The sequence below is a fragment of the Tenacibaculum sp. IMCC1 genome, from assembly GCF_054906355.1.
The window spans coordinates 779,217-1,150,000 of the sequence record NZ_CM142818.1; the positions used below are offsets into that span (position 1 = coordinate 779,217).

Consider the following 370,784-nt stretch of genomic DNA (forward strand, 5'->3'; position numbering starts at 1 on the left):
GATTTACAGTTCCATCAATATCTGATATAATTGTATCTGTTGGTTCTCTTAGATTAATTACTTTAACCTTTTTTATAGGGGTTTCCGTAGTATTTAAAACTTGTATATTCCAAATCCCCATAAAATGCCTTCGTTGGTGATAATCTTCGCTAGAGTTCCATAAATATATAATTGTTATAAAGAATGTAAAAACTGATACAATAGTAAAAGAGAGGTAAATAAGTACTTTTAAATATAGCTTTTGTTTTCTAAATCGAGAACTAAGAATTAATATTAAAGAACCTAGTGCAAATAGTATGAGGAAAATTTTTACCATGTTTTATTTATTAGAACCTAACCTTAGTCTTCTAAAGGAAGTATTGCTTTCTTCTTCACAGAATAGTAATAAAGCAATGAAAAATATGAATAGGGGTTTTCTCATTTTATTCTTTTCTCTTCATAAATAAAGTGTCTGACTTTTTAGTTATAAAGATTGTTTTATCACCCCCTCTAAACTCTATATAAGGGCTTATTCTATCTATTTCAAATCCTTCTTTTTTAAAAATTAAATTTGCTATAAATGAATCTCTATCTAGTTTAAAATATCCTTCTTTATTTGTGTATGTGGAATTTGACAACGCTGCTTCTTCATAAATTTTTACATTATCTATTGGCTTTTTATTTTCATCAAATACATAGCCGTGGTAACAATCACATAGTTCTTGTTTGCAAGAAACTGTTAAAAGTAATAATGTTAGTAATAATACGTTTTTCATTTTAGCTACATAACATGTCTAGAATACGCTTACTTTTCAAGTGGTTTTAGGAAGATTGAGTCGAATCTTATAGTGTCTTTTGTAAAACCATACCTACCTCTTCTCTCAATACTTCTCTTTTCATATCCTTTTTTTATTAAACTAAACTTAAAAAAGCCCATAGGAGCTTCACCTCCTATGGCCATTTTATCGTAGTAAGTTTTCATTTTTAAAAAGAAACTCCCGTTTACATCACTACTGGTTTCAGTAGAATAATCTTTTTTTACTGAATCCCAAGTTACTACATCAACACTATCTATTCTTTGTAATGTTTCAGAGTTATATATATAACCCATGATAGGAGGTCTACTAACTCTTTTTACAAAACAGCTTGTTAATGTTACTATTATAAATATGAATGCTACTTTTTTCATTTTATTCTTTCCTCTTCATAAATAAAGTGTCTTTTCTATGAACGAATAACGATTTATCTCCTCTTCTGTTCGCTGTATAAGGAGAAATAGTATCTGAGATATAACCTTCTTTAACAAAAATTAATTCACTAATAAAATCTGCTTTTCTATTTAGATAAAAATAGCCATCACTTTTAGAATAGGTATGCTGTGAATAAGATGAGCTTTCTATTATTTTTACTTTATTTATTGGCTCTTTGTTTTCATCTAATACATAGCCGTGGTAACAATCACATAGTTCTTGTTTGCAAGAAACTGTTAAAAGTAATAATGTTAGTAATAATACGTTTTTCATTTTAGCTACATAACATGCCTAGAACACACTTACTTTTCAAGTGGTTTTAGGAAGATTGAATCATACAATATTGCCTCTTCTCCAAAACTCCCTCTTGTTCCTTTTTCTATTTTGATACTCTTGTATTTTGGATGTTTTAATTCCATTGAATAAGATAAAGGAACATGCCCGCCTTCAAAATTAAACATCACTCTTTTCTTTACTCTCTGTATGGTAAACTTTCCTTGGTTATCGGACTTTATCTGTTCATCATCAATCTGTATTAATACACCTTTAATTGGTTTGTATGTTAAAGAATCGTATAGTGTTCCTTTAATTTCGGGTCTTTCTATTCTTGACGAACAAGAATTCAAAATAAGTGCTATTAATAGTAAGTAACAAAGCCTCATTTTTTAGTTTCTAATAGGTAATGCTATTTGAGGTCTTCTATGTTTACTATTTTTTGATATTAAATAGATAGTATCTCCAAATGGCTGTTCTTTTATAAATTCATTTTGTCTATCGAATGTACTTAAACTAAATCTTCGATAATCTTCTTTTTCAAAGAGAAGGTATTTTATTGTAGCACTCTTTTTTACCTCAAAATATCCTTCTTTATTACTAAGAACAAAATCTGTAGAATCTTTATAATAAACTTTCACTTTATTTAAAGGAGTTTCTTTATCAAAGTCATAAACATAACCGTGATACTTTGTTGAACAAGATTGAGTTATTACAATCAGCAAAATTATTAAAAACAGCTTTCTCATTTCAATTTTAATTTAGTTAACCAAAGTAAACTTAACACATCTTTTTCTAAAACTCTTCTTTTTATTTGTTTAATGGTTTAAGGTATATTTTCCCTAGTTTAACGACATCTAATTTTCTATTATCTTTATTATAACTTTTTAAGTCTATCGTCTGGTTACTATAGTACTTTGATTTAAAATATAGTTTAAAAGAAATATTTTTACGATTAACAACATATGTCTTATAACTTTTAGCTGTCATTCCATCCACGTAAAAAGAGCCATCGTTTTTTGTTTTTATAGGCTCAAAAAAATTAATAGCTAAAGAATCAGTTTGTATAACTACTCCTTTAATTGGTTTATTATTCGTTATATCGTAAACTCCCCCTTTAAAAGAATCAATAAAAACATAATCTGTTTTGCATGATACAAGTGCTAATAAAAATACTATATATGTATAATGCTTCATTACTTTAGTTTTAATTTAGTTAACCATAATAAACCTAATACACCTTTTACAGAAGCAACAATTATTGTTTGCTAGAAATTGTTAAAAGTAATAGTGTTAGTAATAATACGTTTTTCATTTTAGCTGCATAACATGTGTAGAATACGTTTACTTTTCAAGTGGTTTTAGGTATATCTTTTTTAAATTTATACTGTCTAATATATTCTTATCATATTTCTCCAAATCAATTGTATCTGTAATATAGTTTTCTGATTCCAAAATCAATTTATAAGATATATTTTTGATAGCTATATAATAAGAATCATAGTCTTTAGTCTTCATTCCTTTTATATAAAAGAAACCATTTTTATCTGTTTTACTTTTCCCAAAGTAATTAAAAGATAGTGAGTCGGTATACAGAGTTACTCCTTCAATAGGTTTATTTGTTGTTTTATCATAAACAAAACCTTTTATGTCTCCAATCAAAATATGTTCAGAACCACAAGAAATGCAAGTAAAGAATATGATAATATAAATTATATATGATTTCATTATTTCAATTCTATTTTTGTTAACCAAAGTAAACCTAATGTATCTTTCTCTGAAGCTATTGTTCTTCGAGAATCATAATATTTATTATAATATTTCATTAGATCTATTTCTCCTTTTTTTGGTAAAGGTAAATTCTTTCTCTCTTGAGTGAAGATAGTAGAACTTCCTTTATGACTTTTAGAATATTTATGCCCTCCATATTTTAATAAAATTTCATGACCAACTTCATGAGCTGAAGTCATTTTAAAATCTTCGTTATCTCCATTTTTATAATACCATCCTTTATTTTTAAAAATAGAGTTATTCTTGTTTAAAGATTTCCATTCATCATAAAATAAGTAACCAACGTTATAAAATAATATCCTTGATAATTCCCAATTTCTAGACCTTCCTACCTCATTATTAGTTAAAAATGTAATTTCAGGAGCTTTAGCCCCTTTTTCAAAGATTAAAGAATTTACATGAAGTTCGTAAAATTCTCCATCTATATTTACACCTTTCCCTATGTTATTACTATGCCTACTCCAGTACTTATTTATCCCTTCTAATGCCATTTTTTTCAGTTCTTCAAAGCTCTTTGTTCTATTCTTAATAGGAGAATTACCATAATAAGTTAATGCTTCTTGTGGTATTTTATCCCATGGACACACTTCCTTAAAAACTCTAAGTTTTGGGTCGGGATCAAAATCCTTTTCATAACACTCTATCCCTCTTGCTCCTCCATCTTTTAAGTTAACACGTAATGTAACATCTATTCTTTTAGAGTTTTTATCAATCTTTACATCTACCCATTTAACCTCATCGTAACGCATACTAAAATCTAACTTTTTTCTACTGTAGTTATTTGAGCTATCTACACCAATAGTATACAGATTTAAATTTTCGTATTGTGTTAGTTTAGCAGTGTCTAAAATTCCTCCACTATCAAACCCATCCCATTTCCAAATATGTTCTCCTTGTTTTAGTTTGTTAGCATCAGTTATTTTTTCTTCAAAAATCACCGAGCTTCCATCTCTAATTTGTAGCGTTAGTTCCTTGGCATTATTATCGGCTATTTGGTAAGTAAATTGTACAAAGCCTCTTTCACTATTTCCGCTGTAATCAGCAATTCCTAGGGGGACAAAACTTGGCATATTACGATAATTTTGGGGTTACACTAAAGTTTGTACCGTCACTAGAAACGGTACTCCCATTTTTAGTTACTTCTGTTTGCGTTCCAGAAAGCGTTTTTCTCCAGTACGTAGAATATTCTAGCGAAGAATTAGGCATTTTTACTCCTGCACACGTAATAATTAATCGGTCTTTTATAGGCTGATCGTTTGTATTAGAAAATACTGTTTCGTATTTCTTTAGGTAGCAATCAAAAAAAGTCATTGTTTTAGAGCCCCCTTTTAAATATGGGTAGTATATTTTTAACTCTAGTTGGTCTATAGCATTTTCTTTACAAGCCCATTCTTCAAAATCAGTATTACTACCTGATTCTATTTCTAATTCTAAACCTACAAAGTTAGCGGAGCTTGTGGGTTGGTCAGAAACGTTTATATTTCTATTAAAACCAAAGTTATAGGTTAGTACTTCTATCTCTCTGTTATTAAACAACAGCATAGTTCTATATTTCATAGCATCTTTTTTAGTTATATTTTTTTCTTGTTGAAGTAATCTTTAGCAATTTCAACGTATCAAACCTACAATTTTTCTATTTAAAAAGCTAGCATATTTATTATTAAATCTCTTTGTACTAAGCAAATACGGAGCGTGTACTTTGTTTGTACTTAATAGGTACTTCTACTAACTTTATTTAAGGTTAAATACTTTGAAAGAATGCTTGGTTGTTAGCGTATGGATTTTAAATAATGAGATAACTACGTCGCTATTGCTACTCGTTATGACGGTTGTTTTTTAGAGCCAAGAGAATAGACCGCTTCGCTGTTAGAGTAAAGACTTATTTATAGGTCTTTGTTCTATTCTCTTTTTTCTATATTCTTTTTATCATCCAGTGTCACTTCGAGTAAAATTATTGAAATGAAATAAAAATAATTTTGTATCGAGAAGTTTTCTAATAGTTCTCGATACAATAAAAAAAGAGTAACACTTTTCAATGAGATTCCTTCTCAGTTGCTTTGCAACATACTTTCAATTAAAATATATCTTAATTTCAGTGACGTTCGGAATAACGGTATATTTTGTGACCTACAAGAAAATCTTTGAAAATCAAGACAGCAGTGATGGATGTAAGATAAAAAGCTGTTTGAGCGATAGCGAGTTCTTTTTATCAGTGGAGGATGTCGTAGTATTTTCTCACGATTTTATTGTAAGTCTTGATTTTTGTTTCTTTTTATCAAGAAAAAGAATACCACAATAATCTTTGAGGAAAAACTTCTCTTTATAACGTTGTTATGAGACAAACGTGGTAGTTTTTATGTTTGGGACTCTAAATAAATAGATTATTTCGTCATACCTTCCTTGGAATGACGATATGCAAAAACATTTTTACTTGTACTACTTACTTTACAGCTATATTTGCATATAGTAAAAAGAAAATAGTATCGTCTTAATGAGACATCCTTTACGACAACATATTGAAGAAATTATACCTCTTACTGATGAGGAATTCGCCTATATTCTAAGTTTTTTTCAGCCTATTACTAAACGTAAACATCAATATTTACTGCAAGAAGGTGAAACTGCCAATAAAGAATATTGGGTGGTTAAAGGTTGTGTAAAGAGCTATTTTATTGAAGATAGCGGTAAAGAGCATATTCTTCAATTTGCTATGGAAAATTGGTGGATTACCGATTATGAATCGTTTGTAAAGCAACTACCTTCTAAAACTGCAATTGATTGTATTGAAGATTGTGAATTGTTGTATATCACTTATGAAAACCGTGATAAACTAACTGCCTCTTTGCACAAAATGGAACGTTTTTGGGCTAAAAAGAGTAAAATGGGCAGAATAGCTCTTCAAAAAAGAATTGTATCGCTCTTACAAAATTCTGCAAAAGAACGATATGATCAGTTGTTAGAACAATACCCTACCCTTTTTCAACGGGTTCCTAAAAAAATGATTGCTGCTTATTTAGGGGTTTCTAGAGAAACTCTTAGCAGGCTTAATTCTTAGTTTTTAATATTTCTTATTGTTTGCATGTGACATACATCACTTTAAAGGTGTGACATAGCTCCTGTCTAAAGTTGTACGTCCACTGCAACTTTGTAGCATAATTTTAAAACATATTATTATGCCTTTTGTAAACATTAAAGTTACCGACGAACAGGTAACCCAAGAACAAAAACGTCAACTTATTGAAGGAACAACGCAGCTTTTAGTTGATGTACTCCAAAAAAATCCTGCAACTACCCATATTGTTATTGAAGAAGTTCCTATGGGTAATTGGGGGCACGATGGTAAACAATATTTAGGAACTAAAAAATAAGACTCATGAAAAACAAAACTGCAATTATTACAGGAGCTTCAACAGGTATTGGTAAAGAAATTGCTAAACTTTTCATAGAAAAAGGATGCAATGTAGTAATGAATGCTTCTAATGAAGAAAACCTACAAAAAGCTTATAAAGAGTTAGGTAGTCCGTTAAACGCTGTGCTTCTTGTTGGAGACATTAGTAAACAAGAAACAAGTAAACAATTAGTAGCCTTAGCTTTAGAAAAATTCAGCAGTATAGATGTACTGATTAATAATGCAGGAATTTTTGCTCCTAAACCTTTTTTAGAGGTTGAAGAAAGCGATTTAGAGTTGTACTGGAATGTGAATTTAAAAGGAACTTATTTTACTTCTCAAGCTGTTATTCCGAGTATGGTAGCACAAAAAAATGGAGCTATTATAAATATAGGAACTGTTTTAGTAGATCATGCCATAGCTGGTTTCCCTGCTACTGCTCCTTTAATGAGTAAAGGTGCAATTCATACCTTAACCAGACAACTCGCTGCTGAGTTTGGTAATGATAATATTAAAGTAAATACTATTGCTCCAGGTATTATTAGAAGTCCGCTACAAAGCAAAATAGGTATTGAAGACGCTGATAGTTTAGCTGGGTTACACTTGTTAAACCGTATTGGTGAGGTAACTGATATTGCTGAAGCTGCTTACTATTTAGCTTTTTCAAATTTTGTTACAGGTGAAACTATGAATGTGGCTGGTGGTCACACCGTTGGTCATGCCATTTAAAACTAAAAAAGATGTATAAAGAAAATATAACAGCAATAGAACTTTTAGTAACGAACTACTTTGAGGGTATTTTTTATGGAGATACTCAAAAACTTCAATCATGCTTTCATAACAATACTCCTATTTATGGAGATATTAAAGGCGTTGACTATTTTAAAAGTTCTGAAAATTATATTGAAGGGGTTGCTAACAGGCAAAGTCCAAATGATTTAAAAGAAACTTTTAACATGAAAATTGTAGGAGTTGATATTTTAGGGAAAGTTGCCATGGCAAAGTTACATGTACCTATGTTGGGTTATAATTACTATGACTATTTATCTCTAAACAAAATAGAGAATGAATGGAAAATTGTAGCTAAGGTTTTTACGCATGTAGAATAACCTTATAAACAAAAGCGGTTTGGATGTTTATCTAAACCGCTTTGTTTTTATTACTATCAGACTAAATCGTTTTTCTCTTTTGAATGAGATTCCTTCTACCGTTCAGAATAATGGTTTATTTTAGATAAGTCCAAAATCTTTGGTGATGGCAATCAGTTGTGTAGGGTTATTGGCGTTAAAGTTTTCTTTTAATAGCTTTAAGCGCTTTTCTACCGAACTAACACTACTGGGCTTTATATCTTTGTTTTTTAATGCTTCGCTAATTTCTTTTTGATCTAAGCCTTCTGCTAAATGTTTTAATAAAAACACGTCGTAGTCTGTAACTTCGAAGGCTTCTTTATCTCGTAAGGCATGTGCTAATTGTGGGGTGATAAAAAACTCACCGTTAAACACACTTTGTACTGCTTTTTTTAGCTCTCTTTGTCCGTGGTTAGACTTCCATACATACGCATTCACTGCTAACTCATTACATAATTGCTGAATTCGGTAGGGTTTATCTTCTACAGAAAATACGACTGTTTTTAAAGTAGGCTGTAGTTTTTTTGCTTCGGCTATGAGATCTTCTCCTGATTCTAATCGTTGCTCATGTATATTGTCTTTAAATGATAAATCGCTTACTAATAAATCAAATGGCTCATTGTCTAACCATGCTTTTTTTAGTTTTAAAAAAGCCTCATCGCAATATTGTGCATATTCAACATTAGGAATTTGCATGTTTTCTAAGGCTACTTTTATTCCGCTTGACATAAAATCAGCATCTTCTGCTATCAATACTTTTTTGAACATAACTACTTTTTAAATTGAAACTTTGCTTGAAATCCTTTTTCTTGCTTTGATTCAAAAGTAATAAACCCTCCTACTGATTTAATACGGATTTCCATATTTTGCAAACCATTTTTTACAGAGAGATTTTCTACACCTATTCCATTGTCTTGATACGCTATTGATAATTTATTTTTTTCTACTGAAAAAGTGATAAGCACCAAAGTTGCTTCGCTGTATTTTTTCATGTTTACCAAGAGCTCTTGTAAGGCTCTATATACTACTATTTGTTTTTCTTTAGCTAACTGGTTTATGTTTGCTTCTTGTAATCCTTTATGGATTACTTTACAACGATCGTTCGTAAAATCTAAAAACAGTTGCTTTAAGAAACTCTCAAAGTGCTCTCCTGTGAGTACAGGACTGTTTTCGTGAGAAATATCTCTGGTTTGTGCGTATATTTTCTCTACTCTTGTGAGTAATCTTTCATCTGTTATTGATGTATTTTGTAGTGTATTCATTACCGCGTATACATCGTTTGCCAATTCATCATGTATTTTTTTAGCTAAGCGGGTTTCTGTGTTGTAGACTTCTATGGCTTTTTCTTTTTTATTTTTTTCTCTTTTGTAAAAGAAATAGACTATTGAGGATAGAATGGTAAGAACTACTGCAAAAATCCAGAGTTGTTTTTGCGATTTTTGTTGTTCTAAACTAAGGTTTGATTCAGCAAGGTCAGCTCTAGCTTCAAGTTTTTGTTTTTTTTCTTCTTCATAGTTATATATATGTGCTATGAATTGGTTCTTTGATTTATTTTTTGCTTTCTGAATACTATCACTTAAATAAATTCTTTCCAAATATTTTTTTCTGGTCTTAACACTATTCTCCTCTAAACTAATTATTTTATCTAATGCTTCTACCATATCACTTGGTCTTTTTATACCCTTTGATAAAGTGTACATTCTATTAGCATAATTTCTGGCTTTTTCTTTATCCTTTTTTGTATAATAATCAGATAAAAAAGCATAATTAGTTATCAGTCCTAAACTATCTTTTATACTTTCCTTTAACTTTTGTGCTTTAAAAAAATTTCTAACATCTATTTTTTTTCTAGCTAAAAATCTTGTGTATGTTTCATTATCTATAATTTTAGCTCTCAGTTTTATAGGAATACTATCATAATAAGTATTTTTAAATGCTTTATCATAATAATCTAATGAAAGCTCATACTTCCCAACTGCTCTATAGTTGTTTGCTATATTGTTAAAATATCTTATTTTTTTTACACTATCCTGTGTTAGCTTTATTGCTTTCTCATACCAGTAATTCGAACCAATATATTTTTTTTGTTCATTATAACTAATACCCAAACAGTTATATATAGAAGGCAATAAATTAGAATTTTGTGATTTCAAATACTTTAAAGCTTCTACAGAAGAGGAATCACTTTTGTAATGTAATTCCTTATAAGATTCTATTTTAGCAATACTAAATAATCTTTCCCCTATTTTTATACTATCATCTACTTTTAAATACTCTTCTAATGATTTTGAAATATAATAATAAGCACTATCATTTCTTTTCATCTTTTTATAATAAAATCCTTTCCTGTAGTATAAATTACCTAGTTGCTCTTGTGTTAAATGCTTATTTTTATCAAAAAAATTATTTATATAATAAATAGCACTATCGTTTTGGTTAAGATTTGAATAATGAGTGCTCTTTTTTTTTATTTTTTCGTAACTGTTTTCTTCCAAAACTTTTTCAAGTTTTTGCTCTTTATTAATTTCACATGAAATACTTAATAAGACAATAAAAAAGAAGGATAAAACTTTAATCAATTTCATCCTTCTAAAATATAAAAAATATGCTAATGCAATATTTCTATTTAATCTTCTGGTTCAGGATCTGGATCCTGATCATTTTCTCCCCCTGTATCACTTGTCGTTGTCTCTGTAGAATTGGTTTGTGGTACTACAGTAGTTGAGTTTGTATTTATAGTGTATAATCCATTTGTTACTAAAAATGTTATAATTAATAAAACCTTGTTCATTTTGTTACTTTTAAAAATTGATAATATTTATCCTGTCCAAGCACTTTGCTTAGCTACAGTTACACCGAGTTTGGGTGTAGAATTTTTAAAAGAGTCGCGCGCCTCTTTCGCGGGAAGTAGAGATGAACATCGGTATTATTAAGTAGCTTCCCCCTAAGAAATTCTACCGATATTTCATCTTTTAATTAGAACCAATCAATTTGTTTTCTTTTTAATTTCTCGATCAGTGCCACTGCAAAGATTCTGAAAATCCAAGTTTTACCTTTTATCAAAACTTGATCAATTGGTTTTTGTCTAGTTTATGGATAACCGTAATCAATTTTTGTACAACAACTTTACTTTTGACCGCAACTTGTCTAATAATTGATTAACCATGATTGAAAAACTAATTGTTGATTTTTTTAAAAAGATTGAGACAGATGAAGGAATTGATAGTCGAAATGGAAAAGCTGTGTTTTTTGTACAAGAACTACTAGAAAGAAGGCATGATATATTTAATCATGTAAGTGTACAAACAATTAGTAGATTGCATAAAAAATATGTAGAAAAAGAAGAGAATATCCCTGTTGGAGTTCCCGATCTTTTTGTAAAAGATGTAATGGCTGAATATTTGGGTTTTGAGGACTTTGAAAACTATAAGGAGAGTATTACTATAGATCCTGTAAAACCTTTTTCAATAAGTGAAGAAATTAACTTAACTGGTAAAAAAGTAAAAGGAAAAAATAAATTAGGAGTTTCAACTACTTTCTTAAAAAAGAAAGCACCAATTTTAATTGGTGCCATTCTTTTAGTTTCTGTATTTATTTTTTATAAAGATATTTTGTTTGAAAAAAGTAATTGCATTGTTTGGGAAAAAGACCAATATAAAGAAGTCCCTTGTTATTATCTTAATTCAATAGATAATACAACCTACCATATAGATATTGATCGTTTTAAAAAAGTAACACTTACTAAGGATATGGAGTTTTTTACAAACGGTAAGGAAAATTTTTGGTATGGAAGTAATAAAGATGGTAAACGAGAGTTTTTTACAGCTAGAGGCATTCACCCTGAAACTTTGAAGGAATTAGCCCCCATAACAAGAACTATTCTGAAAGATGAAGGCTTATTAAATGAATAAAAAAACGCTTTTGAATTAAATTCAAAAGTGTTTTTATTTAAATATTCTGTTTTTAGTTCCCTATATTATAGATCATCATCATCCTCTATAGGGTCTTCTTCACCTCCCGTATCAATGTTTTTCAGTCCCGCCTTTAGTAGAGCTTCTTTTAAAGTTGGATCTTCTTCTGGATCAGGATCTTGGTCGGTTTCTCCTCCTGTATCAGTACTTCTAAGTTTTTGTGTTTTTGGTGGATTAGGATCTTCCTCTTCTTCATCTATTGGATCCTCTTCACCTCCCGTATCAATACTTTCTTTTCCACCTTTTATTGACACTTCATCATCCTCTTCATCAGGGTCATGATCATTTTCCCCGCCTGTATTTTGAATTTCTAATTTTTCTTGTTCTTGAATATTATCTTCGGATACATCTGTACAAGATGTGAAGACTCCACTTGCTAATAAAAGTGCTACTGATAAAATTACTTTTCTCATATAAATAAATTTTTCCGCTAAAATAAAAAAAGCTGTTAATATTTAAATTAACAGCTTTTACCTTTACCTTAATTAAGGTAATAATAACTTTATATTTTATCGTCTACTATAGTTAGGTGCTTCTTTAGTAATAGCAACATCGTGTGGATGACTTTCGTTAATTCCACTTGCAGTAATACGAATAAATCTTCCCGTATTTTTTAATGTTTCAATATCTTTTGCTCCACAGTATCCCATTCCTGCACGTAAACCTCCTACAAATTGGTGAATACTTTCTTGTAATTCTCCTTTGTAAGCTACACGTCCTACAATTCCTTCTGGAACTAACTTTTTAATATCATCCTCTACATCTTGGAAGTAACGGTCTTTTGATCCTTGTTTCATTGCTTCAACAGATCCCATTCCACGGTACGATTTGAATTTTCTTCCTTCGTAAATAATAGTTTCTCCCGGAGATTCTTTGGTTCCTGCTAACAATGATCCTAACATTACACAGTCTGCTCCAGCCGCAACAGCTTTTGGAATATCACCTGTATAACGAATACCTCCATCAGCAATTACAGGAACTCCACTTCCTTTAATAGCAGCTGCTACTTCTAATACTGCTGAAAATTGTGGGAATCCTACACCTGCAACTACACGAGTTGTACAAATAGATCCTGGTCCTATTCCTACTTTTACTGCATCTGCTCCAGCTTCTACTAAATATTTAGCTGCTTCTGGTGTTGCAATGTTCCCTACAACAACATCTAATTCAGGGAATTTAGCTTTTACTTCTTTTAATACAGAAACCACTCCTTTGGTATGTCCGTGAGCTGTATCAATAATCACAGCATCTACCCCTGCATTTACTAAGGCTTCTGCTCTATCAACTGCATCGTGCGTTACACCTAACGCTGCAGCTACTCGTAAACGTCCATATGAGTCTTTATTAGCTATTGGTTTTTGTGTAAGCTTTGTAATATCTCTAAAAGTAATTAATCCTACTAGCTTATCATCGTCATTAACAACAGGTAACTTTTCTATTTTGTTTTCTTGCAAGATAACTTCAGCATCTTTTAAAGAAGTTCCTTCTGCAACAGTTACTAAGTTTTCAGAGGTCATAACTTCAACAATAGGACGCTCGTTATTTTTTTCGAAACGCAAATCACGATTCGTTACAATTCCTATTAATTTTCCTGCTTCATCAACAATTGGAATACCTCCAATTTTATGCTCACGCATTGCTTGTTTAGCATCTAAAACGATTGCACTTAACGACAAAGTAATCGGATCGATTATCATTCCGCTTTCTGCGCGTTTTACTTTACGAACTTCTTGAGCTTGTTGCTCAATTGTCATATTTTTATGTAACACTCCTATTCCTCCTTCTCTTGCAATAGCAATTGCCATAGCAGATTCGGTTACCGTATCCATAGCTGCTGATACTATTGGAACATTGATTGTTATGTTTCTTGTAAATTTTGTTTGGATTGAAACTTCTCTTGGAAGTACTTCTGAGTAGGCAGGAACTAATAAAACGTCGTCGTACGTTAATCCTTCTCCTAATATTTTAGCTTGATGAGCTTGCATATGCAATCAATTTAGTGTGTTGTTAATTAATTGCATGCAAATATACTACAAATAATGCAAAAACTACCTTTAATTTTAAGTTAAGTAAATCGCTTTATATTTTATCTTTTGTTTATTGCTTTACCCTTCTATCAATAACGCTAATAATCAACTTTTATACGCTCAAGGTTTCTCTGCTCATTCTTTTCTATATCATTCTTAATTTTAGTATGTGTTTACCCTATTCCTATTCATAAACCTACAACTAATGGAGAACAGTACCCTCATAAAAGATACCAAGAAAGTAGTTAACACTACCGATGTTTATCCTAAGGTATTTAAAGAATTAATTACTGAAATTAACAACATGCTATCGTATGCTATTTACAATGGTATTACTATTAATACAGAAGTCAATTCTCTCATTGAAAGTAAGGGTTTAAACGACTTGATAAATGCGCATAATATTCTTGTTAAAAACATTGCTCCTGCAACGCCAAAATCGATAGAATACACTAAAGCACTGCGTGAAGAAGGACAAAACAAATCGATTTTTAGTAAGCTTCCTGTGGTAAGGAACCTTATTTTTTTAGCTCTTTTCTTTTTACTTTTATTTATTGTTACTGCGCTTTCTCCTGATGTAAATAATAACTCATTAGATAAAGGTTTAATGAATAACTCTGGATTACCACTCCTTTTAAACCTCTCCTACTTAGCATCTGTTGCTGGTTTAGGAGTTATTTTTTATTTATTGAAAAGAGTTAGCGATTCTATTAGAGAATCAACCATGGTTTCTGAAGAGTCTATTTCTTATTTAGCACAGATAGTACTTGGTATTATTGCTGGACTAATTATGTCGGAAATTATTTCATTTTACACTAAAAGCCCTGAAGACATCAACCTTTTTAATAAAGGTGTTTTAGCACTGATTGGTGGGTTTTCTTCAGAAGCTATTTTTAGCATATTACAAGGCATTATAGATAGGGTTAAATCTATTTTTATTGTACCTAAACCCAATAAATAACTATTACTAAAAATAAAAGAGGTTGCACCGTTAAGTGATTATAATAGAGCTTACAACATACTAACCAAACTTAGCTCTATATTATAGCAACCTCTTTTTAATTTTAAAATTACACTTATGAAGTATTTTTACGTATCTATTTTTAGTTTTTTACTTCTTTCTTGTGCTAGTATTCCTAGCTCTACTGTAACGCTTACTAAAGAAGTTATTAAAGAGGCTGATAATATGCATGCTTTAAATGTGTCTTTAATCAACAGGCTTTTTGATGAGCGAAAAGAAAAAATCAATTTATTTATTGAAAATAAGTACACCCCTACGTTACTAAAAAAATTTGAGAGTTTATTACCTGATTCTTTAGATTATAAAAAAGAACTACCTAATATTCTAAATAGTATTGTTCCTATTATTAATCATAAAAAAGATTCGCTTCAAAGTGTATTAGATTTACAAAGACAAGATATTTTAAACCAACTAAACTCTAATTATAGCGATTATAGTAAAGCTACTACTTCGCTTCAAAACTTAATTAACTCTGCTGTAAACATAAAAACTACAGAAAGTGACGCTTTGTCGGCAATAGATCAACTTACAGGTGATAAAATTAATATAAAAAAGGTTGAAAACACCATTAATCAGGGTATTGATAAAACTGGAAGTGCCCTAAATAAATTGATAACCATTGAAAAAGTAATTTCTGAAAAATAACGATTATGAACTCTATAGACTGGAACAATATAGCTAAAGAAGCTGCTTCACAAACTGATGCTGAGTTTAACAAACAATTGGCTAGTTTAACAAACCTAAAGCTTAGCGAAGTGGATGCTTTTATTAAGGAAAGTAAAATTACCAATGCAAACGCCATAAAAACACTTAAACTTATTGATGATGCTACTATTAGTAATAATGAAAAAGCCAAAGCTATTTCTAATATTGAAAATGGCTTTGGCTTTGTTATAAGTTTAGTTTCTAAAGTGGTATAACTACCTAAAAATTGTATTGTCTTTTATAAATGCTGTTTTGTAACGCTCACTAAAGAGTATTTTTTCATCATTATCTAAGACAATAAGATTATCTTCAAAGTAAATTTCTTTGATTTTCTTTACGTTAACTAAGTAATTTCTATGCACTTGTCTAAAATCTGGATTAGATAGCATGTCTTTTAGCTTGGTTAGCGATAACTTTATTAGATAATTTCCTGAGTCACAAATTAAGCTACAGTATTTTTCTTTTACTTCTACATAATTAATAGCAGCTACATCTACTTTAACCACGCTTCTTTTCTTCTTTATAAATAAAAAAGACGGACTTATTACACCATTGTTTGATGCTAAACTAATACTGTTGTTTTGTTGATAACACGACTCAATTGCCAATTCTAAAGAAAATAACAATTCTAGTTTGTTATATGGTTTTAGAAGATACACTAACGGATTGGTTAGTTTTGCTTCATCAAAAATTTCTCTTCCTTGCATACTTGTTAGGAATAAAAAAGGCACATTAATCCCTTCTTTATTCAAACGGTGTGCTAACGAAATTCCGTCTGGTCTTCCGTTTATCATAATGTCTAAAATAATAACATCAAAAAAGCGATTTCTAATTAACTTTTCTGCTTCTACCGCATTTTTTGCTAATGATACCTCATAATCATTATCTTCTAAAAAAGAAGAAAGTTCTAAAGCTTCTTCTTCTAAGTCTTCTAGCAATAGTAATTGTAGTTTTTTCATAATTTATGCGCTTGCGTTGGGTAACAAAATTCGTATAGTTGTCCCCACTTCCAACTCACTATCTATGAGTAATTTTCCATTATTCTTTTTAATAAGTGTTTGACATAGTAACATACCTAGCCCTACGCCCTCAGATCTGTTAATTTTGTCAATACTTAAATCTTCTAATCCTTTAATTTTTGCTAGTTTTTCTTCTGAAATTCCAAAACCTGTGTCTTTAATTTCAATTGTACTAAATTCTTCAGAGTCATTATAGGTCTTTATTGCTATTTCACCGTTTTCTCCTGTGTATTTTAGTGCATTATCTAACAAATTTCTCAATACTATTTTTAAGGACTCTTTGTCTGCTTTTACTAAAATAGTAGCTTCTAACTTTGTCGTTAGTGCAATGTTTTTAGCTTCTGCAATTTCTTCAAAGTTATAAACAGCCTGTTCTACCAACGGTTTTAAAGGATATTCTTCTGCTTTAAACGATAACTGATTGTTTTGCTCTAACGACCAATGCAATACGTTGTTTAATAAATGACTCGTGCTTTCAGTTAACGCAATAGCGTTGTTGGTCGTTTCACTTACCGCATCGTATTCTTTGTTTTTTAACTGTCGTTTTAACTTTTCGTGTTGTCGTTTAATTGTATTAATTGGTGAACGTAAATCGTGAGACACTACAGAAAATAAATAGTCTTTCGTTTTGTTAGCTACATTTAACTCCTCCTTTTGCTGAGTTATAAACCTATTTTTACTTCTTAACTCTCTATAAAAATAACCTAAAAACCCGAGAAAAACTAATAAACCTGAAGTTCCTATTACCAAACTCTTTTGCACTACTGCTTGACGCTTTAGTTGTTCATCTTGTAAAGCTATTTCTTGTTGCTTCTGTGCTACGGCTAATTGCTTGTCTTTTTCTGTGAGCTCCCATATTTTATCACGATTCCAAATAGAATCTTTCCATTTAATAGTTTCTATAAAATGATTAACACTTTCTTTATATCTTTTCCTATTCTTCTCAACATATGCCATATTTTCAGAAGCATTTTGCTTAAGCTCTAAATCAGAATACAACTTTGCTAAATCATAAGCTTCTTTAAATAACGGAATCGCTTCATCATCTAAATATTGATTATAATAAACATTAGCTAAATCCATTTTGGCTCTTATAACAGCAGCCGTATCTTTTTGTTCAATTAAAGAAAGTTCTTTTGAAAAATATTCTTTCGCCTTTGAGTATTCTTTTTTATGTACATAAGATAAACCTAAATTATGAAAAGCAATTTTTTCTAAAGGGCTTCTAATACTTAAGTCAAGACCATCCCAATAAGAATAATTTTCTATTGCTTTATTATAATCTTTTAAGCTCAAAAATATTCTTCCTAATTTATGATACTTTAAATACTCTAAACTTCCTTCTTTGGATACCGAATTAATACTTAATAATGCTTTTTTAAACAATTTTTTCCTAATTGCTGAGCTTCCTTGAATATAATTCATAAAATCTTTTTCTTTATTACTCAACGACAAAAGCAAAGCTTTACCACTGTAAGTATAGCTCGAATCATACTCTCTTTCTTTAAAAAAAAAGAAAGCTTTTTTTAATGGCTCATTACTCGAGCTTTCGTAAAACACATTTCCTTGTTTATGAAAGTTATTAATATCAAAAATTTTATAATCTTGCGCTTGAGAAAAAGATGTTTTGATTATAAATAAAAAAACAATAAATATACTCCTCATAAATAATTAATCAGATTCAGCAGGCGTAGTTACCGTTCCTCTATCTGTTCTAGGGTCATCATTTTCACTACGTACTAAAATCATATCAACAGAAGGAGTTCCTTCATCTAATTGATAAGCAAACTGTACATAATATAAATCGTATTGGCTTGCTACTTCATCGCAATTAAACTCTACTCTAAAGTCCCTACAACTTACAGTATCGTATCCTCCTTCTTTGTTTAAGATTCTAGTTGGTGTAACTCCATAATAATTTAAATAGATTTCGTTTCCTTGTAGTTGTAATCCGTTTGTATTATCTACTGGGTTTAATATATTGTCTGGTAAGTAAGCTAAAACCGTTACGGTGTTAGGAGTTGTACTGTTTCCTGATTCATCTCTAGACATGTTTACTAAAGGGCCTGTAGGTACATTATCAACACTAATATTTGTATCAAATTTTTTAAAATCTTTTAATGTTAATGTAACTCCGTTAACGTTTACTGGGTTTCCCATGTTTTTATAATTTTAATTTGGTTATTGGCTAAATTTACAATTATAAAAAGAAAAGAAAAAATAGTTTGTTACTATTTTATAGAGGTTATAGAGAAATTTATCTTTTGTGAAATTTCTCATATTCCTATTGGGAAAGTAAATATTATTTACAGTAAGAGAAAACCGTTATAAACACAATGAAACTATGGTACTAATACCATGTAACTAACTAAAAAAGGGAGAAAACTAAGTATCTCCCTTTATTTTAAATTTTGAACTGTAATGTTACATACCAATTTCTTGGAGATGATGGTATAATACCTGGTCCCGGATATCCTGTTGCCCTACGTGTAAAGTATTTTTCGTCTAACAGGTTGTTAACTCCTGTTTCTAGCTTCCACTTTTTATACGAATATGAAAAAGAAGCATCTACAATTGTATATGCTGGTATAGGGCCTATTGTTCCGTAACTAGGATGTGTGCTATCTACTGTTGCATGTGTAGCATCTGTTTGTTGCTCAGACAAATGCGTTAACTGTAAGCTACTTAAAAAGTTTTTATATCCAAACTTCACTCCTGTTTTTAAGTTTAGGTTCGGTATAAACTCTACTTGATTTCCTATTACTGATTTTTCTAATGAATCTGTATATTCTGATTGTGTTAACGCTAGGTTTACATAGGTATTTAGCACGTAGTTTGATGACAGTTTAAATGCATTTGCCAAACTAACATCTGTAAAACCTTCAAAACCATAAATAAAAGCGTCTCCTACATTAGTTCTTAACCTATCTCCTGCATCGGGTCCGCTACTTACCCAAAAAATTCCGATTCTTTTGTTGTAAAATAGTCCAAATCCGCTTAGGTCGTAGGTTACTATGTTTTTAATTTTTCCTCTTATTCCAATATCTGCTGTGCCTCCTTCTTCATCATCTATGTTTTCATCTACTTTAAAAGTAGGACTTACCGTACGGATGTCATTAAAGGTTACTGAACGGTAGTTTTGAGAAGCATTTGCATAAATTTCTAACTTTGTCGAGGGTTTATAACTTGCTCCAATACCAAATAAAGCAAAGCTTCTTTCTTTTGTTCTATCGTCTCTAAACGTATTAATTCCGTTAGGTAACGGCACTCCGTTTTGTAAATCTTCATTATTCCACAATACTGTTTTATAATCTCCGTTACTTCCAGTTTTTATGTATTCTAATCTAAATCCAGGAGTTATTGAAAATTTATCTGATAGTTTAAAAATATGTTCTCCAAATAATGCTACGTTCGTATTGGGAAATTTAAAATTAGATGAGGCATAGGCATCTACATCTGCAAATGTAAAGTTTGCATCTACACCATTAGATCCTGCTCCTTGTTCTTCTGAATTATTTGCTTTGTAATATTTTACACCTAGTAAATAAGTATTCTTTTGCCCTCTAAAATCATAGTTTGATAAAAAGCGAATTTCTGTTCCCCAGTTTTTATATTGCCCGTTAATTAAATCTCTCGTAGCATAATTTCCATCTGCAAAAGGTTCATCTACATACGTTATAGGACTTACATTACTTGATTTATAATTTCCTCTAAACCCTATGGCTTTTCTCGAAGCATTTAACCCAAATAAGTTAACACTTAGGCGTGTGTCTTCTGTAAAATTATGGTCTAGTTTTACCGTCCACAAATTCCAGTTTACACGAAACCAATTTCTTGATCTGTTACTTTGAAAAGGATCTTCATTAAACATTTTATCATTTAACCCTCCTGCTTGTTTAGCTAAATAATTTAAATATGTTGCTTCTACTGTTAAAGTTGTTTTTTCTGATAGTTTATGATCTACATGACCATAAATATTTATTGAATTAAATTCTGAATTTGGTCTAAAACCATCTCCTCGTTTATAATTTATGTACCCGTAATAACCTGTTTTATCAACTGTACCTCCAACACTGTTAAAAGAATTGAAAAGACCGAAAGATCCTGTAGATTGTCTTGTTATGAACTCAAATTCTTTACTCTTATTAGGTTCATTAAATTTAAAATTTAATAAGCCTCCAAATTGTGTTCCGTATTGTAATGATGCAGCTCCTCTAACAATTTGTATTTCTTGTAAGGCTTCTGCTGGTGGTGTGTAATAACTTTCTGGATACCCTAATACATCTGCACTAATGTCGTAACCGTTTTGTCGTGTATTAAAGTTTGATGTTCTGTTAGGATCCAAGCCTCTACCTCCAATATTTAACTGTAATCCTGCATCATCATTTTCGTAAATATTGAGTCCAACTACTTGACTGTATATTTGGCGTGCGTTATTAGCTGCTTTGTTTCCTACTGTTTGGTCTAATAAAACTACCTCTGTTTTTTTTCCTTCGTAAATGGCAGTTCCTTCTACTGCTTTTAATCTTTTTAAACTAAACACTTTTCTTAGTCTTTGATTGATAATTACTTCTGATAATTCTTCATCTAACTTTAAAAGTGTTATGTTTTCTACAATATTTTTATTTGTAATAGTTAGTGCATGTTCTTTTATTTCGAAATTGTAAGAAAAGAATACCAATGAGTAGTTTCCTGATTGCAATGGTTTGGTTTTATAATTTCCTTGAGCATCTGATATTACTAACTTTCCGCCTGAAGCATCAAAAACTTCAACATTATTAATAGGGTTTCCTTTTTCATCAATTATTTTTCCTGAAATGGTATATTGTGCTACTACTGTTTGCACAGCTAAAAATAAGGTAAAAATAATGCTACAGGCCTTTAATTTTGATTTCATGATTAAATGGTATAATCCAATTTTTATGTTTAAAACTTTCTTTTTGTTGGTATAAATCTACTTTTGGATCTATAAATTGTGTGCTAAGTCGACCGTTTAATGTTACATAACTATCTACATATACTTTAGGGTTTTTCATTCCTTTTTTCTTGTAGGTGTCTCCTAAAAAATGAGCAAATTCAAGTATAAAATCTGATTGAAAACTCATTTGTTTTTCTTGTAACGTTGTTAAATAGTCGCTATTATCAATATATACTTGCTTTTTTGTTTCTTCATCAATTATCTTAAACTCTGCATAGCCTGCTTTTTCTGTTAACATAACACGCCAAGAAAAACGGTATCCTTCTTCAGTCCAAAATAATTCTCCTGGGTACAACAAATACCTAAAAGGAATAATTATTTGCAGTATAAAAAATAATATTAAAAATTTTCTTGTTAATGTTAGTTTTTGAGTAGTTACTAAGGTTTTTCCCTGATCGAAATAATTCTTAGAAATTCTAAATATGGCTGCTATGATATTTAGTATTCTATGATGTACTTTTGGATTGAAAAATATAATGGTTGAGACAATCATTATATAAGGGAACATTCCTATTGAAAATAGTATTCTTGTAAATACATGAAATATAATTACTGCAATAAACGCTATTGTGCGTGTTCGTTTATTTAATAATAAGAAAGGTATTGTTAAATCGTATATGGCTCCTGCCCAGCTCATAGCAAAGTGAAACCATGTTTTAGCCATTAAAAAACCTACTAACGGTAAATTGTTTTGTACGGGTAACCATATATTTAATGGTGATGCTCTAAACAACCAATCAGAATTTAGTTTTGCTAATCCTGCATAAAAATATACAATACCTAATAGTAACTTTATAGCATCTATAATCCAATTAGGTATTTTTTGATAGGCTATTTTCTCGTTTTGTTTTGCATCTACAGAAAAATAAGCATTTGCTGGTAAAAAAATTAGAATAAATGCTACTAAACTTACAAAGTAATAATGGTTTAAATAATAGCTTTTATCCATTAATTCTATGTAGGTAAAGCTTAAAAAAAAAGTAATTGCTGCTGCTCTATATTTATAACCTAACATTATAAATAGTGCAGCTATTGCACAAATTAAAAATAATAAATAAGTGTAGTTACCTAATGGTTTTATATACTCAAATCCGTAGTATGAAAAGAAAAAATTCGGCTTTATGTACTGTTCCTCTATCCATCCGTTTAGCCAAAAACGTAGTATGCTACAAAACATCATAAAACCAAAAAAAATACGAAATACTGCAAGTGGAGCAGCTTCCGTATTTTTTTTGAAATATTTTTGTAATGTATTAATCATTATCAGCGTCGCTCGAAGTATTTTTAATACTCATAGCACTCATCATATCTGGTTTAAAGTTTTTTAATACTGTTTGCATAGCCTCATAAGTATTTAAAAACACGTTTTTGTCATTTTGAATTTGATCTGTAAAATCATCTTTTAATAAACTTGCCTTATCTTCTAAATTTGTAAAGTTTGTGTTTATTAAATCTGCTAAATCTTTTCTTTTTAGAAATTCAAGATATTGCTGTAAACTTTTACCATTATTTCCATTATAACCTATTCCTTTATAAAAGTTTTTTGTTGCTGTTAATGCGGTTATAAATAATTCTTTAGAAATGTCTTTTTTATAAAATCCTTCAACCAAGGTTACATCTGGTATACCTGTTCTTGCTCCTGATGGATTGGCTATTTTAGGGTCTCTTAATTGTTTTTCAAAAAAAGCTACAACATAAAAGTTTACTAATTTATCTACACTACTTGATATTGAATATCCATCATTTTCAATAAAAGTTTGCTTGTAACCTCCGTTCCAATCATCCTTAACTTCTTTAGATAAATTATAAACTCTGTTACTTACATCTTTTAAGTATTGTTTATACTTAGCTGCATTTTCTGCTGTTGTGTAAAAAGTTACAGTTTCCTCATCAGTCCCTTTCCCGTTAAGTAAATAGTCTAAAGCAGGAAAACCTTGTACACTTATTAAATTAGGTGATTCTAGGTTATAAGTCCCTGACTTAGCATAATCATCTAATTGAGTAGCGTTAGTTGGTATTGTGTTCATATAACCAACCATGTTTATCTCTTGAGCCTTACCTACTTGATATAAAGAAACTTTTTGCCAAGTTACGTAAGCATTTTTCCAAGCAGTTCTTGCTTCAACTAAATTAGCTGTGCTTACTGTTGTTGTAAATTTATTTATTGCTTCGTTTAATAATTGTGTTTTCTCTACAAAATCATTGTATCCTGGAATAATCATTTGATCAGCCCAAAAAGTCAACATCTCTTTTCTATTAAAATCATCTGGGTTTGATGTACTAGGATTATCGCTACTACTTGAGCTACATGCAACGATTAAAGAAAGTACACATATGTATACGATTTTTTTCATTTTGTCTTAATTAATTTTTTATTAATCTAAATAAACAAGCAAAAATAAAAAAAAATAGCCATGTAACTATACATGGCTATTTTAATTTATCTTAATTTAATGGTTTTAATCGTTTAAACTAACTACATCTTCTGTTGTGAATCCAAAATAGGTTCCTAATCTAGATGCAATTTGGTCTAATTGATCGTCTGTAATAGACCATAAACCATTATCAGCTTCTAACATTGCGATAGTTCCTGCTATTTGGTTTTTTTCAACTTGTTGTCCATTAATTTCAACAAATCTTAAAGATTGTAAAAAACCGTATGCTTCTGATAATGCATGTAAACTATTTGCATCTTTAGCTCCTTTTCCTTTTAATAGGTAATGTGCAGCCATAACCCCTATTACTTTAGATACTGATGCTCTAATAGTTTCAGCTTGCTTGCTTGCTAATTCATAATCATTAGCATCTACTGCTGCTCTTCCTAATTTGAATGCATTATAAACATCATCAAAAATTCCTTTAAACTTACTATCATTATCAACACTTTTAATATATGAGTTTAGGAAGCCTTTTCTGTCGTCTAAAGAATTAACTGGTTTTGCAGGATCTTCTTCTAAACCAAATAAATACCCATAAGCTTCATCCCAACCATGTTGTAAAGCTGTATAATTTTTGGTATCATCTCCTTTGTATGGTTTTCCTGCTTCATGATCTGCTTTATTATCATCAATAAATTTTTGAGAAACATACTTGTTTATCATTTGATCTGCAATCACAGAACCTATTAATGTTTTAGCTACTGCTTGATTATACTCAACTCCTTTAGCACTTACATGAACTTCTCTACTACCTGTAGTTAATTTTCCTGCTGTACCAGCAGCAGCATCTGTATTCCAATTAGCATATACCTCTGTTGCATGATCTTTAATCCATCCATCCATTTTCAGTCTTAACTCATCTGTTTCAACAGCATCCACATTAGAGTTTGTAGCTGAAGCCACTGTACCTCTAAGTTTTTTTCCTGAAGTGTTTAATGATGCATCTTCAAACCCTGTACCATCTTTAAACATTTCTTCTAACTGAGCCTGAGTTTTAACGTTATCTCCAAGTGCATCCTTTAACTCTTTAGCCATTTTTAAACGTGCTACTTGTCCTGAAAAACTAACGTTAGATTTATTATCTTTTCCATTAAAAGCGTAGGTAGCTGGAGCTTCCACTGGTGGTTTTACATCATTATCATTATCGTCTGAACAAGATGTAAATACTAGAGCTGATATAGCTAACATTGAAAGAAATACTCTTTTCATTTTATTTAGATTAAGTTTTAATTAAATTTACTGGCAAATTTATGTAAGAAATTTATTTTACCAAATCTTATTAAGACTTATTTTAAATAATTTTTAACATATTTTACTTAGTCACACATGAAGTAAAATTAATCTATTTATTTTTTTCAAAAAGGTTTACAACGGCTTTACGGATATCATAAGCCATTTCATCTTTTTTTGGTTTATAAATATGTATTACATCTTTACTTTTATTTGAAAGTATAGGTATATCAAGACCTCTTAATAAATAATCTGAAAAAGCAACTGTATAGGTTTTATCTTCTTGAAGTTTACCATTTTTAAACACCCATTCTCCTTTTTCTTTCTTAGCATTAAATCGTTGTAAGTAGGCACCTGTTCCTGAAGCAGCTTCTCCAAAGTCCAACACTTCTTTTAATAGACTTCCTTTGATTTCCACTTTTAAAACTTCACCTCCATAAGGCAAAACTCTGAAAATATCAACGGCATTTATATCTCCTGATAGTACATCATCTATCCTAACAGAACCTCCGTTTACTAATGCACAGTCAACTTCGTTATTGTATGCTAAACTCATAGACTCAGCTATAATCTTACCCATATTTGTTTGAACACTTCTAATAGTACTTTCTCTTGCATCAAGAGGTTCTTTAGCTGTATATATAACTTCATAAGGATTAGAAACTACTTCTTGAATTTTACTTTGTAAAACAACCTGCCATTTATCAACTACAGCTTTTACTTTTTTATTTGAAATTATCGAATCGTTAATCTCTTTTAACTCTGACTTAAATTGAGTTTTCTTAGTTGCTGGATCATATTCAAATCTATGAATATAGACCGTTTTAGCATTTGCATCTGCTTTGGTAATTACTACCTCTCCTACTTTATCATAACTATTGGTATGCTCATGTCCGCCCATTATTAAAGGTACATTAGGTAATAGTTTTGCTATTTCTTTGTCTTGAGTTAACGAAGCATGGGTTAACCCAATAACTATATCAACATTATCTTTAATCTCATTATATGCCCGCTTTATTTCTTCGTACATATCTCCATAATATACATAACTCTTAGGGTTGGAAGGTATACAAACACTTATAAAACCTACCTTTAATTTTGTACCATCTGGATTTACAAATTCTTTTATATAAGAATCTTTTAAACTATGTTTTTCTCCATCAATTATTTTATGAAAATACGAGTGTTTACCATCTATGTTATGCAAAACATTAGCAGAAATCCATTCAAATTTACTCTCGTTTAATCTCGCTTGTAAGTGTGTGTAACTTAAATCGAATTCATGATTACCAAAAGCAACTAAATCAAAATTCATAGCATTCATAACTTCTACCATTTGTTTTCCTCTTACTCGTTCTCCATTATACTTCATTGTTCCAAGCAAAGAAGGTGATAAAAAATCTCCTGCCAACACTAACATTGTTTGTTCATTTTCTTTAAGTAAGTCTTGGTGTACGGTTTCCACCCGTGCCATTCCGCCATATTTATCTCCTTGTATTGGCGCTATTTCATAAACATCATTTAACTGAAGTATTGTAAAGTACGTTTTATCGGCATCTTTTGTAAACTGATATTTGTTTGTAGAAGCATTAGCTGTTTTTTTATTTAAATTACAACTAACTATAAACAATAAGATTATGGGAAATACTATAAGAATTCTAACTTGTTTCATTTGATTTTACTTTGATAAAGAAATCAAATTTACAAATTTAGTGAAGATATTGACGTGTGTTTTGCCTAATCATTTTTCTGTATTCTACCAATTCAGGGAATTGATAAAAGAAATTTATTTTTTTATGTGCTATAGTTCTAGGCTTCTTTATTTTAGGCCTTAACACAAAAGCTGTCCAGCTTTCTACGATGTCTTCTTCTGGACTTTCTGCTGCATAGTCTGTAAGAAACTCTGTTCTGTTATTTAAATATAAATCATATAGTTTTTCTACACAATTTGCCTCTGTATAACAGTATTTTCGTTGAATAACATCCCAACGGTTTAAAAGGGCTCCTTTCCAAAAAATATTAACAAACCTGTTAATATAACTATCTTTATAAGCCTCTCCCTCATGAGTTAAATATAACTCTCCTTCTTCTTGCTTTCTTTTATTCGTTGGCCTTATTTGAGTTCTATTAAGTGTTAACAAATGTCCAAACTCATGAACTAAGGTATAAACAGACTCGTGTAATCTTCTTTTATCTTTAGTTTCAAAGTTTACATCTCTAATATCAATTTCTAATTGCCATTTATCATTTTTTGAACTCAAAGCTACTAAAGCTCCTGTTTTTTCATCAACCCCATCTGTCATTAAAACAATACGCTTTATATATTTTTGAGTGAGCTCTTTTGGAAAAATTCTATTAAACTCACTCCAATAATAAGAAGCTAATTCATCACTTACAGAATGATTTTTAATTATTTTATTGCCTTTCACGTCCCATACTCCTATTCTTTCACTATCAACAGATTGAGAAAAAGCTGAAATAAAGAAAAAAAGAAAAACAATATTTAATTTCATCATTTTTTTAAAAAACTTCTAGGGCTTTATTATATGCACTTTCAAAACTCATTGGTTTTATATTAGTTATTACTTTATTTGATGTAAAGTAAGATAACAATTTCTCCGTAGGCATATTACCTGTTAAATCATCTTTAGCCATTGGACACCCCCCATACCCTTTAATAGCTCCATCAAAACGTCGACAACCTGCCTTAAATGCACTATCAACTTTTTCGTGCCACTTAACTGGTGTAGTATGTAAATGAGCTCCAAATTCTATTTGAGGGTAACTTGGTATTAGATTTGAGAATAAATAATCTATATCTTCAGGTGTTGAGCTTCCAATTGTATCTGACAAAGATAATATTTTAACACCAAACGACGAAAGTTTTTCGGTCCATTCTCCAACTATCTCGACACTCCAAGGATCTCCATACGGATTTCCAAATCCCATTGACAAATAAGCTACGACCTCTTTATTTGTTCGATTAGCAATGGCTAATACCTCTTTTAGGGTATCTATAGATTGATCAATTGTTTTGTGCGTGTTCCGCATTTGAAAGTTTTCTGATATTGAAAAAGGGTATCCTAAATAATCTATTTCTTCAAATTGTGAAGCATCATTTGCTCCTCGAACATTTGCTACAATTGCTAAAAGTTTACTTGTAGTAGTAGATAAATCTAACATCGATAAAACTTCAGCTGTATCTCTCATTTGCGGAATTGCCTTTGGTGATACAAAACTTCCAAAATCAATAGTGTCAAACCCTACTTTTAACAGTGAATTAATATACTTAGCCTTTGCCTCTGTAGGAATAAAATGACTTTTAATTCCTTGCATTGCGTCCCTTGGACATTCAATAATTTTAACACTATTCACCATTGTGTCAAATATACATATTTTGATTCATTTTTTCACTTGTCTTAACTTTCCGATCCCTAACAAAAAACAAAACACACAACACTTTAATTATCAACAAAATATCAATATAAAATTTAAAACTATAAAAAATATTTTACTTTTATTGATATAAACTGTCACAATTTTAAAGTTAAATTGTCTCTAGTGTAGAATGATTTTATTGGAGTCTCAACATACACATATTAACCAACTAATCGAACGCTGTAAAAAGAACGATAATGCTGCTCAGATGCAGGTTTATCAAAACTATTACAAAGCTATGTATAATACGTCATATCGTATCTTAAAAGACGAGTTTGAGGCAGAAGATTTAATCCAAGAAGCATTTTTAACTGCTTTCATGAAGTTAGATAGCTTTAAAGGTGAGGTTACTTTTGGTGCATGGTTAAAAAGAATTGTGATTAATAAAAGTTTAACCCAATTAAAGAAAGTTACTCGATATGATGAAGTACGAATGGATGTGATTCCTAGCTACGAAGTAGAAGATATTGAGATAGACTATAGTTCTTTAGAAGTTAAAAGAGTTATAAGCTGTTTGCAAAGTTTAAAGGATAATTACAGAATTGTATTGACCTTGAACCTTGTTGAAGGTTATGATTATGATGAAATCGCTCAGATATTAAATTACACCAATGAAAATGTGCGAACAACAGTATCTAGAGCAAAAAAGAAATTAAAACAAGTATTAGCAGCTAATACTAATAAAACACAAGTATATGGAGGATAAACTACATCAGTTTTTTAAAGAAAATGATTTTGATGTTTTCGAGCCTCATCAAGGACATTTAAATCGATTTCAACGAAAACTAGAATCGCCAAAACGAGCTAAAAGACCATCTTATTTTTGGATGAGCATAGCAGCTTCAATCGTATTATTTTTAGGATTTTATCTTGGTAGTTATCAACAAAAAAACACCTATGACTTAGCTGATATTTCGCCCAAAATGGCAGAGGCTCAAAACTTTTTTGTTACAACTATAAATCAAGAATTAAAGGAAGTTGAACAATATAGGAATTTAGAAACCGAAATAGTTATTGAAGATTCTTTAAATGAAATTGAAGAGCTAGAAGACCAATACAAAACGCTCGTAAAAGAACTATCTAAAAGAGATAACAAACATCAAATCATCAGAGAAATGATACAAAATTATCAACAACAATTAGATGTATTAGAAAAACTTCTTTTACGATTAGAATTACAACAAAACCCCGCAAAATTAGAAATATTAGAAGATGAAATTATATAAAATACTTTTCCTACTGTTATTCATTCCTACTCTTTTAGTAGCTAATGATAAAAATCACGAAAAAAGCAAAAACATACGTAAAACATTTTCGGTTAACAAAAACGCAACCTTATACATTAACAATAAATATGGTAATATAAATGTAGCTACTTGGAACGAAAACAGAATAGAAATTAATGTCAAAATAACCGTTAAGGGCAATGACTTATCTAACGTTGAACGTAAGTTAAAAGCAATTAATGTTCAATTTGAAGCTACACCTAGTTTAATAGAAGCCAGAACCATTATTGAAAAAACAAAATCAAGCTGGTCTTGGTGGGGTAATAATAACACCAACTACAAAATTAACTACTTTGTTAAAATGCCAATCACCAACAATGCTGATTTAAATAATAAATACGGAAACATTGAGCTAGATAAATTAGAAGGTAAGTCTAATATTAATTGTGATTATGGTAAAATACAAATTGATCAATTATTAAATGGAACTAATAACATTAATTTAGATTATTGTGGTACTTCTGAAATTAACTTTATGAAATCAGGAAACTTAAGTGTTGACTACTCTAAGTTAGCTATTATAAAATCAGAGAACTTAAAAGTAAGTGCCGATTATTCTACCATGAAAATAGGTACTGTAACCGATATTGATTTTAATAGTGATTATGGAAGTATTTCTATAGCTGATGCCTCAAACGTTAATGGTAATTCTGATTATGCTAGCATAAAAATAGGTGCTATTAGAAAAAACTTAAAAATTAATACTGATTACGGTAGTGTTAGAGTTAGAAATATTAAAAAAGGCTTTGAAAGTATTGTTATTGATGGAAGTTATGCTGGAATTAAACTTGGCACGAATAGTAATAACAACTTTACTTTTACTGTTGATTTAGGTTATGCTGGATTTGGATACCCTGAAAACTATGTAAACATGTTTAAAAGCATTAATAAATCATCTAAAAAATACTACGAGGGAACTTTTGGTAAAGGAAATTCTAATTCTACCATTACCATAAAATCTAAATACGGAGGTGTTTCTTTAAAATTAAATGATTAACCAACTTACAAATTATATTACAATGAAGAAATTAGCAATCTTATTATTATCTCTTTTTTTTAGCTTTCAAACACAAGCACAAAGCTGGTGGAATTCAAAAAAAATTAAAGGAAACGGAAACGTTACTACAGAAATTAGAAAAATCGGTTCTTTTGACAAAGTAAACATTGGAGGTTCATTTGATGTTTATTTAATTAACGGAACCGAAGGTAAAGTAACCTTAGAAGGAGAAGAAAATATTTTAAAGTATATTGAAACTGAAGTTAAAAACGGAAAATTAAATGTACACTTTAAACAAAACACCAATATTAAAGCTACAAAAAAGCTAACAGTAACTATTCCTTTTGAAAAAATTGAAGCCGTAGCTTTAGGAGGATCAGGAAATATAATTGCAAAAAAACGTATTAAGGCTGATGTAATTTCTTTTGGTTTAGGAGGTTCCGGAAATATTATAGCCAGTGTAGACGCTAATACTGTTAAAACTTCTATTGGCGGTTCCGGAAACATTAAACTAAAAGGAAAAAGTGACTACTTAAAATGTTCTATTGGTGGGTCAGGAAATATAAAAGCATACGATTTAAAAACAAGTTCTTTAAAAGCTAATATTGCTGGCTCTGGTGATATATCAGTAACCGTTAACAATAAGATTAAAGCTACAATAGTAGGGTCTGGAAGTATATATTATAAAGGAAACCCTTCAGACATAGATAAGACTTCTTTAGGCTCTGGAAATGTTATTGATAGAAATTAAAGTATCTTACTATATAAAAAGTCCGCTGTAAGTTTACAGCGGATTTTTTTATTCCTTTGAGTTTATTTTCTTACTGTAACGAAGCTAAACTAGCTTTGATCGTTTCAATTTTAGCTAAGGTATCTGACTCTTTTTTGCGCTCTAAAGCTATTACTTGCTCTGGTGCATTGCTTACAAATCGCTCGTTTGACAACTTCTTTTGAATTCCTGTTAAGAAACCTTCAGCTCTTTTTAACTCTGCATTTAGCTTAGTTATTTCTGCTTCTACATCGATTGTATCCAATGAAATTGGCACAAAATATTCATTTGATTTTACACGGAAAGATGCTGCGCCTTCTACCTTATCGGTAACATAATTTATATCTGAAGCATTTGTTAGCTTTTGAATTACTGCATCAAACTTTTTAGTAAAATTTTCATTATTCACCACTGATAGCTCGATAGCATCTTTAAACGAAATATTTTTATTTTTTCTAATTGTTCTAATTCCTGAAACGACCCCTGTAGCAAATTCAAAATTCGTTATCAATTCTTCATTTGTTTCTCCTACTGTTGGATATTTAGCTATAATCAATGCATCTTCAGGAGTTCTTTCTGTAATGTGCTGCCAAATTTCCTCTGTTAAGAAAGGCATAAATGGATGTAATACTTTTAAATTATTCTCTAATACTTCTATTACAGCTTTATATGTTTTTGCATCGATTGGTTGTTGGTATCCTGGCTTTACAATTTCTAATAACCATGATGAAAAATCATCAGTAATTAATTTATAAATTGCCATTAACGCATCTGATAAACGGTACTTACTAAAGTGATCTTCTATTTCTAGTAATACCTTATTAAACTTAGCCTCATACCAAACTAATCCTATTTTAGCCGTTTCTGGTTGTGCTAAACTTTCGTCTACTTCCCACCCTTTAATTAAACGGAAGGTGTTCCAAATTTTATTAGCAAATCCTTTTCCTTGCTGACATAAATCTTCATCAAATAATAAATCATTTCCTGCTGCGGCACTTAATAACAACCCTACACGTACTCCATCAGCTCCAAAATCTTCAATTAACTTTAAAGCATCTGGTGAGTTCCCTAAGGATTTACTCATTTTTCTACGTTGCTTATCACGTACTAAGCCTGTTAGGTATACGTTTTCAAACGGACGTTCATCTTTGTATTCATATCCAGCAATAATCATACGTGCCACCCAGAAAAATAAAATATCTGGTCCAGTTACTAAATCATTGGTTGGATAGTAGTACTTTATTTCTTCATTTTCTGGATTACGAATTCCATCGAAAACCGACATTGGCCATAACCAAGAAGAGAACCAAGTATCTAACGCATCTGGATCTTGTTTTAAATCAGAAGCACTTAATGATGTATTCCCTGTTTTTTCTTGGGCTAGTTTTACTGCATCTTCAATATTTTCAGCTACTACAAAGTCTTCTTTCCCATCTCCAAAGTAGAAAGCAGGAATTTGTTGCCCCCACCATAACTGACGAGAAATATTCCAATCACGGATGTTTTCCATCCAGTGACGGTATGTATTTTCAAACTTTTTAGGGAATAACTTTACTTCTCTATCTTCTCCTAATACAGCTTCAATAGCTGGCTTTACCAACTCTTCCATTTTTAAGAACCATTGATCCGATAATCTTGGTTCAATTACCGCTTTCGTTCTTTCTGAAGTTCCAACTTTATTAGTGTGAACTTCTGTTTTAACTAAGTAACCTTTCTCCTCTAATTCTTTAGATATTTCCTTTCTAACAACAAAACGGTCTTTTCCTTCGTAATGTAATCCAAAAGAATTTAAGGTAGCGTCTTCATTAAAAATATCGATTACTTCTAAGTTATGCTTATCTCCTAAGGTTTTATCATTTTCGTCATGCGCAGGTGTTACTTTTAAGCAACCTGTACCAAACTCAACATCTACATATTCGTCTTCAATAATTGGAATTTCTCTATTACATAAAGGAACAATTGCTTTTTTACCTTTTAAATGCGTAAAACGCTCATCGCTTGGGTTGATACAAATAGCTGTATCTCCTAGAATAGTTTCTGGACGTGTAGTTGCAATAGTTACTTTTTCATCAGAACCTACTATATCGTACTGTAAGTAATATAAATTACCTTGACGTTCTTCGTAGATAACTTCTTCGTCAGAAAGTGTAGTTTTTGCTTCTGGATCCCAATTTACCATACGATATCCACGGTAAATTAACCCTTTATTATATAGATCCACAAATACCTTAATTACTGATTCTGACAATGCAGGATCCATGGTAAATGCAGTACGTTCCCAATCACAAGAAGCTCCTAACTTTTTTAATTGATCTAAAATAATCCCTCCATACTCATTTTTCCATTCCCAAGCATGTGCTAAAAATTCTTCACGAGTTAAATCATTTTTATCAATACCTTGTTCTTTTAATTTCGCTACTACTTTTGCTTCAGTAGCAATTGAGGCGTGGTCAGTACCTGGAACCCAACACGCATTTTTTCCTTGTAAACGAGCACGACGAATTAACACATCTTGAATTGTATTATTTAACATATGTCCCATATGTAATACTCCTGTAACGTTTGGTGGCGGTATAACAATTGTATAGGGTTCGCGTTCATCTACTTCTGAATGAAAGTAATTGTGCTTCATCCAGTAATCGTACCATTTTCCTTCTACTTCTTTAGAATTATATTTTGATGGAATATTCATATGTTATGTATATCTTTATGGTTAATAATTTAACATTTTTTAACCTTTGGCATTGTTTTTGAAAATTGATTAGCAAAAATACAACTATCTATGAGGTACAGAAAATTAGAGGTTGTTTTTTTAGAACTTAAAGAAATAATACTAAATTTGTAGCGGTTAATACCCTAAAAAATTAATTTTTAACATTATGAGAACAATTTTATCATTTATCGCTGTTTGCTTTATTACCTTAACAGTAAGCGCTCAAGAATTTAAATTTGAAACTGAAACTATTGACTATGGAAAAATAGCTTATGGGTCTGAAGGAAAACGCGTATTTGAATTTACAAACGTAGGTGAAGCTCCTATTATAATTAAGGATATCGTATCTCCTTGTGGATGTACAGTACCTACTAAGCCTGAAGAACCAATTATGCCAGGTAAAAAAGGACAAATTGAAGTTTCTTACGATACAAAAAGATTAGGTGGTTTCTCTAAGACTTTAACTGTTATTTCAAATGCTAAAAACAAAAGAAAAAGAGTTAAAATTAAAGGATTTATCGTTAAAGATGCTACTCCAGCTAAAGAGAAAAGTACAGTAAGTGACAGCTAAAAACTTATTCTATACATATAAAAAAAGCTCAACAAATGTTGAGCTTTTTTTATATCCTTTGTTCTAGCTTAAACATAAATTTAAGTTTAACCCCTCCCCTTTCTACTTCGATCCTTATTTTCTTACCTGGTTTTGTATGAAACATATCTATAATCTCATTTAAATGATATTCATGTGCTGCCTTTCCATTAATTCTCTTTATTACATCTCCAATTTGAAGACCTGCTTTAAAAGCTGGTGAATTTTCTACTACTTTATCTATTTTATACTTAGGCTTAAAACGATAAAAATATGTACTTACTAAAGAAATTACATTACTTTTTTGTGTTTGATTATTTGAACCATAAGCATCTTCAAACTTAGTCGCTCCTTTTTCTTTTATTAACTCTTGCCCATCATATATTATATGTAGACCACTCATATTATAATAAAAGCCTCTATTTAATGAAGCGTTCTTTTTCAGTATTACTCTTTTATTCGGGTAATCAAGCCATACCTTAAAACGTTTTAAAATTCCTCCGCCAATACTACCATTCCTTTCTTTAAATTGTCTGGCATTAAAGGTTGATGAAGAATCTAAAAAAGATACTGTTGGTTCACTTATTTTAAACTTTCCTATAGAAATTTTCTGAAGCCTACTTCTATTTCCATAGATAGTACCACTAAACCCCTCTCCTATTATATCCTTAAAAAACTTCTTAGGTGTTTTCAACTCTTTTTTTGTTCCCTCAAACAACCAAACTGCGTCACTACCTCCTGTATCAATTAATAATTTTACTGGTAACATTGTTGTTTTCAAAGTATCAACTTGCACATTTACATCTATGTAAGGTTTATTTCTATAAAATTGTAAAGGAAAACTTTCACATCTATTACATACATTCAGTTTATAAGTTTTAGGGTTGTAAAAATCAATCCTCTTGCTAGCATAATTAATTTTGACTATAACATCTTTTAATAAATCATACCCTATAATACCGTGAATGGTTGTTCCCATTTTAGCAGAAATATCAAAAGCATCTTTCAAAATAACATATAACCCTTGATTAGAACTAGCTATGTTTTTAATTCTAAAATTATTACCTCTAGAAAATAATGCTTCTACTGGAGCTCCACTCCCTAACCCCCTTATAAACACTTTTTTTACATTATTTAAACCAATACTATCTTTAGAAGTTAGATTAAATAAAATTGTCTTATTTACCCCTGTATCCAAAATAAATGATAGTTTGTGTCCATTAATTTCCAATGGAATAACGACTAAATTGTTAATTAACTGAAACTTTATCGATTGTTTATCAATCTCTTTACCTAAAAACTGAAAGTTTTGTTGAGTAAAAGCTGAAGTACTTAAAAAAAGTATAAAAAAGTATAGTAATAATCTATTCAAAAGAACTTATTTTATAGTTATATACTTAAATATACAACCTTCATTTTAGAAATTCTGGTTTTTATGATTTTTTTAACCGATTTTTTCATCGTAAACATTCTAATACTCTCAAATATATTTTGCAAATTTGCCTTTCAAACAACTAATTTAATTTAAAAATGCCATCAATTTCTAGTAAAGGAAACGCAATGCCTCAATCACCAATTCGTAAATTGGTTCCTTTTGCTGAGGCTGCTAAAAAAAATGGAACAAAAGTTTATCATTTAAATATTGGTCAACCTGATATTAAAACACCACAAGTTGCTTTAGACGCAGTAAAAAACAATAGTATTGAAGTATTATCATATGCTAGATCTGAAGGTTCAGAAGAATACAGAACCAAACTAGCTAATTATTATGCTAAAAATGATATCCATGTAACGGCTAATAATATCATAGCTACTACAGGAGGTTCAGAGGCTTTATTATTTACTATTGGTAGTATTACCGATCCAGGAGATGAAATCATTATACCTGAACCTTTTTATGCTAACTATAATGGTTTCTCTACAGCTTCAGGTGTAAAAGTAGTTCCTGTTATTTCTAAAATTGAAAATAACTTTGCTTTACCTGCTATTGAAGATTTTGAGAAGTTAATTACTCCAAAAACTAAAGCAATTTTAATTTGTAACCCTGGGAATCCAACTGGATATTTATACAGCAAAGAAGAAATTGAAAAGCTAAAACAAATTGTGTTAAAACATGATTTATTTTTAATTGCTGATGAAGTATATCGTGAATTTACATACGATGGTGAAAAGCATAATTCTGTAATGGCTTTAGAAGGATTAGAACAAAATGCTATTATGATTGATTCTGTATCGAAACGTTACAGTATGTGTGGTGCAAGAATTGGTTGTATTGTTTCTAAAAACGAAGATTTTATTGGAACAGCTATTAAATTTGCTCAAGCACGTCTAAGCCCACCAACCTATGCCTTAATTGCCAGTGAAGCTGCTTTAGATACTCCTCAAAGTTATTTTGATGAAGTTATTGAAGAGTATGAGGATCGTAGAAATACCTTGATTTCTGAGTTGCAAAAAATTGAAGGAGTAAAAGTTGCCAATCCTAAAGGTGCTTTTTACTGTGTTGCTGAATTACCAGTTAAAGATACTGATGACTTTGCTCAATGGATTTTAGAAAAATTCAGCGATAATAATGAAACGGTAATGGTAGCTCCTGCAAGTGGATTCTATTCTACCGAAGGTGAAGGAAAAAATCAGGTGCGTATTGCCTATGTTTTAAACAAAGCCAATTTAAAACGTTCAGTTGAGATATTAAAAATCGCCTTAGAAAAATATAATAGTTAATTGAATATTCAAGAAAACATATCTTTAAAAGAGTACAACACGTTTGGCATTGATGTAAATGCCAAACGTTTTGTTTCTATTACTTCTGTATATCAACTACAACAGCTTTTAAAAGAAGAAAAAAATCTTTTTTTAATTTCTGGTGGTAGTAACATGTTACTTACCAAAGATATTGAAAACCTAGTTGTACATATTGATATTAAAGGAATTTCTATTGATAGAGAAAACCCTAACAATATTCACCTAACAGTAAATGCTGGTGAAAACTGGCACGAGTTTGTGTTGTGGTGCGTTTCTCAAAACTATGGTGGATTGGAAAACTTATCTCTAATCCCTGGAAATGTAGGTACTTGTCCTATCCAAAATATTGGTGCTTACGGTGTTGAAGTAAAAGATACTATCACAAAAGTAGAAGCTGTTGAAATAAAAACAGGAAAATTAGTTTCTTTTTCTGCGGAAGAATGTCAGTTTGGATACCGTAATTCCATATTTAAAAACGAAGCCAAAGGGAAATATGTGTTAACTTCAGTAAGTTTTCAACTCACTAAAAACAATCACAAACTTAATACTTCCTACGGAGCTATTGAGTCTGAGTTAGCTTCAAAAGATATTACAAATCCAACTATAAAAGATATTTCTGATGCTGTAATCGCCATACGCCAATCAAAATTACCAGATCCAAAAGAAATAGGAAACAGTGGTAGTTTCTTTAAAAATCCAGTAATTTCAAGAGAACATTTTGAAAAACTTCAGAAAAAGTATCCTAATACTCCTAGTTATGTTATTTCTGATACTGAAATTAAAGTACCCGCTGGTTGGTTAATTGAACAAAGTGGATTTAAAGGAAAGCGTTTTGGTGACTATGGAGTCCACGAAAAGCAAGCCTTAGTCTTAGTAAATTACGGAAATGCAAAGGGAAATGAAATTTATGAATTAGCACAAAATATTCAACACACTATCAAAGAAAAGTTTAATATTAACCTAGAAATAGAGGTAAACATTATTTTATAAAATTACAATTAATTCTAACATTTTAGCCATACTTCAATTTCATTAGTATAAATTTATTTAATTTCATACAAAAAAATATGAAGTTCGTATCTTTGCAGTACAAAACAATACATCATGAAATTAATTTTTGTTACCATAGGATTATTAGCGTTAGCATTTGCTGGAATTGCCATTAAAATTTGGGCAAAAAAAGACGGAGAGTTTGCTGGTACTTGTGCTAGCCAAAACCCGATGTTAAATGAGAGTGGTGAAGCTTGTGGATTTTGTGGTAAAACTCCAGACCAGTTTGATACTTGTAGTGAACCTCAACATAATAATTAAACAAGTACCAATTAACTAATCTTTTTTAGAATTTATCACTTTACCCTTCTCTCTTACAGCAGCTACTATTTTGCAAAAGAAAGTAAAAAAATCTATGTTTAGATGTTATATCGTTCAAGATATTACTCTTCCATAACTAGAGTTACTTAGTTTTTTATAGCTGGTATACTTGGTATTTACCGAATATCGCTATAAATTAGTATATTTATATCAAATCAAATTTTGAAACCCAAGCATTGGACATAAATCAGGAAAAAGTATTTCACCACATTCAACAAGCTAAAAAAGGAAATCAAATATCTTTTAATTATTTATTAGATACTTTCTGGGGGAGCGTGTATGCTTTTCAGCTTAAAAAAACTAAAAATGATAACGATGCTGAAGATATTACTATTCAAACTTTTTCCAAAGCTTTTGACAGAATTGAAACTTTTGATGAAAACTATCAATTCAAAACTTGGTTAATTACAATTTCAAAAAACGTATACATCGATTGTCTTCGAAAGAAAAAATCTACCATATATACACAAACAACTGAAGAACAAGAAAAAGAAGTGTATGCTGTTGTTGATGACGCTCCGTCTCCTGAAGACAAAATTATTACTGAACAAAACTTAGCGAAACTTCTAAAAGACATTAAAAAATTAAAACCAAAATATCAAGATGTCATCAACCTTCGGTATTTTCAAGAATTAAGTTATAAAGAAATTTCTGAGCAAATTGGGGAACCGATAAATAATGTAAAAGTAAAATTATTACGTGCAAAAAAATTATTAGCTGAAATAATAAAGAAATCATAAATTGCAAAACCATAAAAATCAAAACTTTATGATTTTACAGTTTAATGCAATAAGAAAATATCTACATAAAAAAGAATTTCAACCAAAAAGAGAAGAAAAAAAGCATCTGAAAACTTTGTTTGAAAAGTTAAAAGATGGTGACTATTTAAACTTTTAAGCTCTCTTTTTCATGAAAAAATCTCTCTTAAACCTATTAGGCCCTGGACTATTATTTGCTGGTGCTGCCATAGGTGTTTCCCATTTAGTACAATCAACTAGAGCTGGTGCCGATTTTGGCTTTGGTTTACTATGGGCTTTACTCCTAGTACACATTATCAAATATCCTTTTTTTCAATTTGGCCCTCGATATGCTACAGCAACAGGCGAAACGCTTTTAGATGGTTATAAAAGACTCGGTAAAGGAGTTTTAATCAGCTACTTTATCTTAAATCTTGCAACTATGTTTACCATTCAAGCTGCAGTAACTATTGTTACAGCCAGTTTAGCTTCTAATATTTTTGGTATTTCACTTGATTTAGTAGCATGGTCTGTATTAATTATGTTCATCAGTATTGTTTTACTAGGCATAGGGAAATACAAATTTTTAGATAACTTAATGAAGTATATTATTGCTATTTTAACCATTAGCACTATAATAGCCGTAAACATTGCCCTATTTAAAACTGACAAGGGTTTTAGCTTTCAACAAATAATACCTAGCGGAACAGCTCAAGTAACCTTTTTAATTGCTTTCTTAGGATGGATGCCCGCTCCGTTGGATATTTCTATTTGGCATTCTTTATGGTCGGTAGAAAAAGACAAAACTACTTTTGTAAAAATAAAGCCTAAACAAGCCATTTTTGATTTTAATGTTGGCTATATTGGAGCCTTATTTTTAGGAGTTTGTTTTGTTATGTTAGGTGCTTTAGTTATGCATCAATCAGGAGAATCATTCTCTAGTAAAGGAACTATTTTTGCTTCTCAACTAATCAATTTATACACAAAAAACTTAGGAGAATTTTCTTCTGTATTTATTGGTATTGCAGCTTTTACAACTATGTTTAGTACTACCATTACAACATTAGATGCTTCACCAAGAGCTATGGAAAAATCTTCTTTTTTACTTTTTCCGAGAACAACAAGAACAATAAAATTAGGCTACTGGTTTTGGTTACTACTGTTAACGCTTGGAACCTCTGTTATTTTATATTGTTTTTTAAGTGATATGGTATTTCTTGTACGAATAGCCACAGTTTTATCTTTTTTAACAGCTCCGTTTTATGCTATTCTCAACTATATCTTAATTACTGGTAAGCATACGCCAAAAAAGTACAGACCAAATATTGGTTTACGCATTTTGAGTCTTATAGGTATTGTTTTTTTGTTCAGATTTAGTATTTGGTTTTTACTTAGTTTATAAATCTTTTCTTCGTAAATTTGCAGTTCAATTTTTATGGAATGGCAAACGAAACTGTAGCAACACCAGAAAGAACGAAAAAACCAAAATGGTTACGTGTAAAATTACCTGTAGGAAAAAAATACACGGAACTAAGAGGACTTGTTGATAAATATAAATTAAACACTATTTGTACCAGTGGAAGCTGTCCAAACATGGGTGAATGTTGGGGAGAAGGTACTGCTACCTTTATGATTTTAGGTAACATCTGTACACGTTCATGTGGGTTTTGTGGTGTTAAAACTGGACGTCCAGACACCGTTGAATGGGATGAACCTGAAAAAGTAGCTCGTTCTATTAAATTAATGAATATTAAACATGCGGTAATTACCTCTGTTGACCGTGATGATTTAAAAGATGGAGGTTCTATTATTTGGTCTGAAACAGTACAGGCTATTCGTAGAGCTAATCCGAATACTACTTTAGAAACTCTTATTCCTGATTTTCAAGGAAACGAAAAATTAATAGACCGTATTATTGAAGTAGCTCCTGAAGTTGTTTCTCACAATATGGAAACGGTACGTCGCTTAACTCGTGAAGTTCGTATTCAAGCAAAATATGATCGTAGCTTGGGGGTTTTAAAATACCTAAAAGAAAACGGAATGCGTACTAAATCTGGAATTATGCTTGGTTTAGGCGAAACAGAAGATGAAGTAATACAAACCATGAAAGACTTACGTAATGTTGGATTGGATGTTATTACTATCGGTCAATATTTACAACCTAGTAAAAAACACTTACCTGTTAAGGAATTTATAACACCAGAACAATTCAAAAAATACGAAACATTAGGGTTAGAAATGGGCTTTATGTATGTAGAAAGTGGTGCCTTAGTACGTTCATCGTATAAAGCACACAAACACGCTAGCTAACCTTAAATTAAAATATCCTTAACTTTTTAACGGTTTAACGTTAAAAAAATGTCAAATAATTAAAAATTAAATAAAGTACCGCTTTTTATTTATAATTTTGGCACAGATATTGGAAACAACAATACCGTAAGCAAGTAACATTGTTTTCATTGTGTAAATTATTTGAATTAGTTGATTAACAAAGAAGCCCGCTCAATTTGAGCGGGCTTCCTGTTTTTATTCTCTTTAGAGATGCTAATTTTAAATAGCTCTAATTATATCATATTTTGTAATGATGTGGTGTTTTCCATTTTCTAAATCAACTAAAACTGCTTGATTTTCTTTGTTAATTAACTTAGATACCTCATCAATAGAAGCTGATTTTTTAACTGTAGGATATGTTCTTCCCATTACATCTTTAATAGGCTTTTCTGCTATATTTTTATCTTCTAAATAACTATATAATAATGCTGATTCATCTACTGAACCTACAAACCCATTTGCATCTCTTACAGGAATCTGTGATATTTTAAATGTACGCATTCTTTCAATAGCATGCGACACTAATTCTTCTGTTTGAACAGTTACTAATGGTTTATCTATATGATCTTTAATTAAATCTTCAGCTGTAGTAATTTCTTCATCTAAGAAACCTCTATCACGCATCCAATCGTCATTAAACATTTTTCCTACATAACGGCTTCCATGATCGTGAAACAACACTACCACTACATCATCAGGTTTAAACTCGTCTTTTAACTGTAATAATCCTTTAATAGCTGAACCTGCTGAATTCCCTACAAAAATTCCTTCTTCCTTAGCTATTTTGCGTGTGTAAATAGCAGCATCTTTGTCAGTTACTTTTGTAAATCCATCAATTAAAGAAAAATCAACATTTTTAGGTAAAATATCTTCCCCAATTCCTTCCGTAATATATGGATAGATTTCATTTTCATCAAAAATACCAGTTTCGTGATATTTTTTAAATACAGATCCGTACGTATCTACTCCCCAAATTTTAATATTTGGATTCTTTTCTTTTAAAAACTTAGCAGTCCCTGAAACCGTTCCTCCTGTTCCTACTCCAACAACAAAATGTGTGATTTTACCATCGGTCTGTTCCCAAATTTCTGGTCCTGTTTGTTCATAATGTGCTTGTGCATTTGAAGGATTGTCATATTGATTTACATACCAAGAGTTTGGAGTTTCCTCCCCTAAACGCTTAGATACTGAATAATATGAACGAGGATCATCTGGTTCTACATTCGTAGGGCAAACAACTACCTCTGCTCCTACAGCACGCAGAATATCCATTTTTTCTTTTGATTGCTTATCTGAAATTACAAAAATACATTTGTACCCTTTTACAATAGCTGCTAATGCTAATCCCATTCCTGTATTTCCTGAAGTACCTTCTATAATGGTACCCCCTGGCTTTAAACGACCATCTGCTTCAGCATCTTCTATCATTTTAAGTGCCATACGGTCTTTTACAGAGTTTCCTGGATTAAACGTTTCTACTTTAGCTAATACTAAAGCATCTACTTCTTTTGTTACTGAGTTTAATTGAACTAAAGGTGTGTTACCAATAGTTTCTAATATATTTTTTGCGTACTTCATATCTTATTAATGTTATGCAAAACTAAGCAAATCGAATGGATTTTGAAGGGCGAATTTTTGTAATGATATATGAAGGTACTATCAACATTAAAAAGCAAAGTATTAGCGTACCTATGTTTAACAATAAAATTGCCAAGAAATTAATATCTACAGGCATTGTTGATACATAATAAGTTTCAGGATCTAGACTTATTAACTTCGTATATTTTTGAATTAAAAGCATACTAAGTCCGATGAGATTTCCCCAGAACAATCCTTTTAAAATTAAGTAAGAAGCATTGTATAAAAATATTTTTCGGATACTCCAATTTACACTTCCCAATGCTTTTAAAATTCCAACCATTTGTACACGCTCTAAAATAAGAACTAACAATGCTGTTACCATGTTTATTCCAGCAACCAACACCATGATCCCAATAATAAACCATACGTTATTATCTAATAGTTTTAACCACTCAAAAATAGCAGGATAATTATTTACAATGGTAATACTATTTAAGGTTGCTCCAATACTTGTATAAATTTCATCTCCTTTTTCTTTGAGCATATCATAATCATCAATCAACACTTCAAAGCCTCCTATTTCATTGTCTTTCCAACGATTAATTTTTTGAACCTCTCTTAAGTCTCCCAACAACATAATCTTATCAAACTGTTCAAAACCTGTATTGTATATTCCCACAATAATTGGCTTTCTTGATTTAAATTTTAAACTACTGTTTTCTGCTCCAAACCATGTTTGAATGGTATCGTTTAGTTTAAAATGTAATCGGTTTGCAATAGATTGAGAAATTAGAATTTCTCGGTTTCTATCTTGGGTAAAATCTGGTAAACGCCCCTCAACTAAACACTCATTAAAAAAAGTAAAATCGTAATCAGCCGAAACTCCTTTAAAAATAATTCCTTCAAAATCAGTAGGAGTTCTAATTATCCCTCCAACATTAGCAAAAGGTTGCACTTTTTTTATGCCGTCAATATTTTTAAACTCTGGATAAAACTCTTGGTTAATATCAATCGGTACTGTTGAAACATCTGAATTGTTATTATCATAATTTACAATTTGAATATGCCCTTTAAAGCCTGTCATTTTATCGCGCACCTTATTCTGAAACCCAGAGGTAATCGACACTGCAATTAACATAATAGCTACACCAAGAGCAATGGCAATGGTTGCAATGGTAATAATTGGTGATGAAATACTGCTTTTATACTGTTTTCCAGCAATGATTCGTTTTGCTATAAATAATTCGAAGTTCAAATGTTTTCTTTTTTACAAACCAAAAGTAACTAATTCTTATGTAAAGAAAGAGAAGAATACCTAGGTTTTAATTCTTTAACTTTTATTATTCTTAAAAAATAGAAATCTGTACCTTTATGTTTTAATTTTTTATAGATGAAGCTTACTTTTAATTACGTTTTTTTACTTTTTTTAGTATTCAGTTTTCAATTTTCTTCTTGTGCACAACAACAAAAAAAATCAACTACTAAAGAAGTGCCAATACAAGAACAGCCAAAAACAATTAAAACGGGTGCTGATAGAACTACAGCTTACCTTCCTCTTTTAAAGAATAAAAATATTGCTATTGTAGCCAATCAAACCTCAGCTTTACAAGTATTGCAAAGAGCTGAAGTTGCCCCCAACATTATGGGGTCTGAAATGGTACAACATCACTTAGTAGATTATTTACATAATTACGATAGAATTAACGTTCAAAAAGTATTTGCTCCTGAGCATGGTTTTAGAGGAAAAGCTGATGCTGGTGAAGCCATAGCTGATGGAAAAGATGTAAAAACAGGGATTCCAATTATTTCGTTGTACGGAAAAAACAAGAAACCTTCGCCTGAACAATTAAACGGAATTGATGTTGTTATTTTTGATATTCAAGATGTAGGCGCACGTTTTTACACCTATATCTCTACGTTACATTATGTGATGGAAGCTTGTGCCGAGGCAAATATTCCTGTAATTTTATTAGATAGACCAAACCCAAACGGACATTATATTGACGGACCTATTTTAGAACCTGAACACAAAAGTTTTGTAGGCATGCACCCTGTTCCTGTAGTTTACGGAATGACAATTGGTGAATACGGTAAAATGATTAATGGTGAAAAGTGGTTAGCAAATGGTATTCAGTGTAACTTAACCGTAATTCCGCTAGAAAATTACACACATCAATCAACATATAGTTTACCGATAAAACCATCGCCTAATTTACCGAACGATGTTTCAATAAACTTATACCCTAGTTTATGTTTTTTTGAAGGAACCAATGTATCTGCTGGAAGAGGAACAGATAAACAATTTCAAATTTATGGTTCACCACATTTAGAAAAAACTGATTTTAGTTTTACACCACAACCCAATGAAGGTGCAAAACATCCAAAACATAAAGAAAAAATGTGTTTTGGGGAAGATTTAAGCACTTCTGAACGTTTAGTTAACCTAAATCTTAGTTGGTTAGTGAAAGCCTATAAGCAGTCTCCTAAAAAAGATTTTTTTAATACTTTTTTTACCAAACTAGCAGGTACTACCAAACTACAAGAACAAATTGAACAAGGGCTTTCTGAAGAAGAAATTAAAGCAAGTTGGCAACAAGGGTTAAATGACTTTAAAAAGATACGTGAGCAATATTTGTTGTATGAATAGTTCTATTTGATTTTTAACACTTAAAAAACTAATTTTATTTTTAATGAATATAATTCGTTAAAACAGAATTATATCATTAATCATGTTGGACGCCATATCAATGAATAAAATCAAAAACATTATTATCAAAGGACTTCTTAAAGAGGTTCAAATAGCTGAAAGATCATTAAAATTAAATGAAAAAATATCTAAATCCTACAGTAATATAGAAAGTCAAAATAAAAAAGATATTGCTTATATTATTTATAATTTAACTTATACAGAAATGGTTTTAGCTCTATCTCGTTTGTATGACGAACCAAGTAAAAAATACCCAACTCGTTGTTTAAAAAGTTTATATAAAATAACTAAAGAACAAAATCTATCAGAAGAACTATCTAAATTTCGCTCAGAATCAGAATTAAATCTTTACAAATTTGGTTTCTATCCAGAGTTGATAAAACTACTTAAAAGTGACTCAAATAGAAAATTCATAAAACATTCAACTAACTTTTTTGAAGCAGAAGAAATTAACCCCCCTTTGGTAGGGAATATTCAAAAACTAAAAACTATTCGCGATAAATTGCTTGCTCATAATGAAGATATTGAGATTGACACTTCAGTACCATACAAAATGGCATATGAACTGATAGACCATGCGAAAAAGGTTTTATCTTTCTTCTCACTAACGTACACAGGAATAACTTTATTTATAGGTAACAAATTTGTTACTGATATTCATAGTAATAAGTGGGAAAAAATGTTCGAAAAATTCATAGATAAATAAAATACTTAACACCAGCTATAGTTAAGCGTAGAGATAGTTTGATTAACCAAAGTGAAACTACATATTTAAAGTTATATCAGAAAATAATAAATCAATAAGAAGTTCTACTCTTTAATGTTAGATAATAAAAACCTGTCTCTAGTTCTATTTTCTACTTTACCTTATATCCCTCTCATAAACACCGAATACTTATATTCAATTCTCCAGTTTGCTAAATTGTCAATTATAGGAAAACTCTCTTCATAAAGACTAAACAACAAGTTAAGGGTTTCATGAAAATCCTTATCTTTTCATACAGTTATTAGAATAAATTTTTAACAAAGTCAATCTACATACAGTAAACTCTAAAGTAAAAAAACTTCTTATCTTTATAATCTCAAATAAAACTATTGTAAATTGCTGCGCTTTGAAAAAATTTTACTTCACTATATTTCTCTTAATTAGCAGCTTTTCGTTTGCTCAATTTCCTTTTGAAAAACTTCCTTCTACAGAATATAAAGAATATAAGAACTGGAAGCTTTACGATTGGTTAGACACAAAAAATACGATACATCACACACTTACTATTGACTCTTTTTTTGATAATAAAAAGAGCTTAACAGTTCAATTAACCTCTTTACTTACTTATTTCGAAAACACTTCAACGATTCGCTTATTTCGTAATAAAAAAGAAATCTGCAAATTTCCAGAAAGCATGTTATTTTCAACAATAAATACAGGTCACGATCCTATTTACGTTGGAGATATAAATGGTGATGGTCTGAAAGACATAAAAATGATAATTCCGTATATGGGTAATGGTATTTCAGCAATGAATGTTAGAGTAATATACTTATTTCAAACACAAGACTCTACCTTCCATAAGATTTCTTTTACTGATAAAATGGATACTATTCGACCAGAATACGATTTTGATGGAGACGGAAACCATGAAATTATTACAATGACCTTAACAAATTATAGCAATCATAATTATTGGACATTTAATATTTTCGAATACAAAGAAGGTGAATTAAAAAACGTTAATAATAAAGCTAATTATCCTATTATGGTACAATTTCTTAACAAAAAGAACTATACAATTACCAATAAAATTAAAAGAGAAGAAATGAAAAAATTCTCTTTTAATCTTCCTAAGGACTACAAGAGCAAGTAAGAACTACCTATAAAAACCCCTGCTCTTTCATCCAGTTATTAGAATAAATCTTATTCATATAACGAGAACCGTGATCTGGTAAAATTACGACTACTACACTATTTTCATCAAAAAAACCATTGTCTGCGTATTGTTGTGTAGCTTGTAAGGCTGCTCCTGAAGTATACCCTGCAAAAATACCTTCTGCTTTTACTAATTCTCTAGCTTTTAAAGCCGCCTCTTTATCTGATACTTTTTCGTACACATCTACCACATCAAAATCAGTAGAAGTAGGAATTAAGTTTTTACCTAAACCTTCTATTTTATAGGGACTAATTTCATTTGAATCAAACTCACCTGTTTCATGATACTTTTTAATCACTGAGCCCATCGCATCGACTCCTAAAATTTGAATATCAGGATTTTGTTCTTTTAAATAACGTGCTGTTCCAGAAATCGTTCCTCCTGTCCCGCTTGCTGCAACTACGTGAGTTACTTTTCCGTCGGTTTGTTCCCAAATTTCTGGTCCCGTACTCTTATAATGTGCTTCAATATTTAGTTCATTAAAATACTGATTGATATAAATAGACCCTGGATTTTCTCTATGCAATCTTTTAGCTACTTCGTAATACGAACGAGGATCGTCAGGAGTAACATTTGCAGGACAAACATGTACTTCTGCTCCCATAGACTTTAACATGTCTATTTTGTCTTGAGAAGACTTATCACTCACTGCCAAAATACATCTATATCCTTTTACAATACTAATCATTGCCAATGAAAACCCTGTGTTACCAGATGTTGTTTCAACAATAATATCTCCTTCTTTTACGATTCCTTTTTGTTCTGCTGTTTCTATGATATGCAATGCAATTCTATCTTTAGCAGAGTGACCTGGATTAAAAGCTTCAACTTTTGCATAGTAAGTACCCGGTAAATCTTGGGTAATTCGATGCAGTTGAATCATGGGAGTTTGACCTACTAAATCTATTATTGAATTGGTAATACCTTGATGTCTCTTCATTATAGTTTGTAAATAAGAAAAAGTGTCATTACGAAAAACGGACACGAAAAATCTGTTGAGATTGTTCGTTGCTTTCGCAATGACACTTACACTCAATCGAGCGCAAAAATATAATTATTTTTTTAACTTACCTTCTAACATTAAAAAGAACGTATATTCTTCTGCTGTTTCTTTTAAAGCATCGAACCTTCCTGAGGCTCCTCCATGACCTGCTTCCATATTAGTATGTAAGAATAACATGTTGTTATCTGTTTTTAATTCACGTAGTTTCGCTACCCATTTTGCTGGCTCCCAATACTGTACTTGGCTATCATGTAAACCTGTGGTTACTAACATATTTGGGTATGCTTTTGCTTCAACTTGATCGTATGGAGAATACGACTTAATATAATCGTAATATTCTTTATTATTCGGGTTCCCCCATTCGTCATATTCACCTGTAGTTAATGGAATACTATCATCTAGCATGGTAGAAATTACATCAACAAAAGGCACCGCAGCTATGATTCCGTTATATAGCTCAGGATTCATATTTACAATAGCTCCCATTAATAAACCTCCTGCAGAACCTCCCATAGCATATAAATGCTCTGGAGATGTATAACCGTTATCAATTAAATATTTAGAACAATCAATAAAATCGGTAAATGTATTTTTCTTGTTCAACATTTTACCATCTTCATACCACTCACGTCCTAAATACTGACTTCCTCTAATATGCGCTAAAGCATATACAAATCCACGATCTAATAAACTTAAACGTGTTGTTGAAAACCCATCATTAATTGTATATCCGTAAGAACCGTACGCATATTGTAAGATTGGTGTGTTTTTATCAAGCTTCGTATCTTTATGGTGTACAATTGATAACGCTACTTTTTTACCATCACGAGCAGGTACCCATATACGCTTGCTTACATAATTATTTTTATCAAACTTTCCTCCTAAAACTTCTTGCTCCTTTTTAACTTCTTTTGACCTGTCTTTCATATTGAAATCAATCACAGAGCTTGGAGTTGTCATTGAATTATATGAGTAACGAATTACCTCTGTATCGAATTCAGGGTTACCATATACTCCTGCTGAATAGGTTTCTTCTTCAAAAGGTAAGTAGTAGTCTTCAGTTCCATCCCATCGTTTAATACGGATTTTATTCAATCCTTCGTTTCTTTCTTCTAAAACTAAATAGTCTTTAAAAATTGAAAAATCTTCAAATAAGGTATCTTCTCTATGTGGAATTACATCTACCCAGTTTTCTTTCCCAGGCTTATCTACAGGAGTTTTCATCAACTTAAAATTGGTTGCTCCGTCCTTATTGGTTTTAATATAAAAATGATCTCCGTAGTGTGCTACTTCATATTCTAAATCACGCTCACGTGGTTGAATTATTTGCAATTCTCCATCAGGATTATTAGCATCTAATACATGATATTCTGTTGAAACAGTACTATACGAACCTATTATGATATAATCTTTAGATTTTGATTTGGTAACAAAAGCTCCGAACGTATCGTCTTTTTCTTCATACACTAATTCATCTAAAGATGCATCAGAACCCAATGTATGTTTGTAAATCTTTGAAGAACGTAACGTTACAGGATCTTTTTTAGCATAAAACAACGTTTTATTATCATTAGCCCATACAGAACCTCCAGTGGTATTTTCAATAATATCTTTATAGATTTTACCAGTTTCTAAGTTTTTAATTCTAATAAAATATTGACGACGACTAACTGTGTCTGTAGCAAAAGCTGTCATTTTATTATCTGGTGACACATTTAACCCTCCTAGCTGGAAATAATCATATCCTTTTGCTTCATTATTCACATTGAACATGATTTCCTCTTCTGCTTCTAAAGTTTCTTTTTTACGGCTATAAATAGGATATTGCTGTCCTTTTTCATAACGAGTTATGTAAAAGTATCCATCTTTTTTGTATGGTACTGACTCATCATCTTCTTTTATGCGCCCTTTCATTTCTTGAAATAACTCTTCTTGAAACTCTTTAGTTTCTTTTGTCATTTCTTCATAATAAGCGTTCTCTGCATTTAAGTAATCGTATACTTTTTGAGTTTGTTCGTCTTTAACTTCTGCATTTTTTTGAGCATCAGTTAAACGCATCCAAAAATAATCATCAGTACGTATATCTCCGTGTTTCTCTAACTTAGTTGGTTGCTTTTCAGCAACTGGGGCTTTGATATCTTTATTCATTTCTTGTTTTTTGCAAGAACCAAAAATAAGACTAAAAAACAAAGCCGGTAGCATTATTTTTTTCATTTTTTAAGTTGGTTTATATTTCTTGTGAAAATACTATTTTTGTTGGAAAATAAATCATAAAAACTGTACAATATGTTCGGAGATATTTCTGGAATGATGGGTAAACTAAAAGAAGCTCAACAAAAAGTAGAAGAAACAAAAAAACGATTAGATACCGTTTTAATTGATGAAGCAATTGCTGGAGGAAATGTAAAAGTTACCGTAACCGCTAATCGTGAAGTTAAAGCTATTACAGTAGATGAGTCTTTGTTAGATGATAAAGAAGAATTGGAAGACTATTTAATCTTAGCGCTAAACAAAGCATTAAAACGTGCTGGTGAAATTAACGAACAGGAATTAGCTGTTGCTGCTAAAAGCGGAATGCCTAATATTCCTGGAATGGATATGTTCAAATAATAAGTTATGCCTGTACAATTAGAAGATTATATGTTGCCTTGCTTAAACAAAAAATTCTTTGGAGTTGACTGTTTAGGTTGTGGTATACAGCGTGCTTTGAGCTTAATTTCACAAGGAGAGTTCGTTGCTGCTTTTAAAATGTACCCTGCAATATATACTTTATTGCTTTTAGCTTTTGTTGTAGGCATTAACTTCTTCTATAAAGTAAAATATGCTCAAAAAATAATCAGTATATTGGCTATCATTAACATAATTATTATAGTGAGTAGTTATGTTATAAAAATGAATCAATTAATTTAAACTTTAGAAAACTATGGAAAAACAATTCAATCCAACGGCTATTTATGTACTATCTATAATTAGCTTCCTATGTTGTTGTTTTGCTGGATTAGGTATTGTATTGGCTGCACCTGCTTTTATAATGGCAAACAATAAACTAAAAGAAGCTGAAGCAAATCCTGAGCAATACAATGCTGCTACTATCAAGTCTATAAAAACAGCTAAAACAGTTGCTATGATTGCTTTAATATTAAATGCCATTTATTTGTCAATGACTATTTATAGAGTTGCAACAACAGATTGGGATGTTCTTATGGAACAATATAACAGACAGTTAGAACAATATCAATAATAACTCATAAAAAAGCGACCAAATGGTCGCTTTTTTTATATCATTCCTTTGGCTTTAAACTCAAGGTATTTGTTAATTACATTAACCGATAAATGTTGTGGTTTTGTTAAAATAGCATGCACAGCGTTTTTCTCTAACTCTTTTATCATCAAACGTTTTTCGTAAGCATATTTCTCGGCAATTGTTTTATGATACACACTTTGTAAATCTTCTGCATTTTCAGTAATCAACGTATCTAACTCCGTATTTTCAAAAAAAACAGTCACTAGCAAGTGTTTTTTAGCTATTGCTTTTAAATATGGTAATTGCCTTTTTAACGCCGATATATGCTCAAAATTGGTATATAAAATTAACAAGCTACGTTGATTTATTTTTCTTTTAATATTCGCATACAATAACGCAAAATTAGCATCTGAAAAATCGGTTGTAATATTATACAACTCTTCGTTGATAACCGATAAGTTTGTTTTTTTGTTACTGGCAGCTACTATCTTTTCAACCTTTTTGGAAAAGGTAAGCATCCCTGCTTTATCGTTTTTTAATAAGGCTATGTTTGAAAAAGCTAAGGTTGAATTAATTGCATAGTCTAATAACTTCAACCCTTCAAAAGGCATTTTCATGACACGACCTAAATCGATAATAGAATATATGGGTTGCGATTTTTCATCTTGATATTGATTCACCATCAACTCTGCTCTTTTAGCAGTTGCTTTCCAGTTTATGGTACGTACATCATCACCAGGAATATAGTTTTTTATCTGCTCAAACTCCATGGTATGCCCTATTCGTCGGATTTTCTTCATACCAAACTCCGTTAAGTTATTGTGCATCGCCAGAAACTCGTACTTTTTCATTTGTATATATGACGGATATACTTTCACACTTTCTTCCGCAGCAAAGGAATAACGTTTGGAAAACATTTGTAAAAAAGAAGACACGAATATATTTACTTTCCCAAATTTGTATTCCCCCCTTTCAACTGGTCTAACACTATAGGTATAGGTTGATTTCTCACCAGGCTTCAAAGACATTGCATGTTCGAAATCTCTTTTTTGAAATTGTACTGGCAATTCATCAATCAATGAAATAAAAACTTGAAACGGATAATTATTTTCAAGCGTAATGGCTATTTCATTATCATCTGAATTTGATAGTTTTTCTGATGTAATTCTTTTCGCTAAAAATCCATTTTTAAATCGGTATAAGATAAACACATCAACACATATCGTTATTACAAATAACCACACAAGCATCCATGTTACTGAATAAAGCGCAGGAATCCAAAACGAGACTAAAAATAATGCCGAAATAACGCTTATATAGATAAAAAAGCGATTGTGTACGTATAACGATTTAAAGAATTGAATCACTATCTTGGAACTTCTACAGATTGTACAATCATTTCAATCACCTTATCGGCTGTCATCCCTTCCATTTCACGTTCAGGAGTTAACATAATTCTATGGCGTAATACTGGATAAATACTCTTTTTTACATCTTCAGGAATCACAAAATCACGTCCATTGATTGCTGCAAATGCTTTAGAGGCCATTAATACTGCAATACTTGCTCTTGGTGAACCTCCTAAATACAAATGTGCATTGTTACGTGTATTGGAAATAAGTTGTGCTATGTATTTAATTATTTTTTCCTCTACCAATACTTCAAAAACCTTGCTTCTGTATTCTAATAGTTCAGCTTCTGTTAACACTGCTTCTACTTTAGTTTGTGGTAACGCTCCTTTACGTTCGTTATGAGCAGTGATTATCTGTATTTCTTCTTCTAAATTCGGGTACCCAACATTTATTTTAAATAAGAAACGGTCTAATTGCGCTTCTGGTAAAGCATAGGTTCCCTCCTGCTCTATTGGGTTTTGAGTTGCTAATACCATAAAGGGTGGATTCATTTCATAACGCTCACCATCCATTGTAATTTGTTTTTCTTCCATTACCTCAAACAATGCTGCTTGCGTTTTAGCTGGTGCTCTGTTAATTTCATCAATCAACACAATGTTAGAGAAAATCGGCCCTTTTTTAAACTCGAAATCAGATGTTTTCATGTTTAAAACCGAAGTTCCTAATACATCCGAAGGCATTAAATCAGGCGTAAACTGAATTCGGCTGAAATCGGTTGCTATCGTTTTTGCCAATAACTTTGCTGTTACTGTTTTGGCTACTCCAGGAACACCTTCAATCAATACGTGTCCGTCAGCCAGTAAAGAAACCAACAGTAACTCCATAAACTCCTCTTGACCTACAATTACTTTCCCTAGTTGCTCTTTTATTTTTACAACCGCTTCTTTTAACTTTGACAAATCTATTCTACTTGAAAATAACTCATTCGTATTTTCTATTGGATTGTTTTCTGTATCCATCCTATTTTTTTTTATATGCTTTAAAAGCTTCAATAGCTTTATTTAAGGCTATTAAATCTTCTTCGGTTATACTTGATTTTGACTCTATTTGCTCTACCTTTTTAAATAAAGCAACTACTTTTTCTTCTGAATTACCACTTCTATTAGCAAGGTTTTTATAAAAACGTTCGTCTATGTTTAAAGTTGATAATCGGTATTTTATTCTGATATATTCTAAAAAATAGTTGATTTTATGTTCAGCTATATTTTTATGATCTGATTTTTCGTAATACATATTGGCTATAGTACGTGTAAAAGCCAGTGTTTGATTTTTTAACGGTGTAATAACAGGAATTAATCGCTGATTACGCTTTCCTTTAAAAATAATAAAGAACAACACACCTATCAATCCTATATAATATGCCCATTTTAACGATTGGGTTGATAAAATATAATGCATGGGAGAGGTTATTCTACTTTTTCCTGTCTTATAATAGGTATCCCATAAAATGGTATTGTTACTATTAGAACCCACCTCTGCTTCTTTATTACCCGGGTTATTTAGATATGATAACACATTCGCTACGTACTCATAATTATTATCTAATAGCATGTTATAATTCGTAAATGCCTGCGGGAACGTATGCAAATAAAAATTACCTTCTCCGTGTTTAACTTTGATAAAATTCGGCTTTTTACTGATGATGGAATCGTTTTCATTTCGTATTACCAACTCGCCTAAAATAGTTGTATTGAGCGTATCAACTTCAGAAAAATACAGCTTTGAAAAAGCTCTATCAAAATAATACTCTTTTCCACCAAAAATAGGGTTACTCATTTTTTGATAAGCCTTTTCCTCAAACGCTGAAGTAGTTAAATAACTTGTCTTTGTTTGCAACGTATCTAAATATATTCCATTGCTTGCTATGAACACATCATTTCCTCTATCTGCAAACTCTAAAAGCTCATTCAACTCATCTTTGTCAAAATTCACTTTATTATCAAGAAAAAAATAGGTTCCGTTATTCTTATCGTCTTTTAAGTACACATACGGATTTTGGTAGATATCTTTTACTTCACTTTTTGGAAATAAACTTGGCATTTCTTTATGCAATACATATGTACCATATGGAATTTTATGTTTTGCAGCATAACTTGGATACCAATTGATTTCTTTAGGCTTTACAGACTCAACATAAAAAATACCGAGTACTATAAGCACCAACAGACCAATATATATTTTAAGTTTTTTATCCAAATTAGTAAATTTTAGCTAGTGTGTTTTTAAAGTTGTTCTCCGCTTGTGTAAATTTTTCTTTATTTATAGAAAACTCACCATACCACACATAATCGTACAAATAAGTTAACTCTTTAAAATCTGTATACAGTTGTTTTTTAGATGATAACTCTTTTATATAATCTTCGTTTGTTTTTTCTTGCTGCCAAGAAATAAACTCTTTATCTGACAGTTTTTTTAACAGCAACAAATAATAATAACGTACTGCTAGTTGATAATTTCCTTCTGAAGTTGCTTTTTGAATTAACTTTGGTAAGTCTTTATCTTTTATCAATTCTTCTTCTTCCGATAAGTGCACAATAGGTTTAGCCTTTTTACCATCAATAATATTGCGTGCATTTACTTTTAAAAAGAATTTAATAATGAAGAAGAGTACGAGTCCTGCTATTACGTAAGGTAAAATTTTTAAAACAACACGTAAAAATCCTACTGCTGGTGTAATATCATCAAAAATATAAGAGAGAATTTTTATGACGGTTCGTTTTAACCAATCCCATATTTTTTCTAAAATAGTAGGTTCTCTTTTTTCTACAATGTATATAAATTCATCTTTTTGTTTGTACTCCTCTATTTTTTGAGTATCAAACTTTTTTTGTTCTATAATAGTATCATCATACTGCACCTCTATTTTTTCTTCTTGAGAAAAAACAGTGATTGAACAAATAAAAAACGCTATGTAAAAAAGAAACTGCTTCAAAAGATTACTGTCCTATGCTATCAATTCTTTCAATAGTTCCTGTAAGATTTTTTCTTTCATTAATATCGAAATATAAAAGCACATTCGTTATCAAGGTTATTGAATAAAATAGTAGCTGGCCTGCTATTGATATAACATTTAAAATCAAATAAATAGGATCACCAAAAAATCCAAAAACTTGCGCTGGGTCATCACTTCCTGAACCTATCCCCATGCTTATTAATTGATATATAGTTGCTGGTATTTGAAAAACATATCCTAAAATACTTACTAAAATAGACACAACGAAAATCACCCCAAAAGTTTCCCAAAAATATCCGCTTATAAAATTAAAACATTTTCCTACTGCTCCAGAAGCTGTTTCATTCTCAAATACTAAAATTGAAGCTCCTAAAGATAATGCTGGCCAAGTATAAAACACAGGTAATACACATAGCATTGCACTTGCAAATAATAGTAACCCAGCTAAAATACCAAATCCTGTAAACGACCAAAACTTAGCTTTTGTATTGGTTATAACATCTTCTTGTCTAACTACTCCTTTATTATCTATATATGATTTAATATAATACATACCTGCCAAGTTTATAAAAACAATGGCTACTAAATAAGCAATCATCATAATAAACACCGCTCCCACCATTCCTGCAACTGCACTTGTATCTTGGCTCATTATTGAAGAAATAGACATCATGTAGTAAATCATAGAAGCAACCGCTATAACAATAGGTATTGCCGCTATTTTTAAAATTGTTAAAAAGAACTGCTTCCCCTCTAATCTTATAAACTTAAAAGCATCTGAAATAATACTTCCTAAATCTCTTTCTTTTTTAAACTCTACGTATTCTTTATGCATTGGTTTGTTGATTTTTATAAACTTTAATTGGGTATATGACGTAATAAAATATAATGATTGCTAATGAGGTAGTAATGATTAAAATTGCTAACCAATCGGGCATTTCTGTATGACGGGTTACAAAACCTTCTAAAAATCCTGCAACTATAAAAAACGGAATGGTACTTACCATTATTTTTAATCCATCTTTCATGCTTCTTTTAAATGATTCTAGTCGTGAATAGGTTTTTGGAAATAGTAATCCGTTACCTAATACCAATCCGGCACATCCTGCAATAACAATTACTGATATTTCTATGGTTCCGTGAATCCAAATGGTTCTCGACGATTCCCAAAACAACCCTTTATCGTAAAAAAAATATAAGAACGAACCTAACATTATTCCGTTTTGCATCATAATGTATAAGGTCCCTACCGAAAATAACATTCCTAACACAAAGGCATACATAGCTACTTTTATATTATTTACAGTAATTCCAATAAACATGTCTACTTCATTAGCTTTTTTATATACAGCCATTGGATCTCCGTTTTCAATATTCTCCAGAGTCATATTTACATAACCATCTCCTAAAATCAAACGGACAAAATCAATATCGGTTGCGGCTGAAAAAGCACCACAAATAGAAAAAAAAGCAAATACTAAAAACGCAATCAGTAATTGTTTTTGATGACTATAAAACATTAAAGGAAATTCCGTTTTAAAAAAGCTAACAAACCTGTTTTTACTTTCTTTTTTAGTTTTATAAATTTTTTGATGTGCTGCAGATGCTATCGAGTTTAAGTATATTACCGTATTTCCGTTCGGATAAAACGTTTTGGCATAACTCAAATCGTCAGTTAACTCCACATATAAATCAGATAGTTTATCTGGTGAAATAACTGTTTTATTATACAGCGCATCTTCAAAAAGCTGCCACTTTTCTTTATTTTTATTTACAAAGGCAGCTTCTCTCATGAGTTTAAAAAATTAAAGCATGTTTGTTGAGAAGTTTCTCTAATCATAGAATATTTTTATCTTCGCTAAACTAAAAAAAGTTGCATAAATATCAACAAAAAAAAGTGAAAAACTAATTAATGGATAATTTTCAAATAGAAACAGCTCAAAACATTGCTATTAGTCAAAATGTAGCTCATGTTACCACTCGCATTGGTTCATATTTAATTGATGCTTTATTTATTGTTGGGTACTACATTATCATTGCTATTATAATAGGAATGTTAGATATTCCTATGAGTATGGAATATATGAGTCTCTTTGTTTTATTAGGACTTCCTGTATTCTTTTATAGTTTACTTTTTGAGGTTTTAATGAACGGGCAAACTCCTGGCAAATACTTTAACCAAATAAGAGTGGTTAAATTAGATGGTTCTAAACCCACTTTTGGAAGTTATTTAATTAGATGGTTATTACGTTTTGTTGATTTCACTTTAGCTAGTGGTTCTGTTGCTGTACTTACCATTTTATTAAACGGAAAAGGGCAACGTTTAGGAGATATTGCTGCAGGAACTACTGTAATATCTGAAAAGAAAAGAATTACGTTAAAAGATACTATTGCAAGCGATGTAGTTGATAACTATACACCAACCTATTCACAGGTAACGTTATTGAATGATAATGATATTCACACTATCACAAGAGTATATAGAGATGCCATAAAGAAAAGAAATCATAAAGTAATTTTGAAACTATACACAAAAGTTATTGAGTTAACAGGAATTACTACCGAGCAAAAGCCTGCTAAATTTATAGATACTGTGATTAAAGATTATCATTATTACGCGAGGCAGTAATATTTATTTTACACAAGTTTAAATAAACATTACTTACTTAAGTAAAAGCAACCTAATCAAAACAAAGAATACCGCCTTTTAGAACGTCATTCTTTGTTTTTTTTATGGAATTCTATCTCGTAATTTAATTCTTGAAAAAAATCATAACCTTTTCTGTTCTTCTGTTTTTTTTCTATTTTCTTTCACTAAGTTTCCTCCTAAGTGATAAAGCAAGGTTACACCAAACCTTCTTGAATCTGGTTTATTGTTATAGTAATAATCTATAATATCACTTTGAGAATAGGCTTCATAATGGTTGGTATTGAATATATCGCTTATAGTCAGTTGCGCTACTAATTTTTTATTTAGAAATGTTTTTTTTATTCCAAAATCTACATAACCTGTTGCTTTTGTACTGTACAAACCAAGTAACTCCGATGAAAACCAATGTGCAGAAAGATTCATTTTATAATCTTTTGGCAAGGAAATATCTTGTTGTAATGTAAATGTTGTAGCCCACTTTGATAATTGCTTTTCTCCTAAAACTTGTGAAATAGGATACGTAGTATAACTTATGTCTGAAAAGAAAAGTAAATTCCAAAACGAATATAATTTAAATGGGGTTGATACTGTAAAATCAAAACGTTCTCTATTACCAAAATTATCACTTTGACTTTTTATGGTAGTACCGTTATCATCTACTAAAAGCCTTCGATTTATAAAATTATCACTTTGGTTATACGTTGCAGAAAAAACATATTTATTTTTTAAGCTATATGTAAACGAATATACCCAAGCTAATTCAGGTGTTAAATTAGGGTTTCCTGAATAATAGAAGTACTGATCTCTATACCATCGTACTGGATTTAAATCGGTGTAAGATGGACGATTAATACGTCTGTTTAATGAAAAGTCAATTTTATTGTCTTTATCTAAAATTTGTCCTATTGAAAAAGAGGGAAACAGCTTAGTGTATTGCCATTGATTTGTTTCATTTTCTTTTACTGTATATCCTTCTGCCCTGGTATATTCCACACGAAGTCCAGCATCAATTGTTGTTTTATTTATTTCTTTTGATCCAGTTATATATGCTGCTGCAATCTGTTCTTTATATTTATAATGATTACTTAATGCTGGTACTTTTACATAAGTATCCTCTTCTAACGATTCAAATTCATATTGATTGTCGTTTTTAACCTTAGCATATTTAACCCCTGTTTTAATAGCATACTTCTTAAAAGGCAAATTAGCATCAATTTGTGCAGAAAAAATATCTACACTTCCTGGTTGGTGTGACTTTAGTACGTTAGTATCTAATTTATTTTGATTTGCATCATAATTGTCTGTTATCAGTATTCCATCTGAATAATTTCGATAGGATGTATAATTGGCATCTGCTGTTAACTTTTTTCCAAGAGAATCTATAACAAACACATAATGCACACTCCCCGCATCGTAATGATAAGGTTCAATTATTTTATTATCTGTTAATGTGTAAGATTGTAATTCTTTGAGATTATTAAATTTATCAACTGTAGAATAATTTTGTTTTTTAAAATCATCAAAGTAGCCATGATAGTTAATACTTAAGCTATGTTTAGGTAAAAACTGCCATTCAGCTCCAAATCGCCAAGTATAATATTTTATTTTATAATTACTTTCGTTTTTGCGACTAAGCCACAGAGATTCTCCATTTTCATTGATGGTATTTCCACTCTTGTTTTTGGTAAATCTATGAGGCGTATTATAATCAAAAGAACCATATAAATTCACTTTTTTTGTACGTAAACTTGCCGAAATATTTTCATTTGTCATCCAGTATTTCCCTTTTGAAATGGTAGTTCGTAAATTGACTGCATAACCTTTTTTGAGTTTTTTTTCGAGAACAATATTAATTATACCTGTATTACCTGCTGCATCAAACTCGGCTGTTGGTGATGTTATCAATTCTATCTTTTTAAGGTCTTCAGCACTCATTCCTTTTAATAAATTTGACAATTGCCCTCCAGATAAATAGGTCATTTTACCATCTATCATAATATTTACCCCAGACGCCCCTCTAAATAAAATAGCATCGTTTTGCGCTACATTTATCCCTGGTAATTTTTTTAACATATCAAGAGCGGATTGCCCTGTTGTAAGAGTAGATTTTTTTAGGTTAAATGTTAATTTTCCTTTACTAGCCTCAATAAGCGGTTTTTTAAAATTAACCACCACTTCGTCTAACGCATTAGTATCTTCTTTTAAGGTTATGTTTATCTTTTCTTCATCAGTTACTTTTTTTTCTCTCGTAATCATTCCTACAAAAGAAAATACCAAAACAGATCCTCTAGTAGTTTTTATTGAATATTTCCCATCTAAATTGGTTACTGTTCCTTTATTACTTCCTTTTATAAAAACAGTTGTACCTGGTAATACTTGATTTGTAACATCACTAACGATTCCTTTTACTTCAACCTCCTGTGAAAAAACAAGCCATGGGAAAAGAATTAAAAAGTAACGTATAAGTATTTTGATATAATTTTTCATTATTTAATTTATTTTTTAGTTAGATAGATTTATCTACCTGTAATCATTCTGCTTATTTAATTTCTGTTTTTACACAGATACCTAAATATTAAGTATTACTTAAGAATGAATTATTTTGGTTTTATAAGTTCTAGAAGTTTTTCATCACAATTAGTTGTATAAAATATTCTTCAACTCCTTTTTAAAAAAGTTGTAATTATTTTCAAAAAATTGAATGTGAAAATGTTTTTTTCTTTACACATAGCTTTTTATATGCTCTAAATATTTAGATGCATTTTATAATCCAAAGTTTTTAACTTTTGATTACGCTATCATTAAAAGAAACTAGAATAACTTATAAAAAACCAAGATGATATTTTACTTTGTTTTTCTCTAAAAAATTATAATAAGAAAGGAGGAGGTCTGGAGAAAAGTTGATACAAAGCAAAGTTACTTGTGGTAGTAAACTTGTAATTTTTAATAATTGATTTTTGAACTATTATTTCAAACTTATCAATAATTAAATTTTGAAAATTAGGAGTAAGTGCAGGAGTTAAATCATGTGTTATGCTATGGTCACACATGGTACAATGTACTGCATGATCCATATCATCTGTATGCATCAATACATGAATTCCTGTCATTTTCACTGATAGAAAAAGCACAAGGAATAAATAGGTTACGCTATTCTTTAACCATCCTTTTTTCATTACTTGTAAACTTACTAAAATTAACTTGAAAAAATGTTAATTTCACACTTGCTTTCGCTAAAAAAAACATATAACTTCTTCTAGTTAAAAACATATGAATAAGCCTTTTACTTGTATAAAAGTTAAAATATAATAGAATGTTTTATTTTTTAATTTAAACAGTGTAATACTTCGTTATATTTGTTTATTTCAGAAAAAATATAATGAATGTGGAAAGAGCATTATAATAAAATTAAAAAAGAAAAACATCCCCCAGCTTATACACTTCGTAAAGCTTTAGATTTTATAGCCACCCAAGATAATATAACAGAAAAAACAGCTGTAGACTTGGGTTGTGGTAATGGGGTAGATACATTTGCTTTATTAGAAAATGGTTTTTCTGTAGTTGCCATAGACAGTAACCCTAACTCATTACTTTACCTGCAACAAAACTTAGCTCCTAAACATTCTAAATTATTAAAATTTAGTAACGTTTCTTTTGAGAATTTAGAAAAGCTTCCTTCTGTTTATTTGGTTAATGCCTCTTTTTCACTTCCTTTTTGCCCCCCTAACCAATTTGGTAAGTTATGGTCGAATATCATTAAATGCATATCCCCTGGAGGAATTTTTTGCGGACATTTTTTTGGACCACAAGATTCCTGGAGTTCTAATTCTGATATGACTTTTCACAATATACAAGATGTAAAAAACTTATTTGATAAGTTTGAGATTCTTTATTTTAATGAAATCTCTAAAAAAGGAAAAACATTATCTGGAAAAGAAAAATTTTGGCATGTTTTTCATATTGTGGCAAAAAAGAAACTCCCTCAAAAAAAATAAGCTACCACATTTATACTTACTCCTGTATTATTCCATTGGATATTTGCTTAAGTGTTTTTCTAGATACAATATATAAAACCAAAGCATATAATATATTTTCTAAAGCTAAACTGTAATATATGCCCTCTATTCCAAAGTATTTAGTTAAAAGTAATACTACCGGAACAAACAATAATAATTGTCTTCCAATAGGTAACAACGTTGCTAATTTTGCTTCTCCTATAGCTTGAAAAAGAACTATGCTACTAGAAGATATTGGAATAACTAATAAAATACTCAATAGCATTCGTACATTAAAAATTTCTGTATCATTAAGTTCTACATTAGGTAATATAACATTAACCATTGCCTCAGGAAAAATTAGTATCGGAATTAATAGTCCTGCACCAAGAACAACCCCTGCTAACCTGTATATCCTTACTCCTTTTAAACACCTAGACGGCTTGTTAGCTCCATAATTAATTCCTATAATCGGCTGCATAGATTGGTAAAGTCCTAAAAGCGGGATAGCTAAAAAAGTAAACAATCTAAAAACAGCATTAAAAAACGCCATAGCTTCTACTGTTCCATAGAAAACCACTAACCTGAAAAGTAAAAATTGTCTAAACAAATTAGATAGTTGCATTGTAAATGCTGAAAAACCAATACTTAAAACATTTTTAAGGATCTTATACTCCAACCTTATTCGAAAAGCCCCTGTTTTAAATGTTGCTCTTCCACGGATAAAGTATAAAGATGTTAACAAGCTATAAATAAACATTGCTATAATACTACTCCATGCAGCACCTGCTACTCCCATATGTAAAACACCAATAAAGATGGGAGTTAGTAAAATATTTAAAATTACTGAAGCTATTGTGAATTGCATTGCTACTTTTATATTTCCTTCTGCCCGTATTAAGCTATTAGCTGACAGACCATAAATACTGAATAATGCTCCCAAAACGTATACTTTAAAATATTCTAAAGCATACGTAAATAGTTCTCCTGAAATTCCTATTACTGAGACTATTTCATGAGAAAAAATAATTCCAAAAACAGTTACTAAAGTTGCCCCTATGAGAGATAAGGCTATCATGTTTGGAATTACTTTCTTTTGAACTTCAACTTGTTTAGCTCCTATAGCTCTGCTAAGAACAGATGCAGAGCCTGCAGCTATAAAAACAGTAATACTTGTAACAACTAGCATTAAGGGAAATAACATTGAAACCCCTGTAAAAGCTTTTATTCCTATAAAATAGCTTGTATAAAATATATCTACAAGCCCGTTTATAGATATAACCATCATACCTAAAATACCTGGAACAGATAGTTTTAACATAAGACCCCAAAGGCTATCATTAATAAAATCAAGCTTTTGTTTTGTGCTGTTCTTTATTTCGGAACTCATATTTGTACCCCTCTTTTAAAAAGTTATTTTTTTAAAAAAGACCAATGATGTACCAAAAATTATGAAGGTTATAAGTATGACTTCTAGTAACCTTTTTCCTATTCTTTCATTTTTAGTATAATCCGTGTTCAACTTAAACTTGGGCAACCGTTCATAATCTCTTATTGTTATTTGCTTGCCCAAAAACAATTTGTTAAAATAAAAGTTGGTAATATTTTTATGAAAAAGTTCAATTGATTGATAAAAGGATTGAAAAACTTCAGAATCTGTTTCAACTATTTCATTAAACATTCCTTGAGCATTTACTGCTGGATTTGCCCATCGAAATTTAGAAACCCATTCTTGTCTTAACTCAATTTGTTTAAAATACTCCTGTACTTCTTCTCTGTGATGATTATCATTAAGCGCAGTAAAAGATGCATAAGCCTTGGCCATTGTATTTACATCTATTAAAGATTTTGCTCCTTTTAAATCATCTCGGTAATCTAAATACTCAACAACTACAGCTTTAGCTTCTTCTATGTTCTCTTCATTTTCAAGACTTCTTCTTCTAGTTATATCTGCTAATGAAGTATTGTCTATCGGATGTACAATATTTGCATATACATTTAATATTGCTGGAAAAACTATTAAAAAAAGTAACCATAAACCAGCAGCAGTAATGGCTGTTAATGAAGAATTCTTTTTCAAGCTTATTAAAAGAAACATTAAGGCAAACCAAAAGCTGAAATAACACAAGACTGCTAATAACCATAAACAAGCACTTAAAATACTTACTTTTTCAGCAACCGTAAAGGCTATTATAGACAAAAGGATTCCTAATCCTAAAACTAAAACATAATAAAAAGCAATTCTAATTAAGAGGATTTTTCTTAGCCCTATAGATTGTAACCTTAATAAGGGTAACATTCCATTTTCCTTCTCCTCTGCATATAATCCATAAGTAAAAGTTATGATAAGTAACGGAAACAAATAAACAAAAACAAACGATAGGTCTAAATTTCCAACATAGAGTTTAAGTGGGTTTGCCAGTTCATTTTCAAATAATTGATAATATAAACTCATTCCCGTTAACTTATAGTAATAAGGTTCTATATCTCTTTGTCCTAAAGACATGTGCGCTAAACCATGAGGAGGTAAAATTGCATGATATCCATGTCGATACCATGCATAGGCTGGCTTAGAAGCTATGTCAAATAACTGTTTATCTTTTAACGAAGTATGATTGGCATAAAAACTCTCTTTATACTGTTCAAATTCTTTCTTTTCAATATGTTTAACATTCTCAATTATTTTACGCTGCTCCGTTATTTTTGAGTGCCCATAATAAACAGCATAAATTCCCAATAAAAATACGATGGTAAGCAAAATTATTTGAAACGTATTTCTAACGATTGAAATACCTTCACGTCTCCATAATAATATAGTTAATTTCATATCAATTTATTTTTGTGAGAAGAAGGTATTAGTAAGAACATTATTAAAACCCAAAAAATTAATGTCATTAATTCTATTCTGTAATTTTTAAAGGTTTTCATTACACTAGGTGTACGATATTCTAGCCCAGAAACCGTTTCCCATAAATTTCTTCCTGCTTTGTATTCATAAAACTCGCCATAACGTGAATTTACAGCCATATCATAATTCATTTTTCTCATTAGTTTAAGACGGTATGCTTTTGTTTTTTCTTGAAAATCATTAAAACTGTACCCGTCTGTTGCAGCAAAAGCCATTGAAAAATTTCTTACTGAAATGTAAGGTGCAACAAATCCTATTATACTTCCTATTCTATTTTGATATTCAAACCTTCTGTTAAGAAGAGAATCATGAACTTTTTGTACTTTATAAGCATATTCTTCTCCCTCTTGCATTCGTATTGCTTCAAAATTTAGTGGTAATTGATGTAAAGAGTCTACTCCATATTCTTTTAAGTACTGTTCCTTTAATTTAACAAGTCTCTCTTCTTTAGAGCCATCCATAGGCAACCCCTTATCTATATCCTTTTTAATTTTCTCTTTATATGCTTTAAGAGATGGTAAAGGATATAAACTCTCTCCTATATTAGCCGAGGTTTTTGGAATAATAATACCAGTCGTAATCCAAAACATTAATAAAGTTAGAAGAGAGTTTCGTGCATTTGAAGACTTAAAAGAAACCCAAACAGAAAAGTTTGTAAAAACAAATAAGTACCCAACGTAAAGAAAAAAGAGAAATAAAACTCGTAAACCTACATCTTGCACTACTAAACTATTACCTTCAATTATTCCCACAATATAAAGTCCTGTAAAAAACAATATTAATATGAGTAGAACTATTAAAGAATAAGCCAAAACTTTACCTAAATAAATGGATCTCATTGAAACTCCTTGCCCTATTAGCAGCTTTAAGGTTCCTGTCTCTTTTTCTTTACTAAAAGTTTGAAAAGTGATGAATATAATAAGAAGTGGTAATAATAACTGAAGAACCAAAGCTGCACTCAATTCACCAAAACGAGCCATATTACCATATCCTTGTACAGGTCTAAACATAAACTCATGTGCATAATGTGCTTCTAAATAAACGGAGGTTCCTGTATAAGTATCCAATCCAAAATCAAAAAGACTTAAAAGCGTTTTAGGCTTAAAAACATATGTTCCATAATGAGCCGCAATATGCGGATGCTTATTTCCTTGTTCTAACCACTCAGCTCTTCTTTCTTCTTGAGCCTTTTTCACCATACCCATTTCCTGCTTATAAGCTATATGTCCAGCATAAAGTGAAAACCCTAAGAGGAACAAAATAATAGGAAACAAAATTTTTAAAGCATTTTGCCTTGCTATATTGGTAAGTTCTTTTTTAGCTATTAAAAATACTTGATGTATCATCTGTTTACATTTTTATTTTTTAGATGTAATAACTTATTACATACTATTCATGCATGTGTTTTAAGTACTTTTGTTCTAAATCATGAAAAGAAACTTGATTTGATTCCATCTTTTCAACCAAAACTCCTTCTTTCATAATACCAATATGTGTTCCTGTATCTTTAGCTCTAAAAAGATCGTGTGTTGCCATTAAAGTGGCCACTTTTTGTTGCTTCATGTTAAGTAGAAGCTCAGAAAACTCATTACTTGCTTTAGGGTCTAACCCAGATGTAGGCTCATCTAAAAGTAATACCTTGGCTCCTTTAGCTCTCGCTAAAGCAATCCCTACTTTTTGTCTCATTCCTTTAGAGTAACTACGAACTCTTTTCTTAATAAAATCTTTTTGTAAACCTGATTGTATTAATAAGTTTTCTAATGCTTCTTTTTCTATATCCACACCTTGTAGACCACAGAAAAAGTGAAGATTCTCCAGTCCTGTCATATATTGATACAACTGGAGATTCTCAGGAATATAAGACAACCATTTTTTTGTTTCTTGTGGGTTCTTTGTTACATCTAAATCATTAACAAAAGCACTACCAGATGTAGGCTCAATAAAATTTAAAAACAAATTAATAGTTGTTGATTTTCCCGCACCGTTAGCTCCGAGCAAGCAAAAAATATCTCCTGCTTTAATATTTAAATTTAAACTATTCAAGGCGGTAAAATCACCATATTTTTTTGTGAGGTCTTGTGCTCTTAACATGGTGTATTCTATTCGTTATTAAAATCTTCAAGACCAGATATGTAACCTCCTGTAGACGTAAACATTTTACTAGATGTGTTTGAACTGGTGTCAAAACTAAACACAGCATTTTCATCATTCGTTGCTATTGTAAATAATAATTTTTGGTCTTTATAGGGAAGAATAATCATACTACGAGATCCATATGTGGTAGGAAGTTCTGGTACAGCCCCTAAACTCGACTTTTTTTGAACATCAATCTCAAAATATTTGAATTGAGGTTGCCCAGTTTGATACTCATAAAAATCACTTACCTCCTCTACTCTTGCTGTAAAGCTTCTTCCATTAGGTGCATGATAAATTCCATAACATACATTTCCTGTTGCTTCTTGCATATTCATAAAATAATCTGGGTCAAAAGAAGTTTCTCCATTAGGTATTTTTAGCAAACCACTAGGGCTACTTCCACTACTCATTGTAGTTCCTAAACCTTGTACATAAATATCTCCATTAGTAGTTTTAACCATTCCTGCATTTGCTGCATGTCCGCCAAACACCATTCCTGTTCTTTTATCCGAAATTATTTTTTCTACCTTTTTCTCTTTTAAATCAATTACCGCTACATAAGCCCAATCGTTTACTGGAGCAAAATTTTTCTCATAATGTACTCCCATAAACAACTTTCCATCGCGTTCAATCATATCTGTATAATACGTACGTGTAGCTTCAGGAAATTTTTCTTTAATTAATGTTAAAGCTACTTCGTCTGTAATACGCATAGTAGTTGGATTGAAAATAATAAGCTTTGAAATTCCCCCTGCTACTGAAGCATACGCTACCTCCTTACTTTCAAAATAAAGAGCAGAAAAAGTATTTGCTCCAGGAACAACAATACGTTGATCTTCAACTGCATTTCCTTCTTCATTAAATGAATATTTTGCTAGGGTTGCAGGTGCGCCAAAAGGCAATGCATACAACTCTTTATTATAAGAAACTGTTCTTGTATTTCCTGTTAATTCTAACGCCTTTTCATTTCCTATCGTTGAAAATTCTAAACTTGATTTTCCTTGAATATAGGAGGTCTGATTAGGAAATGCTCCACTTACTGTTGTAATCCCAAAATTAATAGTTACTGGATCGGTTCCAACTGGTGAATTATCATCACTACTACACCCTATGAATGTAAAAACTAATACAAATGTGTAAAGTGATACTAAACTTATTTTTTTTAAGAATTGTGTTTTCATTTTTATTTATTGATATTTATTTTTAATTTATAAATGTTCTAAGTGTTATATAAAATGCTCTTCCAGGACGTTGTACACTAAAGTTATCGAATACTTTTTCGTTAAATATATTGGTTGCTTCAGCAGTAATCGTCCATCTATTTTCTAGGTGAGAAAGAGTAATGCCTAAGTTTTGAGTAAATTGAGATGGAATGGTGTTTTTTAAATCTTTATTACCATCTACAGCCCAAAACAGATAAAATTCATTTACGTAGTTTGCAGACCACCATGCTGAAATATTATTTTTTGTGTGCAAGAAATTTTCTTTGTGGTAGCGTACTTCTGTATTTCCAAAAAAATAAGGAATGTTAGGTAGTCTTGCATTAAAATAACGATTATCCACAGCCCCCGTAATATTTTTTGGTGAACGGTTTCGTAAATCTTGATAAGTAGCATTTGCTTTTACATCAAGAAAATCAACCGGACGATAGCGCAGCTCCATATCAACCCCAAGCGTACGTGATTTTAGTAAATTTTGATATTGGGAATAAAACTGTGAGGTGCGTAACCAAATAACATTGTTTGTTCCTCGATAAAAAAGATTCGTATCCCAATTAACCTTTCTTGTTTTTAGCTGAAAACCTAAATTAAGGTTATGACTTTGTTCTGGCTCTAAAAATGGATTGGATTTTATTAAGGTAAAGTCTCCAAAAAGCTCCACTTCATCAGGAAGTCTCGTAGCATACTCATAAGAAGACTTTACTAAAAAAGATTTTGTAAGGTGGTAACGAAGCGATTGTAAAAATCCAAAATTAGATGTTTCTTGCTGGTTAGGAACAAAGTCAAGGTTTTTTATTTCATACCCATCTGCATCTAACCAAAAATGTTTTGCCGCTGTATAACTAGTTAAACTTTTTGAAAAACGGTGTTCATAAGCAATTCCTAAAGCGTTTTTAAAAAGCTGGGTTGAATTCTTAAAAAAATCTTCTCCATAAAACTCAGCCGCAATTGGATCTTCCCCTACTCTTCTAAACCAAGATGAAAAAAGATTCAACGTAAACTTTCCTTTTTTCCAAGGGTGGTAGTTTAAATTAACTCGATTTAAAACATTTTGAGAGGTTAATTTTAAAGAATTTCGTGAGGCAGAAATTTCCCCACCATCTGTCCGTTTACGATATATTTTACCATCCCAAGTATAGGCATTCAAGGTAGTATCAATAAAATGTCCGCTGGTACGGTTATAACCACTATACCATTTTATGTTCATTTTCTTTAAAATATTCTTTTTTTCATATTCTAAGGAAGTTCCAACTGTTGATTCACTATAAGTGGCTTCTCCATAAGGTTGAGCCATAATAGCATTGTGCTGTATATCATCGTCAAGTTCTGAATAACGCGCACTAAGAACCAATCGATCTGCATACTTTTTATCTAAAACTCCTGCATAAACGTTTAAAAGATGGTTAGAAAATTTATCATGAAACCGTTTAACTCTCGCAGGCTTTGGATTTCCTTGTTCGTTTGGTATTTCAACATCAACTTTATAGCTATTGTCAGAGTGATTAAAAAATGAATTCACCCCAAACATCCATTGATTGTCTGGACTCATCAATTGCGCATTTACGCTCATTTTATGGCTATTAAACGATCCTGCTGAATAGGAAACATCTAAATAGTCTGAATATGATTTTCTAGGAACTATATTAATCGCTCCTCCAAGAGCATCTGCTCCTAAGTCTACAGGTACTACCCCCTTATAAACTTCAATTTGTTCTATTAAGTTTGAAGGCAATACGTTTAACCCTAATCCCGCTCCAAAATATGATAAAGGAATTCCATCTAGAAAAAAGGGTACCGATTTTCCAGTCATCCCATTTACATATATTTTTGCATCGCTACCAAAACCTCCTGTTTGTCGCACATTTACCCCTGAAATTTGTTTTACAATATCACTTGTATTAATGTTCCTCTCTCGAAACTTTTCCATTTGTAAAACTGACACGTTAGCAGTACTCTCTTTTAATCTTTGAGCTGTTGATTTTCCTTCAAGAGTTACCTCATTTAGCTGATTTTGCTCAGGCTTTAATTGAATAGTAAGTTTTATATTCGTTTTTTCACCTGAAGCATCTATTGTCTGGTAATTTGTTTTAAAACCTACATAAGATATTTTCAAGCTATATTTTCCTTTCGGAATCTTTTTAAATGTAAATTTCCCGTCCTCATTGGTTACTGCATTTTTATTAAGTTCTTGTATTTGGAGATGAGACTGAAATAAAGGAATCCCTAAATTGTCAGTTACTACTCCTGAAACTTTTACCGTTTGCGAATACAAAAAACTACTTGTTAATAGGCTAAAAAATAGTATGCATATAACTTTTTTACTTCCTAATTTTTCAAGGTATAACATCTCTGATTTAAAATAATTTTTAGTCATTATAACCTTACTTGCTTTATCAGCCCTTCAGCTTCCATTTCTTTAAATATCTCTAATTCTTTTTTTGACAGGCTATTTTTAGTGAGTAATCCATCCGCTTTATCCCATAATTCTTTTGCTTCTGACGTAAGAGAAAAAGCTTCATCTGTATCTTTCTTCATGAGATAATTAAGTTCTGGTGATTTACTAACTAATAGTATTTCGTGATTTTTTATTAAGTGTATAGGTTTCTCTTCTAATAATGGCACTATTTCTCGTTCTTCATTGTAGAGTAAAAAAGTATTTCCTGTTGAAATTGAAAGCGATTTTGTTTCATTTGGATTCATTTCAAAAGCTTCCATTTCTGTTTTCATACAACCTTCAGAGTTGATAAAGCTCCTTACTATTTTTACTGGAGTTTTCTCTTCTGAATGATTGTAAACCATTGCTATTTTTTCTTCTTTTTTTACATTGATTAATGAGATTTTTTCTACCCAAAAATGATCATCTAAGTGAGTTTTTGAGTACTTTATATTTCCATTATTATGCACCTCGGACACGAGAGTATATTTTCCTAGAGGAGCATTATCGGGAACGTTATATGTAAAATAATAATGGCGACCAGCTTGTATGTTTGTAAGAATTTCTACAAGTTTTTCACGTTTACAAGCTCCTTCTAAATATGAAGCCAACACTAAAAGCGGAGTGTTTTTGTTTAAATATTTTAATTTTTGTGGTACTACTTCCTTATTTTCATTTTCTTCTGGAAAAGCAACAACATGATTTTCAAAAAGCATTGTTATATTACCTTTAGGATCTTTTACTCCTATTTTTACCAATGGACATAAGTGTTTATCTTTTAAGTGCGCTGTATTAAAATTCCAATGAATGGTAACAGTGGTACCTTGAATGGTTCTTTTGGGAAAAATGCTCATTCTTATTTTTTCAATTTTTTAATATTTTCTTTGCTATATTTTTGAGGGTATACTTTAAACCATTTTACCATGGTTTCTTCTCCAAAATAATCGTAGGTTGTAGACAACAAAAATTCCAATTTCTTGAGGTACTCTTCTTTTGCTTCATCTGGTGCAATTCTCATAGCCTCTCTTCTTTCATCTTTTTCTTTTTTAGTTGCAGGAAGATGATGAAAGTAAGGGGTGTTTAAGTATTCTTTACTAAACTTATGGTAAAGTGGTGTAAACAGTATAAGGTTGTGCCACATTTCATCTATAATTAATAAATCATCTGGGATAAAAACTCCCGGAATTTGACTTATATACAAAAACTTCAACGTTTCCATTAATATATCTTCAGCTTCAGTTTCTGTAACATCATACATATCTAAAAACCTAGATATTACATTTTCATCACTAAAAGTTAGGAGTTTATGTAATTGTTCTTCTGTAACTTTTCCTTCCATTATATTTAACTGTTTTTACTTTTTAAAAAGCGGTAGGAATTTATCCTACCGCTATAAATTTGCAGACTATAAAGTGTTAACACAGTGCCCACAATTACTACAATGTGTAGTTCCAGCTGCTTGCTTAGACTTATCAGCTAAAATTTCTGAAATCATTGATTCTTTGGTTTTCATAATTAAAAATTTTAAAGTTTGGCCTACTCTATTCAATAAGGTTTTCAGCATTCCCTTTGTTGCAACTTCTTTAATATTATGGTACATAAATCCAATAGAATTCCTAGGCTTTTCAAAATGAGACTTAGTCTTTTGAAAAACTGAAAGATTTCTGTAAAGATTCTTTTGAAATTTAAATTTTAGTAATAACCTATGCTCTAGTATATTTAGGTACTTTTCTTACTTCTTATATTATATCTAATGCCTATAACTGTTTAAAACCCTTAAAAACACGTAAAGACATCTAAGCTGCTATAATATATTTTAGATAAGATAATCCTGCATCTAAATATACTACGAGCTATTCCTTTAAACAATAAAGAAAATAGGTTATTAAAATAAAAACAAAGTGGTGGTAAGAGCTTTTAAGCTGGTATTTTCTCTTCTTTAAAACTGAGACATCACAACAACGTATGTCAGATTCATTACAAGTACTATTTAAGCCAATATTCTATAACTGCTCAAATACTTGAATAAAAAAACATTAATTAGAAAGATTGAATGTAAAATAAAAACTCTTACACTAAAAAAGGTGGAGGTCTAGAAAAAAGTTGCTCCGCAGTAATAGTACCTGAAATAATAAAATTATAATCTTTAATTACTTCCCTCAAAACAATATATTCATTGCTTTCTATTGAAAAGTCTAAAGTATCAGGAGTAACTAACGGAGTTAAATCACTTGCAACTGCATGATCACATATCGTACAGTGTGATGTATGGTCTTTATCGTCTGTATGAGATAGCACGTGCAACCCGCCTACTTTCATTGATAGAAACAGGACAAGAAATAAATATGCAATGCTATTTTTTAAACGATTACTTTCCATTTGGTTACGAATATAATAAATTAAATTATATAAACACATTTTTTTTACTACTTAAATTTTATTACAAACTCTCGTAGTTAAACTAGCTATATTTATGGAAAACTATGCATAGTGTAAAGCAACATCTTAACAATAATTTTTAATTTACTGAAAACAAACCCACTATCCTCTCTCTTATTTTTTCGTTAATAAAAAGCTAACAAAAACTATTTTTTCACACGTTGAATATAGTATTTTCGCACCCTTTCTTACAGAAAAAATCACATTTCAAGGGTACGAGAACAACTATGAACGACGAAAAAAACTGGTTACAATATTATAAAAACAGCTTATCTGATAGTGAAAACTTAGCTATTGACATTAGTAAAATAAAAAACCTTTTTCATCAAAAATCTTCTGATTTAAGTAACGCACTCATCAACTCTAAACAAGCAAGTCAACTGCTAGATGTTGAAGAACGTAGAATTAATCGGTTAAAAGGAATTACTAAAAAAGACAACCCTAAGTGGCATAAGGTAGAGGAAACTAAAATATTAATAGCGCCTTTTCATTTAGTATATCAAACCGACAACACTAAATTCAAACAGCGCACCATTCATCCTTTTTGGATTAGTGCTATTGTAAATCGTTCAGGACAATTATCTGCTCCAAAAGATGGCTTTCCTTTAATTGTTCGTAACTATCTAACACCTATGGCAGATGTTAAGAATGATTTTATCTTTTCTTCTATCGACACCGTTTTAGATGCTAAAGACCTAGATGCTCCCGATTTTGAAAACAGCGAAGAGCCTATACCTTGGGATGAATACTGGAACTATATTAACGAAGTATTTTCTGCCATAACTTATAGCAACTTATACCGTTATCAAGTAGAACGCTATACCACACAATATGAGCTTACTTATTTCGCATTAAGTTCTAAAATTTCTACGGCAAAAAGTATTCTATTTCTGTACGAAAATCTACTTAAAAATACGGATGAGTTACCTGTACTCTCTAAAATCATCAATCCATATACTAGAGAACGACAAGAAGCCATTACCGATAACGGATTTTTAGTGTATAACCATTTGCATCTAGGACAAATGTCGAATAAGTTCCCACTTTCGGTTAGTCAGCGAAAAACATTACTATCGTATTTAGTAGCCGAAGAAAATGCAGTTACCGCTGTAAACGGACCTCCAGGAACTGGAAAAACTACCCTATTACAAAGTTTAGTGGCTACCGAGTTTGTAAAAGCCGCTATTAATGGTGAAGAAGCTCCTATAATTTTAGCCTGCTCAAACAACAACCAAGCAGTAACCAATATTATTGATAGTTTTATCAACTCTGAAAGTACTATGGGAGAATTAGCCAACCGTTGGATTCCTGATTTTAACGGATATGCAACCTACCTCCCATCCAGTTCAAAAAGTGATAAAAAACTGGCTAACATTAATTACTTAAAAGGGAATTTATTTGGTCATGAAGGAACACTTTGTAATCTGGAAAATGAAAAATATATATCTGAAGCAGAATATTATTTTTTAACAAACTACTGTCAGTATTTCAATACCCAAACAAATTCACTTGAAGATGTATGCAACCATCTACAAGAAGAAATTATTGGTATTCAAAATATTTTAGCCGATGGTGTTGATTTCTCTAGAAACTATATAAATGCTGTAAATTACATTAACAGCATACTTGTACACGAAGAAGATTTTGTTCAAAAAAGTACGTTTAAAATCTCCAAACTACAAGAATGGAGAACTGTTTTAAACGATTTAAAAACAGCTACAAAAGACATTGATTTTATTGATAAAGTAAAACACTATTTTATTGATGAAGCTCAGTTTGAATCAAGAAATGCTGAACACATTTTTAAAGCTAACGCTGAAACATTGTTGAATGCTAAAAAAGCAGCAGCATATATAAAAGAATGTACAAACAATGTAAATCTGCTACTGCAATCACATTTAAGCCTAAAAAATTGGAAATATGAAAATAACATCAAAGGATTTCCTTTTGTTTCAGAAGAACAAATGTGGGCGTATGAATATGAAAAGATAAACTCTAACGATACAACACAGCGTTTCTTTTATGATGAATTAGATATTGATTTACGCCATAAAGCATTCTTATTAGCAACCCATTATTGGGAGGCTCGCTGGTTACTAGAAACAAGAGAGATGTTAGAAGAGAACACCGAAAAAGGAACAGGAGAATATGCTATTAAAGCAAAATGGAAACGAAGAGCTATGCTTACTCCTTGTTTTGTAGCTACCTTTTACACGGCACCAAGTCACTTTTTATACAGTCAATTTCAAGGAGAAAACGAAAACGGAAAGCCTATTTTTGAATATTTACCGTTATACAACTTTTTAGATTTATTAATTATTGATGAAGCTGGTCAGGTTACTCCAGAAGTAAGCATCCCTGTATTTTCATTAACTCAAAAAGCCTTTGTAGTAGGTGATTTACAACAAATTGAACCTATTTGGTCTATCCCTAAAAAAATTGACCAAGGAAACTTAACAAGTCTTGATATTATTGAAAATCAAAATGACACACATTTAGATGAGTTAGGTTTTTTAGCGTCTAGCGGAAGTATTATGAAAATGGCTCAAAATGCTTGCGAATTTGAAACACCATTACCTGCAAAAAAAGAACAAGGATTGGTTTTATTAGAACATAGACGATGTAATGATGAAATTATTAGTTTTTGTAACGAATTGGCATACGATGGTATTTTAAAACCTATGAAAGGAAAAGCTAAAGAAAATCAGGCATTTCCATCAATGATGGCATATCATATAGAAGGAGTTAGTGAACGCAAATACAACAGTCGTCAAAACATTAGCGAAGTAAAAGCTATTATTTCTTGGTTACAACAAAACAAAGAAACCATTCAAGAAGCATACGATGTAGACTCTATTGAAAGTGTTTTAGGAATTATTACCCCTTTTGCAAGTCAGAAAGGAGAATTATCAAAAGCCTTAACCGACGCGGGTTATAAAGTTAGTGACATTAAACTAGGTACCGTGCACGCATTACAAGGTGCAGAACGAAACATTATCTTGTTCAGCTCCGTATATTCTAATGACGACGAAGGAACCTTGTTTTTTGAAAAAGACAACAAGCCTAACATGCTAAATGTAGCGGTTTCTAGAGCCAAAGAAAGCTTTATTCTTTTTGGAGACACTCGAATTTTTGATGAAACCAAAAACACGCCTTCAGGAATTTTAAAAAGACACTTAAACATTTATGAAATGGCTAACTAATTATGTTTTTGTACACCAAAAAAATTACCAACTTAAAAAGTGTACAACACTTGTACACTAAAAAATTTGATAAAAAAAATAGTGTACAGCACTTGTACACCAAAAAAATTATCAACTTAAAAAGTGTACAGAAAAATACCTAACTTGCTATTAAACATTTTTAATAACATTTAGAAAAATGTTAGTTTCATATTTTAGTAATTAAAAACTAATAAATAACAACAAAAAAAGGAACGATTAAATCGTTCCTTTATTTATATACAATGCTGTAAGCTTATTTTTTAAACTCAGTAATAGTCTTCTTAATAATATTAATACAGTCTCTTAATTGCTCTTCATTCATTACTAATGGTGGTGCAAAACGAATAATGTTTCCATGCGTTGGTTTTGCTAACAATCCGTTATCGCGTAACTTCATACAAATATCCCAAGCTGTTGAGCTATCTTCAGTATCATTAATTACAACAGCATTTAATAACCCTTTACCACGTACTAACGTTACTAACTCGTTTTCTTTAGCAAACTCAGCTAACTCCTCTCTAAAGATTTTACCTAAACGCTCAGCATTCTCAGCTAATTTTTCTTCTTTAACTACTTCTAAAGCCGCTATAGCTACTGCTGCTGCAACTGGGTTTCCTCCGAAAGTAGAACCGTGGTTTCCAGGTCTAATAACATTCATAATGCTATCATTTGCTAATACTGCAGATACTGGATATGCTCCTCCACTTAATGCTTTACCTAAAATTAAAATATCTGGCTGTACATTTTCGTGGTTTACTGCTAATAACTGACCTGTACGTGCAATACCTGTTTGTACTTCATCTGCAATAAATAATACATTATGCTTTTCACATAACGCTTTCGCTGCTGCTAAATATCCTTCAGAAGGTACATATACTCCAGCCTCTCCTTGAATAGGTTCGGCCATAAAACCAGCAATGTTATCGTTGTTTTCTAACGCTTCTTCTAAAGCTTGTAAGTTATCGTACTCTATTTTTATAAACCCATTAGTAAATGGCCCAAAATTCTTACGTGCTACTGGATCATTTGAAAAAGAAATAATGGTAGTTGTTCTTCCGTGGAAGTTATTTTTACAAACAATAATTTGCGCTTCGTTTTCATTAATTCCTTTTACTTCATACGCCCATTTTCTACAGATTTTTAAAGCCGTTTCAACAGCTTCTGCACCAGTATTCATTGGTAATAATTTATCAAAACCAAAGTATTCAGTTGCAAACTTTTCGTACTTTCCTAACATATCGTTATAAAAAGCACGAGATGTTAATGTTAATGTTTGCGCTTGGTTTACCATTGCCCCTACAATTTTTGGGTGACAGTGTCCTTGGTTTACTGCGGAATAAGCCGATAAAAAATCATAATATTTTTTTCCTTCAACATCCCATACATATACTCCTTCTCCTTTACTCAATACTACTGGTAATGGATGGTAGTTATGTGCTCCGTATTTGTTTTCTAAGTCAATCGCTTGTTGCGAAGTTAATTGGTCTAAAACAGCCATTTTTCTTAATTTTTTAAAATTTATAAAATAACCATTCCTTATCTACCTTTATCCTTTCGAAAAAGAAGTTTCGAAAATTCAGCGTGGGAAAGAAATCATCCCTAGCTACAAAATTATTAAATTTAAGTGACTTTCTTAGATTTTATAGGGTCTAAAAATATAGACTACTTAACTTTTTATTATTTACAATAAAACAACAGTTAATTAGTTTTTTTATCTTTAAGAGAATTTAACTAAATATCATTTTTATGAAAAAAATCTTTTTTTTACTACTGCTTTCTATAGTTACAATCGGCTGTAAATCTACATCTGTAACTAACACAAAACTTGACAACAAAACTGAACGAATGTTAAAGGGTAACTGGACCATTACTGCTGTAAGTTTTCCGGGTTCAAATTATTTAAAAGTAAACTCATTTAATTTAGAAGATTCTAACTGTTTTATTGGTAGTGATTGGAGTTTTATCTCTAACAATAATAAAGGACAAATGAATTTAAATAATCCAAGTACAAATTGTAAAAACTTTAGTTCTCCAATTACTTGGTATGTTAATAAAGATGGTAATTTTGTTTTAAAAATTATAAATAACCACAAAGCAAAAGAAGTAAACCAAGGATATATATTAAATATAAATAATGTTACTGAAACTAGCTTCGATTTAATAGACAAAGTAAACGTTGCTGGCCAAGTAAAAAACATTACCTATTCATTTCAAAGACAATAATTAATAAAACATTATGAAAAAATCAATAATTTATAGTTTATCAATTTTATTTTTAGCTAGTACAGTTTTTACCTCATGTAAATCTATTCAAAATGCTAACAACACTCAAAAAGGAGCTGCTATTGGTACAGCCGCTGGTGCTGTGATAGGTGCTGTAATAGGTAATAATGTAGGAAGTAAAAACAACTCAGAACTTGGAGCTATTTTAGGTGGCGTTGTAGGTGGTGTTGCCGGTGGTGTAATTGGTAATCAAATGGATAAACAAGCTCGTGAGATTAAAGAAGCTTTACCTGGTGCTGAAGTTGAAAGAGTTGGTGAAGGTATTAAACTTACCTTAGGAGAAAACGCCGTTCGTTTTGCTACTAACAAAGCTACTTTAACAACTACTGCTAAAGCTAACTTAGATAAATTAGTCCCTGTTTTTAAAGATTATGGAGATACTAATATTGTAATTTATGGTTATACAGATAGTACAGGTAGGGTTGAATACAACCAAACGCTTTCAGAAAAAAGAGCTAACTCTGTAAAAAGTTACCTAGCTAGTAAGGGATTAAAAAACAGTCGTTTTGAAACTAAAGGACTTGGTGTTAAAGATCCTATAGCAACAAACGATACTGCTGAAGGAAGAAGTAAAAATAGACGTGTAGAGTTTGCTATCGTTGCAAACGAGCAAATGATAAAAGAAGCTAAGCAAGAAGCTCGTCAATAAAAAAATAACTTTTACAAACTATACCTAAAAAGACTGCTCTACAATGAGTGGTCTTTTTTTTACCTTCAAACCATATCTTTTCCTAATTTTGCACACTATAAATCATAGTATAGAATGCCAAGAAGAGAACGAAATAAGTTTGTAAAAAGAGGACAAGTCATTGAAATTTTAATTGAAGATTATGCCTTCGGCGGAAAAGGAATTGGAAGAATACGTTCAGAAGAAGGTGTTTTTGTTGTTTTTGTTCCTAACACTTTACCAGGACAGTTAATAAAAGCACGTGTAGACAAATCAAAGAAAAAGTATGCAGAGTGTAAATTAATTGATGTTTTAAAACATTCTGAGGACGAAGTAGCTATTCCTTATCAAGATATTCCTGGAGCACCTTACATTCAATTACCTATAGATTTACAACACAAATACAAGCAAGAAAGTACGTTATCTTTATTTAAGCGTATTGGTAAAGTTGAAAATATTGAAGATTTATTTGATGAATTTATCGCTTCCCCTAATGTATTCCACTATAGAAATAAAATGGAATATGGTTTTTCTGCCATTGGTTACGACCGTGAAAACAAAACCGATGTAGATGAATTTACCTTAGGTTTTAAACGTCGCGGTGTTTGGTGGATGGGTGATAACCTTGAAAAAGATTCTGGTTTATTTGACAAACAAGTTGAAGACAACATCAAAAACATTAGAGAATACTGTAAAAAAACTGGTCTAGCGCCTTGGCACGGACCTAAAAAAGAAGGTTTCTTTAGGTATTTTGTGGTAAGAAAATCATACAAAACTAACGAATTGTTATTCAACTTAGTAACCACTTCTCACGATTTACCTAAATTTGATTTAAAAGAATTTGCTAACTATTTAGTAGAGTTATTTGGCGATAGAGTGGCTGGTTTATTACATACTATTAATGACGAAACTGGCGATAGAACCATAGCTACCTCAGGAAGTGTAAAATTAGTATATGGAAAAGATAAAATTGTTGAAGAGTTATTAGGTTTAAATTTTGAAATTAGCATGAAAAGCTTTTTTCAAACCAACCCTAAATCTGCCGAAAAACTATATACCAAAGTAGTTGATTATGCGTTAGAAAACAAAGATGCAATTGACAATACCGTAGTGATGGATTTATTCTGTGGAACAGGAACTATTGGACAAATTATTGCTTCAAAGTCGAATAACACTAAAATTGTTGGTGTAGATATTGTAGCCTCTGCTATTGAAGACGCTAAGAAAAATGCAGAACGTAACAATATTGAAGGTTTGCAATTTTATGCAGCTGATGTAGGAAAGTTCTTAAACGAACACCCACAATATAAAAATAAGATAAGAACCATTATTTTAGATCCAGCTCGTGCGGGTATTGCACCAAAAACACTTAAGAAAATCATAAACTTAAATGCAGATAGAATGGTTTATGTATCTTGTAACCCAGCAACACAAGCTCGTGATACGGAGGAATTGATGAAAAACGGATATCAATTAAAAAAGATTAGTTTAGTAGATCAATTTCCACATACATCACACATAGAAACGGTAGTTCTATTTGAAAAATAAACATTATATGAAAAAATACATTGCTCTATTCATATTTATAGCAGGTTTAACGGCCTGTGAAAAAGATGATTTCTGTACACAAAACCCAGTAACCCCTAATTTAGTGCTTCGTTTTTACGATATGGATAATACGAATGATTTAAAAAATGTAGAACGTTTATCTGTAATTGCAGAAGGAAAAACTGATAGCCTTTTTACCGATAGAACAGTAGACAGTATTGCTATTCCTTTAAACAGCCTATCTCAAAAAACAGTCTATACACTAAAGATGAATGATGTAGATGGCAATATAGCTAATAACCAAACGGCTACACTTACCATTGAGTACAATCCTAAAGAAGACTTTGTGTCTCGTTCATGTGGTTTCAGAATTATTTATGAAAATGTAACTTTAAATGATACAGGTTGGATAAACAGTTTATCAACTACAGAAATTCCATTAATCGATAATCAAGCTAGCGCCCATGTACAAGTATTTCATTAGTCTATGTTTCGTTTTTGTATTTGTGAACGGATACTCACAAATAAATACATCTAAAGAAGAAACCAAAGAAAAAAAAGATACCGTTACATATAAAACAGGATATGGCTTACGTATTGGATTAGACATTAGTAAACCTGGTCTTGCCATTATTGATAAAAGTTATAGCGGACTTGAATTAGTAGGTGATTATAGAGTATCAAAAAAATGGTACATCGCTACTGAATTAGGTTTTGAAGATGAAACCACCTATGAAGATTTTTCTTCTTCTAGTTCAAAAGGAAGTTATATTAGACTTGGAGCAAATTACAACGCCTACGAGAATTGGTTAGACATGAATAACGAAATTTATGTTGGTATGCGTTATGGTTTTGCCATATTTGATCATACCTTAAATAGCTATCAACCTAATGTTTCTTCAGGTACTGAAAACTTACCTCCTTATTTTCCTTCAAACCCTGTTACAACACTTATGTCTGACGACGGACTTACCGCTCATTGGACTGAATTACAGCTAGGTATAAAAGCAGAAACTTTTAAAAACTTGTTTATAGGTTTTAGCTTTTCATATAAAATTATGTTAAGTGTTGACGATCAAAAAGGCTTTAAAACGCTATATACACCAGGTTTTAATCGTGTTTTTGAAAGCAGTACAGGCTTCGGATTCAACTATACAATATCGTACTTAATTCCTTTTGTTAATAAATAAATTATCAGCATACGCTTGATTTCACTAACTTTACCGCCTGAATAATAAAACTTATTAACAATGAATAAAATTCCAAGCGTAAACTTAGCAGATTTTTTATCGGACGATGCTGAAAGAAAACAAAAATTCATCAATGAAATTGGTGACGCTTACGAGAATATAGGATTTGTAGCATTAAAAGGACACTTTTTAGACGATGAATTAGTAGATAACTTATATGCTGAAATCAAAAAGTTTTTTGATTTACCTACAGATGTAAAAGAAAAATATGAAATTCCAGGTATTGGAGGTCAAAGAGGGTATGTTTCTTTTGGTAAAGAAAGTGCTAAAGGAAAGAAAGAAGGAGATTTAAAAGAGTTTTGGCACTTTGGTCAGTATGTTGATGCAGATTCAAAATACGCAAAAGAATACCCAGAAAATGTTGAAGTTGAAGAATTACCTGAATTTAACAAAGTGGGTAAAGAAGCTTACCAAATGTTAGAAAAAACAGCTAAATACGTTTTACGTTCATTAGCCTTACATTTAGGTTTAGAAGAAACGTATTTTGACAACTACATCAAAAACGGAAATAGTATTTTACGTCCAATACACTACCCTCCTATTACAACAGAACCTAAAGGAGCTGTAAGAGCTGCTGCTCATGGTGACATTAACTTAATCACTTTATTAATGGGAGCTCAAGGAAAAGGATTACAAGTTCAAAACCATAAAGGTGAATGGATTGATGCTATAGCAGAAGATGACGAGTTAATGATTAATGTAGGTGATATGTTATCACGCCATAGTAACAACAAGTTAAAATCAACAATTCACCGTGTAACTAACCCTCCTAAAGAATTATGGGGAACATCACGTTATTCAATTCCATTTTTCATGCATCCTGTTTCTGATATGAAATTAGATGTTTTAGAAAACTGTATTGATGAAAACAATCCAAAACAGTTTGAAGATATTACTGCTGGTGAGTTTTTAGATGAACGTTTACGCGAATTAGGATTGAAAAAATAAATCTAATGGATTTACAAGATCAATTAAAAAATTTATTCCCAGATCATCAGTTTGAGGAAAAACCTGAAGAAAAAAAACCTGACGTCTGGTTACAAGATGAACCCATTCTTTGTAAGTATGAAAAACGTAAAGGGAAACCAGTTACTATAATAGACGGTTATAATGGGGCTACCCAAGACTTTAAAAAATTAGCAAAAGAAATCAAAACCAAACTAAGTGTTGGTGGTAGTTTTAAAGATGATAAAATCATAATTCAAGGTGATTATAGAGATACTATAATGCAACTTTTAAAAGATAAAGGATTCAACGTAAAACGCGTTGGTGGATAAGTAAAAAATGTCGAAGATTTGATTCTTCGACATTTTTTTTATATTTACAACTTTTGTAAAGTGTTAAATACCAACCAGTAAATAATAACGTATAAAATAAATCGTTTATTTTACATAAATAAAGAAATCAACCAATTCCCTAAAATTATGAAACATTCTTTATTACACATAACCAATGGAGACGTTACAACTCAAAGACTTCAAGAACTAAATATTGAAGGTGATATTATTACGTGGCGTGAAATGTTATGTGAAGGAAAAACATCAGTAGACGTAGGTAGTGAAGACTTCTGGAAAACACGTTTTGACTTTTTAAAAACTACTTATAAAATTACTAAGAAGAAGTTTATAGATTATACCCTTAAAGAATACCGAAACCTATGTAATCAAAAACAACAAGATGAGATTGTTTTATGGTTTGAATACGATTTATTTTGTCAAGTAAATATGTTAGCAGTAATAAGCTGGCTAAAAAGATACCGTAAAAATCACAAAATATCTTTAGTTACAAGTGGTAAAATAGATAACTCTAAAAAGTTATATGGTTTAGGAGAATTATCTGACGATCAATTAAAAGAGCACTTTAAAAATAAAATAGAGCTTTCTCAAGATGATATAGAATATGCTGACTATATATGGCAATTATATTGCTCAGATAGTCCGTTACCTCTTGAAAATGCACATAAATTTAATCCAAAATCACCTTTTGTATATCTAGAGAGTGCTATAAAAGCACATTTACTTCGCTTTCCTTCAATTGAAAATGGATTAAATTATATAGAAAATAATATTTTAAAGGTTGCTAACGAGCATACATTTGCAAACCAAGATGAACTTCTTAGAAATCTTTTAACTCATCAAGAAAACTATGGGTTTGGTGATATTCAATACGTTAACAAACTTGAAAGCCTTAAAAAGCTATTTACCTCTTTTGATCCTGTAAAACTTAGTAAAACAGGTAAGAAAGTATTGCAAAACCAAACAAACTATTATGCTAAAATTCGTTCTGATTTTTCGTATCTTGGTGGCGCAAAAAAATACAGCTATCTCTACGTAAACTCTACTGATAAGCTGTTAAAAATAACATCGTAAATGAGTATACAACATTCTGAGCTCATCTTAAATCCAGATGGTAGTATTTACCATTTGAATTTAAGACCTGAACATATTGCTACCGATATCATTTTTGTTGGAGACCAATATCGTGTCGACAAAGTCACCAAACACTTTGATACTATAGAATTTAGCACACAAAAAAGAGAATTTAAAACCACTACTGGTACCTATAAAGGAAAAAGAATTTCTGTAATTTCTACAGGAATAGGCCCTGATAATATTGATATTGTTTTAAACGAGTTAGACGCCTTAGTTAATATCGACTTAAACTCACGTAAACCTAAAGAAAAACATACACAATTAAACATTACAAGAATTGGAACTTCTGGTTCTTTACATGCTGATATTCCTGTTGACAGCTTTTTATTAAGCTCTCATGGATTGGATTTAAACGGAATGTTACAATCGTATCAAGTGGATGAAATCTCACATCCAGATATAGAAGAAGCTTTCATAAAACATACCAATTGGAGTGCAAAAAAATCATATCCGTTAATCATTTCTAACGGAAAACCTTTAGAAGATAAATTAATATCTAACAAAGTATATAAAGGAATTACAGCTACCGCTGGTGGTTTTTATGGTCCTCAAGGACGTGTTTTACGCTTACCTTTGCAAGACCCCGATTTAAATAAGAAGATTGATAGTTTTAACTATAATAACAATCGAATTACCAACCTTGAAATGGAAACATCAGCCATTTATGGGTTGGCTAAACTACTAGGTCATAATGCAGCATCAATGAATGCAATTATTGCTAACAGAGCCAACGGAACATTTAGTAAAGATCCGTATAAAGTAGTAAATGATTTGATTGCATATACCCTAGATAAATTAGTTGAATAAATGCTGAAATTAAAAATAGGTGGTGTTCCTGAACATTTTAATTACCCATGGTACATTACATTAAAAAATAAAGAATACACCAAAGAAGGAATCAACTTACGCTGGAAAGATTATCCTGGAGGTACTGGAGCTATGACGAAAGCTTTACGCTCTGGTGAAGTTGACATAGCCTTGGTGCTTACTGAAGGAATTATTAAAGATATTATTAATGGAAATCCTTCAAAAATTACACAAACTTTTGTAAAAAGTCCACTTGTTTGGGGAATTCATGTTGCTGCGAACTCAAAATTCAAAACCATTAATGACTTAGAGAATGCTACAGTAGCTATTAGCCGATTTGGTTCAGGTTCTCAACTTATGGCAATTGTAAATGCCCATAACAATGGTTGGGATGTTAATAAACTACAATTTAAAGTAGTTGGAGATTTACAAGGAGGAATAGACGCTTTAACTAATGGAGAAGCCGATTATTTTATGTGGGAGCACTTTACCACAAAACCATTGGTTGATAACGGTACTTTTAGGCGAGTTGGTAACTGCCCTACCCCATGGCCTTGTTTTGTAATTGCTGTTCGTGATGAAATCTTAGAAAATAATTTTGAAGAAGTAAAAAAAGTACACGATATCATTAACGCTTGTACTAAAGACTTTAAAGACTTCGATAATATTGATAAAGTTCTTTCCAATAGGTATGAACAACAAATAGATGATATTCAGGAATGGTTATCTATTACTGAATGGAATGACGGCGAAGCTATTTCCGAAAATTTAATTACGGACATACAAAATAAAATGGTGGAATTCAACGTTATTGAAAAGAAGGAAAATTCTGGTGACTTAATCAGAAATATGTATATTTGATTTTTATAAAACGGAATAATGATGAAAAAAGTAGTATTTATTGCAATTTGTACTGTTAGTTTATTAGGTTTTTCTTCTTGCGGAAGTACTAGTCCTTGTGGATTAGCAAAAACTAATCAAAACAAACAAAAACAACATCAACAACAAGAGATAGTAGTTGCAGATGCAACTGAAATAGCAATCGCTGAATAAGTTGATGTTTCTTTATTCAAATTCAATAAATCCGCTTTTTTAGGCGGATTTTTTTATTTTGATTTTTCTCATAACAAAAAATCCTTTTCTAAAATAGAAAAGGATTTGAGCTTATCTTATGTGTGTTAGCTTTTTACTTTGCTATAATTTCTCCTAACAGAGCACCTTTTTCAAAGGCAAACACCATTACTAATAACAACATGATTCCTACACATGTAATAACGTAATATTTTGTTTCATTCTCTTTCTTCATAATATAATTTAGTTTTAATGATTAATTTTTCTTTTTTAACATTGGCACAAACCTAAAATCACCTAACTCATGCTTTTCAAATTCTTTTGGTGATTTCCTTATAAAAAGTGTCATTACTTGCTCTTGATCCCCCACAGGAATCAACAACCTACCTCCTACTTTAATTTGCGCCAATAATGCTTTAGGCACATACGGTGCTCCAGCTGTAACAATAATTTTGTCAAAAGGAGCTTCTTCTGGTAATCCTTTGTAACCATCACCAAAAATAAACCTTTTTGGCTTATATCCAAGTCTTGGTAAAAACATTGAAGTTTTTTTAAATAACTCATGTTGCCTTTCTATTGAATACACCACAGCATTCAATTCTAATAATACTGCCGTTTGGTATCCAGATCCAGTTCCTATTTCTAATACTTTTTCTCCTGGCTTTACTTCTAATACTTGTGATTGAAACGCTACTGTATAAGGCTGAGAAATTGTTTGTTCAGCAGCAATAGGAAAAGCTTTGTCTTGATACGCATGCGCTTCAAAACTACTATCCATAAACAAATGTCTTGGAATTTTTCTGATAGCTTTTAATACTCTCTCGTCATTAATTCCTTTTGCTTCTAAAACGTTTGCTAATTGATTTCTAAGTCCTTGGTGTTTGGTTGTATCTCTCACTAATTATAAAATTTCAGGAGGATAAAAGTAGTAATAAATCTGTATAAAAGTGTATCTTTGTTTGCGTTGATTTTTTGTAGAAATCATTTCTTTTTCAACAAACCAATCAAATAACTAATAATCTTTCACTTATGTTAAAAGCTGGAGTTTTAGGCGCAGGTCACTTAGGAAAAATCCATTTGCGTTTGTTACAACAATCAGAAAAATATGAATTAGTAGGGTTTTATGACCCTTTTACAGAAAACGCACAAAAAGTAGCTGATGAGTTTGGCTATAAATTATTCGATTCAGTAGAAGCGTTAATTGATGCTGTTGAAGTAGTCGATATCGTTACTCCAACACTTTCTCATTTTGATTGTGCTAAACAAGCTATTGAGAAAGGAAAACATATTTTTATTGAAAAACCTATTACCAATACTGTATTAGAAGCAGAAGCTATAAGAACTTTAGCTAGTCAATACCATGTACGTGGACAGGTTGGACATGTAGAGCGTTTTAACCCTGCTTTTATGGCTGTAAAAGACTTGATTGACACGCCAATGTTTATTGAAACACATCGTTTGGCTGAATTTAATCCTAGAGGAACAGATGTACCTGTAGTTTTAGATTTAATGATTCATGATATTGATATTATTTTATCGGTTGTAAACTCAAAAGTAAAAAGTGTGCATGCAAGTGGTGTATCAGTAATTTCAGAAACTCCTGATATTGCTAATGCTCGTATTGAATTTGAAAATGGTTGTGTTGCGAACCTAACAGCAAGTAGAATTTCGATGAAAAACATGCGTAAGAGCCGTTTTTTCCAAAGAGACGCATACATTTCAGTAAACTTTTTAGAAAAGCAATCAGAAGTTGTTAGAATGAAAGACGTACCAGAAAAACCTGATGAGTTTGCTATGATTTTGCAGAATGCTGAAGGTGTTAAAAAGCAAATTTATTACGATAATCCTGAAGTAGTAGCTAACAACGCTATTTTAGATGAATTAGAATCGTTTGCAGATGCTATTCACAATAATACTACGCCTATTGTTTCGTTACGTCAAGGTACTGAGGCTTTACGTGTAGCACATCAGATTATAGACTGTTTTTAGAATAAAGTAAATAAGTAACAACCGCGTTAGGGATTGCAGTGAAAATCCTTTTTTGTTATTCTGAGTAAAGCGAAGAATACACCAAAAAAGATTGTAGCGGAAAGCCCGCCCCATAGGGGAACGCCCATATAAATACCAAAACACAACAACATGAAAAATATCGCCGTAATTGGAGCAGGAACAATGGGAAATGGAATTGCGCATACGTTTGCTCAATTTGGATACAATGTTCAACTTATCGACATTTCGCAAGCTGCCTTAGATAGAGGTTTAGCAACCATTACTAAAAACTTAGATAGAATGGTAGCGAAAGAAAAAATTACTGAAGACGATAAAAATAATACCTTAAACAATATTACGACCTACACTTCTATTAAAGAAGGTGTACAGAATACTAGTTTAGTTGTTGAGGCTGCTACTGAAAATATTGACTTAAAACTTAAGATTTTTAAAGATTTAGATGAAGCTTGTGCTGAGGATACTATTTTAGCTACCAACACTTCATCAATCTCAATTACTCAAATTGCAGCAGCTACCAATAGACCTGAAAAAGTAATTGGAATGCACTTTATGAATCCTGTGCCAATTATGAAATTGGTTGAAATTATTAGAGGATACAACACTTCTGATGAAGTAATGGACTTTACAGTTGATTTAACTAAGAAAATAAATAAAGTTCCTGTTGAAGTAAATGATTACCCAGGTTTTGTTGCCAATCGTATTTTAATGCCAATGATTAACGAAAGTATTGAAACGTTATACAACGGTGTTGCTGGTGTTGCTGAAATTGATACCGTAATGAAATTAGGAATGGCACATCCAATGGGACCATTACAATTAGCCGATTTTATTGGGTTAGATGTTTGTTTATCTATCTTAAACGTAATGTATGATGGATTTAAAAACCCTAAGTATGCTCCATGTCCGTTATTAGTAAACATGGTTGCAGCTGGTAAATTAGGTGTTAAATCTGGTGAAGGTTTTTATGATTATTCAGAAAGTAGAAAAGCAGAGAAAGTTGCGAAGATGTTTTCTTAAAAACTAAGAAAAATATAAAACAAAAAGAAGCCCAAAAGGCTTCTTTTTGTTTTATATTTGTAATACTTCACCTTCATTAGGGATTACAATTTTATCTTGAATAGATTTTTCTTGCTCTTTTAAAAATAAGCGAAGCTCCTCTTTCGTTAATCCACAATGATTTATTGCGTCCATATGAATTGCTATTAAAATAGCTTTCTTATTCTCAACAGCTATCCTTAGTAATTCTTCTTTAGTTAACGTCATATGTTTACCTGGTTCTAAAACAGGGTTTGGCTTGCTAAAAGTACACTCCCCTGTATTTGCAATAATATGAGTAGGTTTTTCAATTTTCAAAGCATTCTTTAAAAGACTATCTAAAACGGCGTCTCCTGTAATAAATATTGTATCTTCTTTAAATGTTAAAGAAAAAGAAGATGATTCGCCAAAAGGCATTGCTCCTGTTGCTCCTTCATGATGATGTGCTTCGTAGCGTTTTATCGATACTCCAGACCAATTTACAACCTGCTCTATGCTTTGTAAGTTTGTAAATCCTTTTGATTTTAATTTTTCTACATCAAAAGGTTGGCAAAAAATAAGTATGTTTTTAGGAAGTAATTTTTCAGCATCAGCATCAAAATGATCTGGATGGTAATGCGTTATCAAAACAGCATCGGCTTGTTCTATAATTTTATTTTTAGGTATCGGTAAATCATTCATAGGAATCCGTTTATCATTAGAAAAAGGAATTGGGTCTTGTGTTCCCTTATCTGACAAAACAGGGTCTATTAATATTTTTTTTGAATTTACTTCTAAAAACACCGTAGCCTGTCGTATATATTCCAGTTTTGTTGTGTTTTCTCTTCTTGTTTTATTAGTTGTTTTACACGCACTAATCATGGTTAAAATTACGAGTAGCAATTGATAACGTTTCTTCATTTTTATATGTTTTTTTTCTTATAAAGCCACGAAACTAAAGCACTTTTAAACAAGAAACAATACGTTACATTTTTGTACCTTACGCACCTTTTGGTTAGTTTTTTTAGTACCAAAAAGATAGAATTGAAAAAAAAATGAAAAAATTTTCACCTGATTATTGCCCTTTAACTTATGCAACAAAAGTTGTAAGTGGAAAATGGAAGTTATTTATCATTTCTAGGCTTGTTGAAAAACCACTTAGGTATGGACAAATCAAGACTGCATGTGAAACAATCTCAGAAAAGATGTTAACTAGCCAATTAAAAGAGTTAGAAGCTGATGGAATTATTAGCAGAAAAATATATGCTGAAGTTCCACCTAGAGTTGAATATTCTCTTACTCCATTTGGCAATGATTTAGTCAATGCTTTAGCCCCATTACATGCTTGGGGAATTGATTACATGGAGCATAAGAAAATTCCTTTTCCTAAATATAACTGAAAAGATGATTACCCCATCATAGTAAACTAAAGACTAGTTTCCTAAATTATAAGTTTATCTAATAGCTTTTTACGATTATTCTGAAAATAGAAAAGCTGAGAAAGTAGTGAAAATACTTTCAGAAGCTTTTTTTAGCTAATACTTTACCATTGTTTTATTAAACTACCGATTCCTTTTTCAATTCCTCTATAGTAGTTTTCGTTTTTAAACTCAGGAACAATTACACTATCTATTACCTTTTTGCAAATTTCATCGGTAAGCGTTTCTTCTGTTCCTAACCCTGTAGATATTCGTATTTCTCTTTTTAATTTATTGATAACAATTGTTAAGCCATTATTCTTGTCTTTTCTCCCTACTCCCCAATCATTAGCCAACGCTAAAGAATAATCTTCAATATTATCATACGGTTGATAACTACTTACAGTAACAACTGCTATAACATTTGTTGATTCTTTTTCATAATCATCAATTAGTTTTTCCAATTTTTGCTCTTCATCATTTGTGAACATATCTTCATAATCATTCACATAACCTATCGGAAAAGGAAACTTACTCTCTACAACTTCTTTTGACTTATTAAAAAAAACAACTTCCTTCTCATTCTCTGTGTTTTTTCATGAGAATACTGTAATTATTAGAAGCAGTATTACTATAACTTTTTCTTTTCTCTCTTTATTTAACACGAAGTATCCGCTATGATTTTCCACTCATCTTGTATCTTCTTAAAAATAATCATAAAAACGCCGTTAGCGTCTCCTATTGTTCTTTTTAAATGATATTCCCCCATAACTGAATAAGCTCCTTCAGTAATTTTAGAAATGTCATTAACCTTAAAAGTTAATGTTCCTGAGTGTTCTTTTGTTGGATACCCTTTTTTATAATTATCTAAGGTTTTTTGCCATCCAAAAGTAACTCCATTTCGTCCGTAAAACTTTAATGAATCACTCTTCCAATACCCTTGCATAAAACCTTCTAAATCGTGATTTGACCAAGCTTCTTCTTGTGCCTTCATCACCGATAAAATCTCTTGTTTTTCTGTTTCTTCTGAAACGGTTTTGGCTGCTTCTTGCTTACATGAAGCAAATAATATCACTAAAAAAACAATACTTAAAAACTTTTTCATTTTAAAATAGAGAGTTTATAATATATTTTATAGTCACTCCTTCTGCCTCTGCTTTATAATTCTTCACAATTCTATGTGATAAGATAGGAATTGCTACCGCTTGAACATCTTCAATGTCTGGAGAATATTTTCCATGTACCGCTGCGTGTGCTTTGGCTGCCAAAATTAAGTTTTGTGAAGCTCTTGGTCCTGCTCCCCAATCAATGTACTTTTTAATTAATTCAGTAGCTTTATCTGAATTAGGACGCGTTTTTCCTACTAAACTAACAGCATACTCAACCACATTATCAGCTACAGGAATTTTACGTATTAACTTTTGGACTTCAATAATTTCTTCTGAAGAAAAAATAGCGTTGACTGTTTGTTCAGCTATTGATGTCGTATTTTTTACCACTTGTACCTCTTCTTCAAAGCTTGGATACTCTAAGTTAATTGAAAACATAAAACGGTCTAGTTGCGCTTCTGGTAAAGGATACGTTCCTTCTTGCTCAATAGGGTTTTGTGTAGCTAATACAAAAAATGGTAGCTCTAACTTATAATGATGTCCTGCTACAGTTACCGACTTTTCTTGCATAGCCTCTAGTAAAGCTGCTTGTGTTTTAGGTGGTGTACGGTTTATTTCATCTGCTAAAATAATGTTTGAGAAAATTGGTCCTTTTATAAATTTAAAATGACGTGTTTCATCTAATATTTCACTTCCTAAAATATCAGAAGGCATTAAATCTGGAGTAAACTGAATTCTATTAAAATTCAACCCTAATGCGCTAGAAATTGTATTTACTAATAAGGTTTTTGCCAATCCTGGTACTCCAATTAACAACGAATGTCCTCCACAAAAAATTGAAAGTAATGTATAGTTTACAGCTTCTTGCTGACCTATTATAACCTTACCTATTTCTTGTTGTAGTTGACTATATTTTTCTACAAGTGTGTTTACTGCTGTTACGTCAGACATAAATCAAAATTTTTCTTTGTTCAATAAATTTAATTACAAACTTTTATAAAATGAAATTCCCGCTCTCGCGGGAATGACAATATACTAAATTTATTATTTCTTATTTGTTTTCTTTCTTCCAATCTTTCTTGAAAGTACACTTCTTATAATCGTTACTTAATTTTAGGTAAGTTTCTTGGATTTTATCCTTGGTCCATTTTGTAATTTCTTCTTCTTTTTTCTTAGCAAGAGCAAATTCTTGCATTCTTACATAGTCATCTACTAAATCAGCTTTATGTGTATCTGTTTTATCTTTTAATAAGATTACTTTATACATTTTTTCTCCTTCTCGTGTTTCATCATAAAAAATATCAGACAAATCACCTTTTTTCAACTCACTAATTCTTGCGAATAGCTCAGGCGGCATTCTCGTTAACTCAAAAGTTGGTTCTTGAGTATAAGGATTCATTATAATACCTGCACTATTTTTTGTTTCTTCATCCTCAGAATATTTCTTTACAGCTTCTTCAAAAGTTATTTTCTCTTCTTTTATATCAGCTACTATCTTTTCTATTTGTTCTTTAGTTTCATTTAATTTTTCATCAGAAACTTCAGGTTGCATTAAAATATGAGATACTTCTCGTTGATTACCTTTAATTTTATGCAGTTGAAGTATATGGTATCCGAAGGCTGATTTAATAGGCTCTGAGATTTGATTTACATCCAATGAAAATGCTGTTTCTTTAAACTCTTTAATAAATGGACTATCTTTTGTAATTACATATTTCCCACCATTTTGAGCTACTCCTGGATCTTCTGAGTTAATAATTGCTTTCAACTTAAAACTTGCACCGTTTTCTATTTCTTTTTTTATTTCTTTTAATTTGTTTATTACACGCTCTTTCTCTTCTTCTGTTGGTTCTGCTTTAACTACTAATTGTTGCAATTGAACTTCAGCTGGTATTTCAGGAAGCTCTCCCTTATCTTGTAATCCTTTAAAATAGATGCGAATTTCTTCTGGAGTTACGTCAATATTTTCAGTGATCTTTTGCTGTTCTTTTTCTATTAGTAAATTCTCTCTTTGAACTCTACCTAGTTCTTTCTTTAAATCTTCAACATCATTAAAACCATAAGCTTCAACCACTTTTTCTTCACTTCCATATTCTTGTGTAAAAAAAGCAATACTTCTATCTACTCTACTATCAATTTCAGATTGAGATACTGTTACACTATCAATAATTGCATGATGAGCTAATAGTTTTTGTTGCATTAATTCTTCTAACATTTCACAGTCAGATATCTTTACTTTTCCTTCACTTCTTAACTCTACTTCTTGCTTAAACTTATCTATATCAGAATCTAAAACAATGTTTTTACCTACCACCACAGCAACACCATCTACTTTTGTTCCTTGTGCATTAACTGTTGTTAAGCCTGCTAAAAACAACGTAAATACTATACTAATATTCTTTAAAGTTCTTGTTTTCAATTGCATCATTTATCAGCGTTTTTTCAATATCTCGTATTAATTCTAATTTTCTTTTATGTAAAATAATCTGTTTTATTCTAGCGCTTACATAGCTCAGTGGAGCCGTAGCGTTTTGTGGTAACATATTTTTTACAGCGACCAAATATACTCCTAAACTATCTTCTTTTTGTATGAATTTTGATATTTTTAACAAGTTTTCTTTCGTTTCGTTACGAAAAGGTGGAATTTTTTTCTTTAAATATTCAAAAGTTACCCAAGTTGAATCTTGTAATCGATATGATTTAAAATTTAATAAATGTCTTTCTAAATCTTCTTTATCCTCTTCTTTTTCTGACTTAAACTGCTTTATTGTTTCTTTTTTATCCAGATAATCTTTACCAAAATGTACATATTCAAATTGTACAAGTTCTTCACTTACTTTAAAATTCTCTTTATTTTCCTCATAATACAACTCTATTTCTTCCTCAGTAACAACCGTATCTAATTGTTGTTTTATCAAACGTTCTTTATAGCCGTTAATGTATAAACTCTTTTTATAATCGTTAACTAAGTTTTGTATTTCTTCACTGTTTACTTCTGAGATATTCTCTTCTGCTTTAATGTACAATAATTCTTGTTTAGCCCAAGAATTAATCAAACCTTTTACTATAACTAAACTATCTTTGGGTGAAAGATTTTTTGGCAATAAACCAGCAATATCTTTTTTGTATAGATGTTTATTATAAACAGTAGCAATTGGTCTTTCACTCGTAACCCTTTTAGTTTTTAAACTAACAAGATCACATGAAACGATTATAAATAATGTTGTTAAAAAAATATATTTTCTCACTTTGTATTATTGGTTAAACGTATTCTTAAATTTTATTAATCCCCTTTTCTTACTCTAACCATATAGTTGTTTCATAGCTTTTTTATCATTCTTTTCCTTACTAGAAATAATTACTTATCTTTTTTATTGCATCAAGTTCTTTGCCATACTTTTAGCTTAGTAAAAGATTTTTAGCCATAATTTTTCTTTTTTTAAAAGAAAAACTACATCCAAAAATGAAAGTGTAAAACTTTTTTTGTTATAAATTTACAAAGAAATAATACCTTTTATTGCCTCTGCTTTTTTATAATACGAAATAACTTCGTTTGAACTCTTTACTGTAATATGTATTGATACACTTACGTATTTTCCTGTTTTAGATTTTTTTGTATTGATAACTGCTCCAGCATTATTAAATAAGTCTTGTACTTCTTTCTCCTGACTACCGTCAGTAGGAACAATAAATTTATATAAATACTTAGCTGGAAACGTTGTGGTATCTTCTAATTGTGATTTTAATTTTGCGTAAAAAGCTTCTCTATCTTGCATAACTCAGAAATTACTATTTTATAAAAACTCATCAAAAATTTAAAGCATGTAGTGATGATGCACAAAATTACACTATTTATTATATTTATAACTTGAAACTTTTATTTTTGCCCCATGCAACAAAAAATAGTTTTAATAGGTGGTCCTGGCACAGGTAAATCCTCTATTTTAAGAGAATTTATTAGACGTGGGTATGAATGTATGCCAGAGATTTCAAGAGAGGTTACACTTAAAGCTCAAAAAGATGGTATTGATCAACTTTTTTTAGAGCAACCTTTATTATTTAGCCAACTATTATTAGAAGGAAGAGAGCAACAGTACTTAGAAGCTCACCAAAGTGATGCCGAGATTATCTTTTTTGATAGAGGGATTCCTGATGTACACGCTTATATGAATTATTTAGGTTCTGACTACCCAGATGTTTTTATTAAAAAAAGCAATAAATATCTATACAATAAAGTATTTATGTGCGCTCCTTGGGAGGCTATTTATAAATCTGACAACGAACGTTATGAAACCTTCGAGCAATCAGTGAAAATAGATACCTTTTTAAAAGAAGCTTACGAGGAAGTAGGCTATAATATTATTGATGTTCCTTTTGGTTCGGTACAAGAGCGCTGTGATTTTATTTTACATTCGTTAAAACACGATGTATGATAAATCGCTACAAATATTAAAACATTATTGGGGCTATACTTCTTTTAGAAAACCTCAACAAGAAATAATTACTGAAGTTTTAACAGGAAACAATGTTGTTGCTTTACTTCCTACAGGAGGTGGAAAGTCTATTTGTTTTCAAGTACCCGCATTGGTTAAGGAAGGAGTTTGTATAGTAGTTTCTCCCTTAGTTGCCTTAATGCAAGATCAAGTTGCTAATCTTATTGATAAAGGCATAAAAGCTACTTTAATATCTTCTGGAAGCTCACAAGACGATATTATTACACTTTTTGATAATATTCGGTTTGGAAATACTAAGTTTTTATACATTTCACCTGAACGGTTGCAATCTCGTTTTATTCAAGAAAAAATAAAGCAACTAAATGTAAACTTAATAGCTATTGATGAAGCACATTGTATATCTGAATGGGGACACGATTTCCGTCCTTCTTATCAAGAGATTACTGTTTTAAAAGAGTTACTACCAACAATCCCTATAATTGCTTTAACAGCTACGGCAACTCAAAAAGTAATTTCAGATATTGTTTCTTCTCTTGAATTAGAAAAACCTACCATTTTCAAAAAATCTTTTTTTAGAGAGAATTTAGCCTATCAAATTTTTAAAACTGAAGACAAGCTTGGTAAGCTCAATCAGATTTTTACCAAAACAAAAGCTCCTTCAATTATATATGTAAATACTCGTAGTAAAACGAAAGAAATTAGTAGTTACTTAAATGCTAATGGATTTAAAAGTTCTTTTTACCATGGAGGCCTTTCTCCTGTAGAAAAAAAGTTAGCTTTTGATAATTGGATGACAGAGAAAACTCCAATTATAGTTGCTACCAATGCTTTTGGTATGGGAATAGACAAACCCAATGTTCGAGTTGTTATTCATCTTAACCTACCTTTTTCTATTGAAAACTACATTCAAGAAGCGGGTCGTGGTGGACGTGATGGAGTAAAGTCTTTCTCTGTAGTATTAACTAACGATAGTGATATTTCTTTAAGTAATGAATTACTTGAAAAATCATTACCAACCATTGATGAAATAAAAACTATTCACCAAAAACTATATCAACATTTTCAAATTGCAAAAGGTGAATTAATCGAAACTGCTTTCGATTTTAATTTTTTAGCTTTTTGTAATAAGTATAATTTCATCCCCAATAAAACATTCAATGCTCTTCAAATACTCAATAATAATGGCATTATTGAATTAAATCATAGCTTCCAACAAAAATCTACAGTTCAGTTTTTAGCCTCAAGCAAACAAGTTATATCACATACAAATCAAAACTCCCAAATTAAAAATTTTGTCCAACAAATTTTACGTATGTATGGTGGCATTTTTGAAAACCCTGTAAAAATTGATGAATTTTACATTGCTAAAAAGCTAGGTACTACCTCTTGGTTCGTAATCAATACTTTAGAAAAGTTAGCTCAAAAAGAATTAATAGCTTATACAAAAGCTACTAACAATTCGGAACTTTTCTTTTTACACCCTAGAGAAGATGATAAAACCATCAACCGAATTTCTCTAAACATTAAACAATACATTAAACAGAAAAAACAAAAAAATAGAGACTTACTTCAGTTTGTAGAAAACAATTCGGTTTGTAGAAGCGTACAACTTCTTTCCTATTTTGGTGAACACAGCTCTCAAAGTTGTGGAATCTGTGATGTTTGTTTGCAAAGAAAAAACAAAACTAGTATAAGCCAAAAAGATATTCTTTCTAACTTACAAAAAGAAAAAACCTATACAGTTACTGAAATCTGCTCGCTATTAAATGAAAAAGAAACGAACATTTTAATACTTTTGCGAGAGCTTCTTTCCGAAGAAAAAATACACACAAAAAACAATAAATACTTTTTAAAATAAATGAGAGATTTACGCATCGTTTTTATGGGAACTCCTGATTTTGCTGCTACCATTTTACAGCATTTAGTGGAGAATGATTATAATGTAGTAGGAGTTATTACTGCTCCAGATAAACCTGCTGGTAGAGGTCGTAAGCTTAATCAATCTGCTGTAAAAAAATATGCACTTTCTCAAAACTTGCCTATTCTTCAACCCAAAAACTTAAAGAACGAAGAATTCCAAGAAGATTTAAAAAAGTGGGATGCTAACTTACAAGTAGTTGTTGCTTTTAGAATGTTACCTAAATCCGTTTGGGCACTACCAGAATATGGTACTTTTAATTTACATGCTTCACTATTACCAGAATATCGTGGTGCTGCACCTATTAATTGGGCAATTATAAATGGCGAAACGAAAACAGGTGTTACTACTTTCTTTATTGATGATAAAATTGATACAGGAGAAATCATATTACAAAGTGAGGTAACTATTAAAGAAAATGAAATTGTTGGTAAGTTACACGACAGATTAATGCACTTAGGAGCTAAACTCGTTGCTGAAACTTTAGATTTAATTGCTAAAGGAGATGTTACAACTACTAAACAACCTGAATTAGAAGAAAAGTCTGCTCCAAAATTATATCCTCATAACTGTAAGATAGATTGGTCTAACTCTTTAAATGATATTTATAATCATATTCGCGGATTAAATCCATATCCTGCTGCTTGGACTACTATTGTAAATGGAGATGATGAACTTTCTGCTAAAATATACGGAGTTAGTAAAGATCCTACTTCTCATAATCTTGAGGTTGGTGCTATCGTTACCACTAAAAAGGAATTAAAAATTGCTGTTACAGATGGTTACTTAAATATTCATCAAATTAAAATTTCTGGTAAAAAGTTAATGGATGTTCAGAGTTTATTAAACGGTTTTCAATTCGAAAAAGATGCAAAAGTTCTCTAGCCCTTTATCCATGGGGTTTTAGCGTTTTTAACAAAAAAAGATGAGTGGTTATTAACAATTTAAGGTAACTTATTAACAAAAGAGTATTTTTTTCAAGTCAAATCTTGCACAATCTCGCGTTCCGTCTATATTTGTTGAGCTATTGAAGCAAAAAAATATTAATTAATTTTAAAATCTATTTAAATTATGAACAAATCAGATTTAATCGATGCGATGGCTGCTGATGCAGGAATTTCTAAAGCTGCCGCTAAAGCTGCATTAGATTCTTTAACTACTAACGTAACTAATACTTTAAAGAAAGGTGATAAAGTTGCTTTAGTTGGATGGGGAACTTGGTCTGTTTCTAAGAGAGCTGCTAGAACTGGTAGAAACCCTCAAACAGGAAAAGAAATAAAAATTGCTGCTAAAAACGTAGTTAAATTTAAAGCTGGTGCTGGTTTAAGTGACTCAGTAAACTAATATCCTCTTTTAAGAAAATATACTAACAGTATTTAGGCAACTAAATACTGTTTTTTTTTAAGTGTCACAAAAACCAAAAGTTAGTTGTCTTTTATATAGAACTTAAAAAACCATTAAAAATGAAAATTATAGTTACTATTACAGGACTTTTACTTTGCTTTTCAACTGCTTTTGCTCAAAAAGTTATAAATGCATCTGATATTATGAGAGATGTTAAAAACGGAAAAGCAATAGAAATTTCTAACACTACTATTAAAGGTACATTAGACTTTACTTTTATGAATGAAGCGTTACCTAAATTACCTAAAAGAAAAAGTTGGTGGAATAATGGAGGGTCTAACACCGTTGAAAAACAAATTACAAATAAAGTTTCTTTTGTAAATTGTGTTTTTGATGATGATGTTTTAGCTTACATTCCTCATGAGAAAAGTGGATATACTTTTGTTGCTAATTTTGAAGATATTGTTGTATTTAAAGATTGTACTTTTGAACAAAAAGCGATGTTTAAATATTCAGATTTTGAGAGAAACACAAACTTTTCTAACACTAAATTTAAAGGTGACTCAACATTTAAGTACGCAAAATTTGATAGAGATATTACTTTCGAAAACACCTCTTTTGAGGAACCAGCTACATTTAAGTATGCAGATTTTAACCGTTTTGTAAGCTTTAAAAACTCTGTTTTCAATGAAAGTGCTATTTTTAAATATACCGAATTTAAAGATGGTGTATCATTTAGAAATGTAAAGTTTGAAGAAGACTTAAATATTAAATACACAAAAGTATCAGGAGAGTTTGATATTACTGGAATGGAAGTAGCTTTTGATATAGACTCTAAATACACTAAAATAAACGGAAAAAGTTTTAATAAGTATTTAATGAAAAGATAAACTTTATGCTCACCTCTCATATAAGGGGAGTTAAAATATACTTACGCTAAAAATAAAAACTCCGCCTTTCAGCGGAGTTTTTATTTTTATTCTTCTTCATCGTTAAATGAAGAATTCTTCTTTGCTTTTTTACTACCTTCATACAGTTCATACTTTACAAAACGGCAATCTAAATCTGCATTTTTAAGCGGTATTCTTTTCGACGTTCGTAACCCTACAAACTTTAGCGCTTGAATATCCGACGTAATTAACCACGCAGTTGAATTTGGATAGTTATTCTTTAAGGTGTCTCCTATTTTTCTGTAAAATTCTTCTACATCAATATTTAAACGCTCTCCATAAGGCGGATTGAACAAAATTGTAGTTTTACCAAATACTTCTTTCTTAGAATTGAAAAAGTTTACGTGATGTACTCCTATAAACTCATCCAAATTAGCATTGATAATATTTTGCTGCGCTTTTCTAACTGCCGATGGAGCCTTATCAAACCCCATAATTTTGAAATGAGAACTTCGTATTTTCTTTAATAATGAATCTTGAATAACAAAGTATAAATCTTCATCATAATCCTTCCAGTTTTCAAAAGCAAAGTGCTTACGGTTGATATTTGCAGGAATTTGATTCGCAATCATTGCAGCTTCAATCAAAATAGTTCCTGAACCACACATCGGGTCAATAAAATTTTCTTCCCCTTTATATCCTGAAAGTAAAATTAATCCTGCTGCCAATACTTCATTAATCGGAGCAATATTCGTAGCACTTCGGTATCCACGTTTGTGTAACGATTCACCAGATGAGTCTAACGAAATAGTTAGCCATTCTTTATGAATGTGCACGTGAACTTTTACATCTGGGTATTTTAAATCTACATTCGGACGCTTTTTATACTTATGCATAAAATAATCGGCAATAGCATCCTTGGATTTTAAGCTAATATAATGTGAATTTGAAGTAAAGTTTTTTGAATTTACTACCGAACCTATCGCAAACGTTCCATCAACATCCAAAAAACGTTCCCATTTTACACGTTGAATTGCTTCGTATAAATCTTCTTCATCAAAAATTTTACTGCGTTTAATTGGTTTTAAAATACGAATAGCAGTACGTAAAGCTATATTTGCTTTGTACATAAAACCTTTATCACCTCTAAAAGTAACACTCCTTACTCCTTCTTTCACTTCCATTGCTCCTAGTTGACGTAACTCGTCTGCCAAAACACCTTCTAAACCTGCCATGGTTATGGCGGTCATTTTAAAATCTTTTTCCATGTAACTGTAAAATTTCATTGCAAAAGTACAGCTAATTTTGGGTTGTTATGAATCTTTTCCACTTTGAATGTAAAAAACGTAAGTTTTGCGTATTTTTGCAGACCTTTATAATTATGAATACAACAGATTGGTTTACTTCGTGGTTTAACACACCATACTATCATATTTTATACAAGCATAGAAACGATGCCGATGCACAGTTTTTTATGCGTAATATCACTTCTTTCTTACAACTGCCTAAGTTAAGTCGTATTGCTGATTTACCCTGTGGAAAAGGACGTCATGCAGTATACTTAAACTCGTTAGGATATGACGTTGTGGGTGGTGATTTAAGTAAAAATAGTATTAAACATGCCAAACAGTTTGAGAATGACACGCTTCATTTTGAAGTTTGGGATATGCGAGAGCCTATTGAAAGTAAATATGATGCTATATTTAATCTCTTTACTAGTTTTGGTTATTTTGAAGATGATAACGAAGACATTGCTGTTTTAAAAAGTATTAAAAACGGATTAAAAGAAAACGGTGTATTTGTCTTGGACTTCTTAAATGTTGAAAAAGTAAAAAATACACTTATAAAAGAAGAAATAAAAACTATTGATGGTATTGAGTTTAATATTAAAAAAGAAATTAAAGACGGATTTATATTAAAACATATTTCTTTTACAGCTGAAGGAAAATCACACTCGTATACAGAGCGTGTAAAATTTTTAACTTTAGAAAAACTACAATCATATTTTAATAGTGTCAATTTACAAATAACACATGTTTTTGGCGATTACAGTCTTAATGAGTTTAATTCACAATCTTCTGATCGCTTAATTATTGTTGCTAAATGAGTTACTTTTTACTAATTGTTTCTGTTTTAGTAGGTGTTTTATTCGTTTTTACACTAAAACCTAGTAAAACCTTCGTTCGCTTATTATTAGCATTTAGTGGCGCTTATTTACTTTCAGTAACTATCTTACATTTATTGCCAGAAGTATATCTCTACACTAATAACACAAGGTTAGTTGGTATTTTAATTTTAGTGGGAATCATCATTCAATCGGTATTAGAGTCTTTTTCTAAAGGTGCTGAACACGGACATATACATTTACATTCTGACTCGTCTAAGTTTCCTTGGTTATTATTTATTAGTTTATGTGTACACGCTTTTTCAGAAGGATTACCTATTCATCATGCAGATGACAACTTATTATGGGCTATTGTTGTACACAAAATTCCCATTGCAATAGTTTTAACTACCTTTTTATTACATGCTAAGTATTCTAAAAAAACAGTCTTTTTATTTTTAACCTTATTTGCATTAATGAGTCCCTTAGGTATTTTAGTATCTAACAACGTTCTTTTAGTAAAACAATACCATACAGAAATTACAGCTTTAATAGTTGGAGTGTTTTTACATATTTCAACCATCATTCTTTTTGAAAGCACGGAAAACCATAAATTCAACTACCAAAAGTTTGCTGCTATTATTTTAGGAATATTGTTAACTATCTTCTCTATGCACCAACCCCATTGAGAAAGCAGGTAAACAAACTGCTAAATACTCACAGGGTTCTGTAAATGGGTTAGAATATTGAACACGTGTCTTTTTTTCAATTTTAATCGATTGTCCTGCTTCTAACACCACAATTTCACCATCAATATTAAATTGCTTTTTTCCTTTGATTATATAAGTATATTCTTCAAATTCTGGTGCTTGAAAAGGCTCTCTCCAGCCTGGAGGTGCTATCATGTGTGCTATACTTACTTTTGAATTTCCATCAGTAGCATTTCCAAAATGCTCTTCAATTAATTTTCCATCAGTCGTTGGTACTACAAACGGGCTTTTTTGAATCTTATATTTTTTACTCATAATGTATTTTTTACCTATTCTTTTCAGCTTCCCAAATTGGAGCAAGATTTCTTTTAGCGTCTTTAAACTTATCAGGCATATTTTTAAAAGGAGTAACAACAAAAGTAAAGCTGTCGTCTGCACTAAATCGCCAATAATTTCCTTTTAATGCTCCATCTTCTGTTTCAACATTCCAATCAGGGATATTAATTAAAGAGAATTCTTTAGCTTCTTTATTAAAATCTAAAGCAAAATCTCTTAATACATTTTCAGAAGGATACTTCAGTATAATTTTTGCGTTTAAATCCCCTTTATCAGTAACATAAAAAGTACATGATTTTGATGGATAGGTTTCTATTTCTTTTCTCCAATTTCTTGCTATCACCTTTTCTAGCTCTGTACTAACTTGCATACTATCTGCTTCATTCGCTATAAGTGCAAATATGTTTTCTTGAACTATGGTTATTGTTTGCTTATTTGGGTTTATGGTAACGGTTGTTTTCTCCGCTCCTATCCTACTGTTTTCTCCAAAGAAAACTCCCAATACAAAAAATGCTATTTTTATTACTTCCATCTTTTAAAAATTACATAGCTGTTATTAATTAAAAAGCCGAAACATATGTTTCGGCTTCAAATATTTTAGTTAAACCAAATAGTAAATGATTTAATTTTGGCTAAATCTGGAATTTGTTCTTTGGTTACTTTTTGAGTACTAAATTCTTTTAAACCTAAATCTTCATTATCAATCGTTATTGTTGCGTTTAAATCATCAATAAATAAGGTTGCTGATGAAAATGATGACTCTACTTTACTTACCTTAGTATTTGCATTAATTTCTTGAAAAGTAGATTTTATATTTACTCCTGATTTTGTTTTAAAACGATCATCAAAAATCTCAATACTCTTAATTGTTGACGTAGAGTCTAATTGTTCTTTTGGAGTAATTGTTAGTAAATGCTTTCCTCCTTTTTCATATACTAAATACTTATCATCTTCTTGAAAAAGATTATTTCCTTTAGCCCCTTCACTTAATACTTTAACTACTGAGTCTTGCTTAAATACGTTTTCTATTTCGTTAACAGTTGTTTTCGTTGTTAACTTTCCTACTTTTCCTTTAGCAATATCAAATTTGCTATTACCACACTGGATAAATAGTACTGATATTACTGCGATAACTAAAGGTTTCATAAATGTTCTCATTTGTCTTCTTTTATATTTAAAACGTCTATTTCTTGTATTTCTTATTTTATTACTTTTTTCAAAATTCCAAAGGCTGCTCTTATAAAGGTAGCACTGGTTAATACCTTTACTATTGGGTTCATACGTGTGCTTCTACTACGTGTTGAAGATTTTCTTCTTGTTTTTTCTTCCTCCTCTTTGCGTGCTTCTTCAGTTTTTTCTTTGTTGACTTTTTCTATCTTCTCGTTTAGCATTTCGTAAGCACTCTCCCTATCAATAGTATCGTTGTATTTCGGGATTAATCTTGAATTATCTAAAACTTGTTTAATTTCCTTATCTGTTAATACATCCATTCTACTCATAGGTGCACGTAACATGGTTCGTGCCAATGGTGTTGGAATTCCTTTTTCATTTAATACAGAAATCAACGCCTCTCCTATTCCCAACTGTGTTAATACTTCTTTAGTATCGTAATATTCAGAATCTGGATAGTTTTCTGCAGCTAATTTAATTGCTTTTCTATCTTTTGCTGTAAAGGCACGTAAGGCATGTTGAATCTTCATTCCTAACTGTGCTAATACGTCTTCCGGAACATCTTTTGGATTTTGTGTTACAAAGTATAATCCTATTCCTTTAGATCGAATTAATTTTACGATGCTTTCTATTTGACTTAACAACGCTTTTGAAGCTTCATCAAATACTAAATGGGCTTCATCTATAAAAATCACCAATTCTGGTCGACCACTATCTCCTTGTTCTGGAAAAGTTTCATATACCTCAGCTAGTAACTGTAGCATAAAGGTTGAAAACAACTTTGGTCTATCTTGAATATCTGTTAAACGTAGTACAGAAATAACACCACGTCCGTTTTCATCAATACGAGTTAAATCGTCAACATCAAATGATTTTTCTCCGAAGAATAAATCACCTCCTTGTTGCTCAATTTCAACAATTTTTCTAAGAATAGCCCCAGTACTTGCGGTAGAAATTCGTCCGTATTCTTTTTTAATCTCTTCTTTTCCTTCATTGGTTATGTATTGAAGGATTTTCTTGAAGTCTTTTAAGTCTAATAACGGTAATTGGTTATCATCACAATATTTAAAAATAATCGCTACAATTCCAGATTGTGTCTCCGTCAAATCTAAAATACGTGATAATAAAACAGGTCCAAATTCAGAAACTGTAGCACGTAAACGGACTCCGTTTTGTTCTGAAATAGATAAAATTTCTATTGGAAATTTTGTTGGAGTAAATGGTATTCCGATTTTTTCGTGGCGTTCATCAATCTTAGCATGCCCAGGACTTGGTTGTGCTAATCCACTTAAGTCTCCTTTTACATCCATTAACAATACAGGTATTCCTTTTTCTGACATGTTTTCTGCCAGCACTTGCAAGGTTTTTGTTTTTCCTGTTCCTGTTGCTCCAGCTATTAATCCGTGACGATTTAATGTTTTTAAAGGAATATTTACATGAGCGTTTGTTACAGTTTCTTCTCCTAACATTCCTGCTCCTAGCGTAATAAACTCTCCTTTTGTTGTATAGCCTTCTTTGATGTAATTGAAAAACTCTTCGGTTTTACTCATTATTTATGACCTTTTTTGTGATAAAAACACGTAAAAGTAACAAAAATCATTCATTAAATTTTAATGTTGCCTATCTTTGCACCCTTATGTTGAAAAAAGAAGTACAAGAGTTAATTAATACAGGAGAAATGCTTCCGTTAATGGAAGAGTTTTACACGATTCAGGGAGAAGGAGCACACACTGGTACTGCTGCTTATTTTATTCGTATTGGCGGTTGCGATGTAGGTTGCCATTGGTGTGATGTAAAAGAAAGCTGGGATGCTAATTTACATCCGCCTACAAAAACGGATATTATTGTTGAAAATGCAAAGAAATATGCCGAAACTGTGGTAATTACAGGTGGAGAGCCTTTAATGTGGAGTTTAGACTATATTACAGGGCAACTTCAAGAAAAAGGTATTAAAACACATATTGAAACTTCTGGAGCGTATGACTTTTCTGGGGTTTGGGATTGGTTTTGTTTATCGCCTAAAAAAACAAAATTACCTTTAGAACGTGCTTATCAAGAAGCAGATGAGTTGAAAATGATTATTCATAATAAAAATGATTTTCAGTTTGCTGAGGAACAGGCTGCTAAAGTTGGTAAAAAATGTAAATTATTTTTACAACCTGAATGGAGTAAAAAGGAAAAAATGACTCCTCTAATTATTGATTATGTGATGGAGCATCCTCAATGGAAAATTTCCTTACAAACACACAAGTATTTAAATATACCATAAACAAAAAAAGCAACCATACTTCGACTACGCTCAGTAAAAAGGTTGCTTTTTTAATATTCATTAGGTTCTATATGAATTAAAACATGCTCCAAGTCTGGGAGTTTTTCTCTTAAATAGTCTTTTAATTTATGAGCAATATCGTGTCCTTCTTTTACTGTAATAGTACTATCTACAATCGCATGTAAATCTACATGATATTTCATTCCTGCTTTACGAACAAAGCATTTTTCTGTTCCTAAAACACCTGTCACTTCCATAGATTTTTCTCTTATTTCTTCTATTAAATCATCATATACATGTTCATCCATTATTTCACCCAGTGCTGGTCTAAAAATTAGGTAACTATTGTATAAAATAAAGAACGAAGCCAATAAAGCTGCCCAATCATCAGCAGTTTCATAACCTTCTTTAAAAATAAGTGCTATTGAAATCCCTATGAATGCCATTACAGAAGTAATTGCATCACTTCTATGATGCCACGCATCTGCTTTTAAAGAAGAACTATTAGTTTCTTTACTCTTTCTGATAACCACTTGAAAGGATATTTCTTTCCAAATAATAATTGCCCCTAAAACGAGTAACGTCCATGGTTTAGGAGTTTTGTGTGGAGTTTGGATATTCTGTATACTTTCATAGGCAATAATTGTAGCCGAAGTTACCAAAAAAGCAACTACTACAAAGGTGATTAAAGGTTCTATTTTTCCGTGTCCGTATGGGTGATTCTTATCTGCGGGTCTTTTTGCATATTTCAACCCTAACAACACTAAAAAAGAAGAAAATATATCAGTAGTAGATTCAATTGCATCTGCTATTAATGCGTATGAGTTTCCAAAAATACCTGCTAGTCCTTTTATAATTGCTAAACTAGTATTGCTTAGAATACTAAAATAGGTCGTTTTTATAGCTAACTCTTCTTTACTCATTGAATTATGATATTACAATCTCTTTTTATGAGGTAGTACGAAGGTACTTGAAAAGTATTGAAAAAAAAAGACTCGCCAATTAGCGAGTCTCTTGGATAGTTTATAAAACTACCACTTTAACAACAATTAATAGTTAATAACGAATGAAAAAATTAGTTCCAGCCTCCTCCTAAGGCTTTATATACTTTTACATTTGCTAATAATTGATCTCTTTTCGTCTCTATAATTTCAATTTTAGACTCTAATGCTTCTCTTTGTGTTAACAACACTTCTGTATATTCTGCTCTAGCTGACTTAAACAAACGAATAGAAAGATCTATAGATTCGTTTAGCGCTTCAACTTGTTGCTTTTTTAAATCGTAACTGTTTTTCAAGTTGTCTATTTTTGAAAGCTCGTTGGCTACTTCTAAATACGCATTTAAAATAGCTCTTTCGTATTCGTAAACAGCTTGTAATTGTTTATTGTTGGCTGTTTTATAAGCTGCTTTTATCGCATTTCTATTGATTAAAGGCCCTACAATATCACCTGCTAAAGAATAGACTAACGATTCTGGTGTTGATGTTAAAAACTTAGGTTTAAATGCTTGTAACCCCACTCCTGCTTTAATTCCTATTGATGGATAAAAATTAGCTCGTGCTATTTTAGTATTTAATTTAGCTGCTGCTAACTCGTATTCGGCTCTCCTTAAATCGGGTCTGTTTTGTAATAGTTGTGATGGAATTCCTGCTTTTACTCCTTCAATAGGTTTATCTATAAAATTATCTGAGTTTCTTTCTATAGGTTGTGGGTATCTTCCTACTAAAAAGTTAATTTTATTTTCAGTTTCTACTATCTCTTGTTGAAGTTCATATAGGTGACTTTGGTTTTTAAGTACACTCGCTTCAAACCTACGTACTGCCAATTCAGTTGTTCTTGCAGCTTGTTTTTGAAGCTTCACCATTTGCAATGCATTTTTTTGAATTTCTAAGTTTTGTGAGACCATAGATAATTCATTATCTAATGCTACTAATTCGTAATATGAATTTGCAATTTCTGAAACCAAATTAGTTACCATAAAGTTTTTTCCTTCAACACTAGCTAAGTATTCTAGTACTGCTACTTTCTTCTCATTTCGTAACTTCTTCCAAACATCTAACTCCCATGAAGCAGAAAGTCCTATTGAAAAATCAGTTAATGGCTCTGGAAATTTTTCATCTTCGCGAATATTTAAATTTTCTTCAACGGCTCCATTTCTAGTATACTTCCCTACCTTTTCTACTTCTGCCCCGGCATACATATTTACAAATGGTAAATACTCACCTTTTTTTGCCTTGATATTATTTTTTGAAATAGCTACTTGTTGTAACATTATGTTCAACTCTTGGTTGTTTGATAAAGCTGTATCTATCAGAGAAATTAAATGTGAGTCTGAAAAAAAGTCACGCCATTTAATAGTAGCTGTATTTAATGAATCTGCAGGTTGGTTCTTAAAATTCTCTGGTACCGCCTTATTTTCTTCTCTTACTACTTGATTTGATACACAAGAGCACAAAACTAAGAGGGTAAGCACACTTAAAAAGTGTGCTTTTTTTATTACAAATAAACTTCTTTGTTTAGTTTTCATTGTTTTCTCTTTTAATTATTTTCTTTAGAAGTTTTTTAAGCTCTGCTATTTTAGCTTTTGTTTTACTTCCTTCAACTTCATTTATTCTTATAAATTCTTCAGAAACTGGTTCGCTCGATTCGTCTTTAATTAAGCTTCTTCCATCACTCATTTTAGCAAATATGTAATAGAGACCTGGTATAATTAAAACTCCGAAAATTGTACCTATTAACATTCCTCCTAAAGCCGATCCACCAATAGTTCTGTTACCAATAGCTCCTGCTCCGTGAGCTATAACTAACGGTATTAACCCTGCGATAAATGCAAATGAAGTCATTAAAATTGGTCTGAATCGTTCTTTAGCTCCTTCAATAGCTGCTTCAAAAATTGTAGCTCCTTGACTTCGTTTTAGTACCGCAAATTCTACAATTAACACTGCATTTTTACCTAATAAACCGACCAGCATTATTATACCAATTTGTGCATATACGTCATTAGCTAAGCCCATTAATTTTAATAGTGTAAATGACCCATACACTCCTACTGGAAGCGAGAATATTACAGCTAATGGCAGTATAAAGCTTTCATATTGTGCTGCTAATACAAAATATACAAAGGCTAATACAATGATGAAAATATACACTGATTCATTACCTCTTTGTGCTTCATCATAAGTAAGTCCTTCCCAAGCTACATCATAACCTCTTGGTAATTCTTTTACTGCTACTTCTTTAATTGCGTTAATAGCATCTCCACTTGTGTATCCTGGTGCTGGTAACCCTCTAATAGCTGCTGAATTATATAAATTGTATCGTGTTATCTCATTAGGTCCTAGTTTTTTTTCTAAACTCATGAACGCTGAATAAGGCACCATTTCTCCTTCTTCATTTTTAACATATAGTTTTTCTAAATCTGAAGGAATTCTTCTGTATTCTGGTGCTGCTTGTGTATATACTTTAAAGAATCTACCAAAACGAATAAAACCTTGTTCATAGGTACTACCTATTAAAATGTTTAGGTTTTCCATGGCTTTACCAATGGTCACTCCTTTTTGCATCGCTTTTTTATTGTCGATTTTTAATTCGTACTGCGGATAGTTTGCAGAATAAAAAGTAAATAACCCTGTAAGCTCTTTTCGTTTTGATAACGACTCCATGAATTTGTTATTGATACGTTCAAACTCGTGGTAGTCTGTTGAGTTTGTTTTATCTAATAAACGCATTGAGAATCCTCCTGAAGATCCAAAACCTGGTACTGCTGGTGGTTCAAAATATTCTATAACCGCTCCTAAGTCTTTAGTTTCTTCTTCTAGTTCTTCCATGATTTCATGAACTGAATGATGACGTTCTGACCATGGTTTCAAGTTAATTAAACAGGTACCTGCATTTGACCCTCTACCTTCGGTCATAATTTCATATCCTGCCAAAGATGAAACTGACTCTACTCCCTCAGTTTCTTCACAAATTTGTTGTAGTTTTCTTGCTACTTCGTTTGTACGTTCTAAGGTAGCACCTGGTGGTGTTTGAATAATAGCATAGATCATTCCTTGATCTTCACTAGGAATAAAACCTGCTGGTAATGTTTTATTGGTAATAAATATTCCTGCACAGAAAGCTAGTAATACTCCAAAGGTTAACATTCTTCTTGCTACGATTCTGTTTAACACTTTTACATATCTTCCTGTAAGTTTTTCAAACCCTTTGTTAAACCAATCAATAAATTTATCTATTATTGATTTTTTTCTTTCTTTTCCGTGGTTATTCTTCAACATTATTGCACACAATACTGGTGTTAATGTTAATGCTACCACTGCTGAAATAATGATAGAACCCGCCATTGTTATAGAGAATTGTCTGTAGAAAACTCCTACGGGCCCTGTCATAAATGAAATTGGAACAAATACCGAAACCATAACCAATGTAATTGCTAAAATAGCTCCTCCTATTTCTCCTAATGCTGCCTTAGATGCTTGGTAAGGCGTAAGATGCTCTTTCTCCATTTTTAAATGGACTGCTTCTACCACCACAATAGCATCATCTACCACAATACCAATGGCTAATACTAATGCAAACAAGGTAATTAAGTTTATTGAAAGCCCAAAAAGTTGCATTACAAAGAACGCTCCAATTAAAGATACTGGTACTGCTATAATTGGAATTAAGGTTGATCGTAAATCTCCTAAGAAGAGAAACACCACAATTGCCACTAAAACAAAGGCATCTCTAAGTGTATGTATTACTTGTTCTATTGAGGCATCTAAAAAGTTAGAAACGTCATAACTAATTTTAAAATCAATCCCTGGTGGTAGATCTTCTTTTAATTCTTTTAGTTTTTCTTTTACCGATGCTATTACATCACTACCATTACTTCCAAAGGTTTGTTTTAAAACAATAGATGCTGATGGATGCCCATCTAAGTTTGAGTAAATATCGAAGAATTCACTCCCTAATTTTACTTCGGCAACATCTTTTAACTTTAAAATTTCTCCTTCTTCATTTGCTCGAATAATAATGTCTTTATACTGATCTGGTTCGTTATACCTGTTTTGATAGGTAAGTACGTATTCTAGTGATTGTGATTTGATTCCTGAACTTCTTCCTAATCTTCCGGGTCTTGCCAAAATACTTTGGTCTTCCATCGCTTCTAAAATTTCTTCTGCAGAAATATTATAGGCTCTCATTCGGTCGGGTTTTAACCAAACTCTCATCGCATATTTTCTACTTCCTAAAATTTTAGCACTGGCGATACCGTTGATTCGTTGAATTTCTGGTATCATTTTGGTATATGCATAGTTGTATAGGAACTTTTCATCGTTATTTTTTTCTTTACTAAAAAGGTTCACATACATTAACATACTTGGTTGTACTGGAGTAATAATTACTCCTTCTCGCTGTACTAATTCAGGTAATAAAGGCATTACTTGATCTACCCTTGTTTTTACCCTTACTACTGCTTGGTTGGGATCTGTACCGGGTTCAAAAATTACACGTAAGGTTCCTTCTCCTGCACTTGTAGCATCAGAAGCGATATAACGCATTCCTTGTACTCCATTGATTGCTGTTTCTAGAGGAATTAGTGTTGAGTTTACCAATACATCTGCACTTGAACCTGGGTATGCTATAAATATGTTTACCGTGGTTGGTGCAATTTGTGGAAACTGTGATATTGGGAGTTGTTTTATTGATAACAACCCTGTAAAAACAACTATTATCGAAATAACAATTGCTAGTACTGGTCTTTTTATAAATTGACTAAACATGTTTTGTTGAATTTTAGTTTTTGATTACTCTGCATATAAGTCTAAACTAGACATTACAGCATTTGGCTCTTTAAACTCAACATGTATCTTTTGTTGATCTTTTACCATACGGATTCCTTCTAACAATATTTTATCGTTTTCTGTAAGTCCTTTTTCTACTATAAATAAGTGTGGTAATTCTGCTTCTACAGTAATTTCTCGTTGTTTTACTGTATTGTTTTTATCTACTACAAAAACATATTTTTTATCTAATACTTCAAAAGTGGCTTTTTGTGGAATTATTAAAGCTCCTTCGTATGGAACTTCCATTAAAATACTTCCTGTTTCTCCGTGTCTTAAAATTCCATCTGGATTTGGGAAAGTTGCTCTAAAGGCAATGTTTCCTGTTTCATTGTTAAACTCTCCTTCAATCGTTTCTACTATTCCTTTTTGATTGAATGGTTTGTTATTTGCCATTAAAAGTGTTACTTCTTTTTTCTTGTCTTTATCTTGACTCATTATATAGTCTAGATATTCTGTTTCTGGCACATTAAAATATACCCACATTTTACTGTTGTCTGATAGTGTTGTTAGGAGTTCTCCTTCATCTAACAAACTTCCTTTTCTAACGTGTAGATGATCCATTATACCATTAAACGGAGCCTTAATACTTGTAAAACCCAGGTGTGTTTGGGCTAGCATTACTTCAGCTTTTGCTTTTTCGTAATTTGCTTTTGCTAAGGCTAATTCGTTTTTAGAAACTACGTTTCCATCTGCTAATAATTCCGTGTTTTTATATTCAATTTCAGCAGCTTTTGCTTCTGCTTTTGCTTTTTGTAAATCTGCCTTATAAACATTTGCTGATATTTGAAACATGTTTTGTCCTTTTTTTACATGCTGTCCTTCATCAACAAATACTTTCTTTAAATATCCTTTTTCAAGCGCCCTCAATTCTATGTGCTGAATGGCATGTATTTGACTTACATAATCTTTGGTTATTGATGTATCTTTTTTAATGGGATTGGTTACAAGGAACTTTGTTTCTGGGTGTTTAGATTCCTTTTTTGATTCGCAGCTAATGTTTATTAATAGCGCAAATAGACTCATGAAAATGAAGTTTTTTTTCATTTTTTGTATATATTTGTAAAGTTAGAGTGAGTGTGTAACCATTGAATACCAATGGTTATTCTAAAAATTTAATTAAATTTTTATGTGTGGGTATGTAAAGTAAACTAAATAAAAGCTTTAGGTTTACTTTACCGAAGAGGGTATCAAATTATAAAAACTTGAAATTTAATATGCAATTTTAAAATAGTACTATAAGTGTACTCTTTAAAACGTTGTGCTTTTTCTTTTACTACACAAAACTGGCACTCAAAAAACTGCGCATGTAAAATGGCTGATAAGTAACTTCCGAATTTTGACAAACTTTCATCTACTTCATTTTCGTCTTGGGTTTTGTCTTCAATTTCACTGATTTCGAAATAACTCTCCCTTTCAGAATCTTGATATTTTTCGCTAAAAACGTAATTACTGATGTGTTGAATAATAAATTGTGGCTCTTCTTTTACGTTTACAGATTTAAAAGTAGCCACTGAGGTAGTTGTATCAAAAGTCTTTTGGTCTGCATATGATGTAGACCATCCTTTTAATAAAAGTATTAATAAAAATAGATATTTATTAAATGTATTACTCATTTCAATCGGCAAAATTATAGATATATATTCATTTAACAAATAATTCGTATTGTAAAATATTTATAAAACAAAAAAACTCGCCGATTGACGAGTTTTAATAGTATGTTTTTTAGAATATAAAGCTATTCTTTATAAACTCCCATATTTTCGTATTTCTCCATACGCTGAGCTATCAACTCTTTATCTTTAAGCTTATTAAGTTCTTCGTACGCTTTTATAATTTGCTCTTTAACAGCTTTAAAAGTTCCTTCACGGTCAGAGTGTGCACCTCCTAAAGGTTCTTTTATGATATCATCAACTATTTTTAATTTCATACCATCTTCTGCCGTTAATTTTAATGCTTCTGCTGCTTTTTCTTTTTCTGACCAACTACGCCATAAAATAGAAGAACAGTTTTCAGGTGAGATAACTGAATACCAAGAGTTTTCTAACATATATACTCTATCTCCTACTCCTATTCCTAAAGCTCCCCCTGAAGCTCCTTCTCCAATAATTATGGTAATAATTGGAGTTTTTAAGCGAGTCATTTCAAAGATGTTACGAGCAATTGCTTCTCCTTGTCCACGTTCTTCAGCTTCTAATCCTGGGTAAGCACCTGGAGTATCTACTAAAGTTACTACTGGTATTCCAAATTTTTCAGCCATACGCATTAAACGTAATGCTTTACGGTATCCTTCTGGGTTTGCCATACCAAAGTTACGATATTGACGTGTTTTGGTATTGTATCCTTTTTGCTGACCTATGAACATAAAAGATTGGTCTCCAATCTTACCTAGTCCTCCAATCATAGCTTTATCATCTTTTACACTACGGTCACCGTGTAATTCCATAAATGTATCTCCACAAAGTGCTTTGATATAATCTAAGGTATAAGGACGATTTGGATGACGAGATAACTGTACGCGTTGCCATGCCGTTAAATTCTTATATATATCTTTCTTAGCTTTTTCTAATTTTTTTTCAATCTTCTGACATGTAGCTGTAACGTCTACATCACTTTCTTTTCCTATATCAAAACATTTTGCCAACTGATCTTCTAGCTCTTTTATTGGCATTTCAAAATCTAAATATTCCATTGTATTCTTGTATATAGTTTGATTTTCTAATTTACTAGTTAGTTGTTTGTAAAGGCAAACATACTAAAAAATTGTACAGTTTACCTTCATCACTTTTCTTAAAATATTATTTTTTTATAATTTTCTTTTTTATGGAAGAAACATTTTTGAGTACTCCATTTAATAATACTACTATTAAAACAATACAAGCCCCGTAATAAAACTCTGGATTCATTTGTTCTTTTTCTCCAAATATTAATAATGCTAAAATAATAGCGTATATAGGTTCTAAATTAATCGTGAGCATTACTGTATAAGGTGTTAAATACCTCATTACTTGCACTGAAGCTATAAAAGCATAGGCTGTACAAATACTACTTAAAATGAATAAATATATCCAGTCACTTGTTTGTAATTGAAAAAACTCTATTGAAAATTTTTGTGTAAATAATAAATATATAGTTACTCCTAAAACTCCAAATAATAACTGATAAAATGAAATAGTATTTGCTTCGTGTTTTTTTATAAACAAACCGTTTAGTACTGAAAATAATGCGGAGAGAAATGCTGAAATTAATGCATAAATAATACCTAGTGTATACTGACTTTCAAAATTAAAAATAATGTACAATCCCATTATTACTAACAAGCCTAATACTATTTCTATTGTTTTTATTCTTCTTTTAAAAAAGAAAGGTTCTATAAATGAGGCAAAAAAAGCTCCAGTACTCATCATTACTAAAGCTACAGATACATTTGATACTTTTATTGCTTTGAAAAATGTTATCCAGTGTACTGCTATAATTACTCCTGAAATGGCAAACTTAATTAATGCTTTTTTTTCTACTTTAAATGACTTCTTCCTTATTAAAAAATATAAAGCAATAAAACCTACTGCTAACAACATTCTAAACCAAACTAAAGGTACTGCATCAATTGATATTAATGCGCCTAAAATAGCTGTAAACCCCCAAATAAATACGATTAAATGTAAGAGTAAGTAATTCTTTAATTTATCTCCTTGCATTGAAATATAAATAAACAGCGTATAAACCAAATACCACATTAGGTCCCCAAACATTTAACAATGCATTTGCTCCTGCTACAGCTCCTAATACTTCTGCTACTTTTAAAAAGAATACATAAATAAACATAACGCTTATACCTATTGCTAAATTAACTCCTATGCCTCCTCTAGTTTTCCTATGTGCTAGTCCTACCGCAATTAACGTTAATATGTAGCTCGCAATTGGTAAACTTGTTCTCTTATATAGTTCTACTAAATAAGCATTTAAGTTTTTTATTCCTCTTTTTCTAGACACTTCAATAAACTTAATCAACTCTGGTGAGTTCATTTCTTGTGCCATTATATTTTTATAATTAAAATCTTCTGGTGTAAATGTAAATGTAGTATCTAAACTTTTCCCCGAAAAGATACTATCTCTTTCTTTAAAAATTTTTCGTTCTTTCCAGTTATATAATTTAAACGTACTATCTTTTTCCTTCCAATTAATATTATCAGCTATAAGTTTCTTTTTTAATTTAATACCGTCATATAAATCTATTGAAAAATTATAGCCTGAATTTCTTTTTAAATCAAAACTTTGAATGTATACATAAGTACTATCATTCAATTGTAAGCTAAACTCTCGGATGGAATTATCTGCATACTTTTTTTTCTTTAAATACTTCTTTTCAAAAGCTTTTCGTGTTTTACTACTTGAGGGTACAAAAAAATGGTTCATTGAGAGTGCTATTGCACAAACTATAGTTGCTCCTATAAAATATGGAAATAAAAAACGTGTGAATGATACTTGTGAGCTATTGATTGCTACAATTTCTGTGTTACTTGCCAGCTTAGAAGTAAATAGTATAACTGCTATAAACAATGCTAATGGCATAAATGTATTAGCATAGTAAATAATAAAGTTTTTATAGTAATCGTTAACTATTTCAAACAATGTTAAATTTTCTTCTCGTAAAAACTTATCAACTTTTTCTGCAATATCAATAGCTACCGCAATAGGTATTAAAATAAGTAATGTAAACAGAAAAGTTACTAAGTAACGTTTTAATATGTACCAATCTAGTATTTTCAAATTACAAACGTTTATCCATTTGTTTTACCATTTTGTCTTTCCATTCAGTAAAATCTCCTGCTATTATGTGTTTACGTGCTTCACGAACTAACCATAAATAAAACCCTAGGTTATGAATAGAAGCTATCTGCTTTCCTAACATTTCTCTTGCAGCAAATAAGTGACGTAAATAGGCTTTAGAATACATGGTATCTACCCAAGTAATGCCCATTTCATCAATTGGAGAAAAATCGTTTTCCCACTTTTTATTTTTAATATTTATGCTACCGTGTGCTGTAAATAACATTCCGTTACGTGCATTACGAGTTGGCATTACGCAATCGAACATATCAACTCCTAACGCTATGTTTTCTAAAATATTAATTGGTGTACCAACTCCCATTAAATAACGTGGTTTGCCTTCTGGTAAAATTTCAGTAACCACTTCTGTCATTGCATACATTTCTTCAGCAGGTTCTCCTACTGATAATCCTCCTATCGCATTTCCTTCTGCTCCTGAGTTTGCTATATACTCTGCTGATTGCTTACGTAAATCTTTGTATGTACTTCCTTGTACAATTGGAAATAAAGACTGACTATATCCATATTTTGGAGGCGTGTTCTCAAAGTGTTTTATACAACGATCTAACCAACGGTGAGTCATGTGCATAGATCGTTTTGCATAGTTATAATCACAAGGGTATGGCGTACACTCATCAAAAGCCATAATTATATCTGCTCCAATGGTACGCTGTGTTTCCATTACATTTTCTGGTGTAAAAAAATGTGTAGAGCCGTCAATATGACTTTTAAACTTTACTCCTTCTTCATTTATCTTCCTTCTTCCTGACAAAGAGTATACTTGATATCCTCCACTATCAGTTAAAATATTACGATCCCAATTCATGAACTTATGTAAGCCTCCTGCAGCTTCTAAAGTTTCTAATTTTGGACGTAAGTATAAATGATATGTATTTCCTAAAATAATATCAGGATTGATTTCATCTTTTAATTCTGATTGATGTACTCCTTTAACCGTAGCTACTGTACCTACAGGCATGAATATTGGAGTTTCTATAGTTCCATGATCAGTAGTAATAACGCCTGCGCGTGCTTTACTTTTTGGATCGGTTATTTTTAAGTCAAATTGCATAAGTGGCAAAGATACACATGTAAGTTGAATGTTTAAAAGTAGATAGTTAAAAGTTTCTTATTACTAATTTTTAACTTTTTCTTCTTCTTCCAAACTTGGATTTAAAACTTGCTTCCTTCTTTGGTTGTTTGTTATTTTGAGGAGAGGCTTTTTGATTCTTTTTTTCTGCTTCTTCGTATGTTTTTGACGAACCTGCTACGAGTTTATTAATTTCATCCATTTCTTTAGATGATAATTCACGCCACTCTCCTACTTTTAAACTTCCTAAAGTTACGTTCATAATACGTGTGCGTTTTAATTTCTTTACATCATATCCTAAGTATTCACACATACGTCTTATTTGACGATTTAAGCCTTGTACTAAAATTATTTTAAATGTGGTATCATTTATACGTTCTACCTTGCATTTCTTTGTTACAGTTCCTAAAATAGGAATTCCATTACTCATTCTTTTTATAAAGCGCTCATCAAAAGGTTTGTTTACCGTAACAATGTATTCTTTTTCGTGGTTATTCCCTGCTCGTAATATTTTGTTTACAATATCTCCTTCATTGGTTAAAAAAATTAATCCTTCTGAAGGTTTATCTAAGCGACCAATAGGAAATAGTCGTTGTGGATGCCCCACAAATTTCACGATATTTTTACGTTCTTTACTATCAGTAGTACAAACAATGCCTTTAGGTTTGTTTAATGCTATATGTATCGTTTTGGGTTTTGCTTTTAATGGTTTTCCATCAATTTTTACCACATCTCCTTCATGAACTCTGTTTCCTAACTGGGTAGGGTTTCCATTTATGGTAACTCTTCCTTCCGTAATAAAGCGTTCTGCTTCACGACGTGAACAAATACCTGTACTACTAATGTACTTGTTAAGGTTTATTGATGTATCGTTATTATTGTTTTCCATGTAATCAAAAAAAAGACAGTCTCAAAAGTACTAAATATTGTCATTTCACGAATTAAGAGAATCAGATTTCTCGACTTCGCTCGAAATGACATACTTTCGAGACTGTCTTGTATGTTTTAGATTTTATCTTTTAAAACATGATCATTTTTTGTGTACAACGTGCTAAACTTGGTCTTCTTTCATAATCAAACCCAAGTGTAATCATGTGTGTTCCGTAATTATAATCTTGTGTTTTATTCATATTGATACTAAAACCATACGACATGTAAAGATTATTTTTCTTTAAACCAAGTAATGGTGCAATAGCATTTGGTTGAAAAAACTGGTCATTTAAGAACGTATAACTTAAACCAGCCCAAACATATCCATCTCTAATTCCTCTTCTTGCTTTAATATTCATATCTGTTCTAGAGCGTTTATCGGCTTCTCTATACTCTACTAGCATTGATGGCTCTAACTCAAAGTTTCTGCTTAATTTCGTAAAGGTGTAAGATGTAAAAAGCACATACTTTCTTAGTACTTCTGGTTCACCGGTTTGAAAATCCTCTATCTCTTTATTTAAGATGTTCATAATGTTTGCACTAATACTAAATCGTTCGTAACGATATAACAAACCTACATCAAAGTTTGAATTGTTTAAAGTTCTGTTTGATACTGTTTGTCCTGAGTTATTTTCTGATGTATCAATACCAAATTGCGTAAAGCTATAACTTAAAGCAAACGATAGAAAACTATCATGAAAGTCACTTAATGTTAAGTGACTTGCAAATGACAATTTTGCTCCTTTTTGAGTGGTATACCCGTTTTTATCATTAAATAACGTGATTCCTCCACCAAAAGTATCTGCGATACGTGCTTCAACTGTTAATGATTGTGTATCGGGTGCGTCTTTAACTCCAATCCACTGGCTTACTCCATTTAATCTAACCTGTAAACCTGTTCCTATACCTGCATAGGTTGGGGAAATTAAAAATGGATTGTCTGCCAAATGACTTACATATTGGGGTAATTCTACTTCTTGTGCAGTAAGTTTTACACTACTAAATACTACACTTAAAATTATTACTATTTTTCTCATTTCTTTTTATCTATATAGTGTAAAGTGTCCCATTATTTTCTTCTCTTGACCTGATAACTCTTTAAAGTAAATAGTATACCAATAATCTCCTGATGGTAATGGTGTACCTTCATAAGTACCATCCCATCCTTCTACAGAACCTTTAAACTCGGCAATGTTACGTGCATATCTGTCGTAAATAAACACTTGAATATCATGATATTCTTCTACTTCACGAGGGTACCAATAATCATTTGTTCCATCTCCGTCTGGAGTAAATAAGTTTGGAACGAAAATAGTAATATACTCTCCTCTTATAGTTACTGTTTCCTCACAGCCTCTAGCATCTCTTACCGTAATAGTGTAATCTTTTGTTTGTAAGATTAAGAACTCATTATCTGATCCAAAATCACCTCCATCTACACTATACTCATAAGGTGGTAATCCAAAATCTGCATTGGCTATTAAAGTATTCTTAACCGAATCATCAATATCTAAGGTTAATGCTTGAATATCTTCAATACTAATTGGACTACTAGTAGAACTTTCAGAACATGAAGTTATTGTATGTGTTGCTGTAACATAGTATCCTGTTCCTGCTGGTACATCAATAAATTCTCCTGTATTATTTGTTACTACAGGGTTTCCTATTCCGTCATATAATGTGTAAGACATATTAGCTCTATATGCTTCATCAACTATTGCTTTAATAATATTTCCTACCTCACAGGTATATGCAAAATCAACTGTTAATTGTAAATCTACTGGTTCAGCCGTAGTTACTCTAATTGGGTCTGCAACATTACAACCTGCTTCATCTCTTACTGTAATGTAGTAAGATGTACCTGCTTGGATGTTTTCTGCTGCTCCTAACACAATTGTATTCGTTGTATATGGTGTAGGTTGTTCTATATTATTAATACTTACGTAGTAAGGTTGTGTTCCTCCTTGTACATCTAACTCTATTGTTGGAGTTGCATTATTAATACAAGTTTGTTCTGTAACTCCTACCAATGTTGCTGTAAATTGTTGTGGTTGATCAATAACTACATCAATAGTATCAATACATCCAACCTTATCTTTAACAGTAATGGTATACGTACCTGCTGTTAAGTTTCTGAACACATTATCGGTAACAAATTTATTTGTTGGGTCTGTACTAATATTGTATTCATATCCTGTTAAGTTTCCTCCTGAGGCTAATACTGTAATAGTACCATCATTTCCTCCAAAACAACTTACATCTGTATGGTTTTCAGCAACTACTAAAGGTTCTGGTTCTACAATAGGATGTGGTGCAGTATCTTCTGTACATACTTCTCCAAATCTATTAGTACTTCTTACTCTAATTTTATATGTACCAACATCTAAACCTCCAAAAGTATTTGATGTTGTCCATGTTCCATCAATCGGATTATTACTACCATCTAACAGTTGGTATTCGTAATTACCGAAACCGCCTGCTACAGTTGCTGATAACACTCCATTAGCATCTCCATTACAGGTAACAAATCCTGAATCAACTACTAAAGTTGGTACTAAAGGTTCGTATGCATTGACTGTTACTACAACTGTATCTTCACAATTATTATCATCACGTACATAGAATGTTTGAGAACCTGGACTTACGTTTGTAAACGTATTGTCAGGACCAAAATTCACTCCATCGCTACTATATTCATAAACGCCTGTACCTCCTATTGCACTTACTTCTACGGTTGCATTAGGGATGTTACAAGTTATATCTGCAGTGATATTTGCCGAAGCTTCTACTTCTGAAGGGTCAACTATGTTTACAGGGCTATTTGTGTATTCACAGCTATATTTATTATCTCTAACAGTTACTTTGTAATTTGTACCCGCTGGTAAATTGCTAAATGTATTTGATAACTGTTCTACTTGCGTTACTCCGTCAGGATAGGTTAAAATATAAGTATAACTTACAGTTGCATCTTGTGTTTGACCTCCTGTTACATTAGTTACTTCAATGGTTGCTGTTCTTTCTCCTTCACATAAGTTTGGAATAACTCTTACAAGTGCATCCATAGGTGTAGTTGGCTGTAATGTAAATGTAAATGTTTCTTCACACCCTGTAACATCTCTAACTGTTGCTGTATAATTACCTGCTATTAACCCAGTAATTCTTCTATTACTATCAAAATTTTGAACTGGTGTAGCTGGTGCTGCATCATTTACTAATTGATACTCATACGGTGCCCAACCTCCTTGAGCTTCTAACAAGATTTCTCCAGAATCAGTAACATTACAATTAATATACGTTGGTGTGCCTGTTAATGCTAATGCGTTTGCTGGTTCTTCAATTATAAAGTTTTCACTTTGTGCTTCACAGAATGGTGTATTCGTCATACTTACAACCACATAATATTCACCTGCTACTAAATTAGTAGTAATTGTTTCTGGAGTACCTCCTGTACCATTTCCTGATGTAATAGCAGTTGGGTTACCTACTTCAAATACTTCGTAAGTATAAACATCTGTATATGGTGTAGCTGCACTAAAATCTATTGTTGCACTTCCTGTACCACCAAAACAAGCTCTTTGAACATTACTTACTAATATATCAAAGGTAGGTTCTGGTTCTACCGTGTGATATACTTCTAAAGTACATCCTGTTGCTGCATTGTATATCTCAATTGTGTAATCATCAACCGGTACGTTATTAAATACTGCTGCATCTGCATCTGATACCACATTTAATGTTCGTGTATAAGGAGTAGCTCCTGTTCCTGTTATTGTATACTGAATATTTGGTAATGGTGGCACTACTTTTACAGTGATATTCTCTCCTGTATTACAGTCTGTATTTTTAATTACATCGATACTTGCTCCTGTCATTGGAGTAAATGGAGCTATCGTTACTACTCTAGATACAAAACAATCTGTATTTTCATCATATACTTTTACTGTATAATCTCCTCCAGCTAAATTAGTTGATATATATGTAAAGTTACTATCGTCTTGTAATACATTACCTGTTGCATTATCTTCAAACACAACTCGAACATAGTTTCCTGTTCCTCCTATAATCGCTGCCTTATCAACTGTAATTATAGCATTGTTTGTTGTATTAGTTCCTGCCGTACAAGCAAACTGTGTTACAGTAATGGCGTTTGAAATATCAATAATAGCATTTTGATTAATACTTACAGTTACATCTGTTGTACATCCATTTACTCCCGTAGCTGTAACTATATAGTCATCTGCTGGTAAGTTCGCAAATACCGTATCACTTCCTGTTAAAACAGCATTATATGTTCCTGATACATTATTAATCTCATAACTTAATGGTAAAATACCATTATCTACTGGTGAAACTGTAACTTCTCCTGTTGATGTTCCAAAACAAATATCTGTTACTGTAGCTACTGCCGTGAAATTAGGAGTTTCAGCATCTTCAATTTCAATAGTTTTAACTACTGAACATTCTGGTGTTGCTCCTGTATCGTAAACTGTTACGGTATATACTCCTGCTACCGTAGGATTTAGCGTTAATGTTGTACTTGGTAAAGTCGTTCTTCCTACTGCTATACTTGGTCCTGCAACTTCATAAGCATAACTACTAGAACCTGAAGTTACTTCTAATGCTACAGTTGCTGCCATTGGTGCAGTACATGTTAACTTCTTAGTTTCTGTTAATGTAAATACTAAATCTGGTGTTATTGTAACATCTGTTGGAGTACCTTCTGTACATCCATTAGAATCTACTACATTTACTGTATAAGCATCTGCTGCTAAATTGGTAAATGTATAGTTTGCAGCATTCAGTATTTGCGTTTCTACTACTCCACTTCCGTTAGATAATGTATAAGTATATGTACCTGTACCTCCTGTTGCTGTTACTGATATACTTCCTCCTACTGAAGAATCACATGAATTGTCATTCTCAGTTACTGTAAATGTTACCTCTGCTGGATTTGCTATAATTACTTGATCAGTTGACTCACAATATAATCCGACAGCACCATTTTTATCTCGTACTACTACTGTATAATCTCCTGCTGGTAAGTTCGTAAAGATATTGTTTGAACTAAACGTGTTACCTGCATAAGCAACTCCTGGGGTAGCTGTTTCTTCTAATTGGTACACATAATCTCCCCAACCTCCTGATCCGGTGGCTGTAATAGTAGCATCTGAACCATTGTAACAGCTTACTACTGGATTGGTAACTCCTGTTACTGATAATGAATCTGCTGGCTCTGCAATGGTAAAGTTTGCACTTTGTGCTTCACAGAATGGACTGTTAGTTCCCATATCTATTCGTACATAGTACTCTCCTGCTACCAATCCTGTGATTGTTTCTGGTGTACCTGCTGTTCCTGTTCCTGTTACTGCCGTTGCTGTACCTGTGGTAGCATCGTAAACAATATAACTATAACCACTTGTGTATGGTGGTGTACTTGGTACAAAACTTAAGACAGCACTTCCATTATTATCTCCTTTACAATCTACATCATCTACATTGGTAATTAAAATATCAAAGGTAGGTTCTGCTTCTACTGTGTGATACTCTGTATATATACAATTGGTATCTCTATTTTCTAACTCTACTCTATAAGTTCCTGTTGCTAATAATGTTGTAAAATCTCCATCTGTATTAGTTCTAGTTTCTAATAGAGCATTCGTATCATCATACAATCTAAATTCAAAATTTGCTAATGCTCCTCCTGTATTTATAGTATAGGTAGCCTCTATATCTTCTCCCTCATTACAATCAATAGTTCTTTGTGGACTAATTGTTACACCTGTAATTGCTACATAAGCATCAATAGTAGTGTTTTCTACTCCTGAACATCCTTTATCGTCGTAAACAGTGATTTGTACTGGACCCCCTGAGGTATTCGTTGTACTAAAACTTGTACTCGGACCGTCTTGGGTTATTGGACCGCTTCCATCTGCTGGCGTATAAACAAATACATAACGTGTATAATTTGTTGAACCTCCTACTGTTCCTGCTGGAATAGTTACCGTAGCAACATCTACAGTGTTACCTGTACTACATCCAAATTGTTCTACAACTGGTGTACTCGGTACTATTGGAGCGTATTCATCTATTACAATATCTGTAACGGTGAAAGTACATCCATTCGTTCCTTCTCCTGTAACGGAGTATGTTCCTGGTGGTAAATCTGTTATTACATTTCCTGTAATCGTTCCTGCTGCAGGAATTATACTATAATTTAATGGTAAAATTCCATTGTCTACTGCCGTTAAAGTAATTCTACCCGAATTATCTCCTGAACATAAACTAGCCTCGGCAGACGCCGTGAAACTAGGAATTTCCGCATCTTGAATTTCAATAGTTTTAACTACTGAACATTCTGGTGTTGCTCCTGTATCATAAACTGTTACGGTATATACTCCTGCTACCGTAGGATTCAGCGTTAATGTTGTACCTGCTAAATTCGTTCTTCCTACTGCTATACTTGGTCCTGCAACTTCATAAGCATAACTACCAGAGCCTGAAGTTACTTCTAATGCTACAGTTGCTGCCATTGGTGCATTACATGTTAACTTCTTAGTCTCTGTTAATGTAAATACTAAATCTGGTGTTATTGTAACATTCGTTGGCGTACCCTCTGTACATCCATTAGAATCTACTACATTTACTGTATAAGCATCTGCTGCTAAATTGGTAAATGTATAATTTGCAGCATTCAGTATTTGCGTTTCTACTACTCCACTTCCGTTAGATAATGTATAAGTATATGTACCTGTACCTCCTGTTGCTGTTACTGATATACTTCCTCCTATTGAAGAATCGCATGAATTGTCATTCTCAGTTACTGTAAATGTTACCTCTGCTGGATTTGCTATAATTACTTGATCAGTTGACTCACAATATAATCCTGTAGCACCATTTTTATCTCGTACTACTACTGTATAATCTCCTGCTGGTAAGTTCGTAAAGATATTGTTTGAACTAAACGTGTTACCTGCATAAGCAACTCCTGGGGTAGCTGTTTCTTCTAATTGGTACACATAATCTCCCCAACCTCCTGATCCGGTGGCTGTAATAGTAGCATCTGAACCATTGTAACAGCTTACTACTGGATTAGTAACTCCTGTTACTGATAATGAATCTGCTGGTTCTGAAATGGTAAAGTTTGCACTTTGTGCTTCACAGAATGGACTGTTAGTTCCCATATCTATTCGTACATAGTACTCTCCTGCTACCAATCCTGTGATTGTTTCTGGTGTACCTGCTATTCCTGTTCCTGTTACTGTCGTTGCTGTACCTGTAGTAGCATCGTAAACAATATAACTATAACCACTTGTGTATGGTGGTGTACTTGGTACAAAACTTAATACAGCACTTCCATTATTATCTCCTTTACAATCTACATCATCTATATTGGTAATTAAAATATCAAAGGTAGGTTCTGCTTCTACTGTGTGATACTCTGTATATATACAATTGGTATCTCTATTTTCTAACTCTACTCTATAAGTTCCTGTTGCTAATAATGTTGTAAAATCTCCATCTGTATTAGTTCTAGTTTCTAATAGAGCATTCGTATCATCATACAATCTAAATTCAAAATTTGCTAATGCTCCTCCTGTATTTATAGTATAGGTAGCCTCTATATCTTCTCCCTCATTACAATCAATAGTTCTTTGTGGACTAATTGTTACACCTGTAATTGCTACATAAGCATCAATAGTAGTGTTTTCTACTCCTGAACATCCTTTATCGTCGTAAACAGTAATTTGTACTGGACCCCCTGAGGTATTCGTTGTACTAAAACTTGTACTCGGACCGTCTTGGGTTATTGGACCGCTTCCATCTGCTGGCGTATAAACAAATACATAACGTGTATAATTTGTTGAACCTCCTACTGTTCCTGCTGGAATAGTTACCGTAGCAACATCTACAGTATTACCTGCACTACATCCAAATTGTTCTACAACAGGAGTACTCGGTACTATTGGAGCGTATTCATCTATTACAATATCTGTAACGGTAAAAGTACATCCATTCGTTCCTTCTCCTGTAACGGAGTATGTTCCTGGTGGTAAATCTGTTATTACATTTCCTGTAATCGTTCCTGCTGCAGGAATTATACTATAATTTAATGGTAAAATTCCATTGTCTACTGCCGTTAAAGTAATTCTACCCGAATTATCTCCTGAACATAAACTAGCCTCGGCTAATGCTGTGAAACTAGGAATTTCAGCATCTTGAATAGTTACAGTTTGTGTACCTGTAGTACATCCTGTATTTATATCTGTAACTGATACTGTATATGTTCCTGGAGCCAAACTAATAATTGCTGTAGTGTTACCTGCTGGGATAGCTACTGGAAACCCTCCATCAACCGAATAAGTATAGTTTGCTGTGAAAGTTGCTGTATTGTGTGAACCGCTATTAATTGTAAGAGTAGCTTCTCCATTTAAAACACACTCTGCATTTTTTGTAGGTACCACATCAAATGTAACATTCTCGTGTACTATTACTGTTGTTGGTACACTTTCACAACCTGTAGCGTCTCTTACTACAATATCATAACTACCTGGGGTTATATTATTTTGTGTAAAAGTTGTGTTAGTTGTTTCTGTACTAAAGGTAGCTCCTCCATTTAATGAATATTGGTAAGGTGCTACACCAGTAGTAACTGTTGCTGTAATCGTTTTATTTGCAGGACAACTATCTGCTACTGCTGTGGCTGTTGGTAATTGTGCTACATTTAAAGTTACTGTACCTAAATTAGCAGTACACGCTCCTGTTCCATTACTATCTTCAACTTCTACCGTTACGTCTACAGATGTTATACTAGTAGGTGCTGTTACTGTAATTTCATTACCTGTAACTGTTGCTGTTGCAGTCGCTTCAGATAAAGTTACGTTATAAGTGTAAGGTGCAAACCCTCCTAAAACATTTTCTACTCTTATCTTCCCTGGAACGTTACATGTAATATCATTTAATTTATTCAAATTACCTGTTATAGGCTGACCTTCTTTAATAGTTACATCTAAACTACCAAATTCACAAACAGGTGGTCCTCCCGTTGTATTGCTAAGTATAATATAATATACTCCTGAAGGTAACCCAGTTGCCACAATAGGGGCAAAACCTGTTTGTGGAACATTCGTATATGCAGGTAAAGCTGTACCTGCGTTAGTTACTGGGTCTCTTTCATACAACGTCCAAGTAAAATTATTGTTTAAATCTGTACTTGTATTATCTATTTCAAATGTAATTTGCCCATTAGAACTACCACTACATTGATTATTGTTTACTGTAGGTGTAATTGGCACAGAAGGGGTAAAAGTAGCATAAACATCTTCATTGTTCTGCTTAATACAGTCATCTGTTGTATCAAGAGGAGTACCATTTAAATCTTTTACATAAAACACATACGTTAACCCAGGAGTTAAATTTTTAAATGTATACGTTCTATCTTGATCTGGTACTGGTGCTGGTGCTGGAGGTGCTGGACTATCAATGTCTGGATCAACCCAACCAGAAGGAGTTCCTATTGCAAACTGGAAAGGACCAGCTCCTAAAAAAGCTTCAACAGTTACACTAAACCCTTCATTACAGCTAGTAGGATTTGCAACTGGGTTTACGATTAAACCTTCTACTGGATAAGGAACTTCATATCTTCCAAAATTAAAAATACATCTTGTAGTAACACCATCTGCTTCTACAATCCTTATCGCTGGGTAAACTATTGTCCCTGAATCTATTCCTGTAAATGTAGGAGAAGATTGCCATGTTGCTCCGTCATCTTTACTAAACTCAACACTATAAGGTGTTGGTACTGTAGGGTAATTAGTAAACTCAAAACCAAACAGGTTTTCATTTCCTAAAAAAGGTGTGCCGCACACAGGTAAAATTGAACTTAAATCGGCTGTTAAAGGTGGTAATTCTTCTAATGTAAAATCAAAAGTGTCCTCACACCCTAAAGCATCTGTAATTTTAATTTCATAAGTATCTACAGCTAAGTTATTGAAACTAAAATTAGTACCTATGAAGTTGTCTAATCTATCTATTTCGGTATTTGAACTATCTTCAATGGTAATAGTATAAGGTCCTTGACCTCTATTTACTATTATTTCACCATCTATACTACCTCTATCTCCATTACATGTAGGGTTATTAGGTGTTGCTGTGATATCTACAGGCATAATATATGCTATTACAACATTTTCGATAACATAAGAACATGTTGAACTATCTCTTACATATACATCATAAGTGTTAGGTGCTAAATTAGTTATAGGGTTCGTGTTTGAAAAACCTGTTGTAGGTACTGGGTCTCCAGCTGTTACTACAGCATATTCGTAAGTTCCTATTCCTGTACCTCCTGTAGCACTAATTGCTATTGATCCAAGTGTACAACTGGCATTTGTTGGTGTTGCTGTTGCTTGCAACTGTGGATTAATAGTTATATTTTTAGTAGTGATACATCCTCTGCCATCTTTTACATTAACTGTATAAGTATTTGGTGTTAGTCCTGTAAAAGTATATTGATTAGGTGTTGCTGCATCTGGATTTTGCCATGGGTTTCCATTAATATTATATTGATAGTCTCCATTACCTACGGTATTGGTGACTAAAATGCTTCCACTTGTTCCATCAAAACATGTTGTTGTTAAATCAAAATCTACTGTTTGCGATGGGTTTATCATTACTGTTACTGGTGATGAATCACAACCCAAACGATCTGTAGCTACTACTGTATACGTTCCTGCTGCTACATCTGTAAACTCTGTCGTAGTTGTTCCTAATGATGTTCCTCCATTATCAAATAACTCATAACTAAATGGTGCGCCATTTCCTCCGCTTCCGTTTGGTGTAATAGTAGCTCCTGTTGCTGGTACACAAGTAACTTCTTTTGTTACTGCTACTACTACTGTTACTACACTTGGATCTGTTAAGGTTGCACTTACTGTTTGCTCACATGCTGCAATTCCTCCTACTGGACGAACTTCAATTGTATGTGTTCCTGATGTAAAGTTTGGTATAACAAATGGATTATTTCCTGAAGTACTTACCCAACCTGCTCCTATATTATATTCAAACTCGGTTGGTGTTGATGATGGAAAACTTGCTTCTACTTCTATACTTCCATTATTGTATCCTAAACATGTAGGATTTGTCGTGTTTATAACTGCTGCTGTAAATTCTTGATCTGCTGCTACTGTTACCAATACATCTTCTGTACAATTACTTCCATAATCTACAGTTACTGTATGAGCTCCAGCTGCTACATTATTAAAAATATTAGCATTTGCTCCTGTTTGTGCTGCAGCCCCATCTAAAGAATAAGTATAACTAGCATCAAATGGTGTTATGGTGATATTTCCTGTACCATCACAGTTATATACTACAGTACTTGCAAATGGTGGTACTGCTGGTAAATCTGCTATCGTTAAGGTGTCTAAAATTCTTTCACAGCCATTTGAATCTTCTACTTTTGTCTCATAATCTCCTGCTGGTAAATTAGATACTGTTGTTCCTGCTATTTGTGTATAAGCTCCTCCTCCTACTAATCTATAATAATAAATATAAGGTGCTGTTCCACCTGTTGGTGCTGTAAAACTTATCGTTCCTAAAATAGTGCCTGTAGGGCTACACATTAAGTCTGTTTTACTTGCTGAGCCTCCTGCTAATGCTGTTGGAACATTAATCGTTTCTGTTGATGTGGCTACTGGTGGACAACCGTTTGCATCACTTACTGTAATTTGATAAGTACCATCTCCTAATCCTGTAAAGCTGTAATTAACATCTGCTGATGGTCCTTGTACAAATGGACCTCCTGGTCCTGTAACTGTTACGGTATATGGTGAGGTTCCACTTCCTACAGTTACATTGATTGTTCCCGTATCTGTACTACAATTTGGTTGTGTTGATGTACTGCTTACGGTTGGTGCTGCTATTTGATTCACTGTTACTGTATCTGAATATTCACAGTAATTTGTTCCTCCATTTTTATCTCTTACATACACCGTATAAGTTCCTGCTGGTACTGCAATTGGACTAGAAGTGTACGAGGTTTGCACCCCTCCTGTTTCTACTATAAATTCATAATTACCGTCTCCTCCGTTTGGAGTAATTACTATTTGACCATCGTTACATGTTGCACTTACTGTTGTTATTGTTGCTGTTAACTGTGGTAAAATAGTTGCATCTTTTGCTGGAATTGTACAGCCTAATCCGTCTCTTACTTCAATACTGTAAGTACCATCTGTTAACCCTGTAAAAGTAAACTCATCTGGTGTAGCTACATTTGGGTTTTGCCAAATTCCTCCATCAATCCTAAATTGGTAATCATTATTACCCGATGTAACTTCTACACGAATCTCACCATTCCCACTTCCATCATAACATAATGTAGGTGTTAAATCAAAATCTACTGTTTGCGATGGGTTTATCATTACTGTTACTGGTGATGAATCACAACCCAAACGATCTGTAGCTACTACTGTATACGTTCCTGCTGCTACATCTGTAAACTCTGTCGTAGTTGTTCCTAATGATGTTCCTCCATTATCAAATAACTCATAACTAAATGGTGCGCCATTTCCTCCGCTTCCGTTTGGTGTAATAGTAGCTCCTGTTGCTGGTACACAAGTAACTTCTTTTGTTACTGGTGCTACTACTGTTACTACACTTGGATCTGTTAAGGTTGCGCTTACTGTTTGCTCACATGCTGCAATTCCTCCTACTGGACGAACTTCAATTGTATGTGTTCCTGATGTAAAGTTTGGTATAACAAATGGATTATTTCCTGAAGTACTTACCCAACCTGCTCCTATATTATATTCAAACTCAGTTGGTGTTGATGATGGAAAACTTGCTTCTACTTCTATACTTCCATTATTGTCTCCTAAACATGTAGGATTTGTCGTGTTTATAACTGCTGCTGTAAATTCTTGATCTGCTGCTACTGTTACCAATACATCTTCTGTACAATTACTTCCATAATCTACAGTTACTGTATGAGCTCCAGCTGCTACATTATTAAAAATATTAGCATTTGCTCCTGTTTGTGCTGCAGCCCCATCTAAAGAATAAGTATAACTAGCATCAAATGGTGTTATGGTGATATTTCCTGTACCATCACAGTTATATACTACAGTACTTGCAAATGGTGGTACTGCTGGTAAATCTGCTATCGTTAAGGTGTCTAAAATTCTTTCACAGCCATTTGAATCTTCTACTTTTGTCTCATAATCTCCTGCTGGTAAATTAGATACTGTTGTTCCTGCTATTTGTGTATAAGCTCCTCCTCCTACTAATCTATAATAATAAATATAAGGTGCTGTTCCACCTGTTGGTGCTGTAAAACTTATCGTTCCTAAAATAGTGCCTGTAGGGCTACACATTAAGTCTGTTTTACTTGCTGAGCCTCCTGCTAATGCTGTTGGAACATTAATCGTTTCTGTTGATGTGGCTACTGGTGGACAACCGTTTGCATCACTTACTGTAATTTGATAAGTACCATCTCCTAATCCTGTAAAACTGTAATTAACATCTGCTGATGGTCCTTGTACAAATGGACCTCCTGGTCCTGTAACTGTTACGGTATATGGTGAGGTTCCACTTCCTACAGTTACATTGATTGTTCCCGTATCTGTACTACAATTTGGTTGTGTTGATGTACTGCTTACGGTTGGTGCTGCTATTTGATTCACTGTTACTGTATCTGAATATTCACAGTAATTTGTTCCTCCATTTTTATCTCTTACATACACCGTATAAGTTCCTGCTGGTACTGCAATTGGACTAGAAGTGTACGAGGTTTGCACCCCTCCTGTTTCTACTATAAATTCATAATTACCGTCTCCTCCGTTTGGAGTAATTACTATTTGACCATCGTTACATGTTGCACTTACTGTTGTTATTGTTGCTGTTAACTGTGGTAAAATAGTTGCATCTTTTGCTGGAATTGTACAGCCTAATCCGTCTCTTACTTCAATACTGTAAGTACCATCTGTTAACCCTGTAAAAGTAAACTCATCTGGTGTAGCTACATTTGGGTTTTGCCAAATTCCTCCATCAATCCTAAATTGGTAATCATTATTACCCGATGTAACTTCTACACGAATCTCACCATTCCCACTTCCATCATAACATAATGTAGGTGTTAAATCAAAATCTACTGTATTTGGTTCTATAACAGGTACACTTACAGGTACACAAGTTGTACTCGCAATATTAATTTGTACGTCGTCTATAAAATTCCCTACAGTGTTATTTCCTCCAGCTGTTGATAATGCATCAAAAGCAATTATTGTGGTTGATTGCCCTACTGGAACGGTATAACTTCCTGTATAAACTTTCCAAGCGGTGTTATTTGTTTCCATGGTTTCAACAACTCCAGCTGTGGCTAAATCACCTCCTATTTTCACTGTTGCTCTATCTAAACCACTTCTTCCTCTATGCGCTACAGACCAAGTAATTATATCTCCTGGTTGTGTACAATACTCTTGGTATAAAGAAGAAACTGTATTAGCATTTAATTCTGCAAAAGAATTACCTTCATGAGCTGTCACACCATTATATCCATTATGCCAAAGCTCTATTAAATTATCAGACGCCGTAGAGTCCCAACCAGGAATTTCATCTTCATTATACCATTTAAATCTTGTTACTGTTTCTGCTGGTCTTTCAAAGCTTCCATTTTGGAACAATTTGGCTGTACAGCCACATTCGTTACAGTTTCTACTATCTCTAACCATTACAACATAATCAGTTGCTCTTGGTGGTACATTATTAAACACGTTACTAGTTTCCCAATTAGCACCTCCATCAATACTGTATTCGTATGGAGGGATTCCTCCTGTAGCAGTAGCTGTAATAGTTCCTGTTGCAATATTACAAGTTACTTCTTGAGTTACCGATGCTGCCAAGGTTAATTCTTCTGGTTGGCCTATTGTAACATTACCTAAATCAATTACACAACTTGCCACTCCTCCATCAGCTTCTCTTATAAACACATTATATGTTCCTGCTGCTAAACCTACAACTCTATAAGGGTTATCGGCTGTCATTGACCAAGTTGCTCCACCATCTGTCGAATACTCAAAACTTCCTCCTATAACGTTATTTGCTGATATTGTGATTGCCCCATTATCTGAACCATAACACTCACTATCTGTAGAGCCTACAATACTTCCTGAAAATTCATTTCCTGCATTTACCCTAACTCTAATGTCTTCTACACAACTACCTCCATAAGTTACTTCAGCGGTATATCCTCCTACCGGTACATTATTAAATACACCCGTAGTATTTGAGTTTCCGTTTAAAGTATAAGTATATGTTCCTGCAGGAGTAGCTGTTATTGTTACGTTTCCTGTACCATCACAATTATATACCACAGAACTTGTTACATTTGGTGCTGATGGTAAACCATTTATAGTTACATTGTTTAAATCTATTATACATCCACTTGCGTCTATTGCTCTTGTGTTGTATGTTCCTGCAGGGAGCCCTGTTACTGGATTATTTGCTGCTAATGTATAAGTTGCAGCTGAACTTAACTTATAATAATATGTATAATTAGGAGTACCTCCTGTTGGTGCTGTATAGGTTATAGTACCAAAGGTAGTTCCTCCAGAGGTGTTACATTCTAAATCAGTTTTTGTAGCACTTCCTCCATTAAGTGGTGCTGGCTCATTTATTACTACATTAGGAATTTCATATAAACACTGATAAGAATTTTTTGATGCCCTTATATAAATGGTATAAGTTCCATCATCTAAACTATCAAAAGCACCTGTAGTGTTCCATGTAGCATTATCAATGCTATATTCTACTGCATATCCTAAATTATCTCCATTAACACTAACATTAATAGTTCCATCTGTTAAACCATTACAAGTTACATCTGTTTCTGAATGAGTAAAAGCTAATTCTGGCTCTACAGTAATTTCTACCGGGTCTGAAATTGTATAACAGTTATTATCATCAATAACAATAAATCGATATATTCCTTCACTACCAACAGGCACATTGTAGGTGTATGGGTTTGTTGCTGGTGTTAAAAACGCAGTATTAGGAATGTCTGATGGGTTTGTATATAAATCTGTTCCCTGACTCGTCCATACAGCAAAATTATAATTATTACCTGACGATGTGTCTAATGTTCCTCCACTTGCAGTTAACTGAATAATTCCGTCTGAACTTCCTGATTCGCAAGTTATATCTTTAGTTTTTAATGCTGTAAATATTAACTCATCTGGTTCATTAATAACAATCGTTTCTGTAGCGGTACACTGAGGTGTTGTAACTCTCACTGTGTAAGCCCCACCATCTGTAACATTAAAAGTAAAATCGTTATTAGCAGTTGGACCTTCTATTCCTACTACACTTCCACCTTGTAATAATTCATATGTATAATCTCCAGGAACATTATTTACTTGAACTCTTATTTGTGCTGAATCATTAAAACACTGCATAGGTGTTGTAATGACGTCCATATCTATGTCATTTTCCTGAATATTAATAGGAGGAAAAGTATATGTACATGAAGCAGCAGACGCACTACTTACACGAATTGAAAGGTTATAGTTTCCTGCAGCTGTTAAATTTGAAAAAACATTACTATTTTGAAAAGGAGCATTATAACCTCCTGGACCTGTTAAACTGTATTGATAACCTGCTGGTATATTGTTTACAGTAATAGACCCATTGTTACCACATAAAATATCCTGTGTAATAAAGGTAGGATTTAAAGTAGCCTTATATACATTAAAATAATATTGTTGTCGACAACGACCATCGTATAAAACATCTAAACGATATTCTCCAGCATCTGCAAAGTTTCTAGAAAATTCTCCACTACCTACTTCATTCCATTTACAAGCTGTATTTATATTAGGGCATCCAGACTCTGTTACATCGGTACAAGAAGATTCATCCAATTTAAACCACTGTACTGTTGTAGCTGAAGAGGTATCAAATGGTAAATTAATAGTTCTAGAACCACTATCACCACATAAGTAAACTTCAGCTAACTCTTCTCCGTTACTTGCACAAGTTAATACCTGGTCTGCAAATGGTTGTAATGGATTTGGTTCTGAATTATATCCTACAACATGTATGGTTTCTTCAGCATTTATACATCCTGATGCTGCTGAAGCTATCTTATTAACTGTGTACGTTCCTTCATTAGTTACATCAAAAGATGGTACTGTAGTAGTTCCTAATAAAGTGCCTGAGGCATCTCTCCATTCGTATGATTCAAACCCTGCTCCAGCAGTTAATGTTATACTAGAACCACACATTACTTGTGTCGTTTCAAAAGAACATCCTCTTGTATCAACTAAAAAGTTTGAAGTACCAACTATACCAAAATTACAATCATCTAATCCCGAAAAACTAGGCTCATTATTAACAACTACTCCTCCTCTAACTCCTTCGTATCTGGCAAAAGCCTGATTTCTAACCTCATTAGAACACACATCTCTTAATTGACTACAGTGTGTTACTACTTGAACGTGCATACGAATATTATAAAGGGCACCTCCCTCTAAAACCATATTATCTGGTACTGAAATCTCTAATTCAGCTCTATTATCATTAGCTGCGCTTGGTGGATCGTATGCTGTTATAGATACTCCTGGAGGTAAATCTATATCAAAACGTGTTCCATCTGGAGCAACAGAGCCATTTGGTGCTGTAGTTGTCAATAAATCTACATTTTTTGGTAATCTATCTGTAATTATTGTATTTCTAGCATCATCTGTTCCTACATTCTGAAAGCTTATATTATAAAATAATTCACTCCCTAAACCTACAGGTCTACCTTGTATATCATTTCCGCTAGCATCTTCAATTGTTTTTATTAACTGTACTTTAGGCTCTATAATTTCAACCGTCATAGCATTTAAAAATGGAAAATAGGCATCTTGAGCTGTAGTAAATCTTACATCTATAGATGTTTGTCCATTAGCTATTAAAGAGTTTGCTGGGTTATTAAGGTTAAATAAATCTATATCAAACCCCAATGTATTCGTGCTTCGTGGAGTTCTTGTATTAACAAAATTGTTATATTTAGTAATAGAACTATTAAAAAAATTATTCGTTTGATTATTAGATCCTGTTGTTATATTCTCATAGTTATTCGATTGGTTTAAAATTTGAAAACTATCTCCAGTATAGGGCTTATCACCTTCTAAAGCAGCTGTAAGTAACTGAACTCTAACGGGTCCTAAATTTTTAGTTGTAAAACCAGAAAAAGTTACATCTGTATCTACAACTCCATCAATAGTAGAAAAACCGTCAAATAATGAAATGTTTTTACTTGATTCAGTATCGTTTTCATAAACAACTACCATTACCCAACCTGCTGATGAACCAAGTCTCTGTCCAACAGAATCTTGACCAAGAGTTGCTTTAACATTTGCCCCAAAATAATCTCCATTTGGGTTTCCAAGAGTTTGTACTAAAGACGTAACATCCCTATAACATACATATGGCTTTTGAGTAGCTTCTCCATCATCATAAATTATAGTTCCAGTAATATCTTGATAAGGTTGTCCCGGTATTTTAAACTTCATAGTATTGAAGTCATTATCTCTGGTGTTTACTCCATAAGATTCTTCATTCCAATTGTCATAAGGATAAATAGCAGCCCAATACAATCCTGCATATACAATCCTTGAACAACTAGGTAGGTTAAGAGTTGACATACTTGATGAAAAGGTAGTGTTATTGCCTGGTATGCCCATTACATCATCAATATCAATATAGCCTAACTTAAAATCTGTATTAGCACTTCCTCCATAATTAAAGTCATCATTTGGGCCTATGAAACTATAATTATTATCATCTATGCTTAAAATATTATTACCTACGTATGTTATATTTCCTTTAACATTAATACCTCCAACTCCTAACCTGTTATTGAATGGTGTGTCAGACAACTTATTGGCTGTAGATTTCTCTTGATTTTTTTGTATTTTTTTAGCACTCTCCTTGAGTTTTTTTGATACTCTTGCATCTTCGAATAGACTAGATTTTTCTTGTGAAAAACCAACAAGTGCATATAATACAATTATTAGTAGGGTAATTATTCTCTTCATAATATCAATTGGGGAAATTAATTAATCAAGTTCTTTTATTATATTATATTATTTAATTTGAATGATTGCTTTACGATCATAAAAAGCACCATTTAAATTTGTATTGTACATTTTAATCGCTTCCGATCTATCTGTTGTTTTAAATATATATATATGCATGTAGCCTGTTTTTGGATCTACAAAATAATCTGCATCTATGTCATCGTTTCTTAATTCATCTACATTTCTATCAGCTAATGCTTTCTGAGAATTTACGTATACTCGTAAATAATATCCGGGCTCAACTCCTTCGGCCTGCATTGGATAAACCCTTGCTGGTGGTTGAGTCTTTGGCTCTTCATAACTACTAAGCTCTCCTCCTAAGGTAATTTTAACTACATACACAGGGTCCTTAGTAGTCTTATTAACCTTTATTGTAGAATTATCTTTTTTCTCATCATTCTTTTCAAATAAACGTGTTTTATCATTAAAATCGTCTACCTTTTCTTCTGCCTCCTCTTCTTTAGCAAACCTATCTATGTATACATAGTATAATTTTTTATTAGGTTCAAATACATACTTAGCTTCAATATCTAATCGGGCCCATTTATCTATCAAAGCTTCTGCATTTTCTTTACTTCTAAATTGGTCCGAAACCACATAATACATAGTTCCTCCTCCACCAGAGCGAGTTACAGTACTCTTACGCCATGGTTTATTTGATCTTCTTCTTAATGTGATATCTTTTGTTTGAGCACTATCTTTAATAATTACTGTATTAGTATTGGTAATTACTTTAGGAGCCGGTTGATTTTTCAGTATTCGTAATACTTCATCTATCTTTTTATTTAGTATATCAATAGAATCCTGTGCTTGTTGAATCTCGTCAGATAAATCGTTGTGTTCTGGGTTTTTATATTCTATTTCTTTTTTAGGTGTTCTTTCTGGAAGGTTAACTTTAATATTTCCTGTTCTCCTCTTAGGTCGTTCCCTTGTAAACCTTTTTTTACCAAAATTATAAATAAGTCCAACTTCATTTGTTGCTGCAAAACTACTTTTTTCGTAACTAAATCCTATCGCTAAATTTTCTGAAAGGTTTATTCCAACACCAGCTGAAATTCCATATGTTTTGTCATAACCAGCTTTAACCCAACCTGCTTTAGGTAAATCTACTATAGCGCTCCCTCCAAAACCAAAGTCATCATTCCCTGGTTTTCTAGCGGTTGCTAGGAATCTTACATCAGCTCCTTCAAAAAGCCCTGATGCGTAAGTAAATTCATGAGAGTACATTAGATGTCCCGAAAATGTTTTTTCTCCAAAAGAAGTTGCCATCTCACTTTTTTTAAGATTAAAGTCTACTAAATTCTCGAAAAAGACACCAACATCAAACTTTCCAATAGACAACGTTACTGCTGGTTGAAAATTAACCACAGGATCATCTTGATAATTACTTAAAAAAGTATCGTCATCATCAGTTACTAGAACCTTCCCCCAGTTTAAACTTCTTCTACTATATAAAAAGTTAAATCCAAAAGTTAAATCCATCGTTTCATTTAACTGTAAACGATGTGCATAATTTGCTATAGCTCCAAAATCTTTTACCGACCCTACATCTTGTTGATATACAGCCACTCCTGCTCCAACATTTTCTCTCATTTTCCCTGAATACGTAAGCACATATAAACGGGGATTATCCTCAAAATCTATGTTACTGTTTCTTACTATAGCTGAAAGAGATGTTTTGTTTTCTCGTAATGCAGAAAATGTTGGCACGGTTAAAAAGCGATTAAACTTCATAAAGTTACGAGAACTGAAACTATTATATTGCTGTTCATTACCAGAAGTTTGCGCTTGTATAACAAACACATTTAATATCAATATAATAAGTAAGGTAATTTTTCTAATCATTCTAACCTTTTTAGTGTAAAACAGATATCGTTCCAGCTTTAATCAATTTGTCTTCTCTTATTATTTTATAATAAAAAACTTTTTGATTTCCTAAATCTTCTGTTGGCCAATCATTTTTGTACTCAGTTGTTTTTAAAATCTCTTTACCATTAGCATTATACAACATTACAGTTACTAGTGGTTGAAACGCATATTTGTTTGATATCTTCCATGTGTCATTTTTACCGTCTCCATTAGGAGTTAAGGTGTTGGGTACTATAATTTGATCATCTGGCTCTACAACTTCTACCGTTCTTGTTACCGAACAGGCCCCTACTTTTACTAATACTGTGTAAAAACCTAGCTCTGTTACTTCTAACTGTTCTGTTGTTGATAATGTGGTTCCTGATATACTCTCTCCTTGATACCACTCATATGACTCTCCCCCTGCTGCTGTTATAGTTGCTGAACTTCCTTCCTCCATTACCACAATCTCAGAAGGAGTTATGGTTACCGCAGAATCATCAAACATCACTACGTTTATAGGCTCTAGTTCATTATCACAACCAAAGCCTGAATATTTCAACACATATTCTCCAACTTCAGTTACTATTAAGTTTTCAGGATTAGCAGGGGTAACATCATCCGTACCATCTTTAATCCATTGATACGTATAACCTGCTACTACATTATTTATTGTATAAGTTATAGAAGACCCAGCACAAAGTGAATTTGAAGTTGATGTGCTTCTTATTTCGGGTACTTCAGCCAACTTAACATCCAGCGCTTTAGACGTTCCTGATATAGCCCCTACATTTATAGTTAAAGTATACGAACCATTATCGGTATAGCTACTTAAAAACAGTCCATCACTAGTCTCACCAGATATAGGGTTTCCGTCCAAATTCCATTGATAATTTAGCATCCCTATTTGAGCTGATGTTAGGTCATACATATTACCATCTTCTGCCTCTACCTTAACACCTACTATGCTTAACTCTGTACTTCTAGTATTACATTCCTCATAATTAGTTTCTGTTCTAATGGTTGGTTCAAAAGACGTTACATTTAATAACGTAAACTTTTCAGAATCTACTATGGCATCACATGAAGTTCCTGTACTCTCAGTTACTCGCGCATAATACACTCCTGACTCAGTGGCATTCATACATCGTTGAGTTTTTGCTGTTAAAGGAGTATCAACCTCTTTATACCATTGTATCGTTCCAGAAGATGCATCATGATTTATACATAACTCAATAGTTTCACTAGGTAAAATCACTTTAGTCAAAGCTCCTTCTGCATTTACACTAAAACCTGCTGTTGTTTGTTGTTGTAACACTACATCGTTTGACTTGGTAGTACAGGTTCCTGTATCAATTATCAAATGATACGTTCCAAACTGCCCTGTTGTTGGTGTTGTATAGGTTGAAGAATTAGATGATTGTACTAATTTATTGTCTAAGTACCAATTATAGGTTAAACCTGAACGATTTGTGTTAGCTTCAAAAGTATGTGACTCATCTCCACATATTTCTACGGTTGAAGGCCCTTTAATTTGTTTAGCTGTATTATCTAAGATAATTACAGAAGATATTGTTGAAGTTACACTACCACATTTTCCATAATCAATTTTCACTTCATACTTCCCAGATAAAGTGACCTCTAGTTTAGGTTCCGTTGTAGTGGTAAATAATACATCATCTTTATACCATTCGTAATTACCATTCTGATTAGTATTTAATATAAGTTCTGCTGATCCACTATCACAAAGTACAACATCATCATAATTATTTAAAACTAAAGTATCTGTTGAAAATTTATATGCTGCAAACGAATCTGAATCTGGACTGGTCATTACTGGTGAACTAGCAACCAAACGTATCTTGTAATTAGTTCCGTAAGTATTATCAGGCAATTGAAAAGTTCTAGAAAAAGTATATGAAGAATTTTCAGTGGTTACTGTACCTACATTGATCGGACTTCCCCAATTTCCATCTGCATCAGATAATTCTATCGTAAATACATTATTGGAGTCAAAATCTGAACCCGAGTATTTAAAAACCACATTAAAATCTGTAGCTGCACCATTACAAGCATTAGAAAACTGAATCTCAGGCTTAAGCAGCGTCTGAGATACAGCACTTGTTGCACAAAACAGAAGTGTCGCTAAAAGTAATAAAATGCTTTTAGTGTAATTTTTCATCTAAGGGATCCTTTAAGGGGTGTCAAATTTATAGTTTTTCTTAACAAAAACGGTATTAAAATTAACAAAATTTAACGCCGAAATATATAAAATCTATGTGTAACCCACAACTAAAGTTTTAACCTCCTTCTTTTTTCTACTTTTTTTTAAAAAAAGTCTTCCATTTTATATAAAAAACCTTTCTTTGTTATTGAAAATATGCTATACTTTACATACCACTATACATTATAGTGGTTAAAAATTGTATCACCAAGTTTAACCCCCGAAAAACACGCTCTCAAAAATACTGTGCGTGTAAAATTTATGTATTATGAAAAAAAACTCCTTTTACATTTTAGGTGTATTACTATACCTATGTACAAATTCTTATGGGCAAATTAATTTTCCTGACCCTAACTTTAAACAAGCGTTGCTAACTCACTCCCCTATTATAGATACTTCTGGAAACGGCGAAATTGAAGAAGCAGAAGCTTTAAACATTGACAGACTAAATTTAGATAATAAAAACATCTCTAGTTTAGAAGGAATCCAGTTTTTTAAAAATCTAGATATTCTAGACTGTAGTGATAATAATATTAAAAAAATTAATGATTCACAAACTTATACCTTAACCAAATTAAGGTTTTTAACCGCTAGAAGAAATCAAATATCTTCTATTGATGTTAGAAACTGTAAGCTGTGGGGATTACATCTAGAAGGTAACCCCATTAAATATGCCTATTTAACAGGTTCAAGTACTTTTCAAATGGAAGGACGATGGGGTATTATTTTTGATTTGAATAACATAGAATATGTTTGTATCAATAATGATCAATATATGCCTCAATCAAATAATGTAGATCACAGATATTTTTGGAACAGAATTGGAAGCGCTCTCCATATAGGTGAATGTACTATTGTTACTACACCAGTCTGCCCCATAATTAACTTCCCAGATCCTAATTTTAAACAAGCCCTACTAAATATTTCTCCTGCAATTGATACCGATGGTGATGGCGAAATTTGTATTGAAGAAGCTGAAATTGTTACTTACCTTCCTTTAGATGGTAAAAACATTAATGATGTAACTGGAATTGAATATTTTATTAATATTGAAGTTTTAAAACTTAACGACAATAATATAGTTTCAGCTGACTTAAGTAACAACTTAAAAATAAGAAACCTATCAGTTATTAATAATAATTTAACTAATTTAAATGTAACTAATAATGAAGCTCTTGTAAGTTTATATGCCAGTAATAATAAATTAACTAGCATAGATATTAGTACTAATAAGAGCTTAAAAGTTTTGCATTTATACGATAATAATATTTCTCAATTAGATGCTAGTAACTTAACTCAATTAACATTTATTGGAATTGATAATAACTCTTTAACAAGTTTAAACATTACTAACTGTTATACCTTAGAAGCAATACAAGCAAGAAATAACCAACTTAGTCAGCTTGATATTAGCACTAATAGCAATTTAGGAGTGCTTCAGGTTCCTAACAACAAATTAACGGGGTTAAACATTACTTCAAACAACTCAAAACTAAAACAATTACTCATAAATCAAAACCTCATTAATAAAATTGATATTAGGAACTGTAATTCCATGTCCCGATTAGATATAAGGAATAACCCTAACCTAAAAGAAGCTTTCTTAACAGGAAGTCATAGTTTTTATTCTAGTTTTGATAATTTTGGAGACCTTACTCGGGACAATTATATATCCATAAATAATTGTCCTAAACTAAACTTTGTTTGTGTAAATAATGTATCGTTTTTCAACGATATTAAAAACTACATAACAGGTATGTACCCATTATGCACGGTTAACACAGACTGTACTTTACCAAGAAACGATTTTAGTAGTTACTTTATCCTATCTCCTAATCCTACCACTGGAAGTATGATCTTATCTAAAAAAGATACTGGTACAACAGCCTCTACAGCTGATATTTTCAATGCTCAAACGGGTAGTTTTGTAAAAAGTGTTAATCTTCTTTTTGGAGGAGGTTTTGGTAATTTATCATTCAAAAAAACAACAACTTCAACAACAACTCAAAGGTTAGGTAACCCTATTAATTTAGAAGATGGAGCTCCTATTAATGTTACCGACCTAGCTACTGGTAGCTATATATTTAGAGTTAACAGTAATAGAGGTACACACACTACTAATTTTATTAAAATGTAACAATACAATTTATAGCATGTTTTCAAAGAGAGAGGTTAGCACCTCTCTCTTTTTTATCTATATCTTTCAAAAGTATTAGAATTCTACCCTATATTTGCTATCTATTTTTTTGAATCATGACAAAGAAAATCACCATAGCCATTGACGGTTTTTCATCTACAGGAAAAAGTACTATTGCTAAACAATTAGCTAAAGAGCTTAGTTATATTTATGTTGATACTGGCGCTATGTATAGAGCTGTTACTTTATATGCCATGCAACATGATTATATTTCTGAAAATCATTTTAACTCAGAAGATTTAGTTGCTGATTTACCTAATATTTCTTTGTCTTTTACATTTAATGAAAAACTTGGTTTTGCTGAAATGTTTTTAAACGGAACTAATGTTGAAAAAGAAATTAGAAGTATTGAGGTTTCTAAATTAGTAAGTAAAGTTGCTGAAGTTTCTGAAATTAGAAAAAAGTTAGTTCGTGAGCAACAAGAAATGGGTAAAAACAAAGGTATTGTTATGGATGGTCGTGATATTGGAACCGTAGTTTTTCCTAATGCTGAACTAAAATTATTTATGACTGCTTCTGCCGATAAACGTGCTACACGTCGCTACAAAGAATTAATAGACCGAGGTGACAAGGTTAACTACGAAGAAATTTTACAAAACGTACAAGAACGTGACAGAATAGATTCTACCCGAGAAGATTCTCCTTTAGTCATGGCAGACGATGCTATTGAGTTTGATAATTCTGACATGGGACTTAAAGAACAATTTGAACGTATTATGAGTTTAGTTAATGCTAGAATTCAATAAAAACTTCATATACTATTAATTATAATAAGCCCACAAAGAATTTTGTGGGTTTATTTTTGCTTTTTTTATGTAAAGTTGTAAATTTCTATCATGGAAAATCTTCAAAAAATAATCAACGTTACACAAATACGAAAAGCTGACGAACATACTATTAGTAAAAAAGGAATTACTTCTTTTGCTCTGATGGGACAAGCATCTTTAGCCTTTGTAAAAGCTATTGAACCTTTACTAAACCGTTCTCTAAAAATTGCTATTGTTAGTGGGGTTGGTAATAATGGTGGTGACGGATTTGCTATTGCTAGAATTTTAAAAAGCAAGAAATATACTGTACAACCTTTTTTAGTTCAGTTTAAAGATGTACTTAGCTCAGATTGTGATATTAATTTTCAAAAACTTGATGATACTATCACTATAAAATCAACCAGTACAATTCCTGATTTTTCTGAATATGATGTTATTATTGACGCTATTTTTGGTTTTGGGCTTTCCAAGCCTGTTACTGGTTTTATAAAGCATGTTATTGAAAACATTAATAATGCTAAAAAAACCATATACGCTGTTGATCTTCCTTCTGGTTTATATTGCGATAAGCTTCCTGATTCTGAAACTGTTGTACATGCAGATATAGCAGTGAGCTTTCAAAGACCAAAACTTTCATTCTTTTTTCCTGAAAATGGAAACCATGTAAAAAATTGGAAAACAGTTGATATTGGTTTAGATGAAAATTTTATTCAACAGCAGAAAAGCAACTATTTTATTTTAAATGAAAAGATTACTGAAATTTTAACACCCCGATTACGTCAATCACACAAAGGAAGTTACGGACACGCTTTATTAATTGCAGGTTCTTACGGAAAAATGGGAGCTGCAGTACTTTCTTCAAAAGCTTGCTTACGAAGTGGTGTAGGTCTGCTAACTAGTTACGTACCAAAATGCGGGTATCAAATTATGCAATCTTCCATTCCAGAAGCAATATGCCTAACCGACGAGAATGAAGAATTCGTGACCCAACTCCCAGAAATTTTCAAATACGACATTCTCGCGATAGGCCCAGGATTGGATGTTAACGAAAAAACAACACAACTTGTAAAAAAATTAGTGTCGGAAAGTAGTAACCCGTTAGTTATTGATGCCGATGCTATTAATATTATTGCTCAAAACGAAGAATTAAAATCGTTACTTCCTAAAAACTCTATCTTAACTCCACATATTAAAGAGTTTGATAGATTGGTAGGAAAGTCTAACACATCAACTGAACGTTTTCAAAAGCAACTTGAGTTTTCTGCAAAACATCAATGTGTTGTAGTTTTAAAAAATGCATATACTACTATTTCTTCTCCTGAAGGGAATTTGTATTTCAATACTTCTGGAAACCAAGGAATGGCAACTGGTGGTAGCGGTGATGTACTCACAGGAATTATCACAGGATTGTTAGCACAAAACTACACTCCTCTACATGCCGCTTTATTAGGTGTATTTTTCCACGGAAAAGCAGGCGATGATGCCGCTTGCAAAAAAGGATACAACGCCCTAATTGCTTCTGATATTATTGATGCATTACAAATAGAAAAAAGTTAGTTTTCTTTAGACGTTGATTGAATTAGTATTGCTAATAGCATTACTAAACCGCACCCTAAAGCATTCAACCACAAATACGGTAGCCAATCGATGTACCAAACTGCTATAATAATTAATTGCGTAATTATCGCTGCAATAAATACTGCATTTCCTTTGACAAACTTTATAAAAAAGGCTAGTAAAAAAATTCCCAACACATTTCCATAAAAAATAGAACCAATAATATTTACAAGCTGAATTAAATTATCAAATAAATCTGCTATACAGGCGACTAAAATTGCCAAAATCCCCCAACCTAGGGTAAACCATTTTGACATTTTTACATAATGCTCTTCACTATATTCTATTTTCGTATTTCGTTTGTATAAATCAATAGCTGTAGTACCTCCTAAGGCGTTTAATTCAGATGCCGTAGAAGACATGGCAGCTGATAAAATTACTGCTAACAACAAACCTATCAATCCTTTTGGTAAATTATTCAGAATAAAGTGAATAAACACATAGTCTTTATCGTTTGTTTCTACCAATGGATCTACTTTTGAAATAATAGTTTTTGCTTCTTCCTTTAGTACCTTATCTTGTTCATTAAACTCTTGAATCTGCATTACATTTTCAGGTGTTAACCCTTCAAAAATTAGCGCTTTTTTTCTTCCTTCAATAAAACGATGTTGTTCTTCTAATTTTACATATTGCTCTATTGTTTCAAGGTTGGAATTTGCTATAGCCTCTCCTGCTTTTGGATTAAAATTTAACGGAGACGGATTAAACTGATAAAATACAAACACCATCACTCCTACTAACAAAATAAAAAATTGCATAGGTACTTTTAACAGCCCATTAAAAATCAATCCTAATTGACTCTCTCTTAATGATTTTCCTGACAAGTAGCGTTGGACTTGGCTTTGGTCTGTTCCAAAATACGATAACATTAAAAATGTTCCTCCTAAAATACCTGTCCAAACCGTGTAACGGTTATTTAAATCCCAAGAAAAATCAAGCACTTTCATTTTATCAGAAGCTCCTGCTATTTCTAACGCCTTAGTAAATGTTATATCATCTGGTAAATACTGTAGTATTAAATAAAATGCTACAAACATTCCTGCGAAAATTACTGCCATTTGTTGTTTTTGTGTAACACTTACCGCCTTTGTTCCTCCTGAAACGGTATAAATAATTACCAAAACCCCAATGATGATATTTAAAGTAATTAAATCCCAACCCAAAACAGCAGACAAAATAATAGCTGGCGCAAAAATGGTGATTCCTGCTGCTAATCCGCGTTGAATTAAAAATAGAATTGCAGTTAAGGTTCGAGTTTTTTGATCAAACCTTCCTTCTAAATATTCGTAAGCTGTATAAACTTTTAATCTGTGATAAATTGGAATAAACACCAAGCAAATAATCACCATGGCTATTGGTAACCCGAAGTAAAACTGTACAAAGCCCATTCCGCTATGAAATGCTTGTCCTGGGGTTGATAAGAAAGTTATCGCACTGGCTTGTGTTGCCATAACTGACAAACCAATCGTCCACCATTTACTTTCATTCCCTCCTTTTATATAGTCTTCAACATTTTTACTTCCTCTGGTTTTCCAAGCTCCATATAAAACAATAAACAATAAGGTTACCGAAAGAACAATCCAATCTACTAGCTGCATGGTTTATTTTGTATATATGTTAGTGATTATGTAAAATAACACGATGTATACTAAATTAGCCACTAAGACTAATGTATACTCTTTTTTCCATACATACTTTTTATCCATACTTTGTTTTTTATTAGTTGATTATTGTTTTGGTTTTTCGTAAAAACTATTGGCTAATGATGCTTCACTTAACAAAGGCATTTTAAACTGAATTGGTTCTCTTCCTGGTTCTGTTGGTTGCCCATTTTCATCTTTAGCATACCAAGTTATGGATTTTGGCAATAACAAACCGTTAACATTTTCCCAATCGTTATATCTTATAATTTTATAAGCATCAGTTGATTCTTTGCTAAAATAAGTAACCGTATACCCTAACCATGCCATTTGTTTTGTTTCTGGATGGTAAAATATAAAATAATTATCATCTGGTGAAGTTCCAACGTTGGCTTTGTATGAAATTTTTATTCCTGGATAGCTAACTCCTTCAAAAGTCAGCGGTTTTGTTTCTGAATACACAATGCCATCATCAGCTAATACAAAAGGCATTGCATAAAAATAAAAATATAGATTGTAATAAAACTCCGGGTTTCCTTTAAACGCTGTTGAATCTTGTTGTTGTAACCACACTTCTTTTCCATCAAACCCTAAAGAATATTCTGGTGAATTCACTACTGTTTTTCGTGAATGTAAGTCTGTAGTATGTTCTTCATTTTTTAGTGTGAATGACAATGTTTTCATTTTTTTCCATTGTTCAATCCCTCCATGTTTTTCAAGAATTTTTTCTAATGTTTTCGGGTATTTTAATGTTGCTACCTCTTCTTTTTTAATTGTTTCCTTTTTAACTTCTTTTTTACATGCTATTGAAACAAGAGCTATAGCGATTAGTACTACTATTTTTTTCATGATAATTGATTTGTTCTAATTGGTCGAAACTACCATTAGAAATTACAGTAAAAATAAAAAACTCTCTAAATATATATTAGAGAGTTTTATGTTAACTATAAAAATTGAATGAATTATTCATCCGTTAAAGCTTCCATAAAAGCGATTAGGTCTTTAATTTCTTTTTCTGACAAATTCAATTTATCTGATGGTAACGTTTGATTTGGTACTTTATATCCTAATCCTTGTCCACCACCTTTATTATAAAAATCAACTACTTGTTCTAAGGTTTCATACACCCCATTATGCATATAGGGAGCCGTTTTGGATATGTTACGAACGATAGAAGTTTTGAAAAAGTATTTTCGTTCTTCAGTTTTAAATATATCATAAGCTCCTAAATCATCATCTAACCCTGTTTCTTTCATATTTGGAACTCCAATAGATTCTACTTCTGTTTCCGTAAAATTAGGTGGAACTGTTCCGTTAAATACAGGTGGAAAGTGACAAGTGGCACATTTTGCTTTCCCCATAAAAAGATTAAATCCGTTGATTTCAGAAGTTGTTAAAGTGTTTTCTTTATTGTTTATGTTTTTATCAAACTTAGAACTAAAATCGCCTAAACTTCTAATATAATTTGCTATTGCATTTCGGATGTTAAAATCAGTTACTTTTCCATATAGATTAGCAAACGACTTTGTATATACACTGTCATTTTTTACAGTTTCTGTCAAGTTTTCTAAATTGGTATGAAACTCATTCTTGTTTTCAACAACTCCCACAATTTGCCCCTCTAAACTACCTGCTCTTCCATCGTGAAAAAAGGTTTGTTGATAAGCAGCATACGATAAGGTTGGTGTATTTCTTTTTTGTTTTGGAAAAGTTGCTAACCCATCTGTAAAAGCCTTATCTTTAATATGACAAGTAGCACAGCTCATCACACCTTCTTTTGATAAATTCTTATCATTAAATAGTTTTCTTCCTAAAGCTATTTTTTCATTAGACATTGCCTTTTCTAACTGATGATAATCGTTAAAGAAATCAATATTAAATGTTTCTTTAGAAAATAATGAAGTAATGTTATTATTGAACGCCATAGTTAAAGGGAACTCTACTTTCCAATCTTCTGAGGTTTTTGCCAACAGCTCCAATTGTTTATGTGTATGATTTTTTATAAAATCATAGCGATTAAACGACTCAAAATTGCCTTCTTGTAACATTTTTTGAGCTGTCTGCAACTCATTTACAAAATCAGTATACAATTTATCTTTTGAAAACTCACTTTTATACGTATTTATAATAAAGAGTAAGGTTTCGTAGTTTGTTTTTGCTTCTAATAAAGATTGCTCTAATACTGGTGAATCAAAACCTGTTATTCCTACCAAAGCTATACGGGCAATTTGATCGCGCAACAGCCATAAAACATGGTGTTTTTTTAAATACAACGTGTTATTTGCCGCTATTAGTTTAAGCCTACTTACTGTCTTTTTTATAATGCTCTCTACCTCTGCAACGTCAACTTCATCCTCATTTAATAACTCTTCAATAACTTGAAACCCAAAAGGGGCTCTTATTTTAATATCCGTAGCATCCTCTTCTTCTACCTTTAAAATATTTGGAGCATTTAAACTCTTGTAGTTTTCTTTATCAGCAAAAGCTAATATAGGTTCTATCAACTTAAATTCCTTTCTCGCTAACTTATACTTATTTAGCTTTTCGGAAACCTCTTCAACAACATTAATTTCTTCTAAACTTGAAATGCAGTCATCAAGACGCTTTGAATAATATTCTTGAACTTTGGCCACCAAAGCTTGATTATCTAGCTTTGAATAGCTTGTTGTTTTTTCTTGTTTACAACCAATTATAGATACCAGAAAAAGACACATGATAACATGTGCCTTTTTTATTTTTTGAAAATTGTTTGTCATTATCTATCTAATCCTTGAACTACATATAATTGACTTCCTTCTTTTCTTGTTTCCGCTGCATCGTTTGCCTTAGGGTCAGTAAATGCTCCTCCATCAGCAGGTTCCCAGCCATGATTTTGAGTAATTAATAAAAACGTATTGCTTACTCCAATAGTTTCAGAAACATCAATCATACCAGTAATTTCCCATGCCTTATCTTGATAAGACGCTCCGTAACCTTGAGCAGAAGCTGCAACCTGATCGCACTCTAACACTTTCTTTACCTCTCCTGTTTTCAAGTTGTATTGATATAAGCTAGCTGCGTGATTCTTTTCACCATCAAAATAACCATTAGGATCCTCTTGAATGTACGCATAGTTTTCTGTAACTACGATATTATCTGGACTATGGAAAGCTTTTGCTTTACCATCTAATTTATCTCCATCTAAAACACAGGTAATTTTTGCTGCTCCAGTAGGATCATTTTCATTTAACTCTACTTTATATACACGCCCATAGATAGTTCCTTTTCCTACTAAACCGTCTTTTTTACGACCTGTTACACAAAAATAAATTTCACGATTGTTTTTAGCAGAACCTCTTCTCCAATCAATATCTTCTAAACGAGAGAATCCCATCACTCCTTTTTCTTTAGCCTCTGCATCTAATAAATCGATATTCTTTTCGGTTAACTCAACAAAAGAAGCATTATAAGTTGTACCTTCTTTCATATCTACCTCATAAGCAATCCCTTCATCAGTTACCTTTAAACCATATAATTTACCACCTTCTAAATCTCCTCTATCACCTACATACATTCCTAATTGACCTGAAGGTACTTCATTATCTGAATGATCATCTCCAATAAATACAACAGTTTTATCTGCGTACGCATCTTTACCAATTGCCACTGCATTTTCTGTAGACCATTGTCCCATAGCTGTTAACATTTTTGGAGTACTTGCTGCTGAAACATTTTTTAAAGGATCAGTTGCAAAAACCCCTTTAGAAGCTCCTCCCCATTCTCCACCAGATAAATATAATGGACCAAAACCGTGTTCTGCCTCTGTAATTAATGAACCTGAGCACTGTGCTGTACTAGCAGTAGCATTTGCATTTAAAATATATTCACCATGTACAGGCTTAAAATTTTTATCTAATTTAATACGAGCAATTGAATAATCTGCCTCAATATTGTTTATTAAAGTATAAGTTCCATCTGAGTTTCTCATTAACCCAGCTCCATCTGCCATAGAACCGTATACAAAGTTTGGTGTATCTTCTAACTTATCTTCAGAAGACAATAAAGGAAAAATGTTTACTCCAGAAAACTCTGATTCTAATTTTAAAAAGTTTGGAGTTTTTGAGTGTGCTTTTAATTCAATTGAATCTCCGTGACTAGGTGTACTATCAGAATCGCAAGATGTTAAAGCTATAGCTCCGCAAACGCCTAAGAACCCTAATTTAAGTAAGTTTTTCATTATTATGTTAATTTTTGTGTTATGTCCGCAAATCAACAACACTTACTTTAAGAAGCTCTTAGCTGTAGTTTAAATCTAGCTCACTAAAAGGTTACCAACTTTAACTAAACTTAAACAACTATTTTTATTCCCACCTCTAAACACTTGTTATTAAAACACAGCACTTAACTATTTATTAACTTACTTAACTCGTTTATCTTCTGACTATATAGCTTTTTTCTAATAAAAAAGAGCGCCTTAAAAGACACTCTCAGTTTGAATATTTTACTTTGGTTAGAGTAAAAATCATTTTGTTTTTCTTTTTCTTCATAGAACTTTCCCTACGACGTGATATAATTCCCCATTTTATATCTTAACCTTATTGAAGGTCTAAATTTTAACCGAGACAAAAATAAGTCGTCTAATTTTCTTTTTGGTAAGTCAGTGACTTACTTTTAGTAAGTCACTGACTTACTTTTTCACCAAAATGAGGTAAAAAAGACCTCAAAAGCCAAAAATTTCGTTAAAACAGAAATTATTTAAAATTTTATATATTTGTTTTTTATGAAAAAAATGAATTTACATATAACACAAGAGCTTTTAAGCTTAACATGTAGTTTTCGTGGGAATCCTGATGAAGGAATCTTTCGAAACCGGACGTTGTATGTTAATTATAATGAAAACTCAGATATGATTTGATTATAAAAACTAATGATATATAAAGCGTCCAATTAATTTTGGGCGCTTTTTTTATATTTTTTTGAAAAATGGAATTTTAATTTAAACATACTAAAAACTCTTAATTGAACTCTAAGCTACTAACGTACAAAACGTTACAAAAACACTACTTATCTGGATATTATCCGGACAGTCCTTCTTTACCCTAACAACAATATAATCAACTGATTTACAATAATTTAAACCTAAAAAACACTTGTTTTATTGTAAAAATTTCGTATATTTGTACCATACTTATTAAGATACACTTAATTGGTATTATTAATAAATAAAAATTTAAAACGATGGTATTAACTAACACAAACAGAAGTATCAGCTTAGCTTATAGAAAAGGAGCAGATTACGAAACAAAAAAAGACAAGGATGTTTATTGTGGAGCAAAATATTTAATGAGGAGTTAGCAATTATTCTACACTTATATATAACAAAAAAGCGTCTTTTTAAAAAAGACGCTTTTTTTTATTAAAAAACACATTTTTAACAAGTTAAAACTTGTATAATTCGTTTTTTTTCATTATATTAAGAAGACAAAATAAATGCTATGAAAACATTAAAATTGCACATACTAAATGAAAAAGAACGTTTACTCATTCAACAAGAACGCTTACTAAAATCATCTTCATTATATATAATGTTGTCACTATTTTAGAATTAAAAATCAACTAGCGTTCATTTCAAAATTGCAAACGCTTCCTTTATGACAAAGTAGAATTCCCTGAAGTCTGTTGTACTCAATAGGCCTTAGTAGTAACGCATCTTCATGAATTGATGTTTCAATCAATTTAATTCTACCTACTGCCCAAACACTTGGGTTAGATGACTATTGCCTCATTTAAAAAATGATGTAATACACACGAAAATTTATTTCGATGCTATTACGAGCCGCACATGCGGCTAGGAAAACTATTGTCAAAATTTAAAAATTGAAATTATGAGAACTTTAAAATTTACACTACTAATAAGCACGTTATTTTTGTTAACTACAAGTTGTACAGACTTAACAGAAGATATTGTACCAAACAACAACGATAATCATATAGAGTTAGTTAATTCTATTGATATTGATAACCCTCTTGATCCACCAGTAGATGGAGACACAGGTGGTGATGATGGTAATAGTGGAGGTACAGGTAAAGGTAATTAAACTCAAAGTCTTTAACTTTAAAGTTAAAGACTTTTTTTTATTAGCTTTGTCTTTAAAATCTTGGAATTGTATAACTTTATCAAAACAGTAGTATTTTTTTTTATTCTCTTTAGTTTATTTTTAAACCTAACCTCTTTTACATCAAAAATAAAAAATAATTATACTAATAATGATAGTATAAAAGAATGGATTGACTTCTCAAAAAAAAGTGGCATTTCTATTTTAGACAAAAAGAGACTCTTAGTTAAAGCTTATAAAAACTTATCTATTAAAAATAAAAATTATAGTAAAACATTAAGTGTCATAGCTTATGAATTTTACAATTTAAATGATACAACAGAATTTTTAAAACTAAACAAAAAGGCTCTTGAACATGCTTTAAAAACCAAAGATACTTTTACTATTGCCGATACTAATTGGAGTTATGCTGACTATTATAACAATGAACAAGTATACGAAAAATCATATACGTTTTACAATAAAGCATTTAATAACTTCAAGTTATTAAACAAAGAATATGAAATAGCAAGAATGTTATATTCAATGTCGTTTATTAAAGGTAGGTATAGAGACTACATTAGTAGCGAAGTATTAATATTTAAAGCAATTAAAATATTCAAAAAAAACAAAAACTATAAATGGTTATATTATTCTTACAATCATTTAGCCCAATTACAAAGAGATATTAAAGAATACGATAAGGCTTTATTTTACTACGATAAATCTCTTGAATATTTCTCAAAAGTTAGTAACAAAAAGGACATATATCTAATAACCTATAACAACATAGGAAACGTTTACAGGGAAAAAGGAAATTATAAACTTGCTATTAAGTCTTATAATAAAGATTTAAACAAAAAGATAAAACCTATACACTTTGCTACAATTATAAGTAATAAGGCTCATACAAAATTACTACTTAACGACACTTTAAATGTAAAAAAAGATTTATACAAAGCATTAACCATTAGAGATAGTTTAGGAAATAAAACCGCAATTTTAGCTTCATACATATATATATCAAACTATTACAAGCAGATAAAAGATACTTTAAAAGCCCTGAGATATGCTAAAAAAGCCAATTTACTTGCTCATAAATTAAAAAATGGTAGAGATTATTTAGCTTCGCTGCAACAACTTGCCAATTTAGACACACAAAATTCTAAAAAATACTTAGATCGTTATATAGAGTTTAACGATAGTTTAATTAGTGCTGAACGAAGAATACAAAACAAGTTTACCCGTATTGAGTTTGAAACAGATGAATATATTGAAGAAACAGAGCGTTTAAGCCAACAACGTGTATGGATTATAGTAACTAGTTTTGCTGGTCTACTAGTTCTTAGCTTACTATATTTTTTACGTGTACAAAAAGTAAGAAATGAAAAATTAAAACTAGAAGCGGAACAACAAAAAGCCAATGAAGAAGTATATGTATTAACACTACAACAACAAGCCAAATTAGAAGAAGAACGTGTTAACGAACGTAACCGTATTTCGGCAGAACTACACGATGGTGTTTTAGGAAAACTTTTCGGTACTCGGGTAAACCTTGGTTTTTTAGCTATGCAAATGAAACCTGAAACTCAAGAAAAACACCAAGCATTTTTAGATGAGTTACAAGAGATAGAAAAGGAAATCAGAGATGTTTCCCATAGGTTAAGCGATAATTTTGATAGTTCAAATATTAACTTTACAACTATCTTAACCCAACTTTTAAAAGATAGAAGTACTATTGGTAATTTTTCTTATAAGTTTAACTTTGATAAGACCATTCAATGGAACGAAATTAACGAGGTTACTAAAGCTAACGTATACCGCATCATTCAAGAGGCTTTACAAAACATTATTAAGCATGCTAAGGCAAAAAATGTTACCTTAGACGCTTCTTTTAAGAGAGAAGAGCTTATTATTTCGTTAAAAGACGACGGAATTGGTTTTAATGCCGAGAAAAAGAAAAAGGGAATTGGAATAAAAAATATTACAGCAAGGGTACAAAAATTAGGTGGTACTTTAGAGTTTATTTCTAAAGAAAACCAAGGAACTACACTTGTTATTATAACCCCTTTTAATACTAAAAATGGAAAGTAAAAAGTATAACGCTTTAATAATTGACGATCATCCCTTAATATCAGAAGCTTATAAAAGTGCTTTTGCCTATATCGAAAGTCAAAATGAAAATATTTCTTTTCATATTCAAATAGCAAATAACTGTGGTGCTGCCGATGAAATTATAGAAACGTATTCTTCTTCTAATCGATTTATTGAAATTATTTTTTTAGATATTAGTTTACCCCCTCTAGAAGAAAAAGGTATTTTATCTGGTGAGGATTTAGGTTTGATTATAAACGAAAAACTTCCTGAGTCTAAAATTATTATCTCCACTACTTTTAACGATAATTACCGAGTACATAGTATTTTAAAAAACGTAAACCCTGATGGGTTCTTAGTTAAAAATGACATTACCCCGGTAGAATTAGTTCATGCTATTGAAGAAGTACTTAACGACCCTCCTTACTACAGCAAAACGGTAATGAAAATGTTGAGAAATCAAGTGTCCAATGAGTATTTTTTAGATGATTTGGATAGAAAGATTTTGTATGAACTATCTATTGGTAATCGTGTAAATAAACTACCTAACATCCTACCCTTATCTTTAGCTGCAGTACAAAAAAGAAAACGACAAATGGCTAAAATATTTGAGGTTGATAATTCTGATGATCGTGATTTGATTTTAATAGCAAAAGAAAAAGGGTTCTTATAAGAATCCCTTTTCACTATTTTATAATCTGTTATCAATTATATTCTGTACCACTTCAGGATTTAAGAGTGTAGAAACATCTCCTAAATTATCTAATTCATTATGTGCAATTTTTCGAAGAATACGACGCATAATTTTTCCTGAGCGTGTTTTAGGTACTCCTTCAGTAAACTGAATTTTATCCAACTTCGCTATCGGACCGATATGCTCCGTAATAATTTGATTTATCTCTTTACGTAAGTTATCTTGATTTCTTACCTCTCCGGTTTCTTTCAAAATCACATAACCATATAAAGCGTTTCCTTTTACTTCGTGCGGAAAACCAACTATAGCGCTTTCTGCTACTGCAGGATGCTCATTGATTGCATCTTCTATAGGTGCAGTTCCTAAGTTATGTCCTGAAACAATAATTACATCATCTACCCTACCTGTAATTCGGTAATAGCCTACCTCATCACGAAGGGCTCCATCACCAGTAAAATACATATCATCAAATGCTGAGAAATATGTTTCTTTATAACGCTGATGGTTTCCCCATATAGTTCTTGCCATAGATGGCCAAGGGTATTTTATACATAATCTTCCGTCAACCTGATTTCCTTTTACTTCTTTTCCGTTTTCATCCATCAATGCTATTTGAATTCCTGGTAAGGGCAACGTTGCGTAAGTTGGTTTTGTTGGAGTGATATAAGGTAAAGGAGAAATCATAATTCCACCAGTTTCAGTTTGCCACCAAGTATCTACAATTGGGCTTTTCTTTTTTCCAACATTATCATTATACCAGTGCCATGCTTCTTCGTTTATAGGTTCCCCTACCGTTCCTAACACTTTTACTGATGAAAGGTTATGGCTATCAACAAATTCTAAATTCTCTTTTGCTAATGCTCTAATTGCTGTGGGCGCTGTATAAAATTGATTTACGTTGTGCTTCTCTACAATTTCCCAAAAACGACCAAAATCTGGATAGCTAGGAACTCCTTCAAACATTACAGTTGTTGCTCCGTTTGCTAACGGACCATATACAATATAACTATGCCCTGTAATCCAACCAATATCTGCGGTACACCAATACACATCATTTTCTTTATAATTGAAAACATTTTTAAACGTATATGCTGTGTACACCATGTAACCAGCTGTGGTATGTAACATTCCTTTTGGACTTCCTGTTGAACCAGAAGTGTATAAAATGAATAATGGATCTTCAGCATCCATAATCTCTGGAACACAATCTTGATAAGCTTCTTCTAATAAAGGTGCTAACCACTTATCTCGTCCTTCTTTTAATTGAATATCTGAATTAATTCTTTTAGCAACTAATACATTTTCTATAGTAGGACAATCTTCTAATGTTTCATCTACAATACTCTTTAAATCAATAGTTTTTGCTCCTCTATAAGAACCATCTGAAGTAATTACCATTTTTGCTTCGCAATCATTAATTCTCGTAGCTAATGCTGTTGATGAAAATCCTGCAAAAACAACTGAGTGTACTGCTCCGATTCGTGCGCAAGCTAAAACCGAAATAGCTAATTCTGGAATCATTGGTAAGTAAATACAAACTCTATCTCCTTTCTTTATCCCGTGGTCTTTTAAAACATTAGCAAACTTACAAACACGTTTGTGTAGTTCTTTATAAGAAATATGTTGAGCTTCTTCTTTTGGGTTGTTGGGCTCAAATAAAATAGCTGTTTTATCTCCTCTGATATGCAAATGACGGTCGATACAGTTTTCTGTAATATTTAGCTTTGCTCCTTCAAACCATTTGAACTCAGTTTTCTCAAAATTATAGTCCAAAACGGTATCCCATTTTTTCCTCCAAACAAAGTGTTCTTCTGCTATTTCTTCCCAAAATAATTCTGGATTTCTAACGGACTTTCTATATACTTGAAAATATTCTTCTAATGTTTTTACGTGGTAGTTACTCATTCTTATACTCCTTTTTATTTTAGCTTAAGCTACTAAAATAAATCATTTTTAATTGTTTATCAATTTATTAATTCTTCTTCTTAAAACATATACTAACTTTCATCTTCTTGTTGCAATAAACGTGAATGTATAATGAAACGAACTCCTAAAGGAATTTCTAATGAAAAACTTGCTCCTCTTCCTTCAGTTACATCAATTGTTAAGTGCGTATGCTTCCAGTATTCATATTGATCTTTATTCATATAAAAGGGGACTTCATCTAACACACCTAACAGAATATCACTTTCATCTAAATACATTTCATCTTTAGGAAAAATCATTGGTGATGATCCATCACAACACCCTCCACTTTGATGAAAAATTAATTCGCCATGTTGCTTTTTTAGTTTTTCAACTATTTCTTTTGCTGCATCTGTTATTGCTACTCTTTGCATATTACATTTTTTAATTATAAAATACTGAGCTTTAAAAGCTCAGTATTTTCAAACAACTAAAAGAACCCTAACTTGTTTTTATCATACGATATCAACATGTTCTTAGTTTGACGATAGTGATCCATCATCATTAAGTGGGTTTCTCTACCAAATCCTGATTTTTTATATCCTCCAAATGGTGCATGCGCTGGATAAGCATGGTAACAATTTACCCAAACTCTTCCTGCTTTAATAGCTCTTGGAATTTGATACAATTGATGCGCATCTCGTGTCCACACTCCTGCTCCTAATCCGTACATCGTATCATTTGCTATTTCTAACGCTTCAGCTTCGTCTTTAAACTTTGTAACACACACAACAGGCCCAAAAATTTCCTCTTGAAATACGCGCATCTTATTGTGTCCTTCTAAAATAGTTGGTTTAATATAAAATCCATTTGCTAACTCTCCTTCTAGTGTATTAACTTCTCCTCCACATAGCACTTTCGCTCCTTCTTCTTTTCCTATTTTAATATACGCTTGAATTTTTTCATATTGATCATTTGATGCTTGTGCTCCTACCATTGTGTTTACATCATACGGACTTTTTTGTACAATTGCTTCTGTTCTTGCCACCACTCGCTCCATAAACTTATCATAGATGTCTTCTTGTACTAAAATACGTGAAGGACAGGTACAAACTTCTCCTTGATTAAAAGCAAATAACACCGCTCCTTCAATTGCTTTATCTAAAAAAGCATCATCTTCATCCATTACACTATTAAAGAAGATATTTGGAGACTTACCTCCTAACTCCATCGTAACTGGATTTAAGTTTTTAGAAGCATACTGCATTATTAACTGTCCTGTAGTAGTTTCTCCTGTAAATGCTACTTTATCTATTCTTGGGCTTGATGCCAATGGTTTTCCTGCTTCTGGACCAAAACCATGAACTACATTAATAACTCCTGGAGGAAAAACATCGGCTATTTTTTCCATTAACAATGTTGCTGATGACGGAGTTTGTTCTGCTGGTTTTAATATTACACAGTTACCTGTAGCCAATGCTGGTGGCAACTTCCACGATAACATTAAAAGAGGAAAGTTCCAAGGAATAATTTGCCCCACAACCCCCAAAGGTTCTTTAATGTTCATTGATAAGGTATTTTGATCAAGCTCTGTTGCACTTCCTTCTTCTGCTCTAATGGCAGCCGCAAAATAGCGCCAATGATCTACTGCCAAAGGAACATCAGCATTTAATGTTTCTCGTATTGGTTTTCCATTATCACAGGTTTCTACTAATGCAAACTCTTCTAAATTTGCTTCAATTATATCTGCTACTTTATTTAGCAATGAAGCTCGTTCTGCTGCTGAAGTGTTTCCCCAACTTTCCTTCGCTGCATTGGCTGCATCTAAAGCTAGTTCTATATCTTCTTTTTGTGATCTTGGATATTTTGCTATGATGCTATTATCAACTGGAGATTTGTTTTCAAAATATTCTCCACCTAAGGGAGACACAAACTTCCCATTGATAAAATTTGCATACGTGTCTTTAAATTTTGGTTTCGTGTAACTCATAAAACTTTGTATTTTTGTTCTTTACTTAAATTAACTATCCCGAAATAACACTTCTACAATCAACCTGTATTAAAAATGAGTATTTCGTAATTTTTGTAAAACTAAAATATCATATAGTCAATATGTTGAACGTATTTATTAAATTGTAACACATATCTATTATCTCAAAAAAAGGATAAATAGATTTTTGTACTATTGATTATGAACCATTTATTAAGTCGACATAAAGAAAGTAGAAAACTTACTACTTTAATAGAGAACAGAACTACATATAATGCTGAATATGCTGAGTTGAATATTTTTGAGACTCATAAAAGTGCTGAACAGGTTTCTTTGACTTTTGATTTTCCTGTGATTGCAAGTATGCTCACTGGAAAAAAAGTAATGCATTTAGAAGGCATGGAACCTTTTGATTTTTTCCCTGGTGAATCTGTGGTAATGCCAACTAATAAAGAAATGATTATAGATTTCCCCTTGGCTGAAAAAAATAATCCTACTCAATGTTTGGCTTTAGGTATTGACTCTGATAAGATTGATGAGATAGTAGATAAGTTTAATCACAATGTTACTATAGAGCGCGAAAACAATAATTGGAAATTAAACGAAACTTCTTCTCACCTTGTTCATAATACGGATATTAATCATTTAGTTGGACGTTTAGTACATACGTTTACCGATCAAAACAAATCTAAAGACATTCTTCTTGATCTTATGATACAGGAATTGATTGTTAGATTATTACAAACGAAGGCTAAAGCTTTTATCTTAAACGATCCTTCTGGCACGCTTACAGACACCCGCATTGGTATGGTTATTAAGTTTATAAAAAACAACCTCACAAATAAAGATATTACTGTAGAATTGTTAGCTAAGAAGGCTTGTATGAGTACATCTCATTTTCATAAAAAGTTTAAAAACACCTTAGGAATTTCTCCTATTGACTACATAAACTCTGAAAAAATTAAATTTTCTAAAAAACTTATAAAGCAATCTAAAAACCTACGAATCTCTGAAATAGCTTACAAATCTGGTTTTAATAACATTAGCTATTTTAACAGACAATTTAAAAAAATGGAGATGATTACTCCTCAGCAGTTTAAAAAGTCTTTTATAAAAGAGTAAATCATTAACTTTTTAAAAAAAACTTTTATAGCTACATTTGTTTGATATGATGATATCTCTTTTTCTAGATGTTTTAAGTACTAATTTGTACATAGTCTTACTCTTTTTTATTGTGGCTATTCTATACTCTTCTGTCGGATTTGGTGGTGGTTCCAGTTACTTGGCTGTTTTAGCACTCACTGGCTTACTTTTTACACAAATAAGAGCTACAGCATTACTTTGTAATGTAATGGTTGTTACAGGTAATGTTTTACTTTATATGCAACAAAAACAATATAATTGGAAAAAGGTTATTCCGCTTACTTTATTTAGTATTCCTATGGCTTTTTTGGGTGGCTATTTACGAATAAGTCAAACTTTTTTCTTTATTCTTTTAGGTTTCACACTACTTTTTGCTGCTATTACCATGTGGAGTTCAAACAAAGTAGTTACCAACAGCAATAAAACTACCGATTTAAACATAGCAAAAAATGCAGGTTATGGCGGAATTATTGGTTTTATTTCTGGAATGGTTGGAATTGGTGGTGGTATTTTCTTAGCTCCGTTACTTCATTTAACCAATTGGGACACTCCTAAAAAAATAGCTGCTACAGCAAGCTTTTTTATTTTAGTAAATTCTATATCTGGATTGATAGGTCAATATGTGAACCCTGAATTTTCTATCGACTGGAAGCTTACTTCTATTTTATTAATTACTGTTTTTATTGGTGGTCAAATTGGTAGTAGAATGAGTAACCAATTCTTTAATTCCACACAACTGAAAAAAGCAACCGCTATTCTAATTGCCTTTGTAAGTATTCGGATTTTAATTAAGTATTTATATTAGCCAATTTTCATATTATTTTCTTCTACATAAAAAAAGCAACGTAAACACGTTGCTCTTTCATCCCCTAAACATAGATAACTATTTCTTAGCCTAACCAAGCATTCATCATCCACAATGTTTTTTCTTGTTCTGCAATAAAGTCACTCATCATTGAGTTTGTTCCTTCATCTTCTGCTTCATCAGACAAATCAAGAATTAAACGTTCTATTTTTAATAGTTCTGATAACGAATCAATAATTAATTTTACTGCTTCAACATCATTTGAAATATTTTTTCCTACTGGTACTTTTGATACACTAGTGTAATCTTCAAAAGTATGCAATGGTGTTCCTTGTAATGTTAAAATACGTTCTGCTATTAAGTCTACTTTTTCTTGTGCATCTGTATAAAATTCTTCAAACTTCATATGCAACTCAAAAAAGTTTTTCCCTTTAATATTCCAGTGTAAACCTCTTGCATTTTGGTAATATACTTGAAAGTTTGCTAGTAGGGCATTTAACTCTTTTACTAAGTTTTCAGTTTTTTGTTTATCTAATCCTAAAATTGTAGTTGACATATTGTTTTGATTTTAAGTTTTTTACTTTTTCTATTACAAATTTAAGGCAAGTTTTAACAGTTTTACTATAAACGTAATCGATTGTTTTAATATCTTTATCAAAAATTATTATTGAAATGACTATAACACAATTAAAATATACACTAGCCGTTGCTGAATATAAAAACTTCACCATAGCTGCAGAACATTGCTTTGTCACGCAACCAACGTTAAGTATGCAAATTCAGAAATTAGAAGAAGAATTAGATGCTAAAATTTTTAATCGTTCTAAAAAACCAATAGAACTTACAGAAGTTGGTAAACGCATTGTAGAGCAAGCCAAAGTTATTGTTGATGAGAGTAATCGCATTATAGACATTGTGCATCAACAAAAAGGCTATGTAGGAGGTGAGTTTAGATTAGGAATAATCCCTACAATTATGCCTACACTACTTCCTATGTTTTTAAAAACATTTAGTAAGAACTACCCTAAAGTTCAATTAGTTATTGAAGAATTAACTACAGAAGAAATTGTTAGAAAGTTAATGGATGGTTATATAGATGCTGCTATTGCTGCTACTCCATTAGAAAATGAAGCCATAAAAGAGCGTGTTTTATATTATGAACCTTTTGTAGGTTTAGTTCCAAGTGAACATCGATTATTTAAACAAAAGAAATTAAAAGTTGATGATTTAGAAGTTGATGATATTTTATTGTTAGAAGACGGACATTGTTTTAAAGACAGTGTAATTAATCTTTGTAGAACTAATAAAAGAAGCTCTACACATCACTTTCAGTTAGAAAGTGGAAGTTTTGATACATTAATAAAGTTATCTAAAGACGGATTAGGAATGACCTTACTTCCTTATTTAAATACGCTGGATTTAAATGAACGAGACAAAACTCATTTAAGAGAATTTGAATCACCATCTCCTGCACGTGAAGTTAGCTTGATTTATCACAAATCGCAATTAAAAATGCAATTGATTGAAGCTTTAAAAAGTACTATTGACAGTGTAATTAGAGGCGCTATTGCTTTTAGTGATGTAGAAATTATAAGTCCACTTCAGAAAAAATAAGAACAACAAAAATCCCGCATAATTGTGCGGGATTTTTTATTTTTTATCGCTTAATGGTTTAAAAACTATATTCTGATAATGGCTTTGGAAAATCTTCTGGATTTGCTGCTAAATGATAACGAGGGTCATCTACCGCTTCTTCTATGACCTCTGCAAAAATCGGACTTGCTTTATATAACAATACCTTACAATCTTCACTTAAATGTTTTAAGGTTACCTTCTTCCCTGCTTTTTGATATTTTTCTACTAATATAAAAATAGCTTCAATAGCTGAATGGTCTGAAATACGCGATTCTACAAAATCAATTTCCACGTTAGCAGGATCATTTTTAATATCAAACTTTTCGTTAAAAGCAGTAATACTTCCGAAGAATAAAGGTCCCCAAATTTCGTAAATCTTAGTTCCATCTTCTTTAAAACGTTTTCTCGCTCTAATTTTTTTTGCATTTTCCCAAGCAAAAACTAATGCTGAAATAATTACCCCAACAAATACAGCAATTGCTAAATCAAAAATTACAGTTACCGCAGATACTATAATTAATACAATTGCATCCGATTTTGGAATTTTATTCATAATTCTAAAACTAGACCATGCGAACGTATCAATAACCATCATAAACATTACTCCTACTAATGCTGCAATAGGTACTTGCTCAATATATTTATCTGCAAAAAGGATAAAAATTAATAAAGTAACCGCCATCATAACTCCTGATAAACGCCCTCTACCACCTGCGTTAATGTTAATTACTGTTTGACCAATCATACCACAACCACCAGTTCCTCCAAACAATCCACTTAACATATTTCCAGCTCCTTGTGCTACACATTCTTTATTACCATCACCTCTTGAATCTGTTAACTCATCCACTAAATTCATCGTCATTAACGTTTCAATCAACCCAACTGAAGCTGCTAAAAAGGCATACGGTGCAATAAACTTTAATGTATCTAAATTAAATGGCAAATTACTCCAAAGTTCTGCTAAATTCATTTTCTTAGAAATTTCATCAAAACCATTTAAACCAGCTCCTCCTCCATCTCTAATAAAATCTCCAACATTTATAGACTCTAATCCACCGAAAATAGATACAAACGTAACAATTAAAATAGCTGTTAACGCTGCTGGTACTTTTGTTGTTAATTTTGGAAGCAACCATATAATTAGCATCGTTAACAACACTAACCCAACCATAGTATATAGCTTTGTTCCTTGTAAAGTAGATTTTACTACCCCACTATCTTTTACTGAATAAAATCCGCCATTTTCAATATTATAAACAACTTTTTTTGTTTTTGCATCAAAAACTTGTGTTTCTGATTTTACAAAAACTTCCTTGTTTGTTTCATTATTAATAATTGAATTTCCTTTAATTGAAAACAATGCAGCACTTGATACTAGATCTTGTACCTCATTATCTGCAACTTTATACACCAACTCTTTCGATTCAGTTTTACGCATATTTTGACCAAAAATGTCCTTCTTATTTTCTTTGAACATTCCTAGTTGAGCTATAAAAATAACTATTGCTAAACCATTTACGAATCCCATCATTACTGGATGTGGAATTAACCGAACTAATTTCCCTAATTTAAATACTCCTGCTAACACTTGAATAACTCCCATTAAAACTACAGCTGCTAGTAAATAAAAGTATCCCATATTTTCTACAGGAGTATCAAACAGCAGTCCTTTTGCATGTCCTTCTTGTATCATGTTTACAAAAATTACAGCCACAGCACCAGCTGCTCCTGAAATTAAACCAGGTCTTCCTCCAAAAATTGCAGAAACAATCCCTACCACGAAAGCTCCAAACAAAGCTACAATAGGACTAATTTGAGCTACGAAAGCAAAAGCTACTACCTCTGGTATCATTGCTAACGATACCGTAATACCTGCTAAAGAATCATCTTTTATGTTAATCTTCTTACCTTTAATGTATTTCATCATAATTTCTAAGAGTCTTTTGTAAAAATGCGCAAATGTAAAGATAATTTTATAGACCAAGTTTTAGCTTTCATTAAGTTTAATTTTGTCAGCGTAAATTTTTGCCTTAATTTTGAACGTTGAACTATCAAACCAATTTGGTAGCAACAAATGAGCAGAAAAACACTACTTACTTCGAAAGAAATTGAAATCATTCTGCATCGATTAGCGTGTCAGTTAATCGAGAATCACAACGATTTTTCTAATACCGTTTTAATAGGATTACAACCTAGAGGCTCTTATTTAGCTAATCGATTGGCTAAATTATTAAGAGAAGAGTATCAAATTAAAGGCCTAAAATTAGGCTTGTTAGATATTACCTTTTATCGTGATGATTTTCGCAGAAGAGAAGAACCATTAGAAGCCACCTCTACACAAATTGACTTTTTAATTGAAGGAAAAAAGGTGGTTATTATTGATGACGTATTATTTTCAGGAAGAAGCGTTCGAAGTGCTTTAACAGCACTACAATCGTATGGAAGACCTGATAATATTGAGTTATTAGTATTAATAGATCGTCGCTTTAGCCGTCATTTACCTATTCAACCTAATTATAGAGGAAGACAAGTAGATGCCATCAATGAAGAAAAAGTAGTTGTGAACTGGCAAGAAACTCATAAAGAAGATACAATTTACCTTGAACCCAAGCCCTCAAAGCTTGATTAGTTATGATTAAAAAAACAAACTAAAATGAAGCAGTTAAGTGTTGAACATTTATTAGGAATCAAATACCTTAACAAAAATGACCTTGAGCTTATTTTTGAAACTGCCGCTCATTTTAAAGAAGTCATTAACCGACCTATAAAAAAGGTTCCTTCGTTACGTGATATTACCATCGCTAATTTATTTTTTGAAAATAGCACGCGTACAAAGCTTTCTTTTGAATTAGCTGAAAAACGTTTATCTGCTGATGTTATTAATTTTTCTGCAGGGCAATCTTCAGTAAAAAAAGGAGAAACTTTAATTGATACTGTTAACAATATTTTGTCGATGAAAGTTGATATTGTTGTGATGCGACATTCAAATGTAGGAGCAGGAATTTTCTTATCAAACCATGTAGATGCTAAGATTATTAATGCTGGAGATGGCACACATGAACACCCGACCCAAGCATTATTAGATAGTTTTTCTATGCGGGAAGCTTTAAATAGCGACTTAAAAGGAAAGAAAATTGTAATTGTTGGTGATGTCTTACACTCACGTGTAGCTTTATCAAATATTTTTGCACTACAATTACAAGGAGCTAAAGTAAAAGTTTGCGGACCTAGTACGTTAATTCCTAGATACATTTCTAGTTTAGGAGTTGAAGTGGAAACCAACCTTAAAAAAGCTTTAGAGTGGTGTGATGTTGCTAATGTATTACGTGTACAACACGAACGTATGGATATAAAATATTTCCCATCAACTAGAGAATACACACAGCTTTTTGGTATCAACAAAGAAATTTTAGACAATCTTGGCAAAAAAATTGTCATAATGCACCCAGGACCTATTAACAGAGGTGTAGAACTAACAAGTGATGTTGCCGACAGTGATCAATCAATTATTCTAAACCAAGTAGAAAATGGAGTTGCTGTTCGTATGGCAGTTATTTATTTGTTAGCACAACAAATAAAAAGATAGTCATGAATATAACTGATAAAACTAATTACACCCTAGTAACTTCTGATGAAAGAACATTTTCTGACTTCTTTGAAAGCTTTGAAAATGAACATGTAAACCTTACAGATAAAAATTTAATTGTTGTAATTTCAGAAGAATTTAATCCCTCTAACAAAAATATTTTACTATTTTTGGAATACGCAGAAAAACATCAAAACAATGGCACATCTTTTGTTGTTATATCTAAAGATGTTACTATTGATGATTTTCCTGAAACTTTTAACATTGTTCCTACTTTAATTGAAGCAGAAGATGTTATAGAAATGGAAAACATTCAGCGTGATTTAGGTTTTTAACCTTTAATTTTAATAATTATCCATCCCCTAAACGATAATTTATGATAAAAAAAATACTTTTTATAACTTTTTTCTTAACTATTTCTGTTGCTTTTTCACAAGAAAAATCAATTAATAAGTTAATAGCATCTCCTAACCCTTTTACGAACAATACTACTATTTACTTTAATGCTAAACATAGTCAAACAGTTATTTTAACTGTTAGAAATGTACTAGGTAAAACTGTTTATAATAAAGAGCTTAAAGTGGTTAAGGGACGTAACTCTTTCCCTTTTCAACGTAATGATTTAAAGTCTGGTATGTACATTTATGCAATACAAAGTAATAAAGAAATAATTTCAAAACGCTTTGTAATCAAATAAATGAGTTTACACTTAACTGTTTTAGGTTGTCATTCTGCTACTCCAAGAGCTAATGCCTACCCTACCGCTCAATACTTAGAAATTAACAATCGTCATTTTTTAATTGATTGTGGAGAAGGTACACAACGCCAAATGCGAAAATACAAGGTTGGTTTTTCAAAAATAAACCATATTTTTATTTCTCATTTGCATGGTGATCATTTTTTTGGTTTGGTTGGACTCATCGCTACTTTTGGGATTCTAAACAGAGAAAAAGAGTTACATATTTACGGCCCAAAAGGCATAAAAGAAGTGACAACACTTCAGTTAAAAATTTCAAAATCGTGGACTAAATATCCTATTATTTTTCACGAATTAGAATCAAAAGAAAGTGAGCTCATTTTTGAAGATGATAAAGTTTCTGTAAGAACCATTCCTTTAAATCATAGAGTGTATACTAACGGTTTTTTATTTACTGAAAAACCTAAACTTAGAAAGTTACACATTGAGAATATTCAGCAATATAACGAAATAGAAACTTGTGACTTTCATAACATTAAAGCTGGTAAAGACTTTACACTCTCTACGGGTGAAGTAATTCCTAATGAAGAGCTTACAATTGATCCTCCTAAACCTTTAAGTTTTGCTTTCTGTAGTGACACTGCCTATAAACCAGACATTGTCCCTATTATTAAAGATGTAGACTTGTTATACCACGAAGCTACATTTTTAAAAGACAGAGAAGATTTATGTGATAAAACTAAACATTCTACTGCAAAACAAGCAGCTTCTATTGCTAGTAAAGCAAATGCAAACAAATTAATTATTGGGCATTATTCTAGCAGGTATAAAAACATTAACGATTTTAAAATTGAGGCTCAAACAGTTTTTAAGAATACTGAATTAGCGGAAGCAGGGAAACGATATAGTACTAATTCTTTTCCTGTTGAAATTTTAAATTAATACTGCTTTGTTGATAGAAGTACCAAAGTACATGCTATTTCACTCTCAATACCATTTTCCTTTAACAACTCCATAAGCTCAATATTTTCGGTTCCAGGGTTAAAAATCACTCTGCGAGGTTGTAAGTTAATTATATACTCATAATAAGATTCCTGTCGCTTTGGATTTAAATATAAAGTTACAGTATCAATATTTTCGAAAAAAATATTTTCTGTTTTAATAGCTACATCTGCAACAATTCCTTTTTGTAAACCAATTGCTACAGTTTCTATTCCATTATCTCTTAGCCTTTTAATAGCTATATTCGAATATCTAGAGGATTTTAAAGAGGCTCCTAGTACCAAAGTTCGTTTTTTCATTTTCTGTTAATAATACGTTAAACTCTCTTAAGTTAAGTAACAAAGTTAGGTAATAAAGAGTCTATTAAGCATCAAAACAATTCAAAAACAACAAAAATGAAAAACATATTACTAATACTTTTAGCTGTATTTACTACAAGTATTTATGCACAAATGCCTAAAAGTAGCCTACCCAAACCAGGAGTAGTTTCTGGTAAAGTAGTCGATCAAGCAACCAAGCAACCTCTTCCCTATGTAAATATTATAATCAAAGATATTGCCAAAAAAATTATTACTGGTGGAATTACTGATGACAATGGCTTATTCTCTATAAAAAATATACCTGAAGGAAATAGTATTGTTGAAGTTCAGTTTATAGGGTATAGAACATTCTCTAAACCTATTTCTGTAAGTCGTAAATCAAGCAATGTTAATTTGGGCACTATTCCTCTAGAGGAAGATAGCACTACTTTAGATGAAGTAGAAATTAGAGCAGAAACTTCTTCTGTAACTCAAAAAGTAGACAGAAAAGTTATTAACGTTGGTAAAGATTTGACCTCAGCAGGAGCTACTGCTTCTGATTTATTAAATAACGTACAATCTGTAAGTGTTGATAGCCAATCAGGTAACATTAGTTTGCGTGGTAACGAAAATGTACGTGTATTAGTTGATGGTAAACCTACCAACATTCCTGCTTCTGAGTTATTAAAACAAATACCTTCATCATCTATTAAAAGTGTTGAGTTAATTACCAACCCTTCTGCTAAATACAACCCTGAAGGAATGAGTGGTATTATTAACATAATTCTTAATAAAAATGCCAATATGGGCTTTAATGGTTCTATAAATACTGGAGTTGAAGCTGGTCATTATGTTCGTTACAATGCTTCTACAAACATGAATTACAAAACAGGAAAAGTGAACTTTTTTGGTAACTATGGCTTTAGAGGTGGTGATAATTACAATTTTGGATACATTAGTAGGCCTGGAGAAAATTATCAAGACTTTATTTTTCAGAATGATGATGAATCACATTTATTTAAAATTGGAGCAGACATTTATTTAGATGATAAAAACACTCTTTCGCTTTACACAACTCAAAACTGGTTTAATGTTTTTGCTAAAGGACGTGCTATAATTACAGATAATAATGGTAATTTAATTGAACATTCACCTAATACTCAAAACAATGAAAGTCATAATCAAACCTATAATGTAAATTATAAACATGATTTTGAAAAAGAAGGACATAACATAGAGTTTGAAGCTAACTATTCTAAAAACAATGCTCCAAACTACTTAAATAATTACTTCTTAGAAGGTACTCAACCTGATTATTTCAATGATATTAATAATGATAGAAAAAGTACATTATTAAATTTAGATTATACAAACCCTATCTCTAAAAATGGTAAACTTGAGTTAGGTTTAGAGTATCGAGTAAATAATACCGACAATGTAAACCTAACAAACCAACAAATTGTATTAGAAGATATTAATGGAAATAAAACATATAGAGATGTAGGAGATTCTTATTTTACTTATGACAGAGATATTTATTCTGCTTATATAAACTATGGTCATCAGTTTGGAAAATTATCTATGCAATTAGGTGCCCGTTTTGAGCAATATAAAATTGAAGGAAACTTTACAGGACTAGATGAAAATGGTGATGTAAAGAAAGATAAAGTTACTGATGATATTTTCAGCGTATACCCTTCTGCTTTTTTTACTTACAATCCTAATGATGCAGATCAATTTCAGTTAAGCTATAGTAAAAGAGTTGATAGACCAGGAATACAGCAAGTAAACCCTATTAGAGAATGGAGTACTCCTTTAATTACTTCTGTAGGTAATCCTGATCTTGTTCCTCAATTTACAAACTCAGTTGAATTTAATTATACAAGAAAAATAAAAGGTGGTTCAATAACATTAGGAAGTTTTTATAGAAACATCACTGATGTAATTAATAGAGCTACTTACATGGATCCTTTAGATGAAACAAACACTAGGCAAATATTAACTTTTGCTAATTTTGATGACACAGATGCTTACGGTTTAGAATTTTCTGCTAGTTATAAGATAGCAAAATGGTGGAGAGCAAATGCTAGTATGGATTATTATTCTCAAAAGCAATTTGGAACTACTGATTTAAGCGACCCGTACTCACCAACTATTGAAGTCAAAACAGATATTTTTAATGCTCGTATAAGTAATAGTTTTACAGTATCTAAAAAATTACGTTTACAATTGTTTGCAATGTATAGAGGTCCAAGAGAAGACATTCAATGGAATGTTGACCCTATGAAAATGGTAAATATTGGTGCTAATTATAGTATTCTTAAAGGAAAAGGAAATATTAACCTTAGAGTAAATGATATCTTTAACGATATGAGATTTAAGTTTAATTCTGAAAGGCCTTTTGTTCAAAATGGACGTTTTAAATGGGAAAGTAGAACTGCTTATATTGGATTTAACTATAGATTTGGTGGAGGAAAAAACAAAGCTCGTGCCAGAAAACAACGTGATAATAATGAAAAGCAAGGAGGCGGAGGCTTCATGTAGCATTACATTTCTTTAATTATTTAAAAAAAACGAAGTTAAATACTTCGTTTTTTTTATTTTTAGCAGAATTTCATTCCCTTCAATATATGAAAAGATTGCTAATATTAATTTTATTCCTAAGTACTTATTTGAGCCTAGCTCAAAACCTACAGGTTACAGGAACTATTTTAGATAAAAAAAATAACCAACCAATACCCTTCGTTACTATTTCTTGTAAAAATACTTCTGACAAAATACTTACTGGTAGTATCTCTGATGAAAAAGGGAATTTTAAAATTGAAAAACTTCCAAAGGAAAATTTACTTTTAACTTTTCAATTTATTGGTTACAGAGCTTTTGAAAAGAAAATTGATTTAAAAAAGAATAGTAAAATAGGGATAGTTTTTCTTGAAGAAAATACCACTCAATTAGATGAGGTTGAAATACAAGGAGAAACTTCAACTATTATTCAAAAAATTGACAGAAAAGTCATTAATGTAGGTAATGACTTAACAGCTTCTGGAGCCACCTCTTTAGAAATGCTTGAAAATATTCCTTCTGTAGATATTAATCAACTTTCTGGAACTATAAGTTTACGAGGAAATGAAAATGTTAGAGTTTTAGTGAATGGAAAACCTTCCAACGTAAATACAGCTCAATTATTAAAACAAATACCTTCCAACTCAGTAAAAAGTGTTGAAATAATTACAAATCCTTCAGCAAAATACACTCCTGAAGGTATGAGTGGTATTATCAACTTAATCCTAAAAAAGAACACCAAAATTGGTTTTAATGGTAGTATTATTGCAGGTATTAAGCACAGTAGAAACACCAAACCCGACATAATCTTAAACACCAATTACAAGGCAGGAGTTACTAATTTTTATCTAAACTATAATACTAGTTGGGGCGATTATGAAACTTTTAATAACTTAACAAGAGTAGACAGTAATCTGTCTCAAAACCTTTACTTTTTAAATAATTCTGAAAATCATAACATCAAATTTGGAATAGATATAGATCTTACAGCTAAAAGTATTTTATCTATATACACTTATCAAAATTTCGATAACAATAGTTTAATAACGAATACACTAGTAACCGAAAACAATTCTTTGACTTTTGACAATAGAAGTTTTTCTAATTACAATCAAAAAAATGAAACCTATAATGCTGATTATGTTTACAATTTTGATGATAAAGGACAGAATTTAGAGATTGAACTTAATCACTCTCTAACCAAAAATCCTGAAAAAACAACTAACGAAGAGTTTATAAATCCCAGTTCAAAAGAATATAATTATACAAATGACATTAAAGACACTCGTAAACTTTGGTTGTTAAACATTGATTATGTAAAACCTATAAAGTCAGGAAAACTAGAATTAGGGTTTGAATTTAGAAAGCAAGATTTTTACAATCTAATACTTACCGATAGAGAAAACATAAACGATTCTGCTTCTCTTGAACCTATAGGAAATACAACGTTAAATTATGATAGAGATATTTATTCAGTATATATAAATTTCAACAAGGAGTTCAAAAAAATTTCAATTCAGACAGGTTTAAGATTAGAACAATTTTACCTAGATGCTCTTTTTTCGAATACAGAACAAGGAAACACCACTTTAAAAAATAATATTTTTAGTTGGTATCCTTCATTATCAATTCTATACAGCTTTACTGAAAAAGATAAGTTACAACTTGCCTATAGTAGGAGAATTGACAGACCTTCTGCATATCAGATAACACCAATTCAAGAGTGGTTTTCTCCTCTAACTATATCAAGAGGAAACCTTAATTTACAGCCGCAATTTACAAACTCTCTAGAGCTTAATTATACTAAAACAATCACTAAAGGTTATATATCATTCGGAACATTTTATCGAAGAACAAATGAAAAAATTGGTCGACTATTGCAGCAAGATGAACAAAATTCAGACAAAGTCATTACTTCGTTTACCAATTACGATTATGCAGATAGTTATGGTATTGAACTTTCTTCTAGTTTTAAGCCAAAAAAATGGTGGACACTCAATTCTTCTTTTGAAACATACATTCAAGACTCTCAAGGTGTTTTAAATGGTAACTTTGAAACGGTAAAAAACACCTTAGTAAAAGGACGTATAAGCAACTCTTTTAAAGCTTCAAAAAAACTGAGCTTCCAGTTATCAGGTATTTTTAGAGGTAAAAGTAAAAACATTCAGTATTCTATAGAACCATATACTATGATTAATGCCGGAGCTAGGTTAAAGCTATTTGACGGTAAAGGAAGTATTACCTTAAGAAGTACTGACATTTTTAATAATGTAAATTTTGATTATACATCTAACACCCCTTTTATGCAAAAAGGAAAGTATACACTAGAGTACAACTCTGTCTACCTAGGATTTTCCTATAATTTTGGAAGTGGAAAAAACAAAAGTAAAGGCAGAAAATACAGAGATAATAATGAAGCACAAGGAGGTATGTTTTAATAAAAAATCCGAAGTTAATACTTCGGATTTATTTATTTTATAAGTAGGTAGTCTAACATTACCAACGAATCACTACCGATCCCCAAGTAAATCCACTACCAAAGGCAGCTAACACTACCAAATCACCATCATTTATTTTTCCTTTTTCCCAAGCTTCTGTCAATGCTATAATAACCGAAGCAGCAGTAGTATTACCATACTTCATAATATTATTATACACCTTGTCATCAGATAACTGGAACTTCTTTTGAATAAATTGTGCAATACGTAAATTCGCTTGATGAGGAATTAACATATCAATATCTTCCTTTTGCAGTCCGTTTGCTTGTAATCCTTCCATAATAGCTTCTGAAAAACGAACGACTGCATGCTTAAATACAAACTGACCGTTCATATATGGATAATACGAAGTATCATCTGGGTCATTGGCCTCTATGATTTCAGGAACCCAACGTCCTGTTGAAGGCCCTTCTAGCATTAATTCTTTCGCAAACTTTCCTTCAGAATGTAAGTGAGAAGATAAAATCCCTTTTCCTTCCTCTTCCGAACGTGATAAAACAGCTGCTCCTGCTCCATCTCCAAAAATTACAGTAACTCCACGACCACGTGTAGAACGTTCTAAACCACCTGAATGATTTTCAGAACCAATTACTAAAACATTTTTATACATTCCTGTTTTGATAAATTGATCAGCAACAGAAAGTGAATAAATAAAACCAGAACATTGGTTACGTACATCTAACGCACCAATTGTAGGCATATCTAATAAATCTTGAATTTGTACTCCACCTCCTGGAAAATATAATTCAGGACTCAACGTAGCAAAAATGATAAAATCAATATCATCTTTAGTCAATCCCGCACGCTCAATAGCTATTTTAGCAGCTTTTGCTCCCATTACTGATGTAGAATCATCGGAAGTTTTTGGGTCTATCCAACGACGCTCTTTGATACCAGTTCTTTCCTGAATCCATTCATCACTCGTCTCCATAAACTGAGTCAAGTCATCGTTAGTCACTACGTTCTCAGGAACATAATAACCTAATCCTGTAATTTTTGAGTTATACATATTTTTTATGTTGATTATTCTGTAGTTAACAAATTAAAAGCCTGTAAAAGTATGAATTTTATATAATTCGTACAAAAAGTGCCATCTTGTCATTAATTCTTATTTGGTATTTTTTTTGACTATTGATTCTGCAGAAAATAATATCAATTAAAATATATACTTATGAGTAAAGGAAACATTAATGTATCGGTTGAAAATATATTTCCTCTGATTAAAAAATTCTTGTATTCTGACCACGAAATCTTTTTACGTGAGTTAATTTCTAACGGAACTGATGCTACAACTAAATTAAAACATCTTATTTCAATTGGTGAAGCTAAGACAGAATTAGGCGATGCTAAAATTGAAATAAGTATCGATAAAGATGCGAAAACCCTAACCATTAAAGATCAAGGAATTGGTATGACAATGGATGAGGTTGAAAAATACATCAACCAAATCGCTTTTTCTGGTGCTGAAGAGTTCTTAGAAAAGTACAAAGACGATAAAAACGAAACAGGTGTTATTGGTCACTTCGGATTAGGTTTCTATTCTGCTTTTATGGTAGCTGATAAAGTAGAAATTTTCACAAAATCATTCAAAGACGAGCCAGCTGCTCACTGGACATGTGATGGTTCACCTGAATATACTTTAGTGGAACACGATAAGTCTGACAGAGGTACAGAAATCGTATTACATATTGCTGAAGATTCTACTGAATTTTTAGAAGAAGGTAAAATCCGTGGACTATTAACAAAATATAATCGTTTCAACCAAGTTCCGATTAAATTTGGAACTAAGAAAATAAATGATCCAGATTTTACTCCAAAAACCACTAAAGACGAAGACGGTAAAGAAGTAACTGAGCCTCACAAACAAATTGAAGTTGATGATATCATCAATAATACTGAACCTGCATGGACTAAAAAACCAGCAGATTTAGAAGATGAAGATTATAAAAACTTCTACCGTGAGTTGTATCCAATGCAATTTGAGGAGTCTTTATTCCATATTCACTTAAATGTAGACTATCCATTTAACTTAACGGGAATTTTATATTTCCCTAAGTTAACACAGAACTTGGATATGCAAAAGGATAAAATTCAATTATACCAAAACCAAGTTTTTGTAACAGATAACGTAGAAGGAATCGTTCCTGATTTCTTACAAATGTTAAAAGGAGTAATTGATTCTCCAGACATCCCATTAAACGTTTCTCGTTCATACTTACAAGCAGACGGAGCTGTTAAAAAGATTTCTGGATATATCACTAAAAAAGTAGCAGACAAACTTTCTTCTTTATTCAAAAATAACCGTGAAGATTTTGAACAAAAATGGAACGACATCAAGGTTATTATTGAGTACGGAATGTTATCGGAAGAGAAATTCTTTAGCAAAGCAAAGAAGTTTGCCTTATACCCTACTGTTGATGATAAATTCTTTACGTTTGATGAGTTAGTTGAAAAAACTAAAGATGCTCAAACTGACAAAGATGGAAATCACATCGTTTTATATGCCGCCAATAAAGATGCGCAACACAGTTATATTGAAGATGCAAAAGCCAAAGGCTATGAAGTATTGTTGTTAGACTCTCCTATCGTTTCGCATTTAATGCAAAAATTAGAAATGGAGTCTGGCGATGCCAAAGTACAATTCAAACGTGTAGATGCTGACCATATTGACAACTTAATTAAGAAAGACGATACAGTAATTTCTAAACTTTCTGACGAAGAAAAAGAGCAATTAAAACCTGTTATTGAAGGAGCTGTAAATAATACAAGTTATACAGTACAATTAGAAGCTATGGATTCTAGTGCTTCTCCTTTCATAATTACAGTACCAGAATTCATGCGTCGTATGAAAGAAATGAGTGCTACTGGTGGAGGTGGAATGATGGGAATGGGTAACATGCCAGAAATGTATAACTTAGTAGTAAATACGAATCACGAGTTAGTATCGGAAATATTAAATGCTGATGAAGACAAGCAAAAACAATTAGTTACACAAGCATTTGATTTAGCTAAATTATCTCAAAACCTATTACATGGTGAAGAGTTAACAAATTTTATCAAACGTTCATATGAACTAATTAAATAATAGCGAATCGTCATAGATCATTTTTAAAAACCTCTTTGTGAAAACAGAGAGGTTTTCTTTTTGATATATTTGTTCATAATCAAAAACATAACCATGAAGAAAATCCTCTTAACCATTGTAGCAGCCACTACACTTTTTGCTTCTTGTAAACAAGAAAAAAAAGAAGCGGTTAACACTCCTACTCCAGAAAACATGGAGTTTAATCAGTTATTAAAAGACTATAACGAAGGAAAACTACAGCTAAACCCTGTAAATGCAACTTTTGCGGGTGATAATCGTTTTAACGATCAATTTCCTAACACACTTTCTGACGAATATCAAACAAAAAGCAAGGAGTTTTACAAAAATTACAAAACAAAACTCAACAATTTTAAAGATACCGACTTAACCGAAAGTCAACAAATGAGTAAAGCTGTATTGGATTGGGATTGTGATATGGCATTGGCACAAGCTAGCTATAAAAACGATTTATTAATGCCTATTAACCAAATGTGGACAATTAACCTTACCATGGGGCAATTGGCAAGTGGTAGTAGCGCACAACCTTTTAAAAAAGTTGAAGATTACGACAATTGGTTAAGCAGATTAGACAAATACAACACGTGGTTACAATCGGCTAAAGAACGTATGCAACAAGGTATCAAAGAAGGATATGTTTTACCTAAATCATTAATCAAAAAAGTAATTCCTCAATTCGAAAGCTTAACTGTTGTAAAAAAGTCTTCTGAAGGAATTATCGATTTTTCTGAGCATTTATTCTATTCTCCAATAAACACTTTACCTGCAGATTTTTCTGAGGGTGATAAAACTAGATTAACAGAAGCGTATACCAATATATTGAATGATAAATTAATTCCGTCATTCAAAGCTATGTATGAGTTTTTAAAGGCTGACTATTTAGCTGCTGGTAGAGAAAGTAGCGGTATTTCTGATATTCCTAACGGAACAGCTTACTATCAACATGCTATCAAAAATTATACGACTACCAACATGACAGCTGATGAAATTCATGAATTAGGGCTAAAAGAAGTTGCTCGAATTTTATCAGAAATGGAAAAAGTAAAAGAGCAAGTTGGATTTGAAGGAAACTTAAAAGAATTCTTTGATTTTGTTCGTAACAACAAAGAGTTAATGCCATATACTGAACCGCAACAAATTATTGATAACTTTAATGCGATTCACGAAAAAATGAAGCCACAATTAGAAAAGTTATTTGGTAACAAGCCAAAAACTCCATTTGTGGTAAAACAAACTGAAAAATTCAGAGAAGCTTCAGCAAGTGCTGAATACAACCCAGGTTCGTTAGACGGAACTCGCCCAGGAGTTTTCTACACACCAATTCCTGATGCTACTAAATACAATGTATTTTCTGATGAAGCTTTATTTTTACACGAGGCTATTCCAGGGCACCATTATCAGATTTCATTAACGCAAGAAAATGAAGACTTACCAGATTTTAGAAAAACGTTATGGTACAGCGCTTATGGTGAAGGTTGGGCATTGTATACTGAAAACTTAGGAAAAGAATTAGGCTTATATACAGATCCTTATCAATACTTTGGAATGTTAGGTATGGAAATGCACCGAGCGATTCGCTTAGTAGTAGATACAGGAATACATGCTAAAGGTTGGAGTCGTGAAAAAGCAATTCAATATTCATTAGATAACGAAGCGGAAGGTGAAGCTAGTATCATTTCTGAAATTGAGCGTTATATGGCTAACCCTGGACAAGCATTATCATATAAAATCGGACAATTAAAAATCCGTGAATTACGCGCTAAGGCTAAAAAAGAATTGGGTGACAAATTCGATATTAAAGAATTCCACAATCAAGTTTTAGAAACTGGATGTATTCCGTTAGCACTTTTAGAAAACAGAATTGACAAATGGATTGCTTCTCTAAAATAACTTTCTAAATCTTCATAAAAAGTCCGTTCTTACTATTTAGAGCGGACTTTTTTAGTATTTTAGACCTCAATTTATTTATTATGAAAAAGCTATTATACTCCCTACTTGTTACTTCATTTACTTTCGCTCAAACAAATACCGAAATTCATTTATTTGACATCAATTCTGAAGATGGACAATGGAAGGTGACCAATGGAAAAATATTTCTAACAATGATGGATATGATAGTCAACCTTATTTTTATGATGAAAACACGATCCTATTTGCTTCCAATAGAAATGGACAAACCGATATTGTAAAATATTCTATAGATAGTGAAGCTAAGAGGTTTATTAATAACACACCAAATGGAAGTGAATATTCACCTCAACGAATTCCCAAGTCAAAAGATGTATCGGCAGTACGTTTAGATAATAATGGTTTACAACGTTTTTATCAGTATAACTTTAAAACGGGCAAAAGTAAAGAAGTAATTAAAGACTTGATAGTAGCATACCCTATGTGGTATACTAAAAACCTTGTAATTTCTTCCGTAATTGTAAATGATACTCTTGAACTTTATATGAGTGACTTAAAAAATAACACTAACATTTCAATAGCTAAACAAACAGGACGTTCATTTCATAAAATTCCAAACTCTAACTTAGTTAGTTTCATGAAACAAAACGGTAAAAAATGGGAAGTTTGGTCATTAAACCCTTTTTCTAAAGAAACTAAAAAAATCGTTTCAACAGGTAAAAGTCAAGATGTTTGTTGGCTTCCTAATGGTACACTGTTAATTGCTTATCAGAATATGATTTTTCAATACAACCCTAAAACAGACAAAGAAATAACTGTTTTTCATCAGTTTGAAAATGAGAACATCAATAATATTTCAAGAATTATGGCAAACCCAGAAGGAACAAAACTAGCAATCGTAGCAGAAGTATCTCCCAGAGCTTTAGCACAAGAACAATTAGAAGCTTATAATAAAAGGGATATAGATGCATTTTTAAAACCTTACGCTAAAGGTGTAAAAGTATATAGTTACCCAAATAAATTAGAATATGAAGGTATTGAAGAAATGCGCAAACGATATGCCTCTAAGTTTGAAACAACAAAAGATTTACACTGTAAAATTATTAGTAGAATAGTTAAAGGAAATGTAGTGATAGATGAGGAAGAAGTTACAGCAAACGGAGCTACCTTTCATGCTGTCGCCATCTATGAGATAGTTAATGGTAAAATTGCTGTGGTTAGGTTTGTAAAATAAATTTATAAGTCTAACTTTTTCACAAAGTACACTTCCACAATAAGTAAAAAGAGAATAAATACAATTTATTCTCTTTTTTGTTTTGTAATTTAGTAAGCTAAATTCCTTAATTATGAAAAAATTCATAGTACTATTCTTACTAACTTCTACAACAATATCAGCACAAACCGACACTAAAATATACGATATTATTAATGCTATTTCAGCAGATAGAATTAAATCAGATATTACTACACTAACAAATTTCGGTACCCGTCATACATTAAGCGATACTATTTCAAATACACGTGGAATTGGTGCAGCCCGTCGATGGATTAAGTCTGAATTCGACAAAATTTCTTCTAATTGCAACAACTGTTTAAAAGTATTTTACCAAAAAGACTTTGTAAAAAAAGGAACTAATAGCAGAATCACCAAAGATGTTTGGGTTGTTAATGTTGTTGCTATTCAAAAAGGAACAAAATATCCTAACAATTACATTGTAATGAGTGGTGATATAGATTCAAGAATTTCCGATCCTAATAACTTTATTGATGATGCTCCTGGGGCTAATGACAATGCCTCTGGAATGGCAGGAACTATTGAAGCAGCACGTGTATTAAGTAACTATACATTTGAAAATAGTATTATTTATGTAGGATTGTCTGGTGAAGAACAAGGCCTATTTGGTGGAAAAGGATTGGCTGCTTATGCCAAGGAAAAAAATTGGAATATTGTGGGAGTTATGAATAATGATATGATTGGAAACATAAAAGGTGTTGATGGAATTATAGACAACCGTACATTTAGAATCTTTTCTGAACCCGTACCTCCTACCGAAACTGAACGTCAACGAAAAGCACGTCGCTTTTATGGTGGTGAAGTGGACGGAATTTCACGTCAATTAGCACGTTATATTTATACAACAACTAAAACGTATATGCCAGAAATGAATCCGAAAATGATTTATCGCTTAGATAGGTTTGGTCGTGGCGGACATCACAGACCTTTTAACGATACAGGTTTTGCTGGCATTCGAATTATGGAAGCACATGAAAACTACACGCAACAACACCAAGATATTAGAACTGAAAATGGTATTGAATATGGAGACCGCTTAGAATTTGTAAATTTTGAATATGCTAAAAAATTAACTGCTGTAAATGCTATTAATTTAGCAAACATCGCTTCTGCTCCACCTTCTCCTAAAAATGTAGGAATTGGTGGTATTGTTGAAGCGTCTGCAAAATTACAATGGGATAAAGTTGATGGTGCTAAAGGGTACAAAATTTATTGGAGAGATACTACTTCCCCAACTTGGGATAACTTCAAATATGTAGAAAAAACTACTAAGTTTACTTTAGAAGGAATTGTTCTTGACAACTACTTCTTTGGTGTAAGTGCTGTAGGAAAAAACGGACACGAAAGTATCGTTTCATTCCCTTCTAAAATTATACGTTAACAAATGGACAACAAACCTCACCTATATTTTAAAACAGACACAGAATGGCGTAAGTGGTTATTAGAAAACCATAACGAAAGTGATGGAGTTCATCTAATTTTATACAAAGTTAACTTAGACATACCTAGTATGCGTTGGGAAGAAGCTGTAAAAGTAGCTTTATGCTTTGGTTGGATAGATAGTACTGTGAAAAGTTTAGGCGATGGTAAAAGGAGGCAATATTTCTGCCCCAGAAAGCCTAAAAGTGTTTGGAGTGCTTTAAACAAGAAATATATTAAGGAACTAACTACTTCCAACTTAATCCACCCTGCTGGAATTACGTCTGTTGAAATTGCTAAAAAAAATGGTTCATGGAATGCTTTAGATACTGTAGAAAACTTAATAGTTCCAAAAGACCTACAGATTGAATTTGAGAAAAACCCCACTGCTCTTAACAACTTTCAAAATTTTGCTCCCTCTTACCGTAAGAACTACTTGTACTGGGTACATCAAGCTAAAAGAGAAGCTACTAGAGTAAAACGAATTGATGAAATTATTCGTTTGTGTGAAGCTAATATTAAATCTAAATGATTTTTAGTATTTTGTACTCCAATCAATTAACTATATGCAACTAGAATCCCTCATTAAAAATTTTAAAAACAAAGATGTAAAAGCTTTTGAAAGCCTTTACGAAATGTACAAACAAAGCGTTACTGGTGTAGTTTTTAATATTGTTAGAGATCAAGCAATAGCTGAAGAAATAACACAAGATGTTTTTATAAAAGCTTGGAATAATGCAAACTCTTATTCTGAGAAAAAAGGACGTTTTTTTACATGGATTATCAATATCGCCAGAAATGCAGCTATTGATAAAACAAGGTCTAAAAACTTTAAAAACAGCTCTAAAAACCTTGATGCCGAAATTTTCGTAGATATATTAGAGAACCACGATAGCTTGGACTCTAAAACTGATGCAATTGGTATAAAAAACTTTGTAAACAAGTTAAAAGACACTTGTATCAAAGTTATAGAGCTTCTTTATTTTAAAGGCTTTACACAAAAGGAAGTTTCTGAAAGTTTAAAAATACCTCTTGGTACTGTAAAAACTAGAAGCCGAAATTGTATTAACGAATTAAGACTTATGCTTAAATAATGGCTACAAACAAACACATAGAATCTGGAATATTAGAACTATATATAGCTGGTGCTCTTTCTGATAAAGAAAATGAGCAAGTATATAGTTTGATGATGGAACATCCTGAGATTTTAGAAGAAGTAAAAGAAATTGAAAAATCAATTTCTATTCTTACTTCTCATGTTGCTCCTAAAGATGCTAAAAATTCTTTTAAAGACGTTTTAATAAAAATGTTACAAGAAAAAGAAGATTCAGCTAAAACAATTCCTTTACGAACATCAAAAAATAATTGGGTAACTTATACAGGGTGGGCTGCTGCTTTAGTAGTTGGTAGTACTTTAATTTTATCGTTAAATAAGAGTGCTAATTTACAAGGGCAAATAGACACTATTAATGAAGCTAAAGAACAATATGAAATTCAGTTAGATGAAACTAATGCTAATTTAGCTGAAAACAAAAAACTTTTAGCAGTAATAAGAAGTAAAGATATAGTTACAGTTCCTTTACAAGGACAAAAAGTATATCCTGAAGCCTATGCAAAGGTATATTGGAATAAAAACTCTAAAAATATTTTCTTAGATGTTCAAGGTTTACCTGATCCACCAGAAGGAAAAGTATACCAAGTATGGTCTTTAAAGCTTGATCCGTTATCTCCAACTAGTTTAGGTACTATAGATAACTTTACTGCTAGTGATAGTAAAATATTTACTATTAACAATCCTAATGATTCACAAGCTTTTGGTATTACTCTTGAGCCAGCAGGTGGTAGCGAAACTCCTACTTTAGAACAATTATATACTCTAGGTGCAGTATAATAATCTATTTTATAAATTAATATAGCCGCTTAAAGCGGCTATATTTTTGTTGCCATTAATCCTTCTAAAAAATGACAACTTATCAAGCCCCCCCGGACTATCATTATCTTTAAAAAGAATATCGTATGGTGGCTTTTGCAGAAAACGGAGTTCCTGGTGTAAAATGAATTTCTTCCACAGAATTTGGTTCATTTTGTAACCTTGATTCTGTAGCAAACTGTGTTTCATTCCAAGTTACATCAAAAATATTTTCTAACGCTACACCTAGTGTTATATTATTTATTTTATAGCTAATATTCGCATCTGTAACAAAATAACCTTCTGCTACTATTGAATTATCTTCATTTGCAGGTCTATCACCTATATATCTGTAATGAACTCCTCCTGAAAAGTTCTTATAATTATTTACTGATAATCCTCCTGTTACAGTCACTTTAGGAGCTAAAGGAATATTGTTTTCTCCTGACGGATCGTCAACACTTTCTGCTTTTGTAAAAGTAGCATCACTATCAAAATACAACCAATCTGTTAGCTGATATCTAAGACCTAAATCAATACCATAACGCTGTGCTTCTCCTGAAGGTTCTACAATACCAGCATCTCCAACATATACTAACTCATCTTCTGAAAGTAAGTACCATAATGCTGTATTTATAGCTATTTTTGAGGTTGGTTTCCAAACGGTTCCTAAATCAACACCATAAGCTCTAGGTAATGTTTTCCTATTAGGTTGTGTAGCTACTACTCTAGTATCGTTTGAGTGAAAGCCTATTCCTGATTTTAAAAACCATTGAATTTTTTCATTTGGAGTATAAGTAACATTTATCTTAGGATTAACTACTACTTGTGATTCAGAAAACGTTTTGTATTCATCTAGTAAATAATCATTGTAGTTAAATTTTAAATAATCTAAACGTAAAGCTGGTGCCACCATAAATTTTCCAAACTCAAACTCACTATTTACAAAAGCATAATAGTTAGTTTGATTTACCTTTCCTAATTGAATTCGATCTAACACTTCTTTTCTTTGAAGTGTATGTGATAACTCTAAGTTATCTACAATATCAGCACGTAAACCTGTTCCAAAAGTTAACTCTACTGGTGTATTTGATATATGGGTTTTCTTTTTAAACTGTGTATTGAACCCGAAGACATCTCTATTTTCAGTTTGCTTTATTTGATCTCCGTTCACAGGATCATCTAAAAAGAAGGTAAAGTTTGAAAATAAATTAAAATTATAATTTGAATAAAAAACATTTGAAGTTACGCTAACATCGTTCTTTAAAACTTTTGAGTGTTCTAAGTTTATGTTTGTTCTTGATGTTGTTCCTCCTTCAGTATCATCAATTGAACCAAAACGAGTAATATTTCCATTATCAACTTCTCTTTGCGGTATTTGTCCAGAAGCATCCCATTTACTCGTAAAATGTGAAGCTGATAATGATAAATTACTATTGTCTTTTAAAAAGGTTCTATACTTCGTAAAAATATTAATTCGACTAAAATTCTGAGGAGATTCTACAAAACCATCTGTTTCTAAATATTCAATAGCAACATAAGCATTATCTGTATTGTTTTTATCTAACAAATTAAACATTCCTAAAGTTCTAAATGTATTGAACTGACCTATACCTACTTCTACTTGACTATTTTCTAAATATGTTTTTGTTTTAAAATCTACATATCCTGCTGTATTAAAGTCTCCTTTGCTTGCGTAATAAGGCCCTTTTCCGAAGTTAATTTTTTCGATGGTTTCTGGAATTATAAAGTGTAAATCACTGTACCCTTGTCCGTGTGCATGAGAAACCATATTTACTGGTGTTCCGTCTACCGACAACGCTATATCTGTACCGTGATCAATATCAAAACCTCTTAAAAATATTTGTTCCGCTTTTCCTCCACCAGCATGTTGACCTATAAAAAGTCCTGGTACTCGTTGTAATATTTGTTGAGATGAACTTACTGGTTTTTTATCTAAATCAACTCTTACAATTGTTTGTAATGGATCTCTCTTGTTAGATAATACCATCTCATCTAACAAAAAACTTTTCATTTCTAAAATAATTGTTTTTGGAGAGCTTAGATCGTCACTACCTAATTCTAAGTTGATTTTTTTGTATCCTAGAATTCCAAATTCAATAATATCTCCTACTTTTGAATTATCTAAGATAAATTCTCCATTAACTTTTGTGTGTGTATGGCTGTTACTAATAGTATTATATACATATACATTCTCTAAAGGCTTTTTGTTGGTATTTAATACCTTTCCTTTAAATTGTTGTGAAAATACATGGTAACTACCTAGCAATAATGCTAAAAATAAAATCTTTGTTTTCAAAATACTGAAGTTTGGTTATATATTTAAAATTTTTTCTGTCATCAATGGACCTAATTCAAAAGAGCTATCTAATAACTCTTCTTTTAAAGCCATAGCTTTATCATTAATTCCATTTGCTTTGTAAATTTCAGCTATATGATACTGTATTTCGGGCTCGAAAGTTTTATCTACTACATATGTATTAATTACTTCTAAAGCTTTTTTAAAGTCTTTATTTTTGTAATAATACCAGGCTAGTAAATCGTAAGATTGTGGCGTAGACCTACTCTCAATTTCTTTTTCGATGTATGATAACGCACTAGATGTGTCATTAAATTCTTCTAAATATAATTTAGCTAAATGCTGATTATACATTACACCATATGAGCTATTTTTTACAGCCGATAAATATACCTCTATATTACTTTCTTTTATTGTTAAATTATTCTTAAACTCGGCTATCTCTGCCTTTAATAAATAGTAATCTGGAGAAGAATGTTCGTTACTTATGATATCTAAAATTCGGAGTGCTTCATCTGGATTTTTATCATGAGAATATACTATCCAAGCAATACCTTTTTTTGCATACGCGTTACTGTTATCTAGTTCTAATGCTTTTAAATATAATTTATAAGAATCTTTTATTTGACCATTATGTCCATAAAAGTCAGCTAAGTTAGTATAACTCCATGCTTTTAAATCTTTATTATTAGCTTCTTCTGCTTTTTTCATGGCCTTTTCCATAAAACGAATTGCTGAAGATAAGTCTCCTTTATAATCATGCCATTTAGAAACTCTTATTAGATAATCAAAGTCAGCATAATTTTCAATTTCTGCTAAGTATTCTGAAGCTTTTTCAGGTTCTCCTAACTCTAAATAAACATCAAACAACATTTTTTGAGTAGCATTTAGGTTTTCTCCATTTACTTCTGCTTTTTTTAATAATTCTAACGATTCTTTAAATCGATGTTGAGAAATATAGTTTCTTGCTAATGATCGTAAATGTAAGGCTTTGTTATAATTTGTTTTTTGGTTGATTTTTAACAGCTTTTCTTCAGCTTCTATCAAATAAGAAATATTTCCTTTTTCTGAGAAAAGTAATGAATTAGCCTTTGCTATTTTACTTAAATATGGATACTGCGTTGGCTGATTGTTTAGTTTTTTCTGCCAAAAATCTAGTTCTTTTTGAGCTAACGATTCTGAAGTGGTGGTTGTACTTTGTAGATATTTATTATACTCTTCTTGGTTAGCTACTTTTGTTGTTTTTGAAGTTGTACAACTTAATATTGTGCTGCTTAAAATAGCACAAATAATTATTTTTATAGTTTTCATTTTAGAAGGATTTTTAGTTAATAATTTGTTTAAAAATTGGTTGCTAAAAAGCAACCAATTTTAACCCCAGGAGGTTTAGTCTCCCCATTTTACCAAGGACTTGCTAAATATGGAAAAGAACTTAAGAAGTCTTTATCATTTCCATCTACATGATCATCTGATAATGTAGGATTTTCAGAAAAGTCCTCGCCTCCGAAAATCAATAATAATTCAACGGTAATTACATCATCTGCCAAAGCTCTACCTGTTAACACATTTGTTCCATCATAAAAAGTTGTTGTTCCATCTAATGAAACGGTTAATACATCGGTAGCTAAAACACCTGCAAAAGCTGCTGCATCTAAACCTAATGCGTTGGTATCTCCGTCATTTGCATATGCTGGGCTTAACGCTTTTAAATTTGTTTCAAACATTGCAGCAAAATTTGCTCCTTGTTCTGACGGTATTGTTACATTAAACGCATCTTTCATATCGCTATTTACAAATACTGTATTTACTGCTGGTCTACCCATTTGGTCTTTTTGCATGTAACTTCCCGAGAAGTCAATAGAAGCCATTGGCGGCATGTTATTATCATCATCACTACAACTTGCTAAGGCAAAGATTGATAGAATTGAAATTGCTAAAATTTTTATATTGTTAAGTTTCATGTCTTTGAATTTTAAAGTTGATTGATTTTTACTGCTTCGTTTTAGTTTCTACCCAAGTATTAATAGTACCTGAGCCTCCAATCATAGATTTTGGCACCTCTACTACTACTGATAATACATTTGTTCCAGCAAAAGTATCTGCTCCTGGATCGTTAAAACCACCTGCATTTCCTGCGATGATTTCACCGTATTGAGCAAAATCCATAAAGAAAGGATCGTCTCTAGGTCCTGCAAAAAATTGCATTCCTCCTTTACTTCCAATAATAGCACTAGATCCGTAAGGTGTTATAGACACCCCGTATTCTGAACCATCTTGTGGTAACGTACTACTTAAACCTGTTGTTGATGGACTATAGGGACCAAAAAAGTACATTTTTCCATCTCTAGGAATTGCTTGAATTACCAAGTCTTCAACATTATCACCAGTATTGTCAATATTAAACTCAATCAATACATTTTCATCAAAACTTGTTGATGCTGTAGCTGATGGACTTAATAATCCTTGAATATTTGCTACAAACACAAGATTGCTCGTATTTTCTCCTTGAAAAGCGTAAAAGTCTGTAATATCACTTGAGCCTCCTGTTACATCTGGAGCATCAATGTGATCGGCTGCTAATAAGACTAAACCTATTAATGCTAAAGCACCGGCTCCAATAATTAATTTCATTTTTTTCATGGTTGTAAATTTTAAAGTTAATTACTCATTCTACCTTACTTACGAGAAAATGGTGATGACGGTTTTTATTTTTTTAACTTTTTTTTATAAAAGATTCATAAGTCTTAATTTTACTAGGGTATATGATGAATATTTTTTTATAATCTTTCTTCTACTCGTCTCTTTTTTTTAAAAATGAATGTTTATTTTTGAGTACTATGGCGACTATATTAATTACAGGAGGAACTGGTTTAATTGGAAAAGAGTTAACTAAAAAGTTAACTAGCAAAGGACATGTCGTTAACATTCTTACCAGAACCCCAAAAAAGAATAACGAATTTCGTTGGAATGTTAAAGAAGGGTTTATCGATAAAGATGCTTTTAATAATGTGAGTTATATTGTTCATTTGGCTGGAGCTGGAATTGCTGATAAACGTTGGACCAATGAAAGAAAAAAAGAATTAATTGATAGCCGTGTAAAAACAGCTACTTTACTATTTAATAAAGTACAAGAATATCAAATACCTCTTAAAAAGTTTATTTCTGCTTCTGGTATTGGGTATTATGGAGCAATTACTTCTGATAAGATCTATACAGAAAAAGATAAGCCCGAAAATGATTTTATCTCTAAAATTTGTGTAAAATGGGAAGCGGCTACTCATCAATTTAAACATATTGACATTCCAGTAACAATTTTACGAACTGGTGTCGTGCTTTCAAAAAATGGTGGTGCATTGCAAAAAATGAATACTCCTTTGTTTCTATCTGCCTTAGGAAATGGTAAACAGTATATGCCTTGGATTCACATTCATGACTTATGTGAACTGTATACAAAAGCGATAGAAGACAACGGTTTTACTGGAGTTTATAATGCTGTTGCTCCCGAACATCAGACTAATGAAAGTTTTACAAAGCTACTAGGAAAGGTTATTAATAAACCTGTACTTCCCATGAATGCTCCTTCATTTATTTTGAAAATAGCTTTAGGTGAAATGGCTTATATTTTATTAAAAGGAAGTAGGATTTCCTATGAGAAAACAAGTAATGCTTATAATTTTATTTTTTCAAACTTAAATACTGCTTTAACCAATATTTATAATGAATAACAAACTTCAAAATCCTGTTTGGCATTCGTTGTGTGAAACACATGAAAAATTTGCTATTAATTATAATAGTGTAAAGTTTTATAATCCTACTATTTGTCCTTTTGGTGCTTTTACTGAGGCTTCAAAAACAACGTATACTCTAAATGAATATGCAAAGCTTACAGATAAATTCTTTTTAGTTTCTGAAAATAAAACACCTACTTATGACAAAGACAAAATTCTTCTATACAAAAAGATTGATGGTTGCCAAATGATACTTGAAGACTTAACTGATTTTGATATTATTGAAGAAATAATTCCGTTAACTGAAGAACATGTTGATGAAATTTATAACCTTGTATGGTTAGTAATGCCTGGTTATTATAGAAAAAGAACTTTTGATATGGGAAAGTATTTTGGGATTTTTAAGGATAACAAACTTGTTGCTGTAACTGGACAACGTATGCAAACTGATAACTTTATTGAAGTTAGTGCTGTAGTTACTCATCCTGAACATACAAGAAAAGGATTGGCTAAACAACTTTCTCAACATGTTACTAAAGAAATTTTAAAAGCTGGAAAACATCCTATTTTACATACTAATAAAGGAAATCCTGCAATTAAGCTTTATGAAAAATTAGGATATCGACTAACACGAGATATGAATTGGTGGTATTTTCATAAAAAATAAGAGTTCTCAATAAACTCCTAGATTCTTCAAGCAAGCCTTAATATTTGGTAAACTGTACTCTCAAAATGTATCAATAAAAATATTAATAGTTAAATAATCAACATAGTTGAAACAAAAAGACTTAGGTAAATACCTAAGCCTTTTAAAATATTATTTCTTCTTTCTTAAAAATCTTGATTTACATCCCAAGATTCTAAAATTTCTTTTAATGTTTTTATAAACATACCACCTAAAGCTCCATTTACTACTCTATGATCATAAGAATGTGATACAATCATCTTATGACGGATTCCTATAAAATCTCCTTCTGGAGTTTCAATTACTGCAGGTTTTTTAACAATAGCTCCTAAAGCTAAAATTGCTACTTGAGGTTGGTTAATTATTGGTGTACCTGTAATACTTCCAAAGCTACCAACATTCGTTACTGTATAAGTTCCTCCTTGAATCTCATCCGGTTTTAACTTATTAGCACGAGCTCTAGTAGCTAAATCATTTACTTGCTTTGTCATACCTACCAAATTTAACATATCAGCATTTTTAATTACTGGTACGATTAAATTTCCGTCAGGTAAGGCAGCTGCCATTCCTAAATTTACATTCCCTCTTTTAATAATTTTATCTCCATCAACAGAAATGTTTATCATTGGATGCTTCTTTATTGTAGAAGCAACAGCTTGCATAAATATTGGTGTAAATGTTAACTTTTCTCCTTCTCTTTGTTGGTAGGCTTTTTTAACCTTATTTCTCCAATTAACAATATTAGTTACATCAATTTCAATAAACGATTGTACGTGTGCTGATGTTTGAATAGAGTCAACCATATGTTTAGAGATTAATTTCCCCATACGACTCATTTCTATAATTTCATCTTGACCACTTAACGAAACAGGAGTTGGTGCTGGTGCTGACTGAGGTACCGATTTCTTTTCTGTTGAAGCTGGAGCTACAACTTCTGGCTGACTTCCTCTGTTTTCTAAATATGATAAAATATCATTCTTAGTAACTCTTCCTTCTTTGCCAGTTCCTTTTATGTTTTCTAACTCTTCAACAGATATTCCTTCTGTTTGGGCAATACTCTTAACTAATGGTGAATAAAAACGATCGCTTGATGAAGTATCAATCGTAGTCGCTACTGTTTCTTTAGCTACTTCAACAGTTTTCTCTACAGCAGCTACAGTTTCTGGTTTAACTTCTTCTTTCTTAGACGCATCAGCTGTTGCTCCTTCCTCTCCTTCTGTTTCTATAATTGCAATAGTTTCACCTACTTGCACAACAGCATCTTTTTCAAATAAGATTTCAACTAAAGTTCCTTCAACTTCACTAGGTACTTCGCTATCTACTTTATCTGTAGCTACTTCAACAACGGTATCATCTATATCAATAGTTTCTCCAACTTCTTTTACCCAAGAAGTTATTGTTGCTTCTGCAACACTTTCGCCCATTTTAGGCAACTTCAATTCGTATCTAGCCATAGTGTATAATTTTAAACGCTTGCGAAGTTACTAAAAAGCAACGATTTTTTCATGGTTTTATACGTTAAATATTTTTGATTTTTTCTTTACCAATTAAATTATCCTCAATTCAACTATAAAAAATAACAAATAGATTATTGTTATCTCTATAAACAGAGAATATCATTACGAATAATCTAATATCTAATTAAACTATTGTTTCTTTACTCAAAATTCTATTTTTGAACTCTTTAACCTAATTAAAATTATTAAGCACTATTTTATTTTTAATATTAATTTTCTATCTAACAAAAAAAGACAAAACTTTATCTGTTTTGTCTTTTTTCCTTTGTATTTATTTTAAAAGAAATGTTTACACCCAATTTTTAGGTTTTGTCAATACCTCTAATAATTTTGCTTCTTCAGAACCTTCTTTTGGATGGTGATTATATTTCCACTGTACTGTTGGTGGTAAACTCATTAAAATACTTTCGATACGTCCGTTGGTTTTTAAACCAAATAAGGTTCCTCTATCGTGTACTAAATTGAATTCTACATAACGACCACGACGAACTTCCTGCCAATCTTTATGCTCCTGAGTGTGGGCAATGTCTTTTCTTCTCTCAACAATAGGCACATAGGAGTTTAAAAAGCTATTTCCTACTTCAGTTACAAAATCATATCGATCTTGCATAGAGAACTCTTCTGTTTCTTTTAAATAATCAAAGAACAAGCCTCCTAAGCCACGTGCTTCATTTCTATGCGCATTCCAAAAATAATTATCACAAGTTTCTTTGAACTTTGGGTAAAAATCTGGATGATGCTTATCACAAGCTTCTTTACATATCTCATGAAAATGTATTGCGTCTTCTTCAAATAAGTAATACGGAGTTAAATCTTGTCCACCACCAAACCATTGGGTAACAATATTTCCTTCACCATCATACATTTCAAAATAACGCCAATTAGCATGTACTGTAGGTACAAATGGATTCTTCGGGTGAATTACCAAGCTCAATCCACAGGCAAAGAAATCTCCACTTTCTACTCCAAACTGCTTTCTTAATGCTTCTGGTAACTCTCCATGTACTTTAGATATATTTACGCCACCTTTTTCAAAAATATTCCCATTTTCAATTACACGAGTTCTACCTCCTCCTCCTTCAGCACGCTTCCATAAATCTTCTTGAAACTTAGCTTTACCATCTATTGCTTCCAGTTTTGATGTTATGGTATCTTGTAATTCTTGAATGTAGGCGTAAAATTGTTCTTTCATGTGTTTGTTTCTATTGACGTACAAAAGTACTTATTCTGGTAATTTTTTAAGCTGTATTTTCTTAATAGTTTCTGTAGTAGCTGCGGTTACTGATAGTGGTAATACCAAAATTACTCCGATAACAGGAATTAATAAAAACAACATAAATACCACTCCATTTCCTATAGCTAGCCCTTTATTTTCTTTTACAAAATTGATACTTTCTCTGTATTTAAAATGACGTTCTAAGGTATAATCCATATTTCCAAAACCGGCATAATATGCTTGCATTAAAAACAGTAATATCGTTGAAATAATACCAATTACAGGAATAAAACCTAATAATAAGATAGGGATTGTCAATAAGAGCTCTCTAGTTAAATTTCTAAGGTTTATTCGTATACCTCTAATTAATTGCTCTTGAAAAGAAGTTATTCTATGTGTATGGTCTTCTCCTCTAAGATGATCTTCAATTTTTTCTGAAACTGGACTCATAAAAGGCGCAGATAAAGCCATTACAATATGTTTATACAATACCAAACCTATTACCACAATAAGTAATCCGCTTATAAAAGTACTGATAACCTCAAAGGTTTCTTTACCAAACTCCCATTTCCAGAAATTGGCTACATAATGACCAATATTATCTGAAAATGTATAGGCCATAAAACCAATAAACGTTGCTGTTAATAGGCTTATAAACATTGGAATAATAAAATACTTCCATAGCTTTAGTTTTGAAATCATTCCGAAAGCACCAAAATAGGCTTTAATTCCTTTTACAATATTTTGTATCATATCTTTTTTTGTGTGAAAATAAAAAACCTCTTTCAATAAAGAAAGAGGTTACTAGTAATATTATTTCAAATGATTTATTTTAATATTGGTGCTAAAAAATCTTCAAAGTTTTTGGTATTTATTTCGTTAACTTTGTCCCAACCTACTTCTTTTGTTGGTGTTGCAGCTCCTCTTTTAACATTAACAAACTGTTTGTCTTTACCTATTAAGTATGCTGTTGGGTAATCTAACTTATGAACAAACCCACTGATATCTAAAAATCCTTTTTGAACTTTATCAATATCTCTTGCAGGAACAAGCTTAATTCTCTTATCTAACTTTTCAGCCATTCTTTTAACTTTAGCTTCCTTATCCCAGAAAATCATAATAAACTCCAATTGATTATTATATTTTTCTACCATTTTGTTTAGGGCTGGTACATCTCCCCAGCAAGGAGCCGACCAAGTAGCATTAGCTATCAATACAATTGGCTTGTTAATTTTGTCTGTACTTACTGTTTTACTGTCAATTGTAGTAAAGTTATAATTTAACAAATAAGAGCCTTTAATGCACTTATCAATCAAACCTTCGGCACTTTCTTCTACACAATTGTTTACTGCAAAATTGTAATACGTTTTATTTTGTGCGAAAATAACAGTCGTTAAAAAACACATCAAAACAAAAGATAATTTCTTCATTTTTAATTATTTAAAAGGGGTTATCTGTCGGCTTTATACTCTTTTACCGCATCTATAAATGCTTTTGCATTCTCTATCGGTATATTTGGTAAAATTCCGTGCCCCAAGTTAACAATATATTTGTCTTTACCAAACTCATTTATCATTTGGTGTACCATCTTTTTTATTTCGGCCGGTGGAGACAATAATCTTGAAGGATCAAAATTACCTTGTAATGTAATATTTCCTCCTGTTAAATAGCGTGCATTTCTTGCTGAACACGTCCAGTCTACTCCTAAAGCTGAAGCATTTGATTGTGCCATTTCATGTAAGGCAAACCAACATCCTTTACCAAAAGCTATTACTGGTGCATCATCTTTTAATGCTTCTATTATTTGATTAATGTATTGCCATGAAAACTCCTGATAATCTGTTGGAGATAACATTCCTCCCCAAGAATCAAAAACTTGTACAGCATTCACACCTGCTTTTACCTTTTCTTTTAAATAAGCAATTGTGGTATCTGTAATCTTCTGAAGCAATTCGTGTGCCAAAACTGGTTGCGTAAAACAAAATTCTTTTGCCTTATCAAAATTCTTAGACCCTTGTCCTTGTACAACATAACATAAAATTGTCCATGGAGACCCTGCAAAACCTATCAATGGTATTTCATCATTCAGCTTTTCTTTAGTTGCTTTAATAGCATCCATTACATAGCCTAATTCTTCATGAATATCAGGTATAATTACACTATCTAATCCTTTTTTGTCTCTTACAGGGTTTGGTAAATAAGGTCCAAAATTTGGTTTCATTTCCACTTCAATATTCATTGCTTGTGGAATTACTAAAATGTCTGAGAATAATATTGCAGCATCCATTCCGTATCTACGAATTGGTTGTACTGTAATTTCTGATGCTAATTCTGGAGTTCTACAGCGTGTAAAGAAATCGTACTTTTCTCGAATTTCCATAAACTCTGGCAAATACCTTCCTGCTTGACGCATCATCCATACTGGTGGACGATCAACTGTTTCTCCTTTTAATGCTCTTAAAAATAAATCGTTTTTTATCATGTCTATCTGTACGTCATTCTTCCTCGTAATGACAATTATTTATTCTACATTTTTGATACTGCTTCCATCGACTTATCAATGGCATTAGCTATCTCTTGAATATCTTTTTCTGTTAATGCTGATGATAAGAACCAAGCTTCAAACTGACTTGGAGGTAAAAACACCCCATTTTTAGTCATTTCCCAAAAGAAAGTTGCATATTTCTTCGTATCTGAAGTTTGTGCATCTTCAAAGTTGGTTACTTTTTTATTAGTAAAGAATGGATTAATCATCGAACCAAATCGGTTAACTGTAATTTCAACTCCGTGCTTTTTTGCTGATTCTAGTAAGAGTACCTCAATAATTTGAGCTATCTCATTGAACCTTTCATATGGATTTTGCTTCTTTAATTCTGTTAAGGTTGAAATTCCTGCTGCCATGGCAATTGGGTTACCACTCAATGTTCCTGCTTGGTACATTCCTCCTAATGGGGCTACTGTTTCCATAATTTCATTACGTGCTCCATAGGCTCCTACTGGAAAACCTCCTCCAATTACTTTTCCTAAACAAGTAATGTCAGCTTCAACACCTAATATTTCTTGAGCTCCCCCAAACTTAGAACGGAAACCTGTCATTACCTCATCAATAATTAATAAAGCTCCTTTTGAGTTTACGTACTCTTTTAATTCTTTTAAGAAGTCATCTTGTGGAGTTACTACTCCCATGTTTCCTGCGATAGGTTCTAAAATAACTCCTGCAATATCATCATGAGCTTCAAAATGTGCTTTTACACTTTCTAAATCGTTGTAATTTGCAATCAACGTATTTTTTACAGCTCCTTCTGGAACTCCTTTACTTCCTGGTAAACTCAACGTAGCTAAACCAGAACCTGCAGCTACTAATAAAGCATCTTGATGCCCGTGATAACAACCTGCAAACTTTATAATTTTGTCTTTTCCAGTAAACGCTCTCGCTAAACGAATTCCGCTTAATACAGCCTCTGTACCAGAATTTACAAAACGAACCTTGTCCATTCCTGGAAAAGCATCACAAACAATTTTTGCTAATTTAATTTCACCTTTTGTTGATGCTCCAAAAGAATACCCGTTTTTCAACGCTTTTCTAATAGCTTTTTCTACTTTTTTATAACGGTGTCCTAAAATCATTGGACCGTATGACAATACTAAATCGATGTACGAATTACCATCTACATCAATAATCTTACTTCCTTTCGCTTTTTTTATGAATAAAGGATTCCCTCCTACGGATGCAAATGCACGCACTGGTGAATTTACTGCTCCTACTAAGTTTTCTAATCCTTTGTTATATAATTCTTGTGATTTCTTAAAGCTCATTCTTCGCTAATTATTAGTTGTTAATTATGAGTTTTTAGTTGATTAACTCATTTTTTAATTATCTATTTAAAACTCTAGCTGCTTCTTTGGCAAAATAGGTTATGATAATATCTGCTCCAGCTCTTTTCATAGAAAGTAAGCTCTCCATCATTACTTTTTCACCATCAATCCAACCTTTTTCGGCTGCTGCTTTTACCATTGAGTATTCTCCACTTACATTATAGCAAGCAATAGGTCTATCAAAATTATTTTTTAAATCTCTTATGATATCTAAATACGATAGAGCTGGTTTTACCATTAAAATATCTGCTCCTTCTTCATCATCAAAAGTTGCTTCACGTAAACCTTCATCTCTATTAGAAGGATCCATTTGATACGTTCTTCTATCTCCAAACGACGGTGCTGAATCTACCGCTTCTCTGAAAGGTCCGTAAAATCCTGATGCGTATTTTACAGAATATCCCATGATTGGTAAGTTCGCAAAACCTGTATTATCTAACGACTCACGCATCATAGCTATAGCACCGTCCATCATTCCTGATGGTGCTACCATATCTGCTCCAGCTTTCGCATGTGATACGGTTTGTTTTGCTAAGTTAACTAGAGTTGCATCGTTATCTACATCATTATCGTGTATAACTCCACAGTGACCATGACTTGTATATTCACAAAAACATACATCAGTAATTACATATAAACTTGGGTAATTCTTTTTTATGAATCGGATAGCTTGTTGCATAATTCCGTTATCATTCCAAGTTTCAGTCCCTTCATCATCTTTTTTAGATGGAATACCGAATAATAATACTGCTGGAATTTTTAAAGCTACAACTTCATCTAATTCTTTAGAAATAGTATCTAATGAATAACGATTGATTCCTGGCATTGATGGAATTTCGGTTTCAATGCCTGTTCCTTCTTCAATAAATAATGGGTATACAAAATCATCTACCGAAAGCTTATTTTCTCTAACTAATCGACGGATGTTTTCTGTTTTTCTTAGTCTTCGTGTTCTAAACATTAATTTTCTTTTTAAAAGTTTAAGGGGTAAATCTTTTACTTTTATTAATTTCTTCTTCTATTTGAGACAAATACACCTTATCATAGTGATGAGTGTATGGATCATTTAATAAATATCCTTCTTCAAATAACTTCTTTGCTTCTAATATTATTTCTTTATACTTATTGAGGTTATTCTTTTTTTTATAACACATTGCTATGTAGTACCTATTATCTGCTAAATTATTATTCTCCTTTTGCTTCATGAGGTTACTTAAAGCTCTATTATAATTTCCTTTTTCGAAATACAAAACTCCTAGATGAAAATAGTTGTACAGATCAGGTTCTTCGTTATTATCTTTTAAATAATCCTCTATTATTTTAATTGCCTTATCTTTTTTTCCAACTGCTTTATAACAAATTGCTTTTGCTATTCGTAAATGATAGTCTCCATTTTGACAGTAACCTATATCATCTTTTATAATTTTTTCATATTGTTCTATATCTTTTATAGCTCCTTTATAATCTCTAAAAAATTGATATCTACACCATCCTCTATAACCTAAATGCATTTTAGGATTTAATTCTACAGCCTTGTCAATTAATGGTTTCCATGATAAAAAATCTCCACTTTTTAAATATGCAATTGACTTAGCCCAATAAGCTTTATCATAAGTAGAATCTATCTGTATGGCTTCATCTAATAATTCTTGATACTCTTTGGTGAACTGATAAAATTGATAGGCTTCTTTTTGTTTTTTACAAGCCTCATATTTTTTAATCTCCCCTTCCCATTTGTATGCATTGCAGTTTTGAGTAAAAGTATTACTCGCAAAAAAACTTAACAAACATATTATAATAGATCTCATGGTAAAATTTCAATAAGGTTTCCTTTTTCAATTTTAAATATCAAGTATTGATAATAATCTATTTCTCTATCTCGACCATCTTGTTTTGTTTTCCAGCCATTTAAGCTTTGAGTTAACATCAATAGCTGATTAGTAATTCTATTATCAAAAGTAAATTGTTCGTAGTTATTATTCATTTGTATAACTCTAAACCTGCCTGTTTCTCCTTTACAGTTAACAATGAAACGAATCCTTATCAATCCGCTTTCATCCACTTTTATATGAGTATACTTTTTTTTAAATAAATTTTCTATTTCTCTTTTACTTCCTTTATACTCTAAACCTTTGCCATTATTGAAGTATTGAAATATTTTATCATTTTCGTTGCATGGAATAAAACTTGGACTGTCTAACTTTACATCATAACTAATATCTCCTATTTGACGTGGATATATAAGTTTTTCTGTCTTTTTATTTTTACAGCTAAAAAGAAACAAAAAACACATAAAATAAAACATTCCCTTCATTTCTATTCCTTTACAAAATGTAAATTAACCAACTCCAAAACGCTTTCTACTGTTGGTAATTTTGCTATTTGTACTTCTTTAAAATGTTTTTTTGCTTCGTTAGCAGTACTATCTCCAATACAAAAGGCTATTTTATCTGCAGTATTTTTTTCCATGTAACTCTCTACTGTTGATGGGCTATAAAACAACACTCCATTTACCTTTTCATTAACTTTTACTGGACTATACGTTGTTTTATAAGCTTCTACTTCATTTACAGTAATGCCCTTTGCTTTTAAGATAAGTGGTAAAGTATCTAAACGTAGATTACTACAGAAATAAGTTACCTCCTGCCCTTTTAATTCTTTTGATAGATAATCAGAAAGTTTCTTAGCATTTCTTTCTGAGTGTGTTACTTTTCCTATACGTTGTTCAATTAACTTTTTGGTTCTTCTACCAACACAATAAATATTTTTAAATTGTAATTCATCTGAAGTAAATGAGTTTAGTAATGCTTCTACTCCGTTTTTACTAGTAATAATTACATTTTCTATTTCTTCCTTAACTACTTTAGGAGCAATTCTATTAAAACGAATTTTAATAAAATCACTATCCTGAACATTCATGCTTGTTGGTAATAGTTTTTTTTGTGCTTCTGATAGTTTTTTTGTCGAATAGATTGAAAACTGTTTTTCAATTCCTTCGTCTTCCATCATAATTAGCTTCCCTCCTTTATCTATCACGTAATTCGCACAATCTTTTGCTATATATTTATGTTTTCCTACTTTTACTTTCTTGCTAACTTCAATTTTCTTTTTACCATCTCTACTTAGTAAAACTCCTTTAAAGTTAATTTCTTCTTCTTTCTCATTTATAAAAGCTAATGCACCAATAGGTGCTGTACATCCTCCTTCTAAACGATTTAAAAACTCACGCTCTATACCTGTACAAATTTCAGTGTCTTTATCATTTAGGTTAGCACAAATTTCTTTTATTTCTTGATTTTCATCTAAAGCTGTAACCATTATAGCTCCTTGTGCTGGTGCAGGAATCATCCAAGACAAATTAACAGCTCCTTTAGGTCTTAAACCTACACGTTCCAATCCTGCTGCTGCAAAAATAGCACCGTTCCAGTCATTACTTTCTAACTTTTGTAAGCGTGTATTTACATTTCCACGTAAACCCTCTACCTTGTGAGTTGGATAACGATTTAACCATTGGGCTTTTCTACGTAAACTACCTGTAGCAACTACTCCGTTGGGTTGCGCCATAAACTCTTCATTGTCCTTTAACAACAATATATCGTTATAATTAGCACGTTTTAAAACAGCTGCTTGTATAATACCTTCTGGCAATACTGTAGGAACATCTTTCATAGAATGTACTGCAATATCAATGTCGTCATTCAACATAGCGATATCTAAATTTTTAGTAAAAATCCCTGTAATTCCTAATTCATAAAGGGGTTTATCTAAAACTAAATCACCCGTTGCTTTAACGGGGATTAATTGAGTTTGATGGCCTAATTCTTCTAAAAGTTTTTGAACTTTTCTTGCTTGCCACATAGCCAATTGGCTATCGCGGGTACCTATTCTAATTATCTTCTGCATGGATGGTTTCTAAATTTGCTCCAAACACTTTAGCCATTACTTCAATACTTGTATTTACCGAAGTTTCTTCGTCTTTTAAGTGTTTAACAAACTGTGTGGTTATTTTTTGAATAAATCTTGATGTTAATATTTCTGCCTGTTCTTCATCAAAATTTTTAATTTTCTTCTTATGGAAGGCTATTTCTCCTTGTTGAATATTTTGTAATGATTCTTTTAAAGCAGTAATTGCTGGCGTAAATCTTCTATGATTTAACCATTCTTGAAATTCTTGGTTATGAGTTTCAATAATCGCCTCTGCTAATGGTACTTCTTGTTGGCGTATTGCTAATGTTTCATCAGTTATTTTGGAAAGATCATCTACATTTACCATTGTTACATTCTCTAAACCTGCCACTTCTTTTGACACATTTGCTGGCATTGATAAATCTAAAATCAATAATTCCTTATCTGTTGAAACATGTTCTTTTGTAACCGTAGGAAAACTTGCTCCTGTAGAAACAATTAGAACATCACTATTTGAAATCTCCTTTGCTAAATTTGCATATGACGCTTTTCTAATAGAATTATGTTCTTTTACAAATGCTGAAGTCTTTTCTTCAGTTCTATTAATTAAACTTACCGATTTATTTTGTGTGTATTCTGCTAGGTTTTTACAGGTATGTTTTCCCATTTTACCTAATCCAAATACTAAAATATTTTTCGAGTTGTAATCTGGTAAATTATTAATTAAGTATTGAACAGCTGCATATGATACTGAAGTGGTACCTGAACTTAACTTAGTTTCATTTTTAACTCGCTTGCTTGCTTGCATTACATGGTTCAACAAACGCTCAAAATAAGCATTTGTAGTCCCTACTTCTTTAGCTTGTTTAAATGCCTGACGTAACTGCCCTACTATTTCGTAGTCACCTAAAATTTGGCTATCTAACCCTGTTCCCATTCTAAAAAGGTGGTTAATAGCCTCTTTGTTTTTGTATACGTTTGATACGTTTGCAAATTCTTCTACCGAACCATTTGAGTATTTACACAACATGCTTATTAACTGAAAAGGATGTTCTGCAAAACCACAAATTTCTGTTCTATTACAAGTAGACAACACAAAAATTCCGTCTATACCTCTTTGCTTGGCTTCTTCTAAAAGTTGTATTTGATTTTCTTTAGAAATACTAAATTTCCCCCTAATCAAAGCATCAGCCTTTTTATAACTAACGCCTATATTGTATAAATTATTATGTTGTTTGTTTTCTACTATCATTGAGTCTTCTTCAAAAAAGTCGGTCAAAAATATAAATATTGAACAAAAAAAAGTATCGCTAAAAGAACTTTTAATGTCGCTATTTGTTTTTTCACTTAAAAACCCCCTAAAAACTTCTGTAAAAGTGTATTTTTGTAGTAAAATAGACTAGGGAAAACATTTTATTTTAGAACCATTCTAAATAACAAGTTTTACGTAAACCACTAAATTCATGTCAAAAAACATCGCAGAAAGTACATTTAGAGAAATTTCTATAGAAAAAGGTTTTTTTGTCCTAAAATTTCAAAACAATTCTGACCAAACGGAGTTTTTTAAAAGAGATATAGACAACTCATACATACAACTACACTACTGTGTTAAAGGTAATTGTAAGTTTAACTTCAATAACAATAGTTATACTTTTAATGTTTTAGACAAACATTCAATTTTCCTATATAACCCACAACAAGATTTACCTATCAATTTAGAAATACTACCTAAAACCTCTTTGGTTTCAGTTTTAATTTCTATTGAAAAGTTTCACGCTCTTTTCTCTAAAGAAGCTAGTTATATACCTTTTTTAAGTGAAAATAATAAAAATAAAAAATATTACGACAACGCAGAAATAAGTGCTAATGTTTTATTCGTACTTCAACAAATTTTAACAGCGAAAAACCAAAGCTCTATGAAAGACCTTTATATAAAAGGAAAAACATACGAGCTATTAAGTTTACATTTTGACAGCGGTGAAAACACCAACGAAGAATATTGTCCTTTTTTGGTGGATGATCGTGAAGTTTTAAAAATAAGAAAAGCAAAAGATATAATCATTGCTAGAATGAGTGAGCCTCCTAGTTTACAAGATTTATCTAACGAAGTAGGTTTAAACTTAAAAAAATTAAAAGAAGGATTCAAACAAATTTATGGAGATACTGTATACAGCTTTTTGTTTGACTATAAAATGGATCATGCTAGAAAACTATTAGAAAGTAACCAATATAATGTTAACGAAGTTGGTTTACAGGTTGGTTATAGTACTTCTAGTCATTTTATTGCTGCTTTTAAAAAAAAGTTTGGCACTACCCCTAAACAATATATAATGAGTTTACAACAGTAGAAAAAAATTAAAAACTCATAATCTTACAAAATGAAACAACTTACTCATTACGATATAGAAAATAACCAAAAAGAATTTCCTATAACCATTGTTTGTGATACTATCCGTACTCCTGAAAATATAGGAATGTGTTTTCGAATTTCAGAAAGTTTTGGCGTATCTAAAATATATTTACACGAAAGCTCTCCTTCTGTAGATAATAGAATTGTAAAAAAAACTGCTCGAAATACAATTCAACAAATATCACATAATACGTATAACAATTTCGAACAACTTATCCATCAATTAAAAGAAGAAGGAAACACTATTATTGGAATTGAAATTACCGATGAAAGCATAGATATTAGCGATTACGATTTCTGTACACATTCTAAAATTGTATTACTTTTGGGTAGCGAAAGAAACGGTATAGAAAACATAAATTTAGTAGACGCAACAGTTGCGATACCAATGTACGGAAGAAATTCTAGCATGAATGTAATTCACAGTTTAGCTATCGCATTATACGAAACGACAAATCAGTTAAAAGAAAAGAACTTGAAATAGTATGAAAGGAGTTTTATTAGTAAACCTTGGCTCACCAGAAAGCACAAACCCTAAAGACGTAAAAAAATACTTAGGAGAATTTTTAATGGACGAACGTGTTATTGACGTTCCTTACTGGCTAAGAACATTTATTGTTAAAGGTATTATTTTAAATACTCGTCCTAAAAAATCGGCAGAAGCCTATCAAAAAATTTGGTGGAAAGAAGGCTCTCCTTTAATTGTATTATCAGAACGTTTACAAAACAAAGTACAAGCAAAAACAGAACTTCCTATTTCCTTAGCAATGCGTTATGGAAACCCTTCAATTAAAAGTGGATTACAAGAACTACATGATAAAGGCGTCACAGAAGTACTATTAGTTCCGTTATACCCTCAGTTTGCCATGGCAACTACAGAGACTATCTTGGTATTAGCTGAAGAGTTAAGAAAAGAATTCTTTCCTAACATGAAAATTACCGATGTACCTGCTTTTTATAACAAACCAGAATATATAAAAGCACTATCTAATAGCATAAAAGATTATTTATCTGATAAAGATTATGACCATATTTTATTCTCTTATCATGGAGTTCCAGAGCGTCACATCAGAAAATCTGACATTACAAAATCGCACTGTAATCCTGAAGCAGGAAATTTAAGTTGTTGTAATACTCCTTCAGAAGCTCATAAATATTGCTACCGTCATCAATGTTATCAAACCACTAAAAATGTAATTTCTGAATTAGGATTAGACGAAAATAAAGTTTCTACCTCATTCCAATCACGTTTAGGAGTGGATCCTTGGTTACAACCCTATACCGACAGAACTATTGTGAATAAAGCCGAAAAAGACGGCATTAAAAAATTAGCAATTGTAACTCCTGCCTTTGTTTCTGATTGTTTAGAAACACTAGAGGAAATAGCTATGGAAGGAAAACACGAGTTCTTAGAAGCTGGTGGTGAAGAATTTCACACAGTTCCTTGTATTAACGACAATGATGAATGGGTAAATGTTTTAGCAGGATGGATTAATGAATTTCAGTTAACAACAAACAATTAACAGATTGCCACGCTTTCGCTTCTCTTGAGCCACAGTCGAAAGACTCGCAATGACACAAAAACTGTCATTATGAGAAGCGATAACGACGTGATAATCTCTTTCAAGTCATAAGTTAACAAAATTAAAAACTTGTAACTTTACAACTTTCAAACATTAAAACTCATGGATTTTCTATACGTAAAAGCATTACACATTATATTTGTAGTAACTTGGTTTGCAGGATTATTTTACATAGGTCGTCTGTTTATTTACCATGTAGAAGCTGAAAAAAAAGACGAACTAGCCAAGTCTATATTACAAACACAATACAAGTTAATGTCTAAACGTTTATGGTATATTATTACTTGGCCTTCTTTATTTTTAGCAAGTTTTTTTGCTTTTTGGATGCTATATAAAAATCCTTATTACTTAAAAATGCCTTGGATGCATGTAAAATTAGCTTTTGTATTAGCGCTATATTTTTACCACGGATTTTGCCATAAAATATACAAAGAACTACAACATGATCAGATTAAATACACATCTAATAAACTCCGCTTATTTAATGAAATTCCAACTGTAATTTTATTCGCTGTTGTATTTTTAGTCGTTTTAAAAAGTGCTATCAACTGGATTTGGGGCGTTGTAGGAATTATCTTATTTGGAGTATTATTGATGATTGGTATTCGTTATTATAAAAAGGTAAGAGCTAAAAAATCTTGGGATAAATACGAGCAAGAATTGATGGATGATGATAAAAAAACTAACAATTAATTTCTTTTTTATAACAAGTAACTTTACTACTTTCGCGACAAATTATAAACCTCAAATTAAATCACATTTAACTATGAAAAAAATTTTAGTTTTAACAATTGCTATGTTTAGCTTATTAGCTTGTTCTTCTGATGATGAAAACAATTTAGACCCTATAGTAGGAACTTGGTATAAGTTTTCTGAAGAAGGCATAGAAGCAAGTGATTGTGAAAAGAAATCTTCTGTTACTTTTAAAGAAAATGGAACCTTTAACTCAGTATCATATGAATCTATTGATGATGAATGTATTATAGAGGATGAGTTTTCCGCTACATGGACAAACAAAGGAAATGGGGTTTATTCAAGAATAAACAATGGTGAATCATCTGATTCAAGCATTACTTTTTCTGATAATGGTAATACTATGACATCTGTATATAAACAGGAATATAATGGAGAAACTCTTACAGATATAACTGTTTTTAAGAGGAAGTAACTTATTTACATTTTGACTCATCCTAAAAAACAGCTTTGAAATAAATTTCAAAGCTGTTTTTTATCCCTTTATCGATTGTTCAAACGGTATCCTATTTACAATACTCCTTCCCAAAGTAACTTCATCTGCATATTCTAACTCATCTCCTACCGAGATTCCTCTAGCAATGGTTGATGTAGTTACTCCGTATTTTTCTATCTGTTTGTAAATATAAAAATTGGTGGTATCACCTTCCATGGTAGAACTCAGAGCAAAAATCAACTCTTTAATTTCGCCTTCTTTTACTTTTTCTACTAATGATTCAATCTGTAAGTTTTGAGGACCAATTCCTTCAATAGGAGAAATCTTCCCTCCTAACACATGATACAAACCTCTATATTGTGCTGTGTTTTCAATCGCCATTACATCACGAATATCCTCCACTACACATACAATCTCAGCATTTCGCTTCGGATTACTACAAATATCACATAACACTGTATCTGAAATATTATGGCACTTTTTACACGATTTTACATCATTTCGTAAATGCGTTAAAGCCTCTGCCAAATACTTCGTATTTTCTTTCGGTTGTTTTAATAAATGTAACACCAAACGAAGTGCAGTACGCTTACCAATACCCGGTAATCTGCTTACTTCATTTACTGCATTTTCTAATAATTTCGACGAAAAATCCATGTTGCGAATTTACAATTTTTCGATAAGGATTAAGTATCTTCGTAGCTTTAAAATTAAAACTTCAATTCACATGAATTCAGAGATAAGAAACCTAGAACCAAAAGCTGTTTGGAAAAATTTTGCCGACTTAAACGCTGTACCTCGTCCATCAAAAAAAGAGGAAAGAGTCATTCAATTTATGGTAGATTTCGGTAAGAAACTAAATCTTGAAACCATGGTTGATAAAGTAGGAAACGTGATTATTCGTAAGCCTGCTTCAACTGGAATGGAAGACAGAAAAACAGTAGTAATGCAAAGCCATTTAGATATGGTACACCAAAAAAATGCTGATACTGTTTTTGATTTTGACACCGAAGGAATTAAAATGTTTGTAGATGGTGATTGGGTTAAAGCTGACGGAACTACATTAGGAGCCGACAACGGTTTAGGTGTTGCCGCTATCATGGGAGTTTTAGAATCTACTGATATTCCTCACCCTGCTATCGAGGCTTTATTCACAATTGATGAAGAAACAGGTATGACAGGTGCAATGGGACTTGAAGGAGGTTTATTAGAAGGTGAAATTTTATTAAATCTAGACACTGAAGAAGATGATGAAATAGGAATGGGATGTGCTGGTGGTGTAGATGTTACCGCTACTAGAAATTATAGTGAAGAAACTACTCCTGAAAACACAATCGCCTATGAAATTTCTGTTACTGGACTAAATGGTGGTCACTCAGGAATGGATATTATTAAAGGTTTAGGAAACGCTAACAAAATTATGAACCGTTTATTATTTGATGGATTTACCAACTTTGGTTTACGTGTTTCGGAAATTAACGGAGGTAGTTTACGTAATGCTATTCCTCGCGAAAGCTTTTCAACTGTAGTTATTGATGCTGTTTCTAAAGAACCTTTCCAATTTGAAATACATGAGCTTATCAACAACATCAAAGCTGAGTTTTCAACACTAGAACCTAATCTAACTATTGAATTAAAAGAAATTGACACTCCTGAAACTGTAATGGATCTAGGCGTTCAAGAAGGATTAATTAAAGCCGTTTATGCTGCTTTAAATGGTGTATATCGAATGAGCCCTGATATTGAAGGTTTAGTAGAAACCTCAAACAACATTGCTCGTATTATTGTAAAAGATGGAGCTATTAAAATTGGATGTTTAACACGTTCTTCTTCTGAAACAAATAAGTGGGACTTAGCTAACTCATTACGTTCATCTTTTGAATTAGCTGGTTTTGATGTAGAGTTTTCTGGTTCGTATCCTGGATGGTTACCAAACGTAAATTCTGAGATTTTAAAAACTGTAACTAATTTATATGAAGAGTTACACAACGAAAAACCTATTGTAGCTGCATGTCATGCAGGGTTAGAATGTGGTATTTTAGGTCAAAACTATCCAGAAATGGATATGGTTTCTTTTGGTCCAAACATTAAAGGTGCACACTCACCTGATGAGCGCGCACAAATATCATCAACACAAAAATTCTGGAATTTTTTATTAGAGATTTTAAAGAACACTCCAGTTAAGAGTTAAAGACTTATACATAAACTTTAAAACCACAGCTTTTCAGTTGTGGTTTTTTGTTTACATTTATAAAATGAATTTTCTAGCGCATTTATATCTTTCTGACAACAATACTAATGTGATGATTGGTAATTTTATTGCCGATCATGTAAAAGGAAAAAACTTTTCTCACTATCATGAAGACATTCAAAAAGGTATTATATTACATCGTGAAATTGACACCTATACAGATGCGCATAAAACTGTCAGAATAAGCAAACGACGTTTACATGAACGCTATCGACATTACGATGGTGTAATTATCGATATTTTTTACGATCATTATTTAGCCAAAAACTGGAAAAATTATTCACAAATTCCACTAGACGTCTATGTAAACTCTGTCTATAATTTACTTCAAGACAATATTGATATTCTTCCTGAAAAAACACAAGAAATGCTACCCTACATGATACAGTATGACTGGTTATATAATTATCAATTTGCTAAAGGGATTCAGGAAGTCCTAAACGGAATGAATAGACGCACTAATGGGAAATCAAAAATGAATTTAGCAACCGGAGATTTGTTAGAGAATTATCAGATTTTCGAAAATGATTTCACTACTTTTTTTGAAGACCTTCGCACATTCTCTCATCAAAAACTAAAAGAACTAAGTTAACAACACATGAAAAAAGCATTCTTATTTTTTTTAACACTCATAGTATTATATAGCTGTAAAAAAGAAAAAGTTCTAGGTACAATTACTGAAAAGGCTATGGTAGTTTCTGCCCGTAAAGAAGCTTCACAAATTGGTTCGGATATCTTACAAAAAGGAGGAAATGCTTTCGACGCTATGGTAGCCACAGAATTAGCTTTAGCAGTAACATATCCTTACGCTGGTAATCTTGGTGGTGGTGGATTCATGGTTTATCGAAAAAACACGGGAGAAATTGGTGCGCTTGACTATCGCGAAAAAGCTCCACTTGCTGCTCATAAAGACATGTATTTAGATAGCATAGGAGATGTAATTAAAAACAAAAGTACTTTAGGAGCTATGGCTGCAGGAATTCCAGGAACAGTGGCTGGTGTTTTTGCTACACATGAAAAATTCGGCTCATTACCTATTCAAGAGATTTTAAAACCAATTATAGCTTTAGCTAAAAAAGGAGTTGTAGTTACTCAAAAACAAGAAGACCGTATAAAAAAGTATCAACATTATTTTTTAGAAGTAAATAAAGATTCTATTCTTTTTGACAAGCCTTGGAAAAAGGGAGACACTATCAAATATACTGCTTTAGCAGCAACTTTAGAACGTATTGCAAAAAATGGTCGTGATGAGTTTTACAAAGGAGAAACCGCTAAACGCCTTGTTGATTTTATGCAAAACAATGGCGGAATTATGACCGAAGAAGATTTGGCTAAGTATGAAGCTAGATGGAGAACTCCAATCACTTTTACCTACGACGATTTACGAATTATTTCAATGTCTCCACCTGCTAGTGGGGGAATTTGTTTAGCACAAATAATGAACGGAATTGAACCGTTTGATTTAGATAAATACGGTCATAATTCAACAAAAACTATGCAGATAATTACTGAAGCAGAACGTAGAGCTTATGCAGATAGAAGTTTTTACTTAGGAGATCCTGATTTTGTAGAAATTCCTATTAAGACACTCATCAGTAAAGAATACACAAAAAATCGAATGCTTGATTTTTCTTTTGAAAAAGCCACCTCTTCAACCGATGTTTCTCATGGAAATATTACAATGGTTGAAAGTGATGAAACCACCCACTACTCTATTGTTGATCAATTTGGAAATGCTATTTCAGCCACAACAACCATTAATGGAGCTTACGGTTCTAAACTATATTGTTCAGATTTAGGTTTTTTCTTAAACAATGAAATGGATGATTTTTCAAGTAAACCTGGTGTACCGAATATGTTTGGTTTAGTAGGTGCTGAAGCCAATAAAATAGAACCTGAAAAACGCATGTTAAGCTCTATGACCCCTACTATTGTAGAAAAAAATGGTCAACTATACATGGTTTTAGGAACTCCTGGAGGTTCAACAATTATTACTTCAGTTTTGCAAACTATTTTAAATGTACATGAGTTTGATATGGGAATGCAAGAAGCCGTGAATCAACCACGTTTTCATCATCAATGGTTACCAGATGTAATTAAAATGGAACCAAAAGGTTTTGACGAACAAGTAAAAAAAGACTTACAACAATTAGGATACAAATTAGATGAAGCAAATTCACCTGTTATAGGAAAAGTAGATGCTATTTTAGTGCTTCCTAACGGAAAACTAGAAGGCGGTGCAGACCCTAGAGGAGACGATACCGCTGTAGGGTTTTAATTATTTCTTTTATACTGGAACTTCTTAATCACAACTTCTTGCTCTTCAGAAGGAGTATAATTTTGTGGTTGTCTCCATAAATTTAAATGCACTGTTTGGCATCCTTCATTAGGAATATACTGATTTTGACTCGCTGCTGTTGTCCAACTTATATCAGGCTTAGCAGGCAAACTATTTAAATCATATATACCATAATAAATTGAATAAATTACTGGAGTATTTTCATTTTTCCAATCCATTACAATAGTTATTTTACCTTTATCCTTCAATGTAATTCTATGTACATTTCCAGCAGGTTCCCAAGGCTGCAATGTAAATTGTGCATTTGTTGAATCACTAGGCTTATTCCACCTACTACATTCCAACATATCCAATTCTCTATGACAATTAGTTATTGATGAATCTTTTTCATATTGATATGTAAACACCCCAAAACAACAATTATTAGCTATATCATTAAAACTACCTACTGGTATTTCTGCTACCACCAAGTATTTTCCATAACCAGGATACATACGTTGTGGTGGGTTTCCTGCCGTATTAGGGTTGTTGGCTACCTTTCCCCACAACACTAACTCCACTGAAGACCATTGTTTGAGACCGTTAGGCAGTTGTGTTTCTTTCATTTTTAAATGTAATCCATCACTGTCTACAGTCGCACAGCGCGGATCCCATTGTTGATTATTGAACCAATATCCAGAATACGATATTCCAAACGGATAATTAGTCCACCAATAATACCCATCAAACTCTAACATTCCATTTACAGAATTCTCATTAGGTTCGATAGCTCCACTAGGCATTGGATTTCTTAGTATACAACTATCTGATTTATACATAACTTATTTATTTTTACAATTATATTAAAAGGAGCGTTCACCTCCTCTTTACTTACTTCCAAACAACTAAATGTAAACTAGTTACACCTTTCACTCCTCCTTGTTTTTCCAGTATGACTTAAATTTAGTTTACTCTTTTTCTTGTATTTAATTCTTTTCTACTAATGTTTGAAAAAAAGGTACGGACGTACCTTAATTGATAACAAAAATTATTTGCTTAGTTTTGAATAAAATAAGTACTTTGTTTTGATAATTTCTGAAACTCATAATGTAGAAAGCATAGCAACCCCGATTCGACTACAAGAATATGCTGTCGGAATTTTTAAAACCGTCCCTACTAAATCCAGCCTAAAAAAAGCTATTAAAAAAGGATTAATAAAGGTCAATGGTAAAATAGCTACAACAGCTTTGTATATTAGTAAAGAAGATACTATTGAGTTATTTCAATTAGAAGAAAAAACTCAAAGAAAACATTTTGATTTCCCTTTAGAAGTTCTTTTTGAAGATGATTACTTAGCTATTATTTATAAACCAGCAGGAATGTTGGTTAGTGGAAATTCTTTTGCCACAATTGATAATGCTCTAATACAAAATTTACAAAAAAGCGATTCACCAAATGCTACTCGCCCTCGACCTGTGCACCGATTAGATTATCCTACAAGTGGATTGTTACTTATTGGAAAAACAACCGAAAGTATTATTGTTTTAAACCAACTATTCGAAAAAAAGGAGATTCAGAAAACATATCACGCAATCTGTATTGGTAAAATAGAGAGGAAAGGTGAAATTAACTTTCCTATTGATGATAAAAAAGCTTCTACTTCGTTTGAAGTTATTGAAACTGCTGAGTCACCTAAATTTGATTTCTTGAACTTGGTTAAATTACATCCTAAAACAGGAAGAAAACATCAACTACGCAAGCATCTTTTCGCTATTGGCAATCCGATTTTAGGTGATAAAGAATACTTTATAGAAAATAAAGTATTAAAAGGAAAAGGGCTTTTTCTTCATGCTTCAACACTCGAATTCACGCACCCTTTTACTAAAGAAACAATCAACATTACAAAAGAACTTCCAAAGAAATTCAAAAAAATATTCCCATAATAAATATCTTTAAAACATCTATCTTTGCCGCATGCGAATAGATATTATTACGGTTGAACCCGACTTAATAAAGAGCCCATTTGAAAACTCAATGATGAAAAGGGCTATTGACAAAGGACTCGCTGAAGTTCATTTTCATAACCTACGAGAATATGGTTTTGGTAATTATCGTCAAATTGACGACTACCAATTTGGTGGAGGTGCTGGAATGGTTTTAATGATTGAACCTATAGCTAAATGTATTGAAAAGCTACAATCTGAAAGAACCTATGATGAAATCATATACATGACTCCAGATGCTAAAACACTAAATCAAGCTACAGCAAATACCCTTTCTTTAAAAGAAAATATAATTATTTTAACGGGACATTACAAAGGTGTAGATCAACGTGTACGTGATAAATATGTAACCAAAGAAATTTCTATTGGTGACTATGTGTTAACTGGAGGAGAATTGGCTGCAGTTGTTTTATGCGATGCTGTCATTCGTTTAATTCCTGGAGTTTTGGGTGATGAAACTTCTGCTTTAACTGATAGCTTTCAGGACAACTTACTATCACCTCCTGTATATACTAGACCTTCAGAATATGAAGGAATGAAGGTTCCTGAGGTGTTACTATCAGGTAATTTCCCTAAAATTGAAGAATGGCGCTCAGAACAAGCTTACAAAAGAACAAAAGAAATACGTCCAGATTTATTAGATTAACTAATAATCAGTGATTTATTTATTTTTTTTATCAAAAGAAAAGTTCTAAATTTGCAGCCACAAAATCAACCTCTGACGAAAATCGTGAATGTTGCTTTTATACAACCATAAATAACAAGAAAATGGATTTAGTAAAATTTGTTCAAGACGAATTTGTAACAAAAAACGAATTACCAGAATTCGCAGCTGGAGATACTATTACAGTATACTACGAAATTAAGGAAGGAAACAAAACTCGTACTCAGTTTTTTAGAGGAGTTGTTATCCAAAAGAGAGGAAGCGGAGCTTCTGAAACATTTACTATTAGAAAAATGTCTGGTACTGTAGGTGTTGAGCGTATTTTCCCTATCAACTTACCTTCTATCCAAAAGATCGAAGTAAACAAAAGAGGTAAAGTACGTAGAGCTCGTATTTACTACTTTAGAGGTCTTACTGGTAAGAAAGCAAGAATTAAAGAAAGAAGACACTAAAAACTTCTTCTCAAAAGAAATTAAAAACACCATGAAAATCATGGTGTTTTTTTATTCACATTTGTTAATAAAACACCACATTCAACTTGTTGATAACAAAACACCTAAAACACTAAAAAAGAGCTATTTATTTCTTATATTTGGAAAAGAGTTTACAAAGTAAGTGACCTCAGAATTATAGTTAACTGTATTAATCACTAAAAGTAAACCATTAAAGTAACGTTCTTTATATATTTTGTTTTTAAACGTAATTTAAGCTAAATACGATCATCATAATTTTTGATTAATTGTAAGTTATTAATAATTTATAGTTTTCTAGTTATAAGTTTATAAGTATTATTGGTTTAAATTTAGCTGGACTAACCTGTTTAAAAACATCGAAACTTTTATTTTATAGGTGACATAATTTATAAGGTAAAGTTTCTTTTGAAGTAGTAACGTAGCTTTATCTAAGGAAAAAGCATAAACACCGTTTATTTGATAATGTAGTAATACAAATCAGTACCTCTTACTATTTCAAGAAAGCCATATCAATTACAAGAAATTGTTTGATATGGCTTTTATTTTTAATAACAAATTCTCTATTTCACCTCTTTAAATTATCATATTCATAACAAAACATACTAATTAATAATAATTTACCATCAAAAAACTCAACCGTAATTCTTAAATTTGCGTCACTTCAAAATATAATTTAATTTATTACTTATACATATGAATAAGACTGCTAAAATTATGTACACAAAAACGGATGAAGCTCCAGCATTAGCTACTCGTTCGTTTTTACCAATCGTAAAAGCTTTTACAAAATCATCTAACATAGAAGTAGAAACCAAAGATATTTCTCTTGCTGGTCGTATTCTTGCTAACTTTTCAGACTTTTTACCTAAAGAACAACAAGTAGAAGATGCTTTAGCTTTTTTAGGAGATTTAGCAAAAAAGCCAGAAGCTAATATTATTAAACTTCCTAACATCTCTGCTTCTGTACCTCAATTAAAAGCCGCAATAAAAGAACTACAAGCTTTAGGATATTCTTTACCTGATTACCCAGAAGAAGCTACTACCGATGAAGAAAAAGCTATTTTAGCACGTTATAACAAAGTAAAAGGTTCTGCAGTAAACCCTGTTTTACGTGAAGGTAACTCTGACCGTAGAGCTCCAAAAGCTGTAAAAAATTACGCAAAAAAGAATCCTCATTCAATGGGAGCTTGGAGTTCAGACTCAAAAACTCATGTTTCAACAATGACTGAAGGAGATTTTGCACACAGTGAAAAATCAATTACAGTACCAAATGCTACAGATGTACAAATTGTACATACTGATGCTAATGGAAACAAAACTGTTTTAAAAGAAAAGGTATCATTACTAGCTGAAGAAGTAATTGACGCTTCTGTTATGAGTAAAAAAGCATTGTTAACTTTCTTAGAAGAGCAAGTTAAAGATGCTAATGATAAAGGAGTTTTATTCTCTTTACACATGAAAGCAACCATGATGAAAGTTTCAGACCCTATTATATTTGGTCATGCTGTTCGTGTTTTCTTTAAAGATTTATTTGCTAAGCATGGTGATACATTTAAAAAAATTGGTGTTGATGTAAACAACGGATTTGGTAACTTGTTGAGTAACCTAGAAGAATTACCAGCTGATAAAAAAGCAGAGATTTTAGCAGATATTGAAGCTATTTACGCTAGTAACCCTGATGTAGCAATGGTAAATTCTGACAAAGGAATTACCAACTTACACGTTCCTTCTGATGTAATTATTGATGCTTCTATGCCAGCAATGATTCGTACTTCTGGACAAATGTGGAATAAAGAAGGAAAACAACAAGATACTAAAGCTGTGATTCCTGATAGTTCTTATGCTGGTTTATACCAAGAAACTATCGATTTCTGTATTAAAAATGGAGCTTTTGATCCAACTACTATGGGTACAGTTCCTAATGTAGGATTAATGGCTCAAAAAGCTGAAGAATATGGTTCTCATGATAAAACTTTTGAAATCACTACTGATGGAAAAGTTGAAGTTATTGATGCTAATGGAACTGTTTTATTAGAACACACTGTTGAAGCGGGTGATATTTGGAGAATGTGTCAAACTAAAGATGCCCCTATTCAAGACTGGGTAAAGTTAGCTGTTACTCGTGCAAGAGCTACTCAAACTCCAGCTGTTTTCTGGTTAGGTGAAGAAAGAGCACACGATGCAGAAATCATTAAAAAAGTAGAAAAATATTTACAAGATCACGATACTACAGGTTTAGAAATTAAAATCTTATCTCCAATAGAGGCTACCAAATATACTTTAGAAAGAGTTAAAGAAGGAAAAGATACTATTTCTGTTACAGGAAACGTTTTACGTGACTATTTAACTGACTTATTCCCTATTTTAGAATTAGGAACTTCAGCTAAAATGTTATCTATCGTACCATTAATGAATGGTGGTGGATTATTTGAAACTGGTGCTGGTGGATCTGCTCCAAAACATGTTGAACAATTAGTAGAAGAAAATCACTTACGTTGGGATTCTTTAGGAGAATTTTTAGCATTAGCAGTTTCTTTAGAACACTTAGGGGAAACTAACGATAATACCAAGGCTAAAATATTAGCAGAAACCTTAGATGATGCGACAAGCAAATTGTTAGATAATAAAAAAGGACCTTCAAGAAAAACTGGTGAGCTAGACAACAGAGGTTCTCATTTTTATTTAGCTATGTACTGGGCACAAGCTTTAGCTTCTCAAGACAAAGATGCTGATTTAAAATCTCAATTTGCTCCTATAGCAGAAAAAATGGCTACTAATGAAGCGACAATTGTAGAAGAATTAAATTCTGTACAAGGTAAAGCTGTAAACATTGGTGGATATTATGAACCAAATGATGATTTAGCTAATGCAGTAATGCAGCCAAGTAAAACTCTTAATAATATTTTACAAAACATATAATTAATTAGTTATATAAAATTCAAAAGCAGGTGATAAATCACCTGCTTTTTCTATTAAAAAAGTAAACCAAACAAATTATTAAACAATAATGTCCGCCGAATTATTATTTAACCCCCATTACTTTGTTTTGACTTATAATTATGACACCATAAAATTATAATCATAACAATCTAATTTCTTAAAACTTTTAATTAGTAAATTTGAAGCATGAAGTTTACAAAAACAACCGAACAAGATTCCAACTATAATAATTTGGAAAAAATGAGTGTATCTGAATTACTGTTTAACATCAATAAAGAAGACAAATCAGTTCCTTTCGCTGTAGAAAAAGCACTTCCTCAAATAGAAAAACTAACGAAACATATTGTATTAAAATTAAAAGAAGGTGGTCGATTGTTTTACATTGGTGCTGGTACCAGTGGTAGGCTTGGAATTGTAGATGCTAGTGAATGTCCTCCTACTTTTGGCGTTCCTCACGAGTTAGTTGTTGGATTAATCGCTGGTGGTGATTATGCTATTAGAAAAGCTGTTGAATTCGCTGAAGATTCAACGAATCAAGGATGGAAAGATTTACAAGAGCATCAAATATCATCAAAAGATATTGTAGTAGGTATTGCTGCGTCTGGAACTACACCTTACGTTATTTCTGCTTTAGAAGAATGTAACAATAACGGTATTATTACAGGCTGTATAACCTGTAACCAAGGAAGTCCCTTAGCATTAACTGCTCAATTTCCTATTGAAGTTGTTGTAGGCCCTGAGTTTGTGACTGGAAGTTCTAGAATGAAAGCTGGAACAGCACAAAAATTAGTATTGAATATGCTTTCTACAGCTAGTATGATTCAATTAGGAAGAGTTAAGGGAAATAAAATGGTTGATATGCAATTGTCTAACAACAAATTAGTAGATAGAGGAGAAAAAATGTTAGCTTCTGAATTAAATATCGACCAAGAAACTGCTAGCGAGCTATTAAAAAAATATAGAAATGTTCGTGAAGCAATAAAAAACTATACAAATGAATAAAGCTACTACTTTTGAAGCTGGTATAAAAAAGCTCTTAGTTTTTTTAGGGTTGTTAATTATTTCTCCATTAGTATTAAGTATTGCTTTTAAAGCCTTACGTGCTTTTAAAGATGCTCCAAAAGTTTTTATTGCATATGGTCTGCTCGCAGTTGGTGTGTTGCTAATACTATTTACCGTATATTATGGCTTTAAAACTTTTAAAACTATATTAGACCACCTTTTTAGCAAATAACTTTTGATTAAAAATAGTTCCATAAAAAAAATAACAGACTGGGAGCATTGGCCATCCGCTATGTTTTATCTTCCTAATCTTCCTTACGCTTTTTATCTAGCCTTCAAAGCCAAACATTTAGCTTTTTTTAGTGCAGCTAATCCATGTATAAAAAGCTCTGGAAATGGAACTGAAAGTAAGTACGAAACAATTTTATTAGTTCCTGAACAACATAGACCTAAAACAGTTTTAATTAAACCAAAAACTGATTTTAAAACTGTTTGTAAAAATATCAAAGAACAAAAAATTAATTTTCCTTTAATAGCAAAACCCGATGTTGGCTTTAGAGGTTTATTAGTTGAAAAAATAACTACAAAAGAAACATTAAAAAACTATCTTGAAAAATACTCCATTGACATTATTATTCAAGAGTTTTTAGATTATAAAAATGAGTGTGGGATATTTTATCATAGAAACCCAAAGGATGATTCTGGAAAAATTTCTTCATTAACTCTAAAACATTTTTTATCCGTTACAGGAGACGGGACCTCTACTTTAAAAGAATTAATTTTAGCTGATAAAAGAGCTAAATTATACGTCGATTTATTTTTTAAAATTCATCAAAATAAACTTACAGAAATACCTGTTAAAAATGAGGTTATTAAACTTACTGCTATAGGTAATCATTCTAAGGGAACTCAGTTTATTAATGGTAATCATTTGATAAATGATAAACTAACTGACACTTTTGATAAACTAAGTAAATCAATTCCCGGTTGGTATTATGGACGAATTGATTTAAAGTACAATACTTTTGAGGAGCTAGAAAAGGGTGTCAATTTTAAAATACTAGAAATCAACGGAATTATAGCAGAACCTACTCATATTTACGATTCACAAAATTATACCTATCTAAAAGCCTTAAAAGCTATAAGGGTACATTGGAAATCTCTTTTTAATATCGCCATTACGAACCATAAGAATTTCAATACTCCATATAAAAATTCGATAAGTTTTCTTTATGAAATTTTTTTACTAAAAAAATATACAAAAAAAATTAAACGTCTTTCTAAATAAAAAATCTTTCTTACCTTTGTAAGCGAATACATGTCCATGTATTTTTTAAGAATCCCCCCGAGTCTTAAGAACAATTAATTATTTAACTGAATGGAAAGAAGATTACTTTTTTCTTTGATTCTTGTTTGTGCTATTATCCCAACCTTTTCTCAAGTAAAAGTTGGAGATAATCCCTCTTCAATTCATTTAAGCTCTATCCTAGAACTAGAGAGTTCTGACAAAGTTTTAGTTATAAGTAAAATGACCAGCACTCAAATGAATGCTATTCAACCTTTGCGAGGTGCTTTAGTTTTCAACATTGACCAGAATTGTGTTTTCATGTACGATGGTAGCTCATGGAGAAGTTTATGTTCTTCAGGAACTAGAGAAAGTATTGACGTAACTACTTCTTCCACACCTCCTATTGATAATGAAATAGGTGATTTTTGGATTAACGACTCTCAAAATAATACCACCAGTATTTGGGATGGAACAAATTGGATTTCTATAGATAACAACCCTAGAAGAGGAAATGGAACACCTAATAATAGTACTGCCCCGAATCCAAGTTCTGGAGATGTTTATGTAGATACAACCACTGGTATAATTTATGCTTATGATGGTACAACTTGGGTGACATCTAACACAACACCATCTGCAAATAACGGACTTTTAATAAATGCTAGTAATACTATTCAATTAGGTGGCGTATTAATTCAACCTACCACTATTGAAACTAGTACTACAAATACATTAGCTATTAGTGGTTTAGAAAATGGAAGCACTACTACTGATGATATCGTTACAGTAGATAGAACTACTGGCGTTTTAAAAAGAACCGCTGCTTCTAACCTACTAAATGAAGAAGTTATAAAAATTATAGCAACTGATGGTCAGGTAACTTTTACAGGGCTTACATTATATACAACTGATAAAATTAATGTATACAGAAACGGAGTTAGAATAGACTTTACTGTTGATAATGCCACAACGATTACCATAGAACCTGAAGCAACATGCTATGCAGGTGATGAAATACGAATAGTTCAACTTTATTAATAACAATCCTTAATTAAAAATCTTAAAAACAATTTAATTATCAATTCATGAAAACAATTACAAACAAATTTAAATTAACATTAGCTGTCTTAAGTTTATTGGCTATTGGTACTGTTAGTGCGCAAATCACTGGTGTAGATATTGCTCCTGCAAATAAAGACATTCAAACTGGAGTAAATAAAACTATAAGAGTTATAGACAATAAAGGTACTATTAAATACATCCAAACTCAAAATGGTATTACTACATTAACTAATACTACTAACAATACCACTACCACCACTATTCAATTGGGAGGAACTTTAAATAGTGATACTACAATCACTTTAAATGATGGTACAACAGATCATAACTTTACTATTGATGGTATTAATTTTAACCTAAATAATACAGTTGTTGAAAACGGTGCTGCTGCAACTGCTGATGCAGGACAAGCTGATGGTATTTCTACTACTGGTTACACTCTTTTAGTAAGAGATCAAGCTACTGGTCAAGTAAAAAAATTACTGTTAAGTGATTTAATCCAAAGTGGTCATGATATTTTTGATAGTACTACTACACCTGCAGTTGTTGCTACAGCTAATCCTGCTACCTTAACTTTAGTACTTACAAACGCTCCTCAAACATTAGAGTTTAAAAATGTTAGTGTATATAGAAATGGTGCAAAACTGATTGCTAATAGAGATTATAGTATTATAGCTGGGGCAACTGCTACAGACCCTGCCTCTGTTTCATTAGCTCCTACCAATACAGCTCCATATGATTGGTCAATAACTACCGAAGATATTATCGAAGTTCATTGGTCTAAATAATTAAATCTTAATTTACCTTAATGCTTGAAAACATTAAACATATAAAAAGATTTATACTAGCTTTTGCATTGGCACTATCTTCTTTTAGTGCCAATGCACAAGAAGTTAGGATTATAGATAATAAAGGAACTATTCAAAAAGTAAATAATAATAACGTTACTACTTCTACAACCGCACCAACCAACCCTGTTGAAAATGATGTTTGGTTCGATACAACCAATAGTCAAATAAAAATATATGACACTGTAGACGGTTGGAAGTTAATTAGCTCTACTATTGCTTCTCAAAATATCTATACTGCCAACGGTGATTTAACTTCAAACCGTACTTTAAACGGCACCAATAGCTTTGGTTTAACTTTACAAAACTTAAACTATCTACAACTATTTAGTAACACTATACAAATAAATGGTATTAACAGTACCCAAATAAGTACCACAGGAGGCCCTATGCAACTATCTGCTTCTTCAACAATGCAGTTAACAGCCCCAAGTAATATTATTTTACAAAGTCCTACTGAATTTAACAGTAGCTTATTAGATATTAATAATTCTGCTGGAACTTCTGGTCAAATATTAACCTCTACAGGTACCGGTGTAGATTGGATAGATAATCCTGCTTTGAATAACTGGCTAATTACAGGTAATACTGGAACTACGAATACAAATTTTTTAGGAACGATTGATGATGTTAAAATGCAAATCCGTTCTAATAACGTTTCTATGCTAGAGTTTGGTAGAAGACAAACATTAGGCTTAAACGAACCAACTAGAACTGATTATAACAACCCAAACCAATCGTTAGTATATTTAAATGGTTCTGATGGTGTATCTGCATTACAATTTAGAGCTGACGGTGCTAGCTTTTACAAACCTATGTTTTATACAACTTCTAATGGAAGTTTTAGGTTAAAAGGTAGTTCTGGAGGTACTGATTTTTTTGAAATAGGTTCCGCTGGTCCTACTAATGACGGTCGTTTGGAGTTTGTTATTGCCGATGATGGAAACGAACCTATTGTTTTCAAAAGGTTTGACTATAGAAATGGAGAGTTCTATAAAGAGTTTTTTAGAGTTCAAGGATCTAATGCTACTGAGAATGCTAAAACACGTTTTGGTATTAATATTAATCAGAATCAATATTCTGTAACAGACAATATAAATGCACCTTCAAACGGAGGTGTTACAAACCCTAAATTAATAGCTAATTCGACTTTACAAATTGAGGGATCTGTCTCTAAATCTATTGAACAAATTAACTCTAACACTACACTTAATGAAGACCATCATACAGTAGTTGTTACAGCTAACGTTACAATTAATTTTCCTACAGCAAATACCTGTAAAGGAAGAATCTACATAATTAAAAATGTATCTGGTGGAAACATTAATTCTTCTACTTACAGAAACGAATCAAACACAGATACATCTACGATAAACAATAATACTACATTAAAGGTACAGAGTGATGGAACTAGATGGGTAAGTATTAGTAATATTCTAAACAATATTAATAATAATTGGAAAGTTACTGGTAACTCAGCCACAAATCCTACAAATAATTTTATTGGAACTACTGATGCTCAAGATTTATCTTTAAGAACAAACAATACTGAAGCAGTTAGAATTCTTCAATCTAATCAAAATGTTGGTATAAATACCACTATCCCTTCTGAACGTTTAGATGTTAATGGTAAAGTACGTATTAGAGATATATCTACTGTTACTACAAATAATGATATACTAACAACCAATACAAACGGTGTTGTTGAAAAGAAAAAATTGATTGCCTCTGAAAGTAATAATCAAATTTCTACTGGAGCCAATGGTGGTGTATATTTAGGACCAACTGTATATACTGGTGCTTTTATAATTAATACAAACGGAAATGTTACTATAAATACACTACCTTTTCAACCTTCTCAAATAACTTTTGTAGCTCACGCAAATGTTGAATCTTTTAACTTAGATCTAGACAATAATATAGGTGATAACAACAGAAGCATTGCTAATTCTTTTGGTACAATGAACGGTTTCGCTAGAAATGACTCTGGAACAATAACACAACAAGTTATTTATATTGGAGGTAGTGGTAATTCTATAAATGATATTTCAAGGTTTGCATCTTCTTCAAACTGTATAGGTTTAAGATATAGTGATCAAAATGGTAATGATCTCGGTAAAATTACAGCTTCCATGACCTCTTTTAATACAAATGGTTTTACTATTAATGTAAATAGAACTAATAATGCTAGCTCCGAAAACCTTGTTGTATTATACACAGCATATAAATAGTTTAAATGAAAAATCTATTTTTCATATTATTTTCTAGTTCATTACTTGCTCAAAATGCATTTTACAATGTTGGAAATGTGCAATTACATAACGACGCCAAAATAGGTTTTCATACTAATGTAGTAAATAATGGTACATTAGATAATTACACAGGTTTTGCTGGTTTCTATGCTGATAATGAAGTAAGAACGATTTCCGGTACTAATAGTGTTAGTTTTTTTAATGTAGAAGTTGATGCTTTACAAAATATAGAACTTTACAACTCTTTAAAAATTCGTAATCAATTAGACTTTATAAACGGGCAAATTGTCACACCTAGACTCGACAACTCTATTTCTCTTCAATTTTTAGACTATGATTTTTATGCCGGGGAAGATAACTCTAGACATATTAATGGTTATGCCTTAGTAGAACAAGGAAATAAAAATACTACAAATTTTACATTCCCAATTGGAGATGGAAGTATGTTGCGTCCTATGAGTTTACCAAACCATGATAAATATTATGTGTTCAAAGGAGCTTATTTTTACGAAAACCCAAATTTCCCTTCAACATTTACTTCAGTTTTTTTAACAGATCAAAAACAAGCTATTATCGAAAACGTAAGTAATATTGAGTTTTGGGATTTAGATGGAAATAATGAAACTCAAATTACATTAACATGGAACAACCGTAGTGATATTACATCAATAGCTAATCAAATTTCTCAATTAATAGTTGTTGGCTGGAGCAAAGCAGAAAATCAATGGGTAAACTTAAATGTAATGCAAGTTACCGGAGACTTGTCTGAAGGAACAATTACATCGGCGGCATTTACACCTAATAATTACGAAGTAATAACTATTGGTTCTTTGTTAAATAATGAAATAAGTAGTAACAATAACATTCTAATATCTCCAAATGGAGATAGTCTTAATGACTTCTTGGTCTTTGATGAAGTTAATAACTATACACATAATAAGTTAACAATTTATAATCGTTGGGGAAACCTAGTTTATGAAACTTTAAATTACAAGAATAATTGGGATGGAACCTCTAACGGTAGAGCTACACTAAACAAAGAAAGCAAACTTCCTACTGCTACGTATTTTTATTATTTAGAGCTAGGTAACTCACCCAATAAGCTAAACGTTATGAAAAAAGGTTGGGTGTATATTAACCGATAAATTATTAATTACTACTTTATTAATATTTTCTTAGGTGTTGTAGGATTATACCCAAAATCTGCATCAGGTAACTCTATTCCTAATTGATTTATAATAAAACCTATACTGGCAAAGTGATGTATTGCATGACTATGTGCCTGGATTAAAGCACTGCTTAAAGTATAATTTGCTGTTACTTTCCCTGTTCCTAAATCGTCAGTAACAGAAATAATTTTATCAAAATCTTCTGTCTTCAAACAATATAATTGCTCTATAACTTCATTAAAATATGCTATTCCTGAAGCTGTTTTTTGCTCTGCTAAATGATTACGTTCTCTATCAGAAAAATCAACACAGTTTTTATTTAGCCCATTAAAAATGCAGGTAAAAACGTCTAAAATATGTCTCATATTGGCCCCTATGCTCGAATAATAAGGCGGAATAGATGTATCACTATATTGTTCATCACTAATTGCTTCTAATAATTTAATCCCTCTTTGTAAATTTTTATCAATAGCTGCTATCATTCGTAAGTATAAGTTTTCAAGTAAGTCGTATAAATATAGAACTTTTTACGGGGAGAAATAAATTATTTTTTAAATCCTAAAAAAGACACTAAATATCAGTATTTTAAAGTAAAAAATCACTTTATATTATTACTTTTAAAAAGCTTTAAAATATTTTTTGGCACGTTCTTTGGAAAATTACATAACAACTGCGGAAGCCGAAAAGCATATAGAGTAAGCATAACCCTAAAATTAGCAATTATGAGAACAGGGATACTTTTATTATTAGCAATGATGTCATTAACAACTGTAAATGCCGACAACATTGAAAAATCAACTAGCAAAATTGGGGTTACATACCGTTATAATGAAGCGGTTACCTTTGTAGAAAGAGGAATCCAATTTCATGTGTTTTTAAATGGAGATTTCGATTTTAACACTCACTACGATAGATATTCTGACTATGGTGTACGTATAAAACGAGATAGAAGAGGACGTGTTAGAAGTGTTGGAAACGTATATATAAATTACGATGCCAGGGGAAATGTAAAAAGAATTGGTAGTGTATTTATGAGATACAAATTCGGAAACTTATTTAAGGTTGGAAATCTACATATTCAATATGATAGATGGGGAAACCCAAGGTTTAGAGGACATGTAAAATCAGGAGGACATCACTATTATGGAAATGATCATTATTATTACGATGATGGAGTTGATGTAAATATCGACATAAACATAGGAGATATTTTTGATTATGACGATGTATATTTTTACAGAAAAGACTTTAGAAGAAACTATCGTCAGTTTAGAGAAGATAAAAACTTTTATTACTACAGAGCATTACCTAATGCAAAAATTGGCAAGCGTAGTAAAGTTATAAAAAGACGTAAACATAAAATTTACAAAAACGACAACAATAAATATAGAAAAGGAAAGCCTGAACAAAGAGGTAAATCAAGAAGAAACCATGATTAAACAAAAATCCCTCATCAAAATTGATGAGGGATTTTTATATTTTATAATTTAATAATTACTTCGCTACATTTACTGCTCTTGTTTCTCTAATTACAGTAACTTTAACCTGTCCTGGATACGTCATATCATTCTGAATTTTTTGAGAAATATTAAATGATAATTCAGCAGCTTTAGTATCGTTAACTTTAGCACTTTCTACCATAACTCTTAATTCACGCCCCGCTTGAATTGCATAAGCTTTTTGAACTCCGTTAAATCCAAAAGCAATATCTTCTAAATCTTTTAAACGTTGAATATAAGAATCTAATACTTGACGACGTGCACCAGGTCTTGCTCCTGAAATTGCATCACAAACTTGAACAATAGGAGCTATTAAACTCTTCATCTCAATTTCATCGTGGTGAGCTCCAATTGCATTACATACATCTGGTTTCTCTCCGTACTTTTCAGCCCATTGCATCCCTAATAATGCGTGTGGTAATTCGCTTTCTGTTTCAGGTACTTTACCTATATCGTGTAATAAACCTGCACGTTTAGCTGCTTTAGCATTTAATCCCATTTCAGCTGCCATAATACCACAAAGATTTGCTACTTCACGTGAGTGTTGTAATAAATTTTGACCATAAGAAGAACGATACTTCATACGTCCTACAGTTTTAATCAATTCGGGGTGTAAACCATGAATTCCTAAATCAATAACAGTACGTTTACCAACTTCAATAATCTCCTGAGTGATTTGTTTTTCGGTTTTCTTTACGATCTCTTCAATTCTTGCTGGGTGAATTCTTCCGTCTGTAACTAATTTATGCATTGATAAACGAGCAATTTCACGACGAACAGGATCGAAACACGATAAAATAATTGCCTCTGGCGTATCATCTACAATAATCTCAACTCCAGTTGCAGATTCTAAAGCTCGAATATTACGTCCTTCTCTACCAATAATTCTACCTTTAACGTCATCTGATTCTAAATTAAATACCGACACACAATTTTCTACAGCTTGCTCTACTCCTACTCTTTGTATAGTGTTTAAAACCACCTTACGAGCTTCTTGTTGCGCTGTCATTTTAGCTTCTTCAATGGTATCTTGTATGAAAGACATTGCATCAGATTTTGCCTCATCTTTTAATGATGCAACTAATTCTGTCTTAGCTTCATCTGCAGATAAACCTGAAATTTGCTCAAGCATGTCTACATGACGCTTGTGCATTTTTTCTAGCTCAGATTCTTTTTTTTCTAAGAACTCTAATTTATAATCAAAATCAGCTTCTTTTTTTTCTAATTGTTTATTAAGTTTTCTGTTCTTATCTAGTTCTGATGATACTTGACTCTCTTTATCTCTAATTCTTTTTTCTACATCAGAAACTTTCTTTTCTCTAGATAAAATTACTTTTTCATGCTCTGATTTTAATTCTATAAACTTCTCTTTGGCTTGTAATATTTTATCTTTTTTTATTGCTTCAGCCTCTACTTTAGCTTCTTTAAGAATGCTATTAGCCTCTTTTTTTGTTTCTTGTATTAATTTATTTGCATTAGATTTTTCTAACATTTTAGCAATAAAAAAACCTACTGCTACACCTATAATTCCTGCTAAAACAGGAAATAATATTCCCTCCATAATTTTGATTTGATTGTATAAAAAAAGCCCACATTAATAGGGTTTTAAAAACTCCAAAATAACAAGTTTAGGATTAACTGATTGATCAAGGATCCGAGGTAAAATCGGCTTGCTTTACTAATCACGACTCATCCTTTATAATTGAATAACGTTGAGTTTAACAAACAATGTACTAATGTAGGCAGTATATTAAATAATATATTTTAAAGAACGTTATAATAAATGATCTTCTAGCAAGTTAGTCAATTCATTTATCTTTTGAAATACTTCGGCTTTTTCTTTAGTATTTTTTAACGATACTATTTCTGCTTTTGATGCAAACTGTAAAGCACTCATTGCTAAAACATCTTGCTTATCTGCTACCGCATAATTTTGTTCAAACTTGGCTATTAATTCGTTAATACTTTTTGCTGCTTTTCGTAATCCTTCTTCTTCATCTGTACTATTTACACTTAATGGATATGTTCTCCCAGCAATTACCACATTAACTTTTATTTTTGCCATGCAAAAAAACTTATATTATGTATTCAAAAGGGTGATGCACTTATCAATCTCTCGAATTAAAGTATTTATTTTGAGTTTTGTTTCTCTTGTACTTTCGTTACTGCCCTCAATAGTTTTTGCAACTTTCAGCAAATTAAATTGTTTTTGCTGTTCTTCTAATTGCCTCTCTTTTTCCTGTAATAAAACTTGTAACTCTCCGTTATTTTGAAGTAAAACTCTATTTTCTTCTTTCAAAAACTCGTAGTTCGAAAGTAAGTCCTTCAATCTATCTTCCAGTAAATGAACTGCTTTTAAAGGGTTACTCATTTATTTTAGAGAATAAAACTATATTTACAAAGTTATTAATATAACTTATAATTAGCAACTCTTTTAGTGTTTTTTACTAAATTACTGATTTTAAATCTTTAACAGCTTTAATAGAATTTTATTAGTTTTGCTTTAAAACTGTTGCATTTTGAAATTTTATTTTTCTCTTATTCTATTTATCTTTTTTATTTGCGGACAAGCTCAAAATAAGTATCCGCGAAACTATTTTTCAAACCCTTTAAAAATTCCTATTGTATTGTCTGGTACTTTTGGAGAATTACGAAGTAACCACTTTCATTCTGGAATAGATATTAAAACTCAAGGTAAAGAAGGTATTCCTATTTACGCCCCTGCTAATGGATATGTTTCTCGTATAAAAGTGCAGCAATATGGTTTTGGAAAGGCTTTATATATAACGCACCCTAACGGTTATACAACTGTATATGCACATTTAAAACGTTTTGAACCAAGCATTCAACAGTATGTAAAAAGTATTCAGTACAAAAAAGAAAAATATAGTACAGGAAACCTTTTTCTTAAATCAGATAAATTCCCTGTAAAAAAAGGACAACTTATTGGTTATACTGGTGATACTGGTAGTTCTGGAGGTCCGCACTTACATTATGAAATTCGAGATACTAAAACAGAATATATTATTAACCCAATGCATTTTGGTTTAACAGCTGAAGACGATAAAACTCCTACTGTTCAAAAATTAGTAGCCTATCCATTAAGTGATGATGCTAGAATTAATAATTCGGCATTAAAATCTGTTATTTCATTTAAAAATAATGGTGAAGGTAATTATGTTGCCGAAAAAATTACTGCCAGTGGCACTATTGGTTTTGGTATTAGCGTGTTTGACCGATTAAATGGTGCTTTAAATAAAAATGGAATTTATAGTTTAGAAATGAAAGTAAATGGTAAACGTGTGTATTATCATGATGTTGAAACCTTTTCTTTCGCAGAGAGTAAATATATTAACTTATTAATTGACTATAAGCATTATAAAAAATATAGAGATAGAGTACAAAGAACACACAAGGTAAACGCAAATAGACTTAGCTTATATGAAGATTTAATAAACAACGGAAAAATATATATTGAAAACGGAGCTAATTACAATATTGAGATTATAGCCAAAGACTTCAAACATAACACTTCTAAAGTAAGGATACCAGTTAGAGGAACTGCAAGCAATTTAGTCTTTAAGGAAAAAGATACTACTAACTATAAAATTATAGCAACTAACTTTAATAAATTTCATCAAAAAAATGTAACAGTTGCTTTTCCTAAAAACACTTTTTATAAAGATTGTTTCATTGATTTTAAAGTTGAAAATGGTACTGCAAAAATTCACGACCCTACAATTCCTTTAGACAAACGTTATACACTAACTTTTGAGACTTCTTTTTTAACAGAAGATCAAAAACAACATGTATATATCGCTAATGTTACAAATCCTAAATATCCAAGATACACATCTACAAGAAAAAAAATTGACAAAGTATATACTACCACTAAACTCTTAGGTAGTTATGCTTTACGTTTTGACACAGGAAAACCAACTATTCAGCTATACAATTTTAGTAACAATCAGTGGATTTCTAAAAATAAAACACTGAAAGTTAAAATTGGGGATAAAGAAACGGGAATAAAAAATTACCGCGCTACTATTGATGGTGAATGGATTTTAATGGAGTATAACCATAAAAAAAGAATACTTACATACGATTTTAATGATAAAAAGTTGGTTGGTAGCAAACATATTTTTAAACTTGTAGTCTCTGATAATGTGGGTAATACTGAAACATTTTCAGCAACATTTTTCAGAAAGTAAACTAAACAAGCTTGAAAAAATTTATTCTTTTATTACTGTTCCCTTCACTCGTTTTTGCACAAAAAACAGCTACAGTAAAAGGAATCATTACCAATAAATTCAATACACCAATTGAAGGAGTTGCGATTTCCTATTTATCTAAAGGAACTACTACCGATGCTAATGGAATGTATCAATTTACAATTCCTATCCGTAAAACTGTTACTGTTACATTCACACATGTTTCTTATAAAACTTTGGTAAAAAAATTCACTTCTAGAGGAAAAAGAAACTTTAACTTCTCTCCTACTTTACAAATTAAGAGTGAAAAATTAGAAGAAGTTATCGTTAAAAGCCAACAAAAAGAAGCCCAAGGAATTACCAAAATAAAAACTAAAAAAGTAAAAAACATACTTGGTGCTAATGCTGGTGTTGAAAATATATTAATGACGCTCCCTGGAGTTAGTAACAACAACGAATTAAGCACTCAATATAATGTTCGAGGTGGTAATTTTGATGAAAACCTAGTATATGTTAACGGAATTGAAGTGTATCGTCCATTTTTAATCCGTTCTGGCCAACAAGAAGGCTTAAGTTTTACCAATCCGCATATGATTCAGAATATCAATTTCTCTGCAGGTGGATTTCAAGCAAAATATGGAGACAAACTATCTTCTGTACTAGACATTACCTATCGAAAACCAACTAACTTTGGCATACAATTAGATTTGAGTTTGTTAGGAGGAAGTTTTACTATAGAAGATACTTATGTTAATAACAAACTAAGTGCAATTGTTGGTGTTCGTTACCGTGATAATAGTTTATTTGTAAATAGTAAACAAACCGAGGTTAACTTTAGACCTCAATTTACAGATGTTCAATCATTTTTAAGTTACCAAGCTACTGATAAACTCACGTTAAACTTCTTAGGAAACTTCTCTCTCAACAATTACAATTACAAACCATTAACTCGTAAAACCCGATTTGGAACTTTAACGAATCCACTAGAATTAATCGTTTTTTATCAAGGGCAAGAAAAAGATCGTTTTCAAACCTTATTTGGAGCGCTCTCTGCTGATTATCAAGTTAACGACAATCTAAAACTTACTGGTACTATTTCTTCTTTTAATACACAAGAAGAAGAATATTTTGATATTGCTGCCGCTTACGCCATAGGAGAAGTAAATAGCAATATTGGTTCTGAAAATTTTGGTGAAGTTGAATTTTCTCAAGGAATAGGTTCGCAAATTAATCATGCACGTAACGACTTGGATGCTTTAATCAACAATATTCAACTAAAAGCTACTTTAAAAGATGATAATAATGAATGGAAAGCTGGTATTAAATACCAAAAGGAAAATATTAAAGACCGTATTCGTGAATGGGAAGTGATAGACTCTTTAGGTTTTTCTGTTCGTCCACCACACCACACCGGAAATAATCAACCATACGAACCTCTTACAGGTCCTATTAATCCTTACAGAAATGTGAGAGCAGAAAATGAAACAAACATTAGCCGTATTACTAGTTTCTTACAATTCAGTAGAAAAGCAATGTGGAATGACCACCAAGTTTGGATGAATATTGGAGTTCGTTCTCATTATTGGTCTATAAAAACAGCTTCTACTAATAGTTATTCTCAAACAATCTTGAGCCCTAGAGCGCAATTTGCTATTAAACCTGATTGGGAAAGCGATATGCTATTTAGAATATCTGGTGGATGGTATTCACAACCTCCATTTTATAAAGAATTACGTGATTATGACGGACAAGTACACCCCAAAGTAAAAGCGCAAAAGTCAATTCACATAGTTGCTGGGAATGAATATAGTTTTAACGTATGGGAACGCCCTTTTAAATTAGTTACTGAACTTTATTACAAAGATTTATCAGATGTAAATGCTTACTCTGTTGATAATGTCCGCATTCGTTATCGCGCAGACAATCTTACTAATGCCTATGCTTACGGTTTAGATGTTCGTTTAAACGGAGAGTTTGTACCTGGTAACGACAGTTGGGTTAGCTTTGGTTATTTAAAAACCGAAGAAAATATTAACAATAGAGGTTATATTGCTCGACCAACTGATCAACGTTTAAAATTTGGTGTATTATTTCAAGATTATGTGCCTAACTTACCTGACTTAAAAGCTTATCTAAACCTTGTTTATAACACTGGGTTACCTGGTGGAGCTCCTGCTTACGCTGATGTATATCAATTTCAAAATCGTTTGAACGATTATAAACGTGCCGATGTAGGAATTTCTTATGTTTTTGCTGATGCTAACAAACAACATAAAACTGGATTCTTACGTAACTTTAAAGAACTTACCGCTGGTTTAGAATTATTTAACATTTTCGACATCCGTAACTCCAACACCAATACATGGGTACGTGATGCTTACAGTAAAAACCAATACGGTATTCCTAACTATATGACAGGAAGAGTGTTGAACTTTAAGTTAGGAGTACAATTTTAGTCTTCTCTACTCTTTTTTAACGAAAAATTAGCGAAAAAACTTCCTTAAGCATTTTCCACACATAGTACTTTAGCTTGAAAATTTAAATAGTTCTGTGAAAAGCTCTATCTATTTTTTTACAAGAAGTCTAGTAAGCATTAATATTACATTACAAAAAATAATTACAATGAAAAATCAAAAAATTGAAATAGAAAATTTATGGAACCGTTTTAAAAATTGGGTTTCTTCTAATGCTCCTCATTTATCTGAAGAGCTTCAGCCTGCAATTCAACCAGAAGAAATAAAACAATTACAACAAACCATACAAACAGAACTACCTGAAGACTTTATAGCCTTTTTAAGTATACACAACGGTCAAAACAGAAATGCCGAAGGCTTAATAGATGCTGAAGAGCTACTTTCTTCTAATAGAATAATTGATGAATGGAAAATTTGGTATAATTTATATGAGGGTGGAGATTTTGAAGATAGTGAAGCTGAACCCGATGAAGAAATTAAAGACTTTTGGTGGAACCCTAAATGGATTCCAATTACTTATGATGGTTCTGGAAATCATCTATGTATAGATATGGATCCTACAGAAAATGGAACTAAAGGACAGATAATAAGAATGTGGCACGACGATAGTGTAAGAGAGTATATAGCACCTTCTTTTAAGGTTTTCTTTGAGAACTATTGTACCAATCTTGAAAACAACAAATATGTATATTCTAACGAGTGGGGAGGAATAATTATTAAAGAAGATTTGTAAAACCTTTAACTCAGCTCAATAGCAGTAACATTTTAACTTCAAAATAAAACAAGTGAAAAGGTAGCACACCTTAGCTTGTAATTGAATAAAGTTATTGTATTTTAGTATCTAAAAAGTAATTACAAATTAATTGGATTTTGTTAATTATAGCTGGTTTATTTGAAGTAGCTTTTGCAGCTTGTCTTGGAAAAGCTAAAGAAACTACTGGAATAGAAGCCGCATATTGGTATATTGGCTTTTTAATCTGTTTATCTATAAGTATGTTGCTTCTCTTAAAAGCAACCCAAGAGCTACCTATTGGAACTGCCTATGCAGTTTGGACAGGAATTGGTGCTGTAGGAACAGTACTAATTGGAATTTTAGTTTTTAAAGAACCCGCTACATTTTGGCGATTATTTTTTATCACAACATTAATTACTTCGATTGTAGGACTCAAAATCGTTTCACATTAACCTAAGTCATGAAAACAACACCCAAACACGACGAAAAAATAGCGAGCATGACTTTTGCTTCTGTTTACCCTCATTATGTTACTAAAGTTGAGAAAAAAGGAAGAACAAAAGAGGAGTTACACCTAGTAATTGAATGGCTTACTGGTTTTAACAATCAAAAATTAAACAAATTAATTGATCAAAAAGTAACTTTTAAATCCTTCTTCAAAGAAGCCGACTTAAATCTAAATGCTCATTTAATTACAGGAGTTATTTGTGGTTATCGAATAGAAGAAATCGAAACTCCGTTAACGAAGCAAGTTCGTTATTTAGACAAGCTTGTAGATGAATTAGCTAAAGGTCGTAAAATTGAGAAAATTTTACGATAAACCTTTTAATTTTTCTTTTTAAAAGTTATATCGGTTTCTTTGTTATTTGAATAAAAGAGGCCTTGAACCCTTTTAGGGCACTTAATAACCCTTAACCCTACCTTCACACAACACCTCTTTATTTACAAGACTTTCAAGACGAAGACCTTTTTTATTAAAATAAAAACACCAGCAAAGATGATAAAAATTGAATACATTTGCTTTTGTTAATTTTCAACACATGAAACTAGTTTTTGCTACTAACAATCTAAACAAACTTGCTGAAGTACAAAAAATGTTACCTAACTCTATTGAGTTACTTTCTTTGAAGGACATCGATTGCTTTGATGATATTGAAGAAACCGCAACTACTTTAGAAGGAAACGCCAAAATTAAAGCAAATTATATTACTGAAAAGTTTGGATATAATTGTTTTGCCGACGATACAGGTTTAGAGGTAGAAGCTTTAAATGGAGAACCAGGAGTATATTCTGCTCGCTATGCTGGTGAACCTGCTAATGCAGAAAACAACATGCAAAAACTATTAACAATGTTGAACAATAAAACTGATAGAAATGCTCAGTTTAGAACTTCTGTTTGTTTAAATTTAGATGGAAAGCAATTTTTATTTGATGGAGTTTGTAAAGGAACCATTTTAACATCTAAGCAAGGTGAACAAGGTTTTGGATATGATCCCATTTTTCAGCCTGAAGGATACAACAAATCATTTGCAGAAATGACTTCAGAAGAAAAAAACAAAATAAGTCATAGAGGATTAGCTATTCAACAATTAGTCGCTTTTTTAAAATCAATTAGCTAATTGAATTTATCAAAAACATACACAGTTCACTTTTTACTTTTATCAGTTTTACTGATTATTTTTCTACTACTAAACATTAGTTTAGGTTCCGTATCCATTCCTTTAAAAGAAATTTTCAACTCCTTATTTGGTAACCCTGTTGTAAAAGATAGTTGGGAAACCATTATCATTAATTACCGCTTGCCAAAAGCAATTATAGCAATGCTAGTTGGGTCAGGATTAGCTATAAGTGGTTTATTAATGCAAACATTATTCAGAAATCCACTTGCAGGCCCTTTTGTATTAGGAATATCTTCTGGTGCAAGCCTTGGTGTAGCATTACTCATTTTAGGTTCTAGTGTTTTTGGAGGATTTTTTCTTGTAGCTATTTACTCTAACTGGGCATTGGCCATTGCTGCAAGTGCAGGATCTTTCTTAGTATTATCAGCAGTTATTATAGCTGCAAATAGAGTTCGTAATACGATGTCTATTTTAATTATTGGATTAATGTTTGGCTCATTAACATCAGCAGTTATTAGCGTATTAGCTTTTTTTAGTGAAGCTGAACAAATACAACAATATTTATTTTGGAGCTTTGGAAGTTTGGGTAATCTAACTTGGGCTGAACTTTCTGTTTTTGGAATTATTTATCTCGTAGGAATTCTTGGAACATTCTCTGTCATAAAACCTCTAAACAGCTTTTTACTAGGCGAAAACTATGCAAAAAGCTTAGGAATTAATATAAAAAAAAGTAGAAATATCATTTTACTAATCACAAGTATTCTTACAGGTGTAATTACAGCATTTTCAGGTCCTATTGCTTTTGTTGGACTAGCTGTTCCTCATATAGCTAAAATGATTTTCTCTACATCAAATCATAAAATTTTATTACCCGCTGTTGCCTTAATTGGAGCTATTATTCTTTTAATTTGTGACAGTATAGCGCAGTTACCCACAAGCGAATTCACTTTACCTATTAACGCAATAACATCATTATTTGGAGCACCTGTAGTTATATGGCTATTAATTAGGAAGAAGAAAATATATGTGTAAAACTAAGATTATAAACAGTTAAACAAGCAAACATCAATCAACAACAAAAACATATCGTCTTACAAACAGAAAATCTTTCAATAGGATACAAATCAAAAAGGCAAGAAACAGTTATTGCTTCAGCTATTGATTTAGCTATCGAAAAAGGAAAATTTGTTGCTTTGTTAGGTAAAAATGGAATTGGAAAATCAACCTTACTCCGTACCATTTCTAAGGTTCAAAAACCTTTGAACGGAATTATAAAAATCAATCAAAAAGAACTTTCAACCTACACCAGTCAAGAATTATCTACTACGCTGAGTTTAGTATTAACCGAACGTTTACCGCTAAGTCAGCTAACGGTTTTTGAACTTGTTGCTCTTGGACGTCAACCTTACACTAACTGGATTGACAAACTAACTCAAGAACATCTAAAAAAAATTCTCTGGGCAATTGAACAGACAGAAATCTCCCATTTAAAAGATAAACGATTTTATGAATTGAGCGATGGTCAGCTACAACGAGTACTTATTGCTAGAGCTTTGGCTCAAGATACTGAAATCATTATTTTAGATGAACCTACTGCTCATTTAGATATACATCATACATTCAAAGTGTTTTCTTTATTAAAAAAACTCGTAAAGAATACAAGAAAAACTATCATTATATCTACCCACGAAGTGAATTTAGCCATTCAACTTGCAGATGAATTCATACTTCTTTCTGAAAAACAACTATATACAGGTACTTCACAAGACTTAATTAGTAAAAATGCTTTTGAAAAACTTTTTCCAAAAGAATTAATAAGTTTTAACAAAACATTAGAACAATTCGTTATTAAGAAAAATTAAATTTGAGCAATTGTAACATTTTCTTACTTTTGAAACTAATCGAACTAAACAAACCTTAACTATTGATGAAAAAATTACTTTTTATGGCTAGTGCAATTGCATTGGTAGCATGTGGTTCTAGCAAAGAAACAGCTAGTACTGACAATGATACTACTGATTTTGCAGCTAAATATGCCCAAACTATTACTGCAAAAGATTTAGGAAAACATCTATTTATCTATGCTTCAGATGAATTTGAAGGAAGAAACACGGGGGAGCCTGGACAAAAAAAAGCGGTAAAGTATTTAAAAGATTTTTATGTTAGTCAAGGAATAGTTTCTCCTTTAGGTGATGATGATTACTTTCAAGAAGTACCTTCTGAATACTTAAGTAACAACCGTAGAGGAATGACTTTAAAAGATTCTGAAAATGTTGTTGCTTTTATCAAAGGAACGGAAAAACCAGATGAAATAGTAGTTATTTCAGCTCACTTAGATCACGAGGGAGTTAAAAATGGAGAAATATACAATGGTGCCGATGATGATGGATCAGGAACTGTAGCTATTTTAGAAATTGCTGAAGCTTTTAAACAAGCTGCCGATGCTGGTAAAGGCCCTAAACGTTCTATTTTATTTTTACACGTTACAGGTGAAGAAAAAGGTTTATTAGGATCTAAATATTATACTGAAAATCCAATTTTCCCATTGGCTAATACTGTTACCAACTTGAACATTGATATGATTGGTAGAGTTGATGACCGCCATAAAGGAAATCCAAATTATGTATACTTAATCGGTTCTGATAAGTTAAGTACTGAATTACATAACATTTCTGAAGCGATGAATAAAAAATATACTAACATCGATTTAGATTATAAATACAACGATGATAACGACCCTAATCGTTTTTATTATCGTTCTGACCACTATAATTTTGCTAAGCACAACATTCCTATTATTTTTTATTTTAATGGAACACATGCCGACTATCACAGACCAACTGACACTCCTGACAAAATCAATTATGAAATGTTAGAGAACAGAACTCGTTTGGTTTTCCATACAGCTTGGGAAGTTGCGAATCGTGAGAATCGTGTTGTGGTTGATAAAGCCGCAGAATAAGGTCTAATCAAATTTAAATTATAAAGTTTAAAAGCTCATCTAAATTAGATGAGCTTTTTATTTTCTTTAATATTACTCTTAAAATATATCTCCTTTTACACTTAAAAAAGAACCCTAACCAGATTATTTATCTACTAAAAAAAATAAATTAGAAAAATAATCTAAACATCAAACTAATACCTGATAAATAACATTCCTTAGTTTACATTTGCCCGCTTAAATTTTAATACTATGGTTAACGAAGGGAAATTATCATTAGAAAATCAACAAAAACTAGATAAATTACAAGAAGAATTAGCTTCTGCTCGCGATACTTTTTTAGGATATCCTGTATCAAAAGATTTCGATTATTCAGAATTAAATAAATTTTTTCAATATCCAATTAACAACCTTGGTGATCCTTTCGAACAAGGCACTTATCGTGTGCGAACCCATGAAATGGAACGTGAGGTTATTGCATTTTTCGCAAAACTATTTAGAGCAAATCCGAAAGACTTTTGGGGATATGTTACCAACGGTGGTTCAGAGAGTAACCTGTATGGTTTATACATTGCTCGTGAATTATTTCCTAAAGCTATGGTATACTATTCTGAATCTACTCATTATAGTGTACGTAAGAATATCCATTTATTAAATATCCCAAGTATTGTAATTAAATCGCAAGAAAATGGCGAGATGGATTATGAAGATTTTGAAAACACTGTTCGTATGAACCGTCATAAACCAGTAATTGTATTGGCAACTTTTGGTACAACGATGAAAGAAGCAAAAGACGATATAGGTAGAATTAAAGGAATTTTAAGCAACCTTGCTATCCAAGACCATTATATTCATTGTGATGCTGCTTTAGCTGGCTCTTTTGGACCGTTCATGCAACCTCGTCTTCCTTTCGATTTTGTGGATGGTGCTGACAGCATTTCTATTAGTGGACATAAATTTATTGGTTCACCAATACCTACTGGTGTATTAATGGCTAAAAGATCAAATAGAGATAGAATTGCTAAAGGAATTTCTTACATCGGTTCTTTTGATACTACTATTACAGGCTCTCGTAACGGACATTCTCCTTTATTCTTGTGGTACGCCTTAAAACAATTAGGTGTTGAGGGTTTACAACAACGTTACCTACATAGCTTAGCTGTAGCTGAATATTGCGAAGCTGAATTACAAAAAATTGGAGTAAATGCTTGGAGAAACCCAAATGCAATTACTGTTGTATTACCAAAAACTCCACAAAGTATTAAAGATAAATGGCAGTTAGCTACTGAAGGGAACATTTCTCATGTTATTTGTATGCCTAACGTAACAAAAACTCAAATTGATGAATTTGTAAATGACTTAAAAAATTGTACAGAACAAATTATTGAAGAGGAATTTTCCTATGATTTTTCATTAAGCTAACCTTTTATTAATCTAAGACAAGTACTTTTGATTGCTTTAAAAAGAAAATTTAATTATGAAGAAATTATTATTAAGTACAATGCTATTTGCATTGTCATTTGCTTATGGGCAAGAAAAAAAAGAAAATGAAAAATTAACTATTGAAAAAGGCACGTGGTATGTTGGCGGGAATGTTTCTTTAGGACACACCAATTCCGAATTTGAAGATTCACCTAATACTTCTAAGTATTTTAATTTTAACTTCTCCCCTAAGATAGGTTATACTTTCAACGACAACTTAATTCTAGGGTTGGGCTTAGGGTATGGATACACGGAAAGCGAGTCAGGAAACACAACAAATAATCAAGTAAACACAACTAATCATTTTAGAGTTTTCCCTTACATCAAAAAATATTTTCCTGTTGGAAAGAAATTGACTATTTCGTTACAAGGAGAATTTAGGTATAGCTATTCAGAATATGAAAAAAATGACGTTTTAAATTCTAATGGAGGGCATACAAACGAGTATTTTATTGGTGTTCGACCAGGAATAACTTATTTCTTAAACAAAAATTTAGCTTTAGAGGCTAACATAGGAACTTTAGGATACAATAATGCTACACAAAAGTCCGGGAGTCCATCAAAAAGAACTTGGAGTTCTTTCAACTTTAATATAAACTCAACTGATTTAATGTTCGGTTTATCATATTATTGGTAGTATTAAAGTTTACAAATCAAACAAGAAACGCTAAGAAAATTCTTAGCGTTTTTTTATACATTCTATTATTTGAAACTTTTTATTTTGTTCTAACACACTCACCGAAGAAAAAAGCTTTATTAGGTGTGTACTATAATTCAAATGTGAATTAGCAACTAACAAAAATCTTCCGTTATTTTTCAAACAATTTTCTACTCCTTTAAAAAGGTTTAGTGCCACTTCAATATTATTCTCATATTCAAAATGAAAAGGAGGGTTCGATACTACTAAATCAAAAGAATTTTGTTTTACCCCCTCTAAAGTATCATCACATAAAAATTCTGCTTTTTTTTCTTCTAAGTTAATTTTAGATGATTCTATAGCTAAGTTAAAATCATCTAGCAAAGTTACTTCTGCTTGTGGGTTTTGCTCAGTAACTTCATAAGCTATAATTCCATTTCCAGAAGCTACATCTAATACTTTTAACTCCTCTGTTTTAACTTCTAAATTTTCTAAGAAAAATTGCGTTCCTATATCTATGCTTCCAGAAGAAAACACACCGTAATATTGCTGTAAGACTTTGCTTTTCCACTGGATGGTATTAATTAGATCCTTCTGCTTGACTTCTTTTTTAGGTACTTTTAAAATCAACAAACGTGCTTTTTTCCATGCTTTTGATTGAGTAACCCCTTCAAAATATTGTTCAGCAACTTTTATAAAAGAAACTGAAAAATATTTAGTCATAAACCCACAAACTACTTCAGTATTTTCATGTGAAGCTTTATGTATTTGTTGTAAAAACAACTCAAACAACTCTAATGACTTTGGAATTTTAATCAATGCTAAATCAACACTCTCTAAGTTGTCTAAAGGAGTTTTAAAATCGACTTCCGTAGAAATGTTATTCAGTTTTAAATTTTGACGAATTGCTTTTTGCTGACTAGCATACGTCCAAACAGCCGTAACTTTTTTATGCTGTAAAGCGCAATTCCACACTCCAAAACGGTCATTAAAAAGGTGTAAACCCTCTATATACTTATCGGTTATATAATCTAACACTAAGAGTTCAGCGTTACTCCAAGCTCGTAAACTTTTGTCGGAAGTCTTGGGGTAACGCTGTAATTGATATGTTTTTGACTGTATTTTTACTCTAGTATCCAATTTTAACTAGTTTTCTTTATTTAACTAACTAAAACCTTTTCTTTAGTGTAGTAAACTTTATCTAACGAAGTTATTTCTCCTGTTCTTTTTCTTCTAAAAATGTGTTTTGCCTCTACATCTTTAATTGAATCTTTTCCCATAGCTGCAACCATTTCTTTAATGGCACTAATTGTCTTATTATGGTAATTCTTTACACGCATATTCTTATACTTAACTACCAAAGCCTTTACTAAGTCCTTCTCTTGTGTTGCTACACCCACAGGACAAGTATCTAAATTACATTCACGTGCCTGAATACAGCCTAAACTTAACATAAAGCTACGAGCCATACCAATTGCATCGGCTCCTAATGCTAGATATTTAATCACATCAAAAGCATCAATAGCTTTACCACTTGCAATAATTTTTATTTGGTCTTTTAGTCCGTATTTTTTCAACATCTTATTTACAAAAGATAGTCCTTCTAATAACGGTGTACCAATGTAGTTTGAAAACTCTAAAGGTGCTGAACCTGTCCCTCCTTCTCCTCCATCAACAGCTATATAATCAGGGTAATTATTAGCATCAGCAAAAGCTTTAATCATCGTTTCGATTTCATCGTTGTCTCCAACACAAAACTTAATTCCAACGGGTTTCCCTCCAGATAATTCTCTCACCTGTTGAATAAATGCAACCATTTCGTCAAAATTAGAAAAAGCATCGTGTGCCGGTGGTGAATCTACTCGTGTAAAAGGCTCTACAGAACGAATTTCAGCAATTTCTTTCGTGTTCTTTTTTGCTGGAAGAATTCCACCATGACCTGGTTTAGCTCCTTGTGAAAGCTTTATTTCAACCATCTTTACCTCTTCTCTAACAGCATTTTTCTTAAAAACCTCAGCATCAAAAACACGTTTACCATTTACACTTTTCCCTGCTCCAAAATACCCTGTACCTACCTGAAAAATTAAATCTCCTCCTTGTAAATGATAAGGAGAAACTCCTCCTTCACCTGTATTATGTGCAAAACCACCCATTTTAGCACCTTGGTTTAATGCCATAATTGCATTTTTACTCAACGAACCAAAAGACATTGCAGAAATATTGATTATAGAAGAGTCATATTTTTGTGTACACTTATCTGAACCAATAAGTACTCTTTCTCCTTTAATATGATGATGGTCTTTAGGAAATAGTGAATGTTTTACAAACTCATACCCCTTTGCATATACATTATGTTGGGTACCAAAAGGTACTGTTTCAATTTCTCTTTTTGAACGCTGGTAAACAATACTTCTTTTTTCACGATTAATAGGCTTTCCGTTTAAATCGTCTTCAATAAAATACTGTTGAATTTTTTCTCTTTCTTCTTCAAATACCCAACGTAAACGAGCAATTACTGGAAAAGCTCTCATTAATGAATGCTTTTTTTGAATAAAAGCATCATATATTGCTAACAGAGTAACTGCTGTAGCTACTGTTAGTAAAATGTAATTTCCCATATCTGGCATGAAATAAACTAACACACCACATAAAATATTTATTACAATAACAACAGATAAGATAGTATCTCTCATTTTTTTTATTTTTTTGCAAAAATACAATTTTAGCATAAAAAAAGCTCTGACATATAGCCAGAGCTTTCTTGTATATTTGAATACTTGAAATTATTTTTTGAATTTCGCGTACTTATTTTTGAACTTATCAATACGCCCTGCAGTATCTACTAACTTAGACTTACCAGTGTAGAAAGGATGTGAAGTTCTTGAAATTTCTAATTTAATTAATGGATACTCAACTCCTTCTACTTCTAAAGTTTCTTTTGTGTTAGCAGTTGAACGTGTTAAAAAAACATCTCCGTTAGACATGTCTTTAAACGCTACCATTCTATAATTTTCTGGATGTATACCTTTTTTCATCTCTTGTAAATTTAAAATCTTTTATTTTTGTTGAAAAAATTATAAAGTTGGTAAAGCTTTATAGTTGTTTCATATATCAAAAACCTGCAATGGCTATTTGAGGGTGCAAATTTAACCCTTTTTTTTAATTTGCAAACAAATAATTTGCTTTAATTTGTACAACATCTTTATAAACTACAGAAAATAACATTTTATATATGCGTTTTTATAAACTTTTAACTTTAGGATTAACTACTTTACTTGTAACCTCTTGTAGCGAAACTAATTACAAATTTAAATTAGATACTACCAAAAAGACCACACTAGGTAAAAAAGCTGCTATTAAGTTTGAGCAATTGAAAGGTGAACAGATAGATTCTGTACAATTATACGTAAATAACAAACGTGTAAACACGAACGAAACTAGTGTTACCGTTAACACTGCTGATTTTGGTGTAGGGAAACATGCTGTTACTGCTTTAGCTTTTTATCCTAACAAATCAAAAAAACTAAACAACTCTATTGAGGTGTTAGCAAAAGAAGCTCCTGCTGTATATTCTTATAAAATTGTAAATATTTATCCACACGATAAAGGAGCCTATACTCAAGGGTTAGAATATAAAAATGGTTACTTATATGAAAGTACGGGTCGAAACGGTGAGTCTACTTTACGAAAAGTTGAATTAGAAACTGGAAAAGTTTTACAAAAGATAGATTTGGATGAAAAATACTTTGGTGAAGGAATGACCATTTTTAATAATAAAATTTATTGGTTAACATGGCACGCTCGAAAAGGATTTATATACGATTTTGAAACATTTAAACAACTTGGCAGCTTTAATTACACCAATAGTAATCAAGGATGGGGATTAACACATAACGGTTCTGAGCTTATTAAAACGGATGGAAGTAACAAAATTTGGTTTTTAGACGCCAATAATCAGCAAGAAAAAAGAAGTGTTCAAGTATACACAAACAAATATCCCGTTGATAATTTAAATGAAATTGAGCTAATAAATGGTAAAATTTATGCTAATAAATGGCAACAAAACTCAATAGTTATTATCAATCCAGAAACAGGTGTCGTTGAAGGTGTAGCTAACTTAAATGGATTGAGAGATATTGTTGCTAAAGATCAAACTTTGGAGACTCAAGATGATGTACTAAACGGAATTGCATATGATTCTGAAAACAATCGTTTATTTGTTACAGGAAAACATTGGGGAAAATTATTTGAAATAGAATTAATCAAACAATAATCCTAAACCATGAAAAATACCCTTCCCATACTAGCACTTATTCTATCCATTATTGTAATATCTTGTAGAAAAGACTTCAATACAGTACCTAGTTATGGGAAGTTACAGTTTTCAAAAGACACCGTATTTCTAGACACTGTTTTTAGCAATATAGGTTCTGCTACGTATAACTTAAAAGTATACAATAAGAGTAGTAAAACTATTACAATTCCAGAAATCAAATTGGAAAATGGAAATACTTCAAATTATCGATTGAATGTAGATGGATTAGCTGGTGACAGTTTCAATAATATTGATATTTTGGCAAATGATAGTATTTATATTTTTATAGAAACTACTATTAATGTTAACACCGTTACCGATCCTTTATATACTGATAAAATATTATTTGATAATGGAGAAAACCAACAAGATGTAGATTTAGTTACTTTAGTACAAGACGCTCATTTTATTTTTCCTTCTAAAAACAGTTCGGGTATTGAGACATTAACTATTAACGGTAAAGAAACCGAAATTCAGGGTCGCTTTTTAACTGACGAAGAACTAACCTTTACTAATGAAAAACCTTATGTTATTTACGGTTACGCTGCTGTACCATCAAGTAAAACACTAACAGTTGAAGCCGGAGCTAAAATTCATTTTCACAATAATTCAGGCTTAATTATTGATAAAGATGCAAACTTTAAAGTGAATGGAACTTTAGATGAAAAAGTAATTTTTGAAGGAGACCGATTAGAACATCAGTTTAGCGAAATTCCAGGACAATGGGGGGCTATTTGGATACGTGAAGGTAGTTTTAACAACGAACTAAATTATACTCAAATTAAAAATGGAACTGTTGGACTTCTTGTTGACGGACAAGATACCTCCTCTCCCACGCTAACAATAAAAAACACTGAAATATATAACAGTTCAAACTATGGTGTTTTAGGTAGAAACACACATATTGAAGGAGAAAACTTAGTAATAGGTAGCGCAGGACAATCTGCATTAGCTTGTACTTTTGGTGGTAAATATAACTTTGCCCATGCTACTTTTGCTAACTTTTGGAACAATAGTATTCGTCAATTACCTTCGGTTTTAGTCAACAACCACATTAGTTATCTTAATAATGATAACCAAGAAATTACAGAGACTAATGATTTGGTTACCGCTAACTTTATAAACTGTATTATTGAAGGAAACAACAACGTTGAATTTATTCTTGATAGAATTGATGGTACAACCTTTAATTACTCGGTTGAAAATTGCTTAATAAAATTTAATGACCTTAATAATTCATTCACAGATAATACTGAATTGAATTTTAATGATACTGAACATTATCAAAATAACATTTTAAACGGAGAGCCTAACTTTAAAGATGTTACTAAAAATGAGTTTATCATTGGTGAAAATAGTGATACTATTAATAAAGCTAAACCTTCTGCTGTTTCTAATGATATTTTAGGTGTAGACAGAAGCACTTCCCCTGATATTGGAGCTTACCAACATACTAATTTTTAACTCTTCAAAAAGAGTCATTAAACATTAAAATATTTATCAAGCGATATATAGCTTACAAGCTATAAAACGAATTCAAGTTAAAAAATATGTTACTTGTTTTTTTTCGTTACATAACTTACCTGTAGTACACTTCTTTTCAACCTAAAAAACACTCCATTCATCGAATTAAAAGTAAAAGAACATACAATCTAAAATATATTTGTAGTGTATTTGTTTCATTCATAGTAATAAAATAGATTAATTAGTTTGGTTAGTTGAGAGCTATTCTTTATTAATAAACATTGAATAGCTCTTTTTTAAAAAAGAAATTATTAAACATCAAAATATTTGTCGGGGGGCAACACTATAGATACGTATCTATAAATAAAAGGAATGCTGAGCATTCCTTTTTTGTTCTTTTTTATAAATTCTTTCCAAAAATAAATTCAAATTAAAAAACATGTTACTTGTTTTTTTCGTTACATAACTTATCTGTAGTAGGCCTCTTCTCAACCTAAAAAACAATCCATTCATCGAATTAAAAGTAAAAGAACATAGAATCTAAAATATATTTGTAGTGTATTTGTTTCATTCATAGTAATAAAATAAATTAATAAGTTTGGTTAGTTAAGAGCTATTCTTTATTAATAAAATTGAATAGCTCTTTTTAAAAAAAGAAATCACTAAACATCAAAATATTTGTCGGGGGGCAATACTATAGATATATATCTATAAAAAAAGGAATGCAAAGCATTCCTTTTTATTTTTAACGTACTGTTTTTCAATTCATAATTTCTTTATAAACCCTCCCACCTTTCATCACAAAAACTACTTTTTCCATCGTATGAATATTTTGAATAGGATCTTCTCCTACTGCAATGATATCTGCTACAAACCCTTTTTTAATCTGTCCTAACTCATTTTTCATGCCTAATAATGCTGCATTAGTCACTGTTGCAGACTGTATCGTTTCTATAGCAGGCATTCCTGCTTCAACCATGTACCCAAACTCTTTTCCATTCTTACCATGTTTAAAAACTCCTGCATCGGTACCAAAAGCTATTTTTACACCCTTTTTATAAGCTTTTCCAAAAGTTCCTTGTATTTGTGGACCAACAGCTAATGCTTTAGGCACTACAATTTCTGGATAAAAGCCTTTTACTTTAGCCTTCTCTTCTACTTCTTTTCCAGCTGTAATAGTTGGTACCAAATATGCATCGTATTTTTTCATCAACTCCATTGTTTCATCACTCATATAAGTTCCATGTTCAATCGTTTTTACCCCTCCAATTATAGCACGTTGCATTCCTTCATCTCCATGAGCATGAGCCGCTACATGCATTCCGTAATCTTTAGCTGTTTCACAAATTGCTTTTATTTCCTCAATAGTAAACTGCGGATTGTCTCCGCTTTTGGCCACACTTAATACGCCTCCTGTAGCTGTAATTTTTATACAATCTGCTCCATTTTTGTAACGTTGTCTAACCGCTTTTCGAGCATCTTCTACCGAATTTACCACTCCTTCTTTTGGACCAGGGTTTCCTATTAGCTTTCTACTGCTTCCATTTGTTGGGTCTGCATGCCCTCCTGTCGTTGCTAAAGATTTCCCCGCAGTAAACACTCTCGGACCTACAATTTTTCCCGATTTAATTGCTTTAGCTAAAGAAATATTAACCCCTGTTCCTCCCAAATCTCTTACCGTGGTAAAGCCGTTTAACAAAGTGGTTTCGGCAAACTTAACTGAGTTATAAGCTCTATCAGCATCATTCAAAATATATTTTTCCAGTCTTGTTTTCGGACTATGTTCACTTTCAATATGCACATGCATATCAATCAATCCAGGCATTACCACCTTATCTTTCAAATCTATCGTTATATCATCAGTGTTTTCAGGGTTCACATATCCTTTTAACACATCAATAATCTTGTTACCTTTTACAATTATAGTTTGTTGTTCTTTTATTTTACCTTTTTCTGTATCAATTAATTTCCCACAAAATATATAGGTATTTTGAGCAAATGTTGTGATTGACATTGTTAGGAGAACCGCTAAAAAAAGTCTTTTTTTCATGATAATTTAAGAATGATTAAACAATAAATGTAGTGATTTTTATGTAGCTTGCCTTTTTAAATTTTGACAATTACATGAAGAACGTTGTTATTACAGGAACTAGTAGAGGTATTGGTTTTGAATTAGCACAGCAGTTTGCTAATCAAGGACATCAAGTATTAGCCTTATCAAGAAACACAAAACCTTTAGAACTGGTTAGCCACCCAAACATCACTATTATCTCTGTTAATTTATCGAACGAAAGAGATTTACAAAAAGCAGTTGAATTTGTTTCAACTAAATGGAAAAAGGTAGATATCCTTATCAATAATGCAGGAAAGTTGGTTAACAAACCTTTTGAACAACTAACTACGCAAGATTTTGAAGAGGTTTATAAAGTGAATGTTTTTGCAGTTGCTGAATTGACTAAAACCCTTCTACCGTTTATGCAAAAAGGGAGTCATGTGGTAACAGTGAGTAGTATGGGTGGAATTCAAGGAAGCATGAAATTTCCTGGATTAGCTGCCTATAGCTCTGCCAAAGGTGCTGTAATTACCTTATCAGAACTATTAGCAGAAGAATACAAAGAACAACAAATAGCTTTTAATGTATTAGCCTTAGGCGCTGTACAAACAGAGATGTTAGAAGAGGCTTTCCCTGGTTATGAAGCTCCATTATCTGCTAAAGAAATGGCTAATTATATTTTTGATTTTGCTTTAACTGGTAATAAATATTATAACGGAAAAGTGCTACAGGTTTCAAGCTCTAATCCTTAAACTCTTTGTATGATTATGATCATTGCTTTAGCTTTTATTATTACTTCTGCTTTCCAATATTACTCCTATTATAGAAATAATAGAAAGGAAAAAAAAGTTGATGATTTTTTAATTACAATAATCGTTATTTTAATTTACATATTGATTTATCCTTTTTTAGGCTACATCCTTTTAGCAAAATATAACTATTATAACATGCCTTACACTTTTCAAGTTATTATTATTGGAGGCATAGGAATATTTTTGGCACTAATCACCCATTTTTTTTGGTATTTAGAAAAAAGAAAACTTGCATAACACTCTTATAAAATACATCCCCAAAGAAGCAATTCCATTAGTTGAATATTTAATTATTGAGCATAAAATCAATTTGAAAATAGTAAGTGAACGCCAAACCAAACATGGTGATTTTCGTCGCTTACCAAATGGTCACATGCAAATTACAGTAAACAACAACTTAAACCCTTATCAATTTTTACTGACGTTAATTCATGAAATTGCACATCATGTTACGTATCAAAAATTTGGAAGAGTACAACCTCATGGTGAAGAATGGAAAACAGTTTTTCAACATTTAATGTTACCTTTTTTACAGCCAGAAATTTATCCAAAAAATATTCTGCCATATTTAGCCAATTATTTAAAAAATCCTAAAGCCAGTACAGATACCGATACAAACTTATCGTTAGCTCTACGAGGAGGTAAAGCAGAAAATGGAAAGCATTTTATATTTGAAGTTCCTGTAGGGAGTGTTTTTAAATTTAAAAATATTTTATATAAGAGAGGAAATAAACGAAGAACTCGTTATGAATGCTTAAATTTAAACAATAAAAAAACCTACTTATTCAATCAAAACGCAGAAATTGAATTAATAAAAACTTAAAATTCTTATGAATACTAATTATTACGCAGTAATTATGGCTGGTGGCGTAGGTTCTCGTCTTTGGCCTGTAAGTACAGAAAACAATCCTAAACAATTTCATGATTTATTAGGAACTGGAGAATCTTTATTACAAAAAACCTTTTACAGGATCAATCAATTAGTTCCTTCTAAGAATATTTTAATTGCTACGAATCAACGTTATAAAGAATTAATATTAAAACAACTTCCTGAGATTAGCTCAGAACAACTACTTCTTGAACCTACAATGCGCAACACAGCTCCTTGTATTTTATATGCTGCATTAAAAATCCGTCAGCAAAATGAAAATGCTGTGATGTTAGTAGCCCCATCAGATCACTGGATAGAAAACGAAACCGAATTCCTTAAAAACATAGAAACTTCTTTTAACGCTTGCTCAAAGGAAGACATATTAATGACGCTAGGAATACAACCGAATCACCCAAATACGGGGTATGGCTATATTCAATTTGAAGAAAATGCTTCTGAAATAAAAAAGGTACAAACGTTTACCGAAAAACCTAATCTAGAAAAAGCTACTCAGTTTTTAGCGAGTGGCGACTATTTATGGAATGCTGGTATTTTTGTTTGGTCTGTTTCTAGCATTTTACATTCCTTTAAAAAACATCTTCCTGAAATGGTAAACATTTTAGAAACCGAAGATAACGTGTACAACACTAATTTCGAAGATGATTTTATTAAAAGTAACTACGAGAAGTGCGAGAATATTTCTATCGACTTCGGAATTATGGAACGCTCTGAAAAGGTACACGTACTCCCTGTAGATTTTGGTTGGGATGATTTAGGTACTTGGGGTTCTTTATATAACAAACTTGATAAAGACACTCATCAAAACGCAACAGTTGGAGCTACAACTATTTTTAAAGATGCCAACGGGAATATGGTTAGTACTAAAAATGGCAAAAAAGTAGTAGTTCAAGGATTACAAGATTTTATTATTGTAGAAAAAGATGATGTATTAGTTATTTGTCCACGTAAAGACGAACAAGACATTAAGCAACTTCGAAAAGAGGCTAAAGATACTTTTGGAGAAAAGTATGTGTAAAATTCCTCTTACTTTGCATCTTAAAAAAACGCTATAAAAATGGATCGAAATTATATCGATGGTACTCTTGTTACTTTTTTAAAAGTATTTATAATTATACCACTTGGAACCACTTATTTTGCTCTTACTGGCTATATAGGAGTTAAAAACCCTAGAATCGACTATTTTATCTTTGCTTTTTTCTATGGTTTGTTCTCTTCTCTTTTAATCAAATACATTATAGATTCTAACAAAAGACGTTTCATTTATGATATTAAGCATAAAAAAATAAAACCTATTTTAAGTTTTAAATATACTAAAAGTGAATGGGTGCTTTTTATTCAAGAAAACCTAACTAAGAGAAAGAAAAAACACGCTATAGTTGTTTTGTGTATTTTCCTGGTTTCCACCCCCTTAATATATTGGGGTCATACCTTAAAAAATGATGGTGAATTTGTTTTAGCCATAGGTTACAACTTATTAATGATTTCTCTTTTTTGGGGAATATTCTCTTACCAATTTTTAATTTTTCCTTTAAAACATGCTTTAGACTGTCACGCAAGAGAGATTCAATGCTTTAAATACGGTATAGTTCTCATGAACGAACACTATATTATTAAGACTTTTAGTTATGTAAAAAACGTATTGTTAAACAAAAATTATAATAAACATAGTATTTGTTTTACAGATGAAACTAGAGGTACTAGCATTGAAGGGTACGATGCCAATAGAATTATGACGTTCACATTACCAATACCAAAAGAACAAAAAGAAAATTCAAAAAAAATATATGCTGCCGTTTTTAGAACTTTATTAACAAGCAAATAACGTTATTTTGTTTTTACTCTTCTTATTTCTTCCAACACCAAAGAATTAAATATTTCCTCTTCACTTATAAAATGACTCTTAATAGAGATATAATTAAGATTATCAACCTTTCCTTCTAAACGCATATAATCCTTTTCGGTAGTTAGTATAATTTTTTCTTGAGATTGCAATTCATCAAAGTTTTTCTTAATAGTTGTAATATCCTGATTCGTGAAATTATGATGGTCAGGAAAGTTTAGATGCTTGAAACTTACTTTCTTTTCTTTCAAAAAATTCAATAAAGGAGTCGGATTCGCAATTCCTGTTACTAACAAAACTTCTTTATCCTGCAAATCATCAATTGTTAACCCTTTTGTTCCTTTTAAATTCTCATCATACACAATCGTTGTAAAGAATGCTTTTTGATTTGGTTTCGGATTGAGTTTTCGTACTATCTTTTCTTGTTCTGTCTTCGATAAATTCTTAGGACATTTCGTAACCACAATCACACTAGCCCGTTTAGCCCCTCTCCTACTTTCTCGCAAATTCCCTGTAGGCAATACAAAATCATCTACAAATAAATCGTTGTACTTGGTTAGTAAAATATAACTACTCGCTGTTACTTTTCTGTGTTGATAGGCATCGTCCAACAACACAACTTCTGGTAGATTCTTATGTTGCAATAACTGTTGAATTCCGTTTGTTCTATCAGCATCCACAGCCACGGTAATATCTTCTTTGAACTTTTTATAAAACTGTAAGGGTTCATCTCCTACATCTTCTGCCGTATGTGCATCATTTACTAACTGAAAACCTTCCGTTTTACGTTTATATCCACGACTTAAAACTGCAATTCTATAATTATCTTTTAGTAAACGTATTAAATATTCTATCTGAGGAGATTTTCCTGTTCCACCAACACTTAAATTACCAACAGCAATTACAGGAATATCAAAAGAAGTAGATTTTAAAATACCTACATTAAAAAACCAATTACGAACTCTCGTAATTACATCATACAAAACAGCAAACGGAAATAATAAAAATCGAAGTAGCTTCATTACATCAAAAGTAATAATTTAAGCATTAATCTACAGGATACTTTTATTTTCATTTTTCTACTTTGTAACTTTGCTATATTAATACTTTGAAAATTACCCAAATGCAAATAAAAGACGTTACCAACTACATTGAACAACTAGCTCCGCTTTCGTATGCCGAAGATTTTGACAATGTAGGCTTATTAATAGGAAACTACACTACTGAAGTAACTGGAGTTTTAGTTACACTTGACACGCTTGAGGAAACTGTAGATGAAGCCATTGCTAACAACTGTAATCTTATTGTAAGCTTTCATCCAATTGTATTCAGCGGATTGAAAAAAATAAACGGTAACAATTATGTAGAACGTGTTGTATTGAAGGCTATTCAGAATAATATTGCTATTTATGCTACACATACAGCTCTGGATAATGTAAACAATGGTGTTTCTGCTAAAATGGGAGAAGTTTTAGGCTTAGAAAACATGAAAACTTTGATTCCTAAAAAAGGAATCATAAAAAAACTAACTACTTATGTTCCTTTTGCAGAAGCTAATAATCTTCGTGAAAAATTATTTGAAACTGGTGCAGGTAATATTGGTAATTATGATAACTGTTCTTTTAATGTAGAAGGAAAAGGAAGCTACAGAGGAAACGAAAACTCAAATCCGACTGTTGGTGAAAAGGGTAAATTGATGTTTGAAGAGGAAACCTGCATTACAGTAACATTCGATTCTTATTTAGAAGGAAAAATACTTTCCGCTCTCTTTAAAAACCATCCTTATGAAGAGGTTGCCTACGAAGTTATTACGCTGGATAACCCAAACCAAAACGTAGGTATGGGAATGATTGGAGAACTACCTTCGGCGATGAATGAAAAAGACTTTTTATTATTTGTAAAAGAAACCTTTAAAACTGGTTGTGTACGACACTCAGAATTACTTGATAAGCCTATTAAAAAAGTAGCTGTACTAGGGGGCTCAGGAAGTTTTGCTATTAAAAATGCTATACGAGCAGGTGCAGATGCCTATATAAGTGCTGATTTTAAATACCATGAATTTTTTAAAGCTGAAAAAAGAATCTTACTTGCAGATGTAGGACATTATGAAAGCGAGCAGTTTACAAAAAACCTTTTAGTTGATTATCTTAGCAAAAAATTTAGTACTTTTGCAATTATTTTAAGCGAAAAGAGTACAAATCCAATACACTATATTTAACAGATGGCAAAAAAAGAAGTAACGGTAGAAGAAAAATTAAGAGCGTTATACGATTTACAGTTAATCGATTCTAGAATTGACGAGATTAGAAACGTTCGCGGTGAATTACCTTTAGAAGTTGAAGATTTAGAAGATGAAGTTGCCGGATTAAACAAGAGACTTTCTAATTTAGCTGAGGATGTTAAAAATTTAGAAACTGACATTAGTAACAAAAAGTTAGCAATTGAAGAATCTAAAAACTTAATTACTAAATACGAAGAACAACAAAAAAATGTTCGTAATAACCGTGAATTCGACTCTTTATCTAAAGAAATTGAGTACCAAGAGCTAGAAATTCAATTATCTGAAAAGAGAATTAAAGAATACAAAGCTAAAATTGCTCAAAAGAAAGAGGTTATTGATAACACCAAAGAAAAATTAGCTAAGCAAGAAGCACATTTAGCTCACAAAAAAGGTGAATTAGATGCTATCTTAAAAGAGACTGAGAAAGAAGAGCAATTATTAAAAGAAAAGTCTGAAGAGTTTTCTCAATCTATTGACAAGCACTTATTAACGGCATACAAAAGAATTAGAACTAAAGTAAGAAACGGTTTAGCTGTTGTTGCTATTGAGCGTGGAGCTGCAGGAGGTTCTTTCTTCACTATTCCACCACAGGTACAATTAGAGATTGCTAACCGTAAGAAAATTACAATTGACGAGCACAGTGGTCGTATTTTAGTAGATCCAGCTTTAGCACAAGAAGAAAAAGAAAAAATAGACAACTTATTTGCTTAATATTTTTCTTAAAGTATATACAAAAGCCTCCAAAAATTTGGAGGCTTTTTTATTGCTATCAGTTTTGATTATAAAATTAGTGACAATTAAAAATCAAAGCTCCTCACTTTTCACCTAACGTTACATTTTCGTATCTTGCATTCTGCTTATGATACAATTTATATTAAATAATCAGGTAATAAAAACTACAGCAAACGCTGGTATTACCCTACTCGATTTTATTCGAGAACATCAACAGTTAAAAGGTACAAAAATAGGATGTCGTGAAGGTGATTGTGGTGCTTGTACCGTTCTAATCGGTGAACAAAAAAACGGTAGCCTTAACTATCAAAGTATAACTTCGTGTATTTCTCCTTTAGGGAATGCTAACGGAAAACATATCGTTACGGTAGAAGGTATCAATTTACCAAAAGAACTGAATACCGTTCAAAAAGCAATGGCCGATAATTATGCGACACAATGTGGTTTTTGTACACCAGGGTTTGTGGTTTCTATGACTGGTTATGCTCTTGACAACAACCAAACAACTTCTTGTAACGATGCTGTCAGCGGAAACATTTGTCGTTGCACAGGGTATAAATCGATTGAAAAAGCTGGTTTTGAAATAGAACAAAAACTGCAACAGAAAGATAAAAACCATCAAATTGATTGGCTAATCAAAGAGGGGTTTATTCCTAATTATTTTGAAACTATCCCTGAAAAATTAGCACAAATACAACCAAAAACCTTTGAAAAAACGGGAATAAAAGTAGCTAACGGAACCGATATTTATGTACAGCATGCTGATAAAATGGCGGAAGAAGATGTACATTTATTAACCGATAAAAACGCTTTAAAAGAAATTTCTTTTACCGAAGGATTTTGTACACTAGGAGCTAATACAACAGTGACCGAAATAGCAGAAAGCAAACAATTACAAACCCTCTTTCCTAAACTCAAACAATTTTTGAAACTTGTTTCTTCTGAGCAAATCAGAAACATGGGAACCATCGGTGGTAACTTTGTAAACGCGTCACCTATTGGCGATATGTCTATTTTCTTTTTAGCATTAAACTCAATGGTAACCATTCAAAAAGAAGATGGAAGTACGCGACAAATTCCATTTCAAGAATTTCATCAAAACTATAAAAAGTATGATTTGCACCAAGGTGAAATCTTACAATCAATACAATTCAAAGTTCCACAAGCAGAAGACTTTTTTAATTTTGAGAAAGTAAGTAAACGAACACATTTAGACATTGCTAGTGTAAATTCCGCAGGAAGAGTTACACTAAAAAATAATATAATTACAGATGCTCATTTTTCTTTAGGAGGTGTCGCAGCTATTCCAAAATATTTATCCAGTACCAACGCTTTTTTAATCGGAAAAACAATCAATTCTGAAACTATAAAAGAAGCAGAAACAGTTTTACAATCAGAAATTTCGCCTATTAGCGATGTTCGTGGAACTGCTGACTATAAGCGATTGTTGGCAAGACAATTATTTTTTGCTCACTTTTTAGAACTATTCCCAAATCATGTAGAACTTAAAAAATTGATTGCCTAATGAAAACGATGAAGAACATAGACAGTTTTACACATGTTAGAGGAGAATCGTTATTTGTTGACGATTTAATGCTGAGACAGGATACCTTATTCGGCTTGGTGTTCGACTCGCCAAAAGCGCATGGAAAAATCAAATCGGTAGATTATTCAAAAGCAGAAGCACTAGAAGGTGTAATAAAAATATTCACCTATAAAGATGTCTTAGGAGAAAATCAAATTGGAGGCATCATTCCCGATGAACCCTTATGGGCAGAAGATGAAGTCCATTTTTGGGGACAACCGATTGCTTTTATTGTTGCAAAAAGTGAAGCTATTGCTAAAAAAGCGAGAACTTTAATTACCATAGATATTGAAGAACTTCCTGTAATCACAACCGCTAAAGAAGCCAAAGAAAAAGGAAGCTTTATCAATGCTCCTCGTTCATTCAACTTAGGAAATACTCAAAACGCCTTTACTGAATGTGAATATGTATTTGAAGGCGAAACTTTTTCTAACGGACAAGAACATTTATACCTCGAAACACAAGGTTGTTATGCGGTTCCTCAAGAAAACGGGAATATAAAAATCACCTCATCTACGCAAGGTCCTACTGCTGTTCAAAAAACAGCAGCCAAGGTTTTAGGTATCCCAATGCATAAAATTGAAGTAGATGTAATCCGCTTAGGTGGTGGTTTTGGAGGTAAAGAAGACCAAGCAACTCCTTGGGCAGTTATGGCAGCTGTAGCTGTGCAACACTTAAACCGCCCAGTTAAATACATGCTGAATCGCCATGATGATTTACGTATGACTGGGAAACGTCATCCCTATTCCTCATTTTATAAAATAGGACTCACCAAAGACCTAAAAATTAAAGCTTTTGAAGCAGAGTTCTTACAAAATTCAGGTGCTGCGGCTGACTTATCACCTGCTATTGCTGAGAGAACTTTGTTTCATGCTACCAATAGCTATTTCGTTCCGAATGTACATACTACCGTGTATAGTTGTAAAACCAACTTACCTCCTAACACCGCTTTTCGTGGTTTTGGTGGTCCGCAAGGTATGTTTGTTATTGAAAGTGCTATTGCAGATGCCGCTGATAAAATCGGAATCAACAAAAGAAAAATACAAGAAGCAAATCTATTAGCTGAAAACGATGAGTTTTCTTACGGGCAAATTGCAACCGAAGTACAAGCACAAAATTCGTGGTTTAGTGCAAAAGAGCAATATCAACTTGAACAGCTAGAACAAGAAGTAGCTGACTTCAATAATAAGAACGACCGCTACAAAAAAGGAATTTCATTAATGCCTATTGCTTTTGGTATTTCGTTTACCAATACCCCGATGAACCATGCACGTGCTTTGGTACATATTTATCAAGATGGAAGTGTTGGTGTTTCCACAGGTGCCGTAGAAATGGGACAAAGTGTAAACACCAAAATATTACAAGTAGCACAAAGTATTTTAGGAATTTCGCCAGATAAAGTAAAACTAGAAACCACGAACACTACACGCGTTGCCAATACCTCACCTTCTGCAGCAAGTTCAACTGCCGACCTTAACGGAAAAGCAACTGAAATGGCTTGTAATTCGTTAGTTGAACGACTAACAGAAGTTGCCGCTGACATGCTCTCTACCAAAAAAGAAAATATCTCTTTTCAAGAAGATGCTGTTTTTGTAAATAATAAAAAATCAGAGCTAACATGGGAAGCTTTAATTGCTGAAGCGATGCTTCGTCGTGTGGCGCTATCTGAAAATGCACATTATGCTACACCAGTTATTCATTTTGATAAAACCAAAGAAAAAGGACATCCGTTTGCCTACCATGTATACGGTACTGCAATAACAACAGTTACTGTAGATTGTATCCGTGGTAATTATGAAATTGACAGCGTAAAAATTGTACACGACTTTGGTAAAAGTATGAATATGGGCATTGATTTAGGGCAAGTTGAAGGTGCTTTGGCACAAGGAATTGGTTGGATGACTCTAGAAGAAATCTCCTATAACAATGAAGGAAGATTATTATCGAATGCGTTGTCTACCTACAAGGTTCCTGATATTTTTTCAGCTCCCAAAACAGTTGAAACCATTCCGTTAAAAACTGAAGGGAATCAAATGGCTATTAAAAAATCGAAAGCGGTTGGTGAACCTCCATTAATGTATGGAATTGGGAGTTATTTTGCCATTCAGCAAGCTGTGAAAGCTTTCAATCCTAATTATAAATTAAAATTCCACGCTCCTTTTACACCCGAAAAAGTGTTGATAGGATTGTATGAAAAATAGAATGACATACGCAATAAACGAAAGTATTTTTGATACGTTTCCTAAATTAGAGAGTAACAGACTTTTATTTAGAGAATACACAAAGGCTGATGCCTCTGAACTATTTAACGTTAGAACTCATCCTCAAGTTTCTAAATACCTAGACTCTGAAGTTCCTCAATCTCCCAAAGACATTGAAAAAAGAATAGCACTTATTCAACAAGCTTTTAAAGATAGAAACGGAATTACTTGGGCTATTACGCACAAAGAAAACAATATTCTTATTGGTGATTTTGGAATATGGAGATTAGACAAACAAAACTTTAGAGGTGAAATAGGCTATGTATTAAACCCTGATTATTGGGGAAAAGGTTATATGAAAGAAGCTATGAACACCTTAATTCACTTTGCTTTTAACACATTCAACCTTCATAGTTTAGAAGCCAACATAAACCCTAAAAATCAAAATTCAAGAAGTATTCTTTTAAAATTAGGTTTTCAAAAAGAAGCCTATTTTAGAGAGAACTACTTTTATAACGGAAAGTTTTTAGACAGCGAAATTTACTCGTTATTAAAATCAGATTTCGTTTAATTAAAAATAGACAATATCAAACTACAATACACCAAACAGAATATATTTAGGGGTGCGTTAATTTATAGCATTGGAGATACCATTGCATCCCTTTTACTAAACGAGTTTTCAGTATACAGACTTCTCGGAATGGTACTTATTGGTGCTACTGTTTATGCTTTTGAAATACCCAATTATTTTAATTGGATAGAAAAAAAGACAGCCAACAATAGCGGACTCAAAAGAACTATAGCAAAAACAATATTAGCGATTGCGTACTTTAATCCACTTTGGATTTTTAGACATTTGCTGTTTATCAAATTATTTTCTGGGAATTTTGAACAAATAACCAGTAACTTATTCATTGTTGCTTGTTGGTCATTTTTAGTAAACATTCCTATTTCGTTTATCGCTAACTTTATCATTCAAAATAAAGTAAAACTCGATTGGCGTTTTTTAGCCAGTGCTATTTTTTCTGCACTAATGGCTATTTATTATGCCCTAAGCGAAACCATTTTTAAGTAAATTTTTATGACTTTTTGGCAACAACTACATACAAAACTTCAAAATAAGCAGAAGGTATACCTTCTAACGGTAATTGAAAACCTTGGCAGTTCTCCTGGTCGAAAAGGCTTTAAAATGTTAATTGCTGAAGATGGTTTTATTTTCGGTTCTGTAGGTGGTGGTGTTATGGAGTTTGCGCTCGTTGAAGAAGCAAAACAATTGTTGCAACAAGAGAATCCGCCAACATTCATCAAAAAACAAATCCATAAAGGAAATATCAAAGATGGTTCGGGTATGATTTGCTCTGGTGAACAAACTGTGGCCTTTCATTGCTTAGACTCTAAACATATTTCAATAATTTCAACTATTATTTCTTCTTTACAACACGGTAAAAAAGGAATATTACATTTATCTCCTACCCTATTTGATTTTACTTCTCATACTCTAGATAATCAATTTGAATATACCATCAACTCAAAAGAAGATTGGTACTTTAAAGAACATATTGGTTTTAAAGAAACCTTATACATTGTTGGTGGTGGACATGTAGGCGTTGCTGTTTCTGAACTCTTTGTTAAACTTGGTTTCTATGTAGTTGTTTTTGACAATCGAGAAAACCTCAACACTTTAGAAAACAACCAAACTGCTCATAAAAAACAGGTTATTGATTATAACGATATTGAAAACTACATAGAAGAATCTTCTTCAAGCTATGTAGCTATTATGACCAATAAATATACTGATGACAAGTTGGTATTGAGTAAACTCCTTAAAAATAACTATCAATTTTTAGGAGTTTTAGGTAGCAAAGCAAAGTTGCAAACGATGTGGGAAGTTTTACAAAATGAAGGATTTACTCAAGAAGAATTAAACAAAGTTCACGCACCTATAGGGCTTTCTATAAAAAGTGAAACCCCTGAGGAAATAGCGGTAAGTATTGCGGCACAAATTATTCAAATTAAAAACACCTAAACGAATAATGAATCAACCTAATGAATATAAAACCTTTTTAACAAGCGTTTTTAATCGTTATGCTACGGTGAGCGACGATTCCATTTCTTCTTTGTTTTCAGCTGCAAAAATTCATGATTTAAAAAAAGGAACCACTCTATTACCTTTTGGTAAAATATCAAAACACGTTCATATTCTTTACAAAGGTGCTGTAGTTTCGTGTTTTTTACATAAAGATGGTACGTTATACCACAAAAACATTTTTTTACCAGAGAGTTTTGTAGGTTCTGTAGTATCGTCACTTACTAATACACCTTCTCAGTTTTCTCTGGAAGTTATAGAAGACTCTACAATTATTAGTTTTCCGTATGATGTATACAGACAACTTATTAGAGAAAACCAAGATTTACAAAACTTCTATATTGCTTATCTTGAAAAAAATTGGGTAATTGATAAAGAAAAACGAGAAATTGATATTGTTTTAAAAGAAGCTAAAGAACGTTATCTCGATTTTGTAAAGGCTAATCCAAACATAGAAAATAGAATACCCTTACACTATATTGCCTCTCACTTAGGTATCACTCCTACTCAATTAAGCCGAATACGTAAGAGCATAAAAAAAACTGTATAGCAATCAACATATGTAAAGAAAAAGGTGTTATTTCCTTTCCATCTTTGCAGTATGAAAATATTCTTTTTATACTTTTTGGCCTTTATTGGTGGGGTTTCACTAGCTGTTCAAGCAGGATTTAACACACAATTAGGTGCTATTGTAAAGCAACCTATTATTGCTGTTATAGCCACCTCTATAGCTAGTGCTATTTTTGGGTGCTTATTCATCTTTCTATTCAAAGAAGAAAGTATTCAACTAACTATAGCGCAACAAGTACCTTGGTATTTATGGTTTATTGGCGGGCTTTTTAGCATGATTGGTATTTCTCTTTATTTTTACACCATACCAAAGCTAGGAATTTCAAAAATGATTGCTTTTGGCTTATGTGGTCAATTGATTTTTTCGTTATTCGCAGGAAAATTTGGTTGGTTAAACCTACCTGTTGAGCCTATAACTACCAAAAAATGTATTGGAATTATTTTCATGGCAATTAGTATTCTTTTAATCAACTCAAAATGAAAAAAATAGTATCAAATATTAATAATTTAACCTCTTTATGGAAAACTGCTGCGGCTCCATATCAAGGCTATCATAAAGAAACATCTTTTGAAAGCGCTTATATTGAAAATACCCAATGGCCTAATAGAATTTGGACTAACCTCTCTCCTTCTGAAAACCAACTAAAAGAAGTACAGCAACAAATGTTAGGAGAAGATAAGTATTTTACATTTTCTTTATTTACACTATCAAGTCAAGAAAATAATATGGAACTTGATGCTAAAATTCAGTTAAAGTCTACACAATATGGAATGAGTTTAGAACTAAAAGAAAAGTTCGAAACGCAAAGACAGATCGATTTTAAAAGAGTAGAAAACACAGAAGAAGCTAACATTTGGAGCAACGCTTTTTTTAAAGCCTTTAATTACGAAATAAGCACAGCAACCATTTTAAAAACTAAAGAAATCATCCCCTACTATCTTGTTTATTTTGAACAAGAACTTGTTGGAACCGTAATTTTATACACCACAAATACGATTGCTGGTTTGCACAGCTTAGGTATTATACCAGAAAAAAGAAAACAAGGTTTTGCTACCGAAATTATGCGTCACACATTGAATAAAGCTATTGACAACAACTTATCCTTAGCTACGTTGCAAGCCTCTGAAATGGCTAAAGAAATGTATTTAAAACTAGGATTTTCTTTAGACTTTTTAATGGAGAACTATATACTCAATACAACAAACTAACAATTTTCTACACAATACGAATATTTTATCTTTTTTTGTTGTTTGGTGTTACTCCCTTTAAGCTGGAAACATCACTCCCCTTACCGAGGGAGTGTTACTCCCCTTAGGCAGGAAGTGTTGACCCGATAAAAAAGTTGCACTTTTTTATCTTACTTTTTTATATTTGGAGGAGTAAAAATTGCTATACCTTCTAATTATTCTACTATTTAAGGCTGTTTTAGTGATTTTATTACAGATATATAACTAGTTGGCAATAATTAAAAAATGAGAAAGATAACTTTAATATTACTGATATTTTCATCATATACAAGTTTTGCATGTAGCTGTTCTCAACTGAGATTAACTAATACACTTTCAGGAATTGAATTTGTTGGAATTATAAAGTTCACCTCTTTAAAAAAAATAGAAAAATTTGAAGGAATTTATAAAGCTGAATATAAAGTTAAAGAACAGTTTATAGGAAATGAAAATGCTGAATTATTTATTGAAAGTCAAGAAGGAAGTTCTTGTGGTTTCTTACCAGAATTGAACTCTGAATATTTCATTTTTGCTTACCAAAATGAACTGGGATTTCTTGCAACTTCATTTTGTTTAGCTAGGAATATTCCAAACAAAGAAATTCTATCTATTTTAAGAGAAATTACTCAAAAAAGAATTTATCAGCAAACAACTCGGAATATAAGGCAGTTAACCAAAGAAAAACTAAACTCAAATCTTTTTGAGCAAAATATTAATGGAGCATTCATTTATGAAGCTATTTTAGATTCCAATTTTAAAGTTAAAAGGATTAAACCATTTAACCTTAACGCTAGAAAAAACTTCAATGAGAAAATAAAACAAGAATTGAACAACAAGTTTGAATACAAAAGAATGAATGAAGATTTGAAAATGAAAGAGAAAAATTTTAAAATATTTATTATTTTGAATTGGAATAAAAATTATGAAGGGAAATTAGTAGTTGAGCCTACAAAGGTTTAAACAACTATTACCAACAATGTATTATATTAATTAACTCAACAAACCCCTATAAATAAAGAGGGTTAATGGATTTAATTAAAAAAGGTACAACATAGGTATAACATTTTAACCTATAATTAGAAGTGATCTAAAGGTATAAAAAAACCGCTTCTAAATTAATAGAAACGATTTTCAAAATGTATTTAAACTTAAAGTTATTAAGCAGCCGTACCAGAGCCTAAATACACACTATTTGATACTTGACTACCATCTGCAGAAACAAACGCCATAAATAGCTCTACTGTGTCTCCTGCATAGGTATTTGGAATTGTTACCGATTGAGAACCTGCTGTTCTGTCTGCACCATCTAAAATATAAACAGATTCTTTTTTACTTGGATTGTAAACCAACACCATTACTTTATCCGTTGCATTTGCGTTACCCTCTGCCGAGTTATCTCCCCAACCAAAATCCACTTGTCCTGGTGTTGCTAAATCTGTTGTACCATTTAAAACACCTGATAAAGAACCTCTACTTAAAAGAGCTAATGAATAATCTATCGTAAAGTTAGGTGCCGTACCTCCTACCGCATTATTTAACACATAAGACATTGCTGCATTAAACTCTGTTTTTTTTGTTGCAAAAGACTTGTAACCAATTTTTACAAAATCTTTGTTTGCTTGTAAGTATTCCAACGTGATAGTAAATTTATTACGTTGATTTACTTGCCCTTCAGTTCTTGGGTTTGCTACACTAGATGGTTTTATTCTGATATAGTCAATACCTTTCCAATTACCACCTATAACATTACCTACTTTACCTGATAATCCTCCTAAAATACCTTGTGAAATCTTTCCCATTTTTATTACTATTTAAAATTAATACTTGTTCGGACTTGGTACGGACTTGACATTGCTTTTAAGCCTTGTTTTCATTACTAATATAACGAGAATTATGCCATTTTGTTACTGTTTTAGGCTTGTGAGATGCCTTTGCATTAAGCTTCTTTTGTTTGCATTAGTTTGAAACAATTACGAATGTATGCAACCTTTAAAACTGCCATTTTATCAATGACATTTTGTAGCTCCTTTTCTTTTTTACTGATAACCTCAACCGCTTTAATATGCTTTTGCATCTGGTCGTTTATGTTTAAAGTAGATTTTAAACTTTTTTTAAGCGTGTTTCTGCAATCATCTACAGAAATAAACGGAATAACACTACCCTTTAAATAATAAGCGTAAAAACCGCCTATTTGCAACATCATAGATAAATGAAAAAGCGTGTTTTTATCTGTTTCGGTTTTTGTGATTACTACAAAACAGTTAGGACAAGGATTTGAAAGAGGTTTTCCGCTGTTAAGTCCTTTGTTTAGGATAAAAAAATGAGGGTTCGAGTAGGTTCTTCCGATTTGGTGGGTTTTCAGTTCAAAAGTTGACATAGCTATCCAATTTAAAATTGCTTCGCTACGCTTCGCACCATTATTTTTTGAAAAGAAAAAAATGATAGCTTCTATTATTGTGGCGTGGATAAGGCTGTCAAGGTTTTTGGATAAAAGTTTTTTTGAGTAAAAATATTTGATAAAATAGAAAAGGCTATTAAAAAGTTTTATTTAAAACCCGCAGGGCTTGACCTTTATAGCCTTACGCGTTGGCTGTTGCAGCCACATACATTTGCTACTTTTTTTTATTTATTTTTTGTTGTTCTAAAACATTTAATATGTCTTGTTTTTTGTAAAAAACTCTGTTACCCATACGAATTGGATTTAAAATACCGTGTTTATTCCAAGAGTATATTGTTGCAAAACTTATCTTTAAGTAATCGGCTACTTCCTGTCTTGTAAGTATTTCATCATTTTTCTTTTTAGATAACTCTTTTAGGTAGTTTTCAATTTTAAGCATTAACTTATTTGCGACCTCATCTGCTAATTCCTCTACTGCAACTTCTGTGATTTGAATAGTTTTTGTAATCATCTTAATTTGTTTTTAGTTTATTGTTTTATACTTTTTGGGGTATAAACTCTTAAAAAAAATAGGTTATTGCAAAATTGAGCGTTGGATGTAGCGATTGTATGGGTAGCGTTTTAAATAGTTGTTTGATAAAACAGCATTTAAAAAAGCTACTTATACAGGACTTTTAGACAATAGCTTATTGCTTTTTTGAGGTACGATAAAAAGGAATATGCTATGGCGTAGCACTACACTTTATAAACCTATTTTTTTATAACCGCTGACTTGGGTGGTGGGGAAAAGTGGACTATGATATTTGTTAACGAAATGAAACAAACAAAGACTTGAGGTAAGGAATACTTGGACTTAACGATGGTTTTGTGCAGCTTGAATGAGATAACTAATTACTCTTTGTAGTTGTAAATTGAGCGTTGGAATAGCGGCTATTTTACATAATTAGGTTATAGACCCTGTAGTTTACGAAAGAGGGCTATAACTACCTGTTATGTAAACATAGCTTTGGGTAGTTTTTGGTATGAGCGTTGGCAACAGCTTTTTACTTTTTTATTGTACTTATTTATTAAAATATAAACGTTTAAATAAAACAAGTAATATGCTGTGTGAGACTTAGCAACCAAAAACTACAAGCGCATTGGCAAGCGGAACAAAATAAAAGACAGAGGGGTTTGAGATACGAAAAAACTGGGTTTTATTTTGTGGGGAGAATTATTTAATTGACTTACCTCCTCACTTTAAACCCTATTGATACCTTCTCTTCTCTGTAAAAATTATTATTTGAATTTAAAACAGAACCCTTTCTAAAAACAGTATCTCTAATTATCACTTTTTTTGCAGCAGAAGATTTATCCACACTAATTCCAATTCGTGTACCTGTCGATTTTTTCATTTTTTAAGTTTTTAAGTTTAGCTAATTCAATAATATCATTAAACTTACTGAAAGCTAAATATAACAAATCTGCGATAAAAAACAAATATTCTTTATTACTATTTGTCGCTAACCCTCCTTTAAAATTATCAACTGATAAAAAACCTAATACAATCCTACTGTCTTTTCCAGTAACAATCGAAATAGGAACTACTAAAGTACTATGATAATACTTGTGCCAATCTAAGTTTGGGTTTTTATATTGATGGTTCTCGTAAAGATCAGGTAATCTATCTTCCGAAAAATAAATATTTTGATAATTAGAATCCATTATAATTGAAAAAGCAGTATTATCATTAACTGAACAAGGGCTACAAATTGAGTCTGAGTTACGGCGTTTTTTAAAATTGACAGGATCTCTAAAATAAGTACGAACTAAAGGTTCATTTTCTTCGATTGAATCATTAAAATTTAACAATTTAATTGTAATTGAACAGTTATCATCTGTTATTTGACTGAAGTAAGATTGTAAATTAGTAGTAATATTGATTAGGAAGTAATCAAATTTATTAATTGCACTAATCAACTCGTCTTCTTTCAATACATCTTCATCTTTATCAATTATATCCTGCAACATGAAATCTAAATTCCTGTAATAATGTGTTACTATATGTGAACACTCACATATTTGATTTAGGATTATATCATGACGTTCTGTTTGCTCTTTTAAAAAACTATAATCAGCTGGTATTTGTGAATATTTTTTTAAACGGTTACTATAATAAATTACACTTATTAAAAACATAAAGAGTACAGAAGCTAACAAAAAAACTAAAATTGTTAAAATGTAATTGAAATCTTTATTCTCATTAGGATTTATATAATTATAAACTATTATACCAATGGTAATTATTAAACCTATTGAAGAAGACAGACCATAAATATGACTCCAGATATCTACAGGTGTATGAATTGTAAAGTATCTGGGCTTTTTTAGTTTCCTTGTATAAGGATTTCTATTTTTTTTATAAAAACTCATAACAAAAATTAATTTAAACTCTTTTCAAAATCATCGCAAAGTTGGTTTACTATATCTTCTGTTTCTTTAATGAAGAATTGACCTAATGTTTTACGATTTCTTCTGATGTATTTTTTATAGATTATTTCAAAGTCTTTATAGATTTCGTCTTCATCAAAAACGGTTTTAGTGCTTTTCATTTTGGCAATTAAACGAGCACCTTCCTTATTTACATATTCGAAAAAGGCTTCTATTTTATTTTGAAAATCTACTATTAAGGCTTCAATTTCTTCTTCTTCTTCATTACGTTTTTCTATCACTGCTAAAATATCAAACTTATACTGTTTACCACCGTAACTTGCTCCTGGTTCTTTTGCTATTGATTTTCTCTCGGGTTTATCTACTTCTTCTGGTGGTGCAACTATACCTATTCTGTTATCAAAATACACTTCAACATCATCTATTAACTCTGTTGTACCTGTTAATGAATTATATAATATACTATATCTATACCAAAACTCTGTAAAATATTCATCGCTATACTTATCATCAATTTCTATTACAAATGCTATTAGATTTAATATTTTGAAATATTTATTAATGTTATGCTTTAGCTTTTTAGCTTCGTCTGGTTGCTTTCTTACAAATTGGGTAATTGTGTTTTCTAAATCTAAAATAGGCTGAATATCTTCTTTTTTTCCTTGTTGATAGAGTTTAAAGGATTGAAAATGTTGTTTGAAGATATTATCTTGATTTAAGCCCTCGTATATTTCTTGTAATAGTTGTTCTTGCCCTAATGGATCAAAATCACTTACAACAACATTACTGAAATGCTCGAACGCCTGTTTTATATTATTAACGTTTACATTCTTGTAAGACAAGTCAATAATTTTACAATCCTTTTTATACTTACCTGCTGTTCTATTAACTCTTGAAATTGTTTGTATCGCATTGATACCGCTAATCTCTTTATCTAAAAATAAGGTATGTAATTTAGGTTCATCAAAACCTGTTTGTAATTTGTCTACTACTATGATTAAACCATTTTTTTTGATAGCAAAATTTTGCAACACTTTAGCTTCTGATAAACTACCATTTAACGTTGTTGCGCTTTCATACTTTTGACCATCTGAACTATACACTATATAGATTGGTGCATCTTTAAAACGTTCATATTTCTTTTCTTCTACTAATTCATTAAAATACTGCTGTATATACTTACGATATTTTATAGCTGCTTTAATAGAAGAAGCTGCAAACATTGCTTTTGCTGTACCACGAATATTGTGATAAACCGCAGTTACTAATCGTTTGGCAACAAACTTTGAAATAGCTTCAATACGTTCTTCGTTCTCGTAAATGTTCTTTTTACTAATTCTGTATTTTTTGCCATTAGCATCAACACCAGCATCTGGATTATCAGGTAACGATTGCTCATAGTATCCTGTATCTCCCTCAAAACCTTCTGTTGCATCATCTGGCTTTTCAAAATACATTTTAGCTGATACCGGAACAATACCTTTAATTGGATTTAAAATATAACCATCTTCAATAGCTTCTTTCATTGTATAACTATCGAACGGAACCCATATTTTTTCGGCTTCGGCATATTTATTATACTCCCCAAAACGTGCTAAAGTAACATCGCTTGGTGTAGCAGTAAAACCTATGATTAAGTTTTTCTTTTTGTATTCCTTTTTATACTCTTTATTAGAATCGAAACTGTTTTGTAACTCATCAAATAAGGATACCATTTCTTCGTGCTGTGTACCACTATTTGAACGGTGTATTTCATCAATTAAAAAAGCAATACGCAAAGTTGATAATGTCTTTACTACCTCATCATCTAAAAACTCTCTTATTGAATTGAACTTTTGAAGATTGACTACAACAATACGTTTATCTGTATTTAAGGCTTCTAAAAATGATTTTTTACTATTAGCCTCTATAAACATACTATTAGCAATATTCATATTATACATTTTACTATCTAACTGATCACGTAATTGCACCCTATCTACAACCAACATTATTTTATCATAGACAAACTCATCATTTTTACGTAAATCTTTCAACATTAAAGATGACCAACCTATGATGTTACTTTTACCAAAACCTGCTGCATATTGTAGTAGTAAAGAATAGACGTTTTTGTTGTTTTGGTACTTCTGTCTTTTAGTAATTAACTCTTCAATTTGTGAAGCTCCTAAACCTTTTTCAGTTAGTTGTTGACGTAGTTTATTTATGAAATAATCTGGCTCGTCTTCGTGTTCTAAAAACTCATCAATTTTGCTAATAATTTTATCTGCACCAAATTTTTGTTTTGGTCTTGGTGCTATTAGCCTACCATCATTATGCTTGTATTCTTTTTGTTTTCCTTTTTCTGATTTTACTAATTCACGCTCAATAAAGTTGTAATACAATATCTCGCGCTCTATCATTTTTTTGCCATACAATGCTTTAAAAACTTCTTCAAAGCGTTCTTGTTTGTTGGCTTCTCTGTTTAGTACTGGATATGATTTTAAATCGTAAGTTACTTTAGTTTTATACTCTTCAAAATCAAAGGATTTATCTTCAACTTTAGCTTTTATGGTATCAAAGTGATTACCTATGTTTCTAATGATAAACGTATCTTGAACATCTGTAGTTGTTATATGTATTGCCTTTTCAAATATTTTTAAAAAGTCTTTGCGAATGCTTTTATCTACATCATTACCATCTGCTATTTCTAAATAATTAGTTACTGCTTTTTGATAGTCGTTAGCTATTTTGGTTTTACCATCTTTACTAGCTGTTTGATTATTGTAGTTTGATTTAAGCTCTGAATAGCCTAAAAATATACCATTGACAAAAAAGGTAATATCTGGTCTAAAACTAAACTGTTTTTTACCTTGATAATGGTACATATATGGCAACTCTTGTACTACAGAAAATATATTTTCTTCAAATAATTTATCTCCGTGCGTTATACTGCCACTTGGATAAAAGAGATTAATTTTTACCCCTTTGAATGTGACGGATTTATTATTATTAATAAATAATGCCATATTCATAGATTCTCCAATACGTTTGTTTAAAAACTCTTGAAATTCTTGAAGTAGCTCTTTTTCGTTATTATCAAACTTCTTTAATAATGTTCTGTACGCTTTTTTATTTAAAGTAGTTTCGCTGATGAACCCTTTTAAATCTTCAACAACAAAATGAAGTTTTGATACTGTATTTGCTTTTACTTCTTTATACCCTAAACCATTGGTCGGATTGGTAAAGAAACTCATTAAGTATTTATCTTGTAGTATTAGTTCGTCCATTGTTTTTAACTATATATCCTTTTTATAATTTTGAAAAGTAACTTTTGACGTTCTTCAATTACCTCTTTATCTAAAAGACCTTTTTCATTAGGTAAATAAGACTTAAAATGTTCTTTTATATCATCATTACAACTATTAATAGAAGCTTTATTTATAGAATCAGTTAAAATCCTATTCCAAATAAATCCACTATCACTATAAGATTTTCTTTTTCTTTTGTATATCCAATTACTAAGTCTAATATTCTCATTCCCTTTTAATAATATTACAGCTCCTAATCTATTTCTTTCTTTTAAAAACAAATTTTCATCATATTCTCCTTTTTCATCTGTAAATTCATTCATAATTTTATCATTGAAAGCGAAAATATGTTCCGTATGAAAACCATTAACAGGTTTGTTTCCACTGTGAGTTATTTCATAAAGGGACTCTTGTTTAGCAAAAGATTGTTCACTTAACAAGTCTGCTAAATAATGGTCAATTCTAGCTAAAATATATTTAGTAAATCGTCCATCATTTTTTGCTGATTGAAAGTATGTATATTGAAAAATTTCTTCATAAGAATTTACAGGGAGTCCTTGTTTGTTTAAATGTTTAACTATTAAATTAGTGAAAATTTCATTTATCTCAGACGCCCTTTTACCTCTTATCTCTCTGTTAATATTATGATATTCTTGTTGCTGAGCATTATTATCATAAAAACCAGTCAACTTTGCTATTGTAAATAACTGGTCTACTTTTTTAGCAATTAAAGCAATCTTTTGACTTTTCTCACTGTCATTATAATTTAATGCCGACAATATTAATAGTGCTTGTTGCCCTCTATCATTTGCGTAATTTGAGCCAACCCAAATATTAGTCTCTTCTTTTGCTATTTTAAAAATCTCTATGTAAGTTTTATAAAAATATAAAAACTCATTTTCTATAAAGCTTTTAATCTTATTGGGGTTATTTCTATCTAGATCATTAATTATTTTTTCATTTGATAATAAATTCCTGTGGTATTTTCCTGCGAAGCTATCATATTGACTTCTGTTGTCTGCATATTTAGCTCTAAAATACGTTCGAAAAAACTCATCAACATTTTTATAATTCCCATCAATATCAAAAAAAGTAGTTAAAGCATTATTCCAAATTGTATTACAAACTTCTTTTTCTTCTCCTTCCAAAACACCTAACAACATTCCTTTTAACACCTCATGAGATTCTAAAGACTTACCCCTATCATTAGCTGTTTCAAAGATCATTGCTACATCCTCCTTGTGTTTAATAACTTGCTCTATAATTAGTACTTTTTCAGTAAGATTATAGATGTAATAATTATATTTTACACTATCAAATTCATTTTTAGAATTTGCAAAATATTTATCAAAATATTTAGAAATAACAGCATAGTTATTAACCAAGTTAGATTGCGTTATGTTGTTTATATCTTCATCTTTTATTTCTTCCTCATGAAATATTTTAGAAATAATTTTATTTCTATCAATGTTAGATATTTTAAAGTGTTTTATTCCAGCTTTATCTTCTTCATAAATTTTTTCACCTAGTATTTTTTCAACATTTATAATATTACTTACAATATTATTTTTACCAATATGATATAACTTAATTAGAATTAGAAGAATTGTTGTTAACCTCTGTTGACCATCTACAATAAATATATCACCATCTTGTTCATTTAACATAATGGTATTTAAAAAATAAGCTTTAAAATTGGCACTAACATCTGATAATATTTCAGGTAACTCTACAATGTTATTTCGCTTATTAACTTTTAAATTGTTTTCAAAACGCAACTCTATATCCCACAATAATTGAGATACTATTTTATAGTCTTTACTATCACTCCATCTATAATCTCTTTGGTACACATCTAACCTATAGGGCTTATTTTTACCAAAAATGTAATCTATATCTCTTTCTTCTACGTCAATTAATTTAGCCATTTTTTTATTTTTACGCTGTTACTTTTACTTTTCCTGTTACTACCTCATTAATTACCGTTTTACGCAATTCTTTTAAAGTAGTTATTTGAGTTTCTATATTGGTTACTATTTTATCAATAATTGTTGTTTTACTATCTAAATAGTCTGCTATTTGTTGTTGTTCTTTTAAAGGCGGTAATTGAATATAGAAATTTTCTATTTGAGTTTTACTAATATTTTCTTGAGCACTACCTCCGCATAACAAATCAATATAATCTTTAAATATCTGTGATTTTATTAATTGAAAAAGGAATAAATTATTAATGAGCTTTTTGGCTCTAATTATACCAACACGCTGATTTAGCAAAGCTTTTTTTTCTTCTCTATAAATTGCATTTTTACCTATAGTTGCACCTGTCATAGCAACCAATATATCATTAACTTTTATTAATGAATCTTTTGCGAGTTTTAAATAAGATGAATCTACATATTTACATTCCTCAAAATTTATATCATTTGAAATGTTACTAATTCTTATAATTGGTATACCCGAATCAATATACTCTTTTGAATTAAATGCAAAACCATTAATAAAATTAGATAAATCTTTCAACCTTTTTACCTCCCAATGCTCTGGGATTTCACCTATCCAATTTACACCACTATCTTTTAATTTTACAGTTTTGTCTAAACCTTTTGTAACTGTTTCATTAATTAAGGTTTTACGATAAGCTTTATAATGCTTTATTTTTTGTTTTAGCAGTTTTATTTTTTTGTCTATTAAAGTGGTTTTATCATCTAAATAGTTGGCTATTTGGGTTTGTTCTTTTAGTGGTGGTATCACAAACTCTATACTCTTAAAATCATCTTTATATAGAGCACCGATTGTTGTTGATTTATTTCTTAAATTTAACTGGTATAAACCATAGGAGGATATCAAGAAATAATAAGCGAATTTAGAGGTGATAATATTTTCATTTAGACGTGCTAAATACAGATTTGGTGCTAATGATGCTGGATATTCAGTTTTCGGCATAATATAAATTCGACCTATATCACCTCTTTTGGCTAATAATAGCTCACCACCAAACAATTTAGTTTTGCCTAAATAATTATATGTGCTTTTGTCTATCCAAATAAATTCCTTAAGAATATCTGTTTGATCAGTGTGTTTTTCTAAATCCGTAGTTCTAACAAACCAAGCATATTTTAATTTTGAGTCTTCTACCCGGTTAACATTTTTTGCAATATTTGAAAAACTACCATTAGCATCATAGTCGGTAAGTAATTTTAAATTCCTTTTTATTTGATTTATTGACCAGTGAGATGGTATAGAATTAAGCCAAGTTACATCACTTGCCATATATTGTTGATACTTAATCATAAATTTAATTCTTTATCTAGCATTAACAATTTATTCTCTAATTTTTGTAAATGCGATGTGATTTCTTGTAATGAACGTAATTGTTCTGGTTTGTAAAACACCTTATTAAAATTGATTTCAACCCCTATTGTATTTTCTATATAAACAAAAGGTTTGGTAATGTATTTTGCCATAAAATCGGCAATATTCTGTTGATTTTCTTCCTCGTTAGGACTGTAAGGAATTATTTCATAATCTTTTTCATAATCAGCTGTTAACTCCACAGAAATTTCAATACGTGCTTCTTTAGTTTTAGTCGCTTTTTTGTAAGATGCTTTTACTACTATTTTACCGCAACCCATTTCGACTTCGCTCAATGACCCATCTTCATTTTTAGAAACTTCAATAATTGTTTCTTTATCTGCATCAAAATAATAGCTTGTTTTGGTTGTATATACTTTTAAGTCTGCTTCTTTATAGTCTAAACTAGCCACTAGTGGCTTTAAGTTATTCTCATAATATTCTTTTAAATCACTGTACTTATTTGTATCATAAGATGTAATTTCAAAGTCTTTAAGCTCAATTGTTTCTTCTTCTACAACTTGCGTTATTTTAGTAGGATTTAACTTTATGGATTTAGCTCTAATTTCTTCGCCTTGTTTATTCTTTTTAACAGGTAATTGGTCTTCAAAAGTCTTACCATTTTCATCTACATTTGTCAGCATTATAGCTTGTTTGTTGAAATAAAAATACCACTTATCAAATACCTTTGCGTGTTCAGTATCTTTAAAATCGGTTAAGGTATCAACAATGGTTTTTCTGTTATCAAAAACCATTTCTCTACGCTTTTTACCTTTACTCTTTTTTAATGGCTCCCAAAAGTTACTACCATCAATCAACATTACTTTGTCTTTGCGTTCTTGAGGTTTGTTTTTGTTGAATATCCATAGATAGGTATAAATACCTGTGTTGAAAAACTCATCTGTTGGCATTTGTATAATAGCCTCAACCCAATCGTTATCAAAGAAGTATTTACGAATGTTACTCTCACCACTACCTGCATCGCCACTAAACAAGGTTGAACCGTTATGTACTACAACTGATAACCCTTTGGTATCTAATTGTGATAAAATATGCTGTGTAAACAGAAATTGACCATCTGAAATGGAAGGCAATGCGTGAAAACGTTCTGTAGTATCATTTTCAATATCTTTTCTGTAACCTTTCCAATCTACACCGTAAGGTGGATTAGCTACAATGACATCAAATTGCTTTTCAATGAAATGAATTTTAGTAAGTGTGTTACCGTACTTAATATCTGAATCATTACGGAAACGACTTTCTATTTTTGCTAAAGCGTATAAACTATCGCTCCAATCTTCACCGTATGTTTTTGTTGGTCTGTTGAACTTTTCTTTTATTCTATCTTCTACACCAAAAAGCAAGTTACCTCCACCACAGGTTGGGTCGTATATGGTTAAAAACTCGTTATTATCTTCAATTTTAGATAAAATAATTTCAGAAATTAAGGATATAATATCATCAGGTGTATATTGCTCTCCAGCAGTTTCGGCAGAAATATCAGCCCATTTACGTTTGATGTGTTCTTCTAAAGTTGTTATGTCCGAGTTATTAAATGGTGTTAAATCAATCTCACTCCATTTTTTTACGGTATCAAAAAGAATATCTTTTTTACGTAGTTGACCGCTTACGCCTGAAATATCTAAATACTTCTCTTCTGTATTCCCTCTATCAACACCTAATAGCTCTTTTGTTTCTGGGTCGAATGCTTTTAAGTAGGCATCAAAATCGTTATCAAAAGTTTTATCGTTTCTGCATATTTCAGCTAGTGTTTTTTGACTTCTAATTACTAAATCATTATACCCAATATTGTAATCTTTAAACTCTTCCAGAAAGTCGTCTATATTTTCAATGTCTTTAATCGTTTCTGCATCAAAGTCTTTTAATAACTCTTTGTAATGCCTAACTAATCTACTTTCCAACATTATCATTGCAAAGTATGGCATCATATATTTTGGGAAGTCTGACTGCTTAATTCCTGCACCAATTAAAAGGTCGGCAGTAGACCATACTTTAGATTCGTACTGTAGTATATTTTGGCTCATTAATTATTTTCAATTTTAGAGGTAAAAATATAAATATATATTAATTAAATATTATGGTTTATCAGATTTCATTTTTACCCCAATTTTAGGTTATATTACAAGTATTAAAAAGGGCTTGTACACTTTCTTTTAATTTTTGCTTTATATAACTTAAAAACTGACTGTTAGATTGTTTTTTTATTTTATTGTAAGTGGTTCTTTTTTTTCGATAACTCTCGTAATGATCTACTTTATATTGATGTAGTATTTCTTGATTTTGAAACAAGGCTAGTATTTCTTTTTCTTTATTAGTAAGCTGTGATAATGAAATAGCTTGTTGTTTATCTATTTTTTCATACTTATTCTGTAACTCATCGAGTAACATTTGATATTTCTTTTTATCTATTAAATCTTTAACAGTGTAAATATCTATAGCGTTTTTACGCTTATTTAAGTTACGTGTATAGATTTCTAACTCAAATCGAAATAGTTGCCTGTTTAATTTTTTACGGTCATGCGTTTTAACCTCATACGTTTTATCATAGCCTTTTACGTTATAATCTGTAAGATAGAATTTTTTACCGTATTGTTTATTTACGCCTAGCATTGGTATTGGTTGTTTACCGTTTAAGCTTAACCAAGTATTAAGAATTGGTTTTGCTTCTGCTTCTATAACTATACCAACTGCTAAAAGAATCACTTTAGCATCGTACACATTAAAAGGTAGTGTTTGGTTTAATTTTTTTATTGCTTTTACTACTTCTATGTAGGTAAAAGGCTCGTAATTATTACCCATATACCATTTTTGTAATGAGTTATTACAAAATATAGTATTTCCTTTTAAGCGTAAATCTAAATTGTTTACTCTGGTTTTGTAACCGTTTACTTTTTGAGTTGCATCGTTAAAAGTAGGATTCCAAGTTAATCCTTTCCATATAAAAGATTGTTCAGTTCTTTCTATAACTTCTTTAGGTAATTGGGTTACTTGATACTTTATTTTTAATGTATCGTACAACTTAATTACCTTCTGCTATTAAATGCTTTGTTGTAGTTTTTATCTAATAGCTTTTGTACATCGCTCATTTGATAGTAAATTTTACTACCTATTTGAGAGAATGATACTTTACCTTCGTCTCTCCAAGTCTGCGCTGTTCTTTTGCTAATATTCATTAGCTGGATAAACTCTTGGTTATCTAAAAAAGTATTTTGAGGTTTTTGGTTTTGTTTTTCTAGTTTTTTGTTTAGTTCGTCTAAACGACTTACAAGGTCTTTGTACTGTTGTTCTGTTAAAATAATTGCGCTCATTTGCTGATATATTTTGAAATTATACCGCAAGATTGCACCTGTTTTTAGTTATTATAAGGTTGACCTTATTTAACCTTTTAAGACCTTATGTTTCTTTTTGAAATGGTTTATTTTCTATGTATTTGAATGTTTTCATTTTGTAATCATCTGAAGTTTTAGACCAGTCTAGTTTAGATTTTAACTCTAGATCTATTTTAGAAGCTATTGCGTTGTTTAGCTTTTCTAAGCTTAAGTTTTGTACAATATTTTTTTCTCTAAGTGCTTCTACCACTCCTCTTATAGCTCCTTTACGTTTTGGACTTAATGCATACTTACCATTTACTGTAATACTTAAATCTTCTAGTAACTGCAAAATATAATCTTGTTTTTTAGTTTGTGGTATAAGGGTAGTAAAATCTTTTTTTAATTCTTTTACTGGAACAATACCTCCATTCAGTCCTTTTGTATGTTCTTTTAATTGATCTAAATACCTCATAAAAAAAGATGCAACGAATACTGAAGAATAAGTTGATTTACCAGCTGAATAAATATTAAAATCACTTAACAGTAACCTATCCCTTAAAATATTATCATACTCTAGAATAACCTCTTTTGGTTTTGAAAAACTTATAATATTTTTAAGCCTTTTAACAATGGTCTTCGATGTATTACTATTAAAAAAGTCTTGAATTAAATTAATTTCTTTATTTAAAGCTTCTTTTTTAACATCATCTTCTAATTCATCAAAATCATTTAAAGCACTTCTAATTTCAGATTCAATACGTTCGTTAAAGAGTTTTTTTTGATGTTTTTCGATTTTATCTATATGTTCGAAATCTAAATTCAACTCATATATTTCTGCCCAATGATCTGTTCTTTTATTTCTTCTTAATTCATTAAAAGTTACAGTACAATTCAACCATTTATCTATGTATTCTTTTTTGTAGTCGGTTGTAAAAACAATTTCTTGTAAGTAAGTTATTTCTGGCTTTTCAAATATTAAAAAAACGTCGTACAATAAAATATCTTGGATGTAACTTATTATCGCTGCAAAATATTTATTTAGTGTTGTTGATAATTCTTGTGATTTTAATTTAGAAATATTTAAGTCGCCATTATTTTTTTGTAGATTTTCATCTATTGAAGCCGAAATAAAAGCTAAACCTAATGAAGAAACTTGACTTTGAAGAATTAATGATTCTGTTGGTACAATAATATCTTTATCTAATTCCGAATTTATGATACTTAATAATTTGTTATAAATTATTTTAGCTTCAATTTTTGATATTTGTTTCTTCTCTTTTTTATCAAAAGGTGTAATCTTATACCCAACAGATATATAACTTTTAACTGATTCGGCAAAAACACTTAAGTTACTGTAGCTTGAAAATAAAAGGTCTTGTGCTTGTTTTAAGCTCCTTTCTAATTCAGACTTACTATTTTTTTCTTTTACAACGATATTATTTAAAATCTTCACTTCTTGAAGTGTGCTTTTAAAACTATCAAAAACAATTTCTTTCATAAATTAATTGATATATTTATCTACTGCGTTATCTAATTCACTACTAATTATTTTTGCGTATACTTGGGTTATACCTATATCGGAATGATCCATTAGTTTTGAAACGTGTTCTATTCGCATACCATTATTTAAAGCTCTAGTAGCAAAGGTGTGTCGGCTAATATGAAAGGATAAATTAAAGGGCAATTCTAATTCTTTTCCCATTCTGCTCAAATACATATTACTTAATGAAATTGCTCTATTAGTTATTAAGCTTCTGTGTTCTCTATCTTTAAAATATAACTCGTCAACTTTAGCAAAAGGAAAAATTATATCGTTTTGCTTTTGGTCTTGGGTTCTGTATTTCTCTAAAATATCAACCGCTTTTTGACCTATTCTAATACTGTGCTGTCTTTTCGTTTTTCTTATCGTCTTTGTAATTCTAAGGTTTTTGCTATCATAATGTTTCCATTGTAGCTCAATAATATCTCCAAATCGTAACCCACCAGAAAAAACAGAAAAGATAAACATATCTTTAATAACTTGTGCTTTGTGTTCTTGTGGTACTTCTAAATTGATAAAGGCTTCAAACTGTTCTGTGTTTAAATAACGCTTTGTAGTCTTGTTTTTCTTTACTTTAAACTTTGTAAAAGGTACAAGCTCATTGGAGATTAAATCTTCTTTCTTTGCTTCTCTAAACATTAGGTTTAGTATTCTGAAAGCGTAATTAATAGTTGTATTGTTATTACCTAGCCTTGAACTGCAATATGCTGCATAATCCTTTAAGGTGGTAGCTGTAATATCATCAAACATTAATTCACGATGCCCTATAAACCTTTCAAACTTTTCTATATTGTTTCTGTAACTTCTGTAAGTAGATAGTGTAACGGTATCTTTTAACTGCTCACAACGATTATAGGCATAGTCAAAAAAATTAGTTAAAGGCTTCCCTTTAATGGCTTCTTTAATTTTTCTGGCTGATGTGGCTTTGTTTTTTCTTTCAAGGTCTGCAACCTCTCCTGTTGCATCAGCTACCTTTTTAGAAAGATACGCATTAAGCCTAGTAGAATTTTGACGATTCTTCTTTACTTTTTGTTTATCTTCATCCCATTCATTAGGTTGTAATTTTAGACTTAATGAAATAAATTTAGTTTTACGGTCTTTGATTACACGTAAATAAAGAGGTGCTTCTCCTGCTTTATCTATTTTATCTTTTCTTAAAACTACTTTTATTGATGACATAAAACTCTGGTTTTAAGCTATGCAAACTAGTGCAACGCAATACTAAGGTACAACATTAGGTATAACAAACCTAACTTTTAGTCGTATTTTATTGCATTATTTAGCATTAGACAAAAACACAAAACCATTATAAATAAAGGGTTTAAGAGTAATTTAAAGAAAAAGAGTGATAATGCTATATAACAATATATAACCACAATTGCGGCAGATTCAACTACGTCCAACTCCACTCAATATAAATAACAAAACGTCAACTCAATCAAAACAAGTGAAAATAGATACAGATACACTACCTAAATGCTCATTAGAAGAGAAGAAATTTTCTTGGGGAGAGCCATATTTAGTTGTAACCCCAATATTTGATATAGTAATACCACCAGAATTATCTGATCTTGAATTTTCTGTTGAAATATTTATAAAAAATAACTTCCGAAATCAACTATTAGAATTTCACAATGTTTTGATTAATTATGAAGAAAACAATCGGATTGAAAATTTCGAAGACACCATACCAGAACAGCTTCGTAAAGAAGTGTTAGTAAAAATCAAAAGCTTTCTTGACTCAGAAAAGAAGTTAACCCCTTGGGAGAAATACGATGAATATGGAAAAGAACTAGATTTTTTGTATAAGTTTGAAGAAGAGTTTAACCGAAAAATATTATTTATCAACCCGAAATAGAGCCACTTACAGTAATTATTATAAGTAATTGCTTGTTCTCAACTACTTTTTATCCTTTTGAACAATAATATACTATGCTAAAAAAACTCTTTCCTAAAAAGAAACTATCTGATATTTATTCTAATTACGAAAAAAATCTACGACAAGGGAAAGACTTTTTTGAGGGTATTTCTCTTAACAGGAAAAAATATAAAACTCAAGTTTTAAAACTATTTAGAGAAGCTATTGAAAACAAGGATAATGATAAACTTACCTTTTGTATTACTGTATGCTTTTATGATGGCACTGATAATGAGTATATAGATGTTTTTGAAGAAATTATTTTAGCTGAATGGCATGAAGAACATGAAAATATTGTTGATATAGTTAGAGGTTTTAAAGATGATAGGTTTACTGAGCCTCTAAAAGAAATTGTTGTAAAAGAAGAGATTTACAGAAAGTACGATGATGAAAACGAACCAACTTTAAGAAAATGTGTTCACGCATTGAAAGCTATAAACTCCCCTAAAAGCAATCAAATAATTAAGGAGTTAATAAACAGCAGAAATGAAAATGTAAGATATGCCTTAGAAAACTATAAAGATTAAACAAGTTGTAGCCAATTAATAGAAAACACCTCAAATGACACAAGAACTATATCAAAAAGCAATAAAGTTTGCTGGAGAAAAGCATAAAGATCAAAAAGTTCCTGGTACAAATTCCAACTATTTGCTACATATCTCTAACGTTGCTATGGAAATAATCTTAGCACATAATGCAGCTAACAATTTCGATTTGAATTACGCTGTTCAATTAGCGCTACTCCACGATACATTAGAAGATACTGATACTGACTTTTCGGAGTTATTGAACATATTTGGAGAAAAAGTTGCTAATGGAGTTCAAGCATTGACTAAAAATAAAAACATAAACTCTAAAAAAGAGAAAATGATAGATAGCTTGAACCGAATAAACAAACTTGAAAAAGAAGTTGGAATGGTAAAATTAGCAGACAGAATTACAAACCTTCAAGAACCACCAAAACATTGGAAGAAAGATAAAATTCAACACTATTTATCTGAAGCTATCGTAATTAATGAAGCACTAAATAACAAGAATGAATATTTAAATAAAAGATTAGAAAATAAAATTGCTGAATACAAAAAGTATACTACTAAATAAGAATAACTTATTATTAAACTCTCCCGAGAAATAACTATAAAATTAATCTTTATAATGTTTAACTGTAGTAATAAACTCTTAATTACAAATATAACCTACTTTCAATCTCAAGAAGATGTAAGAAACTTCAAAAAACCACTAAAATAATTAATAACATTAAACTAAACTTAAAAATATTATATTTAACTCCATAATTAACAAGCACATAAAAGCTGTTATTAACAATTAGAAGCCAAACTTAAATAAGAATTACAATGAAAAGAATTTACTCAATCTGTTTGTTATCAATAATTACTTTAATTTCATGTAAAAATGAGAAAGAGACTTCCAAAAACAACTTAGATGAAGTTGTTAATAATGAAGTTACAACCAAAGAAAAAAAAGAATTAAAGAATAACACTAAAAAATTTTCTTGGGAAAACATAATTGAATCTAAAGTTGATATTGGTGCATACCCTTATATAACACCACCAAAAGGTATGTTAGTAAATAAAAATACTAGCAGCACAGAGTCTTATGACTTTCACAAACTTGAAATGTTTGACGGTAATTCATTTTTTGACATAGAAGGACGAGTAGATAAAATGGGAATTATGATGGATGGAAATCAAAAATGGAATCAATACTATTTTGATAAAAGTATTAAAGACTACTTAACAGCTATTGGCGCTCAACTTATTTTTGAAGGAAAAATACCTAATGAACTTGTAAATCAAAAAGGAGAAAGCGTAAACGATCGTTATACTTACTTTAATAATTTTTATGTTGGAGATGTTGTAAACCATCCTATTCGTATGTATGTATTAAAAACGCCTACTAAAAAAATAGGAATTCAAATCTATTCTGATGTGGCTAATGCACAAATTGGAGTTGTGGAATCAAAAGAATTTGAACAAACAATAGAGAAAATAACTGCAGATAAAATCATAAATGAAATAAACACTAAAGGCTTTGCTACATTACATATTAATTTCGATACTGGCAAATCAAGAATTAAAGCTGACTCTTACGAAATAGTGAGTGAAATATCTAAAATGTTAAAAACAAATCCCAATTTAAAAATAAGTATTGAAGGACATACTGATAATGTGGGTAATGAAGATTTTAATATGAAACTATCTAAAAACAGAGCCAAATCTGTTCTTATGTCACTCGTAGATGAAGGTATTGAAGAATCAAGACTAGAAAGTAAAGGCTTTGGGCACACGAAACCTATAGGTAATAACGCTACAGAAGAAGGAAAAGCACAAAATAGAAGAGTTGAACTAAGAAAAATTTAAAGAAATATCGTGTAAGCAGTATAAAAACTGCTGCTTACACAAAACACAACATATTATAATTTATAAAAAACTATTGGGACCTCATCCCAATAAAAACTGTACTTCTCTACTATCAAACTAGTATTTGCAACAAAAAAACCTCTAAAAGAGCACATTACAAACATTACCTTAACCAAATAGCACCTAAAAAGTGTAATTTTTTTCATATCTTCTCATGGTCTAACCACTTAATAATAAGCCTTAAACACAAAAGCCATGAGGAATAAACTAAAAAAAGACTTAGGATTATTTGATGTTTTTGCCATAAGTACTGGAGCCATGTTTAGCTCTGGTTTCTTTTTACTACCAGGAATCGCCTCACATTATACAGGCCCTTCTGTATTTTTAGCCTACTTACTTGCAGGTGTATTAATACTACCTACCATGTTTAGTATTGCTGAAATATCAACAGCCTTACCACGATCAGGAGGTGCTTACTTTTTTTTAGACAGAAGCTTAGGTCCACTTATGGGAACTATTGGCGGACTAGGTACATATTTTGCTTTAATGCTAAAAACAGCCTTTGCTATTATTGGTATTGGTGCTTACGCCGCTATATTTTGGGAAGTTCCTACCAAGGTAGTTGCTATCATAGCCACTCTTTTTTTTATGGCATTAAACTTAGTGGGGGCTAAAAAAACCTCCGCTTTTCAAAAAGTGTTTGTCATATTCCTATTAGTCATTTTAATTGGTTTTATTGCAGATGGTCTTTTTTCTATCTTCACCTCAGATACTATCACCAATGAATCTATTAACAAACAATTTACTCCTTTCTTTTCAAACGGATTTGGAGGAATGTTTACTACCATAGGTTTTGTTTTCGTTTCCTATTTAGGGCTCACTCAAATAGTAAGCGTTGCAGAAGAAATTAAAAACCCTGAAAGAAACATTCCTTTAGGCATGATACTTTCTTTAGTCGTTACAGGATTAATTTATGGTTTGGGTGTTTTTATTATGGTAACTCTTATTGAGCCTACCGCCTTTGCCAACGAATTGGCACCAGCTGCTACAGCTGCTGAACAACTTTTTAAATGGTTACCCGATAATGTGGGAGTACTATTAATGTCGGTAGCAGCACTTGCTGCTTTTGCTTCTACAGGGAACGCAGGACTATTATCTGCATCACGATATCCGTTTGCTATGGGACGCGATAAACTGTTTCCTGCTATTCTGGCTAGAATTGGTAAAAAAGGAAGTCCTGTAGTCGCTATATTTTTAACTACAGCATTAATTATTGTATTCATTCTACTACTATCAGAAGAAGGTATTGTAAAGCTTGCTAGCACCTTCCAATTATTGATTTTTATCTTTATTAACTTCTCTGTTATTGTTTTTAGAAAAAGTAAAATAGAATCATACGATCCAGGGTATTTATCTCCATTATATCCGTTTATGCAAGTTGTCGGAATTATCATTTCATTCATCCTTATTATTTATTTAGGATGGATGCCAGTACTTTTTACTTCTGGTATTATTGTTATTGGGGTACTTTGGTATCACTTTTATTCTAAAGGAAAAGTAAAACGAGAAGGCGCTATTTTTCATTGGTTTGCGCTTTTAGGAAGACACCAATACGATGAATTGGAGAATGAATTAATGACCATTTTAAAAGAAAAAGGACTTCGTGAAGGAGATCCGTTTGATGAAACCGTAATTACATCGAAAATAAAAATACTTAAGGATACCACTAACTTTGATAAAGTCTTAAATATCGCTTCCGATTACTTTTGTAGAGAGTTAGACCTCAACAAAGAAGGGGTACTACACAAGTTCTTTCAGTCGGTACCCGATGAATCTGTCATCACTTTACCAGGTATTTTAGTTTTTCATGCCAAGTTTAAGAGTGTTTCACATCCTTCCATGAAAATTGTGATTTCTAAAAAACCAATTGAAGGAACACTTCCCTCTGAAGACTATGAGTTTAAAAAGCCCTTACAAATCTGTGCTTTTCTAATTAATTCTGATGAAAACCCAAAACAGCAACTCCGTATGCTATCGAGACTTCTTGATATTTTAGAACGAGAGCAAATCGTAAAAACCTTGCTTAAAATGAATAGTCACAGAGAAATTAAGGAGTTTTTACTACAAAACGAACGATTTGTAAGCATCAAACTACTCGAAGGAACTCCGCAAGACACCATGATAGGAAAACAGCTAAAGGATATTCAGTTACCAAAAGACGTTTTAGTGGCTTTAGTTGAAAGAAATGATAAAACGTTTACCCCTAACGGTTCAACTGTTTTACTAACAGATGATGTACTTACCATACTTGGAGAAACCAAATCTATCGCGAAACTGTATAAAGAGTATATGAGTTATGAAATAGATAAACTGGATACTGAAGAGACTTCTTAATTTTTGGTTTGGTTATTTATTTTTATTGAACTTAGTTATCAATTTATATTTCTGATAGAAGTTATATCTTTGGTAAACCATGTCTCATGCTGAAAAAGATTAAACGACAAAATGGACTACCAAACATACGAACCACATACAAATTTAAAGTCAATTATTAGTTGTTATTGGACGTTGGAAGTACCTATACATTCCGAACCACAAAAACAACGAATTGTACCAGATGGTTGTATAGAAATGGCATTTATTCTTGGAGACGATATAAAACGATACACTTCCGAAAATAACTTTATACTTCAACCACGGGCAATGGTATTAGGGCAAATAATTGAACCTTTCTACATTGAACCAACAGGTTATGTCAATACTTTTGCCATTAGGTTTTATCCTTATGGATTTGCTAATTTTATCTCTGAACCAATCAACAACTTAGCAAGCACAGAAACACCCTTGAATCTCCTTTTTGACAAGGAAACCGCAGATGGTTTGCAACAAAAAATAACCAACGCTGAAAATACGATACAACGTATAGAAATCATCGAAAAGTTTCTTTTGGATACGTTCAACAACCAAAAAACAATTCATAAAATAGTAAAAAGTACTGTGGATACTCTCCTTTCTACAAACGGAAGTGTTTCTATAAACTCAATCCTCGAAAACAACCTATCTAAACGAAGACAGCTTGAAAGAAACTTTAAAAAACAAATTGGAGTAAGCCCCAAACAGTTAGGAAAAGTAATTCGATTGCAAACAGCTTTAAAATTGATGCTTAACCAAAAGTCTAAAAACCTAACTGATGTTGCCTATAAAAGCGACTATTTCGATCAAGCTCACTTCATCAAAGACTTTAGAGAATTTACAGGAATAAACCCAAAAGAGTTTCTTACTGACGAAAGCTTGAAGCTTTCTACCCTTTTTTACAAATAAACTAAGGTGTCGCATTTTTACAATTTCAACTAATTTTCTGCTCTTAGTTTTGCATCAATAATACTAAGCCGAAAATGAAAAATAACACACTTATTACCATTATTACCCTATTTTTTTGCCTTGTGTCTTGCAAAAACAAAGGCACTTCAATCTCTAAAACAACACAATCTAAAGAATCAATCACTAAAAGTATACAACAGATGAAAAGTTATGTCTCAATTTTTGAAATTCCTGCAACCAACATTACACGAGCCGTTAATTTTTACAAAGAAATTTTAGGTATAGAAATTGAAAGATTCCATTTTCCAGAAATGGAAATGGGGGTATTTCCTTACGAAGGTCAAATGGTTACAGGAGTAATTATACAAGGCGAAGGTTATGAACCTTCTGCAAGTGGGGTTACTATTTACCTTAATGGTGGAGACAATCTGCAAACTATTATTGATAAAGTAGAAGAACATGGTGGTAAAGTTATGATACCTAAAACACCTCACGCTGACGAAAACGGGTACTTTGCCATTTTTCTCGACTCAGAAGGAAATAAAATTGGACTTCATTCGCCAAATTAAAAAAACAAACTTCTAACAATAAAGGGAAATAATAATGGTTTGGGTACTAACTCAAACCGTTATTTCTTTTTATTAAAGTGTCTTGAAAACCAACCCATAAATTTATAAAGTCAGCTACAGCTCATACATCAAACGAAAGTAAAACTCCCTTTATAAAACCATTCTCTCCCCTTTCTAAAAAAATCTAATTAACGTATCTTGCAATCTTATTAAAAGACACCTATAATGCAAGACAAAAACGTACATACTTATATAAAAAATGTTGTTGAAAATATGCCAGCAGATTGGTTAAACCTAACCACGCACCGTCTGGATATTTATGTAGAAAAACTAGCCAAAACCCAGTTTTTAGATCAGTTTGAAGATTTGTATAACAACAACAATGCTACTGCTTCAGCGTTAAGCGAGTTACCAACTGCATACGATTATATTCGTTTAGGGCATCCGTTATCATCGGTATTAGAGTGGACGATTGCCAAACTATACAACACTAAAGCAGCAAATGTAATTAGTTTTTCATCACAAACGGTTCCTGTTTTGGCTGTGTTAAGAGCGAATTTATTTGCTAATAAAAACACGCAAATAGTGTATACCAATGAAATTCCTAGCTTTTTTGATGCTGAAGTAATTAAAAATGTATACGGATATCAATTTGAACTAAAAAAAGTGGATAGTGTTGAAGCTATTCTTGAATTTGATGGTAGTACCGTATTGATTGTTGAACAAGAAGCTATTTGCAACTTTACGATTGTACCAAACGTTGATTTTTACATCAATACACACCCAGAATTAGGAAGCTTTTTATTAGTAAACGGAGAGCAAAACGATTCTTATATTTCAGACATTCAACATGTAAGAAGAAGAGAAACTATTGCCATGACTCCTGCTAATTCGTTAAAAGCATTAAAAAGTCTTATCGATGAGCCGTATGATGTTACAGTAACTGACGTAGCACAAAACAAAGCGAAGGTTGAGAAACTCATCAATGAAATTACCAACACCAGTACAAAAGCGTTAGTAGCTTCAAGTGGACTTTCAATACAATACGCCATTTTAATGGGATTGATTGACGATGCTCTTGAAAACCATAAGGGAAAAACGATTAAAATTGTAGTGCCTCCAAACTGTTATGGTGGTACAAACGACCAAGCGAGACGTGTTGCTGCTTGTTTAAACAACGTAGACATTGTTGATTTACCTGTTGATGGAGACAACGACATGGTAGAGAGCATTGATACCGTATTAGCCAACATTGCAGCACAAGATGCGGTTCCGTATATCATTGCTGAAATTCCGACCAACCCAAGAGTAGAAGTACCTAACCTTACCGATTTAAGAGATGTTTTAAGTAAAAAACGTACGATTCCAACGGGTGAAACAGCCGTTGATCCTGTGTTTATTTTAGACCAAACTTTCTGTCCGAATGTTCACTTTTTAGGAGATACAGACATGTTAGCCAATATTAGAACTATTTCGTTTGCTAGTGGATCTAAATTCCCTAGTGGTGGAAAATGTACTGCTGGATACTGTGTTGGAAATAAAACAACCAACGCGTTAATCAAAAAAATAGAAAAACACTTACATATTTGCGATAACGAGGCTACACCGCTTCAATACAAAATATTAGCTGCACAAATGCCTTCGATGACGCAACGAATTAGTGATGCTTATAAAAATACACGTGAATTTGTAAACTTTATTCATGAAGTATTACCTGGTGCTAAAATCAATTTTGTTTCAGAAGAACTAGCTGCGCAAGGATTTACACCATCAGTATTTTCGTTAGACCTTCCTACCAAAGGGAATACTGCGGAAGAAAAAGAAGCCTATAAAAGAGCCTTAAACTTAAAGCTTATCAATTTAATGATTACTGAAATTCCGAATGAAAGTAAGTATTGTGTAAGCTACGGACAGTTAAAAGGTTGTTACTGGACAATTCCTGCAACCTCAACCCAAGGAACTACCAAAGAAGGTGATAAAGATTATATTGCTCGTGTAGCACTTTCTCCTAATATGGATTTAGCGCTTCATAAAAAAGTTTTCCTTGATTTTGTAAAAAGTATCTAAGAACCACAAAACGTCATTTCAACCGTAGGAAGAAATCAAAAAAGATTCAGCATAACTAAATCTTAACGATTGGAATTTCTCTATTAGTAAATTTCTCCCTTCGGTCGAGATGATTCTTTTTGGTCTACAAAATTCATTTATAAACTGTAAATTTGCCGTCTTGAAAATAGCTATCGTCATATTAAACTGGAACGGAAAAAAGTTGCTTGAGCAATTTTTACCTTCTGTCATAACTTTTAGTTCAGAAGAAACTGAAGTGTATGTTGCAGACAATGCTTCTACAGATGATTCTATTGAATTTGTAAAGCAACATTTTCCTACTGTAAAAATTGTACAGAACTCAGAAAATGGTGGTTATGCAAAAGGTTACAACGATGCGTTACAACATATTGATGCAGATGTATATTGTTTGGTAAATTCTGACATTGAGGTTACCAAGAACTGGTTAACTCCCATTATTGATACTTTTAAAAAGGAACCTAATACGGCGATTATCCAACCGAAGATTTTAGACTTTAAAGATAAATCGAAGTTTGAATATGCAGGTGCTGGCGGTGGCTTTATTGATGCTTTTGGATATCCGTATTGTCGTGGTCGTTTGTTTAGTGACTTAGAAACTGATAACGGACAATTTAACGATACTACTGAAATATTTTGGGCGTCTGGAGCTTGTTTTTTTATCCGCTCTGAAGTTTTTCATCAACTACAAGGTTTTGATGAAGATTTTTTTGCGCATCAAGAAGAGATTGATTTGTGTTGGCGCGCTAAAAATAGTGAGCATACTATAAAATATGTAGGAGTATCCACTGTATATCACGTAGGTGGGGCTACATTAGACACGTTAAACCCGAAGAAAACCTTTTTAAACTTCAGGAATAGTTTACTCAACCTAGTTAAAAACTTACCCTCTGCTAAATTATTCCCAATTATTTTTTCTCGTTTAATCTTAGACGGATTGGCTAGTGTTAAATTTTTATTGGAAGGGAAACCTAACCACTTATTTGCTATTTTAAAAGCTCATTTTAGTTTTTATATGCATCTTCCTAAATTCATAAAAAAGAGAAAAGAATCTCCTAAAAAACCAAATTACTACGAGCACACATCTGTGGTTTGGCAGTATTATGCTAAAGGAAGAAAAAAGTTTACCGAATTACGTTAATTTTTGCTCGTCCTTATAGATATAATAGAGTAAAAAGAAAACTGCTATTCCGCCGAAAGTATGCCATAACCAGTGCGTTCCCATGGGCAATACAACTACTTTATTATCTAATGTCCTAAATAGTAAAGCTATTCCAAAAACTGCTCCTCCATATACAATGTATTTTACATTTCTCCAACGGGTCTTATAAGCATACCATATTAACGGGGTTATTACAGCAAATGCTGTTACTGCATATCCAAACGATGTTCTATATCCTGAAGGTATTGGTAAAAATCGTGGAAAAATAGACACTAAAAGTATAGCTACAATTATCGTTAATCGTTCCCACCATTTCTTTTTAATTTTTCCTATGAAATAAATAATAGCTCCTAAACATACAATCATGATAGGAACCCAATCTAACAACAACCAAAATTCATGACTTCTTGTACCGTGAAACATGGTACCACCTATCCAACTGATGAATATTACTGGAATGGCAAACAAAAAAAATGGGTATTGTTTAGGGTTTTGATAAATTCTTCTTCCGAAGTAAATCAGTAGAACAATAAAAATTAAGTTGCTAAAAGTATTGAAAGGCTCAACAGACAATCTGCCTGCTATGGTTTCTTGATATATTGGTCCGCTGTCGTTGGGGAATCTATCCAGTAAAAACATATATCCTTTTTCTATTCTGTACTAAGATAGGGATTGTGTTTTTAATTAAAAAGTGGTTTTGTAAGATTTCAACTAAACTTATTTTATTATTACAAAATATCTAAGCTTCCTTTTCCTTCACGAATTACTTCTGGTTCATCGGTTGTTAAATCGATTACAGTAGATGCATGGTTGTCTCCGTATCCTCCATCAACCACGATATCAACAATATTCTGCCATTTCTCGAAAATTAATTCAGGATCGGTTGTATATTCTAATACTTCATCTTCATCATGAATAGATGTAGATACAATCGGATTTCCTAAAGCTGCTACAATGGCTCTTGCTATATTATTATCGGGTACACGAATACCTACTGTTTTTCGTTTTTTATAAGCTTTTGGTAGTGAATTACTACCAGGTAATACAAAAGTATATGGACCTGGTAAAGCTCTTTTTAAAATTTTATAAGTTGCAGTATCTATTTGCTTTACGTAATCAGATAAATGGCTTAAGTCGTTACAAACAAACGAGAAGTTGGCTTTTTCTGGCTTTACTTTTTTTATTCTTGCTACTTTTTCTAGTGCTTTAGTATTGGTAATATCACAACCTAAACCATAAACAGTATCGGTTGGATATATAATTAACCCTCCATTTTGTAAAACTTTTACAATTTTTTCAATCTCTTTTGGATTGGGGTTGTCATTATACAGTTTTATAAATTGTGCCATAGCTTAGTAATTATCAAAGTCAAAATCGTCTAGGCTTTCAAAGTTATTAAATTCATCATCAATTTCATCATCTATATTTTTTGAAAGATTTTCTGCCTTAAATTCTTTTTCTGGAGCTTGATCTGGGATTTCTCCTACAGATAAGATCACTTTTGTTTCTGTAACTTCTTCATTTGACTGTTCTATTACCTCTACATAAAACGTCCACATTTGTAAGAAATCGTACACATAAATCAACTTATCGTGTTGGTTTGGTAAGGCTTCATGCAAAATACATGTTGCCATTGAAATTCCTTCTCCTGCTTCTGACATATTGAATAAAGGAATTTCTTCACCTTGATTCCAATCTTCATCGGTACGGTAAAAAGATGCCATTTCTTGTCCGTTAAAACCAAACGCTTTTGCAATATCAAAGTGTAGGTTTTCTAATGAAGCTTTTTCGTTTACTAACAGGGTTCGTATTACATCTTCTTTCGTATCTAAAATTACGCGTACTTTATACATTCTATCATTTTTTGTCAGTACAAAAATACGTATTTTTGGGTGATAATTTTTAGTTACCATGAATAAGCAAGCATCTCTTACAGTCTTAAACAGTTACAACAAAAACACCTTGATGGAAACTTTAGAAATAGAGTTTGTTGATGTAGGAGATGATTTTATTACAGCAAAAATGCCTGTGACATCTAAAGTACATCAACCCTATGGAATATTACATGGTGGTGCTACAGCTGCTTTGGCAGAATCTGTTGGTAGTTGTGCTTCTGCATTTTTTTTAAGAGACTCTAATAAAATTATTAAAGGAATTGAACTGAGTATTAATCATGTAAAAAGTAAGCGAGAAGGACATGTTTTTGCTACCGCTAAAGCGATTCATAAAGGTAGAACTACACATTTATGGGAAGTGAGAATTGTTGATGAGGATGATAACTTGATTTCACTTTGTAAGATTACCAATATTGTTTTAGATAAACAATAGCATGAAGTTGCTAAAAAAAATCTTAAAAACCGTTGGAATTGCTCTCTTTGTGCTTTTCCTTGTTTTATATTATTTATTCTGGAATTTTTCTGCTCCTAAATCTGATGTAAAAGTACTTGAAAAATTTTCAGGAAGCTCTGCTACTCCTGTCCTTACTTATGAAAACTTTAAAGGGTTTGAGTACAGAAAACTTTCAATCATAAAAGATACTACCTTACCTACACTGGTTTTTGTTCACGGAACGATAGGTTCTTCTACCGATTTTGTAAAATATATGATGGATAGTGTATTGCTTAGCAAAGCTAATATGATTTCATATGACAGAATTGGTTACAATTATCAAGACAGAAATCCAGTTCAAGAAAGTATTGCTTTTGAGCGTGACATGCTAAAGAATATTTTACATAATATTAACCCCGATAAAACGATTCTTGTAGGTTATTCTTATGGAGGACCTATTGCCTTAGCTATACAAGAAAAAGTTAGAAAAGTAATTTTGCTGGCTCCTGCTATATATAGTGAAGTAGAACCCATGCTATGGTCTTTAAATTTATATAAATGGAAAATTACTCGATGGTTGGTTCCTCCAATATGGCAAGAAGCGAGCAAAGAAAAGTTATCTCATAAACAAGATTTACAACTATTTGAAAACAACTGGAAATCTACCCCTAACAACATAGTAAGTATTCATGGAACTAATGATTGGATTGTACCTTTTGAAAACTCTTTATTTTTAAAAGAACAGTTTCCTGAAAATCAGTTTGAGTTAATTAGCGTTCCTGATGCTAGTCATGGATTTATTTGGAGTAAATTTGACACGATTAAAAAACATTTAATACAACAATTAGATTGAGTATTTTTTTAAACATAAAAGAAGCCTTCAACGAAGAATTACCTTTTGTTACTTACAGAAAACCTAACAGTTCTATAATTAAAGGATGGTTCCAACAAAACAACGACTTAATTACCTCTGAAAACTATAATGAGAGTGGATTTATTTTTGCTCCGTTTGACAGCAGAGAAAAAGCTATCTTAATTCCTAGAAACCAATCTACTTATATAGAAGAAGAAACTACTGTTGGAGATACTCAAACTAACAATAATAATCATGCTCCTGATACTGCTTCCGAAGAGAACCATATTCAACTGGTTGAAAAAGGAATAGCCGCTATTAAAAATCAGCAGTTTAAAAAAGTAGTTCTTTCTAGAAAAGAAAAAATTGAGTTATCAGATTTCAGCCTTATTAATACTTTTCAAAAACTTCTGAATAACTACCCAACAGCTTTTGTATATGTTTGGTATCATCCTAAAATTGGGTTATGGTTAGGAGCTACCCCAGAAACTTTAGTTAGTATTAAAGATAAAAATTTTACTACTATGGCTTTAGCGGGAACACAAGTTTACAATGGCACAACTAATGTTACTTGGCAGCCAAAAGAATTAGAAGAACAACAATTTGTAACTGACTACATCACTGATAGGTTATCTGATATTTCCTTAAACATTACAACATCTGGTATTGAAACTATAAAAGCGGGTAAATTACTCCATTTAAGAACCATTATTAATGGAAAGTTAAAAACGAATACTGCTTCTTTAATCAAAAGCTTACATCCTACCCCTGCCGTTTGTGGAATGCCTTTAGAGGCTTCAAAACAATTTATTTTAAATAATGAGAACTATCATAGAAGCTTTTATACAGGTTTTTTAGGAGAATTGAATACAGACAATAAGGAAAGTCATTTATTTGTTAATCTTCGTTGTATGGAAGTTTCTAACAACACTGTATATATTTATGTTGGAGGTGGAATTACAAACGACAGTAATACTATAAAAGAATGGCAAGAAACAGTAGCAAAAACTACTACTATGAAAAAAGTTTTATAGGAAAAACACCTACTCTACAAAATACTTCACCCCAAAACAAACATAACCTGCTGAAATTCAGTTTTTTTTATTATATTTAGGTGAACTCAAAACTCGCTTTCCTATGAAACAAAAATTACTTAGGATTAACCAGCGTGAAGACAAACTTAATAGTAGAGTGGGTAGAACTTTAACTTATAAGCAGCTGGTTGAATTCGCATCAAAACTACCAAACAAAATAAAATCGCTTATGTAAAAAATAAAACCACCAATTGCTGTGCAACAATTGGCAGTTTTCTAAGTGTAAATTGAATTTGAATTGATTTTTTTCTGCACATTATCATCTCTAAACACAAGTAATATCACTTGTGTTTAGAGTTATGCATAACAGTTTCTTCTGTTAAATATCGTCGAAAGAAACGTCTGTAAAGCTTTCTGTAGAAGCTACTTCTGTAGTTACGTTTTCTTCTTTTTTATAGTCTTTTTGATGACGTTCACTTATAACTTCAGATCCTTTTTCGTTTACAATAAAGTCTGTTGCCTTGTTCAACATCTCTTTAAAATCACTAAAATCCTCTTTATATAAGTAAATTTTATGTTTTTGATAATGAAAAGAACCATCATCATGAGTAAACTTCTTACTCTCAGTCACTGTTAAATAATAATCATCTGCCTTTGTAGATCTAACATCAAAAAAATATGTTCTTCTTCCTGCTCTTAAAACCTGTGAAAAGATTTCCTCTTGTTCTACTCTCTCGCTCATAATTCGTTACTTAAAATAATAGTTGGTTATTTAAATTTTCTCAACAAATCTAACAAAATATTTGACTTGACAATACGAAATGCTATATTTCTTTTTCTAAAAGCTGTTGTTCGTATAAATCTTTATAATACCCTTTTTCTTTTACTAATTGATTGTGAACACCTTGCTGAATAATCTTTCCTTCATCTAATATTATTATTTTATCTGCATTTTTTGCAGATGATACCCTATGGCTTATTATTATCGTTGTTTTATCACTAGAAACTCTTTCTAAATTTGATAAAATTTTCTCTTCAGTCTCAGTATCTACAGCTGATAGACAATCGTCAAAAATTAAAATTTTAGGATCTTTTATAATGGCTCTTGCTATAGAAGTTCGTTGCTTTTGCCCTCCAGAAAGCGTAACACCACGCTCTCCTAAAATAGTTTTATAGCCTTGTTTAAAATCGATAATATTATCGTGTATAACCGCGTTTTTGGCTGCTTCTATAATTTCTTCTTCTGTAGCGTCTTCTTTTCCAAATTTTATATTGTTTTCAATGGTATCTGAAAACAAGAACGGTTCTTGCGGCACAAAACCAATTTGATTTCTTAGATCATATAAATTGCAGGTTTTAATATCTTTTCCGTCCATTAATACAGTCCCTCCTGTAGTATCATACAAACGTGAAACTAAGTTGATTATAGATGACTTACCACTTCCTGTTTTTCCTAATATTGCTAGTGTTTCTCCTTTTTCTACCTTAAAACTTACATCTTTTAACGCTGTGATATTTGTGTCTTCATAGGCTAAAGAAACATGATTAAACTCAATATCTCCTTCAATGATAGTTTCTCCTTCATTTGCATTTTCAATTTCAGGAACTTGTTCTAAAAATTCATTAATTCTTTCTTGAGAAGCTTCAGCCTGCTGCACCATTGAAGTTACCCAACCAACTACAGCTACTGGCCATGTTAAAATATTTACATACATAACAAAAGCACCAATGGCTCCAACTTTAATTTCTTCATTAATATATAAAGTACCACCAACATACAAAACAATGATATTACTAATTCCTATTAATAAAATCATTAATGGAAAAAATAACGCTTGTACTTTATATAGGTTTATATTTTTATCTTTACTAGCATCTGCCAACGTATCGAAGTTATTAATCACAGCGCTTTCTATTGCATATGATTTTACTACATTAATACCAGAGAAAAACTCCTGATTAAACGTTGTTAATTTTGAAAGGTATTGCTGAACTACTGTACTTCGTTTATTAATTTGCTTGCTTAAAATAAATACTGATACTGATAAAACAGGAAAAGGTATCATTGTATACAAGGTGAGCTTTGGTGATATTGCATACATTTGAGTAAAACCGACTGCAAAAGACACTAACATATTTAATGAATACATGATGGCTGGTCCAAAATACATACGAACTTTAGAAACATCTTCACTAATACGGTTCATTAAATCACCAGTTCTATTTTGTTTGTAAAAATTAAGTGACAGTCGTTGATATTGCTGATAAATTTCATTTTTTAAATCAAACTCTATTAATCGAGACATTACAATTATAGTTTGACGCATTAAGAATGTAAAGAAACCACCTAACAGTGTTACCCCTACTATAAGCAAAATATTTGTAAAAAGGATGCTTTTAACTTCTGAAATTTCAGTTATTTTACCTAATTGATAATCTTCCACAACATTTAAAGAAGTTAACACATAATTAGGCACTTTTAATGTAAATATTTTAGCTAATACAGTTATAAAAACTCCTAATAATAACCTCCATTTGTATTTAACAAAGTACTTGTTTAAGTATTGTAATGCTTTCAATTCTATTTTATTATAAAAATTAAACTTTATAAAAGGGTCTTGTTAAAGATACCTTAATTGAGACCTCTTTTTTTGCTTATGTTTTAACGATTTCTTACTTTTGTCATCTAATTTTTGAGATTACCCAAATCATCTCAAATAAAAAAACAAAACAAATGACATCAGAAATCATTGATACTAAAGATCTTAAGAATGACCCAGTGTTCGGTCAGTTATCTTTTGACAATCACGAGCAAATCGTTTTTTGCAACGACGAAGATACAGGTTTAAAAGCAATTATCGGTATCCACAATATAACTTTAGGGCCTGCTTTAGGAGGTACTAGAATGTGGCAATATAGAAGTGAATGGGAAGCTTTAAACGATGTGTTACGTTTGTCTCGTGGTATGACTTACAAATCTGCTGTTACTGGATTAAACCTTGGAGGTGGTAAAGCAGTTATTATTGGTGATGCTAAAACTCAAAAAAATGACGCTTTAATGCGTAAATTTGGTGAGTTTGTTAATTCTTTAAGTGGAAAATATATTACTGCTGAAGATGTAGGAATGGAAACCCGTGACATGGATATAATCCGTGAAGTTACTCCACATGTAACAGGTGTTTCTGAAAGTATTGGAGGCTCTGGAAACCCTTCTCCTGTAACAGCTTATGGTGTTTACATGGGAATGAAAGCTGCTGCAAAACACAAGTTTGGAACAGATAATTTAGATGGTAAAAAAGTATTAGTTCAAGGTGTTGGTCATGTTGGAGAAACTTTAGTGAAGCACATTACCGACGAAGGAGCTCAAGTTGTTTTAAACGATATTAATGAAGCTCGTTTAGAAGAGTTAAGTAAAAAATATGGTGCTAACGTAGTGTTAGGAAATGACATTTTTGGATTAGATGTTGATATTTACGCTCCATGTGCTTTGGGTGCTACTATTAATGATGAAAGTATCGCTCAATTAAAAGCTAAGGTAATTGCAGGTGCTGCTAACAACCAATTAGCAAATGAATTAAAACACGGTACAATGTTAAAAGAAAAGGGAATTGCTTATGCTCCTGATTTCTTAATTAACGCTGGTGGAATTATTAATGTATATGCTGAAGTTGTTGGTTACGATAAAGCTGAGAGCTTAAAAAGAACTGAAAACATTTACAATACTACATTAGAAATTTTTAATTTATCAGAAAAAGAGAATATCACTACACATCAAGCTGCTTTCAATATTGCACAAGCAAGAATTGATGCTCGCAAAAAAGAGCAAAATAGCTAGATAAAAAATAAAAAAGTTTTACTTTTGCAGAGCGTTAGAAATAGTTTCTATCGCTCTTTTTTTTAAAGTTCTTTAGAATGATTAACAGAAGACATATTCGTGTTAAAGTAATGCAGTCGGTTTATGCGATGCAACAATCGCATAGCGATGATTTAGTTAAGGAAGAAAAATTCTTAAAACACAGCATTCAAAAAATGTACGATTTGTACGTTTTAAACCTTCAATTATTAGTTGAAGTACAAAAATTAGCTCGTAAGAGAATAGAGCTTTCTAAAAAGAAAATACTAGCTACAAAAGAGGAACTCAACCCAAATACAAAATTTATAGACAATAAACTTTTAAACTCACTTAATGAAAGTGTAAGTTTAGAAGGGTATGTTGAGCTTAACAAGCTTAATTATTGGGATCTTGATGATGAGTATGTGAAAATCTTATTAGATGAATTACAAAGAAGTGACCTTTACAAAAAGTATATGGACACTGTTGAAAACTCTTACAACATAGATAAAGCCTTTGTCATTGACTTTTTTAGAGATATAGTAGCCCCTAATGAAAAGTTAGCTGATTATTTTGAAGATCAAATGATTTCTTGGGTTGATGATATTCCTTTTGTAAATACTTGGATTCTTAAATCTTTAAACAAACAAAAAGCAAATAAGCCTTTCATATTAGGTAGTTTGTATAAAGACAATGATGATAAAGTTTTTGTTTCTGATTTATTTACAAAAACAATGTTACATCAACACAAATACGAAGAGGACATTAAAGAGAAAACTCCTAACTGGGAAGCTGATAGGATTGCTGATATTGATATGATTATTATTAAAATGGCTATTACAGAATTTTTACACTTCCCTTCAATTCCAAGTAGAGTTACCATAAATGAATATATTGAGTTAGCAAAAGATTATTCAACAAACAAAAGTGGTTACTTTATTAATGGAGTTTTAGATAAATTAGCCAAAGACTACCTAGGTTCAAATAAGATGGTTAAAATAGGTAGAGGTTTATTATAATAAATTAGTATTTTTACATCAAACTAAAAATATTTTAAAATGAAGAAAATAGCAGTAATGGTAGCATTTGTTGTTTCTGCAGGAATGTTAGTTTCATGCGGACAAGGGAATGCTTCATCAAAAGTTAAAAAAGAAAATCTTGAAAAAGCAGAAAAAAGAGATAGCTCTATAGGTTTAGGAGCTCCTGTGATTTCTTTCGATAAAGAAGAATTTGACTTTGGTACTGTTAACGAAGGTGAAGTTGTTAAAACCACTTTCGTAGTAACAAATACTGGTAAGAGTGATTTAATTATTACAAATGCGCAGGCATCTTGTGGTTGTACTGTTCCTGAATGGCCAAAAGAAGCTATTGCTCCTGGTAAAACAGGAAATATTAAAGTTAGCTTCAATACCAATGGTAGAGTTAACAAACAATCTAAATCTATTACTTTAACTACCAACACAGAAAAAGGAAGAGAAATTATTAAAATTTCTGGAATGGTAACCCCAAAAAACAATAACTCATAATGTTCGAAACCATCTTCTTACAAGCTAGCTCTCAAGAAAGCTTAATGAATATGCTTCCTTTTGTAGCAATGATTGCTGTTTTTTACTTTTTAATTATTCGTCCACAAATGAGACGTCAAAAAAAAGAAAAACTATTTCAAGCAGAAATTAAAAAAGGAGCTAAAATAGTTACCACCAGTGGAATTCATGGTAAAATTGTAGAAATTAATGATACCGATAACACCGTTACTATTGAAACAGGAGCTGGTAAAATAAAGTTTGAACGTTCAGCCATTTCTATGGAAATGAGTAAAAAACATACTTCAGAAGCTAAAAAATAAAAGAGATTTATTTTATAAAAAAAGTGGGCTTAAGAGCCCACTTTTTTCTTTTTTTAGTAGATTGCACTAATAAACAATTTCTTGAAAACAAAATTTAACATACCTAAAACATTTTTTGGCTTTTTAACCGTATCTATATTTTTCTGGTTGCTTATTAATTTATCAAAGGAGTATAATACAACTATAGTATATGATATTGAATACACACAACTTCCGCAACAAAAAACATTAATAGAAACACCAATAAAAAAAATTCCTTTAAAATTAAAAAGTAGTGGATACAATCTTTTAATTACTAGTATTAACCATACCCCCATTAAACTAGACCTAAAAAAAGCTTCAAAAAAAAGGGGTACAAATTACTATTTTTTATCGAAAAACCTTTTTAATGAAATTCAAGAACAACTAAAATCAAATATTGAATTAATTAAAATAGAAAAAGACACCATTCCTTTAAAAATTGGTTTTCTCAGCTCAAAAAAAGTTCCCTTAAAACCAAATTTAAACATTTCTTTTCAGCTAGGATATGACTTTTCTAAACCCATAACAATTGTTCCTGACAGTGTTTTAATCTCTGGTGATGAAGCCTATGTTACTGAGACTAATTTTTTAAATTTAAAAAACATTACATTAGAAAACTTATCTAAAAATACTAGTATCAATTCTTCTATTATTTTACCCAAAGACTTAAAGCTTAAATTGAGTCATTCTACTGCACAAATTAACATTGCTGTTGATAAATTTACAGAAGGTGAAATTGAAGTTCCTATTTTTGTTAAAAATGCACCCAAAGGAATTAATATATTCCCTAAAAAGGTTAAGGTTATATACAAAGTGGGCTTGCAAAACTTTAATGACATTACCTCCGATTTATTTATAGTTGAATGTGATTATTTACAATCTAAAAAAAAAGAAATAAACTATCTTATTCCTAAAATAAAAGACATCCCTAAAACGGTAGATTTAGTGAGAATAGTTCCAGAAAAAGTTGATTTTTTAATATACAAATAGCATGGTAATAGGTTTAACAGGAGGAATTGGTAGTGGAAAATCTACTGTAATTAATATCTTTTCAGAATTTGAAAATATTGCTATTTATATTGCTGATGATGAAGCCAAAAAGTTAATGAACACATCAAAAAGAATAAAAGAACAATTAATCACTGAATTTGGGGAGGAAGTATATATAAACCACAAACTAAATAGGTCTTATTTAGCCTCAATAGTTTTTAATAACAAGAAAAAGTTAGCTATTCTTAATGCTATTGTACACCCTGCTGTTAACAAACATTTGCAACAGTTCTTAAAAAAAAATAGTATTAAAGATTATATATTATACGAAAATGCAATTCTTTTCGAAAACGGAAGTGACTCTTTTTGTGATAAAATAATTACAGTAACCGCTCCAGAGCATATAAGAATTGAACGCGTTATCAAAAGAGATAGGACTACAATACAAGAGGTAAAAAATAGAATTAAAAACCAATGGAGTGAAACAAAAAAAATACTACAATCTAATTATTTAATTAACAATATTTCACTATTAAAAACAAAAGATGAAGTATTAAAAATCCATAATTATTTAACAAAAAGTAGAAAATAATTTACGTTTCAATAACCTTTTGTGTTAAAATTGTCTTAATTTTATAGTAAGTTTGTTAATCTAAGTTAAAAGATTATACGCCTAAAATTTATTAATTTATTTTTGAGTAATGGGCAAGAAAATTTTTATTCTCATTGTTGTTTTAATGAGTATTTCTCTAATAGGTATCATCTCCATTCAAGTATATTGGATAAATGATGCTATTAAAAATAAAAAGGAACAATTTAAAAATAATGTAAAAATTGCTTTAGCTCGTACCTCCGAAAATATTAAGGAAAGAGAGTATTTAGAATTTAAGCAAAATTATAAAGATTATTTTGAAAACAATAAACTCAGAACAGACGCAGAAATAACAACTTTTCTTTTCCAACAAGTTGATACTGTAAGTAAAAAAAAGTTTTCATTTGGTAGTACTATTTTAGAAGAAAGTATTAAAATGCCTAACGAGTTTGTTGATAATGATTCTATCATTATAAAACGTTACTCAGGAAAAGAAGATATTTATTTTTCACAAATAATAAAATCTGAAAACAAAGATTTTAAACCTTTTTTAGACGAAAATCGTTATTCTTCTTTCAGAACATATAACACATGGAATGATGAAGTTATGGAACATGCTTTTAGAAGAAGTAAAGCTGTGTTTCCTATTAATCAAAGAATAAGTAATAAGGAGCTAAGTAATACTTTAGAGGAAGAGTTTGCTAAAATGAATATTACACAAGATTTTAAATATGTTGTTTATGAAGATGGTTTAGCTACTCAATTAAAATCTGGGTATTTTAATATACAACCAGAGGATATTAATTACCCTTTACTAGAAGATGAAGACGGAAATAGCAATTATAAGCTATATGTTAAGTTTCCTAATGAAAAAAAGAACCTGTTATCAGGTATGATGAAAATATTGATACTATCTTTATTTTTTATAGGAATTATTATTGCTGCTTTTTCCACCTCATTGTATCAGTTAATTCGCCAAAAAAAGATTTCTGAAATAAAAACAGATTTCATTAACAATATGACACATGAGTTTAAAACACCTATTGCTACCATAAACTTGGCTTTAGATGCTATTAAAAACCCAAGAATTATATCAGATGAAGAAAAGGTGAAACGGTATGTTCAAATGATTCGTGATGAAAACAAACGAATGCACGGGCAGGTAGAAAATGTATTACGAATTTCAAGGTTAGAAAAAAATCAAATAGAAATTAGTAAGGATGCAGTAGACATGCACGATATAATTGAAGAAGCTGTTGAACATATACAACTATTAACTGATGATAAAAAAGGAAGTGTTACAACGCACCTCAAAGCTATTTCTTCTGAAGTACTTGGTAATCAATTTCATCTAACAAATGTAGTTGTTAACATGTTGGAAAATGCTTTAAAATATTCTGAAAGTGCACCTAAAATAGATGTATTTTCTGAAAACACAAATAAATACTTTATCTTTAAAATTAAAGACGAAGGTATAGGAATGAGCAGAAATGCTCAAAAGTATGTGTTCGATAAATTTTATAGAGAACATAAAGGGAATATACACAATGTAAAAGGTCATGGATTAGGTTTAGCTTATGTAAAAGAAATCATAGACAGTCACCAAGGCACCGTTTACGTTGAAAGTGAAAAAGGGAAAGGAAGCACATTTACAGTTAAATTACCATTAATATAAAATATTAAGAAATGGGGAGTAAAAAAATATTATTAGTAGAAGACGATCCTAATTTTGGAACAGTTCTTAAAGATTATTTAGCATTAAATGATTACAATGTTACACATGCTAAAGACGGAATAGATGGTTTAATTATGTTTAAAAATGCAGAATATGACTTATGTATTTTAGATGTAATGATGCCACGTAAAGATGGTTTTTCTTTAGCTGAAGACATTCGTTCAACTAACAAAGAAATTCCTATTATCTTCTTAACTGCAAAAACATTAAAAGAAGATGTTTTAAAAGGGTATCAAGTTGGTGCAGACGATTACTTAAATAAACCTTTTGATTCTGAAGTTTTATTACATAAAATTAAAGCAATTTTACAACGTAAAGAAACAGAAAAGACAAACGACAGTGATGAATTTGAGTTTAAAATTGGGTCTTTTGATTTTAACTCTAAACTACGTCATTTAATATATAAAGGTGGAGAACCTCAAAAGTTATCACCTAAAGAAAGTAAACTTTTACGAATGTTAGCTGTGCATAAAAATGACTTAATGCCACGTGAATTGGCGTTGACAAAGATTTGGCGAGATGACAACTATTTTACTTCTCGTAGTATGGATGTATACATTGCTAAACTTCGTAAATACCTGAAGAATGATGAAAATGTAGAAATTTTAAATATACATGGTGAAGGATTTAGGTTAATTGATAACAAATAATGTCATTTTAAATAAGAAGAGCTTAGGGTTTACCTAAGCTTTTTTTATTATCTATCCTATTTGTTTTCTAACTACGCTCTAATGATTTATCAACAGTACTGTACTTTCCGTTATAACTTCCTGTTACTACACTTCCATTAGCCTTTTTAACTTTGAATTCTAATGAAATATTAGTTTCATTAATTGAATTTATAGTTAAAGTAACTTCATCTCCTGTTTCATACTCCATTAACAATTGCTCATTATCATACTCTCCTAAAAACTCTCCATCCGTCATAAATTCATACCATAAACTGTCTGTTGTATAAGTTTTTGAAGTTAAGCCTTTATCACGAACAGTAATTGTAAATAAATCCACCTCAGTTAAAGCTGTACCAGAGTTTCGAGCAGCTTCTATATCTTCTTCAGTAACATTCAATAAGTGTAAGAATACAGAAGGCGTATCTCCTTTCATGAATTTCTCTACCAAAATTGATTCTATCGAATAATTTTCACCTTCAATTATAAATTGATTTGGTGTTTCTTGAACATCATCAGATGAACAGCTTACATAAAAAACAGTTGTTAAAATAATTGCTAATAAGTAGTTTATTTTTTTCATAATTGTATAATTTGACATGCAAAACTACCTTAGTTTTAAAGCATCTAGTTAAATTTACTTCTGAATATATCATGCATTTTTCTAAAAAGCTAAACTTTCCTTTTAAACTATTTTCTACTACTTTTTTTATACATTGTAACAATAATTTACATCAATCGTCAAATACATATAATCAACAAAAACCAAAATAGCTTGGAAACAATTTTATCTATTCGAAACCTCGATAAAAAATACGGAAAAGTTCATGCCGTAAACAATCTTTCTTTCGATATACAAAAAGGCACAGTGTACGGAATTTTAGGACCTAACGGAAGTGGTAAATCTACTACTTTAGGTATTATTTTAAATGTAGTAAACAAAACCTCAGGGAGTTTTAGCTGGTTCAATGGAAACTTATCTACACATGAAGCATTAAAAAAAGTAGGAGCTATCATTGAACGCCCTAATTTTTACCCGTACATGAGCGCCGTTCAAAACTTGCAGTTAATTTGTAAAATTAAAGGAGTTTCGTACGATAAAATTGAAGAAAAACTCAAGATTGTTAATCTTTTTGAACGTAGAAATAGTAAGTTTAAAACTTACTCTTTAGGAATGAAACAGCGCTTAGCTATCGCTTCTGCCCTATTAAATGATCCAGAAATTTTGATTTTGGACGAACCTACAAACGGACTTGACCCACAAGGAATACACGAGATTCGTCAAATAATTAAAGAAATTGCTAAAAATGGCACTACAATTTTACTAGCCTCTCACCTACTCGACGAGGTTGAAAAAGTATGTTCTCATGTAGTCGTAATAAGAAACGGAGTAAAGTTATACAGTGGTAGAGTTGATGAAATGACTGCTTCCAATGGTTTTTTTGAACTTCAAGCAGATAATCAAGAAATACTTACTCAGCTTTTAGAAAATCATTCAGCAATAGGAAACATCAAAGAAGAAAATGGAATTTTAATAGCTAGTCTAGCTTCAGAATTATCTGCTTCAGAAATTAATACATTTTTATTTGACAAAGGAATTTCTCTTTCTCACTTAGTGAAACGTAAACCTAGTTTAGAGCAACAATTCTTAGACCTTACCAACAACCAATAAACTTACACCATGTTACGACTTTTAAATATAGAAATTCATAAATTAAAATATAACAGAGCTAGTAAAGTTCTTTCAATTATCTATTTCGCATTATTAACCTCTATTGCTTTAATTGCAGCAATAAAGTTTGATATTGGCCCCATTAAATTTCATTTAGCTGAACAAGGAATTTTTAATTTTCCATATATCTGGCACTTTAACACATATATGGCTGCCATATTTAAATTCTTTTTGCTACTAGTTATTGTTTCCATGATGGCGAACGAGTACAGTTATAAAACGTTAAAACAAAACTTAATAGACGGTTTAAGTAAAAAGGATTTTATTCTATCAAAATTTTATACCGTTATAGCTTTTGCTTTTATTTCAACCATCTTTGTTTTTATTGTCTCTTTAATTCTTGGAGCTATCTATTCTGATTTTAATGAAATAGCCATCATATTTTCAGACTTAGATTATTTATTCGCTTTCTTCGTAAAATTATTAGGCTTTTTCTCCTTTGGGTTGTTTTTAGGTGTCTTGATTAAACGCTCTGCATTTGCTGTTGCTGCCATGATTGTTTGGCTAATTATAGAAAGTTTAATTAAAGGATGTTTATACTGGAATTTTAGAAATGTAAAAACGGGGGTTGAGGAAGCTGTAAATTCAATCATGCAATTTTTCCCGCTAGAGTCTATGGCTAATTTAATTAAAGAACCATTTACAAGATTAGGTGCAGTAAAATCAGTAGCTAATCAAATAGGAGAAAATTTCACTAAAGACTATTCTGTTAGCCTTTTCAATATAGCTATTGTATTAATTTGGACTGCTATTTTTATTTACTCATCATATGCTTTGTTAAAAAAACGAGATTTATAGAGGGTTTTATGTAGTTTAGTTGTTTTATTTATATAATTAAATTCATTTTAATGAAAAAACAACTACTTCTAGCGTTTTTTATTATTGTCTCTATATCCCTTTATAGCCAAAAAGAAGCAAATGTTTGGTATTTTGGAAATAATGCAGGGCTCGATTTTAACTCTGGAAGTCCGGTAGCTTTAAATGATGGATTATTGAAAACTGATGAAGGTTGTTCATCTATTTCTGACGAAAATGGGAATCTATTATTTTATTCAGATGGTATTAATGTTTGGACGAAAAACCATGAACTAATGCGTTACTCAAACGGTAATTTAGCTAATGACCTGCAAGGTAACCCTTCAAGTTCACAGTCTGGTTTAATTATTCCAAACCCAGAAGATAAAAACCTTTACTATATTTTTACAGTGGGGACAGATTTTATTGGAAATCTTCCTTACCCTGACAATCCAGGGTTTAGGTTTTACACCATAGATATTTCTAAAGGAAATGGAGGAGAAATTATTTCTGGCCCTGTTAACCTTTCTAATGGTCGAGATAGAGAATGGTCTGAAAAAGTTACAGCCGTTCAAGGAAAAGACTGTAGAGAAATATGGATTTTATCTATCGTACAAGATACTTTTTACGCCTATAAAATTGATAAAAACGGAGTGGACTCTACAAACCCTATTACCTCATCTTCATCTTACTATTTAAGAGATAAAAGAGGATATTTAAAAACATCTCCAGATGGAAGTAAAGTAGCACTTGCTGACTTTACAAATGATGGAAGTGGAAAATTAGTTTTATACGATTTTGATAACGCAACAGGTAAAGTAGCTTCTAACGGGCTAATTCTTACAAGTGGTCCAACTGATGGTTCTCCTTATGGTGTTGAGTTTTCTCAAGAATCTACAAAACTATACTCTTCTTTATATCATGAAAACAGTAACTCTTTCAGAGTTTTTCAATATAATTTATTAGATGCTAACATCGCACAAACTAAAACTCAAGTCCATCAAGAGCAAGGTTATAGAGGTGCTTTACAATTAGCTCCAAACGGAAAGATATATGCTTCCATTCCAGATAGATCCTATTTGGGAGTTATAGAGAATCCAGAAGATAATGCTACTGATATTCAATATACTTCAAACGCTGTAAACTTGGGTGGCGCCATGTCTTCACAAGGATTACCTCCTTTTATTCAGTCGTTTTTTGCACCTGTAAAATTAATCAATCTAGCTAATAATGAGGTTTTAAACAATAGCAACCAAGTTTTTTGTATTGGAGAAAGTTATCAAATTCAACCAGAAAAAAATAACCCTAACGATACCTATACATGGTTTAAAGATGGAAAAGAAATAGCCAAGACAAGAATATTAACTGTTGATAACACTAATTTTGGAAGTGGTTTATATGAAATAAAAATAGAATCTAATTCTTACTGTAAAAAAACATTCACTGGTAAAGTTCAAATAACATTTGAACCAAAACCTACAATTAATCCGATTCAACCTTATATACAATGTGATTTCGACAGTAATCCTATTGATGGTTTTACAACTTTTAACCTAGAAGTATTAGAAAATGCTTTAGTAAATAACCTTACTGAAGTTACAATTGATTTTTTTGAAACATCTGATACTAGTTTTTCATCACCAATTAACAAAAATAATTACACTAATTTAACAGCAATAAACCACTCCATAACTGTAAAAGTTACAAATAACACTACTCAATGTTATCAAACGGATATTATTACTTTACAAGTAAACCCAACGGGATTAACTTCTTATAGCAATGAGTACATCCATGAATTAGATCAAAATGCATCTAATTCTGATGCTAAATTTAGCATTGGTACTAATAACGGTTTTCTTGACTTCTCTTTGAAGACGCAACAAATAATTAATAATTCAGGAGGGTCCCTATCAGAAAATACTCACGATTTTCAATACTATAGAACAGCAGAAGATGCTTCATTACAAATAAATCAAATTATCCCCCCATACGAAGATGACTTATTTACCAACAATTCTGATATATATATTAGAATTTCAAATAAAGGAGCTACATCTTGTGAAGCAGTTGGTAATTTTAAAATTTTTGTAGAAAAAATCCCTGTCCCTCAAGGTAATTTAAGTAACATTATCCTATGTGTTGATAACCCAAGGTTAAATCCTCAACCACATACGACCCTTTTGAATGCTGATTCAGGAAATACTGCTGACACTTACAAGTGGTATTTAAATGGAAAATTACTCTCTGGAGAAACATCAGCTATATACAATGCTAATTCTTCAGGAGAATATAAAGTTGAAGCCTATAGAACTCACCCAAACATCACTTCCCCTTTTATGGGATATAATACATTTTTTGTAAAAGAGTCCAACCTAGCATTAATAGTAAATATTAAATCAGTAGACGATCAAGACAATCCTGATAGTAATAAAATAGAAATTACTGTAGATGGAATTGGTAATTATGAGTTTGCTTTAAATAGCACAGATCTTAGTGATTTTGCTAAAGGAGACGAAAACCTTACTTATACATTTACTAATATTCCTCCCGGACTTAACTCTATTTTTATTAGAGATCGTAACGGATGTGGAATTACTACATCTAATCAGGTTTCAACTATCTATTTTCAACGTCATTTCACCCCAAATAATGACGGACATTTTGATACATGGAAAGTTTTAGGTGTCGATAATGATTACTATGATGTTGTTAAAGTTCAAATTTTTAATCGCTTTGGAAAATTAATTAATGAAATTACTGATAAAAATAGTCAGGGTTGGGATGGTATATACAACGGTACTATTCTTCCTTCAAATGATTATTGGTACAATGCTGAATTGATAGACTCTAATGGGAAAGTTAGAAAAAAGACAGGACATTTTTCATTAATTAGAAAGTAAGTTTATAATCAAACAGATAATAAATACGGATAGTTTAATTGAAAAGCTATCCGTATTTTTGTTGAATGAACTTCGAATTAAACTCAGAATTTAAACCTACAGGTGATCAACCCCAAGCGATTAAACAATTAGCTAATGGGATTTTAGTTAATGAAAAGTACCAAACACTTTTAGGTGTTACTGGTTCAGGAAAAACATTTTCTGTTGCCAACGTAGTGGCAGAAGTAAATCGACCAACACTTGTTTTAGCCCATAACAAAACCTTAGCTGCTCAATTATACTCTGAGTTTAAGCAGTTCTTTCCCAATAATGCTGTGGAGTACTTTGTTTCGTACTATGATTACTACCAACCCGAAGCTTATATTCCTGTTACGGGAACGTATATTGAGAAAGATCTGTCTATCAATGATGAAATAGAACGTTTGCGAATTAGTACTTCCTCTTCCCTTCTTTCAGGACGTCGAGATGTATTAGTTATAGCCTCAGTTTCTTGTTTATACGGTATTGGTAATCCAACTGAATTCAAAAAAAACGTTATTACTATTGAAGTTGATCAGCAAATTTCTCGCACCAAATTTTTACATCGCTTAGTAACCAGTTTATATGCCCGTACAGAAATTGAAATAAAAAGTGGAACTTTCAAAGTGAAAGGTGATGTGGTTACCATTTATCCGTCGTATGGAGATAATGGGTATAAAATTCATTTTTTTGGTGATGAAATCGAAGAAATTGAAACCTTCGATATTGAAACCAATCAGACAATTACGCGATTAGAAAAACTAAATATTTATCCTGCTAACCTATTTGTAACCTCTCCTGACATATTACAAAATGCCATTCATCAAATTCAAGATGATATGGTAAAACAGGTAGATTATTTTAAGGAAATTGGGAAACATTTAGAAGCAAAACGTTTACAAGAACGTACTGAGTTCGACTTAGAAATGATTCGTGAATTAGGCTATTGTTCAGGTATTGAAAACTACTCTCGTTATTTAGACGGCCGTGAAGCGGGCACACGACCTTTCTGTTTGCTAGATTACTTTCCTGATGATTACTTAATGGTGATTGATGAAAGTCATGTAACTGTACCGCAAGTTCATGCCATGTATGGTGGAGATAGAAGTCGAAAAGAAAACTTGGTGGAATACGGGTTCCGTTTACCTGCTGCAATGGATAATAGGCCTTTAAAATTTGAAGAGTTTGAAGCCCTACAAAACCAAGTGATTTATGTTTCTGCTACTCCGGCAGATTACGAATTACAAAAAACAGAAGGGCTATTTGTAGAGCAAGTTATTCGGCCAACAGGACTGTTAGATCCAGAAATTGAAGTTCGACCAAGCTTGAATCAAATTGATGATTTAATTGAAGAAATTCAAATTCGTGTAGAAAAAGACGAACGTTCTTTAGTTACCACATTAACAAAACGAATGGCAGAAGAATTGGCGAAATATTTAACACGTATTCAAGTGCGTTGTCGTTATATTCATTCCGATGTCGACACCCTAGAACGTGTAGAAATCATGCAAGATTTACGCAAAGGCTTGTTTGATGTACTCATCGGAGTAAACTTACTTCGTGAAGGATTAGACCTTCCAGAAGTATCATTGGTTGCTATTTTAGATGCTGATAAGGAAGGTTTTTTACGTTCACACCGTTCGCTAACACAAACTGTAGGTCGTGCAGCACGTAATGTAAATGGTAAAGCAATTATGTATGCGGATAAAATTACGAATAGTATGCAACTTACCATTGACGAGACCACTCGTAGACGTGAAAAACAAATCAACTATAATACTGCTCACGGAATTACTCCGAAACAAATCAATAAAAAGATAGACAATACTTTATCTAAAAACGCGATTACTTCGTACCATTACGACAATGCTACTCAAAAAGCTGCTGAGCAAGAGTTGGAATACCTCCCAAAACAAGAAATAGAAAAACGCATACGTACCAAACGCAAGCAAATGGAAGAAGCTGCCAAAGCTTTAGACTTTTTAGTTGCAGCGCAATTACGTGATGAAATTGAAGTTTTGAAAGAAAAATTGTGATTACACTACACGTAAAACACTGATAAACGTACAGTTGACGTACTGAAAAAGTAAGTCAGTGACTTACTAAAAGTAGGTCATTGACTTACCTGTTTCTAATTTTTTATGCTTTACTTTGGAATCAAGTAGCAGATTATTAGTTTTTTATGCTAAAATGTTAAAGAAAACTAAGGGGTATCCCTGAGAAGAAGTTAAAACAACTAGGGAAAACCCTTATTGTGCAAAAAACCATGAACAGCTACTTTTGAATAAAAATTGTAATTATTTTAAATTTGTATACCATGAAAAAAAGAAAAAGACTAAACCTTTTAAAAATAAGTGTTTTCCTCTTTGGGATTTCGCTATTGTTATGGAGTTGTGAAAGTGACGAAATATCCTCACTGCCAGAACAACATTCTTCTACCACAAACTTTAAGATAACTACATTAAATTCAGAACAAATTTCTAAAAATGAAAAAGTAAAAGAAATCCTTAAAAAATCAAAAAAGTACGAAAACAGTTTAAAGGCTAAATCAGTAGCCAATTATCAAGGTTTTTATATCGATACTAGTTTTTCTAAATATGTTGAATCATCTGACGGAACACAACATTCTTATACTTTTCTTATTGATAGGAACAACAATACTCTTGAAAACCTACTATTATCATCAAACAATCAAGGAGGGTATAACACCTATATTGTTTCTTACGGTTTTTCTAGCCAAGAAAAATCTAATATGAATTTTAATGATTTTAGTTCAAAAGAAGTAATTATCAAACCGATTGATTTTGATGCCTCACAAATAATTATAAATATACAGGCTAAAACACAACAACTCGTATGTATAGACTCTCAAACACAAGTTAAAGTAGGATGTTGTGGTGGAGACTTATGTAGAGGTGATAGTTCTGCTTGTATATCAAATGGTGGAACTGGCTATTATTACGAATGGGTAACAACTTCTAGTACCTGTGAATGGGTTGCCCCAGGAGGAGATAATGATTCTAACTCTACCACAGATGGTGAACCTACTTCTACCTCTGGTGGAGACTCTTCTACCACTACTGTTCTTATAGATACCACTCCTTACACCACAGACTTAAAACAATTTGTAAGTGGTACTTTAAATTTAGCTACGGAAGGTGTGAAATCCTATTATACTTCGGATAATAATATTTACAATACTATTAATAACTACTTAATACAAAAGGGGTTTTCAGACTTTTCAAAATTCGAAGCAATGTTGAATTTGGAGTTTGGATTTAGTTTAGGTTTAAATCCCCAAAGTTTTGTTTGGGCATTTAATAATAAAGAAAGCGAAGAAGTTAAAGCTCTTAAAGATTTTTTAGTTGTCAATAGCACAACTGAAGCTAAAGATTTTGCCTTAAAAGCTATTAACAACAAATCAACTAAATACATTAACGAAAACTTTGACCTTACAAAAAAATCTCCCTTTAAAGTAGATATGACTCAGGTGCTTGATTCTATACAGTTACCCAAAAATGACTCTCTCAAAATTGCCAACGAAAAGTTTTTATGTTTGTATAATAAATTAGCAGAAACAAATACTTATAAAAACCTATTTACCAACATATTTGGTGACACTCAAGATGTACTTAATGTAGAGTTTAAAGTAACCAAAGATTTAAAAGATGATAATGATAAACCTCTCAATGGTTTAACTACTGGAAGTAACTTACAGGTAAACGCTACTAGCGGAAACATTGTTAATGCTGATATATTAATAGAAATAAGAGAAGAATTACTAACCGGTAACTCTAACTTTAACGCCTTAAAAACCATATTACACGAATCTATACATGCCTATTTAATAATAAAAAAAATGAATTGTGCGGGTTATACCTCTTTTGGGCAATACACTAACGAAGATATTTGCGAAACTATAAACACTTATTACAACAACTTTAGTTGTAACGGAAACCAAGGCCAACACGAGTTTATGTTTGATTATATGCTACCTACCTTTGAAAACGTTTATAAAGAAATTGGAAACCTTAATTTTATGACACAGGGAAATATTAATGGACTTAGTGATAAATATGATTTGCAAAGTTTAAATATTTATTCGAATATTAATATAGATGCATCACATATTTTTAATTGGGATGAGTTTTATTTATATAATACCTTGCCAGGGTTACACAATACAGACGCATTTAAAAATAAAATAGAAAATAATGCTGAAAAAAACGAATTATATAAAGCATACCAAAGATTAGGTAAACTATATTTAAATAATAATTGTAATTAATAAAGACATCATGAGAAACGTATTATTAATCTTTACCTTATTTTTTTCATTAACAAAAGTTAACGCTCAATCTTTAGAAAAGATAAAAGCACAAAATGCTTTTTTTATTCTTTTTAACCATAAAGATAAACTAGGGAAATTCGGATGCGGTAAAAACGAAAAATTTGACCATTGTGGATACTATTTTCACAAAACAAATGGAGCTCCTTTTAAGTATGATTTCAGTTATGATAATTATCGTCATATTGATGATTTTAATAACGATATGAATAAAAGCATGCTCTTTAGAATAGATAAAAGTTTTTTACGAAAAAATAAAGACATTATTATTACCCGAGAGTTTATGGAACAAATGGGTATAGCAGCTATGTTAGATTTATTGTATTCTGATAGTACCAATAAAACTATTTTCTTAATCAATACAGCAGACACCAAAGACGGTAAAATTTTAGTTCGTGAAGTTACTATAGATTATACCGCCGATGAGTAAGTAGAAAACAAATAATGTCTAAAAATTTTTAGGCACTATTTTTATTAGTCTTGAAGATAACCCTTAAATAATATATGGCGAAATAGGAAAAACTAGTTTTATGACTCAAGGAAATATTGATGGGTTAAGTGATAATTATGATTTGGAAAGTTTAAATATTTATTCGAATATTAATATAGATGCATCACATATTTTTAATTGGGATGAGTTTTATTTATACAACACCTTACCAGGTTTACATAATACAGATGCTTTTAAAAATGAAATAGAAAATAATATTGAAAAAAAGGAATTATATAGAGCTTATAAAGAATTGGCGAGAAGATATTTAAAAAATGATTGTAATAATTAAATTATGAAAAAACTTATAATATTGACATTTTTTTTATATGGTTGCTATTCTTTAAATACAATTGATAAAACAAAGAATAAAGAGGTCGTTTTTATTTTGTTTGAAGACTCAAGCAGCACAAAAAAAGATATAAGGAAAAAAATAATTAAAGGAGAAATACAAAAAGGTTATAATTACGAATATTTTTTTTCAAAGGATAGTCCTTTTTTCTGGTTATCGTATTCCAATTACCATGATTTTGATGATGCTATTTCACAAATCAATAAAAGTATCATTTTTGAAGTAGATAAAAGTTTTCTTAAAAAGAATAAGGAAATTATACTTACCAAAGAAATTTTAGACAAAATAGGTGGGCAAGAATCTTTTAAACTATTATTAGGTGCAGAAACAATTTTTTTAATTGATAAAGCTGAAGTTAGAAATAATAAAATTCTGATAAGAGAAGTAAAATTAGATTGGGAAAATATCGAATAAAATACAAATTATAACACGGTATATAAAATAATAGTTAAGGGCTAAACCCTATGTTTAACCCTTAACTATTATCTCTATCATTAAACTGAAGGGAATTATTTTTTAAATTGATCATTTTTCATATGACAAAACTGTTAAAAAAGATTGTAATGCTGGCACAACTATTGAACATTTAAATAACTTAGAATTTGAAGAACTCATAAAAGAATATTTCGATGGCACATGTGCAACAGCGCAAGAAGAACATGAGTTTATGTTTAATTATTTAGTAGGAACATTAGCTCCAATTCTTGCCGAGGTTAGAAACGATTTAATATCAGCTAGTCAAATTACGAGAATGGAAAATGAGTCACTATATATAGGCGGAACAGATGTTCCTTTTAAATGGGATGATTTTTTCTATAATTTGTCTTTAGAGGGATTACATAATACCGAAGCATTCAAGAATAAAATAGCAAGTGATATAAACAAATACGACACTTTTAAAGAATATATTAATTATTATGCTAAAAATTTTGACAAAAACTGTAATTAAACTATGAAATATTTGAATATAATTATAATAGCAATACTTTTTGGAGGGTGTTCTTCTGCAAGAAATTTAGAAAAAATAGAAAATCATGAAGTTATATTTGTCCTTTTTAAGAAATCTGAACTTACCTCTAAAACTATAAACAAGCCAAATATCTCTCAAGAGGTGATGATTGGGAACAAACCTCAAAAGATGGATTGGATAAACTATGACTATAATTTTAATGATAAAAAAGGTACACAAAGTCATTTTTTTTTAACATATACTGACTATGATGATTTTGATAATGATGTAAGAAAGAAAATCAAATTTAAAATCAATAAAAGTTTTTTAAAAGCTAATAAAAATAGAATAATTACTAATGACCTTATAAATCAATTTGGAGTTAATAGAATAAGACGGATACTTTATAGTGCTAGAACAATTTTTTTAATTGATAAAGATGAAATTAAGGAAAGTGAAGTTTTAGTAAGGCAAGTAAAATATGATTATTTTTCTGAGGAATAAATATTTATTTCTTAAAGTCAAGGATTATACTTCTAAAACCGTTTTTAAAAGCTATGAACAATTAGTATCATGAAAAAAATATATTTACTATTCATTATTTTATCTTTTTTTAATTGTTCCTCTTTACCAAAATTTGAAGAACTAAAAAATAAGAATACTTTATTTATCTATTTAGAAAAAAGCTCTGATGAAAATTATAAAAATATAGAGATTAGAAAGAAAACAAAAAACTATAAAGGATTAAATTATTTAAAATACGAGATTAATGGAGTTTTTACTCCATTTTTAAAGTATTCTGATTACGAAAACTTTAATGATATGTTAAACAAAACAAATAAGAGTATTGTGTTTTATGTGAATAAAAGTTTTCTTCAAAAAAATAAGGATATTATTATTACCCAAAAATTAATTGACAAAGTAGGGGTAAATAAAGTATTTAAACTTTTAGGCAGTTCCAAGAATATATTTCTAATTGACAAAAAGGAAATAAAAGGTAATAAAGTTTTGGTAAGACAAGTTAAATATCAATCTTATGCTGAAGAGTAAAATAGGCCTCAAAAATGAGGCTTATTTTTTTAAGGGTCATACAGTACAGAAAGTATTATAAGGACAAAATAGCAAATGATATAAATATGATGCTTTTAAAAAAACATGTCAATTATTACGCTAAAAATTTTACAAAAACTGTAATTAAACTATGAAATATTTGAATATAATTATAATAGCAATACTTTTTGGAGGGTGTTCTTCTACAAGAAATTTAGAAAAAATAGAAAATCATGAAGTAGTATTTTTACTTTATGAAAAATCAGAGTTTATAAAAAAAAGTAAATTTAGCTTGATGAATGGTGTCTCCTATTATTATCAATTTAATAATAAAAAAGGTGAAAAATCTGATTTTTTCTTAACATATACAGACTATGATGATTTAACTGATTTAGAAAAAGATATAAGAAAAAAAATAAAATTTAAAATCAATAAAAGTTTTTTAAAAGCTAATAAAAATAGAATAATTACTAATGACCTTATAAATCAGTTTGGAGTTAATAGAATAAGACGGATACTTTATAATGCTAGAACAATTTTTTTTATTGATAAAGATGAAATTAAGGGAGGTGAAGTTTTAGTAAGACAAGTAAAATATAGTTATTTTTCTGAGGAATAAACATTTATTTCTTAAAGTCAAGGATTATACTTCTAAAACCGTTTTTAAAAGCTATAAACAATTAGTATCATGAAAAAAATATATTTACTATTCATTATTTTATCTTTTTTTAGTTGCTCGTCTTTACCAAAACTAAAAGAGTTGAAAAACAAAGAAATATTATTTGTACTTTATAAAAATTCTCAAGTTTCGACTAAAAGTTTTTCAATGAATAAATCATTTAAAGCAATCACTTATAGTTATCATTTTAAAGACGAAAAAAAACATGCATCCTTTCTTTTAACATATTCAGATTATGATGATTATGACGATTATGACAAAAATATTAATAAGAGAATAAAATTTAAAATAAATCAAAGTTTTATAAATAGAAATAAAGACATTATAGTTACACCAAGTTTTATAAAAAAAATAGGGTATTATGAATTTAGTAAACTAATAGGTAATTCGAAAACTATTTTTTTAATAGATAAAGATGAAATTAAAGAAGGTAAAGTTTTAATAAGACACGTTAAACCTTACTTTTTTTCTGAAGAATAAATGTATTCCTTAAAATAAACTTACTGCTACAAGTATGCAACTCTCTAATATTTTAATGGCTAAAACCATTGTACATGAAAGTATCCATGCTTTTTTAAGTGTTAAAAGAAAAGATTGTAATGCTGGCATAACTATTGAGCATTTAAATAACTTAGAATTTGAAGAACTCATAAAAGAATATTTCGATGGCACTTGTGCCACAGCCCAAGAAGAACACGAGTTTATGTTCGATTACATGGTACCAACATTATCAAAAATTTTTACTGAGGTTAGAGACGATTTAATACCACAAAGTAATATTGATTATGTATCTGATTATAATTTTTATAATATTTCTCAGACCTTAAATGGTCCTTTGAGCAGTGACCATCCTTGGAGCTGGATTGAATTTTTTAATAATATTTCCTTAATGGGATTACATGATACAGAATCTTTTTTAAAAGAAGTAAAAAATAATGATGTGAAGTATTTTATATACCAGCAGTATAATTCTATAAGTAGAAACTTCACAAAAAACTGTAACAACTAAAATTATGAAAAAAATAATCTATGTAATTGTTTTCCTATTAAATTACAGCAATATTTTTAGTCAGAATATTGAAAAAATAAACAATAATAATATTGCTTTTATTTATTTCGATAAAGAAGATGATAATTTTAAGAAAACAAAAGATGTTTTTATTGTCGGAAAAATTAAAGAATATGGAGAAAAGTATAGCTATCTCTTTTTGAATCGATATAAGAAACAAATAGAAATTAGCCTTGTACACAATAAATACAAAGATTTTGATAGTTTTGACAATAAAGAAGAGATGCTGAGTTTTAAATTATGTAAGAGTTTTTTAAAAAACAACAAAGATATTATTATTAATAACGAGACAATTAAAAAAATAGGACTGAAAGGGCTCTATGACATAATTTTAGATAAACAAAAAGTTTTTTTGATAGATAAAAGCGAGATAGAAAACAATTTGATTCTTGTAAAAGAAGTTTATCTTTTGGATCTTAACAGTGAAGAATAAGAAAAAAATGTATTGTAAATTCTAAAAGCATAGAGTTAACCAATACCTCAAATACTTACTTTCATTGTTTAACAAAAAACTTACCCTAACTAATTATGAAAATACAGAGTCATATCTTTCTAGTTTTTTACAGTCTTATAAATTTGGGGTGTACGATTACAAATAGATATACTAAAGATTTAAAAGGTGAAACATTATTCATACTCTTTGAAAAATCCGAATCAACTAGAATATTTCCAGTGGGTAGAATACAAAAAGATACCACTATTTATAAATACTCTTATTTTTATAGTTTTAAAGAGAATAATTTTGAGAGGGCTTTATTCAATTTAAACTATTCCGATTACCACGATTTTGATGATGCTATTTCACAAATCAATAAAAGTATCATTTTTGAAGTAGATAAAAGTTTTCTTAAAAAGAATAAAGAAATCATACTTACTAAAGAGATTTTAGACAAAATAGGTGGGCAAGAATCTTTTAAACTATTATTAGGTGCAGAAACATTTTTTTTAATTGATAAGGCTGAAGTTAAAAACAATAAAATTCTGATAAGAGAAGTAAAATTAGATTGGGAAAATATCGAATAAAATACAAATTATAACACGGTATATAAAAATAATAGTTAAGAGCTAAACCCTGTTTTAGTTCTTAACTGTTATCTTCTAAGAAAAATTGGTATAAACCATCTTGTTTTCATATATCAATAACATTTAAAAAATATAAACTATGAAATTCAAATTAACAATCATTATTTTATTATTTTCTACAATCAAGACTTACTCTTGTTCTTGTGAACCAAAACCTGATTTTAAATCTCAAAACGATTTAAATGAGTATGACTTTATAGCTCACGTAAAAATAACCGATATAAAAAATACAGAAAACAAAAAACCAGAATTTTTAGTTCATTCAACCTCTTTTAACATTATTGAGTTATACAAAGGAAAAGAACTTAAAAACATTCTTGTTACTGGTTCAAATGAACTTCTTAAAGGTTGGACTTCTTGTGATTTGGGAGAAAGGATTGGTGATGAATGGATGATTTTTGGTTATACAAATAAAAAAACAAAAAAGTTACAAACTGGATATTGTACACGTTCAACTAGAATAAAAAGTTATGACGGATATGAAAACTTGAGTTTTCCAAACAAAACAACCTTAAAAAAAAGATTGCAAATATTATTTGATAAAGAAATAATAGAAGAGTCATATAACGGAAAAAGAATCGAATTCTATGAAAATGGAAATAAGCAATTAGAAGAATTTTATAAAAGACAAAAGTTAAACGGAGAAAGAAAACTGTGGTATCCTAATGGTAAATTGCAAAGTCTTCAGAATTACAAAAAAGGTTACAAAAATGGAGTTTTTAAATGGTACTCAAAACAAGGAAACCTAATTAAATTTGAAAAATTTAGAAAAAGTATCAATATTGACACAACAAATATTTGGCGAAGTAGCCCAGTATCTCATCTTTCAGTAAGTGTGTATTCTGATTTAAATAATGTAACCAAAAAAGAAGCCTTTGAAATTTTATCTAAAAGACATGTTTGGCAGCAATATATATTTGACAAAAAAGGAAATACCTTGTACAGTGTTTGGTATCTTCCTAATGGAAATAAGTGGCAAGAATTTATATTTGATAAAAAGTCAAAACAGAAAATAAATAAGTATTACGATTCAAAAGGTAAACTTAAATCAGAATTAATAACAACTAAAGGTAAAAGAGTATCGGAAAAAGAATGGAATGACTTAGGTGAGCTTATCAAACACAAAATGTATGACAAAAAAGGAAAAATAATAAAAGAAAACATTTATAAAAAAAGACCCTGATGTTTTTGTAAAAACGTCAAGGTCTTTTCAGTAAAACATCAAGACGTTTTTCAAAAAACGTACTAACTCAAAATATCAACTCTGTTCCTATCATTAATCACCTACAAAAAAAACCTCACTGTAACAGTGAGGTTTTTTAATATATTACTAAGAATTAATTAAAAAGTTTTAAGCGCTTAAAACTTCTCCTACTTTATCAGCAGCCTCTTGGAACTCAGTAGCTGAGATTATCTCCATTCCGCTATTGTCTATTAATTCTTTTGCTTCTTTAGCATTTGTTCCTTGTAAACGACAAATAATAGGCACATTAATTTTGTCTCCCATATTTTTATAAGCATCTACTACACCTTGAGCAACACGATCACAACGAACGATTCCTCCAAAAATGTTTACTAAGATAGCTTTTACGTTAGGATCTTTTAAGATAATTCCGAAAGCAGTTTCAACACGTTGTGCATCTGCAGTACCACCAACATCTAAGAAGTTAGCTGGATCACCACCTGCTTGCTTAATTAAATCCATAGTTCCCATTGCTAAACCAGCTCCGTTTACCATACATCCAACGTTACCATCTAAATCTACATAGTTTAATCCTGCAGCTTTAGCCTCTACCTCAATTGGGTTTTCTTCACGTAAATCACGCATTGCAGCATAATCTTTATGACGGTATAATGCATTTTCATCTAACGATACTTTAGCATCTACTGCCATAATTTTATCATCAGATGTTTTTAATACTGGGTTAATTTCAAACATCGAAGAATCAGACTTGATGTATGCAGTATATAAAGCAGTAACAAATTTTACCATTTCTTTTAAAGCCCCACCGCTTAAACCTAAGTTAAAAGCAATTTTACGAGCTTGAAAAGGTAATAATCCTGTTCCTGGATCAATTTCTTCTGTAAAAATTAAGTGTGGAGTTTCTTCTGCCACAGTTTCAATATCCATACCTCCTTCAGTAGAGTACATAATCATGTTTCTACCCGTAGCACGGTTTAATAAAACTGACATATAAAATTCATCTGGCTCACTATCACCAGGATAATATACATCCTCAGCAATTAACACTTGGTTAACTAACTTTCCTTCTGCTGAAGTTTGAGGAGTTACTAACATCATTCCTAAAATATCATCAGAAATGCTCTTTACTTCGTCTAAGTTTTTAGCTAACTTAACACCTCCACCTTTTCCACGACCACCTGCGTGTACTTGAGCTTTGATTACGTGCCAACCAGTACCTGTTTCTTCTGTTAATTTTTTTGCTGCTTCAACAGCTTCTTCTGGAGTATTTGCAACAATTCCGCGTTGAATACGAACGCCAAAACTGCTTAATATTTCTTTACCTTGATATTCGTGTAAGTTCATTAGATATGAATTTTTAAAAGTCGAACAAAAATACAAATTCAATTTATAATACCTTATAATTTGTACTTTAATTTATAATTAAATCAAGTTTTATTTAATTTTCATTCTACTATTTTTTTAACATTTAAACTTTTAACACTCTTTTTTTTAACACGTTTTTACTGTAATTAACATGATTTTATGATTTATTAATCCAAATCATAATAATTTAGCGCGACAACTAACACTATACATCAATAAATTATGCTTAAGATTTTAGCATTTATTATAACTTGTTTCTTCTTTATTGAAGTTACAACCGCCCAAACCATTAATAAAAACAGAAAAAAACTAAATGTAGTACGTGTAGATACCCCTCCAAAAATTGACGGAAAATTAAATGACATTGCCTGGAAAAATACTCCAGCCGCAAAAGATTTTGTAATGTTGCGTCCTGATAACGGAAGAGCAGAACCTGACACCCATAAAACAGTAGTAAAATTAGTATACGATGATAATGCTATTTATATCTGTGCTAAAATGTACGATCCTGAACCATCTAAAATACCTGCAGAGTTTACTAACAGAGACAATATTGGTAACAGCGATTTCTTTTTAATAACTATTAACCCTAACGATGACGGACAAAATCCTTTTGAGTTTATAGTAACCAGTTCAGGAGCCCAAGCAGACTCAAAAGTATCTAACGGAAATGAAGATTTTAACTGGAGTGCTGTATGGGATAGCGATTTTAGTATTAATCAAGATTCTTGGGTTGTAGAAATGAAAATCCCTTATAGAGCTTTGCGTTTTGCTAATACTCCTGTTCAATCATGGGGAATCAATTACCACAGAAAAGTGCTCAATTTAAATGCTCAATTTACATGGAACCATATTGATAATCAACAAGGGAATTGGACTCAATATGATGGTTTATATGAAAACTTCACCAATATAAAACCTCCTACCCGATTAAACTTTTATCCGTATGCCTCGGCAACTACGACCACTAAAGATGGAAATACTGACTTTGATTGGAGTGTAGGAATGGATGTAAAGTATGGTATTACCGAAAACTTTACCTTAGATGCTACTTTAATTCCTGATTTCAGCCAAGTAGGTTTTGACAATGTTACCTTAAATTTAGGGCCTTTTGAACAGCAATTTACAGAACAACGTCAGTTTTTTACTGAAGGAACTGAACTATTTAGTAAAGGTAATTTGTTTTACTCAAGAAGAATTGGAGGACGACCAATAGATCAATTTTCTAACGAACGAAAAGACGATGATGAGTTTATTAATGGAAAAAAAATAAATGATGAAGTTATAGATGTTCCTGATAAAGTTCAAATGCTAAACGCCATAAAAATATCTGGAAGAACCAAAGGTGGTTTAGGAATAGGATTCTTTAATGCCATTACTGAAAAAACAGAAGCCACTGTTGAAAGAACTAAGCAAACAATTAATGGATTAGATACTATTAGCAATGTAAGTACTTATAAAAGTACAGTTAATCCGTTTTCTAATTACAATATTATAGTGTTAGACCAACAGTTTAATCAAAACTCATCTATTACCTTAATTAACACCAATGTAACTCGTGATGGACGATATAGAGATGCTAATGTGACTGGACTTCTATGGCATGTTGAGGATAAAAAAAGTAGGTATAATATAGACGGAAGTTTTAAAATGAGTAGTATCTCTGACGATGAAGACAACCCTAATACGGGGTACACTTTCGATACCAGTATAGGTAAACATTCAGGGAATTGGCGTGGAGAAATTGGATATAATTTTGAAAATAAAGACTACAACCCTAACGATATGGGGATTCTTTTTAGCAACAACGAACAAGCTATTTATGGTTTTGTTGGCTATCGATTATTAAAACCTAAAGGAATATTCAATAATTATAGAATTAATGTTTTTTATGATATTAACTTCTTACACAATCCAGGAACGTATGTAGGTACAAATGTTAGTTTATCTTTTGGCGCTGATACAAAAAAGCGATTCAGTTTTGGAGGAAACTTGAATTATAGCACAGAACGAAAAGATTTTTTTGAACCTAGACAAGGAACTACTAGTGGAGTTTTTTTTAACAGACCTGAAAGGCTAAATGTAAATCATTGGGGGTCTACTGATTATAGAAAAAAGTTTGCAATAGACTACGATTGGTATTATACTTTTTACAAAAACAACCCTAAAGAAGATTATGGGTTTAGAATTTCTCCTAGATATCGTTTCACTAATAAGTTTTCTTTGATTTATGGTTTTAGATATGGCAAAACCAATAACGGTCAGGGGTATGTTACAAAGATTGATAAAGATGATGTAGAAGAGAAACCTTTATTAGCTCCTTTAAAAGATCATATTATTTTCGGGCAACGAGATTGGGATACTTATGACAATTCATTAACTGGAAAATACACATTTAGTACAAAATCAGCAGCGTCGTTATCTTTTAGACATAATTGGAGTAAAGTTCCATATTTAGGTCTATTTTATAGTTTGAATGAAGATAATGGTGAACTTGTTTCAAATAATTATCAAGGAGAACACGATAAAAACTTTAATAGTTGGAACTTAGATTTGAACTATCAATGGCAATTTGCTCCTGGTAGTCAATTGATTTTTTTCTACAGAAACTCAATAAGGCCTGATCATGATTTTGCTCCGGCTAATATTGATTTTAAAGACAACATCTCAAAACTTTTTGACCAAAGTATGCAGCATAGATTCTCTGTTCGATTGGTTTATTTTATCGATTACAACAACATCAAAAACATAATTTAAATACTCGTTCATTTATTATTTGAAATCAGGTAAACCCTAAAGTTTATCTGATTTCTTTTTTATACATTCGTACTAAGAAAATAACACTATGATTGTTGCTAAAAACATCCACAAACATTACGGAGAGGTAGAAATATTAAAAGGCGTTGATCTTCATATAAAAAAAGGAGAAATCGTCGCTATTGTTGGTCCGTCAGGAGCAGGAAAAACAACCTTATTACAAATTTTAGGAACTTTAGATAAGCCTTTAAAAAATCAGAGCTACAAATTATTGGTCGATGGTGTTTCTATAAAAGATTTAAACGATATAAAAGTTTCTGCTTTCCGAAATAAACATATCGGATTCATTTTTCAATTTCATCAGTTGTTACCAGAGTTTACTGCCTTAGAAAACGTTTGTATTCCTGCCTTTATCGGAGGAAAAGGAAAAGTAGAAACCGAAAAAAGAGCCAAAGAATTACTAGCCTTTTTAGGATTATCACATAGAGAAAACCACAAACCTAACGAGCTTTCTGGAGGAGAGCAACAACGTGTTGCTGTTGCTAGAGCTTTAATTAACGAACCTTCTGTTATTTTTGCAGATGAACCTTCTGGAAACTTGGATTCAACCTCAGCAAAAAACTTACATGAACTGTTTTTTAAGTTACGTGATGAGTTTGGCCAAACGTTTGTATTAGTTACACACAACAAAGAATTAGCAAAAATGGCTGATAGAACACTTACAATGAAAGACGGAATTATTGTTGAATAGTGTAACTATTTAAAGTTTCTTGCTACTAACTAATAAATCAATTCCATGAAAGAAACTTTTCAAGAGCTCATTACCTATTTAAAAAATCCTGTTTTAGAAAAAGATACTAACCAAGATATTTCATATCGATTTCAAAAATTCTTTCATTTACTTGTTATAAGTATTATAACAGGTGCTGTATTATCTCCTCTTTTTATCCTTATTCAAGAATTGGGTTGGGTAAATATGAATGAACATGCCATGGAAGAATTATTGAAAGAACACCCTAAATGGTTTATTGCTTTTTTAGCAATTATTTTGGCTCCTTTGTTTGAAGAATTATTTTTTAGAGCTCCCATTACTTTATTTCATCGTAAGAAAACATTTAAAATAAGTTTCTATGTCTTTGCTATACTTTTTGGTTTGGTACACTTAACCAATTTTGGTATTACCACCAACGTACTTTTATTAGCTCCAATACTAGTAGCTCCGCAAACTATTTTAGGCGGTTATTTAGGATTTATTAGAGTTCGTTTTGGCTTAAGATGGAGTATGTTATTACACGCTTGCTATAATGCTTTCTTTGTTTTGCTTAGTTTTGCAGGAGATTTAGCATAGCATGAACAATAAAGAGCTTAAAGATTTTTTAGACGAAAAGGTTATACAATATAATAATCCTGATTTTATTGATAGTGATCCTATTCAAATTCCACACCAATTTTCAGTAAAAGAAGATATTGAAATTGCTGGTTTTTTTGCAGCAACTATTGCTTGGGGAAATCGTAAAATGATTATTAACAACTCCCATAAAATGATGGATTTAATGGGAAATTCTCCTTATGATTTTGTTCTCAATCATTCTGAAGAAGATTTAGCTAATTTTGACGGATTTGTACACAGAACATTTAATGCCGATGATTTTAAGTTCTTTGTTCAGGCATTAAAAAACATCTATCAGAATCATGGGGGATTAGAAGCTGTTTTAAAACCAAAAGATAAAGCAGATAATTACCAACATGCTATACATCGTTTCAAACAAGTTTTTTTTGAAATCCCTCATCAACCAAGAACTCTAAAACATGTTTCTGACCCTTTAAAAGGCTCTGCATCTAAAAGAATTAATATGTTTTTACGTTGGATGGTTCGCGATAATACCACTGGAGTCGATTTAGGCATATGGAAAACACACTCGTCAGCACACTTACATTGTCCGTTAGATGTTCACACAGGAAATATTGCCAGAAAACTAAAAATACTTACCAGGAAGCAAAATGATTGGAAAGCTATTCAAGAACTTGATCTTACTTTAAGAACGTTTGATAAAAAGGATCCTGTGAAATATGATTTTGCCCTTTTTGGTTTAGGTGTATTTGAAAAGTTTTAATTTTTTACATTTACAAAAAATTATATTAGTATGAAAAACTGTTTTGACAAGATGATGTCTCTTGATATTTATACATCTAACTTAACTAATGATGAGTATTCTAAAATAGCCAATAATCTTACACTCACTTCCAAAAAAAGTATAAATATTTTAAGTTGGGGAATTCAACAGTTATTTATGAGTTCAACAGTTTCTAATGATATTAATGTTTTAAAAAACTTACGTAAAAACTACAACTGGAAAAATAACATAACTTCTATTTTAAACGAGAACTATTATGAAGCGCTTGTATTAACAGATGTTACAAAAAAAATTATTTGGGCTAACGATGGCTTCTCTAAAATGACTGGATATGACATTGATTTTGTTATTAACAAAACTGGACGTTTTTTTCAAGGAGAAAAGACAAAAGAAAGTACTCGAAAACGAATTAGAAATAAATTATTAAAAGGGAAACCTTTTAAAGATATTATTGTTAATTATAGAAAAGATAAGTCCTACTACAAGTGTGAGTTATATATCATTCCTTTATATAAAAACAGCCCTACAGAAGTTACTCATTTTTTAGCTTTAGAAAAAGAAATAGCTTAGCATAGTGCAACAATTCATCCATTATTTTTTACATTTCGGATTTCCTGTTTTTATCGCTTTCTTCTTTTTTAAAAAAAATTGGATAAAAGTTGCTATAACACTACTAGCAACTATGCTAGTAGATATAGATCACTTATTAGCAAGCCCTATATTTGACCCAAACCGATGTAGTTTTGGGTTTCACCTATTTCATTCCTACTATGCTATTGGAGTGTATGTTATTTTACTTTTTTTTAAAAGACCATACAACATTATTGGCTTAGGGCTATTATTACATATGCTAACCGACTTTATCGATTGTTTGTTTATGTACAATACTTGTAGTTCTTGCCTAGAGAATGCTCCTGCTCAAAGACTATTAGAAGCTATAAATAAATTACTTTTTTAGCTGTAAATCACAGTACCAAAAACTTCTATCATAGTTTTTAGTAGTCGTTTCTTCTGATTTCTTAGTTTTCTTTGAATCTTGATAACAATTGTCATCATCGTTTTTATGTAACGTATACGATTTCAATAACTTCTCTCCTATTTCAAACTCCACAGGTTTCTTAAAAATAGGACCGTCATAACAAAACGTATGGAACTCTCCATTCTCCCCACAAACATCAACTCCATCAGGAAGTTCATTAATAAAACCTTCATCAATAACTCTCCCTACAAATTCTTCTCCTAGCAATTTTGCATTCACACAAACAGTAATTGTTTTAAAGCCTAAATCTAAAAACTCTCTAAGTAATTCTTTTGTATCTTGTTTCCAAAGTGGGTAAACACCAGTAATTCCAACCTCTTGTAGCTTCGAATCGCGATATGCTCTCAAGTCTTCCAAGAAAATATCACCAAAAATACCATTTACAAGTCCTGCTTCTTTTAACTCCGCAGTCTTCTCTTTCATTCTTTGATTATATAAATCCATTGTAACCTCAGCTGGAAAATATATTTTTTCTAACGGAATACCAATGCTTTCAGCCTGTGCATTCAGTAAATCCTCATGTAAACCATGCATTGAAACACGCTGATAATCTTGATTTACATTTGTAATCAATTTTTGTACATCGTATTCTTTTTGTTGTAAAATTTTATACAATGCTAATGACGAATCTTTTCCTGAACTCCAGTTAAAATAGGCTTTTTTCATGCGACAAATATGCATAAAAAAACCTGCATTGCGCAGGTTTGATTTTATTTTCTCTTTTGATTTAAAGGAACTGGTCTTTCTTGTTTTACTACTGGTTTTCCGTGCAAGTCAAAATCACCTGCATCAAAAATTTCAATATCGATAAACTCTCCTAATTTGATATAATACTCACGAGCATCAACAATTACGTCATTATCTACATCTGGTGAGTCAAATTCGGTACGTCCGTAATAGTACTCTCCATCTTTTCTATCGAATAAACATTTGAACGTCTTTCCTATTTTCTCTTGATTCAATTCCCAAGAAATTTGCGACTGCACTTCCATGATTTCATTCACCCTTCTAAACTTTACATCCGCAGGTACATCGTCTTCTAAAACATACGCTCCTGTATTTTCTTCATGCGAGTATTCAAAAGCTCCTAAACGCTCAAAACGCATCTCTTCTACCCAGTCTTTTAATTCTTGGAATTGCTCTTCAGTTTCTCCCGGATATCCAACAATTAATGTTGTACGAATTGCCATGTTTGGCACTGCCTCTCGAAATTTATGAATCAGCGAAGTCGTTTTTTTGTGCGTTGTACCACGCTTCATCGACTTTAAAATTTCGGTATTGATATGCTGTAACGGAATATCTAGATAATTACAAACCTTTGGTTCGTTTTTCATCACTTCCAATACATCCATAGGGAAACCTGTTGGAAATGCATAATGCAAACGAATCCACTCTATACCTTCAACTTTTACTAATTCTTTTAATAAATCTGCTAAAGCACGCTTTTTATAGATATCCAATCCGTAATAGGTTAAATCTTGTGCGATTAGCATAATTTCCTTAATCCCTTTTTCTGCCAATTTCGTTGCTTCTGTAACCAAATCTTCAATTGGTGTCGATTTATGCTTGCCACGCATTAACGGAATGGCACAGAACGAACACGGGCGGTCACATCCTTCTGCAATCTTTAAATAGGCATAATGCTCTGGAGTCGTGGTTAAACGTTCACCGATTAACTCATGCTTATAATCTGCTTCTAAAACTTTTAACAAATTTGGTAAATCGTGTGTACCAAAATACTGATCTACATTGGTAATTTCAGCTTCTAAGTCTGGCTTGTAACGTTCGCTTAAACACCCCGTAACAAACACTTTATCTACTTCACCTTCTTCTTTCTTTTGTGCATAGTGTAAAATAGTTTCTACACTTTCTTCTTTGGCTTTACCAATAAAACCACACGTATTAATTACTACAATATTTCCATCGTCATTTTCATCTTCATGAACCACTTCTTTACCATTAGCTTTTAACTGCCCCATTAACACTTCACTATCGTAAACGTTTTTAGAGCAACCTAAAGTAACTACATTAATTTTGTTTTGTTTTGTTGTTTTGGTACGCATACTATAAAAATTCGGTGTGCAAAGATACGTTTTAATTGAACTTCTTTAACTTTAAACCCCTAAAAATTAGTTTGATTCTTATCCTTGTTTTCGGTAACTTCGTTATTAAGAAACTTGTATGCTTACAAACTACGTTAACCTTTTATTAAAAAATGAACGAACTCAAAAAATTGCTACATGACTTAATTGGACTTACTGAAAATGAGTTTCAAATATTTTATAATCGATTAGAAAGAAAAGAGTATAAAGCAAAAACATTAGTTATTAAAGAAGGGAGAAAAGCTAAGGGTTTATACTTTATTGAATCTGGTTTTTTTAGAACATTTAAAAATATAGAAGGTAAAGAGTTTACAACCTATTTTTCTTGCGATAACCAGTTTATAACAGTTTTTGATAGTTTTATATACCAAACTCCTTCTCTTGAGTTTCTAGAAGCTATTGAAGATAGCGTAGTTTATAAAATTTCTTTTGAAAGTTTAACTCAATTATATAAAGAATCTCCTAACTTTGAGAAGTTTGGTAGAGTTTTAGCTGAGCAAAATCACCTTTGTGCACAACAAAGAGCTCTAACTATGCAAACAAAATCGGCTAAGAAAAAGTACTTAGACTTTATTAAAAACTATGATAAAAAAATTGTTTTAAGAGCTCCTCAATACCAAATCGCAAGCTTTCTTGGTATAGCTGCCGAATCTTTGAGTAGGATTCGAAAAGAAGTTACTATTTCCTAACATTTGTCAAGATAGAAATAAATTACTGTCATTTTCTTTGTCTTTATAAATTATAAAAACAAATACAATGAAAATTGCATCATTAGTAAAATACGCTACATTATTAATCTTACTCATTTTTATAACCAGTGTTACTTTTAAATCATGTTCAATTAATCCAGAAGCTTGGTTTCCTCCTACACCTCCTAAATTAGTAGGCGCGCTTCATGAAAATGAACTACTAAGCTCAACTCAACACATCGATTTAGACGGTTGGTATGGGCCTGAGGATATTGCAGTAGATAATCAAGGAAATCTATATTGTGGAGTTCATATTTCTGAAACAGACTTTTCAGATGGTAGAATTTTAAAAATTGACACATCGGGAAAAGTTTCTGTCTTTTGTAATACGGAATCTTGGGTTGCTGGTTTACATTTTGACAGCAATCAAAATCTAATTGCTTGTGACTTAGAAAGAGGGTTGATTAGTGTAGATAAAAAAGGAAAAATTACCACTTTAGCAAGTGAAGATGAAAACGGGAACAAGTTTCTTATCCCCAATGATGTAGACATTGCTTCTGATGGGATTATTTACTTTACCAATACTTCTTCTAAAATTCCTTTTAGTAGAACACATATTTGGAAACTATTAATGGAAGCTAAACCTGATGGAGGTCTTTATAGTTACAATCCGAAAACCAAAGAAGTAAAAACACTTATAGAGGGTACTTATTTCGGAAACGGTGTTGCGGTTTCTCAAAAGGATGACTTTGTGTTAATGGTAGATTTGGCTAAATATAGAATTCTTAGATACTGGTTAAAAGGCAGTAATAAAGGAACAACAGATATTTTTCTTGATAACCTACCTGGTTTTCCTAATGGAGTTTCTAGAAGAACCGATGGTAGTTTTTGGCTTGGTTTTTCAACTAAAAGAGATTCTTCTTTAGATGAAATACACTCTAAACCTCTTGTAAAAAAGTTAGTATATGGTCTTCCTCTATTTTTACAACCTAAAGTAGCTCGCTATGGAATGATTATGCATTTGAGTGCTGATGGAGAGATTTTAAAAACTTATTATGACACGACTGGTAAAGTTGTGTCAGAAGCTAGTTCTGTTGAAGAGCATGATGGATATCTTTATCTCGGCGGAGATGTGTCTGGTTATATTGGAAAATACAAATTAGAGAATTAAAATAAAAACTCCCGAATTGGGAGTTTTTATTTTATATGTAGTCCTATTAATGATAATCAACTGGAGTCTTTCTTGCTTTCGTTAGTTTCTCAAAAGCATACCCTAGCTGCAATAATTCTTTTTCAGTAAAAGGCTTCCCTATAAACGTTAAACTAACAGGTTCTCCAGAGTTTTTATATCCCATAGGAACTGTTAATGTCGGGTACTTTGCTACTGCTGCAATACCAGAATGATAATTATTAATTGATAGAATACCATCTAAATTTTGGGCTTTTAAAGCTTGTAAAAATTTCTTTCCATTATAACTTAGACTATCTTTTACCACCTCTAACTGAGCTAAACTAGTCGTATCTTTTATTATTCCTTCAAATAGCTGTTGTCCGTAAGGAGCTCTTTTTGTAGAATCTTTTTTATTAAACTCAACCACATCTTGTATATTTTTCACTGTTAGCTTTTTGTTTCCGTGAGTAGCTAAGTATTCAGGTAAATCATGTTTCATATCTATATTTAGCAGCGTAATAAATCCATCAAACGAAATTTCTGGTGGAGTTATCTCTATAATTTCTGCACCAGCTTCTTGTAACTTTTCTACACTTGCTTTATAAATAGAATCTGTTAAAATAGGTTTTAGCACTCCTATTCTTTTTCCTTGGATTGTGTAGCTTTCATTAAGTAATTCTTTAGGTTTAAAATCTTCTATTTCTAAAGAAGCAGCATCCTCATTATCTTTTCCTAGCATCGCTTCAAATAAAATAACATTGTCTACGACACTTTTAGTAATCGGACCTGGAGTATCTAACGTACTTGAAATCGGAACAATTCCTGAGCGACTTAAAACACCAATTGTTGGTTTTAATCCAACCACTGAGTTTTGACTTGATGGTGAAGTTATAGACCCTGCTGTTTCTGTACCTACAGCAGCTACGGCATAGTTTGCTGCTACAGAAACTCCACTTCCTGAGCTAGAACCTCCTGTTTCAAAAACTTTTCTTCCATAAGGATTTAAGGTTTGCCCTCCAGTGGCACTATACCCTAACGGACAATCTTCACAAAAGAAGTATGCCCATTCACTTAAGTTTACTTTTCCTAAAATTAATGCTCCCGCTTCTCTTAATTTTTTGACAATAAAAGCATCCTTGTCAGTTGAGTTGTTTTGTAAAGCTACAGCTCCAGCAGTCGTTATCATTCCTGCGGCATCAATATTATCCTTTATCAAAATTGGAATTCCATTCAAGGAAAATTCATTTGCTTCTTTTGATTCTTTATCTTTTGCTCTTGCTTCTTCTAATACCTTTGGATTTAGAGATATAATTGCATTCAAATACTTTATACTATCACTTTCAAACTTTCGTATTCTATATAAATAGAATAATGTTAGTTTTTCGTACGTGAGTTTTTTATTTGTTATGCTCTTTTGAATAGTTGGAATATCTTTTTCTAAAATTAATGGCTTTAGTTGTTGATATTCTTCTTCTGAAAATCTTGATAGCTCCTTTTCAAAAGGTTTGAGTTCTTTATTTAAATCTAAAAAATGAGACTGAAGTAATTTAAACTGCATTCTCTTTTTCTCGTGATCTTGCTGTTTTTCTATTTCTGATGATTCATCATAGCTTTTAAAATATACCTTTACAGCTTTTTGCTTACATGCACTTATAAATAGAAGAGTTAATAATAAAAAAGTAGCTTTTCTCATTGGTCAAATATTTGATACTCAAATGTAATTATAAAAATTGAAAAGCTTTATTTAGGATAACAAAACTGCCTTATTATCTAAACTCTAATAGTTGATAATATACGGAGATTATTATTTAGAATGGTTTGTTACGGCAAAATCTCCCCAGTCTGCGATAGACTGAATTATAGGAATTAAACTTTTTCCTAAATCAGTTAAAGAATACTCTACTTTTAATGGTGGTTTTGAGGTGTACACTTTTCTTTTTATTACACCATCTTCTTCCAAGGCTTTTAACTGTAAACTTAAAGTTCGTTCTGTAACCATTGGAATTTCTTTTCTTAACTCACTGTAACGAAGCGTTCCTTTTATTAAATGAAAAAGAATTACTGTTTTCCATTTCCCTCCAATAACTCCCATAGTAAGACTCGTACAGCAGGGGAACTCTCTTCCTTTAAACTTAAGTGTTTTAGATTCTTGTACCTCCATAATTTATACTATCCTTTTTGACCGTTATTGCAAAGATAAAAAACTATACTTACTTTTGATACTATAATTTTTATAGTTTAATTAAAAAATAGAATATGAGCTTTATAACATCAATGCAGCAACGTTATACAACAAAAAAATATAATGCTTCAAAAAAAATTGAATCAGAAAAAATCAAAGAGTTACAACAGGTTTTACAATTAAGTCCTTCTTCAATAAATAGCCAACCATGGAAATTCACTTTTGTTTCTGACACTGATACTAAAGAACAACTTTCAAAAGTATCTTGGTTAAATATTAGCAAGGTTATTGAAAGTGATACCATTGTTGTTTTTAATCGAATTAATGATATTGATTTGTTTGAAAAACAAATTGAAGAAGAGCTCCCTGAGGGTGCTGTTGGTTATTATAAAGAATTTATAAAGCCAAAACCTGAAGAAGAAATTAAAGCCTGGTTTAACAGACAAGTATATTTGGCTTTAGGAGTTTTTTTAAGTGCTTGTGCTGAAATGGGAATCGATGCCACTCCAATGGAAGGTATTGAACCAGAAAATTATGACAAAATTTTAAACAACAAAGATTACGCAACTGTTGTTGCTGTGGCTATTGGCTATAGAGATGAAGAGGATTTTAATCAACCAGACAGAAAACCTAAATCGAGATTGGCTTTTAACAAGGTTATTGAAACTGTTTAGAATAAAAAAACTCCCAAATTGGGAGTTTTTTTATTTACTTATGTTTTTCTATTTAAAAAACGAATCTACAAATTCATGTTTGTTGAATACTTGTAGGTCATCAATACCTTCTCCTACTCCAATATATTTCACAGGTATTTTAAATTGATCTGAAATTCCGATAACAACGCCTCCTTTTGCGGTACCATCTAATTTAGTTACTGCTAACGAAGTTACTTCTGTTGCTTTCGTAAATTGTTTTGCTTGTTCAAAAGCATTTTGTCCTGTTGAACCATCTAACACTAACAATACATCGTGTGGTGCATTTGGTATTACTTTTTGCATTACACGTTTTATTTTTGTTAGCTCATTCATTAGGTTTACTTTATTATGTAAACGTCCTGCAGTGTCGATAATTATAACATCTGCTCCTTGATTTACACCTGATTGAACTGTATCAAAAGCTACAGAGGCAGGATCGGAACCCATTTCTTGTCTTACAATTGGTACGTCTGTTCTATCTGCCCAAACTTGTAGCTGATCTATTGCTGCGGCTCTAAAGGTATCCGCTGCTCCTAAAACAACTTTTAACCCTTTCTTTTTAAATTGTGAAGCTAGTTTACCTATCGTAGTTGTTTTTCCTACTCCATTAACACCTACAACCATTAACACATAAGGTTTCGTATTTGCTGGAATAGTAAAATCGGTGTCGTCACCAGTATTGGTTTCTGATAATAAACCCGCTATTTCTTCACGTAAAATTTGGTTTAGCTCTTCTGTTCCTAAATATTTGTCGCGAGATACACGTTCTTCTATTCTATCTATTATTTTCAGGGTAGTTTCTACTCCTACATCAGACGATACCAATACTTCTTCTAAATTATCTAATACATCATCATCAACCTTAGCTTTACCAGCAACTGCTTTTGATAATTTAGAGAAAAAACTTGTTTTGGTTTTTTCTAATCCCTTGTCTAAGGTTTCCTTTTTCTCTTTAGAGAAGATTTTCTTAAAAAAACTCATTTTTAAATATTATAATCGCTTACATAGGTTAAAAACTATACCATTTTACTAATACAGTCAAATTGTCATTGTTCCACAGCTTTAGTGTTAAGGATTGAGGCATTTGTTAAAACTCTCCCGATACTTCGGGAAGCGACTGCCGAAAGCCCGACTTGCTAGGATAATTCCCAAATCTTTAACGTATTCAAAAAACTTGAGACTGTCAAATATAAAAAAAGCTACTCTCTAATGAAAGTAGCTTTTCTTTAAACTGTATACAAGAATTACTTTTTTGCTAAAAAGTCATTCACGCTTTCTGGATCCATAATAGCTTCAACAAATATATAAGCTCCTGATTTTGGAGACTTTACCATTTTGATAGCTTTGGTTAATCTTTTTGAACCTGTTTGTAACGATGCTACTGATTTCTTTGCCATTTTATATTAAAGTTTACGCCGTAGCTTATTATTTAATTTCTTTATGAACTGTCATCTTCTTTAAGATTGGATTAAATTTCTTTAATTCCATTCTATCAGGAGTATTCTTTTTGTTCTTTGTTGTAATATAACGAGAAGTTCCTGGTTGACCAGAAGCTTTGTGCTCAGTACACTCTAAAATTACTTGAACTCTGTTTCCTTTTTTTGCCATCTCTCTAAAATTTTATCTAGTAAGGAATTATTTAGTTAAGAAACCTTTTTCTCTAGCTTCTTTAATAACCGCAGAGATTCCTTTTTTATTAATATTTTTTAATGCAGAAGCAGATACTTTTAAAGTTACCCATTTATCTTCTTCTGGAATATAGAAACGCTTAGTCATTAAATTAGCGTTAAATCTTCTTTTAGTTCTATTTAAAGCGTGAGATACATTGTTACCTACCATCGCTTTTTTTCCTGTTAATTCACAAACTCTAGACATCTTCTTGACAGTTTTTAGTGTTATTTCTAAACGAGGTGCAAATTTATGCATTTTAATTTACTGCACAAAAATATTCTCGATTAAATTTTAATTAATTTTAATCTTTTCAAAACTAGGCTCAGCATCTAACCTATTTGGAAGCGTAACGGCTGCAAAAATACTAATTTATTTTAATATGGCAGCTTGTAAAAGTTCTAAAGATTTGGTTACCGTTCTATTAATTACCTTTTCTCTTGGCTCCCCAAAATTAAACTCATAAACATCTACTCCACTTTTAGTTGCTATACCAATATATACCAATCCTACACTTTTATCATTATGATCGGTTGTTGGACCTGCATTTCCTGTTACAGCTATCGCGTAATCTGTTTGTAACTTCTCCAAACATCCTTTTGCCATTGCTAAAGCTACTTCTTTACTTACTACCGTATATTTATCAATAACTTCTTTAGAAACATTGAGTAGTTGTTCTTTTAAAGCTGCTGTATACGTAACGAATCCTCCCATAAAATATGAAGATGCTCCTGGAACTGAAACTATGGTTGACGCTATTTTCCCTCCTGTTAAGCTTTCTGCTGTAGCAACAGTTTTCCCATGTTTTTTTAACAGTTTACCCACTTCTTTTTCTAAAGATGTTTCATTATCATCTCCTACGATAATTTCTGGTATTAGCATATATAATGCTGCAACTTGCTTTTCCATCTCTTTCACTAATACCTCTTTATCTTTTCCTTTAGCTGATAAACGTAAACGAACACGTCCATAAGATGGTAAGTAGGCTAGCTTTATAAAATTAGGTAAACTCTCTTCCCAATCAGAAATTCTTTCTGCAATAATTGTTTCCCCTGTACCTACCGTCATAATTGTCCTATGTAAAATGAATGGCAATTTAAAAGTAGACCGTAGCTTAGGCAATACATGATACTTCATTAATCCTTTCATTTCATATGGCACTCCCGGAAGAGATACAAAAACAGTATTATTTTCATAGAACCACATTCCTGGTGCAGTTCCTAAACGATTCATTAATAAGGTTGCTTTCGAAGGAAGCTGCGCTTGATACTTCTGTATTTCGTTGAACGGATGATTAACTTTTTTGAATAGATATTTAATATTATCAATTACTTCGGGATATTCAACAATCTTTTCATCTTTAAAATATTCAGCAATTGTTTTTTTAGTGATATCGTCTTTGGTAGGTCCCAATCCTCCTGTAACAATAACAATATCTGCTCTACTTTCTGCTTCTTTTAACGCATTTAAAATATGTTGTTTTTCATCCTGGACTGAGGAGATTTGATATACCGAAATTCCAATTTTATTAAGTTCTTGACCAATCCATTGTGAATTGGTATCTACAATTTGTCCGATAAGAATTTCATCTCCTATCGTAATGATTTCTGCATTCATGTATATATCTAAAAAAGAATCCCGCCGAAGCGGGATATATTTTATTTTACTTTAATTTGAAAAGCTTGTTTTCCTTCAATAGTTCCTGTTAAAATGTCATTTTCTGCCACTTTTCCAACTCCTGCTGGTGTTCCTGTAAAGATAATATCTCCTTTTTTCAACGTGAAATATTGCGACACGTAACTAATCAACTCATCAATTTTCCACAACATACTAGTGGTATTTCCATCTTGTACAACCTCATCGTTCTTTTGTAATTGAAAAGACAAGTTTTCTAAGTCAAAATCTTCTTTCGGAAAAAACTCTCCTACTATAGCACTACCATCAAAAGCTTTTGCTTTTTCCCAAGGCAATCCTTTTTCTTTACATTGTGCTTGCACATCACGCGCAGTAAAATCAATCCCTAAGCCTACAGTGTCATAATATTTATGAGCAAATTTTGGAGAAATGTGTTTTCCAACCTTATTAATTTTTACCAATACTTCCACCTCATAATGGATATCATTTGAAAACGGAGGAATAAAAAATGGCATTTTTTTAGGAAGAATAGCCGAATCTGGTTTTAAGAAAACTACCGGGTTTTCTGGTCTTTCATTTGCTAACTCTTCTATGTGTTTTGCGTAATTACGTCCTATACAAATTATTTTCATTTCTTCAAGTACGAATTATGATTTTAGAATTACGAATTAAAAACCTCTAACTCGTAATTCATAATTCTTAAAATTATCAATCAGTTATGGTATCCACGTTTTAGGGAAGTTTGGCTTACGTTTTTCTAAAAACGCATCACGTCCTTCTTTGGCTTCATCCGTCATATATGCTAAACGAGTTACTTCTCCTGCAAATACTTGTTGCCCTACCATTCCATCGTCCGTTAAGTTCATTGCAAACTTTAACATTTTTATTGAAGTTGGTGATTTTGCTAAAATTTCTTGTGCCCAATCAAAAGCTGTTTGCTCTAGCTCATCATGTGGAATTACGGCATTTACCATACCCATTTCATACGCTTCTTGTGCTGAGTAGTTTCTTCCTAAGAAAAATATTTCACGGGCCTTCTTTTGCCCCACCATTTTAGCTAAATATGCTGAACCATAACCTGCGTCAAACGAAGTAACATCGGCATCAGTTTGCTTAAAAATAGCATGTTCTTTACTCGCTAAAGTTAAATCACAAGTTACGTGCAAACTATGTCCGCCACCTACAGCCCAACCTGGAACCACGCATATTACTGCTTTTGGCATAAAACGTATTAAACGCTGTACTTCTAAAATATTCAAACGGTGGTAACCATCATCTCCAACATAACCTTGGTGTCCACGTGCATTTTGATCTCCTCCAGAACAAAAACTCCAAACTCCATCTTTAGTTGATGGCCCTTCAGCAGACAACAATACCACTCCTATATTCGTATCTTCATGTGCATCATGAAACGCATCCAATAACTCTGAAGTAGTTTTTGGTCGAAACGCATTACGTACATTGGGTCTATTAAATGCTATTCTTGCAACGTTGTGTGACTTTTTATAGGTAATATCTTCGTACTCTTTGGCAACTTTCCAGTCTGGTTGTATCATAATTTTAAAATATTGTCGTTATTTAGTTGTACAAAAATAACATAATAACTTTATTTTTCTTTTCTATATTTGAACGATATAATTTACCCCTAAATATGAAACAAGTATATTTATTATTTACCCTATTAATTAGTATTAGTCTTTTTTCTCAAAAAGTTGTTACTCAAAAAATCAATTCAAAAGAATTAGAAAAAGATAGAAATGTAAAAATCTACCTTCCAGAAGGCTATGATGTAGATGAAACTACTAATTATCCTCTAGCTATTATTTTAGGTGACGAGTATCTTTTTGATTTATATGTAGGTAATGCTAAACTTTATGCTAATGTAGATAAAGCACCCAGACAAATTGTAGTAGGTATTGATATGAAAAACACTTATGGAAAAGATATTTCTATAATACCTTCTAATAATTCCTTAACCAGTTCAGGGGTACATTTTTTTAATTTTATTAAATATGAGTTAATTCCTTTTATGGAAGGAAACTTTAGAACTTCTCCTTTTATGACAATTGTAGGTGAAGGAAAAGCTGCTAATTTTATTACTCACTACTTAAAAGATGAAAAACCTATTTTTAATTCTTATATCTGTATCACTCCTGATTTTCCTCAGTTTGCTCCCGCTATTATGGAGTCTTATTCTCTTAACAGACTGGGTTCTATAGATAACACTTACTTCTTATATACAAGTAATAACAAAAAGTACATTGACACTAATCAATATAATCGATTTAGCGATATTAAAACGTTATTAACATCCTATGAAGCTAAAAACTTTAATGTTGTTTTTGATGAATTTGATTCTTCTCCAAGCTATTTAGCTATAATTGGAGAAACTATTCCTAGAGCTTTTACACAAATGTTTAGCTTATATTCTAAAATTACTAAAGAAGAGTACGAAGCTAATGTTAAAGATTTGGCTCCTTTAGATGCAATTAAGTATGTGGAAAAAAAATATCTAGATATTCAGTATCTATACGGTTCTAACTTAAATGTTCGTTTAGATGACATTTTTGTTATTGAAGATATTGTAATTGACAGACAAGATGGTGATTACTTGAGAGTTTTAGGGGATTTTGTAATGATAAAATACCCTGATTCTCATATGGGTGATTTTTATATAGGTAAATACCATGAACTTGGAAAAGACTACGAAAAAGCAGATTTTTACTACAAAGCTGCTTATGGAAAAATGGATCCTTCTGATCCTAATGCAAATGCTTTTTACGAAAACATTAAACGTGTAAACGATTTAATGGGAAGTAAAAAGAAAGAAGAAATTAAAAATAATGACGAGGAAATTATTGAAGAAGAAGAAGAAGGACAAGAATAGTTTATTTTAACACTATTCTGTCTTCTTGTAATTCTATTTTTTTACTCTTATACAAGCTGCCAATAGCTCTCTTGAATGCTTTTTTACTCATCTGCAAGTGAAATTTAATTGATTCAGGAGAGCTTTTATCTGTTAACAATAAAAAGCCTTTTTCTTCTAGCTTTTTTAAGATTATATCAACATCTGAATCAATTACATTCTTAAATCCTTGCGGTCGTAGAGATACATCAATTTTTTCATCTTCACGTATCTTTTTAATATAACCTATTGTTCGCATTCCTTCTTCTACATCACTAAAAACTTCATTGTTATACAATAAGCCTTCATATGCTTCATTAATTAATACTGAATAACCTAAAGCGGTTTGAACACCAATTACTAAATCTACCTTATCACCTTCTTTTAATTCCATTTTATAAGTTTTTAAAATAGTTTTTTAAAACTACGTCATTTATTTCTTTTGGAGTAAAAACCTCCATTATTTTTGGCTGATCCGATTCTTCATAAAACGAAATCAAACTATTTTGCAAGCTCTTTAAGTCTTTTGTTTGAACATATTCAAAACCATACATTTTTGATAAATACTCTGCAGTTAAATCATGCGGTGTTTCAAAGTACTCCGTAGCATTTGTTGTTAATGGCCCCGGGATATATCTAAAAATACCACCTCCTGCATTGTTTAAAATAATAATTCTAAAATTCTTCGGAATATTTGTGTTCCACAATGCATTGCTGTCGTAAAAGAAACTTAAATCTCCTGTTATAAATATTGTTTGATTTTTTGAGGCATATGCTGCTCCTACAGCTGTACTTGTACTTCCATCAATCCCGCTTGTTCCTCGATTACAAAATACTTTTAGCGTAGAATTTACATCAAACAATTGTGAATATCGAATAATTGAACTGTTACTTATTTGTACTTGCGAATTATCTGGGATACTTTCTAAAATAACTTCAAAAGATTTTAAATCTGAATATTCGCAATCTTTCAAATACTCTTCGTGTTTTACAGATCTTTGTTCTTTTTCTTGTAACCATGCATGTTGATAACTACTTTCAACATTTTTCTTTTCCTTAGAAAGGCTTGTTAAAAAAGTTACCGGATTTGTTTGTAAAAACTCTGACAAGCAGTGATATGTATCCATTGCCTTTAACTCATCAATATGCCAGTGATGTTTTGGCTGTAATTTTCGTAAAAACTGTTTAATTCTTTTAGAAATTACCATTCCTCCTAAAGTTAGTAATACTTCAGGTTGCAACTCTTTATATTCTTCTTCAGTTAACTTAGAGATTAATTTATCTATGCTATTGATAAACTTAGGATTGTATATATTTGAGGTAGTTTCTGTTAACACTAAAACAGAAGTATCTTCTGCATATACATTCAATATTTTTTGAAGCTCAACATCAGGAAAATGACTTCCTACTAAAATCATTTTTTTGACTGAAGAGTTCCAAATAGAAGCTATTTTTTCTAAATCAAAAGATTTCTCGACTGCGCTCGAAATGACATTCATCTTTTCAAAAGATTGCTTCACTTTGTTCGCAATGACCGAATCTAATTTTTCAAGTGTTTCATATAAAGGTTCATCAAATGGAACGTTTATATGAACTGGTCCTTTTTGAGTGATTGAAGTTTGTAATGCCTCAATTAATAAACTGATATTATTTTTTAACTGACTTTCTTCCTCTATTAAATTAGCTGAGAACAAAATATGGTTCTTAAACACATTCTCTTGACGAATTGTTTGTCCATCACCAATATCAATCAGGTGCTTGGGTCTGTCTGCTGAAATTACAACTAGCGGAATATTGCTATAAAAAGCTTCTGCTATCGCAGGATAATAATTCAACAAAGCAGAACCTGACGAACATACAATGGCAACAGGTTTTTGCTTTTGTTGTGCTATTCCCATAGCAAAAAAGGCAGCACAACGCTCATCTACCACACTTAATGTTTCTATTTCTGGATGATTTGAAAATCCGACAGTAAGTGGTGCATTACGAGAGCCTGGAGAAATTACAACGGTATCAATATCAAATTGATTACATGCTGAAACTACTAATTGTGCGAGTTCTTTTTTTGGGTACATATCTTTTAAAAAATGAGATTCCCGCTTTCGCGGGAATGACAAAATACTAAAGCCAACTTCGTTGGTTAGTTTCCTTTTTTATAATCTGCTAAAAATTTTGCTAAACCAATATCTGTTAAAGGGTGTTTTAACAATCCTTCAATTGCACTTAAAGGCCCTGTCATAACATCAGCCCCAATTTTAGCACAATCAATCACATGCATTGTATGACGTACAGATGCTGCTAAAATCTCAGTATCAAACGCATAATTATCAAATATCTGACGAATTTCAGCTATTAGATTTAAACCATCTGTAGAAATATCATCTAAGCGACCAATAAATGGCGATACATATGTTGCTCCTGCTTTTGCTGCTAACAATGCTTGACCAGCTGAAAACACTAAAGTTACGTTGGTTTTAATTCCTTTATCAGAAAAATATTTACACGCTTTTATTCCATCTTTAATCATAGGTAGTTTCACTACTATTTGAGGATTTAAAGCAGCTAACGCTTCTCCTTCCTTTACCATACCATCAAAATCAGTAGAAATTACCTCAGCAGAAACATCTCCTTCTACAATTTGACAAATTGCTTTGTAATGATTGATAATATTCCCCTCTCCTGTTATTCCTTCTTTAGCCATTAACGATGGATTTGTTGTTACCCCGTCTAAAATACCTAAAGCTTGTGCTTCTCTTATTTGATCTAAGTTAGCTGTATCAATAAAAAATTTCATCTGTATATTTATTATGTAGTTGTGTTCTAATTCTTGAGTTTTGCGAGTTCAACTCTCTATAAAAACAACATATAAAACAATGTTTTATATCTTGATTTTTCTTTAATTACTAATCTTCTGCGAATTTACAATTTATAATGATTCATTAGTAATTTTTCATAAATTTTATCAGGCAAAATTCTTTTTAATACAATTGAAAATTTCTCCATAAATCCACCAACTTTATAGTGAATTTTTGGGTTCTTGTTTTCAATAATTTTATAGATTGCCTCTGCCATTAGTATTGGATCTGCACCAGAATCAACATGAGCATCCATCAATGCTAAGTTTTCAGCATATTTTTCTTTGTAAGCAGAGTTTTCAAAAACAGGTGTATGATACCTTCCTGCAGCAATATTCGTAGCAAAATCTCCTGGAGCTACATTAACAACCTTAATACCGAAACTTTTCACCTCCATACTTAACGCTTCTGTTACCAACTCTAACGCCCCTTTACTTGCAGAATAAATTCCTCTAAAAGGTAACCCCATGTATCCTGCTATTGAAGTTGTGTTAATAATCGTTCCCTGTTGCTGTTTTCTCATATGAGGCAACACTTCTTTAACAACATCAATTACCCCAAAAAAATTTGTATTAAAATTATCTTTCATTTCTTGTGTAGGTGTATCCTCAATTGGACCAGTAATTCCTTTTCCTGCATTGTTTATCAACACATCAATCTTTCCTTCAGCAGTGATTACTTCTTCTACAGCTTTCTTTATTGATTCTTGGTCAGTTACATCTAATACTACCATTTGAAATGGAGTAGTTACTTTTTGTGGATTTCTACTTGTTCCGTAAACTTTAAACCCTTTATCGTGTAAATAGGTAGCTATTGATTTTCCTATTCCTGAAGAAGCTCCTGTAATGAAAACTGTTTTTGACATTGTTCTTATTTTAAGCAAATATCTTAAAGTTAGCTTCAATAAAAAAACTTTAAAACTTATCTTAGCATTTTATCTTACAAGAACAAATACCATGTATAAAAAAACGTTTTCTTTATCTGTTTTTATGACATCTTTAACAATTTTAATTGCTGGATGTTCTTCTTCAACCGCTCAAAAAAGCACCTCGTTATTTTCAAAAAATAAAACGTTTACACGTCAAGATTCTTTACGTGGTTCTATTACGCCTGAAAGATCTTGGTGGGACTTAACATATTATCACCTTGACGTAACCGTTAATCCTGACAAAAAGTTTATTAAAGGAAAAAATACTGTACAATATAAAGTTTTAAAACCTTATCAAGTTTTACAAATAGATTTACAACCTCCTTTAAAAATTACCAAAGCGACTCAAAACAATAAAGAACTAAAAGTTATTTCTGAAGGAAATGCGCATTTTATTCAACTACAATCTCCTCAAAAGAAAGGAACTGTAAACTCTGTTGATGTATATTATGAAGGTAAACCTAAAGAAGCGATTAGAGCTCCTTGGGATGGTGGTTTTTCTTGGAAAAAAGACAGTAATGGAAATCACTTTGTTGCTACTTCTTGTCAAGGGTTAGGAGCTAGTGTTTGGTGGCCAAATAAAGATCATATGTATGATGAGGTAGATAGTATGGCAATTAGTGTTCGTGTACCTAAAAATTTAATGGATGTTTCTAATGGGCGTTTACGTAATATTGAAAAACACAATGACGATACAACTACTTATCATTGGTTTGTTGATAATCCTATCAACAACTACGGAGTTAATGTAAACATTGGAGATTATGTACATTTTTCTGAAAAATACCAAGGTGAAGGTGGAGCGTTAGATATGAATTATTATGTGTTACGTGACAATCTTAAAAAAGCCAAAAAGCAATTTAAAGACGCTCCCAAGATGATGAAAGCTTTTGAACACTGGTTTGGTAAATATCCTTTTTATGAAGATGGCTTTAAACTAGTAGAAGTTCCATATTTAGGAATGGAACATCAAAGTTCTGTTACCTATGGAAATCAATATAAAAACGGGTATTTAGGTAGAGATTTATCTGGAACTGGTTGGGGACTAAAATTCGACTTTATTATTATTCACGAAGCTGGTCATGAATGGTTTGCTAATAATATTACCAATGTAGATATTGCTGATATGTGGATTCACGAAAGCTTTACAGCTTACTCTGAAAACTTATTTTTAGATTATTACTATGGTAAAAAAGCTTCTGCTGAATATGTTATAGGAACACGAAGTTCTATTCAAAATGATATTCCTATAATTGGAAATTATAATGTTAATGATGAAGGTTCTGGAGACATGTATTATAAAGGGGCTAATATGCTTCATACAATTCGTCAACTAGTTAATAATGATGAAAAATGGCGTCAAATTTTACGTGGTTTGAATGCTGATTTTTATCATAAAACGGTAACTACTCAAGAAATCGAAAAGTACATGATTGAAAAATCTGGTATTGATTTAAGTAAAGTATTCGATCAATATTTACGTACAGTGAAGATTCCAGAGCTGGAGTATACTATTGAAAACAACACCTTAAAATATCGTTGGAATAATGTTGTTGGAGGTTTTAATATGCCTATAAAAGTAACTGTTGATGGAAAAGATGAATTACTAAAACCTTCTGATAATTGGCAAACAAAAACTATTAAAGGAGACTCAATTGAGGTTGACAAAAACTTTTATGTAAACTCAAAACCTCTATAAAGCAACTGTATTTTATCTTTTTCATGATTAAAAAGCTTTTAAAAAACGTTATCCTAAACCCTAAAAAGTTGTTTTTAATAGATGGTTTTGGAGCTTTTTTATCTGCTTTTTTATTGGGTGTTGTGTTAGTAAAGTTTGAAAGCACCATAGGAATTCCTCCTTCTAGTCTGTATTTTCTAACTGTTTTTCCTTTGATCTTTACTATGTATGATTTTTACTGTTACCGAAAAAATCACAATAATCTTAAATCTTTTTTAAAAGGAATTGCAGTTGTAAACCTACTATATTGCTGTCTTTCTATTGGAGTAGCATTTCTTCATAGAAAAACTATTACTAACTTAGGATGGACTTATATTATCATTGAAGTCTTTACTATTACCATTCTATCAAATTTTGAACTCAAAGTAGCCAAACAACTTACTAAAAAAACAAATAAAAAACTCGAACCTTAAAAGGCTCGAGTTTTTAATGATTATTATATTGTTTTTAATAATCTAATCTTTTTAAGTAGTCTAGTTTTTCTTGCCAAAGATCTAACTGGTCTTTAAATTCTTGGATTCCTTTACGTACATTTTGTACTAAAGGATTATCTTCTGTAGCGTTTGAAATAAAGCTTAAGTTGTTTTCTAACTGTTGCATTTCTCGTACAGTTTCATCTATTTTTTTTCTAATAAAGAACTGTTCACTATCTAATTTTCTATAGTCTTCTTGTGCTAAATATGTATCTACAACGCCTTTAAACTTCATCATTTCAATATCAATTCTGCTCATATCCAATTTATCGAGATGTGCATCCATTGCTTTGTTGAATTTTTCATCCAAATAACGTGCATTTCTTGGCAATGCTCCTAGTGCTCTCCAATCTGCTAAGGCTTTTTCTACATCTTCTTCGGTAGAAATTTCAGCTACTTTAATTTGCTCTACAAATTCTTTCTTAGCCTCTACTACTACTAATTGTTCTTTATTTTCTTCATTCTTGTGAGCGTGTAATCTATCAAAATAGTAATTACAAGCATTTTTGAATTTTTTCCAGATATCGTCAGAAAATTTTCTAGGCACATGTCCTATTTTTTTCCAATCTGCTTGAATACGCTTCATAGTATTGGTAGTTTCACTCCAGTCTTCACTATCTTTTAAGCTTTCTGCAAGCTCTACCAATTCCATTTTCTTCCTTAAGTTCTCGTTTTGTGCACTTTTTTCATGCTTGTAAAATGCATTTTTAGCTGAGTTAAACTTTTTAGTTGCTGCTTTAAACTCTTGCCAAACAGCTTCACTCTTACTGTAAGGTAATTTTCCTATGTCAAAGTATTTTTTTCGTAGTTTTTCTATTTCTACAATACTTTTTTGCCAGTCGTTGTGTGTTTTATTGCTTGATGTATCGTACGCATTTATTTCTGCTGCAACAGCTAGTTTTGCATCAATCATTTCTTGATGCTTTGACTTTAATTCTCTGTAATGCTGATGACGTCTGTCATGAATTTTTTTAGTTGCTTCACTAAACCTTCCCCAAACATCTTCTCTATGTTCTCTTGACACAGGTCCTACATCTTCTTTCCACATACGATGTAATTCTTGTAACTCTTTAAAAGCTACATTAACGTCTTCTACATCATTTAAAGCTTCTGCTCTTTCAATTAGTCGTAGTTTTTCTTCAAGGTTATGTTTAAAATCTAACTCTCTAAAGTCTTTATTTAAATGTAGTAAATCGTAAAAACGTTCTACATGATGATGATATGTTCTCCAGGTATCATTATACTTTGTTTTAGGCACAGCTCCAACACTTTTCCAACGATTTTGAATTTCTTGAAAATCATTATACATCGTTTTTGGGTCAGCATCTTTAATTAAAGTCTTTAACTCTTCAATTAAATTATTTCGTCTCTCTAAGTTTTCTTTTAATTGTTTTTCTAATTGAGAATAGTAAGCATCACGCTTGGATTTATATTCACCTAATAACTTATTGTATTCTGTTTTTGTTGGACTAGAGAATTGAAAATCTATAGAATTTCCTCCATCTGCCAAAAACGCCTCTTTCTTCTTTGCTAATAAAGCCCCAAACTTTGAGTTAAACGCTGTTTTAATAGCATCTACATTTGATTTTAATTGTTGAATTGGATGGCTTTTTAGTAATTTTTTTAATTCATCTACCAACTTTTCTAGCTCCATCGAAGCATAATCAAGCATAGGTATTTCGTGCTTTTCATCTGCTTTTTCAGATTCATTGGCTACTTCATTTTCAACTTCATTAACTGCATTTTCAGTTTCCCTACTAACCTTTGATTGCTCTTCTGTGATTGGCTTTTCTACTTTCTCTTCGTTGTTTTCTAACATATCTACAATGTTTAAGTTCCTTTGATTTAGATTATAAAGATAAGGATTCTTAGAGAATAGCAAATTTTATTTTAGTTTTTAAAATTTTAGCTATTATTCCATATTTTCCAAGCTTTTTCTGCTTGTAGCTCTAACATCTCTAATCCATTTTTTATAGTTGCTCCCTGCTCTTTACCTTTACGTAAAAAAGTAGTTTCTGACGGATTATATATTAAATCGTATAATAAATGTTTATCTGATAAAAATTTATATGGAATATCTGGACAGTTCTCTACGTTTGGATGTGTACCTAACGGTGTACAATTTACAATTATATAATGTGATTCTATAAGTTCTTTACCTATATCTTGATAGGAGATTTGCTTTTTTCCTTCAGGAGTTCTAGATACATATTTATATTTCACTCCTAAGCTTTCAAATACATAGGCTACAGCCTTAGATGCCCCACCTGTTCCCAATATCAAGGCTCTTTTATGATATTTCTTTACTAATGGTTTTAATGATTTTTTAAACCCATACACATCAGTATTATATCCTTTTAATCTCCCTTTCTTGGTTATTTTAATAGTATTAACTGCTCCTACTTTTAGAGCTTTCTTGTCTATTCTATCTAAAAAATTAAAAACATCTAACTTATATGGAATCGTAACATTCATTCCTTTTAAGCGTTTTTTATTTTCTTTTATTTTTTCAGGTAGTTCATGTATTGATTGAATATCAAAATTGATATACTCATGATTTTTTAAATCTAATTTTTCAAATTTTTCGGTAAAATATCCGCGAGAAAATGAGTACGAAATGTTCTTTCCTACTAAAGCATATAAATGCTTATTTTCTTTTTTGGTCATAAAAATCAATAATTAGTATTAATGCAATTCCAATAATAATGAATCCTATAGAAACCCATGTTTCTTGATTGTTAAAATTGGGTATAAATCTCTGGTAATTTTCTATAATTTTGTTCCCACTCTGATCAAGCAAAAACACACCTGCTTCTTTTTTATAAATAGTTTCTTTCCATGGCCAAACAACACCTAATGACCCAGTAATAAAACCTATAATAATTGCTGTTACAATTTCATGCCATCTTTTTAAAACATACCCTAAAACATGTGAAATAGACACAAGCCCAAAAGCTGAACCTGCTGTAAAAACTCCTATAATTTTTAAGTAACGAACTTTTACTTGATCATTCAGTACTTCAAAGTTTCCAGACAATAGATTTGTAATTACATTGCCTAATACATTTACACTATCTACTAACAACAAAACATAGTTTCCTAATAATATAAGAATAAATGAGCCTGAAAGTCCTGGTAATGTCATTCCTGAAACTCCTATAATACCACATAAGAAGACAAACCAAAGATTATCATTTTCTGTAGCGGGTGTCATAAAACTAATAGAGATTCCAACTGATGCTCCAATAAATAGTCCTAAAACTGTTTTAAGTTTCCATTCTCCAAAATCTTTCGATATATAATAAATAGAGCCTATAATCATTCCAAAAAACCATGACCATACATACAGTTCGTAATTTTTCAAGAAATAATCTAAAATAAGAGATACACTGAAGTAGCTGAACATACTTCCTACCATTACCCAAACTAAAAATTGTAAATTGGTATAGGTTGCAAAACTTTTAAAACGTCCATTAAACAACAGTTTAAAAGCTTTACCATTGATTCTTTGAAAAGTATAAATAAGCTCTTCATAAAACCCCATTACAAAAGCTACCATGCCCCCTGAGACTCCTGGTACCTTGTTGGCTCCTCCCATTATCAAGCCTTTTAAAAAAAGGGTTATTTTTTGTGATAGCGTGCGCTCTTTATACATGCGGTTTGATTAGAACGCTAAGTTAGTTATTTTCTAGTGCTTTTTTACTGCTAATTTTTCTAGCAATAAAATAAGTGCAAAACCAATTAAGGCTAAGATTATTGCATACATTAATTGTGGATTTCCATCGTAGGAAAATGGTGAAATAGATAACTCATTAAAAGGGATTTGTTCTCCGTGTGAATTGGTTCTGTATGTCAATACTTTCTTCCAAGGCCAAATTTTGTTTAATGATCCTATTATAAACCCTGTTAAGACAACGAGAGTATGGTTTTTATAGTTTTCAAACAGATACTTTAAAACTCTTGAAAAAAGTAATAAACCTACAATCGCTCCTAAACCAACAACTGTTATAGTTGTTAAATCACGGTTGTTTACGGCTGCTAATACTGGTTTATAGGCTCCTAATAATACTAGTATAAAAGATCCTGATATACCTGGTAAAATCATAGCGCAAATTGCTATTGCCCCTGCTAAAAACATAAATGACATTGAAGAGTTTTCTGAAACCAACGGATTTAGCGTTGTGATGTAATAAGCTAATATAGCTCCCAACATTAGTAAAATTCCTGAAGCGAGATTCCATTGAGTAACTTGTTTTGCTATGTAAATAACACTTGCTAATACTAACCCAAAGAAAAAAGACCATACTAAAACTGGATGGTGCATTAATAACCAAGAAATCATTTTTGCTAACGAAACGATACTGATAAAAATTCCAACAAAAAGAGTTACTAAAAAGTTACCATTTACTTGTTTCCAAGCTGATTTAAAACCTTCTTTTTTTAAAGTTTTAAGTAACTTTAAATTAATATTACTAATAGAACCTAGTAGTTCTTCATAAATTCCTGAAATAAACGCAATGGTACCTCCTGAAACACCTGGAACCACATCAGCAGCTCCCATAGCAATTCCCTTTAACATGATTACGAAGTAATCTTTAATAGTTCTATTCATAAAAATAGTTTGGTTATTTTTTCTCTTTTGATTTAAAATTTATCAATCCTTTTTTCTTTGGTTTTAAGGTATCTTTTTTTACTTCTTTCTTCTTTTCTTTTTTATTTAACCCTAATTTTTTCCCCAAGTCACGTAAATTATTAAAGTTAACTTGATAAGAAATCCCTACTCCTTGTGTATATCCTTCTTCTTCTGTGGAATATTGCACTTCATTTTGGCGATTAAATACTGTACCTCTTAAATTACCTTCTTCATTTAAAAGGACCTCTACTTTTACTTCTCCCACTACACTGGTTTGTGTATTAGCTCCAACAGGAACTCCTACTTTACCATTAACCAATACCCTATCACTTAATTGCGTTGATACAGATACATCTACTTGATCGTCTGAATTAAGGTTGTCTACATCTCCTCTATCTCCTTGTGTATAACCTACTCCTAACTGAAACTTATTCCCATCACTATTTAACATGTTTGTTAAAATACTTGAAGCTATTTCTGAAGCTGTTCCTGTAATTCCTGAACTTGCACTACTTCCAATAGCATCTGGATTATAAAATGTACCGAAGGCTAACAAAAATGAAAAGTGCTGCATTTTAGTGTTTAAGTCATTCTCATTTAAAATAAATTCTAACTCAGAACTTACTGTTGAGTTTGCATTTGGTATTTTAATATCAAACTCTTGTTTTGAACTAAATAGACCTCCTGTAATTTTGGTGTATAAATCAATTGGAATCTTACGATTTGAATTAATGTTATCTAATAACTGTGCTGGGTTTGCTTTGGTTCTATATACTGCTGTTATATCTAAATCGGCTTCATAAGGATCTCCATTCCAAGAAATAGTTCCTCCTTTTTGTACAATAAAGGGTTTTGTTATTCCTGCATACTTAAAATTATAAAAACCATTATCTACCGTAAAGTCTCCAAACATATTAAACTTACCTCGTGTATCAATATCAATTCTAAGGTTTCCTTCTCCACTTCCTTTTAACTCACTTCCTGAAACTTTATCTATTACAACTTGTGCTACAGCATCTTTTGTTACGGCTAGATTAAGTCTTAAGTCAAGACCTTTAATATCTCCAATAACTTTTCCTTTAGTTCCTTCTTCTTCTTCTCCTGTTTTAAATCTAATTAACTTGTAATTATCAATTGTTTTAACATCACTTAATGGAATTACAAATAAAGTTCCTTTGTTTGTTTTTCCGTTAACCTCAATATCTAAAAAGCTAGTAAGCCCTCTAATTTTAGCTTCTCCATTTAAAAAACCTGTTCCATAATACTGAGATTCTTCAGTTTCTTGTGTGTCTAAAATCAGTAAATTTTGTGTATTGATATCAAAATTTAAAAACCAATCTTTAAAGTTTTGATGTACAATACTCCCAGATAAATCTCCTTGTGTAAGATACTTTGTATCCTCTAAGATTATGTCTTTTAGTATAAATTCTTGTTTGTCTAAAACAACACTTGTATTTCCTTTAAGATCAAAATCTACATTTAAATACGGAAAAGCTAATCCTGCATTTTCAAAATTTAAAACTCCGTTAAAATCAGGATTTCTTAAATAACCTGTTGCTGTAAAATCTCCTGTTACTTTTCCTCTTAGTTTAGACAATACATCTTCTCCTAATGGACTGAAAGCAGCAATATCATATTCTTTCAAGTAAATATCTAAATCTATAATTGGCCTATCCTTTGAAAAATCAATTCCACCAGTAGCAGATATGTTTTTTGCATTTTTATTTTCTAGAGATAGATTAACATTGTATTTTTCATAAGAATTATCTCCCGTAACATTTAACGCCAAATTTCCTTGCGAATAATTATTAATGTCAAAATTCTCTATGTATAAATTACCAACTGGAGCTATCGTTTCATTTCCTTGTTTAAATGCTAATTGTCCATTTAATTTACCATCTAATTTTAAACTATCGATAGGGGGTAAAAAGCTAGCTAATTTAACTTTATTAAAATCTGCTTGAAAATCTTTGTAAGTACTATCTCTTAAAACTCCTTTGAAATCGATTCTTTGTTCTCCCGATTTCAAAATAAATGGGCTGATTGTAAATTCATCTTTTTGTAAATCAAATGTTACTTTGTTATTTTTATCATCATTTGGATTTACTTCCCAATCAAACCCCTTATAATATAGCTTCGATTTTTGAATTCCTACTACAGATTTTTGAAGTTCATTGATTGTATAGAAAAAATCTAAACTAAAACTTTCTTCATAATTTTTTCCTCCTTTAAAAACAGACTTAAAGAATAGCGTATCATTTTTGGTACGGTTTAACAAGTTTAATTTCTCAATGTTATAATATTTTGTATTCACCTTATTTGCAGTTAAGTGAGTACTATAAAGCGGGTTTTTATTATCTAATCTTAACACCACTCCTTCTATTATATTTTTATACGCGTTTATTTCTGGAGATTCAAACGTTAGTTTTAATGAGTTTTTATCTGAATTAATACGTCCTTTTAATCGTGTATTCTTTCCTATAGAAATATTTGGTAAAAAAACATCTATAATTTGATTATAAATTGTAAAGTCAAAATCTAAAAACTGATTTGGCGCTACTTCATGCGGACGATAGTTTGTATACACACTACCTAAAGCATTTTGAGTAATTGGTAACAGCTCTTCGAAAGAAAATTTACCTTTAAGAGATCCTTTTACAATATCTGATGAATTTACTTCAATAGTTTTTATGCTATCTTTTACTGATGAATTTACCTCAAAACTCTTAAATGGGTAGCTTTGTTTTTGATTTGTATAAATTAAGTTTTTGAACGTTGCTTTACCAATAATATCATCAAACGTATTTCCTGAAATATTTAAATTAATATTCCCTTTTAATTCAGAAATACTATCACGGGTAAACAAATTTGTCTTTTTTAAATCAATTCTATCAACATCAGCGATAAAATCAAATTTGTTAATCTCTGATGAAAAATCTGCTAGTCCTTCAAATTTCAACTTAAAGTTATCATCATCCGCATTAAGTAAACCGTCAAACTTTTTATTTTGAAACTGTCCATTTACTTGTAAGTTTTTGTATTCATACTCATTAAAAAACAAACTACTTACTTTTCCTATTATTATGGTGTTTACATTATCTACATTAAACCCACTCCCATTAACATCCGCTTTTAATGAAACAGTTCCTAATACAGGATCATTAGCAAAGACTCCAAGATCAAAATTTTTAAACTCTACCTCTCCTGTATACTCAGATTTATCAATATTATCAATATTGGTTAATTGAAGATCAGAAATTGCGGTTCCAATTTCTGATTTTACTGATACTGTAGCGTCCATTTGTTGTGGAGTTACTCTTACTATTCCATTCAAAGTAAAATTTCCTAGTCTTTGAAATTCTGTTGGCAATGTTCTTCCTAATAAATTTGGTAGTACATTTCTTAGTTGATAATAATTTGCTGTAAGATTATCTAAGTCCGCATCAAATACAAAACCCCTACTAGTTTTAACTGCGTTAACAAACCCCATGTCTCCAATAATTCTCATACCTCCTTTTGAGTGTACTCTTACATTACTAGCACTAAAATTGTTCAAAACACCATCAATATCTCCACTTATATAAAGAAAATCGTGTCCGCCAATTTCACTATATAGTTTGTTTAAATCTCTTACAGAGACTACACTTTCTTGAAATTTAGCCTTTATCCTAACTTTATCATTAAAGTTTACAAAATCTTTGCGATTATAGGTAAATTTAACTTCTGCTTGCAATTTTGTGTCATTGTCTGTTGCTAAAATTGTATTACTAAAATCCATAAAGGATTTTGTATATGTAAAATCGGTAGCTAAGTTTGATACATTTACTCCCCTGTTTTCAGTAAAATACATGTTTCTTATTTTCATAGAAACATCAGGGCCTATAATAGAAAAATCATCTAATTCGGCTCCTGCTTTATACGCTGCAAATTCAAGAGGGTCTTGTTTATTTTCATCCATTAACTTAAAAGTTAAATCATCTAAAGAAATTTTATCACTTTTAAGAACAAACGGTGCGGCTAAACTATCTTTAGGTTTTCCGTCTTCAAAACTATCTATAAAAATAGACATGTTATCATTCTTTTCACCTTTATATGTTTTCATATAAAAATGAACGCCACTTAAAGAAGCTTCTCCTAAATCTACTTGATTTTCTAATATACGTTTAGCATTTTGTAAAGAAGTAGTTAGATTATTCACAAATATTAAAGTGTCTTTGTGGTGGTCTCTAATCTCAATTTCTTTTAACTGGACACTTCCCAACCAAGACAAATCAATTTTTTTTACAACTATATTAGTATTAAATTCTTTATTCACCCAATTAGTTGCTTGTTTAGCAAGTTGACTTTGCACAAAAGGGAGAGATAGTAAAATAAAAAGCAAGAGTAAAAAAAGTACTGTATACTTTAGTATTTTACCTATTATGTTTCCTAATCTTTTAATAACTTCCTTTATTTATAATCTTATTTAACAAAAGTAATCAGCAAACAGCAAAAATGCTGCCTTATTTTAAAGAAATGTTTTTTTTAACTAAAATCTAACGTAATATCAATATTTTTGTCCTCTAAATCAGAAAAGATTTGAGTGCAAAAAACATCTATATTTTAGGTATTGAGAGCTCTTGTGATGATACAAGTGCTTCAATAATTTGTAACGGAAAGGTATTAAGTAATATCGTAGCAAACCAAGAAGTACATGCTAAATATGGTGGTGTAGTTCCTGAATTAGCGTCAAGAGCACATCAACAAAACATTGTTCCTGTTGTGCAACAAGCTATTGAACAAGCTGGTATAACTAAAAACGATTTAAATGCAATTGCTTTTACTCGTGGCCCAGGGTTAATGGGCTCATTACTGGTTGGGACTTCTTTTGCTAAGTCTTTAGCCTTAGGGTTAAACATTCCTTTGATAGATGTTAACCATATGCAGGCACATATTTTAGCTCATTTTATTGATGAAGAAGGAAGTAGAATACCTCCTTTTCCATTCGTTTGTTTAACAATTAGCGGTGGACACACGCAAATTGTAAAAATTACCAATCATTTTGAAATGGAAATTTTAGGTGAAACAATTGACGATGCTGTTGGGGAAGCTTTTGATAAATCTGCTAAAATTTTAAGTCTGCCTTATCCTGGTGGACCTTTAATTGATAAATATGCGCAATTAGGAAACTCTAAAGCTTTTAAATTTACCAAACCTAAAGTTGGTGACTTAGAATTTAGTTTTAGCGGATTAAAAACTGGAATCTTATACTTTATTCAAAAAAACGTAAAAGAAAACCCCAATTTCATCAAAGAAAACCTTAATGACATCTGTGCTTCTATTCAATACACTATTATTGAAATTTTGATGGATAAGCTTAAAAATACTATAAAACAAACTGGTATTAAGCACATAGCTATTGCTGGTGGTGTTTCTGCTAACTCAGAAATACGAAAACGTTTAATTTTAGCTGAAAAACATTGGGGATGGACAACATATATTCCAAAGTTTGAGTATACCACTGATAATGCTGCTATGATTGCCATTGCAGGGTATTTAAAATATTTAAACAACGATTATTCAGATATTTCTGTAACAGCTAAAGCTCGTTTAAAAGTTACAGAGTAAACCTTTTTCATACTAGAATGACTAATTTTAAAAATAGAATCTTATTTAGTTTTACATATTATTTTCTATGGGTAGTATACTTTTTACTTGCCCGTCTTTTATTTTTAATATATTATTTTGATAAAACCTCTGAATTAAGTTTTATCACTACGCTAAAAACATTCGTGTATGGTATTCAATTAGATTTTTCTTTTGCTGCATACTTGGCTGCTATTCCTTTTCTAATTATTTTGCTATCAATATGGATTCCTAGAAGAATTATTGGTTATATTATTAAAGGGTATACTTTCCCTATTCTTTTAGTTATTAACTTGTTTATGTTAACGGATATTTCCTTGTATAAATTCTGGGGAGTTCGTATAGATGTTACTGTCTTAAATTACATTAATACTCCTAAAGCAATGTTGGCTTCTGTAAGTACTTTACAATTAGTTGGCGGACTTTTTGCTTGGGGATTACTTTCGGTAATTACTATTTACTGTTTTAATAAGATATTGAACAAAGTTCTTAAAAAGTTGAATAAGAAGCATTTTTTAGAAACTCCTATATTTTTATTATTAATTGCTAGCTTAATAATTCCTATACGAGGTGGTTTTGCCAACATTCCTATTAATCAAAGTAACGTATACTTCTCTAAAAATATGTTTGCAAATCATGCTGCGGTAAATTTTATCTGGAACTTTGCTAATACAATTACTCATAAAACCGACGGCAAAAACCCGTATGTTCACTATAAAAAAGATATTGCTAAAAACATCATCAACAAAACTAAAAATCAGCTTTTAACAGCTAATACAGATTCTATCTTAAATACTAAAAAACCAAATGTCATTTTACTTATTTGGGAAAGTCTCTCTGCTAAAGCAGTTGGTGCATTAGGAGGTGAACCTGATGTTACTATAAACCTAAACAAACTAGCTAAAGAAGGTATTTTGTTTACTAATTTCTATGGAAATGGAGACAGGACAGATAAAGGGGTTCCTGCTATTTTAAGTGGCTATTATCCTCAGCCTACAAAAAGCATCATGAAAATTCCATACAAAGCAAGAAAGCTACCTATACTCACCAAAGAGATGAAAAAATTAGGGTACAATACTAGTTTTTATTATGGTGGGGATAGTAATTTTGGAAATATGATTACCTATTTACGTAATGGTCAAATAGATAAAATTGTTGATGGAACTGAATTTGACAAAGAAAACTGGAATTCGAAATGGGGAGCGCATGATCACATCTTTTTAGACCGATTTATGAAAGATTTATCTTCCCCTACCCTTAAAGAACCTTTTTTTGAAGTAGCTTTAACATTAACTAGTCACGAACCTTACGAGTTCCCTGGCGAATATAAATTTGGTAAAAGTTCTGTAGAAAATTTATACAGAAGTGCACAAGCATATACAGACAAAGCTATAGGTAAGTTTATTCACAAAGCTAAAAAACAACCTTGGTGGAATAACACTTTGGTTATTATTTTATCTGACCATGGACATCCATTACCTAAACACAAAGGTTATTTTAACTCCCCTAAAAGATTTCAAATTCCTATGGTTTGGTTAGGTGGTGCTCTTAACAAAACAGGTATTACTGTTAATAATTTTAGCGCTCAAAGTGATTTAGCATATACTTTAACTGACATATTAGGAGGTAATCCAGAAAAATTTCAGTTTGGAAAAAATATTTTTAATAATTCTGAAAATCAATATGCACATTATGTGTTTAATAAAGGATTTGGTACAGTTTCTAAAAACGGAACCTTTGTATACGATTATGTAAGCAAAAAACCTGTAATACAAGAAGGTAATTACCACCCTTTAGATTCTCTCGGAAGAGCTATTAGTCAAAACGCTTATCAAGATTTTTTAGATAAATAAAAGTTAATCTTTCATTAAGAGAGAAACTGTTAAAATCCATTTCATTACTTTTACCCTATGAAATGGATTTTATCGTTATTTTTACTTGCCGCTTTAAGCATTCAGTCTCAAAAATTACCTGAAGGTTTTACATATATAAAAGAAGTGTCTCCTACAATACAAGGTGAATTAAGATACTGTCATAACAACAATTTTATGGGGGTTCCTGTTAATGGATATGAAGAAAATATTCTTATAGTTACCACCCCTACTGCTAAAGCTTTAAAAAAAGTTCAAGATGAATTAGCAACTAAAAAATTAGGTTTAAAAATTTATGATGCTTACCGTCCTCAAACAGCAGTAAATCATTTTGTAAAATGGGCTCGAGTAATGAATGATACATTAATGAAACAACAATACTATCCTGAGGTTAATAAACGTCATTTATTTAAAAAGGGATATATTTCTTCAAAATCTGGTCATTCAAGAGGAAGCACTGTAGATTTAACAATTATACGCCTAGAAACAGGCGAAGAGTTAGATATGGGAAGTCCGTATGACTTTTTTGGAGTTTCATCTCATATCACCTATGAAAAACTTACTAAACAACAAAAAAAGAACAGACAACTATTACAAACTGTGATGCGTAAACATGGTTTTAGACCTTACAGTAAAGAATGGTGGCATTTTACCCTAAGAGGAGAACCTTTCCCTAAAACCTTTTTTGATTTTCCTGTAAAATAACTAGTTTTAATCCTTTATTTTAAAATCACTTAAAAATCGGCATTATATTTGCTTAGATTTATTTACAATGATGAAAATAATACCAACACTTGTAATCATTTTTTTATGTAGCGTTACATCCAATGTTCTTGCACAAATGGATGGTTCTGTTAATGGTAAAAAAAAGGGAAATTCTGCTTTTGGTGTTATAACTGCACCTGTTAAAGAAGTAAAAAAACCTAAAGCGTTAGATTTTGACAATAACAATGGATTTAAAACTGCACATAAAGAACAACAAAAAGAACTTCAAAAAAAACAAGCTCAAAGAGATTTAGAAAATAAAGGAATCTTAACTAAAGCTAAAATTGCAGAAGAACAATACTTAAAATCATTCAAACAAATAAATGGAATGTATCAGTATCCTGTTATTGATCAGGACTTAGGGAGTTTTAGTACTAAATCAAAAAGTGTTAACATTATTTGTAGGGATTATCAATATCCTGACGGAGATAAGGTTACCATCTATATAAATGATGTACCTGTTGTTAGCAACCTTATACTAAGACAACGCTATCAGTCCTTTAATATTCCTCTAGATAAAGGAATCAACACTATAAAAATTGTAGCTTTAAACCAAGGTACCTCTGGTCCAAACACAGCCGCATTTAAAATTTATAACGATGCAGGTATGTTAATTTCATCTAATGAGTGGAATTTAGCTACAGGTGCTAAAGCCACTATAATTGTAGCTAAAGAACAATAATTACTCCTTTATACTTCTCCAAAAACCTTTCTTCAACTTTTAGTAATAACTTTTTTTAAATTACTAAAAACTACTTATTTTTGTAGCTACGTTTTGTAATAAGTAGAGCAAACAAACATTTAAATAAACAACTAAGTATATAATGAAGAAAATCACCAAAGAAACCTATATCAATTGGTATAGAGACATGCTATTTTGGAGAAAATTCGAAGATAAGCTAGCTGCAGTTTACATTCAACAAAAAGTAAGAGGTTTTTTACACTTATACAACGGTCAAGAGGCTGTTTTAGCCGGTTCATTACACGCAATGGATTTGACTAAAGATAAAATGATTACTGCTTATCGTAATCACGTTCAACCAATTGGTATGGGTGAAGATCCAAAACGTGTTATGGCAGAGTTATATGGTAAAGCTACAGGTACTTCTCATGGTATGGGAGGTTCTATGCACATCTTCTCTAAAGAATACCGTTTCTATGGTGGTCACGGAATTGTAGGAGGACAAATTCCATTAGGTGCTGGTATCGCTTTTGGAGATAAATACAAAGGTAGCGATGCTGTTACTTTATGTTATTTTGGTGATGGAGCTGCACGTCAAGGTTCTTTACATGAAACTTTTAACATGGCTATGAACTGGAAATTACCAGTAGTATTTATTGTAGAAAATAATGGATATGCTATGGGAACTTCTGTCGAAAGAACTGCAAACCATACTGATATATGGAAATTAGGCTTAGGTTATGAAATGCCTTGTGGACCTGTTGATGGAATGAACCCTATCAAAGTAGCTGAAGCTGTAGATGAAGCTATTCAAAGAGCTCGTCGTGGTGATGGTCCTACTTTCTTAGAAATGAAAACATACCGATATAGAGGTCACTCTATGTCAGATGCTCAACATTATCGTACAAAAGACGAAGTTGAAGAGTATAAAAAAATAGATCCTATCACTCAAGTTTTAGATGTCATCAAAGAAAAAGAGTACGCTACAGAAGATGAGATCAAAGCAATTGATAAAGAAGTAAAAGATATGGTTAAGGAATGTGAAAAATTCGCAGAAGATTCTCCATATCCAGAGCTTAATCAATTATATGATATGGTATATGAACAAGAAGATTATCCATTTATAAAATCTAAGTAAACTATGGCTACAATTATAAACATGCCTCGCTTAAGCGATACAATGGAAGAAGGAGTAGTAGCTTCTTGGTTAAAAAAAGTAGGTGATAAAGTTGAAGAAGGTGATATTTTAGCTGAAATCGAAACTGATAAAGCTACAATGGAATTCGAGTCTTTCCATGAAGGAACTTTATTACATATCGGAGTTCAAGAAGGTGAAACAGCTCCTGTTGATAGTTTATTAGCTATTATTGGTGAAGAAGGAGAAGATTTTTCAGCATTATTAAATGGAAACACTTCCGCTTCTGCTGAAACAAAATCAAAAGAACCTAAAACTGAAGAGCCCAAAGCAACATCTACAAATACTGCTATTCCTGAAGGAGTAAAAGTGGTAACCATGCCTCGTTTAAGTGATACAATGACTGAAGGTACCGTTGCTTCTTGGTTAAAAAAAGTAGGTGATAAAGTTGAAGAAGGTGATATTTTAGCTGAAATTGAAACTGATAAAGCTACAATGGAGTTCGAATCTTTCAATGAAGGTACTTTGTTACATATCGGTGTTCAAGAAGGTGAAAGTGCTCCTGTAGATAGTTTATTAGCTATCATTGGTGAAGCTGGTACTGATGTTTCATCATTAGTAGAAGCTCATAAAGCAGGTACTTTAAATAACAACTCTTCTGAAAAACAAGAAGAAGCTCCTAAAGCAATTGAAGAAAATAAAACAGAAACAGTAGCTACTCCAGTAGAAACTGCATCAAATAATAAAGGTGGACGTATTTTTGCTTCCCCTTTAGCTAAGAAAATTGCTAAAGACAAAGGAATTAATTTAGCAGATATTAAAGGTTCTGGAGAAAATGGTCGTATCATCAAAAAAGATGTTGAAAACTATACTCCAACTGCTAAAGTTGAAGCTCCTGTAGCTACAAGTACAGCTACAACTCCATCAGCAGTAACTAATTTTACTACTGCAGCAGGTGAATCTGTAGAGGAAGTTAAAAATTCTCAAATGCGTAAAGCTATTGCTAAAGCACTAACTAATTCTAAATTCTCCGCTCCTCATTTCTACTTAAACATAGAGGTAGATATGGACAATGCTATTGAATCTAGAAAGATTATTAATCAGATGCCAGAAACAAAAGTATCTTTTAATGATATGGTGGTTAAAGCTTCTGCTATGGCATTGAGAAGACATCCTCAAGTTAATACTACTTGGAATGATGATGTAACAATATACAATAAACATATAAATATAGGTGTAGCCGTTGCTGTACCTGAAGGTTTAGTTGTACCTGTTCTTCGTAGTACAGATTACATGAATATCAATCAAATAGATATTGAAGTTCGTCAATTAGCATCAAAAGCTAGAAATAAAAAACTAACTCCTAACGAAATGCAAGGAAGTACGTTTACGGTATCTAACTTAGGAATGTTTGGTATTGAAAGCTTTACTTCAATTATCAATCAACCTAATTCTGCTATTTTATCGGTAGGTGCAATTGTACAAAAACCAGTAGTGAAAAACGGAGAAATAGTGGTTGGAAACACTATGAAGTTAACCTTAGCATGTGACCACAGAACGGTTGACGGTGCTGTTGGAGCTCAGTTTTTACAAACCTTAAAAACTTATTTAGAGAATCCAGTTACAATGTTAGCTTAATATTCAATAAATTATAAATAAAAAACTCACCAAAGGTGAGTTTTTTTTATGAAATTAAATTACTTTATTTAGAGTTAATAATATTAATTACCTCTCTTACCAATTTAGGTACCGACGCTGGATTTTGGCCAGTTACTAACCTTCCATCCACTTCAACATGTTCATCTGATACATCTGAAAAAAAGAACTTTCCTCCATGATCTTCAACTGTTTTTCTTATTAAAAAAGGAAAACTTTTAAAATATTCTCTTTCTTTCTTTTCATGATTTTCAGGAAACCCATTTACTCGCTTGTTTTTTACACATACTCACCGTCACTTTTCTTTAGAAAAACAATTCCAGCAGTACCATGACACACTGCACTGATAACACCTTCATGCTTTTCATAAATATCCATAGCTGTTTTTTGTATTTCCTTATTCTTAGGTACATTAAACATAGCACTTCCACCTCCAACATAATAAATTGCTTTATAGCTAGACGAATGAACTTCTGTTGGTTTTTTAGTCGTTTTTAAAGCATACATAAAGTCATTATCATACAAGTATTTTTTCTTATTTTTTTCAGATGTATCAACATATTTTAAAGGAATTGCACCTCCTTTTGGACTAATAATATCTATATTAAACCCAGCTTCCGTAAACATTTTATAAGCCAATACTATTTCATCAAAACTATTTCCTGTTGGTATATTAGTACCTACATAATAATCTGTATTAGAAACCACAAATAAGATTTTATTTCCTGTCTCATAAGAAGCTTCTCTAGTTGCTGTTTTACTTATAATTTTCCAATCATTCGCAAACTTCTTCAGTAAAAAAAGATCTACAAACCTCCATTTACGATTAGGTATTAGGATTTCAACTTTTGCCATAGCAATATCATTCGTTATATCAATAGAGATAACTTCTCCTCTTTTGTTTGATGGAAAAAATTTTGAATATTCTTCAGTAGTAAACTGTTTAAAGCCATCTTTTCCTGTTAAGTAAAGTGTTACGTCTTTGTAAAAAGAGTTTTTAAGAGTATTCATTTTATTAAAAGAACTTCCTTCAATATAATTATTAAGCGTCTGTTCAATCAATTCTTTATCAGAAGGAGGTAAATTAATATCTGGACGATCTAAACTTCCATAAAACAAACGGTCATCAGACATAAAACTCTTGCCGTAGTTAATTACTTTCTGTTGTTTGCTTCCATAAATACTAGCTAGAAGTTTCCCTTTAGTATCTTCTTTTTCTTGTGAAAAACTAAACAGAAAAAAGAAAGACACTACTGCTGTACATATAAATTTCATTTTAAAAGGTTTTTAATTTGAATTCAAACCTCTTAAAACAATCTTCCTTTTTAATGATGTCCTATGATTTAGGCGTCCTAAATTATAATTCTGTACTAAAAACCTTATAAAAACTGCTTTTGATATTGAGCTGGAGTTTGCCTAACAACCTTTTTAAAGGTAGCATAAAAGTTTGATTTTGAAGAAAAACCAGCTTCAAAACCAATATTTTCTAAAGTAATTTTATGATTCTCTTTCAATAGTTTCTTCGCCTCCTCAATTCTGTACTCATTCAAGAATGTTGCAAAGCTTTTTCCAAGGTTATCATTTAGAAATTTCGATAATTTATGAGAAGACAGTACTATTTTAACTGAAATATCAGACAGTTTTATAGCTGTATTTTTATACAACTCTTCTTCTTTCATTAAAGCATCTAATTGAAATTTTAAAGAATCAGCTTCTTTACTTTCAATCTTTTTTGCAGAGTATTTTTCTGGTAAATCTTTAAAAATAGACTCTCTATTTTTCTTTGAAAGGAAAAGTAGTATTAACCCATAAAAAACTATTGAAAAAGTAACAGTTCCTATAAAGTAAAAGTAACCGACTATATAGGCTAAATAAATTAGTAAACTACTTATATAAACAGCTAATAGCCATATTTCAGAAGTGTTACAACTTACATTAAAAAACAGCTTTCTAAAAATATCTTTTAAAATAAATACTGATAATACTATATAAACACCCCAAACAAAATAAATAAACTTAACAAAATATGCGTTCCAAAAAAGAATATTACTTGAGTAAGGCTTTATAAGACCAACAATAATTACTACTAGAAATAATAAAAGAAAATGAAGTATCCATTTTAATGGAATCATCTTCTTTATAAATACAGATGCTTTTAAGTAAAAGTATAGCGAAACACCTATTAAAAAACAAGCTGATAAACCTATTTGTATGAGCAATAAATTTCTTTCTTCTTTGGGGGTAAATATTGTATAAACTGTTTTGCCTATTCTAATGGTAACAAAGAAAACTAACAATCCGAATATAAAGTTAGTTACTTTCTTTGTTTTATCTAGCAATAAAAAAATAAATACTAACTAAAAAACCATTAAAAACCCCTAAAGAACAAATAAAAAATAAACTTCGTTATATAAACTCATTTCGTATTTCTAAAACGTAAATATTAAAAAACAAATTTCAATGTACAAATCTTATTTAGTATAATTACTTCTTTTATAATTATAAAAATAACGGGCAAAGGATTAAAAACTACGAGATACAGCAATCCTAAAGTAAAGATCAAAAAAAAACCTCAATCTTTAAAAGATTGAGGTTTAATAAAGAAAGGCAACGACCTACTCTCCCACCTGTGGCAGTACCATCGGCGCTAATGGGCTTAACTTCTCTGTTCGGAATGGTAAGAGGTGAGCCCCATTGCGATAATCACCTTAAATCGTTTCAGTATATTTCAACTGTAAAAGTTAACATATTAGTAAAATCATATCCTAAATCATCAAAGAGTTTGCTCCCGGCCACTAGGACCGGGATACGTACATAAGCCTATGGGTTATTAGTACTACTCAGCTACATACATTACTGCACTTACACTTATAGCCTATCAACGTGGTGATCTTCCACGACCCTTTAAAGAAATCTCATCTTGTGGTGGGTTTCGCGCTTATATGCTTTCAGCGCTTATCCCTTCCCGACGTAGCTACTCTGCAGTGCCCCTGGCGAGACAACAGATACACTAGAGGTCAGTCCAACTCGGTCCTCTCGTACTAAAGTCAGATCCACTCAAATTTCTAACGCCCACAGCAGATAGAGACCGAACTGTCTCACGACGTTCTGAACCCAGCTCGCGTGCCACTTTAATGGGCGAACAGCCCAACCCTTGGGACCTTCTCCAGCCCCAGGATGTGACGAGCCGACATCGAGGTGCCAAACCCCCCCGTCGATGTGAGCTCTTGGGGGAGATCAGCCTGTTATCCCCGGAGTACCTTTTATCCTTTGAGCGATGGCCCTTCCATGCGGAACCACCGGATCACTATGCTCTACTTTCGTACCTGATCGACCTGTATGTCTCTCAGTCAAGCTCCCTTATGCCATTGCACTCTACGCACGGTTACCAAGCGTGCTGAGGGAACCTTTAGAAGCCTCCGTTACTCTTTTGGAGGCGACCACCCCAGTCAAACTACCCACCACGCACTGTTCTCATTGCTGAGTTAGGCTCTAGATAAGCAAAGGGTGGTATTTCAAGGATGACTCCACAACGCCTAGCGACGCCGCTTCAAAGTCTCCCACCTATCCTACACATTACTTATCCAAAGTCAATACGAAGCTATAGTAAAGGTTCACGGGGTCTTTTCGTCCCGCTGCGGGTAATCGGCATCTTCACCGATACTACAATTTCACCGAGCTCATGGCTGAGACAGTATCCAGATCGTTGCACCATTCGTGCAGGTCGGAACTTACCCGACAAGGAATTTCGCTACCTTAGGACCGTTATAGTTACGGCCGCCGTTTACTGGGGCTTCATTTTATTGCGTCGCCGAAGCTAACAACTCCACTTAACCTTCCAGCACCGGGCAGGTGTCAGGCCTTATACATCATCTTTCAATTTAGCAAAGCCCTGTGTTTTTGATAA

Annotated in this window: 335 protein-coding genes, 2 rRNA genes and 1 other RNA gene (2 of these 338 cut by a window edge); 180 read left to right on the forward strand and 158 right to left on the reverse strand. The window is 31.4% G+C overall.

All coding sequences use genetic code 11. From position 1 onward, the window contains the following. The 10 genes from ACXIHB_RS03560 to tssD all read right to left on the reverse strand — a co-directional run. Positions 1 to 316: the 5' portion of a hypothetical protein gene (locus tag ACXIHB_RS03560; RefSeq protein WP_159491420.1), read on the reverse strand. 113 nt of this gene lie to the left of the window's left edge; only the first 316 of its 429 coding nucleotides appear in the window; it begins with the start codon at positions 314 to 316; the stop codon falls past the left edge of the window. Positions 317 to 422: 106 nt separating this feature from the next. Beyond that, positions 423 to 755, reverse strand: coding sequence for a peptidase associated/transthyretin-like domain-containing protein (locus ACXIHB_RS03565; RefSeq protein ID WP_462098927.1), 333 nt, complete (start codon positions 753 to 755; stop codon positions 423 to 425). A gap of 29 nt (positions 756 to 784) precedes the next feature. Next, entirely contained in the window at positions 785 to 1,168 is a 384-nt protein-coding gene (locus ACXIHB_RS03570; RefSeq protein ID WP_159491424.1) for a hypothetical protein, read from the reverse strand. A 1-nt stretch (position 1,169) separates the two neighbouring features. Then, positions 1,170 to 1,502 carry a hypothetical protein gene (locus ACXIHB_RS03575; protein ID WP_173360357.1) on the reverse strand — a complete coding sequence of 111 codons (333 nt, stop codon included), beginning with the start codon at positions 1,500 to 1,502 and terminating at the stop codon, positions 1,170 to 1,172. Positions 1,503 to 1,531: 29 nt separating this feature from the next. Next, positions 1,532 to 1,891 (reverse strand): hypothetical protein, encoded by a 360-nt coding sequence (locus ACXIHB_RS03580; RefSeq protein ID WP_462098928.1) that lies wholly within the window; start codon positions 1,889 to 1,891, stop codon positions 1,532 to 1,534. A 3-nt stretch (positions 1,892 to 1,894) separates the two neighbouring features. Next, on the reverse strand, positions 1,895 to 2,251 hold the full coding sequence (locus ACXIHB_RS03585; protein WP_047789062.1) for a hypothetical protein: 357 nt from the start codon (positions 2,249 to 2,251) through the stop codon (positions 1,895 to 1,897). Between the two features lie 61 nt (positions 2,252 to 2,312). After that, complete coding sequence (locus ACXIHB_RS03590; protein WP_462098929.1) at positions 2,313 to 2,699, reverse strand: hypothetical protein; 387 nt, start codon at positions 2,697 to 2,699, stop codon at positions 2,313 to 2,315. A 147-nt stretch (positions 2,700 to 2,846) separates the two neighbouring features. After that, on the reverse strand, positions 2,847 to 3,230 hold the full coding sequence (locus ACXIHB_RS03595; RefSeq protein WP_462098930.1) for a peptidase associated/transthyretin-like domain-containing protein: 384 nt from the start codon (positions 3,228 to 3,230) through the stop codon (positions 2,847 to 2,849). Continuing rightward, on the reverse strand, positions 3,230 to 4,363 hold the full coding sequence (locus ACXIHB_RS03600; RefSeq protein WP_462098931.1) for a hypothetical protein: 1,134 nt from the start codon (positions 4,361 to 4,363) through the stop codon (positions 3,230 to 3,232). The genes ACXIHB_RS03595 and ACXIHB_RS03600 overlap by 1 nt, the downstream gene beginning before the upstream one ends. Position 4,364: 1 nt before the next feature. Then, positions 4,365 to 4,850: a type VI secretion system tube protein TssD gene (tssD, locus tag ACXIHB_RS03605; protein ID WP_047789066.1), complete on the reverse strand. Its 486-nt coding sequence runs from the start codon at positions 4,848 to 4,850 to the stop codon at positions 4,365 to 4,367. Between the two features lie 934 nt (positions 4,851 to 5,784). Here tssD and ACXIHB_RS03610 point away from each other — a divergent pair. The 4 genes from ACXIHB_RS03610 to ACXIHB_RS03625 all read left to right on the forward strand — a co-directional run bounded on the left by ACXIHB_RS03610 (position 5,785) and on the right by ACXIHB_RS03625 (position 7,790). Then, positions 5,785 to 6,348: a Crp/Fnr family transcriptional regulator gene (locus ACXIHB_RS03610; RefSeq protein ID WP_159491434.1), complete on the forward strand. Its 564-nt coding sequence runs from the start codon at positions 5,785 to 5,787 to the stop codon at positions 6,346 to 6,348. Between the two features lie 118 nt (positions 6,349 to 6,466). Further along, positions 6,467 to 6,661: a tautomerase family protein gene (locus ACXIHB_RS03615; protein ID WP_073183706.1), complete on the forward strand. Its 195-nt coding sequence runs from the start codon at positions 6,467 to 6,469 to the stop codon at positions 6,659 to 6,661. Between the two features lie 5 nt (positions 6,662 to 6,666). Continuing rightward, positions 6,667 to 7,410, forward strand: a complete 744-nt coding sequence (locus tag ACXIHB_RS03620; protein WP_462098932.1) for an SDR family NAD(P)-dependent oxidoreductase — start codon at positions 6,667 to 6,669, stop codon at positions 7,408 to 7,410. Positions 7,411 to 7,421: 11 nt separating this feature from the next. Further along, positions 7,422 to 7,790, forward strand: coding sequence for a nuclear transport factor 2 family protein (locus tag ACXIHB_RS03625; RefSeq protein ID WP_462098933.1), 369 nt, complete (start codon positions 7,422 to 7,424; stop codon positions 7,788 to 7,790). Between the two features lie 120 nt (positions 7,791 to 7,910). Here ACXIHB_RS03625 and ACXIHB_RS03630 read toward each other — a convergent pair whose 3' ends face one another. The 3 genes from ACXIHB_RS03630 to ACXIHB_RS03640 are packed head-to-tail and all read right to left on the reverse strand — an operon-like array spanning position 7,911 to position 10,599. Beyond that, the gene (locus ACXIHB_RS03630; RefSeq protein ID WP_125067305.1) at positions 7,911 to 8,576 is read right to left on the reverse strand and encodes a response regulator transcription factor; all 666 of its coding nucleotides are present in this window, start codon (positions 8,574 to 8,576) and stop codon (positions 7,911 to 7,913) included. A gap of 2 nt (positions 8,577 to 8,578) precedes the next feature. Then, positions 8,579 to 10,393: a tetratricopeptide repeat-containing sensor histidine kinase gene (locus ACXIHB_RS03635; protein ID WP_462098934.1), complete on the reverse strand. Its 1,815-nt coding sequence runs from the start codon at positions 10,391 to 10,393 to the stop codon at positions 8,579 to 8,581. Positions 10,394 to 10,434: 41 nt separating this feature from the next. Then, entirely contained in the window at positions 10,435 to 10,599 is a 165-nt protein-coding gene (locus tag ACXIHB_RS03640; RefSeq protein WP_173360366.1) for a hypothetical protein, read from the reverse strand. A gap of 373 nt (positions 10,600 to 10,972) precedes the next feature. Between ACXIHB_RS03640 and ACXIHB_RS03645 the strand changes: the two genes are divergently transcribed. Beyond that, positions 10,973 to 11,719: a hypothetical protein gene (locus ACXIHB_RS03645; RefSeq protein WP_462098935.1), complete on the forward strand. Its 747-nt coding sequence runs from the start codon at positions 10,973 to 10,975 to the stop codon at positions 11,717 to 11,719. A 65-nt stretch (positions 11,720 to 11,784) separates the two neighbouring features. Here ACXIHB_RS03645 and ACXIHB_RS03650 read toward each other — a convergent pair whose 3' ends face one another. Beyond that, a complete protein-coding gene (locus tag ACXIHB_RS03650; protein ID WP_462098936.1) occupies positions 11,785 to 12,192 on the reverse strand; it encodes a hypothetical protein in 408 nt (135 codons plus the stop codon). A gap of 96 nt (positions 12,193 to 12,288) precedes the next feature. Next, entirely contained in the window at positions 12,289 to 13,764 is a 1,476-nt protein-coding gene (guaB, locus tag ACXIHB_RS03655; RefSeq protein WP_462098937.1) for an IMP dehydrogenase, read from the reverse strand. Between the two features lie 247 nt (positions 13,765 to 14,011). On the opposite strand from guaB, the gene ACXIHB_RS03660 reads away from it, so the two are divergent. From ACXIHB_RS03660 to ACXIHB_RS03670, 3 genes are all read left to right on the forward strand, one after another. After that, complete coding sequence (locus tag ACXIHB_RS03660; RefSeq protein ID WP_053056702.1) at positions 14,012 to 14,767, forward strand: hypothetical protein; 756 nt, start codon at positions 14,012 to 14,014, stop codon at positions 14,765 to 14,767. 117 nt (positions 14,768 to 14,884) lie between these two features. Further along, entirely contained in the window at positions 14,885 to 15,472 is a 588-nt protein-coding gene (locus ACXIHB_RS03665) for a hypothetical protein (protein WP_462098938.1), read from the forward strand. A gap of 5 nt (positions 15,473 to 15,477) precedes the next feature. After that, positions 15,478 to 15,747, forward strand: a complete 270-nt coding sequence (locus tag ACXIHB_RS03670) for a hypothetical protein (RefSeq protein WP_047789511.1) — start codon at positions 15,478 to 15,480, stop codon at positions 15,745 to 15,747. Here ACXIHB_RS03670 and ACXIHB_RS03675 read toward each other — a convergent pair whose 3' ends face one another. The 10 genes from ACXIHB_RS03675 to ACXIHB_RS03720 all read right to left on the reverse strand — a co-directional run bounded on the left by ACXIHB_RS03675 (position 15,748) and on the right by ACXIHB_RS03720 (position 28,575). Beyond that, positions 15,748 to 16,491 carry a LytR/AlgR family response regulator transcription factor gene (locus ACXIHB_RS03675; RefSeq protein WP_073182943.1) on the reverse strand — a complete coding sequence of 248 codons (744 nt, stop codon included), beginning with the start codon at positions 16,489 to 16,491 and terminating at the stop codon, positions 15,748 to 15,750. A 3-nt stretch (positions 16,492 to 16,494) separates the two neighbouring features. Then, complete coding sequence (locus tag ACXIHB_RS03680; protein ID WP_462098939.1) at positions 16,495 to 18,216, reverse strand: tetratricopeptide repeat-containing sensor histidine kinase; 1,722 nt, start codon at positions 18,214 to 18,216, stop codon at positions 16,495 to 16,497. 6 nt (positions 18,217 to 18,222) lie between these two features. Next, positions 18,223 to 18,711 (reverse strand): hypothetical protein, encoded by a 489-nt coding sequence (locus tag ACXIHB_RS03685; RefSeq protein WP_462098940.1) that lies wholly within the window; start codon positions 18,709 to 18,711, stop codon positions 18,223 to 18,225. Between the two features lie 244 nt (positions 18,712 to 18,955). Further along, the gene (locus ACXIHB_RS03690) at positions 18,956 to 21,448 is read right to left on the reverse strand and encodes a TonB-dependent receptor domain-containing protein (protein WP_462098941.1); all 2,493 of its coding nucleotides are present in this window, start codon (positions 21,446 to 21,448) and stop codon (positions 18,956 to 18,958) included. After that, positions 21,423 to 22,790 carry an HTTM domain-containing protein gene (locus ACXIHB_RS03695; protein ID WP_462098942.1) on the reverse strand — a complete coding sequence of 456 codons (1,368 nt, stop codon included), beginning with the start codon at positions 22,788 to 22,790 and terminating at the stop codon, positions 21,423 to 21,425. Before ACXIHB_RS03695 ends, ACXIHB_RS03690 begins: the two co-directional genes overlap by 26 nt. After that, complete coding sequence (locus tag ACXIHB_RS03700; RefSeq protein ID WP_073182954.1) at positions 22,783 to 23,883, reverse strand: imelysin family protein; 1,101 nt, start codon at positions 23,881 to 23,883, stop codon at positions 22,783 to 22,785. Before ACXIHB_RS03700 ends, ACXIHB_RS03695 begins: the two co-directional genes overlap by 8 nt. 105 nt (positions 23,884 to 23,988) lie before the next feature. Further along, the gene (locus ACXIHB_RS03705) at positions 23,989 to 25,176 is read right to left on the reverse strand and encodes a DUF4856 domain-containing protein (protein WP_462098943.1); all 1,188 of its coding nucleotides are present in this window, start codon (positions 25,174 to 25,176) and stop codon (positions 23,989 to 23,991) included. Between the two features lie 133 nt (positions 25,177 to 25,309). Further along, entirely contained in the window at positions 25,310 to 26,869 is a 1,560-nt protein-coding gene (locus ACXIHB_RS03710; RefSeq protein ID WP_462098944.1) for a bifunctional metallophosphatase/5'-nucleotidase, read from the reverse strand. 37 nt (positions 26,870 to 26,906) lie between these two features. Beyond that, a complete protein-coding gene (locus tag ACXIHB_RS03715) occupies positions 26,907 to 27,713 on the reverse strand; it encodes a hypothetical protein (RefSeq protein ID WP_047789503.1) in 807 nt (268 codons plus the stop codon). 4 nt (positions 27,714 to 27,717) lie between these two features. Next, complete coding sequence (locus ACXIHB_RS03720) at positions 27,718 to 28,575, reverse strand: hydroxymethylglutaryl-CoA lyase (RefSeq protein ID WP_159490927.1); 858 nt, start codon at positions 28,573 to 28,575, stop codon at positions 27,718 to 27,720. A 199-nt stretch (positions 28,576 to 28,774) separates the two neighbouring features. Here ACXIHB_RS03720 and ACXIHB_RS03725 point away from each other — a divergent pair, with 199 nt between their 5' ends. From ACXIHB_RS03725 to ACXIHB_RS03740, 4 genes are read left to right on the forward strand one after another with little or no spacing between them, the layout of a single operon-like run. Then, on the forward strand, positions 28,775 to 29,341 hold the full coding sequence (locus tag ACXIHB_RS03725) for an RNA polymerase sigma factor (protein ID WP_231128417.1): 567 nt from the start codon (positions 28,775 to 28,777) through the stop codon (positions 29,339 to 29,341). Continuing rightward, complete coding sequence (locus ACXIHB_RS03730) at positions 29,331 to 29,861, forward strand: hypothetical protein (RefSeq protein WP_462098945.1); 531 nt, start codon at positions 29,331 to 29,333, stop codon at positions 29,859 to 29,861. The genes ACXIHB_RS03725 and ACXIHB_RS03730 overlap by 11 nt, the downstream gene beginning before the upstream one ends. Next, positions 29,848 to 30,918 carry a hypothetical protein gene (locus ACXIHB_RS03735; protein ID WP_462098946.1) on the forward strand — a complete coding sequence of 357 codons (1,071 nt, stop codon included), beginning with the start codon at positions 29,848 to 29,850 and terminating at the stop codon, positions 30,916 to 30,918. The genes ACXIHB_RS03730 and ACXIHB_RS03735 overlap by 14 nt, the downstream gene beginning before the upstream one ends. 22 nt (positions 30,919 to 30,940) lie before the next feature. Beyond that, positions 30,941 to 31,669, forward strand: coding sequence for a head GIN domain-containing protein (locus ACXIHB_RS03740; RefSeq protein ID WP_462098947.1), 729 nt, complete (start codon positions 30,941 to 30,943; stop codon positions 31,667 to 31,669). Positions 31,670 to 31,739: 70 nt separating this feature from the next. Here ACXIHB_RS03740 and ACXIHB_RS03745 read toward each other — a convergent pair whose 3' ends face one another. Then, positions 31,740 to 34,379, reverse strand: a complete 2,640-nt coding sequence (locus tag ACXIHB_RS03745; RefSeq protein WP_462098948.1) for a valine--tRNA ligase — start codon at positions 34,377 to 34,379, stop codon at positions 31,740 to 31,742. 187 nt (positions 34,380 to 34,566) lie between these two features. Here ACXIHB_RS03745 and ACXIHB_RS03750 point away from each other — a divergent pair, with 187 nt between their 5' ends. Further along, the gene (locus ACXIHB_RS03750) at positions 34,567 to 34,971 is read left to right on the forward strand and encodes a DUF1573 domain-containing protein (RefSeq protein ID WP_047789497.1); all 405 of its coding nucleotides are present in this window, start codon (positions 34,567 to 34,569) and stop codon (positions 34,969 to 34,971) included. A gap of 49 nt (positions 34,972 to 35,020) precedes the next feature. Here ACXIHB_RS03750 and ACXIHB_RS03755 read toward each other — a convergent pair whose 3' ends face one another. Then, positions 35,021 to 36,361: a retropepsin-like aspartic protease gene (locus ACXIHB_RS03755; protein ID WP_462098949.1), complete on the reverse strand. Its 1,341-nt coding sequence runs from the start codon at positions 36,359 to 36,361 to the stop codon at positions 35,021 to 35,023. 158 nt (positions 36,362 to 36,519) lie between these two features. Here ACXIHB_RS03755 and ACXIHB_RS03760 point away from each other — a divergent pair, with 158 nt between their 5' ends. The 6 genes from ACXIHB_RS03760 (at position 36,520) to lipA (ending at position 42,149) form a co-directional block, all read left to right on the forward strand. Beyond that, a complete protein-coding gene (locus tag ACXIHB_RS03760; protein WP_462098950.1) occupies positions 36,520 to 37,710 on the forward strand; it encodes a pyridoxal phosphate-dependent aminotransferase in 1,191 nt (396 codons plus the stop codon). Next, positions 37,711 to 38,721, forward strand: a complete 1,011-nt coding sequence (murB, locus tag ACXIHB_RS03765; protein WP_159490919.1) for a UDP-N-acetylmuramate dehydrogenase — start codon at positions 37,711 to 37,713, stop codon at positions 38,719 to 38,721. It begins immediately after the preceding gene. Positions 38,722 to 38,835: 114 nt separating this feature from the next. Then, entirely contained in the window at positions 38,836 to 39,042 is a 207-nt protein-coding gene (locus ACXIHB_RS03770) for a hypothetical protein (RefSeq protein ID WP_047789493.1), read from the forward strand. Between the two features lie 236 nt (positions 39,043 to 39,278). Next, on the forward strand, positions 39,279 to 39,842 hold the full coding sequence (locus ACXIHB_RS03775) for an RNA polymerase sigma factor (RefSeq protein WP_462098951.1): 564 nt from the start codon (positions 39,279 to 39,281) through the stop codon (positions 39,840 to 39,842). Positions 39,843 to 40,011: 169 nt separating this feature from the next. Continuing rightward, entirely contained in the window at positions 40,012 to 41,241 is a 1,230-nt protein-coding gene (locus tag ACXIHB_RS03780) for an Nramp family divalent metal transporter (protein WP_462098952.1), read from the forward strand. A 38-nt stretch (positions 41,242 to 41,279) separates the two neighbouring features. Then, positions 41,280 to 42,149 (forward strand): lipoyl synthase, encoded by an 870-nt coding sequence (gene lipA, locus ACXIHB_RS03785; RefSeq protein WP_047789490.1) that lies wholly within the window; start codon positions 41,280 to 41,282, stop codon positions 42,147 to 42,149. A 240-nt stretch (positions 42,150 to 42,389) separates the two neighbouring features. Here the strand turns inward: lipA and ACXIHB_RS03790 are convergent, their stop codons facing one another. Continuing rightward, positions 42,390 to 43,748 carry a pyridoxal-phosphate dependent enzyme gene (locus ACXIHB_RS03790; protein ID WP_047789489.1) on the reverse strand — a complete coding sequence of 453 codons (1,359 nt, stop codon included), beginning with the start codon at positions 43,746 to 43,748 and terminating at the stop codon, positions 42,390 to 42,392. Between the two features lie 22 nt (positions 43,749 to 43,770). Beyond that, complete coding sequence (locus ACXIHB_RS03795; protein ID WP_462098953.1) at positions 43,771 to 45,006, reverse strand: ABC transporter permease; 1,236 nt, start codon at positions 45,004 to 45,006, stop codon at positions 43,771 to 43,773. A 135-nt stretch (positions 45,007 to 45,141) separates the two neighbouring features. On the opposite strand from ACXIHB_RS03795, the gene ACXIHB_RS03800 reads away from it, so the two are divergent. From ACXIHB_RS03800 to ACXIHB_RS03810, 3 genes are all read left to right on the forward strand, one after another. Then, the gene (locus ACXIHB_RS03800; protein WP_462098954.1) at positions 45,142 to 46,398 is read left to right on the forward strand and encodes an exo-beta-N-acetylmuramidase NamZ family protein; all 1,257 of its coding nucleotides are present in this window, start codon (positions 45,142 to 45,144) and stop codon (positions 46,396 to 46,398) included. A 100-nt stretch (positions 46,399 to 46,498) separates the two neighbouring features. Then, on the forward strand, positions 46,499 to 47,164 hold the full coding sequence (locus ACXIHB_RS03805; protein ID WP_253056374.1) for a hypothetical protein: 666 nt from the start codon (positions 46,499 to 46,501) through the stop codon (positions 47,162 to 47,164). A 406-nt stretch (positions 47,165 to 47,570) separates the two neighbouring features. Further along, entirely contained in the window at positions 47,571 to 48,320 is a 750-nt protein-coding gene (locus tag ACXIHB_RS03810; protein WP_462098955.1) for an FG-GAP repeat domain-containing protein, read from the forward strand. Between the two features lie 7 nt (positions 48,321 to 48,327). Here ACXIHB_RS03810 and ACXIHB_RS03815 read toward each other — a convergent pair whose 3' ends face one another. Continuing rightward, on the reverse strand, positions 48,328 to 49,323 hold the full coding sequence (locus ACXIHB_RS03815) for a PLP-dependent cysteine synthase family protein (protein WP_047789484.1): 996 nt from the start codon (positions 49,321 to 49,323) through the stop codon (positions 48,328 to 48,330). Between the two features lie 114 nt (positions 49,324 to 49,437). Further along, positions 49,438 to 51,534, reverse strand: coding sequence for a S9 family peptidase (locus ACXIHB_RS03820; protein WP_073183445.1), 2,097 nt, complete (start codon positions 51,532 to 51,534; stop codon positions 49,438 to 49,440). Between the two features lie 138 nt (positions 51,535 to 51,672). Here ACXIHB_RS03820 and ACXIHB_RS03825 point away from each other — a divergent pair, with 138 nt between their 5' ends. Genes ACXIHB_RS03825 through ACXIHB_RS03835 form a run of 3 tightly spaced genes read left to right on the forward strand, consistent with a single transcriptional unit; the run spans position 51,673 to position 52,627 of the window. Then, positions 51,673 to 51,996 (forward strand): YbaB/EbfC family nucleoid-associated protein, encoded by a 324-nt coding sequence (locus ACXIHB_RS03825; protein WP_047789483.1) that lies wholly within the window; start codon positions 51,673 to 51,675, stop codon positions 51,994 to 51,996. A 6-nt stretch (positions 51,997 to 52,002) separates the two neighbouring features. Then, positions 52,003 to 52,296 carry a DUF2752 domain-containing protein gene (locus tag ACXIHB_RS03830; RefSeq protein WP_231128418.1) on the forward strand — a complete coding sequence of 98 codons (294 nt, stop codon included), beginning with the start codon at positions 52,003 to 52,005 and terminating at the stop codon, positions 52,294 to 52,296. Between the two features lie 13 nt (positions 52,297 to 52,309). Then, entirely contained in the window at positions 52,310 to 52,627 is a 318-nt protein-coding gene (locus tag ACXIHB_RS03835; RefSeq protein ID WP_073182988.1) for a CCC motif membrane protein, read from the forward strand. Positions 52,628 to 52,662: 35 nt separating this feature from the next. On the opposite strand, the gene ACXIHB_RS03840 is transcribed toward ACXIHB_RS03835, so the two are convergent. From ACXIHB_RS03840 to ACXIHB_RS03865, 6 genes are read right to left on the reverse strand one after another with little or no spacing between them, the layout of a single operon-like run. Further along, positions 52,663 to 53,994, reverse strand: coding sequence for a DUF58 domain-containing protein (locus ACXIHB_RS03840; RefSeq protein WP_125064449.1), 1,332 nt, complete (start codon positions 53,992 to 53,994; stop codon positions 52,663 to 52,665). A gap of 2 nt (positions 53,995 to 53,996) precedes the next feature. Continuing rightward, a complete protein-coding gene (locus tag ACXIHB_RS03845; RefSeq protein ID WP_462098956.1) occupies positions 53,997 to 55,001 on the reverse strand; it encodes an AAA family ATPase in 1,005 nt (334 codons plus the stop codon). Position 55,002: 1 nt separating this feature from the next. Continuing rightward, entirely contained in the window at positions 55,003 to 56,238 is a 1,236-nt protein-coding gene (locus tag ACXIHB_RS03850) for a DUF4350 domain-containing protein (RefSeq protein ID WP_462098957.1), read from the reverse strand. A gap of 1 nt (position 56,239) precedes the next feature. Further along, positions 56,240 to 56,974, reverse strand: coding sequence for a DUF4129 domain-containing protein (locus ACXIHB_RS03855; protein WP_462098958.1), 735 nt, complete (start codon positions 56,972 to 56,974; stop codon positions 56,240 to 56,242). Positions 56,975 to 56,978: 4 nt separating this feature from the next. Continuing rightward, complete coding sequence (locus tag ACXIHB_RS03860; RefSeq protein WP_159490892.1) at positions 56,979 to 57,830, reverse strand: hypothetical protein; 852 nt, start codon at positions 57,828 to 57,830, stop codon at positions 56,979 to 56,981. After that, entirely contained in the window at positions 57,823 to 58,788 is a 966-nt protein-coding gene (locus ACXIHB_RS03865; protein ID WP_047789477.1) for a stage II sporulation protein M, read from the reverse strand. Before ACXIHB_RS03865 ends, ACXIHB_RS03860 begins: the two co-directional genes overlap by 8 nt. A gap of 119 nt (positions 58,789 to 58,907) precedes the next feature. Between ACXIHB_RS03865 and ACXIHB_RS03870 the strand changes: the two genes are divergently transcribed. Beyond that, positions 58,908 to 59,624, forward strand: coding sequence for an RDD family protein (locus ACXIHB_RS03870; RefSeq protein WP_462098959.1), 717 nt, complete (start codon positions 58,908 to 58,910; stop codon positions 59,622 to 59,624). Positions 59,625 to 59,765: 141 nt separating this feature from the next. On the opposite strand, the gene ACXIHB_RS03875 is transcribed toward ACXIHB_RS03870, so the two are convergent. Together ACXIHB_RS03875 and ACXIHB_RS03880 are read right to left on the reverse strand one after the other, a co-directional pair. Continuing rightward, entirely contained in the window at positions 59,766 to 62,132 is a 2,367-nt protein-coding gene (locus tag ACXIHB_RS03875; RefSeq protein WP_462098960.1) for an outer membrane beta-barrel protein, read from the reverse strand. Positions 62,133 to 62,512: 380 nt separating this feature from the next. Then, on the reverse strand, positions 62,513 to 62,821 hold the full coding sequence (locus ACXIHB_RS03880; protein ID WP_156167049.1) for a hypothetical protein: 309 nt from the start codon (positions 62,819 to 62,821) through the stop codon (positions 62,513 to 62,515). A 207-nt stretch (positions 62,822 to 63,028) separates the two neighbouring features. Here ACXIHB_RS03880 and ACXIHB_RS03885 point away from each other — a divergent pair, with 207 nt between their 5' ends. Continuing rightward, complete coding sequence (locus tag ACXIHB_RS03885; RefSeq protein WP_462098961.1) at positions 63,029 to 63,640, forward strand: class I SAM-dependent methyltransferase; 612 nt, start codon at positions 63,029 to 63,031, stop codon at positions 63,638 to 63,640. Positions 63,641 to 63,656: 16 nt separating this feature from the next. Here the strand turns inward: ACXIHB_RS03885 and ACXIHB_RS03890 are convergent, their stop codons facing one another. The 9 genes from ACXIHB_RS03890 to ACXIHB_RS03930 form a co-directional block, all read right to left on the reverse strand. Further along, entirely contained in the window at positions 63,657 to 65,030 is a 1,374-nt protein-coding gene (locus ACXIHB_RS03890) for an MATE family efflux transporter (protein WP_462098962.1), read from the reverse strand. Positions 65,031 to 65,045: 15 nt separating this feature from the next. Further along, positions 65,046 to 66,467, reverse strand: a complete 1,422-nt coding sequence (locus tag ACXIHB_RS03895) for a DUF3526 domain-containing protein (RefSeq protein ID WP_462098963.1) — start codon at positions 66,465 to 66,467, stop codon at positions 65,046 to 65,048. Next, positions 66,464 to 67,894: a DUF3526 domain-containing protein gene (locus tag ACXIHB_RS03900; protein ID WP_462098964.1), complete on the reverse strand. Its 1,431-nt coding sequence runs from the start codon at positions 67,892 to 67,894 to the stop codon at positions 66,464 to 66,466. Before ACXIHB_RS03900 ends, ACXIHB_RS03895 begins: the two co-directional genes overlap by 4 nt. Before the next feature lie 43 nt (positions 67,895 to 67,937). Continuing rightward, positions 67,938 to 68,639: an ABC transporter ATP-binding protein gene (locus ACXIHB_RS03905; RefSeq protein ID WP_462098965.1), complete on the reverse strand. Its 702-nt coding sequence runs from the start codon at positions 68,637 to 68,639 to the stop codon at positions 67,938 to 67,940. Positions 68,640 to 68,647: 8 nt separating this feature from the next. After that, positions 68,648 to 69,865: a DUF4374 domain-containing protein gene (locus tag ACXIHB_RS03910; protein WP_394421371.1), complete on the reverse strand. Its 1,218-nt coding sequence runs from the start codon at positions 69,863 to 69,865 to the stop codon at positions 68,648 to 68,650. A 22-nt stretch (positions 69,866 to 69,887) separates the two neighbouring features. After that, positions 69,888 to 72,176, reverse strand: coding sequence for a TonB-dependent receptor (locus ACXIHB_RS03915; RefSeq protein ID WP_462098966.1), 2,289 nt, complete (start codon positions 72,174 to 72,176; stop codon positions 69,888 to 69,890). Positions 72,177 to 72,277: 101 nt separating this feature from the next. Continuing rightward, the gene (locus ACXIHB_RS03920) at positions 72,278 to 73,192 is read right to left on the reverse strand and encodes a hypothetical protein (protein ID WP_462098967.1); all 915 of its coding nucleotides are present in this window, start codon (positions 73,190 to 73,192) and stop codon (positions 72,278 to 72,280) included. A gap of 2 nt (positions 73,193 to 73,194) precedes the next feature. Continuing rightward, positions 73,195 to 73,677 (reverse strand): glycine-rich domain-containing protein, encoded by a 483-nt coding sequence (locus ACXIHB_RS03925; protein ID WP_462098968.1) that lies wholly within the window; start codon positions 73,675 to 73,677, stop codon positions 73,195 to 73,197. Between the two features lie 731 nt (positions 73,678 to 74,408). Beyond that, positions 74,409 to 74,756, reverse strand: coding sequence for a hypothetical protein (locus tag ACXIHB_RS03930; RefSeq protein WP_156167047.1), 348 nt, complete (start codon positions 74,754 to 74,756; stop codon positions 74,409 to 74,411). A gap of 248 nt (positions 74,757 to 75,004) precedes the next feature. Here ACXIHB_RS03930 and ACXIHB_RS03935 point away from each other — a divergent pair, with 248 nt between their 5' ends. After that, positions 75,005 to 77,980 (forward strand): DEAD/DEAH box helicase, encoded by a 2,976-nt coding sequence (locus tag ACXIHB_RS03935; RefSeq protein ID WP_462098969.1) that lies wholly within the window; start codon positions 75,005 to 75,007, stop codon positions 77,978 to 77,980. A 274-nt stretch (positions 77,981 to 78,254) separates the two neighbouring features. On the opposite strand, the gene rocD is transcribed toward ACXIHB_RS03935, so the two are convergent. After that, positions 78,255 to 79,499 (reverse strand): ornithine--oxo-acid transaminase, encoded by a 1,245-nt coding sequence (gene rocD / locus ACXIHB_RS03940; RefSeq protein ID WP_173360039.1) that lies wholly within the window; start codon positions 79,497 to 79,499, stop codon positions 78,255 to 78,257. A gap of 248 nt (positions 79,500 to 79,747) precedes the next feature. On the opposite strand from rocD, the gene ACXIHB_RS03945 reads away from it, so the two are divergent. The 11 genes from ACXIHB_RS03945 to ACXIHB_RS03995 all read left to right on the forward strand — a co-directional run bounded on the left by ACXIHB_RS03945 (position 79,748) and on the right by ACXIHB_RS03995 (position 88,041). Next, the gene (locus ACXIHB_RS03945) at positions 79,748 to 80,224 is read left to right on the forward strand and encodes a lipocalin family protein (protein ID WP_047789007.1); all 477 of its coding nucleotides are present in this window, start codon (positions 79,748 to 79,750) and stop codon (positions 80,222 to 80,224) included. 13 nt (positions 80,225 to 80,237) lie between these two features. Further along, on the forward strand, positions 80,238 to 80,933 hold the full coding sequence (locus tag ACXIHB_RS03950; protein WP_462098970.1) for an OmpA family protein: 696 nt from the start codon (positions 80,238 to 80,240) through the stop codon (positions 80,931 to 80,933). Positions 80,934 to 81,047: 114 nt separating this feature from the next. After that, positions 81,048 to 82,499 carry a 23S rRNA (uracil(1939)-C(5))-methyltransferase RlmD gene (gene rlmD, locus ACXIHB_RS03955; protein WP_462098971.1) on the forward strand — a complete coding sequence of 484 codons (1,452 nt, stop codon included), beginning with the start codon at positions 81,048 to 81,050 and terminating at the stop codon, positions 82,497 to 82,499. A gap of 7 nt (positions 82,500 to 82,506) precedes the next feature. Next, on the forward strand, positions 82,507 to 82,983 hold the full coding sequence (locus tag ACXIHB_RS03960) for a DUF6452 family protein (protein WP_047789010.1): 477 nt from the start codon (positions 82,507 to 82,509) through the stop codon (positions 82,981 to 82,983). Further along, positions 82,964 to 83,689 (forward strand): DUF6048 family protein, encoded by a 726-nt coding sequence (locus ACXIHB_RS03965; RefSeq protein WP_462098972.1) that lies wholly within the window; start codon positions 82,964 to 82,966, stop codon positions 83,687 to 83,689. The genes ACXIHB_RS03960 and ACXIHB_RS03965 overlap by 20 nt, the downstream gene beginning before the upstream one ends. Before the next feature lie 60 nt (positions 83,690 to 83,749). After that, positions 83,750 to 84,697, forward strand: coding sequence for an isopenicillin N synthase family dioxygenase (locus ACXIHB_RS03970; protein ID WP_073183641.1), 948 nt, complete (start codon positions 83,750 to 83,752; stop codon positions 84,695 to 84,697). Between the two features lie 5 nt (positions 84,698 to 84,702). Continuing rightward, positions 84,703 to 85,026, forward strand: a complete 324-nt coding sequence (locus ACXIHB_RS03975; RefSeq protein WP_073183642.1) for a translation initiation factor — start codon at positions 84,703 to 84,705, stop codon at positions 85,024 to 85,026. Between the two features lie 147 nt (positions 85,027 to 85,173). Next, positions 85,174 to 86,118, forward strand: a complete 945-nt coding sequence (locus ACXIHB_RS03980) for a DUF1835 domain-containing protein (RefSeq protein WP_462098973.1) — start codon at positions 85,174 to 85,176, stop codon at positions 86,116 to 86,118. Next, entirely contained in the window at positions 86,119 to 86,988 is an 870-nt protein-coding gene (locus ACXIHB_RS03985) for a nucleoside phosphorylase (protein ID WP_239180551.1), read from the forward strand. It begins immediately after the preceding gene. After that, positions 86,989 to 87,849: a substrate-binding domain-containing protein gene (locus ACXIHB_RS03990; protein WP_047789016.1), complete on the forward strand. Its 861-nt coding sequence runs from the start codon at positions 86,989 to 86,991 to the stop codon at positions 87,847 to 87,849. It begins immediately after the preceding gene. Positions 87,850 to 87,867: 18 nt separating this feature from the next. After that, on the forward strand, positions 87,868 to 88,041 hold the full coding sequence (locus tag ACXIHB_RS03995; protein WP_156167015.1) for a hypothetical protein: 174 nt from the start codon (positions 87,868 to 87,870) through the stop codon (positions 88,039 to 88,041). Between the two features lie 274 nt (positions 88,042 to 88,315). Here ACXIHB_RS03995 and ACXIHB_RS04000 read toward each other — a convergent pair whose 3' ends face one another. After that, complete coding sequence (locus ACXIHB_RS04000) at positions 88,316 to 88,957, reverse strand: protein-L-isoaspartate(D-aspartate) O-methyltransferase (protein ID WP_047789017.1); 642 nt, start codon at positions 88,955 to 88,957, stop codon at positions 88,316 to 88,318. Positions 88,958 to 89,088: 131 nt separating this feature from the next. On the opposite strand from ACXIHB_RS04000, the gene ACXIHB_RS04005 reads away from it, so the two are divergent. Together ACXIHB_RS04005 and ACXIHB_RS04010 are read left to right on the forward strand one after the other, a co-directional pair. Beyond that, positions 89,089 to 90,048, forward strand: a complete 960-nt coding sequence (locus ACXIHB_RS04005) for a Gfo/Idh/MocA family protein (RefSeq protein ID WP_073183648.1) — start codon at positions 89,089 to 89,091, stop codon at positions 90,046 to 90,048. A gap of 150 nt (positions 90,049 to 90,198) precedes the next feature. Beyond that, a complete protein-coding gene (locus ACXIHB_RS04010; protein ID WP_047789019.1) occupies positions 90,199 to 91,086 on the forward strand; it encodes a 3-hydroxybutyryl-CoA dehydrogenase in 888 nt (295 codons plus the stop codon). A gap of 51 nt (positions 91,087 to 91,137) precedes the next feature. On the opposite strand, the gene ACXIHB_RS04015 is transcribed toward ACXIHB_RS04010, so the two are convergent. Then, positions 91,138 to 92,004 carry an MBL fold metallo-hydrolase gene (locus ACXIHB_RS04015; RefSeq protein ID WP_462098974.1) on the reverse strand — a complete coding sequence of 289 codons (867 nt, stop codon included), beginning with the start codon at positions 92,002 to 92,004 and terminating at the stop codon, positions 91,138 to 91,140. Between the two features lie 134 nt (positions 92,005 to 92,138). Here ACXIHB_RS04015 and ACXIHB_RS04020 point away from each other — a divergent pair, with 134 nt between their 5' ends. Further along, the gene (locus ACXIHB_RS04020) at positions 92,139 to 92,483 is read left to right on the forward strand and encodes a winged helix-turn-helix transcriptional regulator (RefSeq protein WP_462098975.1); all 345 of its coding nucleotides are present in this window, start codon (positions 92,139 to 92,141) and stop codon (positions 92,481 to 92,483) included. Between the two features lie 143 nt (positions 92,484 to 92,626). Here the strand turns inward: ACXIHB_RS04020 and ACXIHB_RS04025 are convergent, their stop codons facing one another. The 6 genes from ACXIHB_RS04025 to ACXIHB_RS04050 form a co-directional block, all read right to left on the reverse strand. Further along, complete coding sequence (locus ACXIHB_RS04025; RefSeq protein WP_462098976.1) at positions 92,627 to 93,010, reverse strand: TPM domain-containing protein; 384 nt, start codon at positions 93,008 to 93,010, stop codon at positions 92,627 to 92,629. 149 nt (positions 93,011 to 93,159) lie between these two features. Beyond that, entirely contained in the window at positions 93,160 to 93,606 is a 447-nt protein-coding gene (locus tag ACXIHB_RS04030; protein ID WP_047789023.1) for a YybH family protein, read from the reverse strand. Position 93,607: 1 nt separating this feature from the next. Continuing rightward, entirely contained in the window at positions 93,608 to 94,561 is a 954-nt protein-coding gene (locus ACXIHB_RS04035) for an AAA family ATPase (RefSeq protein WP_253679995.1), read from the reverse strand. Between the two features lie 100 nt (positions 94,562 to 94,661). Beyond that, positions 94,662 to 96,038, reverse strand: a complete 1,377-nt coding sequence (locus tag ACXIHB_RS04040) for a peptidylprolyl isomerase (RefSeq protein WP_239180557.1) — start codon at positions 96,036 to 96,038, stop codon at positions 94,662 to 94,664. Next, entirely contained in the window at positions 96,001 to 96,858 is an 858-nt protein-coding gene (locus ACXIHB_RS04045) for a hypothetical protein (RefSeq protein ID WP_047789025.1), read from the reverse strand. Before ACXIHB_RS04045 ends, ACXIHB_RS04040 begins: the two co-directional genes overlap by 38 nt. A gap of 246 nt (positions 96,859 to 97,104) precedes the next feature. Next, complete coding sequence (locus ACXIHB_RS04050) at positions 97,105 to 97,386, reverse strand: DUF493 family protein (protein WP_047789026.1); 282 nt, start codon at positions 97,384 to 97,386, stop codon at positions 97,105 to 97,107. A 114-nt stretch (positions 97,387 to 97,500) separates the two neighbouring features. On the opposite strand from ACXIHB_RS04050, the gene ACXIHB_RS04055 reads away from it, so the two are divergent. The 5 genes from ACXIHB_RS04055 to ACXIHB_RS04075 all read left to right on the forward strand — a co-directional run bounded on the left by ACXIHB_RS04055 (position 97,501) and on the right by ACXIHB_RS04075 (position 102,216). Beyond that, complete coding sequence (locus ACXIHB_RS04055; RefSeq protein WP_047789027.1) at positions 97,501 to 98,043, forward strand: AAA family ATPase; 543 nt, start codon at positions 97,501 to 97,503, stop codon at positions 98,041 to 98,043. Beyond that, the gene (locus ACXIHB_RS04060) at positions 98,036 to 99,922 is read left to right on the forward strand and encodes a RecQ family ATP-dependent DNA helicase (RefSeq protein WP_462098977.1); all 1,887 of its coding nucleotides are present in this window, start codon (positions 98,036 to 98,038) and stop codon (positions 99,920 to 99,922) included. Before ACXIHB_RS04055 ends, ACXIHB_RS04060 begins: the two co-directional genes overlap by 8 nt. Beyond that, on the forward strand, positions 99,923 to 100,867 hold the full coding sequence (gene fmt / locus ACXIHB_RS04065; protein WP_462098978.1) for a methionyl-tRNA formyltransferase: 945 nt from the start codon (positions 99,923 to 99,925) through the stop codon (positions 100,865 to 100,867). Between the two features lie 186 nt (positions 100,868 to 101,053). Beyond that, a complete protein-coding gene (locus ACXIHB_RS04070; protein WP_047789030.1) occupies positions 101,054 to 101,326 on the forward strand; it encodes an HU family DNA-binding protein in 273 nt (90 codons plus the stop codon). 119 nt (positions 101,327 to 101,445) lie between these two features. Further along, entirely contained in the window at positions 101,446 to 102,216 is a 771-nt protein-coding gene (locus ACXIHB_RS04075) for a pentapeptide repeat-containing protein (protein WP_047789031.1), read from the forward strand. 86 nt (positions 102,217 to 102,302) lie between these two features. Here ACXIHB_RS04075 and ACXIHB_RS04080 read toward each other — a convergent pair whose 3' ends face one another. Further along, entirely contained in the window at positions 102,303 to 103,484 is a 1,182-nt protein-coding gene (locus ACXIHB_RS04080) for a THUMP domain-containing class I SAM-dependent RNA methyltransferase (RefSeq protein ID WP_047790156.1), read from the reverse strand. 113 nt (positions 103,485 to 103,597) lie between these two features. Between ACXIHB_RS04080 and ACXIHB_RS04085 the strand changes: the two genes are divergently transcribed. Both ACXIHB_RS04085 and ACXIHB_RS04090 read left to right on the forward strand, forming a co-directional pair. Further along, a complete protein-coding gene (locus ACXIHB_RS04085) occupies positions 103,598 to 104,323 on the forward strand; it encodes a class I SAM-dependent methyltransferase (protein ID WP_047790155.1) in 726 nt (241 codons plus the stop codon). Beyond that, positions 104,320 to 105,009 carry a ZIP family metal transporter gene (locus ACXIHB_RS04090; protein ID WP_047790154.1) on the forward strand — a complete coding sequence of 230 codons (690 nt, stop codon included), beginning with the start codon at positions 104,320 to 104,322 and terminating at the stop codon, positions 105,007 to 105,009. The genes ACXIHB_RS04085 and ACXIHB_RS04090 overlap by 4 nt, the downstream gene beginning before the upstream one ends. Here ACXIHB_RS04090 and ACXIHB_RS04095 read toward each other — a convergent pair. From ACXIHB_RS04095 to ACXIHB_RS04110, 4 genes are all read right to left on the reverse strand, one after another. Continuing rightward, positions 104,977 to 105,345, reverse strand: a complete 369-nt coding sequence (locus ACXIHB_RS04095; protein ID WP_462098979.1) for a cupin domain-containing protein — start codon at positions 105,343 to 105,345, stop codon at positions 104,977 to 104,979. The two genes, ACXIHB_RS04090 and ACXIHB_RS04095, sit on opposite strands and share 33 nt — an antisense overlap. 10 nt (positions 105,346 to 105,355) lie before the next feature. Continuing rightward, a complete protein-coding gene (locus ACXIHB_RS04100; protein WP_159611682.1) occupies positions 105,356 to 105,898 on the reverse strand; it encodes a hypothetical protein in 543 nt (180 codons plus the stop codon). Between the two features lie 65 nt (positions 105,899 to 105,963). Further along, the gene (locus tag ACXIHB_RS04105) at positions 105,964 to 106,524 is read right to left on the reverse strand and encodes a hypothetical protein (protein WP_047789409.1); all 561 of its coding nucleotides are present in this window, start codon (positions 106,522 to 106,524) and stop codon (positions 105,964 to 105,966) included. A gap of 41 nt (positions 106,525 to 106,565) precedes the next feature. After that, positions 106,566 to 108,086: a helicase HerA-like domain-containing protein gene (locus tag ACXIHB_RS04110; protein WP_253056320.1), complete on the reverse strand. Its 1,521-nt coding sequence runs from the start codon at positions 108,084 to 108,086 to the stop codon at positions 106,566 to 106,568. An 86-nt stretch (positions 108,087 to 108,172) separates the two neighbouring features. Here ACXIHB_RS04110 and ACXIHB_RS04115 point away from each other — a divergent pair, with 86 nt between their 5' ends. Next, positions 108,173 to 108,805, forward strand: a complete 633-nt coding sequence (locus ACXIHB_RS04115) for a 7-carboxy-7-deazaguanine synthase QueE (RefSeq protein ID WP_167713981.1) — start codon at positions 108,173 to 108,175, stop codon at positions 108,803 to 108,805. A gap of 50 nt (positions 108,806 to 108,855) precedes the next feature. Here the strand turns inward: ACXIHB_RS04115 and ACXIHB_RS04120 are convergent, their stop codons facing one another. From ACXIHB_RS04120 to ACXIHB_RS04185, 14 genes are all read right to left on the reverse strand, one after another. Then, on the reverse strand, positions 108,856 to 109,728 hold the full coding sequence (locus ACXIHB_RS04120) for a cation diffusion facilitator family transporter (RefSeq protein WP_462098980.1): 873 nt from the start codon (positions 109,726 to 109,728) through the stop codon (positions 108,856 to 108,858). 152 nt (positions 109,729 to 109,880) lie between these two features. Then, the gene (locus tag ACXIHB_RS04125; RefSeq protein WP_462098981.1) at positions 109,881 to 111,332 is read right to left on the reverse strand and encodes a TolC family protein; all 1,452 of its coding nucleotides are present in this window, start codon (positions 111,330 to 111,332) and stop codon (positions 109,881 to 109,883) included. Beyond that, on the reverse strand, positions 111,322 to 114,570 hold the full coding sequence (locus ACXIHB_RS04130) for an efflux RND transporter permease subunit (protein ID WP_462098982.1): 3,249 nt from the start codon (positions 114,568 to 114,570) through the stop codon (positions 111,322 to 111,324). Before ACXIHB_RS04130 ends, ACXIHB_RS04125 begins: the two co-directional genes overlap by 11 nt. A 24-nt stretch (positions 114,571 to 114,594) precedes the next feature. After that, entirely contained in the window at positions 114,595 to 115,677 is a 1,083-nt protein-coding gene (locus ACXIHB_RS04135; protein ID WP_159490825.1) for an efflux RND transporter periplasmic adaptor subunit, read from the reverse strand. A gap of 143 nt (positions 115,678 to 115,820) precedes the next feature. Next, positions 115,821 to 116,246 carry a hypothetical protein gene (locus ACXIHB_RS04140; RefSeq protein WP_167713985.1) on the reverse strand — a complete coding sequence of 142 codons (426 nt, stop codon included), beginning with the start codon at positions 116,244 to 116,246 and terminating at the stop codon, positions 115,821 to 115,823. 122 nt (positions 116,247 to 116,368) lie between these two features. Next, complete coding sequence (locus ACXIHB_RS04145; RefSeq protein ID WP_047789401.1) at positions 116,369 to 117,322, reverse strand: acetyl-CoA carboxylase carboxyltransferase subunit alpha; 954 nt, start codon at positions 117,320 to 117,322, stop codon at positions 116,369 to 116,371. 106 nt (positions 117,323 to 117,428) lie between these two features. Then, positions 117,429 to 118,328, reverse strand: a complete 900-nt coding sequence (locus ACXIHB_RS04150; protein WP_047789400.1) for a DMT family transporter — start codon at positions 118,326 to 118,328, stop codon at positions 117,429 to 117,431. Further along, the gene (locus ACXIHB_RS04155) at positions 118,315 to 119,400 is read right to left on the reverse strand and encodes an LptF/LptG family permease (protein WP_047789399.1); all 1,086 of its coding nucleotides are present in this window, start codon (positions 119,398 to 119,400) and stop codon (positions 118,315 to 118,317) included. The genes ACXIHB_RS04150 and ACXIHB_RS04155 overlap by 14 nt, the downstream gene beginning before the upstream one ends. Position 119,401: 1 nt before the next feature. Beyond that, a complete protein-coding gene (tgt, locus tag ACXIHB_RS04160; protein WP_462099330.1) occupies positions 119,402 to 120,532 on the reverse strand; it encodes a tRNA guanosine(34) transglycosylase Tgt in 1,131 nt (376 codons plus the stop codon). A gap of 70 nt (positions 120,533 to 120,602) precedes the next feature. Next, positions 120,603 to 121,439: a 23S rRNA pseudouridine(2604) synthase RluF gene (gene rluF, locus ACXIHB_RS04165; protein WP_462098983.1), complete on the reverse strand. Its 837-nt coding sequence runs from the start codon at positions 121,437 to 121,439 to the stop codon at positions 120,603 to 120,605. A 130-nt stretch (positions 121,440 to 121,569) separates the two neighbouring features. After that, complete coding sequence (locus tag ACXIHB_RS04170; RefSeq protein ID WP_047789396.1) at positions 121,570 to 122,517, reverse strand: PorP/SprF family type IX secretion system membrane protein; 948 nt, start codon at positions 122,515 to 122,517, stop codon at positions 121,570 to 121,572. Positions 122,518 to 122,523: 6 nt separating this feature from the next. Beyond that, a complete protein-coding gene (locus tag ACXIHB_RS04175) occupies positions 122,524 to 140,556 on the reverse strand; it encodes a T9SS type B sorting domain-containing protein (RefSeq protein ID WP_462098984.1) in 18,033 nt (6,010 codons plus the stop codon). Between the two features lie 48 nt (positions 140,557 to 140,604). Beyond that, positions 140,605 to 142,443 carry a PorP/SprF family type IX secretion system membrane protein gene (locus ACXIHB_RS04180; protein ID WP_462098985.1) on the reverse strand — a complete coding sequence of 613 codons (1,839 nt, stop codon included), beginning with the start codon at positions 142,441 to 142,443 and terminating at the stop codon, positions 140,605 to 140,607. A gap of 10 nt (positions 142,444 to 142,453) precedes the next feature. Next, entirely contained in the window at positions 142,454 to 144,628 is a 2,175-nt protein-coding gene (locus ACXIHB_RS04185; protein WP_462098986.1) for a T9SS type B sorting domain-containing protein, read from the reverse strand. A gap of 310 nt (positions 144,629 to 144,938) precedes the next feature. Here ACXIHB_RS04185 and ACXIHB_RS04190 point away from each other — a divergent pair, with 310 nt between their 5' ends. The 3 genes from ACXIHB_RS04190 (at position 144,939) to ACXIHB_RS04200 (ending at position 149,191) form a co-directional block, all read left to right on the forward strand. After that, positions 144,939 to 146,807: a leucine-rich repeat domain-containing protein gene (locus tag ACXIHB_RS04190; protein ID WP_462098987.1), complete on the forward strand. Its 1,869-nt coding sequence runs from the start codon at positions 144,939 to 144,941 to the stop codon at positions 146,805 to 146,807. 116 nt (positions 146,808 to 146,923) lie between these two features. Then, complete coding sequence (cmk, locus tag ACXIHB_RS04195; RefSeq protein ID WP_462098988.1) at positions 146,924 to 147,613, forward strand: (d)CMP kinase; 690 nt, start codon at positions 146,924 to 146,926, stop codon at positions 147,611 to 147,613. Positions 147,614 to 147,703: 90 nt separating this feature from the next. Beyond that, the gene (locus ACXIHB_RS04200) at positions 147,704 to 149,191 is read left to right on the forward strand and encodes an NAD(P)H-hydrate dehydratase (protein WP_462098989.1); all 1,488 of its coding nucleotides are present in this window, start codon (positions 147,704 to 147,706) and stop codon (positions 149,189 to 149,191) included. Here the strand turns inward: ACXIHB_RS04200 and ACXIHB_RS04205 are convergent. From ACXIHB_RS04205 to ACXIHB_RS04220, 4 genes are all read right to left on the reverse strand, one after another. Beyond that, a complete protein-coding gene (locus ACXIHB_RS04205; protein WP_462098990.1) occupies positions 149,188 to 150,849 on the reverse strand; it encodes a sodium:solute symporter family protein in 1,662 nt (553 codons plus the stop codon). The two genes, ACXIHB_RS04200 and ACXIHB_RS04205, sit on opposite strands and share 4 nt — an antisense overlap. A gap of 129 nt (positions 150,850 to 150,978) precedes the next feature. Then, the gene (locus tag ACXIHB_RS04210; RefSeq protein WP_462098991.1) at positions 150,979 to 151,740 is read right to left on the reverse strand and encodes a DUF6503 family protein; all 762 of its coding nucleotides are present in this window, start codon (positions 151,738 to 151,740) and stop codon (positions 150,979 to 150,981) included. A gap of 113 nt (positions 151,741 to 151,853) precedes the next feature. Continuing rightward, complete coding sequence (locus ACXIHB_RS04215) at positions 151,854 to 153,605, reverse strand: cytochrome-c peroxidase (RefSeq protein ID WP_462098992.1); 1,752 nt, start codon at positions 153,603 to 153,605, stop codon at positions 151,854 to 151,856. Positions 153,606 to 153,646: 41 nt separating this feature from the next. Then, on the reverse strand, positions 153,647 to 155,107 hold the full coding sequence (locus ACXIHB_RS04220) for an alkaline phosphatase PhoX (RefSeq protein ID WP_462098993.1): 1,461 nt from the start codon (positions 155,105 to 155,107) through the stop codon (positions 153,647 to 153,649). Between the two features lie 1,648 nt (positions 155,108 to 156,755). On the opposite strand from ACXIHB_RS04220, the gene ACXIHB_RS04225 reads away from it, so the two are divergent. From ACXIHB_RS04225 to ACXIHB_RS04235, 3 genes are all read left to right on the forward strand, one after another. Continuing rightward, a complete protein-coding gene (locus ACXIHB_RS04225) occupies positions 156,756 to 156,968 on the forward strand; it encodes a hypothetical protein (RefSeq protein WP_462098994.1) in 213 nt (70 codons plus the stop codon). 66 nt (positions 156,969 to 157,034) lie between these two features. Continuing rightward, a complete protein-coding gene (locus ACXIHB_RS04230) occupies positions 157,035 to 159,059 on the forward strand; it encodes an ATP-binding protein (RefSeq protein WP_462098995.1) in 2,025 nt (674 codons plus the stop codon). Then, positions 159,049 to 159,732: a response regulator gene (locus ACXIHB_RS04235; RefSeq protein WP_462098996.1), complete on the forward strand. Its 684-nt coding sequence runs from the start codon at positions 159,049 to 159,051 to the stop codon at positions 159,730 to 159,732. Before ACXIHB_RS04230 ends, ACXIHB_RS04235 begins: the two co-directional genes overlap by 11 nt. Positions 159,733 to 159,750: 18 nt before the next feature. On the opposite strand, the gene acs is transcribed toward ACXIHB_RS04235, so the two are convergent. From acs to ACXIHB_RS04250, 3 genes are all read right to left on the reverse strand, one after another. After that, the gene (gene acs / locus ACXIHB_RS04240; protein ID WP_462098997.1) at positions 159,751 to 161,658 is read right to left on the reverse strand and encodes an acetate--CoA ligase; all 1,908 of its coding nucleotides are present in this window, start codon (positions 161,656 to 161,658) and stop codon (positions 159,751 to 159,753) included. 92 nt (positions 161,659 to 161,750) lie between these two features. Beyond that, positions 161,751 to 162,092: a DUF779 domain-containing protein gene (locus ACXIHB_RS04245; RefSeq protein WP_167714001.1), complete on the reverse strand. Its 342-nt coding sequence runs from the start codon at positions 162,090 to 162,092 to the stop codon at positions 161,751 to 161,753. Between the two features lie 56 nt (positions 162,093 to 162,148). Further along, positions 162,149 to 163,648: an aldehyde dehydrogenase family protein gene (locus tag ACXIHB_RS04250; protein WP_167714002.1), complete on the reverse strand. Its 1,500-nt coding sequence runs from the start codon at positions 163,646 to 163,648 to the stop codon at positions 162,149 to 162,151. A 201-nt stretch (positions 163,649 to 163,849) separates the two neighbouring features. Here ACXIHB_RS04250 and ACXIHB_RS04255 point away from each other — a divergent pair, with 201 nt between their 5' ends. Continuing rightward, a complete protein-coding gene (locus ACXIHB_RS04255) occupies positions 163,850 to 164,770 on the forward strand; it encodes an AraC family transcriptional regulator (RefSeq protein WP_159490792.1) in 921 nt (306 codons plus the stop codon). 46 nt (positions 164,771 to 164,816) lie between these two features. Further along, entirely contained in the window at positions 164,817 to 165,596 is a 780-nt protein-coding gene (locus ACXIHB_RS04260) for a sulfite exporter TauE/SafE family protein (RefSeq protein ID WP_159490790.1), read from the forward strand. 85 nt (positions 165,597 to 165,681) lie between these two features. Here ACXIHB_RS04260 and ACXIHB_RS04265 read toward each other — a convergent pair whose 3' ends face one another. Beyond that, complete coding sequence (locus ACXIHB_RS04265) at positions 165,682 to 166,152, reverse strand: Dps family protein (protein WP_047789721.1); 471 nt, start codon at positions 166,150 to 166,152, stop codon at positions 165,682 to 165,684. Between the two features lie 116 nt (positions 166,153 to 166,268). Between ACXIHB_RS04265 and ACXIHB_RS04270 the strand changes: the two genes are divergently transcribed. Continuing rightward, positions 166,269 to 167,210: a hydrogen peroxide-inducible genes activator gene (locus ACXIHB_RS04270; protein ID WP_047789720.1), complete on the forward strand. Its 942-nt coding sequence runs from the start codon at positions 166,269 to 166,271 to the stop codon at positions 167,208 to 167,210. Positions 167,211 to 167,268: 58 nt separating this feature from the next. Here the strand turns inward: ACXIHB_RS04270 and ACXIHB_RS04275 are convergent, their stop codons facing one another. After that, entirely contained in the window at positions 167,269 to 169,161 is a 1,893-nt protein-coding gene (locus ACXIHB_RS04275; RefSeq protein ID WP_462098998.1) for a SulP family inorganic anion transporter, read from the reverse strand. A 147-nt stretch (positions 169,162 to 169,308) separates the two neighbouring features. On the opposite strand from ACXIHB_RS04275, the gene pyrR reads away from it, so the two are divergent. From pyrR to ACXIHB_RS04300, 5 genes are read left to right on the forward strand one after another with little or no spacing between them, the layout of a single operon-like run. Beyond that, positions 169,309 to 169,863, forward strand: coding sequence for a bifunctional pyr operon transcriptional regulator/uracil phosphoribosyltransferase PyrR (gene pyrR, locus ACXIHB_RS04280; protein WP_073183111.1), 555 nt, complete (start codon positions 169,309 to 169,311; stop codon positions 169,861 to 169,863). A 24-nt stretch (positions 169,864 to 169,887) separates the two neighbouring features. Further along, positions 169,888 to 170,820: an aspartate carbamoyltransferase catalytic subunit gene (locus ACXIHB_RS04285; protein WP_099213737.1), complete on the forward strand. Its 933-nt coding sequence runs from the start codon at positions 169,888 to 169,890 to the stop codon at positions 170,818 to 170,820. Between the two features lie 2 nt (positions 170,821 to 170,822). Next, on the forward strand, positions 170,823 to 171,155 hold the full coding sequence (locus ACXIHB_RS04290; RefSeq protein WP_073183115.1) for a hypothetical protein: 333 nt from the start codon (positions 170,823 to 170,825) through the stop codon (positions 171,153 to 171,155). Between the two features lie 41 nt (positions 171,156 to 171,196). Then, positions 171,197 to 171,517, forward strand: coding sequence for a T9SS type A sorting domain-containing protein (locus ACXIHB_RS04295; RefSeq protein ID WP_073183117.1), 321 nt, complete (start codon positions 171,197 to 171,199; stop codon positions 171,515 to 171,517). Further along, complete coding sequence (locus ACXIHB_RS04300; RefSeq protein WP_462098999.1) at positions 171,518 to 172,459, forward strand: ribonuclease Z; 942 nt, start codon at positions 171,518 to 171,520, stop codon at positions 172,457 to 172,459. On the opposite strand, the gene ACXIHB_RS04305 is transcribed toward ACXIHB_RS04300, so the two are convergent. Beyond that, positions 172,456 to 172,818, reverse strand: coding sequence for a CoA-binding protein (locus tag ACXIHB_RS04305; protein WP_047789712.1), 363 nt, complete (start codon positions 172,816 to 172,818; stop codon positions 172,456 to 172,458). The two genes, ACXIHB_RS04300 and ACXIHB_RS04305, sit on opposite strands and share 4 nt — an antisense overlap. A 96-nt stretch (positions 172,819 to 172,914) precedes the next feature. Between ACXIHB_RS04305 and ACXIHB_RS04310 the strand changes: the two genes are divergently transcribed. Both ACXIHB_RS04310 and ACXIHB_RS04315 read left to right on the forward strand, forming a co-directional pair. Then, positions 172,915 to 175,362, forward strand: coding sequence for a TonB-dependent receptor domain-containing protein (locus ACXIHB_RS04310; RefSeq protein ID WP_462099000.1), 2,448 nt, complete (start codon positions 172,915 to 172,917; stop codon positions 175,360 to 175,362). Positions 175,363 to 175,448: 86 nt separating this feature from the next. Further along, on the forward strand, positions 175,449 to 177,818 hold the full coding sequence (locus ACXIHB_RS04315) for a TonB-dependent receptor (protein WP_462099001.1): 2,370 nt from the start codon (positions 175,449 to 175,451) through the stop codon (positions 177,816 to 177,818). A 58-nt stretch (positions 177,819 to 177,876) separates the two neighbouring features. Here the strand turns inward: ACXIHB_RS04315 and ACXIHB_RS04320 are convergent, their stop codons facing one another. Beyond that, positions 177,877 to 178,887, reverse strand: coding sequence for a 3-oxoacyl-ACP synthase III family protein (locus ACXIHB_RS04320; RefSeq protein WP_047789709.1), 1,011 nt, complete (start codon positions 178,885 to 178,887; stop codon positions 177,877 to 177,879). Positions 178,888 to 179,049: 162 nt separating this feature from the next. Between ACXIHB_RS04320 and htpG the strand changes: the two genes are divergently transcribed. The 7 genes from htpG to ACXIHB_RS04355 all read left to right on the forward strand — a co-directional run bounded on the left by htpG (position 179,050) and on the right by ACXIHB_RS04355 (position 187,493). Further along, the gene (gene htpG / locus ACXIHB_RS04325) at positions 179,050 to 180,963 is read left to right on the forward strand and encodes a molecular chaperone HtpG (RefSeq protein WP_462099002.1); all 1,914 of its coding nucleotides are present in this window, start codon (positions 179,050 to 179,052) and stop codon (positions 180,961 to 180,963) included. A gap of 93 nt (positions 180,964 to 181,056) precedes the next feature. Continuing rightward, on the forward strand, positions 181,057 to 182,871 hold the full coding sequence (locus ACXIHB_RS04330) for a DUF885 domain-containing protein (protein ID WP_462099003.1): 1,815 nt from the start codon (positions 181,057 to 181,059) through the stop codon (positions 182,869 to 182,871). A 178-nt stretch (positions 182,872 to 183,049) separates the two neighbouring features. After that, the gene (locus tag ACXIHB_RS04335; RefSeq protein WP_462099004.1) at positions 183,050 to 184,123 is read left to right on the forward strand and encodes a nuclear transport factor 2 family protein; all 1,074 of its coding nucleotides are present in this window, start codon (positions 183,050 to 183,052) and stop codon (positions 184,121 to 184,123) included. A 112-nt stretch (positions 184,124 to 184,235) separates the two neighbouring features. Continuing rightward, the gene (locus ACXIHB_RS04340) at positions 184,236 to 185,564 is read left to right on the forward strand and encodes a M28 family peptidase (protein ID WP_462099005.1); all 1,329 of its coding nucleotides are present in this window, start codon (positions 184,236 to 184,238) and stop codon (positions 185,562 to 185,564) included. A 3-nt stretch (positions 185,565 to 185,567) separates the two neighbouring features. Then, entirely contained in the window at positions 185,568 to 186,134 is a 567-nt protein-coding gene (locus ACXIHB_RS04345; protein WP_462099006.1) for a YdeI/OmpD-associated family protein, read from the forward strand. 34 nt (positions 186,135 to 186,168) lie between these two features. Then, positions 186,169 to 186,696 carry an RNA polymerase sigma factor gene (locus ACXIHB_RS04350; RefSeq protein ID WP_047789701.1) on the forward strand — a complete coding sequence of 176 codons (528 nt, stop codon included), beginning with the start codon at positions 186,169 to 186,171 and terminating at the stop codon, positions 186,694 to 186,696. Further along, complete coding sequence (locus ACXIHB_RS04355; RefSeq protein WP_047789700.1) at positions 186,696 to 187,493, forward strand: anti-sigma factor; 798 nt, start codon at positions 186,696 to 186,698, stop codon at positions 187,491 to 187,493. Before ACXIHB_RS04350 ends, ACXIHB_RS04355 begins: the two co-directional genes overlap by 1 nt. Positions 187,494 to 187,602: 109 nt before the next feature. On the opposite strand, the gene ACXIHB_RS04360 is transcribed toward ACXIHB_RS04355, so the two are convergent. The 4 genes from ACXIHB_RS04360 to ACXIHB_RS04375 all read right to left on the reverse strand — a co-directional run bounded on the left by ACXIHB_RS04360 (position 187,603) and on the right by ACXIHB_RS04375 (position 192,471). Continuing rightward, entirely contained in the window at positions 187,603 to 189,831 is a 2,229-nt protein-coding gene (locus ACXIHB_RS04360) for a TonB-dependent receptor (protein WP_462099007.1), read from the reverse strand. Positions 189,832 to 189,846: 15 nt separating this feature from the next. Continuing rightward, entirely contained in the window at positions 189,847 to 191,142 is a 1,296-nt protein-coding gene (locus ACXIHB_RS04365; protein WP_462099008.1) for a tetratricopeptide repeat protein, read from the reverse strand. Between the two features lie 89 nt (positions 191,143 to 191,231). Continuing rightward, positions 191,232 to 191,792 carry a DUF4331 family protein gene (locus tag ACXIHB_RS04370; protein ID WP_281980233.1) on the reverse strand — a complete coding sequence of 187 codons (561 nt, stop codon included), beginning with the start codon at positions 191,790 to 191,792 and terminating at the stop codon, positions 191,232 to 191,234. Positions 191,793 to 191,820: 28 nt separating this feature from the next. Continuing rightward, the gene (locus ACXIHB_RS04375; RefSeq protein ID WP_253057198.1) at positions 191,821 to 192,471 is read right to left on the reverse strand and encodes a DUF4331 family protein; all 651 of its coding nucleotides are present in this window, start codon (positions 192,469 to 192,471) and stop codon (positions 191,821 to 191,823) included. Positions 192,472 to 192,668: 197 nt separating this feature from the next. Here ACXIHB_RS04375 and ACXIHB_RS04380 point away from each other — a divergent pair, with 197 nt between their 5' ends. Together ACXIHB_RS04380 and ACXIHB_RS04385 are read left to right on the forward strand one after the other, a co-directional pair. Beyond that, positions 192,669 to 193,556, forward strand: coding sequence for a TIGR01777 family oxidoreductase (locus ACXIHB_RS04380; protein ID WP_462099009.1), 888 nt, complete (start codon positions 192,669 to 192,671; stop codon positions 193,554 to 193,556). Further along, positions 193,549 to 194,226, forward strand: coding sequence for a GNAT family N-acetyltransferase (locus ACXIHB_RS04385; RefSeq protein WP_462099010.1), 678 nt, complete (start codon positions 193,549 to 193,551; stop codon positions 194,224 to 194,226). The genes ACXIHB_RS04380 and ACXIHB_RS04385 overlap by 8 nt, the downstream gene beginning before the upstream one ends. Positions 194,227 to 194,390: 164 nt before the next feature. On the opposite strand, the gene ACXIHB_RS04390 is transcribed toward ACXIHB_RS04385, so the two are convergent. The 11 genes from ACXIHB_RS04390 to hemA form a co-directional block, all read right to left on the reverse strand. Then, on the reverse strand, positions 194,391 to 195,698 hold the full coding sequence (locus ACXIHB_RS04390) for a dihydrolipoamide acetyltransferase family protein (RefSeq protein ID WP_047789693.1): 1,308 nt from the start codon (positions 195,696 to 195,698) through the stop codon (positions 194,391 to 194,393). A gap of 352 nt (positions 195,699 to 196,050) precedes the next feature. After that, positions 196,051 to 196,953 (reverse strand): oxygen-dependent coproporphyrinogen oxidase, encoded by a 903-nt coding sequence (hemF, locus tag ACXIHB_RS04395; RefSeq protein WP_437824336.1) that lies wholly within the window; start codon positions 196,951 to 196,953, stop codon positions 196,051 to 196,053. Positions 196,954 to 196,983: 30 nt separating this feature from the next. Next, positions 196,984 to 197,730: an EI24 domain-containing protein gene (locus ACXIHB_RS04400; RefSeq protein ID WP_047789747.1), complete on the reverse strand. Its 747-nt coding sequence runs from the start codon at positions 197,728 to 197,730 to the stop codon at positions 196,984 to 196,986. A 74-nt stretch (positions 197,731 to 197,804) separates the two neighbouring features. Then, positions 197,805 to 198,407 (reverse strand): TlpA family protein disulfide reductase, encoded by a 603-nt coding sequence (locus tag ACXIHB_RS04405; protein ID WP_082118662.1) that lies wholly within the window; start codon positions 198,405 to 198,407, stop codon positions 197,805 to 197,807. A gap of 20 nt (positions 198,408 to 198,427) precedes the next feature. Continuing rightward, positions 198,428 to 199,459 carry a uroporphyrinogen decarboxylase gene (gene hemE / locus ACXIHB_RS04410; protein WP_047789690.1) on the reverse strand — a complete coding sequence of 344 codons (1,032 nt, stop codon included), beginning with the start codon at positions 199,457 to 199,459 and terminating at the stop codon, positions 198,428 to 198,430. Positions 199,460 to 199,503: 44 nt separating this feature from the next. Further along, the gene (hemL, locus tag ACXIHB_RS04415; RefSeq protein ID WP_462099011.1) at positions 199,504 to 200,793 is read right to left on the reverse strand and encodes a glutamate-1-semialdehyde 2,1-aminomutase; all 1,290 of its coding nucleotides are present in this window, start codon (positions 200,791 to 200,793) and stop codon (positions 199,504 to 199,506) included. A 58-nt stretch (positions 200,794 to 200,851) separates the two neighbouring features. Next, complete coding sequence (hemB, locus tag ACXIHB_RS04420; RefSeq protein ID WP_047789688.1) at positions 200,852 to 201,814, reverse strand: porphobilinogen synthase; 963 nt, start codon at positions 201,812 to 201,814, stop codon at positions 200,852 to 200,854. Positions 201,815 to 201,833: 19 nt separating this feature from the next. After that, positions 201,834 to 202,661 carry a tetratricopeptide repeat protein gene (locus tag ACXIHB_RS04425; RefSeq protein ID WP_047789687.1) on the reverse strand — a complete coding sequence of 276 codons (828 nt, stop codon included), beginning with the start codon at positions 202,659 to 202,661 and terminating at the stop codon, positions 201,834 to 201,836. Then, complete coding sequence (locus tag ACXIHB_RS04430; protein ID WP_462099012.1) at positions 202,658 to 203,167, reverse strand: hypothetical protein; 510 nt, start codon at positions 203,165 to 203,167, stop codon at positions 202,658 to 202,660. The genes ACXIHB_RS04425 and ACXIHB_RS04430 overlap by 4 nt, the downstream gene beginning before the upstream one ends. Positions 203,168 to 203,169: 2 nt before the next feature. Next, on the reverse strand, positions 203,170 to 204,756 hold the full coding sequence (gene hemC, locus ACXIHB_RS04435) for a hydroxymethylbilane synthase (protein ID WP_462099013.1): 1,587 nt from the start codon (positions 204,754 to 204,756) through the stop codon (positions 203,170 to 203,172). Beyond that, the gene (hemA, locus tag ACXIHB_RS04440) at positions 204,740 to 206,011 is read right to left on the reverse strand and encodes a glutamyl-tRNA reductase (protein ID WP_462099331.1); all 1,272 of its coding nucleotides are present in this window, start codon (positions 206,009 to 206,011) and stop codon (positions 204,740 to 204,742) included. The genes hemC and hemA overlap by 17 nt, the downstream gene beginning before the upstream one ends. Before the next feature lie 211 nt (positions 206,012 to 206,222). Between hemA and ACXIHB_RS04445 the strand changes: the two genes are divergently transcribed. The 5 genes from ACXIHB_RS04445 to ACXIHB_RS04465 all read left to right on the forward strand — a co-directional run bounded on the left by ACXIHB_RS04445 (position 206,223) and on the right by ACXIHB_RS04465 (position 209,920). Next, positions 206,223 to 207,107 (forward strand): helix-turn-helix domain-containing protein, encoded by an 885-nt coding sequence (locus ACXIHB_RS04445; RefSeq protein WP_462099014.1) that lies wholly within the window; start codon positions 206,223 to 206,225, stop codon positions 207,105 to 207,107. A gap of 30 nt (positions 207,108 to 207,137) precedes the next feature. Beyond that, positions 207,138 to 207,653 (forward strand): TrmH family RNA methyltransferase, encoded by a 516-nt coding sequence (locus tag ACXIHB_RS04450; RefSeq protein ID WP_047789683.1) that lies wholly within the window; start codon positions 207,138 to 207,140, stop codon positions 207,651 to 207,653. A 1-nt stretch (position 207,654) separates the two neighbouring features. Beyond that, the gene (gene hemH / locus ACXIHB_RS04455) at positions 207,655 to 208,692 is read left to right on the forward strand and encodes a ferrochelatase (RefSeq protein ID WP_159611770.1); all 1,038 of its coding nucleotides are present in this window, start codon (positions 207,655 to 207,657) and stop codon (positions 208,690 to 208,692) included. Positions 208,693 to 208,854: 162 nt separating this feature from the next. After that, positions 208,855 to 209,445 (forward strand): CopD family protein, encoded by a 591-nt coding sequence (locus ACXIHB_RS04460; protein ID WP_462099015.1) that lies wholly within the window; start codon positions 208,855 to 208,857, stop codon positions 209,443 to 209,445. Between the two features lie 73 nt (positions 209,446 to 209,518). Beyond that, positions 209,519 to 209,920 (forward strand): lipocalin-like domain-containing protein, encoded by a 402-nt coding sequence (locus tag ACXIHB_RS04465; RefSeq protein WP_159611774.1) that lies wholly within the window; start codon positions 209,519 to 209,521, stop codon positions 209,918 to 209,920. Positions 209,921 to 209,980: 60 nt separating this feature from the next. Here ACXIHB_RS04465 and recR read toward each other — a convergent pair whose 3' ends face one another. Next, positions 209,981 to 210,598, reverse strand: coding sequence for a recombination mediator RecR (gene recR, locus ACXIHB_RS04470; protein WP_167714022.1), 618 nt, complete (start codon positions 210,596 to 210,598; stop codon positions 209,981 to 209,983). Positions 210,599 to 210,668: 70 nt separating this feature from the next. On the opposite strand from recR, the gene ACXIHB_RS04475 reads away from it, so the two are divergent. The 3 genes from ACXIHB_RS04475 (at position 210,669) to ggt (ending at position 214,470) form a co-directional block, all read left to right on the forward strand. Beyond that, positions 210,669 to 212,132, forward strand: a complete 1,464-nt coding sequence (locus tag ACXIHB_RS04475; RefSeq protein WP_239180235.1) for an aminoacyl-histidine dipeptidase — start codon at positions 210,669 to 210,671, stop codon at positions 212,130 to 212,132. A gap of 64 nt (positions 212,133 to 212,196) precedes the next feature. Continuing rightward, positions 212,197 to 212,784 (forward strand): acyl carrier protein phosphodiesterase, encoded by a 588-nt coding sequence (locus ACXIHB_RS04480; RefSeq protein WP_047789677.1) that lies wholly within the window; start codon positions 212,197 to 212,199, stop codon positions 212,782 to 212,784. Positions 212,785 to 212,790: 6 nt separating this feature from the next. Beyond that, on the forward strand, positions 212,791 to 214,470 hold the full coding sequence (ggt, locus tag ACXIHB_RS04485) for a gamma-glutamyltransferase (protein ID WP_462099016.1): 1,680 nt from the start codon (positions 212,791 to 212,793) through the stop codon (positions 214,468 to 214,470). Here the strand turns inward: ggt and ACXIHB_RS04490 are convergent. Beyond that, positions 214,467 to 215,309 (reverse strand): hypothetical protein, encoded by an 843-nt coding sequence (locus ACXIHB_RS04490; RefSeq protein ID WP_462099017.1) that lies wholly within the window; start codon positions 215,307 to 215,309, stop codon positions 214,467 to 214,469. The genes ggt and ACXIHB_RS04490 overlap by 4 nt on opposite strands. Positions 215,310 to 215,555: 246 nt before the next feature. Between ACXIHB_RS04490 and ACXIHB_RS04495 the strand changes: the two genes are divergently transcribed. The 11 genes from ACXIHB_RS04495 (at position 215,556) to ACXIHB_RS04545 (ending at position 228,147) form a co-directional block, all read left to right on the forward strand. Then, positions 215,556 to 216,413 (forward strand): pseudouridine synthase, encoded by an 858-nt coding sequence (locus ACXIHB_RS04495; RefSeq protein WP_462099018.1) that lies wholly within the window; start codon positions 215,556 to 215,558, stop codon positions 216,411 to 216,413. 31 nt (positions 216,414 to 216,444) lie between these two features. Next, complete coding sequence (gene trmD / locus ACXIHB_RS04500) at positions 216,445 to 217,119, forward strand: tRNA (guanosine(37)-N1)-methyltransferase TrmD (protein ID WP_462099019.1); 675 nt, start codon at positions 216,445 to 216,447, stop codon at positions 217,117 to 217,119. Positions 217,120 to 217,241: 122 nt separating this feature from the next. Then, positions 217,242 to 217,589, forward strand: a complete 348-nt coding sequence (rplS, locus tag ACXIHB_RS04505) for a 50S ribosomal protein L19 (protein WP_047789705.1) — start codon at positions 217,242 to 217,244, stop codon at positions 217,587 to 217,589. A gap of 714 nt (positions 217,590 to 218,303) precedes the next feature. Continuing rightward, a complete protein-coding gene (locus ACXIHB_RS04510) occupies positions 218,304 to 220,529 on the forward strand; it encodes an NADP-dependent isocitrate dehydrogenase (RefSeq protein WP_462099020.1) in 2,226 nt (741 codons plus the stop codon). A gap of 207 nt (positions 220,530 to 220,736) precedes the next feature. Then, on the forward strand, positions 220,737 to 221,552 hold the full coding sequence (murQ, locus tag ACXIHB_RS04515; RefSeq protein WP_047789627.1) for an N-acetylmuramic acid 6-phosphate etherase: 816 nt from the start codon (positions 220,737 to 220,739) through the stop codon (positions 221,550 to 221,552). Next, positions 221,545 to 221,784 carry a DUF6095 family protein gene (locus ACXIHB_RS04520; RefSeq protein ID WP_462099021.1) on the forward strand — a complete coding sequence of 80 codons (240 nt, stop codon included), beginning with the start codon at positions 221,545 to 221,547 and terminating at the stop codon, positions 221,782 to 221,784. The genes murQ and ACXIHB_RS04520 overlap by 8 nt, the downstream gene beginning before the upstream one ends. A gap of 3 nt (positions 221,785 to 221,787) precedes the next feature. Further along, a complete protein-coding gene (locus tag ACXIHB_RS04525) occupies positions 221,788 to 222,840 on the forward strand; it encodes an ATP-grasp domain-containing protein (RefSeq protein ID WP_053056709.1) in 1,053 nt (350 codons plus the stop codon). A 90-nt stretch (positions 222,841 to 222,930) separates the two neighbouring features. Next, entirely contained in the window at positions 222,931 to 223,878 is a 948-nt protein-coding gene (locus tag ACXIHB_RS04530; protein WP_462099022.1) for a hypothetical protein, read from the forward strand. A gap of 47 nt (positions 223,879 to 223,925) precedes the next feature. Beyond that, entirely contained in the window at positions 223,926 to 224,690 is a 765-nt protein-coding gene (locus ACXIHB_RS04535) for a hypothetical protein (RefSeq protein WP_047789624.1), read from the forward strand. A 20-nt stretch (positions 224,691 to 224,710) separates the two neighbouring features. Beyond that, on the forward strand, positions 224,711 to 226,981 hold the full coding sequence (locus tag ACXIHB_RS04540) for a hypothetical protein (RefSeq protein WP_462099023.1): 2,271 nt from the start codon (positions 224,711 to 224,713) through the stop codon (positions 226,979 to 226,981). Positions 226,982 to 226,986: 5 nt separating this feature from the next. After that, a complete protein-coding gene (locus ACXIHB_RS04545) occupies positions 226,987 to 228,147 on the forward strand; it encodes a gliding motility-associated C-terminal domain-containing protein (RefSeq protein ID WP_462099024.1) in 1,161 nt (386 codons plus the stop codon). Between the two features lie 11 nt (positions 228,148 to 228,158). Here the strand turns inward: ACXIHB_RS04545 and ACXIHB_RS04550 are convergent, their stop codons facing one another. After that, entirely contained in the window at positions 228,159 to 228,653 is a 495-nt protein-coding gene (locus ACXIHB_RS04550; protein WP_047789621.1) for a DinB family protein, read from the reverse strand. Positions 228,654 to 228,893: 240 nt separating this feature from the next. Between ACXIHB_RS04550 and ACXIHB_RS04555 the strand changes: the two genes are divergently transcribed. After that, positions 228,894 to 229,610 carry a hypothetical protein gene (locus ACXIHB_RS04555; protein WP_073183261.1) on the forward strand — a complete coding sequence of 239 codons (717 nt, stop codon included), beginning with the start codon at positions 228,894 to 228,896 and terminating at the stop codon, positions 229,608 to 229,610. A gap of 55 nt (positions 229,611 to 229,665) precedes the next feature. On the opposite strand, the gene rny is transcribed toward ACXIHB_RS04555, so the two are convergent. The 4 genes from rny to ACXIHB_RS04575 form a co-directional block, all read right to left on the reverse strand. Continuing rightward, on the reverse strand, positions 229,666 to 231,231 hold the full coding sequence (gene rny / locus ACXIHB_RS04560) for a ribonuclease Y (protein ID WP_047789620.1): 1,566 nt from the start codon (positions 231,229 to 231,231) through the stop codon (positions 229,666 to 229,668). A 48-nt stretch (positions 231,232 to 231,279) separates the two neighbouring features. Further along, positions 231,280 to 231,388, reverse strand: a non-coding RNA gene (gene ssrS, locus ACXIHB_RS04565) — 6S RNA. Positions 231,389 to 231,444: 56 nt separating this feature from the next. After that, positions 231,445 to 231,735, reverse strand: a complete 291-nt coding sequence (locus tag ACXIHB_RS04570) for a cell division protein ZapA (protein WP_462099025.1) — start codon at positions 231,733 to 231,735, stop codon at positions 231,445 to 231,447. A 15-nt stretch (positions 231,736 to 231,750) separates the two neighbouring features. Beyond that, entirely contained in the window at positions 231,751 to 232,041 is a 291-nt protein-coding gene (locus ACXIHB_RS04575; RefSeq protein ID WP_047789618.1) for a hypothetical protein, read from the reverse strand. Between the two features lie 148 nt (positions 232,042 to 232,189). On the opposite strand from ACXIHB_RS04575, the gene ACXIHB_RS04580 reads away from it, so the two are divergent. The 11 genes from ACXIHB_RS04580 (at position 232,190) to ACXIHB_RS04630 (ending at position 243,767) form a co-directional block, all read left to right on the forward strand. After that, the gene (locus tag ACXIHB_RS04580; protein WP_462099026.1) at positions 232,190 to 233,881 is read left to right on the forward strand and encodes a M23 family metallopeptidase; all 1,692 of its coding nucleotides are present in this window, start codon (positions 232,190 to 232,192) and stop codon (positions 233,879 to 233,881) included. Between the two features lie 11 nt (positions 233,882 to 233,892). After that, on the forward strand, positions 233,893 to 236,337 hold the full coding sequence (locus ACXIHB_RS04585) for a carboxypeptidase-like regulatory domain-containing protein (protein ID WP_462099027.1): 2,445 nt from the start codon (positions 233,893 to 233,895) through the stop codon (positions 236,335 to 236,337). Between the two features lie 166 nt (positions 236,338 to 236,503). Continuing rightward, entirely contained in the window at positions 236,504 to 237,088 is a 585-nt protein-coding gene (locus tag ACXIHB_RS04590; protein ID WP_462099028.1) for an SMI1/KNR4 family protein, read from the forward strand. A 125-nt stretch (positions 237,089 to 237,213) separates the two neighbouring features. Next, positions 237,214 to 237,540: a DMT family transporter gene (locus tag ACXIHB_RS04595; protein WP_047789615.1), complete on the forward strand. Its 327-nt coding sequence runs from the start codon at positions 237,214 to 237,216 to the stop codon at positions 237,538 to 237,540. A gap of 8 nt (positions 237,541 to 237,548) precedes the next feature. Next, positions 237,549 to 237,908 (forward strand): DUF2200 domain-containing protein, encoded by a 360-nt coding sequence (locus tag ACXIHB_RS04600; RefSeq protein ID WP_047789614.1) that lies wholly within the window; start codon positions 237,549 to 237,551, stop codon positions 237,906 to 237,908. A gap of 220 nt (positions 237,909 to 238,128) precedes the next feature. Then, positions 238,129 to 238,707 (forward strand): non-canonical purine NTP diphosphatase, encoded by a 579-nt coding sequence (locus tag ACXIHB_RS04605; RefSeq protein ID WP_253057170.1) that lies wholly within the window; start codon positions 238,129 to 238,131, stop codon positions 238,705 to 238,707. Beyond that, positions 238,708 to 239,739 carry a FecCD family ABC transporter permease gene (locus ACXIHB_RS04610; RefSeq protein ID WP_462099029.1) on the forward strand — a complete coding sequence of 344 codons (1,032 nt, stop codon included), beginning with the start codon at positions 238,708 to 238,710 and terminating at the stop codon, positions 239,737 to 239,739. It abuts the gene before it with no gap. A gap of 125 nt (positions 239,740 to 239,864) precedes the next feature. Beyond that, positions 239,865 to 240,569 (forward strand): ABC transporter ATP-binding protein, encoded by a 705-nt coding sequence (locus ACXIHB_RS04615; protein WP_317039781.1) that lies wholly within the window; start codon positions 239,865 to 239,867, stop codon positions 240,567 to 240,569. 65 nt (positions 240,570 to 240,634) lie between these two features. Next, complete coding sequence (locus tag ACXIHB_RS04620) at positions 240,635 to 241,669, forward strand: M28 family metallopeptidase (RefSeq protein WP_349265321.1); 1,035 nt, start codon at positions 240,635 to 240,637, stop codon at positions 241,667 to 241,669. Positions 241,670 to 241,900: 231 nt separating this feature from the next. Next, a complete protein-coding gene (locus ACXIHB_RS04625) occupies positions 241,901 to 243,070 on the forward strand; it encodes a histidine decarboxylase (RefSeq protein WP_462099030.1) in 1,170 nt (389 codons plus the stop codon). A gap of 55 nt (positions 243,071 to 243,125) precedes the next feature. Beyond that, entirely contained in the window at positions 243,126 to 243,767 is a 642-nt protein-coding gene (locus ACXIHB_RS04630) for an outer membrane beta-barrel protein (RefSeq protein WP_173360105.1), read from the forward strand. A gap of 42 nt (positions 243,768 to 243,809) precedes the next feature. On the opposite strand, the gene ACXIHB_RS04635 is transcribed toward ACXIHB_RS04630, so the two are convergent. From ACXIHB_RS04635 to ACXIHB_RS04645, 3 genes are all read right to left on the reverse strand, one after another. After that, positions 243,810 to 244,907: a methyltransferase gene (locus tag ACXIHB_RS04635; protein ID WP_159490647.1), complete on the reverse strand. Its 1,098-nt coding sequence runs from the start codon at positions 244,905 to 244,907 to the stop codon at positions 243,810 to 243,812. Between the two features lie 20 nt (positions 244,908 to 244,927). Beyond that, a complete protein-coding gene (locus ACXIHB_RS04640; protein ID WP_462099031.1) occupies positions 244,928 to 246,460 on the reverse strand; it encodes an FMN-binding glutamate synthase family protein in 1,533 nt (510 codons plus the stop codon). A 90-nt stretch (positions 246,461 to 246,550) separates the two neighbouring features. Continuing rightward, entirely contained in the window at positions 246,551 to 246,802 is a 252-nt protein-coding gene (locus tag ACXIHB_RS04645; RefSeq protein ID WP_047789607.1) for a type B 50S ribosomal protein L31, read from the reverse strand. A 197-nt stretch (positions 246,803 to 246,999) separates the two neighbouring features. Here ACXIHB_RS04645 and ACXIHB_RS04650 point away from each other — a divergent pair, with 197 nt between their 5' ends. Then, positions 247,000 to 248,040, forward strand: a complete 1,041-nt coding sequence (locus tag ACXIHB_RS04650) for a glutaminyl-peptide cyclotransferase (RefSeq protein ID WP_462099032.1) — start codon at positions 247,000 to 247,002, stop codon at positions 248,038 to 248,040. A gap of 9 nt (positions 248,041 to 248,049) precedes the next feature. Beyond that, the gene (locus ACXIHB_RS04655; protein WP_462099033.1) at positions 248,050 to 249,546 is read left to right on the forward strand and encodes a hypothetical protein; all 1,497 of its coding nucleotides are present in this window, start codon (positions 248,050 to 248,052) and stop codon (positions 249,544 to 249,546) included. A gap of 760 nt (positions 249,547 to 250,306) precedes the next feature. Here the strand turns inward: ACXIHB_RS04655 and ACXIHB_RS04660 are convergent. Continuing rightward, positions 250,307 to 251,596, reverse strand: coding sequence for a metal-dependent hydrolase family protein (locus ACXIHB_RS04660; RefSeq protein ID WP_462099034.1), 1,290 nt, complete (start codon positions 251,594 to 251,596; stop codon positions 250,307 to 250,309). Between the two features lie 74 nt (positions 251,597 to 251,670). On the opposite strand from ACXIHB_RS04660, the gene ACXIHB_RS04665 reads away from it, so the two are divergent. From ACXIHB_RS04665 to ACXIHB_RS04685, 5 genes are read left to right on the forward strand one after another with little or no spacing between them, the layout of a single operon-like run. Beyond that, the gene (locus ACXIHB_RS04665) at positions 251,671 to 252,351 is read left to right on the forward strand and encodes an SDR family NAD(P)-dependent oxidoreductase (RefSeq protein WP_462099035.1); all 681 of its coding nucleotides are present in this window, start codon (positions 251,671 to 251,673) and stop codon (positions 252,349 to 252,351) included. Positions 252,352 to 252,360: 9 nt separating this feature from the next. Continuing rightward, entirely contained in the window at positions 252,361 to 252,648 is a 288-nt protein-coding gene (locus ACXIHB_RS04670) for a hypothetical protein (RefSeq protein ID WP_462099036.1), read from the forward strand. After that, positions 252,641 to 253,234: a SprT-like domain-containing protein gene (locus ACXIHB_RS04675; RefSeq protein ID WP_462099037.1), complete on the forward strand. Its 594-nt coding sequence runs from the start codon at positions 252,641 to 252,643 to the stop codon at positions 253,232 to 253,234. The genes ACXIHB_RS04670 and ACXIHB_RS04675 overlap by 8 nt, the downstream gene beginning before the upstream one ends. A gap of 7 nt (positions 253,235 to 253,241) precedes the next feature. Beyond that, on the forward strand, positions 253,242 to 254,318 hold the full coding sequence (locus ACXIHB_RS04680; protein ID WP_462099038.1) for a mannose-1-phosphate guanylyltransferase: 1,077 nt from the start codon (positions 253,242 to 253,244) through the stop codon (positions 254,316 to 254,318). Between the two features lie 39 nt (positions 254,319 to 254,357). Continuing rightward, positions 254,358 to 255,125, forward strand: coding sequence for a hypothetical protein (locus tag ACXIHB_RS04685; RefSeq protein ID WP_462099039.1), 768 nt, complete (start codon positions 254,358 to 254,360; stop codon positions 255,123 to 255,125). A gap of 2 nt (positions 255,126 to 255,127) precedes the next feature. Here ACXIHB_RS04685 and lpxK read toward each other — a convergent pair whose 3' ends face one another. Further along, positions 255,128 to 256,165: a tetraacyldisaccharide 4'-kinase gene (lpxK, locus tag ACXIHB_RS04690; RefSeq protein WP_462099040.1), complete on the reverse strand. Its 1,038-nt coding sequence runs from the start codon at positions 256,163 to 256,165 to the stop codon at positions 255,128 to 255,130. Between the two features lie 101 nt (positions 256,166 to 256,266). Here lpxK and ACXIHB_RS04695 point away from each other — a divergent pair, with 101 nt between their 5' ends. The 11 genes from ACXIHB_RS04695 to ACXIHB_RS04745 all read left to right on the forward strand — a co-directional run bounded on the left by ACXIHB_RS04695 (position 256,267) and on the right by ACXIHB_RS04745 (position 266,785). Then, positions 256,267 to 257,361 (forward strand): Nif3-like dinuclear metal center hexameric protein, encoded by a 1,095-nt coding sequence (locus tag ACXIHB_RS04695; RefSeq protein WP_462099041.1) that lies wholly within the window; start codon positions 256,267 to 256,269, stop codon positions 257,359 to 257,361. A gap of 3 nt (positions 257,362 to 257,364) precedes the next feature. Continuing rightward, positions 257,365 to 258,135: a zinc ribbon domain-containing protein gene (locus tag ACXIHB_RS04700; protein ID WP_173361080.1), complete on the forward strand. Its 771-nt coding sequence runs from the start codon at positions 257,365 to 257,367 to the stop codon at positions 258,133 to 258,135. Positions 258,136 to 258,283: 148 nt separating this feature from the next. Continuing rightward, on the forward strand, positions 258,284 to 259,681 hold the full coding sequence (locus ACXIHB_RS04705; protein ID WP_462099042.1) for an FAD binding domain-containing protein: 1,398 nt from the start codon (positions 258,284 to 258,286) through the stop codon (positions 259,679 to 259,681). Between the two features lie 8 nt (positions 259,682 to 259,689). After that, on the forward strand, positions 259,690 to 261,942 hold the full coding sequence (locus tag ACXIHB_RS04710) for a xanthine dehydrogenase molybdopterin binding subunit (RefSeq protein WP_462099043.1): 2,253 nt from the start codon (positions 259,690 to 259,692) through the stop codon (positions 261,940 to 261,942). A 1-nt stretch (position 261,943) separates the two neighbouring features. Beyond that, a complete protein-coding gene (locus tag ACXIHB_RS04715) occupies positions 261,944 to 262,513 on the forward strand; it encodes a GNAT family N-acetyltransferase (protein WP_462099044.1) in 570 nt (189 codons plus the stop codon). Between the two features lie 129 nt (positions 262,514 to 262,642). Further along, complete coding sequence (locus ACXIHB_RS04720) at positions 262,643 to 263,017, forward strand: hypothetical protein (protein ID WP_462099045.1); 375 nt, start codon at positions 262,643 to 262,645, stop codon at positions 263,015 to 263,017. A 6-nt stretch (positions 263,018 to 263,023) separates the two neighbouring features. Then, complete coding sequence (locus tag ACXIHB_RS04725; protein WP_394421613.1) at positions 263,024 to 263,968, forward strand: XdhC family protein; 945 nt, start codon at positions 263,024 to 263,026, stop codon at positions 263,966 to 263,968. A gap of 7 nt (positions 263,969 to 263,975) precedes the next feature. Next, positions 263,976 to 264,578 (forward strand): Crp/Fnr family transcriptional regulator, encoded by a 603-nt coding sequence (locus ACXIHB_RS04730; protein WP_462099046.1) that lies wholly within the window; start codon positions 263,976 to 263,978, stop codon positions 264,576 to 264,578. Between the two features lie 51 nt (positions 264,579 to 264,629). Further along, on the forward strand, positions 264,630 to 265,079 hold the full coding sequence (locus tag ACXIHB_RS04735; RefSeq protein WP_047789591.1) for a DMT family transporter: 450 nt from the start codon (positions 264,630 to 264,632) through the stop codon (positions 265,077 to 265,079). Then, entirely contained in the window at positions 265,076 to 265,807 is a 732-nt protein-coding gene (locus ACXIHB_RS04740) for a GNAT family N-acetyltransferase (RefSeq protein ID WP_462099047.1), read from the forward strand. Before ACXIHB_RS04735 ends, ACXIHB_RS04740 begins: the two co-directional genes overlap by 4 nt. Positions 265,808 to 266,071: 264 nt before the next feature. Then, positions 266,072 to 266,785, forward strand: coding sequence for a hypothetical protein (locus ACXIHB_RS04745; protein ID WP_462099048.1), 714 nt, complete (start codon positions 266,072 to 266,074; stop codon positions 266,783 to 266,785). A 197-nt stretch (positions 266,786 to 266,982) separates the two neighbouring features. On the opposite strand, the gene ACXIHB_RS04750 is transcribed toward ACXIHB_RS04745, so the two are convergent. The 13 genes from ACXIHB_RS04750 to ACXIHB_RS04810 all read right to left on the reverse strand — a co-directional run bounded on the left by ACXIHB_RS04750 (position 266,983) and on the right by ACXIHB_RS04810 (position 283,345). After that, entirely contained in the window at positions 266,983 to 267,624 is a 642-nt protein-coding gene (locus ACXIHB_RS04750; RefSeq protein ID WP_462099049.1) for a DUF6266 family protein, read from the reverse strand. 137 nt (positions 267,625 to 267,761) lie between these two features. After that, positions 267,762 to 268,202, reverse strand: a complete 441-nt coding sequence (locus ACXIHB_RS04755) for a DUF6943 family protein (protein ID WP_462099050.1) — start codon at positions 268,200 to 268,202, stop codon at positions 267,762 to 267,764. Positions 268,203 to 268,437: 235 nt separating this feature from the next. Further along, the gene (locus ACXIHB_RS04760) at positions 268,438 to 268,734 is read right to left on the reverse strand and encodes a helix-turn-helix transcriptional regulator (protein ID WP_462099051.1); all 297 of its coding nucleotides are present in this window, start codon (positions 268,732 to 268,734) and stop codon (positions 268,438 to 268,440) included. Between the two features lie 715 nt (positions 268,735 to 269,449). Beyond that, positions 269,450 to 269,617, reverse strand: coding sequence for a hypothetical protein (locus tag ACXIHB_RS04765; protein ID WP_462099052.1), 168 nt, complete (start codon positions 269,615 to 269,617; stop codon positions 269,450 to 269,452). After that, positions 269,583 to 270,635 (reverse strand): hypothetical protein, encoded by a 1,053-nt coding sequence (locus tag ACXIHB_RS04770; protein WP_462099053.1) that lies wholly within the window; start codon positions 270,633 to 270,635, stop codon positions 269,583 to 269,585. Before ACXIHB_RS04770 ends, ACXIHB_RS04765 begins: the two co-directional genes overlap by 35 nt. Before the next feature lie 8 nt (positions 270,636 to 270,643). Further along, positions 270,644 to 273,922 (reverse strand): DEAD/DEAH box helicase family protein, encoded by a 3,279-nt coding sequence (locus ACXIHB_RS04775; RefSeq protein WP_462099054.1) that lies wholly within the window; start codon positions 273,920 to 273,922, stop codon positions 270,644 to 270,646. A gap of 5 nt (positions 273,923 to 273,927) precedes the next feature. Further along, a complete protein-coding gene (locus ACXIHB_RS04780) occupies positions 273,928 to 275,871 on the reverse strand; it encodes a DUF262 domain-containing protein (RefSeq protein ID WP_462099055.1) in 1,944 nt (647 codons plus the stop codon). Positions 275,872 to 275,881: 10 nt separating this feature from the next. Next, the gene (locus ACXIHB_RS04785) at positions 275,882 to 277,234 is read right to left on the reverse strand and encodes a restriction endonuclease subunit S (protein ID WP_462099056.1); all 1,353 of its coding nucleotides are present in this window, start codon (positions 277,232 to 277,234) and stop codon (positions 275,882 to 275,884) included. Beyond that, on the reverse strand, positions 277,231 to 279,339 hold the full coding sequence (locus tag ACXIHB_RS04790; RefSeq protein WP_462099057.1) for an HsdM family class I SAM-dependent methyltransferase: 2,109 nt from the start codon (positions 279,337 to 279,339) through the stop codon (positions 277,231 to 277,233). The genes ACXIHB_RS04785 and ACXIHB_RS04790 overlap by 4 nt, the downstream gene beginning before the upstream one ends. An 85-nt stretch (positions 279,340 to 279,424) precedes the next feature. Then, positions 279,425 to 280,333, reverse strand: a complete 909-nt coding sequence (locus tag ACXIHB_RS04795) for a hypothetical protein (RefSeq protein WP_462099058.1) — start codon at positions 280,331 to 280,333, stop codon at positions 279,425 to 279,427. A gap of 5 nt (positions 280,334 to 280,338) precedes the next feature. Then, positions 280,339 to 280,623 (reverse strand): helix-turn-helix domain-containing protein, encoded by a 285-nt coding sequence (locus ACXIHB_RS04800; protein WP_462099059.1) that lies wholly within the window; start codon positions 280,621 to 280,623, stop codon positions 280,339 to 280,341. An 85-nt stretch (positions 280,624 to 280,708) separates the two neighbouring features. After that, positions 280,709 to 282,124 carry a hypothetical protein gene (locus ACXIHB_RS04805; protein ID WP_462099060.1) on the reverse strand — a complete coding sequence of 472 codons (1,416 nt, stop codon included), beginning with the start codon at positions 282,122 to 282,124 and terminating at the stop codon, positions 280,709 to 280,711. Positions 282,125 to 282,127: 3 nt separating this feature from the next. After that, positions 282,128 to 283,345: a tyrosine-type recombinase/integrase gene (locus ACXIHB_RS04810; protein ID WP_462099061.1), complete on the reverse strand. Its 1,218-nt coding sequence runs from the start codon at positions 283,343 to 283,345 to the stop codon at positions 282,128 to 282,130. Between the two features lie 268 nt (positions 283,346 to 283,613). Between ACXIHB_RS04810 and ACXIHB_RS04815 the strand changes: the two genes are divergently transcribed. From ACXIHB_RS04815 to ACXIHB_RS04855, 9 genes are all read left to right on the forward strand, one after another. Continuing rightward, on the forward strand, positions 283,614 to 284,024 hold the full coding sequence (locus ACXIHB_RS04815; protein WP_462099062.1) for a hypothetical protein: 411 nt from the start codon (positions 283,614 to 283,616) through the stop codon (positions 284,022 to 284,024). A 74-nt stretch (positions 284,025 to 284,098) separates the two neighbouring features. Then, on the forward strand, positions 284,099 to 284,611 hold the full coding sequence (locus tag ACXIHB_RS04820; RefSeq protein ID WP_167714079.1) for a hypothetical protein: 513 nt from the start codon (positions 284,099 to 284,101) through the stop codon (positions 284,609 to 284,611). A 34-nt stretch (positions 284,612 to 284,645) separates the two neighbouring features. After that, on the forward strand, positions 284,646 to 285,185 hold the full coding sequence (locus ACXIHB_RS04825) for an HD domain-containing protein (protein WP_462099063.1): 540 nt from the start codon (positions 284,646 to 284,648) through the stop codon (positions 285,183 to 285,185). Between the two features lie 254 nt (positions 285,186 to 285,439). Then, the gene (locus ACXIHB_RS04830) at positions 285,440 to 286,465 is read left to right on the forward strand and encodes an OmpA family protein (protein WP_047790654.1); all 1,026 of its coding nucleotides are present in this window, start codon (positions 285,440 to 285,442) and stop codon (positions 286,463 to 286,465) included. 255 nt (positions 286,466 to 286,720) lie between these two features. Beyond that, complete coding sequence (locus ACXIHB_RS04835) at positions 286,721 to 288,859, forward strand: amino acid permease (protein WP_462099064.1); 2,139 nt, start codon at positions 286,721 to 286,723, stop codon at positions 288,857 to 288,859. Positions 288,860 to 288,970: 111 nt separating this feature from the next. Beyond that, on the forward strand, positions 288,971 to 289,786 hold the full coding sequence (locus ACXIHB_RS04840) for an AraC family transcriptional regulator (RefSeq protein ID WP_462099065.1): 816 nt from the start codon (positions 288,971 to 288,973) through the stop codon (positions 289,784 to 289,786). Positions 289,787 to 289,986: 200 nt separating this feature from the next. After that, the gene (locus tag ACXIHB_RS04845; RefSeq protein WP_253057428.1) at positions 289,987 to 290,355 is read left to right on the forward strand and encodes a VOC family protein; all 369 of its coding nucleotides are present in this window, start codon (positions 289,987 to 289,989) and stop codon (positions 290,353 to 290,355) included. Positions 290,356 to 290,580: 225 nt separating this feature from the next. Beyond that, positions 290,581 to 292,422, forward strand: coding sequence for a PLP-dependent aminotransferase family protein (locus tag ACXIHB_RS04850; protein ID WP_462099066.1), 1,842 nt, complete (start codon positions 290,581 to 290,583; stop codon positions 292,420 to 292,422). 160 nt (positions 292,423 to 292,582) lie between these two features. Then, positions 292,583 to 293,581, forward strand: coding sequence for a glycosyltransferase family 2 protein (locus ACXIHB_RS04855; protein WP_462099067.1), 999 nt, complete (start codon positions 292,583 to 292,585; stop codon positions 293,579 to 293,581). On the opposite strand, the gene ACXIHB_RS04860 is transcribed toward ACXIHB_RS04855, so the two are convergent. The 3 genes from ACXIHB_RS04860 to ACXIHB_RS04870 all read right to left on the reverse strand — a co-directional run bounded on the left by ACXIHB_RS04860 (position 293,573) and on the right by ACXIHB_RS04870 (position 295,455). Beyond that, on the reverse strand, positions 293,573 to 294,241 hold the full coding sequence (locus tag ACXIHB_RS04860; RefSeq protein WP_462099068.1) for a hypothetical protein: 669 nt from the start codon (positions 294,239 to 294,241) through the stop codon (positions 293,573 to 293,575). The two genes, ACXIHB_RS04855 and ACXIHB_RS04860, sit on opposite strands and share 9 nt — an antisense overlap. 89 nt (positions 294,242 to 294,330) lie before the next feature. Next, positions 294,331 to 294,951 carry an L-threonylcarbamoyladenylate synthase gene (locus ACXIHB_RS04865; RefSeq protein WP_462099069.1) on the reverse strand — a complete coding sequence of 207 codons (621 nt, stop codon included), beginning with the start codon at positions 294,949 to 294,951 and terminating at the stop codon, positions 294,331 to 294,333. Between the two features lie 3 nt (positions 294,952 to 294,954). Continuing rightward, a complete protein-coding gene (locus tag ACXIHB_RS04870) occupies positions 294,955 to 295,455 on the reverse strand; it encodes an IS1096 element passenger TnpR family protein (RefSeq protein ID WP_462099070.1) in 501 nt (166 codons plus the stop codon). A gap of 58 nt (positions 295,456 to 295,513) precedes the next feature. On the opposite strand from ACXIHB_RS04870, the gene ACXIHB_RS04875 reads away from it, so the two are divergent. From ACXIHB_RS04875 to ACXIHB_RS04885, 3 genes are read left to right on the forward strand one after another with little or no spacing between them, the layout of a single operon-like run. Beyond that, positions 295,514 to 295,930 (forward strand): PaaI family thioesterase, encoded by a 417-nt coding sequence (locus ACXIHB_RS04875; protein WP_073181248.1) that lies wholly within the window; start codon positions 295,514 to 295,516, stop codon positions 295,928 to 295,930. A gap of 1 nt (position 295,931) precedes the next feature. After that, positions 295,932 to 296,783 carry an alpha/beta fold hydrolase gene (locus tag ACXIHB_RS04880; RefSeq protein WP_462099071.1) on the forward strand — a complete coding sequence of 284 codons (852 nt, stop codon included), beginning with the start codon at positions 295,932 to 295,934 and terminating at the stop codon, positions 296,781 to 296,783. After that, on the forward strand, positions 296,780 to 297,817 hold the full coding sequence (locus tag ACXIHB_RS04885; RefSeq protein ID WP_462099072.1) for a chorismate-binding protein: 1,038 nt from the start codon (positions 296,780 to 296,782) through the stop codon (positions 297,815 to 297,817). The genes ACXIHB_RS04880 and ACXIHB_RS04885 overlap by 4 nt, the downstream gene beginning before the upstream one ends. Before the next feature lie 379 nt (positions 297,818 to 298,196). On the opposite strand, the gene ACXIHB_RS04890 is transcribed toward ACXIHB_RS04885, so the two are convergent. Both ACXIHB_RS04890 and ACXIHB_RS04895 read right to left on the reverse strand, forming a co-directional pair. Beyond that, positions 298,197 to 298,559 carry a PUR family DNA/RNA-binding protein gene (locus ACXIHB_RS04890; protein WP_047789260.1) on the reverse strand — a complete coding sequence of 121 codons (363 nt, stop codon included), beginning with the start codon at positions 298,557 to 298,559 and terminating at the stop codon, positions 298,197 to 298,199. Positions 298,560 to 298,641: 82 nt separating this feature from the next. Beyond that, on the reverse strand, positions 298,642 to 300,396 hold the full coding sequence (locus ACXIHB_RS04895) for an ABC transporter ATP-binding protein (RefSeq protein ID WP_073181254.1): 1,755 nt from the start codon (positions 300,394 to 300,396) through the stop codon (positions 298,642 to 298,644). A 155-nt stretch (positions 300,397 to 300,551) separates the two neighbouring features. Between ACXIHB_RS04895 and ACXIHB_RS04900 the strand changes: the two genes are divergently transcribed. The 8 genes from ACXIHB_RS04900 to ACXIHB_RS04935 all read left to right on the forward strand — a co-directional run bounded on the left by ACXIHB_RS04900 (position 300,552) and on the right by ACXIHB_RS04935 (position 307,483). After that, entirely contained in the window at positions 300,552 to 301,652 is a 1,101-nt protein-coding gene (locus ACXIHB_RS04900; protein WP_462099073.1) for a Glu/Leu/Phe/Val family dehydrogenase, read from the forward strand. 77 nt (positions 301,653 to 301,729) lie between these two features. Further along, complete coding sequence (nusB, locus tag ACXIHB_RS04905; protein WP_173361060.1) at positions 301,730 to 302,668, forward strand: transcription antitermination factor NusB; 939 nt, start codon at positions 301,730 to 301,732, stop codon at positions 302,666 to 302,668. 39 nt (positions 302,669 to 302,707) lie between these two features. Next, complete coding sequence (locus tag ACXIHB_RS04910; RefSeq protein WP_047789264.1) at positions 302,708 to 303,175, forward strand: DUF1573 domain-containing protein; 468 nt, start codon at positions 302,708 to 302,710, stop codon at positions 303,173 to 303,175. Then, positions 303,175 to 303,495, forward strand: a complete 321-nt coding sequence (yajC, locus tag ACXIHB_RS04915) for a preprotein translocase subunit YajC (protein ID WP_047789265.1) — start codon at positions 303,175 to 303,177, stop codon at positions 303,493 to 303,495. The genes ACXIHB_RS04910 and yajC overlap by 1 nt, the downstream gene beginning before the upstream one ends. 81 nt (positions 303,496 to 303,576) lie before the next feature. Next, complete coding sequence (locus tag ACXIHB_RS04920) at positions 303,577 to 304,506, forward strand: YbbR-like domain-containing protein (RefSeq protein ID WP_047789266.1); 930 nt, start codon at positions 303,577 to 303,579, stop codon at positions 304,504 to 304,506. A 1-nt stretch (position 304,507) separates the two neighbouring features. After that, positions 304,508 to 305,098: a dephospho-CoA kinase gene (gene coaE / locus ACXIHB_RS04925; RefSeq protein WP_047789267.1), complete on the forward strand. Its 591-nt coding sequence runs from the start codon at positions 304,508 to 304,510 to the stop codon at positions 305,096 to 305,098. A gap of 109 nt (positions 305,099 to 305,207) precedes the next feature. After that, complete coding sequence (locus ACXIHB_RS04930) at positions 305,208 to 306,773, forward strand: sensor histidine kinase (protein WP_047789268.1); 1,566 nt, start codon at positions 305,208 to 305,210, stop codon at positions 306,771 to 306,773. An 11-nt stretch (positions 306,774 to 306,784) separates the two neighbouring features. Continuing rightward, positions 306,785 to 307,483, forward strand: coding sequence for a response regulator transcription factor (locus ACXIHB_RS04935; RefSeq protein WP_047789269.1), 699 nt, complete (start codon positions 306,785 to 306,787; stop codon positions 307,481 to 307,483). A gap of 67 nt (positions 307,484 to 307,550) precedes the next feature. Here ACXIHB_RS04935 and ACXIHB_RS04940 read toward each other — a convergent pair whose 3' ends face one another. Further along, positions 307,551 to 308,084 (reverse strand): hypothetical protein, encoded by a 534-nt coding sequence (locus ACXIHB_RS04940; RefSeq protein WP_462099074.1) that lies wholly within the window; start codon positions 308,082 to 308,084, stop codon positions 307,551 to 307,553. 192 nt (positions 308,085 to 308,276) lie between these two features. Between ACXIHB_RS04940 and ACXIHB_RS04945 the strand changes: the two genes are divergently transcribed. The 17 genes from ACXIHB_RS04945 to ACXIHB_RS05025 all read left to right on the forward strand — a co-directional run bounded on the left by ACXIHB_RS04945 (position 308,277) and on the right by ACXIHB_RS05025 (position 324,152). Further along, positions 308,277 to 309,173 (forward strand): ABC transporter ATP-binding protein, encoded by an 897-nt coding sequence (locus ACXIHB_RS04945; protein WP_159616470.1) that lies wholly within the window; start codon positions 308,277 to 308,279, stop codon positions 309,171 to 309,173. A gap of 9 nt (positions 309,174 to 309,182) precedes the next feature. Next, a complete protein-coding gene (locus tag ACXIHB_RS04950; protein WP_462099075.1) occupies positions 309,183 to 310,031 on the forward strand; it encodes an ABC transporter permease in 849 nt (282 codons plus the stop codon). Positions 310,032 to 310,081: 50 nt separating this feature from the next. Further along, a complete protein-coding gene (locus ACXIHB_RS04955) occupies positions 310,082 to 312,931 on the forward strand; it encodes a T9SS type B sorting domain-containing protein (RefSeq protein ID WP_462099076.1) in 2,850 nt (949 codons plus the stop codon). 65 nt (positions 312,932 to 312,996) lie between these two features. After that, positions 312,997 to 314,985: an excinuclease ABC subunit UvrB gene (gene uvrB, locus ACXIHB_RS04960; protein WP_462099077.1), complete on the forward strand. Its 1,989-nt coding sequence runs from the start codon at positions 312,997 to 312,999 to the stop codon at positions 314,983 to 314,985. A 281-nt stretch (positions 314,986 to 315,266) separates the two neighbouring features. Beyond that, positions 315,267 to 317,237: a hypothetical protein gene (locus ACXIHB_RS04965; RefSeq protein ID WP_462099078.1), complete on the forward strand. Its 1,971-nt coding sequence runs from the start codon at positions 315,267 to 315,269 to the stop codon at positions 317,235 to 317,237. Positions 317,238 to 317,247: 10 nt separating this feature from the next. After that, positions 317,248 to 317,727, forward strand: a complete 480-nt coding sequence (locus ACXIHB_RS04970) for a hypothetical protein (protein WP_462099079.1) — start codon at positions 317,248 to 317,250, stop codon at positions 317,725 to 317,727. Positions 317,728 to 317,827: 100 nt separating this feature from the next. Next, positions 317,828 to 318,079 (forward strand): hypothetical protein, encoded by a 252-nt coding sequence (locus ACXIHB_RS04975; protein ID WP_462099080.1) that lies wholly within the window; start codon positions 317,828 to 317,830, stop codon positions 318,077 to 318,079. Positions 318,080 to 318,082: 3 nt separating this feature from the next. Continuing rightward, positions 318,083 to 318,553: a hypothetical protein gene (locus ACXIHB_RS04980; RefSeq protein WP_462099081.1), complete on the forward strand. Its 471-nt coding sequence runs from the start codon at positions 318,083 to 318,085 to the stop codon at positions 318,551 to 318,553. A gap of 253 nt (positions 318,554 to 318,806) precedes the next feature. Beyond that, entirely contained in the window at positions 318,807 to 319,088 is a 282-nt protein-coding gene (locus ACXIHB_RS04985) for a hypothetical protein (RefSeq protein WP_462099082.1), read from the forward strand. A 3-nt stretch (positions 319,089 to 319,091) separates the two neighbouring features. Then, positions 319,092 to 319,592: a hypothetical protein gene (locus tag ACXIHB_RS04990; RefSeq protein ID WP_462099083.1), complete on the forward strand. Its 501-nt coding sequence runs from the start codon at positions 319,092 to 319,094 to the stop codon at positions 319,590 to 319,592. Positions 319,593 to 319,661: 69 nt separating this feature from the next. After that, on the forward strand, positions 319,662 to 320,138 hold the full coding sequence (locus ACXIHB_RS04995; RefSeq protein ID WP_462099084.1) for a hypothetical protein: 477 nt from the start codon (positions 319,662 to 319,664) through the stop codon (positions 320,136 to 320,138). 151 nt (positions 320,139 to 320,289) lie between these two features. Beyond that, positions 320,290 to 320,757 carry a hypothetical protein gene (locus ACXIHB_RS05000; RefSeq protein WP_462099085.1) on the forward strand — a complete coding sequence of 156 codons (468 nt, stop codon included), beginning with the start codon at positions 320,290 to 320,292 and terminating at the stop codon, positions 320,755 to 320,757. A 207-nt stretch (positions 320,758 to 320,964) separates the two neighbouring features. Next, positions 320,965 to 321,297, forward strand: a complete 333-nt coding sequence (locus ACXIHB_RS05005) for a hypothetical protein (protein ID WP_125064425.1) — start codon at positions 320,965 to 320,967, stop codon at positions 321,295 to 321,297. A gap of 55 nt (positions 321,298 to 321,352) precedes the next feature. Next, complete coding sequence (locus ACXIHB_RS05010) at positions 321,353 to 321,826, forward strand: hypothetical protein (RefSeq protein WP_462099086.1); 474 nt, start codon at positions 321,353 to 321,355, stop codon at positions 321,824 to 321,826. 4 nt (positions 321,827 to 321,830) lie between these two features. Next, positions 321,831 to 322,319, forward strand: coding sequence for a hypothetical protein (locus ACXIHB_RS05015; protein WP_462099087.1), 489 nt, complete (start codon positions 321,831 to 321,833; stop codon positions 322,317 to 322,319). Positions 322,320 to 322,558: 239 nt separating this feature from the next. Continuing rightward, complete coding sequence (locus tag ACXIHB_RS05020) at positions 322,559 to 322,909, forward strand: hypothetical protein (RefSeq protein WP_462099088.1); 351 nt, start codon at positions 322,559 to 322,561, stop codon at positions 322,907 to 322,909. A 139-nt stretch (positions 322,910 to 323,048) separates the two neighbouring features. After that, positions 323,049 to 324,152 carry a toxin-antitoxin system YwqK family antitoxin gene (locus ACXIHB_RS05025; protein ID WP_462099089.1) on the forward strand — a complete coding sequence of 368 codons (1,104 nt, stop codon included), beginning with the start codon at positions 323,049 to 323,051 and terminating at the stop codon, positions 324,150 to 324,152. Positions 324,153 to 324,320: 168 nt separating this feature from the next. Here the strand turns inward: ACXIHB_RS05025 and sucC are convergent, their stop codons facing one another. After that, positions 324,321 to 325,517 (reverse strand): ADP-forming succinate--CoA ligase subunit beta, encoded by a 1,197-nt coding sequence (sucC, locus tag ACXIHB_RS05030; RefSeq protein ID WP_462099090.1) that lies wholly within the window; start codon positions 325,515 to 325,517, stop codon positions 324,321 to 324,323. A 243-nt stretch (positions 325,518 to 325,760) separates the two neighbouring features. On the opposite strand from sucC, the gene ACXIHB_RS05035 reads away from it, so the two are divergent. The 6 genes from ACXIHB_RS05035 to ACXIHB_RS05060 all read left to right on the forward strand — a co-directional run bounded on the left by ACXIHB_RS05035 (position 325,761) and on the right by ACXIHB_RS05060 (position 331,388). After that, complete coding sequence (locus tag ACXIHB_RS05035) at positions 325,761 to 328,295, forward strand: DUF5916 domain-containing protein (protein WP_462099091.1); 2,535 nt, start codon at positions 325,761 to 325,763, stop codon at positions 328,293 to 328,295. A gap of 88 nt (positions 328,296 to 328,383) precedes the next feature. Continuing rightward, a complete protein-coding gene (locus ACXIHB_RS05040; protein ID WP_394421645.1) occupies positions 328,384 to 329,046 on the forward strand; it encodes an ABC transporter ATP-binding protein in 663 nt (220 codons plus the stop codon). A 45-nt stretch (positions 329,047 to 329,091) separates the two neighbouring features. After that, positions 329,092 to 329,643 (forward strand): CPBP family intramembrane glutamic endopeptidase, encoded by a 552-nt coding sequence (locus tag ACXIHB_RS05045; protein ID WP_299033257.1) that lies wholly within the window; start codon positions 329,092 to 329,094, stop codon positions 329,641 to 329,643. Between the two features lies 1 nt (position 329,644). Next, complete coding sequence (locus tag ACXIHB_RS05050; protein ID WP_462099092.1) at positions 329,645 to 330,409, forward strand: TIGR02757 family protein; 765 nt, start codon at positions 329,645 to 329,647, stop codon at positions 330,407 to 330,409. A 30-nt stretch (positions 330,410 to 330,439) separates the two neighbouring features. Then, a complete protein-coding gene (locus ACXIHB_RS05055; RefSeq protein ID WP_437824201.1) occupies positions 330,440 to 331,000 on the forward strand; it encodes a PAS domain-containing protein in 561 nt (186 codons plus the stop codon). A 4-nt stretch (positions 331,001 to 331,004) separates the two neighbouring features. Continuing rightward, the gene (locus tag ACXIHB_RS05060; protein ID WP_206337276.1) at positions 331,005 to 331,388 is read left to right on the forward strand and encodes a DUF6122 family protein; all 384 of its coding nucleotides are present in this window, start codon (positions 331,005 to 331,007) and stop codon (positions 331,386 to 331,388) included. On the opposite strand, the gene ACXIHB_RS05065 is transcribed toward ACXIHB_RS05060, so the two are convergent. Together ACXIHB_RS05065 and rimO are read right to left on the reverse strand one after the other, a co-directional pair. Continuing rightward, positions 331,377 to 332,135 carry a Dph6-related ATP pyrophosphatase gene (locus tag ACXIHB_RS05065; RefSeq protein WP_462099093.1) on the reverse strand — a complete coding sequence of 253 codons (759 nt, stop codon included), beginning with the start codon at positions 332,133 to 332,135 and terminating at the stop codon, positions 331,377 to 331,379. The two genes, ACXIHB_RS05060 and ACXIHB_RS05065, sit on opposite strands and share 12 nt — an antisense overlap. Before the next feature lie 44 nt (positions 332,136 to 332,179). Further along, on the reverse strand, positions 332,180 to 333,532 hold the full coding sequence (rimO, locus tag ACXIHB_RS05070; RefSeq protein WP_462099094.1) for a 30S ribosomal protein S12 methylthiotransferase RimO: 1,353 nt from the start codon (positions 333,530 to 333,532) through the stop codon (positions 332,180 to 332,182). Between the two features lie 152 nt (positions 333,533 to 333,684). Between rimO and ACXIHB_RS05075 the strand changes: the two genes are divergently transcribed. Together ACXIHB_RS05075 and ACXIHB_RS05080 are read left to right on the forward strand one after the other, a co-directional pair. Continuing rightward, the gene (locus ACXIHB_RS05075) at positions 333,685 to 334,260 is read left to right on the forward strand and encodes a Crp/Fnr family transcriptional regulator (protein ID WP_462099095.1); all 576 of its coding nucleotides are present in this window, start codon (positions 333,685 to 333,687) and stop codon (positions 334,258 to 334,260) included. 67 nt (positions 334,261 to 334,327) lie between these two features. After that, entirely contained in the window at positions 334,328 to 335,431 is a 1,104-nt protein-coding gene (locus ACXIHB_RS05080) for an SMP-30/gluconolactonase/LRE family protein (protein WP_462099096.1), read from the forward strand. Between the two features lie 46 nt (positions 335,432 to 335,477). Here ACXIHB_RS05080 and ACXIHB_RS05085 read toward each other — a convergent pair whose 3' ends face one another. Together ACXIHB_RS05085 and ACXIHB_RS05090 are read right to left on the reverse strand one after the other, a co-directional pair. Beyond that, complete coding sequence (locus ACXIHB_RS05085; RefSeq protein ID WP_462099097.1) at positions 335,478 to 337,124, reverse strand: amidase family protein; 1,647 nt, start codon at positions 337,122 to 337,124, stop codon at positions 335,478 to 335,480. Positions 337,125 to 337,235: 111 nt separating this feature from the next. Beyond that, a complete protein-coding gene (locus tag ACXIHB_RS05090; RefSeq protein WP_047790634.1) occupies positions 337,236 to 337,592 on the reverse strand; it encodes a winged helix-turn-helix transcriptional regulator in 357 nt (118 codons plus the stop codon). Positions 337,593 to 337,687: 95 nt separating this feature from the next. Here ACXIHB_RS05090 and ACXIHB_RS05095 point away from each other — a divergent pair, with 95 nt between their 5' ends. Beyond that, positions 337,688 to 338,287: a nitroreductase family protein gene (locus tag ACXIHB_RS05095; RefSeq protein ID WP_462099098.1), complete on the forward strand. Its 600-nt coding sequence runs from the start codon at positions 337,688 to 337,690 to the stop codon at positions 338,285 to 338,287. A gap of 48 nt (positions 338,288 to 338,335) precedes the next feature. On the opposite strand, the gene ftsY is transcribed toward ACXIHB_RS05095, so the two are convergent. The 7 genes from ftsY to ACXIHB_RS05130 form a co-directional block, all read right to left on the reverse strand. Further along, positions 338,336 to 339,289 (reverse strand): signal recognition particle-docking protein FtsY, encoded by a 954-nt coding sequence (ftsY, locus tag ACXIHB_RS05100; RefSeq protein WP_047790632.1) that lies wholly within the window; start codon positions 339,287 to 339,289, stop codon positions 338,336 to 338,338. Between the two features lie 263 nt (positions 339,290 to 339,552). Next, entirely contained in the window at positions 339,553 to 339,705 is a 153-nt protein-coding gene (locus ACXIHB_RS05105; protein WP_462099099.1) for a DUF4295 domain-containing protein, read from the reverse strand. Positions 339,706 to 339,733: 28 nt separating this feature from the next. After that, positions 339,734 to 339,916 carry a 50S ribosomal protein L33 gene (gene rpmG, locus ACXIHB_RS05110; RefSeq protein WP_013070733.1) on the reverse strand — a complete coding sequence of 61 codons (183 nt, stop codon included), beginning with the start codon at positions 339,914 to 339,916 and terminating at the stop codon, positions 339,734 to 339,736. A 27-nt stretch (positions 339,917 to 339,943) separates the two neighbouring features. Next, positions 339,944 to 340,183: a 50S ribosomal protein L28 gene (rpmB, locus tag ACXIHB_RS05115; protein ID WP_047790661.1), complete on the reverse strand. Its 240-nt coding sequence runs from the start codon at positions 340,181 to 340,183 to the stop codon at positions 339,944 to 339,946. 165 nt (positions 340,184 to 340,348) lie between these two features. Beyond that, complete coding sequence (locus ACXIHB_RS05120; protein ID WP_462099100.1) at positions 340,349 to 341,593, reverse strand: competence/damage-inducible protein A; 1,245 nt, start codon at positions 341,591 to 341,593, stop codon at positions 340,349 to 340,351. A 41-nt stretch (positions 341,594 to 341,634) separates the two neighbouring features. Then, positions 341,635 to 342,243: a fumarylacetoacetate hydrolase family protein gene (locus ACXIHB_RS05125; protein WP_159509482.1), complete on the reverse strand. Its 609-nt coding sequence runs from the start codon at positions 342,241 to 342,243 to the stop codon at positions 341,635 to 341,637. An 84-nt stretch (positions 342,244 to 342,327) separates the two neighbouring features. Further along, complete coding sequence (locus tag ACXIHB_RS05130) at positions 342,328 to 343,167, reverse strand: 1,4-dihydroxy-2-naphthoyl-CoA synthase (protein WP_047790629.1); 840 nt, start codon at positions 343,165 to 343,167, stop codon at positions 342,328 to 342,330. A 95-nt stretch (positions 343,168 to 343,262) separates the two neighbouring features. Here ACXIHB_RS05130 and ACXIHB_RS05135 point away from each other — a divergent pair, with 95 nt between their 5' ends. Then, the gene (locus tag ACXIHB_RS05135) at positions 343,263 to 344,498 is read left to right on the forward strand and encodes an alpha/beta hydrolase-fold protein (protein WP_462099101.1); all 1,236 of its coding nucleotides are present in this window, start codon (positions 343,263 to 343,265) and stop codon (positions 344,496 to 344,498) included. Between the two features lies 1 nt (position 344,499). Here ACXIHB_RS05135 and ACXIHB_RS05140 read toward each other — a convergent pair whose 3' ends face one another. The 4 genes from ACXIHB_RS05140 to ACXIHB_RS05155 form a co-directional block, all read right to left on the reverse strand. Then, positions 344,500 to 344,910, reverse strand: a complete 411-nt coding sequence (locus ACXIHB_RS05140) for a S1 RNA-binding domain-containing protein (RefSeq protein WP_047790627.1) — start codon at positions 344,908 to 344,910, stop codon at positions 344,500 to 344,502. 1 nt (position 344,911) lies between these two features. After that, positions 344,912 to 346,591 (reverse strand): 2-succinyl-5-enolpyruvyl-6-hydroxy-3-cyclohexene-1-carboxylic-acid synthase, encoded by a 1,680-nt coding sequence (menD, locus tag ACXIHB_RS05145; protein WP_462099102.1) that lies wholly within the window; start codon positions 346,589 to 346,591, stop codon positions 344,912 to 344,914. A 65-nt stretch (positions 346,592 to 346,656) separates the two neighbouring features. Then, the gene (fsa, locus tag ACXIHB_RS05150) at positions 346,657 to 347,310 is read right to left on the reverse strand and encodes a fructose-6-phosphate aldolase (RefSeq protein ID WP_047790625.1); all 654 of its coding nucleotides are present in this window, start codon (positions 347,308 to 347,310) and stop codon (positions 346,657 to 346,659) included. A gap of 125 nt (positions 347,311 to 347,435) precedes the next feature. Next, positions 347,436 to 348,236, reverse strand: a complete 801-nt coding sequence (locus tag ACXIHB_RS05155; RefSeq protein WP_394421675.1) for an SDR family oxidoreductase — start codon at positions 348,234 to 348,236, stop codon at positions 347,436 to 347,438. Between the two features lie 91 nt (positions 348,237 to 348,327). Here ACXIHB_RS05155 and ACXIHB_RS05160 point away from each other — a divergent pair, with 91 nt between their 5' ends. Continuing rightward, the gene (locus ACXIHB_RS05160) at positions 348,328 to 349,998 is read left to right on the forward strand and encodes a M1 family metallopeptidase (RefSeq protein WP_462099103.1); all 1,671 of its coding nucleotides are present in this window, start codon (positions 348,328 to 348,330) and stop codon (positions 349,996 to 349,998) included. A 23-nt stretch (positions 349,999 to 350,021) separates the two neighbouring features. Further along, positions 350,022 to 350,450: a hypothetical protein gene (locus ACXIHB_RS05165; RefSeq protein ID WP_462099104.1), complete on the forward strand. Its 429-nt coding sequence runs from the start codon at positions 350,022 to 350,024 to the stop codon at positions 350,448 to 350,450. A 34-nt stretch (positions 350,451 to 350,484) separates the two neighbouring features. Here ACXIHB_RS05165 and ACXIHB_RS05170 read toward each other — a convergent pair whose 3' ends face one another. From ACXIHB_RS05170 to ACXIHB_RS05190, 5 genes are all read right to left on the reverse strand, one after another. Continuing rightward, a complete protein-coding gene (locus ACXIHB_RS05170; protein ID WP_073183411.1) occupies positions 350,485 to 352,329 on the reverse strand; it encodes a DUF349 domain-containing protein in 1,845 nt (614 codons plus the stop codon). An 86-nt stretch (positions 352,330 to 352,415) separates the two neighbouring features. Further along, the gene (locus tag ACXIHB_RS05175; RefSeq protein WP_239180367.1) at positions 352,416 to 353,177 is read right to left on the reverse strand and encodes a shikimate dehydrogenase family protein; all 762 of its coding nucleotides are present in this window, start codon (positions 353,175 to 353,177) and stop codon (positions 352,416 to 352,418) included. After that, a complete protein-coding gene (locus tag ACXIHB_RS05180; RefSeq protein ID WP_462099105.1) occupies positions 353,158 to 354,165 on the reverse strand; it encodes a DUF368 domain-containing protein in 1,008 nt (335 codons plus the stop codon). Before ACXIHB_RS05180 ends, ACXIHB_RS05175 begins: the two co-directional genes overlap by 20 nt. A gap of 33 nt (positions 354,166 to 354,198) precedes the next feature. Next, positions 354,199 to 355,122: a polyprenyl-phosphate transporter gene (locus tag ACXIHB_RS05185; RefSeq protein WP_047790619.1), complete on the reverse strand. Its 924-nt coding sequence runs from the start codon at positions 355,120 to 355,122 to the stop codon at positions 354,199 to 354,201. Between the two features lie 13 nt (positions 355,123 to 355,135). Continuing rightward, the gene (locus tag ACXIHB_RS05190) at positions 355,136 to 359,494 is read right to left on the reverse strand and encodes a translocation/assembly module TamB domain-containing protein (RefSeq protein WP_462099106.1); all 4,359 of its coding nucleotides are present in this window, start codon (positions 359,492 to 359,494) and stop codon (positions 355,136 to 355,138) included. 227 nt (positions 359,495 to 359,721) lie between these two features. Between ACXIHB_RS05190 and tsaD the strand changes: the two genes are divergently transcribed. The 7 genes from tsaD to ACXIHB_RS05225 all read left to right on the forward strand — a co-directional run bounded on the left by tsaD (position 359,722) and on the right by ACXIHB_RS05225 (position 367,059). Beyond that, the gene (gene tsaD / locus ACXIHB_RS05195; protein ID WP_167714107.1) at positions 359,722 to 360,750 is read left to right on the forward strand and encodes a tRNA (adenosine(37)-N6)-threonylcarbamoyltransferase complex transferase subunit TsaD; all 1,029 of its coding nucleotides are present in this window, start codon (positions 359,722 to 359,724) and stop codon (positions 360,748 to 360,750) included. Between the two features lie 17 nt (positions 360,751 to 360,767). Further along, the gene (locus ACXIHB_RS05200) at positions 360,768 to 362,621 is read left to right on the forward strand and encodes an LTA synthase family protein (RefSeq protein ID WP_462099107.1); all 1,854 of its coding nucleotides are present in this window, start codon (positions 360,768 to 360,770) and stop codon (positions 362,619 to 362,621) included. A gap of 57 nt (positions 362,622 to 362,678) precedes the next feature. Continuing rightward, entirely contained in the window at positions 362,679 to 363,344 is a 666-nt protein-coding gene (locus ACXIHB_RS05205) for a M15 family metallopeptidase (protein WP_462099108.1), read from the forward strand. Positions 363,345 to 363,411: 67 nt separating this feature from the next. Further along, a complete protein-coding gene (locus tag ACXIHB_RS05210) occupies positions 363,412 to 364,086 on the forward strand; it encodes a hypothetical protein (RefSeq protein WP_231128425.1) in 675 nt (224 codons plus the stop codon). Positions 364,087 to 364,228: 142 nt separating this feature from the next. After that, positions 364,229 to 365,224: a pyruvate dehydrogenase (acetyl-transferring) E1 component subunit alpha gene (gene pdhA / locus ACXIHB_RS05215; RefSeq protein WP_047790615.1), complete on the forward strand. Its 996-nt coding sequence runs from the start codon at positions 364,229 to 364,231 to the stop codon at positions 365,222 to 365,224. 3 nt (positions 365,225 to 365,227) lie between these two features. Beyond that, entirely contained in the window at positions 365,228 to 366,859 is a 1,632-nt protein-coding gene (locus tag ACXIHB_RS05220) for a pyruvate dehydrogenase complex dihydrolipoamide acetyltransferase (RefSeq protein WP_462099109.1), read from the forward strand. A 35-nt stretch (positions 366,860 to 366,894) separates the two neighbouring features. Continuing rightward, positions 366,895 to 367,059 carry a hypothetical protein gene (locus ACXIHB_RS05225; RefSeq protein WP_462099110.1) on the forward strand — a complete coding sequence of 55 codons (165 nt, stop codon included), beginning with the start codon at positions 366,895 to 366,897 and terminating at the stop codon, positions 367,057 to 367,059. Positions 367,060 to 367,156: 97 nt separating this feature from the next. Here ACXIHB_RS05225 and ACXIHB_RS05230 read toward each other — a convergent pair whose 3' ends face one another. The 4 genes from ACXIHB_RS05230 to ACXIHB_RS05245 all read right to left on the reverse strand — a co-directional run. Next, on the reverse strand, positions 367,157 to 368,152 hold the full coding sequence (locus ACXIHB_RS05230; protein ID WP_462099111.1) for a nuclear transport factor 2 family protein: 996 nt from the start codon (positions 368,150 to 368,152) through the stop codon (positions 367,157 to 367,159). Between the two features lie 104 nt (positions 368,153 to 368,256). Beyond that, positions 368,257 to 369,216, reverse strand: a complete 960-nt coding sequence (locus tag ACXIHB_RS05235) for a helix-turn-helix domain-containing protein (protein ID WP_462099112.1) — start codon at positions 369,214 to 369,216, stop codon at positions 368,257 to 368,259. Between the two features lie 263 nt (positions 369,217 to 369,479). Continuing rightward, positions 369,480 to 369,588: ribosomal RNA gene (rrf, locus tag ACXIHB_RS05240) — 5S ribosomal RNA — on the reverse strand. Between the two features lie 99 nt (positions 369,589 to 369,687). Then, positions 369,688 to 370,784, reverse strand: a 23S ribosomal RNA gene (locus tag ACXIHB_RS05245); it runs 1,784 nt beyond the window's last position.

What these genes read in the sequence shown, in the direction of transcription:
- ACXIHB_RS03965 (WP_462098972.1), top strand. Translation starts at nt 82,964, where the DNA reads ATGTACAAGTATTTCATTAGTCTATGTTTCGTTTTTGTATTTGTGAAC.
- ACXIHB_RS04850 (WP_462099066.1), top strand. Translation starts at nt 290,581, where the DNA reads ATGCAAGACAAAAACGTACATACTTATATAAAAAATGTTGTTGAAAAT.
- ACXIHB_RS04315 (WP_462099001.1), top strand. Translation starts at nt 175,449, where the DNA reads ATGAAAAGATTGCTAATATTAATTTTATTCCTAAGTACTTATTTGAGC.
- ACXIHB_RS05035 (WP_462099091.1), top strand. Translation starts at nt 325,761, where the DNA reads ATGCTTAAGATTTTAGCATTTATTATAACTTGTTTCTTCTTTATTGAA.
- ACXIHB_RS04520 (WP_462099021.1), top strand. Translation starts at nt 221,545, where the DNA reads ATGAATAAAGCTACTACTTTTGAAGCTGGTATAAAAAAGCTCTTAGTT.
- ACXIHB_RS03995 (WP_156167015.1), top strand. Translation starts at nt 87,868, where the DNA reads ATGATGAAAAAAGTAGTATTTATTGCAATTTGTACTGTTAGTTTATTA.
- ftsY (WP_047790632.1), bottom strand. Translation starts at nt 339,289, where the DNA reads ATGAGTTTTTTTAAGAAAATCTTCTCTAAAGAGAAAAAGGAAACCTTA.
- htpG (WP_462099002.1), top strand. Translation starts at nt 179,050, where the DNA reads ATGAGTAAAGGAAACATTAATGTATCGGTTGAAAATATATTTCCTCTG.
- ACXIHB_RS05050 (WP_462099092.1), top strand. Translation starts at nt 329,645, where the DNA reads ATGAACAATAAAGAGCTTAAAGATTTTTTAGACGAAAAGGTTATACAA.
- ACXIHB_RS04695 (WP_462099041.1), top strand. Translation starts at nt 256,267, where the DNA reads ATGCAAATAAAAGACGTTACCAACTACATTGAACAACTAGCTCCGCTT.
- ACXIHB_RS04745 (WP_462099048.1), top strand. Translation starts at nt 266,072, where the DNA reads ATGAGAAAGATAACTTTAATATTACTGATATTTTCATCATATACAAGT.
- ACXIHB_RS05180 (WP_462099105.1), bottom strand. Translation starts at nt 354,165, where the DNA reads ATGTATAAAGAGCGCACGCTATCACAAAAAATAACCCTTTTTTTAAAA.
- ACXIHB_RS04015 (WP_462098974.1), bottom strand. Translation starts at nt 92,004, where the DNA reads ATGAAGAAACGTTATCAATTGCTACTCGTAATTTTAACCATGATTAGT.
- ACXIHB_RS04295 (WP_073183117.1), top strand. Translation starts at nt 171,197, where the DNA reads ATGATAAAAAAAATACTTTTTATAACTTTTTTCTTAACTATTTCTGTT.
- ACXIHB_RS04010 (WP_047789019.1), top strand. Translation starts at nt 90,199, where the DNA reads ATGAAAAATATCGCCGTAATTGGAGCAGGAACAATGGGAAATGGAATT.
- ACXIHB_RS05005 (WP_125064425.1), top strand. Translation starts at nt 320,965, where the DNA reads ATGAATAAATCATTTAAAGCAATCACTTATAGTTATCATTTTAAAGAC.
- ACXIHB_RS03720 (WP_159490927.1), bottom strand. Translation starts at nt 28,575, where the DNA reads ATGGTGAATAGTGTTAAAATTATTGAATGTCCAAGGGACGCAATGCAA.
- ACXIHB_RS04720 (WP_462099045.1), top strand. Translation starts at nt 262,643, where the DNA reads ATGGTACTTATTGGTGCTACTGTTTATGCTTTTGAAATACCCAATTAT.
- ACXIHB_RS03575 (WP_173360357.1), bottom strand. Translation starts at nt 1,502, where the DNA reads ATGAAAAACGTATTATTACTAACATTATTACTTTTAACAGTTTCTTGC.
- ACXIHB_RS03645 (WP_462098935.1), top strand. Translation starts at nt 10,973, where the DNA reads ATGATTGAAAAACTAATTGTTGATTTTTTTAAAAAGATTGAGACAGAT.
- rpmG (WP_013070733.1), bottom strand. Translation starts at nt 339,916, where the DNA reads ATGGCAAAAAAAGGAAACAGAGTTCAAGTAATTTTAGAGTGTACTGAG.
- ACXIHB_RS04055 (WP_047789027.1), top strand. Translation starts at nt 97,501, where the DNA reads ATGCAACAAAAAATAGTTTTAATAGGTGGTCCTGGCACAGGTAAATCC.
- ACXIHB_RS05105 (WP_462099099.1), bottom strand. Translation starts at nt 339,705, where the DNA reads ATGGCAAAGAAATCAGTAGCATCGTTACAAACAGGTTCAAAAAGATTA.
- ACXIHB_RS04040 (WP_239180557.1), bottom strand. Translation starts at nt 96,038, where the DNA reads ATGATGCAATTGAAAACAAGAACTTTAAAGAATATTAGTATAGTATTT.
- ACXIHB_RS03875 (WP_462098960.1), bottom strand. Translation starts at nt 62,132, where the DNA reads ATGAAAAATTATATCAAAATACTTATACGTTACTTTTTAATTCTTTTC.
- ACXIHB_RS04680 (WP_462099038.1), top strand. Translation starts at nt 253,242, where the DNA reads ATGAATACTAATTATTACGCAGTAATTATGGCTGGTGGCGTAGGTTCT.
- ACXIHB_RS03675 (WP_073182943.1), bottom strand. Translation starts at nt 16,491, where the DNA reads ATGAAAAAACTACAATTACTATTGCTAGAAGACTTAGAAGAAGAAGCT.
- ACXIHB_RS03905 (WP_462098965.1), bottom strand. Translation starts at nt 68,639, where the DNA reads ATGTTAAGAGCACAAGACCTCACAAAAAAATATGGTGATTTTACCGCC.
- murQ (WP_047789627.1), top strand. Translation starts at nt 220,737, where the DNA reads ATGAAGTTTACAAAAACAACCGAACAAGATTCCAACTATAATAATTTG.
- ACXIHB_RS04870 (WP_462099070.1), bottom strand. Translation starts at nt 295,455, where the DNA reads ATGTATAAAGTACGCGTAATTTTAGATACGAAAGAAGATGTAATACGA.
- ACXIHB_RS04785 (WP_462099056.1), bottom strand. Translation starts at nt 277,234, where the DNA reads ATGATTAAGTATCAACAATATATGGCAAGTGATGTAACTTGGCTTAAT.
- ACXIHB_RS03590 (WP_462098929.1), bottom strand. Translation starts at nt 2,699, where the DNA reads ATGAAGCATTATACATATATAGTATTTTTATTAGCACTTGTATCATGC.
- ACXIHB_RS04265 (WP_047789721.1), bottom strand. Translation starts at nt 166,152, where the DNA reads ATGTCAACTACAATTTTAGGATTAGATAAACAAAAAACTGAAAACTTA.
- ACXIHB_RS04790 (WP_462099057.1), bottom strand. Translation starts at nt 279,339, where the DNA reads ATGAGCCAAAATATACTACAGTACGAATCTAAAGTATGGTCTACTGCC.
- ACXIHB_RS04175 (WP_462098984.1), bottom strand. Translation starts at nt 140,556, where the DNA reads ATGAAGAGAATAATTACCCTACTAATAATTGTATTATATGCACTTGTT.
- fmt (WP_462098978.1), top strand. Translation starts at nt 99,923, where the DNA reads ATGAGAGATTTACGCATCGTTTTTATGGGAACTCCTGATTTTGCTGCT.
- ACXIHB_RS05205 (WP_462099108.1), top strand. Translation starts at nt 362,679, where the DNA reads ATGAAATGGATTTTATCGTTATTTTTACTTGCCGCTTTAAGCATTCAG.
- ACXIHB_RS04200 (WP_462098989.1), top strand. Translation starts at nt 147,704, where the DNA reads ATGGAAAATCTTCAAAAAATAATCAACGTTACACAAATACGAAAAGCT.
- ACXIHB_RS04880 (WP_462099071.1), top strand. Translation starts at nt 295,932, where the DNA reads ATGAAGTTGCTAAAAAAAATCTTAAAAACCGTTGGAATTGCTCTCTTT.
- ACXIHB_RS04810 (WP_462099061.1), bottom strand. Translation starts at nt 283,345, where the DNA reads ATGTCATCAATAAAAGTAGTTTTAAGAAAAGATAAAATAGATAAAGCA.
- ACXIHB_RS04125 (WP_462098981.1), bottom strand. Translation starts at nt 111,332, where the DNA reads ATGAAAACTAAACAAAGAAGTTTATTTGTAATAAAAAAAGCACACTTT.
- pdhA (WP_047790615.1), top strand. Translation starts at nt 364,229, where the DNA reads ATGAAGAAAATCACCAAAGAAACCTATATCAATTGGTATAGAGACATG.
- ACXIHB_RS05160 (WP_462099103.1), top strand. Translation starts at nt 348,328, where the DNA reads ATGTATAAAAAAACGTTTTCTTTATCTGTTTTTATGACATCTTTAACA.
- hemH (WP_159611770.1), top strand. Translation starts at nt 207,655, where the DNA reads ATGAAAGGAGTTTTATTAGTAAACCTTGGCTCACCAGAAAGCACAAAC.
- ACXIHB_RS03835 (WP_073182988.1), top strand. Translation starts at nt 52,310, where the DNA reads ATGGAAAAACAATTCAATCCAACGGCTATTTATGTACTATCTATAATT.
- ACXIHB_RS05055 (WP_437824201.1), top strand. Translation starts at nt 330,440, where the DNA reads ATGAAAAACTGTTTTGACAAGATGATGTCTCTTGATATTTATACATCT.
- ACXIHB_RS03650 (WP_462098936.1), bottom strand. Translation starts at nt 12,192, where the DNA reads ATGAGAAAAGTAATTTTATCAGTAGCACTTTTATTAGCAAGTGGAGTC.
- ACXIHB_RS03990 (WP_047789016.1), top strand. Translation starts at nt 86,989, where the DNA reads ATGCTGAAATTAAAAATAGGTGGTGTTCCTGAACATTTTAATTACCCA.
- ACXIHB_RS04715 (WP_462099044.1), top strand. Translation starts at nt 261,944, where the DNA reads ATGACATACGCAATAAACGAAAGTATTTTTGATACGTTTCCTAAATTA.
- ACXIHB_RS03925 (WP_462098968.1), bottom strand. Translation starts at nt 73,677, where the DNA reads ATGGAAGGAAAAGTTACAGAAGAACAATTACATAAACTCCTAACTTTT.
- ACXIHB_RS04290 (WP_073183115.1), top strand. Translation starts at nt 170,823, where the DNA reads ATGAATATAACTGATAAAACTAATTACACCCTAGTAACTTCTGATGAA.
- ACXIHB_RS04705 (WP_462099042.1), top strand. Translation starts at nt 258,284, where the DNA reads ATGATACAATTTATATTAAATAATCAGGTAATAAAAACTACAGCAAAC.
- ACXIHB_RS04630 (WP_173360105.1), top strand. Translation starts at nt 243,126, where the DNA reads ATGAAGAAATTATTATTAAGTACAATGCTATTTGCATTGTCATTTGCT.
- ACXIHB_RS04460 (WP_462099015.1), top strand. Translation starts at nt 208,855, where the DNA reads ATGGATTTTCTATACGTAAAAGCATTACACATTATATTTGTAGTAACT.
- ACXIHB_RS03670 (WP_047789511.1), top strand. Translation starts at nt 15,478, where the DNA reads ATGAACTCTATAGACTGGAACAATATAGCTAAAGAAGCTGCTTCACAA.
- ACXIHB_RS04605 (WP_253057170.1), top strand. Translation starts at nt 238,129, where the DNA reads ATGAAACTAGTTTTTGCTACTAACAATCTAAACAAACTTGCTGAAGTA.
- ACXIHB_RS04390 (WP_047789693.1), bottom strand. Translation starts at nt 195,698, where the DNA reads ATGGCTAGATACGAATTGAAGTTGCCTAAAATGGGCGAAAGTGTTGCA.
- ACXIHB_RS05090 (WP_047790634.1), bottom strand. Translation starts at nt 337,592, where the DNA reads ATGGAGGTACAAGAATCTAAAACACTTAAGTTTAAAGGAAGAGAGTTC.
- ACXIHB_RS04510 (WP_462099020.1), top strand. Translation starts at nt 218,304, where the DNA reads ATGAATAAGACTGCTAAAATTATGTACACAAAAACGGATGAAGCTCCA.
- ACXIHB_RS04980 (WP_462099081.1), top strand. Translation starts at nt 318,083, where the DNA reads ATGAAAAAACTTATAATATTGACATTTTTTTTATATGGTTGCTATTCT.
- ACXIHB_RS04305 (WP_047789712.1), bottom strand. Translation starts at nt 172,818, where the DNA reads ATGAAAAAACGAACTTTGGTACTAGGAGCCTCTTTAAAATCCTCTAGA.
- ACXIHB_RS05080 (WP_462099096.1), top strand. Translation starts at nt 334,328, where the DNA reads ATGAAAATTGCATCATTAGTAAAATACGCTACATTATTAATCTTACTC.
- ACXIHB_RS04255 (WP_159490792.1), top strand. Translation starts at nt 163,850, where the DNA reads ATGAACCATTTATTAAGTCGACATAAAGAAAGTAGAAAACTTACTACT.
- ACXIHB_RS04005 (WP_073183648.1), top strand. Translation starts at nt 89,089, where the DNA reads ATGTTAAAAGCTGGAGTTTTAGGCGCAGGTCACTTAGGAAAAATCCAT.
- ACXIHB_RS03825 (WP_047789483.1), top strand. Translation starts at nt 51,673, where the DNA reads ATGTTCGGAGATATTTCTGGAATGATGGGTAAACTAAAAGAAGCTCAA.
- ACXIHB_RS04130 (WP_462098982.1), bottom strand. Translation starts at nt 114,570, where the DNA reads ATGTTTAGTCAATTTATAAAAAGACCAGTACTAGCAATTGTTATTTCG.
- ACXIHB_RS05125 (WP_159509482.1), bottom strand. Translation starts at nt 342,243, where the DNA reads ATGAAAATAATTTGTATAGGACGTAATTACGCAAAACACATAGAAGAG.
- ACXIHB_RS05165 (WP_462099104.1), top strand. Translation starts at nt 350,022, where the DNA reads ATGATTAAAAAGCTTTTAAAAAACGTTATCCTAAACCCTAAAAAGTTG.
- ACXIHB_RS04205 (WP_462098990.1), bottom strand. Translation starts at nt 150,849, where the DNA reads ATGCAGCTAGTAGATTGGATTGTTCTTTCGGTAACCTTATTGTTTATT.
- ACXIHB_RS04670 (WP_462099036.1), top strand. Translation starts at nt 252,361, where the DNA reads ATGATTATGATCATTGCTTTAGCTTTTATTATTACTTCTGCTTTCCAA.
- ACXIHB_RS04430 (WP_462099012.1), bottom strand. Translation starts at nt 203,167, where the DNA reads ATGAAGGGAATGTTTTATTTTATGTGTTTTTTGTTTCTTTTTAGCTGT.
- pyrR (WP_073183111.1), top strand. Translation starts at nt 169,309, where the DNA reads ATGAGCAGAAAAACACTACTTACTTCGAAAGAAATTGAAATCATTCTG.
- ACXIHB_RS04590 (WP_462099028.1), top strand. Translation starts at nt 236,504, where the DNA reads ATGAAAAATCAAAAAATTGAAATAGAAAATTTATGGAACCGTTTTAAA.
- ACXIHB_RS04570 (WP_462099025.1), bottom strand. Translation starts at nt 231,735, where the DNA reads ATGGCAAAAATAAAAGTTAATGTGGTAATTGCTGGGAGAACATATCCA.
- ACXIHB_RS05095 (WP_462099098.1), top strand. Translation starts at nt 337,688, where the DNA reads ATGAGCTTTATAACATCAATGCAGCAACGTTATACAACAAAAAAATAT.
- ACXIHB_RS04070 (WP_047789030.1), top strand. Translation starts at nt 101,054, where the DNA reads ATGAACAAATCAGATTTAATCGATGCGATGGCTGCTGATGCAGGAATT.
- hemE (WP_047789690.1), bottom strand. Translation starts at nt 199,459, where the DNA reads ATGATAAAAAACGATTTATTTTTAAGAGCATTAAAAGGAGAAACAGTT.
- ACXIHB_RS04100 (WP_159611682.1), bottom strand. Translation starts at nt 105,898, where the DNA reads ATGGAAGTAATAAAAATAGCATTTTTTGTATTGGGAGTTTTCTTTGGA.
- ACXIHB_RS04735 (WP_047789591.1), top strand. Translation starts at nt 264,630, where the DNA reads ATGAAAATATTCTTTTTATACTTTTTGGCCTTTATTGGTGGGGTTTCA.
- ACXIHB_RS04555 (WP_073183261.1), top strand. Translation starts at nt 228,894, where the DNA reads ATGAGAACAGGGATACTTTTATTATTAGCAATGATGTCATTAACAACT.
- ACXIHB_RS03730 (WP_462098945.1), top strand. Translation starts at nt 29,331, where the DNA reads ATGGAGGATAAACTACATCAGTTTTTTAAAGAAAATGATTTTGATGTT.
- ACXIHB_RS04840 (WP_462099065.1), top strand. Translation starts at nt 288,971, where the DNA reads ATGGACTACCAAACATACGAACCACATACAAATTTAAAGTCAATTATT.
- ACXIHB_RS03710 (WP_462098944.1), bottom strand. Translation starts at nt 26,869, where the DNA reads ATGAAACAAGTTAGAATTCTTATAGTATTTCCCATAATCTTATTGTTT.
- ACXIHB_RS04170 (WP_047789396.1), bottom strand. Translation starts at nt 122,517, where the DNA reads ATGAGAAAAATAGTAATAATTTTAAGTGTAGTATTTAGTAGTGTAAAA.
- ACXIHB_RS04995 (WP_462099084.1), top strand. Translation starts at nt 319,662, where the DNA reads ATGAAAAAAATATATTTACTATTCATTATTTTATCTTTTTTTAATTGT.
- ACXIHB_RS04530 (WP_462099022.1), top strand. Translation starts at nt 222,931, where the DNA reads ATGGAAAGAAGATTACTTTTTTCTTTGATTCTTGTTTGTGCTATTATC.
- ACXIHB_RS03615 (WP_073183706.1), top strand. Translation starts at nt 6,467, where the DNA reads ATGCCTTTTGTAAACATTAAAGTTACCGACGAACAGGTAACCCAAGAA.
- ACXIHB_RS04270 (WP_047789720.1), top strand. Translation starts at nt 166,269, where the DNA reads ATGACTATAACACAATTAAAATATACACTAGCCGTTGCTGAATATAAA.
- ACXIHB_RS03845 (WP_462098956.1), bottom strand. Translation starts at nt 55,001, where the DNA reads ATGGATACAGAAAACAATCCAATAGAAAATACGAATGAGTTATTTTCA.
- rluF (WP_462098983.1), bottom strand. Translation starts at nt 121,439, where the DNA reads ATGGAAAACAATAATAACGATACATCAATAAACCTTAACAAGTACATT.
- ACXIHB_RS04480 (WP_047789677.1), top strand. Translation starts at nt 212,197, where the DNA reads ATGAATTTTCTAGCGCATTTATATCTTTCTGACAACAATACTAATGTG.
- ACXIHB_RS03715 (WP_047789503.1), bottom strand. Translation starts at nt 27,713, where the DNA reads ATGATGAAATTAAATATTGTTTTTCTTTTTTTCTTTATTTCAGCTTTT.
- ACXIHB_RS04750 (WP_462099049.1), bottom strand. Translation starts at nt 267,624, where the DNA reads ATGGGAAAGATTTCACAAGGTATTTTAGGAGGATTATCAGGTAAAGTA.
- ACXIHB_RS04640 (WP_462099031.1), bottom strand. Translation starts at nt 246,460, where the DNA reads ATGAGAGATACTATCTTATCTGTTGTTATTGTAATAAATATTTTATGT.
- ACXIHB_RS04910 (WP_047789264.1), top strand. Translation starts at nt 302,708, where the DNA reads ATGAAGAAAATAGCAGTAATGGTAGCATTTGTTGTTTCTGCAGGAATG.
- cmk (WP_462098988.1), top strand. Translation starts at nt 146,924, where the DNA reads ATGACAAAGAAAATCACCATAGCCATTGACGGTTTTTCATCTACAGGA.
- ACXIHB_RS04935 (WP_047789269.1), top strand. Translation starts at nt 306,785, where the DNA reads ATGGGGAGTAAAAAAATATTATTAGTAGAAGACGATCCTAATTTTGGA.
- ACXIHB_RS04310 (WP_462099000.1), top strand. Translation starts at nt 172,915, where the DNA reads ATGAAAAACATATTACTAATACTTTTAGCTGTATTTACTACAAGTATT.
- ACXIHB_RS04540 (WP_462099023.1), top strand. Translation starts at nt 224,711, where the DNA reads ATGCTTGAAAACATTAAACATATAAAAAGATTTATACTAGCTTTTGCA.
- ACXIHB_RS03745 (WP_462098948.1), bottom strand. Translation starts at nt 34,379, where the DNA reads ATGAATATTCCATCAAAATATAATTCTAAAGAAGTAGAAGGAAAATGG.
- rny (WP_047789620.1), bottom strand. Translation starts at nt 231,231, where the DNA reads ATGGAGGGAATATTATTTCCTGTTTTAGCAGGAATTATAGGTGTAGCA.
- ACXIHB_RS03885 (WP_462098961.1), top strand. Translation starts at nt 63,029, where the DNA reads ATGTGGAAAGAGCATTATAATAAAATTAAAAAAGAAAAACATCCCCCA.
- ACXIHB_RS05010 (WP_462099086.1), top strand. Translation starts at nt 321,353, where the DNA reads ATGGCTAAAACCATTGTACATGAAAGTATCCATGCTTTTTTAAGTGTT.
- ACXIHB_RS04300 (WP_462098999.1), top strand. Translation starts at nt 171,518, where the DNA reads ATGAGTTTACACTTAACTGTTTTAGGTTGTCATTCTGCTACTCCAAGA.
- ACXIHB_RS03695 (WP_462098942.1), bottom strand. Translation starts at nt 22,790, where the DNA reads ATGATTAATACATTACAAAAATATTTCAAAAAAAATACGGAAGCTGCT.
- ACXIHB_RS03565 (WP_462098927.1), bottom strand. Translation starts at nt 755, where the DNA reads ATGAAAAACGTATTATTACTAACATTATTACTTTTAACAGTTTCTTGC.
- ACXIHB_RS05175 (WP_239180367.1), bottom strand. Translation starts at nt 353,177, where the DNA reads ATGACCAAAAAAGAAAATAAGCATTTATATGCTTTAGTAGGAAAGAAC.
- ACXIHB_RS05045 (WP_299033257.1), top strand. Translation starts at nt 329,092, where the DNA reads ATGAAAGAAACTTTTCAAGAGCTCATTACCTATTTAAAAAATCCTGTT.
- ACXIHB_RS04825 (WP_462099063.1), top strand. Translation starts at nt 284,646, where the DNA reads ATGACACAAGAACTATATCAAAAAGCAATAAAGTTTGCTGGAGAAAAG.
- ACXIHB_RS04105 (WP_047789409.1), bottom strand. Translation starts at nt 106,524, where the DNA reads ATGAGAACATTTATGAAACCTTTAGTTATCGCAGTAATATCAGTACTA.
- ACXIHB_RS04215 (WP_462098992.1), bottom strand. Translation starts at nt 153,605, where the DNA reads ATGTGTCTTTTTCTGGTATCTATAATTGGTTGTAAACAAGAAAAAACA.
- rimO (WP_462099094.1), bottom strand. Translation starts at nt 333,532, where the DNA reads ATGCGTACCAAAACAACAAAACAAAACAAAATTAATGTAGTTACTTTA.
- ACXIHB_RS04475 (WP_239180235.1), top strand. Translation starts at nt 210,669, where the DNA reads ATGAATTCAGAGATAAGAAACCTAGAACCAAAAGCTGTTTGGAAAAAT.
- ACXIHB_RS04800 (WP_462099059.1), bottom strand. Translation starts at nt 280,623, where the DNA reads ATGAGCGCAATTATTTTAACAGAACAACAGTACAAAGACCTTGTAAGT.
- ACXIHB_RS04080 (WP_047790156.1), bottom strand. Translation starts at nt 103,484, where the DNA reads ATGGAAAAAGATTTTAAAATGACCGCCATAACCATGGCAGGTTTAGAA.
- ACXIHB_RS05120 (WP_462099100.1), bottom strand. Translation starts at nt 341,593, where the DNA reads ATGAATGCAGAAATCATTACGATAGGAGATGAAATTCTTATCGGACAA.
- lpxK (WP_462099040.1), bottom strand. Translation starts at nt 256,165, where the DNA reads ATGAAGCTACTTCGATTTTTATTATTTCCGTTTGCTGTTTTGTATGAT.
- ACXIHB_RS04275 (WP_462098998.1), bottom strand. Translation starts at nt 169,161, where the DNA reads ATGATGAAATACATTAAAGGTAAGAAGATTAACATAAAAGATGATTCT.
- guaB (WP_462098937.1), bottom strand. Translation starts at nt 13,764, where the DNA reads ATGCAAGCTCATCAAGCTAAAATATTAGGAGAAGGATTAACGTACGAC.
- ACXIHB_RS04940 (WP_462099074.1), bottom strand. Translation starts at nt 308,084, where the DNA reads ATGAAAAAAATAAACTACTTATTAGCAATTATTTTAACAACTGTTTTT.
- ACXIHB_RS04260 (WP_159490790.1), top strand. Translation starts at nt 164,817, where the DNA reads ATGATGATATCTCTTTTTCTAGATGTTTTAAGTACTAATTTGTACATA.
- ACXIHB_RS03960 (WP_047789010.1), top strand. Translation starts at nt 82,507, where the DNA reads ATGAAAAAATACATTGCTCTATTCATATTTATAGCAGGTTTAACGGCC.
- ACXIHB_RS04370 (WP_281980233.1), bottom strand. Translation starts at nt 191,792, where the DNA reads ATGAAACTTAACAATATAAAAATTTTAGCAATTTCAATTCTATCAATC.
- ACXIHB_RS04405 (WP_082118662.1), bottom strand. Translation starts at nt 198,407, where the DNA reads ATGAAGAAATTATCTTTTGTTTTGATGTGTTTTTTAACGACTGTTATT.
- ACXIHB_RS04875 (WP_073181248.1), top strand. Translation starts at nt 295,514, where the DNA reads ATGAATAAGCAAGCATCTCTTACAGTCTTAAACAGTTACAACAAAAAC.
- ACXIHB_RS05040 (WP_394421645.1), top strand. Translation starts at nt 328,384, where the DNA reads ATGATTGTTGCTAAAAACATCCACAAACATTACGGAGAGGTAGAAATA.
- ACXIHB_RS03790 (WP_047789489.1), bottom strand. Translation starts at nt 43,748, where the DNA reads ATGAAGTACGCAAAAAATATATTAGAAACTATTGGTAACACACCTTTA.
- ACXIHB_RS04725 (WP_394421613.1), top strand. Translation starts at nt 263,024, where the DNA reads ATGACTTTTTGGCAACAACTACATACAAAACTTCAAAATAAGCAGAAG.
- ACXIHB_RS04740 (WP_462099047.1), top strand. Translation starts at nt 265,076, where the DNA reads ATGAAAAAAATAGTATCAAATATTAATAATTTAACCTCTTTATGGAAA.
- ACXIHB_RS03635 (WP_462098934.1), bottom strand. Translation starts at nt 10,393, where the DNA reads ATGAAATTGATTAAAGTTTTATCCTTCTTTTTTATTGTCTTATTAAGT.
- ACXIHB_RS04425 (WP_047789687.1), bottom strand. Translation starts at nt 202,661, where the DNA reads ATGAGATCTATTATAATATGTTTGTTAAGTTTTTTTGCGAGTAATACT.
- ACXIHB_RS03895 (WP_462098963.1), bottom strand. Translation starts at nt 66,467, where the DNA reads ATGAAATTAACTATATTATTATGGAGACGTGAAGGTATTTCAATCGTT.
- ACXIHB_RS04710 (WP_462099043.1), top strand. Translation starts at nt 259,690, where the DNA reads ATGAAGAACATAGACAGTTTTACACATGTTAGAGGAGAATCGTTATTT.
- ACXIHB_RS03580 (WP_462098928.1), bottom strand. Translation starts at nt 1,891, where the DNA reads ATGAGGCTTTGTTACTTACTATTAATAGCACTTATTTTGAATTCTTGT.
- ACXIHB_RS04085 (WP_047790155.1), top strand. Translation starts at nt 103,598, where the DNA reads ATGAATACAACAGATTGGTTTACTTCGTGGTTTAACACACCATACTAT.
- ACXIHB_RS04465 (WP_159611774.1), top strand. Translation starts at nt 209,519, where the DNA reads ATGAAAAAAATTTTAGTTTTAACAATTGCTATGTTTAGCTTATTAGCT.
- ACXIHB_RS03830 (WP_231128418.1), top strand. Translation starts at nt 52,003, where the DNA reads ATGCCTGTACAATTAGAAGATTATATGTTGCCTTGCTTAAACAAAAAA.
- ACXIHB_RS05220 (WP_462099109.1), top strand. Translation starts at nt 365,228, where the DNA reads ATGGCTACAATTATAAACATGCCTCGCTTAAGCGATACAATGGAAGAA.
- ACXIHB_RS04770 (WP_462099053.1), bottom strand. Translation starts at nt 270,635, where the DNA reads ATGAGTTTTTATAAAAAAAATAGAAATCCTTATACAAGGAAACTAAAA.
- ACXIHB_RS04535 (WP_047789624.1), top strand. Translation starts at nt 223,926, where the DNA reads ATGAAAACAATTACAAACAAATTTAAATTAACATTAGCTGTCTTAAGT.
- nusB (WP_173361060.1), top strand. Translation starts at nt 301,730, where the DNA reads ATGATTAACAGAAGACATATTCGTGTTAAAGTAATGCAGTCGGTTTAT.
- ACXIHB_RS04050 (WP_047789026.1), bottom strand. Translation starts at nt 97,386, where the DNA reads ATGCAAGATAGAGAAGCTTTTTACGCAAAATTAAAATCACAATTAGAA.
- ACXIHB_RS03975 (WP_073183642.1), top strand. Translation starts at nt 84,703, where the DNA reads ATGGATTTACAAGATCAATTAAAAAATTTATTCCCAGATCATCAGTTT.
- yajC (WP_047789265.1), top strand. Translation starts at nt 303,175, where the DNA reads ATGTTCGAAACCATCTTCTTACAAGCTAGCTCTCAAGAAAGCTTAATG.
- ACXIHB_RS04035 (WP_253679995.1), bottom strand. Translation starts at nt 94,561, where the DNA reads ATGTCTGACGTAACAGCAGTAAACACACTTGTAGAAAAATATAGTCAA.
- lipA (WP_047789490.1), top strand. Translation starts at nt 41,280, where the DNA reads ATGGCAAACGAAACTGTAGCAACACCAGAAAGAACGAAAAAACCAAAA.
- ACXIHB_RS03595 (WP_462098930.1), bottom strand. Translation starts at nt 3,230, where the DNA reads ATGAAATCATATATAATTTATATTATCATATTCTTTACTTGCATTTCT.
- ACXIHB_RS04365 (WP_462099008.1), bottom strand. Translation starts at nt 191,142, where the DNA reads ATGAAAACTATAAAAATAATTATTTGTGCTATTTTAAGCAGCACAATA.
- ACXIHB_RS04135 (WP_159490825.1), bottom strand. Translation starts at nt 115,677, where the DNA reads ATGAAAAAAAACTTCATTTTCATGAGTCTATTTGCGCTATTAATAAAC.
- rplS (WP_047789705.1), top strand. Translation starts at nt 217,242, where the DNA reads ATGGATTTAGTAAAATTTGTTCAAGACGAATTTGTAACAAAAAACGAA.
- ACXIHB_RS04805 (WP_462099060.1), bottom strand. Translation starts at nt 282,124, where the DNA reads ATGAAAGAAATTGTTTTTGATAGTTTTAAAAGCACACTTCAAGAAGTG.
- ACXIHB_RS03935 (WP_462098969.1), top strand. Translation starts at nt 75,005, where the DNA reads ATGAACGACGAAAAAAACTGGTTACAATATTATAAAAACAGCTTATCT.
- ACXIHB_RS05155 (WP_394421675.1), bottom strand. Translation starts at nt 348,236, where the DNA reads ATGTCAAAAACAGTTTTCATTACAGGAGCTTCTTCAGGAATAGGAAAA.
- rocD (WP_173360039.1), bottom strand. Translation starts at nt 79,499, where the DNA reads ATGGCTGTTTTAGACCAATTAACTTCGCAACAAGCGATTGACTTAGAA.
- ACXIHB_RS04775 (WP_462099054.1), bottom strand. Translation starts at nt 273,922, where the DNA reads ATGGACGAACTAATACTACAAGATAAATACTTAATGAGTTTCTTTACC.
- ACXIHB_RS05000 (WP_462099085.1), top strand. Translation starts at nt 320,290, where the DNA reads ATGAAATATTTGAATATAATTATAATAGCAATACTTTTTGGAGGGTGT.
- ACXIHB_RS04020 (WP_462098975.1), top strand. Translation starts at nt 92,139, where the DNA reads ATGAAAAAATTTTCACCTGATTATTGCCCTTTAACTTATGCAACAAAA.
- ACXIHB_RS05135 (WP_462099101.1), top strand. Translation starts at nt 343,263, where the DNA reads ATGAAACAAGTATATTTATTATTTACCCTATTAATTAGTATTAGTCTT.
- ACXIHB_RS03705 (WP_462098943.1), bottom strand. Translation starts at nt 25,176, where the DNA reads ATGAAAAGAGTATTTCTTTCAATGTTAGCTATATCAGCTCTAGTATTT.
- ACXIHB_RS04090 (WP_047790154.1), top strand. Translation starts at nt 104,320, where the DNA reads ATGAGTTACTTTTTACTAATTGTTTCTGTTTTAGTAGGTGTTTTATTC.
- ACXIHB_RS03625 (WP_462098933.1), top strand. Translation starts at nt 7,422, where the DNA reads ATGTATAAAGAAAATATAACAGCAATAGAACTTTTAGTAACGAACTAC.
- ACXIHB_RS04665 (WP_462099035.1), top strand. Translation starts at nt 251,671, where the DNA reads ATGAAGAACGTTGTTATTACAGGAACTAGTAGAGGTATTGGTTTTGAA.
- uvrB (WP_462099077.1), top strand. Translation starts at nt 312,997, where the DNA reads ATGAACTTCGAATTAAACTCAGAATTTAAACCTACAGGTGATCAACCC.
- tgt (WP_462099330.1), bottom strand. Translation starts at nt 120,532, where the DNA reads ATGCAATTTGACTTAAAAATAACCGATCCAAAAAGTAAAGCACGCGCA.
- ACXIHB_RS04550 (WP_047789621.1), bottom strand. Translation starts at nt 228,653, where the DNA reads ATGATAGCAGCTATTGATAAAAATTTACAAAGAGGGATTAAATTATTA.
- ACXIHB_RS04765 (WP_462099052.1), bottom strand. Translation starts at nt 269,617, where the DNA reads ATGAAAAAATCGACAGGTACACGAATTGGAATTAGTGTGGATAAATCT.
- recR (WP_167714022.1), bottom strand. Translation starts at nt 210,598, where the DNA reads ATGGATTTTTCGTCGAAATTATTAGAAAATGCAGTAAATGAAGTAAGC.
- ACXIHB_RS04575 (WP_047789618.1), bottom strand. Translation starts at nt 232,041, where the DNA reads ATGAGTAACCCTTTAAAAGCAGTTCATTTACTGGAAGATAGATTGAAG.
- ACXIHB_RS04150 (WP_047789400.1), bottom strand. Translation starts at nt 118,328, where the DNA reads ATGCAAGGAGATAAATTAAAGAATTACTTACTCTTACATTTAATCGTA.
- ACXIHB_RS04645 (WP_047789607.1), bottom strand. Translation starts at nt 246,802, where the DNA reads ATGAAAAAAGGTATACATCCAGAAAATTATAGAATGGTAGCGTTTAAA.
- ACXIHB_RS04760 (WP_462099051.1), bottom strand. Translation starts at nt 268,734, where the DNA reads ATGATTACAAAAACTATTCAAATCACAGAAGTTGCAGTAGAGGAATTA.
- ACXIHB_RS04245 (WP_167714001.1), bottom strand. Translation starts at nt 162,092, where the DNA reads ATGCAAAGAGTAGCAATAACAGATGCAGCAAAAGAAATAGTTGAAAAA.
- ACXIHB_RS03805 (WP_253056374.1), top strand. Translation starts at nt 46,499, where the DNA reads ATGAATAAAATCAAAAACATTATTATCAAAGGACTTCTTAAAGAGGTT.
- ACXIHB_RS05230 (WP_462099111.1), bottom strand. Translation starts at nt 368,152, where the DNA reads ATGAAATTTATATGTACAGCAGTAGTGTCTTTCTTTTTTCTGTTTAGT.
- ACXIHB_RS03585 (WP_047789062.1), bottom strand. Translation starts at nt 2,251, where the DNA reads ATGAGAAAGCTGTTTTTAATAATTTTGCTGATTGTAATAACTCAATCT.
- ACXIHB_RS04835 (WP_462099064.1), top strand. Translation starts at nt 286,721, where the DNA reads ATGAGGAATAAACTAAAAAAAGACTTAGGATTATTTGATGTTTTTGCC.
- hemA (WP_462099331.1), bottom strand. Translation starts at nt 206,011, where the DNA reads ATGATAGTAGAAAACAAACAACATAATAATTTATACAATATAGGCGTT.
- ACXIHB_RS04820 (WP_167714079.1), top strand. Translation starts at nt 284,099, where the DNA reads ATGCTAAAAAAACTCTTTCCTAAAAAGAAACTATCTGATATTTATTCT.
- hemL (WP_462099011.1), bottom strand. Translation starts at nt 200,793, where the DNA reads ATGAGCTTTAAGAAATCACAAGAATTATATAACAAAGGATTAGAAAAC.
- ACXIHB_RS03700 (WP_073182954.1), bottom strand. Translation starts at nt 23,883, where the DNA reads ATGAAAAAAATCGTATACATATGTGTACTTTCTTTAATCGTTGCATGT.
- ACXIHB_RS04625 (WP_462099030.1), top strand. Translation starts at nt 241,901, where the DNA reads ATGGTTAACGAAGGGAAATTATCATTAGAAAATCAACAAAAACTAGAT.
- ggt (WP_462099016.1), top strand. Translation starts at nt 212,791, where the DNA reads ATGAAAAAAGCATTCTTATTTTTTTTAACACTCATAGTATTATATAGC.
- ACXIHB_RS03620 (WP_462098932.1), top strand. Translation starts at nt 6,667, where the DNA reads ATGAAAAACAAAACTGCAATTATTACAGGAGCTTCAACAGGTATTGGT.
- ACXIHB_RS04545 (WP_462099024.1), top strand. Translation starts at nt 226,987, where the DNA reads ATGAAAAATCTATTTTTCATATTATTTTCTAGTTCATTACTTGCTCAA.
- ACXIHB_RS04115 (WP_167713981.1), top strand. Translation starts at nt 108,173, where the DNA reads ATGTTGAAAAAAGAAGTACAAGAGTTAATTAATACAGGAGAAATGCTT.
- ACXIHB_RS03630 (WP_125067305.1), bottom strand. Translation starts at nt 8,576, where the DNA reads ATGTTCAAAAAAGTATTGATAGCAGAAGATGCTGATTTTATGTCAAGC.
- sucC (WP_462099090.1), bottom strand. Translation starts at nt 325,517, where the DNA reads ATGAACTTACACGAATATCAAGGTAAAGAAATATTAAGCAGTTTTGGC.
- ACXIHB_RS04620 (WP_349265321.1), top strand. Translation starts at nt 240,635, where the DNA reads ATGAAAAAATTACTTTTTATGGCTAGTGCAATTGCATTGGTAGCATGT.
- tssD (WP_047789066.1), bottom strand. Translation starts at nt 4,850, where the DNA reads ATGAAATATAGAACTATGCTGTTGTTTAATAACAGAGAGATAGAAGTA.
- ACXIHB_RS05075 (WP_462099095.1), top strand. Translation starts at nt 333,685, where the DNA reads ATGAACGAACTCAAAAAATTGCTACATGACTTAATTGGACTTACTGAA.
- ACXIHB_RS03930 (WP_156167047.1), bottom strand. Translation starts at nt 74,756, where the DNA reads ATGTGTTTATATAATTTAATTTATTATATTCGTAACCAAATGGAAAGT.
- ACXIHB_RS04220 (WP_462098993.1), bottom strand. Translation starts at nt 155,107, where the DNA reads ATGAAAAACTTACTTAAATTAGGGTTCTTAGGCGTTTGCGGAGCTATA.
- ACXIHB_RS04145 (WP_047789401.1), bottom strand. Translation starts at nt 117,322, where the DNA reads ATGGAATATTTAGATTTTGAAATGCCAATAAAAGAGCTAGAAGATCAG.
- ACXIHB_RS04190 (WP_462098987.1), top strand. Translation starts at nt 144,939, where the DNA reads ATGAAAAAAAACTCCTTTTACATTTTAGGTGTATTACTATACCTATGT.
- ACXIHB_RS04400 (WP_047789747.1), bottom strand. Translation starts at nt 197,730, where the DNA reads ATGATACAAAATATTGTAAAAGGAATTAAAGCCTATTTTGGTGCTTTC.
- hemB (WP_047789688.1), bottom strand. Translation starts at nt 201,814, where the DNA reads ATGTTTAGAACACGAAGACTAAGAAAAACAGAAAACATCCGTCGATTA.
- ACXIHB_RS03735 (WP_462098946.1), top strand. Translation starts at nt 29,848, where the DNA reads ATGAAATTATATAAAATACTTTTCCTACTGTTATTCATTCCTACTCTT.
- ACXIHB_RS04600 (WP_047789614.1), top strand. Translation starts at nt 237,549, where the DNA reads ATGAAAACAACACCCAAACACGACGAAAAAATAGCGAGCATGACTTTT.
- ACXIHB_RS03910 (WP_394421371.1), bottom strand. Translation starts at nt 69,865, where the DNA reads ATGAAAACACAATTCTTAAAAAAAATAAGTTTAGTATCACTTTACACA.
- hemF (WP_437824336.1), bottom strand. Translation starts at nt 196,953, where the DNA reads ATGAAAGAACAATTTTACGCCTACATTCAAGAATTACAAGATACCATA.
- ACXIHB_RS04860 (WP_462099068.1), bottom strand. Translation starts at nt 294,241, where the DNA reads ATGTTTTTACTGGATAGATTCCCCAACGACAGCGGACCAATATATCAA.
- ACXIHB_RS04730 (WP_462099046.1), top strand. Translation starts at nt 263,976, where the DNA reads ATGAATCAACCTAATGAATATAAAACCTTTTTAACAAGCGTTTTTAAT.
- ACXIHB_RS04335 (WP_462099004.1), top strand. Translation starts at nt 183,050, where the DNA reads ATGGAAGGTGACCAATGGAAAAATATTTCTAACAATGATGGATATGAT.
- rlmD (WP_462098971.1), top strand. Translation starts at nt 81,048, where the DNA reads ATGCCAAGAAGAGAACGAAATAAGTTTGTAAAAAGAGGACAAGTCATT.
- ACXIHB_RS04780 (WP_462099055.1), bottom strand. Translation starts at nt 275,871, where the DNA reads ATGGCTAAATTAATTGACGTAGAAGAAAGAGATATAGATTACATTTTT.
- ACXIHB_RS04110 (WP_253056320.1), bottom strand. Translation starts at nt 108,086, where the DNA reads ATGAGTAAAACCGAAGAGTTTTTCAATTACATCAAAGAAGGCTATACA.
- ACXIHB_RS03970 (WP_073183641.1), top strand. Translation starts at nt 83,750, where the DNA reads ATGAATAAAATTCCAAGCGTAAACTTAGCAGATTTTTTATCGGACGAT.
- ACXIHB_RS03610 (WP_159491434.1), top strand. Translation starts at nt 5,785, where the DNA reads ATGAGACATCCTTTACGACAACATATTGAAGAAATTATACCTCTTACT.
- ACXIHB_RS03640 (WP_173360366.1), bottom strand. Translation starts at nt 10,599, where the DNA reads ATGAACAAGGTTTTATTAATTATAACATTTTTAGTAACAAATGGATTA.
- ACXIHB_RS03770 (WP_047789493.1), top strand. Translation starts at nt 38,836, where the DNA reads ATGAAATTAATTTTTGTTACCATAGGATTATTAGCGTTAGCATTTGCT.
- ACXIHB_RS03820 (WP_073183445.1), bottom strand. Translation starts at nt 51,534, where the DNA reads ATGAATAAAGATATCAAAGCCCCAGTTGCTGAAAAGCAACCAACTAAG.
- ACXIHB_RS05185 (WP_047790619.1), bottom strand. Translation starts at nt 355,122, where the DNA reads ATGAATAGAACTATTAAAGATTACTTCGTAATCATGTTAAAGGGAATT.
- ACXIHB_RS04060 (WP_462098977.1), top strand. Translation starts at nt 98,036, where the DNA reads ATGTATGATAAATCGCTACAAATATTAAAACATTATTGGGGCTATACT.
- ACXIHB_RS04140 (WP_167713985.1), bottom strand. Translation starts at nt 116,246, where the DNA reads ATGAGTAATACATTTAATAAATATCTATTTTTATTAATACTTTTATTA.
- ACXIHB_RS03750 (WP_047789497.1), top strand. Translation starts at nt 34,567, where the DNA reads ATGAGAACAATTTTATCATTTATCGCTGTTTGCTTTATTACCTTAACA.
- ACXIHB_RS04955 (WP_462099076.1), top strand. Translation starts at nt 310,082, where the DNA reads ATGAAAAAACAACTACTTCTAGCGTTTTTTATTATTGTCTCTATATCC.
- ACXIHB_RS04655 (WP_462099033.1), top strand. Translation starts at nt 248,050, where the DNA reads ATGAAAAATACCCTTCCCATACTAGCACTTATTCTATCCATTATTGTA.
- ACXIHB_RS03920 (WP_462098967.1), bottom strand. Translation starts at nt 73,192, where the DNA reads ATGAGCATTTTTCCCAAAAGAACCATTCAAGGTACCACTGTTACCATT.
- hemC (WP_462099013.1), bottom strand. Translation starts at nt 204,756, where the DNA reads ATGCAGAAGATAATTAGAATAGGTACCCGCGATAGCCAATTGGCTATG.
- ACXIHB_RS05170 (WP_073183411.1), bottom strand. Translation starts at nt 352,329, where the DNA reads ATGTTAGAAAACAACGAAGAGAAAGTAGAAAAGCCAATCACAGAAGAG.
- ACXIHB_RS04380 (WP_462099009.1), top strand. Translation starts at nt 192,669, where the DNA reads ATGGCGACTATATTAATTACAGGAGGAACTGGTTTAATTGGAAAAGAG.
- ACXIHB_RS04700 (WP_173361080.1), top strand. Translation starts at nt 257,365, where the DNA reads ATGGCAAAAAAAGAAGTAACGGTAGAAGAAAAATTAAGAGCGTTATAC.
- ACXIHB_RS04890 (WP_047789260.1), bottom strand. Translation starts at nt 298,559, where the DNA reads ATGAGCGAGAGAGTAGAACAAGAGGAAATCTTTTCACAGGTTTTAAGA.
- ACXIHB_RS04990 (WP_462099083.1), top strand. Translation starts at nt 319,092, where the DNA reads ATGAAATATTTGAATATAATTATAATAGCAATACTTTTTGGAGGGTGT.
- ACXIHB_RS04900 (WP_462099073.1), top strand. Translation starts at nt 300,552, where the DNA reads ATGACATCAGAAATCATTGATACTAAAGATCTTAAGAATGACCCAGTG.
- ACXIHB_RS03660 (WP_053056702.1), top strand. Translation starts at nt 14,012, where the DNA reads ATGGAGAACAGTACCCTCATAAAAGATACCAAGAAAGTAGTTAACACT.
- ACXIHB_RS04340 (WP_462099005.1), top strand. Translation starts at nt 184,236, where the DNA reads ATGAAAAAATTCATAGTACTATTCTTACTAACTTCTACAACAATATCA.
- ACXIHB_RS03865 (WP_047789477.1), bottom strand. Translation starts at nt 58,788, where the DNA reads ATGAGAGAAGCTGCCTTTGTAAATAAAAATAAAGAAAAGTGGCAGCTT.
- ACXIHB_RS04210 (WP_462098991.1), bottom strand. Translation starts at nt 151,740, where the DNA reads ATGAAAAAAATAGTAGTACTAATCGCTATAGCTCTTGTTTCAATAGCA.
- rpmB (WP_047790661.1), bottom strand. Translation starts at nt 340,183, where the DNA reads ATGTCTAGAGTTTGTGAATTAACAGGAAAAAAAGCGATGGTAGGTAAC.
- ACXIHB_RS03740 (WP_462098947.1), top strand. Translation starts at nt 30,941, where the DNA reads ATGAAGAAATTAGCAATCTTATTATTATCTCTTTTTTTTAGCTTTCAA.
- ACXIHB_RS04285 (WP_099213737.1), top strand. Translation starts at nt 169,888, where the DNA reads ATGAAGCAGTTAAGTGTTGAACATTTATTAGGAATCAAATACCTTAAC.
- ACXIHB_RS04330 (WP_462099003.1), top strand. Translation starts at nt 181,057, where the DNA reads ATGAAGAAAATCCTCTTAACCATTGTAGCAGCCACTACACTTTTTGCT.
- ACXIHB_RS04385 (WP_462099010.1), top strand. Translation starts at nt 193,549, where the DNA reads ATGAATAACAAACTTCAAAATCCTGTTTGGCATTCGTTGTGTGAAACA.
- ACXIHB_RS05200 (WP_462099107.1), top strand. Translation starts at nt 360,768, where the DNA reads ATGACTAATTTTAAAAATAGAATCTTATTTAGTTTTACATATTATTTT.
- ACXIHB_RS04185 (WP_462098986.1), bottom strand. Translation starts at nt 144,628, where the DNA reads ATGAAAAATTACACTAAAAGCATTTTATTACTTTTAGCGACACTTCTG.
- ACXIHB_RS03600 (WP_462098931.1), bottom strand. Translation starts at nt 4,363, where the DNA reads ATGCCAAGTTTTGTCCCCCTAGGAATTGCTGATTACAGCGGAAATAGT.
- ACXIHB_RS04685 (WP_462099039.1), top strand. Translation starts at nt 254,358, where the DNA reads ATGGATCGAAATTATATCGATGGTACTCTTGTTACTTTTTTAAAAGTA.
- ACXIHB_RS03665 (WP_462098938.1), top strand. Translation starts at nt 14,885, where the DNA reads ATGAAGTATTTTTACGTATCTATTTTTAGTTTTTTACTTCTTTCTTGT.
- ACXIHB_RS03945 (WP_047789007.1), top strand. Translation starts at nt 79,748, where the DNA reads ATGAAAAAAATCTTTTTTTTACTACTGCTTTCTATAGTTACAATCGGC.
- ACXIHB_RS03685 (WP_462098940.1), bottom strand. Translation starts at nt 18,711, where the DNA reads ATGGGAAACCCAGTAAACGTTAACGGAGTTACATTAACATTAAAAGAT.
- acs (WP_462098997.1), bottom strand. Translation starts at nt 161,658, where the DNA reads ATGAGTAACTACCACGTAAAAACATTAGAAGAATATTTTCAAGTATAT.
- ACXIHB_RS04355 (WP_047789700.1), top strand. Translation starts at nt 186,696, where the DNA reads ATGGCTACAAACAAACACATAGAATCTGGAATATTAGAACTATATATA.
- ACXIHB_RS03760 (WP_462098950.1), top strand. Translation starts at nt 36,520, where the DNA reads ATGCCATCAATTTCTAGTAAAGGAAACGCAATGCCTCAATCACCAATT.
- ACXIHB_RS05085 (WP_462099097.1), bottom strand. Translation starts at nt 337,124, where the DNA reads ATGAGAAAAGCTACTTTTTTATTATTAACTCTTCTATTTATAAGTGCA.
- ACXIHB_RS04970 (WP_462099079.1), top strand. Translation starts at nt 317,248, where the DNA reads ATGAGAAACGTATTATTAATCTTTACCTTATTTTTTTCATTAACAAAA.
- ACXIHB_RS04450 (WP_047789683.1), top strand. Translation starts at nt 207,138, where the DNA reads ATGAAACAACTTACTCATTACGATATAGAAAATAACCAAAAAGAATTT.
- ACXIHB_RS04180 (WP_462098985.1), bottom strand. Translation starts at nt 142,443, where the DNA reads ATGATTAGAAAAATTACCTTACTTATTATATTGATATTAAATGTGTTT.
- ACXIHB_RS04375 (WP_253057198.1), bottom strand. Translation starts at nt 192,471, where the DNA reads ATGAAAAAAATGAAATTAATTATTGGAGCCGGTGCTTTAGCATTAATA.
- ACXIHB_RS03570 (WP_159491424.1), bottom strand. Translation starts at nt 1,168, where the DNA reads ATGAAAAAAGTAGCATTCATATTTATAATAGTAACATTAACAAGCTGT.
- ACXIHB_RS04950 (WP_462099075.1), top strand. Translation starts at nt 309,183, where the DNA reads ATGTTACGACTTTTAAATATAGAAATTCATAAATTAAAATATAACAGA.
- ACXIHB_RS05015 (WP_462099087.1), top strand. Translation starts at nt 321,831, where the DNA reads ATGAAAAAAATAATCTATGTAATTGTTTTCCTATTAAATTACAGCAAT.
- ACXIHB_RS04490 (WP_462099017.1), bottom strand. Translation starts at nt 215,309, where the DNA reads ATGTATAAATCAGATAGTTGTATACTAAGAAATCCAATGCCTAGTGGA.
- ACXIHB_RS05140 (WP_047790627.1), bottom strand. Translation starts at nt 344,910, where the DNA reads ATGGAATTAAAAGAAGGTGATAAGGTAGATTTAGTAATTGGTGTTCAA.
- ACXIHB_RS04225 (WP_462098994.1), top strand. Translation starts at nt 156,756, where the DNA reads ATGAGAACTTTAAAATTTACACTACTAATAAGCACGTTATTTTTGTTA.
- ACXIHB_RS03980 (WP_462098973.1), top strand. Translation starts at nt 85,174, where the DNA reads ATGAAACATTCTTTATTACACATAACCAATGGAGACGTTACAACTCAA.
- ACXIHB_RS03880 (WP_156167049.1), bottom strand. Translation starts at nt 62,821, where the DNA reads ATGAAAAAAGGATGGTTAAAGAATAGCGTAACCTATTTATTCCTTGTG.
- ACXIHB_RS03680 (WP_462098939.1), bottom strand. Translation starts at nt 18,216, where the DNA reads ATGAGGAGTATATTTATTGTTTTTTTATTTATAATCAAAACATCTTTT.
- ACXIHB_RS04445 (WP_462099014.1), top strand. Translation starts at nt 206,223, where the DNA reads ATGTCAAAAAACATCGCAGAAAGTACATTTAGAGAAATTTCTATAGAA.
- fsa (WP_047790625.1), bottom strand. Translation starts at nt 347,310, where the DNA reads ATGAAATTTTTTATTGATACAGCTAACTTAGATCAAATAAGAGAAGCA.
- ACXIHB_RS04235 (WP_462098996.1), top strand. Translation starts at nt 159,049, where the DNA reads ATGGAAAGTAAAAAGTATAACGCTTTAATAATTGACGATCATCCCTTA.
- ACXIHB_RS04865 (WP_462099069.1), bottom strand. Translation starts at nt 294,951, where the DNA reads ATGGCACAATTTATAAAACTGTATAATGACAACCCCAATCCAAAAGAG.
- ACXIHB_RS04830 (WP_047790654.1), top strand. Translation starts at nt 285,440, where the DNA reads ATGAAAAGAATTTACTCAATCTGTTTGTTATCAATAATTACTTTAATT.
- coaE (WP_047789267.1), top strand. Translation starts at nt 304,508, where the DNA reads ATGGTAATAGGTTTAACAGGAGGAATTGGTAGTGGAAAATCTACTGTA.
- ACXIHB_RS05025 (WP_462099089.1), top strand. Translation starts at nt 323,049, where the DNA reads ATGAAATTCAAATTAACAATCATTATTTTATTATTTTCTACAATCAAG.
- ACXIHB_RS04350 (WP_047789701.1), top strand. Translation starts at nt 186,169, where the DNA reads ATGCAACTAGAATCCCTCATTAAAAATTTTAAAAACAAAGATGTAAAA.
- ACXIHB_RS04650 (WP_462099032.1), top strand. Translation starts at nt 247,000, where the DNA reads ATGCGTTTTTATAAACTTTTAACTTTAGGATTAACTACTTTACTTGTA.
- ACXIHB_RS05210 (WP_231128425.1), top strand. Translation starts at nt 363,412, where the DNA reads ATGATGAAAATAATACCAACACTTGTAATCATTTTTTTATGTAGCGTT.
- ACXIHB_RS04930 (WP_047789268.1), top strand. Translation starts at nt 305,208, where the DNA reads ATGGGCAAGAAAATTTTTATTCTCATTGTTGTTTTAATGAGTATTTCT.
- menD (WP_462099102.1), bottom strand. Translation starts at nt 346,591, where the DNA reads ATGTACCCAAAAAAAGAACTCGCACAATTAGTAGTTTCAGCATGTAAT.
- ACXIHB_RS04985 (WP_462099082.1), top strand. Translation starts at nt 318,807, where the DNA reads ATGTTTAATTATTTAGTAGGAACATTAGCTCCAATTCTTGCCGAGGTT.
- ACXIHB_RS03985 (WP_239180551.1), top strand. Translation starts at nt 86,119, where the DNA reads ATGAGTATACAACATTCTGAGCTCATCTTAAATCCAGATGGTAGTATT.
- ACXIHB_RS04120 (WP_462098980.1), bottom strand. Translation starts at nt 109,728, where the DNA reads ATGAGTAAAGAAGAGTTAGCTATAAAAACGACCTATTTTAGTATTCTA.
- ACXIHB_RS03950 (WP_462098970.1), top strand. Translation starts at nt 80,238, where the DNA reads ATGAAAAAATCAATAATTTATAGTTTATCAATTTTATTTTTAGCTAGT.
- ACXIHB_RS04250 (WP_167714002.1), bottom strand. Translation starts at nt 163,648, where the DNA reads ATGAGTTACACGAAACCAAAATTTAAAGACACGTATGCAAATTTTATC.
- ACXIHB_RS05130 (WP_047790629.1), bottom strand. Translation starts at nt 343,167, where the DNA reads ATGATACAACCAGACTGGAAAGTTGCCAAAGAGTACGAAGATATTACC.
- trmD (WP_462099019.1), top strand. Translation starts at nt 216,445, where the DNA reads ATGCGAATAGATATTATTACGGTTGAACCCGACTTAATAAAGAGCCCA.
- ACXIHB_RS04095 (WP_462098979.1), bottom strand. Translation starts at nt 105,345, where the DNA reads ATGAGTAAAAAATATAAGATTCAAAAAAGCCCGTTTGTAGTACCAACG.
- ACXIHB_RS04345 (WP_462099006.1), top strand. Translation starts at nt 185,568, where the DNA reads ATGGACAACAAACCTCACCTATATTTTAAAACAGACACAGAATGGCGT.
- ACXIHB_RS03870 (WP_462098959.1), top strand. Translation starts at nt 58,908, where the DNA reads ATGGATAATTTTCAAATAGAAACAGCTCAAAACATTGCTATTAGTCAA.
- ACXIHB_RS03690 (WP_462098941.1), bottom strand. Translation starts at nt 21,448, where the DNA reads ATGAAATCAAAATTAAAGGCCTGTAGCATTATTTTTACCTTATTTTTA.
- ACXIHB_RS04755 (WP_462099050.1), bottom strand. Translation starts at nt 268,202, where the DNA reads ATGTCAACTTTTGAACTGAAAACCCACCAAATCGGAAGAACCTACTCG.
- ACXIHB_RS03900 (WP_462098964.1), bottom strand. Translation starts at nt 67,894, where the DNA reads ATGATACATCAAGTATTTTTAATAGCTAAAAAAGAACTTACCAATATA.
- ACXIHB_RS04075 (WP_047789031.1), top strand. Translation starts at nt 101,446, where the DNA reads ATGAAAATTATAGTTACTATTACAGGACTTTTACTTTGCTTTTCAACT.
- ACXIHB_RS03860 (WP_159490892.1), bottom strand. Translation starts at nt 57,830, where the DNA reads ATGCATAAAGAATACGTAGAGTTTAAAAAAGAAAGAGATTTAGGAAGT.
- ACXIHB_RS03815 (WP_047789484.1), bottom strand. Translation starts at nt 49,323, where the DNA reads ATGAAGAGACATCAAGGTATTACCAATTCAATAATAGATTTAGTAGGT.
- ACXIHB_RS04975 (WP_462099080.1), top strand. Translation starts at nt 317,828, where the DNA reads ATGACTCAAGGAAATATTGATGGGTTAAGTGATAATTATGATTTGGAA.
- ACXIHB_RS03780 (WP_462098952.1), top strand. Translation starts at nt 40,012, where the DNA reads ATGAAAAAATCTCTCTTAAACCTATTAGGCCCTGGACTATTATTTGCT.
- ACXIHB_RS04320 (WP_047789709.1), bottom strand. Translation starts at nt 178,887, where the DNA reads ATGTATAACTCAAAAATTACAGGATTAGGTTATTATGTTCCTGAGAAC.
- ACXIHB_RS05065 (WP_462099093.1), bottom strand. Translation starts at nt 332,135, where the DNA reads ATGAAAAAAGCCTATTTTAACTGGAGTTCAGGAAAAGATTCGTCATTA.
- ACXIHB_RS04965 (WP_462099078.1), top strand. Translation starts at nt 315,267, where the DNA reads ATGAAAAAAAGAAAAAGACTAAACCTTTTAAAAATAAGTGTTTTCCTC.
- ACXIHB_RS04845 (WP_253057428.1), top strand. Translation starts at nt 289,987, where the DNA reads ATGAAAAGTTATGTCTCAATTTTTGAAATTCCTGCAACCAACATTACA.
- ACXIHB_RS03800 (WP_462098954.1), top strand. Translation starts at nt 45,142, where the DNA reads ATGAAGCTTACTTTTAATTACGTTTTTTTACTTTTTTTAGTATTCAGT.
- ACXIHB_RS03890 (WP_462098962.1), bottom strand. Translation starts at nt 65,030, where the DNA reads ATGAGTTCCGAAATAAAGAACAGCACAAAACAAAAGCTTGATTTTATT.
- ACXIHB_RS04660 (WP_462099034.1), bottom strand. Translation starts at nt 251,596, where the DNA reads ATGAAAAAAAGACTTTTTTTAGCGGTTCTCCTAACAATGTCAATCACA.
- ACXIHB_RS04030 (WP_047789023.1), bottom strand. Translation starts at nt 93,606, where the DNA reads ATGAAAAAGTTTTTAAGTATTGTTTTTTTAGTGATATTATTTGCTTCA.